The sequence below is a fragment of the Limnohabitans sp. 103DPR2 genome (assembly GCF_001412575.1).
GTDB lineage: Bacteria > Pseudomonadota > Gammaproteobacteria > Burkholderiales > Burkholderiaceae_C > Limnohabitans_A.
In genome coordinates this window covers 57,672-510,094 of the sequence record NZ_CP011834.1, presented here as the reverse complement: position 1 = coordinate 510,094, position 452,423 = coordinate 57,672, and the positions used below count along the sequence as shown (strand labels likewise).

Genomic DNA, 452,423 nt, shown 5'->3' with positions numbered 1-452,423 from the left:
GGGTTCAAAGACCTGAGCGCACGGTACAAAGACAAGGGGCTTTCGGTGTAGCGCTTCTTGATGCGTTGGCCTACTTGCACCTGCATGAAGTCGCCTGCGGCGATCAACTCTTTGGCTTCCAGCACTGCTTTCAAATAGTCTTCTTTTTTGAAGTCGCGTTCGGCAGGATGCGTTTGTGTGGAGTTCACCACGGGCGCGCTAACGGAGTACTTCAACAATTCTTTGAGTTCGCGCAAACGCTTCTTGGCTTTTGAATACGCCTCGGGCACGCCAGGGTCGGCATACACGATCAAATAAAGCTTGCCCGACAGGTTGTCGATCACGGCCAACTCTTCGCATTGCAGCAACAAAATGTCGGGCGTACCCAAGGTGTCAGGCGGACATGTTTTTTCGAGCTTTTTCTCAATGTAGCGAACAGCGTCGTAACCGAAATAGCCTGCCAAGCCACCACAAAACCGTGGCAAACCTGGGCGCAGCGCCACCTTGAATTGTTTTTGATATTGCTCGATGAAATCGAGGGGGTTGCCTGACGCCGTTTCCACCACCACGCCATCGGTGACGACTTCGGTCTTGGCCGCTGCACCAAAGCCACTGGCTTGCAAAAAGGTTTTGGCGGGCAAGCCAATGAAGCTGTAGCGGCCAAAGCGCTCACCACCCACCACCGACTCGAGCAAAAAGCTGTACTTGCCACCATCTTTGGCATGCGCCAGTTTGAGGTACAGGGACAGCGGGGTTTCTAAATCAGCAAACGCTTCCAGCATGAGGGGAATGCGGTTGAAGCCTTGTTGCGTCAGGCTTTTGAATTCAAGTTCTGTGATCACGATCGGAAGCTCCGTTCAGGATGGTTGGGCCGGGGTGCGCAAGGGGCGCGTTAGAAGGGGCCAACCGGTTCATTCATTTGTTCAAGTGAAAAAGCTTGAACACTGGGGTGGCAGCGATGCCGCTGCCGGTTCTAGGCAAATTTAAACTGGCTGACGCCAAGACCAGGCTCCCCGGCCAGAAACGGCCGGCAGCACTGCTGCGAAGAATGAATGAATTTGGATCATGGAAGGCTTAGTGTAACAAAGCTGTCGGTCACACGCCAAGCAGAATGTCAGGCTGCGCTCAACTCCTTGCGCATGGCTTGAATGACGGCTGCGTAATCGGGCTTGCCAAAAATGGCACTACCCGCCACAAAGGTGTCGGCACCTGCATCGGCCACACGGCGAATGTTGTCGACTTTGACCCCGCCATCCACTTCCAGGCGGATGTCTTTGCCTGATTTGTCAATCCATTTTCGGGCTTGTTCAATTTTGCGAAGCGCGCTGTCAATGAAGCTCTGGCCACCAAAGCCAGGGTTGACCGACATGATGAGGATCAGGTCGATGTCGTCAATGACCCATTCCAACACATCCAAGGATTCTGCAGGATTGAACACCACACCGGCTTTGCAGCCTTTGGACTTGATGGCCTGAACACTGCGGTGCACATGCGTTGACGCGTCTGGGTGAAAACTGATCAGATCGGCACCGGCATCAGCAAAGGCTGCGGCCAAGGCATCCACCGGCTGAACCATCAGGTGCACATCAATGGGCACATCTTTGCCGTCAGCTGTTTTGGCATGTGGCTTGAGGGCCTGGCAAATCATGGGGCCGAAGGTGAGGTTGGGCACGTAATGGTTGTCCATCACGTCGTAGTGAATCCAGTCGGCGCCGGCGGCAATGACATTTCGCACTTCTTCACCCAAGCGGGCGAAATCGGCAGACAAAAGTGAGGGGGCGATGCGGTAGGTGGTCATGTCCGAATTGTCTCATTTTGTCAGCCCTAAATTGTTCAGGGCATGCAGATGCGCCAGGGCTTGTCAGAGGTTATGCTTGGGTTTATGGGTGAGTTTGATCTGATCGAAACCTTCTTCAAACGGCCAGCGCGGCATGCCACGCTGGGGGTGGGTGACGACTGCGCATTGTTGGGCGTCACGCCCGGCCAGCAATTGGCCATCTCCAGTGACATGCTGATCGAAGGTCGACACTTTCTCTCCACCGTCAACCCCCGTCATTTGGGGCACAAAGCCTTGGCCGTGAACTTGAGTGATCTGGCAGCCTGTGGCGCCAAACCCAAGGCGTTCATGTTGGCGCTGTCATTGCCCCAAGTGGACCCGCATTGGCTGTCTGAGTTTTCGCAAGGCCTTTGGACTTTGGCCGACGCCCACGACATCGACCTCATTGGCGGCGACACCACACGCGGCCCCTTGAACATTTGCATCACCGTTTTGGGCGAAGTGCCTGCGTCGCAAGCCCTGCTTCGAAGCGGTGCGCAAGTTGGAGATGACATTTATGTCAGCGGTCATTTGGGCGATGCGCGTTTGGCGCTTGAAGTTTTTCGAGGCCACATGAAAGTGCCTGCGCCTGTTTTTGAACACGCACGATGGCGCATGGAACAACCCACACCACGCATTGCATTGGGCATGGCTTTGCGCGGCATTGCGCATTCGGCGGCCGACATCAGCGACGGTCTGTTGGGCGATTTGGGGCACATTTTGAAAGCCAGCGGTGTGGGTGCCGAGATCGAAACACCGCAGGTGGCCAGCACCTTGGCCTGTCTCAACGCCAAAGAGTTTCTTGACCAGCTTGATTCTGCCAGTCAGTTGGCACTGACTTTGTCGGGTGGCGATGACTACGAGTTGGTCTTTACCGCAGCGCCTGATCAGCGAGAGGCTGTTGCGGCTGCCAGCCAGACCGCCCAAACGCGAGTCACGCGAATCGGGCACATCACAGCCACGCCTCACTTGGTTTTGCGAGACGCAAAGGGACAAGTGATGCCGAACACCTTTTCCTCTTTCGACCACTTCAAATCAGCATGAGACCCACTGCAGGCTTCATGGCAAAACATCCTGCGCATTGGATTGCCTTGGGCTTTGGCTCAGGACTTTCGCCTAAAGCGCCTGGCACGGTTGGCACTTTGTGGGCATGGGCCAGTTGGTGGGTTTTTCACGAGCACTTCACACAACTTGAGTGGGGCCTCCTTTTGGCTGCGTCCACCTTGGTAGGTTGGTGGGCCTGCAAAGTGACCGCAGAGAACATGGGCATCGCCGATCCTGGTGCCATTGTTTGGGATGAAGTGTTGGCGTTTTGGCTCATCCTTTGGTTGTTGGAGCCCAGTACTTTATTAACGCAATGCTTTGCGTTTGCGTTGTTTCGTTATTTCGACGCGGCAAAGCCTGGCCCGGTCGCTTGGGCCGATCGTTTGTTCAAAGGCTTTGGCTGGCGGGGCGCCTTTGGCATTTTGCTGGATGATTTTGTGGCTGCGTTTTGCACCCTTCTTTGCTTTGCACTTTGGAGAACCTGGTGACTTCTCTCATTCAACTTCATTGTGAAGCCCTTGCCCAAGCGCTGTTGGCGCACAAGGCATGCATCGCCACGGCAGAAAGCTGCACCGGCGGCATGATTGCCGCCAGTTGTACCCATTTGTCTGGCTCTAGCGCATGGTTTGAACGAGGCTTTGTGACTTACGCCAACGATGCCAAAACGGAGATGCTGGGCGTACCGTCCACGCTGATTGCACAGCACGGCGCGGTCAGCGAGGAAGTGGCCAAAGCCATGGCTTTGGGCGCTTTAGCGCACTCCAAGGCCAACTTCAGTGTGGCTGTCACAGGTGTTGCCGGTCCAACGGGCGGCAGCCCTGAGAAGCCTGTGGGCACAGTCTGGCTTGCATGGGCGTCTAGAAATCCTGCGCAATGCATCAGCATTCGCCAAGTTTTTTCGGGCGACAGACAAGCTGTCCGAGAGGCCACCACTGCACTGGCATTGGCACAGTTGGCCAAGATGGTGACTGGCAGCTGAAGCAGCCTTGCCACTTTTGAACGTGTTTCAGTGAAACATTTGGCCAAAAAAAATGCCCACCGAAGTGGGCATTTTTTCAATCAGCGGGCAAATGAATTTGCTGCTTAATTTGGTTGCGGGGGCCGGATTTGAACCAACGACCTTTGGGTTATGAGCCCAACGAGCTACCAGACTGCTCCACCCCGCGGTAAAAACGAGAGTATACCTTGTTAATCAGCTTTAATACTTAAGGTTTTAAAAATTAAAGCCAATTATTTGCAAACTTAAGCTTCAGGTGCTTGCTCGGCCACATCGGGACGATCAACCAACTCGACCAAAGCCATCGGTGCATTGTCACCCACGCGGTAACCCATTTTCAGGATGCGTGTGTAACCACCTGGGCGTGCATTGAAGCGGGGGCCGAGGTCTGTGAACAGTTTGGTGACGCTGTCGCGATCGCGCAAACGGTTGAAAGCCAAGCGGCGGTTGGCCACTGTGTCGACTTTGGCCAAAGTGATCATGGGCTCGATCACGCGGCGCAGTTCTTTGGCCTTGGGCACTGTTGTTTTGATCACTTCGTGCTCAATGATGGAGTTCATCATGTTTTGCAGCATTGCCAAGCGGTGTGAGCTTGTGCGATTGAGTTTACGTAGTCCGTGTCCGTGACGCATGGTGCTAATCCTTTCTTTATTAATCAAGCAGCCGTATCAGGTACTGCCCGTGCACTGCCCACCCTAGGAACTCAGGATGGGACTTTTGAAAAGCCAGCTATTTTAGCTGACTTGCTGAAAGGGTCTTCAGGTCAAACCTAAAGGAGCCCTCTCAAATTAACGCTTTTCCAAACCAGCAGGTGGCCAGCTCTCGAGCTTCATGCCCAAAGTCAAACCGCGTGAGGCCAAAACTTCTTTGATCTCGTTGAGTGACTTGCGACCCAAGTTAGGGGTCTTGAGCAATTCGTTCTCGGTGCGCTGAATCAGGTCGCCGATGTAGTAAATGTTTTCTGCTTTGAGGCAGTTGGCAGAGCGAACGGTGAGTTCGAGCTCGTCCACTGGGCGCAGCAAAATAGGATCGAAGCTGCTGGCGCCGCCGCGTTGTGCGGGTGCGTCGAATGCAGACAACTCGCTGCCTTCGAGCTGTGCGAACACAGCCAATTGCTCCACCAAGATCTTGGCAGAAGAGCGAACGGCATCTTCAGCGCTGATGGCACCGTTGGTTTCCATTTCGATGACCAACTTGTCGAGGTCGGTACGCTGCTCAACACGTGCGCTTTCGACTGTGTAGCTAACGCGCTTCACAGGTGAGAAAGAGGCATCGAGAACAATGCGACCCACAGATTTAGTGGGCTCATCGGCAAAACGGCGCATCGAACCTGGCACATAGCCACGGCCTTTTTCAACCTTGATTTGCATGTCGAGTTTGCCACCTTGTGACAGGTTGGCAATGACGTGCTCGGGGTTGATGATTTCAACGTCGTGCGGTGTTTGGATATCGGCCGCTGTGACAGGACCTTCGCCATCTTTGCGCAGGCTCAATGTCACTTCATCGCGGTTGTGCAATTTGAAGACCACACCTTTGAGGTTCAACAAGATGTTGACGACATCTTCTTGCACACCATCAATGGATGAGTACTCGTGAACAACACCAGCGATGGTGACTTCCGTAGCGGAATAACCCACCATAGAAGACAACAACACACGGCGCAGCGCGTTGCCCAAGGTATGGCCATAGCCACGCTCGAAGGGCTCCAAGGTCACCTTGGCGCGGTTGGGGCCGAGTTGTTCAACTTGGATGGCTTTGGGTTTCAACAGATTGGTTTGCATTCAGACTTCCTCTCAATACCCCCGGTTCGTTACACCGGTAAGGCTGATGAAGCACCCAAACCGCGATGCATCGCGGTAAGGGAACAATTGAAACAAGATGAGATTAGCGTGAATACAATTCAACGATCAATGATTCGTTGATGTCAGACGCAAATTCATCACGATCAGGAGCCTTCTTGAAGACGCCTTCAACTTTTTCGATGTTGACTTCAACCCAAGCTGGCATGCCAACTTGTTGAGCCAATTGCAAAGCTTCCAAAACACGTGTTTGTTTCTTGGACTTTTCACGAACAGCCACCACATCGCCAGCTTTGACGAGGTAAGAAGGGATGTTCACTGGGTGACCATTCACGGTGACCGCTTTGTGTGAAACCAATTGACGTGATTCAGCGCGAGTAGAGCCAAAGCCCATGCGGTAAACAACATTGTCCAAGCGTGACTCGAGCAAGCTCAACAGGTTAGAACCTGTGTTGCCTTTACGACGGTCAGCTTCAGTGAAGTAGCGGCGGAATTGCTTCTCGAGCACGCCGTACATGCGCTTCACTTTTTGCTTTTCGCGCAATTGCAAACCGTAGTCGGATGTACGCTGACCAGAAGTACGACCGTGTTGGCCGGGCTTGGTGTCAAATTTAGACTTGTCCGCAATAGAGCGACGTGCGCTCTTCAAGAACAGGTCAGTGCCTTCACGGCGGGAAAGTTTGGCCTTAGGGCCTAGGTAACGTGCCACTTGATCTTCCTTTTCTGTCAACTACCGCATGAGACATGCGGGAGCCATTGCCAGCACGGCAATGGCGGTGGGCTTTGCAAATTAGATACGACGACGCTTTTGAGGGCGGCAACCGTTGTGGGGCATGGGTGTGACGTCTGCAATCGATGTGATGCGGATGCCCAAGGCGCCCAATGCACGAACTGAAGACTCGCGACCTGGGCCTGGGCCTTTGATCTCGACGTCGAGGTTCTTGATGCCTTGTTCAATGGCGGCACGGCCAGCCACTTCGGAAGCAACCTGCGCTGCAAACGGTGTGGATTTACGTGAACCCTTGAAACCTTGACCACCTGAAGAAGCCCATGACAACGCATTGCCTTGGCGATCAGTGATGGTGATGATGGTGTTGTTGAACGAGGCGTGCACGTGTGCGATGCCGTCGGCAACGTTCTTGCGAACTTTTTTGCGCACGCGTTGTGCGGCGCTATTGGATGGGGCTTTTGCCATAGTGGTCTCTCAATCCCTGTTATTTCTTCAAGCCTGCAGCGCCTTTACGCGGACCCTTGCGAGTACGTGCATTGGTGCGAGTACGCTGACCACGCATGGGCAAGCCACGGCGGTGGCGGAAACCACGGTAGCAACCGATGTCCATCAAACGCTTGATGTTCATGGTTGTTTCGCGACGCAAGTCACCTTCAATGGTGATCAATGCGATTTGATCGCGAATTTTTTCCAGGTCGCCATCCGTCAGATCTTTGATCTTTTTGGAATAAGCAATGCCTGAAGCCTCGCAGATTTTGCGAGCGCGGGTGCGACCGATACCAAAGATAGCTGTCAAGCCAATTTCGGTATGCTTGTGCGGCGGAATGTTGATGCCAGCGATACGTGCCATTTTCGTCCTCTAATAACTCTTGCAATCAGCCTTGACGCTGCTTATGACGTGGGTCTGTGCAGATCACACGAACCACGCCTTTACGGCGAATGACTTTGCAGTTGCGGCAAATTTTTTTGACCGAAGCCGAAACTCTCATTTCATTTCTCCTAAAACTCTTTTACCTATCAATTCAATCACAGCGTGGTTTTGAAATTCGCTTTTTTAAGAAGCGACTCGTACTGCTGAGACATCATGTAGTTCTGAACTTGTGCCATGAAATCCATGGTCACCACAACAATGATCAGAAGTGAAGTGCCACCAAAATAGAACGGCACGTTGTACTTCAAGATCAAAAATTCGGGCAAGAGACAAACAAAGGTGATGTACACGGCACCGGCCAGTGTTAAACGCACCAAAATTTTGTCAATGAATTTGGCAGTGTGATCACCAGGACGAATGCCGGGGATGAACGCACCACTCTTCTTGAGGTTGTCGGCCGTCTCGCGGCTGTTGAACACCAAGGCAGTATAGAAAAAGCAGAAGAACACAATGGCAGCTGCATAGAACATCACATAGATCGGTTGACCTGGTGTGAGGGCAGAAGCCACGTCCTTCATGAACAACACCACAGCGTTGTTGGTTTCACCAGAACTGAACCAATTGATCACAGTGGCTGGCAACAAAATGATGGATGAAGCAAAGATGGGTGGAATGACGCCAGCCATGTTGAGCTTCAAGGGCAGGTGTGACGATTGACCGCCGTACACCTTGTTGCCCACCTGACGGCGAGCATAGTTCACCAAAATCTTGCGCTGGCCGCGTTCAACGAACACCACAAAATAAGTGACCAAAATAACCACAGCAATGATGAAGATGGAAACCAGAGGGCCCATGGCACCTGTGCGAACCAACTCCAACAATCCACCGATAGAGCCAGGCAAACCTGCAGCAATACCGGCAAAAATGAGAATAGAAATACCGTTGCCTAAACCGCGCTCGGTGATTTGCTCACCCAGCCACATCAGGAACATGGTGCCTGCAGTCAAGCTGACCACAGCGGTCATGCGGAAACCAAAACCGGGGGCAATGACCAAACCAGCAGAAGCTTCCAAAGCCATGGCAATTCCCAAGGATTGGAACAAAGCCAAACCCAAAGCGCCAAAGCGTGTGTACTGCGTAATCTTGCGACGTCCAGCTTCGCCCTCTTTCTTGAGCTGCTCGAAAGCAGGCAAGACATAAGTGAGCAATTGCATGATGATGGACGCAGAGATGTAAGGCATGATGCCCAACGCGAACACGGTGAAGCGCGACAAAGCACCGCCCGAGAACATGTTGAACAAGCTCAGAATGCCGCCCTGCTGACCATTGAAGAGTTGCTGCAGTTGTGCGGGGTCAATGCCTGGAACAGGAATGTGCGCACCCACACGGTAAACCACCAGCGCGAGCAACAAGAAGACGAGACGGCGACTCAAGTCTCCGTACTTGCCTTTGTTTGCTGTTGTTGCGCTAGTGACCACTGCGTACTTCTCTCAATTAAGCCAATGAACCGCCAGCAGCTTCGATGGCTGCTTTAGCGCCGGCTGTTGCGCCAATGCCTGTCAACTTGACAGCTTTGGTCAACGAACCAGTTTTGACAACCTTGACTACTTTGGCCAGCTCGCCCACCAGGCCAGCTTGCTTCAGTGCCAACACGTCAACTTCGGGCAAGCCGAGGTTTTCGAGTGCTGTCAATGTGACTTCAGCATTGAACTTCAAGAGGTGAGACTTGAAGCCACGCTTGGGCAGACGACGTTGCAAAGGCATTTGACCGCCTTCGAAACCCACTTTGTGGTAGCCGCCTGAACGGGATTTTTGACCTTTGTGTCCACGGCCGGCGGTTTTACCCAGACCCGAACCGATACCACGGCCAACGCGACGCTTGGCGTGTTTAGCGCCAGCTGCAGGTTTGATGCTGTTGAGTTCCATCAGATATCTCTCAGAGAACTTTGACCAGATAGCTGATCTTGTTGATCATGCCGCGAACTGAAGGTGTGTCCTGCAATTCGCTGACGCTGTTGAGCTTGCGCAAGCCCAGACCACGAACGGTGTCGCGGTGGTCTTGTTTGCAGCCGATAGGGCTGCGAACCAATTGAACCTTGACGGTTTGTTGAGTTGTCATTGGTGTGCCTTTCGGGTTCAAGCGAAGATGTCTTCAACGCTCTTGCCACGCTTGGAGGCAATTTCATATGCCGTTGTGCAGTGGGTCAAAGCGTCCAAAGTGGCGCGAACCATGTTGTAAGGGTTTGACGAACCATGGCTTTTTGCCACGATGTCAGTGATACCCATCACTTCGAAAACAGCACGCATTGGGCCGCCGGCAATGATGCCAGTACCCTTGGGAGCGGGCGCCATGAAAACGCGCGCTGCACCGTGGTGACCGTAAACGGTGTGATGGATGGTGCCGTTTTTGAGCGACACTTTGTGCAAGTTGCGACGAGCTTCTTCCATGGCTTTTTGAACAGCAGCTGGCACTTCTTTCGATTTGCCTTTGCCCATGCCCACTTTGCCATCGCCGTCACCAACCACTGTCAAAGCTGCGAACGCCAAAATGCGACCACCCTTAACAACCTTGGTAACGCGGTTCACCGCGATCATCTTCTCGCGCAGACCGTCTTCTGGACCGTCACCTTGTGCTTTTGCCTGAAACTTAGCCATTTGTAATTTCCGATCCGTTTAGAACTGCAAGCCAGCTTCGCGAGCGGCTTCAGCCAAAGCTTTGACACGACCGTGGAAGGCAAAACCTGCGCGGTCGAAAGCTACTTTTTCAACACCAGCAGCTTTCGCTTTTTCAGCGATGCGCTTGCCGATCAGTTGCGCTGCATTGGCGTTACCACCCTTGCCGGCTGCGCCGAGTTCTTTGCGAACATCGGCTTCGGCTGTAGATGCACTGGCCAACACTTTGCTGCCGTCGCCGGAAATGACGCTGGCATAAATGTGAAGATTGGTACGGTTCACTGTCAAACGTGCCACGCCTTGCTGTGCAATGCGGATGCGTGTTTGACGTGCACGACGGAGACGCTGCTCTTTTTTGGTCAACATGATGCAGCTCCTTATTTCTTCTTAGTCTCTTTGATCGTGATCTTCTCATCCGCATAACGGATGCCCTTGCCTTTGTAAGGCTCGGGAGGACGAACAGCACGAATCTCAGCAGCAATCTGACCCACACGTTGGCGGTCAGCACCTTTGATGATGATTTCAGTTGGCGCAGGTGTTTCCACTTTGATGCCAGCAGGCATGTCAATGTTCACAGGGTGCGAATAACCAACTGCCAAATTCAACTTGGCGCCTTGGGCTTGGGCTTTGTAACCCACACCAATCAAAGTCAGCTTCTTCTCGAAGCCTTTGGTCACACCAGTCACCATGTTGTTCACCAGCTGACGCATGGTGCCGCTCATGGCATTGGCTTCACGGGAGTCATTGACCGGATCAAAGGTCAACTTGCCGTTGTCGTTGTTTACTTTGACCAACAAGCTAGAAGCGGTGGCAAGCGTGCCGCCAGTTCCTTTGACGCTGATTTGGTCTTCTTTGATGGACACATCCACGCCAGCGGGGATGGTCACAGGCATTTTTCCTACACGGGACATTTTCTAGTCTCTCCTGCGCTTAAGCGACGTAGCAAAGAACTTCGCCGCCGACACCGGCTGCGCGCGCTTTGCGGTCGGTCATCACGCCTTGGGGTGTGGTGACGATGGCCACGCCCAAACCGTTGAGGACTTGTGGAATGGCATCGCGGCCTTTGTAAACGCGAAGGCCAGGGCGACTGACGCGCTCAATGCGCTCAATCACAGGGCGACCTGCGTAGTACTTCAGGGCGATTTCAAGTTCGGACTTACCGCCCGCTGTCTTGACTTGGAAGCCGTCGATGTAACCTTCATCTTTCAGCACCTGGGCAATTGCCACCTTCACTTTGGAAGAGGGAATTGAAACGGAGGCCTTGGCCACCATTTGTGCGTTGCGGATGCGAGTCAGCAAATCGGCAATGGGATCACTCATGCTCATGTTGTATCTCTCCTGCCGATTACCAGCTGGCTTTGGTCACGCCAGGAATGTTGCCTTGGAAGGCTAATTCACGAATTTTGGCGCGGCCGAGGCCGAATTGACGGAACGTGCCACGTGGACGACCAGTGATCGCGCAGCGGTTACGTTGACGTGTGGGGTTCGCATTGCGTGGGAGCTTTTGCAAACCCAAACGGGCTGCTGCGCGCTCTTCGTCGCTGCGTTTTGGATCTTGAGAAATGGCTTTCAATTCCGCGTGTTTAGCCGCGTACTTGGCCACCAATTTGTCTCGCTTGAGCTCGCGCTCGATCAAAGCTACTTTAGCCACGTGTCACCTCAGTTCTTGAACGGGAAGCGGAAGCCGGCGAGCAATGCTTTGCATTCGTCGTCGGTCTTGGCTGTCGTGGTGATGCTGATATTGAGACCGCGCAAAGCGTCAACCTTGTCGTACTCAATTTCAGGGAAAATGATTTGCTCTTTCACGCCGACGTTGTAGTTGCCACGGCCGTCAAAAGCACGACCAGAGATACCACGGAAGTCACGCACGCGGGGCAAAGCCACGGTGACGAAGCGATCCAGGAATTCATACATTTGCACGCCACGCAATGTGACCATGCAACCAATGGCTTGACCTTCGCGGATTTTGAAACCAGCGATTGGCTTTTTAGCCTTGGTAACGACTGGCTTTTGACCAGCGATTTTTGTCAAGTCGCCCACCGCGTTGTCCATGACCTTTTTATCGGCAACGGCTTCGCTCACTCCCATGTTCAGAGTGATTTTGGTGATGCGGGGCACTTCCATGACTGATTTGTAACCAAACTTGGTCATCAGTTCAGGCGCAATTTTTTCGCGGTATTGTTGTTGTAGACGTGCCATTTTTATGCCACCTTGATTTCTTCGCCGCTGGACTTGTAAACGCGAACGCGTTTGCCATCAGCCAACAACTTGATGCCCACGCGATCAGCCTTGCCTGTAGCTGCATTGAAAATGGCTACGTTGGACTGGTGAATAGGCATTGTTTTTTCGATGATGCCGCCAGTGGTACCCTTCATTGGGTTTGGCTTGGCATGCTTCTTAACGAGGTTAACGCCTTCAACCACCAGGTGTGAATCATCGGCACGCAGTGACACAGTGCCACGCTTGCCTTTGTCACGACCGGCGATGACGATGACTTCGTCGCCTTTGCGAATCTTGTTCATGTCGGGTCCTTAGAGAACTTCAGGTGCCAAGGACACGATCTTCATGAACTTCTCAGTACGCAGCTCGCGCGTCACTGGGCCGAAGATGCGGGTGCCGATAGGCTCCAACTTGGCATTGAGCAAAACTGCTGCGTTGCCATCGAATTTAACGAGAGAGCCATCACCACGGCGAATGCCCTTGGCTGTACGAACGACCACAGCACTGTAAACCTCGCCTTTTTTGACGCGGCCACGGGGCGCAGCTTCTTTGATGCTCACTTTGATAATGTCGCCAACACTTGCGTAACGACGTTTAGATCCGCCCAGCACCTTGATGCAAAGGACGGACTTAGCGCCGGTGTTGTCGGCAACATCCAACCGAGTTTCTGTCTGAATCATTTCAATATTTCCCAACTTGCACCTTGTGCACCGCAACTTGCAGAAGTGTCTTGAAAGACGCTTTGCTTGCCCACAGCACCAAGATCAGTCTTGGACCCGTCATCCACACCACGAACCACTCGCAGTGCTTTTGTTTGGGTAGATAACTTCGCTTTTTTAACAGCGAAGCCCGCGATTGTTACAACATTTTTGGGCCGTGTCAACACTTTCGGGGTCAAAAAACTGTGAATTTTCCAGTTTTGACCCATTTTTTAACCCAACAAGGGGTCACGAGCGCACTTGATAGGTCTCGGCCAAGGCTATAAAGGCCGCCAATTGCGCGTCACCCCCCGTTTCGGCTTCCAACAGGCTGGCCACCTCTGGCGCAATCTGGGCAGCCTTTTTGGCGTCCAAGAACAACAAGCGCTTGCGCCTGGCCAAGACGTCCTCCACGGTTCGTGCATATTCATAGCGCGCAGCAAAGCGAACCATGGCTTCACTGACATGGGGGCTGAGCCAATGGTCATGACCCGCCATTTCACGGAGCAGGGGCGCATCTGTGCCATAGGCGGCCAGAGGGTCGTCGGGTGCTGGCGTCTGAGCACCCCACAGCGACGTATGCACCGTGACATCTTCCGCCGTGAGAGACAAGAGGTGCGCCTTGCGGATGCACTGCATCACATCGGCCGCCATGGCCCTGTACGTGGTCCATTTGCCACCCATCACGCTGATCAGACCATTGGTGGCCAGTTTGACGGTGTGTTCACGGCTGATGTTTTGGGTCGCGCTTGGCGTCTTGCCTGCATCGGATTGGGCGCCAGCCAAAGGCCGCAAACCAGCCCACACACTGGTCACATCATGTCGCGTGGGCACCTTGGCCAAGTACTTTCCAGCTTCTTCTAAGATTTGGTCAATCTCAGAGTCCAGCGCTTGCGGCTCCCATTCAACCAATGACTTGGGCGTGTCGGTGGTGCCCAACAAAACTTTGCCTTGCCAAGGCACGGCAAACAGCACGCGGCCATCTTGTGTGCGCGGCACCAACAGGGCCGTCTCACCAGGCCAGAACGACGCATCGACGACCAAATGCACGCCCTGACTGGGGCTGACGGCATGCGGCACACGGGTTTGCGTGGTGTCGGCCACACGGGTTTGCGTCATGGCTTCAATCTCGTCCACCCATACGCCTGTGGCGTTGACCACGCAACGCGCTTTGATGTGATGCGCAAATCCCGTCTCGGCATCGGTGCATGTGAGGCCGCACACTTTGCCAGTGCCCAAGGTGGTGAGCAAGCCCGTGACAGGCATGTGATTGATGACCAAGGCACCATGCGCCGCTGCCGTGCGCGCCAAGGCCAAAGCCAAACGCGCATCGTCAAATTGGCCATCCCAATATTGCACGCCCCCCACCAAATGCGTGGCCAATGTGCCCGGCGCTTTGTGCAATGTTTCGTTGCGATTGAGAAATTGAGTGGGCCCTAAACCCGCGCGGCCTGCCAACAGGTCGTACAGCTTGAGGCCCAAGCCATAAAACCATTGGTCGATGCGGCGGTAAGCGGGCATGACAAAGGGCATGGCATGCGCCAAATGGGGCGCGTTGCGCAACAATGTTTGGCGCTCGTGCAGCGCCTCCCAGACCAAGGGCAAATGTCCTTGCGCCAAATAACGCACACCGCCATGAATCAATTTGGTGGACCGCGATGACGTGCCTTTGGCAAAGTCGTGGGCTTCCACCAGGACAACCTTGAGGCCGCGCACTGCCGCATCAACCGCGGTTCCCAAGCCAGTGGCGCCGCCGCCAATGATGGCCAGGTCGTACTCATCCACACTGGCCAAGCGCGCCATCAATTGCGCTCGGTCTGTCTTCAAAGGCTTCATTCAACTGCTTCTTTAAAGTTCAATCTTGCGCCCAAGCGCGCGATCGCGCAACTGCTTGGCGCCAACGGGCCATTCCCGCTTCGCGTTCAGCAGATGCAATCTGCGGCACAAAGCGTTTGTCTTCAGCCCATTGCGCGGAAATTTCTTCAGCGCTGGTCCAAAAGCCTGTGGCCAATCCTGCCAAATAAGCAGCACCCAACGCTGTTGTTTCTGTTATCCGCGATCGCACCACAGGCACACCCAGCGCATTGGCTTGCAGTTGCATCAACAAATTGTTCTGACTGGCGCCGCCGTCCACCCGCAGCTCCGTCAGTGCCAGGCCACTGTCTTTGGACATGGCCTGAAACACATCGGCCACTTGCCATGCAATGGCTTCTAGCGCCGCTCGGGCAATGTGCGCGCGCGTGGTGCCACGCGTCATGCCGATCAACAAGCCTCGGGCCTGGCCATCCCAATCGGGCGCACCCAGTCCCGCAAACGCGGGCACCATGTGCACATCACCGGTGTTGGGCACGCTGGCGGCCAAAGCTTCCACATCGCTTGCTTTGTCGATGATTTGCAAACCATCACGCAGCCATTGCACCGTTGCACCCGCCATGAACACCGAACCTTCTAAAGCATAGGCTGTTGAATGCGCCGCAGTCTGCGGTCCTTGCCATGCCACGGTGGTGAGCAATTGGTTGCGGCTTTGGACTGGCACAGACCCCGTGTTCATGAGCATGAAGCAGCCAGTGCCATACGTGTTCTTGGCCATGCCCGGTGCAAAACACGCTTGGCCAAAAGTGGCCGCTTGCTGATCGCCAGCCACACCGGCAATGGGGATGGGCGCGCCCAACAAGTTGGCATCGGTTTGGGCCAACACGCCGCTGCTGGGCAGCACCTGCGGCAACACAGAAGCAGGCACATTGAACAGCTTCAAAAGCGAGGCATCCCATGCTTGGGTGTGCAAATTGAACAGCAAGGTGCGCGAGGCATTGCTGGGGTCGGTGGCATGCACGCGGCCACCCGTCAGGTGCCAGATCAACCAAGTGTCAATGGTGCCAAATGCCAAGTGACCTTGCTCGGCTTTTTGTCTTGCACCCGGCACATGGTCTAACAACCAAGCCAGCTTGGTGGCTGAAAAATACGCATCCAACACCAAGCCTGTTTTGCGCTGAATTTCTGCGGCTTTCCCAACTTGTTTGAAACGCTCGCACACAGCGGCAGTGCGTCGGTCTTGCCACACGATGGCAGGCGCAATGGGCACGCCGGTGCGGCGGTCCCAGACTACCGTGGTTTCGCGCTGGTTGGTGATGCCGATGGCTTGAATCTGCTGCGCTTGGATGCCGGCTTGATTGACCACATCCTGCATGACGGTTTTTTGGGTGCGCCAAATCTCCATGGCATCGTGCTCCACCCAACCCGGTTTGGGGAAATGCTGCGTGAATTCTTGTTGCGCAGTGGCCACGGGGTGGCCCTCTCGGTTGAACAGCACCGCCCTCGAGCTGGTGGTGCCTTGATCAAGTGCAAGGATGTAAGTCATGGCCACGAGATTAACCGAAACAAGCGCAGCAAAAAAGAGACAATACGCGCATGACTTCCACACCCATCACTGATTTCAAACAAGCACGCTTGGCCTTCATTGGCGGCGGCAACATGGCCAGCGCCATCTTGGGCGGCCTTCTCAAGCAAGGTCTTGCAGCATCTCAAGTTTGCGTGGTCGAACCGTTCGCCGACACGGCCGCCAAACTCCAAAGTGATTGGGGTGTGACGGTATTGCCTGCGGCAAGTGCAGCATTGGCCCAAAGCGATTTGGTCATTTGGGCTGTCAAACCCCAAGTCTTCAAAGAGGCCGCGGCACCTGTTTCACAGTTCACCGGCAAAGCCTTGCACTTGTCGGTGGCCGCTGGCATTCGAAGTGACAGCATTGCGCGTTGGCTGAACACCGACCGCATCGTGCGCAGCATGCCCAACACACCCGCCTTGGTGGGACAGGGCATTACAGGTTTGTTTGCCCGCGAAGGCGTCTCGGCGAACGACAAACACTTGATTGAGCAGGTGCTGAAAAGCACAGGCGAGTGGCTGTGGGTCAAGCGAGAGTCAGACCTGGATGTGGTCACCGCGCTGTCTGGCTCGGGCCCGGCCTACGTGTTTTATTTCTTAGAAGCCATGACCGAGGCGGGTGTGCAAATGGGCTTGACGGCTGAGCAGTCTTACCATTTGGCGCAAGCGACCTTTGGCGGTGCCACGCACTTGTCACGTCAGTCCAGCGAGTCGCCCGAAGTTTTGCGCCAGCGTGTCACATCCAAAGGGGGCACCACTTATGCAGCGCTCACTTCGATGGCAGACGCCAAAGTGAAAGAGGCCTTCATTCAAGCCATGTTGGCGGCGCAGCGCCGCGCTGGTGAATTGGGCGATGAGTTCGGCAAAGACTGAAGCGCATCAGCGCTTCAAGTGCCCATCAGGCTGCTGAGCGCCAATCCGGCAAACACAGCAAAACCCACCCAGTGGTTCAAGCGAAACGCTTGGAAGCAGCCATCACGGGTGCGGTCTTTGATGAGCACAAAGTGCCATGCGGCTTGACCGGCAGCGGCAGCCAAGCCCGCCTGAACCCATGGTTTGTGAGGTGCATCGAGTAACACGCCCCACACCACCAAATAGGCGGCATAAAAAACCATAATGGCGCGCACATCCCAATCACCCAATGTGATGGCAGATGTCTTCATGCCGATTTTCAAATCGTCATCGCGATCGACCATAGCGTACTCAGTGTCGTAAGCCAACACCCAGAACAAATTGCCGATCAACAAGGCCCACGCTTGCCATGGCACCTCACCTGTAACAGCTGCAAAAGCCATGGGAATGCCAAAGCTGAAAGCCACGCCCAACACGGCTTGCGGCATGGCCACAAACCGTTTGGCGAAAGGGTAAATGACGGCAACTGCCAAGGCCGCAAAGGACCATGCCACCGTTTCAACGCGCAAGGTCAAGACCAGAGCAAATGCCAACAAAGCCAGTACCGCGCCCAAGGCCAAGGCCTCTTTCACGCCGATGCGACCACTGGTGACGGGGCGCTGTGCGGTGCGCTTCACATGGCGATCGAAATCGCGATCGGCCACATCGTTCAAACAACAGCCAGCGCTGCGCATCAAAATTGTGCCCAAGGTGAACACAGCGATCAAATGCCACCCCGGAAAACCATCTGCCGCCAACCACAGCGCCGACAAGGTGGGCCACAACAAGAGCAACCAACCCGCGGGGCGATTCCAGCGAATCAAGTCCAAATAGAGGGCCAGTTTTTGATGCATCAGGCTTGACACAGAATGAGGCTAAGGTGCGCGCAAAGCATCACGACAACCGTGTGACGCCAGGCAATTTGCAAGCGTAAATGGCATTGCGAAGGGCGGCAATGGCTTCGTAGCGCGTGAAGCTTTTGCGCCATGTGAGCACAACTCGGCGAGTCGGCGGCAAACCGCCTGATTCATCAACGATGGGCAAGTAAAGAATGTCGGCGTCTTCGTTTTTTTTGCGCTTGGGTTGTTCGGCCATGGCCTCTTCGGGCACCGACAAACGCGGCACCAAGGTGACGCCCATGCCTGCGGCCACCATGTGCCGAATGGTTTCCAATGAAGAACCTTCAAAGCTTTTGCGAATGCCTTCGGCGTTGCTTGAGAACCTTGCAAACTCGGGACACACTTCCAACACGTGATCGCGGAAACAATGACCACTGCCGAGCAGCAGCATGGTCTCGTTTTTAAGTTGTTCTGCCGTGATGGACTTCTTCTTGCCCAGTGGGTGCTTCAAGGGCAAAGCCGCCATAAAGGGCTCGTCATACAAAGGCGCAGTGGCCATGCCCGCATCAGGAAACGGCTCGGCCAAGATGGCGCAATCAATTTCACCAGCGCGCAACATTTCCATTAACTTGACTGTGAAATTTTCATGCAACATGAGCGGCATCTGCGGCGTTTTGCGCATCGATTGCTTCATCAAGTCGGGCAACAAATACGGGCCAATGGTGTAGATCACGCCCAGACGCAAAGGCCCTGCCAAAGGATCTTTGCCGCGCTTGGCAATCTCTTTGATTTCGGCTGCCTGCTCAAGCACTCGTTGCGCGTGTTGAATGATCTCTTCACCCAAGGGCGTCACACTGACTTCGTTGGCGTTGCGCTCAAACAATTTGACGTCGAGCTCTTCTTCTAATTTTTTGATGGCCACCGACAAAGTGGGCTGCGACACAAAGCAGGCGTCGGCCGCTTTGCCAAAGTGCCGTTCACGCGCCACCGCCACAATGTATTTCAGCTCTGTCAGGGTCATGCCAATGTCTCAAGCTTTCAAAAACTCAGATTTTCCACCCAGCCAGCGTGCAATGTGACGCTCGGCCATCTCGGGGTATTTTGCCAAGAGCATAGGCGCAATTTGCCGTGCCCAGACCAACAAGTCTTCATCGGTGGCCAAATCGGCGAAACGCAACAGGGGTGCGCCCGATTGCCTGGCCCCTAAAAATTCGCCCGGTCCCCGAATTTCCAAATCGCGGCGGGCAATTTCAAAGCCATCGTTGGTGTCGACCATGGCGCGCAAACGCTCACGCGCCGTTTCACTCAAACGACCGCCGTCTGGTGTGCCGTACAACAAAACACAAGCCGACGCTGCCGCGCCACGGCCTACTCGGCCGCGCAATTGGTGCAGTTGACTGAGGCCAAATCGTTCGGCATGTTCAATCACCATCAGGGAGGCGTTGGGCACATCCACGCCCACCTCAATGACGGTGGTGCTGACCAAGACGCCCATGCTGCCTTGCGTGAATTGCGCCATCACATCGCGTTTCTCTGTCACCGACATGCGCGAATGCAAGAGACCCACCGTGACCCCTGGCAAGACGGCAGACAACTCTTCGTGCGTGGCGGTGGCATTGGTCAGGTCAAGTGCTTCGCTCTCTTCAATGAGGGGGCAGACCCAATACACCTGCCGACCTTCGGCCAATTGCGCCCCAATGCGGCCAATCACTTCATCGCGTCGGCTGTCCGAGATCACCTTGGTCACCACAGGTGTGCGGCCTGGCGGCAACTCATCAATGACCGAGACCTCCAGGTCAGCGTAGTAACTCATGGCCAGGGTGCGCGGAATCGGCGTGGCCGTCATCATCAGCAGGTGGGGCTCCATGCCCTCTTCTTGCATCTTGTCGCGCAGCGCCAAGCGCTGCGCCACGCCAAAGCGATGCTGCTCATCGATCACCGCCAAGGCCAAGTTTTTGAATTTCACTTGCTCTTGAATGACGGCATGGGTACCGACCACCAAGGCTGCTTGGCCTGATTCAATCAAGGCCAGCATTTCGTTGCGTTCTTTTTTCTTTTGACTGCCGGTGAGCCAAGCCACTTGCACGCCCAAAGGGGCCAGCCATCCCACCAACTTGGCGAAATGTTGCTGCGCCAAAATTTCGGTAGGTGCCATCAGTGCGCATTGCCAACCGGCGTCAATGGCCAACATGGCCGCCAGAGCGGCCACCACGGTTTTGCCTGCGCCCACATCCCCCTGAAGCAAACGGTGCATAGGGACAGGACGGGCCAAATCTTGGGCGATTTCTTCGCCAACGCGTTGTTGCGCAGCGGTCAACTGAAAAGGCAAAGCGGCTTGAAGTTGGTCGTGCCAGCCCCCCTTTTTGGCTTTCAAGGCAGGCGCGCGAAGGCGGTCTCGTTCTTGTTTGGCCATGTGCTGAGAGAGCTGCTGCGCCAACAATTCTTCGGCTTTGAGGCGCTGCCAGGCCGGGTGGCTACGGTCTTCTAATGCGGCAATGGAAGCATCAGCTGCGGGGTGATGTAGGTAAGTGAGTGCCTGCCTCAAGCTGTGCATGGCTTGTCCGCGCGGTGCTTGGGGCCAGGCCAAGGAAGGCGGTAAAGACTCCGACAAATCGGCCCGCGACAAAGCGCCTGCAATGGCCCGACGAAGGTAGGCCTGTGGCAATCCTGCCGAGGTGGGATAGACCGGCGTCAAGGCAGAAGGCAATTCGCCCGTGGCCGACTTGAAGGCCGGATGCATCATGGTCAGGCCCAAAAAGCCCCCGCGAATTTCACCCCTGGCGCGGATCACTTGACCCACAGCCAGTGCTTTTTGCTGCGCGGGGTAGAAGCTGAAAAACCGCAACACACAGGTGTCTGTGCCATCGTCAACGGTCACCAGCAATTGCCTGCGGGGACGCAGTTGCACTTCGGAGGCGGTGACAGTGGCTTCGATTTGAACCGAATCACCCTCGCGGGCCTCGTTCAATTTGACGATGCGCGTTTCGTCTTCGTAGCGCAAAGGTATGTGCAGGGCCAAATCGATGTCGCGCACCAAACCCATTTTGCGCATCGCTTTTTGCGGCGCAGACAAGGGTTTGGGCGGTGACGATGCGGAAGGGGCAACCATGCCGCCATTGTGCCGTGAGCTTGCCGCAAAGCACGCGCGACCACTCGATCAAATGGCTTTCAGGGCAGGGATTTTGCGGCTTGCGCCATGACAAAGGCAGACACAACGTCTCGGATGGTCTTGCGTTCTTCTGGGGACAAGGACAGGTAACGGTCGACCATCTCGCGATCGGCCAGGCCCATTTCGATGGGGCCCGAGTCCATTTCAAAGACGTAAGTTTTGCCAGGTGCACGGCCAAAACGCAGCTCGTCTGGACTGACTTGCAACCAATCGGCCAACACGCGAAGCTTGTCCTGCGTGGGCATGACTTTGCCAAGCAACCAATTTCGGGCGGTGTGGGGGGTGATGCTGCGGCCGTGGTAGCGGAGGTTGAACGCGTTGGCGACCACCGTTGGGGACGCACGCACCCCCGAACTCTCCAACGCACTGCGCAAGCGATCAGCAAACTGTTGAGATTCTGGTACGGTTGGCATTCCCCTAAGGTACTGTCTGGGGTCTGCCTGAAAGTGAATTTGGATATTTACTTTCTTGAATGTTATTTACATTCATGGCACATTGACCCCATCCCCAAGGGGCTAGGGTTTCAGTATCTACCTCTTTGAGTCGTGGGACAATCTATTTTTTTACTTGGAACGGGCCTGTCCGGCCCTCAAGCACATGACCGCTTCTTTGCCTTTGACCGCTTCAAACGACGCCCAGCGCCAGTTCAGTTTGAGCGATTTTGATTTTCACCTCCCCCCAGACCTCATTGCCCAGCACCCTGTTGCCGAGCGAAGCCACTCCAAATTGTTGGACGGGCGTGGTATTCAGCCCGCCAACCGCATCTTCAAAGACTTGCCCAGCCTGATGCAGCCAGGCGACTTGCTGGTGTTCAACGACACCCAGGTGATCAAAGCCCGCATCTTTGGTGAAAAGTCCACAGGCGGCAAAGTGGAGCTTTTGATTGAACGGGTGCTGCCGGGTCACCAAGTGGTGGCGCACATGAAGGTCAGCAAAAAGCCGCCACTTGGCGGTGTTCTGTACATGGGCCGAGATGCCAAGTCGGGAGCCCCGGGGTTCACCGCTACGCTGACGGGTCGCTGGCCCGACGAAAAGGGCGCGCTGTTTTGTTTTTCACTGAGCGATGAACCGCATTCGTTGATGGCCCAATACGGCCACGTGCCACTGCCGCCCTACATCGAGCGGCCCTACGATGGCAGCGGCAGCGAAGCGGACATTGCAGAAGACGAACGTCGCTATCAAACCGTGTTTGCTCGCAACCCTGGTGCCGTTGCAGCACCTACGGCAGCCTTGCACTTTGACGATGCCTTGTTAGTGCAACTGAAAACCATGGGCGTGCAAACGGCCAGCGTCACTTTGCACGTCGGCGCAGGCACATTTCAGCCGGTCAAAACTGAAAACATCGCGGAACACACGATGCACAGCGAATGGTATGACGTGCCAGAAAGCACCCAACAAGCTTTGCACGACTGCCGCGCACGGGGCGGCAAGGTGTGGGCCGTGGGCACCACCTCCGTGCGCACCTTGGAGTCTTGGGCCAAATCCGGTCAAGCCCAAGGCGACACGCAAATCTTCATCACCCCAGGTTTTGAGTTTCAATGGGTGGACTGTCTCATCACCAATTTTCATTTGCCCAAAAGCACCTTGATGATGTTGGTCAGCGCCCTCGCCGGTTACGACCGTGTGATGGCACTTTATGCCCATGCCATTGAACAACGCTACCGTTTTTTCAGTTATGGCGATGCCATGCTGCTCACGCGCGCCGCTTGATCGATCCTCAGGTGCGCGCCTAGTGCGCAATTTGCGCCATCTTTGACAACACTTACTTAGAATGAAGCATGCTTCAATTTGAACTTCTCAAAACCGACCCGCACAGCCACGCGCGCCGCGGTCAATTGACCCTGAACCATGGCGTGGTGCAAACCCCCATCTTCATGCCCGTGGGCACCTACGGCACTGTGAAGGGTGTGATGCCGCGCAGCCTTGAAGAGATGGGTGCGCAAATCATTTTGGGCAACACTTTTCATTTGTGGATGCGCCCGGGCCTCGACATCATGGCAAGTTTTGGTGGCTTGCACGGTTTTGAAAAATGGCAGAAGCCGATCCTGACTGACTCGGGTGGCTTTCAAGTTTGGTCCTTGGGCGAGATGCGCAAAATCACCGAAGAAGGTGTGCACTTTTCATCGCCTGTGAATGGTGACAAATTGTTCATGTCCCCTGAGGTCAGCATGCAAATTCAAACGGTGTTGAACTCGGACATCGTGATGCAATTGGACGAGTGCACGCCTTACGAAACCAAAGGTCACCTCACCACAGAAGCCGAGGCGCGTAAGTCGATGGAGATGAGTTTGCGTTGGGCCAAGCGCAGCCAAGACGAATTCAAGCGATTGGAAAATCCCAATGCTTTGTTTGGCATTGTGCAAGGCGGCATGTTTGAAAACTTGCGCCAAGAGTCACTCGATCATCTGGTCGACATGAATTTTCCGGGCTATGCCATTGGCGGCGTGAGTGTGGGCGAGCCCAAAGAACAAATGCTGCAAATCATGGCGCACACGCCGCACCGTTTGCCGGCACACAAGCCACGCTACTTGATGGGCGTTGGCACGCCCGAAGATTTGGTGGAAGGCGTGGCGCAAGGCGTTGACATGTTTGACTGTGTGATGCCCACGCGCAATGCCCGCAATGGCACTGTGTTCACGCGCTTTGGCGATTTGAAATTGCGCAACGCGCGTCACAAAACAGATCATCAACCGCTGGACACCACCTGCACATGCCATGCTTGCGCCGGCAGCTCTGGCGTGTCGTGGGACGAGGGTGGCCGCGAAGGCTTCAGCCGTGCGTATTTGCATCACCTGGATCGCTGCGGTGAAATGCTCGGCCCCATGTTGACCACCATTCACAACTTGCACTACTACTTGAACCTCATGAAGGAAGTGCGTGCTGCATTGGAAACAGACAGCTTTGCGGCTTTCCAAACGCAATTCAAACAAAACCGCGCTCGCGGTGTTTGAGGCTGCTACAAAAACTGCGTTTAAGTGGCTTCAGCCGGTGTGGTGAAAACAGTTAACACACCGGTGTAGCCATACAGATGGTGATGGGCAATTTCACCGCTTGCAAAGAAGCCCACCAAGGGCACGTCGCCCAATGCGTGACGCACCCATTGCAACTCGGCACTATCGCCGCCAAAGTGCGGACCCCCGCGACCTGAACAACTGACATACACCGCACCAGCAATGCGCCGTGCAGGATGTGGCGCTGCTTCGGCCTTACTGGCCGCCAAAGCGTGTGCTGTTTCCATGCTCAAAGTTTCAGGCTCTAGCTCTTCTCTGATCTCTGCGCAAATTCTGCGCAGATCGGCCTTGGCCGCTTGCAAACTCATTTGGCAAAACGCCAAACGTTCGCCCGCTTCCACATGCTCAGCAATGGCAATGCCTTTGCGTGCGGGGTCGAGGCCAATGATGTGGCGAACGCGCACATCCGCACCCAAACTGCCCGTTCTGCCAATGGCGCGTTGCCCCGCTGAGGTGAGGCCCACCAAGGTTGCGCGCACTGCAGGCAATGCTTTTTGCGGATCGCTCAAAGACACTTGCAAATCTTCCAGCAACACATCAAGTGCAGGCAGACCATCGAGTTGGTAAATCACATTGCCTTGGGCTTCTGTGATTTCGCGTTCTTTGCCAAGCGGTGCGCAGCCCTGCGTCACGCGCGACAAGATTTGCACATCGGGCGACCAGGCGACGCCACTGAGTCCACCAGTCAAAACGCCGTTGCTCAAGTCGTGGGAGGGCGATGAATCGAAGGTCTCTTGAAAAGTATTTGAAGAGGCATCGTAGGGCGCTTGCCAAGCAAATTGAACATTTTGTTTGCGACTGGCTGTGAGGCCCCCAAACAAATAACCAGACTGGGTACGACCCGCCATTTCGGCAATCAATTCAGCCAAGTCGGGCGTTTGCGGATCGGCATGGACCAACGCACTCTGCGCCACAAAATCGGCAGGCAAGGCTTGTGCACCAGAAAACACGCGGTAATGCGCCGCGGGCACATCGCACAACATCAAAGCCATGCCAGGCTCGTCAAAATATTCTGCATTGTTGGCCGCCACACCCACCCCCACGGTACCGGCCCAATCTTTGACCATGGGCAACTCGTGCCGCAGGTGCGCCAAGATGGCTTGCGCTTCGTTGGCGTAATGGTCGGTGATGTAGAGCAGGCCCAGGCGGGGCTTGCTTGCGTGGCCAGGCAAGGTCATTTGCGCGCGCACTTGCGCGATGACCAGGCCAGCTGCCATTTGCCACTGCGGATGCGTGGCGTGGCCAAAGGGAAACAAACTCATGAGGTGGGTGATCTTAGATGGCGCTTGATGGTGCGGCAGCACCCGCATTTTTAGCGCGAGAAGGGCGTGCTTTTTTGGCGGCTGTTTTCTTTCGCACTGGTTTAGGCGCATCTTTCATGGCCTTTGCCGCAACGTCCTTGACAGCCGCCGCTGCGATGTTTTGAAATTGCTGCGTCAGCGAGCCCCACCATTGCATGGGATCGACCGCTGGTTTTTCGGGGGCTTCTGCAGAAGCTTCTGTCGCCCCTTCAGCGGCGCTTGTTGCTGCTTGGCTTGTTGCCGTGTCTTTGACTGGATTCAGATCTGGCATTTTGGCAGTGAAGGCCTTGGCCAAATCGGCCATGTTGACATTCATGCCTTGCAATGTGGACAAGGTCATCTTTTGAACTTCCAAGGCTTGAATGGTGGCCTTGAGTGCGTTGGTGTTTTGCTCTAACCAAAACTGAACTGTTTTGAGTTCTTGAATACGTTTGTCCAACTCTTCGATGTTCAGTGTGGGTGCGACCCAACTGGCCATGTTGGGCATGCCTTGGGGCGAGCCTGTCGCACCAGGGTTGGCCGCTTGCCCCAGGTTTTGTAAAAAATCAAAACCAGGTACAAATTTTCCAAATCCGAAGGCAGATGGGTCGCTCATGGGTCGCTCCTAGAGAAAGGTCTTGGGTATAAGCTTAACGCATCGCCAAATCGCGTCAACTTGGAGACGCCAAATCGTCAGCGCAGCGCATAAGCTTGCGCTTTCTAATGAGGAGACACGACATGCTGAAACTCTGCGGCTTTGGCGCCAGCAACTATCACAACAAAGTTAAATTGGCGCTGCTTGAAAAGGGCGTGGCCTTTGAAGAAGAGTTGGTTTGGGTGGGCGAAACAGACCCATTGGGCAGTCCGTTGGGCAAAGTGCCTTATTTGAAAACAGAACACGGCAACCTGTGCGAATCGACTGTGATGGTGGAATACATCGAGCAAGCCTATCCCGCCCACCCCTTGATGCCCCAAGACCCCTTTGCTGCTGCCAAAGTGCGCGAGTTGATGACGTTCTTGGACTTGCACTTGGAATTGCTTGCGCGCAATTTGTATCCAGAGGCTTTCTTTGGCGGCAAGGTCAGCGATGCCACCAAAGAAAAAATTGGTGCGCAGCTTGAGAAAAACGTGGCGGCCTTTGCCACCTTGGCGCAGTTCAAGCCTTTCATTGCCGGCGCAGAAATGACCTTGGCCGACTGCACCGCTGCTGTTCACTTGCCAGTGATCACGGCCGCCACCAAAACCATCTATGGCCGTGACTTCTTGGCGGACTTGCCCGTCAAAGCCTACATGAAGATGTGGGCAGAAAGACCCAGCATGCAACGCGTGCATGCTGATCGCAAAGCAAGCAACGAGCTCTTCATGGCGCGCATGACAAGCAAGCCCTGAAACATGGCTTCGAAGCTGAACCTTAATACTTGGGTGGGCGGCGAGCACGCAAGCTGGCCACCCCTTCTTGGACATCGGGTCCTGCAAAGCCCATGAACTCCAAGGCCAATGAAGCGTCGAACGTTGGACCTGCTTGGCGTAACCAATTGTTCAAAGCATACTTGGTCCACCGAATGGCCGTTTGACTGCCTGAGGCCAATCTGTCGGCCACTTCGTAGGCTTTGGAAAGCAACTCTGCCTCTTCCACTGCCAACGACACCAAGCCCATGCGCTCGGCTTCTTCACCACTGACCGGCTCGCACAACAACAAATAGTATTTGGCCTTGGCCATGCCACAGAGCAAAGGCCAAATGATGGCCGCATGGTCACCTGCAGCCACGCCCAAGCGCGTGTGGCCATCCACAATTTTGGCCGTCTTGGTGGCAATTGAAATGTCGGCCAACAAGCCCGCTACCAAACCAGCGCCGACCGCAGGGCCGTGCATGGCACTGACAATGGGCTTGTCACAATTGATCACGTTGTAGACCAAATCGCGTGCCTCTTTCCAGACGCGACTACGAACATCAAAATCACGCGCCATGTCTTCGACCAACTTTAAGTCGCCGCCACCCGAGAAGCCCAGTCCTTCACCGCGGAGCACCGCTGCACGCACGGTGTCATCGCGCGACACATCGCGCCAAATTTCGGCCAACTCCCAATGTCCGTCGTGCCCAGCCGTGGGCAATTTGCCATTGCCGCCTGGGCCGTCGGCTTTCATTTGAATGTCCAACACGCCACCGTTGACACCTCTGCGGGTGATGCGAAGGGTTTGGTATCTGCTGTAGTCAACGGCCTGCGTCATAGGGTCTCCTGATGAATGGGTGTCAATTTATAGCATCTGTATTGTCCTCGGAAGTCATTCAAGCTTGAATGCTTTCATGACGTGCATCAATACCACCCCGCTTCAGTCTGCCTACGATGATCTCAAGGTGGTCAGCAGGCGCAAAACCGCAAAGCCTCCTGCCTTCATTAGGAAATGGTCATGAAAAACGATCTTCAAAAAGAATCTCTTCGGCAGCTGTTGCTGGCTCAAAAAGTTCAGTTGCTTGAAAAAATCAAGCAAGAGCGAGGCGGCTTGAGTGGCCGCGCAGAAGCGGCTTCAGCCCAGTTGTCTGCGGCCGAACAATCGCATGCACAAAACATGACCGAACGTGACACGGCTTTTGCCATGCAAGAACACAATGTAGCCGAGCTCGAGGCCATTGAAGATGCACTCGGCCGCATCACCAAAGGCACCTACGGAATTTGTCAAGACTGTGAAGTGGAAATCCCCATCACACGATTGCTGGCATTCCCTGCGGCCATGCGCTGCATTGAATGCCAAGCTGGCGCAGAAAAATTGGCAGGCCCTAATGCGGCTTTACATTGATTCATTCACTTCAAGGAGTTATCTGTGATTACATTTCACGCGGTCGTATGGCTTGACCATCAAGAAGCCCACATTGCATTTTTTGACCGCGACCATGCGACGACCCAGCGCATTCATTCCAAATCGCAACACAAACACCAAGGCAAATCAACGGACATGAGCGCCTACTTTGCTAACATCGCCAAGGCTGTCAAAGACTGCCACGAGGTCTTGCTCACCGGCCCTGGCCTCACGCGTCAACAGTTCAAAGACTGGTACGTGCAACACGCTGCTGCACTGTCCCAAATCGTCGTGGGCAGCATTGCCAGCGACCACCCCACGGATGCGCAGTTGGTGGCCATGGCACGCCAGTACTTTAAAAAGTTTGACGCCATGGCGGCAGATCCAACACAGATCTAAGTCACCTGTCGCTTATCGCCGCCTCGGCTGCGCACTGCTATGCTTGGGTCATTGTTCTTGTGAGTAGACGATGACCCACACTTTTGCTTCGGCCACCATTTTGTTGCTGCTGATCACCGATCCTCTTGGCAATATTCCTGTGTTTGTGAACAGCCTCAAGGCAGTGCCGCCAGAGAGGCGGGCGCGCGTCATTGTGCGCGAAGTGTTCATCGCTTTTTGCATCTTGCTCGCCTTCATGTTTGTGGGTCAGTCCTTTCTGAAGGCCATGAACCTGAGTGATGTGTCCCTGCAAATTGCAGGCGCAGTGGTGCTGTTTTTGATTGCCCTGCGAATGATCTTTCCACCCACTGATCGCGTCAACAGCTTGCCCACGCGCGAGCCACTCATCGTGCCACTGGCCATTCCAGCTTTGGCAGGACCTTCTGCCTTGGCCACTGTGCTGTTGCTGGTCAGTCAAGCGCCGGATAGAAGACTTGAATGGGTTGGTGCCCTGAGTGTCACCATGCTGGTGTGTGCGGTGGTCTTGTTGCTGGCTGAACGCTTGCAACGTTTGGTTGGCGACAGCGTGGTCAGTGCATTTGAGCGCCTGATGGGTTTGATCTTGGTGGCCATCTCGATTGAGATGTTCATCCAAGGTTTGAAAGCCTTGCTCAAAACCCTTTGAGCAAGGACTGTCGTTCTTTGCAACTCAAGGCGTGAGCGGCGTAATTTGCTGGTCAATGGCGCCAAACACGCTTTGACCATCGGCACCTTTCATCTCGATGCGAATGGTGTCGCCAAATTTCATGAACTCGGTGCTGGGCTTGCCATCTAATATGGTTTCGATGGCGCGCTTTTCAGCGATACAGCTGTAACCTTTGGCCCACTCAGGCTTGCCATTGACATCGACGCTTTTGTTGCTGACCGTGCCGCTGCCCACAATGGAGCCCGCTCGCACATTGCGTGTTTTGCCAATGTGCGCAATCAATTGACCAAAGTGGAAAGTCATTTCGGGGCCAGCTTCGCACATGCCAACTTTGCGACCATTCCAAGTGGATTGCATGGTCAGGTTGATGCGCCCCTGGTCCCATGCATCACCCAACTCGTCCAAGGTCACGGCCACTGGGCTGAAGGCTGTTGCAGGTTTGCTTTGGAAGAAACCAAAACCTTTGGCCAACTCGTTGGGAATGAGGTTGCGCAAGCTGACGTCGTTGGCCAGCATGACCAAGCGAATGCCATCCAACGCGTTTTCGGGCGTGACGCCCATGGGCACGTCGCCCGTGATCACGGCAATTTCGGCTTCGAAATCGATGCCAAAAGCTTCATCGCGGCACACCACTGGATCGCAAGGGCCGATGAAATCATCGCTGCCACCTTGGTACATGAGGGGGTCACTGTAAAAACTCTGCGGCACTTCAGAGCTGCGAGAAGCACGAACCAATTCCACGTGATTCAAGTACGCAGAGCCGTCGGCCCACTGATAAGCGCGCGGAAGGGGTGCCATGCACTGTTTGGGATCGAAGGGAAACGCGTGGCGCGCTTTCCCAGAATTGAGCGTTTGATAAAGGTCCTCCAGCTGGGGGGCTAGGAAATTCCAATCGTCTAAGACTTGCTGCAAGCGCTGGGCAATGCCCGTCGCATAATGGGCTGTGCTGAGGTCGCGGGATACCACCACCAGTTGACCGTCACGGGATCCGTCTTTGTATGTCGCTAATTTCATGTTGAGTCTCGAAATTGATGTTCAGTGGGCTGGCTTCAAGGGCAGTTTGGGAGCACTTTGCAACATTTGCAATGGATTCAAAGCCACACTTCAGTTTAACCAATCTGCACGGCCCTAAAATTTAAGAAACCCCTCCATTTCCCTAACTGCTACCCATGCCCCTTTGACATGACCGTCGCCATTTCAAGCACCCTGCCAAAGCGCCAGCATTTGCTGGCTTTGGGTGTTGGGGTGGCTGCGTTGCACTTTGTCTTGCTGGTTTCATCAGGGTCCAACATGTGGCACTTGCAGCCTGATTCGCAAAAATTGGGGCCCTTGCAAACACGCGTGCTCAGCACTGAGATGGCCCAACCCAAGTTGGACTCAGCCGTGCCAGCGCCTCCAGTCGCTCGCCCCGTACCGCGAGCGCCCGCACGCGAGGCCATGCCGCATTCGCAACAGTCGCAAGACGCAGGCATGCAAGCCGTGGCATCGGCTGCACTGCCCACGCCACCCGACAACCCACCCGACAACCCAGCCGACAACCCAGCCGAATTGCCCACCGGCATCGCCACCCCCAAAGACATCACGGAGCCGCCCACCGTCACCCTGGCTGAGCCAACGATCAAACCAGCATCGCCCAACGCATCGGCACTGGTGGCCAAGGTGGGCAACTTTCCAGACAACACGCAAATCAATTACAAATTGACAGGGCAAGAGCGTGGCCTCAACTATCACGCATCGGGCTCACTCAAATGGCAAGCCAAAGCGGGGACGGCTTTGCCGAAAGCCTACGAAGCAGAGTTGCGTGTCAAAGCTTTTTTGGTGGGCAGTCGCGTCTGGCGCAGTGTGGGCCAGCTCTCCGAAAACGGTTTGGCCCCTACCCGCTACTCAGACAGTTGGCGCGGCGAGCGTGCAGCGCATTTTGAGACCGACACCCAAAAGATCAGCTTCAGCGGCAATCTGCCCAGCGCCCCTTTGCTGCCTGGGGCCCAAGACCAAGTGAGCTTGTTTATTCAAATGGCGGCCACTGTGTCGGCGCAAAGCTTTGCACCCGGTGCCGAATTGAACGTTCAAACAGCCACGGCACGAGACGCCGTCAATTGGACCCTCACCTACAAAGCCGATGAGTTCATCGACGTCAACGGCGACCGACTGGAAACCCAGCGCTGGGTGTGTTTGCCCCGCGGCAAATTCGACAGTCAAATAGAGATGTGGCTGGCCAAAGCCAAAGGCGGTTTGCCTGCGCGCATCAAAATCACACAAACCTCTGGCAATTTCATTGACATGGAAATGCGCAGCTCAGAAGCCCTGGCCGCTCTGCCCGATTAAGTCACGCAACAGGGCTTGAAAATAATTTCAATGCCCCTATCTATTTGGGACCGACTTAAGACAGAATGTCACCATGAACTTGTTGTACGAATCCGAATCTTTTGCCGTCATGCATGTGTTGGCCAACGACACAGGTGAAGAAAGCACAACGCCCAAAGCCCCTGTGCTTGAGCGACACGGCTTTGAAATTGTCGACAAACGTTCGGGCAAAGAAGTCTACTTGGATGGCTCTTGGGCAGAGATGTTCCAGATGCACATTCAGGCTTGGCAACAAAACACGCCCACCCAAGAAGAAGTCGAAGACACTTTGGAAAAATACACAGGCTTGGCCCAACAGCCTGTGGTGGTTCACTGATTCAGCACTTGGCTTCAGCTCACTGCGTTCAATCAGTCCGCTCGGTTTGCTCTGGCACTGCCACCCACTTGTACAGCGGCGCCACGATCAACAACACGGCAATCAAACGGCACACCTGAAAAGCGGTCACCACCGGTGCGCCCAACTCCAGCACCTTGGCCGTGATGGCCATTTCGGCAATGCCGCCAGGCGAGGTTCCCAAGATCAGGGTGGCTGGATGCAAACCTGTGCCCCATGCCAAGGCCCAGCCAAACACCACAGACGCGAAAATCATGCCCAGCGTGCCGATGGCCACTGACAACAACCATTTGGGTGCCGTGCGCACAAACTCTCGCTTGAAGCGAACACCCAAACTGATGCCAATGAAGAGCTGTGCCATGTTGGACATTTCAGACGACACGGCGGTCCACTGAACGCCATTCAGCGTGAGGCCCATGGCCACAAGCAAGGGCCCCATGAACCAAGGGTTGTTGCGTTTGAGTGCCTGCATCAGCAAAGCCCCAGCACCAGTGGCCAGGGCTAAATAAAAGATACCGGGCCATTGGAGCAAACGCGGTCCGGGCAACAAACTGCTGTTGACATGCAAACCCCAGTGCGACTGAAACCACTGCATGCCAAATGGCAAACAGACCACCACCAAGACCAAACGCAAGCTGTGCGAAGCAGCGACCAAGTCGGTCCTGGCGCGGTTGCGATCGGCCAACAAGGCCATCTCAGAGGCACCGCCAATGGCGCCTGCAAAATAGGTGGTGGCGCGCAAATCGCGGGCAGACAACTCGGGCAAATCTGCGGCACTTCGATGTTGCAACCACAAACCAAAGCCGTACCCCATGGCCAAGGCCCACAGGATGCCCAGCACAATGGCCCACCACAAACCCACCACCAGTTGCCCCACTTCAGCAGTGAAGTACAAACCCAAAGCCGCACCAATGACCCACTGGCCCACATTGCGCAAATAGCCAGAACTGCGCATGGGCGTTCCAGCAATGGAAAAAGCAGCCACGCCCAACAAGGGCCCCAACATCCAAGGAATGGGCGTGCGCAACCAAACACACAGCAGCGCTGAGGCCACTGCAACCAGCAGGGTCAGGGCTATTTGGGAAAAGTAAGCTAAGGGGCGCAAGAAACACTCACCCCCAACAACCAGCGGGTGTTGTGCGTTCCTTCAAGCCCTCAAGCATGTTGGCGAATGCTGTCAGCCAAGGTGTTGACCATCTTGTCGATGTGCTCTTTTTCCACAATGTAGGGCGGGCAAAGCACCAGGTTCTCGCCAGCAGATCGAACCAAGACCCCTTTGTGGAAACAATCCAAGAAGATGTCATAAGCGCGTTTGCCTGGGGCACCCGGAATGGAAGCCAACTCCACTGCGCCGGCCAAGCCCAAGCTGCGAATGCCAATGACATTGGGCAAGCCTTTGAAAGCGCTGTGCATGGCATCGCCCAACACGGGACCCATTTGGCCCGCACGTGCAAACAGGTTTTCTTCTTTCAGCAATTTCAATGTGGCAATGGCCGCAGCACACGACACAGGGTGACCTGAGTAGGTGTAGCCGTGGAAAAACTCGATGGCGTAATCGGGCGCGCCGGAATTCATCATGGCGTCGTAAATGAAGTCACGGCACACCACGCCGCCCAAAGGAATGACACCGTTGGTGACGCATTTGGCGAAGTTGAGCATGTCGGGTACCACGCCGTAGTAGTCGGCACCAAAGTTGGTTCCCATGCGGCCAAAGCCCGTGATCACTTCGTCAAAAATCAGCAAGATGCCGTGCTTGTCGCAAATTTCACGCAGGCGCTTGAGGTAGCCCTTGGGTGGCAGGTACCAACCCGCCGACCCGGCCACGGGTTCCACAATGATGGCCGCCACGTTGCTGGGATCGTGCAGGGCCAAGATGCGGCCTTCCAATTCCAGCAAGGGATCTTCTTGCCACACAGGCTCTTCATTGTGAATGTAGGCGTGGTTAACCGGGTCATGGATGAAACGCATGTGGTCCACGCGGGGCAACAACTGCGCGCCATAGACTTTGCGGTTGGCGGGCAAGCCCCCCACGCTCATGCCGCCAAAGTTGACGCCGTGATAGCCCTTTTCGCGGCCAATGAACACGTTGCGATGGCCTTCGCCACGGGCACGGTGATAGGCCAAGGCCACTTTCAAAGCGGTGTCAGCAGCCTCTGAGCCTGAATTGCAAAACAGCACTTTGTTCAAGTCACCAGGGCACAAGTCGGCAATCATTTGGGCCGCTTCAAAGGCCTGGTCGTTGCTGATTTGGAAGGCGGTGGCGTAGTCCAGGGTGTCAAGTTGCTTCTTGATGGCCTCGGCAATGGGTCTGCGGTTGTGACCGGCGCCCACGCACCACAAACTGGAAATGCCATCGACCACCTGGCGGCCATCGTGGGTGGTGAAGTGCATGCCCTCGGCCGCCACAAAAATGCGCGGTTCTTGCTTGAAATGGCGATTGGCCGTGAAGGGCAACCACTGATGGTCCATGTTGAAGGCCGTGCTGCCGGCTGGATGCTGACTTTGTGGAGAAGACATGTGATCACCTCGCCGCCCCAATAGGGCTAAAAATTCATCAAGTGGCCAGTGTAAACCCGCCAAAGCCCGAGTTTTGGCAAAGTGGCCGCGTCCCTGCGACAATGTCGCCCATGAATCACGCATTTATTCTCACGCTCTCTTGCCCCGACAGAACGGGCATCGTGCACGCTGTCTCTGGCTTTTTGCTGGAACGCGGCGGCAACATTGAAGAAGCCGCGCAATACAACGACCACGACACGGGTCTGTTTTTCATGCGCGTGCAATTTGCCTGTGACCAAGTGGCAGAAGCCGACTTGCGCACCCAACTGAGCAGCTTTGCAACGCCCTTCCAAATGACTTGGAATTTGCACAGCACCACGCAGCCCATGCGCACCGTCATTTTGGTCAGCAAAGAAGGCCACTGCCTGAACGATTTGCTGTTCCGTTGGAAAAGCGGTTTGCTGCCCATCGACATTCGCGCCATTGTCAGCAACCACCGCGAGTTTTACCAATTGGCGGCCAGCTACAACGTACCTTTCCACCACATTCCCGTCACGGCCGCCAACAAAGCCGAGGCAGAAGCCAAACAGTACGAGATCATTCAGTCTGAAGGCGCAGAACTGGTGGTGTTGGCGCGCTACATGCAAATTTTGTCGGACGAACTGTGCCGCAAGCTGTCGGGCCGCGCCATCAACATTCACCACTCGTTCTTGCCCAGCTTCAAAGGCGCCAAGCCTTATTACCAAGCGCATGATCGCGGTGTCAAACTGATTGGCGCCACCGCACACTACGTCACAGCCGACTTGGACGAAGGCCCGATCATTGAGCAAGACGTGGCGCGTGTGGACCACTCCAAAACGGTGGAAGACCTTACCACGCAAGGCCGCGACACCGAAAGCCAAGTGTTGGCGCGTGCTGTCAAATGGCACAGCGAACACCGTGTGCTGCTCAACGGCCACAAAACCGTCATCTTCAAATAAGTCCGATTGCCTTTGTCATTGACCCATTGCGCTTGAAAGCTTTCTCATGAACGCACTCACCAACATCGATGCTTTGTCCCGCGCAGATCGCCAGGCGCAAGTGGTGGCTGCGCTGCGTGACGCTCTGCCCCAGCATGCCTTGCTGTACACGCTAGAAGACACCGTGCCGTTTGAGTGCGATGGCCTCACAGCTTACCGTGAGCGCCCCTTGGTTGTGGCTTTACCGGAAACCGAAGCGCAAGTGCAAGCTGTGCTCAAGGCCTGCCACGCCTTGGCTGTGCCCGTGGTGGCGCGGGGCGCTGGCACGGGTTTGTCGGGCGGCGCCATGCCCCACAAAATGGGCGTGACCTTGTCCATGGCCAAGTTCAACCAAATTGTCAAAGTGGATGCGGTGTCGCGCACGGCGGTGGTTCAATGCGGCGTGCGCAACTTGGCCATCTCAGAAGCCGCCGCGCCGCATGGTTTGTATTACGCCCCCGATCCCTCCAGTCAAATTGCCTGCACCATTGGTGGCAATGTGGCCGAAAACTCGGGCGGTGTGCACTGCCTGAAATACGGTCTCACCTTGCACAACGTGCTCAAAGTCAGAGGCTTCACCATTGAAGGCGAACCCATCACCTTTGGCAGCGATGCTTTGGACACCACGGGTTTTGATTTGTTGTCGGTGTTGGTCGGCAGCGAAGGCATGCTGGCCATCACCACCGAAGTCACCGTCAAGTTGGTGCCCAAGCCGCAACTCGCACGCTGCATCATGGCCAGCTTTGACGACATTCGCAAAGCGGGTGATGCGGTGGCGGCAGTGATTGCCGCCGGCATCATTCCAGCAGGACTGGAAATGATGGACAAACCCATGACAGCAGCGGTCGAAGATTTTGTGCACGCAGGCTACGACCTGAATGCCGAAGCCATTTTGCTGTGCGAAAGCGATGGCACGCCCGAAGAAGTTGAAGAAGAGATTGGCCGCATGAGCGACGTGCTGCGCGGCTGCGGCGCCACCGCCATTGCCGTGAGCAAAGACGAAGCCGAGCGCTTGCGTTTTTGGAGCGGTCGCAAAAATGCCTTCCCAGCTTCGGGCCGCATCAGCCCCGATTACATGTGCATGGACTCCACCATTCCGCGCAAACGACTGGCCGACATTTTGTTGGCCATTGCAGAGATGGAAAAGAAATACCAACTGCGCTGCGCCAACGTCTTTCACGCGGGTGATGGCAATTTGCATCCGCTCATTTTGTTCGATGCCAACGACCCCGACCAAATGCACCGCTGCGAATTGTTTGGCGCCGACATTTTGGAAACCAGTGTGGCCATGGGCGGCACTGTCACGGGGGAACATGGTGTGGGCATTGAAAAACTCAACAGCATGTGCGTGCAGTTTTCTGCAGAAGAAAACGCACAAATGTTTGCAGTGAAAAAAGCCTTTGACCCTTTGAGTTTGCTCAACCCCGGCAAAGTCATTCCAACACTGAACCGTTGTGCTGAATACGGCAAGATGTTGGTTCGCGGCGGACAAATTTCGCACCCTGATTTGCCGCGGTTTTAACAAACCGTGACACACCAGCAGCCCAGCCCTTAGCGCTGGGCTTTGATTTCAGCGCTGTCCAAAAATGGCGGTGCCCACTCGCACGCAGGTACTGCCTTCGGCAATGGCCGCCTCAAGATCACCGGTCATGCCCATGGACAGGGTGTCGACGCTCAAACCAGCAGCTTGCAAACTGTCGAACAAATCTTTGGCTTGATGGTGGACGGCGCGAGCAGCCGCTTCGTTTTCTGCAGGTTCAGGAATGGTCATGATGCCGCGCAACTGCAGGTTTGGCAATTTCGCGACCGCTTGCGCCAATGCCAACAGCTCGCTGGGTGTCACGCCAGATTTGTTGCTGCCGCCATCGACATTCACTTGCAAACAAACTTGAAGCGGAGGCAAGTTGACAGGTCGCTGAGCAGACAAACGCTCTGCAATTTTCAATCGATCGATGCTGTGGACCCACGCAAAGTTTTCGGCCACCAACTTGCTTTTGTTGCTTTGAATGGGGCCAATGCAATGCCACTCTAAAGGCAAATCTGTCAATGAGGCGATCTTGTCGACGCCCTCTTGAATGTAGTTTTCACCAAACGCGACTTGCCCAGCGGCATAAGCCTCGCGCACTGCTTGCGCAGGCATGGTCTTGGACACAGCCAACAAATGGACCGCATTGGCGGGACGTTCTGCCGAAAGGCATGCAAGCTCAATTCGCTTGCGCACTTGGGCGAGATTGACTGAAACTGAAGTGCTCATGCAACAAGCTTACCAAATCTCAGCAGCGCAAGGAAACGCATGGCCCACGCTGCTGCGCTTGGCAAGAAGCGTGGGCGCCTCCGATGTTCACTGGTCAACCGGCGAGTCTGCTTGGCTGCGCATCGATGGCCAACTGCAGCGCGTATCGGTTTCTTGCACCTCGCACAGCATGTACCGTCCCGACATGTCGCGCGTGTTATGTGCCCAAGATGTGCACGACATTCGCACCGCCTTGATGCATGCCCAGGGTTTAGACACAAGCTCCAATTTGCACCCTAGCGCCGCGCTCAACAACGTCGACTTTGCCGTCAGCTTGCCTGAGCTAGGACGCTTTCGTGTCAATGCATTTGAGCAAGCGCGCGGGCCTGCACTGGCGCTGCGCCTGATACCCAATGAGATGCCCCAGCTCAAGCATTTGAATGCCCCAGCGTGTGTTGCCCATTGGGCCCTGCAGCGCCATGGCTTGTTGCTTTTCACGGGTCCCACAGGCAGCGGCAAGTCCACCTTGCTGGCGGCCTTGCTGCATCACATCAACACCGAGCGCCAAGTTCACATCGTGACCTTGGAAGACCCGATTGAGTTCATTCACACCTCTCACAACAGCTTGGTGCACCAGCGTGAGGTTGGACGCGACACACCCGACTTTGAGTCGGGCTTGCGTGCGGCCCTGCGCGAGGATCCCGATGTGCTGTTGGTCGGCGAGTTGCGTGACAGCCGCACCATCAAACTGGCACTGACAGCGGCCGAAACCGGCCACTTGGTACTGGCCACCTTGCATACTGCCAGTGCGCCGCAAGCCGTTGACCGACTGGTCGATGCCTTTCCCTCGCAGGAAAGAGAAGGGGTGCGTGCCTTGTTTGCAGAAAGTTTGGTGGCGGTGCTCACCCAAACGCTGTGTCCCCACCGCTCAGGTTTGGGTCGTGTGGCTGCACATGAAATCATGGTGGCCACCCCGGCCGTGCGCAACCTGGTGCGAGAGGGCAAAGTGAGCCAGCTGTATGCCCTTTTGCAAACCGGCCACGCAGTGGGCATGCAAACGCTGGACCAAAGTTTGCAAGCTTTGTATCAAAACCAAGAGATCAGCCAGCAGACGCTGGCCTTGCTGCGCAAATACCCGCAAAACTCAAAACTGGTGGACAATCACGGCTTCAAAGATTAAGCCCTGTCTTCATTTTTTGATTCACCCTTCTTTTGAAACCCAACACTGAACCCATCATGAGCAGCTTGAACGCCAAAACCTACGAACCCGCACCTTCACAACATGTGGCCTTTTTGGGCCTTGGCGTCATGGGTTATCCCATGGCAGGTCACTTGGCACGTGCAGGTCACGCGGTCACGGTTTACAACCGCAGCGAAGCCAAAGCAGCCGCTTGGTGCCAAGAGTTTGCCGACTCACGTCAGCCAGCCCATGCACCCACGCCCCGTGAAGCCGTGAAAAACGCCGACATCGTTTTTTGCTGCGTGGGCAATGACGACGATTTGCGCGCTGTGGTTTTGGGACCTGACGGCGCTTTTGCAGGCATGAAAAAAGGCGCCATTTTTGTGGACCACACCACGGCCTCTGCCAATGTGGCACGTGAACTGTATGCGGCCGCCAAAGCACAAGGTCTGAACTTCATCGATGCGCCCGTGTCGGGTGGTCAAGGCGGTGCGCAAAACGGTTTGCTGACCGTGATGTGCGGCGGTGATGCCGCCATCTTCGAACTCACCAAGCCTGCTGCCATGGCCTTCTCTCGTGCCTACACCCTGATGGGTGAGTCTGGCGCCGGCCAATTGACCAAGATGGTCAACCAAGTTTGCATTGCGGGCTTGGTGCAAGGCTTGTCGGAAGCGGTTGCCTTTGGCCAAAAGGCCGGCCTCGACATGAACCTGGTGCTGGACGTGATTGGCAAAGGTGCTGCACAAAGCTGGCAAATGGACAACCGCGGCAAGACCATGGTGGCCGACAAGTTTGACTTTGGTTTTGCCGTCGATTGGATGCGCAAAGACTTAGGTCTGGTGATGGACGAAGCCAAGCGCAATGGCGCGCGCTTGCCCGTCACGGCCTTGGTGGACCAGTTCTATGCCGACGTGCAGCAAATGGGCGGCAAGCGCTGGGACACTTCCAGCTTGATCAAACGCTTGAAGTAAGCAACGCTCTGCATGACAGAGAAAAAAAGGGCTCTGAAATTCAGAGCCCTTTTGCTTGGTCTTGCTGTACTTTGCGCGGCAATTAAATTTTGGGTTGCGCTTGCGGCGACAAGGGTTGTGCGCTGATGCGCTTGAGTTCTTCTTCCGTGATGGTTTCAAACACGCGCACCACCTTGACCACGCCATTGACGCTGCCGCTGCGTGCAATTTCAGAGGCACGCTGTGCTTCGCGGGCCGTGACGCGTCCCATCAAGTAAACAATGCCGCGCTCGGTGACCACTTTGAAGGCGTTGGATTGCAGATCTTTGGCATCCACCAACAAGGCTTTGATTTGGCCTGTGGTGATGGCGTCCTTAGAGCGCTGTGTGAGCGAGCTGGCAGGTTCAATGGCCAAGTCATTCACCACGGACGACACGTTTTCTTGGCTCTTGGCCAAGCGCTCAGCGCGCTCTTTCTCGGCGGCAGAGCTGACTTCACCCGTCAAGAGCACCATGCGGTTGTAGCTGGTGACATTGACGTGCGCTGCATCGCTGAGGTTTTGTCGCAAACCTTGCGCCGTGCGCAACTCGATGCCTTCGTCTTCCAATTGAATACCGGCGGTGCGGCGGTCAATGGCCACCATGCCACTCATCACTGCGCTGCCCACCACCAAAGGTGCGCAGGCCGACAAACTGGAGATGACGGCACCGACGGCCAAACCAGACAACATCCAACGTTTGAGATTGAGTTTCACTTGAGTAATCCTTAGAGAGTCTTGAAATATTTTAATCGGGTGCAGACAGAATGTGAATTGCGCCAGTTTGGAAGGTGATTAGGACAAGGTGTCTTGGTCACCCATGAGTTGGGCGTCCACACCATCGCACAGGCAATGCAAAGCCAGTTGTTGGACTTCGCGAATGCGGGCAGCACGGTCATGGGGGATGCCTACGTGCACATCGGTCTCGCGCAAGGCCTTGGCCACAGCACCGCCGCCTTTGCCTGTGAGGGCAATGACGGTCATGTCGCGTTCGTGGGCTGCATGCAAAGCGCGCAACAAACCTTCTTCTTCGCCATTGGCGGTGAGCAGCAACAGCACATCACCCGCTTGGCCCAATGCGCGGACTTGTCGCGCCAAGCCGGCATAGGCGGGATCGCCCAAGCCTTCGTGGCGCAAAGCGATGGCCGCCAGTTCGGGACGCTCGCGTTCAAAGCCACCCACGAACAAGCTGGCAAAGTACTGTGCCAAAGCGGCTGCACTGCCCTCGCCGCAAACCATCACCTTGCCACCACTGGTGACGCAGGCCATGAGCGCCTGGACGCCCGCATCCAAGGGTTTGGCCAAGGTTTCGGCGGCCTGGTATTGCAGGTCGGCACTGTCGATGAAATGTTGCTGAATTCGCAGGTCTAGCATGCACTGGATGATACCCCCAGCCCATGCGGCACCGCCAGCCATTTACCAAGTGCCGGCCTCAAATGCAGCCTTCTGCCAAATGAGGCCATCGGGCTCCCAGGCAATCACATCGAAACGGGTGGGCGGCAGTTGCTGCCAGCGCCACAAAAAATACCGCGCCGCAAAGACAATGCGCCTTTGTTTGGCGCGACTGACACTGCCCAGCGCCCCGCCAAATTGGCGCTGCGAACGCTTTCGAACCTCAACAAACACCAAGGTGCTGTCAGATTCTTGCAAAATGAGGTCAATTTCGCCGCCACCCCTGCCAGGCGTTCGATAATTGCGTTGCAGCAAGCGCAAGCCCTGATGTTGTAAAAAGTGAAGTGCCGCATCTTCTGCAGCATCGCCAGATTGTTTGGTGGTTTGCTTGAAGCGGGTTTGCATACTGCTTTGATTTGTAGGACCAAGGAAACCCATTGACGTCGATTTACAGCCACGCCTTCCAAGTAGCCCGCGAAGCAGTGGGTCCTCAAAACCACCCCGCCAGCACACTGTATGTGGTGGCCACCCCCATTGGCAATCTGGCCGACATCACTTTGCGTGCTTTGTATGTCATTGAAAGGGCTGACACCCTGGCCTGTGAAGACACGCGCCACACCCAGCAAATGTTGCGCGCCTATGGTTTAGATCGCAGCAACTCACAACTGCTGGCTGTGCACCAACACAACGAAGCGGAAGCTGCTGCGCAAGTCATTGCACGTTTGGCGCAAGGCCAACGTGTGGCCTATGTCAGCGATGCCGGCACGCCGGCCATCAGCGACCCTGGTGCGCGCTTGGTCGCTGCCGTTGCGGCTGCCGGTTACAGAGTGATGCCTTTGCCTGGCGCCAGCAGCGTCACGGCCCTGCTCAGTGCCTCGGGCATGACAGGCGAAGGCGGCTTTGTGTTCACTGGCTTTTTGTCTTCCAAAGCCACCGAACGCCAACGCGCCATTGACACCCTGATGGGGGAATCGCGCGCTGTGGTCTTGCTTGAAGCGCCGCATCGCATTGAAGCCTTGGCCCAAGCCTTGTCTCAATTGGGCTCACGCTTGATCACTGTGGGACGTGAACTCACCAAACAATTTGAAACAGTGCACACATTGCCTGCACATCAACTGCCCGCCTGGTTTGCAGAAAAAGCCGATCATGTGCGCGGTGAGTTTGCGCTGGTGGTTCACGCTTTGGACAAGCCTACGCAAGACGCCAGCGAGGCCTTGGATGCCGACAGTTTGCGCACACTGAAATTGCTGTTGACCGAGCTGCCGCTGAAGACGGCCGTCAAACTGACCAGCGACATCACCGGCACTTCTAAAAACGTGGTTTACGACACCGCACTGAGTTTGAAAAAAGGCCAGGATTAAACGATGTTGCACGGCCCGCTGAATCCAAAGCCTGCTGCTTGAAAGCTTAGCGCTTGCGCAGTCCCAACCACATCACGGCGCCCACCACCAAAGCCGCACCCACCAACTGAATAGGCGCAATCGCTTGATCCAGCAAGGCCCAAGCCAAGGTCAACGCAAACACGGGCTCCACATTCATGATGGCCGAGTTGCCCACCACGCCCAATCGAGGCAGTACCGTGAACAAAATGGTGAAGGCAGTGCCGTACAAAAAGGTCAGCATGCCCAAACCCCACCAACCTGCAGGTGCGTTGGGCAAATGAAAACCGCCTTGGCTGACCGCCACCGCCACGGCCAACACACCCACCAAGGACATGGAAGAGAAGGTGCGCACGCGGCCATCCAAGCCGACGGTTTCGTGTTGGGTGTAGACCAGTGCCAAGCCAAAGGTGGCTGAAGCCGCCAGTGCAAACGCCACGCCACTGCCAATTTGCGCCCAATGCTCAGATGCGCCCAAACCAGAGGCCGCACCCATCACATCCAGCGCCAACGCCAGGCCCACCAAAATGATGGGCATACTCCAGAGCACCGCTTTTTCGGGTTGGTGTTTGTAAAGGACGCGCGCCCAAAATGCGGTCGACAAAGGGTATGTGTTGAACGCCAACAAGGCCAGGGCCACAGGCAATCGGGCCACCGATGAATACAAGCACACGCTCTGAACCGCAATGATCAGACCGATGAGCGGCAAGTATTTTTTGTGATGCGGCTGAATTTGAATTTGGACTTTTTGTTGCCACAAAATCAAACCGACCACCAAAGCCGTGACCGCACTTCGGAAGCTCACTGCGGTGATCACGTCCACGCCATGGTTGAACGCAAAGCGCGCGGCCACATGGTTGGCGCCCATCATGAAGGCCACCAACAACAAGGTGGCAAATGCCGTGATCGACAGTGCTTTGGATTTTTCAGTCATGGGGTCATTATGTCGGGTACAGGCCGCGAACGCTGGCATGCAGGCGACTGAGACCCAACAACGCATCGGTGTAAGGGGTGCTGACTTGCGTCAATTGACCCAACTCGCGCACGCCACTGACCAACGCATCAAGCTCCACCGTTTTACCGGCTTCGACGTCTTGCAACATGGATGTTTTGAACGCACCCAACTTCAGCGTGACCGCATGCCGGTCCTCGGGGGTTTGGGCAATGGGAATGCCTATTTTTTCGCCGATGGCTTTGGCCTCCAGCATCACCTTCGAGACAAAATCACGCACCAAATCGTCTTTCAAAATGAGGTCGGTGGTGGCGCCCGTGATGGCGCTGATGGGGTTGACGGTCATGTTGCCCCAAAGCTTGTACCAAACGTCTTTTTGAATTTGGGCGGAGGCGCTGGCATTGAACCCTGCAGCGCTCAAATCAGCGACCAATTGCTGCACGCGCGCACTCACCTGGCCGTGTTGATCGGCAGGTTCACCCAAAATCAAACCTTGACCGAAGTGATGCCGCACCACGCCGGGTGCATCGAGGGAACAACTGGCATGCACCACACAGCCCACCACGTGGTGGGCGGGAATGGCTTTGGCAATGCGGCCTTCCGGGTCAATGGTACTCAGCGTCGTGCCTTGCAACTTGCCACCAAAACCTTGAAAGAACCACCAAGGGACACCATTCATGGCCGTCATCACCATCGTGTTGGGACCTAGCAAGGGCGCAATCCCCTTGGCCACGTCCGCCATGGCGGGCGCTTTCACGGCAACGATCACCAAATCTTGTGGGCCTAAATCTGCGGGGTTGGCAGACACTTTGACATCAGCTTTGATACGCGCCTCTGCCGCTTGCGTTTGAACACACTGAAGTCCATTCTTCTGCAAGGCTTCAAGCGTGGCACCTCGCGCCACCACACTCACCTCGTGCCCTGTTTGCGCCAAGTGCACGCCGATCCAACCGCCAATGGCACCAGCGCCATAAATGCAAACTTTCATAAACGGTAACTTTCTTCAGGGCGAACGATGCTGCGATCGACTTGTCGGATCAAGGCATCGAGCACATCGGTGCCAGCACCATGGTTGGGGTTGAATTGCAAAGCATCGCGTGTGCATTTGGCAGCAATGTCTTCACTCACAGGAATGACCGCTTGTGCACCTCCCATGCTGAAGGTGGCCAATTGAATTTCGCAGGCACGTTGCAGGGTCCACAAAATGGCAAAGGTTTGCGGCAGTGTGGCACCCCATGACAGCAAGCCATGGTTGCGCAAAATCACCGCCTGCTTGTTGCCAATGCTTTTGAGCAAGCGCGGTGCTTCATCGGCGTGGATGGTGATGCCTTCAAAGTCATGGTACGCAATCATGTCGTGAAGTTGCGCGGTGTAAAAATTGGTTTGTTGCAAACCGTCTTTCAAACACGCCACCGACACACCTGCGGTGGTGTGCGTGTGCATGACGCAATGGGCACCGGGCAAGCTGTCGTGGATGGCCGCATGCACCGTAAAGCCGGCAGGATTGACGGGGTAGGGCGAACCATCCAAGGCTTTGCCCTTGAGGTCAATCTTGACCAAGTTGCTGGCAGTGACTTCGCTGTAATGCAAACCAAAGGGATTGATCAGGAAATGTTTTTCGGCACCACTCACTTCTTGCGGCAAGCGCAAGGTGATGTGGTTGTAAATCATCTCAGTCCAGCCCAAAAAAGCAAAGACGCGGTAGCACGCCGCCAATTGCACACGCGCTTCCCATTCTTTGGGGTGCACTTCATGCTGCAAAGAGCGAACCGTTGGCAGTTGATGCGTCAGCATGATCAATACACCTGGCCGGACGCGGGCAACTCAATGCCGGCATTGGGTTTGAATTTTTTCGCGAGTGCGGCTGTTTGGCGTACCAAGATTTGCGTGTCCAAACCCACGGCCACAAACAAAGCACCCAGCGCCAAGTAGTGTTTCGCTTGCGCCTCATCGGATGTCAAAATGCCTGGCGCTTTGCCAGCTTTCAAAATGCGTGCAATCGCATCTTCAATGGCCGCTTGTACTTCTGGGTGATTGGGATCACCCACATGGCCCAAAGAAGCAGATAAATCGGCGGGACCAATGAAGACACCATCCACACCAGGTGTGTTGGCAATGGCGTCCAAGTTTTTCAAAGCTTCACGTGTTTCGGCCTGCACCAACAAGCAAACTTGTTCATTGGCCTCTTTGGTGTAGTTGGGAAACATGCCCCAGCGTGAAGCACGTGCACCCCCCATACCGCGGATGCCGCCCTTGCCATCATTTTGCGGATAACGCATGGCTTGAACCAAGTGCGCGGCTTGCTCGGGTGTGTCCACCATGGGAATCAGCAATGTTTCCGCGCCCAAATCTAAATACTGTTTGATCAAAGCGGCATCGCCCACTGGAACACGCGCAATGGCGTTGTTCACTGGATAAGCAGCGATGGTCTGAAGTTGCTGCTGAATACTTTGTAAATTATTAGGCGCATGTTCGCCATCGATCAGTAACCAGTCGAAGCCCGCCATGGCGCAAATTTCTGCACTGTAACTGCTGGCCAAACCCACCCACAAACCAATTTGCGCGTGCTTTTCTGTGATGGCTTTTTTGAAACGATTGACAGGAGTTTTCATGTGGCTTCTTTCAGTTGAATTTAAATTGCAAACGACCTAAAGGGCCGTAGTCTGCGTCGAACACATCACCCACTTTGGCAGGCACCGGTTTGGTAAAGGAGCCGGCCAACACAATCTGGCCAGCTTTTAAATGCTCACCCCAGGGTGCCAACTTATTGGCCAACCATGCAATGCCCACTGCGGGGTGACCTTGTACGCCGGCTGCCAAACCTGTTTCTTCCACCACGCCATTGAGTTTGAGAATGGCGCCGCACCATGGCAAGTTGGTGGTGAAGGGATCGACTTTTTCTGCACCCACCACAATGCCGGCATTGGCCGCGTTGTCGCTGATGGTGTCAAACACTTTGCGCATCACTTTGGTGTGACGATCAAATTGCTCAATGCGTGAATCGATGATTTCAATGGCAGGCGTGACGTACTCGGTGGCCGCCAACACCTCATCAACAGTGACGTTGGGGCCTTGCAAATCATTTTTCAAGACAAAGGCCAACTCCACTTCGACACGCGGCACCACAAAGTCGGTGTAGGCAATGTCTAGCGTTTGACCAGGCGTGCAGGTATACAGCATGTTGTCGAGCAGCGTGCCGTAATCAGGTTCATCGATTTGGCTGGCCTGCTGCATAGCTCGCGAGGTAAGGCCAATTTTGTGACCAATCACTTGACGGCCTTGGGCCAATTGCAAAGCCACCCAGGCGCGGCTCACACGGTAACCGTCTTCAATGGTCATGCCAGGAAAGCGTTTGGAAAAGTGCTCAACTTGCTTGCGCGTGGCTTGCGCTTCCTGCAATTCGGCAGCCAGTTCTGCAATGCGTTGGGAATCAAACATGCGTTTCTTTCAAAGGGACGCAAACAAAGGATGGATGTTGCTGTGCTTGTTGTCAAACACTTCGGGGCCTACATCAATTTGCAGGGTGATGCCGATGTGACGTTTAGCAAAGAGATCGGCGAAGTGTTTTTGGGTGACCTCAACCAAGGTGTCGCCTGCACGTTTTTGCGTGGCATCGCTGCGCCCTTTGCCCATGCGCACATTCAAATACACAAACGCATAATCTTCCGAGCCGCCATGCGGGTTGTTGTCAAACTGCGCGGCCTTGCGGCCCGCCGTACCACCATCGGCTACGGCATAGTGCGGCGCAGGATAGGCCAACACGCGCGTACCGCCAGTGGGAAAAACTTGCTTGCCAGCTTCGTCCACCACCGTCAGCATGGCATCGGCCAAATCACGGCACAAGACTTTCATGTTGGTTTCAGCATCCAACTGGCCTGTATAAAGAATCACCAAATGCGGCATGTGACAACTTTCGAAATGAATTACAAACGGCTGGCCCCTGCGGCATAAACGGCAGAGGGATCTTTCAAGGTTTTGAGGTTCAGGCTGGTGACCGCATGCCCTGCTTCGTCCAAAACATCGGTCACAGGAAACACCACGTTGATTTGTCCAGTACCCGAACTGGGAAAGTAAGGCGTGACCACTTCCGCTTTGCCTTGGTATTGATCCCAGCCCAACAAACCCAGCAACATGGCGGTGTCGTGCATGAAACCTTCGCCATGGCCTTTGGCGGCGTACTCGGGCAGCATGGCACAGAAAGTTTTCCAATCGCCACGCTGCCACATCTCAACCACGCTGTGGTCTAACTGCTCTAAAAACGGACTCCAGATTTTGTTGGCGTACTCGGGTGCCAAACCATTTTGTGCAAAACGGTGCGACAAAGAGCCGCTGGCAAAGAAAGCCACCTTGCCGTCGTAATGTTGCTCTACGGCACGGCGCATGGCCCAACCCAATTGGGCGCTTTCGGCCAAGGAGTGCACCATGCAGAGCGCCGACACCGAAATCACTTTGTAGTGGCGGTCGGTGTTCATGTAGCGCATAGGCACCAGCGTGCCGTATTCCAACGCCAAGCTGGTGTGCTCATGCGCCAGAGTGGTCACGCCCGCTTCATTGCAGGCCTTGGCCAAGATATGGCCCAGCGCTGGATTGCCATCGTACTCATACGGCATGTTGCTGATGAAGTGAGGTAACTCGTTGCTGGTGTAGTTTCCTTTGAAATGCGCGGCATTGTTCAGGTGGTACGCCGAGTTCACCAACCAGTGCGTGTCAAACACCACAATGGTGTCGACACCCAACTCACGGCAACGCCGGTCAATTTCGTGATGTCCGTCAATGGCGGCTTGCCGTGTGCCTTTTTGCGGACCGTCCAACTCGCTCAAATACATGGACGGCACGTGCGTGATTTTGGCAGCGAGTGAAACTTGTCCCATGTTCAGACTCCCCAATGTGGAATGTGATGCGAGCCCATCGACACCGCCACGTTTTTAGGTTCGCAAAAAACTTCGTAACTCCAAGTGCCACCTTCGCGACCTGTGCCGCTGGCCTTGGTGCCACCAAAGGGTTGACGCAAGTCGCGCACGTTTTGGCTGTTCACAAAACACATGCCCGCCTCTACCGCAGCCGCCACGCGGTGTGCGCGGCCAATGTTTTCGGTCCACACATAACTGGACAAGCCATATTGAATGTCGTTGGCCAATTCAATGGCGTGCGCTTCGTCGCGGAAGGGAATGATGCAGGCCACAGGGCCAAAGATTTCGTCTTGCGCAATCTTCATGCGGTTGTCGACATCGGCAAACACCGTGGGCCACACAAAGTTACCGTTCTTCACGCGGTCTGGTAAATCCGCCGCATAGGAGGGCTTGTCTAAACCACCGCACAACATCGTGGCACCTTCTTTAGGACCCAACTCAATGTAACTTTTGACTTTGGCCAAATGCGCTTGGCTGATCATGGGGCCCACAATGGTGTTCTCGTCCAAGGGATCGCCCACTGAAATGCGCTTAGCGCGCTCTGTGAACTTTTGCACGAAGTCGGCATAGATGCTTTGCTGTACCAAGATGCGACTACCTGCCGTGCATCGTTCACCGTTGTTGCTGAAGATCATGAACACCGCGGCGTCCAAGGCGCGCGGCAAATCGGCGTCTTCAAAAATCACGAACGGTGATTTACCGCCGAGCTCCATGCTGAATTTTTTCAGGCCCGCACTTTGCACTATGCGATTGCCTGTGGCGGTAGAACCCGTGAAAGAAATGGCGCGCACATCAGGGTGCGACACCAAGGGCTCGCCCGCATCACGGCCATAACCGTGCACCAAGTTCAAGACGCCAGGTGGCACACCTGCTTCCAAAGCCAATTCACCCAAACGTGCGGCTGACATTGGCGACAACTCGCTCATCTTCAACACAGCGGTGTTGCCAAAGGCCAAGCAAGGTGCCACTTTCCAAGTAGCAGTCATGAAGGGCACATTCCAAGGACTGATCAACGCGCAAACACCGACGGGGTGAAACAAGGTGTAGTTCAAATGGGTGGGCGTGGGATAGGTGTGGCCATCCACGCGCGTGCACATTTCGGCAAAGTAAGAAAAATTATCGGCAGCGCGCGGTACAAGTTGCTTGCCCGTTTGCGAAATGGTTTGACCGCAATCACGTGTTTCTGTTTCTGCAATCTGAGGCACATGCTTGGTGATCAGTTCGCCTAACTTGCGCATGATCTTGGCGCGCTCTGCAGCGGGTGTGCCTGCCCATTTTGGAAAAGCGGCTTTAGCCGACGCCACAGCTTGGTTCACTTCATCGGTACCGCCCGAAGACACTTCGGCCAGCACTTCTTGCGTGGCAGGGTCGCGGGTTTCAAATGTTTGTGAGCTGGCAACGGCTTTGCCGTCAATCAAATGGTCAATGCGCATTTCTTGTTTCCTCTGTTCATGTCTTCGCTGGCAGATGAATCACTCACCCAAGGTGTTGATCAACTCGCCCACACCTTCAATGCTGGTCACGATCACATCGCCCACATTGCAATTCACCACACCATCGGGTGTGCCCGTCAAAATCAAATCGCCGGGTTGCAGCGTCATAAAGGCACTGAAATACTCGATCAAAGTCGGCACATCAAAAATCATGTCGCGCGTGTGGCCACTTTGCGTCAGCTTGCCGTTCACGGTGGTTTGCAAACTTAAATTTTGAGGACTGCCGTACTGGTCGTGAATGTCTTTGGCGTCTACCAACCAGGGTCCAATGGGCGTGCAGGTGTCGCGGTTCTTCACACGGAAATTGGGGCGATACCAGTTTTCCAAATAATCACGAATGGCGTAATCGTTGGCCACGGTGTAGCCGCCCACATAGTCGTAGGCATTTTCTTTTTTCACGTTCTTGGCCGTACGGCCAATGACGACGGCCAACTCGCATTCGTAGTGCATGTGGGTTGCGTCTTGTGGCCTGCGCGTGAAGGCTTTGTGACCGATCAAGGAGGCCTCGCCTTTCACAAACACCAAAGGTTCTTCCGGCGCTTTGAACGCCAACTCTTTGGCGTGATCTGCATAGTTCAAACCCAATGCCAAAATGGTTCGGGCCTGAGGCACAGGCGCCAAAGGCGGCAACCACACCACCTCGTCAAACTTCAAACGTTTGCCAGCCCAAGGACTGCGCGTGAGCAACAACTCGCCGTTCGATTCAACGGCTTCGTGAATGGCGCCAGCCCAAGCAATGCGTGCGTGCTTCATGCGGCACCTCCCACGAATGTGTTGACCAAGGTGTCAAAACCATCGGCCGATATTTCCACCACATCACCCACCTTGGCGCGAGGGCGTTTGCCATCGGGCAAGCAGTCGCTGCCGAGCAACAACACATCGCCCTCTTGAAAGGTCATGAACTCAGCAATGTCTGCCAGCAAAGTTTGTGATTTGCGCACAGTGTCTGCGTAGTTCACACGTTGTACCTCTTTGCCATTCACCTTGACGGTAAGCACCACCGCGTCGGTCTTGACCTGCGCAATGCCCAGCGCTTTGGACCCCACGCCCAAGAAACCATCGACGCATTTGAACTTCACCGGCGGTCTGTAATAGCTCTCGTGCGGAATGGACACATCGTTCACCAACACACACGCCACGGGCTTGGCATCTGCGCCGAACACCCAAGCCAAATTGGCGCCAATGTCCACATCGGCCACTGCTGAAGGAATTGCGATGCCGCCCCCCGACGCTGTGAACGTGTTGGCGGTTTTGATGAACAGCACGGGTGCTTTGGGTGCACCTTTGTGCGGCGCTTCAGGCATTTGCGGCGCTCTCAAATTCCATTCTTGCTGAAAATTCAACAGAGCGCCGTACACGGTGCCTTGCGGCCAATAGCGTGCATCACTGTTTACGCTGGGATTCATTTTGCTCATTCCATTTCTTCCATCGCCTCGTCCATTGGAGACGTCTCCAACTGAATCACGGCATCTAACAACTGATACAACTGCGCCAATTTTTGTTTGCCCAGTTCGCTTTCCATCCAGGCGTAATGCGCCTCAATGGCTTCCGATAATTTGGCCACCTTGGACAATCCCAAGGGGGTGGCCCGAACCACTGTGCGCCGCGCATCTTGCGAACAACGGCTGCGCTCAATCAACCCATCGCGCTCCATGCGCGTTAGCACACCCGTCAAACTGGGACCGAGTAAAAACGCTTCGCGTGCCACACGCCCCGTCTCCACACCTTCAGCACCATCCTTGCTGTTGGCATGCTCACCCAGCACTCGCAGCACTCGCCACTGCTGATCTGACAGCCCATGTTCGCGGAGGCTAGGACGCGTGTGCGTCATCACCGCCTCGCGAGCTTGTAGCAGCAGGCGAGGCAAATTGCGGTGAACAAAAGCTTGTTGTTTCATGGTGTTTGAATTTATTTAACATGTTAAATGAATTTCAAAGCGCCGCAAAATCGGGTTAACCCGCGCCTTGGCTCAAAATAGCCTCATGGGCTTGTCTCATGAGCCACCGCACAGGGAATAATTGCGCCATGAACACCTCATTTTTTGATGCCCACGCCATCCGATTGGTCCAAGCACCCATGGCTGGATCACAAAACCATGCCTTGGCGGCGGCCGTTTTCAAAGCGGGTGGTTTGGGCAGCATTCCCGCAGCCATGCTCAATGCGGAGCAACTGCACAAAGAGCTGAGCGCATTTCAAGTGGCGATCTCAACCGACGCGCAGTCGCATTCGACTTGGGGCCCCCTGCTCCCTCTTAACGTCAATTTCTTTTGTCACACACCGCCAGAGGCGCAACCCAACAAAGAAGCCGCCTGGCGACTGAAACTCCACCCGGCCTACCAATCACACGGCATTGACCCAGCGACGGTGGGCTCTGGGCCAGGCCGCGCGCCTTTCAGCGAAGAAAGCCTCGCGCTCATGGGCCAATTCAAACCTGCGGTGGTCAGCTTCCACTTTGGTTTGCCAAAGCCCGAGTGGGTGCAACAACTCAAAGCTTGGGGCATTCAAATTTGGTCCTCCGCCACCACCGTCCAAGAAGCCCAATGGCTTGAACACCACGGCGCAGACGCCGTCATTGCGCAGGGCCTGGAAGCTGGTGGCCACCGCGGCATGTTTCTCACAAACGATCTCAGCACCCAAGTGGGCACCCTGTCTTTGTTGCCTCAAATCGTTAAAGCGGTGACAGTGCCTGTGATTGCAGCGGGGGGCATTTCAAGTGCAGCAGCCGTGAAAGCGGCGCAAAGCCTCGGCGCCAGCGCGGTCCAGGCTGGCACCGCATTTTTGACCAGCCACGAGGCCACCACCAGCGCCCTGCATCGACAAGCTTTGATGTCAGAGCGCGCACGTCATACGGCTTTGACCAACTTGTTCAGTGGCCGACCCGCGCGCGGCATTGTGAACAAGTTCATGCAAGACTTTGGGCCCCTCAACCCAGACGTCCCCGATTTCCCCTTGGCCACGGCAGCGGTCGCCCCCTTGCGTACAGCCGCTGAAGCGCAGGGTTCTGGCGACTATTCGCCTTTGTGGTCTGGTCAAAACGCGTCCGATTGCGAAGCCTTGCCTGCTGCCGACATTGCCCACAAACTCTTGCAAGCTTGGTCCTGATGAAGTTCATTGCGCGTTTGTTCACGTCGGAGTGTTAGGCTCAACCCATGGCCAAAGACAAAACCATTTTCACCTGCACCGATTGCGGTGGCACCACACCACGCTGGCTGGGCAAGTGCCCCGCGTGCGGCGCTTGGAACACCCTCATTGAAAGTACCGTCGACGCTGGTGGCAACGCCAAAAACCGGTACACCAGCCAATTTCAAGCCTTGGCCAAAACGTCCGAGCTCACCAAGCTGGGCGACATTGAAGCCACAGACGTCGACCGCAGCCCCACCGGCATCGAAGAGCTCGACCGTGCTTTGGGCGGCGGCGTGGTGGAAGGCGGCGTCGTCTTGATTGGCGGCGATCCCGGCATCGGCAAATCCACCTTGCTGTTGCAAGCGCTCGATGCCCTGCAACGCAAGGGCATGAACACTTTGTATGTGACGGGCGAAGAAAGTGGCGCCCAAGTGGCCCTGCGTTCCAGACGTCTAGGACTGGACCACAGCCAGGTTCAGGTATTGGCCGAAATTCAACTGGAAAAAATCCTGGCCACTTTGCAAAGCGAGCGGCCCCACATTGCAGTCATCGACTCCATTCAAACGGTTTATTCCGACCAACTCACTTCGGCCCCAGGCTCGGTGGCACAAGTCCGGGAATGTGCCGCGCATCTGACGCGCGCAGCCAAAGCCACCGGCACCGCCATTGTGTTGGTGGGCCACGTCACCAAAGAAGGCGCGCTGGCCGGACCCCGTGTTTTGGAGCACATGGTCGACACCGTTTTGTATTTTGAAGGCGACACGCACAGCAGCTTCCGCCTGATTCGGGCCATCAAAAACCGCTTTGGTGCCGTCAACGAAATTGGCGTTTTTGCCATGACCGAAAAAGGCCTGAAGGGCGTTTCCAACCCCAGCGCCATCTTTTTGTCGCAGCATTCAGAGCCCGTGGCAGGCAGTTGTGTCATGGTCACTTTAGAAGGCACCCGACCTTTGCTGGTCGAAATTCAAGCCCTGGTTGACAGCGGCGGACCCAGTCCGCGAAGGCTGTCGGTGGGCCTTGAAAGAGACCGCTTGGCCATGCTCTTGGCCGTCTTGCACCGCCATGCCGGCGTGGCCTGTATGGACCAAGACGTGTTCGTCAATGCAGTAGGCGGTGTTCGCATTAGCGAGCCTGCTGCTGACTTGGCGGTGATGTTAGCGATTACTTCATCACTTCGTGGCAAGCCTTTGCCCAAGGGCTTTATCGCCTTTGGCGAGGTCGGTTTGGCAGGCGAAGTACGGCCAGCACCCCGCGGCCAAGAGCGCCTCAAAGAGGCTGCCAAGTTGGGCTTTACCGTGGCCGTGGTGCCCAAAGCCAACGCGCCCAAAAAGAACGACAAGAACTTTGAAGGCCTCACCATTTATCCGGTTGACCGCATTGAAGACGCCATGAACTGCGTCCGCGGACTTTAAGATCGGGTCATGAACTTTTCCAAAATTTTGATCCCCATTGGGGTTGTCCTGTTTGTTGCGGGCGCATGGCATCAGTACCAATGGCAAGGCGTCGCCATTGCCACGGGCGCCGTGGTGATGTGGGTCTTGTTGCATTTCACGCGCATGGTGACCGTGCTCAGCCGCGCCGCCAATCGCCCTGTGGGTCATGTTGGTAGCGCCGTCATGCTCAACGTCAAGCTCCAAAAAGGCGTCAACTTGATGCACGTCATTGCCCTGACCAAGTCTTTGGGCGAGCGGCTGTCAGAACCCAACGCCCAGCCCGAAATTTTCAAATGGACCGATTCCGGCGACTCTTATGTCATCTGCACCTTTCAGGGAGGCAAGTTAATGTCATGGGAGATGACCCGGCCCGCCGAAGAAACGGATGGGCACACGGCAGACCCCACGTCAGAACCCATAGCAGCCGCAACACGCGAAACCCAAGCAACAAGCTAATCAGCGCAGCAAGTCAAAATGACCGCATAAGCCTCGTAAAATGAGGCTTTTGCGAACCTGGCAACAAAGGACAAACAATGAGCACCGCAACCCCCTCAATGGAAGACCGTGACGGCAAAATCTGGATGGACGGCAAGATGGTCGAGTGGCGCGACGCCAAGATCCACGTTTTGACCCACACGCTGCACTACGGCTGCGGTGCCTTCGAAGGCGTTCGCGCCTACAAAACAGTCAATGGCACGGCCATTTTCCGTTTGCAAGAGCACACCGACCGCCTCTTCAACAGCGCCAAAATTTTGCGCATGAAGTTGCCCTTCACCAAAGAAGAAGTGAATGAAGCCCAAAAAGCAGTGGTTCGCGAGAACCATTTGGAAAGCGGCTACATCCGTCCTTTGACTTGGATTGGCTCGCAAAAGTTGGGCGTCAGCCCTAAAGGCAACACCATTCACCTGATGGTGGCGGCATGGACTTGGGGCGCTTACCTGGGCGAAGAAGGCATGAAGCGCGGCATTCGCGTCAAAACTTCTAGCTTCACACGCCATCACGTGAACATCACCATGACGCAGGCCAAAGCGGTCAGCAACTACACCAACTCCATTTTGGCCAACATGGAAGCCACCGACGAGGGTTACGACGAAGCTTTGTTGCTCGACACTTCTGGCTTTGTGTCCGAAGGCGCGGGCGAAAACTTGTTCGTGATCAAAGACGGTGTGATCTACACGCCCGACTTGTCTGCCGGTGCTTTGAACGGCATCACACGCAACACTGTGTTCCACATTGCCAAAGATTTGGGCCTCGAGATTGTGCAAAAGCGCATCACGCGCGATGAAGTTTATATTTGCGACGAAGCATTCTTCACTGGCACTGCCGCTGAAGTCACGCCCATTCGCGAACTCGACCGCATTGAAATTGGTGCTGGCAGCCGCGGCCCTATCACTGAAAAAATCCAGACGGCGTTCTTTGACATCGTGAATGGCAAGAACCCCAAATACGCACACTGGTTGACTGCGGTTTAATTCTCAAAAAGAAACAGATCATGAGCCAAGCTGTTGAACTTCTGGCCAAAGACTTGAACCCCCAAGGTGGTGTCTTTTGCCCCAGCCCCAAAGCTGACATGAAAATTTGGAACACCCATCCCAAGGTTTACTTAGACGTGGCCCGCGAAGGCCATGCCAAGTGCCCCTATTGCGGCACGGTGTACCAACTCAAAGCAGGCGAAACAGTCGGCCACGGCCACTGATCTTCGTCTGGTGACCATGGCGGTGCCTACGCTGACCATTGCGGTCCTGACCAAAAACGAGGCGCACCGCATCGAAGCCTGTTTGGCCAGCGCTGCGTTTGCGGAACAAGTGCTGGTGGTTGACAGTGGCAGCACCGACAACACGGTGGCCTTGTCCCGCCAAGCGGGTGCCGAAGTCTTTGAATACCCCGATTGGCAAGGCTTCGCCGTTCAGCGCAATCGCCTCATTGCACATGCCAAGTGCGATTACATTTTTTTCTTGGACGCCGACGAACTCATCACGCCGGCCTTCCAAAAAGAACTCCAAGCCATTGTGCAATCCAACGCACAAGCCGTCTGGCAGATTCAATGGCGCATGGTGGCCTACGGGCATGAGTTGACATATTACATTTCGCGCTCCAAAGTCGAGCGCTTGTTCCGACGCGACATGCTCAAGGAATATGTCGGCGCAGTGCACGAGCAAGCCATCTTGCACAACGAAAACCCTGCAAACCCAGTGCCCCGCAAGGTGATTTCAGCCAAGCTGCTGCATCACTCGCGCGAAACCGTTCGTGGCAGTTTGGAAAAACTCACGCAGTACGTCATGCTGGGCGCCAGCAAACGTGCACAAGCAGGCAAGCGCGGTGGCGTGGTGCGCGGTCTGGCTTCTGGCCTGTCGATGTTTGTTCGCTTGTATGTTTTCCGCTTGGGATTTCTGTGCGGCGGCGCTGGCTTTTTGTATTGTTTGTTCGTGGCCTTGGAAGCATTCTTTCGCTACGCAGCCTTGCACTACGACAAAGACCATCTCACCAACAACGTGGGCCGCGCTTAAGTCAGCAGACCCTAGAGCGCTTGAATGGGTATTTCAAGCTGCACGAAAGCAAGCCTTCAAAGCTTGGGCAAACGCACCACAAAACTAGCCCCGCCTCCTTCGCGGTCTTCACAGGTCACCTGACCATGGTGACGCTCTGCAATTGACTTCACCAAAGACAAGCCCAAGCCCACACTGCCGGCTTTTTCGCTGGCGCCAGGCAAACGAAAGAAGGGTTCAAAAATTTTCTGGCGAAAGGCATGCGGTACACCTGGCCCCCGATCGCTCACCGTCAAGACCACTTCGTGGTCGGTCACAGCAGCCATCACGTGCACATCTTCAGGGCCGTTGATGGCGCCATAGCGGCCGGCGTTCTCGAGCAAATTGCGAATCAGGCGTCGCATCAACTTCACCACCCCGTGCATCTCAAGGGACTGCACACCCGTTTGAACCTCCAACACCGCGCCCACGCGCGCGCACTCTTCTGCACACAAGCCCATCAAATCCACTGCTTCAACGGTGCCCAAATCGGCTTCTTGCGCATCCAAACGACTGGCCAACAATATCTCGTCGATCAACTGATCAAGCTCAGCAATGTTGCGCGCGATTTCTTGTTTGGCACCGTTGCTGTTGTCGGCGCCCAAGAACTCCAAGCCCATGCGGATGCGCGTCAACGGCGAACGAAGCTCATGCGAGGCGTTGGCCAACAAAGATCTTTGCGAGTTCAACAAACTTTGCTGCGAACTCATCAAGTGCTGAATGCGTTCGGCTGCTGCATTGAAACGTTTGGACAAATCGGCCACTTCGTCTTGACCTTGCTCTGGCATGCGCACCGTCAAGTCGCCCTCACCCCAGCGCTGTACACCCTGCTGCAATGACTCCAAACGCTGCGTCAACTTGCGCACAATGGGATACACGCCAATGGCCACAGCCAAACCGACCAACACCAACATCCAGACAAAACCATAAGGCGGCCGCGCCCACCAAGGCGACAGATCACGAGGGCCGTTGCCCATGCCCATGGCCCCGCCACCGTCTGCACCGAGGCCTGGCGTTTGACCCGCAGCAGGCGGGCGACGTGGCAGCAACAAATTCAAGGTTTGGCCATCGGGCAAGGTCACCTCAAAATTCACACCCACGCCACGTTGCAATTGGCCGGGCACGGCCGTGATCAATTCGCCTTTGTCATTGCGCACTTGCAACTCGCGCACACCTTGCGGTCCATTGTGGGCCACGTGCTCAACCGACAAACTCCAAGCCCAACCCACCACCAACATCAACACGGCCACACCCAGCACCACGGCCAACCAAATCCGCAAGTACAAATGTTTTGAGATGGAAGCGATCCAATTCATGCGCGGCTTATTTTTGTTGTTTGGCAAAAACATAGCCCACGCCGCGCACCGTCAAAATTCGCTCGGGAACTTTGTGATCTTTTTCGATGGCCATGCGGATGCGGCCCATGTGAACATCAATCGAGCGGTCAAAGGCTTCGAGTTCACGGCCCCGCACTGCTTCCATGATTTGATCGCGGGTGAGCACGCGTCCGGCGCGCTCCGCCATGGCCACCAACAAATCGAATTGATACGAAGTGAGGTCGCACGCTTGCCCGTTGACGCTGACTGTGCGTGCATCGCGGTCAATTTCCAAGCTGCCAAATTGCATGCGCGTGTGGCTGCCAGATCCTGCATCGGTTTTGCGGCGCAAGATGGCGCGAATGCGCGCCAAGAGTTCTCGGGGCTCAAAGGGTTTTGGCAAGTAATCGTCAGCGCCCAGTTCCAAGCCAATGATGCGGTCCATGGGATCGCCTTTGGCGGTGAGCATGAGCACCGGTGTTTGCGCATGCGCGCCACTGAGGCCGCGAATTTTTTGACACACTTGCAAGCCATCCATGTCGGGCAGCATCAGGTCCAAAATGACCAAATCAGGGGACGTCTTTTGCACTGCCGCCAAGCCATGGGTGCCGTCTGCTGCATGTGCAAAACCAAAACCTGACTGACGCAGGTAATCTCCCACCATCTTGGCCAGGCGTTCATCGTCTTCAATCATCAACAATTGCGGCGTCATACTTTTAGTCAAGCTTGCTTACACCACCATGATGCACCTGCCAAAGCGCAATTGCATCGGCATCTGTTGAATGCCTCGTAAAGTTAGGTAAATCAGTCTTGGGCGCTAGGCTGATAGTGCCACGCCAAGCCCACCAGAACCAATACCGGCAAACCCAACCAAGCGGTGGCTGTGAAGAAATCTGCATAGCCATGCGCATTCACATAATCACCCGAAAAGCCAGCAATGAATTTAGGCAAGAGCAACATCATGGAGCTGAGCAAGGCGTATTGCGTGGCCGAATATTGCACGTTGGTCAGTGAAGACAAGTACGCAATGAATGCAGCAGAGGCAATGCCGCTGGCCAAATTGTCTGCGGACACGACGGCAATCAAGGCGTTCACATCATGGCCGTAGCCACTGAGCCATGCAAACAACAAATTGCTTAGCGCACTCAGCACCGCACCCAACATCAAGATGCGCATCACACCCCAGCGCAGCGCCATCACGCCGCCAATGAAGGCGCCCAACAAAGTCATGAGCACGCCATAGACTTTGGTCACGGTGGCCACTTCGGCTTTGGTGTAACCCATGTCCACATAAAAAGGATTCGCCATGATGCCCATCACCACGTCACTGATGCGGTAGACCGCAATCAAACTCAAAATCAACACGGCCTGCCATTTGTAGCGTTTCAGAAAGTCTGCAAAGGGTGCAATCAAAGCACCCTGCAACCATTCTTTGACATTTCTAGCGGGTGGTAATTCTGCAGGAACAGGCTCTTTGGACATCAACACCGTGATGCATCCCACCGACATGCTGGCCGCCATCACCAAATAAGCCGCTTGCCAAGCAGCATGCACATAGCCTGTTGCGTTGTCTCCTTGCACCCAAGCCGCCACCCACAGCACCCCGGCGCCCGCCCAGATCATGGCCAAGCGATAGCCCGTTTGGTAACTGGCTGCCAATGCGGCTTGCTGCTTTGGGTCCGCGGACTCAATGCGAAATGCATCCAAGGCAATGTCTTGCGTGGCAGAACCGAAAGCGACCAACAAAGCACACCACACCACAGGACCCAAAGTTTGCGAAGGGTCGCTGATGGCCATGCCAACCAAGCCGATCATCACCATGCTTTGTGACAACAACAACCAACTGCGGCGACGCCCCAGGCGATGCGTGAAAAATGGAATGGGCAAACGATCAACCAGCGGCGCCCAAACCCACTTGAAGCCATAGGCCAGACCCACCCAACTCAAATACCCTATGGTGCTGCGGTCAATGCCCGCTTCGCGCAGTCTGAAACTCAAGGTGCCCAAGACCAGGAGCAAGGGCAAGCCGGCTGCAAAACCCAGCAGCAGCATGCGCAAGCTGGCAGGCTGTAAATAAATGCGCCAAGAGGCAAGCCAAGAAAAGGAAGCAGGGGGTGTCTTTTCGGTCATGCTCTCATTATCCAAGCCTGCGCCCAGATTTCTCAAGAAAAGCGCCTTGAATTCTTGGCTTACGGCACTATGATTGAAAAATGTGTTGGCGTTGTTTTTCTCATTCAAACATTTCGCATCCTGTAGCGCCTTTAGAGGCCTTGCCAGGCGCTTCATCGCGACGTGGTTTTTTAAACCACTGGGGTGCAGGCTTGGGACTGGCCGCATTGGTTCATGCCGATGCGCAAGCACAGGTGGATGTGGGGCAGTCCTCCAGCATGCGAAAGTTGATTCCCGCCGAATCACTTGAGCAATCTGCCCGGCAGCAATACCGCCAAACCCTGAGCGAGGCCAACAGCAAAGGCGCTTTGGCGCCAGATGACTACCCCCAACTCAAACGCTTGCGTGCCATTGCCAATCGACTGATTCCTTTCACCTCACAGTGGAACCCCGATGCCCGCAAATGGAAATGGGAAGTCAACTTGATTGGCAGCAAACAACTCAATGCATGGTGCATGCCTGGCGGCAAAATTGCCTTTTACACAGGCATCTTGGACCAACTGCAATTGAACGACGATGAAGTGGCCATGATCATGGGCCACGAAATGGCACATGCCTTGCGCGAACACGCACGTGAGCGCTTGGCCAAATCCAAAGCCACCAGTATGGGTTTGTCGGTAGCCTCGCAATTGTTGGGCTTAGGTCAACTGGGGGATGTGGCCGCCAACGTCGGCACGCAATTGCTCACCCTGAAATACAGCCGCGACGATGAAACAGAAGCCGACTTGGTCGGTTTGGAAATTGCTGCACGCGGTGGCTTCAAGCCCGAAGCCAGTGTGCAGCTTTGGAAAAAAATGTTGGGCGCCACTGGCGGCGGCAAAGGTCAACCCAGTTTCTTGTCAACGCACCCCAGCGGCAACAATCGCATTCAAGAGTTAGAGGCCAATTTGCCCAAGGTGGCGCACTTGTATGAACAGGCTCGCCAAAATCCGGCGGGTACTCAGCTCAACTGACAGCGATGTCTCAGGTGCCGCCCACATAAGGGTTGCTGACGCGTTCTCGGCCAAAGGTACTTTCGGGGCCGTGACCCGGTATGAACACCGTGTCGTCGCCCATAGGCCACAAGCGCTGCGTGATACTGGCTATCAACGTGTCGTGATCGCCCTGCGGAAAATCAGTACGGCCAATGCTGCCCGCAAACAACACATCACCCACGAAGGCACGCTTGATGTCGGGCGAGTAAAACACCACATGGCCAGGTGTGTGGCCAGGACAGTGACGCACGTTCAAGGTGTAGGCGCCCAAATGAACGGTGTCGCCATCTTGCAGCCAACGTGTGGGGGTGAACACTTCAGCATCTGGGAACTGAAACATCCGGCCTTGGTCTGACAAACGGTCAATCCAAAACTGATCGCCAGGGTGGGGCCCCACGATCGGCAAGTTCAAATTGCGCGCCAATACCGCTGTGCCACCCGCATGGTCAATGTGGGCATGCGTCAGCCAAATTTGCTCTAACTTGAGTTGGTGCTTGGCCACTTCGGCCAAGATCAAATCCAAATCACCGCCTGGATCAATCACAGCCGCTTGACGTGTTTGGTCATCCCAAATCAAAGAACAGTTTTGCTGAAAAGGCGTGACAGGAACGGTTTGGTACTGAAGCATGGTGAAATTTCAATCGGTTTCAAGTCGGTGATTTTGCAAGTCAATGCAAACACCAAAACATCGCAAATGCGTATTGTGAGGGTTCTTTCTTTCAAGGACCCATGCACACCCCACTTTTTCGCCGCCAAGTCACCCAAGCCAAGCAAGCTTCTTGGCTAGGCGGCATTCACTTGGCACACCATCCGCGTTTTAGCCTGATCGCAGGTGTCGCTCTGGCCCTTGCAGGTGCCCTGGTGGCATTTGGCGCTTGGGGCAAAGTTGCACGCAAAGTGCGTGTGCCGGGCATCCTCATGGCACAAATGGGCACGCTCGAATTGAGCGCTCCCACCGCGGGGGTTTTGCTGTCGCAAACCGTGCAAGAAGGCGAGTGGGTTCAACAAGGCCAAACGCTGTTTGTCATCAACACCGACAAAGCCACACCCGAGGGCAGCGCCTCAGCATTGCTGGCCTCTCATTTGGCACAGCGCCGCACCACCTTGCTGTCAGAGCGCGCCTCTCGCCAGTCTCAGCACGCACAGCGCCTCTTGCACATGACCGAGCGCGTTCGCTCCTTGTCACTCGAGTCCGAGCAAGCCACCCAAGAGCAAGCCCTTGCCAAACGCCGAGTCGAGTTGGCGCACAAAACATGGCGCCGCTTTGAACAAATGGCCCACGAGGGTTTTGTTTCCGACATCCAGGCGCAAAACAAACAAGAAGAACTCATCGACCTGCAATCCCGCTTAGAAAATACACAGCGCAATGGCACAGCACTCACGCGAGAACACCGCGCAGCTCAAGCCGAATTGAACAGCCTGCAAAAACAAGGGGCCATCGACCTGCTCCAAGTCGATCGCAGCCTGGCCAGCCTCGATCAAGAAACGGCCGAAAATCAATTGCGCAAAACCAGCAGCGTGTTGGCGCCACAAGCGGGGCAAATCAGCACGCTCCATTTGCCCTTGGGCGCAGTGATTCAAGCGGGTCAAACCATCGCCAGTTTGGTGCCCCAAACGGAACCCCAAGCCCCACAACTTCAAGCCCACGCGCCACTGATCGCAGCGCTGTTTGCACCCACGCGCACAGCCGGCTTCATTCAGCCTGGGCAAGAAGTTTGGTTGCGACTTGCCGCCTATCCGTATCAAAAATTTGGCTTGGCCAAAGGTCGTGTGGTCAAAATCAGCGGCACGCCCATCGCCCCCCAAGACTTGCCGCATGGCCAAGGCAATGCACTGCTGGCTTCTACCCAAAGCAATGAACCGCTCTACCGAATTCAAGTGGCCTTGGCATCACAGCATGTTGTGGCGTTTGGCGAACAACACTTGCTTCGCCCCGGCATGACCCTCGAAGCCGATGTCATTCACGATGTTCGAGGCATTTGGGAATGGATTTTCGAGCCACTTCTGGCCATTCACGCACGGCAACAAACATCATGAACATCGTTCAAAAAATCAGGGCTTCGCATCTCAATCGACATGGCTTTATCGATGTCACTGTGGGCCTTGTTGTCTTCCAGGTCATCTATTTGTCACTGATACTTTTATTTTGCAATGTCGACTATGAAGCCGATGGCACAGACTCAATGTCCATTGGAAAGATCATTTTCATCAGCCTGCTCATTGCACCTTATTTCGAAAATCTTTTATTAATTGGGTCAGCAGCCGTTTTTGAAAAGTTATTCAACCGCAAGGTCATGTTTTTATTAGCCCCGTCATTGCTCACAGCACTTCACTTCATCACTCCCAAAGAATATCCGTTGCCTGTTCTCTTCAGAGTTTTGACGCTCTACGCATATTTTTATATTTTTTTAAAACAGTACGACTTGCACAAATTGGAATTGGGAACACACAAAGCCTTGTTACTTTCAAGCGTCATACATGCAGCAGTCAATGCAAGCACTTTGCTTGTTGCCTCTTTTTTCGAACCAGACATCGCCGCTGAAACGATTTTTTCAGCACAACCAGGAGAGTGAAATGAGAAGTTTGAACATAGATGAATTGAATGAAGTGCAAGGTGGAGGCATTGCGACGACATGGGCCATTAGAGCAATCAGTGCATTTTCAGATTTAGTTACTTTGGTAGAGTTCGGCTCAAAAGTTGAGTTCGACCCCTCCAGCTACGGCTCAGTAGATACAGGCGGATACAACCCCATGGGCGACTACACCAACGGCATTTGCCTCCGATAAGCTTGGCATGCAGTGCCTGCGTAACTTCCTTATGCAGGCACTCGTTCTTCATCACAAAGCAGCTTTCACTTGAATCCGGTTCTGCAACTGCAAAACGCCGAATGCGGCTTGGCTTGCTTGTGCATGATTGCCAATGCACACGGCCAGCATTGGCGACTCATGGATTTGCGGCACAAGTTTCCTCAGACCCTGAAGGGCGCCAATCTCAAACAACTCATCGACCAAAGTCAAGTCTTGGGTTTCAACGCCAGACCTGTTCGTTTAGAGTTAGAGGAGCTTCACCAACTGGCCACGCCTTGCATCTTGCATTGGGACTTGAACCACTTTGTAGTCCTGCAAAAAATCAAGGGACAGCAAGTTACCTTGCTCGACCCAGCACTTGGTCTGCGAAACATCAGCTTGGCAACAGCCTCGCAACACTTCACGGGTGTTGCGCTAGAACTTACGCCGCAGGCGCAATTCAAAACAAAGCCTGTTGCCAAATCGTTTCCTTTGTCGCAACTGACTGGCAACATTCGAGGGTTTGGCAAATCAGCTGCGCAAATACTGGCATTGGCATTTGTTCTCGAACTCTTCGCCATCTTCATGCCCCTGTTCAACCAAGCGGTGGTCGACGATGTCTTGACATCTGGCGACCACGAATTGCTGTCGGTTTTGGTGGCAGGCTTTGCTCTCATTCTTCTCATTCAATCCGCGCTTTCTTTGGCCCGAAGCTGGTGGGTCATGGTGCTCAGCCAAACCGTGTCCATTCAGTGGCTGAGCAATGTGTTTGCGCATTTGCTCAAGTTGCCAGCCGATTGGTTTGCGCAGCGCCATCTGGGTGATATTGCTTCCCGCTTTGGCGCTGTGCACGACATTCAAAGAACACTGACCCAAACCACGCTCGAGTCTTTGCTCGACGGCTTGATGGCCATTGCGGCCTTGGTCATGATGTTCATTTATTCACCTACGCTCACTTGGGTGGTGATGGCAGCCTCCGCCTTGTACGCCATCGTCCGATGGATCAGTTACGCCCCCTTCCGACATGCTGCGTCCGAACGTTTGGTCTTGGCAGGTCAAGAGCAAAGTCACTTCATCGAAACACTGCGGGCCATGACACCCCTCAAATTGTTTGCGCGTGAGAACGAGCGTCGAACGCGTTGGCAAAGTCTGATGGTGGAAGTCATGAACCGTGATTTTCAGACAGCCAAACTCAACATGGGCTTCAACGCCGCCCGCACGCTTATTTTTGGTTTGGAAAATTTGTGTGTGTTTTGGTTAGGCGCCAAAATCATTTTGGCCTCACAAGCACAGAACTCCGGCAATTCGGTTTTGACCGTTGGCATGCTGTTGGCGTTCATCAGTTACAAAATGCAATTCACTGGACGCGTCAGCGCCCTCATCAACCAAGGCATCGAACTCAAGATGCTCAACTTGCATCGCGACCGATTGGCCGACATTGTGCTGACGCCCCCCGAACAAGACACACCAAAGGGCAACTTGCCTGTCAACGATTTGGCCCATCTGTCAGCCAGCCTTGAACTTCGCAATGTTTCGTTTCGTTACACCGACACCGAGCCCTGGCTCTTTCAGAATCTCAACCTGTGCATTCAAGCTGGCGAGCATGTGGCCATCACAGGCGCCAGTGGTTGCGGCAAAACCAGCTTGCTCAAGATCATGTTGGGACTTATGGCTCCCACCCACGGTATCGTTTTGTATGGTGGCGTACCCGTTCAACAATTGGGCTTGTCCAATGTACGCCGCAAAATCGGCGTGGTCATGCAAGAAGATGCACTGCTGACCGGCAGCATTGCCGACAACATTGCTTTCTTTGATCAAGCGCCGCATCAGCCCACCATTGAACGCTGTGCGCAATTGGCAGAAATTCACCACGACATCATGCGCATGCCGATGGCGTATCACACCCTCATTGGGGAGTTAGGCTCGGGCTTGAGCGGTGGGCAAAAGCAGCGGCTCTTGCTGGCGCGCGCGCTTTATGGACAACCCACCGTATTGGCTTTGGACGAAGCCACCAGCCATTTGGACATGCACAACGAACAAGCGGTTTCACAAACGCTGTCGCAACTGCAACTCACGCGCATTGTCATCGCCCATCGGCCCGAGACCATTGCCCGCGCAGACCGACAAATCGACTTTAGCGACTTTAGCGACTTGAACGAATGAAGCGTAAGATCCAGCAAACCAGCTCCACTCCGTGGCTGTCCGATTGCCTATGTGACACACACCTCTTCGATGCCTGCTGATGCAGGCGCAATGGACTCGCTGCCACCCGCTAGTGCACCCGGCTATCTGACCAAGCAAGAGTCCATCGCCGTGCACGGTGTACCCAATTTGCTCGTTCGCTCCTTGTTGGACAAGCAACAGTTTTACGACCCTGAAGACGCTGCACTGGCACTTGGCATCTCCTCTGCGTTTTGGTCTTTGTTTGGTTTGCTGTGGCCATCCGGTTCGCGCTTGGCCGAACGCTTGGCCCTTCGACCTGTCAGCACCCATGAACGAATCTTAGAAATTGGTTGTGGTTTGGCTTTGTCCAGCTTGGTGGGCCATCGCCGCGGCGCCAACATTACCGCTTCCGATTGTCACCCCTTGGCCGGTGAGTTTCTGCGCGAAAACTTGCGACTGAACAAGCTCAGCCCGATGAATTATCAGCATGGCCACTGGGGCCAGCACAGTGAACAGCACCAAGATCCCAAAGTCAACAGCAGGTTCGACTTGATCATTGGCAGCGATATTTTGTACGAACGCGACGAGCAAGGCGACCTGGCGCATTACATCAACGAGCACCTTGAAGACCATGCAGAAGTTTGGGTGGTCGACCCGAATCGAGGCAACCGTGCGCACTTTCACCGAAACATGGCGGCACAAGGCTTTAGCTTGCGTGAAGAAGTTCTCGACATTTCAGCCACCGAAACCGAAGCAGCCTACAAAGGCAGAATGCTCACCTACTTGCGAGACTGAACTTCAGTTTCAAAGCGACCAGTTGTAATCAATGGTCAAAGGCGCGTGATCGCTGAAGCGCGTCTCTTTGTAAATGTGAGCCTTGGTGGCGCCTTCTGCCAACGCGGCCGTAGCCAAGTGGTAATCCAAACGCCAGCCCACATTCTTGGCATACGCTTGCCCACGGTTGCTCCACCAGGTGTAGCACTCATCCGTCGTGTCAGGATACAAGCGTCGATACACATCCACCAAGGGACCTTCCGTGGTCATGTGCGTCATCCACGCTCGCTCTTCTGGCAAAAAACCGCTGTTCTTTTGGTTGCTTTTCCAATTCTTCAAATCGGCTTGTTGATGCGCAATGTTCACATCACTGCACACAATGAATTCACGCTGCGCGCCCAAAGACTTGAGGTGGGGGCCCATGTGGTCCAAGAAACGAAACTTGGCTTCTTGCCGCTCAGGTCCCGATGAGCCACTGGGGAAATAAGCGCTGACGATCGACAGCTTGCGCTTGGGCGTGTCAAAGCGCAACTCCACAAAACGGCCTTCTGCATCAAACTCCTCACAACCCATGCCCACCACCACCTCGCTGGGCTCGTGTTTGCTGTAAACCGCTACGCCCGAGTAACCCTTTTTCTCAGCGAAGTGAAAATGCCCCTTCAGCCCTGCCAAGGTCTCAAATTTGCCTGCCACATCGGGCGCTTGTGCTTTAACCTCTTGCACGCAAATACAATCGGGATTGTTTTGAGCAATCCACGCCTCCACCCCTTTGGTGGCCGCAGAACGGATGCCGTTCAAGTTCAAGCTGGTTAATTTAAACAAGGATTTCCCCATGGTGACTGGACACACACCCCCAACCGACACAGCGGCCTTGGCGCAAGAGTTTGTTCAATTTTCCGTCGATGCTGGCGTGCTGAGATTTGGTGAGTTCAAAACCAAAGCCGGCCGCATGAGCCCTTATTTCTTCAACGCAGGCTTGTTTGACGATGGCGCCAAACTCGGAAAACTCGCTCAATTCTATGCAAAAGCTTTGGTTGCCAGCGAGATCGAATTCGACATGATTTTTGGACCCGCTTACAAAGGCATTCCTTTGGGTGCGGCTGTGTCGATTGAATTGGCGCGCTTGGGCAAAAACGTGCCTTTTGCGTACAACCGCAAAGAAGCCAAAGACCACGGCGAAGGGGGCACCTTGGTGGGCGCCCCCCTCAAAGGCCGCGTGTTGATTGTGGACGACGTGATGAGCGCAGGCACTGCTGCGCGCGAGTCGATTGAGCTGATCAAAAAAGCCGGCGCCACTGCGCACGCCATCGCCATTGCTTTGGACCGACAAGAAATGGCCACCGAAGTTCAAGCCGATGGTTCGGTGAAAGCTGTGCCACACAGCGCCGTGCAATATGTGCGCAACACCTTGGGCATGGATGTGTGCTGCATTGCGCAGTTGTCCGACTTGCTCGCTTATTTGTCGACACAAAGCGGTAACGAGATGGGCCAGCACCTGCCCAAGGTACAAGCCTATCGCGATCGTTACGGCGTTTAACGCTTCAGAAAAGCGCTTCAGCTGAGCTTGAAGCGCAATTCTCCTTAAGCCTGTAGCTTCTTCAACAAAAGCTCATTCACTTGAGCTGGGTTGGCCTTGCCTTTGCTGGCCTTCATGATGGGGCCGACCAAACCATTCAAGGCTTTGCTGTTGCCCGCTTTGAACTCTTCAACATTCTTCGGATTAGCCGCAAGCACTTCGTCAATGATGGCTTCCAAGGCGCCGGTGTCGTTCATCTGCTTCAGGCCTTTGGCCTCGATGATGGCGTCCACTTCGCCGCCCTCAGTCCACAATGCATCAAACACTTGCTTCGCAGCACTGTTGCTGATGGTGCTGTCGGCAATGCGGCCAATCATGGCGGCCAGTTGCGCCGCGCTCACAGGCGCTTGCTCAATGCCCACTTCGCTGGCATTCAAGCGACGTGACACTTCACCCATCACCCAGTTACTGACCAACTTGGCTTGTCCACAAGCCTTGGCCGCAGCTTCAAAGTAAGCCGCCATGGCTTTGCTTTGCGTCAGCGTGGTGGCATCGTACTCTGGCAAACCGTAGTCGGCCACAAATCGTGCCGCCATCACACGAGGCAGCTCTGTCATCTCGGATTGAACACGCGCGACCCAATCACGGCCAATGACCAGCGGTGGCAGATCGGGATCGGGGAAGTAACGGTAATCGGCCGCATCTTCTTTGGTTCGCATGGCGCGTGTTTCGCCCGTATCCGGATCGAACAGCACCGTGGCTTGTTGAATTTCAAAGCCGTCTTCAATTTGCTCAATTTGCCAGCGCACTTCAAAGTCGATGGCTTGCTGCATGAACTTGAAGCTGTTCAAGTTTTTAATTTCGCGGCGAGTGCCTAAAGGGGCGCCAGGCTTGCGCACCGACACGTTGGCATCGCAACGGAAACTGCCCTCTTGCATGTTGCCATCGCAAATGCCAATCCAGGTCACAATTTTGTGCAGCTCTTTGGCATAGGCCACCGCTTCTTCGCTAGAGCGAATGTCGGGCTCGGTCACAATTTCCAAGAGAGGTGTACCTGCGCGATTCAGGTCAATGCCACTCTGGCCAATGAAGTCTTCGTGCAAAGATTTGCCGGCGTCTTCCTCCAAATGCGCGCGAACCAAGCGAACGGTTTTTTTCTCATCGCCCACAAAGAACGACACCTCGCCGCCTTGCACCACGGGAATTTCAAATTGGCTGATTTGATAACCCTTAGGCAAATCTGGGTAGAAGTAATTTTTGCGCGCAAAAATACTTTCTTCTGCAATGTGCGATCCAACGGCCAAGCCAAATTCGATGGCACGCGCCACCGCGCCTTTGTTCATAACGGGCAGCGTACCAGGCAAGGCCAAGTCCACCGCACACGCTTGCGTGTTGGGCTCTGCACCAAACGCAATGGGCGCACGGCTGAAAATTTTGCTTTGTGTCGAAAGTTGGGCGTGGGTTTCAAAGCCAATGACCACTTCGTAGCCTTGGACCAACAGCGTTTTTTGTTTCGTGCTCATTTTGCGCCTCCTGGTTGACGGAGGTGAAAGTCAGTGGCCTGCTGCAAACGGTGTGCGGCATTGAGCAACTGTGCTTCTTTGAAATAATTGCCAATCAGTTGCAAGCCCACAGGCATGCCCTCTTCGCCAAATCCTGCTGGCACGCTCATGCCAGGCAAGCCTGCCAGCGATGCTGGCAAGGTAAAGATGTCGGCCAAATAATTGGCCACAGGATCGTCGGCTTTTTCACCCAACTTCCAAGCTACTGTGGGTGCGACAGGACCCGCAATGACGTCGCAAACTTTGAAAGCTTGCTGAAAGTCATCGGCAATCATGCGGCGAATTTTTTGCGCTTGCAGATAGTACGCATCGTAGTAGCCGTGCGACAACACATACGCGCCGGTCATGATGCGACGCTTCACTTCTTCGCCAAAACCTTCAGCACGCGAGCGCTTGTACATCGACACGAGGTCGGTGTAGTCCTTGGTGCGATGGCCAAACTTCACGCCATCAAAACGACTCAAATTGCTCGACGCCTCAGCAGGCGCAATGATGTAGTACACAGGAATAGAAAGTTCTGTGCGAGGCAAGCTGATCGGAACCAACTTGGCGCCCAGCTTTTCGTATTCTTTCAACGCAGCGTCGACTGCTGCGCGAACGCCAGGCCCCAAACCTTCACCAAAAAATTCTTTGGGAATGCCAATGCGCAAGCCATCGATGGAGGCATTCAAATCGCGCGCAAAGTTTTCTGCGGGCACATCCAAGGATGTGGAGTCGCGGTCTAAGTCGGGGCCGCACATGGCAGACAACATCAATGCGCAGTCTTCTGCCGTACGCGCCATAGGGCCAGCTTGGTCCAAGCTCGACGCATAGGCAATCATGCCGTAACGTGATGCGCGGCCGTAAGTGGGCTTGATGCCCGTGATACCGCAAAAGCTAGAGGGTTGGCGAATTGAACCCCCGGTGTCAGTGCCCGTTGCAGCAGGCACCAAGCGCGCCGCCACTGCTGCCGCACTGCCACCCGACGATCCGCCGGGTACACGCTTTGTGTCCCAAGGATTGGTGACGGATTTGTAAGCTGAGTTCTCATTGGACGAACCCATGGCGAATTCATCGCAATTGAGCTTGCCCACATTCACCATGCCGGCGCCGCCTTCTTGCACGCCCAATTTACGCACCACGGTGGCGTCAAACGGCGAGCGATAGCCCTCCAGCATCTTGGAGCCGGCCGTGGTGGGGAAGTCGGTGGTGACAAAAATGTCTTTGTGCGCCATAGGCACACCGGCCAAAGGGCCGGCTGTTCCAGCAGCCAATTGAGCGTCCGCCACTTTGGCTTGCGCCAGCGTGGCTTCTGCATTGAGGCTTAAAAAAGAACCCGAAGTATCGGCTTGGCTGCGCGCCAGAAAGTGCTGCGCAAGCTCGGCGGCGCTGACTTTTTTAGCGCGAAGGTCGGCGGCCAGGGCGGCAACGGTTAAATCATGCAATGTGGTCATGGCGTCCCCTTACTCGATCACTTTGGGAACCAAAAACAAACCGCGCTCGACAGCGGGGGCGCTTTGTTGGTTGGCCTCTCGCTGATTGGGCTCACTGGCCACGTCGTCCCGCAGGCGCAAGGCCACCTCTTGGATGGTGGCAATGGGGTGTGGCAAGGGTTGAACACCGGTGGTGTCGACCGCACGCATGGCTTCCACGATGGTGAAAAAGCCGTTGATTTGGTCCAACATGCGTTGGCCCTCCTCGGGTGGCAGCTCTAACCGGGCCAAATTGGCAATGCGGTCAATATCTTGGGCAGTCAATGACATAAAAATTAACTCTTTACGGGCTCTTGATGGGCGTTGAAGCCCTCAAATTTGGGGCCTCAATTCGCGTTTTTTTTCAAGCGATCGGTTATTATCGTGCGTTCGCTGCAGGCTCTCCAAAAAAGCCTGTTCAAGCCCACAAATTTTTCCCTTTCATGCCCCCCAAACCGCAGTTGACCGCCTCAAAACTGCAGTTGTTTAGGATTTGTTATGTTCAGCTCGTTCCGCCGTTATTTTTCTACCGATTTGGCCATTGACCTGGGTACGGCCAACACCCTCATTTTTGTTCGCGACAAAGGCATCGTTTTGGACGAGCCCTCAGTGGTCGCCATTCGCCACGAAGGCGGCCCCCAAGGCAAGAAGGTTTTGCAGGCTGTCGGCCACGAAGCCAAGTCCATGTTGGGCAAGGTGCCGGGCAACATTGAAGCCATTCGTCCCATGAAGGACGGCGTGATTGCCGACTTCACGGTCACCGAGCAAATGCTCAAGCAGTTCATCCGCATGGTGCACCCCCGCAGCACCTTCCGCCCCAGCCCCCGCATCATCATTTGCGTGCCCTGCGGTTCTACCCAAGTGGAGCGCCGTGCCATTCGCGAATCGGCTTTGGGCGCCGGCGCCTCCGAGGTGTACCTCATTGAAGAACCCATGGCCGCTGCCATTGGCGCGGGCTTGCCCGTGTCTGAAGCCTCTGGCTCTATGGTGGTCGACATCGGCGGTGGCACCACCGAAGTGGGCGTGATTTCTTTGGGCGGCATGGTCTACAAAGGCAGCGTGCGCGTGGGTGGCGACAAGTTTGACGAAGCCATCATCAACTACATCCGCCGCAACTACGGCATGCTGATTGGCGAACCTACCGCTGAAGCCATCAAGAAAAGCATTGGCTCTGCCTTCCCAGGCAGCGAAGTGCGCGAAATGGAAGTCAAAGGCCGCAACCTGTCTGAAGGCGTGCCCCGCAGCTTCACCATCAGCAGCAACGAAATTTTGGAAGCACTGACCGATCCGCTGAACAACATTGTGTCAGCCGTCAAAACAGCGCTCGAGCAAACCCCTCCTGAGCTGGGCGCCGACATTTCTGATCGCGGCATGATGCTCACCGGTGGTGGTGCGTTGCTGCGCGACCTCGATCGCTTGCTGTCCGAAGAAACTGGCTTGCCCGTCTTGGTGGCAGAAGATCCCCTCACTTGCGTGGCCCGCGGTTGCGGCATGGCCCTCGAACGCATGGACCGTCTGGGCAGCATCTTCACCAGTGAATAACACTGGCGCATCGCATGGCGCTGGAGTCTCTTGACCGCAGCCCCCCACCTTTCTTCAGGGTGGGGTTCGCGCCCCTGACCAAACTGATTTTTTTCGGCGCCTTGTCTGTGGTGCTGATGTTTGGCGACAAACAACTTCAATTCACCAAACCCATTCGCGCCGGCCTTGCCACCTTGGTCCTGCCCGTTCAGTGGTTGGTGCTGCAACCTGGGCAAGCCTTGTCATCTGTCAGCAAGCACTTTGAAAGCTTGGACGATGCGCAACAAAAATTGAAGCTGGCCCAGTCGCAAGTCTTGCTGCAATCTTTGCGTGCCCAACAAGTTGAGCAGTTGCAACTTGAAAACCAAAACCTTCGTCAGCTGATGGGACTCCAAAGCAGTGTGGCCACACCCTCGCAAGTGGCTGAAGTTTTGTTTGATGTGCCCGACCCCTACAACCAACGCATCGTGATTGACAAAGGGCAACTCAAAGATGTGGCGCTAGGTTCTCCCGTCGTCGACACCGGAGGCGTTGTGGGTCAGGTCACTCGCGTGTACCCCTTGTCTGCCGAAGTGACTTTGCTCACAGACCGCGATCAAAGCATCCCTGTGCTCAACAGCCGAACAGGTGCACGCAACATTGCCAGCGGCGATATCTTGGGCGGCATTCCACAAATCGAACTTAAATTTGTGCCTGCCGGGGCTGACGTCAAAGAAGGCGACTTGCTCACCACCAGCGGCATCGATGGCGTGTACCCAGCCGGCCTGCAAGTGGCTCGCATCTCGCACATCGAAAGGCGCGTTGACATCTCTTTCGCACGCATTCATGCCAAGCCTTTGGCTGACATGAAAGGTCGGCATGTGCTGATCTTGCAACCCATTGGCGCTCAGGCAGCGACAAAAGGCAAAACACCATGATCATGTCGCGTCGTGAGGCCCTGTTGTTGCCCGTCAGTCCTTGGTTCATTGGCCTCAGTCTGTTGGTCTGTTTGGTGTTGAACATGCTGTTGGGTTTGACACAAGCCATTTGGTTGCCAGACCTGTTGGCAGTCTGCATCTTCTTCTGGGGCATCCATCAACCTCGACGTGTTGGCATTGGCATTGCTTTTTGCTTGGGCCTTTGGACCGATGTGCAGCAGTCTTCCCTGATGGGGCAACATGCACTCACGTATGCCATCTTGAGTTACTGCGCTTTCACTTTGCATCGGCGACTTCTGTGGTTTCCCATCAAAGAACAAATGATCCAAATCATTCCTTTCCTTTTCTTGGCAGAAGCCACTGGATGGGTCATTCGCCTCACGACGGGGAATGATTTTCCAGGTTGGCCATTGCTGCTCTCGCCCATCTTGGAAACCTTGTTGTGGCCGGCAGCCAACTTTATTTTGCTGGCACCACAGCGTCGGGCGCACGATCCTGACGCCAATCGCCCGATCTAAATCATGGCGCTGCACCTGCCCTCGTTAAGCGAGTTGCGCAACACCGAGTTTGAGATTTTCAAATTTCAAACGCGCGTGATGGTGCTGCAAGGCGTGGTGCTTTTGTGTTTTGCTTTGTTGGGCATCCGCCTGTTTTATTTGCAAGTCATTCGGCACGAAGACTTGTTAGAGCAAGCAGAAAACAATCGCACCGCCATCTTGCCCACAGTGCCCAATCGCGGCACGATCATGGACCGCAATGGCGTTGTGTTGGCCAACAACTACTCGGCCTACACACTCGAAATCACACCTTCACGCGTGAAGGACCTCGAAGCCACCATCGACAGTTTGTCTGAAATCATCGACATCCCACTGCGCGATCGTCGTCGCTTCAAACGCATGCGAGAAGAGTCTAAGAACTTTGACTCACTGCCCATTCGTTCACGTCTCACAGAAGAAGAAGTGGCCAAGTTCTCTGCGCAGCATTACCGCTTTCCGGGTGTTGAAATCAAAGCGCGTTTGTTCCGCAACTACCCCTATGGTCATTTGGCCAGCCACGTGGTGGGCTACATCGGCCGCATCAACCAAAAAGAAAAAGAACAAATTGAAGAGAGCGATGACGAAGGCAACTACCGCGGTACCCAATACATCGGCAAGTTAGGCGTAGAACAACGCTACGAGCGAGAACTGCATGGCATCACCGGTGTGCAAGAAGTCGAAACCTCGGCAGGCGGCAAAGCCGTGCGGCGACTGGCCAGCAGACCCGCCACGCCTGGCCAAAACGTGGTGCTGTCACTCGACATCAAATTGCAAAAGATGGTGGAAGACTTGTTCGGCGATCGTCGCGGTGCTTTGGTGGCCATGGACCCACGCACCGGCGAAGTTTTAGCCTTCGTCAGCAAGCCCACCTTCGATCCCAATTTATTTGTCGATGGCATCGACAGTGAAAGCTGGAAAGCCTTGAGTGAGTCGATCGACAAGCCTCTGCTGAACCGGGCCATTCGCGGCACTTACCCACCGGGGTCCACCTACAAACCCTTCATGGCCTTAGCGGCACTCGAAACAGGCAAACGCAGCGCCAGCGAAATCATCAACGACCAAGGCTCGTGGAACTACGGCGGTCACACCTTTCGAAGCCACGGCGATACAGGCCTTGGGCCTGTTGACATGGTTCGCTCCATTGTGTTGTCCAGCAATGTGTACTACTACTCATTGGCCAATACCATGGGCGTGGATGCCATTCACGACTTCATGAAGCCTTTGGGTTTTGGTCAAATCACAGGCATCGATTTACCAGGTGAAGTGCGCGGCGTCTTGCCAAGCACCCAATGGAAAAAGAACACCTACAAGAAAGCCGAGCAACAACGTTGGTACGGCGGTGAAACCATCTCCCTGGGCATTGGCCAAGGTTACAACGCCTTCACCATGCTGCAATTGGCCACGGCAACGGCCACCTTGGCCAATGGCGGGGTGGTGCGCAAACCTCGCTTGGTCATGGCCACACAAGACCCCATTGCACGTGTAGACCGAAGTGTGGCCGGTGAGGCGCCTCTCAACTTAGGCTTCAAGCCTGAGAATGTGGCTGTGGTGAAACAGGGTTTGATTGGCGTGGCCAAAGAAGGCACCTCTGCCAGAGTGTTTGCGGGCACACCCTACCAAAGTGCGGGCAAAACCGGCACCGCACAAGCCGTCACCATTGGCCAAAAAGACAAGTACAACGCCAGCAAATTGGAAGAGCATCAGCGTGACCACGCCTTGTACATGGCCTTTGCACCAGCTGATGAACCGCAAATTGCCTTGGCCATTGTGGTGGAAAACGCCGGCTTTGGTGCTGCCCAAGCCGCGCCCATTGCCAGACGTGTTTTTGACTATTGGCTATTAGGCGACTACCCCAGCATCGAAGACATTGAAGCCTCGCAAAAAGGTTTGGCCGCATCACCTGTGGGCGTGCGCAGGCGAAAAGAAGACATCTTGTTGACACCCAGTGAAGGGGTGGTCGGCGTGATGGGCAACCGATAACTTTGGTGCGGCTGGCGGGGATCGAACCCACGACCCTTGGCTTCGGAGGCCAATACTCTATCCACTGAGCTACAGCCGCGCTAGGAATGGTGTTTGCGACAATTATGGCATGGGGACTTCTCTCGCAGACGTCGCCCCACCATGCGGTCACCCCGCGGTTATAATTTCTGCTCTATTTAGCACCCCCAAACATCGCACAGAATTTCTGAGGACGCCATGAGCACGAACAGTCACGACAGCCATTCCGGCAATTCCAAAATCTCTAAATCAGACCTTTGGTTGATCATTGCCTGCGCTGCAATCATCATCTTTGCTTATTTCGACCTCAGCAAAACCACTGTGACCTACAGCAATGCCGAACGCGACGTCGCCGAGCGGATTCAAAAAGTGGGCGCCGTTCAATTCCGTGATGCAGCCAAAGCCGCTCGTCCTGGCGAAGATGTCTACAAAGCTCAGTGCTCCGCTTGTCATGCTTCAGGCGCGGCAGGTGCACCTAAATTTGGCGATGTGGCCGCTTGGGCTCCTCGCATCAAAAACACCTTCGAGTCTTTGGTGAATTCCGCACTCAAAGGCAAAGGTGCCATGAGCGCACAAGCTGGCGGCGAATTCAGCGACTTGGAAATTGCACGTGCTGTGGCCTACATGGCTTCACAAGCTGGCGGCAAATTCAAAGAGCCAGAAGCACCGGCACCTGCTGCTGAAGAAAAGAAGTAATTCTCTGATCTGGCATGGCTGAAAAGCCTACGCCTTTCAAACAAAACCGCTCGATGCAAATCAGAGCGGTTTTTTCTTGTCTGTTGCTGGGCTGATTCTGAAAGCAAACGTCGTTTGCAAGTTGGCAGCGTCTGTTGTCTCGAGTTGCCACAAGCCTTGCTCAAGGCCCTCTGCGGCTTTGCCCACGTCCAAGGTATGAAGCAGGCCAAAGCCCATCGACGTGTTGAAGTACACGCGGCCTTCTTCGTCCGTATAGCAAGCCTGAACCTGCGCCGTTTGACCTGTTTGGGCCATCAATTGAAAGTCATCTGACAAACGCCAAACCAAAGGCGTCAAAGCCAACTCGACGTAAACTCGTTGAGGGCCATTCTGGAAAAACCAAGCACCTTGCGCATCGGGTGCGTAATTTCGATGGATGAATTCAATCAACTTCTCGTGCCGAAGCAGTGAGCCCTTGGCCCCTTTTGCACCACTTTGAAAACTGCCACTGGCTTGTGCCGCATCGTCTCGAAGGTACCAATGACCTCGCTCGTCCAGCCCCAACCAGCCATAGCAATCTGGCACATTGGGCCATTTGGCCATGGCTTGTTTGACTAAGTCATCCATTGCGCTCACTCATTTCAAATGCTGCAACAGCCACGCACCCACCGCTTGCGGCATGGCCTTCAAATGGCCGGGCAGAGACCCCTTTGCAAATCCAACATGACCGCCATGTTGAGGTTGCCACAATTCTACGTAAGTACTGACTTTCTGTCGTGTCGGCAAACTGTATGCAGGCACGAAGGGATCGTTCACTGCATTCAATGCCAAAGCCGGTACTGCAATGTGCGACATCACGGGCAATGCAGAAGCTTTGAGCCAGTAATCGTCGGTGTTCTGAAAGCCATGCAATGGCGCCGTGAACACATTGTCGAACTCATACAAATCTTTGGACGCTAACAACTTTTGGGGATCAAACAAGCCTGGGTGTTGTTTCAATTTGGCTATGGCTTTGGGTTTCATGGTGCGCAGAAACATGCGCGTGTAAACCTGTCGATTGAAACCTTCGCCGATGGCTTTGCCACTGGCCGTTAAATCCAAGGGGGCGCAAATGGACGCAACGGCTTTCACCACAGATTGCGCGCTTTGTCCTTGTTCACCCGCCCATCGCATCAATGCATTGCCTCCCAAGGACACACCCGCCGCAAGTACGCCAGGTCGCTGATTCATGTCAGCTTGTTGCTTGAACTTTCGCAAGAAAAAATCGATCTCTTCGTGATCGCCAGAATGATAGGCTCGTGGGCCCAAGTTCAAGCTGCCACTGCATCCCCTGAAGTGAGGCACAGCCAAGTCGCATTGGTGGTGTTGCGCCCAATCAGCAAACGCTTGCGCGTAGTGACTGCCAGATGATCCTTCTAGGCCATGAAACAAAACCAGCAAAGGTTTGGCCACATCTGCCCTTGCAGATTCACAAAAATCCACATCCACAAAATCTTGGTCGGGGGTGGTCCATCTTTCGCGGCGCCAGACTGCAGGTGCATGCGCATAACGGCGTGAATAGAGCGCCGGCCAAATGGTTTGCAAATGGCCGCCAGGCAGCCACCACGGTGATGCGTATTGCATTAACGGTTTCTCAACACTCAGTGCAAAACCGATGGGCTTGACGACATTTCTTGGGGTGCATGCGGCGTGCCGGGGCTTGCATGGTGCGCAACCATTCGCCAGCCTTGTGGTGTCTTGTGATACACGTTGGTGGCAATCACGTACGCCGTTTGCGGGCCGTCGGCACCCAACACTTCGACCCGCTCTATCAAGTGATGCATGGCGCTGGCCAACGCATCAACTTTGTGAATATTTTCGGGATGCGCTTGAACGGTGCCATTGGCGAACATGGCTTCAAATGTGGCGCGAATGGCACCTGCACCGACAAGCCGAGGTCCGCCTGGGTGGACACACACAATTTCTTCTTCATCGGCCCAGCAAGACATCAGCCGTTCAATGTCGCCTTGTCGGAGGGCATCATAGAAAGTGGCTTCCACATCATCAGGATTGCCACCCAAGGTGGCTGCTCGAAGTTTAGCTTTGCGCATGGTGTCCTTGAAAACAAAAAACCCGGCGTGCGCCGGGTTTCAGAAAACGATCAGCGTGTTGAACGCCATCATTTTATTTTTTAGTGCGGAACTTGCGCAAGGCTGCCAGCTGGGCAGCAAAAACTGCCAACTCGCTTTGCGCACGCGCCATGTCGATTTCGGACTTGGCATTGCGAAGGGCATCCTCTGCAGCGGCTTTGGCTGCATTGGCTTTTTCTTCGTCCAAGTCTTTACCGCGAATCGCAGTGTCTGACAACACAGTCACGTGGTCGGGTTGCACTTCCAAAACACCGCCAGCCACGAAGACGAACTCTTCGGTGCCATCGGTTTTTTCGATGCGAACGGAACCAGCCTTGATGCGTGAGATCAACGGTGTGTGACGGGGATAAATGCCCAACTCGCCGGCTTCACCAGGCAAGGCCACGAAACGGGCTTCACCTGAGAAGATGGACTCTTCGGCACTGACCACATCAACGCGGAGGGTGTTCATAGTGTGTTCCTTGAAAAGGGTTTACAAAAATGGCTTACGCCATTTTCTTGGCCTTTTCGAAGGCTTCGTCAATGGTACCCACCATGTAGAACGCTTGCTCTGGCAAGTGATCGCACTCGCCAGCCACAATCATTTTGAAACCGCGGATGGTTTCGGCCAATGTCACGTACTTGCCGGGTGAGCCTGTGAAGACTTCAGCAACGTGGAAAGGCTGAGACAAGAAACGTTGAATCTTACGGGCACGGGCCACAGCCAACTTGTCTTCTGGTGCCAAGTCGTCCATACCCATAATCGCAATGATGTCGCGCAGTTCGCGATAACGCTGCAGTGTGCCTTGAACAGCGCGCGCTGTTTCGTAGTGGTCCACGCCCACGACCAAAGGATCGAGCTGACGGCTTGTAGAGTCCAAAGGATCCACAGCAGGGTAGATACCCAAAGAGGCGATGTCACGAGACAACACCACGGTGGAGTCCAAGTGAGCAAACGTTGTGGCAGGTGACGGGTCGGTCAAGTCATCGGCTGGCACGTAAACGGCTTGGATGGAAGTGATGGAGCCCACTTTGGTGGAAGTAATACGCTCTTGCAAACGGCCCATTTCTTCGGCCAGTGTAGGCTGATAACCCACAGCAGAAGGCATACGACCCAACAAGGCGGACACTTCGGTACCGGCCAATGTGTAACGGTAGATGTTGTCCACGAAGAACAACACGTCTTTGCCTTCGTCACGGAAAGATTCCGCAATGGTCAAACCTGTGAGGGCCACGCGCAAACGGTTACCTGGGGGTTCGTTCATCTGACCGTAAACCATCGCCACTTTGGACTCAGGCAAGTTTTCCAGATTCACCACACCAGAGTCAGCCATCTCGTGATAGAAGTCATTACCTTCACGTGTACGCTCACCCACACCTGCGAACACGGACAAGCCGCTGTGCGCTTTAGCGATGTTGTTGATCAACTCCATCATGTTCACGGTTTTGCCCACACCGGCACCACCGAACAGACCCACTTTACCGCCCTTGGCGAATGGGCAAACCAAGTCAATCACCTTGATGCCGGTTTCCAGCAATTCTTGTGAAGGGCTCAATTCGTCATAAGCAGGGGCCTTACGGTGAATAGACGCTGTGAGTTCTTGGCTGACAGGACCGCGCTCGTCGATGGGCGTGCCGAGCACGTCCATGATGCGGCCCAATGTGGCCTTGCCAACTGGCACTGTGATGGGGTTGCCCGTGTTGGACACCATCAAGCCGCGGCGCAGACCGTCGGATGAACCCAGCGCAATGGTACGCACCACGCCGTCACCGAGTTGCTGCTGCACTTCCAATGTCAAGGCAGAGCCTTCCATTTTCAGGGCATCATAAATCTTGGGCATTTGATCGCGTGGAAATTCCACGTCAACCACGGCGCCAATACATTGAACAATTTTTCCTTGGGCTTGCATTTTTCGCTCCAATAATTTGAATTAGCTGAACTGTCTTAACCGCTGATCGCCGCAGCGCCAGAAACGATTTCGGACAATTCTTTCGTGATGGCTGCTTGACGAGTTTTGTTGTAAACGAGTTTGAGCTCGCCAATCACATTACCCGCGTTGTCTGTTGCAGCTTTCATGGCGACCATGCGAGCAGCGTGCTCGGAGGCCATGTTTTCTGCAACAGCTTGGTAAACCAAAGCTTCCGCATAACGAACCAACAGGTCGTCAATGACGGCTTGTGCATCGGGTTCGTACAAATAGTCCCAACCATGATGCGAACCAGCGGCCTGGGTTTCAGCTTCCATCTTGTCTGCTGACAAAGGCAGCAACTGATCGATGGTGGGCTGTTGGGCCATGGTGCTGATGAACTTGTTGTAGCAAAGGTAAACCGCGCTCAACTCACCATTGGCATACGCATCGAGCATCACCTTGACGGGGCCGATGAGTTTTTCCAAATGGGGTTTGTCGCCCAAGTGCGTCACTTGTGACACCACTTTGGCACCCACGCGGTTCAGGAAACCCAAACCTTTGCTACCGATGGCCACTGCTTGCGCAGTTTTGCCAGCGGCTTGTGTGTCACGCAACTGTGCAGTGACTGCGCGCAACAAGTTGGTGTTCAAACCGCCGCACAAACCTTTGTCAGTGGTGACCACAATGAAGCCAACGGCTTTGCCGTCGGAGTGCTTCATGTAAGCGTGCACATACTCAGGGTTGGCCTTGCCGAGATTGGTCGCGATGGCGCGAATTTTCTCAGCGTAAGGACGTGCCGTGCGCATGCGCTCCTGCGCCTTGCGCATTTTGGAGACAGAAATCATCTCCATCGCTTTGGTGATCTTCTTGGTGTTTTCCACCGATTTGATCTTGGTGCGTAGTTCCTTGCCCGATGCCATCAGAGGCTCCTTTTGGTCAGGTAGAAATTAAGCAAAAGTTTTCTTGAATGCAGCAACAGCAGCGTTCAACTCGGCTTCGGCGTCTTTGTCCAAAGCTTTGGTCTCTTCGATCTTGGCCAACAAAGCGGCACATTTATCTTTGAGGTACGCGTGCAAACCGCTTTCGAAGGACAGAATTTTCTTCACGTCCACGTCGTCCATGAAACCTTTGTTGACGGCGAACAAAGAAGCACCCATCAAGCTGATGGATTGTGGGCTGTACTGCGCCTGCTTCAAGAGTTCTGTCACGCGGGCACCGCGGTCGAGTTGTTTGCGTGTGGATTCGTCCAAGTCAGAAGCGAACTGCGCGAACGCAGCCAATTCACGGTACTGCGCCAAGTCGGTACGGATACCGCCAGACTGACCCTTGATGACTTTGGTTTGAGCCGAGCTACCCACGCGAGACACAGAAATACCAGCGTTAATCGCGGGACGAATACCAGCGTTGAACAGTGATGTTTCCAAGAAGATCTGGCCGTCGGTAATCGAAATCACGTTGGTTGGCACGAAGGCAGACACGTCGCCGGCTTGCGTCTCAATGATTGGCAAAGCTGTGAGCGAACCTGTTTTGCCTTTGACAGCGCCTTTGGTGAAAGCTTCGACGTAGTCGGCATTCACGCGGGCTGCACGCTCGAGCAAACGGCTGTGGAGATAGAACACGTCGCCAGGGTAAGCTTCGCGGCCTGGTGGACGGCGCAAAAGCAATGACACTTGACGGTAAGCCACAGCTTGCTTGGACAGATCGTCATAAACGATCAATGCGTCTTCGCCGCGGTCGCGGAAGTACTCGCCCATGGTGCAACCAGAGTAGGCTGACACGTATTGCATCGCTGCAGATTCAGAAGCGGAGGCAGCCACCACGATGGTGTAAGCCATGGCGCCAGCTTGTTCCAACGCGCGAACCACGTTCTTGATGGAAGAAGCTTTTTGACCAATCGCCACGTACACGCAGGTCATGTTCTGACCTTTTTGGTTGATGATGGCGTCGATGGCCACAGCTGTTTTACCAGTCTGACGGTCACCAATGATCAATTCACGCTGACCACGGCCCACGGGCACCATGGAGTCAATGGACTTCAAGCCAGTTTGCATTGGCTGGTCAACTGATTTACGAGCGATCACACCAGGCGCAACCTTTTCGATCACGTCGGTCATCTTGGCGTTGATGGGGCCTTTGCCGTCAATCGGCTGACCCAAAGCGTTGACCACACGGCCAATCAGCTCGGGACCCACGGGCACTTCCAAAATGCGGCCTGTACATTTGACAGTGTCGCCTTCAGAGATGTGCTCGTACTCACCCAAAATCACGGCGCCGACAGAGTCACGCTCCAAGTTCAAAGCCAAACCGAAGGTGGCAACACCTGCGGCAGTAGCGGGGAACTCAAGCATCTCGCCTTGCATCACGTCTGACAAACCGTGCACGCGCACGATACCGTCAGTCACGGACACCACAGTGCCTTGGTTGCGGATGTCTGCATCAGAAGACAAACCTTGGATTCGGCTCTTGATCAGCTCAGAAATTTCTGCTGGATTGAGTTGCATGACTCTTTCCTTCTTTCTTTAAATAGATCCGGACTCTCGCTGCCTTAAGCAGTGAGGGCCACTTTCATTTGTTCCAGACGGGCCTTGACGGAGGTATCTAACACTTCGTCCCCAACGACCACGCGCACGCCACCAATCAGTGACGCATCGACCTCAACGCTGACGTTGAGTTTGCGGCCAAAACGCTTTTCCAGTGTTCCAGACAGATCAGCCAAAGCGGCTGCATCAATGGGGAAAGCACTGTGAACGATCGCATCGGCGGTGCCACCTTGTGCATTTTTAAGTGCGCGAAATTGGCTGGCAATTTCGGGCAATGCACTAAGACGGCGGTTTTCAATGGCCAAACGCAAGAAGTTTTGACCTGCTGCTGGCAACGCGGTTTTCACGACACCAGAAATCAGATCGAACACTTGCGCGTCGGTCACCTTGGGGTTTTCAGAGAATTGCAACAGTTGCGAGTTGCTCGCAACTGCGGCAAGCTCGTCGAGCCAAGCTGCAGTACCCGCAAGGTCGGCCGATTGCGCTTTGAAAAGCGCATCAGCGTAAGGGCGGGCGATGGTTGCAAGTTCTGCCATGGTCTTCTCGGACTGATAAAGGATTACAGCTCGGTCTTCAGACGGTTCAACAGATCAGCATGAACACCCGCATTGACTTCCTTGCGGAGAATCTGCTCGGCGCCCTTCACAGCCAATGCCGCAACTTGCTCGCGCAAAGTTTCACGGGCATTCACCGTTTGTTGCTCTGCTTCAGCTTTCGCTGCAGCAATGATCTTGTTGCCTTCTTCAGTGGCACGGGCTTTGGCTTCTTCGATGATCGTCAAAGCACGGCGCTCGGCGTCAGCCAAGCGAGAAGCCGTTTCGTTGCGTGAGGTGGCCAATTCAGCTTCCACGCGCTGGTTTGCAGCAGCGAGTTCTGATTTGGCTTTGTCAGCAGCGGCGAGGCCGTCGGCGATTTTTTGAGCTCGTTCATCCAATGCGGCTGCAAGGGGTGGCCACACGAATTTCATCGTGAACCAAACCAGAATTGCAAAAACAATGGCTTGAACAAACAGGGTTGCATTGATACTCACGGCAACACCTTTCTTTTGGTTGTTGCAGGAATTACTTCAGAACAAACGGATTCGCGAAAGCGAACATCATGGCGATACCAACGCCAATCAGGAAAGCCGCGTCGATCAAACCAGCCAACAAGAACATTTTGGTTTGAAGTTCGTTCATCAACTCAGGTTGACGAGCAGCTGCTTCGAGGTATTTGCTGCCCATGATGCCGATACCGATACAAGCGCCAATCGCGCCCATGCCGATGATGAGACCAGCTGCCAAAGCGACGTAACCGAGAACGTGTTCCATTTAATTGCTCCTATGGATGATGATGGAAAGGTTGAGAAAAAACTAAACTAAATTGTGACGCTTAGTGAGCGTCGTGCGCTTGACCGATGTAGACCAAAGTCAACATCATGAAAATGAAAGCTTGCAAAGCCACGATCAAGATATGGAAGATGGCCCAAATGGAGCCAGCGATCACGTGACCGATAGGCATCAAGATGCCAGTCAATGACATGGCGGCTGTACCACCCATCAAAGCGATCAACATGAAAATCAGTTCGCCGGCATACATGTTGCCGAACAGTCGCATGCCGTGAGACACGGTTTTGGCGACGAATTCAATCATTTGGAACACAAAGTTGAAGGGCCACAAAATGGGGTGCGCACCAAAGGGCGCTGTGGTCAACTCATGGAACCAACCGCCCAAGCCCTTGATTTTGATGTTGTAGTAAATACAAATCAGCAAAACCGACACAGACATGCCCAAAGTGCTGGACAAATCGGCTGTAGGCACAACGCGGAAATAATGAATGCTGTGGTCAACGCCAGTCCACTCGAACACTTTGTGGAACAAGTCAACAGGCAAGAAGTCCATTGAGTTGAGCAAGAAGATCCAGACAAAAACGGTCAGGGCCAAAGGCGATACCAATTTGCGGCTTTGCGCGTTGTGGATGATGCCCTTGGCTTGGGAGTCGACCATTTCGAACAAAATCTCAACAGCAGCCTGGAAACGACCAGGAACGCCAGAAGTGGCCTTGCTGGCAGCCTTCCAAAGCAAAAAGCTGCCCAAAACACCCAACAAAATACCCCAGAAGATGGAGTCGATGTTGAAGACTGAAAAGTCAATCACACCTGCCATCGGCTTGTTTTGCAGATGGGTCAGGTGGTGGCCAATGTATTCACCGGCGCTGGGAGCGTTTGCAGCTGACATTCTCTAGGCTCTTTAAAAATTTACTTTAACTTTTCAACTTGGGCACAACTTAGACAACTGGGTGAAACACTTTGCGCCAGGCAAACACCACCCAATAAACCTTCATCGTCACCACCAGGCCCACCAACATGGCAGGCCAACTCAAATCTTTGACCAGCCAGACCGCCGCATAAAGCATGGCGATCGTGAGACCAATCTTGACCAATTCCCACAGCAAAAACCCAAAAACCGCAGTTCCTGAATTCACGGTGGTGGCTTTGCTGGTTAAACCCCGCGCGAACAACGCTGCTGGGACCACCACCGCCAAACCCCCGTAAGCTGCTGACCATGCTGCCGAAACCCGCCCCGTGAAGAGCCAAGTTAGAGCCGCAACGGCCGAACCCACCACTATTTGCGCCAGAACCACACGCCAAATAGAGAGTAGCGGTTGCTGAAGGCGCAATTCCTGCACTTCTTCAGCGGTAAGCGGCTTGAAGTCTTGGGTGTCCGCATTGTCATACGCATCGTATGAACTTGGGGCACCAAGGACTTGGCCGTTGTCGCGCGCTGTCTTCATTGGGCAAATCTTGTGGCGGGATTGTCTGTCTGTATGTTTACACACAGGTTACAGAAATATCCCAAGGTTCCGCAAAGCTCACGATTATAGGTGAAAACCCATATGGCTAAAAAAGGCCACAATGGAAGTTGGCAAATTCTTCTCAATTGCGCTCCAACCGGGATTCCTTTCATGTACGAACTCATTAAATTTAGCCACCTGGCCGCAGGTGTTGTTTGGCTTGGCGGCATGGCCGCCATGATTTGGGCCGTGCGACCTGCAGCCATTGCGATGTTCGAACCACCATTGCGTTTGCCGTTTCTGGCAATGGCCATGGGTCGGTTTTTCAAAGTGGTGGCCGCTTGCGTCTTCATTTTGATTTTGACGGGAAGTGCCATGTTGGTTGGGGTTGACATGAAACTGGCGCCCAAGGGTTGGCATGCCATGTTGGGCATCGGCACCCTCATGTGCCTCATCTTTGGGCACATTTATGCCGTGCCTTTTCGGAAAATGAAATTGGCCCTGGCGCAAGAGGACCTGCCTTCGGCGGCGTCACAATTGGCCAAAATACACCCCCTGATGATTTTGAATTTCGCACTCGGCTGGCTGGCCGTAGGTGCCGTGGTCATTTGGCGATAAACGTTTTTTACAATCCAATCCTATGAGCGCATCTCTTACGCCCCCCTTCAAAGAAGATCCACGCAAGGAGTCGCTGATCGAGTACCCCTGCGACTTTCCCATCAAGGTCATGGGCGCTCGTGTTGATGGGTTTGCAGAAGCCATGGCGCAAGTGGCTCAGCAATTTGACCCCAGCTTCAACCCTGCCACCATCGAAATGCGGCCCAGCAAAGCGGGCAACTACCTGAGCGTGACTTTGACCATCAGGGCCACCAGCCGAGAACAACTCGACAACATGTACCGCGCCTTGACCAGCCACCCCATGGTCAAGGTGGCACTTTAAAGCCTGAGTCGTCAAGCAAGATGTTGGTCAAACGTTCAGGGCTGGTCGCTTATTTAGAGGCCTACCAGGCCATGCAAGAATTCACAGCGCAAAGAAGCTCAGAGACTGCCGATGAGCTCTGGCTTTGCGAGCACCCGCCCGTCTTCACACAAGGTTTGGCCGGCTTGGCAGGTCATGTGCTGCATGCGGGCGACATCCCTGTCATTGCCACCAACCGCGGTGGCCAAGTCACGTATCACGGCCCAGGCCAGGTCATGGCCTATCCCATGGTCAACTTGCAACGCGCCGGCTACTTCGTCAAAGAATATGTGTACCGCCTTGAAGAGGCCGTCATTCGAACCTTGGCGCATTTCGGCGTCACGGGTCACCGAGTGGCCAACGCACCCGGCATTTACGTTCGCTTGGCAGATCCTTTTGCGCACACCGCACTCACAGGACCTGCCAACCCAGGCGACCCCTTCAAAGGCCTTGGAAAAATCAGCGCCTTGGGCATCAAAGTCAGTCGACAATGCACCTACCACGGGCTGGCCTTGAACGTGAGAATGGACCTCGAACCCTTCCAACGCATCAATCCTTGCGGCTATGCTGGATTGCAAACCGTGGACCTTTTTACAATGGGGGTGAATACAACTTGGGAAGAAGCGGCTGATGTGTTGGCGTTCAAACTCACGCCCCTGCTATCGCCCTGAGCCGACGACAACCGAGCCCCCGACCCTGAAAGAATGTGATGACCAAAGATACCGACGCCGCACGCAACGTTGTGCGTGAGGCGCAAACTGTCGAAAACTACGACGCCACAGCCAAGCAAAAAGCGGCGGCCAAGCTGTCTCGCATTCCCATCAAAGTTGAACCCGGTGAGGTGCTGAAAAAACCAGATTGGATTCGCGTCAAAGCAGGTTCACCCACCACACGTTTTTACGAAATCAAAGACATCCTTCGCAAAAACAAATTGGTCACGGTCTGTGAAGAAGCCAGTTGCCCGAACATCGGCGAATGCTTTGGCAAGGGCACGGCCACCTTCATGATCATGGGCGACAAATGCACGCGCCGCTGCCCCTTCTGCGATGTGGGCCATGGCCGCCCCGATCCGCTGGATGTGAACGAGCCTGCCAACTTGGCGCGCACCATTGCAGATTTGAAACTCAGCTATGTGGTGATCACCAGTGTGGACCGCGACGATCTGCGCGATGGCGGTGCCGGACACTTTGTCGATTGCATCCGCGAAACGCGCGCGCTGTCACCACTCACACAAATTGAAGTCCTGGTGCCCGACTTCCGCGGCCGTGACGATCGCGCTTTGGAAATTTTAAAAGCCGCTCCGCCCGATGTGATGAACCACAACTTGGAAACCGTGCCACGCTTGTACAAAGAAGTGCGCCCCGGCTCTGACTATCAGTTCTCACTGCAACTCTTGAAAAAGTTCAAAGCGCTCTTCCCCAACGTGCCAACCAAATCTGGTTTGATGGTGGGCTTGGGCGAAACCGATGAAGAAATTTTGGCTGTGATGCGCGAGATGCGCGAGCACAACATTGAAATGCTCACCTTAGGTCAGTACTTGGCACCGTCCAACAGCCACTTGCCAGTGAAGCGTTACGTTCATCCTGACACCTTCAAGATGTTTGAAGAGAAAGCCTATGAGATGGGCTTCAAGCATGCCGCCGTGGGCGCCATGGTGCGGTCAAGTTATCACGCCGACCAACAGGCGCATGTTGCGAGCTTGTCGCGTTGAAAACATCTGTTCGTGCAACTTGGCTAGCGCTAGGCGCTATTGCCTTGTGGGCTACCCTGGCCCCTGTCGGCGTTCGCTTGTCACACTTACCGCCCTTTCTCACGGCGGGCTGCGCCTTGCTCATCGGCAGTTTGGTGGCGCTGCCTTGGTCAGGTTTTAAATGGCGCTTGGCCATCGTGCCCGCCTCAAGCTTGCTCCTTGGCGTTTACGGTTTGTTTGGCTATCACTTTTTATTGTTCGTTGCATTTCGCACAGCGCCTGCAATTCAAGCCAACTTGGTCAACTACCTGTGGCCTTTGCTCATCGTGGTTCTGGCGCCGCTCTTCAACAAACACACTCAACTCAAACTGCGACAAGTGATCGCTGCGCTTGCCGGATTTGCTGGTGCAGCCTTGGTCATGACAGGCGGCAAAGCCATCAGCGCTGATTTCGATGTGGGCTATTTGGCGGCCTTGGCGTCTGCCTTCATTTGGGCTACCTACTCACTCATGACTCAACGTGTGAAAGCTTTCCACACAGCCGCCATCGGTACCTTCGGCTTGGTGTCCGGCTTGTTGTCACTGGTTTGCCATGCGGCACTCGAGACGCCCGTGACTTTGAGCACACAAGATGCAGGCCTTTTGGTTTGGATGGGACTTGGCCCTCTGGGTTTGGCGTTTTACCTGTGGGATGCCGCGCTGAAAAATGGCAATGCGCAGCACATTGGATTGCTCAGCTTCATCACACCTTTGGGCTCCACGGTCTTGTTACTGATAGACCGCCAAGAGGCGCTGACACCGGTGGTGGCCTTGGCGGGCTTGTTGATTGTGGGCGGTGCTTGGTTGGGTCGCAACACAGGGCCACAGGAAGCAGCCAACGATCCAAAGTTTGAAAGCTTGGGCTGAAACTTCAAGCTGAAAGCTTGGTTTGAAAACTGCGCGTCAAGTTAACAAACTGGCGGGATCTTCCGATGCCAACACTTGCTGTGCCAGTGCTTTGAGTTTCTCGGTGTCTGCGCGCAATATTTGTTGCTTGACCAGCAGCACTTGAGAAGGGTGCATCGAAAAACTGCGCAAGCCCATGCCCAGCAAGAGGCGCGTCAAATTCACATCCCCCGCCATCTCACCGCACACCGACACACTTTTGCCTTGCGCTGCACCTTCGGCAATGGTGTCGGCCACCAAACGCAACACGGCTGGGTGCAATGGGTCGTACAAATGCGCCACGCTTTCATCGGCGCGGTCAATCGCCAAGGTGTATTGAATCAAGTCATTGGTGCCAATGGACAAGAAATCAAAATGCTTTAAGAACAACTTCAAGGACAAAGCGGCCGCCGGAATTTCGATCATCGCGCCCAAGCGCACATGGCCATAAGCAACGCCGCGCGCATCCAAATCAAGTTGCGCTTGCTTGACGAGTGCCATGGTCTGGTGAATTTCACTGGCATGCGCCAGCATGGGCACCAGCAAATTGACTTTGCCCAAAGCGGCTGCGCGCAAAATGGCGCGCAGCTGCGTTAAAAACATTTCAGGATCGGCCAAGCTCCAACGAATGGCGCGCAAACCCAATGCCGGGTTCAAATGCGCTGCGTCATGCCTTGCTTCGTCCAGGGGTTTATCGGCACCCACGTCCACCGTTCGAATGGTGACTGGCAAGCCTTGCATGCCTTCCACGGCTCGTCGGTATTGTTGAAACTGCTCTTCTTCACCTGGCAAATCACCTTGCCGGCCCATGAACAAAAACTCGCTTCTAAAAAGACCGACACCCACAGCGCCCACTCTGATCGCGGTGTCGGCGTCTTCTGGCATTTCAATGTTGGCCAGCAATTCAATTTTTTGACCGTCCAAGGTCACGGCGGGCGTGTGACGCAATCGGGTGAGGCGCTCGCGTTCTAGATCGCCTTGACGTTGCTTGAAACCGTACTCCGCCAAGATGATGGGAGAGGGGTCCACAATGACCACGCCCATGTCGCCATCGATGATGATCCAATCGTCTTGTCGAATGAGTTGGCTGGCACTGCGTGCACCCACTACCGCCGGGATGTCGAGGCTGCGCGCCACGATGGCGGTGTGTGAGGTTTTACCGCCCACATCCGTCACAAAACCCGTGAACACACTCTGTTTGAACTGAAGCATGTCGGCTGGCGACAAGTCGTGTGCCACCAACACCAAGGGGACATCCATGGTGTCACCCAACTGCAACTCTTGCTGCGGCCTTGCCTGAGGTTTGGTTCTGACAACAGGCGATGTTCCGCCTTTGAGGAAATGTAAGACGCGTTCCGTGACTTGTTCGAGGTCTGATTTGCGCTCGCGCAAATAAGCATCTTCCATTTCATCGAACTGGCGGCCAATCACTTCCATTTGGCTGGTGACAGCCCATTCCGCGTTGTACAGCCGGTTCTCAATCCAGTGCCTCACGCCCAAGGACAAACTCTCGTCCTCTAACAACATCAAGTGCACATCGAGCAAGGCGCCCAGCTCTGGCGGCGCATCGTCGGTTAAATCTTTTTGCAGACGCTTGAGTTCTTCGACCACCGCATCGCGCGCTTGACGCAAACGGTCAATTTCAGCTTCAACTTGCGAGGGTTGAATGAAATAGTGGGCAACGTCGACGCGGCTGGAAGCCACCAGCACCGCACGCCCAATGGCAATGCCTCTGGCAACCGCCAAGCCATGAATGCTGAAGGTCATTCACCCTCACCAAATTTATCGGCAATCAAGGCCAGCATCGCATCGAGCGCCTCTTGGGCTTGCTCGCCATCGGTGTCAATGACCACTTCGCTTCCAATGCCTGCGGCCAGCATCATCACGCCCATGATGCTCTTGGCATTGACGCGGCGCTCGCCTTTGGCCATCCAAACTTCACATGGAAAACTACCCGCCAACTTGGTCAGCTTGGCAGAAGCTCGGGCATGCAAGCCCAACTTATTGCTGATGGTCGTCGTAGCTTGGGGCATGTCGTGGTCCTGATTGATTTTGAGGGGCAGTGCAACCTACGGGAATGATGCCTTGCGCGCCACCGGCCTGCGCGCGCGTTGCCAAAGCATCTAATGATTCATGTCGATAACAGACGCTGCGCAACAGCATCGGCAAATTCACGCCAGCCAGCAAACGCGTGTCGATGCCGTCATTGAGTTTTTGCGCCACATTGGAAGGCGTCGCACCAAAGACGTCACTCAACATCAAAACTTCGGTGGTGTTGAGCTTTGACAGGGCAGCTTTGGCCAAAAGCAAGCTCTCATCAGGGCTTGCATTGGGCAAGATGTCCAGCGCCTGTACACCCAGCGCACACTCTGGGTAAACATGCAAAGCGCAATCGCGCAAGGCCGAAGCCAAAGGCGCATGGGCGATGATGAGAATTCCAATCATGCTGAATTATCGCGGTTTGCCCAGTGAAAATAAACATAGGACAAAACCGCACATAAACCAAACACAGTAAAAGCGGCCTGGAAAGCCAAAACAGGTGGCCAGCCCAGTGACTTGAAGAAGTCAATGCCAAAACCAATGCCCCATTGCACCACAAAGACCCCTACGAAAATGACCAAGTTGTAGGCCGAGAGTGCACGGCCCGCCAAATGCGACGGAAAGGCCATGCCGACGGCAGGCTGCGCCAAAGCCACAAAAGTACTGGTCACACAAAACAAGGCCAGGGCTGCTGCAGAAGCGCCACCCAGATCTGGACCGAACCAAATCACACCGAACAGCACCGCAAAACTGAGCGGCTGACCCCATGCAATCAATTTGTTGGCGCTGATACCGCGCTTGGCCAAGCGCGGCGTGATCAGGCCCCAGATCCAGAAAGTCACCAGCATGCTCAAGTTGATGGCAAACAATCCAGTCGCTGCGGAAAGCGGTGTGTAGCCGCCCACCACCGTCATCCAAGGACCTGCCCACAGGGTTTGAACCGCCAACATGCCCGCATAACAAAAGAACCCCACAGGCGCCATGCGCCAAAAATAGGCGTTGCGCCAAACAGGTCCATAGCCGGTCTCTTCTGTTGCAGTTGGGTCTTGCGATGCCTTTTGCGTTTCCCAAACAGGCACCACCTTGTAAATGAGAACCATGGCCAGCACCACCAAGACTGCCAAGCCTGCAAAGATTGCGCGCCACCCTGTGACGGGCATCAACCACTGCACAGGCAAGGTGGATGACAACATGCCCAAAGAGCCTGTCATCAACATCCATGAGTTGGCGCGCAACTGAGAACCCGCATCCATCCACCTGCGGTAACCTGTCAAAGGCGCCATCAAACAAGCACTGACGCCCACACCACACAAAAAGCGCGCCAACCACAGACCCACAAAACTTTGTGCCATGGCAAATGCGGCGCAACCTAATACCGCCACGATCAAGAAACACAAAATGACAGTTTTAGGGCCGTACCGGTCCAACCACTTGCCCAAGGGCAACTGCGTTGCCGAAAAGCCTAAAAAATAACCACCGGCCAACAGACCCAAGTCTTGGGCGGACAATGACAACTCTTGCGTCAGGGCTGGCGACAAGGTCGCCGTGATGGCGCGCATCAAGGTGGACAAAAAATACGCAAATGCAAAGACCAAGAAGACCCCCACCATTTGTCGCTGCGCCAGCATGGGGCTTGGGGTTTGACGCTCGGTCATGACACGCTTTCAAAAAATTCTTGCATGTGCTCATTATCGGTGCATGCATGCATGCAAATTTTTCGCGACAATGACGCCATGAATTCACTTGACGGCATCCGCATTCTCGACCTGTCCCGCGTGCTCGCGGGCCCATGGTGCACCCAAACTTTGGCCGACCTTGGCGCCGACGTGATCAAAATTGAGCGCCCAGGCGCCGGTGACGACACGCGCAGTTGGGGCCCACCTTTTCTCAAAGACGCCGATGGCAAAGACACGCCCGAAGCCGCATATTATTTAGGAACCAACAGAAATAAGCGCTCACTGACCTGTGATATTGCCCAAGCCGATGGACAAGCGCTCATCCGCGAATTGGTCACCCACTGCGATGTCTTCATTGAAAACTTCAAAGTGGGCGACATGGCCCGCTATGGTTTGGACTACGAGAGTTTGAAGGTCCTCAATCCCAAGTTGGTTTACTGTAGCGTCACCGGATTTGGACAGACCGGGCCCTACCGCGAGCGGGCTGGATACGACTACGCGGTTCAAGGCATCGGGGGCTTGATGAGCGTCACGGGCGAGCGAGATGACCTGGGGGGTGGCCCCCAAAAAGTAGGTGTCGCTGTGGCCGACTTGTTCACAGGCATGTACGCCACCGTTGGCATTCTGGCCGCGCTCAGGCACGCCGAAAAAACCGGCGAAGGTCAGTACGTGGACATGGCCTTGCTCGATACCCAAGTGGCCATGTTGGCCAATTTAGGTGCCAATTATTTGGTCAGCGGCAAGACCCCTGGTCGCGCAGGCAACGCACACCAAAACATCGTGCCTTATCAAGTATTTGAAGTGAAGGCTCCCACACACGCAGCAGCAGGCAGCCGCGACCATCTGATTCTGGCTGTGGGCAATGATGGTCAATATGCCAAATTTTGTGATGTCGCAGGCCACCCCGAATTGGCCAGCGATGTGCGTTTTGCCAAGAACACCGATCGGGTCAAAAACCGCGCCATCTTGGTCCCCCTGCTTGAACAGATCATGTTGACCCGCACCAAAGCCGACTGGCTGTCTGCGCTCGAGGCAGCCAAGGTGCCCTGTGGTGCCATCAACAATTTATCGGAGGTGTTCGCCGACCCTCAAGTGGCTGCGCGCAACATGGTGAGTACTTGGCAGCACCCTCATCAAAAGGATTTGAAGTTGGTGGCCAGCCCACTCAAGCTCAGCCGAACGCCCGTCAGGCAAGACCATGTGCCACCCCAGCTGGGACAGCACACCTCGCAATTGCTGAAAGAAGTTTTGGGTTACAGCTCAGCGCAAATTGAACAACTGAAAAACAAAGGTGTGATCTGATGGCCCAGTATTTATTGGTTCATGGCGCTTGGCATGGTGCTTGGTGCTGGCGCCATGTCACAGAAGCTTTGATCCGTGCAGGTCACAGCGCACACGCCATCACCCTCACGGGCTTGGGTGAACGCTCCCACCTTTTGCACCGTGGCATTGATTTGGAAACGCACATCCAAGATGTTTTACAGGCCCTAGACGCCGAAGAAATGAACGATGCCATTTTGGTCGTTCACTCCTATGCAGGCATGTTGGGCACCGCTGTGGCCGATCGGCGAGCGCATCGTCTGAAGCACTTGGTTTACTTGGATGCTGTGGTTCCCAAGCCCGGCGAAACTTGGAGCAGCACCCATGCCAGCGCCACACAAAAAGCCAGAATTGAAGCAGCCGCAGAGAGCATCGACAACAGCTTCCCACCACCCGATGCTTCTGTGTTTGGCCTCAGCGCGGATGACTATGAATGGGTGCAACGTCGACAAACATCTCACCCAGGCGGCACTTACCAACACGTTTTGAATTTCGATCCTGCACGTGTTGCAAGTGTTCCCAGAACGTTCATCAATTGCACCGTGCCACCCTTGGCAACCATTGATGCCGTGCGACGTCGCGTGGTCGATCCTCTGTTTTGGGATGGCCAGTGGCTGCCCAACTCTCAAGTGGTTGAAATGAAAACGGGGCACGATCCCATGATCAGTGCCCCGCAAGAGTTGACAGCGCTGCTACTTCGCTGCGCCAATCAAAGCTGAGGATTCAAGCGTCAGTCTTTTCGGAAGTTGTCGTGGCAGCCTTTGCAAGTTGCTGCAGCAGGACCAAAGGCTGTTTTCAAGGCATCGGCGTTACCGGTTTTGGCGGCAGCAGCCACCTTGGTCAGCTCAGCTTGCATCTTGTCCGCAGCTTCTTTGAACTTGGCGCTGTCTTTCCAAATTTCTGGCTTGGCGCGCGTCTCACCTTTGTCGCTGCCTTCTGGGAAAGCAGCCCAAGGCAACTTGGACATGGCAGCCGCAATGTCGGCATTTTCGGCAGCGGCTTTGGCATCGTAAGGCACTCTGCCTGCGGCCATGGCACCGACACGGCCGAAATGAGCCCCCATGACGGTGAAGGATGCTTTGCGATATTTGATGGCGTCTTCAGGTTTCGCAAATTGAGCGGCGGCTGGCAAAGCCAACATGAGGGCCAGCAATGCCGAAGCAACAGTGACAAGTTTTTTCATAAGTATTCCATTGAAGGTGAGGGTGCTTTACAGTTTCGCATGTTTTTGAATTTTCTGCAGATCGCCCAAAGCCCATGAAAGTATCACCATGAATGCCATCCGAGTTTGGGATTTGCCCACCCGCCTTTTCCACTGGACCCTCGCATTGTTGGTCCTTGTGTTGGTCATCACCGGCAACGTCGGGGGCAATGCCATGGTCTGGCACTTTCGCTGTGGCTATGCTGTTTTAAGTCTGTTGTTGTTCAGATTGCTCTGGGGCTTTGTGGGCGGCCATTGGTCTAGATGGCGACAGTTGTCGTGCACGCCCTCCGCATTGCGCCAGTATTTTTCTGCGCAGAGCAGCCAACAACGCTACCTGGGACACAACCCCATCGGCTCACTTTCTGTCATCGCCTTGATGAGCTTGCTCTTGCTGCAAGTCGCAACAGGCTTGTTCAGTGATGATGAAATTGCAAATGCCGGACCCTTGACCGTTTGGGTGTCTGAAAGCATCGTGTCCATGACCACTCAATGGCACAAAGGCTTTGGCAAGGGTTTTGTCCTGTTGTTGATCGCCATCCACGTGGGTGCCATTCTTTGGTACTTCGTCAAAAAGAAAGAAAACCTCAGCCGTGCCATGCTGTGGGGCGACAAATCATCTGAGTCACCGGCCACTGCTTCGTTGGATCGACCCCTCGATTGGCTAAAAGCGTTGCTCTGCCTTGCACTGGTTGCAGCCTTGGTATTTGTCCTGATCAACGCAGTGCCCTCCAGCCTGTAGGACTGGGCATTTCAACGCTAAACTTGAATTTCGTTACGCACCGAACTCACTTGTCAGAACTTCCTTCACCCGCCGTTGAGATTGTTTCGCCTCAAACTCTTGAAGAGATGGCCACTGTTCGGCACATCTTTACGGAGTATGCACAGTCACTCAATGTGGATTTGTGTTTTCAAGACTTTGAAGCCGAACTGCAACAGCTACCAGGCGAGTACGCAGCGCCGCGAGGTGCTTTGCTTTTGGCCATGGTCGATGGCGAAGTGGCGGGGTGCTGCGCATTAAGACCGCTCGATTCGGCCGATTCACCCAATGCGTCTGAAATGAAACGCTTGTATGTGCGGCCCGCATTTCGCCGCTTGGGTTTAGGACGCCAACTGGCAGAAGCCATTTTGGATGCAGCGCGTCAATGCGGTTACAGCTGTGTGCTGCTGGACACCTTGGATGAAATGGAGACAGCGCGTGCTTTGTACGAAGACTTGGGATTTGAAGAAATCCCGCCGTACTATCACAACCCATTGCCAGGTGCGCACTATCTCAAAGTGATGCTTTGAGTTGAAGCACACAGCATGCGCCGGCAGGTGCAATGCTGTGTCTTCAGTTGGCCCCTTGGGAGAGCCTGATGCCTGATCGGCAATCAGCCTTTGACTTGAGCCAACATGGTGTCAGCGTCGCTGACTTCAAATTTGCCTGGGCCTTCAATGTTCAAGCTGGCAACTTTGCCATCTTTGACCAACATGGAATAACGGTTGCTGCGCAGACCCATGCCGCGCGCTGTCAGGTCCAAGGTCAGGCCAGTGGCTTTGGTGAAGTCTGCACTGCCGTCACCCATCATGCGCACTTTGCCTGTGCTCTTTTGTTCACGTCCCCATGCACCCATGACGAATGCATCGTTCACGCTGACACACCAGATTTCGTCAACGCCAGCGGCTTTCAACGCATCGTATTGCGCCACATAACCGGGGACGTGTTTGGCAGAGCAGGTGGGCGTGAAAGCGCCTGGCAATGCAAACAATGCAATGGTTTTACCAGCAGATGCTTTTGCCACATCGACTGGGTTGGGGCCAATGCTGCAACCGTTGCCTTCAACTTCAACAAATTCTGTCAATGTCACTGCAGGAAGTGTGTCGCCAACTTTGATCATGGTGTGTCCTTTAATCTTGGATGAGTGAATGGGTGTGAGTGCCTGTTCGTACGAGCAGAAATATACTCAGACGAAAAAAAACGACCCACAATTGTGAGTCGTTTTTTGAAGGTTTGCTGAGAATAAGCAGATTAAGCTTAAACCGCTGCAGCCTTTTCAACCAAACGGGTTGCAACCCAGTTTTTGGTTTTGGAAATTGGCTTGCTCTCGGTGATCTCGATCACGTCGCCCAAACCAAATTGTCCAGTTTCGTCATGTGCGTGGTACTTGCTTGATTTGGCAACAATCTTGCCGTACAAAGCATGCTTCACGCGACGCTCCACCAACACCGTTACGGTTTTGGCGCGTTTGTCGCTGACCACCTTGCCGATCAAGGTGCGCTTGAGGGATGTTTTAGCTTCCGTCATGGTCACTCCTTATTTGGCGGCTTGCTTTTCAGCAAGGATGGTTTTGGCACGAGCGATGCTGCGGCGAGTTTCGCGCAGTTGGTTCGTGTTGCCGAGTTGCTGAGTGGCTTTTTGCATGCGCAAGTTGAAATGGGCCTTTTGCAAGTCCTTGATTTCTTTTGCCAGTCCAGCTTCGTCTTGGGTGCGCAGTTCAGTTGTGTTCATTGTGAGTTCTCCTGAATTACTGGCCAATCATGCGAGCGACAAACGTCGTGCGCAAGGGCAGTTTGGCTGCGGCCAATTTAAACGCTTCACGGGCCAATTGCTCTGGCACGCCAACGATTTCATACAACACCTTACCGGGCTGAATCTCAGCCACGTAGTACTCGGGGTTGCCCTTACCGTTACCCATACGAACCTCTGCAGGTTTAGTAGAGATTGGCTTGTCGGGGAACACACGAATCCAGATACGGCCGCCACGCTTCACGTGACGTGAAATTGCACGACGTGCAGCTTCGATCTGACGGGCCGTCAAACGGCCGCGGTCGGTGGACTTCAAACCGAAATCACCAAACGCAACCGTGTTGCCACGGGTTGCGACGCCGGTGTTGCGGCCCTTTTGTTCCTTACGGAACTTTCTGCGAGCGGGTTGCAGCATGTTTACTCTCCTTTGGCACCGTCAGCTGCTGCAGCTGGCGCGGCTACTTTACGTACGCGCTTAACGGTGGGTTTGACATCACCACCTGCTTCGGCGGGCTTGTCGCTGCCGTCAACAGGTGCTGTGTTGGTACCGCCAGCACGACGGGGCGCACCGCGAGCAGGCCGGTCACCCGGACGTGCATCACGACGCGGGCCACGTGGGCGACGCTCTTCTTCTTGACGGGGTTCAGCCAAAGCGGGTGCATCGTTGCGACCCAGGTTGTCACCCTTGTAGACCCAGACCTTCACACCGATCACACCGTAGGTGGTCTTGGCTTCAGAAGTACCGTAGTCAATGTCAGCGCGCAGAGTGTGCAAAGGCACGCGGCCTTCACGGTACCACTCAGTACGTGCGATCTCGATACCGTTCAAACGGCCAGCAGACATGATCTTGATGCCGAGGGCACCCAGACGCATGGCGTTTTGCATGGCGCGCTTCATGGCGCGGCGGAACATGATCCGCTTTTCGAGCTGTTGTGTGATGCTGTCAGCAATCAGTTGCGCATCGATTTCGGGCTTGCGCACTTCTTCGATGTTCACTGCGACTGGCACGCCCAAACGAGCTGCGAGTTCTTTTTTCAAGCTCTCGATGTCTTCGCCTTTTTTGCCGATCACAACACCAGGACGAGCCGAGAAAATTGTGATGCGTGCGTTTTTAGCTGGACGCTCGATGAGGACGCGTGCAACCGCAGCGTTCTTCAACTTGGCCTTGAGGTATTCACGAACCTTGATGTCTTCGGCCAACATGCCGGCGAAATCACGGTTGCTTGCGTACCAACGGCTTGCCCAATTGCGGCTGACCGCAAGGCGGAAGCCGGTAGGATGGATTTTTTGTCCCATATTCTTCCTAGGCCTTTCAGTTGCCAACCGTCACATACACGTGGCATGTGGGCTTGCTGATACGGTTGCCACGGCCTTTGGCGCGGGCGGTGAAACGCTTGAGTGTGGCGCCTTGTTCGACGTAGATGGTTTTCACCTTCAACTCGTCGATATCAGCACCGTCGTTGTGTTCAGCGTTGGCGATAGCGGACTCCAAAACCTTCTTCACGATACCAGCAGCTTTTTTCTGCGTGAATGTGAGGATGTTCAAAGCTTGATCCACTTTTTTGCCGCGAATCAAATCGGCGACCAGGCGGCCTTTATCGACCGACAAACGGACGCCCCTGAGGACTGCACGTGTTTCCATGGTCTTTCCTTATTTCTTCTGGACTTTTTTGTCCGCTGGATGACCCTTGAATGTCCGGGTCAAAGCGAATTCACCCAGCTTGTGGCCAACCATTTGGTCAGTCACATAAACAGGCACGTGTTGTTTGCCGTTGTGCACAGCAATGGTCAAACCGATGAAATCGGGCAAGACCATAGAACGACGTGACCATGTTTTGATGGGCTTCTTGTCTTTCGTTGCAACGGCTTTTTCAACCTTGGCAACGAGGTGATGGTCAACAAATGGACCTTTTTTAAGTGAGCGAGTCATTGGCTACCCTTTACTTCTTGCGACGCGACACGATCATGACCTGCGTGCGCTTGTTGTTACGGGTACGGTAGCCCTTAGTCAGGTTACCCCATGGGTCAACTGCATGACGGCCTTCACCGGTACGACCTTCGCCACCACCGTGTGGGTGGTCAACAGGGTTCATTGCCACACCGCGGACGGTAGGACGAATACCCATCCAACGCTTCACACCGGCTTTGCCCAACTGGCGCAAGCTGTGTTCTTCGTTGGCGACTTCACCAATCGTTGCACGGCAATCGATGTGAATCTTGCGAACTTCACCGGAACGCATACGCACTTGAGCGTAGATGCCTTCGCGGGCCAACAATGTGGCAGAAGTACCAGCAGAGCGAGCGATTTGAGCGCCGGCACCTGGTTTCAATTCGATGCAGTGAATGGTTGAACCCACTGGAATGTTGCGGATGGGCAATGTATTGCCTGCACGAATCGGGGCTTCCGAACCGGACAACAATGTTGCGCCAACTTCCAAACCACGAGGTGCAATGATGTAACGACGCTCACCGTCTGCATAGCAGACCAACGCAATGTGCGCTGTACGGTTTGGATCGTACTCAATGCGTTCCACTTTGGCTGGAATTGCATCTTTGTTACGTTTGAAGTCAACAACACGGTAGTGATGTTTGTGACCACCACCCTTGTGACGGGTTGTGATGTGACCGTTGTTGTTGCGACCCGATTTTTGATGCTGTGCTTCTAGCAAAGGCGCATAGGCCTCGCCTTTGTACAGGTGATCGCGAGTCACCTTCACCACGCCACGTTGGCCTGGTGAGGTTGGTTTGAGTTTAATGACTGCCATGATTAAGCGGCCTCCCCTGAGAGGTTCAGCTCTTGACCTGGCATCAAGGTGACATAAGCCTTGCGAACGTTGTCGCGACGGCCCACAGTCTTGCCAAAACGCTTGGTCTTGCCTTTGGTGTTCACCACAGACACGCCCTTAACTTCCACCTTGAACATCAACTGCACAGCAGCTTTAATTTCAGGCTTGGTAGCGTCCTGCAGCACTTTGAATGTGACAGCGTTTGATTTTTCTGCAACCATGGTGGCCTTCTCGGACACGATGGGGGCAACCAACACAGCCATCAGACGACCTTCGTCAAACTTTTGTGTGCTCATGCGAACATCTCCTTGAGTTTGTCGACAGCGCCTTTGGTCACGAGCACTTTCTTGAAGTGCACCAAAGACACGGGGTCGGCGTAACGGGGCTCAACAATCAGGACATTGACCAGATTGCGAGAAGCCAAGTACAGGTTTTCATCAACTTCGTCGGCAATGACCAAGACGGAGTCGAGGTTCATGGCTTTCAATTTGGCAGCCAACTGCTTGGTTTTGGGAGACTCAACCTTGAGGGAGTCCACCACAGCCAAGCGGCCTTCGCGAGCCAACTGAGAGAAGATCGAAGCCATACCAGCGCGGTACATCTTCTTGTTGATCTTCTGTGTGAAGTTCTCGTCGGGCATGTTCGGGAAAATACGACCACCGCCGCGCCACAAAGGCGAAGAAGTCATGCCAGCACGTGCACGGCCAGTACCTTTTTGTTTAAAGGGCTTCTTGGTTGAGTGGTGAACTTGTTCACGGTCTTTTTGAGCGCGGGTGCCTTGACGGGCATTGGCTTGATAAGCCACCACGATCTGGTGAATCAGGTCTTCGTTGTATTCACGACCGAACACGGTTTCTGGCGCTTCGAATTTAGAAGCGGCTTGACCTTGGTCGTTCAGGAGTTCGAGCTGCATCAGTTCGCTCCTTTAGCTTTGATAGCGGGACGCACAGTCACGAAGCCGCCTTTGGAACCAGGGATTGCACCTTTGATCAGGAGCAAGCCACGGACTTCATCTACGCGCACGACGTCGAGGTTCTGGGTTGTGCATGTGACATCACCGAGGTGACCTGACATGCGCTTACCTGGGAACACGCGACCTGGGTCTTGCGCCATAGAAATGGAGCCGGGCACGTTGTGCGAACGGCTGTTACCGTGCGACGCGCGCTGCGACTTGAAGTTGTGACGCTTGATGGTGCCCGCGAAGCCTTTACCAATGGATGTGCCTTGCACGTCCACTTTTTGGCCCACAGCAAACACTGTTGCAGGCACAGCAGCGCCAGCGGCGTACTGAGCTGCTGTATCAGCAGTCACTTTGAATTCTTGAATGATTTCACCGGCTTCAACGCCTGCTTTCGCAAGGTGGCCAGCAATTGGCTTGGTCACGCGCGATGCTTTGCGTGAGCCGAACGTTACCTGAAGGGCAACGTAGCCATCGTTCTCTTGGGTTTTCACCTGGGTCACGCGGTTGTTTGAAACATCTACCACTGTGACAGGCACTGCGTCCCCATCATCAGTGAACAGACGCATCATGCCCACCTTGCGGCCCAGCAACCCTAAGGAGTTGCTAAGACTCATGTTTTTTTCTCCAAAACTTCCACCCCAGCGACTTCAATTGGCCCCTGGGTTTGACCTAGAAAACTCTAGGCTTGATATGAAAGAAGGTTAATGTAAATCTCAACCCAAAATGGGCTGAGCCTCGAATTATAGCCGCGTGCCATGCAAGATGGCAAGCGTTTTCAAATTCAAGTCTTTTTGGGGCTTTTTCAGACCCCGAAGAGGACGTTGCTCACCTGGTTTTCCGGGCTGGCAACGCCTCAACTGTCTTGTCAATTGCAGTAATTAAAACTAATTATTGCAATTTGATTTCGACGTCCACGCCAGCTGGCAGGTCCAACTTCATCAATGCGTCCACAGTTTTATCTGTAGGGTCAACGATGTCCATCAGACGCTGGTGCGTACGGATTTCGAACTGGTCACGGCTGGTCTTGTTGACGTGTGGTGAACGCAGAATGTCAAAACGCTTCATGCGTGTTGGCAATGGCACGGGGCCCTTGACAATCGCGCCGGTGCGCTTGGCAGTGTCTACGATCTCAGCAGCAGACTGGTCGATCAATTTGTAGTCAAACGCTTTGAGGCGAATGCGGATTTTTTGTTTAGCTGACATGCGTGTGCTCCAAACTTAGGCTTAATGAATTAAGCGATGATTTTGGCAACAACGCCAGCGCCCACAGTGCGGCCGCCTTCGCGGATCGCAAAACGCAGACCTTCTTCCATGGCGATCGGGTTGATCAACTTCACAGTGATCGACACGTTGTCACCAGGCATCACCATCTCTTTGCCTTCTGGCAATTCGATCGCGCCTGTCACGTCAGTCGTACGGAAGTAGAACTGAGGACGGTAGTTGTTGAAGAAGGGCGTGTGACGGCCACCTTCGTCTTTAGACAAGACATAGATCTCGCCTGTGAAGTGTGTGTGGGGCTTGATAGAACCGGGCTTGCACAGCACTTGGCCGCGCTGCACGTCTTCGCGCTTTGTACCGCGGAGCAAAATACCCACGTTGTCACCCGCTTGACCTTGGTCCAGCAACTTGCGGAACATCTCAACGCCTGTACAAGTGGTTTTTTGCGTGTCAGCAATACCAACGATCTCGATCTCTTCACCAACCTTGATGATGCCGCGCTCGATACGGCCTGTCACCACAGTGCCGCGACCAGAGATGGAGAACACGTCTTCCACTGGCATCAAGAAAGAGCCGTCCACTGCGCGGTCAGGCGTAGGGATGTAAGAGTCCAAAGCGGCTGCCAACTTCATGATGGCTTCTTCGCCCAAAGGACCCTTGTCGCCTTCCAAAGCCAGCTTGGCTGAGCCTTGAATGATCGGTGTGTCGTCGCCTGGGAAGTCGTACTTGGACAACAACTCGCGAACTTCCATTTCCACCAACTCGAGCAACTCGGCGTCGTCCACCATGTCGCACTTGTTCAAGAAAACGATGATGTAAGGCACGCCCACTTGGCGAGCAAGCAGGATGTGCTCACGTGTCTGGGGCATGGGGCCGTCAGCAGCAGAGCAGACCAAAATAGCGCCGTCCATCTGAGCAGCACCTGTAATCATGTTCTTCACATAGTCAGCGTGGCCTGGGCAGTCAACGTGTGCGTAGTGACGGTTTTCTGTCTCGTACTCAACGTGCGCTGTGTTAATCGTAATACCGCGAGCCTTCTCTTCAGGGGCTGCATCAATTTGGTCGTACGCTTTAGCAGCGCCGCCGAACTTGGCTGCCAACACGGTGGTGATCGCAGCTGTCAATGTTGTTTTGCCGTGGTCAACGTGACCAATGGTGCCAACGTTCACGTGCGGTTTTGTCCGCTCAAATTTCTCTTTTGCCATTTCAATTCTCCAAAGAACAAAGCCCGTGTTGTGGTTTTATGTTTGCATCCAATTGCTTGTTCACACCGCACGGGCACAGCGTGGCACTGGATCGCAGACAGGTTAAAAAATTAGCTGGGGACAGAGCAAAACGCTTTGCATTTTGATCAGTCCCGCAAACATTTATACGGTTGAGGACAGAGCAAACTGCTTCGCAGCTTGATCAGTCCCGCAAACTAATTATTTTGCCCTTGAAGCAACAATCGCCTCTGCAACGTTACGGGGAGCTTCAGCGTAGTGCTTGAATTCCATCGTGTACGTGGCGCGGCCTTGTGACATCGAGCGCAATGTGGTGGAGTAGCCGAACATTTCAGACAGTGGTACTTCAGCTTTAATGGCTTTGCCACCGCCGACCATGTCGTCCATGCCTTGAACCATGCCGCGGCGTGAGGACAAGTCGCCCATCACGTTACCAGCGTAGTCTTCAGGTGTTTCAACTTCAACCGCCATCATGGGTTCCAAAATGACGGGATTGGCTTTACGGCAACCTTCTTTGAAACCAAAGATCGCGGCCATTTTGAACGCCAATTCATTGGAGTCAACGTCGTGGTATGAACCGAAGTGCAATGTCACCTTCACGTCCACAACGGGGTAGCCCGCCAACACGCCTTGGCCCAGAGCTTCTTGAATGCCTTTTTCAACGGCAGGGATGTATTCGCGAGGAACCACACCGCCCTTGATGGCGTCCACAAACTCAAAGCCCTTGCCAGCTTCTTGAGGTTCAATTTTCAGAACCACGTGACCGTATTGACCTTTACCGCCTGATTGACGAACGAATTTGCCTTCGGCTTCTTCAACAGACTTGCGAATGGTTTCACGGTAAGCCACCTGGGGCTTGCCGACGTTGGCTTCCACGCCAAATTCGCGCTTCATGCGGTCAACAATAATTTCGAGGTGCAACTCGCCCTGACCACCAATGATGGTCTGGCCAGATTCTTCGTCGGTTTGCACGCGGAAAGATGGATCTTCTGCGGCCAAACGTGACAAAGCCATGCCCATCTTTTCTTGGTCAGCTTTGGACTTGGGTTCGACAGCCTGACGAATCACGGAGTCGGGGAACACCATGCGCTCCAAAGTGATGATGGAGTTGGGATCGCACAAAGTTTCGCCAGTGGTGACGTCTTTCAAACCCACGCAAGCAGCGATGTCGCCGGCGCGAATTTCGTCAACCTCTTCACGGTTGTTGGCGTGCATTTGCACGATACGACCGATACGCTCTTTCTTGCCGCGCACAGAGTTGTACACGGTGTCGCCCTTTTTCAGAACGCCAGAGTAAACACGCACGAAAGTGAGCTGGCCCACGAAGGGGTCGGTCATCAATTTGAATGCCAATGCAGAGAACTTCTCTTCGTCGTCGGCCTTGCGTGTCACTTCTTTCTCGTCTTCGTCAAAACCTTTGATGGCTTTCACGTCGAGAGGAGAAGGCATCAATTCCAACACGGCGTCCAGCATGCGCTGCACGCCTTTGTTCTTGAAGGCGGTGCCGCACAACATGGGTTGAATTTCGCCATTGATGGTGCGAATGCGCAAACCAGCTGTGATTTCTTCTTCAGTCAAGTCACCTTCTTCGAGGTACTTGTTCATGAACTCTTCAGAGGCCTCAGCAGCAGCTTCGACCATCTTCTCGCGCCACTCTTTGGCCAATTCGACCAAGTTCGCAGGAATTTCTTCAAAGGTGAACTTCATGCCTTGAGAGGCTTCGTCCCAAATGATGGCCTTCATTTTGCGAAGGTCGACCACACCGGTGAAGTTTTCTTCAGCGCCGATGGGGATGACGATTGGCACGGGGTTGGCCTTCAAGCGCGTCTTCATTTGGTCGACCACTTTGAAGAAGTTGGCACCGGTACGGTCCATCTTGTTCACGAAGGCCAAACGAGGCACTTTGTACTTGTTAGCTTGACGCCACACAGTTTCAGACTGGGGCTGCACGCCGCCCACAGCACAGTAAACCATGCAAGCACCGTCGAGCACGCGCATGGAACGCTCAACTTCAATGGTGAAGTCAACGTGGCCAGGGGTGTCAATGATGTTGATGCGGTGGTCGGGGAATGAACCGTCCATACCGCGCCAGAAGCAGGTGGTGGCAGCAGAAGTGATCGTGATACCACGCTCTTGCTCTTGTTCCATCCAGTCCATGGTGGCGGCGCCATCATGCACTTCACCAATTTTGTGGTTCACACCGGTGTAATAAAGAATGCGCTCGGTGGTGGTGGTTTTACCCGCGTCAATGTGAGCGGAAATACCGATGTTGCGATAGCGCTCGATGGGAGTATTGCGAGCCATGATCAACCTCTTGGAATTCAGTTAAAACAAAAAATGCAAATGCCCTGCAGGGTCTCTACAGGGCTTTGCGGTCGGTTGGCAGCGCAGCACGAGGCTGCGCGACAACCTCCGGGATTTAGAAGCGGAAGTGTGAGAAGGCCTTGTTGGCTTCAGCCATGCGGTGCACTTCATCACGCTTTTTCATCGCGCCGCCGCGACCTTCATTGGCCTCGAGCAACTCGTTGGCCAAGCGCAAAGCCATGGATTTTTCACCACGCTTACGGGCCGCTTCTTTGATCCAACGCATGGACAAAGCCAAGCGACGGACAGGGCGAACTTCGACGGGCACCTGGTAGTTGGCACCACCCACGCGGCGGGATTTAACTTCCACCATGGGCTTGACGTTGTTGATGGCGATTGAGAAAAGTTCAACAGGGTCTTTGCCTGTTTTCTTTTCCATGTTTTCCAAGGCACCATAAATGATGCGCTCGGCAACCGCTTTTTTGCCGCCTTCCATGATCACATTCATGAATTTGGAAAGTTCGACATTACCGAACTTGGGATCCGGCAGGATTTCACGTTTAGGGACTTCACGACGACGTGGCATATTTCACCTCTTTGCTTCAGTTGATGGCTGGACGTCCGATCCAGACACCCTGCAAATTCATCTTGAATTTGCACTTACTCGACTCCAACATGGAGTCACTTCGTTGAACGGGCTCGTCTAAAAACCTGAACAACACCTTTTTTTGAAAGCTAACTTAAGCTTTCTTCGGGCGCTTAGCGCCATATTTAGAACGCGATTGCTTGCGGTCTTTCACGCCTTGCAAGTCGAGTGAACCGCGCACAATGTGATAACGCACACCTGGCAAGTCTTTCACACGACCACCACGTACCAACACCACGGAGTGTTCCTGCAAGTTGTGGCCTTCACCACCGATGTAGGAGATCACCTCGAAGCCGTTGGTCAAGCGCACTTTGGCAACTTTACGCAGAGCGGAGTTAGGTTTTTTAGGCGTCGTGGTGTACACACGGGTGCACACACCGCGGCGCTGCGGAGAGTTTTGCATCGCAGGGCTTTTTGACTTGGTCTTTTCGACCTCGCGCCCCTGACGCACCAATTGATTGATGGTTGGCATTTAAAAAACGTCCCTAAACGTTTGGAATGAACAAAAAAATCTTCTCCGCCCCAAATGCGGAAAAGCCTTCTAGTATAACGTTGGAAAAGGGCTTGCGCAAAAATTTCTATCAGGCAAGTATTAGCAGTTAAGTTTGCAAGTACCAACTTTTCTCATTTGATCCACAAACGCAAAGCATCCCAAGCACGGCCCAGCACGCCAGCCTGTTCAACGGTGTCTAAAGCTTGCAAAGGCATGTCGACCCAAAGCTGTTCACCACGGTAAATTTGAAGACTTCCGATCGCTTGCCCCCTGATGACGGGCGCCACCAAAGGCTCAGGTCGGACCAATTGAGTTTTGATTTGGGATGCAGTGCCCGTGGGGACCGCCACCACCAGCGCATCAGAGCGCCCCAATTTGACCGTGGCAGCCTTGCCCTTCCAAATGGCCGGTGTGGCAACGGCTTGTCCCGGTTCAAACAACTTGACCGCATCAAAAGCGGTGTAACCCCAGTTCAACAGTTTTTGAGCTTCGTTGGCGCGCGCAATTTCGCTGTTGGCGCCCAGCACAATGGCCATCAAACGACGTGGCCCCAGATTGGGAAACTCTCGCTTGGCGGTGGCCACCAAGCAATAACCTGCCGCATCGGTGTGACCCGTTTTCAGGCCATCGACTGTCGGATCTTTGAAAAGCAACAAGTTACGATTGCTGTCATTGGCTGCCGGGGTGCCGGGATAGCGGTATTTTTTGATGGCATAGGTGCCCATGTATTCAGGGAAGTCACGCATCAAACGCGTGGCAAGGGTGCCGAGATCGCGCGCCGTGGTGGTTTGTCCGGCTTCTGTCTGGCCCTCCGGGTTTTTGTAGCTGGTATTTTTCATGCCGAGTACTTTGGCTTGATCGTTCATCATCTGCACAAAGCGCTCTACCGTACCGCCCACCCCTTCAGCCAACGCCACAGTGGCATCGTTGCCCGACTGAACCACCATGCCTTTGATCAAATCTTCAACAGGCACCTTCATTTTGGGATCAATGAACATGCGTGAGCCAGGCATCTTCGATGCGCGCTCACTGACGGGCAGGCTTTGCTTCAGGTCGATCTTTTTCGACTTCAGCGCATCAAACACCAAATAAGCACTCATGAGTTTGGTCAAGGACGCCGGCTCAACGGGCATGTCCAACTCACGCGAAGCCAAAATTTGATTGGCCGTGACGTCGAGCAACAGGTAGGCCCGCGCGGCAACCTCTGGCGGTTCTGGCGCAGATTGGGCTTGAACATGGAGCGAAGGCAACGCCCACAGCAAAAGTGTTGCAGCCCAACATACAACGCCGCGACAGACCTCGCGACGAGAGGCTTTGAAGAGAGAGCGCATGCTGCCCGTTGTCATTTCAAGCACGCAAGTGGCGACTGACCAAGGATCGAAGCAAAGGCAATTGCCCGTGGAAAAAGTGTTCAACACCAGGAATCACGGTCACAGGCAATGACTGGGGCCGGGCCCAATCCATCACGCTTGCCAAAGGCACGGTGTCGTCGACTTCACCATGAACCACCAAGGTTTTGTCATGCAGCTCTGGCAGAACTGGGGCCACCTGAAAGCGAGAAGCCGCTGTGCCGACCAGCACCAGTTTTTGCAGTTGCCCTGTGGGTGCCAATTTCGCAGCCACATGGCTGGTGACATAGGCCCCAAATGAAAAGCCCGCCAGTGCCAAGCCACTGGACTCAGCGCCTGGATTTTGACTTTGAGTTTGCGCAATGACCGACAACATGTCATCGAGCTCGCCACGGCCTTCGTCGTACACGCCCGCACTGTCACCAACACCCCGAAAATTAAAGCGAATGGCGCGCCAGCCATTTTGAACAAACGCTTTGGCCAAGGTTTGGACCACCTTGTTTTGCATCGTGCCGCCAAACAAAGGGTGAGGATGGGCAATGACCGCAACGCCTTTGAATGCACCCTCCACAGGCTCGTCCTGAAGACCTTCCAACAGGCCGACTGGCCCTTGAAACTGCACGGATTGCGTGGCTGTGTTCATCAGCGTCCCACGTCGGGCGGTGTCACCAAGCGCTGCACAACTTGGCCGTTCTTCAAATGGCTGTCGACAATTTCATCAATGTCCGAATTGTCCACAAAGCTGTACCACGTGCCTTCGGGATAAACCACGGCCACGGGTCCGCCTGCACATCGATCTAAACAGCCCGCCTTGTTGACGCGTACTTTGCCCGCGCCAGCCAAGCCCAAATCCTTGACACGGGATTTGCAATGGTCAAAAGCGGCTTGGGCACCTTGCAAAGCACAACAGGCTTCGCCATTCTTTCTTTCGTTCAAACAGAAAAAAATATGGCGCTCGTAGTAGGGGGGGGTGTTTTCACTCATTCGCTCATTTTAGAGGGGAGAGATGAGGACAGGCGGCGCATTAAATAGACCAATAAAACGAAAGGCCAAAGCCAACCCATCCACTGGATCAAGCCGTGAAAACGTATAAATTGACCTTGCTCCCAGTTTTGCAAAGTCAATGCAAAGTAAGCACTGGCTGACGCATTGTTCAGCATGGTCAGTTGCAATACCAAACCCACCAACGCCATCACTTGCAATGGTTTTTCACGGACCCACATCAAAGGCAAGGCCAAGAGGGCCGCCAGCGCCAAGCCCAATTGAACCGGTGGATTGACCCACCCCCATGCATGCGCAGGCCCATAAGTCAGGGCAGCAGACAAAGCAGTGAAAGCCAAACCCGCAGCGACCAAGAGGGCCCATGCGATGGCTTTTTGATGCACATGTCGAATCAAACTGAATGCCAACATGCAGGGCAACAACTGACCCAAGCTGACACACAAGACTTCATAAACAGGCAGCAGTGGTTGCAACTCCACTTCGCGAACTGGCAACCAATCAAGCCAAGGGGTGTCTTGCAACCACAGGGCCAGCGCATCTTCTGTGCGCTCCAAAATTTGACCCAAGCCTAAAGGGACAGGCGCCGGAAATAACAAGGCCACTGGCCACAAAGCCAGCAGCACCAAGGCGCCTCTGGCGTCTGAATGAAACCAATTGGCGCGAAAACGACTCCATCGGTCCAAAAAGCCAAATCGCTCCAAGGTCCAAGCCAAAGATGCGCCTATCAAGGTGCCCAAAGTGTTGAGCTCCCAATCGACATTGGAGGGCACGCGCGCTGGCAAGAAAAGTTGCAATGACTCAAGGGCAAGCGACAGCAAGGAACCCGCCATGACGGTGATCGTGACGGCAGGTAAATGTCGGGCACTGCGCCTGAGTGCCAACACACCGATGAACCCCAAAGGTGCATAGCCAAGCACATTGGCCAACACGTCAAAGCCGGTCCAGTAGCGAGGCCAAGGGGCCAACAAAAAGGCGGTCCAATCGACCCCTTGCGAGCGCCAGTTGTCGAAAGGGTAAAGACTGGCGTAGACGATCAGTGCGGCGTAAATACCGGCCAAGGGCCAAGCCGCGGTCTTTTGCATAGCCCTTAAAACGGCTTCACAACCACAAAGATCACAACCGCCACCAACATCAAAACGGGCGCTTCATTGAACCAGCGGAACCAAACATGGCTGTGGGTATTTTGGTTCGCCTCAAACTTTTTCAACAGTCCGCCACACATGTGGTGATAGCCCACCACCAAAAGCACCACGGCCAATTTGGCGTGCATCCATGCATTGCCGGGGCCCCACCCAATGCCAATGCCCCACCAAAGCCAAACACCCAGCGCAATGGCGGGCACAGACAACAAGGTGGTAAATCGGAGCAGCTTGCGGGCCATGAGCAAGAGTCGCTCACGCTCAGCCACGGAATCTTCTGGCACCATGGCCAAATTGACAAAGATGCGCGGCAAGTAAAACAAGCCAGCAAACCAGCTGGCCACGAAGACGATGTGAAAGGCTTTTATCCAGAGCATGGGGCAAGTGTAGCGCTGAGGCTTGTTTTTGAACAAGCGCGGCAGCTTGATGTGCCTCAAGATTTCTCAGCCGCCGATCTCTCTCAATGCCCTCAAAACAAGAAACTTCAGGCACAATTTTCAAATGACACCGATTCACACGCCTTACCCCTTGAGCCGGCCTCGCCGACTGCGTCGCACAGACTTTTCACGGCGCTTGGTGCGCGAACATCAACTGAGCGTTGACGATTTGATTTACCCCGTGTTTGTGCTCGACGGCCAAAATCAACGCCAGACCATCAGCTCCATGCCCGGCGTAGAGCGCTTGAGTTTGGACTTGTTGTTGCCTGTCGCCGAAGATTGCGTGAAGTTGGGCATCCCCGTGATGGCCCTTTTCCCCGTCATTGACAGCGCACTCAAAGACCCTCAAGGCAACGAAGCCCTCAACCCCGACGGCTTGGTCCCTACGGTGGTCCGAGCTTTGAAAAAGAACTTCCCCGAATTGGGCGTGATGACCGATGTGGCCCTAGACCCCTTTACCAGCCACGGTCAAGACGGTTGGCTGGACGAAGAGGGCTACATCTTGAACGATCCCACCGTGGGCCAGCTGGTCAAACAAGCCTTGGTGCAAGCCGATGCAGGCGTCGACATGGTGGCGCCGAGTGACATGATGGATGGCCGCATTGGTGCCATTCGACAGGCCCTCGAAGCCAAGGGGCATGTGCACACGCAGATCATGGCCTACAGCGCCAAGTACGCCAGTTCGTTTTACGGCCCTTTCCGCGATGCGGTGGGCTCTGCCGCCAATTTGGGCAAAGGCAACAAAAAAACCTACCAAATGGACCCGGGCAATACCAACGAAGCATTGCGCGAAGTGGCCATCGACATTGCAGAAGGTGCTGACATGGTGATGGTCAAACCCGGCATGCCCTATTTGGATGTGGTGCGCCGTGTCAAAGATGAGTTTGGTGTGCCCACATTTGCGTATCAGGTGTCGGGAGAGTACGCCATGTTGAAAGCAGCGGCACAAAATGGCTGGCTTGACCATGATGGTGTGATGATGGAAAGTTTGTTGGCATTCAAACGTGCTGGCGCCGACGGCATCTTGACTTACTTTGCACGCGATGCCGCGCGTCTACTGAACAAAGCCTAAGCCCTTCACATCTCTCACTCACAAATTTTTATTGCATGCGCGTCTTTACCGTTTCAGGCACCCACGTTCAAGATGCGTTGTCCTTGCCTCGTGCATTGCCTGAAAACGGCTATGTCTGGATTGCTTGCGCCAGAAGCTATTTCTTGTCTGAGCAACAACAAGTGCAAGAAACTTTGCAGAGCCTCACAGGCCATCATCTGCTTGATTTGCATGTGTCAGATTTGCTCAATGGACAACTGCCATCGCGCTTTGATTTGACCTCTTATTACGACGTGTTGGTGTTCCGCCGCTTGGCTGCCAGCAACACCGGTGAGAGAGAAACAATTCAATCCCCCACTGGCCTGAAATCCAAAACCAAACTGTCGGGTCCGCCCGCCCTCAGAAGGGTCGACACCAGCCCCATTGGCTTTGCGATTTTTGACAATGTGCTGCTCACCGTCCATCCCGATGATTGCGCCATTCGGGAAGCCTATGCAGCGCGTCTGTTGGCCGCCAGTAGCCATGAACAAACCACGGTTGCTGATCAATTGCCAAGCTCGCCGACTTCGGAAACATTGGACGACCGCTCAACAGGTGCTCGCGGCATCCCTGTCAGCCCAGCTGACATGATGCTGCGCATGGTCAGCCAAGTGGTCGATGTGTATTTGGATTTGCGCAGAGACCTGACGCGCCAGCTAGACCATTGGCAAGCTGAGCTGATCAACCCAGACACCCGCTTCAACAACTGGTCCGCCCTGTTAGAAGCGCGTCTGTCCTTGCATCACCTTGACGAAATCTGCGAAGACCAACGCAGCGCCATGCAAGATTGGCTCGAGTCATTGAACACGTGGACGCCGCCCACTTCCAATGCTCTGATGAAAGAGCATGAAATATTGAAAGTACGCAGCCGCGATGTTTTAGAGCACATCGACCGTGTGGTGCATCACGTGCGGCGATTAGAGCAAAGCATTGAAACAGCGGTACAAATTCATTTCAATGCACAAAGCAATCGCACCAATGAAACCATGCGAACGCTGACCTCCATCACGGCCATTTTCTTGCCCTTGAATTTGATTGCCGCCATCTTCGGAATGAACTTTGAAGTCATTCCCTTGTTGCACGACAGCGCCGGGTTTTGGTGGACGATTGGCAGCATGCTCCTGATCGCGGCCACATTGGCTTGGCTGTTTTGGCGCAAGCGTTATTTGGCGCGATCAGGTCGCTAAGTACCGATCTGATTTGATCAACCTAAGTGCTGTTTGAAAAAAGCCAAGGTTCTTTCTTGGGCCAATGCCGCTGATTCGGCATGCCATGCGCCGCGGTGATTGCAATTAAAGCCATGGTGCGCGGCATAGGTAAAGACTTGCGCCTGTGGATGCGCCGTTTTGAAAGCCGCCACCGACGCCATTGAAATCCACTTGTCTTCTTCTGCAAAGTGCGCCATTACCGGCACTTTGGATTGACGTGCAGATTCAGCTTCTGTGGTCATGCCACCCCCGTAATAAGGGGCAGCAGCCGACAAGCCGTTGAGCAAGCACGCGGAGCGCCAAGTCAACAAGCCGCCCCAGCAATAACCCACCACGCCGACTTTGCCACCACACATTTTGTGCGCGTGATCAATGCTGGCTTGAATGTCTTGCAATGCGCCAGGTGCAGGCAAGGCTTCAATGGCGGTTTTGAGGGCCATGCCTGCGCCCATGTCAGCCTCTGCATAGCCCAACTCGACATTGGCTTGCGCACGGTGGAACATGGCGGGTGCGATGGCCAAATAAGCTTCTTTGGCATAGGCATCGGCCACTTCACGAATGTGGGTGTTCACACCAAAAATTTCTTGCAGCACAACGACGGCCGCTTTGACCGGTGTGGCGGGTTCTGCCACATACGCTGGAAATTGTGTGCCGTCTGCGGCCGTTAATTGAATGAAAGTTCCCATCAAGTTCTCCTTTAAGTGTGGCTGCTTGCAAGTGCGCGCTCAACAAAGTCAAGTCGATCTTGTCCCCAGAAAATTTCACCGTCAAGCACATACGAAGGTGCACCAAACACACCGGCATCAATGGCCATTTGCGTGTAAGACTCGTATCGCATTTGCGCAGCTTGACTGTAGGACTGCTCTAAACAACTGGCTGGTAAGTTTTGTTCTTTCAGCAACTCCGCCAAGGTCTTCTCATCGGCAATGTTGCGCTGCTGCGCCCACACCGCAGACAAAATAGCACCACTGATGGCCATGGCAGCCTTCGGACCTGCGGCCATGTCGACCGCAATGATGAGCTTGGCCGCGTCGTCGCCGCCGACTGGGAAATAAGTTGGTTTGACATGCAAGGGGGCGCCCAGCCATTTGCTAAAGCGCGCCAATTCAGTCAAGCGGTAGGCCTGCCTTTGGGGCGCGCGTTGACCCAAGGGCAAGCCCCCTGAGATTGGAAACACTTTGCCGCCCAAATCAATGGGCATGACGCGCACACTGGCACCCGCTTTGGTCAGGATTTGCTGGAAGCGCTGATGGCCCAAGTAAGCCCAAGGGCTTTGAGGCGCGAAATAATAGTCGACTGTGTGACTCACAAAAGGCTCCTGGTTAAGGTAATCTGCACCTTCAATGCCGGTGCACCAGACAGTGTTTTAACCGTTTACTCAATATTCTGCAGGAGACAAGAAATGCGCAAAGTTGTTTTGGTCACGGGCGGGAGTCGCGGCATTGGTGCCGCCACTTGCATTTTGGCGGCTCAAAAGGGCTGGGATGTCGCTGTCAATTACACCTCGAACGCGAAAGCAGCAGACGACGTGGTGCAGCAAGTCAAGGCGGCCGGTGGCCGTGCCATGGCCGTCCAGGCCGATGTGGCCCATGAAGATCAAGTGCTGGCCATGTTCCAAAAAGTGCGCGCCGAATTAGGTCCACTGCAAGGCTTGGTCAACAACGCAGGTGTTGTAGACGTTTCTGCTCGACTGGATGAAATGAGCATGGCGCGCTGGCGCCGCATGTTTGACATCAACGTCTTGGGCTCCATGCTGTGCGCACGCGAAGCCATTTTGCAAATGAGCACCAAGCACGGTGGTCAGGGCGGCAGCATTGTGAACTTGTCCAGTGCTGCGGCCAGACTCGGCTCGCCCGGTCAGTATTTGGATTACGCAGCCGCCAAAGGTGCCATCGACAGTTTTACATTGGGCTTGGCCAAAGAAATTGCAGGCGAAGGCATTCGCGTCAATGCCATTCGCCCGGGCTTGATCGACACCGAAATTCACGCTTCTGGCGGATTGCCCAATCGCGTTAAAGACCTGGAACATTTGGTACCTGCCAAGCGCGGCGGCTCTGCCATGGAAGTGGCGCAGGCCATCGTGTGGCTGCTGTCTGATGAGGCCAGCTACACCACCATGAGCTTGATCGATGTGTCTGGTGGTCGATGATGGCTGGTGCACCTGCCGACAAAATTCAGTATTACTGGGAAGACATGCAACCCGGAAGCGTGCGCGATCTGGGCACCATCACACCCACGCGAGAAGAAATCATTGCCTTTGCAACGCAATTTGATCCTCAGCCTTTTCACCTCGATGATGACGCTGCAAAAGCCTCCGTGTTTGGCGGTTTGTGCGCCAGCGGTTGGCACACTTGTTCGATGGCCATGCGTTTGATGGTGACGCAGTTTTTACAAAAGTCTGCCAGCTTGGGCTCACCTGGCCTTGAAAACATCCAGTGGAAGAAGCCCGTTTTCCCCAACGACACCTTGCACCTCCAACACACCATCCTAGAAACTCGCCCCATGCGCTCCAAACCAGATGTCGGTCTGGTCCGAACCGCCTGGGACATGCACAACCAACACGGCGACAGTGTGCTGCACATGGAAGGCTGGGGCATGTTCAGGCGCAGACATCCAGCACAAGACACCGCCACAAACGATTAACATTCAATTTCTATTCAACTCAAGAACTCAGCCATGTCCGTCACCTCCATTGCCCATTACATTTCTGGCCAAAAAACGGCTGGCACTTCCTCTCGCGCACAAGACGTTTTCAATCCGGCCACTGGCGCTGTGACAGGCCGCGTCAGTTTGGCCAATGTGAAAGACGTTGATCAGGCGGTGGCTTCTGCGCAAGCAGCCTTTCCCGCTTGGGCCGACACGCCTCCACTGCGCCGCGCTCGTGTGATGTTCAAATTCTTAGAATTGTTGAACCAACACCGCGACACGCTGGCGCACATGATCACAGCCGAGCACGGCAAGGTGTTCACCGATGCACAAGGTGAAGTGACGCGCGGCATCGACATTGTGGAATTCGCTTGCGGCATTCCGCAGTTGCTCAAAGGTGACTTCACTGACCAAGTTTCAACCGGCATCGACAACTGGACGATGCGCCAGCCTTTGGGCGTGGTGGCTGGCGTCACACCCTTTAACTTTCCTGTCATGGTACCCATGTGGATGTTTCCTGTGGCCATTGCCTGCGGCAACACCTTTGTTTTGAAGCCCAGCCCACTTGACCCCAGCCCCAGTTTGTTCATGGCTGAATTGCTCAAACAAGCTGGCTTGCCCGATGGTGTGTTCAATGTGGTGCAAGGCGACAAAGAAGCGGTTGACGCGCTGGTCGAACACCCCGATGTCAAAGCTGTGAGCTTTGTGGGCTCCACGCCCATCGCCAACAGCTTGTATGAAAACGGCGCGCGACATGGCAAACGTGTACAGGCTTTGGGTGGTGCCAAGAACCACATGGTGGTCATGCCCGATGCCGACATTGAGCAAGCGGTCGACGCATTGATTGGTGCGGCCTATGGTTCTGCTGGCGAACGTTGCATGGCCATCAGTGTGGCTGTGTTGGTGGGCGATGTGGCTGAAAAATTGATGCCCTTGTTGCTTGAGAAAACACGCGCACTCAAGGTTTTGAACGGCACCAATTTGGCGGCCGAAATGGGCCCCATTGTCACTGCTGCGGCCAAGCAACGCATCACGGGTTACATCGATGCAGGTGTGGCCGAAGGCGCCAAGCTCTTGGTCGACGGCCGTCAGTTTGATGGCGCCAAAGCAGGCGCAGGTTGCGACAACGGCTTCTGGTTGGGCGGCACCTTGTTTGACAACGTCACCACCGACATGAAGATTTACAAAGAAGAAATTTTCGGCCCTGTCTTGTCTTGTGTTCGCGTCAAAGATTTTGGTGAAGCGGTGCAAATCATCAACGACCATGAATTTGGCAACGGTGTGAGTTGCTTCACACGCGATGGCAATGTGGCGCGAGAGTTTTCTCGTCGCATTCAAGTGGGCATGGTGGGCATCAACGTGCCGATTCCTGTGCCAATGGCTTGGCACGGTTTTGGTGGTTGGAAGCGCAGCTTGTTTGGCGACATGCACGCTTACGGCGAAGAAGGCGTGCGTTTTTACACCAAACAAAAATCGATCATGCAGCGCTGGCCCGAGAGCATTGGCAAAGGCGCCGAATTTGTCATGCCCACTGCCAAGTAATTCATGAACGACAGCACCTTTGACTACATCATCGTTGGCGCAGGAACGGCCGGTTGCCTGTTGGCCAATCGCTTGTCTGCAGACGCCAGCAAGCGGGTGCTGCTGATTGAAGCGGGCAAGAGAGATGACTATCACTGGATTCACATCCCTGTCGGCTATCTGTATTGCATTGGCAATCCACGCACCGATTGGTTGTACCAAACCGAAGCGGCCGATGGCTTGAACGGCCGCAGCTTGCGCTATCCCCGCGGCAAAGTCTTGGGGGGCTGTAGCAGTATCAACGGCATGATCTACATGCGAGGCCAATCACGCGACTACGATCAGTGGGCGCAACTCACCGGCAGTGATGATTGGCGCTGGGACAAGTGCTTGCCTTATTTCAAAGCACACGAAGACCATTACAAAGGCGCAAGCCCACTGCATGGCGCCAAAGGCGTCAAGCCAGAATTATTTGACAGTGCTGGCGCATCTGACGCCAAGTCTCAAGACTATTTCAAAGTGCTCAAAGCCCGACAAGCCGGTGGCGAATGGCGCATTGAAAAACAACGTCTCAGTTGGGGCGTGCTCGACGCCTTTTCACAAGCCGCACAACAAGCGGGCATTCCGGCCACAGAAGATTTCAACCAAGGCAACAACGAAGGCATTGGTTATTTTGAAGTGAACCAACGAAGCGGCTGGCGTTGGAACACAGCCCAAGCTTTTTTGCGTCCTACCTGTTTTGCACGTCCCAACTTTGAGTTGTGGACGCAAGCGCAAGTGGCGGGCCTTGTTCTCGAAACCGATGCGAACGGTGCCAAGCGCTGCACCGGTGTCAAGGTTTGGGATGGCCATCAACTGGTCACCGCCACCGCCACACGCGAAGTGGCCTTGAGTGCTGGCAGCATTGGCTCTGCGCAAATTTTGCAGTTGTCTGGCATTGGCAATCCCGATCTTCTCAAGCCTGTGGGAGTTGCAGTACAGCACGATTTGCCAGGTGTTGGCGCCAACCTGCAAGACCATTTGCAAATACGCTCGGTCTACAAAGTGAAGCATGCCAAGACACTCAACACCTTGGCCAACAACTGGTGGGGCAAAGCCAAAATTGGTTTGGAATATGCCATGTCACGCAGTGGTCCGATGAGCATGGCGCCCAGTCAATTGGGGGCCTTCACCAAAAGCGATCCCTCTCAAGCCTGGGCCAACATTCAATACCATGTGCAGCCCCTCAGCTTGGATGCATTTGGTGAGCCGCTGCACAACTTCCCGGCCATCACGGCCAGTGTCTGCAACTTGAATCCCACCAGCCGCGGCAGCGTCACTTTGAAGAGCCCTGACTTCAAAGACGCACCAGCCATTGCACCCAATTACCTGAGCACCGATGCAGACCGCAAAGTAGCGGCCGACAGTCTGCGCGTCACGCGCCGCATCATGTCACAAGCGGCCATGGCACGGTACGAGCCCGAAGAGTTCAAGCCTGGGGTGCAATACCAAACAGATGAAGAGCTGGCCAAACTGGCCGGCGACATTGCCAGCACCATTTTTCACCCGGTCGGTACAACACGCATGGGCCGCGATGATGACGCGATGGCAGTGGTCAACAGTCAACTTCAAGTCCGCGGCATCCGCGGTTTGCGTGTTGTCGATGCGGGCGTCATGCCCACCATTACCAGCGGCAACACCAACAGCCCCACCTTGATGATTGCGGAAAAGGCGGCGCATTGGATGGCTTTGGACGCCACGGGAAATCCCTGATGGGAATGGCCTGTGAAGCACGCTACATTTCATGCACTCGATGAACTGCAGTTTGGGTTCGTTTTGAGGGCAGAGGAGACACCCAAACTACTCGAACATGAACATCCAAAACGAGATGTAACTTTTGATAGGCGCCGCGAAAGCGGCGCTTTTTTTTCATGGAATTGCTGATCGTCTCTCTCGCGTCCTTGTTTGCCGGCATGGTCGATTCGATCGTTGGCGGGGGTGGCCTGATTTTGGTTCCCGCACTCTTCGCCACATTTCCATCTGCTCCCCCAGCCACCTTGGTCGGCACCAATAAAAGCGCCGCCATTTGGGGCACTGCATTTGCCACGTACCAGTTCAGCAAAAAAGTAGACATGCGATGGGGCGCCCTGATGCCTGCTGCCAGTGCAGGCTTGCTCGGCTCCTTGCTAGGCGCATGGACGGTCACGGAGGTTGACCCCAGTTTTTTGCGCAAAGCCTTGCCCTTTATTTTGTTGGCCTTGCTGGCCTACACGCTGGCCAAGAAAGACATGGGGCAACGTCACGAGCCTCGCTTCAAAGGTCGGCAAGAGGCCATTGCGGCCATGGTCATGGGGCTGTTGATTGGCTTTTACGATGGCTTCTTTGGCCCTGGCACTGGCAGTTTTTTTGTCTTTGCGTATGTGCGCTTGTTGGGTTACGACTTTCTCAACGCTTCAGCTTCTGCCAAGTTGATGAACACCGCCACCAATTTTGCAGCGCTGGTGTTGTTCACCTTGCAAGGCCATGTGTGGTGGCATCTGGCACTGCCCATGGCTTTGGCGAATGTGCTCGGCAGTTTGCTGGGCACCCGCTTGGCCTTGAAACACGGTGCGGGCTTTGTGCGCTATGTATTTTTGGCTGTAGTGGCGGCCCTGATTGTGAAAACGACTTACGACGGATTTTTCCGCTGAGGCGCAAACTGGGTATAGGCCACGCCCATCAAGGCAATGGCCGCGCCAACCAGCTTGATCACGGTGTATTGCTCACCCGTAAGGGCCCAAGCAAACAAACCCGCAACAGGCGGCATGAGGTACATCAAGGGTGCGGTTTTGGCCACTCCCCTTACTTGGTTCACCCAGCCCCACACCAACCAACCGCCAAACGCTGAAATCAAAATGGACCACGCCATGGCCACCCAGCCTTGCAAACCCAAACTGTCCCAAGGCGCTTCAAGGCCCGCAGGAATAGACAAGAGCATGACGGGCAATCCACCCCACAAGGTGGCGTAACCCATCGTGAGCACGCTGCCATGTTTCTCAAGCAGGGGCTTGGCTTGAACGGTGTAATAAGAGAACAATACCGCAGCCACAAACAACATCACATCGCCGCCACTGGCGCGCCAGTCACCTTTGAGCAATTTGTCAGACAAGAAAAGTAGCACGCCTGCGAATGCAACCATCACACCGATCGCTTGGGTGCGCTGCAACTTTTCATGGCCTTTCCAGCGCAAGATCAACAGGGTAAAGATGGGACCACATGCCAAGATCACAGAGCTTGAAAATGGCGTCGACAAATGAATGCCGTAACACACGATGCCCACATGCAAGCTGTGTCCCACAAAACCCAAACGGGCCAAGGCCATCACATCTTGGCGCGGCAACGGCGGCAGAAATTGACCCAGCGTGACGCGCATCAAGATGAGCGCACACACAGGCATGATGAGATAGCGCGCCAGCAAAAATCCACTGGGCGTGAGCGTGTTCAGCAGGTACTTTTGCACACTGAAGTTGGCACCCCAGATCAAAATCAAAACAAGGGCGGCGCTCAGCGCCAATCGCTGTGGTGCCGAATGTTTCAATCCTTGACCACCACTGGCACGCGTGCTGCCAAAGCACACATCAATTCGTAGCCTACCGTACCGGCTGCATGCGCAACTTCGTCAATGACAACGCCCGTTGTGGAACTTGCTTGGGATGTGCTTTTTTGAGGCAGGCCCCACAAGGTCACTTCGCTGCCCACATCGGCATGCGGCAAATCAGTGAGGTCCACCGTGAGCATGTCCATGCTGACACGGCCTAGCGTACGCGTACGATGACCGTCCACACAAACGGGAGTGCCCGTTGGGGCAATGCGCGGATAGCCGTCGGCATAACCACACGCCACCACGCCAATTCGCATTGGGCCGTCGGCTACAAATGCCGAGCCATAGCCCACCGTGTCACCTGCTTGCAAATGTTGCACAGCAATGATGTTGGCATTCAAACTCATGACGGGTTTCAAACCCCAGTCTTGGGCTGAGTGCAAAGGGAAATCGGGCGAACTGCCATACAAAGCAATGCCAGGTCGGATCCAGTCTGCGCGCACAGCCAAATCTTTGGCGTGGCGCAAGCTTGCTGCGCTGTTGCACAAACTTCGTTCGCCAGACAAATCATGGGTGTATTGGTGAAAGATGGACATGGCCGCTGCAATGCCTTTTTCACCGTCGGCGTCACTGAAGTGTGTCATCAGTGAAATTTCATCCACTTGCGGCAATGCATTCAATCGCGTCCAAGCAGCCCGGAAGGCCTGAGGGGCAAATCCCAAACGGTTCATGCCACTGTTCATTTTGAGAAAGACCCGATGCGGCTGATGGGTTTTGTGCACCGCCAGCATGTCGATTTGCGCTTCGCAGTGCACAACGTGCCACAGGTTCAATCGAGAACACAACTCCAAATCACGCGTCTCAAACACCCCTTCTAGCAACAGAACAGGTCCACGCCAACCCAGTTGGCGAACGCGTTCGGCCTCAGCCAAATCCAGCAAGGCAATGCCGTCAGCCGCCCGCAAACCCTCGAAAACACGCTCGATGCCATGGCCATAGGCGTTGGCCTTGACCACGCCCCAGACCAGCGCATCGGGGGCCGCGGCTTTGATTTGCGACAGGTTGTGGCGCAAAGCTTGAATGTCGATGGTGGCCTGAATCGGTCTTGGCATGGCGGATCGTTACAAAAACGGCGATCAATCTCGCGGGTTGAAGCCTAGATTGTGGCACTACAGAGCGTGATATAACTGAAACTTACGCCAACACACGCTAGCGAGTGTTGCTTTGATACTTTTTCTCATTTTCGAATTCGGCCTTTTGCCTGATCGATTCACTGCATGATTTCATGAAGCGCGGTTTTTACACCATCATGGCGGCCCAGTTTTTCAGTTCGTTGGCCGACAACGCGCTTTTCGTCGCGGCGGTAGAACTGATTCGCACCAGCGGTGGCGCGGAGTGGCAGCGTGCGGCCTTGGTGCCCATGTTTGCTTTGTTTTATGTGGTGCTTGCGCCCTTTGTCGGCGCCTTTGCAGACTCACGGCCCAAAGGCGAGGTGATGTTCATCAGCAATGCCATCAAAGTGGTGGGCTGTTTGTTGATGTTGTTTGGCACGCACCCCTTGCTGTCCTACGCCATTGTGGGATTGGGCGCCGCAGCCTATTCACCCGCCAAATATGGCATCTTGACCGAATTGTTGCCCGCCTCTCAATTGGTCAAGGCCAATGGTTGGATTGAAGGCCTCACCATCGCCTCCATCATTTTGGGCGTGTTGGTCGGCGGCCAATTGGTGGGCACGCATGTCTCTGAGTATTTGTTGAGCTTTGATTTGCCGCTCGTCGATACAGGCATTGACACAGCGCCAGAGGCTGCCATTTTGCTGTTGATCACGTTCTATGCTTTGGCCGCTTGGTTCAACACCCGCATTCCCGATACAGGCGTCGCCATGCGCGCCATGCCCAAAAACTTGTTGGCCTTGCTGCCCGACTTCTGGGATTGCAACACTCGCCTGTGGAAAGACCGCTTAGGCCAAATCTCCTTGGCGACAACCACCTTGTTTTGGGGCGTCTCTGGCAACTTGCGCTACATCGTCTTGGCATGGAGCGCAGCGGCCTTGGGCTACAGCACCACACAGGCTTCTAGCTTGGTCGGCGTGGTGGCCATTGGCACTGCAGTTGGCGCCGTGGTGGCCTCTGTGCGAATGAAGCTGCATCAGGCCACGCGCGTCATGCCATTGGGCATTGCCATGGGCGTGTTGGTGATGGGCATGAATTTCATCGACAACGTGTGGGTGGCCGCGCCCTTTCTCATTTTGTTGGGCGCCTTGGGCGGTTTCTTGGTGGTGCCCATGAACGCATTGCTGCAACACCGAGGTCACAACTTGATGGGTGCAGGTCGTTCGATTGCGGTCCAAAATTTCAACGAGCAAGCATGCATCTTGTTGTTGGGTGGCTTCTACAGTTTCTCGACGGGCATGGGCTTGTCAGCCTTTGGCGCCATCACCGCCTTTGGCTTTGTGGTGGCCAGCATCATGTGGGTCATCAAGCGCTGGCATGAGCACAACCTGCGCGAGCACAGTGCAGTGTTGAATCACTTGATCGACGTTGCCAAAAACGACAACCTTCACGGCTAACAAGCCATTCTGAATTTTTTGAAGCAGGTGCAACCCATGAAATCAATCTATGACTTCGACGCCATTCAAATGAATGGTCAACCCTTGGCGCTGGCTTCACTGCGCGGCCAAGTGATGTTGATCGTGAACACCGCCAGTGCCTGTGGCTTCACACCCCAGTTTGGGGGTTTAGAAAAAATTCACCAAGCCTACAAAGACCAAGGCTTGGCCGTGTTGGGATTTCCTTGCAATCAGTTTGGCAGCCAAGATCCTGGCAGCAACGAGTCGATTGCCAGCTTCTGCCAACTGAACTATGGCGTGAGCTTTCCCATGATGGAAAAGATCAAGGTGAATGGTCCCGAAGCACATCCCCTGTACCAATGGTTGTGCGCAGAAGCTCCCGGCTTGTTGGGCAGCAAGGCCATCAAGTGGAATTTCACCAAGTTCTTGATTGGCCGCGATGGCCGCGTGCTCAAACGTTATGCGCCCATGGACAAGCCAGAGAACATTGGCAAAGACATTGAAGCGGCTCTGAGCGCTGCTTAAGCACTCAGCGTCAAGGCCTCGTCCACCAACTCCACCCAGTGCCTTACGGGCACGTCAGCGCCACTTTGTAAATGGGTGATGCAGCCAATGTTGGCGCTCAAAATGGCCTTGGGTTGCAACTTGTTCAGATGACCTAATTTGCGATCACGCAAGGCATACGCGGTATCGGCTTGCAAGACAGAGTAAGTACCGGCTGAGCCGCAGCACAAGTTGGACTCTAGCTCGGAAACTCGCAACTGAAAACCCAATTGCCCTAACTGCGCTTCAACGCTGCCCTTCAATTGCTGCCCATGTTGCAAAGTGCAAGGTGGGTGATAGGCCAGGGGTCCTGCTGCGGCCACCACCTCGGGTTTCAAACGCTTTTGAAGTTCAGGCAAACACAAAGGCAACAACTCACTCAGGTCCCGTGTGAGTTCTGAAATGCGCTTGGCTTTGTCTGCATACTGCGCATCGTGTTGCAACAAGTGGCCATATTCTTTGACCGTGACACCGCAACCCGAAGCATTCATCACAATGGCTTCCACGCCTTGAGTGACCCATGGCCACCATGCGTCAATGTTGCGCCGCATGTGGTCCAAGCCGCCTACTTGATCGTTCAGGTGAAATTTAACAGCGCCACAACAACCCGCCTCAGGTGGCACCACCACTTGAATGCCGCATGCATTGAGCACACGTGCCGTGGCGGTGTTGATGTTGGGCTTCATGGCAGGCTGAACACAGCCTGCCAACATCAGTACTTTTCGTGCATGGGTTTGGGTGGGCCAAGGACCAGCGTCTTGAGGCGCGGGCACCTTGGCTTGAAGCGTTGCGGGCAACAAAGCCCTCACACTTTGTCCCAGTTTCATGGCAGGCGCAAACAGAGTGGATGTCAGGCCTTCTTTCAAAAGCCAACGGACTGCGCGTTCTTGGACGGGCCGCTGAACTTTGGCATCCACCACCTTGCGACCCAGGTCCACCAAATGACCGTACTGCACGCCACTGGGGCAGGTGCTTTCGCAATTTCGACAGGTGAGGCACCGGTCTAAATGCATTTGCGTTTTGCGGGTGGGCTCGGCACCTTCAAAGACTTGCTTCATCAAGTAGATGCGGCCACGCGGTCCGTCCAGTTCGTCGCCCATCAACTGATAAGTGGGGCACGTGGCCGTGCAAAAACCACAGTGCACGCACGAGCGAAGAATGGCCTCGGCTTCTTGGCCAAGCAGGGTATTTTGAAACTCAGGTGCGAGTTGGGTTTGCATGTTGAGCCTCAGAAATGCGCGTTCAATCTGCGAGGGCCAAACAGGCCGGCAGGGTCAAATTCTTGTTTCAGTGCGTGCTGAATGCGTTGATGTACCGCATCCAGCGGCGTGAAGACGGGCACCGACACTGGCAAGGCCGCACTAGCTTGCTGCGGTCTTCTGAACAAGGTGGCCTGACCCCCCACCGCTGCGGCGGCTTTGCGAAGGGCTTCAGCTTCTGACAGCGGCGCCCAGACCCAGCGCTGAGCGCCATGCCATTCAATGAAAGGCGCGCTTGTACTTGCCGGCAAATTCAAAACGGGCGCCGTTTGAGGCACCGACAAACGCCACAAGGCCGCATCGGGCGATGCTGCGGCTTGCGTAAAAAAGGGCAAGCGTTGGTCTGCACAGGCGATCCAATCTTGGGTTGCACTCTCGGATGCTTGCACCAACAATTCACTGTTCAAGGCCGCAAGGTCCTGCGACATGCGAACTTTGGCGGCCTCAACGGCTGCGTGTGCGCCGCGAAGACGCACGAACAACATCTCGGGCTGGCCTGGCATGCTGTTGTCTTGGACCCAACAACTGGCATTCAAAGGCAAAGGTTGACCACCCCAGCGATGCAACAATGCCAGCGCTTGAGCTTGTGGCAACCGGCACATGAGGTGAGCCTCTGCGGGTGCGACGGGCAATACTTTCAAAGAGACTTCGGTGATCAAACCCAAGGTGCCCCAGCTACCCGCCAGCAATCGGCTGACGTCGTAACCTGCCACATTCTTCATGACCTGGCCACCAAAAGTCAGGTGCTCGCCGCGGCCGTTGATGAATTTCAAACCGAGCACAAAGTCGCGAACTGCGCCCACACTGGCGCGCGCTGGACCACTCAAACCCGATGCCACCATGCCACCCACGGTGGCTTGGCTGTGGGTGCGGTCGGCTGCAAACACCGGAGGTTCAAACGCCAAGCACTGGCCTTGCGCTGCCAGTGTTTTTTCCAAATCACACAATAGCGTGCCAGCGCCGACAGTGATGACTAACTCACTGGGCTCGTATTGCACAATGCACGACAGGCCGCGTGTTTCCAGCAACTCGCCTTCCAAGGCCTCGCCATAAAAATCGTGGCTCCCCGAACCGTGGATCCGAAAGCTTTTGCGTGGTGCAGACCCCGTCGATGCAGCGGCGCGCACGGTGTCCAACAAGGCGGCCAGATCTGGGTGCGCGCTTGGACTTGAGCGAATGGTTGGACTGTCGTTCATGTCGCCATGTTAAACGGACACGCTCTGTTTCTGGCCACTTTTGCAGAACGCAAGCGTCAAAAATAGGTCAATTCAGTTGTTGAAAAAACTCACAAGCAAACCAGGCGTGTCGACCCGCATGGCAAAAACACAACCCGATTGGGGCAAGGCTTGAAGCTCTGCCGTACTTCGGCCATGTGCCGATGTGGTGATGAACAGGGTTCGCAAATCTTCTCCGCCAAAACATGGCATGGTGGGGCACTGAACAGGCGTTTCAATGTAAGCGACACACCGACCATCGGGCGCAATTTTGGCCAAGCGATGACCCTCGTACATGGCGGCATAGTAAAACCCCTCCGCATCCACAGCGGCGCCATCGGGTCGGCCTGCGTAAGACTGCGCCACATCCGATCCATAAATCCAGTCTTTGGGCTTGGCTGGAAATTGTGCAAAGACACGTTCATGGGTCATTTGCTGTGATGTCACATCAAAGTCCCAAGCGCGAATGCAATGTGCGCCCGTGTCGGACCAGTACATGGTTTTGCCGTTGGGTGACCATGCCAAGCCGTTGGCCACTGTGGCCTGATCGGCTTTGGACTGCAGTGCGTGGTTGGCTTGTAAGGCATACAAAACACCGGCGGCTTGATCGCGCGGCTCGTACATCGTGCCACTCCAAAAATAGCCGGCAGGATCGCACTTGCCATCGTTGAATCGCAGTTTGCTTGTGTCGTAGGGTGCAGCGGCCAACAATTCCAACGCACCTCCCCACTCACGTGCGCGGTAAATACCGCTTCGCAACGCCATGACCCAGCCGCCTTTGCTTGCAGGCGCAAAACAACCTGGCTCTTCTTGCAAAGGCCAATCTTCAACTGCATGGCTTTGCGACAAATCAGATGAAACCTTCATGCGCCGCAATCGGCGTCCCGGAATATCGACCCAATACAAACATTTTTCTTGAGGATGCCAAAAGGGCGACTCGCCCAAGACATCGGCTTGGGTTGTCATGCAGTGCCATTCGGGTCGCACAAAAGGAATTTCAGCAGTCATCGATACGCTCAGTTTGAAACATTGCTGGCATTGTCAATTAATTTGGGTATGTAACCCTTGGTAACAAAAACAACAGGCGAAAAAAAGCCCGCCGAAGCGGGCTGTGAGGATGGAGACTAACTTCTCGGAAAGTCTTTGGGAAATCTTGACAGATTAACCGTGATAAGCAGTTTCGCCGTGTGAGCTGATGTCCAAGCCTTCGCGCTCTGCTTCTTCAGAAACACGCAGTCCAACTGTCAGGTCAACCAACTTGAAAGCCACAAAGGAAACCACACCAGACCAGACAACTGTCACGAGCACGGCTTTGGCTTGTGTCCAAACTTGTGCAGCGATGGAGTAATCAGCAGCTGTGATGCCAGTGGCTGTGACCCAGTCGGCCACGAAGCCAGGGCCGCCCAAGGCTGGTGAATTGAACACACCGGTGAGCAACGCGCCGACGATACCGCCCACGCCGTGAACACCGAAGACGTCCAAGGAGTCATCTGCGCCCAACATTTTCTTCAGGCCATTGACGCCCCACAAACATGCGAAGCCAGCAATGATGCCAATCACCAAGGCGCCGCCGATACCGACGTTGCCAGCCGCTGGCGTGATGGCCACCAAACCAGCCACTGCACCGGATGCAGCACCCAACATAGAGGCTTTGCCACGCATCAACGCTTCACCAACACACCATGCCAACACGGCAGCGGCTGTGGCCAACAAAGTGTTCACGAAAGCAAGGGCTGCAAAACCGTTGGCTTCGAGGGCAGAGCCCGCGTTGAAACCGAACCAGCCCACCCACAACAATGAAGCACCGACCATGGTCAATGTCAAAGAGTGAGGTGCCATGGCTTCGCGGCCATAACCAATGCGCTTGCCAACCATGAAGGCACCAACCAAACCAGCCACCGCAGCATTGATGTGAACCACGGTACCGCCAGCGAAGTCGAGGGCGCCCCATTGCCAGATCATGCCTGCTTTGCTGTTCATTTCGTCCACAACTTCTTTCGCTGTGTAAGCGTCAGGACCCATCCAGAACCAGACCATGTGAGCGATGGGCAAGTAGCTGAAAGTGAACCACAAAGTCATGAAGAGCAAAACTGCGGAGAACTTGATGCGCTCTGCAAATGCACCCACGATCAAGGCACAAGTGATGCCAGCGAAAGTGGCTTGGAAACCCGCGAAGGTAATTTCAGGAATGGCGACGCCTTTGCTGAAAGTCGCAGCGTTGGCAAAGGTACCTGCTGCGTTGTCCCAGATGCCGTTCATGAACAAGCGATCCAGACCACCAATGTAAGCATTGCCTTCAGTGAACGCCAAGCTGTAGCCGTAGATGAACCACAACACAGTGATCAAGGAGAAAGTGACCATGACTTGCATCAGCACTGACAACATGTTCTTGCTGCGGACCAAGCCGCCATAGAACAAAGCCAAGCCTGGCACGACCATCAAGATCACCAAGATGGTGGAAACCATCATCCAAGCTGTATCGCCTTTGTTAGGAACAATGGCAGGTGCTGCTTCAGCGGCTGCGGGTGCTGCGGCAGGCGCAGTGGCAGGTGCTGTTGCTTCGGCTTTGGCTTCAGGCTTGGCTTCCGCTTTGGCTTCTACTTTTGCTTCCGCTGCTGGGGCAGTTTGTGCAAATGCCGCACCGCCAAAACACAGCGTCAATCCCAATGCGAGGGAGGCTAGTAATTTTTTCATTCTGTTCTCTCTTTCTGGGCCATCAAAGGGCTTCAGCCCCAGTTTCACCGGTGCGAATGCGAATGACTTGTTCCAAGTCGTACACAAACACTTTGCCGTCACCAATCTTGCCGGTGCGAGCACCCGATTCAATGGCCTCGATCACGCGCTCGACCAACTCGTTAGAGACGGCGGCTTCAATCTTGACCTTGGGCAAGAAATCAACCACGTACTCAGCGCCGCGGTACAGCTCGGTGTGGCCCTTTTGGCGACCAAAGCCTTTGACTTCGGTCACAGTAATGCCTTGCACACCAATACCAGACAGGGCTTCACGCACCTCGTCCAGCTTGAAGGGTTTAATGATGGCGGTCACCAGTTTCATGATGGCTCCTTGTAATTCAGAAAATTAGAACGTGTACTTGAGGCCAACAACCAAGCCGGCTTTGCCCAATTGCTTGCCAGCGGGGCTGACGTAAGAACCGGTTTTGGCGTTGGTGCCAATGACAGCAGCAGAAGCGGTCAAACCATTGCCCAAGTCTTTGCCCAATGTCAGGGCTGCGTCTGTGTACGAGTAAATGCTGTTACCAGCACCTTTGACACTTTGGTAGCCGAGGTGAGGTGTGAATGTGTAGCCATCACCCAAATCAAAATTGGCGGTCAGATCCACATAAGAGCTGCCTTTGCTGTTGGCAAAGCCAAACAAATTGCCTGTGCTTTGTGAATACTTCAATGTGGTGGGGCCCATGGTGACGGCGCCATACAACTCATTGGTGTTGGCGCTCACAGCCAAGCCATTGCCAGAATATTCATAGTGCAAGAAGCCCACGTCGTAAGCAACTTCTCCCACGGAGAACTTGTAACCACCGTAGTAGTCAACTTCTGCATTGGATTTACCACCAGAGTCTTTGATCCACTTGATGCTAGAAGCCCAAACGCCGACATAAGCGCCGCTCTTGTCTGCGTAATCAGCACCGCCTTGCAATGCGGGGTCCAAACGGCTTTGTGAAATACCGCGGTAACGGTATTCGTTCACGCCACCTACATTGAATGACAAAGAAGACTCGGGTTCTGCGGGGGCGGCTTGGGCAAATGCACTGCCAGCAGCGGCCAAAGACATGGCCAACATCAAGGGGGTAACGATCTTTTTCATTGGGAGCTCCTGTTAAATGAGAATGAGACTGGTGGCTTCAAGCATTTAGCATGCCAAAGCGCAAAAGGCCTACCTGATGAACCCGCTCGCCCCTCTGACGGGGGTGCATTTTGTACAGACCGGTGTTCCAATGGGCTTTGCACCGCCCTAGGTCCGGCTGATTTCAGTCTTACACGCCTCGCACCGGTTTGGTGCAAGGAGTGTTTATGCGTCTTTCTTTGGTGCAAAGTAGGGCCTTGGTGGGCCTTCTATCCCCTGGCGTCACCGTTGAGGTGCATTTGGCCAATGGCTTGCCCAGCTTCACATTGGTGGGTTTGGCCGATGTCGAAGTCAAAGAGGCCAGGGAACGGGTACGGTCGGCTTTGTTGAACTCAGGCTTTGAATTCCCCAACAACCAGCGAATCACGGTCAATTTAGCACCCGCTGACTTGCCCAAAGATTCAGGTCGCTTTGATTTGCCCATCGCACTGGGCATCTTGGCGGCCAGTGGGCAAATTGACGGTAGCCGCCTGCATCGCTATGAGTTTGCTGGCGAGTTGTCCTTGTCCGGCGCGCTGAGGCCCGTACGTGGTGCATTGGTCATGGGTTTGGCACTCTACAAGCTGGCAAATGCGCCCCACTTGGTGTTGCCCCCTGGCAGTGCCGAGGAGGCTGCTTTGGTGCCTGGCGCCACGGTTTACCGGGCCAAACATTTGCGAGAAGTGGCTCAGCCATTTTTGCCAGTGGGTCAAACATCCGATGAAGCCACCAGCACTTGGGAGCGCCTGCCAGAGCCCGTGAACCCGCCTCAGGCAGCCTTCTCGCCGGCCTTGGACTTGGCCGATGTCAAAGGCCAAACAGGTGCCAAGCGCGCCTTGGAAATTGCAGCCGCGGGTGGACACAGTTTGCTCATGGTGGGGCCTCCCGGTTCAGGCAAATCGATGTTGGCGCATCGCTTCGCCGGCTTGCTGCCTGATTTGAGCGTGGATGAGGCTTTGGAAACAGCATCGGTGGCCAGTTTGGCTGGCCGCTTTCGAATTGAGAATTGGCTGAAACGGCCCACACGCCACCCCCATCACTCGGCCAGTGCCGTGGCATTGGTGGGCGGTGGCTCACCGCCCCGCCCCGGCGAAATTTCCTTGGCGCACCATGGCGTTTTGTTTTTGGATGAGTTGCCTGAATTTCCAAGGTCCGCATTGGAGGCGTTGCGCGAACCCTTAGAGTCGGGCAGCGTCACCATTTCACGCGCAGCACATTCGGCTGAGTTTCCAGCACGTTTTCAGTTGATTGCCGCCATGAACCCTTGCCCCTGCGGTTATGCAGGTCAGGTTCGAACGCCCGGTCAGGTAGGTCCCGTCTGCCGTTGCACCCCCGACCAAGTGCACCGGTACAGCAACAAAATCAGCGGGCCCTTGCTTGACCGAATTGATCTGCACATCGAGGTTCCCAGCCAAAGTGCTGCACAGTTGATCCATGTAACGGTGGGAGAAAGCACCGCCACCATCAAGACGCGTTGTGATCGGGTGAGGCGCAGATCACTTCAACGGCAAGGCTGTACCAATCAAGCGCTCAGTGGTCCGGCGCTCGACCTTCATGGCAAATTAGGTCCAGAGGCTGCGGCCTACCTGACCCAAGTAGCCACGCATTTTTCGTGGAGTGGCCGAAGCACCCACCGCGTTCTGAAAATTGCCAGAACCATTGCCGACTTGGCAGAGCGTCAAGACATTTTGTCTGTGCACATCGCTGAGGCTGTTCAATATCGCAGGCCGTTTGCGGGGCACCGATAATGCAGTCATGCGCAGAATCAGGCCGTACTGGGATCTCACAAGAATCTCTCATCACGCTCCCGAATTAGCGCCCTTTGCAGTTTGGCTGTCTTGGGCTCAATTGATCACTTGGGGCAGCGTGTTTTACACCTTCTCATTGATCATGGGACCGGTGGAGCGCGAGCTGGGCCTCAGCCGCGCAGATGCTTCACTGGGTTTCAGTTTGGCCTTGTTGGCAGATGGTCTAATGGCTTATGCCATAGGGCGCTGGATCGACCGCGGTCACGAACGCCGGGTGATGACTTGGGGGTCTGCTTGGGTGGGTTTGTGTTTGTTGGCACACAGCTTCATTGACAGCCTTGCGGGCTTTTATGCGGTGTGGTTAGGCCTGGGCTTGGGCATGTCCGCCACCTTGTACGCGCCCGTGTTTGCCGTGGTCACGCGACGTTTTCCAAATGACTTTCGGCGCGCCATCATCATCATGACTTTCTTGGGCGGATTGGCCAGCACAGTATTCATACCGCTGTCGTCTTGGTTGATTCAAAGCTTGGGCTGGCGGCATGCCTTGTGGGTCTTGGCATTGATGCAGTGGCTGATCTGCATGCCCTTGCATGCATGGTTGCTGAAAGGTGCAGCGCCTCAAAAGGCACTTGTGAATGCAATCACAAGTACAGACGGCAATGCAGATTCAAATGCGCGCCTCGCCACACCAACAGTTTCCATCAAAGTGCATTTAAAGCGCGCGCCCTTTTGGTTGCTGGCGGGCTTCATGCTGATGACTGCCATCGTCAGCTCTGCATTGCCTGCACACATGGTGAGTTTGTTGGAAGAAGCGCACCTGTCACCAGCATGGGTCATTGCCATTCCAGCTTCCATTGGCGCCATTCAAGTGCTGGGGCGATTCTTGTTGTTTTTGTTTGAAAAACATTTGGATGTTCATGCTGCCAACCGATGGATTCCATGCCTGGTACCTTTGGGCTTGGTGTTTTTGGTGGTGGGTGGATTGGCTCCCTGGGCGGCTTTGCTGTTCGTCACGTTTTATGGCCTCGGCAATGGTTTGAACACCATCGTCAAAGGCACTGCCATGGCGCAATATGTCAGTCGCGACCACGTAGGGCAACTCAATGGCGTGTTGGGCGTGCCATTGGCCATGGGGCGCGCTGTCGCGCCTTGGGCTTTGGGTTTGATGTGGACACCCGAGGTGGGCTATGCGCACGGCCTGCGTTGGATGTTGCTGGCCGGCGTTTTGGGCGTGGCGTGTTTGTGGTGGGCGCAAAAGAGCGCGCACCAAACACACATGAAGGCGCTCACAGATTAGGCGCCAACAATCTCTGAATGTCTGACACTTTCAAGTTCTGACGCTTGGCCAAGTCTTGCACTTGGTCTTCACTCACTTTGCCCACGTTGAAGTATTGACTGTCGGGGTGGCTGAGGTAAAAACCGGATACGCTGGCGGCAGGCGTCATGGCCAAACTCTCCGTTAAGCCCATGCCAATCTCTTCGCATTGCAAGAGTTCAAACATTTGCTTTTTAACCGAGTGGTCAGGGCAGGCAGGGTAGCCTGGTGCAGGTCGGATGCCTTGGTATTTTTCGGCAATCAAGTCGTCGAGCGATGCGTTCTCTGTGGCGGCGTAGCCCCACAAATCTTTGCGAACGCGCTCATGCATGCACTCTGCAAAGGCTTCTGCAAAACGATCGGCCAAGGCTTTGAGCATGATGGCGCTGTAATCGTCGTGTGCCGCTTCAAAAGCTTGCTCGCGTTTTTCAACACCGATGCCAGCCGTGACGGCGAAGACGCCAACGTAGTCTTGTAGTTTGGTAGGTAGACCTTTTGCGTCAAGCAAAGGCGCCACAAAATCTGCCAAACAACGGCTGGGCTTGCCGGTTTGCTTTTCTGTTTGTTGACGCAAGCCATGCCATGTGAGCACAGGCGTTTGACGCGACTCATCGGCATACAAAGCAATGTCGTCGTGGTTCACACTGTTGGCAGGATACAAGCCCATCACACCGTGCGCGGTGATCCAACGGCCTTCAATGATTTTTTGCAGCATCTTCTGCGCATCGTGGAAGACTTTTTGCGCTTCAACGCCCACCACTTGGTCTTTCAAAATGGCGGGGTACGGGCCGGCCAAATCCCAGGTTTGGAAAAAGGGGGCCCAGTCGATGTAACGCGCCAATTCGGCCAGGTCAAAATTCTTGAACACACGGCGACCAATGAACTTGGGCGTGGGTGATTTAAAACTTGTCCAATCGATTTGCGTTTTATTGCCACGCGCTTTGGCCAATGGCCACATGGGCGTTTGCTTTTTGTTGGCATGCATCTCACGCACTTTGGCGTAGTCGGCATTGAGTTCGTCAATGTAGGTGGCAGCTTGGTCAGACAACAAACCTTGCGCCACGCTCACGCTGCGCGAGGCGTCGGGCACATAGACCACCGGGCCTTCATAGTGCGGTGCAATTTTGACGGCAGTATGGACACGACTTGTGGTGGCGCCACCAATCAGCAAAGGCATTTTGCGCAAACGGAAATGCGCGTCCTTTTGCATCTCGCTGGCCACGTACTGCATCTCTTCCAAGCTGGGGGTGATGAGACCGGACAAGCCAATGATGTCAGCGTTCTCTTCTTTGGCCTTGGCCAAAATTTCGTGACAAGGCACCATCACGCCCATGTTGACCACGTCAAAGTTGTTGCACTGAAGCACCACGGTCACGATGTTCTTGCCAATGTCGTGCACGTCGCCTTTGACGGTGGCAATCACAATCTTGCCTTTGGATTTGACGTCTTGACCTGCGGCTTCTTGCTGGCGCTTTTCTTCTTCGATGTAAGGGACCAAGTGCGCCACGGCTTGCTTCATCACCCGCGCAGACTTGACCACTTGCGGCAAAAACATCTTGCCTTGACCAAACAAATCGCCCACCACGTTCATGCCATCCATGAGCGGGCCTTCAATCACGTGCAAGGGCCTTCCGTTTTTGGCCAAAATTTCTTGGTAGGCTTCTTCGGTATCTTCTGTGATGAAGTCGGTGATGCCGTGGACCAAGGCGTGTGACAAGCGTGCCGATACAGATACGGGCGCATCGGGTGTGCCGCGCCAAGCGAGCTTTTGGGAATCGTCCTTGGCCGCGCCTTTGGCGTTTTCTGCCACTTCCACCAAACGCTCGCCCGCATCGGGGCGGCGGTTCAAGACCACGTCTTCTACGCGCTCACGCAAGTCGGATTCGAGTTCGTCGTACACGCCCACCATGCCGGCATTGACAATGCCCATGTCCATGCCTGCTTGAATGGCGTGGTACAAAAACACCGTGTGAATGGCTTCGCGCACAGGGTCGTTGCCGCGGAAGCTGAAGGACACATTGGACACACCGCCCGACACTTTGGCGCCTGGCAAATTTTGTTTGATCCAGCGCGTGGCCTCAATGAAATCGACCGCGTAGTTGTTGTGCTCTTCAATGCCGGTGGCAATGGCAAAAATGTTCGGATCAAAAATAATGTCTTCGGGTGGAAAGTCCACCTCATCGACCAACACGCGATAGGCGCGTTCGCAAATTTCTATTTTGCGTTGGTAGGTGTCGGCCTGGCCTTTTTCATCAAACGCCATCACCACCGCGGCAGCACCATAGCGCTTGATCAAATGCGCTTGTTGTTTGAAGGCATCGACGCCTTCTTTCATGCTGATGGAGTTGACGATGCCTTTGCCTTGAATGCAACGCAGGCCGGCTTCAATCACGCTCCACTTGGAGGAGTCGATCATGATGGGCACGCGGGCAATGTCGGGCTCGGAGGCAATGAGGTTCAAGAAACGAACCATGGCCGCTTGGCTGTCCAACATGGCTTCGTCCATGTTGATGTCAATGATTTGTGCGCCGTTTTCGACCTGCTGACGGGCCACGGCCAAAGCTTGTTCGTATTCGCCGTTCAAAATCATGCGGGCGAAGGCTTTAGAGCCTGTGACGTTGGTGCGCTCACCAATGTTCACGAAAAGAGTACCCGTGCCGATTTGAACCGGCTCTAAGCCAGACAGTTTTAACGGGGGAACAGCAACTGAAGACACAACTCACCTCTTGGATCGCAGGTGAGCGTGGTTTGCAATAAGAATGGGGCATGCCCCAGATTGAACTCCAAGCCTGACTCGCAACCTTGATGGGCGGCGAGCTGCAACGCTCCTTGGAGATGGCTTATTTTAACTGGCTAAACGGGACGATCAGGCCGCCTCTTTGTAAAACGCCGCCGTGTGCAAGCCTCTGGGTGCCAAGGGGCCCACGGCCTTTTGAATAGCACCGATGTGATCTGGCGTGGTGCCGCAACAGCCGCCCACAATGTTGACCAAACCTTCCGCTGCAAATTCATGCAGCAAACGGCTGGTAACCTCGGGCGTTTCATCAAAGCCGGTCTCACTCATGGGGTTGGGCAAGCCCGCGTTGGGGTAGCAACTGATGAAGGTGTCGTCTGCCACTTTGGCCAACTCTTGGACATACGGGCGCATCAAGGTCGCGCCCAATGCGCAATTCAAACCAATGGCCAAGGGGCGCGCATGGCGCACACTGTGCCAAAAGGCAGTGACGGTTTGACCACTCAAAATGCGACCCGAGGCGTCGGTCACGGTGCCGCTGATGATGAGGGGCAAGCGTTCGCCACTGGCTTCAAAATATTCCTCAATGGCAAACAAGGCAGCTTTGGCATTCAAGGTGTCAAAGATGGTTTCCACCAACAACACATCCACGCCGCCTTCTACCAAGGCCTGGGTTTGCTCGTAATAGGCTTTGCGCAAAGTTTCAAAGTCCACGTTGCGTGCGCCAGGATCGTTTACATCAGGACTGATGCTGGCTGTTTTGGGGGTGGGGCCCAAAGCGCCAACGGCAAAGCGTGGTTTCTCTGGTGTTGAAAACTTGTCGCATGCTGCACGGGCCAAGGCCGCAGAGGCCCGGTTCATTTCGATGGCCAAGTCGGCCATGTTGTAGTCTTCTTGCGCAATGGTCGTCGCACCAAACGTATTGGTTTCGATCATGTCTGCGCCAGCGGCCAGATAGCCTTCGTGAATGTCGCGAATCACATCGGGACGTGTGAGGCTCAGCAATTCGTTGTTGCCCTTCACGTCTTTAGCAAAGTCTTTGAAGCGCTCACCACGGTAATCGGCCTCGCTCAATTTGAAGCGCTGAATCATGGTGCCCATGGCGCCGTCCAAAATGGCAATGCGTTTTTCCAGAATCTCTGGCAGGGCTTTCGCGCGGGTGTAATTCAAGGCTTTCATCCCCCTATTGTAGAAAAACAAACTGACTCATGAGAATTCGTCACAGTCAGGCCCACCCCCAATTGAAGCTTGTTGCCAATCTCTCTATATTGAGCACATGAAAAAACGTCAATTTTTGGCCTTGAGTGGCAGCGCCCTGCTCTCTGGTTTAACACCCTCCGCCGCCTTCTCCCAAGCCAAATTTCCCGATCGCCCTATTAAGGTCATTGTGCCTTTCGCCCCGGGTGGCGATGGCGACATCATTGGCCGCTTATGGGTCAAATTTGCCATTGCGCATACCGGCGCCAATTTCATTGTCGACAACAAAGCGGGCGCTGGCGGGGCCATTGGCGCGGCAGAAGCCTCCAGAGCCAAGGCCGATGGTTACACCCTCTTGCTGGGCACTTCTTCCACTCAAATCATCAATCCTCTGGCTTCTGGCACGGCCACCTACGACGCGATCAAAGACTTCAATTTGGTTGGCATGGTCAGCATCAATCCCACCTGCATCGTGGTCAACCCCAGCGTGCCGGCCAACAATCTCAAAGAGTTGGTGAATTTGATCAAGGCCAGCCCCGGCAAGTACGCCTATGGCTCAGCCGGCCCAGGCACCATCACCAACCTCACAGGTGAACTGTTCAAACTGCAAGGCGGCAAGCTCAATGTGCAGCATGTACCCTACAAAGGCGGCGGTCCCGCCATGCAAGATTTGGTGGCAGGCCATGTCCCCATGATCACGCCCATCATGTCCTCCGCTGTACTGACGCAGCACCGTGCAGGTCGTGCACGCATTTTGAGCGTCAACAGCGATGCACGCCTTAAAGCGGCACCTGATATTCCAACATCGGTTGAGGCGGGTATTCCAGACATGCGCGTGCAAGTTTTCAATGCGGTGTTCACACCCGCCGGCGTGCCGCGCGAGGTGATGGACTTTTTGCGCGCCACGCACAACAAGGTGCGCAACGACCCCGCTTTTTTGCTGGACCTTGAAAAAGCCGGCGCTGACCCCTTCACTTTGGCAGACCCCGAAAAATTCATTGCCGACGAAGTGGTCCGTTGGACCAATGTGATCAAAGCCACGCAGTTCAAGACCACCTGAACCGCAATTCTTAACGCCGCGAATCTTGCATTGACTTAAGAATGCAAGGCGGCGTCAACCGTCTACAAAATCCAGGCAATCACATGGTGGACAATACCCGCTGTGACAAGCTCTGTTTTATCCACGCCCTCTAGCAACATCCTGCGCATTCTCAGTGAGGTGTTTGGCTACGAGTCGTTCAGAGGCCCCCAGCAAGACATCATCTCGCATGTCACCGGCGGACACGATGCCTTGGTTCTCATGCCAACTGGCGGCGGCAAAAGTTTGTGTTACCAAATTCCCGCCATTGCCAGGCAGCAAGCTGGCTTGGGCATCGCCATTGTGGTGTCGCCGCTCATTGCGCTCATGCACGATCAAGTGGGCGCATTGCATGAGGCGGGTGTCAGTGCCGCATTTTTAAACTCCACGCTCAGCCCAGACGAAACCAGTGTCATCGAACAACGCTTGCGCAAAGGCGACATCACGCTTTTGTATGCTGCCCCAGAGCGCATCAACACACCCCGCTTTTTGGCACAACTCGATTCGCTGTATGCCCAAGGCCTTCTCAGTTTGTTTGCCATTGACGAAGCGCATTGCGTCAGCCAATGGGGCCACGATTTCCGCCCAGAGTACCGCAGCCTTACGGTCTTGCATGAACGTTTTCCAGGTGTACCGCGGGTTGCCTTAACGGCCACGGCCGACGCCCTCACACGTGCAGACATCATTGAAAGACTGCAACTTGAAGAAGCCCAACTCTTCATCAGCAGCTTCGATCGCCCCAACATTCGCTACACCATCGTCGAGAAAAAAGATGCGTCTACCCAACTGCTGCGATTCATCGAGCGCGAGCACGAAGGTGAGGCTGGCATTGTGTATTGCCAGTCACGCAAACGGGTTGAAGAAGTGGCCGAGATGTTGGCCCAAACCGGCATCGATGCCCTGCCGTATCACGCCGGCCTAGACGCGGCCCTGAGGCAAAAACACCAAGACCGTTTTTTGCGCGACGAAGGTGTTGTCATGGTGGCCACCATTGCATTTGGCATGGGCATCGACAAACCGGATGTTCGATTTGTGGCGCATCTGGACATGCCCAAAAACATCGAAGGCTATTACCAAGAAACAGGCCGTGCAGGGCGCGACGGTTTGCGTGCAGATGCCTGGATGGCGTATGGTTTGCAAGATGTGGTGAACCAACGCCGCATGATCGATGAAAGTCCTGCCGAAGAAAACTTCAAGCAAGTCATGCGCGGCAAATTGGATGCCTTGTTGGCATTGGCCGAAGCCACCGATTGCAGACGTGTTCGCTTGCTGTCTTATTTTGATGAAGCCAGCCAGCCCTGTGGCAATTGCGACAACTGTTTGAACCCACCCGCCGTTTGGGATGGCACCGATGCAGCCCGTAAATTGCTCTCCACCGTTTTCCGCGCTCAACAACACAGTGGTTTTTCTTTTGGCGCTGGTCACATCATGGACATCTTGCGGGGCAAGGCCACCGAAAAGGTCACGCAATACGGGCATACCCAACTCAGCACCTTTGGCATCGGCGCCAACTTCAGCGAAATTCAATTGCGCGGCGTTTTACGCCAACTGATTGCCATGGGTGCTTTGAATGTGCAAGGACAGGTCTTTAACACCCTGCAACTCACCGAAGGCTCACGTGCGGTTCTGAAAGGGGAGGTCAGTGTGCAGTTGCGTGAGTCTTTAAGCCAAAAACCCGAAAAACGCAGCCGCAAACCTCAGGCCCCTGGCCCAGCGGCCGCTAACCTCAGTCAAGACGCCTTGGTGCGCTACATCAACCTCAAAGCATGGCGGGCCGAAGTGGCCAAAGAACACAACTTGCCAGCCTATGTCATTTTTCACGATGCCACTTTGGCAGCCATTGCTGCAGCTTCACCCCAAAACCTCGAAGACCTGCATGGCATCAGCGGCCTGGGCGCTAAAAAGCTGGAAGCCTACGGTCAAGAGGTCTTGAGAATCTGCAAAGGCTAAGGCTGCCATAGCGCCGGCTAACTTTATGCAAGTTTTGCATATATTTTGAGCTGATTCGGCAATTAGTCATTCCCAATTCAGGTCAGCCTCCCTAAAATTCAAGTGTGGTTACAAGACGGGTACATTGCCGTTGGAAATTGACCAGCCAAGCGTGCCTTTTGGCGCGCTTTGGTCGTTTTTTGCAAGTGTCGTTTGCCATCGCCCAGGAAACTGTGCAGAAGAGGACATTTGCAAAAAACGATTTTTAAACTTTGGAGCTTTTCCCATGAACTCACCCGTGATGCAGGGCTTGAACCTGAATACACCCACGTACGTTAAAAACCCCAAGCTGATTGCTTGGGTGGCTGAAATGGCTGCCTTGTGCAAGCCCGCCAATGTTTACTGGTGTGACGGCTCCGAAGAAGAATACGACCGCCTGTGCCAACAGTTGGTTGACAGTGGCACCTTCAAAAAGCTCAATCCTGCCAAGCGTCCTGGCAGCTTCTTGGCTTGCTCAGACCCCTCGGATGTGGCCCGTGTTGAAGACCGCACTTACATCTGCTCTGAAAAGAAAGAGAACGCCGGCCCCACCAACAACTGGATGGCCCCCGCCGAGATGCGCAAAACCTTGAACCCTTTGTTCGATGGTTGCATGCAAGGCCGAACCATGTACGTTGTGCCATTCTCTATGGGCCCCTTGGGTTCTCACATTGCACACGTTGGCATTGAGTTGACCGACAGCGCCTATGTGGCCGTGAATCAAAAGCTCATGACGCGCATGGGCAAAGCGGTGTTCGACGTCATTGGCACCGATGGTGAGTTCGTGCCTTGCTTGCACACCGTGGGCGCACCTTTGGTCAATGGCGCCAAAGACACCACGTCTTGGCCTTGCAACCCCACCGTCAAGTACATCGTTCACTACCCTGAAACACGCGAGATTTGGTCTTACGGTTCCGGCTACGGCGGCAATGCTTTGTTGGGCAAAAAATGCTTGGCTTTGCGCATCGCGTCCAGCATGGGCCGCGAACAAGGTTGGTTGGCCGAGCACATGCTCATTTTGGGCGTGACCAATCCTCAAGGCAAAAAGTACCACGTGGCTGCGGCTTTCCCCAGTGCGTGTGGCAAAACCAATTTCTCGATGTTGGTGCCGCCCGAAGGTTTCAATGGCTGGAAAGTCACCACCATTGGCGACGACATCGCTTGGATCAAACCTCAAGCCAACGGCAAGATGATGGCCATTAACCCCGAAGCAGGTTACTTTGGCGTGGCACCAGGCACCAACCACCACACCAACCCCAACTGCATGGCCAGCTTGGACAAGAACGTGATCTTCACCAATGTGGCTTTGACCGATGACGGCGACGTCTGGTGGGAAGGCATGGACAAAGACACCGGCAAATTGCCAGACCATTTGATCGACTGGCAAGGCAAAGACTGGACCCCCCAGATTGCCAAAGACACGGGCGCCAAAGCGGCGCACCCCAATGCGCGTTTCACAGTGGCTGCCACCAACAACCCCGCACTCGACCCCGCATGGGACGATGCGGCTGGCGTGTCGATCGACGCCTTCATCTTTGGCGGTCGCCGCTCCACCACCGTGCCTTTGGTCACAGAAGCACGCAATTGGACTGAAGGCGTTTACATGGCCGCTACCATGGGCTCTGAAACCACTGCCGCTGCATTTGGTGCACAAGGCGTGGTTCGCCGCGATCCTTTTGCCATGTTGCCCTTCTGCGGTTACAACATGAGCGACTATTTCCAACACTGGTTGGACGTGGGCGCCAAGATTGAAGCGGGCGGTCACAAGTTGCCCAGCATTTACTGCGTCAACTGGTTCCGCAAAGACGAAGCCGGCAAGTTTGTGTGGCCCGGTTACGGCGACAACATGCGCGTTTTGAAGTGGATGATCGACCGCTTAGAAGGTCAGGCCCAAGGTCAAGAAACCATGTTTGGCATCACGCCAACTTATGGCGAACTGAACTGGACCGGCTTGAATTTCACAGCCGACCAATTCAAAACCGTCACCAGCATTGACAAAGCTGCGTGGCAACAAGAGTTGCAATTGCACACGACCCACTTTGAGCAGTTGGCTTACAACATGCCCAAGGCTTTGCTCGACACCAAAGCAGCGTTGGAACAGCGCTTAGCGGCGGTCTGACAAACGCTGCCTCGCGCCTCAAACTGGCGCAAGCTTTGTTGTGGTTCACACCGGCCATGTGGTCGGTGAACTACGTGGTCGCCAGAACTGCGCCAGGCATCATCAGCCCCCACGTGCTCGCACTGGGCCGATGGTTCTTGGCGGGGCTCATCCTGGCCGCCATCTCGCGCAACGAGCTTTGGCGGGAGCGCCATCACACCACCAAAGTTTGGCCTCAATATTTGGCGCTGGGCACATTGGGCATGCTCATTTGTGGTGCTTGGGTTTATTGGGCGGCTGAAACCACCACGGCCATCAACATTGCCTTGATCTATGCCGCATCTCCTGTCTTGATCACACTTGGCGCTGTGGTGGGCCTCAAAGAAAGCTTCTCTTGGCGTCAAGGCTTCGGTGTGGTGCTGGCCTTGTTGGGCGTCTTGCATGTGGTCGTCAAAGGCCAGTGGACGGCCCTGTCGCAAGTGGTCTGGGTACTGGGCGATGGCCTGATTGTGATGGCCATGGTGTCGTGGGCTGCTTATGCTTTGCTGCTGAAAAAATGGGCAAGCCCCTTGAGTTCCACAGCACGATTGGCTGCCACTTGCATGGGTGGCAGCTTGGTTCTGTTGCCCTTTGCTTTAACGGAATGGGTAACCACACCTCATGCCGATTGGAGTTGGACGGCCAGCCTACTTGTCATCACCGCAGCGCTTTTCCCCGGAGTGGGTGCTTACTGGGCTTATGGTTTTTGTCAAAAAACCTTAGGCGCCAGTCGCGTCGCGGCCAGCCTGTACATGGGCCCTTTGTATGGCAGTTTGGTCGCTTGGCTGTTCTTGGGTGAGACCTTGGGTTGGCACCATGCCATGGGGGCTGCCATGATCTTGCCTGGCATCTACTTGGCTTCGCAAAAATCGGTGACGCAGTGATGCGTCCTGAGCAGGCGAAAAAAAACCTCCCGAAGGAGGCATGGATCATTGACGTCCAGCCAGGCTGAACGCCAACACAGGATCAGATGTAGTACTGGCGTTGGTTCAACAAACGGGCTACTCGGCGTTGTGTGCTGTTCTCGCCCAACAGAGTTTCCTCATCGCTGCGCGACGTGGCAATTTGCAACTCCGACATCAAGCGAGCATCCGTTTGTGCAATGGCCCACAGACGCTCATCAGAGCGACGTTGTGCAGCGCTGGCCGCCCAACGGTCCAAGCCAGTTTTCAACTGAATGGCCACTGACTTGGAAACGCCAGCGAACAAACCCACTGCCGCAAACACCACAGCCCACAGTGCAACCCATGCGGCCAACAAGTGACCTTCGGCCCATGTGTCAATCATCTGATCGGCCACCACAACGAATGCCGCCAGAACAGCAGCCAACAGCATGATGGCCAAAGTGCGTGTGGGGCTGAAGGTGTCGCTCAAGCGCTTGAAGTTGTTGACAACTTTTTCAGCTCGGTCAACACCGGGGTGGGTCAGGGGGTACTCTAAGTGAACAAAATTGTGGTTCATGACGTTTCCTCTTTGCGAGATTGAATGCTTTGCTGATCTGGGGTTGATGCAAAAACGCATCATTTGCCCGATCAATGATTGAATCATAGGGTTTACTCTGATATTGTTCAACTTTATATTCATGATGCCTATCATTCACAACGGAAATGATTGAAGCCATACAAACCAACTTCCGCACCCTGGATCTGAACCTGCTTCGGGTCTTTGACGAGGTGATGGCGGAGCGCAGCTTGACCAAAGCGGCGCGCAACCTGTCCATCACGCAACCCGCGGTCAGCAATGCCTTGCGCCGCTTGCGTGAAACCCTGGGCGATGATTTGGTTCGCCGTGATGGCCAAGGCATTACGCCAACGCCTTTTGCCTTGACTTTGTGGCCTAGCGTGCGAGAGGCACTGGACCAACTCCAATCTGCCTTGGTGCCACAGCAGTTTGTGCCTAGCCAAGCGCGCAACTCGTTTGTGTTGGCCATGGCCGATGCCACCGCGGCTGAATTGATGGGCGGCCTTGCACAAGAGCTTGAACATCACGCGCCCAACATTTCGGTGCGCGTTTTGCCGCTCACCACGCGCGACCCCAGGGGCTTGTTAGAAAACGGTGTGGTGGACTTGGCCTTGGGTTATTTTCCAGCTGTCTTGGCCGACTTGACCGCCCGCGCGCAAATCGGTGAAGCCACCGCCTTTGAACATCACCGCTTGTACGACGGCGAATATGTGTGTGTGATGCGCAAAGACCATCCACTGGCGAAGAAGGAAATCACGCTGGAAGATTTTTGCAATGCGCGCCATTTGCTTGTGAGCTTTTCGGGTCGGCCGTATGGCTTCATTGACGAAGCTTTGGCATCGATTGGCAAACAACGGCGTGTGGTGATGACCGTGAATCAATTTTTCACCGCTGGACGCGTGGTGGTGAACTCCGATTTGCTAACCGTGTTGCCGCGTCACTTTGTGCCCACCACAGGCATTTCAAAAGAGTTTTATTTGTGCAATTTGCCATTCAAGGTTCCGACTTTGCACGTGGACGCTTTGTGGCATCGCCGCAAACATGCACAAAGTGACCATGTGTGGTTGCGCGATGTGCTGATCAACATTGCGCACGATGTCTTCAAAGCTCAGGGCAGATGATGAACATTCAATTGCTGTCAGACCTCCATCTGGAAACTCACCCACATTTTGTGCCCGAATTTGCACCGGGTGCAGACGTGTTGATTTTGGCTGGTGACATTGGTTCCTATCAAGAAGGCTCCATGCTGGTCACTCAAGATGACCACAATTTTGGTCTGGCTCGGTTTTCACCTCGGGCAGATTTGGCCGCATGGCCAGTACCCGTTTTCTTTGTGCCTGGCAATCACGAATACGATGGCATGCCCTTTGAAGAAGCACACACACGATTGCAAGAGACCTGTGAGCGTTTGCAAATCACATGGTTGCATCGGCGTGTGAAGGTGATGAACGGTGTGCGCTTGATCGGCTGCACTTTGTGGAGTGATTTTGAAGCCTTGGTGCCCCAGCAAGGGCCGCTCACGCAACAACTCAAAGCCCGCGAAAAAGCAGAGCGTGCCGCCGATTTTTATTTGCGCAAAACCGGTACCACACTTGACGGAAAACCGTTTTTATCGGATGCAGTCAGAGCTCAAGCGAAGGCCGATCAAGCTTGGCTAACCCATGCATTGTCAGAGCCCTTTGAAGGCGTGACAGTGGTCGTGACACACTTCGCACCCAGCTTGAAAAGTGCCGACCCCCGTTACGGTTTAACGCCCGGTACCGCAGGCTTTTGCAACGCGCTGGACCACTTGTTGCCCAAAGCCAATCTGTGGTTGCATGGTCATTTGCATTGCGCACATGACTATGTGCACGCGGGTTGCCGAGTGGTGGCCAACCCTTTGGGCTATGCACGCAAGAATGAACAACTGGCATTTGAAGCGCGCAAAATTTGGCGCGTTGATGCTTGAAACTGTGGGTGACTTTGGATGACTAGGGCTTAATTGGCCCGTGCACTCAAGCCAGCAAAACAAGTGGTCATGATGATGTCGATGATTTCCTCATCGGTGTGCAGTTCACTCATCTTCAAAAACTCCACCACCGGATCACAGGCCCTGGCATACAGTGTGTAAAGCACGGCCAAAGGCGGTAATGCCTGATTAATGAAGCCTTCTTTTTGCGCTTGCAAAATCCATGCACCCAACAAGTCGCTGACCTTCATCAAGCCATCCATGTAAGGCTTGCTGCCCATCAAACTGGCGCGCAAGGTAGAGTTTTGGCTAGGCAAGCTTGGCATTTCACCGGCCAATTTCAACTGCAAAACCCAACGCGCCGTCGCCATGAGTTTGTTCATGGACACACAGCTTGTAGGTCCCTGTTCTTCGGTTTGGTTCAAGTCCAACAAAAATGCCTCGGCCTTCTGCATCGCTTGAACCATGGCCGCGCAAGCCAATTCTTCTTTGCTGTTGAAGTGTTTGTACAGGCTGGCCTTGGCAATGCCCACTTCGGCAGCGACCTCGTCCACCGTCATGGCATCAAAGCCTTTTTCCGACAACAAGCGGTTGACGGAAGCCGTGATGGCTTGCTCACGTGCTTCGAGCATCTGGGCTTTGAATGACTTTTTAAGTGGCGCGGCTGCGGTGTTCATGCGGGCATTTTAGCGAGGGAAACTCAAAATTGAACTGAACAGTCATAAAATATCCAGAGCGTATACATTTTCAATACTGCCAAGGAACAAGACCCTCATGGACCGTCGTCAACTGCTCCAGACCACCCTCTACAGCACGCTGCTGTCTGGCCTTGGCGCATGCGCCAGCAACAACAAAGCTTTGGTGGAGACATCTGGAACGACACCTGCTTGGCCAACGCACATCCAAAAAATTGCATTTGGTTCGTGCATCAACCAAAACAAAGAGCAGCCCATATGGCAAGCTGTTCTGGCCAATCGTCCCGATCTGTTCATTTTTGGAGGCGACACCGTCTATGCAGACAGCCAACCATGGCTGTTGGCCAATCTCGAGCAGGCTTATGCCACCCAAGCGGCGCAGCCTGGTTTTGCGCAACTCCGCAAAACCATTCCCCATATGGCCATCTGGGATGACAACGACATGGGTCTGAACGATGGCGGCGCAGAGTTTCAACACAAAGAAGCATCCAAAAAAGCCTTCCTTGACTTTTGGCGCTTGCCCGCCAACGACCCACGCCGTTCACGAGAAGGTCTCTACCATGCCGTGAGCTTTGGCAACGCAGGACAGCGCGTTCAGGTCATCTTGCTGGACACGCGCTCATTTCGATCTGCACTGCGCAGAACAGACCAACGCGATGCGCCTGGCAAAGAACGCTATGTGCCCGATGCGGACCCTGCCAAAACCATGCTGGGAGAGGTCCAGTGGCAATGGTTGACGGCGCAACTGCAAACGCCTGCAGACCTTCGCCTCATTGTCTCTGGCGTGCAGGTGGTGGTGGAAGGTCATGGCTGGGAAGGTTGGCACAATTTGCCCTTAGAGCAAGAAAAACTGCGCCAAGTGATTCGGCGCACAGGTGCCAAAGGCGTGGTTTTGTTGTCAGGCGATCGCCACATTGGCGCTGTCTATAAAAGCCCGTCGGCCGACTTGTACCCCCTTTACGAGTTCACTTCCAGCGGCATGACGCATGCATGGCAGACCGCAAAGGAGGCCGGCCCCAATCGCTTGGGCGAATTGGTGACACAAAACCATTTTGCAATGATCGAATTGGACTGGCAACAAAGGCAAATTCAATGGGGCTTTAAAAACACACAAGATCAATGGCTTCAACAAGGCCGCATTGCCTTGGCTGAACTTGAATAAAAACAAACCCTTCCACAAAGCCCGATAATCTCGGTTTTGATTTTCATAACGCACGACAGGATCGTGACATTTCGCGGAGTACACCCATGCAAACCCCACCCATGATTCAAAGCGGCGCCATTGCTTATGGCTTGGCCACATTGGCCAAAGACGGCACTGTGTTGGACACTTGGTATCCAGCACCTCAGTTGGCTGAAGGCGTCAAAGAAAACGGCAGCCACGTGTTGAGCGATGCTGATGTGCGCACGCACTTGGGCGAGTCCTTCATCAAAGCACTGGGCACTTGCGAGTTGCGCGGCGTGAACGTGGTCGCTGTTAAAACCAGCATTTCCACATTGGCCGAGCCACCCAAAGACACACACGATGTGTTTTTGCGTTTGCATTTGCTCAGCCACCGCTTGGTCAAGCCACACCAAGCCAATGTCACCGGCATCTTTGGTCTGTTGGCCAATGTGGCCTGGACCTCCATGGGCCCTTGCCCACTGGACCAGTTGCAAGACGCTCGTTTGCGCGCTCGCGCAGCCCGCGTGGTGTTTGACGTCAAGGCTGTGGACAAGTTTCCCTACATGACCGACTACGTGGTGCCCTCCGGTGTTCGCATCGCCAATGTGGACCGCGTGCGCTTGGGTGCGCATTTGGCCTCTGGCACGACCGTCATGCACGAAGGTTTCTGCAACTTCAACGCAGGCACTTTGGGCGCTTCCATGGTGGAAGGCCGCATCAGTGCAGGCGTGTTGGTGGACGATCAAAGTGACGTGGGCGGCGGCGCCTCCATCATGGGCACCTTGTCGGGTGGCGGCAAAGAAGTGATCTCTGTTGGCAAGCGTTGCTTGTTGGGCGCCAACTCTGGCATTGGCATTTCATTGGGCGACGATTGCGTGGTGGAAGCGGGTTGCTATGTGACCGGCGGCACACGTGTGAAGATGCCCGATGGCAGCGTGGTCAAAGCGCGTGAATTGTCGGGTCGCAACGGCATCTTGTTCCGCCGCGATTCACAAACAGGTGCGGTGCAAGTAATTCCCCGCACTGAGAGCTGGGGCAGCTTGAACGCCGACTTGCACAAAAACTGAATATGAATTTGCGCTTCATGCGCAGTTCAATGTCGCTCAAAGCCAGTGTGTTCTCACACTGGCTTTTTTCATGCCGTCTTTGCCAAATGTTGTTTGGCCAATGCCACATACCAATCTAAGCATGCGGGATTGGCCATGGCATCTTTGTTCACCACTTTTTCCAAGGGCTGACCCAGCATTAGTTTCTTGATGGGCAGCTCTTGTTTCTTACCCGAGAGGGTGCGCGGAATTTCTGCTACTTGAAAAATTTCATTGGGCACAAAGCGCGGACTCAAAGCCGTTTTGATCGCGTTGTTCAAACTGTTTTTCATGTCTTGCGTCAATTGCAAACCGGGACGCAACACCACAAACAAAGGCATGTAGCTTTCGCGACCTAAATATTCCAAATCAACCACCATGCTGTCGATCACTTCAGGCAATGCTTCGACGGCACTGTAGAGTTCGCTGGTGCCCATGCGCAAACCATGGCGATTGATGGTGGCATCGCTGCGACCAAAAATCACACAGCCTTCGCCGCCGTTCTGACCTTGATCGGCTGCGCCAATGCGCAACCAATCGCCGTGGCGCCAGACACCACCATACTCAACCGGCGCATCACCACCGCCAGGTTTGCGCCCATGGCCTGCGGGATACATTTCGAAATAACTGGCCAGGTAGCGCGCGTTGTGGGGATCGTTCCACAAATACAAAGGCATGGAAGGAATGGGTTGCGCGCACACCAACTCGCCCACCTCACCGTGCACGGGATCGCCCGCTTCGTTCCACGCTTCAACTGCGCAACCGAGCAAACGGCATTGCATCACGCCCGCCTCTTGCGGCAGTTCGCGGTTGCCACCAATGAACGCACCGCAAAAATCGGTGCCGCCCGAAATGTTGCACCACCAGATATCGCCATCTGTTTCGCGATGCAAATGAGGCGCTTGGGCATGCTGCGCTTGGATGCGTTTGAATTGTTGTGTGCCCCAGTTTTGCGTATCAGCAGACAAAGGGGAACCGGTGGTACCCAAAGCTCTGATGCGGGACAGGTCACCGCATTGCGTCAGATCTAAATTTGCCTTTTGGCAATTGGCAAAAAATGCTGCGCCTGCGCCAAAGTAGGTCACTTTGTTCTCTGCAGCAAATCGCCACAAGGTACTCCAATCGGGATTGTCTTTGCTCCCACCAGGATTGCCATCGTAAATGACACAGGTGGTGCCATTCAACAAGCCACCCACCTGCGCATTCCACATCACCCAACCCGTTGAGCTGTACCAATGAAAGCGCTCACCCCAGCTGTTGGGGTGATAGCTGCAACCCACATCGTTGTGCAAAATTTTGAGTGCCAAGGCCACGATCACAGTGCCGCCATGACCATGCACAATGGGCTTGGGCAATCCGGTGGTGCCACTGGAATAAACAATCCACAAGGGATGCTCAAACGGCAAGGCCATCGGTTCAAAGGCATCGACATCGGCGCCGTGCTTGGTCGTTGTTTGAGAAAAGCGCGTGGCTGCAGCCACTTCATTGCTCGCTAAATCGACCACGCCTAAATTGTCGTGCACGATCACATGTTGCACGGAGGGCAATGCATCTTTGAGCTCTTGCACCACTGTCATGCGGTCGTAGTCTTTGGCGCCATACGAGACGCCATCGCAAGCAATCAGCACTTTGGGTTCGATCTGTTTGAACCGGTCCAAGACCGCCAAGGTACCCATGTCTGGCGCGCAAATGCTCCATACACCGCCCACACTGACGGTGGCCAAAAATGCAACGATGGCTTCTGGAATATTGGGCAAGTACGCTGCCACGCGATCGCCAGGCTGCACCCCATGCGCCTTCAAATGAAGGGCCATCGAGGCCACTTGACGCCGGAGTTCAGGCCAAGAAATTTCTTGATGTTGTCCCTTTTCGTTTTGCGCAATCAAGGCCGGAAAACCTGCCGCATGCGCAGCGTCCACGTGCCTCAATACTTGGCTAGCGTAATTGACGTGAGCGCCAGGAAACCACACTGCACCGGGCATGGCATTCTTGGCCAAGACAGCGGTATGCGGTGTGGGGGATTGCATGGCAAAGTAATCCCAAATGCTTTGCCAAAATGCATCGAGGTCGGTGATGGACCAGCGCCACAAATCTGGGTACTGATCAAAAACGATGCCGCGGTTTTGTTGGAGCCAGTTTTGGTACAGGCGAATTTGCGGGACCAACGGAAACGGTGCTTGGGGCGCCACTTTGGGCAAGTCGGCGGCCGAAGCCAAATAAGGCGTGGACTGGATGCTAGCGTTCATGTTGCAAGCCTATCTTGCGTCTGGCTTGCTGTCACCCTGAAAAGCCCGAATGTTTGCGCGTAGGTGACAGCAGCTTTTGTGACTGCGCTTATTTTTTCATGCGCTCGCTTTGCCAATACACGTCGCTGCCACCATCCATTCGGTTCAAGACCCGCGACAAAACAAACATCAAATCCGACAGCCTGTTGAGGTATTGGCGCGGCGCGTCGTTCAAAGCCTCTTCATTGCCCAATGCCACGGTAGCGCGCTCTGCACGTCTGGCGACCGTTCTGCAAATGTGTGCCTGAGAAGCGGCTCGGTTCCCCGCCGGCAAAATAAATTCTTCAAGCTTGGGCAACTGGGCGTTGTATTTTTCAAGTGCCTCGTCCAAGACCACCACCGCTTCTGCTTTCAGTAACTCAAATCCAGGGATGGACAACTCGCCACCCAAATTGAACAACTGATGCTGCACCTCGACCAACAGGGTACGGACATCATCGGGCATGGTCTCGCACAAGAGCAGTCCAATGTGGGAGTTCAATTCATCGACATCGCCCATGGCATGCACGCGCAAGCTGTTTTTGGACACACGCTGGTTATTGCCCAAGCCTGTGGTGCCTTCATCGCCGGTTCGTGTGGCGATTTGTGTCAGTCGATTACCCATGGTGTTTCCCCTGTGCTCTGCGCACTGCAAAAAAGCTTGTCTCAGCGTAAACTCTGATTTTGACCGAGTTTGCCAACATTGGGCTGACCAAGGTCAACGGGCTTTTCCCGCCCCCTCACAAGCGATGACTGCCCCCTTCTTTTTGGAGCCTCACTATGAATGCACCCACTCCTGCCGCCCACTTGGCACCCGACGTGCAAGCCCGCCCAGTGCCTCAAGCATTTATCGACGCACTCAAGGCGCGGTTCGGCGACAACTGCTCCACGGCACTCGTCATTCGTGAGCAACATGGTCGCGACGAATCGGCTTTTGCCCCCGTGCCACCGCCTTCTGCTGTGATCTTTGCCGAATGCACCCAAGATGTGGCCGATGCCGTGAAGTTGGCCAGTCAATACCAAGTGCCCGTCATTCCGTTTGGTGTCGGTTCGTCTTTGGAGGGTCATTTATTGGCCGTTCAAGGCGGGATCAGCATTGACCTGACGCGCATGAACAAAGTGCTGAGCATCAATGCAGAAGATTTAACCGTCACGGTTCAGCCTGGCGTCACACGCAAGCAATTGAACGAAGAAATCAAATCGACCGGTTTGTTTTTCCCCATCGATCCAGGAGCAGATGCCACCATCGGCGGCATGAGCGCAACCCGCGCCAGTGGCACCAATGCCGTTCGCTATGGCACCATGCGTGAGAATGTTTTGGCATTGGAAGTCGTTACCGCTTCGGGTGAAATCATCCGAACCGGCACCCGTGCCAAAAAATCCAGTGCAGGCTACGACTTGACGCGCTTGTTTGTCGGCAGCGAAGGCACCCTGGGCGTGATGACCGAGGTCACGGTCCGCTTGTATCCCTTACCTGAAGCAATCTCCGCGGCCATTTGCTCTTTCCCCAGCATTGAGTCGGCTGTGAAAACCGTGATTCAAACCATTCAATTGGGCGTGCCCATCGCACGGGTGGAGTTGATCGACCACAACACTGTGCGCATGGTCAATGCCTACGCCAAGTTGGGCTTGCGCGAAGAGGCTTTGCTGTTGATGGAGTTTCATGGCTCACCAGCCGGTGTTAAAGAACAAGCCGAAACTGTGCAAGAAATTGCCAGCGAGCATGGCGGCAATGCATTTGAATGGGCCACAACCCCAGAAGAGCGAACGCGTCTTTGGACGGCTCGCCACAACGCTTACTTTGCAGCACTGCAAAGCAAGCCGGGTTGCCGGGCCATTAGTACGGACACTTGTGTGCCCATCAGCCGATTGGCCGACTGCTTGCTGGACTCGGTGGCCGAAACCGATGCCAGCGGCGTTCCATACTTCTTGGTCGGTCACGTTGGCGATGGCAATTTCCACTTTGGCTATTTGATCGATCCTGAAAATCCCCAAGAACGTGAAATCGCCGAAACCTTGAATCACAAGTTGGTCAACCGCGCACTCAGCCTGGGTGGCACCTGCACGGGTGAGCATGGCATTGGCTTGCACAAAATGGACTTCTTGGTGACCGAAGCTGGCGAAGGCGCGGTCAACATGATGCGCACTTTGAAGCAAGCACTGGACCCGCATAACATCATGAACCCCGGAAAAATCTTCCGATGAAAAAAGGGCCTCTGTTGTGAAACGAGGCCCTTCTTTTTGGATGCGACTGTTTAATCGCGCAACCGTTCAATCAGTCCATTGAGTTCGTCCAATGAGCCAAACTGGATGGACAACTCGCCCATCTCTTCAAAACGCCCATGGCGTTTCACACGCTTCTTGATGCGCACTTCGACCTCGGCCATGAGCAAGTCTGACAACTCTTCTTCCACACGTTTGATGTCGCGGGATTTTTCTTTTTTCGGTTTTTGTTGAACCAGAGAAAACTCGGCGCTGAGTTTTTTGACCAGGCTTTCGGCTTCGCGCACCGACATTTTTTTAGCACTGATTTGATTGGCCGCTGTGATTTGAGCCGCCTTGTCCAAGCCCAACAATGCGCGCGCGTGGCCCATGTCAATGTCACCAGCCATCAGCATGGTTTGGACAGGGTCGGCCAAATTCAACAAACGCAACAAGTTACTGGCAGCACTGCGCGAGCGGCCGACAGCTTGCGCTGCCGTTTCGTGAGTGAGTCCAAACTCTTTGATCAAGCGTTGCAAACCCATGGCCTCCTCCAAGGGGTTGAGGTCTTCACGCTGAATGTTTTCAATCAAGGCCATCGCCGCTGCAGCCTCATTGGGCACATCGCGCACCAGCACCGGCACCTCGTTCAGACCTGCCAAACGTGAGGCGCGAAAGCGACGCTCGCCCGCAATGATTTCAAACTTGCCAGCGTTGGGACCTTCGCTTAACTTGCGGACCAAGATGGGCTGCATGATGCCCTGCGCCTTGATGGACTCGGCCAGTTCGTAAAGTGCGCCTTCGTCCATGCGCGTTCGCGGCTGGTAAATACCGGGCACCATCTCACTCAAAGGCAAGGTCGATGGGAGTCGATTGGCCGCCGCTTCGACGGCTTGAGGTGAACTGGGTTCGTCTTGAACTTTGGGACCCAAGAGGGCTTCAAGACCGCGTCCGAGGCCTTTCGGTTTTTTAGTGACCATGTTCTTTTTCTTTCATCAAACTGTTCAGCATTGCGCGGCCTTCTGGCCAGTCGCCTAAATTGGAATCGGCATTGACATGCCCTTTGTTCCCAAGGTTCAGGAAATCAGAACCCCAGGCCTTGGCAAAAGCTTGCGCACGTTCAAGCGTGCAAAAAGGATCGTTTTGACTGCCCACCAACAAACTCTTGAAAGGCAATCGATTCATGACGATGGGTTGCCAAGTGGAAAAGACGTCTTTGAAATTCGAGGCCTCGACATCACCTGGCGCCACCAACAGCGCCGCTTTGACCTTGTGTGTCTGTGCAGAAACGGCGGCCCACGCAGCGACTTGAATACAGCCCAAACTGTGGGCCGCCAATGAAACTGGCCCCTCTAAATCAGACAAGACATCGTCCAATCTTGACAACCAGTCGCCTCGCAAGGGTCTCATCCAATCGTGCTGCTCAACCACCACATCGCCATGCAGGGCAACCCACCTCATTTGCCAATGTAAGGGCCCACTTCCTTGCCATCCAGGCAAAATAAGGACTGTAGACTGTGACATTTATAGTATTGCTTGCTTCAAAGCGTTGGAATGCGGATCACCAGTTCTTTGGCAAACTCTACAAATGCTTGGCTTCCCTTGGCCGATGGATCAAACACTACGCCAGGCAAGCCATAACTGGGCGCTTCGGCCAAGCGCACATTGCGCGGAATCACGGTGTTGAAAACCTTGTCGCCAAAGTGTGACTTGAGTTGCTCGCTGACCTGTTGTTGCAAGGTAATGCGAGGGTCAAACATCACGCGAAGCAAGCCGATGATTTTCAGGTCGGGATTCAAATTGGCGTGAACTTGTTTGATGGTGTTGACCAAATCGGTCAAACCTTCGAGGGCAAAGTATTCACATTGCATGGGCACGATCACGCCATGGGCTGCACACAAACCATTCAAGGTGAGCATCGAGAGCGAGGGCGGGCAGTCGATCAAGACAAAGTCAAAGTCTGCATCGGCCGCATCCAGCGCCAACTTCAAACGCTGATCGCGTCGCTCCAGATCGACCAACTCCACTTCGGCGCCGGCCAATTCACGGTTGGCACCCAAGACATGGTAGCCACATTTTTCAGAAAAAATAGCCGCCTCTTTGATGCTGGCAGACTCCAGCAAAACATCGTAAACGCTGAGTTCAAGTTGGCGTTTGTCGACACCCGAACCCATGGTGGCATTGCCTTGTGGATCGAGATCTACCAACAAAACCCGCTGGCCCACCTTGGCCAAACCTGCCGCCAAATTGACCGCGGACGTTGTTTTGCCCACGCCACCTTTTTGGTTTGCAACACAGAAAATTTTTGCCATGACTTACTCTTTTAATTTTCGGTTGATGCGTTCATTTACCAAGGGCTAACTTGAGGCCGAAGCCAATCAAAAACAGGCCCGCTACTTTTTGCAAAAGCCCCGACATTTTGGGGTTGGCGCGAATTCGTTCTGCCATGGTGTGTGTAATGTAAACAACACCCAAACAATACAGTGCACCCAAGACAGCAATGGTTGCCGCCATGAATGAAAAAGTAATCATTCCTTGATGCTTCTCTGGGTCGATGAACTGAGGAAAAAAGGCGAAATAGAACATGATCGCCTTGGGATTGAGCAAGGTGATGAACATGGTTTCTTTGAAGTATTTGCCGGGCGTGATTTTGATGGAGGGACCTTCCCCCGCTTTGGCGAAAACCATGCGCGCACCCAACCATGACAAGTAGGCAGCCCCCACCCATTGCATGGCCATGAACAAATGCGGGTAGGTTTGCAACAAAGCGGCCACGCCTGCGACCGTCATCCACAACAAAATCTGATCGCCCAGAATCAAGCCCAACACAGAGGCCACGCCACCCCGCACACCACCTTGGCTGGTTGAGGTGATCAAAGCCAAATTGCCAGGTCCTGGCAAAAACAAAAGAAGGACAAAGGCGGCCACAAAGGCGCCGTAATCTGAGATTCCAAACATGCAAGGCTTTCTTATTTGGCCCAAGTGTAATGGGCGATCACCAGATCTGTCCGCTCAAGCCAAGGAACTTGGTGCTTTTTTCATCCAAATCATGCAGCGCTCGGCATCCAAACCGGGCACTTGAAGCTGTTCCACGTGAAACACCTTGGCAAAAATCGGCAAAGCGTCCATTTCCTCTGTGGGCAATCTGCCTTTCATGGCCATCCAAACACCTGCGTCCTTCAAAGCAGCGGCGGACCAAGTCACGAAGTCAGGCAAGGAAGCGAAGGCTCTTGAACACACGACGTCAAAATGCTCGGTCAATGTTTCGACGCGCGCATGGACGCCTTTGAGGTTTGGCAACTTCAAACTGGCCGCAACCTGCTGAACAAAAGCAGCTTTCTTGGAAACCGCATCAACACAGGTCACGCGCACATTTGAGCAGCAAATGGCAATGACCACACCTGGCAAGCCACCACCCGAACCGACGTCGAGCAAAGTGCTGTCTGCACCCCGAGTGGACGGGTCATTTTGAAGGTGACGATGCAAGGGGCCAATGGCCGACAAGCTGTCCAGCAAGTGGTGCGTTAGCATTTCATTGGGGTCGCGCAAGGCCGTCAAGTTATAGACCTTGTTCCACTTTTGAATCAAGGCCATGTAATTCATCAACTGTTGCAGCTGCGACTCACTCAAGGACAAGCCCAGGGTCTCAACCCCAGACGCCAACTTTGACGCCAAGTCATTCTGCAAAGCGTCACCCATCACGAAACAGCGCCCTCAGCATCCTCAACACCCTCCACCGCCTCAGGCTTCACGGCCATGAACTCTTTAAAGCCGCCCTTTTTCAGGTGAATCAACAACAACGAAATGGTCGCGGGCGTGATGCCGGAGATGCGAGAGGCCATGCCCAATGTTTCGGGGCGATGCTTGGCCAATTTTTGGCGCGCCTCAATGGACAAAGAAGAAACCTGCAAATAGTCCAGCTTGGCTGGCAGCTTCAAGTTTTCGAAATAGGCCGAACGCTCTACTTCCACCTTTTGCCGATCAATGTAGCCCGAGTATTTGGCCGTGATCTCGACTTGCTCAATCACCGCCGCCGCCAAGTCACCCAATGTTTCACGTGAAACCTCTTGAGCCTCAAAGCGCCCACCGTCCAAGCTCATCAGCTGCGAATACGAAACGTTGGGGCGGCGCAGCAAGTCCAACAAGTTGTGCTCATGTTCGATGGCCTTGCCCAACACCCGCTCTGACTCAGAGGTTGGCAGGTTTCTGGGATTGACCCAAGTAGACTTCAGTCGCTCTGTTTCACGTGAAACAGCTTCACGCTTGGCGCAGTAGGAAGCCCAGCGCGCGTCATCCACCAGGCCCATTTGGCGACCCACTTCGGTCAGCCGCATGTCGGCATTGTCTTCTCGCAATTGCAAGCGGAACTCTGCCCTGCTGGTGAACATGCGGTAAGGCTCGGTCACGCCCTTGGTAATGAGGTCGTCGACCAATACACCCAAATACGCTTGATCTCGTGTGGGCAACCAAGCGCCCCCCATGTCATTGGCCTGTCCAGACATGCTGCGGCACTGAAGTGCGGCATTGATGCCTGCAAACAAACCTTGCGCTGCTGCCTCTTCATAACCGGTGGTGCCGTTGATTTGACCTGCAAAAAACAAGCCGCCAATCTGGCGAGTTTCAAAGCTGCTCTTCAAAGAGCGTGGGTCAAAGTAGTCGTACTCAATGGCATAACCGGGGCGAAGAATGTGAGCGTTTTCTAAACCCTTCATCGATCGCACCAATGCATACTGGATGTCAAAGGGCAAACTGGTGGAAATGCCGTTGGGATAAAACTCGTGCGTGGTCAAGCCTTCAGGCTCTAAAAAGATCTGGTGACTGTCTTTGTCGGCAAAGCGATTGATCTTGTCTTCCACGCTGGGGCAATAACGTGGACCCACACCTTCAATTTTTCCGGTGAACATGGGGCTGCGGTCAAAGCCCGAGCGAATGATGTCGTGGGTGCGTTCGTTGGTGTGCGTGACCCAGCAAGGCATTTGCGCGGGGTGCATGTCTGCCCTGCCCATGAAGCTGAAAACAGGAACGCCTGCTTCAGGATTCAGTCCGCCAGGCATGCCGTCCCCAGGTTGCTCTTGGCATTGACTGAAGTCGATGGTGCGGCCATCCAAGCGAGGCGGCGTACCCGTTTTCAAGCGCCCTTGTGGCAACTTGAGTTCTTTCAAACGCGCAGACAAACTGACCGCAGGCGGATCACCCGCACGGCCGGCCGCATAGTTTTCTAAGCCGACATGAATCTTGCCATCCAAGAATGTACCGGCAGTTAAAACCACAGTTTTTGAACGAAAGCGAACGCCCACTTGCGTTACAGCCCCCACCACACGGTCTTCCGTGCCATTGGACTCCACCATCAAGTCATCGACGGCTTGCTGAAACAACCACAAGTTTTCTTGGTTTTCCAGCCGATGGCGTATGGCTGCCTTGTACAAAATGCGATCGGCTTGAGCGCGCGTGGCGCGAACTGCTGGGCCTTTAGAGCTGTTCAAAATACGAAACTGAATGCCACCTTCATCGGTGGCCAAGGCCATGGCGCCACCCAAGGCGTCAACTTCTTTGACCAAGTGGCCTTTGCCAATACCGCCAATGGACGGGTTGCAGCTCATCTGACCCAAGGTCTCGATGTTGTGCGACAGCAGGAGTGTTTTGCAACCCATGCGCGCAGACGCCAAGGCAGCCTCGGTTCCCGCGTGGCCACCGCCAACGACGATCACATCAAATTCTTGTGGATAAAGCATCAAATCACCCGTTCATGGCCATGTTGGCCGGCGCTGCCCGCGCCGTGGGAGGCCAGTGGCCAAGGGGGTTGATTTTATCTGTAACGGGTGTTCCATGCGCGACTGCTGTGCAATCACGGCTCAGGCTAAGCTTGGCCCCAATATGGAGACCTTATGACACAGCACAACAACAACCGCTTCCACCCCGATGAATGGCAACTGCGTGTGGACTTGGCCGCCTGCTACCGATTGGTGGCCTTGTATGGATGGAGTGATTTGGTGTTCACACACATCAGCGCCAAATTACCCGCCTCTGTGTCGGGCGAAGAACACCAGTTTTTGATCAACCCCTATGGCTTGATGTTCGATGAAATCACCGCCTCTAGCTTGGTCAAGATCGACATGCATTGCAACAAACTGGACGAAGACAATCCGCACCCAGTGAACCCAGCCGGGTTTGTCATTCACAGCGCCGTGCACGAAGCGCGTCCTGATGCGGCTTGTGTCTTGCACACCCACACACGGGCAGGCGTGGCCGTCAGCGCACAAAAACACGGTGTGTTGCCCATCAGCCAACAAAGCACTTTTGTCTTGGCGTCACTGGCCTATCACGACTATGAAGGCGTTGCCATTCGTGACGATGAAAAAACCAGGTTGCAAGCCGATCTAGGCGAGGCCAATTATTTGATGTTGCGCAACCATGGACTCTTAACGGTCGGCAAATCCATCCAAGATGCTTTCTTGCAGATGTACACATTTGAGAACACGTGCCGCATCCAAGTGGACGCATTGTCGGGACTAACATCACCGACAGATCTAACGCCCGTCAATCCCCAAATATTAAGCGGCGTGTCTCATGCGATGAAGGTTCAGACAGGCGGCCTGGGGGGCTCGTTTGTGTGGCCCTCTTTGCTGCGCAAATTGAACCGAGAAAATCCGGGCTACGACGTTTGAGACTGAAGCGGTTTTTGTTGCCACGCCACCAAAGCGCCTAGCAACAACGCAGCGGCCGAGAAAACCAAACCCCGCTGTAAACCACCAGGACCATCGGCAATCCAACCCACAACAGTAGGTCCCACAATTTGCCCCACCGCAAACACCACGGTGAATGCGCTGATACCCGAGGCCCATTGCGAGGCTGGCAAGTTGTGTTTCACCATGGCGGTGGTCGAGGCCACCACAGACAAAAACACACCGCCAAACAAAATGCCCGACAACAACATGGCCGGCCATGCAGAGGTCAATGCAGGAATGAGCGTGGCCACACTCAACAAAGCATTCAAGATGGCCAAAGCTTGGCCGCCTTTGAAATGATTCAGTAGCCCCGCCCAAATTCTGGAGGACGCCACCACCGCCAAACCCAAAGCGGCATAAAAGAACGTGATGTTGTCCGAGGGCGCCCCTTGCTCACGCAAGACCGCCACCACAAAGGTCATGTAACCGATGTAGCCCACACCAAAGAGGCCGTAGCCCAACAAGCCAGGTGCCCAAACACGCCATGCGGGCTGGGTGGGTGCACTCAGCGTTGTCGTCGGCAATGACGCTTGATATTCGTTTGACGGCGCAGGCGAAGCCGTCGACAACTCTGGCATCCAACGATTCAAGTGTGATCGAATCAAAAAAAGAGCGGCACTGATGATGGCGCAAATAAACGCCAAACACCACCAAGCCCATGACCAGGTGTGTTGCGCATGATGGGCAGCAGACAGCGCGATGGCCGCAGGCACACACAACGCTGAAATGACAATGCCCCAACCCGTGCCGCCATAGTAAATGCCCAGCAGCAAGCCGGACTGAGAAGGCAAGTGCGCACCCAACCTGGCCGCCAACAATCCACCGGATACAAACACAGCCGCACTGGCCACACCCGCCAAAAAACGTTGTAACAACAAATACAAAGCCTGCGTGAAAAATCCCGTCATGGCCATCAACAAAGAAGCCAAGACAGAACCCACAATCAAGACTCGCACCGCGCCCCAGCGTTTAAGCGCCCAAGGTGTCAGCAGCGCACCCACCAAATAGCCCAGCGCATTGAAAGTGTTCATCGCACCTGCTAAGGTGTAGGTCCACGACAAATCTTCTCGCATGGGCGGCAACAAGAGTGCGTAGGCAAACCGCGTCATGCCCAATGACACCGCGGCCGCCATCGACACGCTCACAGCCAAGCCCAGCGACGTCCATAACCTGATACTTTGTGACATGAAAAACTTATTCGAACCTTGCCAAGCGGGCGCACTTCAATTGGCCTCACGGATTGTGATGGCGCCGCTCACGCGCAATCGAGCACCCAACGCGATGCCCAATGCACTCATGGCTGAATACTATGCGCAACGCGCCAACCCCGCAACCGGCGCAGGCCTCATCATCACAGAAGCAACTGCCATCAGCCACCAAGGTCAAGGCTATGCCGATGTCCCTGGCATCTGGTCAACTGAACAAGTCAATGCATGGCAAGCCATCACGCAAGGCGTTCATGCCAAAGGCGGAAAAATCGTGATGCAACTCTGGCACGTTGGCCGAATTTCACACACCAGCTTGCAACCCGGCGGTCAAGCACCCGTTGCACCTTCTGCCATCACGGCCAAATCAAAGACAGTATTGATCGTGGACGGTGTCCCCAGCTTTGTGCCAACATCCGAGCCTCGCGCACTGCGCTTAGACGAGCTGCCTGGCATCGTGGACGATTACCGCAAAGCCGCTCGCAATGCCATCGCTGCAGGTTTCGATGGTGTTGAGGTACACGCGGCCAATGGCTATTTGATCGATCAGTTTTTACGCGCTGACAGCAACCATCGCACAGATGCATACGGCGGCAACATTGAGAATCGCGCTCGGCTTCTGAAAGAAGTGATGTCTGCTGTTTGCGAAGAAATTGGCGCAGGTCGCTGCGGCATTCGAATTTCGCCTGTGACGCCGGCCAATGATGCCAGCGATGCCGCGCCGCAGGCCTTGTTTGAACACGTCACACAATTCTTAGGCACCTTGGCCTTGGCTTATGTGCACGTCATTGAAGGCTCAACGGGTGCCGCCAGGGATTACCAACAAGGCGATCACGCTTTTGATTACAAAGCCATGAAAGCGGCCTACCAAAAGGCGGGCGGCAAAGGCGCATGGATGCTGAACAATGGCTACGAGCGCGATTTGGCCGATCAAGCCTTGCAAGCCGATGCCGATTTGATTGCCTTTGGAAAATCTTTCATTGCCAATCCAGACTTGGGTGCACGCTTGAAACAAAACGGCCCCTACAACACGCCTGATCGTGCAACGTTTTATGGTGGCAAAGAAGCGGGCTACACAGACTACCCAACGCTGGCGAAAGCCCACTGATCAAATTTAACAGTGCCTGTGCACATTAACCCAAACCAATGGGTGCAGGCGCTTTGCTCACGATTCGGCTAAAGAGTTTTTCAAATGCAGGGCCTGGTAGATGCTTGCCAGTTAAAGGGTCCGCATTGAGATCAAAGGCTTGGTCTACTTCCAACCAATCCTCGTCTGTCAGCGCGCTTTGTGCCGCTGGCAAGATCACGGTCTCTTCTAAGCGCATATGGTCGAGATAAGACTCGACATAAGGGCCGAAGGCATCGACAAAGGCGGCCTTGCGGGAGCTTCCCACCATTTCCCAAGCCATCAACAAATGAAGCAAATCGCGCACGGCTTTTTCACTGTGCATGTGATCACGTTCAAGACGATCGATGGCCCCTCTCACCTCCGGTGCTTTTTTGGCAAGCTTAGGAAACAACAAATTCGACTCTTTGGGGTGATGCAAACGCTCAGGAAATTCATCGATGTAAAACAACATCGCGCGCATCACATCGAAAAATTGTGCGGCATCTTCTGCGGGTCCAAGCTCTAACAGTTTCGACATAGAGTGAAGCATGGCAGCCAACGAGGCGTGCTCATCGCGAATGATGTGAAGGCTTCTTCTTTTCATAGATCTGTTGCTTTCTTTGCCAAACGGCCTCAAAGTCTGATTCACAAACAAACCCAGTTTGCTGTGAATTGCACTTTTGGAAAATGATGCAGATCAAGAAAAACATGCAAAATCTTGTCTTATGAACACACCTCCCACATCTTTTCAAGGTCGTCGCATCGAACAACAAGTTCAAGGTCAAGCAACACGTGATGGTGACGGCGTCAAGCTCACACGCGTGCTGACACAAGCGCATCAACGACGCTTAGACCCTTTCTTGATGCTTGATAACTTTGGCAGTGACGATCCCAAAGACTATGGTGGCGGCTTTCCTGACCATCCACACCGTGGCTTTGAAACCGTAACCTACATGATTGCTGGCCGCATGCGTCACAAAGACAGTGCTGGCCATGAGGGCTTGCTCCAAAACGGTGGCGTTCAATGGATGACCGCAGGCAGGGGTGTGGTGCACAGTGAAATGCCGGAGCAAGAAGATGGTGTGATGGAGGGCTTTCAACTTTGGCTCAATTTGCCTTCGCGCGACAAAATGTGCAAGCCTGGCTACCAAGACATTCAAACTGAAAACATCCCAGAGTTTTCAACGCACGACGGTATCAAAGTTCGTGTCATTGCAGGCCAATCACATGGCATCCGTGGAGCAGTCCAAAGACCCATTGCTGAATTTCCAACCGATGCTTTGTATTTGGACATTCATTTTGAAAATGACGCTTCATTTCAACAAGCATTGCCAACCCAGCACAATGCGTTTTTGTTTGTCTACAGAGGCAGTGTGAATGTCATCAGCCCCGGAGAAAAATCACCCGTGGCACTGCACCGAATGGCCATTTTGCGAAATGAAGGCGAAGGGGTTGAAATTCAAGCTACTGCAGGCAGCAAAGTTTTGTTGATTGCTGGGCAACCTTTGAACGAACCTATTGCGCAATATGGTCCCTTTGTCATGAACACACGTGACGAACTCATTCAAGCGGTCGACGATTTCAGGGCGGGTCTTTACAATTCGTGACAATTTCTGCAAAGAAGGGATACATGAAATTGCCAGACTGCAAGCAGCCCTCTGACAAGTCATGCAAAGCTTGCTTCGACAAATCTGAGGCCTTTGACTCAAAGGAGATCTCATGACCACTTTTCACCGCATTGCGCTTTCTGCCGCCCTCTTGATCACTTCAAGCATTCATCTGACTGGCTTTGCACAGCCTGCAAATCCCCCTCAAGGTGGGCGTCCCATGATGGGGGGCGCTCAAACGGAATCGCACCGTGAAGCAAAGCATCAAAAGCATTTGAATGATCTGAAATCTGCATTGCAGTTAGATTCAACTCAAGAGGGCGCATGGAATGCTTTTTCTGCAGAAATGAAAATGCCAATGAAACGTCCTGCAAGGCCCCAGCCAGCTGAGATGGAAAAAATGAGCACGCCAGAAAGAATTGACAAAATGATGGCGTTCAAGGGTGAGAGGGATGCAGAAATGAGCAAACGCATGACAGCAACCAAAAACTTTTATGCAAGTCTGAACCCAGCTCAGCAAAAAGTTTTTGATTCACACACTCACAAATTGATGAAACAAGGACCCATGGGACACCATGACAAAATGCATCCATGATCTGGGGACTGACTGAAGAACAAATTGCCGCCTATGGGCTGACCTTTGGTGTGACAGCATTCATGCTGTACATGCTGTTCATCATTGGTCAATTGGCTTGGGAATCCAAAGCTGGAAAATTTGGGACCTTTGTTCTTTTTCTGGGATTGGCTTTTGGCATGGTGGGTTTTGTTGCAAAAGCAGGGATCCAGTGGTTCCTTGAAAAATAAAATTGTCAACGCACAAACTTGTGGACAATTTTTGGATAACCGAACAGTTATCCACAGAAATTGAAATTTTCAAAACTTGTTCATTCTGGTGTGACACCAAGATTGCAGTGCCATGCACACCCTTCAAAATGATCCAATGCATTGATCTGTAAAGAAAAAAGGGACTTGTCCACAAGACAAGCCCCTCTCTATCTACTACTACTATGTATTAATCTATATAAAAGAAGAATACAGAGACAAAGTCAGCAATCAAATTAAATTGATTTTCTGAACGCATCCATGCTGTTTTGCCACTGCACCATCGCAGCAGACAAGTTTCGCTCTTTCACATGACCAAAACCTTTGATCTGCTCTGGCACCTTGGCCACTTGCACAGCCAATGCATGGTTGTCAGCCTTTAAAGATGCAATGACTTCAGATACAGCATCCTTGTATTCCTGAATCAATGCGCGTTCAGTTTGACGTTCTTCAGTTTTGCCAAAGATGTCGAAAGCTGTACCACGCAAAAACTTGAAATGCGCCAATGCTTTGAAAACCAGCAATGTGGAAGGACTCATTTTTTGCTTGATCAAATGGCCCTTCTCATTGCGTTTTGCAATCAATGGAGGGGCTAAGTGGTAGAAAACTTTGAAATCGCCTTCAAACTGGGTTTTAACGCGTTCTAGGAACTGTTTGTCGGTATGCAAGCGGGCAACTTCGTATTCATCTTTGTAAGCCATCAATTTGAACAATTGACGCGCCACAGTTTCAGTCAACAAAGATTGACCTAAAGCTTGCTCCTTTTGCTTGACAAGGCCCACAAAATTTTCGTATTGCTTGGCATATGCCGTATTTTGATAAGCCGTTAAAAATTCAACACGTTGCGCGATCAAATCTTCTAAGCGATCACGCTTTTTAAATTGAATCACTTGTGCTGGCGTTAAAAGGGCTTCAACAGCCTCTAAATGTTGCGCTGCATGGCGGCCCCACTCAAAGGCTGCCAAATTGTTTGCAACAGCCACTTCATTCAATTCAATGGCGCGTTGCAAAGCTTCTAGGCTTAATGGAACCCAACCTTTTTGCCAGGCATATCCCAGAATCATGGGGTTGATGTAGATGGTGTCCCCCATCAGTTGTGCAGACAATTTGTCTGCATCAAACGCAGCGAGGCCTTCCAAGCCAACGGCATTTGCAATTTCTTGAGCACAACTTTCAGCTGGGTTGACCCATTGAGTGTCTTTCACAAATGCTGCTGTGGGTGTGCTGTGAGAATTCAAAGCCACATGCGTTCGACCTTGCCGCATTCGAGACAGGGTTTCTTTTCCTGCACTCACAATGGGATCGCAACCCAAGATCAAATCAGCGGCTGCCATGCTGACACGTGTGGTTTGAATGTGATCTTGATGTTTGGCCAAGAGCACATGGCTCCAAGTGGAACCGCCCTTTTGTGCCAAACCTGCAGAATCTTGTGTCACGATGCCCAAACCGTCTAAGTGGGCTGCCATGCCCAACAATTGACCAATGGTGATGACACCCGTGCCGCCTACGCCGGCGACCACAATGCCATAAGCGTTGAACGAAGAACTTAAATCAGGCAAGCGTGGCAGGTTTAAAGCCGGCAATTGCGCAGGACTAAATTTTTGTTCTTTGGATTTTTTACGCAGTTGGCCACCTTCAATGCTGATGAAGCTGGGACAAAAACCTTTGAGGCAACTGGTGTCCTTGTTGCACGTGTTTTGATTGATCGTGCGCTTTCGCCCGAAGTCGGTTTCCAAGGGTTCAACTGAGAGGCAATTCGATTGCACACCGCAGTCGCCACAGCCTTCACAGACCAATTCATTGATCATCACGCGCACAGCCGGATCGACCATGGTGCCGCGTTTGCGGCGGCGACGTTTTTCAGTGGCACAGGTTTGGTCGTAAATGATGACCGTGCAACCCTTCACTTCACGCAATTCCCGTTGAATGGCATCCAATTCATCACGGTGATGAACCAACACGCCTTCGGCCAATGCAACACCGTTGTATTTCTCAGGTTCGTCAGTGACCACCTTGATGACCACGGCACCTTCAGCACGCATGCTTTGTGCAATTTGAACAACCGAGTGCCCCTCTGCGCGCTCACCAACACGTTGGCCGCCTGTCATGGCAACGGCATCGTTGTACAAAATCTTGTAGGTGATGTTCACGCCTGCTGCAATGCTTTGACGAATGGCCAAAATACCGCTGTGAAAGTAAGTGCCATCGCCGATGTTGGCAAACACATGTTGTTCATTGCTGAAATGTTGTTGACCAATCCAAGGCGTGCCTTCACCGCCCATTTGGGTAAAGCCCACCGTGCTGCGGTCCATCCACAAACTCATGAAGTGGCAACCAATGCCCGCCATGGCGCGTGAGCCTTCAGGCACTTTGGTACTGGTGTTGTGAGGACAACCAGAGCAAAACCAGGGCATGCGATCGGCAGCGGGGTTTAAAACCAAGCTGTTTTGCGAACGCTCTTTGCTTTCGATGATTTGCAGCTGCGCATTCATGCGGGCCACAATGTCGGAAGGCAAATCCAATTTCAACAGACGATGTGCCAAAGCTTTGGCAATGAGCGTGGGTGTGAGATCGGCATTGGCACGCAACAAGCGGTGAGCCATGGGGTTCGGCACGGACCACTCACCGCCTGCATCGTCACCATCGAGCTCATCAAACTTGCCCACAATGCGCGGACGTTTTGAGTCAGGCCAGTTGTAGAGCTCTTCTTTCAGCTGGTACTCAATGATTTGGCGCTTTTCTTCAACGACCAAAATTTCTTTCAAGCCTTGCGCGAATTCGCGCGTGGTTTGTGCTTCAAGCGGCCACACCACAGACACTTTGTGAACACGAATGCCCAAGCGTTGACACGTCTCGTTGTCGAGGCCCAAATCAACCAATGCCTGGCGCGTGTCGTTGTACGCTTTTCCGCTGGCAATGATGCCGTACTGATCTTGAGGACCTTCAATGACGTTGTGATTCAAGCGATTGGCGCGAATGTAAGCCAATGCGGCATACCATTTGAAATCAAACAAACGTGCTTCTTGTTCAAGCGCAGAATCGGGCCAGCGAATGTGCACACCGCCTGGTGGCATCTCAAAATCAGGCAGCACGATCTTCACGCGATCAGCGTTGATGTCTGCGGTTGCACTGGACTCGACAATTTCTTGAATGGTCTTCATGCCAGACCAAACGCCTGCAAAGCGGCTAAGCCCAATGGCATGTACGCCGAGGTCTAGTACTTCTTGAACGGAAGCTGGAAAGAAAACGGGCAAACCACAAGCTTTGAAGATGTGATCACTTTGGTGTGCGGCGGTTGAACTCTTGGCGACGTGATCGTCGCCTGCAACCGCCAACACGCCGCCCCAGGGCGTGGTGCCTGCCATGTTGGCATGCTTGAACACATCAGAACATCGGTCTACCCCTGGGCCTTTGCCGTACCAAATACCGAACACCCCATCCATCTTGTTGCTGCCAGGCGGTGCAAAGCCAAGTTGTTGTGTACCCCACAAGGCCGTGGCAGCCAGCTCCTCGTTTACACCCGGCTGAAAAACAATGTTGTGCTTTTCTAAATAAGGTTTGGCTTTCCAAAGGGCTTGGTCATAACCGCCCAAAGGCGAACCGCGATAACCACTGATCAGTGCGCCTGTTTTTTTGTCGGCCAGTGCGTCGCGTTCTTGTTGCAGCATGGGCAAGCGAACCAATGCTTGAACCCCGCTCATGAAAGCACGGCCGGTTGCCAAGCTGTATTTGTCGTCCAGTGTCACGTTGGCCAATGCTTGGCGCAAATGTTCGGGCAAGGGAGCGTTCATGGTGTTCCACTTTCAAATGCAATGGATCGCAGTGTAGAACGACCGAGCTTATCGTGGAAGCAAAACCCATGCTTTCATGTCTTGTTTGAGACGGCCCGCCAATTCGCCCGCAGCATCACCCGAACCCACATAAAAATCGGCGCGAACGGCACCCAGAATGGCGCTGCCAGTGTCTTGGGCAATGACCAGCCGCTGTAACTGGGTTTGCGGCCCTTGACTGACCAGCCAGACCGGCGATCCGTAAGGAATGCTGCCAGGGTCAACGGCGATGGACCGCCCTGCCGTTAAGGGAACGCCTTGTGCACCCTTGGGGCCTAACAAAGCGTCTTGGGCAGTTAGCGCTTCTTCCTTAAAAAAAACGAAGCGCGGATTTTTGGCGAGCAATTCCTGCGTTCGTTTTGGGTTTTGCGCAAGCCAAGCTTTGATGCCCGGCCACGTGGCATCTTTGGTGAGGTTTTGGTCCAGCAGCCAACGCCCAATGCTTTGATAGGGCTGGTCATTGGTCCCAGCAAATGCCAAACGAACTTGCTTGCGCGAGCCATCGGCTTGTGTCACCCACAGCCTGCCAGAACCTTGGATGTGCAAAATCATGGCATCAATGGGGTCTGCAAGGTAAGCAAGCTCCTTGCCCTTCAGTGCGTTTTGCGCAGCAGGTAATTTGCCAATTTCTTCACGTGTGTACCAAGGCGAGCGCGACTTCAAGTTGGCCGGCGGGCTGTACAGAGGCACTGTAAAACCAGGTTTGGACACCTTAGACGCCTCTAGGACCGGTTCGTAATAGGCCGTGAGCAAGCCGTTTGCAGGATTGGGCGTGCTTTGAAGGCTTTCAACGCGGTAGGGTTGAAAATTTTGAATCAACCAAGCACGCTGATTGGCAACGCTTTGGCCATCCAAGCGCTTGATGGTTTGACACAGCGCACTGGTTGCAACAGCGTTCCTCGAACAGCTTTGCAACCAGGCCGCCCAAGCCTCGTTCAGGTTGTCGTTTTCGACGCCGGGCAGATCAGACCAATTGCTCTTGACCCACCGGCTTTTGCTTTGATTGACAACGGAGGGGCCATTGCTGGTAGATGGAGGGGGTGCTGCTGATGGTGTTGATGCTGTGGGCGCTTCGATGACGGCCTGTTTCTGAGGCGAGGCGCACGAGAGCAACAGGCCAATGGATGCCATGACAAGGCTGTACTTAGCGAAAGACCGGATCTTCACGATTGGATTTCGCGCAAAAGATTGGCCAACTCAACAGCGGATTTGACATCCATCTTTTCAAACACACGCGAGCGATGAACCTCAACGGTTCGAACACTGATGTCGAGCTGGCTGGCAATCAATTTGTTGGGCAAGCCTTCGACCACCAAGCGCATGACATCACGTTCGCGCTCGGTAAGCTCTTCCAGGCGCGTCACCAAACCGGCGCTCTGAAGCCGCAAGGCCAAACGCTCTTTCGACAAAGCCAAAGCTTGTTCCACGCGATCAACCAACGCATTGTCAGAAAACGGTTTTTCGCAAAAATCAAAAGCGCCACGTTTGACACTGTCAACGGCCGTTGGCACATCGGCGTGCCCGCTTAAAAAAATCACAGGCCAGGTGTGCGCCAAACCGTTGCCGATCAAGGTTTCAAACAAGGCCAAGCCACTTTGACCGGGCATTCGCACATCCAACAAAATGCACCCGGCCTCGGTGGGCACGGGCGCATTGGTGCCGGGAAACTTGCCGCTGAGCATGCGCTCAAATGCGTCGGCACTTTCGAAGGACTCGCTCATCAGACGACGTGAGCGCAACAACCAAGCCATGGCATCGCGAACGATGGCATCGTCGTCAATGATGAAAACACAGGCGTTGAGAACGGGTTGCATGCTGGAATTTTAAGCGCTGCTTAAACCTCTGAGGCGGTTGGCAGTGTGAATCGAAAAAGCGTGCCGTTGGGCGCTTGACGAACAAACTCTAGGTGACCACCGTGCTGCTCGACCACCGTGCGGCAAAGACTCAAACCCAATCCCATGCCTTCAGATTTGGTGGTGAAAAAAGGCGTGAACAATTGTTTTTCAATGTCATCAGAAATGCCAACACCCAGATCGCTGACTGAAAACTCAATCCACCCGTGGGACAAACTAGACGCCGCACGTTTGACTTGAAGCGTTAGAACGCGGTCTTGACAATCGGGGTGGTCCATGGCCTGCATGCCATTGCGAGCCAAATTCAAAATCACTTGTTCGACCATGGTGCGATCGCACAAGACCGGCGCCAAGCCCTCGTCAATGCGGGTGGCAACCTTGACGTGCAACTTATGCGCTTGCAATTGAATCAAGGGCATGACCGCATCCATGATCAAGCCAGGCCGCACAACTTCGCGGTCTTGGTCGCGCCGGCGCACAAAATCATGAACACTGTTGATGACTTTGCCTGCGCGGCTGGCTTGTTCTGAAATGCGCTCAAGGGCCATTTTCAAATCACCCATTGTGTGGGCGGGGCTTTGAGCTTGTTGAATCAAATTCAGCGAGCCCGTGGCATAACTTGAGATGGCGGACAAGGGCTGGTTCAGTTCGTGGCTCAGCAAAGAAGCCATCTCACCCACCGTGGCCAACCGCGCCGTTGCTTGTAAGCGTTCTTGACTGGCACGTGACAGCTCCTCGATGCGGCGCTGCTCGCTGACGTCCAAAAAGGCGCTCATCCAGCCGGTTTGTTTTCCCAACACGTTGATCAAGGGCGCTTCAAAAATCAACACGGGAAAGCGCGTACCGTCTTGACGAACAAAGACCGACTCAAACCCTTCACGAGGTGGCGCATTGCCCGCCAAACGAACGGCTTGTCTTTGTTGGTATTCGCCCACCATTTCCGGAGGCCAGTAAGGCATGGGGGCTGATTTGCCAAGGAGTTGCTCGGCTTCAAATCCGACCATTTGACAAAAGGCGGGGTTCACATAAGTGATGCGGCCATGCAAATCTCGGGCCCGTAAACCTGTGACCAAGGAGTCTTCCATGGCTTTTCGAAAAGCCAGTGCATCGGCCAAATCGCGTTCGGCTTTGAGGCGTCTGCGGGAGTCTTTGACCAACAATACCAACACGGAGACCAAGGCAATGGACATGGCCGTGACCAGCGCAGGCAAGATGCTTGGAAACACATCGGGTGCGCTTCTTCTGCCGTCCATCCGCAGCACCAAAGTATTGCCTGGCAAATCGAGCAGTTGTGTCGCTGAGAACAATCGTCTGGAGCGCGGCAGTGTGCCGTGAATGGCCAAGCGTGTGCCGTCGGATTCGATGAAAGAAATTTCGTTGCGCCGGCCATACGTCTCGCCCAATTGGCTGGCCAAAATATCTTGAAGACCATAGGTCACCAATACAAAGCCAACGGGGATGCCACTTTCTAGAGTGGGCAAACACATCTCAATGACTTCAAAACCCAGGCCATTGTTTTGTGGCACAAAATAACTTCTGGAATAGGCGGGGCCATTCAAACGTTTGGCGCGCAGACAAGTCTGGATGATTTCCGCTTGTTCATTCATCCGAGTTTTGGCGTTGAAAACAGGCTCTCGCAAAGGCGAGTCAACACCCTGAACCACAAGGCCTTGTGCGTCGCGCCGTTCAACGCGCAACCATTCACGGTTGAGGCTGAACATGTTTCGCACCTCGGACTCCCACAATTTGGGAGACAGTCCTTTGGCATGCAAATTTTGCAAACTTAAAACATGGCGACCCAAGCTGCTGCGAATGTCGCTCACGGCATCTGCTGTATCACGGTCCAATTCGGCTTGGTATTGACTGGCTTCATAGCGTCCTGCCAGCCAGACGAGGGTGACCAACAAGGCCACCACCAACCCAACCAACGCAATCCACAAGGAGATTCGACGGTCGGTGAAAGACCGCGTTGCAGACTTAAAGAACTGCCATAAAGGCTGTAGCTTCATCAGATCGCTTGCGTGAAGGGACGGCATGAACTTTGGACCCAAGCGCCATCAAGGCGTCGCAGATGAAGACGAGATCTTGGTGACCTTGGGATCGCTCCATGTGCCATCAATTGAAAACTCTTGCGTATTGACGCGGCTTAAAGGCTGTTTCAAGACAAGTTGCGCCAAAAACGTGCTCAATCCAATGGCCGGATTCAAGGCAATGCCCGCCAACAAAGAGGCTGTGCCCGCGTCAACCTCGGGCAGGATCAACACCCGTAAATTTTGTGTTTCGCGTGCAATGTCCGAGCTGCCTTCCATTTGGACAATTGCATTGACGCCTTTCATTTGTAAATTGCGCGTGTTGGCAATGCCTTGCTGAATCGTGACATCGCCCCGAATGGTGTCAAAGGCAAAACCTGCACTGAAGACATCGCGGAAATCCAGCAACAGTCGCCGCGGCAAGGCTTGTAAGCTCAGGACGCCCAACAACTTCGCAACCCCTGGCTCAGCTTGTAAAAACTGACCGCGGCCAATGTTGACATTGAAGCGGCCACCCAATGTGGGGTAGTGCAAAGTTAAAGGCGAACCTTGCCAACTGACTTGACCCTCTAACTTGCCGCCACCACCGCGAAGTGCATCTTTGGTGCCCAAGCGGTTCAACAAATCACCAGAGTCGGACACATCCAAGCGGAAGTTCATGTCGGTGATGGCCTGTTGCGTGCCATCTCTGGAGGTCACCCATTTGCCGCTGGCCTTGAAGCTGGCTTCGGGCACGGTGATGTTCAACTTGCTCAAGCGCCATTCGCGACCGGCATTGCTGCGCGGTGATGTGGGGTCGGTGTTGATGGCTTCAATTTCAACGCGGCCCATTTTCTTGCCGCGCAACTCAAGGTCTTCTACCACAATGTCCAAAGCGGGAATGGCCACGGGTGAATCTTCTAGCAAGGACTCCACGGTTTGATCCGCGGAGGGCGGTAAGCTCAAACGTGCCAGGCGTGCATAAATGCGGCCGGCATTTTGGTTGTTGGACTGGCGGTACTCTAAATAACCGCTGAACTCGCGGGCATCTGTTTGCGCACGCCAAACATAACCTTCGCGCGAACCGTTGACAGACACGTTGTGCAAATTGCGTCCCTGCACAGTCAACTCGTTGGCTTTAAGCGTCATGCGATTGGGCAAATAGGTTTGGCTTGCAGCAGACAAGCTGCTGTTGCTGGAGGCCACGTAAGCAGGGCTTGATTTGGGCGGGGAGAGAATTTGGAGCCAGTCGTCAAGCGAGATGCTGGGCAAATTGACAATGGCCAATACACCGCCGTCCGTTTGACTTGGATTGCCGACCACGTCGCCGACCTGCCACCGACCATTGATTACGCGAGGCTCAGTGCCAGTGAGGTCGCGCACATAGGATGCAGACAATGCGCGGCCCCAGGACATTTGGATTTGATCGCGCGTCGCTTTGTTTTGATTCAAACTTTGAACGGTGTTGTCGTACTTGAAGGCCACCATGTCGTCGCTGCGCTTGTTCAATGGCGAGGGCAGGTTCAGCGCAAGTCCTTGAAGTTGAGATTGAATGCTGAGCTCGCTTTGACCGCCCTTGAATCCCAAGCTGGCGGTGTAAGTGGTGCTGCCATTGGCTTGTTGGGCCAAAGCGTTGAGCCATGGAATTTCTTTGGCCTGGCGCATGCCATTGGCGGTGGCTTGACCTTGGATTCGGATGAGCGGGTTGGCCTCTGTGCTTTTCGCTGGAAGTTTTCTGGATCCACCATCAAGTTTGATCGGGCCACCCAAGAACTGTGCGTTCACGCCCACCAAGCTGAAACCCGACTCATTGAAATTGATGTTGCCTTGGGCTTTTTCAAACAGAGGCAAGGCCGATTGCAAGCGCACATCGTTGTTGTTCAAGCTGACGTTACCTTGCACGGTGGTTTTATCAAGCTCGGCCAAGGGGAAGCTGAGCTTGAGGCGCGCATTCAGAGTTCCTGTGCTTTGAGCTTGTGCAAACAAACCGCCCAACATGTTGTTGACGGGAGATTGGCGCAAGTCTGTTAACGCAAGGTTGGCACCTGTTTTTGATTCCCCCTGCACATTCACCACCACCTTGCCGTTCAAATTGGGAATCTCGGCTTTGATTTGGGTGAAGGGAACGTTGCCCCATTTGCCAGAAGCGCCATTGACTTTGAAGTTGTAACGGTCAAACACAATGTCGCCATTGACGTTGTTCATGGCGGGCCAGTTGGGCTCTTGCGTTGAGTTGCGTGTGCTGCCACTGGGCGGCACATAAGCGTATTGAATGTCTTTGACTTTGCCAGCAAATCGGAACTCTCCGTCTTTGGGGTTGGCAAAAGGCAATTGTTGCAGGTCGCCCTTGATCTTGACAGCAACACCCTGCACTTCACCTTTCAACACCGAATCACGCACATAGTGACGCACGCTTTGTGGCAGCGTGAGGGGCAAGTAGCGATGAACGCGTGCGGCATCGCCTCGGGCAATGGTGCCTTGCAAGTCCAAAATGCCCAAACTGTTGGCAATGGGGCTGGGCTTCCATTTGCCCTGCCACTCTCCGGTGACATCAGAATTGGACACTCGCAATTGCCAATCGGGAACGGTCACTTGATCCTTTTGCTTGACCCATTTCACGGAGGCTTGCATCGCGTCCAGTTGGATTCGTGGCTCTTCAAAGATGCGGTGAATGCTGATGGCACCGTGGTCAATGGTGGCCTTGATTTGTCCGCCGTCAGCATTCATGTCAAAGCTGATGTTGGCGTTTTCAACGCTTGGCCAGCTCTCTGTTTCAGTGCCAACTTTGCCACCTTCAAAATAAAAGTTGTCAAATCGACCGTTGGCCACGGCGACATGGATGGCTTTGTCTGACTTGCCCAATTCTTCAGACCATTCGATGTGCAACGGGTTGACCAAACCGCTGACTTTGTGTTCGAGCAATGTTTTTCGCGCAGACTCAGGCAAGGGCAATTGCAGCGCAATGTTGCGAAGAGCAAACAAATCCAATTTGTCGCCGTGAAAGAGCCCCTTGGCGCTTTGACCGTTATCGGCTTCTGCGTAGGAAAAGTTCACATTGCCGCCGGGCCAATGCAAGCCATCGGTGGTGTCAAAGCGCAAGCCTTCTGTTGAAAAGTCCAGACCTTTGTGGAGGGGCTTGACCGACAGGCGGCCCGCAATATTTTTAAATGACAAGGCCTGAAGCTCAGGACTGAGCTGCGCTTGAACATTCTCTAAGACCAAGTCAGCGGTTGCTTGTTTGACGTTGCCATGGTTCAAATCGACCCACATGCGCAAAGCGCCTTGTCCTTTTGTGGCATTGACTTTCCAGGGCAGGTGCGGGCCAAGTTGCGACAAATCGACATCAGGAAACTCAGCGTGAACCTGACCACTCCAGTCCTTGAAGCGACCGGGATGCGTTGACAACAGATTGCGTTTTAAATCGCCCATCAACACAAAACGATCGCCCCAGCCACTGGGCGGTGTGGCATCCAAACGCCATTGATGGTGCCTTGCCGAATTGCGCAAGATCCATGAAACGTCTTGTAAGTCGAGAGCGCTTTTGTTGCGTTGCAGCGGATTGAATTCGTCGGTCCAGAACACGGTGCCGTGTTGGATGACAATTTCTTTTTGCGCAAAAATCCAATCGGCGGCGGCAGAGTCGGGCGTGTTGTCCTGCTTCAATGACAAACCTGCAATGCGCCACTCGCCTGTGCTGGTTCTGCGAATGTCCAAGGTCGGTGAATCGATGACCAGTTGCTCCACGCCCAAATCCAAGATAGAGCGAACACTGATGGCAAACACGATTTTGGGCAAAGTCAGTGCGCGTCTGCCTTCTGGGTCTAACAAAGCCAAGTCGTGAATTTCAAAAGTGGGCATCCATCCCGAAGAAACCGCCAACAGTTTGCCCATCTGAACTGGAACGCCGATGGTTTGTGTGGCCAAGTTTTCTAGCTTGGGACGGAAATCTTCAATTCGGGGCACAATCCAAAAATGCAAAGCTGCCCAAGCCATGCCCAAGACGCAACCTGCCACCAGCATCATCCAAGCGATGACGCGCAGGCCGTGGCTCAGCAACTTGGACAGTGTGGAAAACTTCAGCATTCGGCTCACAATACAGACATAAAGACTCAGGCAGGGAATTATGACTGCCGCAGGCCCATTTGAGACAGGCGACGACATGGATTCAAAACGTCCCCCACCCCTCTCAGAAGGCTCGCGTTTTTATCAACGTCTGCAAAGACGGTACGCCGATGTCTTTGCAAACCTGCCATCCGCAGTCCCCCAGCGTGAGTCTTTAACGCAGGCCTACACTCAATTGCGGACACAAGGCTTGGAAGTCGGTGCGGCATTGCGTGTCTTGCGCCAGTGGACCATGGCCCGTTTGCTGACCCTGGATTGCGAGCATCAAGCAAGTCTTGAGACGGTCACTTTGGGCGTGACGCATCTTGCCGAAGTTGCGCTGGACGCGGCTTGTCAGCAGGCATTCAAAGACCTCGATGCCCGACATGGCGTGCCTTTGACAAGTGCCGGAAAGCGTGCCGAGTTTTGGGTCATCGGCATGGGCAAATTGGGCGCACGAGAGTTGAATGTCTCGAGCGACATCGATCTGATTTATGTTTACGACGAAGACGGTGAAACCACAGGCAATGAACAAGGCTTGGGGAAAATTTCAGTCCAAGAGTACTTTGCCCGCGCAGTCAAAGCCATCTACACCCTGATAGGTGACACCACAGAGCATGGTTTTGTGTTTCGCGTTGACTTGGCCTTGCGCCCCAATGGCAACTCGGGCCCCAGCGTGGTTTCGCTGGGTGCATTGGAAGAGTATTTGCTGGTTCAAGGCCGTGAATGGGAACGCTTTGCTTGGATGAAGAGCCGAGTGATTGCGCCGCGCAGCAGCATCCAAAACGGTTCTGCGGCCAATTTGCGCTCGGTGGTGTTGCCCTTCGTGTTCAGGCGCTACCTCGATTACAACGTGTTTGAGTCCTTGCGCACCCTGCACCAGCAGATCCGTGACCATGCGGCCAAACGCAGCGCCGGCCATCCAGAGCGTGCCAATGATGTGAAGTTGTCGCGAGGGGGAATTCGGGAAATTGAATTCACCGTGCAATTGTTGCAAGTGGTCCGCGGCGGGCAATTCCCAGAGTTGCGTACGCGGCCGACCTTGGATGCTTTGCAAAGGGTGGCAAAGGCAGGCTTGATGCCTTTGGATACGGCCAAAGCATTGGCCGAAGCCTACGTTTTCTTGCGCCGGGTAGAGCACCGAATCCAATATTTGGACGATCAGCAAACCCATGTCTTGCCGACACAAGATCATGACTTGACGTGGATCGCCAACACCATGGGATACGCCGACAGCTGTGATTTTTTAAGCGATCTGGACGCGCATCGTGAAATTGTGGCGCACGAATTTGACATCTTGTTGGGCGGCGACCGGGAGTGCAAAGGCTGCCAATCACAGGGGACGCGTGAACGCCCCGAGCTTGAAAAGATCCTTGATTTGTTTACAGGCGAGGCCCGTCAACGCTTGGCCCATTGGCAGGACAGCCCCAAAGTTCAAAGTTTGCGGGATGACGCCAGAGGCCGTTTGATGCGTTTGCTGCAACGCACGGCGCAGTGGCTGAAAGAGGGGCGTGTCGAAGAAGTGGCCGTTGTCCGGATGGCTGACTGGATGGAGCCCTTGATGCGCAGGGAGAGTTACCTGGCCATGATGCTGGAGCGTCCAGCGGTTCATGAAAGACTGCTTCGATTGCTAGGCGCTGCCAAGTGGCCGGCCCGTTATTTGGTGCAACACCCAGGCGTCATTGATGAGCTGGCGGGAGGCGATGTTCTGAAACAACGCTTTGTGGCCACCGATTTTGAAGCCGAGCTTCAGGCCCGTCGGGCGGCCCTCCAACGGACCGGCGAAGACGACGAAGAAAACATCCTGAATCTCTTGCGGCGAGCCCACCATGCCGAAGTGTTCAGAACCCTGGCACGCGATGTGGAGGGCAATTTGACCGTAGAGCAGGTGGCCGATGATTTGAGTGCCATGGCCGATGCGGTGCTGCGCGTGACCGCGGCGTGGTGTTGGTCTTATCTCAAAAATCGGCACCGTGAGGTGCCCCAATTCGGCATCATTTCCTATGGCAAATTGGGTGGCAAAGAGCTGGGCTATGGCAGTGATTTGGACATCGTTTTTGTATTTGAAGATGCCGATGAACGGGCACAAGAGGTCTATGCGGCCTTTGTGCGCAAGCTCATCAATTGGTTCACCGTGAAGACGGCCGAGGGCGATTTGTTTGAGATTGACACGGCCTTGAGACCCAACGGAAGCTCAGGTTTGTTGGTGACCACTTTCGACGCATACGCCGACTACCAACAGCAGCGCGGCAGCAACACTGCTTGGACATGGGAGCATCAAGCCATGACGCGGGCGCGCTTTGTGATGGGCGATGCACACATGAGGCAGCGCTTTGATCAGGTTCGACTTGCTGTGATCAGTGCGCAACGCGACCCCCATGCGCTAGCCCAAGAGATCGTCAACATGCGAAATCGGGTGCGAGGTGCACACCCCATCAAGCCTGGTTTCTTTGATGTGAAACACAGCCCAGGCGCCATGGTGGATGCCGAGTTTGCTGTTCAATATTTGGTCTTGATGCACACCACGGCCCACCCAGAATTGGCAGACAACGTGGGCAACATTGCCTTGTTGCAACGGGCTGAGGCGGCCGGCCTGTTGCCGCCAGGGGTGGGCATGGCTGCGTCAGCTGCCTATCGAGAATTGCGCAGGGTTCAGCACAAGGCTCGTTTAAACGAAGAGCCAACCCAGGTAGAAGGCAGCTTTTTAAAGACCGAACAAGAGGCCGTTTTGGCTTTGTGGCAAGCCGTTTTCCCGTTTGATAACAAATCCCACAAAGGCGCGTGACAAGCTGGGAAATTGGAAGTAAACTGTCCAGTCACAAAATAGAATGGACAGTTCAATGGCCAATTTCAAAGCACTCCAGCGCATCCTTGCCTTGGCAATTTTGCTTGCCATGCCTGCCGCATGGGCGCAGTCAACAGCTGCCATGCCGACGGCATCTGCGGCTTGTCCTACATTGTTGAATCACACATTTGCAAGGCTGCAAGATGAAAAGCCGCAGTCCTTGTGCCAATACAGCGGCAAAGTGATTTTGGTGGTCAACACCGCCAGCTACTGTGGCTTCACGCCTCAATACAAAGGCTTGGAAGCCCTTTACGACAAATACAAAGACCGAGGTTTGGTGGTGCTGGGCTTTCCTTCCAATGATTTTGCGCAAGAGAAGGCCACCAACCAAGAAATTGCAGACTTTTGTGAAAACACTTTTGGCGTGAAGTTTCCAATGTTCACCAAAACCGCGGTAACCGGTGAAGCAGCGGTGCCATTTTTCAAACAACTGGCCCAAGCTCCTGGACAGCGTCCTAAGTGGAACTTTTACAAGTACCTGATTGGCCGCGACGGCAAGTTGATCGACAGCTACAACAGCATGACCAGTCCCGACAGCAGAAGTCTGGTGCAAGCGCTTGAGAAAAGCTTGGCGGGCAAGCCCTCCTAAATTGATTGCGAAAGTCTGACATCTTGAAGTACAAAAAAATTGCCGTTGTCGGCTCAGGCATCTCGGGCTTGGCCGTTGCACACAGCTTAAAAGGACAAGCCGAGGTCACGCTGTTTGAAGCGGGTGATTACTTTGGTGGACACGCCAATACCGTTGACATCAGTTTGCCTACGGCCGCAGGCATGGTCACGCATGGCGTCGACACCGGGTTTTTGGTATTCAACGAAAGAACCTATCCCAACCTGATCAATCTGTTTGCAGAGTTGGGTGTCGAGACGTCCTTGTCTGACATGTCTTTTTCAGTGCAAGCACCCAAGGCTTGGGGCAACGAGTCCTTGGAGTGGAGTGGCAGCAATTTAGACACGGTCTTTGCACAGCGCCGAAATTTGGCGCGCCCCGAGTTTTACAAAATGTTGTTGGATGTGCTGCGCTTTAACAAGTTGTGCACGCACATTGCACAACAGCAAACCGAGTCCGCACTGCGCCAACCTTTGTCGGAATTTTTAAAGCAGCATCAGTTTGGCAAGGCTTTCCAAAATTGGTATTTCTTGCCCATGATGGGTTGTATTTGGAGTTGCCCCACGGATCAAATGCTGGCCTTCCCAGTGGCCACCATGATTCGGTTTTGCCACAACCATGGCCTGCTGCAAATCAGCAACAGGCCGCGGTGGTTCACGGTCACGGGCGGCTCTCGCAACTACGTGCAGAAAATAGTCAGGGACATCAACGACAAGCGTTTGAACACCCCCGTGCAACTCATTGAACGAGATGCGCAAGGCGTTCGAGTGGTGACGCAAGGGGCTGCAGAGCGTTTTGATGAAGTGGTCATTTGTACACACTCCGATCAAGCCTTGCGCATGCTGCGCACGCCCTCTGCAGAAGAAACGCAGTATTTGTCAGCCATTCGCTATCAAGACAATGTGGCCGTATTGCACACCGACGACAGCGTGCTGCCGACTCGCCGCAAAGCATGGGCCGCGTGGAATTATGCACGCGCCGAAAGCGAAGACCAAGAAAGCGCACGCGTTTGTTTGCATTACTTGTTGAACAAACTGCAGCCCTTGCCATACGAGCAAGCCGTTGTGGTGTCACTCAATCCGGCGCAAGCCATCGATTCCAGCAAAGTCATTCGCACGTTTGACTATGCACATCCGGTGTTCGATTTGGCCGCCATTGACGCGCAACAACACATCCACCGAATTCAAGGCCAGCAGCACACATGGTATGCCGGTGCTTGGTTGGGCTATGGTTTTCATGAAGACGGTTTGAAGTCTGGGTTGGCTGTGGCCAGAGAGTTGCTGCTGAAAGTTCACGCATGACAACTGCCCACATCAGCATTGGACATGGCCAGATCAGGCACGTGCGTTTACGCCCGGCCCGCCATGCCTTTGACTATGCGGCTTATTTTGTGATGTTGCCCATGCGCCACCTTCAATCGGTGCTAAGCAATCCAGAGGCTGCAAAAGCCTTGGCTTTTCCCATCAACCGAGCAGGCCTGATGTCGTTTCACGACGTCGACCATGGTGATGGTCGATTGCCTGAGCAAGGCGGTGCTTTGGCTTGGCTGGAGTCTTTGTTGGCCGAAGCCAATGTGCAAGACGCGGACGGCGAAATTTGGCTTCAAACATTTCCGCGCGTCTTGGGCTACACCTTCAAGCCCGTCAGTTTTTGGTACTGCCATCGACAAGACAACAGTTTGGCCGCGATCGTGGCCGAGGTCCACAACACCTTTGGCGAGCGACACTGCTATTTGTTGCAAGAGCCCAAGTGGGGTGTCTCGGCGCTTGCAGACAAGGTGTTTCATGTCTCACCCTTTTGCAAGGTCTCAGGGCATTACCAATTCAGGTTCATGCGAACCCTTCAAAACGGCGTGGAGCGCATTGTTGCGCGAGTTGACCACAGCAATGAAGACGGCCCTTTGATTCAAACCAGTCAAAGTGGCAAGTTGGTGGACGCAAGTCCCAGCGAAATTCGAAACACTTTTTGGCGCTATCCCCTTTGGACTCTGGCCGTGATGTTGCGCATTCATTGGCACGCCTTGTTGCTCTGGTTCAAGAAAGTTCCTTTTTTTCACAAACCCGCGCCCCCCACGCAATTTGTCACGCGTGGTCAAGCGGCTTCAACCTTCACTTCTAAATCTCGCTGAACATGAACTCCACCACGTCTTCCAGCACATCGATGGCCATCCAGTCTGCACCCATGGCCGCGCGCCGTGTGCTTCAGTTGCTTGAAAAAATGGAGCACGGCACCTTGACCGTTCAGTTCCCCGATCGAAGCTCGAAAGTTTATGGCAATGGTGCAATGCCCCATGCCGCCATCAGCTTGCGCAACTGGAATGTTTTTTTGGCCAGCATGAAATCGGGCGACATTGGTTTTGCGGAAACCTACATTGCTGGGGATTGGACCACGCCCGCCTTGAGTGATTTGTTGCGCGTCATGATTCAAAATCGCCGCGTTGTGGAAGATTTGATTTATGGCTCTTGGTGGGGTCGCATGATCTACCGCGTCAAGCATTTGCTCAATCGCAACCACAAAGCCAACAGCCGCAAAAACATCCACGCCCACTACGACCTGGGCAATGCGTTTTACGAATTGTGGTTGGATGGCACCATGAATTACTCGTCCGCATTGTTTGAGGGCGATTTCAGCCGCAGCATGCAAGCGGCACAAAACGCCAAAGTGCGCCGCGCTTTGCAAGCCACGGATGTCACTGCGGGCTCTCGCGTTTTGGAAATCGGATGTGGTTGGGGTGCTTTGGCCGAAATGGCCACCCTGGAAATGGGCGCACATGTGACCGGTGTGACCTTGTCGACCGAACAATTGGCTTTTGCCAATGCGCGCATGAAATGGAATGGCAAAGCAGAACAAGCGGATTTGCGTTTGCAAGACTATCGCGACATTGACGATGGTCCCTATGACGCTGTGTGCTCTATTGAAATGATCGAGGCGGTCGGCCAAGAATACTGGCCGACTTATTTCCAAACGGTTAGCAAGATGTTGAAGCCAGGCGGCAAGGCCTGCATTCAAAGCATTGTGATCGACGACGCGTTGTTTGACCGTTACGTCAAATCAACTGACTTTATTCAGCAATATATTTTCCCGGGCGGCTGCTTGCCCAGTCCTTCTGAGTTCAGAAGACAAGCGCGCTTGGCAGGCTTGGAAGTGGTCGATGAGTTGAAGTTTGGTCCCGATTACGCCGAAACTTTGCGTCGTTGGCGACATGACTTCTTGGCCCATGAGGCGCAGGTGTTGACCTTGGGCTTTGACACCGCATTCATTCGCACTTGGGAGTTTTATTTGGCCTATTGCGAAGCCGCTTTCGATGAAGCCAACACCGATGTGATTCAGTTCACATTGAAAAAGCCAGGCTGATATGAACATCCTGCAATGTCGTTTATGGCAGATCTTGTTGGTGGTGGTGCTCAGCAACGTGAGCGCCATGGCCGCTGCCAACGAAACGATATTGCCAGGCGCGAAACCTTCAAGCACTCAGCGCTATCAATTTTGGGGCTTCGAGATTTACGATGCCCGTTTATGGACCTCGCCTGGTTTTTCGGTGCAGCAGTACACGGCTTCGCCGTTCGTTTTGGAGCTGTCATACCTTCGCAATTTTGAAGGGGTGGCCATTGCCAAGCGCTCGATGGACGAGATGCGCAAGTTAGGCAGCATCAATGCGGCACAAGAGAAAGAATGGCTCAAGGCCATGACCGATATTTTTCCTAATGTTCGCCCTGGTGACCGTTTGATGGGGTTCTACAAGCCCAACGAAGGTGCTGAATTTTGGTTTCAACAAAAACGTTTGGGTGCCATCACCGACCCACAATTTGCCAAGCTTTTTTTTGGCATCTGGCTGCATGAGGCCACATCAGCACCCGCCATTCGACAAGCCTGGATCAACGGCTTATGAGTGAGACATCGCGTGCCGCACAGACAACGGGCGCATCCTATGGCCTGCTGGCTTTGCCTTTGTCGTTTGTGGCTTTGCCCATGTACGTCAACTTGCCACACGCATACGCCACACACTACGCGGTCCCTTTGACCACCCTCGGTCTTGTTTTGTTGATCAGTCGTTTGTTGGACGCTTTCATCGACCCATGGATGGGGCGCATCAGCGATGTGCTGTATGCCAAGTCCAATCAAGCCGTCGGTACTGCTGCCTTTGCTTTGGCCGCTTTGCTGTTGGTGTCTTTTGTCGCCTTGTTTTTCCCGCCACTGTTTGCTTCCACGTCAGGCTATGTGGCCTGGGTCGCGGTGTTTGTCAGTTTGTGTCACCTCACCTACAGTGGTTTGAGCATTCTTCACCAGGCCTGGGCAACACGTTTGGGCGGCGATGCTTTGCAACAAGGCCGCGTGATCGCTTGGCGTGAAGCGGCCGGCTTGGTGGGCGTGGTGTTGGCGTCGCTGCTTCCTGCTTTGGCAGGCTGGCAGACGACCAGCATCTTTTTGGGAGCCTCATTGCTCGTGGGTTTGTGGGCATGGTCTCGGGTGTTTCAAGCCAATGTACCTGTGTTGTCCAGCGAAGCCGCATCGCCCACAGCCAATGCCATGGCCTTGCCGATTCGTCAAAGTTTGTTTTTAAAACTCTTGGCTGTGTTCATGCTCAACGGCATTGCCAGCGCTGTTCCTGCCAGCTTGGTGATGTTTTTTGTAGAAGACCAAATACAGGCGTCATCAGACATTGCGCCGTGGTTTTTAGGCGCCTACTTCATGGCCGGCGTGGTGTCTTTGCCGGTTTGGTTGAAGTTGATTCGCCAACGGGGCTTGCCCAAAACATGGGGTGTTGGCATGTTGATGGCCATTGTCAGTTTTGCCAGCGTCAGTTTTTTAGGCCCAGGTGATGAACTGTTGTTTCTTGGTGTGTGCGTCGCTTCGGGCATTGCCTTAGGGGCAGACATGGTGGTGCCTGGTGCTTTGCTCAATCGCGTCATTGATCACTTAGGTCACCGGGGCGAAGCCGAGGGCTTGTATTTGGGCTGGTGGAACCTCATCAGCAAATTCAATTTGGCGTTGGCAGCGGGCCTGTGCTTGCCACTTTTGGCCAGTTGGGGCTATGCCCCGGGTGCGCGAAGTGCCGAAGGCTTGCATGCACTGTCCCTCGCCTATGGCGTGTTGCCTTGCGTTTTGAAAACCGGTGCCGTTGCCGCGTTGTTTTATTTTTGGATTCAACCGTCAGCCACTTCGCTGACATCAAGGGGTAACTTATGAACAGACGACAGTATCTCAAGCGTGTTTCTCAAGGCGTCGCTGCCCCGCTGCTTTTGCGCACATCGGGCTTGGCTGCGTTGAGTGCTGGGGCCGGACTTTTGTCAGGTTGTGCAGGCCCCCAATTGTCCGACTACGCAGCGCAAACGCCCGTGCTTGATTTGCGAACCTACTTCAATGGCATCGTCGATGCTTGGGGTGTTTTCACCGACCGTTCAGGCCGCGTGGTGAAACGCTTCAAAGTGGTGATGGACTGCCAATGGCAAGGCGATGAAGGTGTTTTAGACGAGGCCTTCACCTACTCTGATGGCACCCAACAACGGCGCATTTGGAAATTGAAAGCTTTGCCGAATGGCCGCTATGAAGGCCGCGCTGACGATGTGGTGGGGATGGCCGCTGGTGGGGTGAGTGGCAACACCTTCCGCTGGCAATACACCTTGGCCCTGCCCGTCGATGGCACGGTTTGGGAAGTGCAATTTGACGACTGGATGTACCTCATGGACGAGCAAGTCATGATGAACAAAGCAGTGATGCGCAAATGGGGTGTGACCTTGGGTGAAGTCACCTTGTCATTCAAACGCCGAGTTCCCAACGCCTCGGGTCGTGTGTCATGAACCTGGATGTTGCAAAAGCAGGGCAAGACACGGTGCCCGTTCAGTCCCTCAAAAGCCGCGTCAAACGTCGATGGGGTGCGCCTTTGAACCCACCCATGGCTCAGTGGCAAGGCAAACGTGTGTGGTTGATCGGTGCTTCTAGTGGCATTGGTTTGGCGTGTGCCAAAGCTTTGCATGCAGCGGGTGCCAACGTGGTCATTTCCGCGCGTGATTTAGGCGTGGTGTCTGTCTGGGCCGAACAATCTCAACAACAAGGTCAAGCGCTCACGCTGCTGCCCCTAGACGTGACGGATGCCTTGCAAGTGCGTGATGCCATGCGTCAAGTGGCCGCGCTGGGACCTTTGGACATGGTGCTTTACTGTGCCGGACATTACCGCGCGCACCGTGCAACAGAATTCGATTTGACCGACATGTTGCGCCACCAGGAAGTGAACTACAACGGTTTGCTGAGAGTGCTCGATGCAGCGTTGCCGGTCTTGCTGCAACAGGGCTTTGGCCATGTCAGTGTGGTCAGCAGCGTGGCGGGCTGGCGTGGCTTGCCCAACGGTTTGGCCTATGGTCCCACCAAAGCAGCGGTCACGCATTTGGCAGAAACCATGTACATGGATTTGCAAGACAAAGGCATTGGCGTCAGCCTCATCAACCCGGGCTTTGTCGCTACACCACTGACCGCACAAAACAATTTCCAAATGCCCGCCTTGATGTCGCCCGAAGATGCGGCCAAAGCCATGCTGCAAGGTTGGGCAGAGGGTTTGTTTGACATTCACTTTCCCAAACGATTTACGCTGTGGTTGAAGTTGCTGCGCCTGTTACCCTATCGCATGTACTTCGCTTTGGTACGCCGATTTACAGGACTGTGACCATGAACTCGCGTCAGCGCTTTGAACAAATAGCCAACTACTTTGAAACTCTCACACCGCAAAGTGTGAGTGAACTGAACGCGTTTTACAGCGCCACCGCGCGCTTCAAGGATCCCTTCAATGACGTGACCGGTGTGCCCGCCATAGAGACCATCTTTGCGCACATGTTTGCGTCATTGACGCAACCGCGCTTTGTCATCACGGGCCAAGTGGTCGATGGCGATCAGGCGTTTTTGACGTGGGAATTTCGCTTTCGTTTCAAGCGCTTTGATACGCAGACCGAACAAGTGGTGTTGGGCACCAGCCATTTGGTACTCGATGCAGACCAACGCATCAGCTTGCACCGCGATTATTGGGATGCTGCTGAGGAACTTTATGAGAAGCTGCCGTGGGTTGGCGCTTTGATGCGGTGGCTGAAAAAACAGGCCAACAGTTAAACCCTGTTGGCCCTACAGTCGGCAGCGCTCGACTTAAGCTGGGACGCTGTCAATGAAACTTTGGCGTTGCATCAACTTGGCGTACAGCTTGTCCAAATTGGGATAAGTGTCGCGCCATTGAGTGGCAGGAAAGCGGAAGTCCAAATACCCCAGCGCACAACCCACCGCAATGTCAGACAAGCTCAGATGTGCACCCGAGCAGTAAGGCTTGTCGGCCAGACCGTGTGACATGGCGCGCAGTGATTCAGAAATCTTGTGCAATTGGCGGTCAATCCATGGCTGGCTGCGCTGTTCAGGAAGGCGATGTGGCCAGACGGCTTCCATGCGTGCCAGCAAAGCGGCATCTAGCAAACCATCGGCCAAAGCCTCCCAAGTTTTCACTTCGGCGCGTTCACGGCCATTGACGGGGATCAGTTTGCCAACAGGCGACAAAGTGTCCAAATACTCCACAATGACGCGGGAATCAAACACGGCTTCGCCGCCTTCCAAGACCAAGCAAGGCACCTTGCCCAGAGGGTTGGAGGCGTGAATGGTGGTGTTGGCCGACCACACGTCTTCGGCCACCATGCGGTAGTCCAGTTTTTTTTCAGCCATCACGATGCAAACTTTGCGGACATAAGGGCTGGTGGGTGAACCGATCAATTTCATGGGTTTGTTCTTGTAAAAGTCGTCAAAAGCGAGTCGAATTGACGTGCATTCTAGAGGAATCGCAAGCTCAGTCATTTGTCAGAGTCAGAACTTACAATCGGTGTATGACTTCTTCTCCTATTTCCGCCCTATCGCCCTTGGATGGCCGTTACGCCAACAAGCTCAACGCACTGCGCCCGCTCATGAGCGAGCTGGGGTACATGCACCGCCGTGTGCAAGTTGAAATTGCCTGGTTCATTGCGCTGTCCGATGCCGGGTTCGAAGAGTTCAAACCTTTGTCCTTGGGTGCACGCCGATACCTCACAGGCTTGGTCACCCAGTTTTCAGAGCAAGATGCTTTGGCCATCAAGGACATCGAAAAGACCACCAACCATGATGTGAAGGCCGTCGAGTATTGGATCAAGTCCAAATTCAAAGATCGTCCCGAACTTGAACAAGCATCAGAGTTCGTGCATTTTGCTTGCACCAGTGAGGACATCAACAACACCAGCCATGCCCTGCAACTCAAAGGCGCACGACAGCAAGTGATCTTGCCTGCGTTAGATGAAGTGATTGAACAGTTGCGCAGCATGGCGCACGCGTATGCGGCAATTCCCATGCTGAGCCGCACGCATGGCCAAACTGCTAGCCCTACCACGGTCGGCAAAGAGTTGGCCAATGTGGTTGTGCGTTTGCGCAGCACCCGCGACAAAATTGCAGCTGTTCCATTGAAAGCCAAAATGAATGGCGCTGTGGGCAATTACAACGCGCACTTGTCGGCTTGGCCCCACTTTGACTGGGAGAATTTTTCCAAGTCAGTGGTCGAAACACCCGAGTCACACGAAGCAGGTGCCTCCAGTGAGCATTGGGGTTTGGGCTTGTCGTTCCAGCCCTACAGCATTCAAATTGAACCGCACGATTACATGGCGGAATTGTTCGATGCGGTGGCGCGTACCAACACCATCTTGATCGATCTGTCGCGTGACATTTGGGGTTATGTCAGCTTGGGTTACTTCAAGCAACGCCTCAAAGCAGGCGAGATTGGCTCATCGACCATGCCGCACAAAGTGAACCCCATTGACTTTGAAAATGCTGAAGGCAATTTGGGTTTGGCCAATGCGGTGCTGAAACACTTGTCAGAAAAGTTGCCCATCAGCCGTTGGCAACGCGACCTCACGGATTCAACGGTGCTGCGCAACATGGGTGTGGCCTTGGGTTACTCGGCGCTGGCCTATGCATCGCTCATGACCGGCTTGAAAAAGTTAGAGTTGAACGAAGAAGCTTTGGCGCAAGATTTGGACGCCGCTTGGGAAGTCTTGGCCGAGCCCATTCAAACAGTCATGCGCCGTTATGGCGTGCAAGGCGCTTACGAGAAATTGAAAGAAGTGACGCGTGGCAAAACGGTAACGGCTGATGCGTTGCATGGCTTGATCAAAGGCTTGGAGATTCCCCAAGAAGAAAAAGATCGCTTGTTGGCCATGACGCCTGGCAGCTACATTGGCAAAGCCATTGAGCTGGCCCAGCGGGTTTAAGCGAGTCTCGCATGGCGCTTAAATCCACCATCTACAAAGTCAATCTTTCCATTGCAGACATTGACCACAGTTACTACGCCGATCACGCCCTCACCTTAGCGCGTCATCCCAGCGAAACCGACGAGCGCATGATGATTCGCTTGTTGGCTTTGTCCCTCAATGCCTACAAATTGCAAACCGATTTGAATGGCGATGGTGTGCTGGCCTTTGGCGCAGGCTTGTCTGACCCTGATGACCCCGATTTGTCACTGCGCGATTTCACGGGTCAAACGCGTTTGTGGGTGGAAGTGGGGCAACCCGAAGACAAGCCCTTGAACAAGGCTTGCCAAAAATCAGATGCCGTCATGGTGTATTGCTTCAACCATGCGGCAGAGGTGTGGTGGCGCGGCATTGAAAGCAAACTCACGCGCATGGACAAATTGCAAGTGTGGCGCGTGCCTACCGAGGCCAGCCAGGCCTTGGCCAAATTGGCTGAACGCAGCATGCAAATTCAAGCCACGGTGCAAGAGGGCGAGCTCACCTTGAGCAACAGTCAAGACAGCGTGCACCTGGAAGTGGTGCGTTGGAAATAATTTTTTGAACAGCGGAATGAATGCCGCTTAGCTTTGGAAGCCAAGCGGGACTTGAGCTTCTGCGGCTGCGCGCGCCAAGTGGCGATCCTCTGCCGCGCGCTCGGCATAACGGTTGAAGCGCCAAGAAGTCCCGTCAACGGTGATGCGGCGCCAAACTGAGCGCTTTTCACCGGGACTCATCTCCGTCCACAGCTGCACCTCTTCAAAACTTCTGCCGCAACCCTTGCATTCGGGGTCGCCTTGAAACGTTGAGCAAATGGCGATGCAAGGCGTGTCGGGTGTGCTGGCGTACCAAGCTTGCCAAGCCTCTGCAGCGGCCAAAGGCAAGGTGTATTCGTCGGCCTCATCTTCCTTGTAATAGACCATCAGTGCATACACCTCCGCCAGCGCTCGCAACTCGCGCGGCAGCGCCACCCCGTCTGGCGAGGGGTTTTTTTGGCGCCAGTAATTGATCGCCGCTTCGATGTCCGTGATGTGAATGCCAGCCATGAGGTCTTTGAAGAAGGACCGGAATCATAGCTTTTTGTGAAAGCACTTGGCGGCGAGCTTGTTTTGCAAGTCAATGCAGGCACCAACCCATCCCCACGCCCCTAAGATGCATTCATGAGTACTGCTTTGGTACTCAATATTGGAAATCATCATGTACAAAACAACTCACACTTCAAGCGTTATGCAAATGGACTTTTGGCCTGTTGCCCTCGGTGGCATTGCCTTCGATGCAGACATTGAGTCACCCATCGAGTCACCCCACTGGCTTCTTTGGGGCTTGATGAACTTTGGCATCGCCACAGAACCCGCCGTCGATCTGCAAGCCCACTTTGCCCGCGAAACCGAAGCCAACGAGTTCCAACTTTTACAAACACTTTCACAAACAGTTTCATTCAACCCAGCGATTGAACCGGTCGGTGTCCCCGCGCCCACCCCTTTCCTGGTCATTGATTATTTTTAATCGCATGCCAATAAGGAACACATCATGCAAGTTTGCAGCATTGCCGAAACCCAACAAGTTTGGGGACAAGGCTTCTTTGATTTTTTAAAGTTTGACTCTGGCACCACCAACGGTGCACGAGATGATGGCCAAGCACTGGGTGCAGGCTGTGGCACCGCCATGTTTGACCGTGTGGTGCCCGACGTGATGTTTGGCATCAACCTTCAGTCGTCTTGTGCGGCGCACGACAACCGTTACAACATGTGCGGCTTTGAAAAAGCAGAGGCCGACCATTTATTGCGCACCGACATCTTGACCAGCTGTGAGGCCCAAGGTGGTAATGGACTGATGTGCGCTGTCATTGCAACAAGCTATGGCTTGGGAGTCAGCTTGGGAGGCGGTAAAGCGTATTCCGTTTCTCAAGAAAAAGTTTGTTTCGAGATGAACTGACATGACGCTGCTTTTGCACCTTGCTAATTCGCATGACGCGCATGTCTTGCGTGCAAAGGTGGCGCCTTTGATGGGCCATCTTGCAATGCTGCTCATGTCACTCAACCTGTACTGGCCCGCTGCGCAAGCCACCGAAGTTTTCAATGGTGTACCCATCGACTTCGGAACCACATTTCTGCACGAAAAAAGAGCCATGCAATTGCATGCAGTTCTCACGCCAGAGGAAACGCAAATCATTGCCAGTGCCATGGAGCGAATTGCCGCCACGGTCAACGAAGCACATGCCGAATCAGTGCAACCCAAAACCGCTTGGCGAAAAAACACCAGCGCACAGAACATCGCGTTGCGAAACGCAAGCCGTGCCGCCAGCATCGATCCCCATTTGGGCATGGCTGTTAAACAAATACACCAATGGCAAGTGCTGCCCCAGCACATTGTGTTTGATGTCGATTATTTTTTGCCCGAACGTGTGGGCCATGCGCCTCAAATTTACAGAGACCGTTATGCGCTCACAAAATCAGCAGCGGGTTGGATGTTCAGCGGTCACCCCCAACCCTTGGCCATTGGCAAACTCACATGCCAGTATGTCAATGCCTTGTGGGTCTGCCCACCATCACCCATGCCTTAAGGTGTCAGTGCCAACTCATCTGTCTTGTCGCTCTAGCATTTGCTCGCGTAAAAGGCCTTGGGCAAAACGCAAGCGCGCATCCACAATGGACGCCTCAATGTGATCCGCTTGTGCTGCATTCATTCGCCTGGAGGCATCTTGTGCTGCTCTAAAACGATCCACAGCAGCGCCAAAATCCATCCTTGCCAATTGCGTTTCACCTTCTGCTCTTAACGAAGCCAAAGGCCGGCCTTGTGCAGCCAATGCGGTTGCCAGCACTTGCCAGGCTTGCGCATCTTGTGCATGTTGAAGCACCCAACGCTGGAGCGCTGAGATGCCTTGCGCCAAAATTTGCGAAGTCTCTGCAGTGGGCGAAGACACTTGCAAGCGCGCGCTGGCCTGCGTGATGAAAAGCAGCTCGGGTCGTTGCCACAAACTGTTGGCTTGCGCGCTCACATGCCGCAATGAAGTCAGCACGCTTCGCATGTCATCTTCTTTGAATGCCAACTCGGCTTCAAGCAACTGAACCAAACGCGCTGAAGGCGCATGTTGGGCCGCTGCCAATTTGAGTCGCGGCAACAAGGCACGCGCTTGGGCAAGGTCACGCAGCTGCATCCACGACAAGCAAGCACCATACAAGATGCCCATCTGCTTGGCAGTGGACTGTTTGGCCACACTGGCATCGTTGGCTTCTTGGGCCCATGCGCGCAAGGCATCGACGCCTGGTTGAGAAAACACACGTGCCCTTGCAGACATCATGGCTTGAACCAGATCTTGTTCTTGATTGGCGGCACGCGGGGTCTGAAGTTGTTGGCGTGATTGCATGTCGGCCATGCGTTCACTGCTGAGTGGGTGACTGCGCAAATACGGAAATGCGCCGTTGTCATTCAAGCTCGATGCTTGCTGCAATTTGCCAAACATGGTGACAAATCCTTGCGTATCAAAACCAGCTTCTGACATCACGCCATAGCCAATCCGATCGGCTTCTCGCTCCATGTCGCGCGAGAAGTTGAGCTGTGATTGTGCAGCCATGGCTTGACCACCCACGATCATGGCTTGCGCGCCTTGCGCACTTTTGCTGGCAGCCAACATGCCCAGAATCATGGCGCCGATGAGCCAAGGTGTCATGCGTGCCTGATCTCCCATGGAGCGCGAAATGTGTCGCTGCGTGACGTGACTCAGCTCGTGCGCCATGACAGAGGCCAGCTCATCGCGAGTGGTGACAACGCTGATCAGCCCCAGATGAATGCCTAGATAACCACCTGGTAGCGCAAAGGCGTTGACCGAGCGATCGCGTCCAATCAAAATTTTCCATGCAAAGCGCTCTTGCAATTCGGGCGACATGTCGCCCCGTGCTTGGGCACCCTTGACCAAAGATTGCCAAATGTTTTGCAAATACTCATCCAGAATGGGGTCTTCCAAATAATCTGGATCGCGGTAGAGCTCACGCGCAATGCGATCGCCCAACTTGCGCTCTGCTGAAAGTGTCATGTCCGCGCCATCGCCCAAGGCGGGTAAATTGGACGAGCTGGTAGGCAACTGAGACCACACAGGTGTCAACAGCAGAGACATTGCCAAGATGGCAATCAGCGGTTTAGATTTGGCAGGCGCAAGCTTCAATTAAGGGTACCGACTTTGAAGGTGAATCCGAACACCGTATCATGCTCGATCTAAGTCAAGCGTTTGTAAATGGTTTTCCCCGTTTTTTTCAATAGACATGTCCCAATCTTCGTCCAACTCATCCTCTCCTCTGACTCACTTTGATGCGCAGGGTCAAGCGCACATGGTGGATGTGGGGGGCAAAGCTTCAACTCACCGAGTGGCCGTGGCAACAGGCTCGATTCAAATGCTGCCCGCGACATTGGCATTGATCCAGGCGGGTACAGCCAAGAAAGGCGATGTGTTGGGCATTGCGCGCATTGCGGGCATTCAAGGTGCCAAGCGAACGTCGGATTTGATTCCGCTTTGTCATCCATTGGCCTTGACGCGCGTGGCGGTAGAGTTTGACGTGCCGACTTCGGCGCCGGTGCCCACCATCGTGTGCCGTGCCACAGCCGAAACTGTGGGTCAAACAGGCGTAGAAATGGAAGCCCTGACGGCTGTCCAAGTGGCCTTGCTGACCATTTACGACATGTGCAAAGCCGCTGACCGCGGCATGACCATCACCGATGTGAAATTGCTAGAAAAGCAAGGTGGCAAATCGGGGCATTGGGTGGCCTGATGGCGCCTGCCATCAAGGCCTAGCTTGCCTTATTCGACGAAGGGCTCAATGCCAATGGGTTTGAGGACCGCATCGGCGGGTGGTGTGCTTAGAAACTTGGTCAGTGCGCGTGCAGCTTCAGCGTGTTTGGATTGTGGGTTGATGCCTGTGGCAAAGCCAATCCACGTTTGAAGTTCTTTAGGGATCAGCCCCAACATGTCAACGCCAGGCACACCATAAATGCGTGATGCCACGACCACCACCATGTCAACAGTGTGCAGGCCAATAATTGAGAAGTTTTCATGAGATCTCCAGTCATTGTTTGGCCGGAGAATAGAAGGCACGTCTGAAAGTGCCGTGCTATTTTTCCTCACGCACCCTTGCAAGAGCTGGGCAAGTATTTGGCTGCCAGGGGATTGGTGGCGGCGGGACCGCAGACCCAGGCACTGATGGGTTTGCCGCCATCGGTGGTGCCCACCAATGCTGTGGTGCCCGATTGAATGGGCGTCAATGAGATGGCATTGGTGGTGGCGCTGGTGGCGCCGCGCAAGGTACTGGGGTTGCCGGTGACGGTGATGATGCCATTGGCATCGACAGACAAGCCAGACACGTATTGCGACGTTTGGGTTTGGCAAGCCGCGGGCAAGGCCGTGCTGACATCGGCTTGCGAAGCGGTGCTGACCACTTCTGAGACGGCAGTTTTGCATTGTGTGGCGGCCAACAGCATTTCGGAAACTTTGGCACGCACGGCATAGTCTTGGTACGCTGGCAATGCCAAGGAGCCTAGGACACCGATGATGGCAATGACCACCATCAGTTCGATCAAGGTAAATCCGCGAAAGTAATTGGAGCGAGGCGCTGTCATGGTGGTCCTAAGTAAAGAATAATTTTATCTCGAAGGACTTCATTAGGCCGTAAAAAAGCCGACCACAAAGGGCCGGCTTGGTCACAAATGCTTGCTTGATGTCAAACGTTAGCGTCAGGTGTTTCCTTGGCTGCGTGTTTGGCTTGGAAGAATTTACCGATGGCCAAAACTGCCAATGCGCCTGCAGTTGCGGCTGCGTAGTGCAACCAAGGGTTCTCCGCAGAAAACTCACGCAGGGCCACGTCACTGGCGATGGTTTCGCCGCCTACCCAGCCGATCAAACAAGCACCGAACGTGACGATGATGGGGAAGCGTGTCATGAGTTTGATCATGATGGCACTGCCAAAAATCACCATGGGAATGCTGATGGCCAGGCCCAAAATGAGGAGGGTCATGTTGCCTTTGGCGGCCGCGGCCACTGCAATCACGTTGTCCAAACTCATCACAATATCTGCAATCAGAATGGTTCGAATGGCCGCAAACAGGCTGGCTTTTTCCACCTCGCCTTCGTCTTCGTCGCCATCTTCACTCAGCAGTTGTGCGCCAATGTACAGAAGCAGAAGGCCGCCGATAATTTGCAGGTAAGACAGCTCAAGAAGTGCCGCTGCCACCACGGTCAGCGCAATGCGCAGTACCACGGCCGCGCCTGAACCAAACAAAATGGCTTGACGTTGTTGGTGTTCGGGCAGTGAGCGTGCCGCTAAGGCAATCACCACGGCGTTATCGCCAGACAAGATGATGTTGATCCAAATGATCTTCATCAAGCCGATCCAGAAGTCGGCGTTTTGTATCATTTCCATGTCAGTCCCTTTGCATTTTTAGTAGGAATAAGAACTGGCCCCTAAGGGCCAGTTCTGTTGTCGGGACTCGAATTTTAACGGCCAGACCGGGCCGCTGGATGCGTATAAGTGCTTACAGCAATTACAGCATGGCCTTCAGCAAACGGCCCATTTCGGAAGGATTGCGGGTAATTTTGAAGCCGCATTCTTCCATGATGGCCAATTTGGCATCGGCTGTGTCGGCGCCGCCAGAGATCAAGGCACCGGCGTGGCCCATGCGCTTGCCTGCGGGCGCTGTGACACCAGCGATAAAGCCAACGATTGGCTTTTTCATGTTGTCTTTGCACCAGCGAGCGGCTTCAGCTTCGTCGGGACCACCAATTTCACCGATCATGATCACGGCATCGGTGTCGGGATCGTCGTTGAAAGCGCGCATCACGTCGATGTGCTTCAAACCGTTGATGGGGTCACCACCAATACCGACCGCAGAAGACTGGCCCAGACCGATCTCGGTCAATTGCGCCACGGCTTCATAAGTCAATGTGCCTGAACGAGACACCACGCCAATGCGACCCTTGCGATGAATGTGACCGGGCATGATGCCGATCTTGATTTCATCGGGGGTGATCAAACCTGGGCAGTTGGGGCCCAACAGCAAAGTCTTTTTACCACCAGCTGCTTCTTTGGCGCGCATGCGATTGCGCACTTCGAGCATGTCACGGACAGGAATGCCTTCGGTAATGCAGATGGCCAAGTCGAGGTCGGCTTCAACGGCTTCCCAAATGGCTGCGGCGGCGCCTGCTGGTGGCACGTAGATAACAGACACAGTAGCGCCTGTGTCGGATGCCGCTTCTTTGACAGAGGCGTAAATGGGGATGTTGAAGATGGACTCGCCCGCTTTTTTGGGGTTCACACCTGCAACGAAGCAGTTTTTACCGTTTGCGTACTCTTGGCATTTTTCAGTGTGGAACTGACCGGTCTTGCCGGTAATACCTTGGGTAATGACTTTGGTGTCTTTGTTGATAAAGATAGACATGTAATTAACCTTTCACCGCTTTAACGGCAGCTTGTGCTGCTTCTGCCATGGTGTCCACGGAAATGATGGGCAAACCGCTTTCTTTGAGCATCTTCTTGCCCAGATCTTCGTTGGTGCCCTTCATGCGAACGACCAAAGGCACGTTCAAGTTAGTGGCCTTGCAAGCGGTGATCACGCCAGTTGCGATGGTGTCGCACTTCATGATGCCGCCGAAGATGTTGACCAAAATGGCTTTCACTTTGGGGTTCTTCAACATGATCTTGAAAGCTTCAGTGACTTTCTCGGGGGTAGCGCCGCCGCCCACGTCCAAGAAGTTGGCTGGCTCGGCGCCAAACAGCTTGATGGTGTCCATGGTGGCCATGGCCAAGCCCGCACCGTTGACCAAGCAACCAATGTTGCCGTCCAAGCTGATGTAGGCCAAGTCGAATTTAGAAGCTTCGATTTCAGCTGGATCTTCTTCGTCCAAATCGCGGTAAGCCACGATTTCGGGGTGACGGAACAAAGCGTTGGAATCGAAGTTGAACTTGGCGTCCAAAGCGCGGATGCCGCCGTTGCCTTCCAAGATCAAAGGATTGATCTCGACCAAAGACGCGTCGGTTTCCATGTAGCACTTGTAAACTTTCTGGAGCACGTCGGCGGCTTGGGCTGTTGAGCCAGCAGGCACGCCAATGGCGTCAGACAATTTTTTGGCTTGAGCATCGGTGAGGCCCAAAGCGGGGTCAACGATTTCAGTGATGATTTTCTCGGGTGTGTCGTGTGCCACACCTTCAATGTCCATACCGCCTTCGCTGGACACGATCATGGCCACACGTTGTGAAGCGCGGTCTGTGACAGCGGAGATGTAATATTCTTTTTGGATGTCAGCGCCGTCTTCAATCAGGAGGCGACGAACTTTTTGACCTTCTGGGCCCGTTTGGTGTGTGACCAACTGCATGCCCAAAATTTCACCGGCGAGTTTTTTCACCTCATCGATGGAGCGCGCCAGCTTCACGCCGCCGCCTTTGCCGCGGCCGCCCGCGTGAATTTGTGCTTTGACAACCCACACTGGGCCGCCCAATTTTTGAGCGGCTTCCACCGCTTCTTGGACTGTAAAGGCCGGAATGCCGCGGGGCACTGGCACACCAAATTGACGCAAGATTTCCTTGCCTTGGTACTCGTGGATCTTCATGAGGTTTCTCTCAGAGGGTGGTTATTCTCACCAGCCAGTCAGGGTGGTTTGCCCTAAGCAAGCACTGGACACTTCAGCCGGCGACTGTATCATGTTGCAACGCACCAATCTTGAGCCGAGTCACTTACATTGACATGACGCGGCAAAATTTTTTCTTGGGAGAGCCCTGAATGGCCAAAAAAATATTCATCGATGGCGAAGCTGGTACCACCGGGCTCTTGATTCGCGAGCGTTTGCTGGCCATGCCCGAGGTCGAATTGGTCAGCATTGCCCCAGAAAAGCGCAAGGACCCCGAGGCCAAGCGCGAGCTGATGGCCCAAGTTGATCTGGTTATTTTGTGCCTCCACGATGATGCCGCTAAAGAATCCGTGGCCATGATCGATGCTTTGCCTAGCCACAAACCACGCATCATTGACGCATCCACCGCCCACCGCGTGAACGACCAATGGGTGTTCGGTTTTCCTGAAATGCGTGCCGGTCAACGCGAAGCTGTGGTGAGTGCGCAACGCGTCAGCAACCCTGGTTGTTATGCCTCAGGCGCCATCGCCATCCTGGCACCATTGATCAGTGCTGGCATCTTGCCTCCAGATTTTCCGGTTGCTTTGCCCTCAGTAAGTGGTTACTCCGGTGGTGGCCGCACCATGATTGAAGACTATGAAGCAGGCCGCGCGCCTTTGCACGAAGCCTACGCTTTGGGGCTGCAACACAAGCACGTGCCCGAGATCATGAAGTACACCGGCCTGACGCGTCGCCCCATCTTTTTGCCAGCCGTTGGCAATTTTCGGCAAGGCATGTTGGTGGAGTTGCCGCTGTTTCTGGACGACTTGCCTGGCAAACCGAAAGTGTCCGATTTGTATGAAGCTTTGCGCGCGCACTACGCCAGTAGCCAAAACGCTGGCGGTTGGGTCAGTGTGGTGGCAGCTGAAGAAAGTGGCAAATTGGGCGCCACCGGCAACAACGACTCCAACAAACTGGAAATCAGGGTGTTTGGCAACGAGACGCATCGCCAAGCTGTGGTGATTGCCCGATTGGACAATTTGGGCAAAGGGGCCAGCGGCGCTGCGGTTCAAAACCTGAAGTTGATGCTGGGTCTTTGACCTGGCAGAACAAGCTTCAGCTGTCGAAGTCTTCTTCGGGTGTGCCCGATTGCTGGACGACTTTTCGGACGACCTCGGCCGAAAATCCGCGCGTGAGCAAAAACCGGTAATGCTTGGCGCGCTCGTTGGCATCTGCCGCAGGCGCGCCAAATTTCTTTTGCCAGACGCCTTGGGCGCGCGCGAATTCAGAATCTTTTAAATCCAGCATGGCCTGAGCCACTGCTGCAGGCGCCAAGCCTTTGGCTTGCAGTTCTTGTTTGATTCTGCCGTTGCCCAGCTTGGGCGCGCGATGGTTAAGAACGGACTCCAAGACGCGGGTTTCGTCAATGAAACCTTTGGCTTGGAGCTCGTCGAGAGCTTGTGCCAGCTCGCCCGGCACCTCCTCGTGGGGTGAGAGTTTGCGAACCAGCTCAGCCCGAGAGTGTTCGCGCTGCGACAAAAGCCGCAGCGCACGTCCTTTGAGGGACAACTTAAACCCGGGCTGAGCCATTGATCAAGGAACGCAACTGGAGAAAGGCGTGAGATTAGGCGGCTGCGACGGCTTCAGCCAGCAGTGGGATGCCCAAAGATTCACGCACTTTGTTTTCAATTTCGGCAGCCAGTTCGGCGTTTTCACGCAGGAACTCACGGGCGTTGTCGCGGCCTTGGCCAATTTTTTCGCCGTTGTAGGCATACCAAGCGCCTGACTTGTCGATGATTTTGGCCTCGACACCCATGTCGATGATTTCGCCTTGGCGGCTGATGCCTTCACCGAACAGAATGTCGAACTCAGCGGTTTTAAAGGGCGGAGCCACTTTGTTTTTAACCACCTTGACTTTGGTTTCGTTGCCGATCGAGTCGTCACCTCGTTTGATGGTGCCGGTGCGGCGGATGTCCAAGCGCACAGAAGCGTAGAACTTGAGCGCGTTGCCACCGGTGGTGGTTTCGGGCGAGCCGAACATGACGCCAATCTTCATGCGGATTTGGTTGATGAAGATGACCATGCAATTGGTTTTCTTGATGGTGGCGGTGAGCTTGCGCAGGGCTTGGCTCATGAGGCGGGCTTGGAGGCCGGGCAAAGAGTCGCCCATGTCGCCTTCGAGTTCGGCCTTGGGGGTGAGTGCGGCCACGGAGTCGATGACGACCAAGTCGACGGCGCCGGAGCGAACCAGGCTGTCGACAATTTCAAGGGCTTGCTCGCCGGTGTCGGGCTGGCTAATGAGCAGGTCTTGCAGGTTGACGCCAAGCTTTTGAGCGTACTGAATGTCCAAAGCATGTTCGGCGTCGACGAAGGCGCACTGACCGCCGATTTTTTGCATCTCGGCAATCACTTGCAAGGTGAGGGTGGTTTTGCCAGAAGACTCTGGGCCGTATATTTCAACCACGCGGCCGCGGGGCAAACCGCCTACGCCCAAGGCAATGTCGAGCCCCAAAGAACCCGTTGAGACGACTTGGATGTCTTCGATGACTTCACCCTCGCCCAGACGCATGATGGTGCCTTTGCCAAATTGTTTTTCGATTTGGGCCAGGGCTGCTTGCAGGGCTTTGGTTTTGTCGCTGTTTTGGTCGCTCATAGAAATCTCCATAAAAATCAACGGGTTGAAAAACTTGCATTCAGAAAGCTGATCAAAGACTGGATGCTTGAACAGTACTGTAATGGCATTGTCTCAACGAGTAAATAGATTTTTTAGTCAGTTTGCTTTACTATCTGCAAATGCCAGTCAATGACAGTTTCATCACCCATTCACAGGGCCAAGCGCCGTCATCTGCTGTCCGCGATGACCGGTGGCGCGAAACACATTTGGGTCGTTTGTTGGGCCATTCCATGAGGCGTTTCGATGCGCGCGTTTTAAGCCTGATGGCACACAACGAGCAGGTGCCGCTGGCGCTCTCGAATTTGGCTGCAAGAGATCAAATCAGTGCGGCACACGTTCACATCACACGGCATTTGTCGCTGCAGGGTTCAAGGCTGACGGACTTGGCGCAGGCCGCAGGGATGAGCAAACAAGCCATGGGCAATTTGGTCGACCAGTGTGAAGCATGGGGTTTGGTCAAACGAACACAAGACAGTCGAGATGCGCGCGCGCGCCTGGTCGAATTCACCGAAGACGGCTTGGCGTGGTTGGCCGCCTTTCAAGTGGCGGTGGCACAAGCAGAAGAAGAATTCAAAGCTTCCGTGGGCCTTGAAATTGCAACCGTGGTGGCCTTGGGACTTGAAGCCTATTGCATGTAATGGCAAACGAGGGGTCGGCCATGGTGAAACTCTCGTTACAGAGCGTTGATAGTCGCCTAAAATTTAGACAGCCGCCTCCGGGCGCAAAACACAAAGCCAAACAAGGCCAAAGCGGGAGACAAGCATGCGCATTTTGATAGCTGAAGATGATCAGGTGTTGGCCGATGGTTTGCTGCGCAGTTTGCGCAGTGCAGGTGCGGCCGTGGATCATGTGGCAAGTGGCACAGAAGCCGACGCTGCGCTCATGACCAACAACGAATTTGATCTGCTCATTCTTGATTTGGGCTTGCCCAAAATGCATGGCCTCGATGTGTTGAAAAAATTACGCTCACGCGGCTCCACCTTGCCGGTTTTGATTTTGACGGCAGCTGACAGTGTGGAAGAGCGCGTGAAAGGTCTGGACTATGGCGCAGATGACTACATGGCCAAGCCCTTCAGCTTGCAAGAGCTTGAAGCGCGTGTTCGCGCGCTGACACGGCGCGGCATGGGTGGCGCCACATCGCAAATCAAACACGGCCCGCTCATTTACGATCAATCAGGCCGCGTCGCCACCATTGACGGCAAGATGGTGGAATTGTCTGCACGCGAATTGGGCTTGCTGGAAGTGTTGCTTCAACGTGCAGGCCGATTGGTCAGCAAAGACCAGTTGGTTGAGCGCTTGTGCGAGTGGGGCGAAGAGGTCAGCAACAACGCGATTGAGGTGTACATCCACCGCCTGCGCAAGAAGATTGAAAAAGGGCCGATCCGCATCGCAACCGTTCGCGGCTTGGGTTACTGCCTCGAGAAAATTCCGAGCTGATCCCGCATTCGCGCTGCCAGAAGTTTTTGCTGAATGAATCCTAAAAATTGGCAGCTGTCTTTTTTTCGCCGCGAGCAGCGCTCGTTGTTTGGCGAAATTTTGGATTGGATGCTCACGCCATTGCTGTTGCTGTGGCCTGTCAGTTTGGCACTCACGTGGCTGGTTGCCCAAGGCCTGGCCAACAAACCATTTGACCGTGCGCTGATTTACAACGCACAAGCCTTGGCGCAGTTGGTCAAGCTCAGTCCTGATCAGCAGCGCGTGCAATTCAATTTGCCGCAACCGGCCAGCGAACTCTTGCGCGCCGACGACGCCGATCTGGTGTATTACCAAGTGATTGGTCCCAAGGGTGAAATCTTGGGTGGTGACCGCGATTTGCCACAACCCCAAGAAGACGAGAAACTGGGCAGTTACGAAGTCAAAATTCGTGACGATGAAATGCGCAGCTTGGAAGTGCGTGTCGCCTACACTTGGGTCCAACTGGCGTCTGACAAGTCACCAGTGGGCATGGGCCCTGTGCTGGTCCAAGTGGCCGAGACACGCGAGAAACGCTCGGTGCTGGCCACTGAAATTATCAAAGGCGTGATGCTGCCGCAGTTTGCCATTTTGCCCTTGGCGGTCTTGTTGGTTTGGTTGGCACTGGTGCGAGGCATCAAACCTTTGTCAGAACTTGAAGAGCGAATTCGCGCCAGAAAATCAGATGACTTAAGCCCACTGGATGAAAAAGCGGTGCCACTGGAAGTTGCGCCGCTGGTGTCGTCCGTGAACGATTTGCTAGGGCGTTTGAAAGACTCGATCGCCACGCAAAAAAGATTTTTGGCAGATGCGGCGCATCAACTCAAAACACCGTTGGCAGGCCTGCGCATGCAAGCCGATTTGGCACAGCGCAAAGATGCCAGCGAAGAGGAGCTGAAGCATTCACTCAAACAAATTGGCCGCGCCAGTGTGCAAGCCACGCACACCGTCAATCAGTTGTTGTCTTTGGCTCGCGCAGAAGGCGGTGGTGCCATCGATCTGCAGTCATGTGACATGGAGGCATTGGTCAGCGAGGTCTTGCATGACTCGTTGCCGCGCGCCATGGACAAGGGTTTGGACTTGGGCTATGACGGTGTGGACACCGACAGCAAGCGTCGCTTTTTGAAGGTGCAGGGCAATCCCACTTTGCTGAAAGAGATGATTCGCAATCTGGTCGACAACGCCATTCACTACACCCCCAGCACCGAAGAGCGGATCGGTGTGATCACTGTGCGCTTGTTGGTCGACCCTTATAGCCAAGCATTGGCTGTTCAGGTGGAAGACAATGGGCCAGGGATTGCTGCCGCCGAACGTGAGCGTATTTTTGAACCCTTCTACCGCGCATTGGGTAGCAACGTGGATGGCTCTGGATTGGGCTTACCCATTGTGCGAGAGATTGCACAGCGACATGGCGCCACAGTGTCAGTGGACGTGGCGCATCCAGGTCAAACACCACCGGGTGCGTGCTTCACCATTCGCTTTGCTCGGGCCAGCAATAAATTCAAAACCAACATGGCCTCAGGGTCTGCAGATCTTTAAGCCTGTGCAATGGCCCCGCTGAGCCACGCAGAATTTGTTTTAGGCGGGCTTGAACAAATTCAGCTGAAGTCGCTCACGCTCAATCACCACAGCCACGGCGGGCTGCGCCGCAACTTTTTGAACATGTGCCCACAAAGCAGGATAGGTGCTGGGATCGATTCCGGCAATCGAGCCCCAGCGCGACAATGTCAATGCGTAGACATCGACTGGACCCACATGCGCGCCTGTGAGCCATTCTGAAGTTTTCAAATTGCGCTGCACGATATTTTCAAGTTCACCCAACAAAGCTTTGTAGGTTTGTGTATTGAAGACCTTGAGCGCCGCTTGCACTTCTGCTTGATCGCAAAATTTTTGCGGCATGAAAATATGCGTGAAGGTGGGGTGTACGGTGTTGTTCATCCATGCCAAAGTTTCAATCGCTTTGGCGCGCGCCAATGCCTCAGTGGGCAAAAAATGAGCGTCAGGAAATTTTTGGTCGAGGTACAAAATGATGGCCAAAATTTGGGTCACAACCTGTCCGTCATCGACCAAGACGGGCACTTGTCCGCGTGGATTGATGGCTTTGTATTCGTCACCGTTTTGCTCGCCCTTGTGCAGTTTGACCATTTGCGGTTCGTACGCTGCGCCAGACAGTTGTAGCAGGCAGTGCGGTACAAATGAACAGGCGCCGGGGGCGAAATAGAGTTTCAAGCTCATGGGTTTTTCCTTGTGATGACCACGTTGTCGGGTTGGATTTGTTGCAATGTCCGCTCGGGCTCGCGCGCGCTGTCGGGTGCGAAGCCCCACGCCTCAAAAATGCCTTGTCGCCAACTATAAAACAGGACGTTCAAGACCATCAAGATCAAAATCAGCCATCGAAGTTTCATGTGTTTCATAGGGCGCGAACACTTACTTCTGAACTGTTGATGGCTTGGCGTCCGTCGTTTGTGAGAATTTGCAAAGCCCCTTGACTGTCCACACCTTCACACAGGCCTTCTAGGGCATCGCTGCTCTGCACTTTCAAACCACGCAAAGCATCACGCGCATTGAATCGTTGTTGAAGCGGCGCAAAGCCTAGCGTTTCAAATTCTTTCAAGGCTTTGAGCAAAGGCTGGGTGATGCGCTCTAGCACCATGGGCGCCGTTGCCCCCTGCCAAAATTCTGCAATGGCCGCTGCGGGCGTTCTAAGGTCCGTGGTGGGGGGCAGTTGAATGTTCAGGCCAATGCCAATGACGGCATAACTTTTTCCGCCTTGGCTGGCTGCTTCAATCAAGATGCCACCCAATTTTCTTTGTTGGCGCCACAAATCGTTGGGCCATTTCAGTTGAATGTCGGGCCCCAGCGATTCGGCCAGACTCAGGCCAACGGCCAAGGACAGTCCCGACCAGTTTTGGGGTTGATAAGGCAAACCCAATGAAAACGTCAAAGCGTGACCGACCTCACCATGCCAAGCACGTCCTAAACGGCCACGACCCGCTGTTTGCCGCTCGGCGAGCAGCAAAATCGGGTCGTGCACAGCATTTCTGGCCCGCCGCATGAGCTCGGTGTTGGTGGAGTCAATCTCGGGCAAGATTTCAATGCTGAAACCTGGCCACTCTGGCACCACCGATGCCCAGATGGCTTCGGCTGGCCAGCGTAGCGGGTCTGCCTGGGTGCTCATGGGGACTCAATGCATGACGTGAAGAATCAAGCGTTGGCTGATGCCGAGGCTTTCTTCTTGACGGCTTTCAATTCTTTTTTGAGCTTCTTGATCTTTTTCTCAATCTTTTTGACTTGACTGGGAATCTTGGGGGTGGCGGGCCTCCGCTTGGGGGCCAGCAATGTTTTGCGGCAATTGGGGGCGCCACACCAGCAAGGGTATTCGGCCTTGAGTTTGGGCGTGTAAGGCTCGTCAATGATCAAGCCGTAGTCGTAATTGAGTTCTTCGCCCGCCTTGATGTTGCGCAGGGCTTTGATGAAGATGCGATCGTTTTCCTCATCGGCTTCGCAATTGGGATCGCAGCTGTGGTTGATCCATCGGGAGGAGTTGCCGCCATGCAATGCATCAATCACCTTGTCTTCGTTCACGTGGAAATAGAAGGTGTGATTGGGGTCAGAGGGGTCATGGGGGTGGCGGTCTTGCGCTTCGTCCCAGCTGATCACCTCACCCACGTATTCAAACAGCGTTTCGCCTTCAGCGATGTCTTGCAGGGCAAACACCCCTTTGCCGTGGACGCCAGAACGGCGAACTTGCACGCGGCGACCTGAAGCAGTTGGCGCTTTGGTAGAAGCGCTTGGCTTGGCAGCGGGCTTTAAAGTCGATTTTGTCGACAGGTTCGATTTTTTGACCACGGCGTTAAAAATTTGTTATGGTGAAAACATGTGGGCGCGCGTGTGCGCGTGCCCGTGTGTGTACACGTGCGCATGCGCGCACGCGAGACCGGATTGTATGAGATGAAAACATTGGTTATTGCAGAGAAGCCTTCAGTGGCTCAAGACATCGTGCGTGCTTTGACGCCGATCGCCGGAAAATTTGAGAAACACGAGGACCACTTTGAGAGTGAAACCTATGTGGTGACCAGCGCGGTGGGCCACTTGGTCGAAATTCAGGCGCCCGAGAAATTTGACGTGAAACGCGGCAAATGGAGCTTTGCCCATTTGCCCGTCATTCCGCCCTACTTCGATTTGAAACCGGTGGACAAAACCAAAACCCGCCTTAATGCGGTGGTCAAACAAGCTAAGCGCAAAGATGTGGGCGCATTGGTCAACGCCTGTGACGCGGGCCGCGAAGGTGAGTTGATCTTCCGCCTCATTGAACAATATGCGGGCACGCAAAAAGCAGGGCAGACCATTCCTTTGGGCAAGCCCGTGCAGCGCCTCTGGCTGCAGAGCATGACGCCCCAGGCCATTCGCGATGGTTTTGACAAGTTGCGCTCGAATCAGCAAATGCAAGGCTTGGCCGATGCCGCGCGCAGCCGCTCTGAAGCAGATTGGCTGGTGGGCATCAACGGCACCCGTGCCATGACGGCCTTCAATTCACGCGATGGTGGTTTCTTCTTAACCACCGTGGGCCGTGTGCAAACGCCGACGCTGGCCGTGGTGGTGGAGCGCGAAGAACAAATTCGCAAATTCATCAGCCGTGACTATTGGGAAGTGCACGCGCAGTTTGATGCGGTGGCAGGCACCTATCCAGGCAAGTGGTTCAACACGGCTTGGAAAAAAGACGCAGAAGACGCTGAGAAAAAAGCCGACCGCGTGTGGAGCGCGGCCGAGGCCGATGCCATTGTGCAAGCCGTTAAAGGTGCCAAAGCCACGGTCACAGAGGAAGCCAAGCCCACCACACAAGCCAGCCCGCTGCTGTTCGACTTAACCTCTTTGCAGCGCGAAGCCAACGGCAAATTTGGCTTCTCTGCCAAAACCACTTTGTCGCTGGCGCAGTCTTTGTATGAGCGCCACAAAGCCCTCACTTACCCCCGTACCGATTCCCGCGCACTGCCTGAAGATTACTTGCCCGTGGCCAAGGACACCTTCAACATGTTGGCCGACAGCGGCATGAAGCATTTGGCGCCCCATGCCCTCACCGCGCTGAACAACGGCTATATCAAGCCTTCTAAGCGAATTTTTGACAACGCCAAGGTCAGCGATCACTTTGCGATCATTCCCACCTTGCAGGCCCCTTCTGGCTTGTCTGACGCGGAACAAAAGCTGTACGACTTGGTGGTACGTCGTTTTATGGCGGTGTTTTTCCCTAGCGCCGAGTACATGGTGACCACCCGCATCAGCACCGCCGCAGGTCACAGCTTTAAAACCGAAGGCAAAGTCTTGGTCAAACCAGGCTGGTTGGCCATTTACGGCAAAGAAGCGGCCAATGAAGTGGATGACGCCAAAGAAGGCGACAAAGGCCAAAACTTGGTGGCTGTAGCGCCAGGTGAGCAAGTGGGAGTGGGTTCGATTGAAACCAAGCCCCTCAAAACACGTCCACCCGCTCGCTATTCAGAGGCCACCTTGCTGGGCGCCATGGAAGGCGCCGGCAAGATGGTGGACGACGACGAATTGCGTGAAGCCATGCAGGAAAAAGGCTTGGGCACGCCTGCTACGCGTGCGGCCATCATTGAAGGCTTGATCAATGAGAAATACATTTTGCGCGACGGCCGCGAAATGATTCCCACCGCCAAAGCTTTCCAGCTGATGACCTTGTTGCGTGGCTTGGGCGTGGAAGAATTGTCCAAGCCCGAACTCACTGGCGAATGGGAATACAAGCTCTCCCAGATGGAGCAAGGCAAGCTGAGTCGCGAAGACTTCATGCAACAAATTGCCGACATGACCGAGCACATCGTTAAGAAGGCCAAAGAGTACGATCGCGACACCATCCCCGGCGACTACGCCACCTTGAGCACACCCTGCCCTAACTGTGGTGGCATCGTGAAAGAGAACTATCGACGTTATGCGTGCGTTGGCAAAGATGCAGCGGCCGATGACACGGCCGCTGCGGGTTGCGGTTTTTCGTTTGGCAAAACACCTGCGGGACGCACCTTTGAGCAAGCCGAGGTGGAGCAATTCCTGCGTGACAAGAAGATTGGCCCTCTGGAAGGTTTCCGCTCCAAAGCGGGTTGGCCATTCACTTCTGAAATTGCATTGAAGTACAACGAAGAAGAAAAAAATTGGAAGTTGGAGTTTGACTTTGGTAATGACAAAAACGCCGAAGAGACGGGCGAGATTGTTGATTTCACGGGCAGCGAGTCTTTGGGCGCGTGTCCGAAGTGCGGCGGTGCTGTGCATGAACATGGCAGCAATTACGTGTGTGAAAAAGCAGTGCCCACCGAAGGACAACCCACACCCACTTGCAATTTCAAGAGCGGCAAAATTGTGTTGCAGCAAGTGGTGGAGCGTGATCAAATTGCCAAGCTGCTCAGCACAGGTAAAACAGACTTGTTAGAAAAGTTTGTGAGCAATCGCACACGCCGCGCATTCAAAGCTTTCTTGTCTTGGAATGCGGAAGAAGACAAAGTGGTGTTTGAATTTGAACCCCGCACCAGCAAGTTCCCGCCGCGCAAGACACCTGCGAAGTATGCAGCTGGCGCCAAAACTGCTGCTGGAAAAACCACGGGCAAAGCCGCCGCGAAAACCAAAGTGCCTGCCAAAAAAGCAGCTGCTAAGAAAACGGCTGCTGCTAAAACACCGCGCAAAGCTGCAGTGGGCAACCTCACGCCCAGCGCCGATTTGGCCGCGGTGATTGGCACCGACAAAGTGGCACGCACAGAAGTGGTGAAGAAGTTGTGGGACTACATCAAGGCGCAAGGCCTGCAAGACCCTACCAACAAACGCGCCATCAATGCCGATGCCAAACTCAAACCTGTGTTTGGCAAAGATCAAATCACGATGTTCGAGTTGGCCGGTTTGATTGGCAAACACCTGTCTTAATTGAAGGCCTCGAAGCGTCCAAGCTTCGAGCGTTCATCAAGGCAAAAAAAAGCCCAGCCAGAAATGGTTGGGCTTTTTTGCATTCACGCCGTAGCGTGATGCATGCGCGCATTACTTAGAAATGACGCGAACCATTTCCAAGCACTTGTTGGAGTAGCCCCACTCGTTGTCATACCAGCTGACAATTTTTACGAAGGTGCTGTCAAGTGCCAAACCTGCGTCGGCATCAAACACACTGGTGCATGGCTCGCCGCGGAAGTCGGTGGCCACCACTTTGTCTTCGGTGTAACCGAGCACACCTTTCAAAGCGCCTTGTGATTGGGCCTTCATCTCAGCGCAGATCTCTGCGTAAGTGGCGTCTTTGTTCAACTCAACGGTCAAGTCAACCACGGACACATCGGATGTGGGTACACGGAAAGACATGCCGGTGAGTTTTTTGTTCAACTCGGGAATGACCACGCCAACCGCTTTGGCAGCGCCCGTGCTGGAAGGAATGATGTTTTCCAAGATGCCGCGGCCGCCGCGCCAGTCTTTGTTGCTAGGGCCGTCCACTGTTTTTTGTGTGGCTGTGGCGGCATGCACGGTGGTCATCAAACCGCGCTTGATGCCCCACTTGTCGTTCAACACTTTGGCCACAGGTGCCAAGCAGTTGGTTGTGCAAGAAGCGTTGGACACAATGGCTTGGCCTGCATAGGTCTTGTCGTTCACGCCAAACACGAACATGGGGGTGTCGTCTTTGGAAGGTGCAGACATCAACACTTTCTTAGCGCCAGCGGCCAAGTGTTTTTCTGCGGAGGCTTTGTCCAAGAACAAACCAGTGGCTTCAATCACGATGTCGGCGCCAACTTCGTTCCACTTGAGTGCAGAAGGATCGCGCTCTTGTGTTAAACGGATTTTGCGTCCGTTAACGATCAGGTTGTTGCCTTCCACAGACACGTCACCTTTGAAGCGACCGTGCACGCTGTCGTACTTGAGCATGTAAGCCAAATAGTCGGGCTCGAGCAAGTCGTTGATGCCGACCACTTCGATGTCAGAAAAATTTTGAACGGCGGCGCGGAACACCATGCGGCCGATGCGGCCAAAACCGTTGATACCTACTTTGATCGCCATGATCTATTTCCTTTAAAGTTAAATTTCAATTTGATTCAAGTGAAGCGCTGAACGCAGAAATTATTTTTTCTGCAAAGCCACTTGCACGGTCTCGGCCACGTTCTCTGCCGTGAAGCCGAAGTGTTTAAACAGCACAGGTGCCGGTGCAGACTCGCCATAAGTGTCGATACCGACCACGGCTGCCACACCATACTTCCACCAGCCATCGGTGCTGCCCATCTCAACCGCCACGCGTGGCAAGCCGGCTGGCAAGACTTCAGATTTGTAGCTGCTGGTTTGACGATCAAAGGTGGTGGTGCTGGGCATGGAGACCACGCGCACACCAATTTTCTTCTCGGCCAACAACTCTTGGGCTTTCAAAGCCAATTGCACTTCAGAGCCTGTGGCAATGATCACGGCCTTGGCTTTGGCAATGCCCACGCGTGAAGGCTCGGCCAACACATAAGCGCCGCGGCTGATCTCGCCCAAATCCGTCTTGGGTGCATAAGGCAAGTTTTGACGTGACAACAACAGCGCGGTAGGACGGTCTTTGTTTTCCAAAGCCACGGCCCAAGCCACAGTGGTCTCGGCTGTATCGGCAGGACGCCACACATCAAGACCTGGAATCAAACGCAAACTGGCAGCGTGTTCAATCGACTGGTGTGTGGGGCCATCTTCTCCCAAGCCAATGGAGTCGTGCGTGAATACATGGATTACGCGTTGCTTCATGAGGGCAGCCATGCGAATGGCGTTGCGTGAGTAATCGCTGAACGTGAGGAAAGTGCCGCCGTAAGGGATGTAGCCGCCGTGCAAAGCCACGCCGTTCATGATGGCGGCCATGCCAAATTCGCGCACGCCATAGTTGATGTGGCGGCCAATCAGGCCTTTGTCGTTCTTCACCACATCACCTGCCAAGTTCATGCGCAGGGCGGGTGTGGAAGACGTGTTGGTGAGGTTGGAGCCCGTCAGGTCAGCAGAGCCGCCCAACATTTCTGGCAAGGCAGCCGTGAAAGCTTCCAAAGCCAATTGGCTGGCCTTACGGCTGGCCACGGTTTCGGCTTTGGTGTGCGCAGCAATGACCGCATCAACCGCAGTTTGCGCAAAGTTCTTGGGCAACTCGCCTTTCATGCGGCGCACAAATTCTTTGGCCAATGCGGGGTGTGCAGCTTTGTAAGCAGCAAACGCTTTGTTCCAATCAGCTTCGCGCGCGGCGCCACTTTGCTTGGCATCCCAGTTGGCGTACACATCTTTGGGGATGACGAAGGGCTCGTGTGCCCAGCCCAAAGCTTCGCGTGTGAGTTTGATTTCTTCGGCGCCCAAAGGTTCGCCGTGCGCCTTGGAGGTGTTGGCACGGTTGGGGCTGCCTTTGCCGATCGATGTTTTGCAAACGATCAGTGTGGGCTTGTCGGCGCTGTTTTTGGCATCGGCAATGGCTTTGGCCACAGCAGCAGCGTCATGGCCGTCCACTGCATCAATCACGTTCCAGCCGTAGGCGGCAAAACGTTGCGGTGTGTTGTCAATGAACCAAGGGGCCACTTGACCGTCAATCGAGATGCCGTTGTCGTCGTACAGCGCAATCAGTTTGTTGAGTTTCCAAGCGCCCGCCAAAGCGCAAGCTTCGTGGCTGATGCCTTCCATCAAGCAACCATCGCCCATGAACACATAGGTGTGGTGGTCGACGATGGCGTGTCCAGGCTGGTTGAATTCGGAGGCCAACAATTTTTCGGCCAAAGCCATGCCGACGGCATTGGTGATGCCTTGACCCAAAGGACCGGTGGTGGTTTCAACGCCAGGGGTGATGCCCACTTCGGGGTGACCGGCGGTTTTGCTGTGCAACTGGCGGAAGTTTTTCAATTCCGTCATGGGCAAAGGATAGCCTGTGAGGTGCAGCAATGCATACAGGATCATGGAGCCATGGCCGTTGGACAACACGAAGCGATCGCGGTTGGGCCAGTGGGGGTTTTTGGGGTTGTGTTGCAGGTGCTCGCCCCACAAAGCCACCGCCATGTCGGCCATGCCCATGGGCGCGCCGGGGTGACCCGAATTGGCTTGTTGAACAGCGTCCATGGCCAGGGCACGGATGGCATTGGCCATTTGTTGAGCTGCGGGTTGGGTGATTGCCATGGGGGCTCCAAAAAATGAGTCAGTGGGAATTGACAATGAAATTGACAAGTTAGCCCTCTATTTTACCGCCCATGAGCTTGCGCATCCCCTACAGCGTGGCAACATAGCGGCATGCGTTTGAATACCTTGGATTCCAATTTAGACCCAAGCTCGTCCAAAGACTGGGTGGGCACCGACGACCAAAGCTTGGCAAAGGTCATGATCTTGGCTGCTGGCCGGGGTGAGCGCATGCGCCCCCTCACCGACCAAACCCCTAAACCCCTTTTAACCGTGCATGACAAGCCTTTGATGCAGTGGCACATGGAGGCCATGGCCAAAGCGGGGTTTCATGATCAATTGATCAATACGGCCTGGCTAGGGGCGCAAATTGAGTCCAGGTATGGTCTGAACCCCAATTTGCCTGAAGTGGGGCACATTCGGCTGCGTTACTCGCATGAAGGACAGGCCTTTGGTTATGCGCTGGAAACAGCCGGCGGCATTGTCAGGGCCTTGCCTTCTTTGGCCGCAATTTTTTGGGTCGTTGCTGGCGACATTTACGCACCGGAATTTAATTTTTCGATGGAGCAATGGCAAGCTTTTGAACGAAGCACCAACTTGGCCCACCTTTGGTTGGTGCCCAATCCTGCCCACAACCCTGGCGGCGACTTTGGCTTGTCAGAGGATGGCCAAGCTTTGAATTTGCCCAAACCCAATCAGCTGTTCACTTTTAGCACGTTTGCCCTGTACAAGAAAGAATTCTTTGACCCGCTCTGGACGGGCATGCCGCAGGGCAATCCACAAGGCAAAGCAGCGCCCTTGGCGCCTCTGTTGCGGGCCGCCATGGACCGTGGCCAAGTCGGTGCCAGTCTTTATACGGGGCCATGGACCGATGTCGGTACCCCTGAGCGCCTGAGGGAATTGAATTCAAAGCCCTGAGCCCCCTTAAACTTAACCCACATTCATTCAGTCTTTTCAACATGAGCTTTGATTCCAAACTGTACGCCAAACGTCGCGCCCAACTGGCCGCTCACATGGCCGCGCAAGCGCCCAACAGCATCGCCATCATCCCCACAGCGCCAGAGCGTCAACGCAATCGGGACAGTGATTTCTTGTTCCGTCATGACAGCTATTTTTATTATCTGACTGGTTTCACAGAGCCCCATGCTTGGTTGGTGATCACCTCGGACGGCCACTCAAGCTTGTTTTGCCAACCCAAAGATTTAGAGCGAGAAATTTGGGATGGTGTGCGCTTGGGCCCAGAGGCAGCGCCCGCGCGCCTCGGTGTGAACGAGGCCACGTCCATTTCAGCCTTGGATGCCAAGTTGCCTAGCTTGCTTGAAAACAAGTCGGTGGTCTGGTACCCCTTTGCCACGCACAAAGACTTGTCGGCACGCATCGAAACAGGTCTGAATGCGGTGCGATCACGTGTGCGTTACGGCGCTTTGTGCCCAGAGCAACAGCGCGATGTGTGCGGCATATTGGACGAAATGCGTTTGATCAAAGATGCACACGAGTTGGACATCATGCGCCGCGCATCGCAAATCAGTGCGGGCGCTCACATTCGCGCTATGAAACGTTCCGCGGCCATGTTGCGCGCAGGACAAGACGTGCGCGAATACCATTTGGATGCGGAGTTGTTGCACGAATTCCGTCAGCATGGCTCGCAATACCCCGCCTATGGCTCCATCGTGGCCGGTGGCGCCAATGCGTGCGTGTTGCACTACCGCGCCGATGCCGCGCCCATTTTGAATGGCGATTTGGTACTGATCGATGCGGGTTGTGAACTCGACGGTTATGCCAGTGATATCACACGAACATTTCCAGCCAACGGCAAGTTCAGTCCTGCGCAGCGCGAGTTGTACGACTTGGTCTTGGCATCACAAGAGGCCGCCATTGCAGCCACCCACGAAGGTGCGCGGTTTGTCGATCCGCACGAGGCTACAGTGAAGGTGCTGGCCCAGGGCATGTTGGATGTCGGCTTGCTGGATGCCAACAAAGTGGGCAATGCACAAGATGTGATTGCCAATCGCAGCTATTTCCAGTTTTACATGCACCGAACGGGCCATTGGCTGGGCATGGACGTGCACGATTGCGGCAGCTATGTCGAGCCTTCAGAAGTGGGCACTTTCAGTGAACGCAAAGATCCTTTGAGCGGCGAGCTGATCAAAGACCGCCCTAGCCGCATCTTGCGACATGGCATGGTGCTCACCATCGAGCCGGGTATTTATGTGCGCCCGGCACCCGGCGTGCCAGAGCGCTTCCACAACATTGGCATTCGCATTGAAGACGATGCGGTCGTCACGGCAAAAGGCTGTGAATTGATCACGCGCGGTGTGCCGGTGAAAGCCGATGAGATTGAAGCGCTGATGCGTGCTTAACAGCCCTCGCAACACAAGGCCATGATCAGCGCCAAGCCAATGCTTCAAGTTGGCTTGTGCGTACAAGTCAAAACACTGCGTACTTTGAGTGCGGTTTCCCACATCGGTCCCTCAGTTTCGGGGGTCTAGAATGTGGCTCATGTAGGACCTCAAGTCCTCTCACCTGTTGACGGGGCCCTTGCTGCCCCATAGGAGTCAAACCATGCCATTGCCCAATGCGGAAGAACGACGCGCTCAACTGCGCCGTGCAGCGCTCGAATATCACGAATTCCCCACTCCCGGAAAAATCTCCATTGCCCCCACCAAGCAGTTGGTGAACCAACACGATTTGGCGCTGGCCTATTCACCCGGCGTTGCCGCACCTTGCGAAGAAATTGTCAAAGACCCCGCGGCGGCGTTCAAGTACACCAGCCGCGGTAATTTGGTCGGCGTTGTGACCAATGGCACGGCTGTTTTGGGCTTGGGCGACATTGGCCCCTTGGCTGGCAAACCGGTCATGGAAGGCAAGGCCGTCCTGTTCAAAAAATTCTCTGGCATCGATGTGTTCGACATTGAGATCAATGAAAAAGACCCCGAAAAATTGGTCGAAATCATTGCCGCACTCGAGCCAACTTTTGGCGGCATCAACTTAGAAGACATCAAAGCGCCAGACTGTTTCTACGTCGAGCGCAAGTTGCGCGAACGCATGAAGATCCCAGTCTTTCACGACGATCAGCACGGCACGGCCATTACCGTGGGTGCAGCCATTTTGAATGGCTTGAAAGTGGTGGGCAAAGACCCCAGCAAGGTCAAGTTGGTCACTTCTGGCGCGGGTGCAGCGGCTTTGGCCTGCTTGGGTCTGCTGGTCAAACTGGGCATTCCTCGCGAAAACATTTGGGTCACTGACCTGGCGGGTTTGGTGTACGAAGGCCGAACCGAGCTGATGGACGAAGACAAAATTCAATTCGCCCAAAAAACAGCGCAGCGTACCTTGGCAGAAGCCATTGAGGGTGCCGATGTGTTCTTGGGATTGTCCGCCGGTGGCGTGCTCAAGCAAGACATGGTGAAGAAAATGGCAGCCAAGCCATTGATCTTTGCTTTGGCCAATCCCAATCCAGAAATTTTGCCGGAAGATGTCAAAGCCGTGCGCGACGATGCCATCATGGCAACAGGCCGCACCGACTATCCCAACCAGGTCAACAATGTCTTGTGCTTCCCCTATATTTTCAGGGGTGCCCTCGACTGCGGTGCAACCACCATCACCCAGGAGATGGAAATTGCCGCGGTGTACGCCATTGCTGAATTGGCGCAAGCCGAACAAAGTGAAGTGGTGGCGGCAGCGTATGCCGGTGAGCCTTTGGTCTTTGGCCCCGAGTACCTGATTCCCAAACCCTTTGATCCTCGCTTGATGATCAAGATTGCGCCTGCTGTGGCGCAGGCTGCCGCTGAAAGCGGCGTGGCTTCACGCCCCATTGCTGACATGGAAGCCTACCGCGAACGCCTGCAAAGTTTTGTGTATGCGTCGGGCACCACCATGAAGCCCATTTACACCGCGGCCAAGCGGGGTTTGAAAAAACGTGTGGCCTACAGCGAAGGTGAAGAAGAACGCGTCTTGCGCGCCTCTCAAATTGTCTCGGACGAAGGACTTGCGCGGCCCACCCTTATAGGTCGTCCTGCCGTCATTGCAGAGCGCATTGAGAAGTTTGGTCTGCGCTTGCGGGAAGGTATTGACTACGACGTGGTCAACGTTGAGCAAGACAGTCGTTACCGCGACTTTTGGCAAACCTACCACCGCATGACCGAGCGCAAAGGCATCACAGTTCAAGTGGCCAAGATTGAAATGCGCCGTCGCCTGTCTTTGATTGGCACCATGTTGTTGCACAAAGGCGATGTGGACGGTCTCATTTGCGGCACATGGGGCACCAATGCCACCCACTTGCCTTATGTGGACCAAGTGATTGGCAAGCGTCCTGGCGTCAACACCTTTGCTTGTATGAACGGCTTGCTGCTGCCCAATCGCCAAGTGTTCTTGGTTGACACCCATGTCAACTACGACCCCACAGCTGAGCAATTGGCCGAGATCACGGTCATGGCGGCGCATGAAATGAAGCGTTTTGGCATTCGTCCCAAAGTGGCCTTGCTGTCTCACTCCAACTTTGGCACCTCCAATGAACCCAGCGCATTGAAGATGCGTAACACCTTGGCGCTCTTGCAAAAGAATGCGCCATGGCTGGAAGTGGATGGCGAAATGCATGGCGACATCGCTTTGGACGGCGACGCACGTGCCATCCAGATGCCCAACGGTACTTTGCACGGCGATGCCAATTTGCTTGTTTTGCCCAACATCGATGCTGCCAACATTTCCTACAACCTGCTGAAAACTGCAGCTGGCGGCAACATCGCGGTGGGTCCGGTTTTGTTGGGCGCCGCCAAACCCGTGCACATCCTGACGCCAAGCGCCACCGTGCGCCGCATCGTCAACATGACGGCTCTCACAGTGGCGGATGCCAACGCTAGCCGTTAATTAAAGCGCTTCATGCGCTTGGAACACACCGCGATGACATGCAAGGAAATCCCTTTTATTGGGGAAAGTACTTGCATTTTTTTGCACCTTCCGGCACACTAGCGCCTTCGAATTTCCGGGTTTACCCGAGGATTTTGAGGGTTGTAAATGGGTATCAAGACGCTTAACTTTGCTGCTTTAGCCGTTGGTTTGGCGTTTTTTGCAGGCTCTTGCACTAATTTGGTGCAAGCCAAATCAATGCCTGATGCAGTCATTTCTGCACCCATCGCTTTACAGGATTTGCCCAAAGAGGGCCAAGATACTTACCAACTCATCCGTCAGGGTGGGCCTTTTCGATACGAAAAGGATGGTGTGGTGTTTGGCAACCGAGAAAAGCAATTGCCTGCAGCAAAACGCGGTTTTTACCGCGAGTACACCGTCAAAACCCCTGGTGAAAGAAGCCGTGGTGCACGTCGAATTGTGTGTGGGGGCGAAGAGCCTCGCTTGCCAAAGCAGTGTTTTTACACGCAAGACCACTACACAAGTTTTCGCGAAATCGTGATGACGCCTTAAGGCTGTGCAACAAGGCCCGAAATGAATCAAGTTAAGAGTGTTTGCATGCAGGCACTCAGTGTTTGTCAATAAAAAGCCCAAAAGGCTGGTTTTAAAAATTAGAGAGTGAGAACGGTGATGGACAAGCCAATTCGACAGGACCAAGAAACACCTTTGAAAGGTGTGCGGACGAACATCGTCCAGTCGATTCGTGCATTTCGTGTCAACGACTTGCAAGAGGCGGCACAGGGTTTAGGCCAGCATTTTTTGTATGCCAACTTGGCCAAGGCCCAAAGCAAGCAAGACGTCTTGGATTTGATTGCAGCGCAATTTACCTTGCCAACGCACTTTGGCAAAAACTTTGATGCCTTGTACGACTGCATGACAGACCCCCTGCACAAGTCAGGCCCTCAGCCTGGTTTCATTGTGGTCTTGGAGCAAATTCCTGCCAATGCCAAGTTTGACAAAGAAGCACGCGAACAGCTGTTGGACATCTTCCGCGACACAGCCGATTACTGGGGTGACCGTAAAGTGCCATTCCGCTGCTTCTATTCTTTCTCAGTCGCTCGCGCTGCGACGGCAGGCGGCGAAAAATTGCCCGAACCCACGCCAGAGCTCGACGCAGAAGGCGTAGAAATGCTGGCCGAAGAAGGCGAGAAAATGCCAACAGACAAGTTGGTCGACGTATCGCCTTTGGCCTTGCGCATGAGCAGCCCCTTCAATGCAGGTTACTGGTTGGCCGCGGCGTAACGTCCAAGCCTTCTGAACCTCCAGCGCTGCAGGCTTTCAAGCTTGCAGCGTTTTTTTCATCTCATGGCGACGCTTCACGCTGCAGTGCCAACGCCAAGTTGAGGTATTCCTCAACCGGTACTTCTTCGGCTCTGCGTTGGACATCAAAGGTGCCTGAAAAGTTTCTTTCAGTCAGCCAAGCACCCAAGGTGTGACGCATCAATTTTCGACGTTGACTGAAGGCAACCTGTACCAATTTTTCTAAGAGTTTGGGCCCGATGGCGGCCGGCGTTGCGCGTGGCACCATTCGGACCACCGCACTGTCAACGCGTGGCGGTGGGTCAAAACTTTCGGGCGGCACAAACAACACATTTTCCATGGCGTATCGCCATTGCAGCATGACCGACAAACGACCGTAATCTGAGGTTGCGGGAAGCGCCACCATGCGATCGATCACTTCTTTTTGCAGCATGAAGTGCTGGTCTTCTATGACGGCAACATGTTCAAGCAAGTGAAATAAGATGGGCGTGGAAATGTTGTAGGGCAAGTTGCCCACCACGCGCAGTTTTTGGCCTTCAGCCAATGCGGTGAAATCAACTTTCAAAACATCCGATTCCACCACGGTGAGTTGTTTGTGCAGACGCAGGCGCAAGGCCAGATCGCGATCTAACTCGATCACAGTGAGATGACCCAGGCGCTCTACCAAGGGCTGAGTGAGTGCTGCCAGGCCAGGGCCAATTTCAACCATGGGTTGGCCAGCTTGCGGGCCAATGGCGTCGACGATGGCATCAATGATGCCGCCGTCAGCTAGAAAATGCTGGCCAAATCGCTTGCGTGGAATGTGTTTCATTGCGGTGGATCACGCAATTCAACGTAGGCGCGGCCGCGCAATTCGTCCACCCATGCCGTGTACATTTCTTCCATTTTCTTTTCGCGCAACTGGTTGCGAACCATCTCACGTTGCTCGCGCAAAGTCAGCGGAACTTCACGTCGGTCCATCACTTGAATCAAGTGAACGCCAAAGCGTGAAACCAATGGATCGCTGACTTGTCCGGGGCGCAGGCGCGCCATCACTTCTTCAAACTCAGGGACGAATTGACCGGGGCTGGCCCAACCCAAGTCGCCTCCGGTTTGCGCACTGCCGTCTTGTGAGAATTGACGCGCCAGGTCTGCAAAATCAGAACCTGCTTGGATGCGCTGTTTGTAAGTTAGCAAGCGATTGCGCGCCGCAGTTTCATTGAGCTCGTTGGAAACGCGCAGCAATATATGACGCGCGCGTGTCTGAACAATGGTGGTGTTGCTGAGTTCGGTTTGTTTTTTATCAAGCACTTTCAAGATGTGAAAGCCAGCGCCAGAGCGAACGGGCTCCGAGATGTCGCCTTTGGTCAAACTCCGTGTGCTGTCGACAAACAAGGTGGGATAACGATCGGCCGGGCGCAAACCCATTTCGCCGCCGTTGGCACCTTTGTCGCTCGCCTGAGAGAAAGTGCTTGCCAGCGTTGCAAAGTTTTCACCCGCTTTGGCACGCTTTGAAATTTGCAAGGCCTTGGCTTGTAGTTCAGCGACTTCTTTGTCGGAAGCGGTTTCTGGAACCGCCACCAAGATCATGCCCAGATTCAAATCATAGGAAAGACCGGTTGAGGGCTTGCCGGCTTGCTGTGTTTGAATGAATTGCTCGACATCTGTGTCTGAGACGCGAGCGCGGTTGTCAACCTCGCGTTCGCGCAAACGGCTGATCATGAGTTGACTGCGAAGCTGTTCACGGAATGCCGTGACACTCAAACCCTCGGTCGCCACGCGTTTGTAGAGCTCTTCTTTGCTCACTTGGTTTTGTCGTGCGATGGTGGCCTCAGCTTGATCCACTTCGGTGTCATCGATGCGAATGCCATTGTCGCGCGCCTGTTGCAATTGGGCTTTCTCGTTGATCAATTGATCGAGGGCTTGCTGGGTCAGGGTTTTGGCGTCTGGCACCGGACTGCCAGGAACAACTTGTTTTGCCAAACGGAGTTTGAGATTTTGAACTTCGTTGTTGGTGATGGGTTCAGAGTTCACAACCGCCACAATGTAATCAGCAGGGCGCACTTTGACGGGGCCTTGTGCGAGCACGTGATTGGCGTGCCCGCCTATGGCCAAGAGGCCCATGCACCATCCCACGCCAAGCAGTGCTTGTTTCAATTGGCGAAGGGTCGCGGTCAGGTGCAAGCCAGTTTGCGACTTGGTTGCGTTCAAAGAGAAAGAGTTAGTCATAAGAGGTGAATCTGCTGGTGGGCGCCAAGTCTTCTCGGAGGTATTGGTAACGAGGGATATTGTCGCGCAATGTTTTCAGTGGGCTTGAACCGACGCGCGCCAAACCCACAAATTCAAGCTGGAACAAAATTCGGCTGCGTGAGGTGCTGGTGGTACTTTGCAAGCGCTCATAAACCACGCGGCCCAACCAACAGCCAGCGTCGTACTCAAAGCCCAGCAGGGTGTCGACCATTTTGCGGTCTTTCAGGCTGAAGTTCATGCGCCCTACACTGTACCAACGGTCGGCGCCTAAGCCTTGTCCTGGCGCTAATGCTTGGCCTGCTGCTGGCGCTTCGTCAGTGCCCCAAGCAAAGTCACGCAAGGGCCATTGCCAGCCTAAGTCAATTTGCTCGCTTTGATCGCGGGTGAGACGGTAGGCGGTGTTGAACACGCGGTAAGGGCTGGGGTTGAAGCGCGTTGTGAGTGTGGTGCGTGTGGTGCGATGGGTTTGGGCGTCGAATTGCAAAGTGGAGTCGAAGGTCCACCGATTGTCCCAACGCACACCTGCCCCTAACAAAATATCACTGAAGCCAGAAGACACAGGCAACTCACCCGGCAGTCGAACCAATTGGTCCGAAAAACGATAGCGTTGTGCCACACCAAACCTTGCCAATTCAGCGCCTGTGTTGTTGTCAAACAATCGGCTGTTCACACCCAAGGTGACCAAATTGTTGTCGGCAATGCGGTCTTGACCCACGTAGGGGTTTTCGGAGTAGACCGTGGTCAGGTTGAAGTCGGTGGCACCGCTGTCGTAGCTGGGCAGTTGGCTTTGATCTTTGTAAGGTGTTCTGACAAAAAATGCGCGAGGCTCGAGCGTTTGGCGAAGTCCTCGGCCAAAGAAGGAGGCATCGCGTTCGTAAACCAAACCCGTGTCCAGGCTGAAAGTGGGCAACAAACGGTTGACTTCCGACTGGCCGGTGGCCAACGGCGTGTCCAATTGATAGCGCGTGCCGTGCAGTTGAATTTTAGGAATCACAAAGCCCCAAGGTTTGAGCCAAGGGTGACTGATTTGGGCGGCTGCATAACTGCGCTGGCCATTTCTCAAAATAGCACTGGTGCCACCTGGAATTTGACTGTAATCGGCTTCAAAACGTGTCGTGTCAGCGGTGAAGCCGACATCAAAGCCCTGAACGTCCCACTTGTTGTAGCGGGCCACCATTTGAGGTGACCGGTCGTAAGGCGGCGTGATGGGTGAGCTGATGTCTTGCAGGGTTTGGAATTTCAAGACCTGGGTCATCAGGGTCCAATCGCCTTGTCCCCAATACAGACTGCCCGAGGCGGGCAACAAACGTTGCGTCAAAGACAAGCCTGCGCGAGGAAAGTCTCGCCAATAGTTGTCATCGCTAACGCGGTTCAAATTCACATTGACACCCAAGCGGCCCAACACACTGTTGCCAGTTTCAATGCCGCCGATGTGCTGTGCCGACAAACCCCAGCGAGATTGTTGGCGCAAGCTGTCGTTGGGCATCACGTTCAAACGAGCTTGTCCTTGACTGTCTGTTTCCAAATAACGGAATTCAGAATCAAGTGCCACACCGCGTTTGCTCATCACTGTGGTGCTCAGCGTGGCATCGCGGTTTGGCGCAATGTTCCAGTAATACGGCGAGGACACCTCAATGCCACTCACGGTGTCAATGCCAATCAACGGGGCCAAAAGGCCGGATTGTCTGGCACTGTTCAATGGAAAGGTCAGCGACGGCGCCGCCAAGATGGGCACATCTTTGAAGCGCAGTTGCATGTCTTTAGCTTGAACGGTGTTGTCTTCTTCATTCACCTGCAAGCTGGCGGCCTTGAGAACCCACTCTGGCAACCAGCTGGGGCCTGGCACACGCGAACATGTGGTGTAAGTGGCATTGCGCACCGTAGCCCGCTGTGCATCGATGAATTCAATCTCTGCCGCATCACCGTGGCCCCCACCCTTCAGCAAAGAATAGGTGGGCTGTAGAAATTTGCCTTGAAATGAATCGGCTTGCAGCTGGAGTAAAGGGCCTTCAAACACATTGCCCTCGCGCATGATCCGCACTTGGCCCTGTGCCTTGAGGGTGTCTTGCGATTGGTCGTATTCAATGCGTTGCGCGCGAACGCTCAGGCCTTGCTTTCGCAAGATGGCATCGCCTTCAATCACCAAGTCCAAGTCTGGCCGCGCGTCGATCCGCTGACCGGAGACGAACACAGGCGACTGTTTTCTTTCTAAATCGGAGATTTTTTCTTCCAAGCGAAGGCTGCTTTGGAGAACCACGCTGGCGGACGCTTTCGCTGGGGGGGCCGATGCGGCAGGCCCCTTTTCTTGGGCGACACTGGGCAGCTGCCACAGCAACACGCCACACAAAGTCAGGGCTTGTGCAAGCTTTTGTTTCTGAAATGTGTGGGTGGTCTTCAAGGGGCTGTTATCTGCAAGGACGGGTGTTTGTAGAATGGATTATCCATGAGTGCCGCCTCTGTGGCCTCCACAATGTGAAGCGGCACCCTTTGCCGTCGTTTTTTGATTTGGAATGAGACCTTGAACTCGGATCAGACATCTACCGCTACAGTGCCTTGGGCAGACCCGCAACGCCAATTGGCTTGTGAGGCTTGGCTTCAATCCTTGGCGGCCACACACGGGGTGCTGCCGTCAAGCTTGCGCATCGCTTCTGCGGATGCCAGCTTTCGCCGGTATTTGCGGGTGGACCAGCAGCAGGGCGCCAGTTTGATCGTGATGGACGCCCCGCCCGACAAAGAAAATTGTGAACCCTTCGTTAAAGTGGCCAAGCTCATGCAAGCGGCGGGCTTGAAAGCGCCAGAGGTTTTGGCGTGGGACGCACCTCAAGGCTTCATGTTGCTCACCGACTTGGGTGACCAAACCATGATGGCCGCCATTGACAAGCAAAACCCTCAGGCCAACCATGGCCTGTACATGCAGGCCGTCGATGCCCTGATTGCGTGGCAGTTGTCTTCCAAACCTGGTGTGTTGCCGCCCTACGATGAAGCCCTGCTTCAGCGCGAGTTGAGCTTGTTTCCCGATTGGTACCTGACACAGCACCGCGGCCTGAAAGTCGAAGGCAAAATGCGCAGCACCTTGGACAGCACCTTCCAGACTTTGGTGGCGCGCAATTTGGCCGCGCCCTCGGTGTTTGTGCACCGCGACTTCATGCCGCGCAATTTGATGATGCCCACTGGGCAGGATGGTGCCTTGGGCGTTTTGGATTTTCAAGATGCGGTCTACGGCCCCGTCACCTACGATGTGGCCAGCCTCATGCGCGATGCCTTCCTCACATGGGAAGAAGACTTTGTGCTCGATGTCACCATTCGCTATTGGGAAAAAGCCCGCAAAGCAGGCTTGCTCGATTTTGAAGATTGGCACCAAGACTTTGGCGCCTTCTACCGCGCGGTGGAGTGGATGGGCTTGCAGCGGCACCTCAAAGTGGCGGGCATCTTTGCACGGCTCACATTGCGCGATGGCAAAGACAAGTACCTCGCTGATGCACCGCGTTTCATCGCCTACATTCGCGCCACAGCGTCTCGCTACATTGAGCTCAAGCCTTTGCTGCGTTTGATCGAAGAGGTCGAAGGCACCGACGGCGTCACTGGCTTTGCGTTTGGCCGAATGTAAAGCCATGTCGCAACTGCCCCGCTTTCACTGCCCCGCAGCCCTTCATCCTGGCGACGAATTGGACTTGCCCGCAGGCACTGCGCGGCACGTTCAAGTTCGCAGAATGCAGCCCGGTGACGAGATCACCTTGTTCAACGGTGAGGGCGGTGAATGTGTGGCCGTCATCACGCGCATGGGCCGCAGTGATGTGGGCGTTCGTGTGACGCAACGCATCGACACAGAGCGCGAGTTGGCTGTGCGTGTCCATTTGTGGTCGGGCATCACCGCCAACGAACGCATGGACTGGCTGCTTGAAAAAGCCACGGAATTGGGCGCCAGCACGCTCTTGCCGATCACGGCCGAGCGCAGTGTCTTGAAACTCAAAGGCGAGCGGGCCGACAAAAAATTGGCGCACTGGCAAGCCATTGCTGTGGCTGCCAGCGAACAATGTGGTCGCAACCGTGTCTTGCAAGTAGCGACGCCACTGACTTTGTCGCAAGCCATCACTGCGTCGGCGCAGCAGTCCAACTGCACACGTTGGATCTTGTCCTTGGCCGATGGTACGAAAAGCTTGCAGGAGGCGCTGCAAGCCTTGCCGACCCAAGCGGCAGGCCAAGCACTTGAGCTCATTCTTTTGAGTGGCCCCGAAGGCGGCCTCAGCCCTGATGAGGAAGCACAAGCCTTGGCTGCAGGCTTCTTGCCTGTGAGTTTGGGTCAACGGGTCTTGAGAGCCGAAACAGCCCCTGTCGCCGTTTTGTCTGCCTTGGGCTTGCTGACCTAGATACACTCGGGTGTATGAACCCCAATCTTTTCTTATTGGCTTTGTGCCAAGGCCTGTTTCTCACCAACAACGTGACCTTCATTGCCATCAATGGCTTGGTGGGCTTGAGCCTGGCGCCGGTGGGCTGGATGGCCACCTTGCCTGTGATGGGTTACGTGGTGGGCGGCGCGCTGTCCACTGGGCTGGTGGCCAAATCACAAGTCAAGTGGGGACGGCGCGTGTCGTTTCAGTTGGGGCTGCTGGTGGGCTTGTTGTCTGCGGTCTTGTGCGCCTATGCGGCCTACACCCACAACTTCGCATTGCTCACAGTCGCCACATTGATCGCCGGTTATTACAGTGCCAATGGTCAGTTGTATCGTTTTGCTGCGGCTGAGTTGGCAGAGCCCTCTTTTCGTGAGAAGGCCGTCTCGTGGGTGATGGCCGGTGGTTTGATTGGCGCCATCGTGGGCCCCAATCTGGCCTCCAAAAGCAAGGGCTGGTTTGAGACGCCGTTCATGGGGGCCTATGTGGCCCTCACCGTGGTGGCGGTGTTGGGCATGGTGCTGATGCACTTTGTGAAGTTTCCCCCTGTGGTTGAAAAGGCAAAAGGCAGCTCAGACGGTCGACCCTTGTCCGAGATCATGAAGCAACCGGTCTTCATCGTGGCGGTGGTGTCCTCGGCCATGAGTTATGGCGTGATGAACTTGTTGATGGCCGCCACACCCTTGGCCATGCAAGTGTGCGGTTACCAATTCAGTGACGCTGCGCTGGTGCTGGAATGGCATGTGATCGGCATGTTTGCGCCCGGCTTCTTCACGGGTCACTTGATCAAGAAATTTGGCACCTTGCAAATCATGGGCGTGGGCGTGCTCTTGAATTTTGTTTGCATTGCCGTGGCATTGTCGGGCACCGACTTGAATCAGTTCTTGGTGGCCCTCTTCTTGTTGGGCGTCGGTTGGAACTTTGTGTTCACGGGCAGCACCACCTTGTCGATGACGGCATGGCGCCCTGAAGAAAAAGACCGCGGTCAAGCCGCGATCAATTTCTGCGTGTTTGCCACCATGGCCGTCACGTCGTTTGCTTCAGGCGCTTTGGTGACTACACAAGGATGGACGTGGTTGAACTACGGCTCACTGATCCCCGTGGCCTTGATTGCCTTGTCCCTGGCATGGATGGTTTGGGTTCGCAAACAAAGCACCTGACTTAAGGCAATGACGCCATCACCTCGGCCACGGAGGCTGTGAGTTTTTTAGCATAGGGCACATGCAAGAACTCGTTGGGGCCATGGGCATTGCTCTTGGGGCCCAGTACGCCACACACCATCATTTGCGCTGTGGGGAAACCTTGGCTGAGCATGTTCATCAAGGGGATGGTGCCGCCTTGGCCGATGTAACCCACCGACGCACCAAAGTGCGATTGGCTGGCGGTTTGCAGGGCCTTTTCAAACCAAGGTGTGCTGCTGGGAGCGTTCCAACCCGTGGCGCCGCCATTGGATTCAAACGTGACGCGGGCTTGGTAGGGGGCGTTGTCTTCCAGCAAGGTTTTCATTTCTGCCACGGCAGAGGCCGCATCGACCAGCGGTGGCAAACGCAAGCTGAGCTTGAATGCGGTGTAGGGACGCAGCACGTTGCCTGCATTCTCCAAAGTAGGGAAACCTTCCGCACCGGTTACGCTCAAGGTGGGTGTCCATGTGCGATTGAGCAAAGCTTGCAGCGGATCGGTGGTGGTGGGCAGTGCAAAGGTGGTGGAACCACCGCAGTCGTAATGCGCCCATGGAAAACGTTTGTAAACCTCTTCGCCCAAGATGCTGGCCGTGGCTTTGGCTTGTGCCAAGCGGTCGGCTGGCACTTCGCAGTGAAAGCTGGCGGGCAGTAAACGACCTGACTTGCTGTCTTCCAGGCGGTCAAGCACTTGGCGCATGATGCGGAAACTGGAAGGCACCAAGCCTGATGCATCGCCCGAGTGAATGCCTTCGGTCAGAATTTCAACCTTCAAGGTGCCACTGGCCATGCCCCGCAGGCTGGTGGTGAGCCACAACTGGTCATAGTTGCCTGCGCCACTGTCCAAGCAAATGACCAGCCCCACATCGCCCAAACGGGGACGCAAGCTGTCGATGTAGGGTAACAAATCGTAAGAGCCAGACTCTTCGCAGGTTTCAATCAAACCCACGATGCGTGGATGGGGTGTGTTTTGATTTTTGAGCGCCTGGACGGCGGCAATGCTGGCGTAAGCAGCGTAGCCATCGTCGGCGCCGCCGCGGCCATACAACTTGCCTTCTTCGTATTTGGGTGTCCACGGACCCAGGTCGTTGCGCCAACCGCTGAACTCGGGCTGCTTGTCCAAGTGGCCGTACATCAACACGGTTTGGCCAGAGCCTTCCGATTGCGCGCGTGTGGCGGGAATGTCGAAGTACAAAACCGGCGTGCGGCCTGGCAAGCGAATGATCTCCAAGGTGAGACCCGCCACCTTTTGCGCTTCAATCCATGAAGCTGTTTGACGCAGCACCGTGTCGAGATAGCCATTGGCTTCCCAGTTGGCATCAAAGGAAGGCGACTTGGCAGGAATTTCAATGTACTGCGTGAGTTCTTTCAAAATCTTGGAATCCCAAGCCTGTGTGACGTCGCGCAAAGCGGTTTCTGCATTGAGCAAACCAGCGGGCATTTCTTTGTGAAGAGGTGCGTTCATGAGGGTCTCCAAAAATTCAAACAGATTTCAACCACGACAAACCGCGTGAGGTGCCACCCTGGGTAATGTCTGCGGGCACATACTCGCAACCCACCCAACCTTGCCAATCCCATTCTGCCGACAGACGGTCAATCAGGTCAAACAGATAGGGCCAGTTCAATTCACCGGTGCCAGGTTCATGGCGCAAAGGCACATCGGCAATTTGAAAGTGACCGACCTTGCCTGTGGGCAAATAGCGCTCAATTTTGGTGGTGACGTCGCCTTCCACAATTTGGCAGTGGAACAAATCCATCTGCACTTTCAGATTGGGCTCGTTCACCTCGGCCAAGATCTCGTGGGCATGGTCTTGGCGATTGACAAAAAATCCGGGAATGCCGCGGGGGTTGATGGGTTCCAGCAAAACGTCCAAGCCAGCTGTTTTGGCCTGCTGGCAGGCCCACTTCAAATTGGCCACCAAGGTTTTTTGCGCTTGCTCACGCGAGACGCCCGCTGGCAACACGCCGGCCATGGAGTGAATGCGGGGGCAACCCAACACCTCTGCATAACGCATGGCACGGTGCACGCCGGCTTGGTACTCAGCTTCGCGACCGGGACTGCATGCTGTGCCGCGATCGCCTCTGTCCCAGGCACTCAAGGTGCTGGCGTCATCGATGCCACCGGGCGGCATGTTGAACAAGACTTGTTGCAGGCCATTCCCTTTGAGGCGTGCGGCCAGTTCTTCGGCGGCATACGCGTAGGGGAACAAATACTCAACCGCTTTGAAACCATCCTTGGCCGCTGCTTCGAAACGGTCCAGAAAATCCATGTCGGGGTACATCATGGACAGGTTGGCGGCAAATTGAGGCATGAGAAGCTTTCAAGTAAATCGCAGGTGCGATGTGCACTGTTTGTGTTGTGTGGGTGCTCAGTGCAAGATCACCAAGCGGCTCCAAAATTCTGACGCAATTCTTCAATCTGTGCATCCGATAAATTTTCGGGCAGATGAGGTGCCAGGTTTTGAACCAGTTTCGCGGTTTCTTCTAACTCTTCAAGGGTGGCCATGGCCTGCGTTAAATCTTGGTGCCATACATTGGGCCCCAAACGCGACAACATGACGGCGCGAATGGGTGTGTCGACTTTGGCATAGTGAAGAATGGCATCGGCCACCGCATCAGCCGCCAGCACATCACCCGGACGGAAATACGGAATCAAGGGCACGTGGCCGACCTTCATCACAAAGTAAGGCGTGATGGGTGGCAACAGCTCAGGCCCTTTGGCGCGCAAACTCAAACCCACGCAGTGGGTGCTGTGGGTGTGAATGACGCAGTGGGCTGGCCAGCTGCCGGGCGCGTGATCGGAGGCTTCGTAAATTTTGCGGTGCAAGGCAATGGTTTTGCTGGCGCGGTTGCCGCTCAATTGATGACCATCGTGATCCAGCAAGGCCAGATCTGCTGGATCTAAAAATCCCAAGCAGGCATCTGTGGGGGTGATTAAAAAACCGTGGTCCAAGCGCACGCTGATGTTGCCAGCGGTGGCATGCACATAGCCGCGTTGAAATAGGCTCTCACCCACACGGCAAATTTCTTCTCGCGCCTTGGCTTCGCTCATGTTCAAAACGGCTGTCATGCGGCGGTCTCCACCAACACCTTCAGGGCCTTTGTGAAAAAGTCGGGTGTGCCAAAGTTGCCAGACTTTAAAGTGAGGTGACCCGCAGTGTGTTGCGGCGCAAAGCACCATGGCACGCCCGGATCAATTTGCGGGCCGATTTGCATTTGCGTGATGTTCAAAGCTTGCACACAGGCGCCAGAGGTTTCGCCCCCGGCAATCACCCATTGCTTGACCCCCATTGCTTGAAGGCCGAGGCAAACTTGCGCCAAGGCCGACTCCATCCATTCGCCAGCTTGCTCGCGTCCAAATTGGGCTTGGACTTGTTGCAAGGTGTCGGCATCGGTGGTGGCATACACCAGCACAGGACCTTGCGCCAACAAAGGCTTAGCCCATGCCAAAGCAGCGTCTACATCCGCTTTGATTTGTGCAGGCACATCATGCGCTGACCAATTCAAAGGCTTGAATTGCCAACTGGGCAGGCCTGTTGAAATGTAGTTCGCCACTTGCGCTTGTGTGGCCAATGAACAGCTGCCCGACACAATGGCTTGGTAGCCGGTGGGTGCCGGCAATGCGGCGGCTTGCGCAGAAGATTGCAAGCCCCAGTTGCCAGGTAGACCAATGGCCACGCCGGAGCCGGCTGTCACCAAGTGCATGCCTTTGAGCGCAGGGCCCAAGGTTTTCAAATCCTCGTTGCTGGTGGCGTCCACAATAGCGACACCCACACCATCGGCTTCAAGTTGTTTGATTTTGTCGGCGATGGCCTGTGTGCCCTTGGCCAGCACGGTGTGATCGATCAAGCCCACCTTGCGTTTAGTTTGCGCTTGCATCACGCGCACCAAGTTGGCATCGGTCATGGGCGTGAGTGGATGGTTTTGCATGCCGCTTTCATTCAGCAGCACCGCGCCAGCAAACAAATAGCCCTTGAACACCGTGCGACCGTTGTCGGGGAAAGCGGGTGTGGCGATGGTGAACTTGCAGTTGAGCGCGTCCATCAAAGCTTCTGTGACGGGGCCAATGTTGCCTTCTGGCGTGCTGTCAAATGTCGAGCAGTATTTGAAATAGATTTGTTCGGCGCCTTGTGCTTGTAACCATTTCAAGGCATCCAAAGACTGTGCAATGGCGTCCTGTGCAGAAATGGTGCGAGATTTCAAAGCAACCACCACGGCATCAACGTCCGATGACAGCGGCGCTGTGGGCACACCAAAAGTTTGCATGACGCGCATGCCTGATCGAACCAAGTTATTGGCCAAATCGGTAGCGCCGGTGAAGTCGTCTGCAATGCAACCCAATTTCATGTTGAATGCTTTCAGGTTTGGGTTTTACTTTGCTTTGGGCAATTCAATGCCTGGGAAAATTTTGATCACAGCACTGTCATCTTCTTTGGCAAAGCCTGCTGTGCTGGCTTGCATGAACATTTGATGCGCGGTGCTGGAAAGCGGTAACGGAAATTTGCTGGCGCGTGCCATGTCCAAAACCAAGCCCAAATCTTTCACAAAAATATCGACTGCAGAAAGAGGTGTGTAGTCAGCTGCAAGCACATGGGCCATGCGGTTCTCAAACATCCAACTGTTGCCAGCGCTGTGCGTGATCACTTCATAAAGCGCATTGGGATCAACGCCTTCACGCAAACCCAGCGCCATGGCTTCTGCGGCCGCAGCAATGTGCACGCCTGCTAAAAGCTGGTTGATGATTTTCACTTTGCTGCCCGCGCCAGCACTGTCACCCAGTTTGTAAACCTTGGCCGCCATGGCATTCAAGAAAGGCTCGGCTTTGGCATACGCTTCGGGCGAGCCGGCGGTCATCATCGTCATCTGACCGGAAGCCGCTTTGGCTGCACCACCTGAAATGGGCGCATCGATGTACAGCAAGCCTTTGGCATTGAGTGTTTTTTCAAGGCCGACAGAAAATGCGGGATCGACCGTGGAGCACATCACAAACACACTGCCAGGTTTGAGGTGATGGATGCAACCAGATTGCGCAGTACCGTCGCCCATCAACACCGACTCAGTTTGTGCGGCATTGACCACCACCGACACCAACACGTCAGACGCTTTGGCGATGTCTGCCAAACTGGCGCATGCCACGCCGCCTTCGGCGGCAAACTTTTGCGCCACTTCGGCGCGCACATCAAACACATTGACCACATGGCCGGCACGTCGCAAAGATTGCGCCATGCCCATGCCCATGGCACCCAAGCCAATGACGCCTATGCTGAGTGTATTGCTCATGAATTATTCTCCTGCGACGGTCAGCATGATCTTGCCAATGTGCTGCGACGATTCCATCAGCGCATGGGCTTGTGCAGCTTCGTTCAAATCAAACACTTTGTAAATCACGGGGGCTACCGTGCCTGCGGCCAATAAAGGCCAAACCTGCGCATGAAGTTCGTTGGCAATTTGCGCTTTGTCGGCGGCACTGCGTGGCCGCAATGTGGAGCCCGTGAAGGTTAGCCGCTTGGCCATCAAAGAAACCCAATCGACTTCGACTTTGGAAGGTTGCAAAAACGCAATTTGCAACAAGCGGCCTTCAATGGCCAGTGCTCTCAAATTGCGCTGCATGTAACTGCCGCCCACCATGTCCAAAATGGCGTTGACACCTTTTTGATCTGTGAGCTTCAAGACTTCTTCAACATAGTCTTGTGTTTTGTAATCAATGGCCACGTCTGCGCCGACTTTCTCGCAAGCCGCTACTTTGTCTGCATTGCCGACTGTGCAAAAAACTTTGGCGCCAAAGGCATGCGCCAACTGAATGGCTGTCAGACCAATGCCAGAAGAGCCGCCGTGAATCAAAATGCTTTCACCTGCTTTTAACTTGCCACGCTGAAACACATTGGTCCACACGGTGAAGTAGTTTTCTGGCAAGGCAGCTGCTTGCAGCATGGAATAGCCCGTGGGGATGGGCAGTGCTTGCCCTTCTGGCACCGTGACGTATTCGGCGTAGGCCCCCCCATTGGTCAGCGCGCAAATTTTGTCGCCCAACTTCCAACGCGTGGCACCTTCACCAAAGCCCACCACTTCGCCAGAAACTTCCAAGCCCACGATGGGCGATGCACCGGGCGGTGGTGGGTATTTGCCACTGCGTTGCAAACAGTCGGGTCGATTGACGCCGGCAAACGCCACCTTGACCAAGACCTCGCCTGCTTGTGGCGTCGGCAGCGCGCAGGTGCTGGGGCGCAAAACTTCTGGCCCCCCGCCAGTGCCATGGTCAACAAATTTCATGGTGGATGGAAGCGTCATGGAAGTCCTTTGAGTGGCTGATGAAACAGCGTTAACGTTGTAGCTTGAAAACCGCTGTGCCTGCCATCAGGTTAGGCCAGCCTCTGACTTCTTGGCCTTCTTGCAAGCCAAAGCTGTCGATGATTTTCAAATGATTTTGTGTGGCCAGTTGCGCAAAATCTGCGTAAGTGCCGACCCGAATGTTGGGGGTGTCGTACCACTGATAAGGCAAGCGTTTGGTGACAGGCATGCGTCCTGTGAGGATGCTCAAGCGATTGGGCCAATGTGCAAAATTTGGAAAGGCCAAAATTCCCGTGCGACCGACGCGCACCGTTTCGCGCAACATCACTTCGGCATTGCGCAAGTGCTGAAGCGTGTCAATTTGCAAGACCACATCAAAGGACTGGTCTGCAAACATGGTGAGACCTTCATCCAAGTTAAGTTGAATGACATTCACGCCGCGTTTCACGCAAGCTTGAATGTTGGCGTCATCCAACTCAACGCCGTAGCCTGTGCAGCCTCTGTTCTTTTGCAAGTAATCTAAGAGTGCGCCATCACCACAGCCCAAGTCCAAGACGCGCGCACCTTGAGGGACCAAGCGGGCGATGGCCTGCAAGTTGACATGCTCACTCATGCGGCACCTCCCGCTGGCAAGGTCTTGGCAATGTTGTCGAAATACGAGCTCACCACATTCATGTAGCGTGCGTCGTTGAGCAAAAAGGCGTCGTGCCCATGTGGCGCATCGATTTCTGCATAGCTGACATCACGTTTGTTGTCGAGCAACGCACGAACCATTTCGCGACTGCGCGCAGGTGAAAAGCGCCAGTCGGTGGTGAAACTGACCAGCAAAAATTTGCACGTAGCATGCGACAGTGCCGCAGTCAGGTCGCCGCCCAACGTGCGTGCAGGATCAAAATAATCCAAAGCCCTTGTGATCAAGAGATACGTGTTGGCATCAAAGTATTCGCTGAATTTGTCGCCTTGATAGCGCAAGTAACTTTCAATTTGAAATTCAACTTCCTGAGTTGAGTAACGATAGCCCGTTGCATTGTGTGTAACCGCATCACGCAGTTCGCGGCCAAATTTTTCATTCATGACGTCATCACTGAGGTAGGTGATGTGCCCAATCATGCGTGCGATGCGCAAGCCGCGCTGGGGCACCACGCCATGCTTGTAAAAATGGCCCCCATGAAAATCAGGATCGGTGACGATGGCGCGGCGCGCCACTTCGTTGAAGGCGATGTTCTCCGCCGTGAGGTTGGGTGCGCTGGCTACCACCACCGCATGCGCCACGCGGTCTGGGTAGCGCAAAGTCCAAGACAAGGCTTGCATGCCGCCCAAGCTGCCGCCCATGACAGCGGCCAGGGTTTGAATGCCCAAGGCATCTAGCAAGCGCGCTTGTGCATCGACCCAGTCTTCAACGGTGACCACTGGAAAATCAGCGCCATAGACTTCACCCGTGTCAGGGTTGGCATGCATGGGGCCCGTGGAGCCAAAGCAAGAGCCCAAGTTGTTGACACCAATGACGAAGAAGCGGTTGGTGTCGACGGCTTTGCCAGGACCAATCATGTTGTCCCACCAGCCCTCGCTTTTGTCTTGACCTTCATAAACACCCGCCACATGGTGCGATGCGTTCAAGGCATGGCAAATCAGCACGGCGTTGGACTTGTCGGCATTCAGGGTGCCGTAGGTTTCATAGGCCAGGTGAAAGGCGCGAATGGACGCACCACTTTGCAAGGCAAGCGGTGCTTCAAAAAACATCGACTGTGGCGTAGCGATCAAAGGCATGAATCCATCAAGCTGAAATGAGCCCAAATTGAACCCGAAAAAAAACCGGTTCAGCTTCAAAAGCAAAACCGGTAGACCAGGTTCTCTCTTTAGCTGAATTTACAAACCCAGAGGTTTGCGCGCCCGCAAGCTGGAGCAAATCGGCGCAGGCACAGTATAAAGGCTCTGCAATTAAAAAGTCACTCAAGTCGTCGCAGCTGTCAAGGGTTTGTCTTCAAGGGGTGCCTTGGGTGCTTCATCTTGGGGGCCACCCCACAAAGCCAAGAGTCCCAAGATGGCAAAAATGACGGCAGAAATTCGGTGCACCCAGGTCAGTGAAATTTTGCGCGTGATGGCGTCGCCCAGCCAAACGACAGGGGCGTTGGCCAGCATCATGCCCAAGGTGGTACCCGCCACCACCCAAAACCAGCTTTGAAATTGTGCGGCCAACATCACCGTGGCAATTTGCGTCTTATCCCCCATTTCGGCCAAGAAGAAGGCGACCACGGTGGTGGCAAAGATGCCCCAGCGTGGGTTGGCTTGCTCGTCTTCATCGTCCAATTTGTCGGGGATCAAAATCCAAACCGCCATGGCGAGGAAAGAGCCGCCCAAGACCCATCGCAAAGCTTCGGGGCCGAGTTGGGTAGTGACCCAGCTGCCCACTGCACCTGCCAAGCCGTGATTGACCAGCGTGGCCACCAAGATGCCCCAAACGATGGGCCAAGGTTTGCGAAAACGTGCGGCCAACACCAAAGACAGCAGCTGGGTTTTGTCTCCCATTTCGGCGAGAGCCACAATACCTGTTGAGACGAGAAATGCTTCCATGTCTGCAATCATAGCCGGCCATGATTTGAAGATTTGGCGTGTTTTTTGCTTGTTTTTGGTGCGCAACGCCCAATGATGGATTTTGCGCACCAAATTAATTCAAAAATAAGCAGAGATAGACATGGAAGCACTAAAACAGGGCGCGGATGCGCTCTTTATTTTGTTGGGCGGCATCATGGTTTTGGCCATGCACGCGGGTTTCGCCTTCTTGGAGTTGGGGACGGTTCGCAAGAAAAACCAAGTCAATGCCTTGGTCAAAATCTTGGTGGACTTTTCCGTGTCCACAGTGGTTTATTTTGTGGTGGGCTATAGCGTGGCCTATGGCACAGGATTTTTTGTCGGCGCCGAAACCTTGGCTGCCAAAAATGGTTACGACTTGGTGAAGTTTTTCTTTTTGCTCACCTTTGCCGCGGCCATTCCAGCCATCGTCTCTGGCGGTATTGCCGAACGCGCCAAGTTTTGGCCTCAGCTGATCGCCACCGCGTGTATTGTGGGCTTTGTGTACCCCTTCTTTGAGGGCATTGCCTGGAACCAGCACTTTGGCGTGCAGGCCTGGATCAAAGCCACCACTGGCGAAGAGTTCCACGATTTTGCGGGTTCGGTGGTGGTCCACGCAATGGGTGGCTGGATCGCATTGCCAGCCGTTATTTTGTTGGGCGCACGTTACAACCGTTATCGCAAAGATGGCGCTGTGTCTGCACACCCACCCTCCAACATTCCTTTTTTGGCCTTAGGCGCATGGATTTTGATTGTGGGTTGGTTCGGCTTTAACGTGATGAGCGCCCAAACGCTCGACAAGATTTCTGGCTTGGTGGCCGTGAACTCTTTGATGGCCATGGTGGGCGGCACCTTGACCGCTTTGCTCTTGGGCAAGAACGACCCCGGCTTTGTGCACAACGGTCCCTTGGCAGGTTTGGTGGCCGTGTGCGCAGGTTCTGATTTGATGCATCCCTTTGGCGCCTTGGCTGTGGGTGCCGTTGCAGGCGCTTTGTTTGTGGTGATGTTCACCTTGACCCAAAACAAGTGGCAGGTCGATGACGTGTTGGGTGTTTGGCCTCTGCACGGTTTGTGTGGTGCCTGGGGCGGTATTGCAGCTGGCATCTTTGGCTTGCAATCCTTCGGTGGCTTGGGTGGTGTGTCTTTCACAGCCCAACTCATTGGCACCTTCATGGGCATCGCATGGGCCTTGTTGGGCGGCATCGTGGTCTACGGCGCGTTGAAGTTGACCGTGGGTTTGAAGATGAGCCCCGAAGAAGAGTACGAAGGCGCGGATCTGACAGTTCACAAAATCAGCGCAACGCCAGACCGCGAAGTCAGTTGGTAAAGAGACAAAAACACGTCGAATATCAAGTATTTAAAGGGCTTTCAAAGAATTAACTTGCCAAACCCTTTGTTTTATGGCCCATAATGGCTTAACACACGTTCCAAGAGCGTGTGTTTAGTTCGCGGTGTACAGGTGTCAGTTTCGCTTCCTTCCAGAGTTTTTTAGGTTTGTTGATGCGTTTTTGGGGCTCCATCGCTTTTGTTTCTGTGTTTAGAGGAGTCCCTTTCAATGGGCAAAAAACTATACGTCGGCAACCTGCCGTACTCGGTTCGTGACGGTGATTTAGAGCAGGCTTTCGGCCAGTTCGGTTCCGTGACCAGCGCTAAAGTCATGATGGAACGCGACACAGGTCGCTCCAAAGGCTTTGGCTTTGTGGAAATGGGCACTGATGAAGAAGCTCAATCTGCCATCAACGGCATGAACGGCCAGCCTTTGGGCGGTCGCAGTGTTGTTGTGAACGAAGCACGTCCCATGGAAGAGCGTCCTCCCCGTTCCGGTGGCGGTGGCTTCGGTGGCGGCGGTCGTCGTGAAGGCGGCGGCGGTTACGGCGGCGGCGGTGGCGGCTACGGCGGTGGTGGTGGCGGTCGTCGCGAAGGCGGCGGCGAGTCCGGTTTCCGCAGCCCTTACGGCTCTGGCCCACGTGGCGGCGGTAACGGTGGTGGCGGTCGTCGCGAAGGCGGCGGCGGTGGCTACGGCGGCGGTTATTAATCGCTTTCCCACCTCACTGGCACTCTAGGGTGTCAGTCAAAAAAGAAGCCCTGCATTGCAGGGCTTTTTTCATGGGGCGCGGTGTTTACGGGGTTGGTTCTTAAAGGCCCTGTCGAGTAAAGCATCGGGCAAGATGCGCAGCAAGCGTGTCACCCATGCCATCTGCCAGGGGATCACCTGAAAGCTGGTGCCCCGCTCAATGGCCTTCAAGGCTTGGTCTGCAAACGCATCAGCCGTCATTAAAAAGGGCATCGGAAATTTGTTCTTTTGCGTCAAAGGCGTCTTGATGTAACCCGGTGCCAAGGTCACCACTTTGAAGCCCTGCGGATTGAGTTCACCGCGCAAGCTTTCGCAATAACTGATGGTGGCCGCTTTGCTGGCGCAGTAAGCTGCGTGCCCAGGCAGACCGCGAATGCCCGCCACACTGGCAATGCCGACCAAGGTGCCCACATGGCCATTGCGCATCGACGTGATGTCGCGCGACTTCATGGCTTCAATGAAGGGATGAAAGGTGGCCGCCATGCCGATCACATTGGTGCTCATCACTTGGTCAAACACGTCCAAGTCGTTGCGCACGCTGGTGTCCATGCCGATGCTGATGCCTGCGTTGGCAATCACCACATGGGGCACACCTTGCGCGGCCATGCAGGCCTGCGCTGCTGCGATGATGCTGTTGGCCTCACTGACGTCGGCGCTGTAACACTGTGCATCATCGCTGCCAATGCCTTGCGCGGCCAGCCACGTTTGCATCTCTGTTTGTCTGCGCGCTGCCAGCGCCAAACGCCAACCAGCTTGGTGAAATTTCAAGGCCAGTGCTTGACCAATGCCACTGGAGGCACCGGTGATGAAAACCAAGGGACGCATAAAAACTTTCGAAGGTGTTGTGGCGCGAAGGTTTAACGCTTTGCAGGATTGACCACGCCGCGAACTTTGCCGCTCAACTCGTATTCACCTGTTTTGCTGTTCATCGCCATGCGCTCAGCAGTGAACACATCTTGACCTCGGCGAATTTCAACAGGCACGTGGCTGACCAAACGCTCTTCTTTGACAAAGGCCTGAATTTCTTGACTGCGCAATTCGATAGCGGCTTGAGGTTTGTCAGCCTTCATGCTGGCTGGTTGTGTGAATTGAACATTGCCGATGAACGTGACCAGCGAGCCATCGCCTTTTGCAATGGCGCGATCGGAGCGCGCTATGACGCGTTTGCCTTCTTGATTTTGTCCACGCATTTGCACTTGACTGATATCGAGCGTGTCGATGTCAGGGAAATGCTGTGCACGATCGCCACTGAGTTCGCGCGTGAGGCGGCCGGTGCTGTCGAAGGATTTCACGGAAAATCCTGAGAGAAAGTAGTCCGGCTCGTGTCGAACTTGCTTGGCCTTAGGCTCTGCCAACAAACTGGGCAGGCTGCGCACCAGCCACCAACTGCCCAACGCAAAAAGCGCCATCAACACAGCTGGCAGGTAGAGTGCCAAACGGTCTAGCAGGCGCCGAATGCCATTCATCATGCAGCGGAAGAAGAACCAACACGGGCCAACAGTTGGCCGTAGTGGCCGCTGGCCACCACCAACAAATCGCAGAGCTCACGCGCAGCGCCGTCGCCGCCCTGGCGCGCAGTCACGTAATGTGCCAGTGCCAATGCTTGCGCATGGGCATTGCGCGGCGCGCATGCAAAAGCTGCGCGTTGCATCACAGGCAAATCGGGCCAGTCATCGCCCATGGCCGCGGCTTGATGCCAACCCAGCCCTAAGCTTTTTAAATAGTCTTCTGCCGCGGGTAACTTGTCTTCTGTGCCAAAACGTGCATGCTCTATGCCTAAGGCTTTGAGTCGCACGCGCAGAGGTGCCGAGTCACGGCCAGTGATGATGACGGGCGTGATGCCTGCATGCTTCAAGAGTTTCAAGCCGTGACCATCCAAGGTGCTGAAACGCTTGAGGGTTTCGCCCTGTTCAGAAAAGTACAAACCACCATCCGTGAGCACCCCATCAACATCCAAGAACGCCACTTTCACACCTTGCGCTTGGAGCAACAACTCGGGTGGAAAATTCAAGGCGGGTTCAATGGGTCGCATGGCTTAAATCACTTTGGCGCGCATCAAGTCATTGCTGTTCAGTGCGCCACTCAAGAGGCCTTGCGCATTGACCACCAGCACGCTGGTAATTTTGAATTGCTCCATGAGCTCGGCGGCTTCAACTGCCAAGGCATCTTCGTTGACGGTGCGTGGATTGGCGTGCATCACATCTTTGGCCAACAAGGCGCGCAGGTCCACGCCTTTCTCAATCAGTCGGCGCAGATCGCCGTCGGTGAAGATGCCCAGAATGTGGCGCTGTTCATCCACGATGGCCGAGGCGCCCAAGCCTTTGTGGCTCATCTCGCGCATCAGTTCAGAGAAGCTGGCGTTGGCAGACACGTGGGGCACTTGATCGCCTTTGCGCATCACATCGCTGACATGGGTAAGCAAACGACGGCCCAAGGAACCGCCCGGGTGCGAGCGCGCAAAATCTTCGGCTTTGAAGCCGCGTGCATCCAACAGCGCAACGGCCAATGCATCACCCAAGGCCAGTTGCGCCGTGGTGCTGGCTGTCGGTGCCAAGTTCAGGGGGCATGCTTCTTTTTCAACGCTGCTGTCGAGCACCACATCGGCATGCTTGGCCAACGCAGAACTCATGCCGCCTGTCATGGCGATGAGGGGCACACCCTGACGCTTGAGCACGGGCAAGATGGACACCAATTCATCGCTCTCGCCACTGTTGGAGATGGCCAGGACCACATCAACCGCTTTGATCATGCCCAGATCGCCGTGGCTGGCTTCCCCTGGATGCACAAACATGGCGGGGGTGCCTGTCGACGCCAAGGTGGCGGCAATTTTGGAGCCGATGTGTCCGCTCTTGCCCATGCCGGTGACAACCACGCGGCCTTTGACGTTGAGCATCATTTGAACGGCTTGTGTGAAACGAGCGTCCAAGCGAGATTTGAGGCCCACCAGGGCAGCCGCTTCAATGTCCAAAGTCTCGCGTGCGAGTTGGAGGGCTTGTTCAGGGTTGAATGACATGGGGCTTATTTTAGCGAGGGAAGGCAGAAAGCGTGACTATGATGACGATCTAAGTCAGAAAGCCCGATGGGAGTTGTCGAAATGAGCGAAGTTGCCTTGTCCGTGAACGATTATTTGAAAAACAACATTCGCACAGTGCCCGATTGGCCAGCCGCTGGGGTTCAGTTTCGTGACATCACGCCTTTGCTGCAAAACCCCAGGGTTTTTCGTGTGCTGATTGATGCGTTTGTCCACCGCTACATGGCGCCGGAGATGCGGCCAGATGTGGTGGCGGGCCTGGATGCGCGAGGCTTCATTCTGGGTGCGGTGGTCGCTTATGAATTGAATGTGGGTTTTGTGCCCATTCGCAAAAAAGGCAAACTGCCCTTCACCACGGTCGAAGAGACTTATGAACTGGAATACGGCGCAGCCACCGTCGAGTTGCACACCGATGCCGTCAAACCGGGTCAAAAGGTGCTGTTGATCGATGACTTGATTGCCACGGGCGGCACCATGATGGCGGGCATGAAGCTGTTGGAAAAACTGGGCGCCCAAGTGATTGAAGGTGCCGCCATTGTTGACTTGCCCGAGTTGGGCGGCTCTGCCAAATTACGCGATGCAGGCTTGCCGCTGTTCACCTTGGTGAACTTTGACGGTCATTGAGACTTGCACCGCGGTGTGCGTTAGGCGTTGAATTGCAGCGCAGCCAAACCGGCGTAGACGCCGCCCATTTGCACCAACTCAGCATGCTTGCCTTGCTCGACCAAGCGGCCGTGCTCGAGCACCAAAATTTGATCGGCTTGTTGCACGGTGGCCAAGCGGTGCGCAATGACCAGCGTGGTGCGTCCGCGCATGGCCGATTCAAGCGCCGCTTGAACCATGCGCTCGCTGTGTGCATCCAGCGCACTGGTGGCCTCGTCGAGTAGCAACAAGGGAGGGTTTTTGAGCATGGCGCGCGCAATCGCAATGCGTTGACGTTGGCCGCCTGACAAGCGCACACCCCGCTCACCTAAGAAGGTGTTGTAGCCTTCGGGCAAATCCACAATGAATTCATCGGCAAACGCAGCGCGTGCTGCTGCGCGTACTTCTTCATCGGTGGCGTCGGGCTTGCCATAGCGAATGTTGTCCATGGCGCTGCTAGAGAACAGCACGGGCTCTTGCGGCACGATGCCGATGCGTTGTCTTAAATCATGCAGGCTGAGGTTTTGGATGGGCACACCGTCCAGCACAATTTGCCCATGCTGTGGATCGTAGTAGCGCAGCAACAAGCCAAACAAGGTGGTTTTGCCAGCACCGCTGGGGCCCACCAAGGCCACTGTTTGACCCGCTTGAATTTGGACCGAGAAGTTTTCTAAAGCAGCTTGAAGCGGCCGCGAAGGGTAATGAAACTGAAGGCCTTCAAATGCCACGGTGCTGCCAGTCGCTGGTGGAACAGAAGTGACGGGATGCGCAGGCGATTGAACGGGCGATGTGCTGCCCAGCAATTCCATCAGGCGTTCGGTTGCGCCTGCCGCGCGCAGCAAGTCACCGTAGGTTTCGCCCAACACGGCCACTGCGCCTGCAAAAATAATCACGTACAAAACAGCTTGGCCCAATTGGCCGGCTGACAGCTCACCGGCGATCACGGCTTGTGTGCCTTGGTACAAGCCCCACAACAAGAATGCCGCATTGGCAATGATGATGAAAGCTACCAGTACGGAGCGCGCACGTGTGCGGCGAATGGCTGTTTGGAAACCTTGTTCTGTAGCGCTGGCAAAGCGGCCAGCTTCGCGTGCTTCTGCGGTGTAGCTTTGCACCACGGGCATGGCGTTGAGGATTTCGGTGGCGATGCTGCTGGCATCGGCCACACGGTCTTGGCTGGCGCGCGACAAGCGGCGCACGCGGCGGCCATACATCGTGGCAGGCCAAACCACCAAGACCACCGTGACGACCAATTGCAGCATGACGGTGGGATGAGCCCACACCAACATGGCCAAGGCGCCCACGCCCATCACCGCATTGCGAAGACCCATCGACAAAGAACTGCCCACCACCGTTTGAACCAGGGTGGTGTCGGCGACCAATCGGCTGATCACTTCGCCAGTGGGTGTGGTTTCAAAGAAGGCCGGGCTTTGTTGCAGGACGTGGCTGTAAACGGCATTGCGCAAGTCGGTGGTGACACGTTCACCCAGCCAACTGACCGTGTAAAAACGTGCGGCTGAAAACAAGCCCAGAGCCACCGCCACGCCAAACAGCATGAGGAAGTTGCCACGCAGTGCCATGGCTTGTGCGCCGGGATCGGGGTGCTGCAAACCGTTGTCGATCAACTGGCGCAAAGCCACTGGAAACACCAAGGTCGAGGCTGCCGCCATCACCAAAAACACAAAAGCCAAACCAATTTGCAAACGGTAAGGTTTTAAGAATGGCAACAGGCCGCTCAAAGATTTAGGGCTTTGAGGTGCAGGTCGATCGATGACAGCGGACTTGGCCATGTGTTTATTTACCGATACAAAAGCTAGAGAAAATAACGCCGAGCAAATCGTCAGCGCTGAATTCGCCGGTGATCTCGTTCAAGGCCGATTGAGACAAGCGCAACTCTTCCGCCAACAAATCAAGGGATTGTGCTTGTGCACGCAAATGTGCGTCGGCCACTTCGAGATGCGACTGCACCCGCTTGAGTGCTTGAACGTGGCGCTCACGCGCCAAGTACAAACCTTCAGTGGCAGGTTGCCAACCTGCGGCGGCCAGCAATTGTGCACGCAGCACATCAATGCCTTGCCCTGTTTTGGCTGACAAGTGAATGTCATGTTGCACCTTGCGTACATCGGATGTGGCGGCTCTGGTTTGTTCACTGATGGGCTCAGCGACTTGCGCCAGATCGCACTTGTTCCAAACGTGAATCAAGGTAACACCTGCTGGCAATTGCGTAGACAAGGCGTTTTGAATTTGTAAGTCGGCCTGCGCGTATTCAGGCAAGTGTTGCCGTGTGAGGTCGTGTAAAAACAAAACGGCATCGGCGGCGGCAATTTGGTCCCAAGCGCGTTGAATGCCGATTTTTTCCACCTCATCAATGCCATCGCCTTCGCGCAAACCAGCGGTGTCGATAACATGCACAGGCACGCCTTCAATTTGGATGGTTTGTTGCACCACATCGCGTGTGGTGCCGGCAATGGGCGTGACGATGGCCAACTCTGCGCCGGCCAAGGCATTGAGCAGCGAGCTCTTGCCAGCGTTGGGCTGGCCCGCAATCACCACTTTGATGCCTTCGCGCAGCAAGGCGCCTTGTTGTGTGCGCTCGAGTACTTTGGACAGCTGCGATTGCAAGCGCTCAAGCTGTCCTTGTGCATCGGCTTTTTGCAAGAAGTCAATTTCTTCTTCTGGAAAATCCAGCGTGGCTTCGACCAGCATGCGCAGGTGAATCAGCTTGTCGCGTAAGACGTGAATCTCTTTGGAGAAGTCTCCCGCCAAGGATCTGCTGGCGCTTCGGGCTGCAGCACCCGTAGAGGCATCGATCAAATCAGCGATGGCCTCGGCTTGGGCCAAATCAATTTTGTCGTTCAGAAATGCGCGCTGGGTGAACTCGCCCGGTGCGGCCAAACGCAAACCTTGCAACAACGGCATTCCTGTTGCGGCGTCCAGTTGACTGGCTGCTTGCATGCAACGCGCCAACAACAGTTGCAGCACCACAGGGCCACCGTGCGCTTGCAACTCGAGAACGTCTTCGCCCGTATAGGAGTGGGGTCCTGGAAAAAAGATGGCCAAACCTTGGTCGATGGGCTCACCTTGGTCGTCCTTGAATGGCAAGTAATGTGCTTGTCGCGCTTGTAAATTTTTTCCGAACAACATGTCGGCCCATGCTTTGAGCTTAGGACCTGAAATGCGCACGATGCCAACCGCGCCTCGGCCAGGGGCCGTCGCAATGGCAATGATGGGATCCTGGTGGCGCGACAACATGGTGGTGCAGGTTTGTTTTCAAAGCAACAGGGCCGCATGCGCGGCCCTGTTGTGGATGGTTTAACTCAGCATGGGCTCAGTTAAGTTGAATGGGCTCAATTGAATTTTGGCAGATTGAACTGCGGCGGTACACCCATGCGTGTATTGATCACCCATTGCTGTGCAATCGACAAGATGTTGTTGGTAATCCAATACAGCACCAAGCCAGATGGGAAGAAGAAGAACATCACGCTGAAGATGAGCGGCATGAACCACATCATCTTGGCCTGCAAGGGATCTGGTGGTGCGGGGTTGAGCGCCGTTTGCAGCAAGGTGGACAGTGTCATGACCACGGGCAAGATGAAGTAAGGATCGGGCGCTGACAAATCGTGAATCCAACCGATCCAAGGTGCGTTGCGCATTTCAACAGAAGACAACAGCACCCAGTACAAAGCAATGAACACTGGAATTTGAACCATGATGGGGAAGCAACCACCCATCGGGTTGACTTTCTCTTCGCGGTAAATGCGCATCATCTCTTGCTGCATTTGCTGTGGGTTGTCTTTGAGGCGTTCGCGCATCTCCATGATTTTGGGATTGATGGCTTTCATTTTGGCCATGCTCGCATAGGCCTTGGCATTGAGCCAGTAGAAGGCGAGCTTCAGCAAGACCACCAAGGCGACGATGGACCAACCCCAGTTGTGCAAGAAGCCGAACAGGCGGTCAAGCAGCCAGTACAAAGGCTTGGCCAAAACCGTGAGCCAGCCGTAATCTTTGACCAACTCAAGGCCAGGCGTGATCACTTCCAGCATTTTTTCTTCTTGAGGACCCACAAACAAAGTGGCGTCCAATGTTTTGGTTTGACCTGGGGCCACTTCGCTGAAGGGTGTGATCATGCCAACGGCGTACAAGTTGTTGTCGACTTTGCGTGCAAAGTTTTCTCGAGCCGTGTTGGCAGGCAAGACCCATGCAGATGCAAAGTAATGCTGAACCATGGCCACATAGCCTTGTTGCGTGGTTTTCTCGAAGTCAGCTTTGTTCTTTTCGATGTCAGTGAATTCGATTTTTTGATACTTCTTGGCATCGGTGTAAATCGCAGGACCCGTGAAGGTGGAGTAAAAAGAGGACTCGCCTTCTGGCTTGTTGCCATCGCGGACCAACTGAACGTAAAGCTGTGGCGATGCGGCCACGCTGCCTGTGTTGATGACTTGATGTGCCACTTTCACCGCATAGCTGCCACGGGTGAGGGTGTAAGTTTTGACCAACTTGAAACCGCCCACATCGCCAGATTCAAACTTCAAGGCCAATTCGTTTTGACCTTCTTTCAGCGCTCGCTCGCCTGTGAATTTCATAGGCGTTTTGTGTGATGCAAAGGCGCCGCCGATCAAACCAGTTTGAGCGACATACACGCGGGCTTTGCTTTCGTCGAGCAACACGAACGGTTTTTTGTCGTCTTGGATGTCACCAAATTTGACGAATTCAGAACGCACCAAGCTGCCACCTTCTGTGTCGAAGCTGAGCTTCAGGACATCGGTGCTGACATCAATGCGTTCACGCGCTGAGGCCGCAACAGGCGCTGTGACGCCGGGAACTTGCGCGGGGCCTGCGGGTGCAGCGGCTGCGGGTGTGCTGGCCACAGGGACACCATCAGGTGCTGCCGCATTCACTGCAGGTGCGGTGGCCGTTGTGGGTTTAGGGAAGAAGGTGGCTTTGTGGCCGTTGTAAATTTGCCATTGGTCCCAAAGCAGAACCATGGAGAAGCCAAAGATGACCCATAAAAAGGTGCGGCGAATATCGTTCATGAAGACTTCTTCGAAGAGGTGTGAGTTAACGGGTGTTGCAACAAACGGGAAAGCCACTGGGGTGCCTGTTCGGGCACCGGATCGTGGCCGCCATTGCACCAAGGGTGGCAACGGCCTAAGCGTTTGAGAGTGAGGTAACTGCCAACGCCTGCGCCATGCTGCTGGAGGGCATCCAATGCATAAACAGAGCAGGTGGGCTCAAACCGACATGCCGATCCTAACCAAGGGCTGAGAAAAAGGCGATAAGCTTTCACAATGCCGATCAATAGTTGCTGGATCATGGCTTGTTGGCTGCGCGCTCAAACAATTGCTCAAGTTCTTGCCGAACGGCCAGTTTGAGCATCGGTGAGGTGGCGCTGATGAATTGTTGGCGATCAAAGCCCGAGCGCAAGCGAACCACGTGCGCAGCGCAAGGCAAGCGCACTTCAAATTGTGCGCTGACGTTGTAGATTTGGCGTTTGATGGCGTTGCGGGTGACGGCACGCTTGGCCCACCGTTTGGGGACCATGGCGCCAAGCCAAACTTCTTGGGTCTGAAAGAGGGGTGCGATGTGCGAGTCTTCGGTCGAGGCCAAGGGCTTGGCTTCGGGCAGGTTAAGACGGTGCAAAGCGAAATGCGGGGTGCGAGAAACCGTGCCGCCGGCAAGGGCGGCCTGGAATTGAGGGCGGGTTTTTAAACGCTGCACACCACTGCCGAGTCATGGAATTGCTCAGCAGCCAAGCCATTGAGGGGCTGGGCTCACGCGGCTGCTCTCGCTTAAATTAAGCTGCCAGGCGTTTACGGCCTTTGGCGCGGCGTGCGTTGATCACAGCACGGCCGCCGCGAGTTTTCATGCGAACCAAAAAGCCGTGAGTACGTGCGCGGCGTGTTTTAGAAGGTTGGTATGTGCGTTTCATTTTTGACGTTCCTGATGACAGACCCTCCAAAACCACATGGTTATTTTTGGAGGAAACCGGCGATTATCGCAAACTTTCGGGGGGCTGGCAAACCCTAAGTCTGGCGCTTCTTGAAAAAAACCAAGTTTCAGTTCAAATTTTCTGGTTTATGATGCCCCAAACCCATCTTTTTTGGATGTGGATAAACTCTTGATAAAGTTATTTTGAACGTCATGATTCTTCAAACTGTCCACACCCAAGGCATGCCCGCATGAGCAATGGACAGCACCCTCACGATGGCGATGAAGCAGGCCAAGCACTTTGGCAAGTTTGCCTTGATGAACTCTCGCAGGAAATGCCCGAGCAGCAGTTCAATACGTGGATCAAACCCCTCACCGCGCAGGTCTCGGAAGACTTCTCCAAGGTCACTTTGTACGTGGCCAACCGTTTCAAATTGGATTGGATTCGTGCGCAATACAGTGCCAAGCTGGCCGATGTTTTGTCGCGCTTGCACGGACAAAAAATTCAAATTGAGTTAGCGCTTGCTACCAGAGAAGCACAAGGAAAAACAGCATTTTCAATGGCCAAGGCCGCATTGGAGGCGCGACCAGAACCAGCAGACTTGCCCGACGAAGCGCCCAGCGATGGCCATCGCCACCGCTTGAACACGGCCTTGACGTTTGATACCTTGGTGGAAGGTTCCGCCAACCGCATGGCCCGCGCAGCGGCCATGCACGTGGCCACCATGCCCGGGCATCTTTACAACCCCTTGTTCATTTATGGTGGCGTGGGTTTGGGTAAGACCCACCTGGTGCATGCGGTAGGCAATAAATTGCTGGCCGATCGCCCCGATGCCAAAGTTCTCTACATTCACGCCGAACAATTTGTGTCAGATGTGGTTAAGGCCTACCAGCGCAAAACTTTTGATGAATTCAAGCATCGCTACCACTCGCTGGATTTGCTGTTGATTGACGATGTGCAGTTCTTTGCCAACAAAGACCGCACCCAAGAAGAGTTCTTCAATGCCTTCGAAGCTTTGCTGGCCAAAAAATCACACATCGTGATGACCAGCGACACCTATCCCAAAGGCTTGGCCGACATTCACGAACGCTTGGTCTCGCGTTTTGATTCAGGCCTGACGGTGGCCATCGAGCCCCCTGAGCTTGAAATGCGGGTGGCCATTTTGATCAACAAAGCCATCAGCGAGGGCAGCGTCATGCCCGAAGAAGTGGCCTTCTTTGTTGCCAAGAATGTGCGCTCCAACGTGCGCGAACTGGAAGGCGCCTTGCGCAAAATCTTGGCTTATTCGCGCTTTAACCAGAAAGAAATCTCCATCCAACTGGCGCGTGAGGCCCTGCGCGACTTGCTGTCCATCCAAAACCGACAGATCAGCGTTGAAAACATCCAAAAAACGGTGGCCGATTACTACAAGATCAAGGTCGCCGACATGTATTCCAAAAAGCGCCCGGCCAGCATTGCGCGGCCACGTCAAATTGCCATGTACTTGGCCAAAGAGTTGACCCAAAAAAGCTTGCCCGAAATTGGGGAATTATTCGGCGGGCGTGACCACACCACAGTGTTGCATGCCGTGCGCAAAATCAGCGCAGAACGTCAGCAGTTGACCGAGTTGAATCAGCAACTGCACGTTCTGGAGCAAACCCTCAAGGGCTAAGCCTTCTGGCTCAACAAGCAGCCTTTGAAATGGGCGCCAACCAGGGGGTGGGCAAGCCCCCCCAAAGAATGCTGAATTAAGGCGGCCCGAAGCGCAATTTAGGGCTAAAAATCAGCGAAAATCTAGGGGCTCCCAAATTCCAAATTGGGGCCCCCCGAAAACAGAGGAAGACATGATCGTACTGAAGGCCACCCAAGACAAATTGCTGTCTGTTTTGCAATCCGTTTCTGGCATTGTGGAACGTCGTCACACATTGCCTGTTTTGGCCAATGTGTTGATTCGCAAAACTGGCAAAGCATTGCAGTTGACCACCAGCGATCTTGAAATTCAAATTCGCACCACCGCCGAAATGGACGGTGATGCTGGCGACTTCACCACCACGGTGGGCGCACGTAAACTGATCGACATTTTGCGCACCATGCCTTCCGATCAAACCGTCAGTTTGGAATCCAGCCAAAGCAAATTGATTTTGAAGGGTGGCAAATCCAAATTCACTTTGCAAACTTTGCCTGCAGAAGATTTTCCGCTGGTGCAAGAAGCCGCCAGCTTTGGCCCCGTGTTCAGCATTCCGCAAAAAACCTTGAAGCAATTGCTCAGCCAAGTTTCTTTTGCCATGGCCGTGCACGACATTCGTTACTACCTCAACGGCATTTTGTTTGTGGCTGAAGGCAAGCAGTTGTCTTTGGTCTCCACCGATGGTCACCGATTGGCATTTGCGTCTGCCACTTTGGACACCGATGTGCCCAACAAACAAGAAGTCATCTTGCCGCGTAAAACGGTGCTCGAAATGCAGCGCTTGCTCAGCGACGCCGAAGGCGCCATCGACATGCAGTTTGCCAACAACCAAGCCAAGTTCAGTTTTGGGGGCATGGAGTTTGTGACCAAACTCGTTGAAGGCAAGTTCCCAGATTACAACCGTGTCATCCCCAAAGGCCATCGCAACAATTTGACGCTGGGTCGTCAAGCTTTGTTGTCTTGCTTGCAGCGCACCGCAATTTTGACCAGCGACAAATTCAAAGGCGTCCGCCTCAATTTGGATCCTGGCACATTGCGTGTGGCGTCGACCAATGCCGAGCAAGAAGAAGCCGTGGACGAGCTCGACATTGATTACGGCGGTGACAGCATTGAAATTGGCTTCAACGTGACCTACATCATCGATGTGCTCACCAACATGGGCCAAGACATGGTGCGCATTGATTTGGCCGATGCCAACAGCTCTGCACTCATCACCATTCCAGAAAACGACCAGTTCAAATACGTGGTGATGCCCATGCGCATTTAAGGCCTGAACTGATTGACGGTGATCTAAAAACACCCCAAGCACAGCCTTTCGAAACCCGCGTTGATTCGCGGGTTTCGGCCATTCGAGAGATTGAGAAAAGTAAAAATGACCGAAGAAAACAAGCCTAGCGCCGAAGAGTTCACAACCATTCAGCCCATCATCGACACCAACCAAGCCGGCGCCTCTGAGGGTTATGGCGAAGGTTCGATTCAAATTTTGGAAGGCTTAGAAGCGGTTCGTAAGCGCCCTGGCATGTACATTGGCGATACGTCCGATGGCACCGGCTTGCACCACTTGGTGTTTGAGGTGGTCGACAACTCCATCGACGAAGCTTTGGCCGGTCATTGCGATGACATCGTGGTGACCATTCACTCCGACAACTCCATCAGCGTGACCGACAACGGCCGCGGCATTCCCACCGGTGTGAAGATGGACGACAAGCACGAGCCCAAGCGTTCGGCTTCAGAAATTGCTTTGACAGAATTGCACGCAGGCGGCAAGTTCAACCAAAACAGCTACAAAGTGTCCGGTGGTTTGCACGGCGTGGGCGTGAGCTGCGTGAACGCGCTCAGCAAGTGGTTGCGCCTGACGGTGCGTCGCGATGGCAAAGTGCATCAAATTGAATTTGCCAAAGGCTTTGTGCAAAACCGTTTGCTCGAAATGGTGGATGGCGTTGAAGTGTCTCCCATGAAGATCACGGGCGCCACCGAAAAGCGCGGCACCGAAGTTCACTTCTTGCCCGACACCGACATCTTCACGCAGAACCACGATTTTCATTACGAAATTTTGGCCAAGCGTTTGCGCGAACTGAGCTTCTTGAACAACGGTGTGCGCATTCGTTTGAAAGACGAACGCACAGGCAAAGAGGACGACTTCTCTGGCGCTGGTGGCGTGAAGGGCTTCGTTGATTTCATCAACGCCAACAAAAAAGTCTTGCACCCGAATGCGTTCATTGCCATGGGTGAGCGCCCTGCCGATTCCTACGGCGGCATTCCCGGCACCAGCATCGGTGTGGAAGTGGCCATGCAGTGGAACGATGGTTACAACGAAAGCGTTTTGTGCTTCACCAACAACATTCCACAACGTGATGGCGGCACTCACCTCACAGGTTTGCGTGCGGCCATGACACGTGTCATTGGCAAGTACATTGAGAAAAACGAAATTGCCAAGAAGCAAAAGGTCGAAGTCAGTGGCGACGACATGCGCGAAGGTTTGTGCTGCGTGCTCAGCGTCAAAGTACCCGAGCCTAAATTCTCTAGCCAGACCAAAGACAAGTTGGTGTCCAGCGAGGTGCGCGCACCCGTAGAGGACATCGTGGCCAAAGCCTTGGGTGACTTTTTGGAAGAGCGCCCCAACGACGCCAAAATTTTGTGCGGCAAGATTGTCGAGGCTGCACGTGCTCGTGAAGCTGCGCGCAAAGCCCGCGAAATGACACGCCGCAAAGGTGTGCTCGATGGCATGGGCTTGCCCGGTAAGTTGGCCGACTGCCAAGAAAAAGATCCCGCACTTTGCGAAATCTACATCGTGGAGGGTGACTCCGCCGGTGGCTCTGCCAAGCAAGGCCGTGATCGCAAATTCCAAGCCATCTTGCCACTGCGCGGCAAGATTCTGAACGTTGAAAAAGCACGTTACGAAAAATTGCTCACCAGCAACGAAATCGTCACGCTCATCACAGCGCTTGGGACGGGTATTGGCAAAGCTTCTGCCGAATCGGGCAAGAGCGGTACCGATGACTTCAACGTCGACAAATTGCGATACCACCGCATCATCATCATGACCGACGCCGACGTGGACGGCGCGCACATTCGCACCTTGCTGCTCACGTTCTTCTATCGTCAAATGCCCGACCTGGTTGAACGCGGCCACATCTACATTGCGCAGCCACCCCTCTACAAAGTGAAGGCTGGCAAAGAAGAGTTGTATTTGAAAGATGCGCCCGCACTTGATGGCTTCTTGCTCCGCATCGCTTTGAAAGACGCCAGCATTGCCACCGGTGGTGCATCACCTCAGGTGCTCAGTGGCGACACACTCGAGTCTTTGGCGCGTAAGCACCAAGTGGCCGAAGCCGTCATTCACCGCTTGTCCAATTTCATGGATGCCGAAGCATTGCGCGCCATTGCCGATGGTGTGGCCCTCAACCTCGACAACCTCGACAACGCCGCTGAATGCGCGCCTGCTTTGCAAGCCAAACTGCGCGAACTCAACACCACTGGTGTGCCTGCCGAAGTGACCGCAGAGTTTGATGCGCGCACCGACAAGCCCTTGCTTCGCATCAGCCGTCGCCACCATGGCAACATCAAGAGCAGCGTGATCACGCAAGACTTTGTGCACGGTGCGGATTACGGCGCATTGGCCGAGGCGGCCAATACCTTCCGCGGCTTGCTCGGCGAAGGTGCCAAGGTCATGCGCGGTGAAGGCGACAAGCAAAAAGAAGAGAAGACCAACGACTTCCGCCAAGCCATGCAGTGGCTCATTGGCGAAGCCGAGCGCACCACCAGCCGCCAGCGTTACAAAGGCTTGGGCGAGATGAACCCTGCACAGCTTTGGGAAACCACCATGGACCCCACTGTTCGCCGTTTGTTGCGTGTGCAAATTGACGACGCCATTGAAGCCGATCGCGTGTTCACCATGTTGATGGGCGACGAGGTCGAACCACGCCGTAACTTCATTGAAGGCAATGCGCTGCGCGCTGGCAACATCGACATTTGATGTACCGAATCAATCCTTGATGTTTCTTTGACCAGCGGTCATGGCGCTTCCCATCGAAGCGGCCATGATCAGTCCGATGGCACTGAGTTGCTGTGCAGTCAGTTGCTCAGACAGCACCAACCAACCTGCCAAAGCTCCCACGGCTGGCTCCAAACTCAACAAGATGCTGAAAGTTTGTTTGGGCAAGTGTTTGAGCGAATACATTTCCAAGCTGTAGGGGATGGCGCTTGACAGCAAGGCAATGCCCAAACCGGTCAGCATCCATTCCACATTCAACAAAGAAGTACCGGCCACGCTGATACCAAAAGGCGTGACCACCATGGCCGCCACCAACATGCCCATGGGGGTGGCAAAGGCACCAATGCGATCGGCCACACGCTGACCCAACACGATGTACATGGCCCAGCAGAATCCAGCGCCCAAAGCGAAGGCAATGCCGACCGGGTCCAGTGCGCTTGCGCTGCCCGCGTCCATGGTTTGGGACAAAGGCAAGATCAAACCCATTCCCACGACGGCCAACACAATCCAAACAAAATCAAGCGGCTTTTTGGAAGACCACAAGGCGACGGCCAAGGGGCCCGTGAATTCAATGGCAATGGCCAATCCAAAGGGCACAGTTTTGATGGCGCTGTAAAACAGCAAGTTCATGACCCCCAAGGTGGCGCCAAACATCACCAAGGGTGGTGCATCGGCCCAGGTCCAGGCGCGCCGCCAAGGCCGCCAAAAGGCCATCAGCAAAAGCGTGGAAAAAATCAGTCGGTAGGTGGTGGTGCCTTCGGCGCCAACAAATGGAAACAAGCTTTTGGCCAGCGATGTGCCTGCGCACAAGGTGATCAAACTGCCCATGAGGGCGGCAACAGGAAGAAATGGAAATCGCAAGTTTTATTTTCCGAAAGATGGGCGCATCATAACGGGGTGTTTGTTTTTTGAAAGTTCAAAGCCATGTTGCAAAACAATGCCTATGCCAATTTCGCTAAAAAAGTGGCGCACATCTGCGGCAAGCCGCGCACGTTTTCTTTGGCCGTGGCCGTGATCGTGGTGTGGATTCTCACGGGGCCACTGTTTGCGTTCAGCGACACATGGCAGTTGGTCATCAACACAGGGACCACCATCGTCACGTTTCTCATGGTGTTCTTGATTCAAAACACACAGAACCGCGACACGGAAGCCATTCAGTTGAAGTTGGACGAATTGATCAGGGCCACGCAAGGAGCCCACAATGCCTTGCTGGATTTGGAAGAGTTAGAGGAAGACAACCTCGATGCGTTCAAGCGCAAGTACCAAGCCCTCGCCGAATTGGCACGGCAGCAACTGGTGCGGGGTCAGTTGGACACCGATACACCCGAGCCTTGAACGTCCAAAACGATGGGCTGTCCGTGCGGCGTGCGCGCCGCGGCATCTTCCCAAGCATGTTCCAGGTCATGAATCTGCTCGGCTGTGCCCAATTGCTTGGTCAGCACCATGGCCTCCAATGCATTGAGCCAATGGGTGTAATAAGTGGCGCCGGTGTCGGCGTCGCCTGCCACTTGAGCATTGCGAATTTCCTGCGTCAGGGCCGCGGCCCATTCGGGCCAAGTGAACAAACCTTTTTCGTGCAATTGCAAAGTCATGGCAAAAGCATGCGCTTGCCAAGGCTCTGAAAACACCGCCCCTTGGCTGTCTTGCACTGGCAGCGGCATTTGACCGCCGCAGAGTTGGGCAATCTCTTCAAGTGTCAGGTGGGTGTTTTGCATACTGCTTGTGTCCAGGTGGCTGCTTGCAAAGGCTTTAGGCCACGGCTTCTAAATAAGACTCCCATGCGTCCACCGTCACCTCCACAGTGGTATCGCTCTGCTCGCCCCACAGGGTGGTGCCCTTAAACACCACGGTGTACAGCCATTGCACGGGCACGTTGAAAGGCGGGGTGGCGCGCAAGGTGTGACCATCGGGGAAGACATGGCCGCCATGCACACGGACCACTGTCCCTGTGTGGCCACGAACATAGCGAGGCAAGCGGGTATGACCCTGGGGGTGCATGTTGCGTGCGCGAACTTGTTGGCCCACCTTGAACAAGGCAGCTTGGTCGATGGGCCGCTCGGTGGGGCTACCTGCTTTCAATGCGGCATCGACGGTGTCTCGGGTGAGGACGCGGTTCACTTTGACGGGCGCTTGGGTCATCTGACCACTGACAAGCTCTGCTTGCGTCACCATGCCGCGCGCCAGCATGAGTTGCTCCAGGGCCCGAATCCATATTTCGTAATAGCTGCTGGACAAGTAGACGGCCGGTGGCAAGGATTCGCGTGCCGAGCGGCTCAGGTCAATGTTCCACTGACCGCTGGCGCCCATGGCCACTGTGACTGCCATGGCCCGGCTTTCCCAGTCAGCGTGAAAAAGGGGCTCGTTTTTTTCGACGTGTACGGGGCCAAAGCCTTGTTGGCCACCCATGTCATGGACGCCGTTCATACCAGTGCCGTCCCAATCATGGCGTCGCGCGTGACCATCTTGGTCAATTCTGCTTGCGACAAATTCTCCGTTCCTGCGGGGCGTCGGGGCAAGACCAAATAGCGGACTTCAGCGGTGGAATCCCAAACCCGTATGCGGGTGCTTTGGGGCAATGTCACGCCAAAGTCGGCCAAGACTTTGCGCGGCTCCAGCACGGCACGCGACCGATAAGCCGCACTTTTGTACCAAACCGGTGGCAAGCCCAAGACCGTCCAGGGGTAGCAACTGCACAGGGTGCAAACCACCATGTTGTGCAGCTCGGGGGTGTTTTCAACAGCCACCATGTGTTCGCCTTGGCGACCTGTAAAGCCCAATGAGGCGATGGCCGCCGTGGCATCTTCCAGCAGCCAGGCTTTGAAGTCTGGCTCGGCCCAAGCCTTGGCCACCACTTGGGCGCCGTTGTGAGGGCCAACTTCGGTTTCGTACGTTTCGATGATGCGGTCAATGGCCGCCGTGTCGATGTAGCCTTTTTGGGTCAGCAAGGTTTCGAGGGCCCGAACTCTGACGTCCATCTCACTGAGGGTGGAATGGTCGTGATCGTGATCATGAGAATGGCTGGCCATGGTCGTCTCCCGAGTTGGACAAGGTCTTTGGGCCTCATCATAGCCCCGCATACAATCCATGGTTGGCCCAAATGGCTGCTTTCATGCCGCCATCAAGGGATTTTTTATTGATAGATCAGTGGAGTTCGATGATGTTCATTTCATCCGCATTTGCCCAAACCGCCCCAGCAGCTGCCGCAGCTGGTGGAGACATGCAATCTTCTTTGATGAGCATGCTGCCCTTGCTCTTGATGTTTGTGGTGCTGTATTTCGTCATGATTCGCCCCCAAATGAAGAAGCAAAAAGAACACAAGGCCATGATCGATGCGCTCGCCAAGGGCGATGAAATCATCACAGCAGGCGGCTTTTTGGGCAAAGTCAGCAAGCTGGGCGACAGCTTTTTGAGCATTGAGATTGCCAATGGCGTGGAAGTTCAAATGCAACGTTCCGCCGTGGTGCAAGTCTTGCCTAAAGGCACGATCAAGTAAGGGTCCGAAAGGCTCAAGCGCAGGCCCTGGGTACTTTCCTTCAGTGCTTTCTTTTCTTCTTTGAAGCGGCTGCCATCATGAACCGTTATCCGGTGTGGAAATTTGCGATCATCGTGATCGCTTTGTTGTTTGGCGTGGTCTACACATTGCCTAACTTTTTTGGTGAAGCACCGGCGGTGCAGGTGTCATCGTCCAAGATGAGCGCCAAAGTTGACGACGCCACTTTGGCGCGCGTTGCCGAGGCAATCAAAGCCGCCAATGTGCCGGCAGCAGCTTTAACGCTGGAGGGCAACTCCATCAAGGCTCGATTTGAAAGCACCGAACAACAACTCAAAGCCAAGGACGCCATTCAAAAGGCGCTGATTCCAGAAGGCACAGAGAATGGTTATGTGGTGGCTTTGAATTTGCTGTCTCGCTCGCCAGCTTGGCTTTCGTCCTTGCATGCAGCGCCCATGTATTTGGGCTTGGACTTGCGCGGTGGTGTGCACTTCATGTTGCAAGTCGACATGAAAGCAGCCCTCACACAAAAAACCGATTCATTGGCCGGCGACATCCGCACCGCTCTGCGTGAAAAAGATGTGCGTCATGGCGGCATTGCACGCAATGGGCAAAGCATTGAGATTCGCATGCGCGATCAAGCGCAGTTGAATGCGGCGCGCCGCGTGCTGACCGATCAATTTGCAGATTTGCAAGCGGTGGATGCGGCCGAAGGCACTGAGTTCAAAATCACAGCCACCATCAAACCTGAAGCTGCACGCCGCGTGCAAGAGCAGGCCTTGAAACAAAACATCACCACCCTGCACAACCGCATCAATGAATTGGGTGTGGCCGAGCCTGTGATTCAGCAGCAAGGTTTGGACCGCATTGTGGTTCAGTTGCCAGGCGTGCAAGACACGGCCAAAGCCAAAGACATTTTGGGCCGCACGGCCACCTTGGAAGTGCGCTTGGTCGACGAGAGCAGCGAAGCCCGTTCAGCTGAGCAAACCAATGGCATGGTGCCTTTTGGTTCTGAGCGTTATTTAGAACGCAACGGGCAGCCTGTGATTGTGAAAAAGCAAGTGATTTTGACGGGTGACAACCTGACAGATGCACAGCCTGGCTTTGACAATCAAACTCAAGAGCCCGTCGTCAACTTGTCACTCGATGGCAAAGGCGCACGCATCTTCAAAGATGTGACCCGTGAAAACGTGGGCAAGCGCATGGCCATTTTGCTGTTTGAAAAAGGCAAAGGCGAAGTGGTGACAGCACCTGTCATCCGCACTGAAATTGGCGGCGGTCGCGTGCAAATCTCGGGTCGCATGACCACCAGCGAAGCCAACGACACCGCTTTGTTGTTGCGTGCAGGTTCTCTGGCTGCGCCCATGGAAATCATTGAAGAGCGCACCATTGGCCCAAGCCTTGGCGCAGAAAACATTGCAAAAGGCTTCAACAGCGTCACCTGGGGTTTCTTGGTGATCGTGGCGTTCATGTGCATTTATTACATGGTGTTTGGCGTTTTCTCCAGCATCGCCCTGGGTGTGAACTTGTTGCTGTTGGTGGCTGTTCTCTCGATGTTGCAAGCCACCCTTACCTTGCCTGGCATGGCCGCGATGGCCTTGGCGCTGGGCATGGCCATTGACTCCAACGTGCTGATCAATGAGCGTGTGCGTGAAGAGTTGCGCTTGGGTGCTTCACCGCAAGCCGCCATTCATTCAGGCTACGACCGTGCATGGGCCACCATCTTGGACTCCAACATCACCACTCTGATTGCAGGTGTGGCCTTGTTGGCATTTGGTTCTGGCCCTGTGCGTGGTTTTGCGGTGGTGCATTGCCTGGGCATTTTGACCAGCATGTTCTCTGCCGTGTTCTTCTCACGTGGCTTGGTCAATCTTTGGTATGGCCGTCAAAAGAAACTCAAATCGGTGTCGATTGGCACGGTCTGGCGTCCTGAAGGTGCGGCAGTGCCTGCCACAACCGACGACAAAGCATAAAGCGGAGCAGCATCATGGAATTTTTCAAAATCCGCAAAGACATTCCCTTCATGAAGCACGCGTTGATCTTCAACGTGATCTCGCTCGTGACTTTCTTGTTGGCCGTGTTCTTTTTGTTCAGCCGCGGTTTGCATTTGTCGGTGGAGTTCACCGGCGGTACCGTGATGGAAGTGAGCTACAGCCAACCCGCCGACTTGAAGCAAGTGCGCAGTGTCGTTTCGGGTTTGGGCTACACCGATGTGCAAGTGCAAAACTTTGGCACCGCACGCGATGTGATGATCCGCTTGCCAGCGCAAAAGGGCGTGAGTTCTGCGCAGCAAAGCGACACCTTGATGGCCGCTTTGAAAACGCAAAACGCCGAAGCCACTTTGCGCCGCACAGAATTTGTGGGCCCGCAAGTCGGTGAAGAATTGGCAGCCGATGGCCTGAAGGCTTTGGCCTTTGTGGTGGCCGGCATCATGCTTTATTTGGCAGTGCGCTTCGAGTGGAAATTCTCGGTGGCAGCCATCATTGCCAACTTGCACGACGTCATCATCATCTTGGGCTTCTTTGCATTCTTCCAGTGGGAGTTTTCATTGGCGGTGTTGGCTGCTGTGCTGGCCGTGTTGGGGTATTCGGTGAACGAATCGGTGGTGATTTTTGACCGAATTCGCGAGAACTTCCGACGCTACCGCAAGATGAACACGGTTGAAATCATCGACAACGCCATCACGTCCACCATTAGCCGGACCATCATCACGCACGGTTCAACGCAGATCATGGTGCTCTCCATGCTCTTGTTTGGTGGCGAGACCTTGCACTACTTTGCTATGGCCCTGACCATCGGCATTTTGTTTGGCATTTATTCGTCGGTGTTTGTGGCAGCCGCCATTGCCATGTGGTTGGGAATTCAGCGCGAAGACCTGATCAAAGCCGCACCCAAAAAAGACGAAGACCCAGACGACCCCAACGCTGGCGCTGTGGTCTAACGCAAAGTGGCAGGCACGCTGGCTACGTTGGCTGCGCGTGCCCTGCCTGCTCAGTTGCTAATCAGTTGTGGCTTAGTTGTGGCTCAGTTGCGGTTCACTTCCTAGTCAGTTGCTGGTAGAGGCCGCCAGGCAATCGCCCCAAAGTGCCCGCCAATTCCATTTGAAACAATTCTGCTTGCAGTTGCGAGGTGGGCAAGCCACTTCGACGTTGCAACTCGTCTAAGCCAACGGGCACATGGCCCAAGTGCGCGGCAATGCCTTGTGCATGGGATGGGCTTGAATGGCGGCGGTCTTTGTTGTCTGTGGCAGATGTGGCGATATCACTTGGGCTAGATTTTTTTAAAGCCATCCTTGGGCTGGGCAAGTCTTTCATTTCTTCCAAGATGTCGTGTGCACTGTCAACCAACTTGGCGCCTTGTTTGATGAGGTCATGGCATCCTTTGGCCACCGTGGTGTGAATGGAGCCTGGAATGGCAAACACCTCCTTGCCCATGTCGACGGCTTGCTTGGCGGTGATGAGTGAGCCAGAGCGCAGGGCTGCTTCGACCACCAAGCACCCTTGGGACAAACCAGCAATGAGGCGATTGCGCTTTGGAAAGTTGGCCATCACGGCCGGCGTGTTCAAGGGGTACTCGCTGAGCAACAAGCCTTGTTGTGCAATGTGCTGCGCCAAGGCATGGTTTTGATGCGGGTACACACGGTCAAGGCCCGTGCCGACCACGGCCACGGTGTGCAAAGGGTTGGCCAAAGTGCCACCCGCCAACGCGCCCTTGTGGGCCGCTGTGTCAATGCCCAGCGCCAGGCCGGAGATGACGGTGAGGCCGGCTTGAGACAGACTGTGTGCAAAGTCTTGTGCGTTCAAACTGCCTTGGGGGGTGGGGTTGCGGCTGCCCACAATGGCCAAAGCACGCGGGGCTTGCAAGGGTGGTGGGCTGAGCCAATGCAGGTGCTGCGTTTGGCCCATGGCATACAACATCAAGGGTGGATCGGGGGTGAGCATGAGGCTTTGGGGGTAGTCTGGGTCGGCCAGCGTCAGCAGCCTTTTGCCGATGACAACGCCTTCGGTTTGCCGGGGCTTGTAAGAGGCCATGCGCAAAGGTGCCGGTGTGTTCAGCCATTCCCATGTGACGTCGAGCAAGGCTTCCAATTCAGCGGGCAAGGTACACAATTGTTGGCTGATGGCGGGGCTGACCAGGGTCTGCAGCTTGGCGGGGCTTTGCTGAAAAATACGTTCAGGCAAGCCAAAGCCCTGCAGCAGAGCGCGTGCCGTCTTGTTGCCAACCCCTGCCGTGAGGCTGAGGCGCAGCCAAGCTTGCAAACTTTCGCGCGTAGAAACCATGGCTTATCCTTGAGGCAGAGGGTTGGACAATGGCTTGATTTTGAGAACCTACCGCTGACTTCGGCAAGGCTTCTTTAAATTGGCGAAAATAGAGGTATTGCTGAATACAGATCACCATGGCACTTTTAAACATTCTTTGCTATCCCGACCCCCGCCTGCACAAGGTGGCCAAACCCGTCACCGAGTTTGATGACAAGTTGCGCGCACTGATCGCAGACATGCTCGAAACCATGTACGAGTCGCAGGGTGTGGGCCTGGCCGCCACCCAAGTGGATGTGCACCAACGCTTGGTGGTGATGGACACGTCAGAAGAACGCAACCAGCCTGTGGTCTTGATCAATCCTGAAATTACCTGGTTCAGTGAAGAGCGCGTGAAGGGCGAAGAAGGCTGCTTGTCTGTGCCCGGCATTTACGATGGCGTGGAGCGTGCGGTGGCTGTGAAAGTCAAAGCGGCAGACGCGCAGGGTCAGGTGCGTGAGTTGGAAGCAGAAGGTTTGATGGCGGTTTGCGTTCAGCACGAATTGGACCACTTGATGGGCAAAGTGTTTGTGGAATATTTGTCCCCCTTGAAACGCAACCGCATCAAAACCAAAATGCTCAAAGCGCAAAGAGACGACGCTTAATTGTTCCAACAGAAAGAAGTTCCATGCGCGTGATTTTTGCGGGCACTCCCGAATTTGCCCGCAGCGCATTGGCTGCTTTGCATGCAGCGGGCCATGAGATCGTGGGCGTTTTCACGCAGCCTGATCGTCCAGCCGGCCGCGGCATGAAGTTGCAGGCCTCCGCTGTCAAACAATTTGCACTCGCGCACAACTTGCCCGTGGTGCAGCCGCACAGTTTGAAGCTGGATGGCAAATACCCCGAAGAAGCCGCTGCAGCACAAGCCTTCATTGCGCAAGCGCAAGCCGATGTGATGGTGGTGGCGGCTTATGGTTTGATCTTGCCGCAATGGGTGCTTGATGCACCCAAGCACGGTTGCCTCAACATTCACGCCTCCTTGTTGCCTCGCTGGCGCGGCGCAGCCCCCATTCACCGCGCCATTGAGGCGGGTGATGCACAAACAGGCGTCACCATCATGCAGATGGATGCGGGCTTGGACACGGGCGACATGTTGCTCGAAGAAACATTGCCCATCTTGACGCAAGACACGACAGCCTCCTTGCACGACAAGCTGGCCACCATGGGCGCGGCTTTGATTGTCAAAGCGCTCACACAAGTGGGCCAGTTCAAACCTGTGGCGCAGCCCACTGAAGGCGTGACGTACGCACACAAAATTGAAAAAGCCGAAGCGGCCATCGACTGGACATTGAGTGCGCAACAGCTGTCACAACGCATTCGAGCCTTCGATCCCTTTCCTGGCATGATCGCTCAGATGGCTGGTGAAATGGTCAAGGTGTGGCAAGCCCATGTGCTTACAGATGTGTCTGTTCATGCAAGCCTTGCCAAGCCAGGAACCTTGCTGGCCATCGATGAGTCTGGCTTGCAGGTGGCTTGTGGCGCAGGTGTGCTGTGCCTCACGCAATTGCAAAAACCAGGCGGTAAGCGTCAACCCGTGGCCGATTTCGTTCGCCATTTCAAGGGCACGGTGGGCGATGTTTTTCAAAGCTGAGAATTACCGCCATCCCGCCTTCATGGAAGGCCTGCGCGATTTGGCACCGCAAGCACCGGGTGTTGCCGCTTGGGGTTTGATGACGGGCGTGGCCATGGTCAACTCGGGCATGAGTGTGTTCGAGGCCATTGCCATGACACTCTTTGTGTATGCCGGCAGTTCGCAATTGGCGGCATTGCCTTTGATTGTGGCGGGTGCGCCGGTCTGGGTGATTTTGGCCACCGGCTTTTGCGTCAACTTGCGCTTCATGGTGTTCAGTCTGCACTTGCGTCCTTACTTGATGCATTTGCCACGTCTTGAACGAATGGTGCACGGGTATCTGACCACCGACATCAGTTATGTGTTGTTCACCCGCCGATTTGCCAAACCGAGCGAAGAGCCGGCAGAGCAAATGACGCAAGCTGCATCCTTGGCGGGCAACACCTTCATCGTATGGGTGAGTTGGATGGTGGCCAGTTTCTTTGGCATCTTTTTGGCCAAGATCATTCCAACGTCTTGGGGCTTGGGCTTTGCTGGCACCTTGTGCTTGGTGGGCATTTTGTGCTCTTTGGCCAGCACACGGATGCGCATCTTTGCAGCAGCTGTGGCTGCGGCAACGGCCATCATGGCCTATCACTTGCCGTTGAAGTTGAACATTGTGTTGGCGATCGGTGTGGCCGTGGTGTTGAGCATGTCGCTTGAAAGCTTTCAATCAAAACGTGCAGGAGCGCCGGCATGAATTTCTTTGAAGGCACCGATCTGTGGACCTTGGCTGTGATTGTGGGTTTGACGGGCGTGACCATTTTGACGCGCAGTTTCTTTTTCTTTTCAAGTGAAGAATGGGCCTTGCCCGATTGGGCGCAGCGGGGTTTGCAATATGCGCCCATTGCGGCCATGGCGGCGGTGGTCTTGCCTGAAATTTTGATGCAACAAGGCGAGTTTTTGCACACCTGGATGGACGCCCGGTGGATGGGCGCCGCAGTGGGCGCCGCCGTTTACTTTTGGCGCCGCAACGTGCTCTTGACCATTGTGGTGGGCATGCTGACTTTCTTGCCCTTGCACTTGCTCGCAGGTTGGTAAGTCACGCCTTGTTACAAAAGCGGTGGTTAGGTTTGCGCAAGCTTGCCCGACTAAAATTCTGTTTGTTGTGAAAAGTCTCTGAGGGATCAGAAGACGACTCATTCATTTTTGTTATTCAAGAGAATTTCCATGAACGTCATTCGTTTTTCTGATTTGTGTCAACAAGGCAAAGTCAAAGGCCAACGTGTTTTCATCCGTGCCGATTTGAACGTGCCGCAAAACGATGCGGGCGACATCACCGAAGACACGCGCATCCGTGCCTCTGTGCCTTGCATTCAAATGGCACTCGATGCTGGCGCTGCCGTCATGGTCACCAGTCATTTGGGTCGTCCCACCGAAGGCGAATTCAAGGCCGAAGATTCTTTGGCGCCCGTTGCCAAACGCTTGGCTGAATTGCTGGACCGTGATGTGGTGCTCAAAGCCAATTGGGTGGACGGTGTGGACGTGGCGGCAGGCCAAGTGGTGCTGCTCGAAAACTGCCGCGTGAACAAAGGCGAGAAAAAGAACAACTCCGAATTGGCCCAAAAAATGGCCGCACTTTGCGACATTTTTGTGAACGATGCGTTTGGCACGGCGCACCGCGCAGAAGGCACCACCTACGGCATTGCCGAATACGCCAAAGTGGCGTGCGCAGGCCCTTTGTTGGCAGCCGAAATTGACGCCATTACCAAAGCCTTGGCCCATCCTGCACGTCCCTTGGCCGCCATTGTGGCGGGCAGCAAAGTGTCGACCAAGCTCACCATTTTGAAGAGCTTGGCCGACAAGGTGGACCAACTGATTGTGGGCGGCGGCATTGCCAACACCTTCATGCTGGCCGCTGGTTTGAAAATTGGCAAGAGCTTGGCTGAACCCGATTTGTTGGCAGAAGCCAAAGCCGTGATCGACATCATGAAAGCGCGCGGCGCCGAAGTGCCGATCCCCACCGATGTTGTCACCGCCAAAACTTTTTCAGCGGATGCCGTTGCCACCGTGAAGAAAGCCACGGAGGTGGCCGATGACGATTTGATTTTGGACATTGGCCCGGAGACGGCGGCCAAATTGGCCACGCAACTCAAAGCGGCGGGCACCATTGTGTGGAATGGCCCCGTTGGCGTGTTTGAGTTTGACGCGTTTGCAAACGGCACACGCGTCATTGCACAGGCCATTGCCGAATCGAAAGCTTTCAGCATTGCGGGCGGTGGTGACACCTTGGCTGCCATTGCCAAGTACGGCATTGAGAAACAAGTGGGCTACATCTCCACCGGTGGCGGCGCTTTCTTGGAAATGCTGGAAGGCAAGACTTTACCGGCGTTGGAAATTTTGACGAAGCGCGCGCAGTAAACACCGCTTGCCCAAGCCCGCGCAATGCGGTCGGCACCACAAAAAAGGCCGCTGATGTCAGCGGCCTTTTTGCTTGCGCGGTTGGAGCAGATGCTCGGACAGCTTTAAGTTTTGGCGGGCAAATTGCCGCGAACAGGGCTCGTCATCTGTCCTTGAAAGTCAGTCCAGCATTCACGTGTGAAGTCGTAAAGCTTGCAGGCCTTGGCTGTTTTGAAATACCAGCTCCAAGAGAAGGGCTGAACAATGATGCGACCTGGCAGCATTTCTTCCAGCTTAGCTTGCGCTTGCTTCAAGCGGTAAAGCGGAATGCTCATGTCCACGTGGTGCGCGGTGTGCTCCATGATGTGGTGAACCATGTTACCAATCTTCATGGGGAAGGTGAGGTGCACGGTGGTGGACACAAAGGGTTGTGCTTTGGTCCAAGCCGACTTTTCGTTGTGCCAAGACACACGCACATGGGTGTGGTGAACATAGACCACAAAACCAATCATGGTGTTCCAGAACAAGAAAGGCACCAACACGCCCATCAGCAAGGTGAGCCAGACGGACTGGCCTGTGGCGCCTGCTGCATAGGCCATCACACCGACCCACAAGACACCAAACACGGTGACCAACAAGCTGTCCTTGAAGAAGATAGGACGACGTGTAGGCATGTGCGTTTTGTTAGGGAAGAATTCACGCTTCCACCAAATTTCAATCAGGTAGTACAGACCGGGCGCCCAACCACTGCGATAAAGGTATTGCAGCAAACGATCTATGGGGCCGAGTGCTGCAAACTCTTCGGCTGTGAGCGGCGTCCAGACAAAGTCAACGCCCTTCAAGTTGGTGTAACCGTGGTGCACCACGTTGTGGCCGGTGTCCCACAAGCTGTAAGGCGTGAGCGAGTACAAGAATGCGTAACGGCCAATCCATTTGTTCAACTCGCGGTGGGGCGTGAGGCTTTGGTGGCAAGCGTCATGGCCCAAGATGAACAAGCGACCAATGACAAAACCAGCGGCCAATCCGCACAGCAACTTGAGCCAGACAGATTCAAGCGCAACGGTGCCTGCGATGAGCCCAACAAACAGAGCCGTGTCAATCAACAACAGGACGAACGCGCGCAAGGTAGAGCGCTCAGACAAAGGCAACAGCCATTGGCGGATGACTTTGCGGTGCGGCATTTCTTGATCCAGAGGGATCGGGGCGTTTTCAGGTGAGGTTTGTGTAGTCATAAACAGGGCGCAGCAGCAGAGCTGGTTGGCCATCAAATCGAATACCCCGAGTCTAAACCGAGAGACTTTTCCTGTGACTGACATGGGTCAATGAGTCACTGAACGTCGGGCCCAAGCCACACCCAGGCTCAGGCGCCAAATAATGTGAGGAAATCTCTAGCAAGAATGTGCGCATTAGGCGCTTTTCGCTATGTACTCTGTGAGCAAGTCTGCGAAAAATTCTCGATTCACCTATGATCAGCCCTCCATTTGATTTCCCTAATTTGAGGCGATAAGCCCTTTTTTGACATGACTGCACGCAATACGACCGTCGTTGCCGACGCCAACGCCCCCGCCATTACCCAACTGCTGGCCGAATTTGTGGCCAACCACCCTTCCAAGGGCTGGTCGGATGCTGTTGAAGCCCAAGCCCACCGCACCTTTGCCAACTGGGCGGGCTGTACTGTGGGTCCAAGCACCCATGAAACCATTGAAGCCGCCTTGGGCGCCGTGAAAGAGTTGGCCCCTTCTGCGCAAGCCTCCGTCTTGGGCCGCAGCGATCGCGTTGACATGGCCAATGCCGCTTTGCTCAATGGCATCAGCTCGCACACGTTTGACTTTGATGACACGCACCTGAAAACCATCATTCACCCCGCTGGTCCTGTGGCTTCTGCCATCTTGGCTTTGGGTGAGCATTTGGGCTCTACCGGCCGTCAATTGATCGACGCCTTGGTGATTGGTGTGGAAGTGTCTTGCCGAGTGGGCAATGCGGTGTACCCCAACCACTACGACCGCGGTTGGCACATCACGGGTTCGACCGGCATGTTGGGCAGTGCGGCTGCCTGCTCTCGTTTGCTCGGCCTGAATGCCAAACAAACGCAAATGGCTTTGGGCATTGCCGCGTCACAACCTGTGGGCCTGCGTGAACAGTTTGGCACCATGACCAAGCCTTTCCACCCCGGTGGTGCAGCCAAAGTGGGCCTGATGTCTGCTTTGATGGCCAAGCACGGTTACACCGCATCACCCCGCGCTTTGGAAGCACCGCGCGGTTTGATGCAAGTGTTCTCTGACAAAACCGATTGGAAAGAAGTCACGGAGAACCTGGGCAAGTCTTGGGAAATTGAACTCAACACGTACAAGCCATTTGCTTGCGGCATCGTGATTCACCCCGCCATCGACGCGTGCGTGCAATTGCGTGAGAAGCACAACTTGAAGCCCGAACAAGTGGCCAAAGTGACTTTGAAGGCGCACCCCTTGGTGCAAGAACTCACGGGAAAGAAAACACCGACCGATGGCTTGTTGGCCAAGTTCAGTGTCTTTCATTCATGCGCCGTGGCATTGATCTACGGCCGCGCCGGCGAACACGAGTACGCCGACGACGTGGTGCGCTCACCGCTGGTGATTGGCGTGCGCGACAAAGTCGAATTGATTGTGGACCGCAGCATCCACGAAGCTTCTGTCGATGTGACCTTGGAAACCACCGACGGCCAAAAGCACCACATCTACATTGAGCGCGCCATTGGCAGTTTGGAAAAGCCCATGAGCAACGAGCAACTCAAGGCCAAGTTTGTCGATCAAAGCACGCCTATTTTGGGCGCCGCCAAAACGGAAGAAGCTTGGAACTTGTGCATGAGCTTGGCTGCGCAAAATGATTTGAAAGCCTTGCTCAAGAGCTTGACCCAGTAAGCTGGCAAAACCCCGATCCCGATGGCACCTGCCTCGGGATTTTTTTTCGTAAAACGGAGACACACATGAAACGCATTGTTGGTTTGAAAGCGGTTTTGGCATTGTCGATGGCATGCTGGAGCCTGTCCCCTGCGATGGCACAAAACGCTGCGGCCGGTGCAGCAGCTGCGCCCTACCCCGTGAGCCGCGTGACCTTGGTCACGCACTCCAGTCCAGGTGGCGGCACCGACGTATTTTTGCGCGACTTGAGCAAACATTTAAGCGGCGTGATGAAAACCAATTTTGCGGTGGAAAACATTCGCGGTGGCAGTGGTGCCAAAGCGTTGGCGCATGTGGCCAAGGCGGCACCTGATGGCGCAACCTTTTATGGCACCACACCGACCTACATTCAAACCACCTTGCTGTCGAAACCCAGTGTGGGTTATGAGGGCTTGGACCCCATGTTGATCGTCTTCATCGATCCAGAAGTGGTGTTCACCCGTGCCGACTCACCTTTTAAATCATTGCAAGATGTGATGGCTTTTGCCAAAGCCAATCCTGGCAAGTCACGTTGGGGCGCAGCCAATCCCGCTTCCTTGGAACGCATTGGCATGGAGAAGTTGGCGCGTGCGGCCAATGTCAAAGTACCCATCGTGAGTCACGAGGGCGGTGGTGACATGATGATCGGCGTGCTCAATGGCACGTACGACATTGGCATTGGTGAAATTCAAGAATTGCAAGGGCAATTGGAAGCCGGCAAAGTGCGTCTGCTGGCAACCTTGTCAGAAAAACGTTTGGCTGGATTGCCACAGTTGCCAACGGCCAAAGAACAAGGTTATGACGTGGTGATTCGCAAATTCCGCGGTATCGCCAGCCCCAAAGGTTTGCCCGACAGTGTGGCCAAAGCTTGGGAAGATGGTGTTCGCAAAGTGTTGGAGTCACCTGCCTACAAAGCCGAGTACACCAAAGACAACTTGACGCCGATGTTGCTGGGCCGCGAAGCCGCGCGCAAGTTCACTGCCGATGTGGCGGCTGAAACTGCGGCCTCGTTCAAAGAAATGGGATTGCTCAAATGAACGATGCCTTGGTTGATCGGATCTCGGGTGGCCTTGGCATGCTGCTGGCGGCCTGTTACATCGCCAATGCGCAATCGATTGAAGACAGTTTGTTGGCCGATGCAGTCGGTGCCTCTGGTGTGCCCACCGGCGTGGGTGTGGTGCTGTTGATTGCTTCACTTTTTCTGTTTGTGAAGTCTTTCAAATCCAAAGCAAGCATGTTGAATGAAGCAGAAGAACCAATTGAAGGTGGCAGCCAACATCCGCATGCGATGGCGCTGGGCTTGCTGCTGATTTTGGCGGCCTATGTTTTCTTGTTGCCCATTTTGGGTTACGTCTTGTCGGTCGGCCTGTTGGTTGGTGCCGCCGCATGGTTTGCGGGCGCAAGGCGATACACCTCCTTGGTGTTGTGCGCAGTTTTGGCAGGACCCGTTCTGTGGTTTGTCTTCGATTGGACGCTGGAAATTAGATTGCCCGTCGGCTTGTGGCCTATGTGGTTGGGGAAATAAGCATGGACAGTTTTATGACAGCGATGTCCAACCTGGCTTCCGGTTGGATCATTTTGTCTGCGTTTGCAGGCGTGTTGTGGGGCATTTTTGGCGGTGCATTGCCAGGTATTTCGCCCTCGATTGCCATGGCCTTGTTGTTGCCGTTTACCGTCGGCATGGAAGCGACCAATGCCTTGGTGCTGTTGGCCAGCGTTTATGTAGGCGCTGAATACGGGGGGTCGATCCCTGCCATTTTGATTCGCACGCCGGGTACCAATTCGGCTTCAGCCACGGTGATTGATGGTTACGAAATGGCCAAACAAGGTCGCGCAGGAGAAGCCCTGGGCATCTCTTTGATGTCGGGTTTGGTGGGTGGCTTGTTTGGTTTGCTGGTGCTGGTTTTGTGCACCGAGAGTTTGGCCAAAGTGGCCTTGGCATTTACACCTGCGGCTTATTTTTCTTTGGGCATTTTGGGGCTCTCTGTCATCGCTGGATTGTCTGGCGGCTCGTTGATGCGCGGTTTGATCGCAGCATGCATCGGCTTAATGATTGCCTTCATCGGCAGTGATCCGGTCTCGGGTGTGCAACGCTTCACGTTCGGTTCTGAAGATTTGTTAGATGGTGTGAAGCCCATCCTGATCATGGTGGGCTTGTTTGCCGTGACAGAAATGCTCGTGCAAATTGGCGAGCCTGCTTGGGCCAGTGGTGGCAATGCATCGACCAAACTCAAGCTGCCCAACTGGGCCTTGACCAAACGTCTTTTCAAACCGCAAGCGATTGGCGCAGCCATCGGCACCGTGGAGGGCGTGACGCCTGGCGCAGGTGGCACCATTGCCGCTTTCATGGCGTATTCGGAAGCCAAACGTTGGTCCAAACACCCTGAAGAATTTGGCAAAGGCTCACCGGAAGGTGTGGCCGCGCCCGAATCAGCCAACAATGTGGTGACCGCCACAGCCTTGGTGCCATTGCTCAGCTTGGGCATTCCGGGTTCTAACTCGGCAGCCATTTTGTTGGGTGGTTTTTTGATTCACGGTTTGCAACCGGGTCCGATGCTGTTTCAAAAAGCACCCGAAGTGGTTTACGGTTTGTATGGTGGTTTGTTCATCGCCAACATCGCCATGCTCTTGATCGGCTTGGTGATTCTGTCGCCTTGCATGTGGCTGGTGAACCGACCTAAGCCTTATTTGATTGCATTCATTTTGGCCTTGGTGATGTCCGGCGTGTTTGCCATTCACCAAAGTATTTTTGAATGCGGCCTGGTGTTGGGTGTTGGTGTGTTGGGCTATGTGCTGCGCTTGTTGCGCTTGCCTGTGTTGCCTTTGGTGTTGGGTTTGGTGTTGGGTTATTTGGTGGAGTCCAACTACCGCCGCAGCCTGCTCATTTCTGGCGGTGAGCACAGCATCTTCATCACCGATCCCGTGTCGGCTGGCTTGCTGGGTTTGGCCTTGGTGCTGACCTTGTACACCGCATGGAAAGAATTCACAGACAGACAAGAGGCCAAAGGCTAATCACATGACAGTTGACACAAACAAAGCCACGATTGCGGCACAGTTAGCGGCGGGCATCGTTCGCGCACACCCAGAAAAAGAAACATTGGGCCAGCAAGTGGGCCAGCGTTTGATCTTGGACGTGGCAGGCATATGCATTGCTGCGCGCCACGAAACGTATGTCAAAGCAGCGCTCAGCTCTTTTGAGCAAGACGGCAATTGCACGGTGTTTGGTTTCTCGCAAAAGTGCGGCGTAGAAGGCGCCGCCTTTGTGAACGGCATCGCAGCGCACGGCGAAGACTTTGACGACACTTATGAAGGCGGCCCTGTGCATGCGGGCGTGGTCATCGTGCCGGCTTTGTTGGCTGCTGCAGAGCGTCATGGTTTGTCGGGCGAACAATTGCTGCGCGGTGTGGCCATCGGTGTTGAGGTGATGTGCCGTTTGTGTGCAGTGGCACCCACGCGTGTTCACAAAGCCGGTTTCCACCCCACGGCTATTTTTGGTGTGATGGGCGGCGTCGCTGGTTTGGGCGCTGCACTCAATTTGACAGAAGAACAGTTGGTCAATGCCTTTGGCATTGCAGGCAGCATGGCGGGCGGCATCATTGAGTACTTGGCCGATGGTTCTTGGACCAAGCGCATGCACCCCGGATGGGCTGCGCAATCGGCATACCGCGCGGTGCGCATGGCACAAGCCGGCTTCAAAGGCCCTGCCACTGTGTTTGAAGGCCACCATGGTTTGTTCCATGGTTTTGCCAACACCACAGATGGCAATTTTGACGCCATGATGAAAGATTTTGGCCAGTCTTGGATTTGGACCACCATTGCTTTCAAGCCGTACGCATGCGGCACCATGGCACACCCTTTCATTGATTGCGCACGTTTGATTCGTCAGGATTTGGCAAAGCAAAACGTGCCCTTGAGCGAAATTGATCGCATTGAATGCGATACCGCTGAAGGCATCGTGCATCGCTTGTGGGAACCCTTGTCGCTTAAGCATTCACCGCCCAATGCGTATGCAGCCAAGTTCAGCATTCCTTATGCCATTGCAGCGGGTTTGATGTTGGATGATGCGGGCCTTGAGGCTTATACAGAAGAGGTGGTACAAGGTGCAGACATTCGCGCACTGGCCGCCAAGGTGAGTTACATCGTTGATCCTCAGAACCCCTATCCCAAACAGTTCACGGGCCATGTGCGTGTGCATTTGAAAAACGGCCAAGTGCTGGAGCAGCGACAAGGCTTCTTCAAAGGCGGCGTGGACCATCCCATGTCCGATGCAGACCTGTTGCAAAAGTTCAAAGCCAATTGCAAATTTGGTGGCTTGGATGCCGAGCAAACGCAAAGTATTTTGTCGCAAGTACAGGGCATGTTCAAAGCCAGCACCGTGTCCTTGAGCAGCTTGGCGGTGAAGTAAGCCCATGTCCTTGAATTGAGCAGTATCGGAAACAAACATGACAACACTGAAGCCAGATCAGAAAGTGGCCTTGGTCACGGGCGCAGGTCGCAACATTGGTCGCGCCATTGCGCACACTTTGGCGAAACAAGGTTTTGCATTGGCCATCAATGTGCGGGCATCTGTCAGCGAAGGCCAAGCGGTGGTCGATGAATTGTTGGCTTTGGGTACACCCGCCTTGTTGTGCGTGGCCGATGTCACCGACAGGCAGAGCGTGCAAGGCATGATGGATTTGATTCAAACCACGTGGGGCCGCTTGGATGTGGTGGTGAACAATGCCGCCATTCGCCGCGAAGCGCCGATTGATCAAGTATCGGTCGAAGATTGGCGCAACACCTTGGCCGTGGTGTTGGATGGTGCGTTTTATTGCAGTCAAGCCGCGCTGCCAATGCTACGTCAATCCCCCATGGGTGCAGTGATCAACATTGGCGGTCTCACTGCGCACACCGGCGCCATGAACCGCCCGCATGTGGTCACAGCCAAATCAGGTTTGGTGGGTTTGACGCGTGCCTTGGCACATGACTTGGCGCCGAGCATCACGGTCAACTGTGTCTCACCCGGCATGATCTCTACCAAGCGCAACAGCGGTACTGCTTCGGCAGAGCCCAACCACCATGCCAAGCACCATCCCTTGATGGACCGCCGCGGCACAGCCGAGGAAGTGGCTGCCATGGTGGCATTCTTGGCAAGCGATCAAGCACGCTTTGTAACGGGTCAAGTGATGCATGTGAATGGCGGCACCTATTTGGGTTCCTGATGATGTGGGACCTTGATCGCTGGTTCCGCTTGGTCTTGACCATCGGCTTTGCAGTCGCGGGTGGTTGGTGCGCATTTCATCTGCATGTGCCATTGCCTTGGGTCTTAGGTCCCATGGTGGCGGTGGCCTGCGTCAGCATGGCCAATCGCGTTCACAAACAACCGGTGCTGGCGCGCAAGTCGGCGCAAATCTACATTGGTGCTTCCATCGGTTTGTATTTCACACCAGCGGTGTTGGCCTTGATTGGTGGACTGGCGCCTTGGATGGTGCTCGGTGCGTTTGTGGGCATCTTCATGTCGGTGATGTCGGCGCGGGCTTTGCAAAAGTTGGCGAAGGTTGATGGGCCCACCGCCATTTATTCAGTGGCCTTGGGTGCTTCGGCCGAGATGTCGGTGCAGGCGCAACGTGCCGGTGCCGATGGTGCTGTGGTTGCTTCTGCGCATGCGGTGCGCATCATGATGGTCACCTCCACAGCCTCTTACATTGCATGGGCCAGCGGCGCCACACCCATCATGCCCACGCCAGGCATTGGCGTGCTGAGTTGGCCTGTGACATTGGGCTTGCTGATCACCGCGACGGCGGTCGGTTGGGGTTTTCAAAAAATTCGCACGCCCAATCCATGGGTCTTGGGCGCCTTGTTGATTGCCGCCATTTGCGCCAACCATGAAGTGACAGGACGCTTGCCCGATTTGGGATTGATTGCCGCACAAATCGTGATTGGCTGGGGCTTGGGTCAACACATCAACCGTGCTTTTTTCACGCATGCCCCGCGCACCTTGGCATCGGTTGCGGTGGTCACTTTGGGCATCTTGAGTGTGTGCATGGTGGCGGCATGGTTCATTTCTCAAGGTGCTGGCATTGCCATCATGACGGCCTTCTTGTCGATGGCGCCTGGCGGCATGACCGAGATGGGCATCTTGTCGAAGGCCTTTGGTTTGGGCGCACCCATCGTGACGGCATTTCATTTGACGCGCATCTTGACGACCATCTTTTTGACCAAACCGGTCTCCGAAAAGATGATGTCCACCGGCTGGGTCAAGCCTTGAGAGAATTTCTCAAGTGCCGCTTTCGGCCCATTCACAGTGCTTGTTTTTGCAGCACTGTTTCCTGATGTAGATCAAAACAGCGACAACACGGCGGTTTTAAGATTGTTTCTCATGAGGGAACATTGTTCTTTCATGCAGAACAATCATTCCACATCGGAGACCGCACATGTTGAAAAAAGAGCAAAACGACCTCGTCACACAAACTGGCCCCGGCACGGCCATGGGCAATCTGTTTCGGCGCTATTGGATGCCTGCCTTGTTGTCGCAGCAGTTGCCAGGCCCTGATTGCGATCCCGTGCGCTTAGAGCTGTTTTCCGAAAAGATGGTGGCCTTTCGCGACACGCAAGGCCGCTTGGGTTTGATTGATGAGTTTTGTGCGCACCGAGGCGTGTCCTTGTGGTTTGGTCGCAATGAAGAGAATGGGTTGCGTTGCCCTTATCACGGTTGGAAATTTGACATCAAGGGTCAGTGCATTGAAGTTCCTTCCGAGCCCACTTCCGGCTACTGTGACCGCATCAAGCTAAAGTCTTATCCCATGATTGAACGCGGTGGTGTGATCTGGGTGTACATGGGCCCAGCCGACAAGCAGCCGCCCTTCCCTGAATATGAATTTGCCACCGTACCGGCCGAGCAGTCGTACATGTCCAAGCGCTACCAAGAGTGCAATTGGCTCCAAGCTTTGGAGGGGGGCATTGACTCAAGCCATGTGTCTTTCTTGCACAGTGGCAGTTTGAACACCGATCCCTTGTTCAAAGGGGCCAAGGGCAATCAGTACAACTTGAATGATTTGAGCCCCGTGTTTGAAGTGGTCGAGGCAACCGGTGGCTTGTACATTGGGGCGCGCCGCAATGCGGAGGACGACCAATACTACTGGCGCATCACACCGTGGGTGATGCCAAATTACACCGTGGTGCCGCCGCGCGGTGATCACCCGGTGCATGGCCACTTCTGGGTGCCGATCAATGACCATGCCTGCTGGGCATGGAGCTTTGACTACCATCCTACGCGCGCATTGACGCATGCAGAGCGCTCCGCCATGGAAGGTGGCGCCAGCGTCCACGTGAAGGTTGATGCCGATTACAAACCGCTGCAGCGCAAAGAAAACAACTACGGCATGGACCGCGATGCGCAACGCAAGCGCATTTTCTACAGTGGCATTGAAGGCATCGGCATTCAGGATGCGTCCTTGCAAGAAAGCATGGGCACCATTCAAGACCGCACCAAAGAGAATTTGGTGTCGACCGACAACGGCATCATCATGACGCGACAGCGTTTGATGAAAGCGGCCAAAGCTTTGGCGGAAGATCCCAATTACAAATTGCCTGGCATCGATCCTGAGGCGCAAAAGGTTCGTTCGGCAGCGATTTTGTTGAAGCGAGATTTGGCCTTCAAGGATGCGGCCCAAGAGGCATTGCGCGCGACGCCGGGCAAACCACACAGTTCCGTTTGAGACACGCCAAGCTGTGAGAATTGCTCGTTCCCATATGAGGAACGACGGTTCTCTATGCTTGACAGCATGAGGCGTTTCACCGACAGTTCAGAGCATGCCCAGCTGGGTTTGCTTGAAGGATTTGAACGTGAAACGCTTTTCCCTTAGTCTCGAATTTGTACAACAGACGGCCCTGTCGTCAGCCGTTGGCGCATGGCGCACAGGGGTGTGCCTGCTGGCGGCGCTGGGTGCGCTGACGGCATCGGCGCAAGACGCTGCCTGGCCACAACGCCCCGTCAAAATTGTCGTGCCCTACGCAGCAGGCGGCAGCTCTGACAGCCTGGGTCGCCTCATTTCTGTGGGCTTGACCGAATCACTCAAGCAACCCTTTGTGATTGAAAACAAAGGCGGCGCCGGCGGCATGATTGGCTCCCAACAGGTGTCCAAGTCTGCGCCGGACGGCTACAACTTGGTGATCTCGGGCGTAGCATCTCACGTCATTGGCCCCTCTGAAAATCCCAAAACCTACGATCCCATCAAGGACTTTACGCACATTGCCATGTTGGGCGGCCCACCCATCGTGCTGGCCGTCAATGCCCAATTGCCCATCACAGATCTGAAAAGTTTCATGGCCTATGCCAAAGCCAATCCCGTCAGTTGGGGCTCCCCTGGCAAAGGGACACATGGCTATCTGATTGGTGAAGCCTTTGAGGTGATGTCCAAGACGCCCATGCAGCACGTGGCTTACAAAGGCGGCAGCCCTGCGGTGGCCGACACCATTGCGGGTCACATCCCCGCCTTGTTCACCACCTTGTCGACGGCCAGTGCGCAAATTCAGGCTGGCAAGTTGCGAGCCTTGGCCATCACATCGTCCAAGCGCATGCCAGAATTTCCAAATGTCCCCACATTTGCAGAGCAGGGCTATCCCAAGTTGGTGGCACTGACATGGTTCTCTTTGTCCGGCCCCCCCGGCATGCCTGCCCCCGTGGTCGACAAGCTGAACAAGGAGGTTCGCAAGATCATGCAAAGTCAGGCAGCCAAGGACATGTTGGCCAAAAGTTCGATGGAAACATTCGACTGGGATTCAGCTCGTTTTACCCAATTTGTGGGTGAAGAGTTGAAGCAATGGGCGCCCATGATCAAAACGGTGAAGCCTGAGAATTGATCTTGGGAGGTGTCAGAATTCGCCCACAAAAAAGGCCCTGAAAAGGGCCTTTTTTTTCACGGTAGTGTGAGAAAAACGATTGCCGCGAGGCTGCTTTCTCAGGTTTCGATTTCGATCTCATCACCTTGCAGACGGGCTTTGTAGGTTTTCAAAGGGATCATGCAGGGCGCTGCCACCACCGCACCGGTTTTGATGTTGAAGGCGCCATTGTGAAAGTCGCACTCGACCACCTCGCCATCGATGGGGCCCTCTGACAGAGAGCCAGGGCCGTGTGTGCAGGTGTCGTCGGTGACGAAGTATTCACCGTCAATATTGAACACAGCCAAGGTCAGGCCGTCTTTTTCGACCTTGATGGCTTTGCCTTCAGCAACCTCAGCTGCTTTGCACAAAGAGAGAAAACGGCACGCACCCGACATAAAGAATCTCCAGTTGACAATGACAAGCCGCAGATGATAACCTCGTTTCCAATGAAAGAACATTGTTCTTTTATGTGGAACGATCCCATCGGCGAAAATTTCACACAGAAATAAGCACCATTTTATGACCCCGTGCGAGAGCACTTGAGGAGAGACGTTCATGTTGAAAAAAGAACTCAATGACCTGGTAACCCAAACTGGTCCTGGCACCCCCATGGGCAATTTGTTCCGTCGTTACTGGTTGCCTGCCTTGTTGTCCGAGCAATTGCCCGGCCCTGATTGCGAACCCGTGCGTTTGGAATTGCTGTCAGAAAAAATGCTCGCCTTCCGCGACACCGAAGGCAAGTTGGGCTTGATCGATGAGTTTTGCGCACACCGTGGCGTGTCGCTGTGGTTTGGTCGCAATGAAGATAACGGCATTCGTTGCCCTTACCACGGTTGGAAATACGACGTGAACGGCAATTGCACGGAGGTGCCTTCTGAGCCGACATCTGGCTACTGTGAGCGCATTAAATTGAAGTCTTACCCCATGGTAGAGCGCGGTGGCGTGATATGGGTGTACATGGGCCCTGCAGACAAACAACCGCCGCTGCCAGAGTGGGAATTTGCCACCTTGCCACGCGAGCACTCTTACATGTCCAAGCGTTTGCAAGCCAGCAACTGGTTGCAAGCATTGGAAGGCGGCATTGATTCCAGCCACGTGTCTTTCTTGCACAGCGCGTCACTCAGCCGAGACCCCTTGTTCAAAGGCGCCAAAGGCAACCAATACAACTTAAACGACTTGAGCCCTGTCTTTGAAGTGGTGGAAGCCGATGGAGGTTTGTTGGTGGGTGCACGTCGCAATGCAGAAGACGACCAGTACTACTGGCGCATCACACCCTGGATCATGCCTTGCTTCACCATGGTGCCACCCCGCGGTGATCACCCTGTGCACGGTCACTTCTGGGTGCCCATCAATGACCATGCGTGCTGGACATGGAGCTTTGACTACCATCCCACACGCGCATTGACCAAGGAAGAAGTGGACGCCATGAAGGGCGGTGCCAGCATTCACGTGAAGGTCGACAAAAACTATGTGCCTTTGCAGCGCATGGACAACGACTACTTGATGGACCGCAAGGCTCAAAAAGAAGGTTTGTTGTACAGCGGCATTGAAGGCATTGGCATGCAAGACGCGTCATTGCAAGAAAGCATGGGCAGCATTCAAGACCGCACCAAAGAGAACTTGGTGTCCACCGACAACGGCATCATCATGGCGCGTCAGCGTTTGATCAAAGCGGCACGTGCTTTGGCTGAGAACCCAGATTTTGAATTGCCCGGATTGAACCCTGAGCATCAAAAAGTTCGCTCAGTGGCCGTTTTGTTGAAGCGCGATGTGCATTACAAAGAAGGTGCCAAAGAGCACTTCAAGTCTGCACCTGGCAAGCCACACTCTAGCGTCTAAAAAAGGTTACTCATGGGACAAACATTCAAGGCCGCCGTGGCCATGCCCAACGGCACCATCGAGATTCAAAACTTTCAAACACCCGATCCCAAACCGGATGCGGGCTTGTTGAAAGTGGCGGTCACCGGTGTCTGCGGTAGCGATTGGATGTTTTTCCAAGACTTTCCCAAGCTGCAAGGCCCCGCCATTTTGGGTCACGAGACGGTGGGCTATGTGCAAGAAGTCGGTGCCATTGCAGGCCCCAAATGGGGTGTGAAAGAAGGTGACTTGGTGGCCTTGGAAGAGTACCTGCCCTGTGGCCATTGTGATTTTTGCCGCAGCGGTGATTTTCGTTTGTGCAATGCCACCGATTGGCGCTTGGGCGGTCCTCGCTATGGCGCGACGGGATTGAACCGTGGCTCGGGTTTGTGGGGTGGTTTTGCCCAGTACCAAGAGCTGCACATGAATACCGTGTTTCACAAAGTGCCTGCAGGTCTTGAGCCCAAGTATGCGGCTTTGGCTTTGCCCATGTCCAATGGCATTGAGTGGACTTACCTGCACGGCGGTGCGGGCCCAGGCCAAACGGTGTTGATTCAAGGCCCTGGCCAACAAGGCTTGTCCTGTGTGGTGGCTGCGCGTGAAGCGGGCGTCGACAAAATCATTGTGACGGGTTTGAACACACCCTCCGACAAAAAACGTTTGGCCATGGCCAAGCACCTGGGTGCCAGCCACACGGTGGCCATTGGCGATGAAGACTTGCTTGAATCTGTGGCCGACATCACCGGCGGTCAAATGGCCGACTTGGTGATTGACTGTGCCTCGGGTGGTCCAGCCTCAGTGATCAGTGCCATTCAATTGGCGCGCAAAAAAGGCCGTGTGATTTTGGGCGGCATCAAGCGCCAGAAAGTGCCGCAGTTTGACAGCGACATGATCATTGCCAAATTCCTGACGGTCAAAGGCATGCGCGGCCACAGTTATGAATCTGTCGAGCTCGCACTTCAGTTGATCGCGGGCAATCGCCACAATGTGCGATCAATGAGCACCCACATGTTTGGTTTGGATCAAACCGAATACGCCATTCGTTCATTGGTGGGTGAAGGCGCAGAAGACGCCATTCACATGGCCATCGATCCTTGGAAGTGAATGGTTTAAGCCGCCAGGCTTGACATGCCGTGTTGGGTCAGCCATTGCGCTGAAGCAGCCGACAAGTGGCTGCTTACAATCACTGTGAAGCCACTGCGTGTGGTGTCTGACCAAGGCAGTTCGTCTTGACAAACCTCAGCATGTGTTTCAAAAGGCGCCAGTTGAATCACATGCGCGCCCTCTGGTGTTTGGACGCGGCCTTTTAAGCGCAGCAGCTCTGACCCCAAAGTGCTTTGAAGCGCTTGCACCTGTTCACAGACTTCAGCAAGGCTTGGAAGTGCCACGAGCGGCCACCACAAGGCTTGCGCAGCATGCGCTGACGCACGCGTGCCTTCGCAAATGTCACAGTGCTCGCCAGGTCGGTGCAAGTGCAATCCGTGCGCAAGTGTTGTCACTGCTTTGAATTCGCGAAACGGGCCAGGTGCCTGCGAAGCAGCGCGAAGTGCCAGGCTCGCTAACACATCATCTGCCGATAAGCGGGCTTGCGCGGATGTGAGCAAGTGCGGCGCATGTTCAAGTTCCAAATGGGCCAACTGATGTTGCACACGCAATGTCAGTGCCGCCAAATGATCGTCACTGACCAAGTCTGTTTTGGTGATGACCAACACATCTGCATCGGCCAATTGGGCACGGGCTTCAGCGTGTTGTTTGAGCACCGCATCTGCAGTGCTGGCGCTGAGGCATGTGATCACACCAGCCAAGCGATAGCGCTCTTTGAGCAAATCGCTGCTGCGCAAGGCCTCGGCCACAGGACCGGGTTCTGCCAAGCCTGTGGTTTCAATGACCAAGTTGGGAAAGCGCGGCATGCGCCTTTCAAGGCGAGCCCAGAACAAGTCTTCGAGCGCTTCGGCCAAACCTGGCAAGCCAGTGCAGCACACACACGCACTGGCCACCAGTGCGGCGCTTTCGGTGGCGCCACTGAGCAGCTGGTTGTCCAATCCCACTTCGCCTAACTCATTGATCACCAAGGCGGCATCTTTGAACGCGTCTTGACCCAGCCAAGCTTTGAGGAGGCTGGTCTTGCCGCTGCCCAAATAGCCTGTGAGCAAATAAACGGGAATGCGTTTGTCGAGGGGGTTCATGGACTGGAGGGCGTGCTTCTGCGTATCATGCTGACATTCGCTGACTATTTTTGCAAGGCACTTTCATGGAACGCATCACCATTTCACTTGAAACCGAATTGGCTGCCATTTTGGACCAATTGGCCGAAAAAAATGGCTATGCCTCCCGCTCGGAAGCGATTCGAGATCTGATTCGCGGTTGGCATTCGCAAGAAACCTTGCGTCAAAACGAGAGCGAGCACTGCATTGCGCATTTGGGTTATGTGTACAACCACCATGATCGCACCATGGCCGAGCGCATTGCCAATTTGCAGCACGACCACCATGACCTGACGGTGTCCAGCATGCATTTGCACTTGGACCATGACAACTGTTTAGAGGTGGCATTTTTGCGCGGCAAAACCAAAGATGTGAGGCAATTTGCGCATCGCATCGTGGCCCAAACAGGTGTGCGCCACGGCTCTGTTCAAATTGTGCCGGTTACTTTGGAAAAAGCAGCGAAGGGGCACGACCATGGGGACGGTGTCCACCATGTGCACTTACAACCTGCCAGTTAGCATTGGCGCTGCGATACAGGCGCATGCTGACCAAGTAGACCAAGATCGCCATGCCAGTGACACTGAGGCCGATGTAGGCACCCCAGGCGTCCCAAATGGCTTCAAGGTTTTCAAAGTGTTGGCTGGCGTGACCGACGGCCACCACCATCAGTGACAGCGTTGCAATCACACCACTCATGATGCGACCTGCGTTGTGCGCCAGTGCATGGCTGCGATGGACCAGCCAATGCATCAGCAACCCATTGCTGGTGTCGGCCAGCGTCATGCCGATGCCAAAGCTAAGGGCCATGGCGATGATGGCAAACAAGCCACCCAACTCGTGACCCTTGGCCGCCATCAGACCGGCTTGTGCCAAAGAGTCGAACGAAATGGCAAAACCAAAGCCAACGCCCATGGGATGTGCAAAAGGACCCATGGCTTGCAAAATTTTGCGTTGCACAGGGCTGCCTGCATGGTGGTGATCGTCGTTGCCCGAATAGCAAAACTTCAAATTGCGGTAAGCCAACCACACCAGGAAGAATGTCGAAATCCAAAGCCCCACTGCGTCCAGCCATTCGGGCAATTGAATGCCGTACATGTAAAACACAAAGGTGGCCAGCAAAATGGTGAGGCTGTGGCCGCAGGCAAATTGAAAGCCTGTGAGGCGCGCTTTCCAATAAGCACGACCTTTGTGGCGCAATCGTGTCATGCCATCGACCGCCGCAATGTGATCGGGGTCGAGGCCGTGTCTGAAGCCCAAAGCGAGCAACAAACCTGACGTCGCGAGCAGTGATGTTGTGTTCAAATCCATGGTGTGATTTTCTTCTAATTCGTCATACTTGGGTGCGAAAAAAAAGCACAGGGGCTGCGCTTTTTAGTGGCAAACGCCGCTCATGGCTTGGCCTTGTGGACCAAGTTCAGTGCGTGTTGTGTGCCGTGTGCGTGATCGTGACCATGGTCATGATGATGGTCGTGGTCATGTGAGTGACCGTGTCCATGGTCGTGGCCATGATCGTGTGAATGCCCATGGCCATGTGAATGGGGTTTCTTGTGGTCGTGGCGGTGCATCTTGCCGTCTTCGTGGGCATGCCATTCGCCAGGATCTGATTTGCCATGCGCACGGGGATCTTCATTGAAGACCAGCGACTTGACGGTGACAGGCACGGTCCATGAGGGCATGCGAATGCGGCCCAAATCAACAAAGTCAAAGCCCCACAGGGTGACACCATCGATGACCAAGACTTCGCACTTGACGCGCTCGTCTTCTTTGAACAAATGCCCCAAGTTGTGTGCGATGTCGCCGTCGGTCACGATGTACAAGTGCCGCTGTTGTTTCAAGGTTTCGGGCAGTCCCTGCAAGATGCCTTGCGACAAGGCATGCAGTCGTGTGAAAGAGGGCGCGCCCAACCAACGCAGTGAAATGGCCACATCTTGCGCCCCTTCCACCAAGTCGTGTCTGCGGAACGATTTGCCCAGTGCTTCTGCAATCTCAACGGGATCGATGGTTTCTTTGAGCTCAAGGTTCAAAGGAATCACCTGCAGATTTTTTCGCGGCAGCAGGGCTGCAGGTTCAGAAATGAAGGTGGTGTTGCCACTGAGCTGAACGCTGTACTCGGATGCGCCCAGCACGGTGGCGCGAATGCATTCACCTGCAGGCAAAAGTGGAACGGGAACGGCGTTTTGATCAAGGCGCTGACGCACAGCTTCACCAAACAGTTTGCCCAAATCACCGAAGTCCCGCATTTCGCGGCGGTACACATACTCGCCTACGCCACCAGAGAACATGATGCCATCGAGTTGGCCCCAATCGTCTACGGGGTCTGTGAGGTACAGGTTGGACAGGTCTTCGCGTGTGAATTTTTGCGTCAAAACACGCACCAATGCATCGGCCATCCACTGCGCCACCTTGGCCAGATCTTGGCGCGAAACTTGATCGCCCAATTTCCAATCGAAGCCCGCTTGTTGAGCAAGGTAAGCACCTGCGGGGTCAAGTCGGGTGAGCACATTTGTTTCGTTCACCACCATGAGGCGGCCACCCAAGTGCACGGCAGCCGTGGCAATCAGCTCGCCGTTTTGCACCAGGCCCAATTTGGTGGTGCCTCCGCCAATGTCGATGTTCAAAATCCGATGTTTTTCATCGTAGGAGCGTTTGGCAGCGCCCGAGCCGTAAACGGCCAGCATGGCTTCCATGTGGTGGCCCGCCGTTGCGCACACAAATTCGCCGCCTTGCTCTGCCAACACCGCAGCAATCGACTCGCTGTTCTCACGGCGCAAGGCTTCACCGGTCAAGATCACGGCACCGGCATCGATCTCATCGGGATGCAAGCCAGAGTCTTGGTAGGCCTTGTCGATGATGGTGCCCAAGGCTTTGGCGTCCATCAAACTGTCGTTCAAATACGGCGTGAGGGAGATGGGGGATTGGTACAAGGCCGTGCGTTCGACCACGGTGTAGCGGCTGGACAAATCCTCGGCAATGCGGCGCAAGTGAATGCGTGAAAAAACCACTTGTGTGCCAGAAGAGCCCACATCAATGCCCACGCTGTGCAAGATCACATTGTCTTGGCGCCAGAGGGATTCTTGAGAAGGGTCATCGCCGGCGAAATCATGATCATGGTCGTGATCGGCTTCACCGTCGTGCGTGTGATAGGTGTCGGCGCCGTACTGGTGGTCTTGGACGCTGTGTTTGTTTTTGATGTCTTCGCTGCTCATACGCGCCGTTCAATAAAACTGGTCAAAGTGCACTTGGTCCATGGGCACTTTGAGATCAATCAAGGTTTTCAAAAGAGACTGGCCCATCATGGCCGGACCCGCAAAATAGATTTCCATTTGCTGTAAGCGGTCACCATAAGTTTGGGCGACCGCATCATGGACAAAACCGCGAAGGTAGCCTTCAGGCAAGTGTTCTTCCTCGTTGGCACCCGACACCACAGCTTGATAGGTGCCGCGCTCTTGCCACTGAGGCAAAGTGGTCAGCATGTCTAGACCACACACATCTTGGATGGCGCGGGCGCCATAGAAGAAGCTGAGTTTTCTGCCTGCCATGCGAGGGCTGCTGAAAGTGCCGCGCGCAATGGAGACCATGGGCGCCAAGCCGGAACCACCTGCGATGCACAAAATGTCACGCTCAATGTTTTCTCGCAAATAGGCCATGCCATAAGGGCCATCGATTTCAACGCGGTCGCCTGGCTTCAAATGGTCAAACAAATGGGCGCTGCCTTGACCGCCTGGCACGCGTCGCACTTGCACTTCGATCAAATTGCCGCCTTGGCTCTCGCCGCTGAACAGACCCACATTGCTCATGGAGTAGGCACGCGGTCCTGCAATGCCGTCCATTTGTATCAGTGCGTATTGGCCACTTAAAAAGGGCATGGGCGCGTCGGTTTGAAAGGTGAATTCAGACAAGTCATGCGTGATGACGCGCGAGGCGATGAGCTTGGCAGGTGTGCGCACAGGCGGAAACTGTGGCGCGTATTTGTCGCTGGTTCTCAGCTTGATTTGCAAGGGGCCTGTGGGACGACTTTGGCAACCCAGTCCTCTGTTGCGCGCACGGTCTTTGTCGGAAAGACCGGGGGCTTCGGGCCAGCAAGAGGCCATGACGCCTTCTAGCAATTCAAATTTGCAATTGCCGCAGGAGCCGACGTTGCACTCATATGGAAAGGCAATGCCATTTCGAAGTGCGGCGCGCAGCAAGGTGTCGTTTTCTGCGCATGGGAATGACTGGTCGGTGCCCGCCAGTTGAATGGTGTGTACTGCTTGAGACATGGTTTCGAAGCGCCTTTTGAAAGGAAAGATGGCGCGTTTAAGCCCGGTAGCCGAGTTGTGTCGAAATGGACTCGGCCGTGTTTAACAGCACGGGTGCCAAGCCGCGTAATTTTTTCAAGGTCAGGCGTTGGCTGGGACCGCCAATGCCGATGGCTGCCACCACTTGACCTGTGATGTCACGCAGTGGCGCGCCAATGCCACGCATGCCTTGCTCTGACTCTTCGTCATCGATGGCGTAGCCGTGGGCGCGAATTTCGGCAAACATCTTCATCAATTTGGCGGGGTCGGTTTGCGTTTCGGGCGTACGGGCTGCCAACGGGCTGCTGAGCACTTTGTTCATGAGTTCGGTACCGCCAAAGGCCACGATGGCACGTCCTTCGCAAGTGCAAAAAGCGGGCTTGATGGTGCCGATGTAGCTTTTCATGCGAATGGCTTGGCTGCTCTCCAAGTTGTAAAGGTACAAAATGTTGGTTTCATTCATCACGGCCAAGTGAATGGTTTCGCCCGTCTTCTCGCGCAGCACATTCAGGAAGGGCTGGGCCATGTTGGACACATCCAGGCGACGGCGCACCAAGGCGCCCATCACGAACAAATTGATGCCTAAGCGGTAGCGACCGGTTTCTGGGCTTTGCTCTAAAAGTCCCTCACTGGTCAGGGTAACCGCCAAACGGTGGACCGTGCTTTTGGCCAAAGACAAACGCTTGGCCAAGCTGCTGATGCCAATTTCGGGCTCCACTTCGGAGAAACATTTAAGGACGCGCACAGCGGCCGCGACTGACGACAGGCGTGAGCTTTTGGATGATGTGGAATCTGTGGTCATGGATGTGTTGTGAAGAATCAGTGCTGATTGAAATTTTTACAGTGGGCCATGACTGAAATGTGATTGCTAGGCTGCGACTGCGATTCAAGCCTTGTTTTTTGGCATTTCAGAGCATTCCGCGACATCATATCTATTTCCCGCTCAAAAGAACATCGTTCCTTATAAAAGAATGATGAGGTAAATCAAGCTTTCTGAAAAGAGCTTGGCGAGAAACTCTTTCTCGACTGATGAGAATAAAACTCTCGACAGGGAAAACCATGCGGCTCGACTATTGACACGAAGCAAGCATTCCCGCCTAATGGCATTTGTGCCTATATGTGGACTGTAGTTCCACATGAAAGAACGAAAAATATCTGAGTACGTCAGAGCCAATCTGGAGAATTAATTCGTGAGAAGTTCAGTCGCAGAAACTGCAAGTCCCAAATTTGGGGCGGCGTTCGACGCCAAATGGGTGGTCATTGGCATCAGCTTGGCTGTGGTCGCCGTGCTCGCTCTGGTGCCCTTCTGTTTCATGATTTGGCAAAGTTTCCACACGCCTGAAACTGCAACGTCACCCTCCACATTCACGCTTGAGAATTACGTCACCGCGTACACCAACCCAGAAACGGTGGCCATTTTTTGGAACTCCGTGCAGTTTGCTTTGGGCGGTTCATTTTTGGCTTTTGTCATTGGTACCGCACTGGCCTGGATGAACGAAAGAACCAACACGCCCATGCGGCGCTTGTTCTTTGCTTTGTCCATCGTGCCGCTGATCATTCCCAGCATTTTGTTCACCATTTCATGGATCATGCTGGCCAGTCCCAAGATTGGTTTGCTCAACACATGGGCCATGGCCGCATTTGGTTTGAGTGCGCCGCCCTTCAACATCTATTCCATGTGGGGCATGATTTGGGTCGATGGTTTGCATTACTCACCCATGGCATTCTTGTTGATGTCTTCGGCCTTCAGGGCCATGGACCCCTCACTCGAAGAGTCTGCTGTGATGAGTGGTTCTAGCATTCTCAATACCTTGTGGCGAATTACGCTGAAACTGGCTTTTCCGGCCATCGTGGCAACCGTGCTCACCCTGTTTGTGCGTGCCATTGAGTCCTTTGAAGTGCCAGCACTACTTGGTTTGCCCGGCGGCATTCAGGTGTTCACTTCGGCCATTTATCAAGCCATTCACCAATACCCCAGTCAGATTGGTCTTGCCGCCAGTTACTCGGTCATTTTGCTGTTGCTGACCACAGGCGGCATTTATGTCCAGGCGCGAATCTCGGCTTCTGGTAACAAATACGCCACCGTGACGGGCAAGGGTTTCCGTCCTCGCACCATTGACTTGGGCGTTTGGCGCTATTTCACTTTGGCAATTTTCATCGTCTACTTTTTGCTGATTGTGATCTTGCCCTTCTTGGTATTGTTGTGGTCCTCGCTGCAAAAGTTTTATGCGCCGCCTTCCATCGAAGCTTTGTCACGCATCACTTTAGACGGCTACCGCTACATCTTGGGTTCAGACACCATTCGTGCGGCCGCCTTCAACAGTTTGTGGATGTCTCTCACCACTGCAACCGTGGTGATGCTGTTGGCCTCAGTGGTTTGCTGGATTGTGGTGAAAACAAAAATTCGTGGCCGCTGGCTGTTGGACAACTTGGCTTCATTGCCAATGGTCTTCCCAGGCTTGGTGCTCGGCGTGTCGATCATGATTTTCTATCTCACATTTGACATCGGCATTTACGGCACTTTCTGGATTATTTTGCTGGCCTACATCACGCGCTTTTTGCCCTATGGTTTGCGCTACAGCACCACGTCCATGTTGCAAATTCACAAAGATTTGGAAGAGTCTGCGGGCATGAGCGGTGCAAGCTGGCTCACTGTGTTCCGCCGCATCATCTTGCCGCTGCTAAAGCCTGGTCTGGTGGCTGGCTGGATCTACGTGATGATTGTTTCGATCCGTGAATTGTCGACCTCCATTCTGTTGTACAGCCCAGGCAATGAAGTGATCTCCATTGTGATTTGGGAGTTGTGGGAAAACGGCCAGTACGTCGAGCTCTCAGCATTGAGTGTGTTGTTCATCTTGATGCTGCTGGTTTTGGTGGGCATCGCCCAAATGGCAGGCAAGCGCTTCGGGGTCAAAGAGAGTTAAAAAATTTGCAGGTGGGCAAGTTCATTCGACTTTGCCTGACTTCATTTAAAACAAGGAATTAACGTGTTAAATGTCAGTGGATTGCATACCGAATATGTGAGTGACAAAGGCGTTGTCGTCAAGGCCGCGCAAGATGTCAGCTTTGAAGTGCCCGAGGGTCAACTCTTTACATTGTTGGGTCCCAGTGGCTGTGGAAAAACCACAACGCTGCGCTCAATTGCCGGTCTCGAGAAGCCCACAGAGGGTGTGATCAGTGTCAGTGGCACGAATGTTTACAGCTCTTCAGAGAACATTTTTGTACCGCCTAACAAGCGTGGCTTTGGCATGGTGTTTCAGTCCTACGCCATCTGGCCCCACATGACCGTGTTTCAGAACGCCAGCTTCCCCTTGGAAGTGGGACAAAAAAATTACAGTCGCAAAGAAATCGAAACCAAGGTGATGCGCGTTTTGGAGTCGGTTGAGTTGGCGCAGTACCACGACCGCGATGCCACGCGTTTGTCTGGCGGTCAGCAACAACGTTTGGCTTTGGCGCGTGCGCTGGTGATGGAGCCTAAGCTTTTGTTGCTGGACGAGCCGCTGTCTAACTTGGATGCCAAGCTGCGCGAGAAGATGCGCTTTGAGTTGAAGAAAATCCAACGCGAATTGGGCATCACCACCATTTATGTCACGCACGATCAGTCGGAGGCCTTGGCCTTGTCGCACGAAATTGCCGTGATGCGCAACGGCCGAATCATGCAAATTGGCTCACCTCGCCAAATCTATGAAACGCCCAACAGTGAGTTTGTGGCCGACTTTGTGGGCACCATCAACTTCATCAAAGCCACCGTCCGTTCGATCGATGCTGCGGCGAAGGCCATGGTGGTGGATTCAGAAATTGGCATCGTTCAAGTTCCCATGATCAATGATTTCCGTGTCGGTGAAGAGGTGCAGGTGTGTATCCGTCCAGAAGACATTCATCTGAGTGACTCCACGCCGCCCGTGAATCACACCAACCATTACTTGGGCACTGTGTACGCCAAGATCTTCTTGGGCGAAGTGCTCGACTTCCAAGTCCAAGTGAAAGACAAAGTGATGCTGGCGCGTGTTCACCCAAGCCAGAAAACGCCAGTGGATGCACCGATTCACATCGTGTTGGACCCGTCCGACTGCATTGTCTTGAAAAATCAAAATTAATCTTTAAAACTTCAAAGGAAAACCATGAGTGCTGATGACAAAAAAGCGCCCTCGACGGAATTCGTTCCCAACGAGTCGCACTACCACAGCAAAAAAGATCGCACCTTTGTGCGTGCGATTGCCGGCCCCTACAACTTAGGCGATGAACTCAAGCGCCTGCGTGCCATGCCTCGCGTGCGCAAAGGCAAAGACATCAAATTCAACGATGGCCCTCAAGCTTTTAGCCGCCACTATGTAGAGCCTAAAGATGGCATCACACAAACATTCCACATGCACTTGGAAGAGTACGGCCCTGGTGGCAACTCACAGAAGCATGGTCACGTGAATGAAGCTGCTTTCTACATTTTGGATGGCACAGGCTATGAAATTCACGACGGCATCCGCTACGACTGGAAAGCCGGCGACATTGCAGTGGTCCACAACAACTGCGTGCACCAACACTTTAACGCCAGCAACGAGCGACCTGCCCGTGCCTTGGTGATCAAAACCAAACCCATGTACATGTTCATGAACATGTTGTTCCAACACCAAGTGGAACCCCGCCCAAGCGAACCCGCTCCAGGCGGCGAAGGCTTTGTGGCCCGCAATGACGAAGAAGACTTTAACCATCCAAAGGGAGGCTACTGAGATGGCTTGGGACGAATCAAAATCATGGTTGCAAGGCAACCAACAAGGCAAGTACTACCAAGGCTTGTTGGACGACGCAGAGCAAATGCCTGCGCGCAATTCGAAGCGTCACAAAGTGGTGCATCCCGAAAACATGCCCTGGGAAATGGCGCGTCAAGGTTTGCTCAAGCACTTGTTGAATGAATCCATGAACACACGCATCGAAACCGTTGATGCGTACATGCAAGTCATTCCACCAGGCAGTAAGTCGGGCAAGCACCGTCACTTGGCAGAAGAGTGCGTTTACGTGCTCGAAGGCCGCGGCTACGATTTGCACCAAGACTGCGACGTGGAAATTACAGACACTTACCACTGGAAACCGCAAGCTGAAGTGAAGCGCTACGAGTGGGAAGCTGGCGATGTGATCTACATTCCACCAAATACCATTCACCAGCACTTCAATGCAGATCCCGATCGCCCAGTGCGTTTGATCTCCTCTATCAACCGCATTTTTAAATACTGCGGCTTGAATGACTTGGAGCAAATTGAAAATGCACCGGAGTTTGATCCTTCAGTCACTTTGGATGGTGAAACCATCCTGAAATATTTGCGCAAATAAAACCTTGCGGGCGCGCACAGCGCCTGCATCGATTCTCAAAAAATACAAAAGAGCAGCACATGGCAAAAGACGCACTCGTATCGGAAGACCTTGCTTCCAAATTCGCGACCGAAAAAGAAACACCCTACACACGTTGGGTAAAGAACGAAGGTTTGGACATCATCAGTGCCCATTACATTCGCAGCTTGAACACAGTTGACCTGAAGCCTTGGGCACGCCGCGGTGGCAAGGGTGTTTACATCAACCACGAAGCTTCACGCACTTCCAATGACTGCTATGTGTGCGAAATTGCCCCTGGCAAACAGCTCGAACCCCAGCGTCAAATTTTTGAAGAGATGATCTATGTGTTGTCTGGTCGTGGGTCCACCACGGTTTGGAACGACCAAGGCCATCGCATCACTTTTGAATGGCAAGCGGGCGCTTTGTTCGCCATTCCTTTGAACTGCATGCACCAGCACTTCAATGGTTCAGGCAAGGATGCGGCTCGCTTTGTGGCTGTGACCAATGGCCCACCCGTCATCAACTTGTACGAAGACCTGAACTTTGTGTTCAACACACAGCACGACTTTGCCAACCGTTTCAACGGTGAGCCTGATTACTTCAGTGGCAAGGGTGAGCAAAAAGGTTTGCTGCTTGAAACCAATTTCGTGGCCGATGCTGTGAACTTACCTTTGATCAGTGCCAAAGAGCGTGGTGCTGGTGGTGGCCACATTCGCTTCAACATGGCACGTGGCTCCATGAACAGCCACATTTCCCAATTCCCAGTGGGCACCTACAAAAAGGCCCATTGCCATGGCCCAGGCGCACACGTGATCATCTTGAGCGGTGAAGGTTACAGCTTGATGTGGCCTGAAGGTGAAGAGCCACGCCAATACGATTGGGAAGTGGGCGCCATGGTGGTGCCACCCAACATGTGGTTCCACCAACACTTTAATACAGGCAATACGCCAGCACGTTACCTTGCTTTTAAACACGAGGTGGTATCGATTCGCAATGCCCAGGGTGTGCCTAAGGCTTGGATCAGCCGCCGTGTCGGTGGCGACCAAATTGATTATGCTGACGAGAGCCAAGCGGTTCGCACACGTTTTGCAGACTCATTGGCCAAGCATGGCATGAAGCCTCGCATGGAAGAAGCCTACGAAGCCGAACTGCCGACATTGCCACCCAAGTCTTAATTGGAGATTTCCATGAGCGTTTCTCGTTTTTCTCGCCGCCAAATGATACAAGCCGGTGCCGCCTCTTTGGGCGTGGCCGCAATGGGTCCTTTGATGGCGCAACCTTCAGCCGCCACCACCGCCGCTTTGGCTGCTTTATCGGGTCCTGAGCGCTTGAAACGTTTGGTGGAAGGCGCCAAAAAAGAAGGCGTGGTCAGCATTTACACGTCCATGCCACAAGACGACATGGCCGCCCTGACCTCTGCTTTTGAAGCCAAATACGGTGTCAAGGCCAAGGTCTGGCGCAGTGGCTCTGAAAAAATCTTGCAACGTGGTTTGCTAGAAGCCAAAGCCAACCGCTTTGAAGTAGACGTGTTTGAAACCAACAGCCCTGAGATGGAAGTCTTGTCGCGCGAGAAGGTGTTGATCGCGGGCAATTCACCTTTCTTAAGCGAGTTGATTCCTCAAGCCATCCCTGCGCACAAAGAGTGGATTGCCACGCGCTTGAACATTTTCACCTGTGCTTACAACACGAAACTGGTGCGCAAAGAAGATTTGCCCAAATCCTACCAAGATTTGCTCGACCCCAAATGGAAAGGCAAGTTGGCGGTTGAGGCCGATGACAGCGATTGGCTGGCCGAAACGGTGATGAAGATGGGTGAAGAAAAAGGCATCGCCTTGTTCAAAGAAATTGCCCGCAAGAATGCCGTCTCTGTCCGCAAAGGCCACACTTTGTTGGCCAATTTGGTAGCTTCTGGCGAAGTGCCCATGGCCCTCACTTTGTACAACTACAAAATTGAACAAATGAAAAACTCGGGCGCGCCTGTGGATTGGTTCGCCTTGGAACCCACCATTGCACGCCCCAATTCCAATGGTGTGGCCCGCAGTGCGCCGCACCCCCATGCTGCGCTTTTGTTCCAAGACTTTGAACTCAGTGAAGGCCAGGTCATTTTGGGCAAGCGGGATTTCATCCCGACCAGTACCAAGGTGCCTTCGACCTTGAACAAAATGCCACTGACTTTTGCCAACCCCAAAACAACTTTGGACGATGGCCATAAGTGGAACAAAATTTACGACGAAATTTTCAGCCGCAAAGGTTGATTGCCTAGGCAGGTGACTGCGTGCGCGGTAGGCGTGAACAACAAAGGAGAATCGAATGATTCGCAAAACATTAGGTGTTGTCGCATGTCTGAGCATTTGGGGGCTGAGCTTCAGTGCCCTGGCTCAAACAGATCCGAATTTGTTGCGCAGTATCGCGCCCGATCGCGCAGCCAAATTGGCCGCTGCAGCCAAAGCAGAAGGCGCCATCACGCTGTACACCTCCATTGCCGAAAAAGATCTGAAGCCTTTGATTGAGCCGTTCGAGAAGAAGTACGGTGTCAAGGTGTCGACTTGGCGCGCCAGTGGCGACAGTGTTATGAACCGCACCTTGAACGAAACCAAAGCCAAGCGCTACAACGTGGATGTGGTGCATGCTGGTGCTGTGGAGCTTGAAGTACTGCACCGGGAGAAAATGCTGCAAGCTGTGGCCTCGCCGCACTTTGCAGACTTGATGCCAGGCAGCGTGCCTGCGCACAAAGAATATGCCACCACCATCTACTCTATGTGGGTGCAGGCTTACAACACGGGCGCTGTGAAAAAAACTGATTTGCCCAAAACCTACCAAGACCTGTTGGACCCTAAGTGGAAAGGCCGCTTGGGCTATGAGGTGGAAAACATCGATTGGTTTGTGACCGTGGTGCAGTCCATGGGCGAAGCCAAAGGACTGCAATATTTTCGAGAACTGGCCACCACCAATGGCATCTCAGTTCGCAAGGGCCATACCAACCTCACCAACATGGTGGCAGCTGGCGAAGTACCCGTGGCCCTCACCGTCTACAACTACATGCCTGAGCAGCTGAAGAAAAAAGGTGCGCCGATCGATTGGACCGTGCTGCAACCTGCGGTGGTGCGTGGCAACGCTGTGGGCGTGATGAAAAATGCCAAAAATCCAGCGGCCGCAGCGCTCTTCATGGACTATCTGTTGGGCGAGGGTCAGCAGGCCTACGCAGACCTTGAGTACCTGCCAGCCAATAGCAAGATTCCAAGCACTTTGCGCAATTACAAAATGTTGGTGGTCGACCCTGAAGAGAGCCTAGACCGCCGTGACAAATGGCGCAAGTTGTACGACGAAATCATCATGCGTGGAGCCAAATAAATGAGTGCCAGCAACGCAGCCGTGGCAGACGCCACGCAACTTTCCAAGCTGGACATTCGCAACATGGGCCTGATCACCTTGGGCCACTCACTCACCCATTGGTATCCGGCCACCTTCTTCATGTTGTTGCCACTGATTGGCAATGAGATGGGACTCTCCTACAGTCAAATTGGTTTCATCATGACGTGCCAATATGCGGCAGGTGCCATCTCCAATGTTCCAGGTGGCATGTTGGTCGATGTGTGGGGAAAAAAGGGTCAGTTGATGGCCCTTTCGCTTTTTTGGGTGGGCTTTCCCTATTTGATGATGGGCTTTTCATCGCAATATTGGATGCTGCTCATTTGCGTGATGCTGGTGGGCATTGGCAACAACTTGTGGCATCCCACCGCCATTCCATTGTTGGGCAGCATGTTTCCCAAGCGCAAAGGCCTGGCTTTGTCATTGCACGGCATGGGTGGCAACGTGGGTGATGCCCTCGCACCTTTGGCCGTCGGTGCCTTGCTCACCACTTTGTCATGGCGTGAAATTGTGGTGCTCAACGTGGTGCCTGGTGCGGCCATGTCGATGCTCATTTTGTTCTTCTTGGGCACCATGACCTTTGCACCCAAAAAGAAAACTGCGCCTTCGTCAGATGCGCCAGTTGCAGCCGCTGATGCAAAGGGCCAGAGCATGCACAGTTATTTGCAAGGTGTGAAAGATTTGATGCGCACACCCGGACTGTTCTTGCTCACACTCAGCTCTGGCTTTCGCTCCATGACCCAAGGCACCTTGCTCACCTTCTTGCCTTTGTACTTGGCCAAAGAAATGCACTACGACGTCTTCTGGGTCGGTGCTGGCATGGCCTTGTTGCAATTGGCGGGTTTCATTGCGGCGCCGATCGCGGGCCACTTGTCGGACACCATGGGTCGCAAAACCATTTTGATGTCGTCCTTTGGCATGAGTGGTGTGGTCTTGTTGCTCATGACCTTTGCCGGTGGTTCACCGTGGTTTGTATTTTTGATTGCTGTCTTGGGCTTCTTCTTGTACGCCGCGCGGCCCATCATGCAGGCCTGGATGTTGGAAGCCACGCCTAAAAATATGGGCGGTACGGCCATTGGTTTGATGTTCGGCATGCAGTCGGGTGCGCAGGCTGTGGCGCCCATCTTGGGCGGCATTGTGGCCGACCATTACGGCCTTTTGGCTGCGTTCTATTTGCTCGCGGCCACCATCATCATTGCCAACCTCATGGTTTATTGGATTCCGGCCCATTCAAAGGACGCATCACATGACTGATCACAACAAGCAAACACCTGCAGATCTGGATTCAAATCAAGCAGCGCCCACGACGAGGCGCAGAGATTTTTTAAAAGGTGTGGCCAGTGCATCGGCTGCCGGTGTGGCTTTGGTTCAACAAGCCCAGGCAGCAACGCCAGCAGGTCCTGCCAACAGCAAGTTGAGTGATGTGGATGCCAAGGCCGTCGAAAGTGGCCGACTCATCCCGCGGCCAGGCTCAGACTTCATGGTCGATGTGATCAAGAGTTTGAATTTGGAATATGTTGCTGCCAACCCGGGCTCCAGTTTTAGAAGTTTGCATGAGTCTGTCGTGAACTATGGCGGCAACAAAGCGCCAGAATTGATCACCTGTTTGCACGAAGAATCGTCAGTGGCCATTGCCCATGGCTATGCCAAAGCAGCAGGCAAACCCATGGCCGTGATGGCGCATGGCAGCGTGGGCTTTCAGCATGCGGCCATGGCGGTTTACAACGCTTGGTGTGACCGCGTGCCAGTCATCATGTTTGGCGGCAATGGCATTGATGCCGACAAACGCCGACCTGGTACCGAGTGGTCACACTCTGTGCAGGACCCTGCACTCTTGCTGCGCGATTATGTGAAGTGGGATGATGCGCCTGGCTCTTTGCAACATTTTGCAGAGTCCACTGTACGTGCCTATCGTGTGGCCACCACCGGTCAGATGGGGCCTGTGGTGATCATGGCCGACATCGATTTGCAAGAAGATGCCATTCACGGCAAACCCCCTAGCATTCCAAAGCTCAGGCCTACACTGCCGCTGCAAGGTGACACCGGTGCCTTGCAAGAGGCAGCCAAACTTCTCTTGAATGCCAAGAACCCCGTCATCATGGCCGACCGAGCTGCGCGCAACCAAGACGGCGTCAAAGCCTTGGTGAAGTTGGCTGAAAGTTTGCAAGCGCCTGTCATTGATTTGGGTGGGCGCATGAATTTTCCCAATACTCATCACTTGTGCCTAAGCGATCAAAAGCGTGCGCTGGTGCGTGATGCCGATGTGATCTTGATGTTGGAGGTGTACGACCCCTGGGGTCAGGTCAATGGTCTCAGCGATCCTTTCAAAACAGTTCGCCCAGAAGCCAAAGCCGATGTGAAGATCATCACCATTGGCATGAACGATGTGTCCATCCGTTCCAACTACCAAGACTTCCAACGCTTCTTGTCAGTGGAGATGGCCATACCCGGTGAAGCACAAGCCTCGATGCCTGTGCTCACCGACTACATCTTGAAAAATACCACGTCTGCACAAAAGACAAGTTTCGAAGCCCGTCGCGAGTTGATGAAGAAGCGCTGGGAAAAGCAACTTCAAGATGCCAAAGAAGGCGCAGCCTTAGGCTGGGACGCCGCGCCCATCAGCACGGCGCGCTTGGCCATGGAAACTTTTGAAGTGATCAGAAACGAACCCTGGTGCTTGGCGGTCAGCGATCGCATTGCGTGGGCGCGCAAACTCTGGCCCACCACGCAATATCACCAAATGTTAGGGGGCTCGGGCGGACAAGGTGTGGGCTATGGCTTGCCTGCATCCGTGGGTGCAGCCTTGGCCAACAAATCATTGGGCCGAATGACGGTGACGTTTCAGCCCGATGGCGATTTGCTTTACGCGCCCGGCGCCTTGTGGACCGCTGCGCACCACAAAATTCCGTTGTTGATGGTGATGCACAACAACGGAGGCTATTACCAAGAGGTAATGCATTTGCAGCGCATGGCCTCATTGCACAACAGACGCACCGACCAAGCTTGGATTGGCAACAGTTTGCGCAACCCCGACATTGACTTTGCCAAGATTGCCCAAGGCATGGGCGTGTGGGCTGAAGGCCCGATCAAAGACCCTTCGCAACTCAAAGGTGCGTTGCAACGCGCACTGGCCGAGGTGAAACAAGGACGTCCAGCTTTGTTGGACGTGGTTTGCCAAGCGCGTTGAGCCAAGTGGCAACAGCGCACTGAAGCTTCAGCGCATCAGCGCATTGCGTTGTTGATCAAGGGAATCTGCGCCACAGCAGGGCTGGTGCGCATGTTCTCAACATACGCATACAAATCTTTCAACTGCACATCGTTGATGCTCTGCACTGCGTAGCGGGGCATGAGGTTGCGTGGTGTTCGCAGTTGCAATTCAAACGCAACGAAGGGCGTTGGGTTGGGGAAAATTTTAGGGCCTGCGTTGCGCTCCCCGCCTTGGCCTTCAGTGCCATGGCAGCTGTAGCATTGGTGCTGCATGAAAAGGCCTTTGCCCCTTTGAATGGCATCTGCATCGGCGGAATGGGCGCACAAGCTGAACAGCGAGAGCACACCTGCAATCATTGACTTCATTTCAGATTCCTCTAGTCCCCAAAAAAAAGCAGGTGCTCTTTTCAGAACACCTGCCGGGTCATTGCACCAAAGTGCTTTGATTAGAAGCGAGCTTGGATACCAACTGCTGCAGCGTTGATGGTGCCACCAACTGCTGTTTTGCCAGCGCCACTGCCCAAAGAAATCACAGCGCCAGAGTTGGCAGAACCTTTAGCAGCCAATGCGAAGATGGCGAAGTTCTTGTCCAAGTTGTACTTGGCGCCAAAGCCTACCAAGTTGCCACCCAAGCCTGCTGTGGAGCAAGCGATGGTGCCGTTCAATGTGCAATTGCCTGCAGCATTGTTGGCGTATTGTGCGGCCACTGTGATTTGGCTGTTCAAATCGTACTCGCCAGTCACTTGGTAAGTGGTGGTTTTGTAGCTTTGGAAGCCGTTGACTTGCGCAGAAGTTTCTGTGTACTTCAAAGTGGAGGTGTCAGCGCCGATGCGCATGCCGGAGACGCGGTATCCAAAAGACAAGCGTGTAGCAGTGTCTTTGGAGCGCAAGCCTGCAGCTGCGTTGTAAATTGAGCCAGCGGTTGCTGTGGAAGCTGTGCCGGAAACTGCAAAGTAATCATTGTGAGTCTCTTGAGCCAAACCAACGTAGTATTTTTTGTCAGTCCAGTTGATACCTACGGACGACAAGCTTGCGTTCTTTGTCGCTGTTTTAGAAGGGTCTTGGCGCAAAGAGTAACCCACTTCGAAGCCATTGATGCGTGGGCTTGCCCACAACAGCTGACCATTGATGCGTGTGTTGAATGATGTAGAAACACCTTTGTTACCCCATGTTGGATTGGAGGCAACGTTGGCGCTGGACACGAAGTTGCTAGAAGAGACGCCCAACATGCGAACCTTGTCGCCGTTTTGCTTGTAATAAGTGTCTTGTTGACCAGCTGTCAAAGAGCCGAAAGATTTGTGTTCAACAAATACGAAAGCATCGCGTGGCTCGGACAAGAAAGAAGAACCATTGGAGCTGTCAATGTTGACCACGCCTTGCACGTCATAACCCAATGTCAAGTCGCCAACAGTTTTTTGACCTTTGAAGCCAATGTAAGAGTTGACGGGTGTGAACTTGGTGGCGCTAACTGCACCCGCTGTGAATGTGTTGGTTTGTGCGCCAGTCTTGCCTTTTGTCATCGTGCTGACTTCGGCGCCAGTTGCAGATGAGTCACCAAATGTCACAGTTTGGTACTGTGGGTAAAGGTTGCCATAAACCTCGAGCAGGTCGCCAGCCAATTTAACAGCGTGGGCATTGCCCACCAAGCCCATGGCTGCGAAGCAACCCAATGTCAGTGCACGGTATTTGAAAGTCATGTGTATCTCCAAGTGATAAAAAGTGAAATCGTTGAGCCCAGTGGTCTGGGTGGTTCAGCCGCCTGTTCCGGCATGAAGAACACTGTTCTCTTTTGAAAGACAGTGATGTTATTAAGCGAAAAATCGGTGAAAACCCACATTCGTGAATACCCTAGCCACCTTTTGGATTTGCGTCAGAACAACACTTTTTAGTCGAGCGACTTGTGAGAAAAAGCCACAGCCTTGAGGGGCCTTCACAAGGTGAACCCTGTTGACGCTCCTGAGGGGGTGGTTTAGCATAGTAGAACGCTGTTCACTATAGAAGAACGCACTGAACAGCCCCTCCAATTGCTTTTTAGATGGACCCCTTGAATGCCACACGATAAAGACACCAGCCACTGGCATGAGCCAGCAGGCAACAAAAAGGCCGGTTACGGCGTGTTCAAAAAACAGCCAACGCCTTACGACGCCTACATGGAAGCAGAGGGTCTGCCCGTGTTTCGCGATGTGGGCATCAACAAGGTGCAAAACTTGCCCTTGGTGCCCTGGAAGCGCACTGGCGGCAAAGGTCACTTCATTCAACTCTACGGTACCGAAACCAAGTGGGGTTGTTATGTGGTGGAGGTGCCTGGCGCGGGTGCATTGCACCCCGAAAAGCACATGTACGAAGAAATCTACTTGGTTGTAGAGGGACGCGGCACCACGGAAGTTTGGCAAGAAGGCGACACCAAGAAGCACGTGTTTGAGTGGCAAGCAGGTTCGATGTTCTCGATCCCTATCAATGCATGGCACCGCATTGTGAATGCCACCTCCAGTGGCGCACTGTTGTTGGCGGGTACCACAGCACCGAATGTGCTGAACATGTTGCAAAGCACAGAGGCGGTGTTCAACAACCCCTTCGTGTTCCGTGACCGCTTCAATGGCGCAGACGATTTTTACCAAGCCCGCGACGAAGTAGAAGCCGATCCCGTGCGCGGCTTGGCCATGCGCAAAACCAACTTCATTCCCGACGTGATGAAGTGTGAATTGCCATTGGACAACCGCCGCTCACCTGGCTATCGCCGCATTGAGCCTTTCATGACCAACAACTGTTTCTACTTTTGGATTGGTCAACACGAGAATGGTCGTTACTCCCGCGCACACGCCCACACTTCTGCTGCGGTGCTCATTTGCTTGAATGGCAAAGGCTACACCTACACCTGGCCCGAAGATGAAGGTGAAACACCTTGGAAAGATGGCAAAGAACATTTGGTGCGACGCATCGATTACGAACCAGTCGGATTGGTCTCTGCAGCCCCCGGCGGTGCACGCTGGTATCACCAGCACTTCAGTGCCGGTGAAGAAGCCTTGCGATTGACGGCTTGGTTTGGCCCGCACAACCCAGGCCGTGATCCTGGTGCGCCTGGCTCCAAGCACACTGACTACACCGCACAAGATGTCACTGAAGGCGGCACCACCATTCCTTATTGGTTGGAAGATCCGCACATTCGCAAAGAGTATCAAGCCCTCTTGAAGAAAAACAGCGTGCCCGATCGCATGGACCCAGATTGGTACAACATTCCGGCTGAGTTCATGGAGAAGTTTGGACCGAAGAAATAATGAACGAAACCACGACCTCCGCAACGGCGCAAGAAGCGCCCGTAGGGGGCCGCGTTTTTTTCAGCAACGTGCGTCGCAGCCTAGAGGGTGAAGACGAAATCATTTTGGTCAGCGTGGGCGTTGACATTGGTTCGTCCACCTCGCACTTGGTGTTTTCACGCTTGGTGTTGGAGCGCTTGGACAACCGCTACATCGTCAGTGAGCGCACCGTGTTGCACGAGTCGGATGTCTTGCTCACGCCTTATGCAGCCGATCAAAGCATTGATGCGGCGGCATTGGGCGCCTTCATCGAAGCGCAATACGCGCAGGCAGGCATTGCGCCCGACAAAATTGACACCGGTGCTTTGATCCTCACGGGTGTGGCCGTGCGCCGCACCAACTCGCGCGCCATTGCCGATTTGTTTGCTGCCCAAGCGGGTAAGTTTGTGTCGGTGAGTGCGGGCGATGCGCTTGAGACCACCTTGGCCGCATTTGGTTCTGGCGCCGCCGCACGTTCTGTGCGTGAAACGGCGCGCGTTATGAACATCGACATTGGCGGTGGCACCACCAAAATTGCAGTGTGCGAAAACGGCGAGTTGGTCGATTTAACAGCGGTTGACATTGGCGCTCGCATCGTGGCCTTGGACACCGAAGGCCGCTTGGTGCGTTTGGAAGAAGCGGGTCGCAAATTTGCCGAAGAAGTGGGCGTGACACTGACCTTGGGCCAGCCTGTCGCACCCGAAGATTTGGCGCGCATGGTCGATCGCATGGCCGAGCGAATTTTTGATGTGGCGGGCAACGCAGCGCCCGATGCCATCAGCCAATCTTTGCTGCGTTTAGAGCCCTTGCGCGCCAGCCAGTTGCCCGACGTGCTGACCTTTTCGGGCGGTGTGTCGGAGTATGTGTATGGCCGCGAAGCACAGGCCTATGGCGATTTGGGCCCACTGTTGGCTGCAGCTGTGAGGCGCAAAGCGCAAGCTTGGGGGCCTCGTTTAGAAGTGCCCGATCAGGGCATACGTGCCACTGTGATTGGTGCTTCGCAATACACCGTGCAGGTGAGTGGCAGCACCATTTACGTTGAGCCCGCCAATATTTTGCCGGTGCGCAACGTGCCGGTGATTGCACCGCAATTGGATTTGGCCGCAGAAGATTTGAACGTCGCTGAGATTGCCGACAACATTCGCCGCGCAATGCGTCGATTGGATTTGCACGAAGGCCATCAAGCTGTGGCGGTGTGCTATCGCTGGCAAGGTTCAGCCACGTTTCACCGCTTGGACGCGTTTTGTCGTGCAGTAGCCGAGGGCATGTCGGCGGTCCTAGCGCAGGGGCATCCTTTGTTGTTGGTGGGCGAAGCCGATTGTGGCGGCTTGATTGGCATTCATTGCCATGAAGAATTGCATTTGAAAAGTCCCGTGTTGTCGATCGATGGCATCACGCTGAAGGAATTGGATTTCATTGACATTGGCGCCATGCTGGAAACCTCAGGCGCCGTGCCCGTGGTGATCAAGAGTTTGGTGTTTCCGGGCTCGGCTGGACTAGGCCGAACGGCGTTAAAAGTATGAGCCATTTGTATCCGCCTCTTACACCGCATCGCTCAGGCCACATGGCTGTGGGGCATGGGCATTCGGTTTACTGGGAAGAATGCGGCAATCCAATGGGCCGTCCCGTTGTGTTTTTGCATGGCGGGCCGGGTGGTGCTTGTTCGCCCACGGCCAGGCGATTGTTTGACCCGCATCGCTATCGCATCATTTTGATGGACCAGCGTGGTTGTGGTCGCTCCACCCCGCATGCCGAAACAGCGCATAACTTCTTGGCCAATTTGGTGTCCGACCTTGAGCAATTGCGCCTGCTCATGAACGTGGACAAGTGGCTGTTGTGTGGAGGTTCTTGGGGCTGTACCTTGGCCTTGGCGTATGCCAAGCAATACACACAGCATGTGTCTGGCATGGTGCTGCGCGGCGTGTTTGCGGCGCAAGACCATGAGCTGGACTGGCTTTACAAACCCGGTGGCGCCAGTCGCGTTTTTCGAGCTGAGTGGCAAGACTATGTGTCGGCCATTCAAAATCATGCACACCTCGATGCAGATGATTTGACCGTGCGCAGTGGCCAACACAGCGTGCTTTTGAATGCTTATGACAAGGTCTTGCAAGAGGGGACATCGGCACAAGTTTTGGCCATGGCGCGTGCGTGGTGCACTTGGGAGGATGCGCTCAGCAGCGTGTACCCCAGCGACCCGGTGCATGCTGCGCATGCAGGCCCTGAAGAAGATTTGAAGTGTTTGGCCATGGCCCGAATTTCAGCGCACATGTTTGCACACGATCCCGAGCTGGGCAGTCGGGGCCACATCGTGCCGGCCACGGCCAATGATTTCTTAAAAAACATACCCGGCATCATCGTGCAGGGTCAGTTTGACATGGTCACGCCGGCAGAGACGGCTTGGCAGTTAAAGCAAGTGTGGCCTTTGGCGCAGTTGCGTGTGGTGCATACGGCAGGTCATTCCAGTCAAGATCCAGAATTGCAAAGTGCGCTGGTGACGGCACTGGACGACATGCTGACAGAAGTTTGAACAATCAACAGGAGACAACATGGCTTTGACCCCTTTCATGGTGGACGGCAAGTCCGTCCAAATTGACAGCGATCCACAGATGCCTTTGCTTTATGCATTGCGCGATGATTTGAAATTGAACAATCCGAAATTCGGCTGTGGTTTGGCGCAATGCGGCGCTTGCACCGTGCATCTGGATGGGCAAGCGGTGCGCTCTTGCGTGTTGCCTGTGTCGGCCGTGAAGGGCAAAAAAGTGACCACCTTGGCGGGTTTGGGAACACCCGAAAATCCACACCCCATTCAGGTGGCATTTTTAGAAGAGCAAGTGCCGCAATGTGGTCACTGCATCAATGGCTGGGCCATGACCTCGGCCGCATTTTTAAAACGCAACCCCAAAGCCACCGACGCCGAAATCAAAACGGCCTTGGAAGGTTTGAAGTGCCGTTGCGGTACGCATGTGTCCATTTTGCGCGCCATCAAGCGCGCACAAACTTTGATGGCTTGAGGAGCACACCATGCACAATTCTTCAAATTCAGACGTGAACACCTCCGAGGTGACGACAACAAACCACAGTGACAAGCTCAGCGGCACATCGCGCCGAGATTTTCTCAGTGCTGCGGGCGCCCTGGTGGTGTCAGTGGCCAGTGGCGGTGTGTCAACGCAGGCCTTCGCACAATCCGCAAGTGCAACGATGGCGGGTTCTGCTTCTGCCACTGCGATGGGCACGACCTTGGCCACCATCAGTGCCATCAAGCCTGCACTCAAAGCCGATGAACTCGATTCATGGGTGGCCATTCAGCCTGATGGCTCGGTGGTCGCTTATTACGGCAAAGTCGACTTGGGCCAAAGCTTGGAAGTGGCCATTGGGCAAATCGTGGCCGAAGAATTGGACGTGTCGTATCGCAAAGTCAAAATTGTGATGGGCAACACCGCCAGTTCTTTGAACCAAGGTGGCGCCTCCAGTGCACTGGGCATCCAAGCCGGCGCCAAACCACTGCGCAATGCGGCCGCAGAAGCGCGTCGCATCTTGCTGAACTTGGCCAGCGAAAAACTGGGTGTGCCAGTCGCCAACTTGGTGGTGGACGATGGTGAAATCTCGGTCAAAGGCAACAGTGCGCAGAAGGTCACGTATGCTGAATTGATCGGCGGCAAATACTTCAATTCCAAAGTGGAATGGAACAAACGGATTGGCAATCCACTGGATGTGAAAGGCCTGGCCAAGCCTAAATCACCTTCAGAGTACAAAGTGGTGGGTTTGTCTATTCCACGCAACGATGTAGCTTGGAAAGTGTTTGGCACCAGCGGCAACATTGCTGACGTCAAAGTACCTGGCATGCTGCATGCGCGTGTCATTCGCACGCCCGTTGCTGGCGGCTTGGCAGAGAAAGTCGACGAAGCATCGATCAAGCACATTGCCGGCGCCCGCGTGGTCCGCGAGAAAAACTTTTTGGCTGTGGTGGCCGAGCGTGAGTGGGATGCTGTGCGCGCAGCCAAAGAACTGAAGGTGACTTGGAGTGCCTCACCCAAACCCTTTCCGGAGTTTGAAAAACTGCACGCACACATTCGTCAGGCACCGACACGCAAGCGCACAGAAGAACAGAAAACAGGCGATGTCACAGCAGCCCTCAAGTCTGGCGTGAAAGTGGTGGAGGCTGAGTACTTGTGGCCTTTCCAATCGCATGCCAGCATGGGTCCTGCCAGTGCTGTGGCCGATGTGAAGGCTGACAAAATCACCATTTGGACAGGTTCACAAAAACCACACTATGCCCGTGACGGCGTTGCCGCTTTGCTCAAAGTGCCGGTCGACAAAGTGGAAGCCATTTGGGTGCAAGGTCCAGGTTCTTACGGGCGCAATGACGCCGGTGATGCCGTCATGGACGCGGCTTTCATTTCCTCCAAAGTGGGTCAGCCTGTGCGTGTGCAAGGCATGCGCCACGACGGTACGGCATGGGATCCCAAAGCGCCTGCATCGGTGCACCGTGCGCGCGCTGCGATCGATGCCGATGGCAAAGTGGTGGCTTATGACTTCACCACGCGCGCATTCTCCAGGGCCACCATTGACAGCAACGAGTCTGATCCCCGCGACAGCTTGGTGGGCATGGAGTTGGGTCTGCCGCCCAAGGGCGGTATCACCTTCGGCATCCCCGAAGAAAGTTACGCCTTTGACAACAAGTTGTTGGCCTGGGAAGTCATTCCTGATTTGATCGACAGCGCATCCCCTATGCGCACATCGCACATGCGCGATCCAGTGGGTTTGCAAATTCAATTTGCCAGCGAGCAGTTCATTGACGAATTGGCCTATGCCACGGGCGAAGACCCCATTGCCTTCCGTGTGAAATACGCCAAGGCGCCGCGCGACATTGCCGTGCTCAAAGCCGCAGCCGAAAAAGCGGGCTGGGAGCCACGCGGCAAGGCCAAGCGCGATCGCTCGGGCGCTGTGCTGACAGGTCGTGGCATCGCGTATGCGCAACGCGCGGGCACCATCGTGGCGGTGGTAGCCGAAATTGAAGTGGACCGCAAAACAGGCCGCATTTGGGGCCGCAAATTCACGGTGGCGCACGACTGCGGATTGATCGTCAACCCACAAGGTTTGCGTTACACCATTGAAGGCGGTTTGGTTCAAGCACTGTCGCGAACACTCTATGAAGAGGTTCAGTTCTCTCCCGACAAAGTCAAGAGTGTCGATTGGAACAGCTACCCCATTTTGGAAATCAAAGACACGCCTGAGACCATCGACATTGTGCTGATCAATCGCCCCGAGGCGGCGCCGACAGGGGCTGGCGAAGCCACATGCCGTGTGGTGCCTGCAGCCATTGCCAATGCCTTCTTTGATGCGACAGGCGTTCGCATGCGTGAAGCACCGCTGAACCCAGCGCGCATCAAAAAATTGTTGAGCAAAACCTAAAGGAGCCGCTCATGCAAAAGCTTGTGAAACGCTTTGAAATGTCTTTGAAAACCAAATGGGCGCCTTTGATGGCGGCCGTGGTTTGGGGGCTTTGTGCTGTCACGCCATTGCGTGCACAGCCGGCCGCTGCTGCATTGGCCAATCCCCATGAAGCCATCTACATGTACAAATCAGCCGATCGAGAAGCTTGGCTGTTGGAGCGCGCCAAAAAAGAGGGGGGGCTGACGCTTTACACCTCTTTGTCGCCCACAGAGTCAGGCCCGTTGTCAGCGATGTTTGAGAAAAAATACGGCATCAAGTTGACGATTTGGCGCGGACTGAGTGACGGCGTGGTGCAACGCGTGGTGAATGAAAGCCGTGCCAAGCGCCATGTGGTGGATGTGGTGGAAACCAACGGCCCAGAAATGGAAATTTTGGCCCGCGAAAAAATGTTGAGTGAGTTCTACAGTCCTCACCTCGTCGATTTGCCGCAGGGCATGATTCCCAAACACCGGCTTTGGATGCCCGATCGTGTGAATTTCTTTGTGGTGGCCTTCAATACCCAAAAACTGAAACTGGAAGACCTGCCCAAACACTATGAAGGCTTTACAGAAGCCAAGTGGAAGGGCCGAATTGCCATTGAAGCCACCGATGCCGAGTGGATGGGTGGCCTGGTGAATTCGTTGGGTGAGCAACGCGGCATGACATTTTTCAAAAAACTGTCTGATCAAAAACCAGATGTGCGCAAGGGTCACATTTTGTTGGCTCAAATGGTGGCAGCAGGCGAAACCGATGTAGGCCTGACCATCTACAACGCCAATGCGCAGTCTTTGAAACAGCGCGGCGCGCCCATCGACTGGGTGCCGATGGAGCCAACTTTGGCAAGGCCGCAAGGTGTTGGCGTTGTGCGTCAAGCACCGCATCCCCACGCAGCCGCTTTGTTTGCCGACTTTATTATTTCGCCAGAGGCCCAGGCTTTGCTGAACAGCATGGGCCGCCCGCCTGCCAATCAAAAAGTGAAATCCAATTTGAACAATTTCAATTACGTCCTCACCGATCCTGGCATTGTGGTGGACGAGGCTGAAAAGTGGAACCAACATTGGACACGGCTTTTTTTAACCAAATAAATTCACCTGCCTGAGAAAATCGACATGAGCACATCTATCTCCCAACTGAAAGAAGACTTGGCCATTGCCAACCAAATATTGGCCAACGAAGGCGTTTTCGATGGCTTTGGTCACATCAGCGTGCGCCATCCTGACAACCCTGAGCGCTTCTTCATTGCCCGAAGCATGGCGCCCGCCTCTGTGACTGCGCAAGACATTGTGGAGTGCGACTTGAACGGCGAAGTGCACGATGCACAGGGACGCAAGTCGTATTTGGAGCGCTTCATTCACAGCGCTATTTTCAAAAAACGTCCGGATGTCAATTCGGTGGTGCACAGCCATTCGCCTGCCATCATTCCCTTTGGCGTTACTGGTGCGCGACTGCGACCCATTTGCCACATGAGTGGCTTCTTGGGCAGCAATGTGCCGACCTTTGAAATTCGCAACACGTTGGGCGAAACATCGGACATGTTGATTCGCAACCAAAGCATTGGTGAGTCCTTGGCCGATACCTTGGGCAACAACACCGTGGCCTTGTTGCGCGGACATGGCAACGTGGTGGTGGCCAACTCCATTCAACTGGCCGTGTTCCGAGCCTATTACACAGAAGGCAATGCCAAACTGCAAGCCGAAGCCATGCGCATGAGTTTTGGCATGGGATTGGGCGAGCCTGTGTATTTGTCGGACGACGAAGCGCGCAACTCTGCAGAGACCAATGCGGGTCAAGTTGAGCGTCCTTGGAATGTTTGGAAAAGCAAACTGCCCAAGTAAACCTCATTGAAAGAAATTCAGCATGTCTCACCTCATCGCCCAAGCTTCTGCCTTCACTCGCCGAGGGACTTTGTGTTGCGCGGCCCTGGCTTTGTGCAGCACTTTGTGGAGCACCCAAGTCAGCGCGCAAAACGCAAGCAATGCGTATCCTTCAGGTCCCGTCACCTTGTTGGTGCCCTTCACAACTGGCACAGGTGCCGACCTGTTGGCGCGACTGCTCGGTCCCAAGTTGGCTGACAAGTGGAAAGTATCGGTGGTCACCGACAACAAAGCCGGTGCCAGTGGCTCGATTGGCACAGGTGTGGCCGCCAAGGCTGCGCCCAATGGGTTGACGGTGCTGGTGACGGCCACGGCTCACGGAACCTTCCCAGCCTTGATGCCCAAACTTCCCTTCAATCCACAACAAGCATTCACACCCGTGATTTTGTTGGGCACCAGTGCGTTGGGTGTGGCAACGTCTGCCAAATCGCCCTTCAAAGATTTCAAAGAATTTCAAGACAGCGCAAAGAAACAACCTGGTGTGTTGAATTACTCATCACCTGGAACAGGTTCGCCGCAACACTTGGCCATGGAGTTGATGGCCCAAGAAACCAACATCAAACTGCTTCACGTGCCCTACAAAGGGACAGCAGGTGCTTTGACCGACTTGATGGGGGGTCACGTAGACGCCAGCATTGTGGCGCTGCAGACCGCAGCCCCGCATTTGCAAAACGGCGCTCTGCGCATGCTGGCTTTGATGAGTGCTGAACGTTCACCCGCATTTCCCAACGTGCCCACCTTGAAAGAATTGGGCGTGGCCAATGGTGTGGTTGAAACTTGGTACGGGGTGTTCGTCCCCGCAGCCACACCCGCAGACGTGGTGGCCAAACTCAACGCCGATTTCAACAGCTTGTTGCAATTGCCCGATGTGAAAGAAACCATGAACAAGCAAGGCATGGTCGTTGTGGGCGGCAAGCCCGAGCGCATGGGTGACTTGGCCAAGAACGAACTGAGTCGTTGGGCGCGGGTGGTTGAAAAAGCGGGCATCAAGGCCGAGAACTGATCATTTGTTCTCCGCATGTAACCAATTTCGTGGGAAAATTGAAATTAAATTACACCGGAGACAAGTCCTCATGCCCAGTCGCGCTACTAAAATTGTTGCCACCTTAGGCCCTGCATCCAGCGAGCCCGCATTGCTCGAAGCCATGATTCGGGCGGGTGTGAATGTGGTTCGTTTGAACTTCAGCCACGGCAAAGCGCAAGACCACATTGACCGTGCGCGTTTGGTTCGCGAAGCTGCTGCACGCGCAGGTCGCGAAGTGGCCATCATGGCCGATTTGCAAGGCCCCAAAATTCGCGTTGGCAAGTTTGAAGAAGGCAAAGTGATGCTCGAGCCCGGCGCCAAGTTTGTGCTGGACGCATCGCGCACCGAACTTGGTGATTTGTCAGGTGTCGGCTTGGACTACAAAGAACTGCCCCGCGATGTGAAGGCTGGCGATGTGTTGTTGCTCAACGATGGCTTGATTGTGCTCACCGTCGATTCGGTGAAGGGCGAGCAAGTGCACACCACCGTCAAGTTGGGCGGTGAGTTGTCCAACAACAAAGGCATCAACAAACAAGGTGGCGGCTTAACGGCGCCTGCCCTCACCGGCAAAGACATGGAAGACATCAAAACAGCGATGAGCTTCCAAGCCGACTACGTGGCGGTGAGTTTCCCCAAAAACGCCACCGACATGGAAATGGCCCGTCAGTTGGCCAATGTTGCGGCTGCCCAATACAACCACAAGCCTGGCTTGATTGCCAAGATTGAACGCGCAGAAGCCATCCCCCGTTTGGAAGAAATTTTGCTGGCCAGCGACGGCATCATGGTGGCCCGTGGCGACTTGGCCGTTGAGGTCGGCAACGCAGTGGTGCCGGCTTTGCAAAAACGCATGATCAAGTTGGCGCGTCAGCACGACAAAGTCGTGATCACGGCCACGCAAATGATGGAGAGCATGATCACCAACCCCGTGCCCACACGCGCCGAGGTGAGTGACGTGGCCAATGCGGTGCTGGATGGCACCGATGCCGTCATGCTGAGCGCAGAAACAGCCGCCGGCAAGTACCCGCTCGAAACTGTGGAAGAAATGGCCAAGATCTGTTTGGCGGCAGAAAATGCTGAAGAGTTTGAACTCGATGGTGACTTCAGTGGCCAAACCTTCAGCCGCATTGACCAGTCTATTGCCATGGGCGCTTTGTTCACGGCGCACCACCTCAATGCCAAAGCCATTGTGGCGCTCACCGATTCAGGCTCTACCGCTTTGTGGATGAGCCGTCACCGCGTGAAAATTCCAATTTACGCGCTGACCACCAAGCTGTCATCGCAGCGCAAGATGGCGCTGTACCGCAATGTGCGCCCCTTGTTGATGGACACCAGTGCAGTCCGCGATACCGCATTGGCGCAAGCTGAAAGTCACTTGAAGAGTCGCGGCATTGTGTCGGGCGGTGACATTTATGCCATCACCTGCGGCGAGCCCATGGGCGCGCCAGGCGGCACCAACATGCTCAAGATTTGCCGCGCAAGCGACTGAACAACCCATGGCTCAGCCAGCCCACGGACCAGCTTAGCCAAGCGGTCCAGAGGGTGTGGCTCATGAAGTGGGCGCCGCGCATTTGCTGAGACACGCCCAAGACCAAGCCCGCCAACAAGGCGCAAACCAACCAAATGCGAGCGCTGGGAGCGCCACTTTGACGCAGGCCGAAGTAGGCGGCCATGAAGGCGAATCCGGTGGAGGCATGGCCTGCTGGAAAACAATGCCCGCCGCCGCCATCCATTTCAAACACATTCCAGTGGGAGATGTAACTGGCCGTGCCGCCAAACACTTGCAGGTCCCATGGGCAGCTGGTTTTGCTGATGCCTTTGATCAGCGTCACTGCCAAAAGGGCGCACACCACCGATAAAAACAGGCCAGCTCGATCGCCGGTGGCCAAATGGCGCAAGCTGCCCCAGGGCCGCCAAATTCCGACCACCAAGGCCAGCAACAGCACCCAGCCGGCATTGCGCATGCCTTCGTGCATCACCTTGACCATCCACCAGTTGTCTCTTAGCGCAAAACCGCTGGACTCACCCCACCACTGCGCCATTTGCATGTCCCCGCCCGAGAAGTCCCACGCCAACAAGATCAAAAGGCCGATCAAGCTGATCACCGCATCGGGCCGCCAGGACGCTTGCGAGTGAAGGCTAGAAAAAAGGGGGCGGTCTTTGAACATGGCCGAAATCATAGTCTGACTTGCTAAAAAAACGGTCAACAAGGCTTCCAGTTGCTAAAATCCTTGCCAGTTACAAGCCGGTTACATGTCGCCAAATGAAGTTCATCATCTTGGCGGCGTCGCAACCTGGTTGCTTGCAAAAGATTTTTTAACTTTGGGATTTCACCATGGCACTCGTTTCAATGCGCGAGCTGCTGGACCATGCGGCCGCCAACGGCTACGGCATTCCAGCTTTCAACGTCAACAACCTGGAACAAGTTCAGGCCATCATGGAGGCGGCCAAAGAGACTGGCGCCCCCGTCATCATGCAAGCCTCTGCCGGTGCCCGCAAATATGCCGGTGAAGGTTTCTTGAAGTTGTTGATTCAAGCCGCCGTCGAGACCTATCCAGAAATTCCCGTGGTGATGCACCAAGACCACGGCCAAAGCCCCGATGTGTGCCAAGGCGCCATCAACTTGGGTTTCAGCTCCGTCATGATGGATGGCAGCTTGGAAGCCGATGGCAAAACCATTGCCAGTTACGAATACAACCTGGAAGTGACCCAAAAAGTGGTGGCCATGGCCCACAAGTTGGGCATCACCGTGGAAGGTGAATTGGGCTGCTTGGGTTCTTTGGAAACCATGCAAGGCGACAAAGAAGACGGCCACGGTACTGACGCCGTGATGACCCGTGAACAGCTCCTGACCGATCCTGAGCAGGCGGCTGACTTTGTGAAGCGCACCCAGCTCGATGCCTTGGCCATTGCCATCGGCACCAGCCACGGCGCCTACAAGTTCACCCGCAAGCCCACGGGCGACATCTTGGCCATTGACCGCATCCAAGCCATTCACAAGCGCATCCCCAACACCCATTTGGTGATGCACGGCTCGTCTAGCGTGCCCCAAGACTTGTTGGCCATCATTCGTGAATTTGGCGGCAACATGAAAGAAACCTACGGCGTGCCCGTGGAAGAAATTCAAAAGGCCATCAAGTTTGGCGTTCGCAAGGTCAACATCGACACCGACATCCGTTTGGCCATGACCGCAGCGGTCCGCAAGTTCATGGTGCAAAACCCCGAGAAGTTTGACCCCCGCGAATGGCTCAAGCCAGCCCGTGAAGCGGCCAAACAAATTTGCAAGCAGCGCTACATCGAGTTTGGCTGTGAAGGCCAGGCGTCCAAAATCAAAGGCCACAGCTTGCAAGTGGTGGCGGCGCAGTACGCAAAAGGTGAGTTGGCGCAAGTCGTTCACTGAAATTGGCGGGATAATCGCAGCAACATGAACACTGCTGCCATCCACAATTCCGCTTTGCACACCTCCGCTTTGACATCCCTCACCTTGCTCGCTCGCGGCAAGGTGCGTGACAACTATGCTGTAGGCACCGACCGCATCCTGATGGTGGCCTCCGACCGCATCAGCGCCTTCGACGTCATCATGGGTGAGCCCATTCCAGGCAAAGGCGTCTTGCTGACGCAAATGGCTTTGTATTGGTTTGACAAGTTGGGCCCCAATGGCTTGAACTTGTGTCCCATTCACCTCACAGGGGATGCCCCCGAAAGCGTGGTCAGTGCAGCTGAAGTGCCTCAAGTCAAAGGCCGCTCCATGCTGGTCAAGCGCCTGAAACCCATTCCGGTTGAAGCCGTGGTGCGCGGTTATTTGGCGGGCAGTGGCTGGAAAGAATACCAAGAGGGCCAGCAAGTTTGCGGCGTGAAGTTGCCTGCTGGTTTGAAAAATGCCAGCAAGTTGCCCGAGCCCATTTACACGCCGGCTGCCAAAGCCGCTGTGGGCGATCACGACGAAAACATCACGTTCGAAAAAACCGTCGAGATGATTGGCCTTGATTTGGCCACCCGCATCAAAGACATCAGCATTGCCATCTACAAAGCGGCCAGCGACATTGCGGCCCAAAAGGGCATCATCATTGCCGACACCAAATTTGAATTTGGTTTGGACGCCGATGGCACTTTGGTCTTGATGGACGAGGTGCTCACACCCGATTCATCACGCTACTGGCCTGCTGAAAGTTACATGGAGGGCGTGAACCCGCCCAGCTACGACAAGCAGTTTTTGCGCGATTGGCTGGAGAGCACCTTGGTCAACGGCAAGCCTTGGGACAAAACCCCGCCAGCTCCTCGTTTACCCCGTGATGTGATTGAAAAGACCTCGGCAAAATACGAGGAAGCGCTGCAGCGATTGACGCGTTAATTCGCCAGCGCACTCAATGTTGGAGTGTCTTTCATGATCAGTTTGTTTCGCTCGGCCCCCGAACTCATGGTGCAGTACGCGCACTATCACCGCGATCGTCGTAACATCGTCACGCATCTGGTGGGCATTCCTTTGATCGTGTTGTCGATTGGCATGTTGCTGTCACTGGTGTCCTTCGACATGGGCGGCAACATCATCAGCTTGGCGGCGGTGCTGTGGGTGCTTTCAACAGCGTGGTATCTCACCCGCGGCAACTTGTTGTTGGGCTTGGCCACCAGCGCCGTCAACGGTGCTTTGATTGCCTTGGCCCACACCCCCGAGGCCGCCACAGGTTGGGGCCTCGGTGCGCTTTGGGATGCCGCCTGGTTTCCAGGTTTAGCCGTGTTTGTGATCGGTTGGATCATTCAGTTTGTGGGCCACATTTTTGAAGGTCGCAAACCCGCGTTTGTCGACGATGTGGTGGGCCTGTTGGTGGGCCCAATGTTCGTGGTCGGTGAGGTCTTGATGATGGCCGGCATGCTGCGCAGCATGCACGGCTTGATAGAGTCTCAAGCGGGCGCAACCCGCTGAGCTTGCACGGAATCAGTTCAGCATCATGCTGAGCTTGCGGCGATAGCTCGACACCATGGCCGCTTGAGGGTCTTCTTGCACCGCACTCTTGCCCATCAGTTCAATGCCGCCAGCCGATTTGCCCGTGTGATCGGCACCGCCTTTGGGGATCACTGGGGTGAGCAACTCCAGCAAGCCCACCATGGTTTTGCGCGGTGCTTCGTCGTTCCATTTTTTGTCGCGCATGATGATCTCTAAGAGCTCGTCCATGGCGCCCGTCCAGTCGTCGCTGGCCAACAACAAGCGTGCTTTGGCAAAGCGTGCGTCGAAGTCGCGCTTGTTGGCGGCGATCAATTCGTCAAACTTTTCCAGGGGCCATTGGCCCATGGGGTCGGTGGTGACGAAGTTCAATGCGTCGAGCCATTGCTTCAATGCTTCAAAGCGCATTTTGAGAGGTATTTGCGACAAGCAGGGTTGGAGCACCGTACCTGCCGTGTCGAGTTGGCCCATGCTGATCAGCAGCTTAACGAGGTCAAATCTGGCGTCGTCGTTTTCGGGGTTGGCTTCCAAGGCTTCGAGCAACTTGCTTTGGGCAGTTTCCAAGTCGCCCGATTCCAACAAGGCTTCCGCTTCTTGCACTTCGGCTTCGGCCAAGATTTCGTTCTCGCCGGGGACGTGCTTGTCGAGGAATTCACGCAGCTTGCCCTCGGGCACGGCGCCCATGAAGCCATCCACGGGTTGGCCGTTTTTCAGCATCACGCAGGTGGGGATGCTGCGAATGCCAAAGGCGGCGGCCAGTTGTTGTTCTTGGTCGGAGTCGATTTTGACCAGTTTGAAGCGGCCGCCATAGGCTTCTTCCATTTTTTCCAAGAGTGGGCCCAAGGTTTTGCAAGGACCGCACCAAGGGGCCCAAAAGTCCACCAAAACAGGGGTGGTCATAGAGGCGGCAATGACCTCGGCTTCAAAAGTTTCTACGGTGACATCGATCATATTTACCAGACCTTGGGGCTAAACCTTAAAATTCAAGGATTCAGCTGGGATTGAAGGCTCAGCTGAGACAATTGTTCAATTTTCAACGACTGCGTCTTGACGCTTCAGCAAAGCCAAACATGACATCTACCGCATCCAAAGCCAAAACACGCATCGGCGTGGTCATGGGTTCCAGTTCCGACTGGGACACGATGCAGCACGCAGTCCAGATTCTCCAACAGTTTGGCATCGATCACGAAGCCAAAGTGGTCTCGGCGCACAGAATGCCCGATGAAATGTTCACTTATGCCGAAACTGCGCTGGAACGCGGCTTGATGGCCATCATTGCTGGGGCGGGTGGCGCGGCGCACTTGCCAGGCATGTTGGCGGCAAAGACCGTGGTGCCCGTCTTGGGTGTGCCAGTGGCTAGCAAGCATTTGCAGGGCGTTGATTCTTTGCACAGCATTGTGCAAATGCCCAAAGGCATTCCTGTGGCCACCTTTGCCATTGGCGCAGCAGGCGCGGCCAATGCCGCTTTGTTTGCGGTAGCCATGCTGGCGCAACACGACGCTGCCTTGCAAGCCAAGCTGGCGCAGTTCAGAAAAGATCAGACCGCCGTGGCGCAAGCGATGACACTGCCGCCAGTGGGCACTGCGTGAACAGCATGACAAATTCAGGCTCTTTGTTGCCCGGCGGCAGTGCTGCCCAGGGGGATTCTGCCGCGGCTGAACCGCTCACATTGGGCGTGATGGGCGGCGGTCAATTGGGCCGCATGTTTGTGCATGCCGCCCAAACCATGGGCTATTTCACGGCTGTGCTCGACCCCGATGCCAACAGCCCTGCCGGCCGTGTGAGCCATCGCCACATTCAAACCGACTACACCGACCCCGTAGGCCTACAGCAGTTGGCTGCGTGCAGTGCCGCCATCACCACCGAATTTGAAAACGTACCGGCGCCAGCTCTGCAGGCATTGGCCCAGTTGCGACCCGTGTCACCAGGTGCGGATGCCGTGGCCATTGCGCAAGACCGCGCTGCCGAAAAGGCGCACTTCGATTCATGTGGCGTGCCTTGTGCACCTTATGCCGTGATTGAAACGACCGCCCAGTTGGAAGACGCTGTGCTGCACAACTTGCTGCCGGGTATTTTGAAAACTGCGCGCTTGGGCTACGACGGCAAAGGTCAAGTGCGTGTGAAAGACGCTGAGGCCTTGCGTGCAGCTTGGCAAGACTTGAAGCAAGTGCCCTGCGTGCTTGAAAAAATGTTGCCCTTGCAATTGGAATGCTCGGTCATTGTGGCGCGTGGCCGTGATGGCCAAATGGTGAATTTTCCGGTGCAACGCAATTTACACCGCGAGGGCATCTTGGCCGTCACGGAAGTTTACGAAGGTCATTTGCCCGCAGATTTGCAACAGCAAGCCGTGGCTGCTGCGCGCTCGATTGCTGAAGGCGTGAACTATGTTGGCGTGTTGTGCGTCGAGTTTTTTGTGCTGCAAGATGGCAGCATGGTGGTCAATGAAATGGCGCCCCGTCCCCACAACAGCGGTCACTACACCTTGGACGCTTGCGATCAATCGCAATTTGATTTGCAAGTGCGAACTTTGGCGGGCTTGCCTTTGACACAGCCGCGTCAACACAGCGCCGCCATCATGCTCAACTTGTTGGGGGATGTGTGGTTTGATGCCAACAACACCCTGCGTTTGCCCGATTGGGCTGCCGTGCTGGCCTTACCTGGCACCCACTTGCATTTGTATGGCAAAACCGAAGCACGCAAAGCACGCAAGATGGGGCACCTCAACGTTACAGGCAATTCGCCTGCGCAAGTTCGCGACGTGGCCTTGAAGGCGGCGGCCATCTTGGGCATCGACGCTTTTTAAGTTGCTTGATCCCTGTTTCTCATCAACGTTCCCATGATCATTTCAGGCAACAACCCCGCCCATGTGCAACAAGCGGCTGACGCTTTGTGTGCAGGTGAGCTCTTGGGTTTGCCCACCGAAACAGTCTATGGTTTGGCAGCAGACGCCAACAACGAAACGGCTGTTGCCAAAATTTTCAAAGCCAAAGGCCGGCCCGCCAATCACCCCTTGATTGTTCATGTGGCCTCTTCAGCATCTGTCAACAACTTCGTCAGCGAAGTGCCTGCGTTTGCACAAGCACTGATGACACAATTTTGGCCAGGCCCTCTCACCCTCATCTTGCCCCGACTGCAAGACACCGCTGCAGCAGCGGCAGGCGGGCAAAACTCGGTGGGCTTGCGTTGCCCCTCCCATCCTTTAGCGCTTGCAGTGCTCAAGGCTTGTGCAGACCAAGGTGTGTGGGGTGTGGCCGCACCCAGTGCCAACTTGTTTGGCCGCGTCAGCCCTACTTCGGCGGCGCATGTGCAAGCAGAATTTGGCGATGCACTTTTGATTTTGGATGGCGGTGAATGTGATGTGGGCATTGAGTCCACCATCGTTGACTGCACCCGCGGTGTGCCCGTGTTGTTGCGCCCTGGACAAATCAGCCGCACGCAAATCGAACAAGCTTGCGGTTTGAAATTACACAACCCAGACGCATTGCCTACTGCGGCGCCGCGTGCATCCGGCACATTGGCGTCGCATTACGCGCCATCGGCCAAGGTGCGTTTGATGCAGACAGCCGATTGGCAAAAAGCATTGGCAGCCTTAGGCCCGCACACTCAAAACCTGGCCTTGTGGTCTGTTGAGAAACCTGCCAATGAACTGATGGGTGCTGGCTTGGTTTGGCGTGCTCTGCCTGCTGATGCAAACCAAGCTGCGCATGATCTGTTCAGTGTGCTCAGAGACTTTGACGCCCGAGGCGTGCGCACCATATGGATTGAAATGCCGCCAGACACACCCGAGTGGGAAGGTGTGCGCGATCGGATTCAACGCGCTGCGGCTTGAGTACCTTCCAAAAAAAACACCCCGAAGGGTGTTTTTTTGTGGCGCATTGAGTGCGATTAAAACTTCATGCCGACACCCAAGCTCACACCAATGGGGTTGAGAGTGATGTCCAAAGTTTGGCCTGTTGACAAGGTGTTGCGTGTCTTGAGGGGCGTCTTGGTGATGGACCCATCCACAAACCAACGCTCGTCAATTTTGTATGACGCACCCACTTGCATGGTGGCGGCCAACTTCGATTGAATCGACAAGGTGGTGGGCGTTAAGGGCGTGCCGCCCGTCAGGCCTGACAAGGCTGCAGTGGTGTGCTCGCCATCAAACTTGGCATAGGTGACGCCTAAGCCCAAATAGGGGCGGAACATGCCATTGGCTTCTCCAAAACGGTACTGCACCATGACGGTGGCGGGAATGGCTTTGGTGTCACCAATTTTGCCTACGCCAGCGATGGTGCCAGCGCCATACAAGTTGTGCTTGAAGGGCAATGCCAAAGGCAAGTCAATGGCCACACTGTTGCTGAGCATGTAGGTGATGCCGCCGGCAATTTGTGTGCTGTTGCTCACGCCAGATTGCGCGCCTGGCAAAGAAGGTGCTGACAAGTTGCCGCTGGTGACTTGGGGCGCCAGTTGCATGATGCCACCGCGAACCAACCAGCTGCCCTGCGATTGGGCGAGCGCATTGCTTGACATCGTGAGTGAGGCGACTGCTGCCAAGGCAGACAGAGCAAAGCAGAATTTTGAAGTCATGAGGGTTCTCCTTTGCAACGTGTTACAGCCAACCAGCAGTGGCCAATGATTTGGCAACCAATTGGCTTAGCAACTGATAGCCCAAGGGTGTGGGGTGGAAGCCATCTGAGAAGGCGTAGGTTTGCCACCAGTTGGCGCCGCCTGTGGCGCCTGCAGGCGGTGTCATGGCCGACAAATTCGCCGCTGTACAAGTTTGGAAGTTGTAAGTGGGCAAGCCATCTGCGCCTACACCAGTGATAGGACACGCGGGCGTGGTGACATTGGTCAGACCGTACTGCGCAGGGTTGGCCACTTGGTCATTGAAGGCTGTGTAGAAATCAACCAACACCACGCGTTTGTCGTTGGCCACCAAAGTTGCCAAGCGTGAGTTGAAGGCTTCGATCCAAGACTTGAACAGGGCTTCTGACTGAGCACGTGCACCAGCACCAGTGGCACCACCACCATAGGCGGCAGCAATGCCACTCAGCACCATTTGGAAGCGAGGCGTGTTGGTGATGCCGGGCATGTTAAGCACAGCAACGCGTTGAGCGCCCTTGTCCAATGCGTTGGCTTTGATGCTGTTGTAAAACTTATCGGCCAAGGCCACCATGTAGGTGCCGCCCACTTGGGCCATGCCAGCTTGACCACCAGCCAACATGGGGCCGAGTGTGGTGGCAGGAATGAGCGTGCCGGCCATGGCTGCAAAGCTAGCGCCACCATCTTTGGCGGCACCCAGATAAGCACCCACCAAATCGGCAGCGTCATTGCCGCCGCCATCAATCAGCAACAAATCAGAGCTGCTGTAATTGCCGGCAGAACTGGCCACTTGCAATTGGTAAGTGATGGAGAAAGGTGATGCACCCGCGCCAGTTTGGGGGTTGATGTTGTTGATGCGTCCGCCGCCCACTGCATAGCTGGTGCAACCAGGCACCACAGCAAAAGGTGATGCTGCAGCGCCGGTGTACTTGAAGAAGTTACACAACTGGGGTGTGCCCAAGAGCGCTGCAATGCGCTCGGTCCAGACGGTATTGGGTTCGCTGGGGCTGTCTTGTACCGAGAAAATACGGCCATTGGTGGGAATGCCTTTGAACACTCCACTGTCTGCCAGGCTGTCGCCCATGACTTTGACAGATGAAATGCCCGCCAGCCGGCTGGTTTGGTCACCGCCCCCGCCGCCGCATGCGGCCAGCAAGGCAACCACTGCCGTGCTGAGCAGTGCTATTTTCCATTTCTTGGATGTCATCGTTCACCTCTTTGCTTGTCTCTGAGACGTATTAAAAAAAAGAACGCCCGTTCTTTTCAGATGATCTTAAGCAGAGGTGCAGGAGGAGGTGATGGGGTAAGTACCAGTGGGCTATGACTTTTTGTCATCCTTGACCACCCACTCCAGAAGTTTGTCCAAAGCGGGGCGCGCCGCATTCGCATTGGGGTGGTTCACGATCACCACCAACACATAGCGTTGGCCACTGAGACCCTCCACATAGCCTGCCAATGACGCCACATCGCGCAGGCTGCCAGATTTGAGCTGGGCTCTGCCAATCGCAACAGACTGGGGCAAGCGATCTTTCAAGCGCGCCACGGTGCCATCCACACCTGCAATGGCCAATGAGTTTTGCAGCGCACTGGCGTATGAACTGTGCAGACCCGACTGCAGCAAGGCACCGAGCGCTTGTGCGTTGCTGCGTTCCTCGCGAGACAAGCCAGAACCATTTTCCAGCACAGGCAGTGCATGATCTTTCAAGTTCTGTCGCCACCACTGCAAGACCATGGCGCGCGAAGATTCAAATTGACCAGGCCTTTGTTGGCTCGACAAACTTAAGAAAAGCTGCTGCGCCATCACGTTGTTAGAAAACTTGTTGATGTCGGCCACGATGTCGGACAAGGGCAAGGAGGGCGCCTCAAGCCAAAGGCTGGCGCGGGCAGGTGTGATGCCATCGCGCACTTGGCCCACCAGTTTGCCACCTGCTTGTTGCCACAAGGCGTGGACCATGCGCGGCGCAAAACTTTGGGGTTGAACATAAGCCACGGGCCATTTTTGTTCGCCACAAGCGACGGGGTAGGTGCCGTTAAAACGAACGAAGTCGGGGTTGGAGAAGTCAGCCTTGAGTTGCGTGCGCCAATCTTGACAGGGCGCTTGCGACAAGGGCACCGTTGTCGACCATTGCAAGTTGCGCAGGGGTGGCTCGCTGTCGATCTGAACTTCACCGCGCGCAGGGTTCGGTGTGAATTTGAACAGCAACGCATTGAAGTTCAGCAACAAGCCTTGAGGGGCCACGTTGTAAGGCCGCAAAGGTTCGTCATCGAAACTGGCCGGGTTGCGTGCAGGCAAGTCAAACACGCTGCCATCCAAAATGATGTCCCCTCGAATCTCGCGCAACCCTTTTTGTTGGATGGCTTCGATCAAAGCTTGCAAGCGCTCGACCACCAGTTTGGGATCGCCGCTGCCCTTGAGGTAGAGGTTGCCTTGCAGCACATTGTCTTTGACCGGGCCGTCGATGAAGACACGGTTGCGCCAAGTGAAGTCGGGGCCCAGCATCGACAAAGCCGCTGAGGTGGTGATCAACTTCATGACGGACGCGGGGTTCATCTCTGCGCTGGCGCGATGGCTGAGACGGGCCATGGGCAAGGGTGCATCGGGTGTGGCCTGAACGGGCCTGACCAAGATGCTGATGGCTTCGCGGGGAATGTTGGCTTGCTTCAAAGCAACACTGACACTGGGTGGCAAGCTGTCTTTGGCAGTGGGTGGGCTGTTGGGTTTGGCGGCAGCCGTTAGGCACAGGCAGACACAGGCCAAAACACACCCCATGGAGCGGCCACTCGTCGATGGGTCAACCCAGAAAGAAAAGAACTTGCGCATCCCTGAAGTCTAGCCGGCTCTGTCAAAGGCAGGCATGCATTCAAATTGAAAGGTCCAAGCAGGACGTATCATTGGGACATGGCTTTTTCTTCCCAAACTGTTGGCCGTCTGGCTGCTGTCATCACGGTCCTGATTTGGACGTCTTTCATCATTGTGGCGCGCGCCTCGGCATCGCATGTTTTGTTGCCCCTGGACATTGCCTGTGCGCGCATCATCGGCGCCAGCAGCATCTTGTTGCCTTGGGCTTGGTGGTTGATGCGCGCTGAACGTCAAAGCGGTCATAAGGTGGGCTCTTTGTTGGGCTTGTCACCTTTGCCCTTGCGCATCACCGTTCAAGCCGGATTTTTTGGCGGATTTTTGTATGCCGTGTTGGCGTACATCGGTTTCTTTTACGCGCCTGCAGGGCACGCCTCGGTGTTGATGCCTGGCAGCTTGCCTCTGTGGACCACGCTGTTGATGTGGCTCTTTTTGCGCGAGCAAATTGGCTTGAACCGCGCCATCGGTTTGCTCATGATTGTGTGCGGTGATGTGTTGGTGGGTGGCATGAGCTTGCTCAAGGCCTTTGAGGGAGGCGAAGTGTGGATTGGCGACGTGCTGTTCATGACGGCCGCGTTTTGTTGGTCGGCCTACAGCGTCACGGTGCGCCGCTATGGTTTAGATGCCGTGCGTGCCACCATGGCCATCACGGCGTTTGCCTTGGTCTGCTTTGTGCCAGGCTACGCGGTGTTGGTGAGTTTGGATGTGTTGCCAAGCCACATGGCGCAAGCCTCTTGGTCGGAGATCGTGTTTCAAGCGGTCTTTCAAGGCGTGGGCTCGGTGGTGATTTCGGGCATCACCTTCACACAAATGATTCGCGCTTATGGGCCGGTTAAATCCACCATGATCACAGCCTTGGTCCCGGGTTTGTCGGCTCTGGGCGCCGTGGTGTTTTTGGGTGAGCCCTTGTCTTGGAATTTGTGGGCTGGTTTGGCCTTGGTCACTGGTGGCATTTTGTTTGGTGTACGCCAAGCTTTGGTGAAACAATCGACCTGAACTTTCATGCCGCATCCTTTGAAATTTTTAGCGTTTGAAACCAGCACTGACATGATGTCGGTGGCGCTAGGGGTGGGCGATCAAACGTGGCACCTGCACACGCAAGGCGGCGCCAACGCGTCAGCACAATTGATTCCCAGCATTCACAACTTGCTGGCGCAAGCGCAACTTCGCCTGTCTGACCTCAGTGCGTTGGTCATCGGTCATGGGCCTGGGTCGTTCACAGGCCTTCGAACCGCCTGTTCAGTGGCGCAAGGTTTGGCCATGGGGGCCAAACTGAAAGTGATACCCGTCGATACCTTGATGGCGGTGGCCGAAGATGCCCGCGCCAGTTTGTCAACAGCGCTCACATCGCAAGTCAGTGTGGTGATGGATGCCCGCATGGGCGAGGTCTATGGCGGTGCCTATGCGTGGCACGCCGACAGTACGCAGTGGCACGCCACAGTCCCTTTGCAAGTAGGACCGCCGGCGCAAGTAGCGCAAGCCCTGATCACCGCGCATGAGGTGTCGGGTGTCTTGGCAGGCAATGGTTTTGAAGTTTACCCAGACGCTTTTTCTGAAGCCTTGGCAAAGTGCAGCGATACACCTGTGTTGTGCGTGCCCGCCGTGCCCCATGCTTTGGCTTTGCTGCGTTTGGCGCCTGCACTTTGGGCTGCAGGCAAAGCGGTTGACCCTGAAGGTGTGCAGCCGCTTTACATCCGTGACAAAGTCGCCCAAACCACCGCCGAGCGTGAAGCCATCAAGGCGGCCAAATTGGCAGGGCTGGCACCGGAGGGGTCATGACGGCGCTGACCCTGGGTCAAATACTTGAAACCGAGCAACTCACGGTGGCGTTGACCACCTTGACAGAGGCCGATGTGGAGGCCTTGGTGGCTGTGGAGAAGTTGGCTTATTCTCATCCTTGGTCATTGGGCAATTTCAGAGACGCCTTCAAAGCCGGCAATTTGGCACAGGGCTTGAAGGCCGGCGATCAATGGGTGGGCTACTTCGTGGCCATGCAAGTGCTCGATGAAGTGCACTTGCTGAACATCACCGTGGCGCCCACGTTTCAGCGCCAAGGTTGGGCGCGTTGTTTGCTGCAATCTTTGAGTTTGTGGTCGCAAGCGCATCAGGCCAGCAGTTTGTGGTTGGAGGTTCGCGAAAGCAATGTGCGCGCGCTCAAGCTCTATCAATCCTTTGGCTTTGAACAAGTGGGATTGCGAAAAGACTACTACCCTGTGGGCAGAAGCAGCCGCGAAGCTGCCGTGGTGATGCGCATGGCACTAAACTCTACCCAATGACCGACCACACTGACATCGACACCCGTTTTGAATTGGACGATCGCCAACGCGCGATGCTGGCCGAGATGGGCGTGCGTGTGTGGATGCCCAAGTCGAAGCCTCAGGCCGCAGCCCTTGCAGAAGATGCTGTGCAGACACCTGCAAGTGCACCTGTCACTGCACCTGCCTCATCAGCAGTTGCTACACCTGTGTCCGCGCCTGCGTCTGCGGCAGCGCCTGTTCGGTCCACAACGCCACCGCCCAAAATGGTCACGGTGCCCGTGGTGGACATTTCGGCATTGCCCGAAGGCATTGCGCAGATGGATTGGGCGGCCCTGCAAACAGCGGTGTCGTCGTGCACGGGGTGCGGCTTAAGCCAAGGCCGTCAACAAGCCATTCCGGGAGAAGGTCCTGCCACCGCTGACTGGATGGTGGTGGGCGATGCGCCTGGCGAAGATGAAGACAAAGCAGGGGCCAGCTTTGCCGGTCCCGCAGGTCAACTGCTAGACAACATGTTGAAGGCTTTGAGTCTGACGCGCGCTGACGTTTACATCACGCATGCCCTCAAATGCCGCACGCCTGTTGGCCGCAGCGCCAGCCAAGTTGAGGTGTCGCATTGCGCGTCTTACTTGGCCAGGCAAGTGGCCTTGGTGCAGCCCAAAGTGATTTTGGCAATGGGCCGAACGGCGGCCTTGGCTTTGCTGCAAAGCACCGAGCCCTTGGGCAAGTTGCGCGCAGAAGTGCAAAGTTTCCACGGCGTGCCTGTGGTGGTCACTTATCCGCCAGCTTATTTGCTGCGCAATCAGGCCGACAAGGCCAAGGCTTGGGCCGATTTGTGCCTGGCTGCCAGCCTGGTGCAGTCTTAATCAGTCCTGCGCTGGCGCGGGCTTGGCTGGCCACAGCACGCTGGCAATCGACACCACCATCAAACCCATGGCGGCCCAGTCTTGCCAATGCAGGGTTTCATTCAAAGCCCAAGCGCCACTGAACACGCCCAAGATGGGAATCATCATCACACTCAAGGTGGAGGCCACGGGCGGCAAACTGCGGGCCAAGTAAAACCAAGCGGCATGGGCAAAGCCAAAGACCAACACGGCGTTGTACACAATGGAGGCCCAGTGCGTGGCGCTCGGTTCTTGCCAGCGATCGAACTCAAACGCAAACGACAAGAGGCCCATCACCACGGTGGTCATGGCCGTCATCCAAAAAGACAAAGTGAGTGTGGGCAAGGGGATGCTGGTGCGGCGGAGCAATTGCGTGCCCAAGGCCCAAGTGCTGGCAGCCACTAGGGCCAACACCACGCCAATGGGCTTGCCTGACAGGTTGGACAACTCGTGCCAAAGCAGCAAGACCACGCCCAATGCCGCAGCTGCAACACCGCCCCATGCGCGTTGCGCCAATTGATTCTTGAACACCCAAGCGCCAATGAGCGCAGAAAAAATGGGCATGGTGTATCCCAAAATGGCCGAACGGCCGCTGGACAAATACTGCACAGCCAAAATGATCAAGGCATGCCAAATGAACATGTTGAAAATGGCCAGCACCAAGAGTTCACGCCAATAGCGCCTTGGAATTTGGAAAGGCACTTTCATGGCCCACAGGCCCAGGCCCAGCACCGGGGTGCCAATCAGCAAGCAGATGAAACGAAAAGTGAGGGGTGGAAAGCCCGTCACACCCATTTTCATGATGGGCCAGTTCAGGCCCCAGACAACGGTGAGAAGTGCCAAGACCAGCCATTGGCGCGTGGTGAGTGAGTGCATGGGGCGATCTTAGAGGCAAACGGCTGGCATTGCTTTATCTGGGGCCGTCTGCTTGAGGCCGGTCGTTTGAAGCCTTTAAAATCAGGGCATGACCTTCTTAGAACAACTGCAAGGCGCCGAGCGCCAAAACGGCTCCCTGTTGTGTGTGGGCTTGGACCCCGAACCCAGCAAATTCCCTGCGGGCATGAAGGGCGACGCCAGCAAGATCTTTGATTTTTGCGCGCAGATTGTCGATGCCACGGCCGATTTGGCCATTTCGTTCAAGCCCCAAATTGCGTACTTTGCGGCCTACCGCGCCGAAGACCAATTGGAAAAACTGATGGAACACATGCGCCGCAATGCGCCGCATGTACCTGTCATTTTGGATGCCAAACGCGGCGACATTGGCTCGACTGCCGAGCAATACGCCAAAGAAGCCTTTGAGCGCTATGGTGCCGACGCGGTCACCTTGTCGCCCTTCATGGGTTTTGACTCTGTGCAGCCTTATTTGAAATACCACGGCAAAGGCGCGTTCTTGTTGTGCCGCACGTCCAACCCTGGCGGCGATGATTTGCAGAACCAACGTTTGGCTTCTGTAGAAGGCCAGCCCTTGATGTACGAACACATTGCCAAGCTGGCACAAGGCCCTTGGAATTTGAACGGTCAATTGGGCTTGGTGGTGGGCGCAACTTACCCTGCAGAAATTGAACGCGTGCGCAGCTTGGCGCCCACCTTGCCTTTGCTCATTCCAGGTGTGGGTGCGCAAGGTGGCGATGCGGTGGCCACCATCAAAGCGGGTTACCGCCAAAGCCATGGCGCCACCACGGGTGCGGTCATTGTGAATTCATCACGTGCCATTTTGTATGCGTCATCGGGTGATGACTTTGCGCAAGCCGCGCGCAAAGAAGCCATGCGGACACGGGATGTCTTAAAGGCCGCAGCGCAAGGCTAAGCGGCTTCGGGTTACATACAAGGGCATTCAGCGTCCTCACGCTTAGCCGCGTGCAGGGCGCTTTATTTTTGGAGCAATCGCTTTAAGTAACGACCTGTGAAACTGTCTGGATTCTCTGCCAGTGTTTCGGGTGTGCCAATACCCACAACCGTGCCACCGCCGGAGCCGCCTTCAGGGCCCATGTCAATCAACCAATCGGCGGTTTTGATCACATCCAAGTTGTGCTCAATCACCACGATGGTGTTGCCAGCGTCGCGCAGTTGGTGCAACACTTTCAGCAGCAATGCAATGTCGGCAAAGTGCAAACCTGTGGTGGGCTCATCCAAGATGTACAAAGTGCGGCCGGTGTCGCGCTTGGACAATTCGAGTGCCAACTTCACACGCTGCGCTTCACCACCCGACAAGGTGGTAGCCGCTTGCCCTAAGCGGATGTAGCTCAAACCCACATCGAGCAAAGTTTGCAGCTTGCGCGCAATGGCGGGCACGGCGCTGAAGAATTCGTATGCCGCTTCAACCGTCATGTCGAGCACTTGGGCAATGTTCTTGCCTTTGTACAAAATTTCCAAAGTTTCGCGGTTGTAGCGTTGGCCGTGACACACGTCGCAAGGCACATACACGTCGGGCAAGAAATGCATTTCCACCTTGACCATGCCGTCGCCTTGACACGCTTCGCAGCGGCCGCCGCCATTGGAGGCATTGACGTTGAAGCTGAAGCGGCCCGGGCCATAACCGCGTTCGCGTGCAGCAGGCACTTCCGTCATCAAATCGCGAATGTGGGTGAACAAGCCGGTGTAAGTGGCGGGGTTGCTGCGGGGTGTGCGGCCAATCGGCGACTGGTCCACGTTGATCACTTTGTCAAAGTGGTACAGACCCAAAATGTCTTCGTGTGCGGCAGGTTCATCATGCGCACGGTGAATGCTGCGCGCTGCCGCGGTGTACAAAGTTTCGTTGACCAGTGTTGACTTGCCAGAACCCGACACGCCTGTGACGCAAGTGAGCAAGCCCACCGGAAATGCAACCCGCACATCTTTCAAGTTGTGGCCTGTGGCGCCGATGATTTCAATGAAGTCTTTGCCGGGCGCGTTGCGCTTGGCAGGCACTTCAATGGCTTTGCGGCCAGACAAATATTGACCCGTCAAAGAATCGGGTGCCAACAAAATGTCTGCGCAAGTGCCTTGCGCCATCACGCGGCCGCCATGCACGCCTGCGCCTGGGCCCATGTCGATCACATGGTCGGCAATGCGGATCATGTCTTCGTCGTGTTCTACCACCAGCACGCTGTTGCCAATGTCACGCAAATGTTGGAGAGTGCCAATGAGGCGGTCGTTGTCACGTTGGTGCAAACCAATGCTGGGTTCATCGAGCACATACATCACGCCGGTAAGGCCAGAACCAATTTGGCTGGCCAAGCGAATGCGTTGGGCTTCGCCGCCCGACAGGGTGTCGGCACTGCGGTCGAGGCTCAAATAGTTCAAGCCAACGTCGTTCAAGAACTTTAAGCGCGAGCCAATTTCGCGCACCACTTTGTCGGCAATTTCGGCTTTGGCGCCACGCAGCTTCAAGCTTTGGAAATACGTTTGGGCTTCACCCAAGGTGACATGGTTCACTTCGTAAATGGCGCGCGCTTGATCGCCCTCGCCTACGCGCACATGACGCGCTTCGCGGCGCAAGCGTGTGCCCTTGCAATCTGAACAAGCATGGTGACTGCGCATGCGCGCCAAGTCTTCGCGCACCACACTGGAGTCGGTTTCTTTAAAACGTCGCGTGAGGTTGGGGATGATGCCCTCAAACGGATGCTTCTTGCTCACGCGTTTGCCTTGTGACGCACCCGACTCCACGATGTAACTGAACTTGATGTCTTCTTCGCCCGAGCCCCACAAGATCACATGACGAACGTTGTCGGGCAAAGATTCGAAGGAAGCTTCCACATCAAATGCGTAATGCTTGGCCAAGCTTTCCAGCATGCTGAAATAAAAACCATTGCGACGGTCCCAACCTTTGATGGCGCCACTGGCCAAGCTCAAAGAAGGAAAGGCCACCACACGGTCAATGTCAAACACTTCGGTGGTACCCAAGCCATCGCAGGTGGTGCAAGCGCCCATAGGCGAGTTGAACGAGAACAAGCGCGGTTCAAGTTCGGCAATAGAATAATGACAAACAGGACACGCAAACTTGGCGTTGAACAAATGTTCTTTGCCCGTGTCCATTTCAACCGCGACCGCGCGTTGCTCTGCCAAGCGCAAAGCCGCTTCAAAACTTTCGGCAATGCGCTGGCGCAGTGCGTCGCGCGCTGGCGCTTCGGGTTCGTGGCGAATTTTGAGACGGTCGACCACCACATCGATGTCGTGCTTTTCGGTTTTCTTCAAGGTGGGCAAATCTTCCACTTCGAAGGTTTCGCCGTTGATGCGAAAGCGCACGTAGCCCAAAGCCTGCATTTGCTCAAAGACTTTTTCAAACTCACCTTTGCGCTCGCGCGCAATGGGCGCCACGATCATGAGGCGCGTGTCTTCTGGCAGTTCTAAAACCGCATCGACCATTTGGCTCACGGTTTGCGCTTGCAGAGCCAAGTTGTGATCGGGGCAATACGGTGTGCCTGCGCGGGCAAACAACAAGCGCAGGTAGTCGTGAATTTCGGTCACGGTGCCCACAGTGGAGCGCGGGTTGTGGCTGGTGGCTTTTTGCTCGATGGAGATGGCGGGCGACAGGCCCTCAATCAAATCCACATCGGGCTTGTCCATCAGTTGCAAAAACTGGCGCGCATAAGCCGACAAACTTTCAACGTATCGGCGCTGGCCTTCTGCATACAAAGTGTCAAAGGCCAAGCTGGATTTGCCAGAACCGCTCAGCCCCGTGATCACCACCAGTTGGTTGCGCGGAATGTCCAGGTCGATGTTTTTGAGGTTGTGGGTACGGGCGCCGCGCACGCTGATGTGCGTTTGGCGCAGGGCGCTGGCGAGGTAGGCACCATCGTCTGAATTGTGGGCAGCCAGGGCGGCCTCTTGCCGCGCAGCCGCCAGCTCAGCTTCCAACTGACGAACTTTGTCCATGGCACTGAGTGGCGTTGCCAAGGTGGTCAAACTAGCGGGGGCGTTGGGAGCGTTCAAAATCGGAGTGCCAAACAAAACCCTCGATTATCGCCAGTTCAGACCGTCCTGTCTTGATCTGCCAGTCAGCACTCGAAAGGCGGTTTCGTTGGGCAACAAAAAAGCCAGCTGACGCTGGCTTTTTGTGAGCCACCCCTCAAGGTGGCTTGGCGGGCTGAAGGCCCTGAGCTTAGGCCTTTTTGGCGTAGGCAGAGCACCAGCCATTGCCGGCCACTTGCTTGCCTGCAAACAGAGGGCAACCACCCGCTGCGTCGGAAGGTTTGCCTTGGTACAAAGCGCAATTGCTGCATTTTTGGCCAGCAGCGTACTTGGGGTTCTTCACTTTGGAGGCGTCAGCGGCGTAAGCCAATGCTGTAGCCTGTGGGTCTTTTTCGTTGACCATGGCTTGAGCCATGGCTTGGGTAGCTGCCAAGGCTGTACCGCCTAAAGCCACTTGCATCATGAAAACGCGACGATTGGTTTGTTTCATAAAATCTCCAGTGAAGTTGCAAAAAATTAATCCGGACGAATATTAACGTCAAAAATGAATTGTCGTCTCTGTCCTCGGCCAACAACTTGATTGATTTAGTCAAGGAATTGCGTCTGACAGGGAATGCTCCCTGAATCAGGGACAATCAGGGCTCAGAATAACCCTTATGCATGTAACCCCTTCCCCAGTTTCCAACCCGACAGTGACGCCTTCTCACGGCGGTGCTGACGCGCTCATGACCGGCCTTGAAAAGCGTTCTAGCTTCTCTTTGGCGTCCATTTACGCCTTGCGGATGTTGGGCTTGTTTGTGGTGCTGCCCGTTTTTGCCATCGAAGCTGCCAAATACCCTGGCGGGACCGATGCGGCCCTGGTGGGTTTGGCCATGGGCATATATGGACTAACTCAGGGGGCCTTGCAGCTGGTTTTCGGCGCGGCCTCCGATAAATTGGGCCGCAAAAAAGTCATTGTCTTTGGCTTGTTGGTCTATGCCGGCGGCAGTTTTGTTGCCGCCGCCGCCGACTCTTTGTCGGGCCTGATTTTGGGCCGATCCTTGCAGGGTGCAGGGGCTGTCTCTGCGGTAGTCACAGCTTTGTTGGCCGACCAAACACGTGACGTGGTTCGCACCAAGGCCATGGCCTTGATTGGTGCCAGCATTGGTTTGATGTTCGCTTTGTCTCTGATTTTGGCGCCAGCTTTGAACACAGTGGCTGGTTTGCCCGGCTTGTTCACCCTCACAGGCGTGTTGGCCTTGGGCGGGGTGGTGGTGGCCATTTGGTGGGTGCCGCCTGAGCCTCCCCACCAAATTGCAGCACCCAAGGGCAGTTTGAAGGAAGTCCTGACGCATGTGCCCTCCCTTCGCAACAATTTAGGTGTGTTTGTATTGCATGCCGTGATGTTAGCCATGTGGGTGGCTGTGCCGCAAATGTTGGTAGACGCTGGCTTGTCCAAAGAGCACCATTGGTGGGTCTATTTGCCTGCTGTGTCTTTTGGCTTTTTGGTCATGGGCAAAACCCTGTTTCCGCTAGAGCGCAAAGGGTATCTCAGAGCGGTGTTTTTAGCTTCGGCCATGGTCATTGCCTTGGTCATGTTCAGCCTGGCGCTGGTCGCTGGTGGCAAGCCTGATTTAGGGTGCCTTGCCGCTATCTTGTTTGTTTTTTTCTGCGGCTCCAACATTTTGGAGGCCTGCCAGCCCAGCATTGCATCCCGTGCGGCGCCTCCTCATGCCCGAGGTACAGCCATGGGCTTTTACAACACCTTGCAGTCTTTGGGCTTTTTTGCGGGCGGTGCTGCAGGTGGCGCGCTCATGAAAGCAGGCGGCGCGCAGGTTTTATTCGGGGTGTGTGGCCTGGCCACTTTGGTCTGGCTTTTGGTTGCATGGTTCATGGCACCCATTGAGGCACCGGCCCGCTAACAAGCATAATTGCGACTGTTCACTTCAAGAGATTTCAAGGAAATAAACATGGCATCCGTCAACAAAGTCATTCTGATCGGCAACTGTGGCCGTGACCCCGAAATTCGCTACTTGCCTTCTGGCCAGGCCGTGGCCAACATCAGCATTGCCACCACCAGCCGCCGCAAAGACCGCACCTCTGGCGAAACGGTTGAAGACACCCAATGGCACCGCGTCACTTTTTACGACCGCCTGGCCGAGATTGCTGGCGAGTACGTCAAAAAAGGCCGCCCCATTTATGTCGAAGGTCGTTTGAAGTACGGCAAGTACACCGACCAAGCCGGCGTTGAGAAAAACACCGTCGACATCATCGCCACCGAAATGCAATTGCTCGGCGGCCGTGAAGGCATGGGCGGCCCCAGCGGTGGCGACGAAGACGGTGGCGCGCCTGCTCGCCGTCCTTCAGCCGCACCCCGTCCAGCGGCCAGTGCGCCTGCTAGCCGACCCGCCGCCAAGCCTGCCAGTGGTTTTGATGACATGGACGACGACATTCCGTTTTAAGCCGCATTCGCAGCCCTTAAACACCACGAGCCTGTTCTTTGCAACAGGCTTTTTTGTCAGCACTTGTATACCCCATGGGGTATATGATAAGATGACGCTTTCGTTGGAGACGACATGAAAAAGAGCTTTGAAATTTCATCTGGCCTCAAAGGCGCCGTGTTGGCTGTTGGCTTGGTATTGGGTTGCAGCCATGCCTATGCACAGGGCGTGCAAACAGGGCCTGCTGTGAAGGTCATCGCCGCTGGGAAAAAATCAGTTGCCAACATCAACGACATTGACGGCGTGGTGGAAGCGGTGATGCAAAGCACCTTGTCCTCTCAAATTGCGGGTCGCGTGCTCAGCTTGAATGTCAAAGCCGGTGACCGCGTCAAAGCTGGCCAAGTCTTGGCCACGATTGACGACAGAGAAACCCAAACAGGCGTGTTGAGAAGCCAAGCGCAATTGCAGCAAAGTGATGCCGAACTTCGTCAGTTGCAAATCGCTTTAAAGCGTACCCAAGATTTAAAAACACAAGGCTTTGTCAGTTCTGCGGCACTGGACCTGGCCGAGGCGCAATACAAAGCGGCCAAAGCCGGGCGTGACAGTGCGGGTGCAGCAACTGATCAGGCCAAAGTGACGCAGTCTTTTTCAAAAGTAACGGCTCCGTATGACGCATGGGTGTTGGAAACATCGGCACAAGCAGGCGACTTGGCATTGCCCGGCAAACCATTGATGACGGTGTATGCACCGCAACCCCTGCGGGTGGTGATGCAGTGGCCCGCTTCTGAAAAAAACAACCTGCCCAAATTGCAAGACATTCAAATTCAAATGGGCGCTGAAGCCATCAAGCCCGTGGCCATGCAAGTCATGCCCAATGCAGACGGCGTGAGTCAAACCATTGGCATCAAGTTGGATTTGCCGCGCACCGGTGTGGCCCTTCAAGCAGCGCCTGGCATGCAAGTGCGCGTACGCACAGCTGGCACCTCGCAAGCCAAGGGCTTGGTGCCCGCCTCTGCCATCTTGCGACGCGGCGAAATCACGGCCGTGTATGTGGCCCAAGAAAACGGCTTCGCCATGAAACTGGTGCGCATTGGGGCAGACCATGGTAGTGCAGGCGTTGAAATTTGGGCTGGCTTGAAAGAGGGTGAGTTGATTGCCGTGGATGCCATTCAAGCCGGCATGAAAGGCGCACATGTCGCACGATAAACATCAGGATCAGCGGCCTGACCCCAGCAAGTTTGGCTTTGCCGGTCAGCTGGCCGCCAAGTTTCAAAACAACGCACTCACGCCTTTGTTGGCCATCGTGGCGTTGCTGATGGGCTTGTTTGCCGTGATGGTCACACCCCGTGAAGAAGAGCCGCAAATCAATGTGACCATGGCCAATGTGCTGATTCCGTTTCCCGGCGCGAGCAGTGAAGACGTGCAAAGCAAAGTGGCCCGACCTGCCGAACAAGTGCTTGGACAAATTGCCGGCATTGAACACACTTATTCGGTGTCGCGTCCGGGCATGGCCGTGCTCACGGTGCAATTCAAAGTGGGTGTTCCGCGCACAGAAGCTTTGGTGCGTTTGTATGACGTGCTGAATGCCAATCAAAACTGGTTGCCGCGTGACCTGGGCACCTTGGCGCCCATCGTCAAACCCAAAGGCATCGACGATGTGCCGGTGTTGGCGGTCACTCTGTGGGGCAAAGATGCACCGTCAGCGCTAGAGCTTGAGCGTGTGGCTCGCAGTTTGGAGATGGATTTGAAGCAGGTGAAGGGCACACGTGAAGTGCAAACCATCGGCGGCCCAGGCCGAGCCGTTCAAGTGAACTTGAACCCGACACGCATGCGTGAGCGAGGTTTGGACATGCGCAGTGTGCAAAGCGCCTTGGCGGGTGCCAACGTGGGCGCACTATCGGGGTATGTGATGAACCCCGATCAATCAGCTGGCCAACGCATCCACATTGAAACGGGTTACTTTTTTGAGTCGGCCCAAGACGTTGCCGATGTGGTGGTGGGTGTGCACGCAGGCAAACCCATCTATTTGAAAGAAGTGGCGCAAATTGAAGAAGGTGCGCAGCAAGCCCAGCAATTTGTGAGCTACATGCCGGGCGCTTCACAGGCCGATTTGAAGGGTCAGATGTACCCCGCTGTCACGATGACTGTGACCAAGAAGCCGGGTGAAAATGCGGTCGATGTGGCGCGTGCTGCTCGTGCACGTGTTGAGCAAATGCGCAACACCGTATTGCCCCAAGGCATTGAAGCCACCATCACACGCGACTACGGCGAAACCGCTGCAGAAAAAGCCAACAAGCTGATTCAGAAGTTGGCCTTTGCCACCGCCTCGGTGATTTTGTTGGTGGGTTTGGCACTGGGCAAACGGGAAGCCATCATTGTGGGCGGCGCAGTCATTTTGACCTTGACCGCCACTTTGTTTGCCAGCTGGGCATGGGGCTTCACCCTGAATCGGGTGAGCTTGTTTGCCTTGATTTTCTCCATCGGCATTTTGGTCGACGATGCCATTGTGGTGGTGGAAAACATTCACCGCCATCAACAGCTGTACCCCAACAAGTCATTGAAAGACATCATTCCAGCGGCGGTGGACGAAGTGGGTGGCCCCACCATCTTGGCCACGCTCACGGTGATCGCCGCCCTGCTGCCCATGGCTTTTGTGTCGGGCCTCATGGGCCCCTACATGAGTCCCATTCCCATCAACGCCAGTTTAGGCATGGCGCTGTCTTTGTTGATTGCCTTCACAGTCACGCCATGGTTGGCCCTGAAGTGGATGAAGTCACACCATGGCCGTCACCACCATGAAGCCGCACACACAACTTTGCATGCCCCTGTCACAGGCTTTGCCGCGCGCTTGCCAGATTTGTTTGGTCGCATCTTGCGCCCCTTCTTGAACAGCAGCCGTCAACGCTGGAAGCTCTTGGGCGGCATTGTGTTGGCCATGTTCTTGTCGGTGGGTTTGGCTGGCATGCAGTGGGTCATCATGAAGATGCTGCCCTTTGACAACAAGAGCGAATTCCAAGTGGTGGTCGACATGCCTGCTGGCACGCCCTTGGAAAACACCGCCGCTGCATTGCAAGACTTGGGCGCCTATTTGTCGCAGCAAAAAGAAGTGTTGGACGTGCAAACCTATGCGGGTACCGCCAGCCCCATCACCTTCAACGGTTTGGTTCGCCAATACTATTTGCGTGCCGATGCCGAGCAAGGTGACTTGCAAGTCAATTTGGTCGACAAACACCAACGCTCAGAAAAGAGCCATGCCATTGCACAGCGCTTGCGTCCTGCTTTGGAAAAAATTGCAGCCGAACATGGTGCCAACATCAAGGTGGTTGAAGTACCACCCGGCCCGCCCGTGCTCAGTCCCCTCGTGGCTGAAATCTATGGTCCCGATGAAGCGGGTCGTCAGGCCTTGGCGGCCCATGTGGCAAAAATCTTTGCGCAATCGCCTGGCATTGTGGGTGTGGACACCTCACTGAAAGCAGATGCACCTCGGCAATGGTTGCAAGTGCGCAGACAGCGCGCCGAAACCCTGGGCATCTCTGGTGGTGCCATTGCTCAAACGGTGCAAGGTGCACTGCAAGGTGTCGATGCCACATACTTGCACGATGGCATCAGCAAAATGCCTGTGCCTGTCAGGTTGCAGTTGCCGATTCAATCACAAGTAGGTTTGAAAGATCTGTTGGCCTTGCCCCTGCGTGCCGCCAATGGTCAGCTGGTGCCTTTGTCTGAATTGGTGGAAGTCAAATCGGGCGTGATTCAAAAGCCGCTGTTCACCAAAGACTTGCTGCCCGTGAGCTATGTCATGGGTGACATGGCAGGCTCACAAGACTCGCCTTTGTATGGTTTGTTTGGCATTCGTTCTCATCTCAAGGATGCCGCACTGCCAGGTCAAGGTGCATTGGGCGAGTACTGGACGCAGCAGCCTAGCGACTCCTACCGTGAGTACGCCATCAAATGGGATGGTGAATCGCAAATCACGTACGAAACATTCCGTGACATGGGTGCAGCCTATGGCGTCGGTTTGATTCTGATTTATCTCTTGGTGGTGGCGCAGTTCAAGAGCTACCTCACCCCCTTGGTGATCATGGCGCCCATTCCGCTCACCCTGATCGGTGTGATGCCAGGTCACGCTTTACTCAACGCTCAGTTCACTGCAACCAGCATGATTGGCATGATTGCCTTGGCCGGCATCATCGTGCGCAACTCCATCTTGTTGGTGGACTTTATTGAGCTGCAAGTGGCGCAGGGCATGGCCTTCAAAGAAGCCGTCATTCAATCGGCCGCAGTGCGCGCCCAGCCCATTGTGCTCACCGGCTTGGCCGCCATGATTGGTGCGTTTTTTATTCTGGACGACCCCATCTTCAATGGCTTGGCGGTGTCCCTCATCTTTGGCATTTTGGTGTCCACCTTGCTCACCTTGGTGGTGATTCCTGTGCTCTATTTTTCATTGTTCCAACCGAAGGAGTCTGTATGACTGTTGAACGCTACATCCGCATCATTGCTGGTTTATTTATCTTGACCTCACTGGCCCTGGGCATTGAGGGGAGCCCGCTGTTTGTCAGCTCGTGGGCCTTGGCCTTTACAGCTTTTGTGGGCGCTAACTTGTTTCAGTTTGGTTTCAGCAATGTGTGTCCGATGGGCTGGATTTTGCGCAAGTTGGGCGTGCCTGATGCCGCCCCTTGTTCCGCTTCAGAGTAAAGCGACAACAAGAAGCGGTTTGAAAACTCAGGCTTCCGCTGTCTCAACTTGACTGTGTGTCGACAAGCCCGTGCTGGCAATGACTTTTCGCCATCGTTGAATTTCAGTCTGCACATGTCGTGAGAGTTGTTGCGGTGTACCTGGCTTCACCTGCGCACCATCTTGCGCCATTCGGGCCCGCACTTCAGGATCGTTCAGCACTTCATTCAGTGTTTGATTGATCTTGTCCACAATCTCAGGTGAGGTGCCGCTTGGGGCAAACAAGGCGTACCACTGCGTCAGGTCGAAATCGTCCAAGCCCCATTCTGACAAAGTAGGAATGTCTGGCCATTCTGTGAGACGCTTGGGTGTGGCAATGGCCAGTGCTTTGACCTTGCCACTCTTTAGGTAAGGCAAGGCACTGAACAAACTAGGAAACATCCATTGGGCTTGGCCGCGCACCAAGGCGTTGATGGCTGGCGCTGCGCCTGCATGGTGTTCACCCGCAGTCAAGCTTGAGCCTTCAACTGACAGTGTTCTGCGAAGCATTTCCGCGGCCAAGTGCGGAATGGTGCCTTCGCCTGCGGAGGCATAGTTCAAGGGCTTGTCAGTGGTCCTCATCAGGTCCATGAAGTCTTGAAAATTCCGAACAGGCAAGGCCGCATTCACTATCAGCAGTGTGGGCGAGTAACCGACCATGCCGACAGGTGCAAAGTCTTGCTCAGGGTTGTAGCGCAGCGATTGCATCACCGGGTTGATGCCATGCGTTGCGATGTAGCCAAACATCAGTGTGTGACCATCGGGCTGAGAAGCCGCAACATACTCTGCGGCCACGCTGCCGTTAGCGCCTGTTCGGTTGTCCACGCTCACCACATTGCCCAACAAGGGGCCAATTTTGCGCGTGATGATGCGCGCCATGGTGTCGTTACCGCCCCCAGCACTGGTGGGCACAATGATTTTGACCTCGTGCTGTGGGTAATGGTCTGCCAATTTCTGTGCTTCAATTTTTTCTGAGCTTGGACTTGGAAACACGTACTGCGGCAAATGCAATTCGCCTTGCATGATTTTTCGAGCAGTTCGGACCAAGGCTGCACGCACCACATTGAGGTTGACGCCTTCGCCTGTGAGTTCAACGTCCAAATCAATTTGTCCTTGCGGGTGCACCACTGACAATGGATGCCGGCCTGCTTTGCGCGTGATGCCACTGGCCACAGTGCCGGGCATGGCAAAAGCGGTCACCACGCCAATGGCCCCTGTGACCGCGTGTGACATGTGGCATTTGTGCGGCGTGAAATATCTGGAAACAATGCTGTCAGCTTGATCCCCCTCACTCACCAAGACAGGTTTGGGAATCACGCTGTTTGTGACATCGCCCAAGCCCATGCGCCGCCCCATTTCAAGTCGGAGTTTTTCAATGCGCTCTAAGAGGGGGCGGTTGGCGTCCAATTCAGCAGGACGTTCCCGCCCCGTCACGCCCATGTCTTTCGCACGCACAATCATCAAAGGCATGGCGGCATCAATGCAAGTGATTTCTAAGCCATCGACAACATCAATGCGATTGCCTGTTGGGAAAACTTTGCCAGTCACTGCGCCCCAGGCGTCCAAGAAATTCAGCAAGATGGGTGCAGCGGTACCAGCAACACCGTCAATGCGTGCGTCGCCTTCGTAAGTGACTTTGCGACCTGGCGTGCAAACCGTTGACTCAATGGTTGCGCCCGTGTTGACGTTGTGAATGCGAACGGTGGTGGTGCCTTCTTGCGCTTCAATCAGTCCTTGCTCAATTGCAAAGGGTGCGACGCCGGCCAACATGTTGCCGCAATTAGGCCGTGTGTCGACAGACTGGTGACCTACGCCAACTTGCGCAAACAAATAATCCAAGTCACAGCCGGGCTTTTGGGAAGGAGAGACGATGGCGACTTTGCTGTTCAAAGTGCTGCCTCCGCCCAGTCCATCCAGTTGCAAAGGATCGGAGGCGCCAATCGCGCCAATCAAGGCTTGATCGCGTTCAGCATCCTTGTCTGGTAGCCATTCACGAAGAAAGAAAGGCCCACGAGACGTTCCTGCGCGCATCAACACGCATGGGATGTTGCGATGGGTCATCATCAATCCGCTTGCAATTTGGCGCGTTGAACGACGCTTCGCCATTTGGCCAGATCTTTTTTAACCAAATCACCCAGCTGCTCGGGGGTGCCCGACTCAACGTCGGCACCATGGCCTTCCAAACGTTTGATGATTTCAGGATCGGCCAGCGCTTTGTTCAAGCTTTGATTCAGTTTGGCAATGGTTTCTTTGGGCGTTTTAGCGGGTGCAAAAAAACCGTACCACTGTTCTACATCGACGCCGTCAATGCCCTGCTCTTTCAGAGTGGGAACGTTAGGCAAGACACTTGAGCGTTTCGCGCCCGCAATGGCCAGGCCGTTGAGTTTGCCTGATTTGATGTAAGGCAAGGCTGTAAAAAGACTGGGGAACATCAATTGGGTTTGACCTCCAATGGTGTCTGTAATGGCTGGTGCTGAGCCTTTGTAGGGCACATGCAGGGGTTGCGTTTGGGTGGTCAGTTTGAACAACTCTGCCGTGAAGTGGGGTGCTGTGCCATTGCCAGCAGAGGCAAAGCTGTAAGCGTCAGGCTTGTCCTTAAGTAACTTGACCAATTCCTTGACATCTTTGGCCTTCACTGTGGGGTTGACGACCAAAACTGTGGGGGAGTAACCGACCAGGCCCACTGGCTCAAAGTCTTTGATGGGGTCGTAACGCAATTTTTGCAAGGCAGGGTTCATGCCGTGCGTCGCAATGTAACCAAACATCAAGGTGTTGCCGTCGGGTGCTGCGCGTGCAACGTACTCGGCCGCCAAAGCGCCGTTGGCGCCTGCTTTGTTTTCCACAATCACGGTTCGACCCAGCAGCACACTCATTTTTTGTCCAACCGTGCGTGCCATGGCATCGTTGCCACCGCCGGCCGCTGTCGGAACGACGATGGTGATCGGTTTGTCGGTTTGAGCCCAAACGGCCATTGCAGGCAGCAAACAGATTGCTGCGATCCATTTTTTAATTGTCATCATGTGAGGTCCTTGGTGGCGCTGAATGCAAACACTGCTCAGCGAATGACCCCGATCTTCGCGAAAAAAATTGTTTTGTTGAAGTGCAATTTTTAATATGATTGATGCATGAAACGCATCAATTTCGATTTGCAGCAATTGCAAGCCTTCATCGCTGTGGCCGAACGCGGCAGCTTTCGCTCAGCTGCCGATCACATCCATTTGTCGCCCCCTGCGCTCAGCCGACGGATTGAAAAGTTGGAGTCCATCATCGGAACTCGCTTGTTCAATCGCACCACGCGGGAAGTGGAGTTGACCAGTTTGGGTCGGGTTTTTCTAGACCGGGCACGCTCGGCCATTGATGACCTTGAATCGGCCATGCTGGGTATTTCTGACATTGCGGCCACCCGAAGTGGTCGCGTGACGGTTGCCTGTGTGCCTTCTGCTGCACTTTATTTTTTGCCACAGGTTATTCGCAGTTTTTCTGCCAAATACCCGTCCATCCGCATTCGTGTAATTGACGAGTCGATGAACCAGACTTTGCAAAGTGTTTTAACGGGTGAATCAGATTTCGGCATCGGCTTCATGAGCAATCTCATGCCAGAAATCACGTTTGAAGCCATTCACAGCGATCCATTTGTCTTGGCGATGAGAAGGGACCATCCGCTGGCCAAGCAAAAAACCATCAGCTGGTCGGCGATCGAGGGAGAACAACTGATTTCTGTTTCTCGCAGCAGCGGCAACCGTCAATTGTTGGACGATGCCATGACCAAATCGGGCATGCACCCCGACTTTGCCTTTGAGGTCAGTCACATTGGTACTTTGTTGGGCATGGTAGAGGCTGGCCTTGGCTTGGCAGCGGTGCCACGCATGGCCCTGCCCGTGAACCATGCCGCTGTGATTGGCCTTCCCTTACGGCAGCCCACTATTTCTAGAAGTTTGGGTCTGTTGCGCAAGCAAGGCGCTGCGTTGCGACCCGCCGCAGCCATGTTCCATGAGCATTTATCATCTGCACTGCGCAGAAAAAAACAATTGGCCTAGGCTTATTGCTGCCAAGCAGCTTGAACATTTTCAAAATTAGGTAAGCTTGCAACGCTTTTTATCCACCAACTTTCAATCGACGGAATCTCATCATGGATTTGCAACTCAAGAACAAAACAGCACTGGTCACGGGCGCCAGTGTGGGCATTGGCCGCGGTATTGCGAAAGCATTGGCTGCCGAAGGTGTGAGGGTTGCCATCTCTGCAAGGCGCAAAGAAAAGTTGGAGGAATTGGCGCAAGAAATTGTGGCCTCTGGTGGCTTGCCGCCAGTGATCATTGAATCGGACTTGTATGCTGCAGACGCCGCTGCCCAACTCACATCAGCTGCCATTCAAGGCTTGGGCCATGTCGACATTTTGGTCAACAACGCTGGCGGTTCACGCAGCTTCAAAGATTTGCATGTGAGTGAAGAGGCGTGGCAAGAAGCCATCACTTTGAACTTTCACCGCCCCCGCCAAGTAGCCGATGCCTTGATCGATCAAATGATTGCACGCAAATGGGGCCGCATCATCAACATCACAGGCAAGAGCGAACCCGATCACGTGAATGGTGCTTTCTGTGCCAAAGCGGGTATTCACAGTTGGGCCAAAGGCTTGTCGCGCATGGTGGGACCCCACGGCATCACCGTGAACTGCATACCGCCTGGCCGCATTCACTCCGAACAAATTTTCCGCAACTACACCCCTGAATACCGTCAGTGGCAATGCGAAAACGAAATTCCCATGGGCCGCTATGGCGAACCTGAAGACATGGCCAACTTGGTGACCTTCTTGTCGTCACCCTTGGCCAGCTACATCACAGGTGCCGTGATTCCTGTGGACGGTGGTTTGCGCCGCTATCAGTTCTAAAAGGCAAATAACGCAAGATGTGACTAAACTGTTTGCATCAAAGGAGACACACATGACACAAGAAAAAACTTACAACCGCCGCGAAGTCGGTGCCTTGGCGATGGGCGCTGCATTGGCAACGGGTGGTTTAGGCCTGGCAACATCCAGTGCCCAAGCGCAAAGCAATTGGCCCAGCAAAGCCATTCGCTTTGTAGTGCCCTTTGCCCCTGGCGGCACCAGCGAAATTGTGGCGCGCTCCGTGGCGGCCGAGCTCACCAAGCAATTGGGTGTCAGTGTCTATGTTGAGAACAAACCCGGCGGTGCCGGCGTCACGGCCATGGTGGACGTGTCCAAGGCTGCACCCGATGGACACACCATCATCTTGGGTCACGTGGGCACCTTGGCGGTCAATCCGTACATGCTGAAAAACCAACCCTACGACGTCAACAAAGACTTCATGCCGGTCACATTGCTGGCCAAAGTGCCCAATGTGTTTGTGATTCACCCCGATGTGCCCGCCAAAAACTTCAAAGAGTTTGTGGCCTATGCCAAGAAAAACCCAGGTCAACTCAATTATGGTTCTGCTGGCAATGCCAGCGCAGGTCATTTGGCCATGGAGTATTTGAAGTTGGTGACCGGCATGTACATCACGCACATTCCTTACCGCGGCACGGGCCCTCAGTTGACGGATTTGTTGGCCGGCCGCACACAAGCTTCTTCTGCGGGCATGCCCGCATTGGGTGCGCACATTCGCAGCGGCAAATTGCGCGCCATTGCGGTGGGTACGCAGCAGCGCATTCTTGCATTGCCCGATGTGCCCACAGTGGCTGAGTTGGGCTTTAAGGATTTCGAAACCTCACAGTGGTACGGCATCATGGCCCCCGCTGGCACACCGCCTGAGATTGTGAAGCGCTTGCAAGAGGAGTCTTACAAAGCGCTCAAATCAAGTGCAGTCACAGAACGCTTCGCGACTGACAACGCGGTGGGCGGTGGCGGCCCTGCGACGGAATTTGCCGCTTTCATTAAAAATGAGCAGCGCATTTGGAGCGACATCGTTAAACGCGCAGACATCAAGGCCGATTGATGTCATTGCAAGCTAAGTTGGAGTTGGCATGAGTTTGGATGTCTTGGTCATTGGTGGTGGAAACGCTGCGTTGAGTGCGGCGTTGATGGCCAGAGAAGCTGGCGCCAGTGTCATGGTGCTCGAATCTGCGCCGCGTGAATGGCGTGGTGGCAACTCGATGCACACACGCAATTTGCGCTGTATGCACGATGCACCGCAAGATGTGTTGGTCGAAGCCTACCCAGAAGAAGAGTTTTGGCAAGACTTGCTCAAAGTGACTGGCGGCCTCACCGACGAGCACATGGCGCGATTGGCCATTCGCCACTCCCACCATTGCCGCCCTTGGATGGTCAAGCATGGTGTGCGCTTTCAGCCCTCTTTGTCGGGTGCCTTGCACACAGCGCGAACCAATGCGTTTTTCATGGGTGGTGGCAAAGCGCTGATCAATGCGTATTACCGCAGCGCCGAAAAACTCGGGATTCAAATTCACTACAACGCTGAAGTCAACGAACTCGAGTTGGAAAACGGTGTCTTCAAAGCCGCGTTGGTGAAGCACAAGTCACCCCAAGGCGAGGTCTTGCGCACCGAGCGCATCACGGCCAAAGCTTGTGTCATGGCGGCGGGTGGTTTTGAATCCAATATTCCTTGGCTGAAAGAGGCATGGGGTCAAAACGCGCAAGGCGAATTTCCGGCGGACAACTTCCTCATTCGCGGCACCAAATTCAACCAGGGCACTTTGCTCAAGCATTTGCTTGACAAAGGTGCTGACCAAATTGGCGATCCCACACAAGCCCACATGGTGGCCATTGATGCGCGTGCGCCTTTGTACGACGGCGGCATTTGTACCCGAATCGATTGCGTTTCCTTGGGTGTGGTGGTGAACAAGAATGCCGAACGCTTCTACGACGAAGGCGAAGATTTTTGGCCCAAGCGTTATGCCATTTGGGGCCGCTTGGTGGCGCAGCAACCTGGTCAAGTTGGTTACTCCATCACGGATGCCAAAGCCGTAGGCCGCTTCATGCCGCCCGTGTTTGAAGGCACTGTGGCGCAAACACTGCCCGATTTGGCGCAGAAGTTGGGCTTGAATGTTGACACCTTCATGGCCACCTTGAATGCCTACAACCAAGCTTGCGTGCCCGGTCATTTTGACCACACCGTGCTGGACGATTGCCATACCGAAGGCGTGACGCCGGCCAAAACACACTGGGCCTTGCCGCTCGATACCGCACCTTTTTATGCGTATCCCGTCAAACCTGGCGTCACTTTCACGTACCTTGGTTTGAAGACCGACGAGACCACCGCTGTCAGGTTTCAAGACCAAGCCAGCCCCAACTTGTTTGTGGCGGGTGAGATGATGGCCGGAAACGTATTGGGCAAGGGCTATACCGCCGGTGTGGGCATGACCATTGGCACCGCTTTTGGACGCATCTCCGGTGAACAGGCTGCGCGTGCTGCCTTGGGTACACCCGCTTCAGTGCCCACCTTGGCACAGCGTGTCATGCAAGGCACTGCCGACTTAGACACTTTCGTGTCTGCATGAGAAGAACAACAATGCAAACACTTCAGCAATTGACACAAGAAGCACAAGCTTTGGCGCGTGGCGAAATCGTTTTAACGGGTTCTGAAAAAGAGGTTGCCCGTCAACTTCAAATTTGCAATGGCTGCCGTTATTGCGAAGGCTTCTGTGCGGTATTTCCGGCCATGACGCGGCGCTTGGAATTTGGCAAAGCCGACATTCATTACTTGGCCAATTTGTGCCACAACTGCGGCGCGTGTCTGCACGCCTGTCAGTACGCACCGCCACATGAATTTGCCATCAATGTGCCCAAGGCCATGGCCACTGTGCGCGGACAAACCTATGCCGATTACGCCTGGCCGCCAGCGCTTGGCAAGCTTTACCAACGCAATGGTTTGACACTGTCTTTGGCCCTGGCTGCCAGTTTGACTTTGTTCATGTTGCTGGCGTTGCAAAGCAATGGCACCTTGTGGGGTCCGTTGGTGCAAAACGGCCAACAAGGTTTCTACGCCATCTTTCCGCACAACCTCATGGTGAGTTTGTTTGCGCCTGTTTTCTTGTGGGCTGTGTTTGCGCTGGGCATGGGCGTGCGCAAGTTTTGGAAAGATGTGACCCCTGCCACCAGTGGCGCGCCTTTGAGTACACCTGCAGCAGCCGAGGCCACGCACGATGCGCTGAAGTTGAAGTACTTGGGCGGTGGCCATGGCGATGGTTGCAACAACGAAGACGACGCCTTCACCTTGGCGCGCAAACGCACGCACCACCTCACGTTTTACGGGTTCATGTTGTGCTTTGCTGCGACCAGTGTGGCCACCCTGTACCACTATGCTTTTGGCTGGCCAGCGCCTTACGATTTCACCAGCCTGCCCAAATTCTTGGGCACCATCGGCGGCATTTCTTTGGCGCTTGGCACCTTGGGCTTGTGGCGTCTTAATTTGGCACGCGACCCCAACCACGGCGATGTCCAACAACGCCCGATGGACCGTGGCTTCATTGCTTTGTTGTTCTTGATCAGTGTCACAGGTTTGGCCTTGATGCTGTCCAGAAACACCGCCGCCATGCCTTCATTGTTGGCACTGCATTTGGGCTTGGTGATGGCCTTGTTTTTGACTTTGCCTTACGGCAAATTTGCACACGGCATTTTCAGAACGGCGTCGTTGCTGCGTTTCTCTGTGGAGAAACGTCAGCCTAGCAAATTGGCGCTGGGCAGCGACTGAGTTTGTTCAGGCCAGCGTAGTGGCGGCGTTGATCACGCCTCCGCCCAAGCACACTTCGCCGTCGTACAGCACTGCACTTTGTCCGGGCGTCACAGCCCATTGGTGCTCATCAAAGGCCAGTGAAAATTCGGCCACTTGCGAAGACGTCAAGTGACAAGCGGCATCCGCTTGGCGATAGCGTGTCTTGGCGGCGTAGCGTCCTGCAACGGGTGCAGTGCCTGCGCACCAACTGGCATCGGCCGCATCCAACTGCGGCGACAAGAGCCATGGATGGTCATGCCCTTGCACCACCCACAAAATATTCTTCACCATGTCTTTGCGCGCCACAAACCAAGGCGTGTGTTCACCGCCGCCGCGCTGCGCGCCTTTTTCTTTGATGCCGCCAATCCCTAAACCTTGGCGTTGACCCAGCGTGTAAAAACTCAAGCCCACATGTTTGCCGATGGTGCGACCCGTTGGATCTTTAATAGGACCTGGCTCTTTCGAAATATAGCGATTTAAAAACTCACGAAAAGGTCGTTCGCCAATAAAGCAAATGCCCGTCGAGTCTTTTTTCTTGGCATTGGGCAAGCCAATCTCTTCCGCAATTTGGCGCACTTGCGTTTTAAGTAACTCGCCCACAGGGAACAAAGTTTTGGACAACTGCGCTTGGTTCAAGCGGTGCAAAAAGTAGCTTTGGTCTTTGCTGTTGTCCAGTCCTTTGAGCAATTCATGTAAGCCCGTGGCTTCGTTCAATCGCACACGCGCATAGTGTCCCGTTGCAATTTTTTCGGCCCCCACGTGCATGGCGTGGTCTAAAAAGGATTTGAACTTGATCTCGGCATTGCACAGGATGTCGGGATTGGGCGTGCGGCCTGCTTGGTATTCGCGCAAAAATTCGGCAAACACACGGTCTTTGTAGTCAGCGGCAAAATTGACATGCTCAATTTCAATGCCCACCACGTCGGCCACGGCTGCGGCATCGACAAAGTCGATGTTGGACGAGCAAAACTCGCTGTCGTCATCGTCTTCCCAGTTTTTCATGAAAATGCCGACCACTTCGTGGCCTTGCTTTTTCAACAAATGGGCGGTGACGGCGGAGTCGACGCCGCCAGACAATCCCACAACGATACGGTGATGCTTCATGGCTTCAATTATCTCTTGATCAACCCCCTGGCGATGAAGAATCTATACTTGGGCGAATCATGAACCCGCCAAGCAGCCCGACCGCCATGCACAAACTGCGAGTGGCCATCAGCACTTTTGTGCGCGATGTGGCCCGCGGCGTGCTGACGCTGACCCACAGTGGGTTGGCCATGTTGGGCTTGGTTTTGGTGGTGGGGCTGGGTGGCGCCGTCTTTCGCCCCGATTTGCTCAGTCAAGCCGAAACCTCGGTCTATGCGTTTCTGCGTGAGCGTCAATTGAGTTTGTGGTGGGAGCCTCAAAATACGGCCGATCGCGCCACAGCGACCGATTTGAAAGACATCCCCAGCAGGCAAGCTGCGGTGGCAGCCTGGCTGGCCAAGAAATACAAGGTGGCGCCTGAGCCCATTGCCGCCTTGGTGTCGGAGGCTTATGCGCTGTCTGAAACCTCACGTTTAAAACCCCACCTGATTTTGGCGGTCATGGCCATCGAGTCGAGCTTTCACCCCTATGTGCAAAGCCAGGCCGGCGCGCAAGGTCTGATGCAAGTCATGACCGAGATCCATGCCCAAAAATACCAAAAGTACGGTGGCAAACTGGCCGCTTTCGATCCATTGACCAACATGCGCGTAGGCGTGGCGGTCTTGCAAGAGTACATTCGACTCAAAAGTGGCTCGGTCGAGCAAGGCTTGCTGTTCTATTTGGGCGGTGACAGCATCCAGGGCGAAACCGATTACGTCGCCAAAGTCTTGGCCGAACAGGCCAGGCTAGACCAAGTCGCCGCAGGCATCAAAGTCAGCACTCAGCCCTGAACCGACTGTTGGCCTGGCATTCTCTGACCTTGTAAGTGGATTTAAACCCCTTGCATCGCTTTTCGTGTGATATCAAGCACAATACAGAATCTTGTAAGTTTTGTAAGTTTTCAGAAGACATGATAAAAGCGACCCCATGATGAATGCAGCGCGCGTTTGGTTAGACAGTTACCCTGAGGGCGTACCGACTGACATAGACGCTTCTCAGTACGATTCATTGGTGGGCTTGATGGCAGACAGCTTTGCCAAATATGCCGACCGCACCGCCTACAGTTACATGGGGCAAGACATCAGTTATGCGCAGACCGATGTCGAAAGCCAAGCACTGGCGGCCTATTTCCAATCCTTGGGTTTAGAAAAAGGCGACCGCGTGGCCATCATGATGCCCAACGTGCCGCAATACCCGGTGGCTGTGGCCGCCATCTTGCGTGCCGGCTTGGTGGTGGTCAACGTCAATCCGCTGTACACCCCCCGTGAACTTGAGCACCAACTCAAAGACTCTGGCGCCAAAGCCATCGTCATCATTGAAAACTTTGCCATCACCTTGCAGAAGTGCATTGCAGAAACGCAAGTCAAACATGTGGTGCTGTGCGCCATGGGCGATATGCTCAGCTGGCCCAAAGGCGCCTTGGTGAACTTTGTGGTTCGCAATGTCAAAAACTTGGTGCCCAGTTTTGACTTACCGGGCGCCGTCAAATTCAATCAAGCCGTGCGTCGCGGCAAGGATGCTTCGTTTGTTAAACCGGTGGTCAAAAGCGATGACATCGCGGTGTTGCAATACACCGGCGGCACCACCGGTGTGTCAAAAGGGGCCGTGCTTTTGCATCGCAACGTGATTGCCAACTTGTTGCAATCGGAGGCGTGGAACGATCCCGTCATGAAGCGTGTGCCGGCCAACGAGCAGCCCACCTCGGTGTGCGCACTACCGCTGTATCACATCTTCGCTTTCACTGTGAACATGATGCTGGGCTTGCGCACGGGCGGCAAAAACATTTTGATTCCCAATCCTCGCGATTTACCAGCGGTGTTGAAAGAGTTGTCTCAGCACACCTTCCACAGTTTTCCGGCGGTCAACACCTTGTTCAATGGGCTGGCCAATCACCCCGACTTTGGCAAAGTGAACTGGTCCAATTTGAAGGTGTCGGTGGGCGGCGGTATGGCTGTCACCAGCGCAGTGGCTGCGCTGTGGCTTGAGAAAACAGGTTGCCCCATTTGCGAAGGTTATGGCTTGTCAGAGACCAGCCCGTCGGCCAGCTGTAATCCCACCACCAGCACCCAATTCACCGGCACCATTGGCGTGCCCTTGCCCAGCACCTTCATGAAGTTGTTGGACGATGAAGGCAACGAAGTGACAGAGCTAGGCCAACCTGGTGAAATTGCCATCAAGGGCCCGCAAGTGATGGCCGGCTATTGGCAGCGCCCCGATGAAACAGCACGTTGCATGACAGCCGATGGTTATTTCAAATCGGGTGACATTGGCATTCGCGATGCCAAAGGCTTTTTCAAAATTGTGGACCGCAAAAAAGACATGATTTTGGTCAGTGGCTTCAACGTGTACCCCAACGATGTTGAAGAAACCGTGTCCTTGTGCCCCGGTGTGCTTGAATGTGCCGCGGTCGGTGTGCCCGACGAGAAGACGGGCGAAGCCGTCAAATTGGTCATTGTCAAAAAAGACCCCAAGCTCACTGAAGATCAAGTGCGCGTTTATTGCCGCGCCAACATGACCGGCTACAAACAGCCTAAAGTGATCGAGTTCAAAACTGAGCTGCCCAAAACCGCAGTTGGAAAAATTCTGCGACGTGAGTTGCGCGATGCCCCTAAGTGACAGTGTGCCGCGCATGGCCCTGATTGGGGCCATGCAGGAAGAGTTGTCGGCCGTGCTGGCACTGATGCCAGATGCAAGTTGCCAAACTGTGGCCGGGCGTCAATTTTGGCAAGGCCATTTGCACGGTCATGCGGTGGTGGCGGTGTTGTCTGGCATTGGCAAAGTGGCGGCGGCCATCACGGCCACCGTGCTGATTGAAAAGTTCCAAGTCAATAGAATTTTGTTCACCGGTGTGGCCGGTGGTTTGGCGTCACATGTGAAAGTAGGTGATGTGGTCGTTGGCAAAGAATTGCTTCAACACGACATGGACGCCTCACCCTTGTTTCCTCCATACGAAGTGCCCTTGTTGGGACGCGCAAGATTTCAGACTGACGATGTCATGACGCAGTGCTTGATTGAAAGTGCAGCGCTGGCCTTGCCCCACGCTCAAGTGCACACGGGCCTCATCATCAGTGGCGATCAGTTTGTCTCAAGTGCATCTGAAAGCCAACGCTTGCAATCTCACATCCCTGATGCATTGGCGGTTGAGATGGAGGGTGCCGCACTGGCGCAGGTTTGCCATGCGTACGGCATTCCGATGGCTGTGGTGCGAACTTTGTCAGATCGCGCAGATGACGATGCACACACGGACTTCGTCCAGTTCGTGAAGGCTGTGGCCAGTCCCTTCAGCGCGGCCATTGTGTCGGCGTTTTTAAAGCGATTGCCCACAGCGTGATGCGCCGCCATTTGACGGCGAATCCCATGCGTTTACTTCAACCAACCGCGTCTGCGGAAATACCACATCGGCACCACCGCACTGGCCACCATCAGGCAAAGCGCATACGGATAGCCCCAGGTTTGCGACAGCTCAGGCATGTACTGAAAGTTCATGCCGTACAAGCTGGCAATGAGTGTTGGCGGCAGCAAAGCCACGCTGGCCACCGAGAAGATCTTGATGATCTTGTTCTGGTTGATGTTGATGAAACCGACGGTGGCGTCCATCAAGAAGTTGATCTTTTCAAACAAGAACTCGGTGTGTGAGTCGAGCGAGTCGATGTCGCGCAAAATTTGACGCGCTTCTTCAAACTGTTCGGCATTCAGCATCTTGCTTCGCATCATGAAGCTCACCGCACGGCGGGTGTCCATCACATTGCGGCGAATGCGGCCATTCAAATCTTCTTGTCGCGCAATGGCGCCCAGCACTTCGCCGGCCATGGCGTCGGTCACGTCGCCTGACAGCACCAGCTTGCCGGCAATTTCCAATTTGTCGTAAATGTTTTCTAGCGTGTCGGCGGAGTACTCGGCGTCGGCGTCAAACAACTTCAGCAACACTTCTTTGGCGTCTTCCAACAAGCCCGGTGCACGGCGCGCGCGCAAACGCAGCAAACGAAACACGGGCACGTCTTCGTCGTGAATGGAAAACAAGACGCCGCGGCTGCGCAAGTCGGCATTGTGTTGGTTCAAGATGAACGCACAACGCACGGTGCGAGGTTCGTCTTCGTCGGCAATCAAAAAGTCAGAGCGAATGTGTAACTCGCCGTTGTCTTCTTCGTAAAAGCGCGCAGACTCCTCAATGTCCTCGTCCATCGCATCTTCTGGAATGGACAGGCCATAGTATTGTTTGATCCAGCGTTTTTCTTCAACGGTGGGTGACTCCAGGTCCACCCAAATAGGCTGGAACTTGGACAACTCTTCCAGAGATTCAATCTCTTCTTGGACGAGGCGGCCGTTGGCCAATGTGAAAATGTTGAGCATGGCAGATCTCCTTCAGCCCCCAAAAAAACGGGGAGCCAGGTGTTCGATAAGGCGGCAGTGTGATGAAGCAGCTTTCGAACGACTGGCAGGGCTGCAGAGCGCTAAAGTGGCGCTAGGTGCAGCGAAGAGACCATTTCATTCGAAAGCTACCAACTAGGGTGGCTTTCCACGGAGCAAACTCCAAAATAATGATGGGTGCGATTATGGCACCGCATCGTCGGCAATGAAACCCTGGTCTTGGTTTAGTCGGCAAAAAAAGCCAGAAGCTCTTCTTTTCGCTGCATCACATCGTGTGCGCCCAAGGCCATCAAGGCGCGTAAGAAGCCAGGCTCAAACAGCAAGTAACTGGAGAGCGATGCACCCGAGCCTTTCAAGGCTCCCAAGCCTTCTAAGACTCGGCGCACGGGGCGAGGCAGTTCGTGCACATGGGCCTGTGCCAAGGCATCCAAGGAAGCGCTGGGTTGCAGTGCCAGCACCTCCACTTCATGAAATGGCAAAGATTGCGCCAAGGCGGGGCTGTGATGGTCACTTAAATGGTGCTTGAGTTGCTGGATGCTTTGGTTCACGCGTTGCACCTGCTCCACATCGGCCAGCAAGGTGTCGTTGAAGACGCTGGCCATGGCGTGCCCTGCAATGTTGCCGAGGCTGGGGCGCCGACTGGCCGTGGGGCTTTCATGGGCTTGACCCAGGCGCCCGCGTTGGGGTTGCCCCACCCCAATGGCCAATATTTTGTTGGCGCCCAAGTGAACGGCGGGCGACAAAGGTGAGCTTTGCCGCATCGAGCCATCGCCAAAGTATTCCATGTTGCCATCGACCCAAAGGGGTGTGGCCGGAAACAAAAAAGGGATGGCACTGGACGCCATCAGGTGTTCGATGGTGATGTCTTGCAGTTCAGCGCGGCGACCCGGCCGGCTCCAAGCCGTGGGTTCAATTTGCGCGTGGGTCTGGCAAAAGGTCCAGTGCACACCTGTGGTGTAACTGGAGGCCGTCACGGCCAAGGCTTTCAAATGGCCGCTGTCCAAAGCTTGTGCAATGTTGTTCAGTGCAATGCGGCGATGCAGGGTGTCGACCAAGGGCATGCTGTCCAATGCGGCACCTTGCCGCCTCACCGACAAGGAAACGCCTAAGGCGGTGGCCCATCGGCTGAACTTGGCCAATGGTGTGTCGGGCAGGTGGTACACCAAGTGCGAATGCAGACCATGCCAGAACTCACCCAAGCCATTCAAGGCGTCCAGCCCATCTATGGCGCGACTGGCCAGGTACGTGGCATTCAATGCACCGGCGGAGGTGCCGACCAAAATTTGAAAAGGAAAACGTGTTGCACCCGCTTTCAGGGCCGAGGCAGAAGGCCCTGACGTTTGCTCAGCAGCCAACAATTGGGCCAAGGCCTGCAAGGCCCCTGCTTGATAAGCCGTGCGTGCGCCGCCGCCCATGAGCACCAAGCTGCGCGTTGAATTTGGAGGGCTGTGTTGCGATGGCCCACCCAAAGGGGCATTGCGTGTCAAGTCATTCAAATGCATGGTCGAATGATAGAGTCAGTGGTTCAGGAACACCATAGATGACGACACTTTTGACGCCCCAACGAGAGCGCTGGCTCTTGCTGACTTTGGCCAGCATCCAATTTACCAGCGTGCTCGACTTCATGATCATGATGCCACTGGGGCCCCAACTGACGCAGTTGTTTGGCATTTCGGCGGGTCAATTTGGCTTCTTGGTGTCTGCCTATACCTTCTCAGCGGGTTTGTCCGGATTTTTGGCCTCCACCTACATTGACCGCTTGGGCCGCAAGCGCATGATGCTGACCTTCTACCCCTTGTTTGGCCTTGCCGCCTTGGCTTGCAGCTTGGCACCTTCCTTTGGTTGGTTGATGGTGGCGCGAGTGGCATCTGGTTTCTTTGGCGGCGTATTAATGGCTTTGTCGCAAACCATTGTGGCCGAGGTGATTCCATTCGAAAGACGCGGCCGGGCCATGGGCGTGGTCATGACATCTTTCTCGGTGGCCACGGTGGCCGGTGTGCCTCTGGCCTTGTTCTTGGTGTCGCACTTCAATTGGCATGCGCCCTTTGTGGCCATCGCCATCATGGTCGCTGTGGTGGCCACAGTGGCTAGTCAAATTTTGCCCAGTCTCAAAGGCCATTTGCAAACGCACGCTGATGGCAACGCATTGCGTGTGATCTTGGCCAATTTGCGGGCAGTGGTGGTTGACCCCAATCACTTGCGCGCCTTTGCCATGTCCGCCAGCATGGTGTTTGCCGGATTCGCCGTCATCCCCTACATCACTTTGTATTTGCAGGCCAATGCAGGCTTTCAGGCTGAGCAAATCCCTTATGTCTACTTGTTTGGGGGCATCAGCACCTTGGCCACGGCACGCTGGATTGGCCACTGGTCAGATCGCGCAGGCAAGGCCTATGCCTTTCGCCGCTTGGCTTTGCTGATGCCTTTGCCTTTGTTGGGCATGACCCTGTCTGCCGAACTGCCGACAGCGGGCGTTTTGGTGGTCTCGTCGATCTTGTTTGTCGTGATGAGCGGTCGCATGATTCCGGGCATGGCGCTGATCGGCGCATCTGCTGACCCGCAAAGGCGTGGCAGTTTCATGACCTTGAACTCCGCGGTGCAATCTCTGGCCATGGGCAGCGCAGCCTTGGTGGGCGGCCTGATCTTGGGCCGAGACGGCAACGGTCAACTGACCCATTATTGGGTGGCGGCTTTGGTGGGGGGAAGTGCCAGTGTGTTGAGCTTTGTGCTCTCGTCTAAGCTGCGCCTGCATGGGACCACGGCGCCTTAGGGTTTGGCTTCAAGATGGGAATCTATCAGCTTTTTGGCTGAAAAACCGAACTCCCGACCAAGTTCGAGGGCTTAGCCCCGCTGGCTTGCTTTTCTGAAAGGTGGGGCGCATAGTGGCTTCACCCCACCCCCTTTTGCAGGGTGGTGGTTGTTCAACAAAGAGAGCATCAGGAGGCTATTTATGAATCTCACGATCAGCGGTCATCATCTTGAAGTGACACCCGCCTTGCGAACATATGTGACGGGTAAATTGGACCGCATCACGCGACATTTTGACCAAGTGGTTGATGTCAAAGTCTTGCTCACTGTTGAAAAGCAAAAAGAAAAGGAAAAACGCCAGCGCGCTGAATGCAATATTCATGTGAAAGGCAACGATCTGTTTGCAGAAAGTGCCCACGAAGACTTGTATGCCGCAGTCGATGAGCTGGTCGACAAATTAGACCGCCAAGTGATGAAGCACAAAGACCGCATCACGGACCATCATCACAGCGCACCCAAGCGCATGATGTGAAATTTCATTGCCATTTCCTTTAGCTGGGCCCTGCCGCACCTTCATCGGTGCGGTTTTTTTTCGTCGGTCCCTTGCCAAGGGTGCATAATCCGCCCTCGATATGAACAGACTTGCAGCCATCCTCCCTGTTGAACAAGTGCTGGTTGGCGTTGATGCCACCAGCAAGAAGCGTGCTTTTGAAGAGGCGGGCTTGTTGTTCGAGAATTTGCATGGTCTGTCGCGAGCGCTGGTCACCGACAGTTTGTTTGCACGCGAGCGCTTGGGCTCCACAGGCCTCGGCCATGGCGTGGCCATTCCGCATGGCCGGATCAAGGGTCTCAAAGCCCCCATGGCCGCTGTGTTTCAGCTGGCCCAGTCCATTGGCTTTGATGCCCCCGACGAGCAGCCCGTGAAGCTGCTGATCTTTTTGTTGGTGCCTGAAGCGGCCACCCAAAAGCATTTGGAAATTTTGTCTGAAATTGCCGAGTTGCTGAGCAATGGCAGTTTGCGCGATGGTTTGCTAGGCAGTCCCAGCGCAGATGCCTTGCACAGCCTCATTGCCCGCTGGTCTCCTGCCAGCTAAGGCGCCCCTGAAGTTCTTAACAAGACGAGGTTGCGATGAAGCCTACCGCTGTCAGCGCTGATGCGCTGTTTGAAGACCACCGAGGCAAACTCAAGTGGCAGTGGATTGCAGGCTTGGGTGCTTCAGAGCGTCGCTTCGATGAAGTGGCCGTGCGCGCTGCGCGTTCGGGCGCCGACTTGGTGGGTTACCTGAACTACATCCATCCTTACCGCGTGCAAATTTTGGGTGAACGCGAAGTGGCCTATTTGACGCGTGGCACGGAAGAGGATTGCGTCCGCCGGGTGTCGCGCATTGTGACCCTCGAGCCACCGGTCTTGGTGCTCGCCGATGGCCAAACGGCGCCTGAAGCTTTGTACCGCGTTTGCGAACGAGCCCAAATACCGATGTTTGCCACACCCGAGTCGTCGGCTTTTGTGATCGATGTGCTGCGGGCGTATTTGTCCAAACACTTTGCCGATCGCACCACCATGCACGGCGTGTTCATGGACATTTTGGGCCTGGGCGTGCTGATCACAGGCGAGTCAGGCTTGGGCAAAAGCGAGTTGGGTTTGGAGTTGATTTCGCGTGGCAATGGCTTGGTGGCCGATGACGCGGTCGATTTGTTCCGCATCAACCAAACCACCATTGAAGCCCGATGCCCAGAGTTGCTGCAGAACTTGTTAGAAGTTCGCGGCATTGGTCTGCTCGACATTCGCGGTATTTTTGGCGAAACCGCAGTGCGCCGAAAAATGCGCTTGAAACTCATCGTGCACTTGGTCCGCCGTGAAAACTTTGAACGTGATTACGAGCGCATTCCCACAGAACCACTCACCCAAGACGTGTTGGGCATTCCCGTTCGCAAGGTGGTGATTCAGGTGGTGGCCGGTCGCAACATTGCGGTGTTGGTGGAGGCTGCAGTGCGCAACACCATTTTGCAAATGCGCGGCATTGACACCTACCAAGACTTCATGGCGCGGCAACGCGCCGCCATGGGCTAAAGCCCTTGCGTGCTAGCCTCGTTCACGATGGGGGCAGGGGTTGCGCGTGCAATGGGCATACAAGCTCAGGGCATGGTCGGCAATGACAAAGCCTTTCGCCAAGGCCACATCGTGCTGGCGCTTTTCAATTTCGGCATCGTAAAACTCTTCCACTTTGCCGCAGTCTAGGCAGACCATGTGGTCGTGGTGCTGACCTTCGTTCAACTCGTAGACCGCCTTGCCGCTTTCAAAGTGGTTGCGGCTGAGCAGGCCCGCTTGTTCAAACTGTGTCAGGACCCGGTAGACGGTGGCCAAGCCAATGTCGGCATTGTCCTTGAGCAACTGCTTGTACACATCCTCGGCGGTCATGTGCCGCTGCATGCCCTTTTGGAAGATTTCCAAAATTTTCTGCCGGGGCACGGTGGCTTTCAAGCCTGTACTTTTGAGTTCGTCCATGTCTTTTCGGTTGCAATTGAAAGTGAGAGGGGATTGGCCCGGGCAAATGTGCCAGAGCCAGATGCTACCGCTACAATGACCCGATCATATGGCCTGCCAAGCATCCATGAAAAAACAAATTCGTCATCCTTTGCGCTCTCCCTGGACCTTGGGTCTTGTCATGCCCTTGCTGTTGGGCTTGCTCAGTGCCTGCAGTGTCCCCCGCTTGAATGTGGCCGCCGATGCGGTTTTGTACATCCCTGAGGTGGTTCAAGGCAACTTTGTGTCCAAAGAGCAAAAAGACTTTCTCAAGCCAGGCATGTCCCGCTTGCAAGTGCGTGAAGTTTTGGGCACCCCCTTGGTGTCCAGCGTGTTCCACGAAGACCGCTGGGACTACGTGTTCACCATCCGCCGGCAAGGTGTCCCACCCCAAAACTTCAGCTTGAGTGTTTGGTTCAAAGGCGAGCTCTTAGACCGGATCACTGGCGATGAGTTGCCTAGCGAAAACGAGTTTGTCACCAAATTGGTGGCGCAAAAGCCCAACCTCAATGTGCCCACGCTCGAAGCCAAAGACGAAGACTTGCGCAAATTCCCTGTGCCCGTTCGCAAAGCCGAGCCTGCCGCTGCGCCTGCTGCGCCCTTGCCCGCTTCTTATCCTCCGCTAGAACCCGCTTCGCGTTGATCAATCCCATGACCACAGTTTCTACACATTCTTCAGGCGCTGCGATCCACGCCATTGCCGTGGCTGGCGCCTCTGGCCGCATGGGCCACATGCTCATTGAAGCCATCACCCAGTCTGACGACTGCCGCTTGTCGGGCGCATTGGACCTGCCCACCAGCGCTGCGGTGGGCACCGATGCCAGCGCGTCTTTGGGCAAAGCCAGTGGCGTTTTGGTCACAGGCGATCTCAAGGCGGGCTTGCAAAACTCTCATTACCTGATTGACTTCACACGACCCGAAGGCACCTTGGCGCACCTCAAAGTGTGTCAAGCCTTGGGCGTGAAGGCGGTCATTGGCACCACCGGTTTTTCCGATGCCGAAAAAGCCGAAATCAAAGCCATCTCCAAAGACATCGCCATCGTCATGGCGCCCAACATGAGCGTGGGTGTCAACGTCACGCTCAAGCTGCTTGAAATGGCTGCCAAAGCTTTGGCCACAGGCTACGACATCGAAATCATCGAGGCGCACCATCGCCACAAGGTCGATGCGCCCTCGGGCACCGCCCTCAAAATGGGCGAGGTCATTGCGGACGCCTTGGGCCGCGATCTCAAAGATTGCGCCGTTTATGCCCGCGAAGGCGTCACCGGTGAACGCGATCCTTCCAGCATAGGCTTTGCCGCCATTCGCGGTGGCGACATTGTGGGCGATCACACCGTTTTGTTTGCCGGCACGGGCGAACGCATCGAAGTGACACACAAGTCTTCCAGCCGTGCCACCTATGCCCAGGGCAGCTTGCGGGCGGTGCGTTTCTTGGCAGGCCAACAAACGGGCCTGTTCGACATGTTTGACGTGCTCTCCCTTCGTTAAGTCTGCCCATGAGCTTGCTTACCTTTTGGCTGCAAGGCGACTTTGTCATCCGTCTCGTGGCTGTGGCGCTGCTGGCGCTGTCGGTCAGCACCTGGGTTGTCATTGTGTGGAAGTGGGCAGTGTTGCAACGTGTGCAGCACGACGTGCCTCAAAGCATTGCGGCATTTTGGCAAGCAGCGCAGTTCGATGACGCCTTGCAAAAAGTGGCGCAATTTGACCGCGACCAGTGCGTCAAACCCATGCTGGACGCCACGGTCTTGCCGTTGGGCGGCACTTTGGCCGCTGCGGGCGAGCGCGACCACCAACTCACCCGTGTGCTGCGCGACAGCATGCAGGCCACGGTTCGTCGACTGCAATGGGGCCAATTGATGTTGGCCACTGCAGGCGCCATCTCTCCCTTTGTGGGTTTGTTGGGCACAGTGTGGGGCATTTTCAACGCCCTCAGTGGCATGGCGGAAGCTGGACAAATTACCCTCGACCGCGTTGCAGGTCCTGTGGGTGAAGCGCTGGTCATGACCGCTGCGGGTTTGGCGGTGGCCATTCCTGCCGTGCTGGCCTACAACGTGTTGGGCCGCAAAGTTGCCCACATTGAAATTGAGTTGGAAGGTTTTGCCCAAGACCTGTTGAACTTGCTCACAGGTCGTCAGCGTTAACGCAGCGCTTCCACCCACACCCCCCACCCGCCATGGCCTTCGGTCGCTTTCCCCGCCCCACCCCCGCCAAACCCTTCAGTGACATCAATGTCACGCCTTTGGTGGATGTGATGCTGGTCTTGTTGGTCATTTTCATCCTCACGGCGCCCTTGCTCACCAGCGCCATTCGCTTGGATTTGCCACAAGCCAAGGCGGCCCAAGCAGGAGAAGCGCCTGAATCGCTCACGCTCAGCCTGAATCAGGCGCAAGAGCTGTTCTTAAACGACCAACCCATTGCCCTGACCGCCTTGCCCGAGGCCCTCCAGCGCATGGCCACGCAAAAGCCGCAGCTCGAGGTGCAGCTTCGGGTGGACCAATCGGTGCCCTATGGCCAGGTTTTAGAACTGATGAGCCTGGCCCAGCAAGCTGGGTTGAGCCGCATTGGCTTCGTGGCGGCGCCAGGATCGGGCAACAGTCCTGCACGCTAATGGCCCTGTGCCTGCCTTGACGGGGAATTCACCCCGCCAAACACCTACAATTTGCACCATCATGCAAGACAAGTACAACCACCTCGAAGTTGAGCCCGCGGCGCAAAGCCAGTGGAACGCTCGCGATGCCTACCGCGTTACCGAAGACGCCAGCAAAAAGAAGTTTTACGCCTGCTCCATGCTGCCCTACCCCAGCGGCAAGCTGCACATGGGCCACGTGCGCAACTACACCATCAACGACATGCTCACGCGCTATTTGCGCATGAACGGCTACAACGTGCTCATGCCCATGGGCTGGGATGCGTTTGGTTTGCCCGCTGAAAACGCCGCACTTAAAAACGGCGTGCCGCCCGCCAAGTGGACCTACGAAAACATCGCTTACATGAAGAAGCAGATGCAGGCCATGGGCTTGGCCATCGACTGGAGCCGCGAAGTGGCCACCTGTGATGACAGCTACTACAAGTGGAACCAATGGTTGTTCTTGAAGATGCTCGAGAAGGGCGTGGCCTATCGCAAGACGCAGGTTGTCAATTGGGACCCGATTGATCAAACCGTGTTGGCCAACGAGCAAGTGATTGACGGCAAAGGCTGGCGCACAGGTGCGGTGGTTGAGAAGCGCGAGATCCCTGGCTACTACTTGAAGATCACCGATTACGCTGAAGAGTTGCTCGACTTTGTCACCGGCGACAAGTTGCCCGGTTGGCCCGAGCGCGTGAAGCTCATGCAAGAAAACTGGATTGGCAAATCCACTGGTGTGCGTTTTGCCTTCCCGCACGACATTCGTGGAGCCGATGGTCAGCTGATTCAAGACGGCAAGATGTATGTGTTCACCACACGACCCGACACCATCATGGGCGTGACCTTCTGCGCTGTGGCCCCGGAGCATCCATTGGCTGCGCATGCAGCCCTTACGCAACCTGCTTTGGCGGCCTTCATTGAGACCTGCCAAAAGGGCGGCACCACCGAAGCCGAGATGGCTGTCAAAGAAAAAGAAGGCATGCGCACGGGCTTGTCCGTCACGCACCCGCTCACAGGCAAACCTGTGGAAGTGTGGGTGGGCAATTACGTGCTCATGAGCTACGGCGATGGCGCCGTGATGGGCGTGCCAGCGCACGACGAGCGTGATTTCGCGTTTGCACTCAAATACCAATTGCCCATTCAGCAAGTGGTGGCCTCCAAAGGCGTGACCTTCAGCCACACCGAGTGGCACGATGGCTTTGGCGACAAGGTCAACGGCGTGCTGGTCAACTCCGGCAAATACGATGGCTTGAATTTCAAAGACGCCTTAGAAGCCGTGGCCGCCGACTTGGCTGCCAAAGGTTTGGGCGAGAAGAAAACCACTTGGCGTTTGCGTGACTGGGGCATCAGCCGTCAGCGTTATTGGGGCACTCCCATTCCCATCATCCATTGCGATGAACACGGCGCCGTGCCCGTGCCCGAAAAAGATTTGCCTGTGGTGCTGCCGCAAGATTGCATCCCCGATGGCTCTGGCAATCCGCTCAACAAACACGAAGGCTTCCACGCAGGTGTGGTGTGTCCCGTGTGCGGCAAACCCGCGCGCCGCGAAACCGACACCATGGACACGTTTGTCGATTCGTCCTGGTACTTCATGCGCTATTGCGATCCCAAGAACACCGAGCAAATGGTGGCCGAAGGCGCCGACTACTGGATGCCGATGGACCAGTACATTGGCGGCATTGAACACGCCATTTTGCACTTGCTCTATGCGCGCTTCTGGACCAAAGTGATGCGCGATTTGGGCTTGGTCAAAGTGGACGAGCCTTTCACCAAGTTGCTCACGCAAGGCATGGTGCTGAACCACATTTACTCTCGCCGCACCGACAAAGGTGGCAAGGATTATTTCTGGCCCCACGATGTCGAGCACGTGTTGGCCGACGACGGCAAAGTCATTGGCGCGCGTTTGAAAAATGCGGTGGGCGATTTGCCTGTGGGCACCGCCATCGATTACGAAGGCGTGGGCACCATGTCCAAGTCCAAAAACAATGGCGTCGATCCACAAGACCTGATTGAAAAATACGGCGCAGACACTGCGCGTCTGTACACCATGTTCACGGCACCGCCCGAAGCCACTTTGGAGTGGAACGACGCGGCCGTGGAAGGCAGCTACCGTTTTGTGCGCCGTGTGTGGAACTACGCGGTCAAAGTGGAAAGCGCTTTGAAAGTGGGTCTCACAGTCGACCGTTCTCAGCCCATCACCTTCAGTGCCGAGGCCAAGAAGTTGCGCCTCGAAATTCACTCGGTGCTGCGCCAAGCCAATTACGACTACGAGCGCATGCAATACAACACGGTGGTTTCGGCGCTGATGAAGATGCTCAACACGTTGGAAGACTCTCCGCTGTCGACTTCCAAAGATGTGAACGACAACGCCGCTTTGGCCGAGTGCTATTCCATTTTGCTGCGCGTGATGTACCCCGCCTGCCCACACTTGGCCTTCCAGTTGTGGAACGAGTTGGGCTACGGCACTTGCTGCGGCGATTTGCTCGATGTGGCTTGGCCTGGTGTGGACGAAACGGCTTTGCAACGTGACGAAATTGAACTCATGTTGCAAATCAACGGCAAGCTGCGTGGCTCGCTCACGGTGCCTGCGAATGCTGACAAAGCCGCCATTGAACAAGCGGCGGCGGCGCATGAGCAAGTGACCAAGCAAGGCACGCAGCCCAAGAAAATCATTGTGGTGCCGGGCCGATTGGTCAACGTGGTGTTGTAAGCACACTGCCGCACGCCAATCGCTTCAAAGCACACACCATGAACAAAGCCCCACAGTTGCTAACCCGTCGCCAATCGCTGCAAACCTTGGGGCGCAGAATGGCGGGTGGCGTGCTGTTGAGTGGCGTGGCCGCTGCAGGCTTGTCGGGCTGCGGTTTTCAATTGCGCCAAAGTGCCGACTTGCCCTTCAAGTCTTTGTTCCTGATCTTGCCGCGTCAATCGGCATTGGGCGTAGACCTGCGCCGTCATTTGGCCAGCAATGCCAACTTGACCGTCTTCACCGAAGCCAAAGACATGGCGGCCAGTGAGGTGGTGCTGGACGTGATGTCTGAAGTTCGTGAGCGCGTAGTGGTCGGCCTCAACGCATCGGGTCAAGTGCGTGAATTGCAACTGCGCTTGAAAGTGAAATTTCGCTTGCGCACACCGCAGGGCAAAAATTTGATTCCCGAAGTGGAGTTGCAGCAGCAGCGCGACCTGAGCTTCTTGGAGTCTGCGGCTTTGTCCAAAGAAATTGAAGAAGCCATGATGTACCGCGACATGCAAGTGGACATCGTGCAGCAAATGTTGCGACGCTTGGCCGCCGTGAAGTCGCTTTGACAAGCCTGCACTTGTTGCGCGATTAAAGTTTTCTCCCATGCAACTGGCCCTGCCTCAAATCCAAGCGCATTTGCAAAAAGGTTTGCGCAGCTTGTACACCTTGCATGGCGATGAGGCCCTGTTGGTGCAAGAGGCCGCAGACGCCATTCGCGCCGCAGCACGCAGCCAAGGCTTTACCGAGCGCAGTGTGCATGTGGTGTCGGGTGCGCACTTTGATTGGAGTGAAGTGTTGGCAGCCGGCGGCTCGATGAGCTTGTTTGCCGACAAGCAACTGTTGGAGATTCGCATTCCCACGGGCAAGCCTGGCAAAGAAGGCAGCCCCATGATTCAGCAGCTGGCACAAACCGCAGAAGGCAATGACAGCACCTTGACCTTGTTCATCTTGCCGCGATTGGACAATGCCACCAAGAAAGGTGCTTGGTTTGGTGCACTCGATCAGTACGGCGTCACGGTGCAGATTGATTCACTCGACCGTGCGCAGTTGCCGCAATGGATTGCGCAGCGCTTGAAGTTGCAAGGGCAAAGCGTGGTGGCAGGCCAAGATGGCCAAAATTGTTTGCAATTTTTTGCCGACCGTGTTGAGGGCAACTTGTTGGCGGCCCACCAAGAAATTCAAAAACTGGGATTGCTGTATCCGGCAGGCGAGCTGACGCAGTCCCAAGTTGAAAGCGCCGTGCTCAATGTGGCGCGCTACGATGTGTTCAAACTCTCAGAGTCGGTGTTGTCGGGGCAAGTGGCACGTGTGCAGCGCATGCTCGATGGCTTACAAGCTGAAGGCGAAGCTGCGGTGTTGGTGCACTACACCTTGGCCGAAGACATTCGAGCGCTTAAGCGCGTCAAAGACGCGATGGCCGAAGGAAAGCCCTTGCCCATGGCCTTGCGCGAGCAACGCATTTGGGGCGTTCGCGAAAAACAATTTGAGCGGGTCTTGCCACGTTTGTCGGCCAGCCGCCTGGCGCAATTGCTGCAAAACGCCCACCAAGTGGATGGCATTGTCAAAGGTTTGAAAGTAGCAGATTGGCCTACCGACCCCTGGCAAGCATTGCACCGTCTGGCCTTGCGCGTAGCCAGCGCTTGTGCTGCCAAAAACTAAAGTCATTTGACTTGTGGCGCGCTGTGAGGGCAACTCACAGACGCAAGCTCAAACCCCAGTCATTTGCTTGCAAAGAGGGGGCTTGGGCCTACACTCACCGCATCCCAATTCAGGAGAGACAAGCCATGCCATTTGCTTTTTCGTCGTTGCGCCGTCAAGCCTTGTTGACTGTGGCACTGCTCGGTGCCCAAACTTTGTTTTCTGTGCAAGCCCAAACGGCAGCAGACAGCAACTTCCCTTCACAGAGCATCAAAATATTGGTGGGCTTTGCCCCCGGTGGCAGCTCCGACACGGTGGCCCGCATCATGGTGCCCAAGTTGACCGAGTTGTTCAAGCAAAACGTCGTGATCGACAACAAGCCCGGCGCTGGCGGCAACATTGCCACCGACTTGTTAACCAAGGCGACGCCCGATGGTCACACCATCATGCTGGGTACCGTGGGTTCTTTGTCGGTGAACCAGCACTTGAACAAGTTGAACTACGACCCCGTTGTCGACACGGCAGCCTTGACCTTGTGCGTGGTGTTCAGCAATGTGTTGGTGGTCAACTCGGCCAGCGATGTCAAAACCTTTGACGACTACCTGAAACAAGCACGCCAAGAAAATTCCAAGATGTCCTTTGGCTCATCTGGCATTGGCGGCGGCGGTCATTTGGCCGGTGAGTTGCTCAAAATTGCAGCCAACTTGAACAACCAGCACGTGGCCTATCGCGGGGGTGCGCCTGCCATGAACGATTTGCTTGGCGGTGTGTTGCCCTCCATCTTCTCAAGCCCCACTGATGCGGTGCAGCACATTCAAACCGGTAAGTTGCGCCCGCTGGCCACCACCGGTGCCAAGCGCTTAGAGGCTTTGCCGAACGTGCCCACCATTGCAGAGTCAGGCTATCCTGGTTTTGAAGCAACCAATTGGTATGCCTTTGCGGCACCTGCCAAAACATCACCTGAAGTCATCAAGCGTTTGAACGCGGCCTTGGTGGCCACTTTGAAAGATCCCGGTGTGGTGGCGCAATTGCGCAAGCTGGGCTTAGAGCCTACGCCCACCACGCCAGCTGAAGCGTCCCGTTACATCAAGGCCGAGAGCGACAAGTGGGGCAGTGTGGTTCGCAAAGCGAACATCAAAGGCAGTTAATTTTTCAGAAAGCACATCATGGGTTTGACCCTCGCAGAAAAACTATTGGCGCGCCATGCCGGTTTGCCAAGCACCCGCGCGGGTGACCTGGTGGTGGCCAACGTCAGCTTCGCCATGGTGCACGATGCACGTGCGCCCAATGCCATCCGCATGGTTGAAAAAATGGGCGCCAAATCTTTGCCCTTTGCTAACAAAACGGCTTGGGTGCTCGATCATTTTTCACCACCGCCCACGGTGGAGGCGGCGCAAGGCCACACGGCCATGCGCAAATTTGCCGACGAACATGGCAGCGTGTTGTACGACATTGGCGATGGCATTTGCCACCAAGTGATGCCCGAAGGTGGCCACCTCACATGCGGTGATTTGATTGTCGGTACCGACACGCACTCTGTGACGTATGGCGCTTTCAATGCGTTTGGCACAGGCATCGAGGGCACCGACGTCAGCGCCGTGATGGCCACAGGCAAAGTGTGGTTGCGAGTTCCCGAGTCTGTGCGCGTCACCCTCAAGGGCCACTTGCAGCCTGGCGTCTGGGCCAAAGACGTGACCTTGCACATGCTGGGCAAATTTGGCGCAGAAGGCTTGAACTACCGCGCCATTGAATACGTCGGTTCGGCTGTACAGGCCATGGAAATCGACGACCGCATGACGCTGTGCAACCACGCCGCCGAGCTGGGGGCCAAAGCTGCATTGCTCGAGGCCGACGAAAAAACCTTTGCCTGGCTCAAAGCCCATGGCGCCAAAACGCCCGCGCCTTTGAGTGCCGATGCCGATGCGCATTACGCCGATCACTTTGAGATCGATGCATCGCAACTGGCCCCGCAAGTGGCGCGCAAACATTCCGTCGACGACATCGTGTCGGCGCACGAGGTGGTGAGCCAAAAAATCAATTTCGCTTTAATTGGCACATGTACCAACGGCCGTTTGGACGACATCCGTCAAGCCGCTGCGGTGCTCAAAGGCAAGCGCGTGGCCAAAGGCGTGCGCATGATCATCACGCCCGCTTCACGCCAAATTTATCTGGCGGCTGCGCGTGAAGGCCTGATCGAAGCTTTGACCGAAGCCGGTGCGTCCGTCGAAGCCGCCGGCTGCGGCACCTGCGTTGGCATTACCAATCACCTGATTCCAGGCGACCGCGAAGTGGTCATCTCCAGTGCCAATCGCAATTTCCAAGGCCGCTTGGGCAACCACGATGCCGACATTTGGTTGGGCTCTGCAGCCACCGTGGCGGCCTCGGCATTGACCGGCTACATCACCGATCCCCGCACTGTGGCGGGCGGCCAGTGGGAGGCTTCACATGCTTGATCACACCCTTCAAGGACGTGTTTACCGTTTGGGTGACGACGTCAACACCGACCTTAATTGCTCGGGCAAGTACTTGCCTGGCAAAGACGAAGCCTTCATTGCTGCGCAAGCCTTTGATGCGGTGTCACCCGGTTTTGCGTCTCGCTTTGTCGCGGGCAGCGTCATCGTGGCGGGCACGCACTTTGGCATCAACTCGTCGCGTGAACAAGCTGTTCACATCTTGCGTCGCATGGGTGTGGCAGCCATTGTGGCGCCCTCGTTTGGCCGCCAATTTTTCCGCAACGCCATCAACAATGGCCTGCCCGTGATTGAGTGCGATGTGGCCAGTATTGAAGAAGGTGACACGCTGCGCATCGACATGGCTGGCCAAAAACTAGAGGTCACCAACCGCCATGTAATGCGACCTTTGGGCGCAGTGCCTGAAGCCATCCTGGCCATTTTGGCCGAAGGCGGTCTCATTCCCTTTTTGAAAAAATACCCTGATTGGAAAATCACAGCATGAGCGCAACGCCAATCCCTGCAGAAAGTCAGCGCGCACTTACGCCGACTCAGTTGCGTCAACAGTTGCGGGCCAAGCTCAAGCAAGCACAGCAGGGCGGCCCCGCGGTGGTGGCGCCTGGCGTGTACGACGGCTATGGCGCGCGCATGGTGCAGCAACTCGGATTTGAAGCGGTCTACATGACAGGCAACGGCGTGTCGGCCACCTTGTTGGGCCGCCCCGATGTGGGTTTGGTCGACTTGTCATTGATGTCCGGTCATGCCCGCCGCGTGGCCGCGTGCGTCAACTTGCCCCTCATTTGCGATGCCGATACCGGTTATGGCAACGTGGTGGGCGTGCGCCGCACCATTGAAGAATTTGAAGCGGCAGGGGTGGCAGCCATCCACATGGAAGACCAAATTTCGCCCAAACGCTGCGCCCAATTGCCGGGCGATCGCAGTGTGTTGCCGTTCCGCGAGGCTGTTGCCAAAATTGAAGCGGCCGTGGCGGCGCGCAAAGACGATCAGTTCATGATCATTGCCCGCACCGACAGCGTGGGCGCCGAAGGCCTGGCAGCAGGCATTGCCCGTGCGCAAGCCTTTCAAAAAGCAGGCGCCGATGCTGTGTTCGTCGAGCTGAAAGCCCATCCCGGCTTGCTGGACGATCTGAAGCAAATCTCAGCTGCTTTGACCATTCCTTGCACCGTCAACATCGATGCCGGTGGCCCTTTGCTTGGCTTGCCCGCAACCCAGTTGCACACCCATGGCGTGGCCTTGGCCATTTACCCCGCCTTGCTGCGCAATGCGGTGGGTTTTGCCATGCGCGAGGCCTTGCAGCACTTGCAAACCGACGGCCACACCCTGGCGGCCAAGCCGCGTCAGCTCACTTCCAAAGAGTACAACGACTGTTTAGGGCTGCCAGAAGTTGAGAATTGGGAGCGTCAGTTCCCCGTTTGAGCACAAGAGTGCGAAAATAGGGGCATGAACGCATCCATGCAGACCCTCGGGCAACAGGCCAAAGTTGCCTCCGCCTTGATGGCCAAAGCCTCTACGGCATCTAAAAACAAAGCCTTGAAACGCTTGGCAGCCTTGCTGCGCGAGAGTTCGGCTGCCTTGCAAATCGACAATGCCAAAGACTTGTCTCGCGCAGAGTCAGCCGGATTGTCTGCCCCCATGGTCGATCGTTTGCGCCTCACGCCCAAGGTCCTTGAAACGTGTGCAGAAGGTTGCGAACAGCTGGCCGCCATGCCCGATGTCATTGGCGAAATTTTGGGCATGAAACAACAACCCAGCGGCATTCGGGTGGGTCAAATGCGTGTGCCCATTGGTGTGTTCGGCATGATTTTCGAAAGCCGTCCCAACGTCACCATTGAAGCTGCCAGCTTGTCGATCAAGAGCGGCAACGCTTGCATCTTGCGCGGCGGCTCTGAAGCCATTGAGTCCAACAAAGCGCTGGCCTTGTTGGTGCAGCAAGCCCTGCAAGAGTCAGGTTTGCCAGCCGATGCGGTGCAGTTGGTGCAAACCACCGACCGTGAAGCTGTGGGTCAACTGATCACCATGCCCGAGTATGTCGACGTCATCATTCCTCGCGGCGGCAAAGGCTTGATCGAGCGCATCAGCCGTGATGCCAAAGTGCCCGTCATCAAGCACCTCGATGGCAATTGCCATACGTATGTGGACGACCCTTGCGATGTGGCCATGGCCGTCAAAGTGGCCGACAACGCCAAAACGCAAAAGTACAGCCCCTGCAATGCCAGCGAAGGCTTGTTGGTGGCCCAAGGCGTGGCCGCTGAATTTTTGCCACTCATTGGCAAGGTGTATGCCGACAAAGGCGTTGAAATGCGCTGCTGCCCGAAGTCCAAAACCATCTTGTCGCAAGTGGCTGGCGCCAAACTGGTGGAAGCCACCGAGCAAGATTGGTTTGAAGAGTACTTGGCGCCCATCATCAGCATCAAGGTGGTGGACGGTCTCGACCAAGCTATTGCCCACATCAATCATTATTCAAGCCATCACACCGATGCCATCCTTACGCGCAACCACATGCATGCGCAGCGCTTCTTGCGCGAGGTGGATTCGGCCAGCGTCATGGTCAATGCCAGCACGCGTTTTGCCGATGGTTTTGAATTTGGACTGGGTGCCGAAATCGGCATCTCAACCGACAAGTTTCACGCCCGAGGTCCTGTGGGGATCGAAGGCCTCACATCACTCAAGTACGTCGTACTGGGTGAAGGTGAAGTGAGAAATTAACAAAGGCTGCTATGGTTCCGCATTTAGTCACTGCCCTCAACGGGCCCATCAACGAACTCGAGCAGCGCGTGCTCGACTCCATGCCCGCCATCGAGCGTTGGTTTCGCTTGGAGTGGATGGAGCACACACCGCCCATTTACACCTCGGTCGACATTCGAAACGCCGGCTTCAAGCTGGCGCCGGTCGACACCAACTTGTTTCCTGGCGGCTGGAACAATCTGTCGCAAGAGATGCTGCCGTTGGCGGTGCAAGCTGCGCAGGCGGCCATTGAGAAGATCTGCCCTGAGGCCAAAAACCTGCTGATCATTCCCGAGAACCACACACGCAATACGTTCTACTTGAGCAATGTGGCGCAACTTCAGCGCATCTTCCACATGGCCGGTTTGAATGTGCGCATTGGTTCGATCAATCCCGAGATCAAAGAGTTGACGACGATTGAGTTGCCAGGCGGCGATCAAGTGACCCTTGAGCCCGTCTTGCGCTCCAAGCACCGTGTGGGCTTGAAAGACTTTGACCCCTGCACCATTTTGCTGAACAACGATTTGTCGGCCGGTGCGCCTGGTATTTTGGAAGACTTGCACGAGCAGCATCTCTTGCCACCTTTGCACGCAGGTTGGAGCGTGCGTCGCAAAACTTTGCACTTCCAAAGCTACGAAGAAGTCTCAAAGCGTTTTGGCAAGTTGTTGGGCATTGACCCCTGGCTCATCAATCCCATGTTCAACCAATGTGGCGATGTGAACTTTGCAGAGGGCCTTGGCATTGAGGCACTGCGCAGCAACGTCGACGCCTTGCTGACCAAAATCAAGCGCAAGTACAAAGAGTACGGCATCAACGAAAAGCCTTTTGTGGTGGTCAAAGCCGACAATGGCACTTATGGCATGGGCATCATGACTGTGCGCGATGTGGCCGACCTCGATGTGCTCAACCGCAAAACGCGCAACAAGATGAGCGTCATCAAAGACGGTCAGGTGGTCAGCGACGTCATCATCCAAGAAGGTGTGCTCACCAATGAGCGCATGAACGATGCCGTGGCCGAACCTGTGGTCTACATGATGGACCGCTATGTGGTGGGCGGTTTCTACCGCGTGCATGCCGAGCGCGGTGTGGACGAGAACCTGAATGCACCTGGCGCCAGCTTTGTGCCGTTGGCCTTTGCCGACACCCCACATTTGCCGCAGCCTGGCATGAAGCCTGGTGCCAGTGTGCCCAACCGCTTTTACATGTACGGTGTGATTGGCCGTTTGGCCATGTTGGCGGCCAGTTACGAGTTGGAAGCCACCGACCCCGAAGCCGAAGTTTACGACTAAAGCATTCGTAAATTCCCCTCAGTTGCTGCACTGCAACAACTGAGGGCAGCGCTGTCTTTTAGAGCACAGACTCCATGGCAATCTTTTGAAAACAGGCGCAAAATCGCGGTCATTCTGAACTAAGGCCCAGACTGGTTGCTGGGCTAATTTTTTGTGTCTTCAAGCAAATCTTCTTTAATGGCCCTGACCGTTGGCGCCATCGGCGTGGTCTATGGTGACATCGGTACCAGTGTTTTGTATGCGTTGAAGGAGGTCTTTGGCTCTGGTCATGTGGCTTTCACACCAGAGAACATCTACGGCATCCTTTCTATTTTCTTCTGGACGCTCACCACCATTGTGTCGGTCAAGTATGTGACCTTGGTGCTGCGTGCTGACAATCACGGCGAAGGTGGCTTGGTGGCCATGTTGGCCTTGGCCTCACAGTCAGTTAAGGACAAGCCGCGTTTGCGCAAAGTGCTCTTGATGGTTGGCATTTTTGGCACATGTCTGTTTTATGGCGATGGCGTGATCACACCTGCCATTTCGGTGCTCTCTGCCGTTGAAGGTTTGGAGATTGTGTCGCCTGCCTTTAAGAAGGCGGTCATTCCGCTGACCTTGTTGATTTTGTTTGTTCTGTTTGTGGTGCAAAAACGCGGCACTGCGGGCATTGGCAAATTTTTTGGCCCTATCACTTTGGTTTGGTTTGCGGCCATTGCCGTCTTGGGTCTGTACCACATCGCATCGCACCCTGAAATTTTGTGGGCCATCAGCCCGCACTATGCCGTGATGTTCATCTGGGAAAACCCAGGTACGACCTTCATCATTTTGGGCGCTGTGGTCTTGTGTGTCACCGGCGGCGAGGCGCTGTATGCCGACATGGGCCACTTCGGCAAACAGCCCATTCGACTGGCTTGGTTTACCACCGTGATGCCTGCGTTGACTTTGAATTATTTTGGCCAGGGTGCGTTGTTGTTGTCCAACCCCGAGGCTGTCAAGAATCCTTTTTACATGATGGCCCCTGAATGGGCGCTCATCCCCTTGGTCTGCTTGGCCACCATGGCCACGGTGATTGCATCGCAAGCCTTGATCACCGGTGCCTTCAGCGTCACCAAACAAGTGATTCAATTGGGTTACTTGCCCCGCTTACAAGTGCTTCACACCAGCGTGAAGGAATTGGGTCAAATCTACATTCCCTTTGTGAACTGGGGCTTGTTTGTTTTGATTGTGTTGGCGGTGGCCTTGTTCAAATCTTCCAGCAATTTGGCGGCGGCTTATGGCATTGCGGTGTGTACCGACATGTTGATCACCACCACGCTCACTTTCTTTGTGATTCGTTACGGCTGGAAATTGCCGCTGTCACTTTGCATTGGCGCCACCGGGTTTTTCTTTGTGGTTGACTTTGCATTCTGGGCCTCCAACTTGATGAAGCTCTTTGAAGGCGGTTGGTTCCCACTGGTCATTGCCGGCGGCATTTTCTTGCTCATGGTCACTTGGAGCGATGGCCGACGATTGTTGAACGAATCCATGAAGGCCGATTCATTTGGCTTGGTCGATTTCTTGGAAGCTATTTTTGTAGCGCCACCTGCCCGCGTGGAAGGCACGGCTGTGTTTTTAACTGCCGAAATTGGCAGCGTGCCCAACGCGCTGTTGCACAACCTCAAACACAACAAAGTGTTGCACCGACAAAATTTGTTTGTGACGGTGCGAAGCCATGAGGTGCCTTGGATTGGTTTGAACAAGCGCTTGGAAATTGAATCCTTGCATCACGATTGCTGGCAAGTGATCGTCAACTATGGCTTCAAAAATGATCCTGATTTGCCCAAGGCCTTGGAGCAGTTGAAAGTTCATGGCGCTGATTTGGATCCCATGACGACCAGTTACTTCTTGTCACGCGACATTGTCATTCCCACCATCGGTGGCGGCATGGCCACATGGCGTGAAAAGTTGTTTGCGCAAATGCACTTGAATGCCAGTGCGGCGGCCGAGTTCTTGAAATTGCCCAACAACTCTGTGGTGGAGTTGGGCTCCAAGATCGAGATTTAACGAAAGCTTAAATGCTGCTCATCGCCTCGCCCATGCGAAGTGGGCGAGTGCTGAGCCAATCGGCTGGAAATTGAATGCTGTTTTGCGGAAACAGCATCACCACCGTTGAGCCCAATAAAAACCGGCCCATCTCTTCGCCTTTTTGCAGTTGCACATCTTGCGTGTCGTAGCGCCATTCGCGCACCATGCCAGGACGCGGTGGGTTCACTTGGCCATGCCACACGGTGGCCATGCTGCCTACGATGGTGGCACCCACCAAGACCAAGACCATCGGTCCTTTTTCAGTTTCAAACTCGCACACCACGCGCTCGTTGCGCGCAAATAAACCTGGCACACCTCGCGCCGTGGTGGGGTTGACCGAAAACAAATCGCCAGGCACATGAATCATGCGCAGCAACTTACCTCCAATGGGCATGTGAATGCGGTGATAGTCGCGTGGGCTTAAATACAAAGTGGCGAAATGGCCATTTTGAAATTGCGCAGCCAGCTTTTCATCGCCGCCAACCAAAGCACGCGTGCTGTAGTGATGACCCTTGGCCTGAAAAATTTGATCTTTGTCGATGGGGCCGCATTGGCTGATGGCACCGTCCACAGGGCAGACCCAGGTGCTTGCCGCCATGGGACGAACACCGTCTCTCAAGGGCCGCGTGAAAAATTCGTTGAAGCTTTTGTAGTGCGCAGGATCAGCGTGAACGGCTTCGTCCATGTTGACTTGGTAACGCTTGACAAAGCGTTTGATCACCCAAGTGGTGAAACTGCCCCACTCGGCGCTGGCCAAACGGCCCGCCAGTTGGGTCATGGCCTGCTTGGGCATGAGGTATTGCGGCAATACTGCCAATTGATCGGACACAGGGGCTCCCTCGTTTCACTTGGGAGCTTATTGTAGGAGGCTTGCAGGCCGGATCCCTGCTGCCTGCCAACAAGACGCGATGGGACGCTATGTCCAGCTTAAAACTCTTGGTAAAAGCCCAAGGCGCGCTGGGTGGGGGCGTCGTCCACATGGAACAGGTAAGCGTTGCCGTTGCTGGCGCGGTGCTTGATCTGTGCGTGGGTGGGAATGGCCACGGTATCGCCTTCTGACCATTTCAGGGTGACGCCGTCGATCTCCGATTCACCGCGGCCTTCAATGACGTGCATGACCGAGCTGGCCGAGCGCGGACGGGGGCTGAAGTCCAAGCCATCCCGCAGCAACTGCGCAGAGAAGCCCAGCGTGGGTAAACAGGGCGCGCCGGTTTCGGGGTTCACATACGCCAGTTGAACCGCAGCGTCTTTGGGGGTGCCTTTGTCGAGGGCATTCAAGGCCTCTCGCACATCGACCCAGGGGTAACGAATTTGGGGGTATGCGGTGCGTGTTTTCAAGCTAAGAGACTCAAAGGGCACCAAGCCTGCACGGCGGTACTTGGTTTGCGAGGCGTCCAACTCAGCGCGGGCATTTTGCGATGGACCTTCTATGGCGTACGAGGCCTCCATGCTGTAAACCATGGGCAAATCCAAGGCATCCAGCCAGACCACGGGGCCCTTGCCTTCGTGGCCATGCTCGTGCCACAGACCTGCCGGTGTGAGGATCAAATCGCCTTTGTGCATGGGGCATTTTTCGCCTTGCACAGTGGTGAAGCCGCCTTCACCCTCCACCACAAAGCGCACGGCGCTGGGTGTGTGGCGGTGGTTGGGGGCAACCTCTCCGGGCAAAATCAATTGCATGCCCACGTAAATGTTGGGTGTGGCCACCAATTTTTCAATGCCATGGCCCGGATTGCACAAGACCAAGACACGGCGCTCGGCTTTTTCAATCGGCGTCAATTCGCCAGCGCGCATGAGTTGAGGGCGAACCTCTGCGTAGTGCCAAACAAAAGGCTGGGTGGCCCGCGCTGGTTTACCGCGCGGCAACAGCCCGCGCAATTGCGGCCACAGCGGTGCAATGGACAGGGCGGTCATGTCGGCGATGTAGTCGGCTGGCAAATCTTCCAAGCGGCCCAAAGCGTCAGAGTGGTTGGCGGGGTTCATGGTGTTCTTAAAGTCTCATTGGAGGGTTTTAATAAGTATACATATTGATGGGCGCTTCACCAAGTTCTCGCAGATTTCTAAAGGCGCTGATGGCTTGGGTCAGTCTGGCCTAAGGGTCTGCGAGGCACAATCGAGGGATGACAGATTTATTGAACGTAAAAAACCTCGTTAAACGCTTTGGCGACAACACCGTGGTGAACGATTTGTCGTTTCACATCGCCCCTGGCGAATGCTTGGGCGTGATTGGTCCGAACGGTGCTGGCAAGACCACCACCTTGCGCATGTGTTTGGGGCTCACCACACCCGATACAGGCAGCATCACTTACTTCGACAATTTGTCGATGCCCCAAGATGCGCTGGCCATCAAATCGCGCTTGGGTGTGGTGGCGCAAATGGACACCTTAGACCCCGACTTCACGGCCGAAGAAAACCTGTTGGTCTATGGCCGCTATTTCGGCATGAAAGACCGTGACATCAAAGCGCGCATTTCACCGCTGCTTGAGTTTGGCGCCTTGACCAGCAAGGCCAAAGCCAAGCCGGGTGAATTGTCGGGTGGCATGAAGCGCCGCTTGAGTTTGGCGCGGGCCCTCATCAACCAACCACAAATGCTGATGTTGGACGAGCCCACCACAGGTCTCGATCCACAAGCGCGCCATTTGATGTGGGAGCGTTTGCAAATGCTGATGCAAGAAGGCAAATCGATTTTGCTCACGACGCATTTCATGGACGAAGCAGAGCGCTTGTGCGATCGTTTGTTGGTGATTGACCATGGCCAAAAAATTGCAGAAGGCAAGCCGCGCGATTTGATTGCACAGCACCTCGAGCCCGATGTGGTGGAGTTGTATGGCCAAGGCGCCTTGGCTTTGGCCGCCAAAGACTCGCCACTCAGACAACATGCGGCGCGTGTTGAAGTTAGTGGCGAAACGGTCTTTTTCTATACCTCACAAGCTGAGCCTTTGCTGCTGGCATTGCATGCTTGGCCGCACATTCGCAGTCTGCACCGCCCTGCCAATTTGGAGGATTTATTTTTGAAACTCACCGGCCGTCAAATCAGGGAGAACGCATGATGAACACACAGCATGTCATCCCTTCAGTATGGGCGCCGCCGCAACTCTCAATGCGCTGGTGGCCTGTGTTCTTGCGCAATCTGTTGGTGTGGCGCAAGTTGGCCATTCCCAGTTTGGTGGGCAACATTGCCGAACCCCTTATGTGGTTGGTGGCCTTTGGCTATGGCCTGGGTGCTTTGGTGGGCGAGGTGAACACCGGCGGGCAGCAAGTGCCCTACATCTTGTTCTTGGCCAGCGGTAGCATTTGCATGAGTGCCATGAATGCGGCGTCTTTTGAAGCTTTGTATTCAGCCTTCTCTCGCATGCACATGCAAAAGACGTGGGACGGCATCATGAACGCACCGGTTCGCCTCGACGATGTGGTGATGGCCGAAATGCTGTGGGCCGCTTACAAAGCGATCTTCACAGTGACCGCCATTTTGGGCGTCATGTTGGTGTTGGGCATCACGCACAGCTGGAAATTGTTGTTGGCGTGGCCCATTTTGTGGTTGGTGGGGGTGACCTTCAGCTGCATTGCTTTGATCTTCAATGCATTGGCAAAAGGCTACGACTTTTTCACGTATTACTTCACCTTGTTTCTCACGCCCATGATGTTTTTGTCGGGCATTTATTTTCCGCGCACGCAATTGCCTGAGTGGTTGCAAACCATCACCTCGTATTTGCCATTGACGGCCGCCGTTGAAATGGTGCGGCCACTTTTCCTCGATCAATGGCCCCAACACTTTGTGGGCAACGTGTGTTTGCTGGTGGGTGTTGCTGCGGCTGCGTTTTGGGTGGCACTGGCCTTAACGCGCAAACGTTTCAGGGCTTGATGCTCGGTTGTCATTTTCTTTTTCTTAACTTTTCATTTTTCAAATCATGATCATTCAAAAAGTAGGCATCATTGGCGCGGGCACCATGGGCAACGGCATTGCACAAGCATGCGCCGTCGCAGGCATTCCCGTGGTGATGGTGGACATTTCTGAAGCGGCAGTGGCCAAGGGCATCGCCACAGTGTCTGGCAGTCTGGACCGCTTGCTTAAAAAAGAAAAAATCACAGAGGCTGACAAAGCCGCTGCCTTGGCCAAAATTCAGGGCAGCACACACTATGAGGATTTAAAGCAAGCCGACTTGGTGATTGAAGCGGCCACTGAAAACCAAGACCTCAAAGTCAAAATTCTGAAGCAACTCGACGGCATGCTGGCGCCTGATGTGATCATCGCTTCCAACACCTCGTCGATTTCGATCACCCAATTGGCCGCTGTCACAAGCCGCGCCGATCGTTTCATTGGCATGCACTTTTTCAATCCCGTGCCCATGATGGCTTTGGTGGAAATTATTCGCGGCTTACAAACCAGCGAAGAAACACACGATGCTGTGCATGCCTTGGCCACCGCTTTGGGCAAAACCCCCATCACGGTGAAGAATGCGCCGGGCTTTGTGGTCAATCGCATCTTGGTACCCATGATCAACGAAGCGCTGTTTGTGTTGTCAGAAGGCTTGGCCACACCCGACGACATCGATGCTGGTATGAAGCTCGGTTGTAACCAACCCATTGGCCCGCTGGCGTTGGCCGACATGATTGGCCTGGACGTGTGCCTGGCCGTGATGGAGGTTTACCTCAAAGAATTTGGCGACAGCAAATACCGTCCTTGCCCCTTGCTGAAAGAGTTGGTGGCTGCAGGGCGTTTGGGTCGCAAGACCGGTCACGGCGTTTACCAATATTGATGTGGGTCAAGTGCACGGGGTGCACTTGTCTTTATTCTGAGTGCAAGGCGATTTATGACAAACATTCATCCTGAAGGCAGCATTGACTTGGAAGTGCGTGACGGCGTGCTGTTGATCGGCATCAACCGACCCAACAAGCGCAACGGTTTCACCCCCAAGATGTACCGCGAGTTGGGCGAGGCCTACACACGCCTAGACGATGAGCCTGCTTTAAGGGTGGGCGTCTTGCACGCCATGGGCGAGCACTTCACGGCGGGCCTTGATTTGCCCACCATCGCACCGCTCATGCAGCGCGGCGAAAAAGCCGTGCCCTTGGGTTTGGTCGATCCGCTCAACTTGGGCATGGAGGGCTATCGCCGCCGCACCAAGCCCATGGTGGTGGCGGTGCAGGGCATTACCTACACCTTGGGCATTGAGTTGATGCTGGCTGCCGACATCGTGGTCGCTGCCGACGATTGCCGTTTTTCTCAGCTAGAAGTGAAGCGCGGCATCATGGCCACGGGCGGTGCCACCTTGCGCATGGCCGAGCGTGCGGGCATGGGCAACGCCTTGTTGCACTTGCTCACGGGTGATGAGTTTGGCAGCGCAGAGGCCCTGCGTTTGAATTTTGTGCAGCGCGTGGTACCTGCAGGCGAGCAATTGAGCGAAGCTTTGAAGATTGCCCAATCGATTGCCGCACAAGCACCTTTGGCTGTGGTGGCCACGCGCCAGAGTGTTTTAAAGGCTGTCGAGCAAGGCCCTCTAGTGGCCATGCACGAGTTCATCTCAGTCCAAAAAACACTGTCCAACAGCGAAGACGCCAAAGAAGGCGTGCAATCCTTCATCGCAAAGCGCGACGCACGCTTCACCGGAAAATGAGCTTGTGAAAATTGCGCTGCTCTCAGACATTCATGCCAACCTGCAAGCGCTGAATGCTTGCATGGCACATGCCAAAGCGCAAGGCGTTGACCGGTGGGCTTTGCTGGGTGACTTGGTGGGTTACGGTGGCAATCCTCAGGAAGTGGTCGACATCGCCATGCAGTTGGCCGACGAAGGTGCGTGGGTGCTACAAGGCAACCACGACGCCATGGCGGTGAAACCGCCCGTTGGCGATGACAGCCTGGGCAGCAGCACAGCCCAATGGACCTTTGAACAATTGGACGCTTCACAGCGTGGCTTTTTAAATGCCTTGCCTTTGACGGTCTTGTCGGGGCCGCTGCTGTTGGTCCATGCCAGCGCACATGCCCCCGAGCGTTGGCATTACGTCGACTCTGAACGCGCCGCCGACTTGTGCGCAGACCATGCCTTACAACACTTCGATGCACGTCATGTGGTGGTGGGCCATGTGCATCACCAAACGGTGTACTACCGTGGCACGGGTCACAGCATGATGAAGTTCGTACCTACAGCGGGTGTGCAGGTGCCCATGCCTTCGCACCGCCGATGGGTGGCGACGGTGGGATCGGTCGGGCAGCCGCGGGATCACAAACCCGAAGCGATGTATGCCCTCTACGATGAGACAGCAGGGCGCATGAGTTTCCACCGAGTGCCGTATGACCATCAAGCCGCCGCCACGGCCATCCGCGAAGCAGGGCTGCCCGATTTTTTTGCTGAACGATTGGCGCTAGGGCGATGAAACTTCTCAATCCTGGCCATGTGATCGATGGCTTTGAAATTCAAGCTTGTTTGCATGCCGGTGGCATGGCGCACATCTACACCGTTCAGTACGCTTTGAGCGAAGACGGCACACGCCGCGAATCAGAGTTCCCGATGGCCATGAAGATTCCGCGCATGACGGCTGGCGATGGTGCAGAAAACATTGTGAGCTTTGAGGTTGAGCATCAAATCTTGCCCGCACTGTCGGGCTCCCATGTGCCGCGCTTTGTGGCAGCCGGTGATTTGTCTCGCACGCCTTATTTGGTCATGGAATATGTGCAGGGGTCGACACTTGAAACCTGGCGCGAGAATTTTCACAAAGAATTATTTCAAGCAGGTTTACACGACAGGGCCATTGCTCGTGTCGGTGCTGAGTTGGCGCATGCAGCGCACAGTTTGCATAAACAAAACGTGTGTCACTTAGACCTCAAGCCAGCCAATGTCTTGATCCGCCCCAACGGCAAAGTGGTGTTGTTAGATTTTGGTTTGTCATGCCATGCACATTACCCGGATCTGCTGGCTGAAGAAATGCGCAAAGCGGTGGGCTCACCTGCGTGGATTGCACCTGAACAAGTGGTGGGTGTGCGCGGTGATCCCCGTTCAGACATTTTTGCCATCGGTGTGATGCTGTACGAGCTGGCAACTGGCGAATTGCCGTTTGGCGAGCCTGCCACAGCGGGCGGCATGCGTCAGCGTTTGTGGATGGACCCTGTGCCACCTCGCAAGCGCAACCCCTTGGTGCCGGAATGGTTGCAAGAAGTGATTTTGAAGTGCCTGCATCCTGAGGCTGCCAAGCGATATCCCTCGGCGGCTCACTTGGCCATGGACTTGGGCAACCCCGATCAAATTCGCATCACAGAGCGCGGTCAACAAATCAAGGGCACTGGCTTTAGAGAGCATTTCAAGCGATGGCTGAAAGCTGCGGGCATGCATTACCAGCCCAGCCCCTTGCCTTCCAAGCAGATCAAAGAAGTACCGATCTTGATGGTGGCCTTGCCACACGCCGATGTGAGCGATGCCACGTGGTATTCGCTGCGCGAAGCGGTCGATCGATCTTTGGGCATTCGACCGGGTGCGCGTTTGGCATGCGTGACGGTCATATCGCCCAATGACACCAGCAGTACCGATTCAAGCAAAAGCGAAAGCAGTGTGCATCGCATGCACTTGGCGCGCATGCAGCAATGGTCACAAGGCTTGGATTTGCACGATCATCAAGTTTCGTTTCACGTGCTGGAAGCCAGCGATGTGGCGCATGCACTGGTGACGTATGCTGCAAGCAATGAGGTTGGCATGGTGATCATGGGTGCGGCCACGCATGGTCTGCAAATGCAGCGCTTTGTAGCCACTGTACCCATCAAGGTGGCCATGAACGCGCCATGCACCGTCATCTTGGTCAAGCAAGATGTGCCGTTTGAATTTTTAGGAACATTGAATGACAAATGAAGTCCCCCAAGGGCCATCCGAGTGGGACGCTTTGCATCCATATGCTTCACTCACGCCTGATGCCGTTCTCGATGCATTGGCCGACATCGCCTTGATGGGCGATGGTCGCCTGACGGCGCTCAGCTCCTACGAAAACCGCGTCTATCAAATTCAATTGGAGACCGAGCGCACACCCACGCAAACCGATGGTACGCCTGTGCCCACCAGTGTGGTCGCTAAGTTTTACCGGCCCAGTCGTTGGACAGATGCGCAGATTCAAGAAGAACATGACTTTGCGGCGGAGTTGGTCGCTGCAGAAGTGCCCGTGGTGCCGCCGCTCAATTTGCAAGGCCACACCTTGCATCACAAAGCGTTTGCAGAAAATTCTGCGAAGCTTGCTTTGCAGGGCCAGGCGTTTCAAGGTTTTTCTTTTTCCGTCAGTGAACGACGCGGCGGTCGTCCGCCTGAGTTGGACGATGACGAAGTGCTCGAGTGGATTGGCCGTTTTCTAGCGCGCATTCATACCGTGGGGGCTGCCCAGCCCTTTCACAATCGTCCCGCCCTCAGCATCGACACCTTCATGCAAGAGCCCAAGGATTGGTTGTTCAAGCACAAAGCGATTCCCATGGAAGTCGAGCGCGCATGGCAAGATGCGTGGCAACAGGCCATGGACGTGATGCATGCCGCTGGCTTAGGGTCTGCGCATGGCAGCGATTGGCCGCATTTTCAAATGTTGCGTTTGCATGGCGATTGCCATCCAGGCAATATTTTGTGGACACCTGCAGACCTGCCAGGCGGTGGCCCGCACTTTGTGGACTTAGACGATGCGCGCATGGGACCTGCTGTGCAAGACTTGTGGATGCTCTTGTCGGGAGATCGCAAGCAGCGCTCAGGTCAACTGAGCATGTTGCTGGAGGGGTATGAGCAAGTACGTGATTTTGATCGACGTGAACTGGCCTTGATTGAGCCGCTGCGAACACTGCGCTTGGTGCACTACAGCGCGTGGCTAGCCCGCCGATGGGACGACCCCATTTTCCCGATCAACTTTCCGTGGTTTGGCACGCCTGATTATTGGCGCGGCCAAGTTCAAATGTTGGAAGAGCAGATCGAGCAAATGCAAGAACCGCTGTTGGTGGTTTGAGCAGAAACGAACAAGCCGCCCGAAGGCGGCTTGTTCATTGAAATGCAAATGGTTTGAATTAAACCAACAGCGCATTCACACGGCGCACATAAGCTGCTGGATCATCTGGCATGCCGCCTTCAGCCAACAAAGCTTGGTCAAACAAAATGTTGGCTAAGTCATGGAAGTGCACAGAGCCTTCGAGCTTCTTGACCAGCGCATGCTCAGGGTTGACTTCCAGCACAGGCTTGGATTCAGGCGCTTGCTGACCCGCTTGCTTCAACATGCGTGCCAGCTGCATGCTCATCCCGTTGTCGGTCACCACCAGGCAAGCAGGTGAGTCCACCAAGCGGCTGGTGACGCGCACGTCTTCGGCTTTGTCTTTCAAAGCTTCTTTCAATTTGGCCAGCAAAGGCTTGAAGGTTTCAGCGGCTTCTTCAGCTGCTTTCTTTTCTTCTTCGTCTTGCAAGCTGCCCAAGTCAAAGGCGCCCTTGGCCACGCTTTGCATGGGGGTGCCATCAAACTCGTGCATGAAGTTCAAGGCCCACTCGTCTACGCGGTCGGTCATGAGCAAGACTTCAATGCCCTTCTTCTTGAACACTTCCAATTGAGGGCTGTGCTTGGCAGCGGCCAGTGTTTCCGCGGTGATGTAGTAGATGGCTTCTTGGCCTTCTTTCATGCGCGCTTTGTAGTCGGCCAAGGACACGCTCACTTCGTCAGATGAAGTGGAGGCGAAGCGCAAGAGTTTGGCCAAGCGCTCGCGGTTGCCAAAGTCTTCGCCCAAGCCTTCTTTGAGTACCGCGCCAAACTCTTTGTAGAAGCGGGTGTACTGACCTTGTTTGGCTTTGTCTTCTTCGCTCACCACATCGGTCACGCCATCTTCAGAAGCCTTAGGCGCTTCGTTGTGTTTGGCCAAGTCTTCCAACATGGACAACACGCGCTTGGTACAACCTTCGCGAATGGCTTTAACGTCACGACTTTCTTGCAGCAACTCACGGCTGACGTTCAAAGGCAAATCCGCAGAGTCGACCACACCTTTGACAAAGCGCAAGTAGCTGGGCATGAGCGCTTCGGCATCGTCCATGATGAAGACGCGCTTGACGTACAACTTGATGCCGGCTTTTTTATCACGGTTCCACAAGTCATGCGGGGCTTGTGAAGGAATGTACAAAAGCTGTGTGTACTCGGTGCTGCCTTCCACGCGGTTGTGTGTCCAGGTGAGCGGCTCGGCAAAGTCTTTGCTGATTTGCTTGTAGAACTCTTTGTACTGTTCGTCGGTGACGTCTTTTTTGGGGCGGGTCCACAAAGCGGTGGCTTTGTTGATGGCTTCCCACTCACCAGTCTTCACCATGCCGCCGGGTTTGCGGCCTTCGCTCTCGTCCTTGCCAATGAGTTCACCGTCTTTCCACTCCTCTTTTTCCATCAAGATGGGCAAGCTGATGTGGTCGGAATATTTGCCAACGATTTCTTTCAGTTTCCAAGTGTTGGCGTATTGCAAGGCGTCTTCGCGCAAATGCAAGATGATGCTGGTGCCGCGTTGTGCGCGTTCAATGGTTTCAACTTCAAAGTCGCCTGTACCGCCGCTGATCCAGCGCACGCCTTCGGACGCCGTTGCCCCTGCACGGCGTGTTTCGACTGTGATCTTGTCGGCCACAATGAAACCCGAATAGAAGCCCACGCCAAATTGGCCAATGAGTTGCGCATCAGACTTTTGATCGCCCGACAGTTTGCTCATGAAGTCTTTGGTGCCGCTCTTGGCAATGGTGCCCAAGTTGTCGATGGCTTCTTGCGCCGTCATGCCAATGCCGTTGTCAGCGATGGTCAGTGTCTTGGCTTCGGTGTCAAATGACAAACGAACTTCCAAGTTGGGTTGGTTCTCATAAAGCGCATCGTTGTTGAGCGCTTCAAAGCGCAGCTTGTCGCAAGCGTCGGACGCGTTGGACACCAACTCGCGAACAAAAATTTCGGGGTTGGAATACAGCGAATGCGTTACCAAATGGAGCAGCTGGGCTACTTCGGCCTGAAAGGCATGGGTCTTTTTGGTCATCTTCAAATCGATACAAAGCGGTTAAAAAAGAGTGCTTGCCTTTGCAAATAAAGAGGCAAGCGCAGGGTTGAAACAACCCACCACCCCTGAATTGGGGATGGTTTTTGAAATTTCAAGGGGGTTGAGAATTAGCGGGCTTGGGCGCCCACTTCCTTGTTCCAACGGTCTAGCAGGCGTTTGCGCTCAGAAGCTTTGCCGTATTTTTCAAAGTCGTACTTGATCAAGCGCACATCGTCCAAGCTGGGGATGCGTGGATCGGGCTTGAAGGTCTTGTTGGCCGGAAACTGCAAGCTGCCCGACAGGCCGCCAATTTTTTGACCTTCTGGGCTCATCAACCAGTCGTAATACTGCTTGGCGGCTTCGGCGTTGCGTGCGCCTTTGATCAATGCAATGCCGCCAATTTCGTAGCTGGTGCCTTCGCAAGGAGCGCCGGATTGCACGGGGTATTTGTTGTGTTTCCAAAGATCGAAGCCGAAGATAAAGCTGACGCCCACAGCCACTTCGCCTTTGGCCACATTGGGTGCTTGGGCGGTGCCACTGCGGGTGTATTGCGTCACGTTGGCGTTCAGCTTTTTCATGTAATCGAAGGCAGCCTCTTCGCCCATCAACTGCACCAAGCCCGCCAAGATGGTGTAAGCCGTGCCACTGGACGCAGGGTGAGAGGTTTCAATTTCGCCTTTGTAAATGGGCTTGAGCAAATCGGACCAGCATTTGGGTGCGGGTAAGTTTTTCTTTTTCAACAACTCCGTGTTCCATCCAAAGCCGATGGCGCTGGTGTAGAAGCCGCCCACTTTGTTTTCAGACATGGCGTATTGGCGCACGCTCCAGCCATACAAGTCATTGATGTAGGCGGGGCGATAAGGGGCCAGCAGACCTATTTCGGCCGCTTGCAAGAACGGATCGCCAGTGCCGCCCCACCAAATGTCGGTTTTGGGATTGGCGGCCTCTGCGCGAATTTGCGCCAAGGCTTCGCCAGTGGCTTTGCGGGTTTGCAAGACCGTAACGCCCGTGGCTTTGGTGAAGGCTTGCGCTGCCATCTCGCACCAGCTTTGGTCGGTGCTGCAGATGGCGTTGACGGTAGCCGCTTGTGCGTTGATGGCCATTAGGCCGCTGGCCAAAATCCAGGCGATGCTGTGTTTCAAAGTTTTCATGGCAGTCGTGTTCATGTTGTTTGTGCGCTCGAAATAGGAATGCAGTGCAAGCCTTCAATCTTAAAAACTTTCTTTGGGGCCCAGATAACGCCATTGCCCCACAGGCAAGGCACCCAAATGCACACGGCCCATGCGAATACGTTTGAGGCCCACCACTTTCAGGCCCACTTGCTCGCACATGCGACGAATTTGCCGCTTCTTGCCTTCTTTCAACACAAAACGAAGTTGCTCAGGGTTTTGCCATTCCACTTGCGCGGGTTTCAAGGGCTTGCCATCTAAGCTCAAGCCGTGTCGCAGTTTTTGCATTTGTGCGGCAGGGAAGTGGGCCTGCACGTTCACTGTGATATCGCCCTGCGGACCGGCACAGGTGACGCGCACCAAATACTCTTTCTCCATGTCTGAGTCTTCGCCAATCAGTTGACGCGCCACGCGGCCATCTTGCGTCATGACCAGCAAGCCCACAGAGTCAATGTCCAATCGACCTGCAGGCGCCAAGCCTTTGAACTGTGCAGGACTGAACCGAATGTTCGTGGTGTCGCCCGACCATTGATTGCGCGCTTGAAACAGCACCATGGCGGGCTCGTGTCCGTCTTCCGCTTGACCGCTCACATAGCCCATGGGTTTGTGCAGCAGCACGGTCACTTGTTGTTCTTGATGCGCTTGTGCAGCGCGTTCGATCGTGATGCGATCGGCAGAGCCCACTTGCATGCCCATTTCTGCCACATTGCCGTTCACCAAGACCCAGCCTTGCTCAATCCATGCATCGGCTTCGCGGCGAGAGCACATTCCTAGCTCTGCCATGCGTTTGTTCAGGCGCACCGTGGTGGCGCCAGTCGCGCTGGGGTGCGCGGTTGACACCGCGTTCGCCGGACGAGGCGCGCGGGTAAAAGTGGGTTTGGCGGGTGGCTGGTTCATAGAATCTTTTCTGTGAGCTGATTGTCTCTGTTTCTGCGGTCAATCATGCGCGTGCGCAAGCCCTGCAAATCCAAAATTCTCAAGCCCCCATATTCCACGCGGATCAGTTCTTCTTCTTGCAGGTGGATCAAGGCCTCGTTCACGCGCTGTCTGGACAAGCCGACCAGATAAGCCAGTTCTTGTTGGGTGATGCGCAGCAAATCGCCCACCCCAGAAAACAACACAGGATTGAACAAGGCGGCCAAGTTACGTGCCACCCGCAAGTCGGGGTTGTTCAAACGGTCAAATTCCCGCGCAGCAATGAATTGACCTAAACGCTCATTCAGTTGGTTCATCACAAAGCGGTTAAAGCCCAGCGAATTGTCGATCAGCCAGTGGAAGGTCTCCAGGGGCAAACCCGCCACCACACTGGCCCGCAAGGCTTGAATGTTGTATCGGTAAACCTCGCGCTTCAAGGCGGTACCCTCGCCAAACCAGCCGCCTGGTGGCACACCCGTGAAGGTCATGGTTTGGCCATCCTCGTTGTCGCTGCTCATCTTGAGCAGGCCAGACACCGTGCCAAACCAGTAAGTGACAGGGCGACCCACGCGGCACACAAAATCACCTTTTTCGGCGTCGCCCACACGCAAGGCGTTGATGGCGCGCTCACGTTCTTTGGGCAAGAGCAAAGGCAGCCATGGAATGTTGCCCAACTCCTCATCGGTTGGGGGACGTCTTCTTTGATGCAGGTCAGATGTCATGTCAACTTCATGTAAGACGTTGAAAATCCTAGGGAAAATCCTAGTGGGCGATACCTTAGATTGTCGTCGAAACGACAACTTGACGTCAAATCAAAGTCTAGCATCCAGTCCAAGAAATCAACAAGTCTCTTCTTTTTGGACGAGACGGTGACCTAACCAGGACCCGTATGCAGACGACCTTTCCTCAATTGCTTCTGGCACATGCCGCCCAGCGCCCCACTGCGCCGGCCATGCGTGAAAAAGAATATGGCATTTGGCAAACCATCAGCTGGCAAGACATGGCCACCATGGTGACCCACATGGCCTGTGGCCTGCACCAAGCTGGCCTGAAGCGCGGTGAGCACATGATCGTGGTGGGCTCTAACCGTCCCCGTTTGTACGCCACCATGTTGGCTGCGCAGTCTTTGGGCGCCATCCCAGTGCCTTTGTACCAAGATGCGGTGGCTGCTGAGTGTGTGTTCCCCATGACCAACGCCGAAGTGCGCTTGTGCGTGGTGGAAGACCAAGAGCAAGTCGACAAAATGCTGGAAGTGCGCGAAACCTACACCGCGCTCGAACACATTTATTACGATGACCCCAGAGGATTGCGCAAGTACGACGAGCCTGGCCTTGGTTCTGTGGATGAGTTATTGGCTGCAGGTGCCGTGTTTGCAAAACAGCACCCCAACTTCTACAAAGAGCAAGTGGAGATGGGCGCTAAAGAAGACGTGGCCGCCATGTTCTTCACATCGGGCACCACTGGTAATCCCAAAGGTGTGGTGCACACGCATGGTACTTTAATTGACCGCGCACAAGCCGGCGCCGAGTTCGATCACCTCACCTCCAACGAAGACGTGCTGGCCTATTTGCCACCCGCTTGGATTGGTCAAAACATTTTCAGTTATGCACAGTGGTTGGTGGCCGGTTATGTGGTCAATTGCCCCGAGTCGGCCGCCACGGTCACCATCGACTTGAAAGAAATTGGCCCAACCTATTACTTCGCACCACCCCGCGTGTTTGAAGGCATGCTCACCAGCGTGAGCATTCGCATGGAAGATGCCAGCAGTCTCAAGCGCAACATGTACAAGTACTTCATGAGCTTGGCCAAAAAAGTCGGACCCAAGCGCATGGATGGCGAGTCGATTGGTTTGTTCAACAGCCTCATGTATGGCCTTGGCAACTTGTTGGTCTACGGTCCCTTGCGCAACAACCTCGGCTTTAGCCGTGTGCGAGTGGCCTACACCGCCGGTGAAGCCATCGGCCCCGATTTGTTCACCTTTTATCGCTCCATTGGCGTGAACTTGAAACAGTTGTACGGCTCCACCGAAACCGCGGTGTTTGTCTGCTTGCAGCCCGACAACCAAGCGCGCGCCGACACGGTGGGCGTGCCTTGCCGTGGTGTTGAAATCAAGGTGGCCGACAACGGCGAGATCTTGGTGAAGTCGCCAGGCTTGCTCAAGGGCTATTACAAAAACCCAGAAGCCACAGCCGAAGTGTTGACGGCCGATGGTTGGTATCACACCAGCGATGCCGGCTTCCTCGACAGCCATGGCCACCTCAAAATCATCGACCGTGTGAAAGACGTGGGTCGCATCAAAGGCGGCAGCAATGACGGCGCCATGTTCGCACCCAAGTACGTCGAGAACAAGCTCAAGTTCTTCCCGCACATCAAAGAAGTTGTGGCCTATGGCGACCAACGTGAAAAAGTGTGCGTCATGATCAACATCGACTTTGATGCGGTGGGCAACTGGGCCGAGCGTCGCAACTTGCCTTATGCCGGTTACACCGACTTAGCTCAAAAGCCAGAAGTTTATGAGTTGATCAAAGAGTGTGTAGAGCAAGTCAATGCCGACTTGGCCGAAGACGAATTGCTCGCTGGTAGCCAGGTCAGTCGCTATTTGGTCTTGCACAAAGAACTGGATGCCGATGATGGTGAACTCACCCGCACCAACAAAGTTCGCCGTGGCTTCATTGCAGAAAAATACCAGCCCTTGGTCGATGCCTTGTATGGCGGTTTGACCACGCAGTTCATTGAAACGGTTGTGAAGTTTGAGGACGGTCGCACTGGCAGTGTCAGCGCCACCCTCAAAATTTCTGACGCTAAAACATTTGCCCCCGTGAAGGCAGCAGCATGACAAAACACATTGGCGACGTCATCCTCGACGTTCAAAACATCAGCCTCCGATTTGGTGGCGTGAAGGCGCTGACCGACATTTCTTTCAATGTGAAAGAACATGAAATACGCGCCATCATTGGCCCCAACGGTGCCGGCAAAAGCTCCATGCTCAACTGCATCAATGGTGTGTACACCCCGCAAGAGGGCAGCATCACATTCCGCGGTCAAACCTTTGACCACATGAACAGCCGCCAAGTGGCCGAGATGGGCGTGGCACGCACTTTCCAAAATTTGGCCTTGTTCAAGGGCATGAGCGTGATCGACAACATCATGACCGGTCGTAACTTGCGCATGAAGAGCAATTTGCTCATGCAAGCCTTGCGCATCGGCCCTGCCGAAAACGAAGAAATGAAACACCGCGAGCGTGTGGAAGAGATCATCGATTTCTTGGAAATTCAGGCCTATCGCAAAACGCCAGTGGGCCAGCTGCCCTACGGTTTGCAAAAGCGCGTCGACTTGGGTCGCGCCTTGGCCATGGAGCCGCAAGTCTTGTTGCTCGATGAGCCGATGGCCGGCATGAACGTCGAAGAAAAACAAGACATGTGCCGTTTCATCTTGGACGTCAACGATGAGTTTGGTTGCACCATTGTTTTGATTGAGCACGACATGGGCGTGGTGATGGACATTTCCGACCGCGTGGTGGTGCTCGACTACGGCAAAAAAATTGGCGACGGCACCCCCGAAGAAGTACGCAACAACGAAGAAGTGATCAGTGCCTATTTGGGCACTTCACACTAAGCACAAGGACAGCAAAATGGGATTTTTTCTTGAAACCTTGATTGGCGGTCTGATGGCCGGCATGCTCTATTCCTTGGTGGCCTTGGGCTTCGTGCTCATTTACAAAGCCTCGGGTGTGTTCAACTTTGCGCAAGGCGCGATGGTGTTGTTTGCAGCCTTGGCCATGGCGCGTTTTGCTGAATGGATTCCTGCGTATGCAGGCATCACCAGTCCTGTGGCGGCCAACCTGATTGCCTTTGCATTGGCTGCAGCCGTCATGTTCATCGTGGCGTGGGTCATTGAGTATTTGGTGTTGCGTCATTTGGTCAATCAAGAAGGCACCACCTTGTTGATGGCCACTTTGGGCATTACCTATTTCTTGGACGGTGTGGGCCAATCCATTTTTGGCAGCGACATTTACAAGATCGACATTGGCATGCCCAAAGAACCTTTGATGGCTTTCGAAAAAGCCTTTGAAGGCGGCATCATGATCAACCAAGAAGACCTGGTGGCAGCGGCCATTGCGGCTGTCTTGGTGGCAGGCCTCAGTGTCTTCTTCCAGAAAACGACTACTGGCCGCGCATTGCGCGCTGTGGCCGACGATCACCAAGCGGCGCAGTCGATTGGCATTCCTTTGAATCGCATCTGGGTCATTGTGTGGTGCGTTGCGGGCATTGTGGCTTTGGTGGCCGGCATGATTTGGGGTTCCAAATTGGGCGTGCAATTCTCACTGTCAACAGTCGCGTTGCGCGCACTGCCTGTGGTGATCTTGGGCGGTTTGACTTCCGTGCCTGGTGCCATCATTGGCGGCCTCATCATCGGTGTAGGCGAGAAGTTGTCTGAAGTTTTCTTGGGCCCTTATGTAGGTGGCGGCATTGAAATCTGGTTTGCCTATGTGCTGGCCTTGGGTTTCTTGCTCGTCCGCCCTCAAGGTTTGTTTGGTGAAAAGATCATCGATCGCGTTTAAACCCAAACGCAAGCACTGAACATTCACGATCGCAGAAAGAATTTATGTTTTACAGAGAAAACGGCCAATTCAAAACCAGCTACAAAGCTGACCAGCAAATTTTCCCCATCGCGCAAGACCGCTGGGGTGTTTTGCTCATCGTTGCGTTTGCATTTTTCGCGGTGCCTTTGTTGGCCGACGAATACATGATGCGCGCCATTCTGATCCCTTTCCTCATTTTGTCGCTGGCCGCTTTGGGCGTGAACATCTTGGTGGGTTACTGCGGCCAGATTTCTTTGGGTTCAGGCGCTTTCATGGCGGTGGGTGCTTATGCTGCCTTTAACTGCTGGGTTCGCTTAGAGGGCATTCCGTTGGTGGCGGCCTTGTTGGTCGGTGGCTTCTTTGCCACGCTGGTGGGCATCTTCTTTGGCATTCCCAGCTTGCGCGTAAAGGGTTTGTATTTGTCTGTGGCCACCTTGGCTGCACAGTTCTTTTGCGATTGGGCTTTCTTGCGCATCAAGTGGTTTACCAACGACTCAGCATCTGGCACCGCGTCGGTGGCCAACCTCACCGCCTTTGGCTTTGATGTGGTCACGCCCTTGCAAAAATACATTTTCTGTTTAAGTGTCTTGGTGGTGTTTGGCTTGTTGGCCAAAAACCTGGTGCGTGGTGCCATTGGTCGTGAGTGGATGGCCATCCGCGACATGGACGTGGCGGCTGCGGTCATTGGCATTCGACCTATGTACGCCAAGCTCAGTGCATTTGCGGTCAGCTCCTTCATTGTGGGCGTGGCTGGCGCGTTGTGGGCCTTTGTTCACTTGGGTTCTTGGGAGCCAGCCGCCTTCTCTGTTGACCGTTCGTTCCAATTGCTCTTCATGGTCATTTTGGGTGGTATGGGCTCCATCATGGGCAGCTTCTTTGGCGCTGCTTTCATTGTGATTTTGCCCATTGCCATTAACTTGATTTTGCCGGTTCTGGGCTCGCTGGTGGGCGTAGAAGTGAGCACGGCTGCCCTGACGCACGCTGAGCAAATTATTTTTGGCGCATTGATTGTGTGGTTCTTAATTGTGGAACCCCACGGTTTGGCCAAATTGTGGAGTGTGGGTAAACAAAAAATGCGCGTCTGGCCATTCCCTCACTAATTTAGTTGCCAGTATTCAAACCAAGTTTTTTCACTGCTTCTTTTTAATTTTCAACAGGAGACAAACCATGAAGCTTCGTCAACTCGTTCTAGCTGCATCGGTGGTGGCTGCGGCTGCTTCCAGCGCATTGGTCAGCACTGCTGCCTATGCACAAGCCAAAGAACAATTCTTCCCCGTGCTGCCTTACCGTACAGGTGCTTATGCACCCAACGGTGTGCCATGGGCCAACGGCTATGCCGACTACCTCAAGTTGATCAATGCCCGTGATGGCGGCATCAACGGCGTGAAGATCACTTTTGAAGAGTGCGACACAGCCTACGCCACCGACCGCGGTGTTGAATGCTACGAGCGCCTGAAAGGCAAAGCACAAGGCGGCATCTTCCAACCCTTGTCAACTGGCATCACATTCGCTTTGACTGAAAAAGCCCCCACTGACAAAAACCCCTTGATCACTGGCGGCTATGGTCGTTCAGAGTCTAGCGATGGTGGTGTGTTCAAGTGGAACTTCCCCTTGATGGGTACCTACTGGTCTGGCGCTGACATCATCATGCAGCACCTCACCAAAAAAGAAAATGGCAACTTGAAAGGCAAGAAAATTGCCTTGGTTTACCACGACAGCCCCTACGGCAAAGAGCCCATTCCTTTGTTGCAAGAGCGCGCCAAGATGCAAGGTTATGACTTGCAATTGTTGCCCGTGACAGCACCAGGCGTGGAGCAAAAAGCCACGTGGTTGCAAATTCGTCAATCCCGCCCCGACTACGTGTTGTTGTGGGGTTGGGGTGTGATGAACTCTGCCGCTTTGAAAGAAGCGGTGGCCACTGGCTATCCTCGCGACAAGATGTATGGCGTATGGTGGTCTGCTGCTGAACCCGACGTCAAAGACGTGGGCGAAGCTGCCAAAGGTTACTCTGGCTTGGTAGCCACTGGCCCTGGTGGAAAAGTGTTGGAAGACATCAAGAAGCACGTGCATGACAAGAAGCAAGGCACCGGCCCCGCTGACGAAGTGGGCACCACTTTGTACAACCGTGGTTTGGTGAGTGCTGCCCTGGCGGTTGAAGGCGTGCGCGCTGCGCAAGAGCGCTTCGGCAAAGGCAAAGTGGTCAATGGCGACCAAATCCGTTGGGGTCTGGAAAACTTGAACATGGACGACAAAGCCCTGAAGAAACTTGGCCTAGACACAGTCATGAAGCCCCTGAGCACTTCATGCCTCGACCACGAAGGTTCACGCACGGCTCGCTTGCACACATGGGATGGCAAAAAATGGAACTACAGCTCTGATTGGATCGAAGCTGACACCTCCATCATCAAGCCACTCGTGAAGCAATTTGCTGACAAGTACGCTGCAGAGAAAAAACTGACACGCCGTACACCTGCAGACTGCCAGTCTTAATCTGACGCAGGAGCGGGTGGCATTTTCAAATGCCGCCCCTCTTCTTCAGACCTGCGTGCAGGTTTGAGGTGGAGTTTCAAATTCATTGAGCAGGGTCATCATGGACGCTAAAAATATTGTTCTCAACGTCAACGGCATTGAAGTCATTTACAACCACGTCATCTTGGTTTTAAAGGGCGTGTCATTGCAAGTGCCAGAAGGCAGCATCGTGGCTTTGCTAGGTGGTAATGGCGCAGGCAAAACAACCACGCTGCGTGCAGTGTCCAACTTGTTGCAAGGCGAGCGTGGTGCGGTCACCAAGGGCTCGATTGAACTGCGCGGCGAGCGCATCGAAAACTTGTCACCCGCAGATTTGGTGCAACGCGGTGTGGTCCAAGTGATGGAAGGCCGTCATTGCTTTGCCCACTTGACCATTGAAGAGAACTTGCTCACAGGCTCTTACACGCGCAAAGACAAGGGCGAAATTGCAGCCAACTTAGAAAAAGTCTACAACTATTTCCCTCGACTCAAAACGCGCCGCACCTCTCAAGCGGCATACACCTCGGGAGGCGAGCAGCAAATGTGTGCTATTGGCCGCGCCATCATGACCAACCCCAGCATGGTGTTGCTCGACGAACCCTCCATGGGCTTGGCACCACAAATTGTGGAAGAAGTTTTCAACATCGTGCGCGACCTGAACACCAAAGAAAAAGTGACCTTCTTGTTGGCTGAGCAAAACACCAACATGGCTTTGAAGTACTCAGACTACGGCTACATCATGGAAAGCGGCCGCATTGTGATGGATGGTGCGGCAAAAGATTTGGCCACGAATGAAGACGTGAAAGAATTTTACCTGGGCATGGGCGGTGGCGAGCGCAAGAGCTTCAAAGATGTGAAGAGCTACAAACGTCGCAAGCGCTGGCTGGCTTAATTTTCCAAACATTCAAAGGAATTTTATGAATACGCACCTGGATGCATTGGAAACGCGCGCGCCTGCAGAACGCGAAGCGGCTTTGTTGGCAGCGTTGCCGACCCAAATCGCGCATGCTCAAAAGAATGCACCTGCCTTTGCAGATGCCCTCAAAGCCATCAACGCATCAGACATCACCTCACGCGCAGCTTTGGCCGCGTTGCCAGTAGTTCGCAAATACGAACTGTTGGAAAGACAAAAAGCCTCACGTGCTGCAGGCCACAGTGTGTTCGGTGGGTTCAGTGCCATTGCTTATGGCAAGAACATGCCTCGCGTGTTCTCTAGCCCTGGCCCGATTTACGAGCCAGAAGGTGCGCGCGCCGATTACTGGCGCATGGCCCGCGCCATTGCGGCAGCCGGTTTCAAATCGGGTGAACTGATTCACAACTGTTTCAGCTACCACTTCACGCCAGCAGGATCCATGATGGAGTCGGGTGCACATGCTTTGGGCTGTACCGTGTTTCCCGGCGGCATTGGTCAAACCGAACAGCAAGTCCAAGCCATGGCCGAGTTGCAGCCTGCGGGCTACATCGGTACGCCTAGCTTCTTGAAAATCATCATCGAAAAAGCGGCGGAAATGGGCGTGGCCTTGCCTTCTGTGAAAAAGGCCTTGGTGTCTGGAGAAGCCTTTCCACCGAGCTTGCGTGACTGGATGACCGAGCGCGGCGTCAATGCCTATCAGTGCTACGCCACCGCCGACGTGGGCTTGATTGCCTACGAAACCAGCGCCCGACAAGGTTTGATCGTCGATGAGGGTGTGATTGTTGAAATTGTGCGCCCCGGTACCGGCGATCCTGTGCCTGAAGGTGAAGTGGGCGAACTGGTCATCACCAGCTTGAACCCCGACTATCCTTTGATTCGTTTTGGCACCGGCGATTTGTCGGCCATCTTGAGTGGCCCTTGCCCTACCGGCCGTACCAACCAGCGCATCAAGGGATGGATGGGACGTGCAGATCAAACCACCAAGGTGCGCGGTATGTTTGTGCACCCTGGTCAAGTGGCCGAAGTGGTCAAGCGCTTTCCGGCTGCCTTGAAGGCCCGTTTGGTGGTGCAAGGCGAAATGGCCAATGACAGCATGGCCTTGCATGTCGAAACCCAGGCGGCTGGCCAAGGCGAGGCCGAACTCAAAGCGCAAATTGCAGAAGCCATTCGCGACATCACCAAGTTGCGCAGTGACGTCCTGTTGGTGGCCCCAGGGACCTTGGCCAATGACGGCAAAGTCATTGAGGATGCGCGCAGTTATCAGTAAGCTGCTATCGCGTGGTGGCTGGCCAGGCTGGCGATGACCTTGATCTGACGCAAAAGGGCTTCATTTGTCAAGAATGAAGCCCTTTTCTGTTACAGGAGTTAGTGTTTCCGCGGGGTAAGGGGGCTGCTATGGCACACTACACTAAAGGTTCTAGATAAGGAGTTTTAGATGAAACGCATCCTGGTAATTGCAGCCGCAGCTTTGTCGCTGGTGGCACACGCTCAAAATTTCCCGGGCTCTAAGCCCATCACCTTCGTGGTGCCATTTGCTGCAGGCGGTCCAACCGATCGCGTCGCCCGCGATTTGGCAGAAGCCATGCGCGCGCCTTTGGGCGGCGCTGTGCTGTTGGTCGACAACGCTGCCGGTGCCGGTGGTTCCATTGGCGCTAACAAAGTTGCCAAAGCAGCCCCCGATGGTCACACCTTGCTCTTGCACCACATCGGCATGGCCACCATGCCCACATTGGTTCGCAACATTCCCTTCAAAGTTGACAGCGACTTCGAATACGTTGGCATGGTCAATGACGTGCCCATGACGCTGATTGGCAAGCCCAGCTTGCCCGCCAACAACTTCAAAGAGTTGAGCGCTTGGGTAACCGCCAACAAAGGCAAAATCAATTTGGGCAATGCGGGTGTAGGCTCAGCCTCACACCTGTGCGGTTTGCTGTATCAAAATGCCGTTCAAGTCGACATGACCACAGTGCCTTACAAAGGCACCGCGCCTGCCATGACCGATTTGATGGGTGGCCAAATTGATTTGATGTGCGATCAAACCACCAACACCACCAGCCAAATCGAAGGCAAAAAAGTCAAAGCCTATGCGGTGACCACCAGCAAGCACCTGACCACGCCTGCACTGAAAGATTTGCCCACCATGCAAGAAGCAGGTCTCAAAGGTTTTGAAGTCACCATTTGGCACGGTTTGTATGCGCCCAAAGGCACACCGCCCGATGTTCTCGCCAAGATCAATGCGGCGCTCAAAGTGGCTTTGAAAGATCCTGAGTTCATCAAGAAGCAAGAAGGCTTGGGTGCTGTGGTTGTCACCGACAAACGCGTAGAACCTGCAGAGCACAAGAAATTCGTGGCGGCTGAAATTGCAAAATGGAGCCCCATCATCAAAGCAGCAGGTGTTTACGCCGACTGATTCTTCATTCGCATTAGCTTCGGGCTCACCACGGGGGTGGTGAGCATCGTACTTGCAACGGCCATCAGCAGCAGCGCTGTGAAGGTGGCGGAAGAAATGATTTGTTTGTCGAGCAAGATGTTGGCAAAAATAATCATGATCAAGGCTTTGGTTTGAAGCAACCATCCAATCACAGACGCCTCGCCAGCGGGCCAACCCAAAATACGGCCAGCCAATCGAACCCCTAGCAACTTACCAGCGACAGAAGCCAGCAGCAACAAAGCTGCCGCAACAAAAACCAAGGTGCCGCCGATGGCCCAGTTGGTCTTCAGCCCCGTGCTTAAAAAGAACACGGGCATCATGACCAACAAGACATGCTTTCGCAGCAGGTCCATTTGTGCTTGATCAAACCATTTGGCATCAATCACCACCCCTGCCAAAAATGCCCCTACCATGAAATGCAGGCCCGACCAATCGGCGCCCAAAGCACACACAATGAGCCAAATCAAGGCCACGTACCATCGATCTGCTGCAGGTATGGCTTTCATCAAGCGACGCAGAACCCAGCTCAACACGCCAAAGGCCAGCAAGAAAAAGACCTGTTTGCCCATGCGCTCCCAGTCCATCAGAATCAGTGCCAGCACGCCCCAAATGGCAATGTCATCCAAGCTTGCATAACGCAAAATTCTCTGGCCCAGGGGTTGCCTCAAAATTTCAAGTTTTTCCATCAGCAAAATGAGAATGGGCAAGGCAGTCACTGCGCAAGACATGGCCACGCCCGTGGTGAACTGCCAGTCTTTGGCCAAGGGCCCTGTCCACCCTGCACCCATCTGTCCCGAGTTGATGAAACTCGCTGCAACTGCGCCAAAAATCAAAGGCACCAACAAAGCCAAGCCTGCAGTCAGTGCGCTCTCTTTTTTTGCGGCCCACGCTTGGCTCAAGTCGAGTTCAATGCCCGCTAGGAAAACAAACAGCATCACCGCCCACCAGGCCACGCCGTTCAAGGACTGAACCACAGAAGGGTTGAAGACAAATTGGTAATACGCTGGAAACAAATTCCCCAACACGCCTGGTCCCAACAGAATGCCCGTGATGATTTGGACGACAACCAAAGGCGCGACCTGTTCGGTACGACCCAAGCGCCAAATCAAGTAGGGCACTGTAAACACGATGCCCATGGCGATTAGATAAATCTCAGTGGTGTTCATGGAATGCAGTCGAAAGGGGGCGGCGTTGGATGGGCGCAGGTTCAGCTGCTGCTTGCCGTGGTCATTTGCCCAATAAAAATAACACAGGTATTTCAAGTCGCGCGGCCCATGCATTTTCATTGTGGCCAGTGCCGTCGAAAACCCGCGTCATGAAATTAGTCTGTGCGCCTTGCTCTACATAGCCTTTGTCCCGAATGATTTGATTGACAAAGTTTTGATAGGGCGCATAAAGCGCGTCCAACTCTGTGGTGCCGTGATCTTGGTAAATTTTGTGGCCTTGAGGTGGTGCCAAGTGATCGCGCAGGTATACATAGGCCGCCAGTGGAATGTGTGAATTGGCTTCATAGCGACCGATCCAATGTGTTGATAGCCCTGCAGCACCGCCAAAAACGTGCGGGTATTCGTTCAAGGCATAAACAGAAATGAGGCCGCCCATGCTTGAGCCCATCACCACTGTATGGTCTGGCCCTACCAAGGTAGGGTATTGACGGTCAATGACGGGCTTGAGTTCTTCCACCAAAAAGCGCAGATACGCATCCGCTTGTGGTTTGTTTTGTAAATTAGCTTCCAACTGCAATTGGCGTGGACCAGGCAGGAGATGTTGCAAAAACTTTTGAGGAAAATACTCGCTGTGCCGGTACTTGCCATTGTTCCAAACGCCCACGACCAAGGTGGGGCCAATTTGCCCAGACTGCATCAGCCGTGTGATGGTTTTGTCTACCTGCCAAGCTTGTTGGTTCCAAGTCATTTTTGCATCGAAAAGCATCTGCCCATCGTGCATGTAAATCACATTGAAACGCTGCCCTGCAGCTTTCAGCGACTCAAAATTGTCAGGCAACCAAACATCCACATGTCGCGCATCCACATACTGGGACGGGAAGTGGGCCAATCTCTCGATGCGGCCTGTTTCAGTTTGCGGTAACGCCTGAGCACTTTGCTGAGCATGGCCACCTAAGGGTACCAGTGCACTTGCCAGAAGCGTGAGAACAGATGTAAAAAATGCAATGAGCGAGTGGGCGTAGCGCATGGTGCCTACTCAGTTCAAAGATCTGGAAGCACCAAATAAAGCAGGGGATTCGGCTGCATTGATCACGTAAACCGGAATGTCTTTGAGGTACTCGCGAAATCGGCCCTTGGCTTCAAAACGTTCTCTAAATACAGAAGACTCAAACCAGCCCAGCCACCGCGGTACAACGCCGCCGCCTAAATATACGCCACCCAAGGCACCCAAGGTGAGTGCCAAATCACCCGAGACGGACCCTAAAAAACCTGCAAACATTTGGAGACTCTGCAAGGCCAATGGATCTTTGTTTTTCAAGGCCAAATGGGTAATGTCGGCAGCACTGGTCACTTCCGTGGGCGGGTGTCCTTGAAGCTGCCGCATCGCCAAATACAAGTCCACCAAACCTTGACCCGACAGCACGCGCTCGGCAGACACATGTCCATAGCGCTGGCGAATGAGTTCAATCACGCGGTACTCGGTGTCGTTTTGAGCGGCCAAGGTGACATGGCCGCCTTCCCCCGCAATGGCCACCCAGTGGTCATTGGCATCGGTGGGTAGCAAGCCTGAAACGCCCAAACCTGTTCCCGCACCAATCAGCGCCTTGGGAGCGAAGGCTTGCGCCACCGTGCCACCCACTTGCACCAAGTTTTCAGGCGGAATGGAGGGCAGTGCCAAGGCCAAAGCGGTGAAGTCATTGATGACTTTCAGTTGTGCCAAGCCCAAACTGCGCTGCATGTCAGAAATTGAGAAAGACCAATGGTGATTGGTCATGCGAATCACATCGCCGGTGATGGGATTGGCAATGCCCAAGGCGCCGACGCGTGGCATGGGCAAGTTTTTTAATTCAAGGTACGTGCGGATGGCGGCTTCCAGGGTGTCGTAGGCCGCACACGGCAAGACCAAAACATGTTCGATGCCGGTGTGCGCGCTGGCTTGCCATCCAAATCGGGCGTTGGTACCGCCCACATCTCCCAATAAACGCGGAAACGTATCAGTCACAAATCAAATCTTCAAAAGCTCAATTCACAAACTGCTCGGATCCCACGATGCCCAGTTTGTTCAAGCCCAATCGCTGTGCACTGGCCATCACCAATGCCACAGATTCGTACTTGGCCTTGGCGTGTGAGCGAATGTGCAACTCAGGTTGTGGCTGAAGACCAGAGGCTTCTGTCAACTTCGCTTCCAAATCGGCGCGGCCAGCTACGGGGCGACCGTTCCAATTGATCACGCTGTTGGCGTCCACATCAATCTTGATCACCACAGGTTCCACTTTTTTGGTGGGCGGTGTGGACACCGGCATGTCCAAATTCACAGAGTGCAACTGTGCAGGGATGGTGATGATCAACATGATCAACAGCACCAACATCACGTCAATCAATGGCGTGGTGTTGATCTCCATCATGACTTCTGGCTCGTCGCTGCCAGATCCTGAACCGACGTTCATTCCCATGATCTTGTTCCTTTATTGTGGCTCAGTGATGAACCCGACCTTGGTGATGCCGGCGCGCTGCACCGCATACATCACTCGGCCCACCGACTCAAAGTCACTCTTGGCATCGCCCCGGATCTGAACTTCAGGTTGGGGTTTCATGACCGCAAATTTCTTCATGCGCTGGAGCAAGTCGTCTGAATTTTTAATGGGTGTGTCGTACAAGAAGATCTTGCCCTTCACATCCACAGAGATGATCACGTTTTCTGGCTTGGTCTCCCGCACCATGTTTTTCTCTTTGGGCAAGTCCACCTTGATGGACGTTGTCACCACCGGAATCGTGATCAAGAAGATGATCAGCAAAACCAACATCACGTCCACCAAGGGCGTGGTGTTGATCTGGCTCATGATCTCGTCATCGCCTTCTGAGCCTACGTTCATTGCCATGATTGGCCTCTCAGTAAATTGAGGTTTGAATGATGAGCAAGCTTGAATTACTTGTTGCTAGAAGCCAGCAACACAGAGTGCAAGTCAGAACCAAATGCGTTCACGTCTTCCATCACAGCCTTGTTGCGGCGAACCAGCCAGTTGTAACCCAGCACTGCAGGCACGGCCACAGCCAAACCGATGGCCGTCATGATCAAAGACTCGCCCACGGGGCCGGCCACTTTGTCGATGGACGCTTGACCGGACATGCCGATTTTCACGAGTGCGTTGTAGATACCCCAAACCGTGCCGAACAAACCGACGAAGGGTGAAGTAGAGCCCACTGTGGCGAGCACAGCCAAGCCGTCTTGCATGCGGCTTTGAACGTTGCCAATGGCGCGCTGAATGCTTTGGGTGGTCCATGTGTTGAAGTCAACGGCACCGAGTAATCCGGTGTGCTTGTTGGCGCTCTCCAAACCCTTCTCTGCAATGAAGCGGAAAGGGCTGTCTTCGGCCAAGCCGTCAGCGCCTTGACGCAAAGAAGAAGCAGTCCAGAAGTTGTCTTTGGCTTGTGTTGCAAACTTAGCGGCCTTTGATTGCTCAAAGAACTTGGTGATGATCACATACCAAGAACCCATGGACATCAGCACCAAGATGAGCAATGTGCCTTTGGCCACGATGTCGCCTTGGGCCCACAAAGCGCCCAAGCCATAGGGGTTTTCGTCGTGCGCGCCAGCAGCGGGTGCGGCCGTTGCTTCAGCAGGCGCTGCAGGTGCGGGGGCAGCAGCAGGTGCAGCTGCTTCGGGCGCTGGGGCCGCAGCAGCGGGAGCAGCAGGTGCAGCCTCCTTGGGCTTGGCTGCAAAACTGGCGCTGGCCAGGCCAAGGCCTGCCACCAAACCGATGGCCAGGACGAGAGTTTTGAGTTGCTTGATCATGGAAAGACTCCTCTGAAACGTATTCAATTAAATTTAAAAAATGTTCAACAAATGTGTTGGATGGTGATGGGCTTATTCCAAGCGCCAGGTGTACTTCATGCTGGCCCAGGTTTGCTGCGGCTTGCCGTCCACTGTGCCAGGCTTGAATTGGCACTTGGACAAGCCCGCACGTGCGGCTTCGTCCAGGCGCCTAAAGCCTGAGGACTTTTCAACGGCAGACTCGATCACCTTGCCATCTGCGCCCACCAAGAACTTCAGCGTCACCGTGCCCTCTTCTTCCAAGCGCTTGGAGGCGCTGGGGTACTCAGGCTTTTCGCAGCTAGATGCGCTGATCACCGCGGCTGTTACCACTGGCGCTGCAGCCACAACGGGCATGGGCGATGGGGGTGCGACGGGCTGGGGCGTATTGGACACCGCAGCAATGGCGTTCACAGGTGTTGGTGCAGCCACGGCCACTTCCACGGGGGGAACGTAAGCGGGCGGTGGGGGCGGCAAATTCTTAGGAGGTGGAGGGGGCGGGGGCGGCGGAATGTCCGGTTTGGTCTCCTCCAAAAGAACGGCCTCAACCGGTCCTTTGATCACCTTCACAAACTTGCGCGCAAGTCCGGAGTTGATGGCCCAAAACAGCAGCCCGTGTAACACCACCACAACCGTCAAACCCACAATGTGTTTGCGGGGTGTTCTCTGCCGGCTGGCGTAATCGATCATGTAGCAAGTACTCCTTTTCAGGTCGGTAGGGGGTTGAGATTTCCAGTGCCCCCAAATCTTCAGGTTTCAATCTGGATGGGTCGGAATTGTAATTAAGTTACAGCCTTAAGCAAGTAATCGGTAGAAAAATTACATAAGGGTTATCCCTTGATGTTGATCTTATCCACCCTTTCATTGGCTGTGCGAAATGTAGGGTTTTGAAGGCGCGGCCAAATGCCGCATTTCAAGGCCCACAATCAAAATGTCGATCAACAGCAGGTGCAAAACTCGGCTGACCATGGGCAGGTGGGTGGCAGCGTGTTCGTTGTGCTCGGCCACCAGGGCCACGTCGGCTTTGCGGGCTAAGGGTGATTGATTGGCCGTAATGGCTATCAAACTGGCACCCCGTTGTTGAATTTTCTCCTGCAAAGCCATCAGCTCTGGCAATTTGCCGCCGCTGCTGATGATCAGTGCAACGGTCCCTGGCTGGATGGTGGACGCTGTTAAGTCTTGCAAATGGGGGTCGGTGTGCGCACCGCAAGGCAAGCCCAGTCGCAGAAACTTGGTTTGTGCATCTTGGGCCACCGCAGCGTAGTTGCCGACGGCAAACAATTCAACCCGGTCGGCGGCCGCTACCAACTCAATGGCGCGGTCAATCGATTCACGTTGCAATTCATTGCGCAGTTGCAAGATGGCATTGGCCGTGTTGCCCAGCACCTTGGCACCCAATTCCAGCATGGAGTCGTCGTGTGTCACTTGAGAATGCGTGATGGGCACCGACATGCTCAATCCAGAAGCCAAACGCAATTTAAAGTCGGACAGTCCCTTGCACCCAACGGATCTGCAAAAGCGAATCACGGTGGGTTGGCTCACCTGTGCGGCCACAGCAATGTCGTGAATCGGGTCGCTTAAAACGGACCTTGGTTTGGACAAAACCAAATCAGCCACGCGCTGTTCGGCGGGTGAAAGCTCGGCTCTGGAACGGCGGATCTGAGTCAGGATGGCCGAACCGGGTGAATTGAGCAAAGCTCGCAATTGGGCGTCCAAAATGGCCGAGGCGCCCATGAATGTGGCCTCGGGCGCTGTGATGACGAAGGTGGGAATGTGGGCCAGGTAATTGGTGAACCGGCCCTTTTCTTCAAAACGTTTTCTGAACCCAGAACGGTCAAAAAACGCACCCAGGCGCGGCACGATGCTGCCCCCAATGTAGATGCCCCCAGTTGCCCCCAAAGTCACTGCCAGGTTGCTGGCGGCCGTGCCCAGCATGTTGCAAAACACCTCCAGGGTTTCTGCACAGAGCGGGTCTTTGTCTTCCAAAGCCAGCCGCGTTATATCGGGTGCAGACAAGGCTTTGACAGTTTGCTGATTCAATTGGGCTAAGGCGAGGTAAGTTAATTCCAAGCCCGGCCCCGATAACAAACGTTCAAATGAAACGTGTTGAAACTGTTGCCATGCAAACTGCAAAACCGCTGCTTCTCGGGCATCTGCTGGTGCAAAACTGGTGTGGCCGCCCTCAGAGCCGAGTGAGGTCCAGCCGTCACCCGCAGGAATCAGGCCAGAGACACCCAAGCCAGAGCCCGACCCGATCAAACCAATCACACTGTTTTTGACGGCTTGGCCAGGGCCTACTTGTCGAAAGTCCGCAGAAGTCAAGCGAGGCAAGGCCATCGCCAGGGCTGTGAAGTCGTTCACCACCACCAAGGTTTCCAGCCCTAAGTGAGCCCGTGTTTCTTCGATGGAAAATTGCCAGTGGTAGTTGGTCATGCGAACCAGATCACCATCCACGGGGTTGGCGATGGCCACCGCCGCATGGACCACGTCTGCTGACTTCAGGCTGCCTAAATAAGCCGCCATCGCGGCTTCAAAACTGGGGAAATCGGCGCATCTCAAGCTCCGTTGCTGCGAGAACTCGCCGTAACTGGTCTCGATGGCAAACCGAGCATACAAGCCGCCAATGTCAGCAATCAGGCGGGGAGAATCGAAAGCGATCATGGGTCAGGGTCTATGTATTGCGCTTGCCATTGGGTACATGAATAGCGTCACTTTTGTAATGTAACTACTTCAAAATGTACCTGAACTGTAACCGCATTGGGGGTCTGAGTTCAAGCAGCGATTTTCAAAAAATCAAGCAAAATAGGCGTTTTCTGAACCGTCTGCTGGATGAAATGCCCATGTTATTTTCCAACCTTCGTAGTAAAGCTACAGCTCTCTCGGCATGTGTGGCGCTGTGGGCTGGGCTTCTGAATTCAGCGGCTGCAGGGCCTGCTTTGAAGCTGCACGTGCCTTCGCCTGATTGGCGAGATCAAATCATTTATTTCCTCATGACCGATCGGTTTGAGGATGCAAATCCTCACAACAACAACCAAGGCGCGGGGGAGTTCAATCCGCAAAAAGAATCGCATTACAGCGGGGGTGACTTGGCGGGGGTGAAAAAAAGACTTGCCTACATCCAGGGCTTAGGGGCTACGGCAGTTTGGATCACGCCGCCCGTCGCCAATCAATGGTGGAACGGTGAATATGGTGGCTACCACGGTTATTGGGCCTCCGACTTCAAACGCTTGGACCCACACGTGGGCACTTTGAAAGAGTACCAAGAACTGTCCGATGCTTTGCACCGCAAAGGCATGTACCTGGTGCAAGACATTGTGTTGAATCACACGGGTGATTTTTTCCGATACAAAAACTGGAACCCCCAAGACCCTGCGCAAGGGTTTGAGCTCAAACCTACGTCTGTGCCCATGAAAGCCCCGACGCAAGCACCCTTTCACATGAACGATCCGCGCAATCCGGCGCACCGCGCGGCCGGCATTTATCACTGGACGCCGGATGTCAACAATTACAACGATCGACAACAGGAATTGAATTTCCAGATGTCGGGGTTGGACGATTTGAATTCTGAAAATCCAGTGGTTCGCCGCGCATTGCGTGACAGTTACGGCCATTGGATTCGGCAAGTGGGTGTGGATGCGTTTCGTCTAGACACCGCCGTGTTTGTCCCGCCAGACGCAGTCCAAGATTTTTTATACGCCAAAGACCCCAAGCAACCCGGTATGCGCATCGTGGGGCAACAAACCGGTCGCCAAGATTTTTTCACCTTCGGTGAAGGATTTGCCATCGACAAGGCGGGCGAAACCAAAGCCATGCGCAAAATTGAAGGCTACGTTCGCGATGATCAAGGCAAACCTGTGATGCAGGGCATGCTGAATTTTCCGCTCTATGGCAGTGTGGGCGAGGTCATGGCGCGAGGACGTCCTACCCAAGAATTGGGCGAGCGCATTCGCCAGATGATGAAGTTGCACAGCGACCCTCATCGCATGCCCAGCTTCTTAGACAACCACGATGTTGACCGATTTTTAAAAGGAAGCAATGAGGTGGCCTTGCGTCAAAGTTTGGCCGTGATCATGACCTTGCCCGGCATTCCAACTTTGTATTACGGCACTGAGCAAGGATTCAAGGAACAGCGAGCCGCCATGTTTGCCGCAGGTTATGGCTCAGGTGGCAAAGATCACTTTGACACCCAAGCACCGCTTTACCTCTTCACCAAAAGCCTCGCCCAAGTACGCAAGCAGCACCGTGTCTTTTCGCGGGGCGTGCCCACTGTCTTGCGTGACGATGCTGCAGGTGCGGGTGTGTTGGCCTATCGCATGGACCATGGCGGGCAATCGGCTTGGGTGATTTTCAATACCGCAGAACACCCTGTGTTGCTGGACAACTTGGACTTGATGCAAGGTTTGTCAGTGTCACAAAGACCGCGAACACTGACAGGTGTGTGGGGCGTTGAAGGCGCACAATTCAAGATGCCACAAGATGTCGATTTGCGCGCAGCACTGACGCCCACGGGTTTGTTCAACTTGTCGTTGGCACCCCGCAGTACCTTCATCTGGGTAGGCAGCACAAAGCCTGTGCTTGAAAGGCGGGAGGCCCCCACTGCCTTGAAGTTAAAGTTGCCTGCCAATTTGCCGACGCAGGTATCGGGTGATTTTGACTTGACAGGTGAATGGCCAATCACCTCCGCCGCCAACGTGGAATGCGTGTGGGTGGTCAATGGTGATTTGAAAAATGCACAGGTGATTCAGCCTGCCATGGGCGCCGCAACTCGGGAATGGCAACTGCGCGTTGACACGTCGCGTTGGCCCGATCAAACCGCCCAACGTGTGGTGCTGTTGCTGCGCCATGCACAAACCAAAGAGGTGTTGGCGGTCAGTGATGCGCAGCAGGTCTACATGAAAAAAGAGTGGCAATTGATGGCTGCAATCGATGACCCTGTGGGAGACGATCTGGGTCCGCAGGGGCAGTATGTTTACCCGCAAGACCCGACCTACGTTCCAGGTACTTTTGACATTGAAAGGCTTGAAGTCTGGTCCGCTGGAAAATCTTTGCGGCTCAAAGTGAAGATGGGGGCGATCAACCGAAGCTGGAATCCAGCCAATGGCTTTGACCACGTGGCCTTTACTTTTTTCATTGGCAAGCCCGATGCCAGCAACGGCTTGCGCGTGATGCCATTGCAGCAAGACCACTTGCCCGAGAGCACGCATTGGCATTACCGCTTGCGTGTTCACGGGTGGTCCAATGCTTTGTTTACAGCCCAGGGTGCCAGTGCCACGGCAGAAGGAATGGCTTTGCCTGAAGGCGCCAAAATTCAAGTGGATGTTGCCGCTCGCACGGTTCAATTTGATTTGCCAGCCAGTTTGTTGGCCGATGTGACTTCGCTCAAAGGGCTTCAGTTAAGCGTGAACACATGGGACTACGACAACGGTTATCGCAAGTTGTCGCCGCAAGGTGGCGGGTCTGAGATGGGCGGTGGCCAAGCCGCGCAGCCCTTGTGGATGGACCGTGTCTTGCTTGAATTGAAACCATGAAGTTACGCTTTGGTGCGGTTGCTGCGCCTTTGTTTGTCGAATTGGGGATCGGCATTGCCGTCGGCATGCTGGGGACACGCTTCGCCGCGCATATTTCGGATGCAGCTGGCGGCGCATTTGCACTGACCAACCATTTGTTTGGCTTGTTGTTCATGGTCTTTCGCTTGGTCGGTGCGGGCATCGGCGTTGTCGTCAGTCAAAACCTCGGCGCCAAACAATTTGCGGAAGCTGATCGTGTAGCGCGTGCTGCATTGGCAGCAGGAACATGGATGGGGGGCAGCATGGCGGTGGTGGCCTTGTTGTTTGCCACGCCTTTGCTGCAACTGCTCAATGCGCCGCCTGATGTGTTGGCGCTGGCAGTGCCACTGTTGCAAGCCTTGTCATTGGCCTTGCTGTTGGATGCTTGGAATGCTTGCATGGCCAGCGTCATGCGCGCGCATTTGCGGACGCGGGAAACTTTGTGGGTCATGTTGGTGATGCATGCGGTGCATGTCAGTCTGGCTTGGCCTCTTATGCACGGTGCACCTTGGTTGAAATTCATCTCAGATTGGCCTGGTATGGGTTTGCCGGGCTTTGCGGTAGCGCTTGTCATCAGCCGCTTGGTGGGTTTGATGTTGCATTGGCTGCTTTGGCAAAGGCGTTTGAACTTGGCACCATCGTGGTCTGACTTTTGGCGTGTTCGTTGGACCCAAATGAAACACATCTTGCACATTGGCTTGCCGGGTGCTGCCGAAAATCTGTCGTGGGAATTGGCTTTCATGGTCAGTGTCGCAGCGGTCGGCGTCATGGGGACGCATGCCTTGGCCACACAGGCTTATGTGTTGCAGTTCAACATGTGGATCTTGATCAGCGGTGCTGCCATTGGCATGGCCGTTGAAACGGTGGTGGGCCATTTGGTTGGCGCTAGACATTTGCGGGACGCACATGTCTTGGTCAAGCGCGCGCAAACCATTGGTTTTGCAGTGACCACCGTGGTGGCTGTGATGATGGCATGGCAAGGGTCGAGTTTGCTCGGTTGGTTCACCAGCGACCCCCTCATTTTGGAAGAGGGACGGCGTTTGTTTTGGTGGTCTATCTTGCTAGAAACTGGCCGTACTTTTAACTTGATCGTGATCTCTGCCTTGCGCGCCACAGGTGATTCTCGCTATCCGTTTTATGCCGGCGCAGGATCAATGGCGGTGGTGTTGGCTGGTGGCAGTTGGTTGCTAGGCGTGCATTGGGGCTGGGGCCTGACGGGCGTATGGATTGCGTATGCCGCGGATGAGTGGATTCGCGGCTTGATGATGTGGCACCGCTGGGTCTCACGCGGTTGGATTCCGCATGCACGGGCGACGCATGCCCGCATGCGTCATCAGGCGCTCAATTGACCTCAAGACAAAACGTAAACGCGTGCTTCCCACGCAGCCAAGGTGTCGGGTGCCAAATGCCATTCTTCAAGCGGCAAATTGCCAATCAAGGGCGTAGCTTTTGAAATGTCAGGTAACTGCTTCAATGGCAAGCCCTGAAACTGGCTGCTGAAATTGCACAGCACCAACAATCGCACAGACGCCATTTGCCTCGTGTAAGCAAACAAAGTGGTGTGTTTGGGCAGCAGCAATTCAAATTGACCGTCGATCAGGACTGGCCATGTTTTGCGCAAAGCAATCAACTGACGGTAGTAGTGAAACAAAGAGTCTTCGTCAGAAAGTGCCTGTGCGGCATTCACTTCCGCGAAGTTGTCGTTGACTGCCAGCCAAGGTTGTCCTGTGGTGAAGCCCGCTTGCGCATCACCGGTCCACTGCATAGGGGTTCTGGCATTGTCGCGACCCTTGGCGTGAATGGCCTTCATCACCTGCTCAGGGTTTTGTCTTTTTTGGGTCACTGCAACATGAAACATGTTGCGCGTTTCAATGTCCTGGTAGGCGTCAATGTGGTGCCATTTGACATTGGTCATTCCCAGTTCTTCACCTTGGTAGATGAAGGGTGTGCCTTGCATCATGTGCAGACAAGTTGCCAGCATTTTGCCGGAGCGAACGCGAAACACGCCATCGTCACCAAAGCGAGAGATGGCTCGGGGTTGATCGTGATTGCACCAGTACAAACTGTTCCAACCTTTGCCATGCAAAGCAGTTTGCCAATGGCTCAAACTGGCTTTCAAATCGGGCAAGTGCAAAGGCTTCAGCGCCCACTTGCCTTTGCCTGGTTGGCTGTCGACGTCCATGTGCTCAAATTGAAACACCATGTTCAAAGCACCTGTTTCAGCGTCCGTGATGGCCTGTGCTTGTTCAACTGTGGCGCAAGGCGATTCACCAACAGTGATGCAATCGTAGTGGTCCAGAACTTCACGCCGCATTTCGTGCATAAAGTCCATCAAGCGGGGGCCATGCGTCACCATCTCAAATGCCGGTTGCAAAAATCCGTCTTGAACAACCGGTGCATCGGGCAATCGCGGCAAAGATTGACCTGTCGGGTCCAATTGCCATGGTTTTGAGATCATGTTGATCACGTCCATGCGAAAGCCGCCCACACCTTTTGTCAACCAGAAGTGCATTAGCGCGTACACCTCTTGCCTGACCTTGGGGTTTTCCCAATTCAAGTCAGGCTGCTTTTTAGAAAACATGTGCAGGTAGTACTCGCCCGTGGCCTCATTGAAGGTCCATGCGGAACCATTGAAAGCTGCTTCCCAGTTGGTAGGCTCGCGCCCTTCCACAGGGTCCTGCCAAATGTAAAAGTCGTGATACGGGTTGTCGCGTGAACTGCGAGCCTGCTTGAACCACTCGTGTTCATCGGAGGTGTGGTTCACCACCAAGTCCATCATCAAGCGAATTCCGCGTGCCTTCATGCCTGCCAACATCTGGTCAAAGTCGGCCATGGTGCCAAACTCTTTCATGATGCGGCGATAGTCGCGGATGTCGTAGCCGTTGTCGTCGTTGGGAGAGTCGTACACCGGTGACAACCACACAATGCCCACGCCCAAGGCTTCGAGGTAGTCTAGCTTGGCTGTGATGCCGGGCAAGTCGCCAATGCCGTCGCCATTGCTGTCGGCAAACGAACGTGGATAGATTTGATAGGCGACCTGTTGGCGCCAATCGGTTGAAACGACAGGCATGTCAGTTTGGCAATTCCACGGTGCGCTGGCAGGCCATGCCGTGGCTGTCAAACAAATGCAGTTGGTCGGGCAGCATGCACAAATTGAGTGAGGTGCCCGCGCTGGTGGTGGCACTGCCTTCCACTTTCACGGTGGTCACGGCTTGGCCTTCGCCCATTTGCACATAAAGCAAAGACGAATCGCCCAAGCGCTCAATGTGTTGCAAGTGGCCTGCCACGTTGCTGCCTGCACTAGTGGAGGTCAATGGAATGTGCTCGGGCCGGATGCCCAGTTGCACGCGTTCACCTGCTTTCAAGTGTCGTGCGTCCACCGCGGCCTTGATCAATTGCTCGCCCACTTTCACCGTGGCGTAGCCTTCTTGTGCATCGACCAAATGGCCGTGCAACAAGTTCATTTTGGGTGAGCCGATGAACTCCGCCACAAACAAGCTCACAGGGCGGTGGTAAAGGTCCATGGGCGAGCCCACTTGGGCCACACTGCCGCGCTCTTGAATCAGGGCTCCTGTGTGCAGCAGCACAATTTTGTTGGCCAAGGTCATGGCCTCCACCTGATCGTGCGTGACGTAAATCATGCTGGCCGAATTCATGTCTTTGTGCAGTTTGGCAATTTCCAAGCGCGTTTGGACGCGAAGTGCCGCGTCAAGATTTGACAAAGGCTCATCAAATAAAAACAGCTTAGGTTCTTTCACAATGGCGCGGCCAATGGCCACACGCTGGCGCTGGCCACCTGACAAAGCTTTGGGCAAGCGATCGAGCAAAGGTGTGAGTTGCAAAATGTCGGCAGCCGCCTTGACCTTGCGATCAATCTCGGCTTTGTCAGAGCCCAATACGCGCAGACCAAAGGCCATGTTTTCGCCCACCGTCATGTGCGGGTACAGCGCATAGCTTTGGAACACCATGGCCACGCCGCGCTTGGCCGGTGGCAAATCGTTCACACGCTGACCTTCAATCAGCAAGTCACCTGACGTGATGTCCTCCAAGCCTGCCACCATGCGCAGCAGGGTGGACTTGCCGCAGCCCGATGGACCCACAAACACACAAAACTCACCTTGTTCGATGGTGAGCTTGGCGTTGTTGATCGTCAAAGGCAATTCGGGTGAGTAACGCTTGCAGACGTTTTGGAAATCAATGCGTGACATGCCGGTCTCCGATGTCAAAGGGCCAACAGCAACGCGCCGTAGGTCTCTAAATGAATGTTCTCGCCCGACACACTGCCACCGCCCAAACCTGGGATGGGCAACATCGATGCAGACTTGAAGGGCGCAGGCAAGTCTAGGGTGGCTGCGCTTTCGCTAAAGTTAAATGCGCACAACACTTTTTTTCCTTCATGTTCACGAACAAAGGCCATGACTTGTTGGTGCACAGGAAGCAAGGCTTGATCGCCATGTAACAACACTTCTTGGCCTTTGCGCCATGCCAACAAGCTCCGATAGAAGTTCAGCAAAGACTGGGGGTCTTTGTCTTGCTCAGAGACGGCCAATGTGCGATAGGCTTCTGTCAAAGGCAGCCAAGGTTTTTGCGTGCCGCTGCCAAAGCCCATGTCGGCCGCTTGGCCATCCCAAGGCATGGGCGTACGGCAGCCATCACGGCCTTTGAATTCTGGCCACATGGTGATGCCGTAGGGGTCTTGCAAATCTTCAAATGCCACTTGCGCTTCGGGCAAGCCCAGCTCATCCCCTTGGTACAGGCAGGGGGATCCGCGCAGGCACATTTGGAAGGCTGCGGCTACTCGCAGTTTGCGAACGTCGGGCGTCTCTCCGCCCCAGCGTGAACCCACACGCACCACATCGTGATTCGACAAAGCCCATGAAGGCCAACCGGTGGCATTCTTTTCGGCAAATCGCGTCATCAAATCGTGCAAGTACGTGCTGCTGCTGTCGGGGCCAAGCAAGTCAAAGCTGTAAGCCATGTGCAGTTTGTCCGTACCACTGGTGTACTCGGCCATGACACTCAGGCCATCGTCGTCACCAATTTCGCCCACCATGGTGGTGTTGGGGTATTGGTCGAGCAGCGCGCGCAGTTGTTTCAAGAACCCAATGTTTTCGGGCTGGGTTTTGTCAAACTTGTGATGCTGCCAGCCGTAGGGATTGACGTCGTTCACAGCAGGATCGTTGCCCTTCGGTTGTCCCCGTCCAGGATTGCTGCGCAATTCTTTGTCATGGAAATAATAGTTGGCCGTGTCCAAGCGGTAGCCATCGACCCCCAGTTCTAACCAAAATTTCACAGTGCCCAAAATGGCTTCTACGACTTCGGGGTTGTGATAGTTCAAGTCGGGTTGGCTACTTAAGAAGTTGTGCAGGTAGTACTGACGACGGCGTGTGTCCCATTGCCAGGCACTGCCACCAAAAATGGACAGCCAGTTGTTCGGTGGGTTGCCATCGTCTTTGGCATCAGCCCATACATACCAATCCGCTTTGGGGTTGCTGCGTGAACTGCGGCTTTCTGCAAACCAGGGGTGTTGATCGGAGGTGTGCGACAGCACTTGGTCAATCATCACGCGCAGGCCTAAGTCGTGTGCTTTATTCACCAAAGCACGAAAGTCGTCCAGCGTTCCAAACAAAGGATCGACGTCGCAATAGTCACTCACGTCATAACCAAAGTCCTTCATGGGACTTTTGAAAATGGGCGACAACCAAACGGCATCAGCGCCCAGTTGGGCCACGTAATCCAAGCGCTGTGTGATGCCAGGTAAATCGCCGACACCATCACCGTTGCTGTCGGCAAATGAGCGAGGGTAAATTTGGTAAATGACGCCGCCGCGCCACCAGTTGTTGTTAGGTGCTTTGCTCATAATTTAGAAATACAAATCAAACTGAAGAAGTTAACCCTTGACCGCGCCTGCTGTGAGGCCCGAGACAATTCGTTTCTGGAAAAAGAACACCAACAGCAGCAAAGGCACTGTGACAATCACTGAGCCTGCCATGATGGTGCCCCAAGGAATTTCAAATGCCGTGGCACCGGCGATCAAAGAAATGGCCACGGGGACTGTGCGCTCTGTGTCATTGATCACAAAGGTCAATGCAAACATGAACTCATTCCAAGCGCCAATGAAAGCCAGCAAGCCCGTGGACACCAAGGCTGGCCATAGAAGCGGCATGAAGACTTGAAAAATAATTCTGATCGGACCACAGCCGTCCATGATGGCGGCTTCTTCCAACTCGCCAGGCAGTTCTCTCATGAAGGTGGTCAAAATCCAAACTGTGAATGGCAGTGTGAAGATGGTGTAAGGCAACACCAAACCCCAGGCTTTGTTGTAAATGCCCAGCCACTGAATCAGCTCAAACATGCCCGACAGCACCGCTACTTGCGGGAACATCGAGACTCCCAAAATACAAAGCAGTAGCAAGCCTTTGCCTTTGAAACGAATCCGGCCCAGTGCATACGCTGCAGTGACGCCCATCAGCATGGCAAAGCCAACCGTCATCACCGCCACCATGACCGAGTTGACCAAGCTTTTGCCGAAAGGCTGCACACCTTCAAACAAGGCGGCGTAATTTCGCAAGTCTGCTTGATCAGGAATGATTTGCGTGTTGAACAGGGCGGTGCCAGTTTTCAATGAGGTTGAAATGGCATAGACAAATGGATAGACAGAAACCAAGACCACCAAAGCCGAAGCGAGGTAGATGAAGACTGTGGTCCCAGATGAACGGTTTTTCATTTGGCATCCTCCGACAGTTTCACACGGGCCAACTTCAAAAAGACAATGGCCGTCAGCAAGATGATCAAAAACAAGGAAGTAGAGGCAGCCGAACCATAACCCATGTTGCCGTACTCGACCATTTCGCGGCGTACGAAGCCCGACATGCTGATGGTGGTGCTGCCGTTGGCAGTGAGCACATAGATCAAATCAAACACGCGCAGCGAATCGAGCAAGCGGAAGACGACAGCTACCAACAAAGGTTGGCGAATCAAAGGCAAGGTGATTTTCCAAAACACACGCAAAGGGTGCACACCGTCTACCCGTGCAGCTTCATAACAATCTTTCGGGACCGTTTGCAGAGCCGCCAAAATCAACAAAGCCATGAACGGCGTTGTTTTCCAAACGTCCACCAACACCACAGTCCACAAGGCATAGGCCGGCTCTGCTGTCCATGCAATCTTTTGAGAAATCACACCCAGTGCAAGCAGGTAGTTGTTGATCACACCAAATTGATCGTTCAGCATCCAGCCCCACATCTTTGCCGACACAATGGTCGGGATGGCCCATGGCACCAACACGGCGGTGCGAACCAAGGCCCTGCCTTTGAACTCTTGGTTCAACAGCAAGGCAACCCCCAATCCGGTCAGCGTTTCTAAAATGACTGACACCACAGCAAAGCTGAAGGTGTTGCGTATGGAAACGCCCCAGTCACCCGCCCAGAATCCACCTTCATCATTGGGGTTGAAAAACAAACCGTATTCGCCAAAGTAGTTTTCCCAACCCACAAATTCGGCAGCCGAGATGTCGTTGATGTTGATATCAGTAAAGCTGAACCATATCGAGCGAGCCAATGGCCAAACAGCCACGACCAGCATCAGCAGCACCATGGGTGCCAAAAAGAGCCATGCGGTTTTAACTCTGGAATTCATGAGGCGTACTTTCCGGTATCACCAGTGTTTGCGTCTGATTTGTTTCAGGCGCGATTCGAGTTTGGTCACGGCTTCTTCGCCAGTGGTGCGTTTGGACATCACTTCGTGAGCCGCATTCCAAAAGCTTTGGCTCACTTGGGGGTATTTGAGGCCAGTGGCTGTGGTGGGCCTGGCCACACTGTTAGCGAACACTTCGGCCAAGGCCCCCATGAATTCGTTGGCTTCAAGCACTTCTTTGTCTTTGTAGAGCGCAGGCAATGTGGGGTTGTACGAGCCATGAATGGCACGCGTTTTTTGCACCGCAGCGCTGGTCATGTACATCACCAAGTCGGCGGCAATGGCGGGGTGCTTGGAGTATTTGGAGACGCCCAACTGCCATCCCCCCAAAGCGGCTGCACTGGGGTTGCCTGGCAATTTGGCAACGCCCACTTTGCCTTTGACCAAGCTGTCATTTTTCTGCATCAAGGCCCATGCATAGGGCCAGTTGCGCATGAAGAGTGCATTGGCATTTTGAAAAACACCGCGCGCTTCCTCTTCCTCATAATTCAACACGCCAGCAGGACTGATGCTGCCAATCCAAGAGGCGGCCAAGTTCAAGGCCTTGGCAGCTTGGGCATTGCGAATGGTGATCTCGCCGTCCGCATTCACCACCGTGCCGCCGCCTTGTCCGCCCACCCATTCAATGGCGTTGCAAGTTAGCCCCTCATAGGCTTTGGCTTGAAAGACAAACCCATGAAAATCTGTATCGCCTTTAGCGCGCTCACCTGTTTGAACTTTCAACGCTGTTTGCGTGAGTTCTTCCCAAGTTTGAGGCACACGCAAACCATATTTTTTCAGCAAGTCGGTGCGGTAATACAGCAGGCCTGCATCGGTGTACCAAGGCATGCCTAAGAGTTTGCCGTTGACACTGTTGTTGGCAATGATGGCTGGAAAGTGCTGAGACTCAACCCCTTGGCTGTAGGGCTTGAGGTCGGCCAAATGGTCCTTCAACAAGCCCGGCCACACCGTGTCGATTTGCACCACATCGATGTCGCTCGATTTGGCTGCAAACAGCTGGCGGTACAGCGCCAGTTTTTCAGTGGGGCTGTTGGGCGGGGAGAAGTTTTTGATGGTGTTGCCTGTTTTGGCAGCCCAAGCTTGGGCATGCTTCAAACAGAATTCAACGTCGCTGCCACTTGGGCCGCATGTAATGGTGATTTCAACGGCTTGCGCGTAAAGAGATGCGCCCAGCATGCCAATGGCGAACACCCAACTTGGCAAAGTCCGCGCTAATTCTTTGTACGTCATGCGAAGTCTCCGTAAACAAAAGGGTCCTTCAAGGTTGGCCTCCCTTCACAATGAACACCACGGCACTGCGTGCTGGAATATCAAAACCGCCCGTGCTGGCGGTGTACCGCGCCGCATGCCGAATGCGTTCATCGGCCGCTTTGGCGTCCGCCAACACAGGATGCAACTCAAACGCTTGATGCGCCAGGGTCGGCGCGCTGAAGTGCTTGGCCTCTGGGGCGACATTCACAAAATAAATCAACGCGGCAAAGTCTTTGAGTCCGCGTCCATCCACATGGCCGACGATCAAGCGGGGATCTGCCTGCGCTTCAGTGTTCAAGAAAGTCAGTCGATCTTGGATAGCTTGTGCCGATTTCAAACGCAGCAATTCGGTGCTTTGTCGAATCTTCAACACATCGCGAAAAGCATCTCTTGTCCAAGCAATGTCCTGAGGCGTGGGCTGTAGCTTTTGATTTTGAAGCAGTGAAGTACTCAAGGCTTTTGCGCTGGCAGTGCCATTCAATTCAGGGACTGCTCTGCCGAAACCGTTGTGCTTGTAAGACCAATCCAACACGTTGAATGCATCACCTGAGTCATAGCTGTTGCCATCCAAGGATTTGGATCGCAGGATGTCCATGCCTGCGTGAAAATAGGCAATGCCTTGACTGAAGGCTGTCAAAGCCGAGGCCAAATGCTGTACACGTGCACGCTCTGAGCTTGGCGTGTCCAGCGGCAACTTGTAAGCCAAGCTGTCAAACAAGGTCAGGTTGTCGTGGTTTTCGGCATAGTTCACCACCTCGCTGGGCTCGCTGGCATAACCGGTTGGTTGATCGCCATAGGGGAGGTCTTGTAAAGCCTTCACGTTGCCATCGGCCGTCACCATGCGATAGGTGCGCAAAGAGCCGGCCAAGCCAGCGCGAATTTGTGCGGCCACGTGCGCCGACTTTTCTTGGCCACTCACAAAACCTGGCATCTTGACCAAAGTTTCAACCGCATCACTGGCGCCGCCACCGCGGATGGCATCGCGCAAACGATCGTTGAACGTGCCAATGCCCGTGCCATTCAGTGACAACTGTGACGCTTGGACAAAGCGCGAACCATTCGCCACTTCACCAAAGTTCCAACCTTCGCCGACAAAGTCAATGCGTCGGCCGGTGACTTGTTGCACGCGTTCTTGCATGTCGACCATCACTTGACGCGGTTGATGCCCCATCAGGTCAAACCGAAATGAATCGAGCTTGTAATGCGCTGCCCACATCAACACCGAGTCGGACATCAACTTGCCCATCATCAGATGCTCCGTCGCGGTGTTGTCGCAGCACGTCGAACGTTCGACTTCGCCTTGTGCATTCAAACGTTGGTAGTAGCCAGGGACGATGCGATCAAGGACCGAATGAAGATGTTGCCCCGAAGCTGAGGTGTGGTTGTAGACCATGTCCATGCCAACTCGCAAACCTACTTCGTTCAAGCTCTTCACCATCTGGCGGAATTCAAGAATGCGTTTTGCACCGTCCTCGGCATCGCTGGCGTAGCTTCCTTCAGGCGCATTGAAGTGCAAGGGGTCATAGCCCCAGTTGAAGCAATCTTGTGTGCGCATTGTGGGTGTCAATGCGACCTTGGCGTTTAGGCTGCTTTGACAGTTTTTTTCTGGGACGGTGGCAAAGTCAAAGACAGGCAATAAATGCAAATCGGTCATGCCAGATTGAGCCAAAGCTTTTAAATGGCGCATGCCTTGCGACTGCTTTTGTGTCAATGCCAAGTACTTGCCGCGCATTGACACAGGCACTGTTTTGTCTTGAATCGAAAAATCGCGCACATGCAATTCATAGATGCGCATGTCAACGGCGTGCTTCACCGAAGAGGGTGAAGTGTGCGTGTCCCAGTTGGCAGGTTTTAGATGCGCAGCATTCAAGTCGGCCACATAACTGCGCTGCGAGTTGGCGCTCAAACTGACGGCGTAGGGATCGTTCACATGGTTGATCACGCGACCCACTTGGGGCACAAACACTTCAACGGCATAACGGTAGTAGGACCCTTGGGGTGCCTTCTGTGTTGTACTTGACCACACGCCGCTGACGTCATCGCGTAGCAAGTCCAACTTGCCATTGGCTTTACCTCGTGCTTTGGGATACAAGCAGACGCTGACTTTCAGTGCGGTAGGTGCCCAAATCGCAAAGGTCGTTTGATCGGCAGCGTGTTTGTGAGGCTGTTGTGTGATGGTGGCGCCCAAGCTGGCGTTCAAACTGGCAGGCGCAAACAAGGTGTCCAAGGCTTTGGCCGCTTGAATTCGTGTGGCATGTTGGACTCGCCCTTCGCTGTCCTCTTGAACCAAGACCAATTGCGATGCATGGAGTCGCCGCAATTCATCAGTCGACAGCCCTGACAATTCCCTCACATCATCGTTCCCTTGAAGCGGCCAAGATTGGTCATGGCCGATGGCTTGTTGGCCCACTTGAATTTGCAACGTGCCTTTGCGAGAGGCAAGCAGGCGCCATGGGAGGGCTGATGCAGGGGTGCCACGGCCCGCACCTTGGGGCCATTGAATATGAGTGGCATTTAACCAAATGGCAGCAGCGGGTAAGCCCAAGTCATTGGCTTGCAGGGTTTGATGACCCAAAGGCGCATCGCACATCGACAAATTCGCGTCGCGTGGAATGTCCGCAGCCATGCTGCTGGTCAAAGCCAGCATGGCAGGGATTGAACAAAGCGGTGCCCGCCAGGCGGGCGCGCTTGCGAAACTTGGCATCAAAAGACTCTAGGGTTTGAATACCGCAAATTATCGTAATAAAACTACAAAAAATCACCATGTAATCGATTGAATTAGGGTAATTACTGAATATCGGAAATTTTCTTAGATTGAAAATCTGTAGCTTTTCTACATTCCGTGGGGTTAGTCTGTTTTGTGCGGTCTGACTTTCGCAACATGACCTTCAAACATTTCTTCCATCTCCGTTTGGGCTTGTGGGCCTTGGTTTTTCTTTGCTTGTCGTGTGCCAATGCACAACCAAAGCCTCAAACCAGCCCATTGCCAGAAGCTTGGCACCGCGGGGCTTTCATGGAAATCTTTGTTCGAAGCTGGCGTGACAGTAACGGGGATGGGATTGGCGACCTTCAAGGCCTGACCCAATCCTTGGACCATTTGCAAGACTTGGGTGTCAAGGGCATTTGGTTGATGCCCATCACCACGAGTGCAGATCACGACCATGGTTACGCCACCACCGACTTTCGCAACATCGACCCCGACTACGGCACCTTGGCCGACTTTGATGCCTTGATCAAAGCTGCGCACGCGCGTGGCATCGGCGTCATCATGGACTATGTGCTCAATCACAGCGCGGCTGAGCATCCCTTTTTTCAAGACAGCTTGCGCAACCCTCAAAGCCCTTACCGTGATTGGTTTGAGTGGCGCAAAGAAAAGCCCACAGGCTGGGACATTTGGGGCCGTGATCCCTGGGTGGTGACGCCTCAAGGCAGCTACTTGGCCACCTTTGGGCCGCACATGCCTGATTTCAACATGCGAAATCCGGCCGTTGTGAAGTACCACGAAGACAGTCTGAAGTTTTGGTTGGACCGCGGCATCGATGGCTTTCGCCTGGACGCCGTGCCACACCTCATTGAAAACAGCGCCAAAGATTGGAATGACCAACCGGAGAGCCGTCAGCTGACGAGTCACTTCACCCGCCTGATCAAGTCCTATCCTGGCCGCTATGTGGTTTGCGAAGCCACCGCTGAACCTAAGGCCTACGCCCAAGAAGACATTTGTGGTGGCGCTTTTGCTTTCGGTTTGGAAAATCAAATTGCCAAAGCCGCAAAAGGCGAAAGCGATGCCATTCAAAAGGTGGCCCAGTATTACCAAACATCACCCCACACTTTGGCCAGTTTTGCGTCCAACCACGACCAATTTGCTGGCAAGCGCCTTTGGGATCAAGTTGCTGGCAACGAAACCCACTACAAATTGGCAGCGGCCACTTATTTGTTATTGCCCGGCACGCCTTTTATTTATTATGGCGAGGAGATTGGCATGGCAGGCGCCCAAGGCCTGACGGATGACCCCTTCATCCGCGGCCCCTACAGCTGGTCAAACGATGCGGCAACGGCTGGCTTCACCTCTGGCAAGCCCTATCGCGCATTGGCCAGCAATCTGGCCACCCACTCTGCAGCGCTTCAATACCAAACGCCCAACAGCCTGCGTTCTTTTTACAAAGATTTGCTCAAGTGGCGCAATGCCCGTCCATCACTTTCACAAGGGACTTACGAGCAGGCGACTGCCCATGGCCAGCTTCTGTCCTATGTGCGGCGGTGGGGCACCGAAGCGACGTGGGTCGTGATCAATTACAGTACGCAGCCGGCAGATTTCAAGTTCCCAAGCAGTTCGGCACAGCCCCGCTTGTTGTACGCCGGCCCGTCCTCTGAACCCTTTGTGTCAAAGCAGGGGACAATACCGGGACAATCGGTGCAAATTTTTTCCCTTGAGCCTTGAGTAGTTTTGATTCATGCAACACGTTTCCTGGTCACGCAGTGCCAACATTTACGAAGTCAATGTCCGTCAATACACCCCTGAGGGGACGCTGAACGCATTTGCTGCACATTTACCGCGTTTGCAACAAATGGGCGTGGACATTTTGTGGCTCATGCCCATTCATCCCATTGGCAAACTCAAGCGCAAAGGCAAACTGGGCAGTTATTACGCAGTGAGCGATTACAAGGCCATCAATCCAGAATTTGGCAAGCTCAAAGATTTCAAAGCCTTGGTGCAACAAGCGCACGAACTGGGCATGAAGGTCATCATCGATTGGGTGGCAAACCACACGGCATGGGATCATGAATGGGTCAAGCAACATCCAGAGTGGTACTTGAAAAACGACAAAGGCCAAATTCAGAGTTATCGTTACGACAACGGCACTGAAGTCGAAGACTGGACAGATGTGGTGGGTTTGGATTACAGCCAAAAACCGTTGTGGACCGCCATGATCCAAGCCATGCAGTACTGGGTGAAAGAAACCGACATCGATGGCTTCCGATGTGATGTAGCGCATTTGTTGCCACTTAAGTTTTGGCAGCAAGCGCGTGCCAAGTTGGATGCACAAAAGCCCATGTTCATGCTGGCCGAGTCAGATGACGCGCAGTTGCATGACGCTGCGTTTGACATGACATACGACTGGGCCTTGCAAGACGTCTTGAAAAAAATTGCCAAAGGTCAGGCCGATGTGCGTGACCTCAAAGACTATTTGGCATCCGCTGCGAATGCCTTGCCCACAGATGGCTATCGCATGACCTTCACAGCCAATCACGACACCAATTCTTGGCACAACCACGATGCCGGTCATTTTGGCGATGCCTTTGCCGCCATGGCCGTCATTGCCGCAACTTTCCCGGGCATGCCATTGGTCTACGGTGGACAAGAGTCCGGACTGAACAAAATGCTTCAGTTCTTTGAAAAAGACACCATCGATTGGCAAAATTTCAAACACGAAAAGTTGTACGCCAATTTATTGGCGATGAAGAAAAAGCACCCCGCATTGCACAACGGTGCTTTAGGTGCACCCGTTGAAGTGTTTGACGCAGAAAATCACCACATCTTGGCCTTTCGGCGACAAAAAGGCATCGACGTGGTGTCCGTGCAGGTCAACATGAGTGGACAAAACCAAAGCTTCAACTTGCATGGCAAACCGCGCAAACTGGGTGCGTGGGAATTTCAAATTCAAACCAGCTGAAGTTCATGCTGGCAGCCCTCGGGTGTTGCCAGCATTTTTTACATCGCCGGCGCAGCGCAATGCTTGGCAATGTACTCGGCGTGATCGGGCATGAAGTCCACGCATTTGGCAATCACGTTGCGCACGCTTTCTAGGTACTCTTGAATACTGCCTTCGTCTTGCAAGTCAACCAAGGGGTTGTAACGGGCAGGTTTTAAGTTTTGACCTTCCATCACTTGCAGCCAACCGACTTGGGAGAATAGCTCTTCATTGAAGCGAAAAATTCTGCCGTGGGTTTGGTACAAAGCGATTTTTTCTTTGAGTGAATCGGGCACCCTCATGTGCGCACAGGCTTTCCAAAATTCGGAGTCGGTGCGCTGGTTGGCGTGGTAATGCAGGATGATGAAGTCGCGGATGCGCTCATACTGAAAACGGCTTTGGGCGTTGTAGGTGTCGATGTCGATTTGACTGAAGCCTTGGTCCGGGAAAAATTCTACCAACTGGGCTACGGCAGCTTGAATCAAATGGATGCTGGTGGATTCCAGCGGTTCTAAGAAGCCGCTGGACAGACCCACTGCAATCACGTTTTTGTTCCAAGCCTTCTTGCGCATGCCCGTGTTGAACTTGATCAATCTGGGATCTGCCAAAGGCTTGCCATCCAGGTTGGACAACAAGGTGGCTGCGGCCTCATCTTCGCTGATGTGTTGACTGCAAAATACGTGACCATTGCCAATGCGGTGCTGCAATGGAATGCGCCACTGCCAGCCGGCTTTGTGTGCGGTTGAGCGCGTGAAGGGCAACAATTGAGGGGCCGATTCGCAAGGCACAGCCAGCGCACGATCGCAGGGCAACCAATGCGTCCAATCTTCATAGCCTGTTTTCAAGGTCTCTTCAATGAGCAAGCCTCTGAAGCCAGAGCAGTCAATGAACAAATCACCCTCGACGCGCTCGCCACTGGCCAGCACCACTGCATCGACATGGCCATCGCTGGCGCGTTGTGAGACCTGGGTGATTTTGCCTTCGGTGCGAACCACGCCACGCGCTTCGCACAATTTGCGCAAGTACTTGGCATACAAATTGGCATCAAAGTGATATGCGTAAGTGATGTCGCCCAAAGGTGAATTGGGGACCGACAAATCTGGACGCATGAATTTGTTGGCGCGGGCAGCGGCGCGTGTGATGGAATAGCTGCCAAGGTCTGCAGCTTTGCCAGCAGTCCGCATCTTGTGCCAATACTGCTCAAACGGCACCGTCCACAAGTCTTGTCCGATGGGGCCAAATCCGTGCATGTAGCGATCACCCACTTGGCCCCAATTGACAAACTCAATGGCCAATTTGAAAGTGCCGTAGGTGGCTTTCAAAAACTCGTTTTCATCGATCCCAGCCACTTTGTTAAAGCGCTGAATCATGGGAATAGTGGCTTCGCCTACGCCCACAATGCCAATTTCATCCGATTCCACCAATCGAATGTTGTACTTGCCACGCAGCACGCTGGCCAATGCGGTCGCCGTCATCCATCCCGCCGTGCCGCCGCCCACAATGACAATGTTTTGAATTAAAGGGTTTTGCATCTTCAACACCAAAGTGAAAAAAAAGGGAGGACAAGTCCCCCCTTACTTTAACGTTCCTCAAACACGCTGGCTTGAGGAAGGTTAAGTGACAAGTCCGATTAGAACTTGTAAGTTGCGCCCATCAAGTAGATTTTGCCGTACTTGACTTTTTCTGTGATGTTATCTGGCGTGTTGCTGTAACGTTGGAACTGTGCGTTGGTTGCATTGTTCACTTGGAACAGCAAGGACAAACCTTTGGCAGGGCCTTGTTGGAACTCGTAACCTGCTTGCAAGTCGACCACTGTTTCGCCTTTGATGAAGGTCAACTGGCGGCTGTCTTGGAAGTCACTGATTTCACCCAAGAAGTCTGAACGCTGACGGCCAGCAACAGCCACTTGGAAACCACTCTTCTCATAGTAGAAACGCAAGTTGTTCACGTTTTTCGACAAGCCTGGCAATGGAATTTTGTCCCTGCCAACGTCCTGCGTGCTGAAGCCTGCTGCTGGCAGGTTCACGTTGCTGGACGTGTTGGACATGTTGGCCATCACGCCGAAGCCGTCCAAAGCAGGCGTCAACATCGAGAAAGGCACGTTGATTGCCAACTCGATACCGCTGATATCGCCACCTTGACCATTGATGGGGCGAGTCAGCATGCCCATGGTGCCGTAGGGCAAGCCTGTGGGTGCGTAAGCCTTGAAGTCAAATGGTGTGGCTGTTTTCAGGATGTAAGTGTCGAGGTTTTTGTAGAAACCAGCGATGCTGACATAACCTTTTTTGCCAAAATATTTTTCGTAGGACACGTCAAATGATTTGGCGCGGAAAGGCTCCAAGCCTGGGTTGCCACCGTCGCCGGTGTAAGTGCCTTTGGTACTGTCATAGCTGAAGTTCATGCTAGAGCGCATGTCGCCCATGTTAGGACGTGCCAACACTTTGGCCACACCTACACGCAACACTTGATCGTCACCCGCATCGAAGTTCAAGTTCAAGCTGGGGTTGAAGTCGCTGTAGGTTTTGCCATTGCCAATGGAGATGCCAGGGCAAGTTGCAACGGTGTTGCCTGTGCAAGTTGCACGGTTCACGTTAAAGCCGGTGGAGCTTTGATCTGTGTTGACCAATTGCGCACCAATGTTGCCGCGGTAAGGCATGCCAAACATCGTGCCATCCATGTCGCCTTTGACGTAAGTGGTGGTGACTTTTTCGTTCACAGACCAGTCTTTGTTCAAGATGTCGCTGTCAACTTTCTTGGCCAAGTCATAGATGGTGCCCAATGAGCCACGTGGATCCCAAGACACCACTGCCAAGCCTGTTGTGCCGGCTACATTGGTGGCCGTACCAGGAACGGCTGCGCCTGCGTAAGGATCACCACCTTTCACGACCAAACGGCCTTCTTGTGTGGTGCGAACTTTGGTGCGATCAGAGAAGTTAGCGCCAATTTCAACCGAAGAAACGGGGCCGTATTCGACGTTGCGACGACCTGAGAAGCGAACGTTGTCCACTTTGTCGGTCACGAGAGGAATCGCCACATAACCCGCCTGTGGTGACGAAGGGCCACCGCTCCAGCCGTCTACGTCTGTCAACTTGATCACAGAGCGGTCAGCGTAGCTCAAACCTGTTTTGAACAAGGTGTCAGCCAAGTTGGTGCCGTTGAAACCGGACCAAGAAATGGTGTCTGTGCGACCCCCTTTGTTGCCGTCGCCTGGCAAGCCAGCGGTGGTTTCATAGCGTGAGCTCACGCGCGATACTTTAGATTGAGCGATGTCTGCTGCAGCTTTCCAATCACCCATTTTGAACTTGGTGTTCCAGCCGAAAGAGTCCAGCTTGTCGTCACCTGATTCCAAGTGATTGCGGACCACGCCTTTGTAGCCGTCCATGGTGCCGCTGGTGACGAAACCAGCAGAATTCACGATGGCACCTGGCAACAATTTGCCGGGGGGGTCGTAAGTAGAGTTTTCTAAGAACGCGCCTTCCAAACCTGTTTTCTTCAAGGCGAATGTACCTTTGGAAGAGAAGAAGTCCAACACAGTTTCGAAATCTTTGTTGGGCTTGTATTGCACAACGGCCATCAGGCCTTCACGGTTTGAACTGCTTTGCTCTGTGTCGGCTGTAAAGCCACCCGGAATTTTGACTGCTTGACCGTTGTAAGTGATGTCACGATTCCAGCCGCCCCAAGTGTTGAATTTCAACTGCTCAGCGCCTTCTTCTTTCAACTTGGTGTAACCCAAGGCAATACCCAAAGTGCGGTCTGCAAATTGGTCAACGTAGGAAAAAGATTGACGATCGCCTTTGCCTTCGCCAGCACCAGAGTCAACACCTGAGCGCTGTGAGCGAACGTTGGCAGAGAACGTGCGCTTGTTGAAGTCCAAAGGACGCACGGTGCGCAAGTCAATGGTGGAGGCCAAGCCTTGACCCACCAAAGAGGCTTCGGGTGTTTTGTGAATCACGATAGAGCCGAGCAATTCAGCTGGGAATTGATCGAACTCAACGCCACGGCTGTCGCCCGTAGAGGCTTGCTCACGGCCATTCAGCAAGGCGCCATTGAAATCGGGTGACATACCGCGAACGCTCACAGATTGCGCGCGACCTGTGGACTTATTGCGCTGTGCAGTAACGCCAGGCAGGCGAGACACAGATTCAGCAACTGTCGAGTCAGGCAACTTGCCAATGTCTTCTGCAGACAAGGCTTCAACGATGCCGTCAGAGTTGCGTTTGGTGGCAATGGCGTTTTCAATGGAGGCGCGGATACCCGTCACCACCAGCTCGCCGCCTGTTTGTTGCGCGTGTGTTGCGCCAGCAACGCTGATTAACAAAACAGCGCAGCCAGCCGCAACGGGGCTGACTTGAAAGCCGCTCTGTCTGACCGCTTTGCGCGATTTCTGATTGGTTTGTGTCATTCTTTTGACCTTAGATAGAGAAATGAAAAAAGAGGTGTGCTGCCCTTGGAGACTTCATGTAAACGATTGCACGAAGTGATTGTGTAGTAAAACTAGATGACCATTCACTTGGGAAATACCCTAGCTGTTGTATAAAAAAAACCAGGCAATAGTGAGTACTTTAGAGGTAAATAAATCCTGAGGGATGCATTGAGGCTGCGTCAAAATAGCGGAAAATTCGAATTCTTGTACCAAAATTACAGTCGGTCTGCCGATACAGTCACCCAGTCCTTTCTTGAAGAGTCCGTCATGCAGCTTTATCGCCCCTCTCTTTTGCTTTCAATTGCCTTGCTTTGCTTTGGCTTTGCCGCTCAGGCGCAAACCCAAGTTGCCATTCGACCTGAAGTGGCCAAGAGCTTGCAAGCGGCCCAAGATGCCCTGAAGGCGGGGCAAGTCGACAACGCTTTGAGCTTGTCACAGCAAGTCTTGGCCATGCCAGGCATCACCCCCGTCGAGAAACCCATCATTCAACGCACCTTGGCTGTGGCGGCGCTTCAGGCTAAGAATTTTCCTGTGGCTGTCAGCACCCTTGAGAACTTGATTCAAGAGATGCCGGCAGATGCGCCCGCTGCACAAAAGCGACCTTTGATCGAATCCTTGCTCAATGCCAGCCAACAGGCGCAGGACCACCAGCGAGTGGTCGATTGGGCTCGCATCTATTTAAAACTCGAAGGCAGCAACCCCTCGGTTCGGCCGGTCCTCATTCAAACCTTGTCCGTGATGAAACGACATGACGAAGTGGTTCAAGAAGTGAAAGACAAAATGCGTTCGGACGAGGCTGCCAAGCTCAAAACCCCCGAGAGTGAATTGCGCTTGATGGCCGTGAGCCAACGTCAATTGAAAGACGATGCAGGGTACAACGCCACCTTGAAGTTGTTGTTGCAAAACTATCCCTCCAAAGCCTATTGGGCTGAGATGATTCCGCGTTTGGCGCGTCAGGCCAACTTCAACGCCCGTTTCGATCTGGACCTGTACCGCTTGCTCGAACTCACTGGCAACTTGGAGGACAGCATTGAATTCATCGACATGGCCAACTTGGCGCTCAAAGCAGGTTTGCCTGCTGAAGCTGCGCGAACTGTCGAGCAGGCCTACAGTGTCGGCTTGATGGGCAAAGGCAGCGACGCGGCCAACCATCAAAAGTTGCGTCAACAAATTCAGCAGCGTTTGAACGAAGACGACAAGGCCTTGCCCGCTTTGGAGAAGTCAGCCAAAGATGGCAACGCTTTGGCCAGTTTGGCTGATGTCTACGCCGCGAAACAAAAATGGGATTTGGCACAAGCTCAGTACAACAAGGCCTTGAGCGTGGGTGGCTTAAGGCGTGAAGCAGAAACGCGCCTGCACGCCGGCATCGTCTTGTTCAAAGCGGGTCAAAAAGACGCGGCGCTCAAAATGTGGGACAGCGTGCAAGGCGATGCAACAGCAGTCGACATTGCCCAACTTTGGAAAATCTGGGCGGCCAGCAACTGATCGCGTCAGTTGAAATTTTGAACACCTTCAGCCCTCTGACTGTTTAAAGCGTGGAAAAAAGAAAACTGCAAATGTCAGACATTGCCAAGTTGGCAGGTGTCTCCACGGCAACGGTCTCGCGAGCCTTGAATGGCAGTGAAGCCATACGGCCTGAAACGCGTGAGCGCATCATGGCCTTGGCGCAGGCGCATCAATACACAGTGCACGCAGGTGCCAAGAACTTGCGAAGTGGCGAAAACCGAACCTTGGGCTTGGTCATTCCCTACCGGGCTTCTTTGCGCATGCAAGTGACAGATCCTTTCTTCTTGTCGATGCTGGGCCATTTGGCCGATGCCATGACCGAGGCACAGTACGATTTGCTGCTGTCGCGTGTGAATGCCGATCATTTAGACGAGTGTGCTGCGCTTTACGATTCAGGTCGGGTGGCTGGTATGGTGGTAGTGGGTCAATGGGATCACCATGATCAACTCAACGCGCTTGCCAAAAGACACGTGCCTGTGGTGGTGTGGGGCGCACATTTACCAGACCAGCTCTACTGCAGTGTTGGCAGCGACAACGCCAGGGGTGGCTTTGAAGCCACCGAGCATCTGATTCAGCAGGGCCGCAAACGCATTGCGTTCATGGGTGATTACGCTTCGGGTGAAGCCAAGTTTCGCTACGATGGCTATTGCAAAGCACTGCAAAAATATGGCATTGCGGTCGATCCGTCGCGGGTCATACTCTCTCCCTTCACTCCCCTAGAAGCGCAGCAGGCCATGCATCGATTTTGCGATCAACACCGGCCCATCGATGCCTTGTTTGCGGCCAGTGATTTGATTGCCATCAATGCCATGGGCGTTCTCAATGCACGTGGCTTCAAGGTGCCTGAAGATGTGGCGGTGGTTGGCTACGACGATGTGGACGCCGCGCGTCACAGTTTCCCGCCCTTGAGCACCATTCATCAACCATTGGATGTAGCAGCACGGGCGCTCTTGCAATCCTTGCAAGAGGTGATGCAGGGACGTCAACCTGCTTCGCGTCAACTCAGCAGCCCACTGGTGATTCGCGCTTCATCCCAGCTGGCCAAATAAGCTTCATCGTTGCGTGTTGTGATTCAGTCCTTATGAACAACCGAAGCCGCAGCCGCTTTCAACGCAAACTCGGCACGCAAAGCGCGAAGTTTTTCGCGCGGGTCTTCTTTGATGGTGGTTTTGTCTAAAGCCATCTCAGCAATGAAGCGGCTGGGCAATGCCGCGATGGTCTCGCGCCCTTTTTTGCGGCGCTTGGTCCAACTCACCGCCAATGATCGCTGTGCACGGGTGATGCCCACGTACATCAAGCGCCGTTCTTCTTGCAAGCGCGTCAGTTGTCCCTCAGCGTGAATTTCTGCATCGATCGACTCTTTGTTGTCCTCGTCCATTTTGAAGGGCAGCAAGCCTTCGTTCACGCCCACCAACATGACGTGCGGCCACTCCAAACCTTTGGCAGCATGCAATGTTGAAAGGGTGACCACATTGGGATCTTCCTCACGTTCGTTCAAGGTGGACAGCAATGAAATGGTTTGCGCCACTTCCAGCAAAGATTTGGTCTCACTTGCCACGTTCACGCCAGCCGCGTCATCGATCGTGCCGCCACACCGGCCCGCCATCCAATCGCAAAACTCCAGCACATTGGTCCAGCGCGCTGCGGCTACTTTTTCGTTGTCTTCGCCATCGTACAAATGCTTTTCGTAGCCAATGTCTTTGAGCCATTGCATCAAGAAGGCTTTGGCTTCTTCGGCGCCATGGGTTCTTTTGGCGCGGTACTCTAAATCGTTCATGAAGCGACCAAACTCGTGCAGGCTGCCCACGGCGCGCGCAGAAAGTCGGCTGCTGAGGCTGTTGGAAAACAAGGCCTCAAACAAACTCAATTTGTATTGACTCGCCAAGGTGCCAAGGCTCGCCAAAGTTTGATGGCCAATGCCCCGTTTGGGACTGGTGACAGCCCGCAAGAACGCCGGGTCGTCATCGTTGTTAACCCACAGGCGAAACCATGCACACAAGTCTTTGATTTCTGCGCGATCGAAAAAACTCTGGCCGCCCGATACTTTGTAGGGAATTTGCGCGCGTCGCAAAGCTTTTTCAAAAGGCTTTGCCATGTGATTGGCGCGGTACAAAATGGCGAACTCGCGGTAATCGCGGTATTGCACACCGCCTGCTGTGGTGGCGGTACCTGCGCGCAATGATTGAATGCGGGCCACCACGCGATCGGCCTCGTGTTCCTCATTGTCTGCATCCATGACGCGCACAGGTTCGCCTTCACCCAGTTCAGAAAACAGCGTCTTGGGATAGAGCTTGGGGTTGGGTTCGATCACGTTATTGGCGGCACGCAAAATGGCGCTGGTCGAGCGGTAGTTTTGCTCCAACTTGATCACTTTCAACTGTGGAAAGTCTTGCGGCAAGCGTTTCAAGTTGTCGAGCGTCGCGCCGCGCCAACCATAGATCGATTGATCATCATCACCCACCGCGGTAAATCTAGCGCGCTCGCCCACCAAGTGTTTCAGCACTTCGTACTGTGTGGCATTGGTGTCTTGGTATTCGTCAACCAGCACATGGCCCATGGCCGCCTGCCAACGCTCTCGAACCTCTGGAAAATCGGCCAGCAGTTTCAAGGGCAATCCAATCAAGTCGTCAAAGTCCACGCTTTGGTAGGCTGCCAAACGCTCTTCGTAGCGGCCCATGATGCGCGCGGTGACGCGTTCGTTTTCAGTTTTGGCAATGGCCTCGGCTTGTGAACTGTTCAAGCCGCTGTTCTTCCAAGCGCTGATGGCCCATTGCCATTGACGCGCTGTGTTGGCGTCTGTGGTGCCGCCACAATCTTTCAAGATGCTCACCACATCGTCGGCATCCAAAATACTGAACTGTGGCTTGAGCCCCAGCACGTGACCGTCTTGTCGCATGATGCGCACGCCCAGTGCGTGGAAGGTGCAAATCATCACGTCCTTGGCATCTTTGCCAATCAGTTTGCGAGCGCGTTCGCGCATTTCGCTTGCCGCTTTGTTGGTAAAGGTGATGGCTGCAATGCGCTTGGGTTCTAAGCCCACTTCAATCAAGCGCGCAATCTTCTGCGTGATCACTCGCGTTTTACCCGAGCCAGCGCCCGCCAACACAAGGCAAGGGCCTTTGACGTAGTGAACGGCTTCAAGTTGAGCGGGGTTTAAACCGAAGGAGGGGGACGACATGCTATTTGGACAGAAACACCGCAGCAGAAGTCACGCGGTGTGGTCATGGATCATAGCGGGCAAATCGGGCTCAATTTCCAAGGCACAATGTGGACCATGTTAGATGTCTTGCGCGTCACTTTCCCCTTCTTTGCATTGGTCTTTTGCGGCTATGTGGCTGCGCGCCGACAACTGTTGCCCTTTGAAGCCATTCCTGGCCTCAATGGTTTCGTGTTGTTTTTCGCGTTGCCTTGCATGCTGTTTCGCTTTGGTGCCAGTACCCCCATTGCACAGCTGCTCGATGCGGGCGCGTTTTTCATGTACTTGTTTTGCGCTTTGGTCATGGTGGCTTTTGTCTTAGCGGTCACCATGAATCGTCGAATCGGTTGGAACGATGGCGCGTTTGGTGCCTTAGTCGGCGCCTTTCCCAATACGGGCTTCATGGGCGTGCCTTTGTTGGTTGCACTGCTAGGATCTGCCGCTGCGGGACCTGCCATTGTGACCATCGTCATTGACATGGTCATCACCACCTCTTTGTGTGTGGCACTTTCTCGTTTAGATGGTGCCAGCGAACAAGGTGCCGCACAGGCTACCAAAAATGCTTTGTTGGGCATGGTCAAAAATCCCATGCCGTGGTCCATTTTGTTGGGTACTTTGTTCTCCGCCTATCAAGGCCAATTGCCTGGGCCTGTCGACAAAACCGTCGCTTTGCTGGCCGATGCGGCATCACCAGTGGCTTTGTTCACCATTGGCGCCGTACTGGCGCGTTCGCAAAAAATAGCGCATCACCAACAGCACGGCCCCCTCACTTGGCATGACTACGTGCCCGTTGCATTGATCAAATTGTTTTTGCATCCCGTGTTGGTTTTGCTGGTGGGTCTGGCGGCCATTGGGGTGGGTGTCCCCATCGATGTCTTCGCCCTCAAAGTGATGGTGTTGGTGGCGGCATTGCCCAGTGCCAGCAATGTGGCCATGTTGTCAGAGCGCTTTGGCGCTGACAGTGGCCGCATTGCGCGAATCATTTTGGTCTCAACCTCAGCGGCCTTTCTCACCTTTTCGGCAGCGGTCGCCTTGCTGCAATAGCGCGCTGCGTCAAATGGCCAGCGGGTCAACATCGACCAGCCATCGAATCAAACCTTTGTGCGCAGGATCCGTGCGCGACGCGTGCAGACACCCCTGAAGCAAATCCAACACTTTGTGCAGCGATGAACGAGATGTGCTTTCTAGCAGCATTTGCGCGCGCTCAACATTGGCCACGCGTTGAATGCTCATGGGCACGGCAGGAAACACACTGACCTCCGCCATCATGGCCGCAACGTCTGCATCGTCTTGCGCCAGACTTTGCAGTTGTGCATGGCCATGGTTTAAAAAGGCTTGCGCCACAGCCTGCATGCGTGCATCGCAGCGAATCAAAGCCTGAAAGCTGCTGGGCGGCAAACCAGCTTCTAAGCGTTCTTTCAATTGTTGTTCTGCAAACGCAGGGTAGTCGTGTTTTTTCAGCGCCTCAAACAAGGGGTGCGCAGGGTGAAAGGTTTGGACCCACATTTCACTGGACGCACTTTGCGAAGCATCCCGGCCGGCACGGCCCCCAGCTTGCATCAGCAAAGCAAACAAACGCTCTGGTGCTCTGAAATCACTGGAGAACAATGCGCCGTCTGGGTTGATGGCGGCCACCAAGGTGATGCGCCTGAAGTCATGTCCCTTGGCGATCATTTGGGTGCCCACCAGCACATCCACTTCGCCGCTGTGAACGCCAGCCAATTGGGCTTCGAGTGCACCCTTGAGTTTGGTGCTGTCGGCATCAATGCGCATCACCCGAACGGCTTGGCCGTCTGGTCGTTTCACGTCCACCAACAGCTCGGCCAAATGTTCTTCCAATTGTTCGGTGCCGCGTCCCATCGGGGCAATGTCTGCATTGCCGCACGCCGGGCAGGCCCGCGGTACGCGCTCGGTAAAGCCGCAATGGTGGCACCGCAGGGTGCGGTCAATTTTGTGAAACACCCGAAACGCGCTGCAATGCGCGCATTCACTTTTCCAATCGCAATCGGCGCAGTGCAGCACAGGTGCATAGCCGCGTCGATTGAGCAGCAACATGCTTTGCTCACCTTTGGCCACACGTTCTTGAATGGCTGCAATCAAGGGTGCAGACAAGACGGTTTTGCGGGGTTGGTGGTTCATGTCCACGCGGCGCACAAAAGGCAATTTGCCCGCACCAATGCGCGCCGGCATTTGCAGGCGCACATAACGACCGCCTTCTTCGGCAGGCCGACTTTGGTGCCAACTCTCCAAAGAAGGAGTGGCCGACCCCAAAATCACTTTTGCACCTTCTAGCCTTGCGCGGTAAATGGCCAAGTCACGCGCTGAATACCTGGCGCCTTCTTGTTGCTTGTAACTGGCATCGTGTTCTTCATCGACCACAATCCATTTCAGCTTGGGCATGGAGGCAAAAATCGACATGCGTGTGCCCAGCACAATTCGCGCAGAACCGTTGTGCGCTGCAAGCCAACTTTTCAAACGTTGCGGCCCGGTCATGCCACTGTGCATCGACACCACGCCTTCGTCACCAAAACGCGCTTTCACACGGTCTTCCAATTGCGGGGTTAAATTGATTTCGGGCACCATCATCAGCGCCTGCGCTTCAGGATCCTCTGCAAGGCACCGCGCAACGGCTTGCAAATAAACTTCGGTTTTGCCACTGCCCGTTGCGCCGTGGATCAAAAAGGGGCCCGGTGCTTCCGCCATTTGCGCCAGCACCTGGATTTGCTGTTCTGACAAAGGCCAAGGCGATGCCAGTGCCGCTTTCAAGGAGGCGTCGGATGCGCTTTGTTTTTTCAAACGGCGCGCCAGTTGCACGGGTGTCAGGTCACGCAATTGCGGCGGCAAGGCGGCCAAGGCCACTTCACCAATGGCGCGTTGGTAATACTGCGCCGTGAATTGAACCAACTGAAGCCAATGTGGGCTTAAGGGGCTCACACCGTCAAGCACAGCCGCCACATTTTTCACGGCGCTTTGTGCCAAATGAGAGGGAGCCTGCGAATGCACGCGCCAGACCACACCCAAGACTTCGCGCTTGCCAAAGGGGACGCGGACCAAGTGACCGACTTGCGCCGGCAGGTCTGTGCAGTACGTGAGCAGCCCACCCACTTGGCTGTGGGCGGGCGCCGAAACTGCGACGTCAAGCCACATTTGCATCAAGTCCCTTGTGTTGCAACTTCACATTGAAGTCGTTGCTGCATTCTGTCATTTTCTTGCTCATAAATATTCTTGAAATCACAGGTAAGTCGTTGTTTTTCAAGATCTTTAGAAGCAGTCCCAATAAACTGTGGATAACTTTGTTGAAAACTCATTCTGATGCCTCGGAAAGCCTTGAAAAATAAGGCTTTGCTTGGATTGCTCGAGAACTGAGCAGATTCATAAAGTTAAATTAAATCAATAACTTAGCGATATCATGCTGCTGTCAGAAAGATCGCATGCAAGCTGAGAATTTTAAAATCTGTTGAAATTGCTTTTGTGCATAAGTCAATAGAAAAAACCCAAAAATTTAAAAATATTTTCAGTTTTTTAGGGGGTTTTACGCGTAGGGGCACCAACTCTCAAACATCATTTTCGCAGCGCCTTGGAATGGCTGTGAACGGCCTCTACCAGGGCTGAGACGTGTTCTGGGGGGGTGAACTGGCTGATGCCGTGCCCCAGATTGAAAATATGCGTGGGTCCTGTGCTGTTGGCATCGGTGTGTGGCTTGCCAAAACTGTCCAACACCCGAATCACTTCCTGTTGAATTTGCGCAGGCGGCGCAAACAGCACATTGGGGTCAATATTGCCTTGCAAGGCTTTGCCCGGGCCATTCACGGCACCCCCCACCATTTGGCGGGCGCGTCCCAAGTTCATGGTCCAGTCCAAACCCAGCACGTTGCAATCGAGTTGACCCATCTCTTCAAGCCACAAGCCGCCGCCTTTGGTGAAAACAATGCTGGGAATGCGCACGCCCAGGTGCTCTTTCTTCAGCAGCGACAGCACTTTGGCGGTGTAGGCCAAGCTGAACTCCTTGAATGCCGCATCGGCCAACACGCCGCCCCAACTGTCAAAAATCATGACGGCTTGCGCACCAGCTTCAATTTGGGTGTTGAGGTAGGTGGCCACTGATTGCGCATTGATCTCCAAAATGCGGTGCATCAAATCAGGACGGCTGTACAACATGGTTTTAACCAAACGGTAGTCGTCCGAACCTTTGCCTTCCACCATGTAACAAGCCAGTGTCCAAGGGCTGCCTGAAAAGCCAATCAGAGGCACGCTGCCATTCAAGGCTTTGCGAATGGACGTGACCGCATCAAACACATAGCGCAGTTTGGCCATGTCGGGCACTTGCAGTTCGGCCACTGCCGCTTCATCGCGCACACTTTTGGCAAAACGTGGGCCTTCACCCTGCGCAAAGCTCAGCCCCAAGCCCATGGCATCGGGCACTGTCAAAATGTCGCTGAACAAAATGGCGGCGTCCAGCGGATAGCGCGCCAAGGGTTGGAGGGTCACTTCGGTGGCGTAGTCCACGTTGGTGGCCAGGCCCATGAAACTGCCCGCTTTGGCGCGTGTGGCGCAATACTCAGGCAAGTAACGGCCCGCTTGCCGCATCAGCCAGACGGGCGTGTGGTCCGTGGCCTGGCGCATGCATGCACGCAAGAAAGTGTCGTTGGTCAAAGGGGCAAAACTGGCAGAGGTCATCGCAATCAAAGCCGTAGCGGCGTTTCCAAATGGTTCTGCCGCATTCTCGCAGACGATCTGCTGCCTTGGCTCTCAATTGACATGCGTCAATCCAAATTATGGCGATGTCTTCACTTGGCTCAATGAATTTTGAATCTCTGAAACCGACGGCAATTCAGACAACAGTTGCACGTTTTGACCGGGTGCATACCAAGCATACACAGGCACGCCATTGCGGCCCAGCGCGTTGAGGGCTTGGGTAATGGCCGGGTCGTAGCGTGTCCAATCGGCCCGCAGCAGCAAAACTTTCTTTTGTGCAAAGTCGGAGATCACGGCGGGGTTGCTGAAAGTTATCTTTTTGTTGAACTGACACGTCACGCACCAAGCCGCCGTAAAGTCCACAAACACCGGTTGACCTGCCGCCCTGGCCTTGGCCACTTTGTCTTCAGACCAAGCCTCCCAAACAACACCCGAAGAAGCTTGCGCGCCCTTAGCGTTTGATGCAGATGCAGATTCATTTGCGGCAGCAAGGCCCGCATTGCCATTCAGATTGCCCGAGTCAGGGTCGATGTGTGTCCAACTGGCGCCCCATTGCCACAAAGTGCCGAGCAGCACCAGTGCGGCGAAGCTCCGCAAAGCCCAAGCGGTTTTGCTTTGGTGTGCCAAGGCCCACAACATGAAGGCCAAGCTGAGCAAACAAATCAGGAAGCCCGTGACGCCCTCCATGCCCACTTGTTGGCCCAGCACCCAGACCAACCAAATGACAGTTGCATACATGGGAAACGCCATGAACTGTCTGAACGTCACCATCCATGCACCAGGCCGTGGCAGACGGTTCACCCAAGCCGTGCTGAAAGTTACCGCCATGAAAGGCAGTGCCATGCCCAAACCCATGGCTGCAAAAATGGGTAGCGCTTGCCAAGCGGGAAGACCGATCGCCAAGCCAAGTGAAGCCCCCATGAAAGGTGCTGTGCATGGCGAAGCAATGACCACAGCAAACACGCCAGACCACAACGAATTCACCCAGGTCTTGGACCATTGAACGCCAGCAACGCTGCTCGGAACAAACGATCCAAATTCAAACAGGCCCGACAGGTTCAATCCCATCACTGCAAACAACATGGCCAAGCCACCCACGACCCAAGGCGATTGCAATTGGAAGCCCCAGCCCAATTGCGATCCGGCTGCTCGAAGTGCCAGCATCAAACCGCCCAGCAGCAAAAATGAAATCAACACGCCTGCGGTAAAAGACCAAGCAGACACCTTCATCGCCTTGGGGCTGTCAGAGTGCTGCGTGATGCTCAGCAACTTGATGGCCAAAACTGGAAAAACGCAAGGCATCAAATTCAACAACAAGCCACCCGCAAATGCACCCAACAGCGCCAAGGCCCAGGTGGCAAAAGGCGCGGGCAAGCTGCTGACGGTTGATGCCGCAGGCGGGGTTGCTGGTTTGGCGTCTTCTGTGAACGTTTGCCACTGACCTTGTACGGGCGTATTGAAAGTCCACTGCAATCCCGTCGGTGCTTCGGCCTTGCCTTGCATCAACAGCCACGCCATTTCCTTGGGGCTGTCCATTCGCTCACTGGAAACTTTCACTTGAACCTGTGTCAGTTCCTTGCCGTCTTGAGAGGTGCCTTGGATCAGGGGCGCTGCATTGTTCTGAATCACATTGGCCGTTTGGGGTAACACGGTCCAAGGCCCCTTTTTCAATTCGTCCGGTAATGCTGCAATGCTGAGTTGAATCGAGCGGCCATCGTCCGCAATGCGCGCTGCATGGGCGCCTTTCAAAGGTGTTGCTTGCTGTGCCAGTGCTTTTTGAAATGAAGCCGATGCCATGACGGTGGCGCCTTGGAGCGGGATCGACAACTGAAAATCGCCTTCTTGCGGAATGCATTCTTGTTTGCAAACCAGCCAATTGGCATGAAGCTGAACATCGAAGGTGGTGAGCGTGGCAGACGGTTTGAAGCCCTTGTCAATTTGAAGGGGTGTTACCAGCAACACCGTGTCTTCGTAGCCAAAATTGGCCATGGGGCCAATGGGAATCATTTTGGGTGCAGGCCAAATCAAAGGCGATGCCGAAACGCCTGCAGGCAGTTTCCAAGTGAGCTCGGTGGGCAGTCCAGAGTCACCGGGATTGCGCCAGTAAGTGTGCCAATGGGGTTGATGCTGCAGTTCAAGGCCCAGCCAAATGGTTTGGCCCGCCGCAATGCCCTGCGGCGCAAGGGCCAACAGGCTGGCTTTGACTTGCTGGGTTTGAACCACATTGGACACCTTGGCATTGCCCAGCAATTGCGCTGGGGTTTGTGCTTGCGCTGACAAGACGCCCACGACGAAGACCCAAGCCAGCAGCATGGCGAGCCTGAGAGGGTTCAAAAAGCGACGAAAGTTCAAAAGCAACATAAGCCAGAAGCATTCCAAAAATAGCAACGATGCCATGTTCTAACTCTACACCGCAAAATCATTCCCCGAAATGCTGTGCCTCAATTAAACTGACGCCATGAAAAGTTCGTCAGCCAAGCCCACCGCGATCCACTTTTGGTCAGAACTGACCACCCTCGATTTTGCGAGCATCGACACTTCACGCGCCATTGCCGTGTTGCCCCTTGCCGCAACGGAGCAGCATGGCCCCCATTTGCCTTTGTCGGTCGATACAGACATCGTGAACGGGGTGGTGCAGGCCAGTTTGCCTCACCTGCTTGCAAGTCAAGAGGCCAGCGCGGCAGCCTTGCCCGTCTACTTTTTGCCTACCCAAAATGTTGGCCTCAGCCCCGAGCATGCAGCGTTTCCCGGCACACTCACCTTAAAGCCTGACACCTTGATTCGCCTGTGGACCGACATTGCCGAATCCGTGAAAGCAGCAGGTGTCAACAAGTTGGTCTTGTTCAATTCACATGGTGGTCACGTGGGCGCCATGGATGTGGTGGCGCGAGATTTACGTGCCCGATTGGGCATGTTGGTCTACAGCGTCAATTGGTATCAGTTGCCGATGCACAACGCACAAGGCGACGATGTGAATGCTTTGTTCTCTGCACATGAACATCGATTTGGCGTGCACGCCGGCGATGTCGAAACGTCCGTCATGTTGGCCCTTACGCCTCAAAAGGTGCGCATGGCGCTGGCCCAAAATTTTCAATCCATGTCGGAAGAACGAGCCGCCAACTTCCCCATTCTGGGCAACGGGCGCAGTGCCAAACTGGCCTGGCAAATGCAAGACTACAACCCCGCTGGCGCAGCGGGCAACGCAGCTGCCGCTACAGCAGAGAAGGGCCAAGCCTTGTTAGAGGCCGCTGGCCGCTCACTGGCTGCACTGTTGTTGGAAATAGACCGCCTTCCACCTGGCACCCTTCGCAATTGACGAAGGCCATTGGCTTTCTTTAATTGGAAGTTAAGCAATAACGGGCAATTGGAGTTCGCAATCGCCCACGTATATTTGCTGTGGGCACTCGCGGCTGGCATCGAGACAACCACCCTCGGCGTAAATGCCTTTGCCATCGCGCATGCGCATCATCACACCCAAGACATGGTCCATTTTTTGCGGATCTGACAAGGTTTCATTCACACACGCTTCGACGATGTTTTCATCGATCCAAGCTTCGCCATGTGAGTTGGTACGAAGCCCGTCACGCCAGTGGTAAATCTCAACACATTTGGTTGACAGCGTAAATGGCTGATCGTGCTTCCAAAAATTGCTGAACAAGCCGCCGCCCATGTAAATCACCCAAGAGCCCTCATAGCCTGTGACATCGGAGGATGCTTCGTGTGGGTTTCTAAACCAAAGTCGATCGCCGGGTACAAAAAAATGAACCGGCAATGGCGCTTCGAGTGAGCCGTATTCATGCAAGTACACCTCGTGAAACTGGCCAGAACGAACGGCATGCACCTCGTTCAGTTTTTGCATCGCTGCCAGCAATGAAGGGTGGTGCATTTGTGCTTCTTGTGCCAGTCCCAACAAAATCACGTACTCGCTGGCGCGATAGCATGAGAAGTCGTAATGCTTGCCTGTGGTCGCGGCTTGTGTCGCGCAGATCAATGCATGGATCAGGCACGTGCCCGGTTGCAACACAAATCCGGCAGCTTCGTCATAGCGCCAGCAGTCTGCCGGACGCTCAGCCGCTTCAGTTCGAAAGGCGACCGCTGTTTTACTTGCCGCCCTCGCTATGTTTTCTCGAACACGGACTGCACTGGCAAGTGCTTCTGTGTTTTCAAATTCAAATTCATGTGGCGACATGAAGAGCGACCACAGAATTTCTTGCGTTAAATTTTGAGCGTGCGCATGCAAGGACAAGGTGTTGAAATTGGGCGCAAACCTCGCTACCCAATCTTCACGCATGTAGCATCGGGTGATGCCCTCCTGACATTCAACGACCACATCGCGCAGTATGCCATGTGTCTCCAAGAAAGCCTTGCACGCTTGGGTGACGTCTTGCCTAAAGCGAATGCCCATTGTGGGCTTGCCGTTTGAATGATGCGATGACTCGGGTTGCATGCTTGTCATTCTGACAAGAAATATGCGCGGGTCTTATCGGGATAAACACCATCTCAACAGCGATTCGCTTGTGTGGCTCACATCACATGCGTGTGTTTTAAGAATATGTCACCCAGGGGTGATGCGCTGCATCTTCCAAATGAGGCAAGTTGTTATAAGTTAGCAGCATGTGCCTTGAAGGGGAGTAAGTAAATTCGGTCAGTGCGGTGTTGCGGATTCGCAAGTTCAGCTCAATGGCCGTGTCTGCGGGTGCACCCAGTACCAGGCCCACAGCTGTTGAAATGGGGCCGCCACTGGACACCACCAACACTCGGCCTTGGTGGCGCGTTCTGACATGTTGCAACACATCCTGAATGCCTTGTGCAAATTCAGTGTAGCTTGGCATGCCCTTGGGCGCTGTGTCGCCAGCCATCCACTTTTGCAAAGCGGTTCGCAGCAAGCGGAAATGATGTTTGTACATCTCGGGTGTATTGGGCTTGGCCAAGGGCTGGGGATGCACCGTTTCAATCAGTGCATGGCTGTCGTATTCGTTCAGCGCAGGCCAAACTTCTGGCGTCATGTTTAGTTCGGCACCTTCTGCAATGCCTTCCCAAGTTTGACGGTGGCGTTTGAGGCTGCCCATGAGCACGGCATCGAAGTGCAAAGCATCAGGTCGATGACTTGATGCCTGTTTCCAATACTGTCCCAAACGAATGCTCTGGCGCTTGCCCAAGTCACTCAGTTGATCGTAGTCTTCAGCGCCAAAGGAAGCTTGTCCATGACGCACCAATATCAGTTGTCCCATGGTGTTCAGTCTAATGCCACTTGGCCTTCAATGCAGACCACGGTGTCGCCACCGACCCACACTTGGCCTTGCGAATCTTGTTGAATATGGACCCGTCCCTGCCTGCCCAAGGCCTGACCTTGACTGGCCAAGTATTGAGCGGGCATCTTGCCAGAACCGATCAGCCATTGCGCCAAGGAGGCATTCAAACTGCCTGTCACGGGGTCCTCCGTGATCCCGATGGCTGCGGCAAAAGCGCGCACTTCCAAGTTTGGTTCTTTGTCGGCCATGACCGATGAGTTGGCGTTTGAAGCCCTTCCCGCAAATGCCCTCGATTCGCGATTGCTGCGTGAAATCAGCAAACCTGAAGGCGCCTCTTCGTGTTGCGTGATGGCAGCAACGCCCACTTTGATGCCCAATTGTTTCAAAGCCAAATGATCGGGCGACAGCTTGCGGACTGTTTCGGTGCTGTCCAATAAAAACGACCACCATTCAGGCCCATTGTTCAGGATCTGACAAGCGATCACCTGATGGGCTGCAATGCCAAGCGCTTGCACAAGGGCTGACAACTTGTCCTCAGGGATCGCACGCTGCTGTGTGGGGGGGGCTGCAAAAGCCCATCTGCCTTGTTGTGACTCGATGCGAACCAAACCGACGCCGCACTCTTGGACGATCACGCCTTGATCTTGGGGTTGCCCTCCTGCTTTCAGCCAAGCTCGCGCACTGCCCAATGTGGGATGACCTGCAAAAGGCAATTCACCGCCTGGTGTAAAGATGCGCACCTTGTAGTCGGCGCCTTGCGCTTTCGCTTTGGGCGTTGGTGGGAAGAGGAAAGTCGTTTCACTCAATTGGGTCCAGCGCGCAAAACTTTGCATGTGCGCATCACTGAGGCCCGTACCGTCCAAGACAACCGCGACAGGATTGCCCAGATAGGCAACCGGTGTGAACACATCCACTTGTTTGAAGGGTCTCGAAGTCATGCGAGCGATCCGTTTCTACAGACTTGTTTTAAACATCCAGATGGCCGTGAAGACCAAAGCCGCTGCCATGCAGCGATTGAACACCAGCAAGCGGATGCCTTGTGCCAACCATTGTCTAAGCAAACTGCCCATCACAGCGTAGGTCAAATTACTCACCAAGCCAAATCCCATCATGATGGGTAGAAGCACCAAACTTCTGCCCAAGGCATCTTCTTTGCCGGCCACCCAGCCTGCCACGATTGACAGTGCAAGCATCCATGCCTTGATGTTCAGAAATTGAACCCCCACACCTTGAAAGAAGGTGATCGTCAAACGGGCTTCATTTGCGTTGCTGAGTTCTCTGGTGCCCCAGAGACGATAGGCCATCCACAACAAATACAGCGTGCCGCTGATGATGATGACCCAGCGTAAAGCGGGGATGGCCAACACCAAATGTCCAAGGCCCGCCATGCAGAGACTTAACAACAAACCCCAACCCACTGGCACCGCCAAGATGAAGCGCATGGCCGAGCGCAAGCCCTGATTGGCGGCCAGAGCCGTCGACAAGGTGGTGTTGGGCCCTGGTGTAAAGCTAGCCGCGGTCGACAAAATCAACAATGCGGTCAGTTCTTCTGAACTCAGGATGAAATTCATGTCACTGATGGTGGATGTGTGTGAAGTGCTGTGAAGGCCGCCAATTACTTGGCAGAGAGTGTTTCCCAGCGTTCAAGCGCGGCCATCAATTCTGAGTCAATTTCAGCATCTCGCGCATACAAGGCGGTTGCTTTTGCAGGATCTTTGGCAAACAAGCTGCTGTCCTCCAAGGTCAATCGGACTTGCTTCTGCTCATTCTCAAGTGACTCAATCAAACCGGGCAGACTGTCCAATTCGCGTTGTTCTTTGTAGCTGAGCTTGGCTGCGCTTTTTGGGGCAACAGGGGCCGTTGGGGCGGGCTGAACAGAAGCGGTGCTTTTTTCAACTTTTGGTGTGGCTTCCGTTGTGGCTGAGGCTTTAGCCGGCGCACTGGTCGTGCCTTGTAGCGTCCCCGCCAGCTTTGCCGCCGCCGCTTTGTTTTGCGCTTGAATCGTTTGACTGCGCTGTGATTGCGTCAGCCAATCTTGAACCGAGCCTTCGTACTCGCGCCAAAAACCCGGATTTTCATCGCTTGCTTCACAGGCAATGATGCTGGTCACCACGTTGTCCATGAAGGCGCGATCGTGACTGACCAAGAACACGGTGCCTTCGTAGTCTTGCAACAACTCTTCAAGCAATTCCAAGGTGTCGATGTCCAGATCGTTGGTAGGCTCGTCCAGCACCAAGACATTCGCAGGGCGTGCAAAGAGTCTGGCCAATAGCAAGCGATTGCGTTCGCCGCCCGACAAAGACTTCACAGGCGATGTGGCACGCGCTGGTGAAAACAAGAAGTCACCCAAGTAGCTCTTCACGTGTTGGCGCTTGTTGCCAATTTCAATCCATTCGCTGCCTGGGCTAATGAAGTCTTCCAGCGAAGCCTCAAGGTCCAATGCATTTCGCATTTGATCAAAGTAGGCCACCTGAAGATTGGCGCCTTGGCGAATGCTGCCGCTGTCGGCCTGAAGTTCACCCAAGATCATTTTCAACAGCGTTGTTTTGCCGGCGCCGTTGGGTCCCAGCAAGCCGATCTTGTCGCCACGCAACAAGGTGGCGGTAAAGTCTTTCACAATCACTTTCACATCGCCTTCGGGTGACGTGAAAGATTTGCACACATCGCTTAATTCGGCCACCAATTTGCCACTCGGTGCGCCAGATGCTACCTCCATGCGGACACGTCCCACCTGTTCTCTGCGGGCACTGCGCGTGGCGCGCAAATTTTCAAGACGCGCTATGCGACTTTGACTGCGTGTGCGCCGGGCTTCAACGCCTTTGCGAATCCACACTTCTTCTTGTGCCAACAGTTTGTCGGCCTTGGCGCTGATCACGGCCTCTTGCGCCAACTGTTCTTCTTTGTTGATTTGGTATTGCGCAAAGTTGCCCGGATAGCTTCGAAGTCTGCCGCGGTCCAATTCCACAATGCATGTGGCAATGCGGTCCAAGAAAGCGCGGTCGTGCGTAATGGCCACCACACTGCCTTTGAAGTCGATCAGCAATTGCTCTAACCAGGAGATGGAATCCAAGTCCAGGTGATTGGTGGGTTCATCTAACAACAAGACGTCCGGGCGAGTGACCAGTGCTTGTGCCAATGCCACACGTTTGCGATTGCCACCAGAAAGCGTGCCAATCTTGGCAGTGGGGTCCAAATGCAAGCGATGCAATGTCTCCTCAACGCGTTGCTCCCAGCCCCAACCGTCTAGCGATTCGATTTGACTTTGCAGGGCATCCAAATCGCCGACGCAATTGCTGTAATCATCGATCAACTTCATCACGGGTGCAAGGCCGCGCTGAACAGATTCAAAAATTGAGTCTTCAGTTTCTAGCAAGGGCTCTTGCGCCACATAGGCAATGCGAATGCCTTGCTGAACATGCAAGTTGCCATCGTCGGCGTGCTCCATGCCAGCCAGAATTTTCAGAAAGGATGATTTGCCTGTGCCATTGCGGCCAATCAGGCCGATCCGTTCGGATGTTTCGAGCGCAAAGTCTGCGTGATCCAAGAGTGCAACGTGGCCGAAAGCCAGTGATGCGTCCAATAAAGTGATTAAAGCCATTGGCTCATTATCAATGAGGCCGGAAAATTTTTTACAAAACTATTGCCAGCCTCTAAAAAGTAGTGCTATAGTGGAGGGCTTCGCTGCTGACTAGTTGTTTAAGACGTCAACAGCAAGGCTTCCGCCAAAAGCCGTTGAAAAGCATTCATGGTTTTTCAAAGTAGGTGGCAAGTAAAGCCTTGTGGGCAGAGCGGCAACTTGATCAAAAAATCAGTTGCAGTCGAAACCAAGAGGCTGAAAAAATTTTTCAAAAATATGAAAATTTTTTCAAAGCAGGCAAAAAATGCGTGCTATACTGCAAGGCTTCGCTGATCGCAGCGAGTGATGCAAAAACAACAAGGGCTTCGGCCTGAAATTGTTTGCAACGAGATCTTTAAAAATATACAGCCGATAAGCGTGGGCGTTTGATGGCGATTGCCAAGTTCTACGGAACTAAGTCTTAACTGACTTACAAACGCTCATGAGAATAGAAGTGAAGTTCACTTCAATTCCGTTTTTATGAGTTGCTCGAAAGAGCGAAAAAATTCAAGATCGAACTATAGAGTTTGATCCTGGCTCAGATTGAACGCTGGCGGAATGCTTTACACATGCAAGTCGAACGGCAGCACGGACTTCGGTCTGGTGGCGAGTGGCGAACGGGTGAGTAATGTATCGGAACGTGCCCAGTCGTGGGGGATAACGTAGTGAAAATTACGCTAATACCGCATACGATCTATGGATGAAAGCGGGGGATCGCAAGACCTCGCGCGATTGGAGCGGCCGATATCAGATTAGGTAGTTGGTGGGGTAAAGGCCCACCAAGCCAACGATCTGTAGCTGGTCTGAGAGGACGACCAGCCACACTGGAACTGAGACACGGTCCAGACTCCTACGGGAGGCAGCAGTGGGGAATTTTGGACAATGGGCGCAAGCCTGATCCAGCCATTCCGCGTGCAGGATGAAGGCCCTCGGGTTGTAAACTGCTTTTGTACAGAACGAAAAGGTTTCTACTAATACTAGGAGCTCATGACGGTACTGTAAGAATAAGCACCGGCTAACTACGTGCCAGCAGCCGCGGTAATACGTAGGGTGCAAGCGTTAATCGGAATTACTGGGCGTAAAGCGTGCGCAGGCGGTTATATAAGTCAGATGTGAAATCCCCGGGCTCAACCTGGGAACTGCATTTGAGACTGTATAGCTAGAGTACGGCAGAGGGGGATGGAATTCCGCGTGTAGCAGTGAAATGCGTAGATATGCGGAGGAACACCGATGGCGAAGGCAATCCCCTGGGCCTGTACTGACGCTCATGCACGAAAGCGTGGGGAGCAAACAGGATTAGATACCCTGGTAGTCCACGCCCTAAACGATGTCAACTGGTTGTTGGGTCTTAACTGACTCAGTAACGAAGCTAACGCGTGAAGTTGACCGCCTGGGGAGTACGGCCGCAAGGTTGAAACTCAAAGGAATTGACGGGGACCCGCACAAGCGGTGGATGATGTGGTTTAATTCGATGCAACGCGAAAAACCTTACCCACCTTTGACATGTACGGAAGGATCCAGAGATGGATTTGTGCTCGAAAGAGAACCGTAACACAGGTGCTGCATGGCTGTCGTCAGCTCGTGTCGTGAGATGTTGGGTTAAGTCCCGCAACGAGCGCAACCCTTGTCATTAGTTGCTACATTTAGTTGGGCACTCTAATGAGACTGCCGGTGACAAACCGGAGGAAGGTGGGGATGACGTCAAGTCCTCATGGCCCTTATAGGTGGGGCTACACACGTCATACAATGGCTGGTACAAAGGGTTGCCAACCCGCGAGGGGGAGCTAATCCCATAAAACCAGTCGTAGTCCGGATCGCAGTCTGCAACTCGACTGCGTGAAGTCGGAATCGCTAGTAATCGTGGATCAGAATGTCACGGTGAATACGTTCCCGGGTCTTGTACACACCGCCCGTCACACCATGGGAGCGGGTTCTGCCAGAAGTAGTTAGCCTAACCGCAAGGAGGGCGATTACCACGGCAGGGTTCGTGACTGGGGTGAAGTCGTAACAAGGTAGCCGTATCGGAAGGTGCGGCTGGATCACCTCCTTTCTGGAAAAACTGCAATCAAAATTGAACGCTCACACTTATCGGTTGTTGGAAGGTTGTCGCCGACGACATTGGCTTAATGCTGGTGCTGTGACGCGACCGGCTTGGGTCTGTAGCTCAGTTGGTTAGAGCACCGTCTTGATAAGGCGGGGGTCGTTGGTTCGAGACCAACCAGACCCACCAGTCCTTTCACACAAGACACGTAAAAAAACGGGGGATTAGCTCAGCTGGGAGAGCACCTGCTTTGCAAGCAGGGGGTCGTCGGTTCGATCCCGTCATCCTCCACCAATTTATTGTTTGTATTCTTATCGTGGTTGAAGAAATTCATTCAAAACCAAAGTTGCCTTCAATGAGGCTATTTTGGTGTTGATTGGTATCTATCAATTAACAACGAGTCGCAAGACTCACGGCTGTTCTTTAAAAATTCATAGAGTCGAATTAGATGTCATTAAGGGAAACTGCACATTCGTAAAGGTTTAGTGCAGACCGTGCCCTTAATGACGAGATTTTTGATTGCGTCAAAACGAATATTCAAACCTAGTTTGAATTCAGTAATGACGAATAAAGTTCTCGATATGGGCAGCAATGCCTGTGTCAAAGAGTTATTCACATTACGGCATAACGCGTCAGGTGAAAGACCTGACAATCAGTCCTTGAAATAAACGATGGGTTCTCGATAAGAGAAGTCAAAGTTATAGGGTCAAGTGACTAAGAGCACATGGTGGATGCCTTGGCAATGATAGGCGACGAAAGACGTGAAAGCCTGCGATAAGCTTCGGGGAGCTGGCAAATAAGCTTTGATCCGGAGATTTCTGAATGGGGAAACCCACCCTTAGGGGTATCGCATACTGAATACATAGGTATGCGAGGCGAACCGGGTGAACTGAAACATCTCAGTAGCTCGAGGAAAAGACATCAACCGAGATTCCGAAAGTAGTGGCGAGCGAAATTGGAAGAGCCTGTTAGTGATAGCACGATCTTTAGCAAAACAGTCTGGAAAGGCTGACCGTAGGGGGTGATAGTCCCGTATGCGAAAGGGAACGTGTGGTACTAAGTTAACGAAAAGTAGGGCGGGACACGAGAAATCCTGTCTGAATATGGGGGGACCATCCTCCAAGGCTAAATACTCATCATTGACCGATAGTGAACAAGTACCGTGAGGGAAAGGCGAAAAGAACCCCGGGAGGGGAGTGAAATAGATCCTGAAACCGTGTGCTTACAAAAAGTAGGAGCCTCGTAAGGGGTGACTGCGTACCTTTTGTATAATGGGTCAGCGACTTACATTCAGTGGCAAGGTTAACCGAATAGGGAAGCCGTAGAGAAATCGAGTCCGAATAGGGCGTCATAGTCGCTGGGTGTAGACCCGAAACCAAGTGATCTATCCATGGGCAGGATGAAGGTGCCGTAACAGGTACTGGAGGTCCGAACCGACTAATGTTGCAAAATTAGCGGATGACCTGTGGATAGGGGTGAAAGGCTAAACAAACTTGGAAATAGCTGGTTCTCTCCGAAAACTATTTAGGTAGTGCCTCAAGTATTACCGACGGGGGTAGAGCACTGTTTTGGCTAGGGGGTCATGGCGACTTACCAAACCAAGGCAAACTCCGAATACCGTCGAGTACAGCTTGGGAGACAGAGCACCGGGTGCTAACGTCCGGACTCAAGAGGGAAACAACCCAGACCGCCAGCTAAGGTCCCTAAAATTGGCTAAGTGGGAAACGAAGTGGGAAGGCTAAAACAGTCAGGATGTTGGCTTAGAAGCAGCCATCATTTAAAGAAAGCGTAATAGCTCACTGATCGAGTCGTCCTGCGCGGAAGATGTAACGGGGCTAAGCCAGTTACCGAAGCTGCGGATTTGCAATTTATTGCAAGTGGTAGGAGAGCGTTCTGTAGGCCTGTGAAGGTGTCTTGTAAAGGATGCTGGAGGTATCAGAAGTGCGAATGCTGACATGAGTAGCGTTAAAGGGGGTGAAAAGCCCCCTCGCCGTAAGCGCAAGGTTTTCTACGCAACGTTCATCGGCGTAGAGTGAGTCGGCCCCTAAGGCGAGGCAGAGATGCGTAGCTGATGGGAAACAGGTCAATATTCCTGTACCGATTACAAGTGCGATGTGGGGACGGAGAAGGTTAGCTCAGCCAACTGTTGGATATGTTGGTTCAAGCCTGTAGTCATGCCCGGTAGGCAAATCCGCCGGGCTTAGATGAGGGGTGATAAGGAGTCTGCTTGCAGACGAACTGAGTGATACCCTGCTTCCAGGAAAAGCCACTAAGCTTCAGCTTGTAACGACCGTACCGCAAACCGACACTGGTGCGCGAGATGAGTATTCTAAGGCGCTTGAGAGAACTCTGGAGAAGGAACTCGGCAAATTGATACCGTAACTTCGGGAGAAGGTATGCCCCTAGTAGGTGAACTCGAACAGAGGGAGCCCAATGGGGTTGCAAAAAATCGGTGGCTGCGACTGTTTAATAAAAACACAGCACTCTGCAAACACGAAAGTGGACGTATAGGGTGTGACGCCTGCCCGGTGCTGGAAGATTAAATGATGGGGTGCAAGCTCTTGATTGAAGTCCCAGTAAACGGCGGCCGTAACTATAACGGTCCTAAGGTAGCGAAATTCCTTGTCGGGTAAGTTCCGACCTGCACGAATGGCGTAACGATGGCCACACTGTCTCCTCCAGAGACTCAGCGAAGTTGAAATGTTTGTGATGATGCAATCTCCCCGCGGAAAGACGGAAAGACCCCATGAACCTTTACTGTAGCTTTGTATTGGACTTTGAACAGATCTGTGTAGGATAGGTGGGAGGCTTTGAAGCCGGAACGCTAGTTTCGGTGGAGCCAACGTTGAAATACCACCCTGGTGTGTTTGAGGTTCTAACCTAGGTCCATTATCTGGATCGGGGACAGTGCATGGTAGGCAGTTTGACTGGGGCGGTCTCCTCCCAAAGTGTAACGGAGGAGTTCGAAGGTACGCTAGTTACGGTCGGACATCGTGATAATAGTGCAATGGCATAAGCGTGCTTAACTGCGAGACTGACAAGTCGAGCAGATGCGAAAGCAGGACATAGTGATCCGGTGGTTCTGTATGGAAGGGCCATCGCTCAACGGATAAAAGGTACTCTGGGGATAACAGGCTGATACCGCCCAAGAGTTCATATCGACGGCGGTGTTTGGCACCTCGATGTCGGCTCATCTCATCCTGGGGCTGTAGCCGGTCCCAAGGGTATGGCTGTTCGCCATTTAAAGAGGTACGTGAGCTGGGTTTAAAACGTCGTGAGACAGTTTGGTCCCTATCTTCCGTGGGCGCTGCAGATTTGAGGAAGCCTGCTCCTAGTACGAGAGGACCGGAGTGGACACACCTCTGGTGTATCGGTTGTCACGCCAGTGGCATTGCCGAGTAGCTAAGTGTGGAAGAGATAACCGCTGAAAGCATCTAAGCGGGAAACTCGTTTCAAGATGAGATCTGCCGGGGCCTTGAGCCCCCTAAAGAGTCGTTCAAGACCAGGACGTTGATAGGTCAGGTGTGGAAGCGCAGTAATGCGTTAAGCTAACTGATACTAATTGCTCGTGCGGCTTGACCCTATAACTTTGATCGGTTGTTTGCTTGGAAATATTCAGGCAAGCGGCTTCATGATCAAGGAAGTTATGCCAAGTTTGACGCATTCAAAATAAGGCTGAAAAGCCGATCTAATTCGAACTCTGTGAATTTGCTGGTTTGACCGTGGTGGTCAGACGAGCACAAAAGTTTTGCCTGATGACCATAGCGAATTGGTACCACTCCTTCCCATCCCGAACAGGACAGTGAAACGATTCAGCGCCGATGATAGTGCGGGTTCCCGTGTGAAAGTAGGACATCGTCAGGCTCTTATAGCGAGAAACGCCCCATAGAAATATGGGGCGTTTTCTTCAGTACTTTCTAAATCACTTAAAAAGTTTTTGAAAAAGTATTGAAGGAAACGCAAAAATGCGTGCTATACTGCAAGGCTTCGCTGATCGCAGCGAGTGATGCAAAAACAACAAGGGCTTCGGCCTGAAATTGTTTGCAACGAGATCTTTAAAAATATACAGCCGATAAGCGTGGGCGTTTGATGGCGATTGCCAAGTTCTACGGAACTAAGTCTTAACTGACTTACAAACGCTCATGAGAATAGAAGTGAAGTTCACTTCAATTCCGTTTTTATGAGTTGCTCGAAAGAGCGAAAAAATTCAAGATCGAACTATAGAGTTTGATCCTGGCTCAGATTGAACGCTGGCGGAATGCTTTACACATGCAAGTCGAACGGCAGCACGGACTTCGGTCTGGTGGCGAGTGGCGAACGGGTGAGTAATGTATCGGAACGTGCCCAGTCGTGGGGGATAACGTAGTGAAAATTACGCTAATACCGCATACGATCTATGGATGAAAGCGGGGGATCGCAAGACCTCGCGCGATTGGAGCGGCCGATATCAGATTAGGTAGTTGGTGGGGTAAAGGCCCACCAAGCCAACGATCTGTAGCTGGTCTGAGAGGACGACCAGCCACACTGGAACTGAGACACGGTCCAGACTCCTACGGGAGGCAGCAGTGGGGAATTTTGGACAATGGGCGCAAGCCTGATCCAGCCATTCCGCGTGCAGGATGAAGGCCCTCGGGTTGTAAACTGCTTTTGTACAGAACGAAAAGGTTTCTACTAATACTAGGAGCTCATGACGGTACTGTAAGAATAAGCACCGGCTAACTACGTGCCAGCAGCCGCGGTAATACGTAGGGTGCAAGCGTTAATCGGAATTACTGGGCGTAAAGCGTGCGCAGGCGGTTATATAAGTCAGATGTGAAATCCCCGGGCTCAACCTGGGAACTGCATTTGAGACTGTATAGCTAGAGTACGGCAGAGGGGGATGGAATTCCGCGTGTAGCAGTGAAATGCGTAGATATGCGGAGGAACACCGATGGCGAAGGCAATCCCCTGGGCCTGTACTGACGCTCATGCACGAAAGCGTGGGGAGCAAACAGGATTAGATACCCTGGTAGTCCACGCCCTAAACGATGTCAACTGGTTGTTGGGTCTTAACTGACTCAGTAACGAAGCTAACGCGTGAAGTTGACCGCCTGGGGAGTACGGCCGCAAGGTTGAAACTCAAAGGAATTGACGGGGACCCGCACAAGCGGTGGATGATGTGGTTTAATTCGATGCAACGCGAAAAACCTTACCCACCTTTGACATGTACGGAAGGATCCAGAGATGGATTTGTGCTCGAAAGAGAACCGTAACACAGGTGCTGCATGGCTGTCGTCAGCTCGTGTCGTGAGATGTTGGGTTAAGTCCCGCAACGAGCGCAACCCTTGTCATTAGTTGCTACATTTAGTTGGGCACTCTAATGAGACTGCCGGTGACAAACCGGAGGAAGGTGGGGATGACGTCAAGTCCTCATGGCCCTTATAGGTGGGGCTACACACGTCATACAATGGCTGGTACAAAGGGTTGCCAACCCGCGAGGGGGAGCTAATCCCATAAAACCAGTCGTAGTCCGGATCGCAGTCTGCAACTCGACTGCGTGAAGTCGGAATCGCTAGTAATCGTGGATCAGAATGTCACGGTGAATACGTTCCCGGGTCTTGTACACACCGCCCGTCACACCATGGGAGCGGGTTCTGCCAGAAGTAGTTAGCCTAACCGCAAGGAGGGCGATTACCACGGCAGGGTTCGTGACTGGGGTGAAGTCGTAACAAGGTAGCCGTATCGGAAGGTGCGGCTGGATCACCTCCTTTCTGGAAAAACTGCAATCAAAATTGAACGCTCACACTTATCGGTTGTTGGAAGGTTGTCGCCGACGACATTGGCTTAATGCTGGTGCTGTGACGCGACCGGCTTGGGTCTGTAGCTCAGTTGGTTAGAGCACCGTCTTGATAAGGCGGGGGTCGTTGGTTCGAGACCAACCAGACCCACCAGTCCTTTCACACAAGACACGTAAAAAAACGGGGGATTAGCTCAGCTGGGAGAGCACCTGCTTTGCAAGCAGGGGGTCGTCGGTTCGATCCCGTCATCCTCCACCAATTTATTGTTTGTATTCTTATCGTGGTTGAAGAAATTCATTCAAAACCAAAGTTGCCTTCAATGAGGCTATTTTGGTGTTGATTGGTATCTATCAATTAACAACGAGTCGCAAGACTCACGGCTGTTCTTTAAAAATTCATAGAGTCGAATTAGATGTCATTAAGGGAAACTGCACATTCGTAAAGGTTTAGTGCAGACCGTGCCCTTAATGACGAGATTTTTGATTGCGTCAAAACGAATATTCAAACCTAGTTTGAATTCAGTAATGACGAATAAAGTTCTCGATATGGGCAGCAATGCCTGTGTCAAAGAGTTATTCACATTACGGCATAACGCGTCAGGTGAAAGACCTGACAATCAGTCCTTGAAATAAACGATGGGTTCTCGATAAGAGAAGTCAAAGTTATAGGGTCAAGTGACTAAGAGCACATGGTGGATGCCTTGGCAATGATAGGCGACGAAAGACGTGAAAGCCTGCGATAAGCTTCGGGGAGCTGGCAAATAAGCTTTGATCCGGAGATTTCTGAATGGGGAAACCCACCCTTAGGGGTATCGCATACTGAATACATAGGTATGCGAGGCGAACCGGGTGAACTGAAACATCTCAGTAGCTCGAGGAAAAGACATCAACCGAGATTCCGAAAGTAGTGGCGAGCGAAATTGGAAGAGCCTGTTAGTGATAGCACGATCTTTAGCAAAACAGTCTGGAAAGGCTGACCGTAGGGGGTGATAGTCCCGTATGCGAAAGGGAACGTGTGGTACTAAGTTAACGAAAAGTAGGGCGGGACACGAGAAATCCTGTCTGAATATGGGGGGACCATCCTCCAAGGCTAAATACTCATCATTGACCGATAGTGAACAAGTACCGTGAGGGAAAGGCGAAAAGAACCCCGGGAGGGGAGTGAAATAGATCCTGAAACCGTGTGCTTACAAAAAGTAGGAGCCTCGTAAGGGGTGACTGCGTACCTTTTGTATAATGGGTCAGCGACTTACATTCAGTGGCAAGGTTAACCGAATAGGGAAGCCGTAGAGAAATCGAGTCCGAATAGGGCGTCATAGTC

General features: G+C 54.4%; 428 protein-coding genes, 6 tRNA genes, 5 rRNA genes, 1 pseudogene and 1 riboswitch (2 of these 441 cut by a window edge). Of the genes and pseudogenes, 217 read left to right on the top strand and 223 right to left on the bottom strand.

Annotation, left to right across the window (positions count from 1 at the left end):
- On the bottom strand, positions 1-821 hold the 5' portion of the coding sequence (trpE, locus tag L103DPR2_RS02445) for an anthranilate synthase component I (protein WP_055359595.1). It extends 679 nt beyond the left edge of the window; 821 of the gene's 1,500 nt are visible here — the first part of the coding sequence; it begins with the start codon at positions 819-821; its stop codon lies off the left edge, out of view.
- A gap of 272 nt (positions 822-1,093) precedes the next feature.
- Positions 1,094-1,777: a ribulose-phosphate 3-epimerase gene (gene rpe / locus L103DPR2_RS02440; protein WP_055359594.1), complete on the bottom strand. Its 684-nt coding sequence runs from the start codon at positions 1,775-1,777 to the stop codon at positions 1,094-1,096.
- Between the two features lie 84 nt (positions 1,778-1,861).
- On the opposite strand from rpe, the gene thiL reads away from it, so the two are divergent.
- The 3 genes from thiL to L103DPR2_RS02425 are packed head-to-tail and all read left to right on the top strand — an operon-like array spanning position 1,862 to position 3,818.
- Complete coding sequence (gene thiL / locus L103DPR2_RS02435) at positions 1,862-2,839, top strand: thiamine-phosphate kinase (RefSeq protein WP_055359593.1); 978 nt, start codon at positions 1,862-1,864, stop codon at positions 2,837-2,839.
- 17 nt (positions 2,840-2,856) lie between these two features.
- Positions 2,857-3,327, top strand: a complete 471-nt coding sequence (locus L103DPR2_RS02430; protein ID WP_442915084.1) for a phosphatidylglycerophosphatase A family protein — start codon at positions 2,857-2,859, stop codon at positions 3,325-3,327.
- Positions 3,324-3,818: a CinA family protein gene (locus L103DPR2_RS02425; RefSeq protein WP_442915083.1), complete on the top strand. Its 495-nt coding sequence runs from the start codon at positions 3,324-3,326 to the stop codon at positions 3,816-3,818. The genes L103DPR2_RS02430 and L103DPR2_RS02425 overlap by 4 nt, the downstream gene beginning before the upstream one ends.
- Positions 3,819-3,928: 110 nt before the next feature.
- Here the strand turns inward: L103DPR2_RS02425 and L103DPR2_RS02420 are convergent.
- From L103DPR2_RS02420 to glpK, 21 genes are all read right to left on the bottom strand, one after another.
- Positions 3,929-4,005, bottom strand: a tRNA-Met gene (locus L103DPR2_RS02420).
- Positions 4,006-4,081: 76 nt separating this feature from the next.
- Positions 4,082-4,468: a 50S ribosomal protein L17 gene (gene rplQ, locus L103DPR2_RS02415; RefSeq protein ID WP_055359590.1), complete on the bottom strand. Its 387-nt coding sequence runs from the start codon at positions 4,466-4,468 to the stop codon at positions 4,082-4,084.
- Positions 4,469-4,624: 156 nt separating this feature from the next.
- A complete protein-coding gene (locus L103DPR2_RS02410; protein ID WP_055359589.1) occupies positions 4,625-5,617 on the bottom strand; it encodes a DNA-directed RNA polymerase subunit alpha in 993 nt (330 codons plus the stop codon).
- A gap of 103 nt (positions 5,618-5,720) precedes the next feature.
- The gene (gene rpsD / locus L103DPR2_RS02405; protein WP_055361796.1) at positions 5,721-6,344 is read right to left on the bottom strand and encodes a 30S ribosomal protein S4; all 624 of its coding nucleotides are present in this window, start codon (positions 6,342-6,344) and stop codon (positions 5,721-5,723) included.
- Positions 6,345-6,425: 81 nt separating this feature from the next.
- Positions 6,426-6,830 carry a 30S ribosomal protein S11 gene (gene rpsK, locus L103DPR2_RS02400; protein WP_055359588.1) on the bottom strand — a complete coding sequence of 135 codons (405 nt, stop codon included), beginning with the start codon at positions 6,828-6,830 and terminating at the stop codon, positions 6,426-6,428.
- A gap of 19 nt (positions 6,831-6,849) precedes the next feature.
- Positions 6,850-7,215 (bottom strand): 30S ribosomal protein S13, encoded by a 366-nt coding sequence (gene rpsM, locus L103DPR2_RS02395; protein ID WP_028820149.1) that lies wholly within the window; start codon positions 7,213-7,215, stop codon positions 6,850-6,852.
- Positions 7,216-7,240: 25 nt separating this feature from the next.
- Entirely contained in the window at positions 7,241-7,354 is a 114-nt protein-coding gene (rpmJ, locus tag L103DPR2_RS02390) for a 50S ribosomal protein L36 (RefSeq protein WP_028820150.1), read from the bottom strand.
- A gap of 37 nt (positions 7,355-7,391) precedes the next feature.
- Complete coding sequence (gene secY / locus L103DPR2_RS02385) at positions 7,392-8,714, bottom strand: preprotein translocase subunit SecY (RefSeq protein ID WP_055359587.1); 1,323 nt, start codon at positions 8,712-8,714, stop codon at positions 7,392-7,394.
- Positions 8,715-8,730: 16 nt separating this feature from the next.
- Positions 8,731-9,162: a 50S ribosomal protein L15 gene (rplO, locus tag L103DPR2_RS02380; protein ID WP_055359586.1), complete on the bottom strand. Its 432-nt coding sequence runs from the start codon at positions 9,160-9,162 to the stop codon at positions 8,731-8,733.
- A 10-nt stretch (positions 9,163-9,172) separates the two neighbouring features.
- On the bottom strand, positions 9,173-9,355 hold the full coding sequence (gene rpmD / locus L103DPR2_RS02375) for a 50S ribosomal protein L30 (protein ID WP_055359585.1): 183 nt from the start codon (positions 9,353-9,355) through the stop codon (positions 9,173-9,175).
- Positions 9,356-9,372: 17 nt separating this feature from the next.
- Positions 9,373-9,891 (bottom strand): 30S ribosomal protein S5, encoded by a 519-nt coding sequence (gene rpsE / locus L103DPR2_RS02370; RefSeq protein ID WP_055359584.1) that lies wholly within the window; start codon positions 9,889-9,891, stop codon positions 9,373-9,375.
- A gap of 18 nt (positions 9,892-9,909) precedes the next feature.
- Positions 9,910-10,275, bottom strand: coding sequence for a 50S ribosomal protein L18 (rplR, locus tag L103DPR2_RS02365; RefSeq protein WP_055359583.1), 366 nt, complete (start codon positions 10,273-10,275; stop codon positions 9,910-9,912).
- Positions 10,276-10,286: 11 nt separating this feature from the next.
- Positions 10,287-10,820, bottom strand: coding sequence for a 50S ribosomal protein L6 (rplF, locus tag L103DPR2_RS02360; RefSeq protein ID WP_055359582.1), 534 nt, complete (start codon positions 10,818-10,820; stop codon positions 10,287-10,289).
- A gap of 19 nt (positions 10,821-10,839) precedes the next feature.
- Positions 10,840-11,235: a 30S ribosomal protein S8 gene (rpsH, locus tag L103DPR2_RS02355; protein WP_055359581.1), complete on the bottom strand. Its 396-nt coding sequence runs from the start codon at positions 11,233-11,235 to the stop codon at positions 10,840-10,842.
- 19 nt (positions 11,236-11,254) lie between these two features.
- Positions 11,255-11,560 (bottom strand): 30S ribosomal protein S14, encoded by a 306-nt coding sequence (gene rpsN / locus L103DPR2_RS02350; protein ID WP_055359580.1) that lies wholly within the window; start codon positions 11,558-11,560, stop codon positions 11,255-11,257.
- A gap of 8 nt (positions 11,561-11,568) precedes the next feature.
- On the bottom strand, positions 11,569-12,108 hold the full coding sequence (gene rplE, locus L103DPR2_RS02345) for a 50S ribosomal protein L5 (RefSeq protein ID WP_055359579.1): 540 nt from the start codon (positions 12,106-12,108) through the stop codon (positions 11,569-11,571).
- Positions 12,109-12,110: 2 nt separating this feature from the next.
- Positions 12,111-12,431 (bottom strand): 50S ribosomal protein L24, encoded by a 321-nt coding sequence (gene rplX, locus L103DPR2_RS02340; RefSeq protein ID WP_055359578.1) that lies wholly within the window; start codon positions 12,429-12,431, stop codon positions 12,111-12,113.
- 9 nt (positions 12,432-12,440) lie between these two features.
- Positions 12,441-12,809, bottom strand: a complete 369-nt coding sequence (gene rplN / locus L103DPR2_RS02335; RefSeq protein WP_053172537.1) for a 50S ribosomal protein L14 — start codon at positions 12,807-12,809, stop codon at positions 12,441-12,443.
- Complete coding sequence (locus L103DPR2_RS02330; protein ID WP_055359577.1) at positions 12,806-13,057, bottom strand: hypothetical protein; 252 nt, start codon at positions 13,055-13,057, stop codon at positions 12,806-12,808. The genes rplN and L103DPR2_RS02330 overlap by 4 nt, the downstream gene beginning before the upstream one ends.
- Before the next feature lie 19 nt (positions 13,058-13,076).
- Positions 13,077-14,663: a glycerol-3-phosphate dehydrogenase/oxidase gene (locus tag L103DPR2_RS02325; protein WP_055359576.1), complete on the bottom strand. Its 1,587-nt coding sequence runs from the start codon at positions 14,661-14,663 to the stop codon at positions 13,077-13,079.
- 19 nt (positions 14,664-14,682) lie between these two features.
- Positions 14,683-16,185, bottom strand: coding sequence for a glycerol kinase GlpK (glpK, locus tag L103DPR2_RS02320; protein WP_055359575.1), 1,503 nt, complete (start codon positions 16,183-16,185; stop codon positions 14,683-14,685).
- A gap of 50 nt (positions 16,186-16,235) precedes the next feature.
- Here glpK and proC point away from each other — a divergent pair, with 50 nt between their 5' ends.
- Positions 16,236-17,078 (top strand): pyrroline-5-carboxylate reductase, encoded by an 843-nt coding sequence (gene proC / locus L103DPR2_RS02315; RefSeq protein ID WP_055359574.1) that lies wholly within the window; start codon positions 16,236-16,238, stop codon positions 17,076-17,078.
- Between the two features lie 14 nt (positions 17,079-17,092).
- Here proC and ubiA read toward each other — a convergent pair whose 3' ends face one another.
- From ubiA to L103DPR2_RS02295, 4 genes are read right to left on the bottom strand one after another with little or no spacing between them, the layout of a single operon-like run.
- Complete coding sequence (gene ubiA, locus L103DPR2_RS02310; RefSeq protein WP_055359573.1) at positions 17,093-17,950, bottom strand: 4-hydroxybenzoate octaprenyltransferase; 858 nt, start codon at positions 17,948-17,950, stop codon at positions 17,093-17,095.
- A gap of 40 nt (positions 17,951-17,990) precedes the next feature.
- Positions 17,991-18,956 carry a hydrogen peroxide-inducible genes activator gene (locus tag L103DPR2_RS02305; protein WP_055359572.1) on the bottom strand — a complete coding sequence of 322 codons (966 nt, stop codon included), beginning with the start codon at positions 18,954-18,956 and terminating at the stop codon, positions 17,991-17,993.
- Between the two features lie 9 nt (positions 18,957-18,965).
- Positions 18,966-21,044, bottom strand: a complete 2,079-nt coding sequence (gene recG / locus L103DPR2_RS02300; RefSeq protein ID WP_055359571.1) for an ATP-dependent DNA helicase RecG — start codon at positions 21,042-21,044, stop codon at positions 18,966-18,968.
- Between the two features lie 59 nt (positions 21,045-21,103).
- Positions 21,104-21,517 (bottom strand): transcriptional regulator, encoded by a 414-nt coding sequence (locus L103DPR2_RS02295; protein ID WP_055359570.1) that lies wholly within the window; start codon positions 21,515-21,517, stop codon positions 21,104-21,106.
- Positions 21,518-21,701: 184 nt separating this feature from the next.
- Here L103DPR2_RS02295 and queA point away from each other — a divergent pair, with 184 nt between their 5' ends.
- A complete protein-coding gene (gene queA, locus L103DPR2_RS02290) occupies positions 21,702-22,814 on the top strand; it encodes a tRNA preQ1(34) S-adenosylmethionine ribosyltransferase-isomerase QueA (RefSeq protein ID WP_055359569.1) in 1,113 nt (370 codons plus the stop codon).
- A 68-nt stretch (positions 22,815-22,882) separates the two neighbouring features.
- Positions 22,883-24,055 (top strand): tRNA guanosine(34) transglycosylase Tgt, encoded by a 1,173-nt coding sequence (tgt, locus tag L103DPR2_RS02285; protein ID WP_055359568.1) that lies wholly within the window; start codon positions 22,883-22,885, stop codon positions 24,053-24,055.
- A gap of 20 nt (positions 24,056-24,075) precedes the next feature.
- On the opposite strand, the gene L103DPR2_RS02280 is transcribed toward tgt, so the two are convergent.
- Positions 24,076-25,377 (bottom strand): FIST signal transduction protein, encoded by a 1,302-nt coding sequence (locus L103DPR2_RS02280; RefSeq protein WP_055361795.1) that lies wholly within the window; start codon positions 25,375-25,377, stop codon positions 24,076-24,078.
- Between the two features lie 13 nt (positions 25,378-25,390).
- Complete coding sequence (locus L103DPR2_RS02275; RefSeq protein WP_055359567.1) at positions 25,391-26,011, bottom strand: PhaM family polyhydroxyalkanoate granule multifunctional regulatory protein; 621 nt, start codon at positions 26,009-26,011, stop codon at positions 25,391-25,393.
- 122 nt (positions 26,012-26,133) lie between these two features.
- On the opposite strand from L103DPR2_RS02275, the gene L103DPR2_RS02270 reads away from it, so the two are divergent.
- Complete coding sequence (locus L103DPR2_RS02270; RefSeq protein WP_055359566.1) at positions 26,134-26,784, top strand: glutathione S-transferase family protein; 651 nt, start codon at positions 26,134-26,136, stop codon at positions 26,782-26,784.
- Between the two features lie 22 nt (positions 26,785-26,806).
- Here the strand turns inward: L103DPR2_RS02270 and L103DPR2_RS02265 are convergent, their stop codons facing one another.
- Positions 26,807-27,625: an enoyl-CoA hydratase/isomerase family protein gene (locus L103DPR2_RS02265; protein WP_055359565.1), complete on the bottom strand. Its 819-nt coding sequence runs from the start codon at positions 27,623-27,625 to the stop codon at positions 26,807-26,809.
- A gap of 180 nt (positions 27,626-27,805) precedes the next feature.
- On the opposite strand from L103DPR2_RS02265, the gene L103DPR2_RS02260 reads away from it, so the two are divergent.
- From L103DPR2_RS02260 to L103DPR2_RS02250, 3 genes are all read left to right on the top strand, one after another.
- On the top strand, positions 27,806-28,192 hold the full coding sequence (locus L103DPR2_RS02260) for a TraR/DksA family transcriptional regulator (protein ID WP_055361794.1): 387 nt from the start codon (positions 27,806-27,808) through the stop codon (positions 28,190-28,192).
- Between the two features lie 24 nt (positions 28,193-28,216).
- Positions 28,217-28,591, top strand: coding sequence for a hypothetical protein (locus tag L103DPR2_RS02255; RefSeq protein WP_055359564.1), 375 nt, complete (start codon positions 28,217-28,219; stop codon positions 28,589-28,591).
- A 70-nt stretch (positions 28,592-28,661) separates the two neighbouring features.
- The gene (locus L103DPR2_RS02250; RefSeq protein ID WP_055359563.1) at positions 28,662-29,255 is read left to right on the top strand and encodes a MarC family protein; all 594 of its coding nucleotides are present in this window, start codon (positions 28,662-28,664) and stop codon (positions 29,253-29,255) included.
- 24 nt (positions 29,256-29,279) lie between these two features.
- Here L103DPR2_RS02250 and L103DPR2_RS02245 read toward each other — a convergent pair whose 3' ends face one another.
- Complete coding sequence (locus tag L103DPR2_RS02245; RefSeq protein WP_055359562.1) at positions 29,280-30,290, bottom strand: fumarylacetoacetate hydrolase family protein; 1,011 nt, start codon at positions 30,288-30,290, stop codon at positions 29,280-29,282.
- Between the two features lie 168 nt (positions 30,291-30,458).
- On the opposite strand from L103DPR2_RS02245, the gene L103DPR2_RS02240 reads away from it, so the two are divergent.
- Both L103DPR2_RS02240 and L103DPR2_RS02235 read left to right on the top strand, forming a co-directional pair.
- Positions 30,459-31,601: a DUF3108 domain-containing protein gene (locus tag L103DPR2_RS02240; RefSeq protein ID WP_055359561.1), complete on the top strand. Its 1,143-nt coding sequence runs from the start codon at positions 30,459-30,461 to the stop codon at positions 31,599-31,601.
- A gap of 73 nt (positions 31,602-31,674) precedes the next feature.
- Positions 31,675-31,956, top strand: a complete 282-nt coding sequence (locus L103DPR2_RS02235; RefSeq protein ID WP_055359560.1) for a BTH_I0359 family protein — start codon at positions 31,675-31,677, stop codon at positions 31,954-31,956.
- Positions 31,957-31,984: 28 nt separating this feature from the next.
- Here L103DPR2_RS02235 and L103DPR2_RS02230 read toward each other — a convergent pair whose 3' ends face one another.
- Positions 31,985-33,079, bottom strand: a complete 1,095-nt coding sequence (locus L103DPR2_RS02230; RefSeq protein ID WP_055359559.1) for an AbrB family transcriptional regulator — start codon at positions 33,077-33,079, stop codon at positions 31,985-31,987.
- 50 nt (positions 33,080-33,129) lie between these two features.
- The gene (locus tag L103DPR2_RS02225; RefSeq protein ID WP_055359558.1) at positions 33,130-34,491 is read right to left on the bottom strand and encodes an aspartate aminotransferase family protein; all 1,362 of its coding nucleotides are present in this window, start codon (positions 34,489-34,491) and stop codon (positions 33,130-33,132) included.
- Between the two features lie 110 nt (positions 34,492-34,601).
- Here L103DPR2_RS02225 and purU point away from each other — a divergent pair, with 110 nt between their 5' ends.
- Both purU and L103DPR2_RS02215 read left to right on the top strand, forming a co-directional pair.
- Positions 34,602-35,450 carry a formyltetrahydrofolate deformylase gene (gene purU / locus L103DPR2_RS02220; protein ID WP_055361793.1) on the top strand — a complete coding sequence of 283 codons (849 nt, stop codon included), beginning with the start codon at positions 34,602-34,604 and terminating at the stop codon, positions 35,448-35,450.
- 46 nt (positions 35,451-35,496) lie between these two features.
- Complete coding sequence (locus tag L103DPR2_RS02215) at positions 35,497-36,990, top strand: FAD-linked oxidase C-terminal domain-containing protein (RefSeq protein WP_055359557.1); 1,494 nt, start codon at positions 35,497-35,499, stop codon at positions 36,988-36,990.
- A gap of 48 nt (positions 36,991-37,038) precedes the next feature.
- On the opposite strand, the gene L103DPR2_RS02210 is transcribed toward L103DPR2_RS02215, so the two are convergent.
- Positions 37,039-37,722, bottom strand: a complete 684-nt coding sequence (locus tag L103DPR2_RS02210; RefSeq protein ID WP_055359556.1) for a YggS family pyridoxal phosphate-dependent enzyme — start codon at positions 37,720-37,722, stop codon at positions 37,039-37,041.
- On the opposite strand from L103DPR2_RS02210, the gene L103DPR2_RS02205 reads away from it, so the two are divergent.
- Together L103DPR2_RS02205 and L103DPR2_RS02200 are read left to right on the top strand one after the other, a co-directional pair.
- A complete protein-coding gene (locus L103DPR2_RS02205; RefSeq protein ID WP_082466680.1) occupies positions 37,721-38,881 on the top strand; it encodes a type IV pilus twitching motility protein PilT in 1,161 nt (386 codons plus the stop codon). The two genes, L103DPR2_RS02210 and L103DPR2_RS02205, sit on opposite strands and share 2 nt — an antisense overlap.
- A 56-nt stretch (positions 38,882-38,937) precedes the next feature.
- The gene (locus L103DPR2_RS02200) at positions 38,938-39,852 is read left to right on the top strand and encodes an NAD(P)-dependent oxidoreductase (RefSeq protein WP_055361791.1); all 915 of its coding nucleotides are present in this window, start codon (positions 38,938-38,940) and stop codon (positions 39,850-39,852) included.
- Between the two features lie 82 nt (positions 39,853-39,934).
- On the opposite strand, the gene L103DPR2_RS02195 is transcribed toward L103DPR2_RS02200, so the two are convergent.
- The 3 genes from L103DPR2_RS02195 to L103DPR2_RS02185 all read right to left on the bottom strand — a co-directional run bounded on the left by L103DPR2_RS02195 (position 39,935) and on the right by L103DPR2_RS02185 (position 41,698).
- A complete protein-coding gene (locus L103DPR2_RS02195; RefSeq protein ID WP_055359555.1) occupies positions 39,935-40,585 on the bottom strand; it encodes a BON domain-containing protein in 651 nt (216 codons plus the stop codon).
- Positions 40,586-40,663: 78 nt separating this feature from the next.
- Complete coding sequence (locus L103DPR2_RS02190) at positions 40,664-41,242, bottom strand: SIS domain-containing protein (RefSeq protein WP_055361790.1); 579 nt, start codon at positions 41,240-41,242, stop codon at positions 40,664-40,666.
- 42 nt (positions 41,243-41,284) lie between these two features.
- Positions 41,285-41,698 (bottom strand): YraN family protein, encoded by a 414-nt coding sequence (locus tag L103DPR2_RS02185; protein ID WP_055359554.1) that lies wholly within the window; start codon positions 41,696-41,698, stop codon positions 41,285-41,287.
- On the opposite strand from L103DPR2_RS02185, the gene rsmI reads away from it, so the two are divergent.
- Positions 41,698-42,621, top strand: a complete 924-nt coding sequence (rsmI, locus tag L103DPR2_RS02180) for a 16S rRNA (cytidine(1402)-2'-O)-methyltransferase (RefSeq protein ID WP_055359553.1) — start codon at positions 41,698-41,700, stop codon at positions 42,619-42,621. The genes L103DPR2_RS02185 and rsmI overlap by 1 nt on opposite strands.
- A gap of 46 nt (positions 42,622-42,667) precedes the next feature.
- Here rsmI and L103DPR2_RS02175 read toward each other — a convergent pair whose 3' ends face one another.
- The 11 genes from L103DPR2_RS02175 to hpaR are packed head-to-tail and all read right to left on the bottom strand — an operon-like array spanning position 42,668 to position 51,891.
- Positions 42,668-43,573 carry a DMT family transporter gene (locus L103DPR2_RS02175; RefSeq protein ID WP_055359552.1) on the bottom strand — a complete coding sequence of 302 codons (906 nt, stop codon included), beginning with the start codon at positions 43,571-43,573 and terminating at the stop codon, positions 42,668-42,670.
- A 7-nt stretch (positions 43,574-43,580) separates the two neighbouring features.
- Positions 43,581-44,579, bottom strand: coding sequence for a 2-dehydropantoate 2-reductase (locus tag L103DPR2_RS02170; RefSeq protein ID WP_055359551.1), 999 nt, complete (start codon positions 44,577-44,579; stop codon positions 43,581-43,583).
- A complete protein-coding gene (locus L103DPR2_RS02165) occupies positions 44,576-45,385 on the bottom strand; it encodes a class II aldolase/adducin family protein (protein ID WP_055359550.1) in 810 nt (269 codons plus the stop codon). Before L103DPR2_RS02165 ends, L103DPR2_RS02170 begins: the two co-directional genes overlap by 4 nt.
- 2 nt (positions 45,386-45,387) lie before the next feature.
- Positions 45,388-46,203, bottom strand: coding sequence for an aldolase/citrate lyase family protein (locus L103DPR2_RS02160; RefSeq protein WP_055359549.1), 816 nt, complete (start codon positions 46,201-46,203; stop codon positions 45,388-45,390).
- A 10-nt stretch (positions 46,204-46,213) separates the two neighbouring features.
- Positions 46,214-47,029 (bottom strand): 2-oxo-hept-4-ene-1,7-dioate hydratase, encoded by an 816-nt coding sequence (gene hpaH / locus L103DPR2_RS02155; protein ID WP_055359548.1) that lies wholly within the window; start codon positions 47,027-47,029, stop codon positions 46,214-46,216.
- A gap of 9 nt (positions 47,030-47,038) precedes the next feature.
- Positions 47,039-47,494 carry a 5-carboxymethyl-2-hydroxymuconate Delta-isomerase gene (locus L103DPR2_RS02150; protein ID WP_055359547.1) on the bottom strand — a complete coding sequence of 152 codons (456 nt, stop codon included), beginning with the start codon at positions 47,492-47,494 and terminating at the stop codon, positions 47,039-47,041.
- 20 nt (positions 47,495-47,514) lie between these two features.
- Complete coding sequence (gene hpaD / locus L103DPR2_RS02145; protein WP_055359546.1) at positions 47,515-48,462, bottom strand: 3,4-dihydroxyphenylacetate 2,3-dioxygenase; 948 nt, start codon at positions 48,460-48,462, stop codon at positions 47,515-47,517.
- A 2-nt stretch (positions 48,463-48,464) separates the two neighbouring features.
- Positions 48,465-49,934, bottom strand: coding sequence for a 5-carboxymethyl-2-hydroxymuconate semialdehyde dehydrogenase (hpaE, locus tag L103DPR2_RS02140; protein ID WP_055359545.1), 1,470 nt, complete (start codon positions 49,932-49,934; stop codon positions 48,465-48,467).
- A 39-nt stretch (positions 49,935-49,973) separates the two neighbouring features.
- On the bottom strand, positions 49,974-50,747 hold the full coding sequence (locus L103DPR2_RS02135; RefSeq protein WP_055359544.1) for a fumarylacetoacetate hydrolase family protein: 774 nt from the start codon (positions 50,745-50,747) through the stop codon (positions 49,974-49,976).
- The gene (locus L103DPR2_RS02130; protein ID WP_055361789.1) at positions 50,744-51,400 is read right to left on the bottom strand and encodes a fumarylacetoacetate hydrolase family protein; all 657 of its coding nucleotides are present in this window, start codon (positions 51,398-51,400) and stop codon (positions 50,744-50,746) included. Before L103DPR2_RS02130 ends, L103DPR2_RS02135 begins: the two co-directional genes overlap by 4 nt.
- Before the next feature lie 5 nt (positions 51,401-51,405).
- A complete protein-coding gene (hpaR, locus tag L103DPR2_RS02125) occupies positions 51,406-51,891 on the bottom strand; it encodes a homoprotocatechuate degradation operon regulator HpaR (RefSeq protein ID WP_055359543.1) in 486 nt (161 codons plus the stop codon).
- 128 nt (positions 51,892-52,019) lie between these two features.
- Here hpaR and L103DPR2_RS02120 point away from each other — a divergent pair, with 128 nt between their 5' ends.
- The 6 genes from L103DPR2_RS02120 to L103DPR2_RS02095 all read left to right on the top strand — a co-directional run bounded on the left by L103DPR2_RS02120 (position 52,020) and on the right by L103DPR2_RS02095 (position 57,057).
- A complete protein-coding gene (locus tag L103DPR2_RS02120) occupies positions 52,020-53,096 on the top strand; it encodes an NAD(P)H-dependent flavin oxidoreductase (RefSeq protein WP_055359542.1) in 1,077 nt (358 codons plus the stop codon).
- Between the two features lie 47 nt (positions 53,097-53,143).
- A complete protein-coding gene (gene radA, locus L103DPR2_RS02115) occupies positions 53,144-54,529 on the top strand; it encodes a DNA repair protein RadA (RefSeq protein ID WP_055359541.1) in 1,386 nt (461 codons plus the stop codon).
- 9 nt (positions 54,530-54,538) lie between these two features.
- On the top strand, positions 54,539-55,006 hold the full coding sequence (locus L103DPR2_RS02110; protein WP_055359540.1) for a hypothetical protein: 468 nt from the start codon (positions 54,539-54,541) through the stop codon (positions 55,004-55,006).
- A gap of 77 nt (positions 55,007-55,083) precedes the next feature.
- Positions 55,084-56,022: a branched-chain amino acid transaminase gene (locus tag L103DPR2_RS02105; RefSeq protein ID WP_055359539.1), complete on the top strand. Its 939-nt coding sequence runs from the start codon at positions 55,084-55,086 to the stop codon at positions 56,020-56,022.
- Between the two features lie 20 nt (positions 56,023-56,042).
- Positions 56,043-56,246 carry a zinc-finger domain-containing protein gene (locus tag L103DPR2_RS02100; RefSeq protein ID WP_055359538.1) on the top strand — a complete coding sequence of 68 codons (204 nt, stop codon included), beginning with the start codon at positions 56,043-56,045 and terminating at the stop codon, positions 56,244-56,246.
- A 16-nt stretch (positions 56,247-56,262) separates the two neighbouring features.
- Positions 56,263-57,057, top strand: coding sequence for a glycosyltransferase family 2 protein (locus L103DPR2_RS02095; RefSeq protein ID WP_055359537.1), 795 nt, complete (start codon positions 56,263-56,265; stop codon positions 57,055-57,057).
- 56 nt (positions 57,058-57,113) lie between these two features.
- On the opposite strand, the gene L103DPR2_RS02090 is transcribed toward L103DPR2_RS02095, so the two are convergent.
- The 3 genes from L103DPR2_RS02090 to L103DPR2_RS02080 all read right to left on the bottom strand — a co-directional run bounded on the left by L103DPR2_RS02090 (position 57,114) and on the right by L103DPR2_RS02080 (position 60,521).
- Positions 57,114-58,391, bottom strand: coding sequence for a HAMP domain-containing sensor histidine kinase (locus L103DPR2_RS02090; RefSeq protein WP_055361788.1), 1,278 nt, complete (start codon positions 58,389-58,391; stop codon positions 57,114-57,116).
- A 7-nt stretch (positions 58,392-58,398) separates the two neighbouring features.
- Positions 58,399-59,103, bottom strand: a complete 705-nt coding sequence (locus tag L103DPR2_RS02085; RefSeq protein WP_055359536.1) for a response regulator transcription factor — start codon at positions 59,101-59,103, stop codon at positions 58,399-58,401.
- 92 nt (positions 59,104-59,195) lie between these two features.
- A complete protein-coding gene (locus L103DPR2_RS02080) occupies positions 59,196-60,521 on the bottom strand; it encodes an AmpG family muropeptide MFS transporter (protein WP_055359535.1) in 1,326 nt (441 codons plus the stop codon).
- A gap of 80 nt (positions 60,522-60,601) precedes the next feature.
- Between L103DPR2_RS02080 and L103DPR2_RS02075 the strand changes: the two genes are divergently transcribed.
- Positions 60,602-61,513, top strand: a complete 912-nt coding sequence (locus L103DPR2_RS02075; protein ID WP_055359534.1) for a M48 family metallopeptidase — start codon at positions 60,602-60,604, stop codon at positions 61,511-61,513.
- Between the two features lie 10 nt (positions 61,514-61,523).
- Here L103DPR2_RS02075 and L103DPR2_RS02070 read toward each other — a convergent pair whose 3' ends face one another.
- Positions 61,524-62,162 carry an MBL fold metallo-hydrolase gene (locus L103DPR2_RS02070; RefSeq protein WP_055359533.1) on the bottom strand — a complete coding sequence of 213 codons (639 nt, stop codon included), beginning with the start codon at positions 62,160-62,162 and terminating at the stop codon, positions 61,524-61,526.
- Between the two features lie 101 nt (positions 62,163-62,263).
- Here L103DPR2_RS02070 and L103DPR2_RS02065 point away from each other — a divergent pair, with 101 nt between their 5' ends.
- The 5 genes from L103DPR2_RS02065 (at position 62,264) to L103DPR2_RS02045 (ending at position 67,279) form a co-directional block, all read left to right on the top strand.
- Complete coding sequence (locus tag L103DPR2_RS02065; protein WP_055359532.1) at positions 62,264-63,571, top strand: HlyD family secretion protein; 1,308 nt, start codon at positions 62,264-62,266, stop codon at positions 63,569-63,571.
- Entirely contained in the window at positions 63,568-64,107 is a 540-nt protein-coding gene (locus L103DPR2_RS02060; RefSeq protein ID WP_055359531.1) for a hypothetical protein, read from the top strand. Before L103DPR2_RS02065 ends, L103DPR2_RS02060 begins: the two co-directional genes overlap by 4 nt.
- A gap of 1 nt (position 64,108) precedes the next feature.
- The gene (locus L103DPR2_RS02055; RefSeq protein WP_055359530.1) at positions 64,109-64,321 is read left to right on the top strand and encodes a hypothetical protein; all 213 of its coding nucleotides are present in this window, start codon (positions 64,109-64,111) and stop codon (positions 64,319-64,321) included.
- A gap of 69 nt (positions 64,322-64,390) precedes the next feature.
- Positions 64,391-66,484 (top strand): peptidase domain-containing ABC transporter, encoded by a 2,094-nt coding sequence (locus L103DPR2_RS02050; RefSeq protein WP_055359529.1) that lies wholly within the window; start codon positions 64,391-64,393, stop codon positions 66,482-66,484.
- A gap of 90 nt (positions 66,485-66,574) precedes the next feature.
- Positions 66,575-67,279 carry a class I SAM-dependent methyltransferase gene (locus tag L103DPR2_RS02045; RefSeq protein ID WP_156339934.1) on the top strand — a complete coding sequence of 235 codons (705 nt, stop codon included), beginning with the start codon at positions 66,575-66,577 and terminating at the stop codon, positions 67,277-67,279.
- Positions 67,280-67,288: 9 nt separating this feature from the next.
- Here L103DPR2_RS02045 and L103DPR2_RS02040 read toward each other — a convergent pair whose 3' ends face one another.
- Positions 67,289-68,092 carry an exodeoxyribonuclease III gene (locus L103DPR2_RS02040; protein WP_197274897.1) on the bottom strand — a complete coding sequence of 268 codons (804 nt, stop codon included), beginning with the start codon at positions 68,090-68,092 and terminating at the stop codon, positions 67,289-67,291.
- Here L103DPR2_RS02040 and pyrE point away from each other — a divergent pair.
- Positions 68,091-68,795 (top strand): orotate phosphoribosyltransferase, encoded by a 705-nt coding sequence (pyrE, locus tag L103DPR2_RS02035; protein WP_055359527.1) that lies wholly within the window; start codon positions 68,091-68,093, stop codon positions 68,793-68,795. The two genes, L103DPR2_RS02040 and pyrE, sit on opposite strands and share 2 nt — an antisense overlap.
- A 44-nt stretch (positions 68,796-68,839) precedes the next feature.
- Here pyrE and gatB read toward each other — a convergent pair whose 3' ends face one another.
- Genes gatB through gatC form a run of 3 tightly spaced genes read right to left on the bottom strand, consistent with a single transcriptional unit; the run spans position 68,840 to position 72,078 of the window.
- A complete protein-coding gene (gene gatB / locus L103DPR2_RS02030) occupies positions 68,840-70,297 on the bottom strand; it encodes an Asp-tRNA(Asn)/Glu-tRNA(Gln) amidotransferase subunit GatB (protein ID WP_055359526.1) in 1,458 nt (485 codons plus the stop codon).
- Positions 70,294-71,769 (bottom strand): Asp-tRNA(Asn)/Glu-tRNA(Gln) amidotransferase subunit GatA, encoded by a 1,476-nt coding sequence (gene gatA / locus L103DPR2_RS02025; RefSeq protein ID WP_055359525.1) that lies wholly within the window; start codon positions 71,767-71,769, stop codon positions 70,294-70,296. Before gatA ends, gatB begins: the two co-directional genes overlap by 4 nt.
- Positions 71,770-71,778: 9 nt before the next feature.
- Positions 71,779-72,078 (bottom strand): Asp-tRNA(Asn)/Glu-tRNA(Gln) amidotransferase subunit GatC, encoded by a 300-nt coding sequence (gatC, locus tag L103DPR2_RS02020; RefSeq protein ID WP_055359524.1) that lies wholly within the window; start codon positions 72,076-72,078, stop codon positions 71,779-71,781.
- A gap of 207 nt (positions 72,079-72,285) precedes the next feature.
- Here gatC and L103DPR2_RS02015 point away from each other — a divergent pair, with 207 nt between their 5' ends.
- Genes L103DPR2_RS02015 through mrdA form a run of 4 tightly spaced genes read left to right on the top strand, consistent with a single transcriptional unit; the run spans position 72,286 to position 76,741 of the window.
- The gene (locus tag L103DPR2_RS02015; protein ID WP_055359523.1) at positions 72,286-73,329 is read left to right on the top strand and encodes a rod shape-determining protein; all 1,044 of its coding nucleotides are present in this window, start codon (positions 72,286-72,288) and stop codon (positions 73,327-73,329) included.
- A gap of 14 nt (positions 73,330-73,343) precedes the next feature.
- On the top strand, positions 73,344-74,225 hold the full coding sequence (gene mreC, locus L103DPR2_RS02010; protein ID WP_055359522.1) for a rod shape-determining protein MreC: 882 nt from the start codon (positions 73,344-73,346) through the stop codon (positions 74,223-74,225).
- Complete coding sequence (gene mreD / locus L103DPR2_RS02005) at positions 74,222-74,743, top strand: rod shape-determining protein MreD (RefSeq protein ID WP_055359521.1); 522 nt, start codon at positions 74,222-74,224, stop codon at positions 74,741-74,743. Before mreC ends, mreD begins: the two co-directional genes overlap by 4 nt.
- A 3-nt stretch (positions 74,744-74,746) precedes the next feature.
- On the top strand, positions 74,747-76,741 hold the full coding sequence (gene mrdA, locus L103DPR2_RS02000) for a penicillin-binding protein 2 (protein WP_055359520.1): 1,995 nt from the start codon (positions 74,747-74,749) through the stop codon (positions 76,739-76,741).
- 3 nt (positions 76,742-76,744) lie between these two features.
- Here the strand turns inward: mrdA and L103DPR2_RS01995 are convergent.
- Positions 76,745-76,820: transfer RNA gene (locus L103DPR2_RS01995), tRNA-Arg, on the bottom strand.
- Positions 76,821-76,957: 137 nt separating this feature from the next.
- Here L103DPR2_RS01995 and L103DPR2_RS01990 point away from each other — a divergent pair.
- Entirely contained in the window at positions 76,958-77,455 is a 498-nt protein-coding gene (locus L103DPR2_RS01990; RefSeq protein WP_055359519.1) for a c-type cytochrome, read from the top strand.
- Between the two features lie 60 nt (positions 77,456-77,515).
- Here the strand turns inward: L103DPR2_RS01990 and L103DPR2_RS01985 are convergent, their stop codons facing one another.
- The 12 genes from L103DPR2_RS01985 to L103DPR2_RS01930 all read right to left on the bottom strand — a co-directional run bounded on the left by L103DPR2_RS01985 (position 77,516) and on the right by L103DPR2_RS01930 (position 86,765).
- Complete coding sequence (locus tag L103DPR2_RS01985) at positions 77,516-78,061, bottom strand: DUF2946 family protein (RefSeq protein WP_055359518.1); 546 nt, start codon at positions 78,059-78,061, stop codon at positions 77,516-77,518.
- A 9-nt stretch (positions 78,062-78,070) separates the two neighbouring features.
- Positions 78,071-79,057, bottom strand: a complete 987-nt coding sequence (locus tag L103DPR2_RS01980; RefSeq protein ID WP_055359517.1) for a YheT family hydrolase — start codon at positions 79,055-79,057, stop codon at positions 78,071-78,073.
- A gap of 17 nt (positions 79,058-79,074) precedes the next feature.
- A complete protein-coding gene (locus tag L103DPR2_RS01975; protein ID WP_055359516.1) occupies positions 79,075-79,524 on the bottom strand; it encodes a YybH family protein in 450 nt (149 codons plus the stop codon).
- Between the two features lie 73 nt (positions 79,525-79,597).
- Positions 79,598-80,014, bottom strand: a complete 417-nt coding sequence (locus L103DPR2_RS01970; protein ID WP_055359515.1) for a F0F1 ATP synthase subunit epsilon — start codon at positions 80,012-80,014, stop codon at positions 79,598-79,600.
- 34 nt (positions 80,015-80,048) lie between these two features.
- Positions 80,049-81,452 carry a F0F1 ATP synthase subunit beta gene (gene atpD, locus L103DPR2_RS01965; protein ID WP_055359514.1) on the bottom strand — a complete coding sequence of 468 codons (1,404 nt, stop codon included), beginning with the start codon at positions 81,450-81,452 and terminating at the stop codon, positions 80,049-80,051.
- A gap of 35 nt (positions 81,453-81,487) precedes the next feature.
- The gene (atpG, locus tag L103DPR2_RS01960) at positions 81,488-82,372 is read right to left on the bottom strand and encodes a F0F1 ATP synthase subunit gamma (RefSeq protein ID WP_055359513.1); all 885 of its coding nucleotides are present in this window, start codon (positions 82,370-82,372) and stop codon (positions 81,488-81,490) included.
- A 27-nt stretch (positions 82,373-82,399) separates the two neighbouring features.
- On the bottom strand, positions 82,400-83,953 hold the full coding sequence (gene atpA, locus L103DPR2_RS01955; protein ID WP_055359512.1) for a F0F1 ATP synthase subunit alpha: 1,554 nt from the start codon (positions 83,951-83,953) through the stop codon (positions 82,400-82,402).
- Positions 83,954-83,997: 44 nt separating this feature from the next.
- The gene (locus tag L103DPR2_RS01950; RefSeq protein ID WP_055359511.1) at positions 83,998-84,528 is read right to left on the bottom strand and encodes a F0F1 ATP synthase subunit delta; all 531 of its coding nucleotides are present in this window, start codon (positions 84,526-84,528) and stop codon (positions 83,998-84,000) included.
- Positions 84,529-84,551: 23 nt separating this feature from the next.
- Entirely contained in the window at positions 84,552-85,022 is a 471-nt protein-coding gene (locus tag L103DPR2_RS01945) for a F0F1 ATP synthase subunit B (RefSeq protein ID WP_055359510.1), read from the bottom strand.
- Positions 85,023-85,053: 31 nt separating this feature from the next.
- Complete coding sequence (gene atpE / locus L103DPR2_RS01940; RefSeq protein ID WP_055359509.1) at positions 85,054-85,302, bottom strand: F0F1 ATP synthase subunit C; 249 nt, start codon at positions 85,300-85,302, stop codon at positions 85,054-85,056.
- 61 nt (positions 85,303-85,363) lie between these two features.
- Entirely contained in the window at positions 85,364-86,209 is an 846-nt protein-coding gene (gene atpB / locus L103DPR2_RS01935) for a F0F1 ATP synthase subunit A (RefSeq protein ID WP_055359508.1), read from the bottom strand.
- Positions 86,210-86,258: 49 nt separating this feature from the next.
- Positions 86,259-86,765 (bottom strand): ATP synthase subunit I, encoded by a 507-nt coding sequence (locus L103DPR2_RS01930; RefSeq protein ID WP_055359507.1) that lies wholly within the window; start codon positions 86,763-86,765, stop codon positions 86,259-86,261.
- Between the two features lie 171 nt (positions 86,766-86,936).
- Here L103DPR2_RS01930 and L103DPR2_RS01925 point away from each other — a divergent pair, with 171 nt between their 5' ends.
- Genes L103DPR2_RS01925 through L103DPR2_RS01905 form a run of 5 tightly spaced genes read left to right on the top strand, consistent with a single transcriptional unit; the run spans position 86,937 to position 90,318 of the window.
- Positions 86,937-87,383 (top strand): CopD family protein, encoded by a 447-nt coding sequence (locus tag L103DPR2_RS01925; RefSeq protein WP_055359506.1) that lies wholly within the window; start codon positions 86,937-86,939, stop codon positions 87,381-87,383.
- A 22-nt stretch (positions 87,384-87,405) separates the two neighbouring features.
- Positions 87,406-87,705, top strand: coding sequence for a YbeD family protein (locus L103DPR2_RS01920; RefSeq protein ID WP_055359505.1), 300 nt, complete (start codon positions 87,406-87,408; stop codon positions 87,703-87,705).
- Between the two features lie 20 nt (positions 87,706-87,725).
- A complete protein-coding gene (gene lipB, locus L103DPR2_RS01915) occupies positions 87,726-88,394 on the top strand; it encodes a lipoyl(octanoyl) transferase LipB (RefSeq protein WP_055359504.1) in 669 nt (222 codons plus the stop codon).
- Positions 88,395-88,432: 38 nt separating this feature from the next.
- Complete coding sequence (gene lipA, locus L103DPR2_RS01910; protein WP_055359503.1) at positions 88,433-89,434, top strand: lipoyl synthase; 1,002 nt, start codon at positions 88,433-88,435, stop codon at positions 89,432-89,434.
- Complete coding sequence (locus L103DPR2_RS01905) at positions 89,431-90,318, top strand: DMT family transporter (RefSeq protein WP_055359502.1); 888 nt, start codon at positions 89,431-89,433, stop codon at positions 90,316-90,318. The genes lipA and L103DPR2_RS01905 overlap by 4 nt, the downstream gene beginning before the upstream one ends.
- Before the next feature lie 36 nt (positions 90,319-90,354).
- Here L103DPR2_RS01905 and ptsP read toward each other — a convergent pair whose 3' ends face one another.
- The 4 genes from ptsP to L103DPR2_RS01885 are packed head-to-tail and all read right to left on the bottom strand — an operon-like array spanning position 90,355 to position 94,031.
- Complete coding sequence (gene ptsP / locus L103DPR2_RS01900; RefSeq protein ID WP_055359501.1) at positions 90,355-92,103, bottom strand: phosphoenolpyruvate--protein phosphotransferase; 1,749 nt, start codon at positions 92,101-92,103, stop codon at positions 90,355-90,357.
- Positions 92,100-92,369 carry an HPr family phosphocarrier protein gene (locus tag L103DPR2_RS01895; protein WP_055359500.1) on the bottom strand — a complete coding sequence of 90 codons (270 nt, stop codon included), beginning with the start codon at positions 92,367-92,369 and terminating at the stop codon, positions 92,100-92,102. Before L103DPR2_RS01895 ends, ptsP begins: the two co-directional genes overlap by 4 nt.
- Entirely contained in the window at positions 92,338-92,781 is a 444-nt protein-coding gene (locus tag L103DPR2_RS01890) for a PTS sugar transporter subunit IIA (RefSeq protein ID WP_055359499.1), read from the bottom strand. The genes L103DPR2_RS01895 and L103DPR2_RS01890 overlap by 32 nt, the downstream gene beginning before the upstream one ends.
- Positions 92,778-94,031: an MFS transporter gene (locus L103DPR2_RS01885; RefSeq protein WP_055359498.1), complete on the bottom strand. Its 1,254-nt coding sequence runs from the start codon at positions 94,029-94,031 to the stop codon at positions 92,778-92,780. Before L103DPR2_RS01885 ends, L103DPR2_RS01890 begins: the two co-directional genes overlap by 4 nt.
- Before the next feature lie 78 nt (positions 94,032-94,109).
- On the opposite strand from L103DPR2_RS01885, the gene L103DPR2_RS01880 reads away from it, so the two are divergent.
- Positions 94,110-95,354 (top strand): CaiB/BaiF CoA transferase family protein, encoded by a 1,245-nt coding sequence (locus tag L103DPR2_RS01880; RefSeq protein ID WP_055361786.1) that lies wholly within the window; start codon positions 94,110-94,112, stop codon positions 95,352-95,354.
- Entirely contained in the window at positions 95,354-96,091 is a 738-nt protein-coding gene (locus L103DPR2_RS01875) for an alpha/beta fold hydrolase (protein WP_055359497.1), read from the top strand. Before L103DPR2_RS01880 ends, L103DPR2_RS01875 begins: the two co-directional genes overlap by 1 nt.
- An 11-nt stretch (positions 96,092-96,102) precedes the next feature.
- On the opposite strand, the gene L103DPR2_RS01870 is transcribed toward L103DPR2_RS01875, so the two are convergent.
- Positions 96,103-96,555, bottom strand: coding sequence for a c-type cytochrome (locus tag L103DPR2_RS01870; protein WP_055359496.1), 453 nt, complete (start codon positions 96,553-96,555; stop codon positions 96,103-96,105).
- A gap of 88 nt (positions 96,556-96,643) precedes the next feature.
- Between L103DPR2_RS01870 and L103DPR2_RS01865 the strand changes: the two genes are divergently transcribed.
- Both L103DPR2_RS01865 and L103DPR2_RS01860 read left to right on the top strand, forming a co-directional pair.
- Positions 96,644-97,315, top strand: coding sequence for a cytochrome b/b6 domain-containing protein (locus L103DPR2_RS01865; RefSeq protein WP_055359495.1), 672 nt, complete (start codon positions 96,644-96,646; stop codon positions 97,313-97,315).
- Between the two features lie 107 nt (positions 97,316-97,422).
- Positions 97,423-97,863 carry a GNAT family N-acetyltransferase gene (locus tag L103DPR2_RS01860; RefSeq protein WP_055359494.1) on the top strand — a complete coding sequence of 147 codons (441 nt, stop codon included), beginning with the start codon at positions 97,423-97,425 and terminating at the stop codon, positions 97,861-97,863.
- An 83-nt stretch (positions 97,864-97,946) separates the two neighbouring features.
- Here L103DPR2_RS01860 and L103DPR2_RS01855 read toward each other — a convergent pair whose 3' ends face one another.
- The 21 genes from L103DPR2_RS01855 to L103DPR2_RS01755 all read right to left on the bottom strand — a co-directional run bounded on the left by L103DPR2_RS01855 (position 97,947) and on the right by L103DPR2_RS01755 (position 112,580).
- Positions 97,947-98,453, bottom strand: a complete 507-nt coding sequence (locus L103DPR2_RS01855; RefSeq protein ID WP_055359493.1) for a peroxiredoxin — start codon at positions 98,451-98,453, stop codon at positions 97,947-97,949.
- Between the two features lie 137 nt (positions 98,454-98,590).
- Positions 98,591-98,860, bottom strand: coding sequence for a 30S ribosomal protein S17 (gene rpsQ / locus L103DPR2_RS01850; protein WP_055359492.1), 270 nt, complete (start codon positions 98,858-98,860; stop codon positions 98,591-98,593).
- Between the two features lie 9 nt (positions 98,861-98,869).
- Positions 98,870-99,064, bottom strand: coding sequence for a 50S ribosomal protein L29 (gene rpmC, locus L103DPR2_RS01845; RefSeq protein ID WP_055359491.1), 195 nt, complete (start codon positions 99,062-99,064; stop codon positions 98,870-98,872).
- A gap of 16 nt (positions 99,065-99,080) precedes the next feature.
- On the bottom strand, positions 99,081-99,497 hold the full coding sequence (rplP, locus tag L103DPR2_RS01840; protein ID WP_055359490.1) for a 50S ribosomal protein L16: 417 nt from the start codon (positions 99,495-99,497) through the stop codon (positions 99,081-99,083).
- 2 nt (positions 99,498-99,499) lie between these two features.
- Positions 99,500-100,378 carry a 30S ribosomal protein S3 gene (rpsC, locus tag L103DPR2_RS01835; RefSeq protein WP_055359489.1) on the bottom strand — a complete coding sequence of 293 codons (879 nt, stop codon included), beginning with the start codon at positions 100,376-100,378 and terminating at the stop codon, positions 99,500-99,502.
- 16 nt (positions 100,379-100,394) lie between these two features.
- Positions 100,395-100,724: a 50S ribosomal protein L22 gene (gene rplV, locus L103DPR2_RS01830; protein ID WP_055359488.1), complete on the bottom strand. Its 330-nt coding sequence runs from the start codon at positions 100,722-100,724 to the stop codon at positions 100,395-100,397.
- Between the two features lie 9 nt (positions 100,725-100,733).
- On the bottom strand, positions 100,734-101,012 hold the full coding sequence (gene rpsS, locus L103DPR2_RS01825) for a 30S ribosomal protein S19 (RefSeq protein WP_055359487.1): 279 nt from the start codon (positions 101,010-101,012) through the stop codon (positions 100,734-100,736).
- Between the two features lie 10 nt (positions 101,013-101,022).
- Positions 101,023-101,847: a 50S ribosomal protein L2 gene (gene rplB, locus L103DPR2_RS01820; protein WP_055359486.1), complete on the bottom strand. Its 825-nt coding sequence runs from the start codon at positions 101,845-101,847 to the stop codon at positions 101,023-101,025.
- 2 nt (positions 101,848-101,849) lie between these two features.
- Positions 101,850-102,164, bottom strand: a complete 315-nt coding sequence (gene rplW, locus L103DPR2_RS01815; RefSeq protein WP_055359485.1) for a 50S ribosomal protein L23 — start codon at positions 102,162-102,164, stop codon at positions 101,850-101,852.
- Positions 102,161-102,781, bottom strand: a complete 621-nt coding sequence (rplD, locus tag L103DPR2_RS01810) for a 50S ribosomal protein L4 (protein ID WP_055359484.1) — start codon at positions 102,779-102,781, stop codon at positions 102,161-102,163. Before rplD ends, rplW begins: the two co-directional genes overlap by 4 nt.
- Positions 102,781-103,443 (bottom strand): 50S ribosomal protein L3, encoded by a 663-nt coding sequence (gene rplC, locus L103DPR2_RS01805; RefSeq protein WP_055359483.1) that lies wholly within the window; start codon positions 103,441-103,443, stop codon positions 102,781-102,783. Before rplC ends, rplD begins: the two co-directional genes overlap by 1 nt.
- 274 nt (positions 103,444-103,717) lie before the next feature.
- Complete coding sequence (rpsJ, locus tag L103DPR2_RS01800) at positions 103,718-104,032, bottom strand: 30S ribosomal protein S10 (RefSeq protein WP_055359482.1); 315 nt, start codon at positions 104,030-104,032, stop codon at positions 103,718-103,720.
- Between the two features lie 29 nt (positions 104,033-104,061).
- A complete protein-coding gene (gene tuf, locus L103DPR2_RS01795) occupies positions 104,062-105,252 on the bottom strand; it encodes an elongation factor Tu (RefSeq protein ID WP_055359481.1) in 1,191 nt (396 codons plus the stop codon).
- Between the two features lie 219 nt (positions 105,253-105,471).
- Positions 105,472-107,574 (bottom strand): elongation factor G, encoded by a 2,103-nt coding sequence (gene fusA, locus L103DPR2_RS01790; RefSeq protein WP_055359480.1) that lies wholly within the window; start codon positions 107,572-107,574, stop codon positions 105,472-105,474.
- Positions 107,575-107,689: 115 nt separating this feature from the next.
- On the bottom strand, positions 107,690-108,160 hold the full coding sequence (gene rpsG / locus L103DPR2_RS01785) for a 30S ribosomal protein S7 (protein WP_019426275.1): 471 nt from the start codon (positions 108,158-108,160) through the stop codon (positions 107,690-107,692).
- Positions 108,161-108,314: 154 nt separating this feature from the next.
- Positions 108,315-108,692 carry a 30S ribosomal protein S12 gene (gene rpsL / locus L103DPR2_RS01780; RefSeq protein WP_017759704.1) on the bottom strand — a complete coding sequence of 126 codons (378 nt, stop codon included), beginning with the start codon at positions 108,690-108,692 and terminating at the stop codon, positions 108,315-108,317.
- A gap of 152 nt (positions 108,693-108,844) precedes the next feature.
- On the bottom strand, positions 108,845-110,044 hold the full coding sequence (locus tag L103DPR2_RS01775) for a D-alanyl-D-alanine carboxypeptidase family protein (RefSeq protein ID WP_082466846.1): 1,200 nt from the start codon (positions 110,042-110,044) through the stop codon (positions 108,845-108,847).
- Positions 110,045-110,060: 16 nt separating this feature from the next.
- Positions 110,061-110,705 (bottom strand): alpha/beta hydrolase, encoded by a 645-nt coding sequence (locus L103DPR2_RS01770; RefSeq protein WP_055359479.1) that lies wholly within the window; start codon positions 110,703-110,705, stop codon positions 110,061-110,063.
- On the bottom strand, positions 110,705-111,046 hold the full coding sequence (locus L103DPR2_RS01765) for a (2Fe-2S) ferredoxin domain-containing protein (protein WP_055359478.1): 342 nt from the start codon (positions 111,044-111,046) through the stop codon (positions 110,705-110,707). Before L103DPR2_RS01765 ends, L103DPR2_RS01770 begins: the two co-directional genes overlap by 1 nt.
- Positions 111,043-112,146 (bottom strand): VanZ family protein, encoded by a 1,104-nt coding sequence (locus tag L103DPR2_RS01760; protein ID WP_055359477.1) that lies wholly within the window; start codon positions 112,144-112,146, stop codon positions 111,043-111,045. The genes L103DPR2_RS01765 and L103DPR2_RS01760 overlap by 4 nt, the downstream gene beginning before the upstream one ends.
- Positions 112,147-112,151: 5 nt before the next feature.
- On the bottom strand, positions 112,152-112,580 hold the full coding sequence (locus tag L103DPR2_RS01755; RefSeq protein ID WP_055361784.1) for a CopD family protein: 429 nt from the start codon (positions 112,578-112,580) through the stop codon (positions 112,152-112,154).
- Between the two features lie 124 nt (positions 112,581-112,704).
- On the opposite strand from L103DPR2_RS01755, the gene hemB reads away from it, so the two are divergent.
- On the top strand, positions 112,705-113,712 hold the full coding sequence (hemB, locus tag L103DPR2_RS01750) for a porphobilinogen synthase (RefSeq protein WP_055359476.1): 1,008 nt from the start codon (positions 112,705-112,707) through the stop codon (positions 113,710-113,712).
- 35 nt (positions 113,713-113,747) lie between these two features.
- Positions 113,748-114,917 (top strand): magnesium transporter CorA family protein, encoded by a 1,170-nt coding sequence (locus tag L103DPR2_RS01745; RefSeq protein WP_055359475.1) that lies wholly within the window; start codon positions 113,748-113,750, stop codon positions 114,915-114,917.
- 17 nt (positions 114,918-114,934) lie between these two features.
- Here L103DPR2_RS01745 and L103DPR2_RS01740 read toward each other — a convergent pair whose 3' ends face one another.
- Positions 114,935-115,624: a dienelactone hydrolase family protein gene (locus L103DPR2_RS01740; protein ID WP_055359474.1), complete on the bottom strand. Its 690-nt coding sequence runs from the start codon at positions 115,622-115,624 to the stop codon at positions 114,935-114,937.
- An 11-nt stretch (positions 115,625-115,635) separates the two neighbouring features.
- The gene (locus tag L103DPR2_RS01735; protein ID WP_055359473.1) at positions 115,636-116,247 is read right to left on the bottom strand and encodes a 2-hydroxychromene-2-carboxylate isomerase; all 612 of its coding nucleotides are present in this window, start codon (positions 116,245-116,247) and stop codon (positions 115,636-115,638) included.
- Positions 116,248-116,340: 93 nt separating this feature from the next.
- Between L103DPR2_RS01735 and L103DPR2_RS01730 the strand changes: the two genes are divergently transcribed.
- The 5 genes from L103DPR2_RS01730 (at position 116,341) to L103DPR2_RS01710 (ending at position 121,774) form a co-directional block, all read left to right on the top strand.
- Positions 116,341-117,087, top strand: coding sequence for an SDR family oxidoreductase (locus tag L103DPR2_RS01730; RefSeq protein ID WP_055359472.1), 747 nt, complete (start codon positions 116,341-116,343; stop codon positions 117,085-117,087).
- Positions 117,084-117,581: a MaoC family dehydratase gene (locus L103DPR2_RS01725; RefSeq protein ID WP_442915082.1), complete on the top strand. Its 498-nt coding sequence runs from the start codon at positions 117,084-117,086 to the stop codon at positions 117,579-117,581. Before L103DPR2_RS01730 ends, L103DPR2_RS01725 begins: the two co-directional genes overlap by 4 nt.
- Positions 117,582-117,614: 33 nt before the next feature.
- A complete protein-coding gene (locus L103DPR2_RS01720; RefSeq protein ID WP_055359471.1) occupies positions 117,615-119,126 on the top strand; it encodes a CoA-acylating methylmalonate-semialdehyde dehydrogenase in 1,512 nt (503 codons plus the stop codon).
- Positions 119,127-119,129: 3 nt separating this feature from the next.
- Entirely contained in the window at positions 119,130-120,857 is a 1,728-nt protein-coding gene (locus L103DPR2_RS01715) for a GMC family oxidoreductase (protein WP_055359470.1), read from the top strand.
- A 158-nt stretch (positions 120,858-121,015) separates the two neighbouring features.
- On the top strand, positions 121,016-121,774 hold the full coding sequence (locus L103DPR2_RS01710) for a sulfite exporter TauE/SafE family protein (RefSeq protein WP_055359469.1): 759 nt from the start codon (positions 121,016-121,018) through the stop codon (positions 121,772-121,774).
- Here L103DPR2_RS01710 and L103DPR2_RS01705 read toward each other — a convergent pair.
- The gene (locus L103DPR2_RS01705) at positions 121,753-122,661 is read right to left on the bottom strand and encodes a DMT family transporter (RefSeq protein WP_055361782.1); all 909 of its coding nucleotides are present in this window, start codon (positions 122,659-122,661) and stop codon (positions 121,753-121,755) included. The two genes, L103DPR2_RS01710 and L103DPR2_RS01705, sit on opposite strands and share 22 nt — an antisense overlap.
- The gene (gene alr / locus L103DPR2_RS01700; protein ID WP_055359468.1) at positions 122,658-123,776 is read right to left on the bottom strand and encodes an alanine racemase; all 1,119 of its coding nucleotides are present in this window, start codon (positions 123,774-123,776) and stop codon (positions 122,658-122,660) included. Before alr ends, L103DPR2_RS01705 begins: the two co-directional genes overlap by 4 nt.
- A gap of 173 nt (positions 123,777-123,949) precedes the next feature.
- Here alr and lplT point away from each other — a divergent pair, with 173 nt between their 5' ends.
- Positions 123,950-125,233, top strand: coding sequence for a lysophospholipid transporter LplT (lplT, locus tag L103DPR2_RS01695; RefSeq protein WP_055359467.1), 1,284 nt, complete (start codon positions 123,950-123,952; stop codon positions 125,231-125,233).
- Between the two features lie 36 nt (positions 125,234-125,269).
- Complete coding sequence (locus tag L103DPR2_RS01690; protein ID WP_055359466.1) at positions 125,270-125,758, top strand: glutathione peroxidase; 489 nt, start codon at positions 125,270-125,272, stop codon at positions 125,756-125,758.
- Here L103DPR2_RS01690 and glcF read toward each other — a convergent pair.
- The 6 genes from glcF to L103DPR2_RS01660 form a co-directional block, all read right to left on the bottom strand.
- Complete coding sequence (glcF, locus tag L103DPR2_RS01685) at positions 125,755-126,996, bottom strand: glycolate oxidase subunit GlcF (RefSeq protein ID WP_055359465.1); 1,242 nt, start codon at positions 126,994-126,996, stop codon at positions 125,755-125,757. The two genes, L103DPR2_RS01690 and glcF, sit on opposite strands and share 4 nt — an antisense overlap.
- A gap of 8 nt (positions 126,997-127,004) precedes the next feature.
- Positions 127,005-128,213: a glycolate oxidase subunit GlcE gene (glcE, locus tag L103DPR2_RS01680; RefSeq protein ID WP_055361781.1), complete on the bottom strand. Its 1,209-nt coding sequence runs from the start codon at positions 128,211-128,213 to the stop codon at positions 127,005-127,007.
- 90 nt (positions 128,214-128,303) lie between these two features.
- Positions 128,304-129,257: an SMP-30/gluconolactonase/LRE family protein gene (locus L103DPR2_RS01675; protein ID WP_082466679.1), complete on the bottom strand. Its 954-nt coding sequence runs from the start codon at positions 129,255-129,257 to the stop codon at positions 128,304-128,306.
- Between the two features lie 153 nt (positions 129,258-129,410).
- Positions 129,411-130,943 (bottom strand): ammonium transporter, encoded by a 1,533-nt coding sequence (locus L103DPR2_RS01670; RefSeq protein ID WP_055359464.1) that lies wholly within the window; start codon positions 130,941-130,943, stop codon positions 129,411-129,413.
- 22 nt (positions 130,944-130,965) lie between these two features.
- On the bottom strand, positions 130,966-131,304 hold the full coding sequence (locus L103DPR2_RS01665) for a P-II family nitrogen regulator (RefSeq protein WP_055359463.1): 339 nt from the start codon (positions 131,302-131,304) through the stop codon (positions 130,966-130,968).
- Between the two features lie 24 nt (positions 131,305-131,328).
- A complete protein-coding gene (locus L103DPR2_RS01660; RefSeq protein WP_055359462.1) occupies positions 131,329-132,072 on the bottom strand; it encodes a TorF family putative porin in 744 nt (247 codons plus the stop codon).
- Positions 132,073-132,278: 206 nt separating this feature from the next.
- Here L103DPR2_RS01660 and L103DPR2_RS01655 point away from each other — a divergent pair, with 206 nt between their 5' ends.
- The gene (locus L103DPR2_RS01655; RefSeq protein ID WP_055359461.1) at positions 132,279-133,838 is read left to right on the top strand and encodes a YifB family Mg chelatase-like AAA ATPase; all 1,560 of its coding nucleotides are present in this window, start codon (positions 132,279-132,281) and stop codon (positions 133,836-133,838) included.
- Between the two features lie 7 nt (positions 133,839-133,845).
- On the top strand, positions 133,846-135,135 hold the full coding sequence (locus tag L103DPR2_RS01650; RefSeq protein ID WP_055359460.1) for an MFS transporter: 1,290 nt from the start codon (positions 133,846-133,848) through the stop codon (positions 135,133-135,135).
- On the opposite strand, the gene metH is transcribed toward L103DPR2_RS01650, so the two are convergent.
- Both metH and L103DPR2_RS01640 read right to left on the bottom strand, forming a co-directional pair.
- Entirely contained in the window at positions 135,125-137,869 is a 2,745-nt protein-coding gene (metH, locus tag L103DPR2_RS01645; RefSeq protein WP_082466678.1) for a methionine synthase, read from the bottom strand. The genes L103DPR2_RS01650 and metH overlap by 11 nt on opposite strands.
- Positions 137,870-137,885: 16 nt before the next feature.
- Positions 137,886-137,990: riboswitch (S-adenosyl-L-homocysteine riboswitch) on the bottom strand.
- 29 nt (positions 137,991-138,019) lie between these two features.
- Entirely contained in the window at positions 138,020-139,066 is a 1,047-nt protein-coding gene (locus L103DPR2_RS01640) for a homocysteine S-methyltransferase family protein (protein WP_055359459.1), read from the bottom strand.
- Between the two features lie 97 nt (positions 139,067-139,163).
- On the opposite strand from L103DPR2_RS01640, the gene L103DPR2_RS01635 reads away from it, so the two are divergent.
- From L103DPR2_RS01635 to L103DPR2_RS01620, 4 genes are all read left to right on the top strand, one after another.
- Positions 139,164-140,144, top strand: a complete 981-nt coding sequence (locus tag L103DPR2_RS01635) for a Bug family tripartite tricarboxylate transporter substrate binding protein (protein WP_055359458.1) — start codon at positions 139,164-139,166, stop codon at positions 140,142-140,144.
- 102 nt (positions 140,145-140,246) lie between these two features.
- Complete coding sequence (gene recQ, locus L103DPR2_RS01630; protein ID WP_231717662.1) at positions 140,247-142,112, top strand: DNA helicase RecQ; 1,866 nt, start codon at positions 140,247-140,249, stop codon at positions 142,110-142,112.
- A gap of 265 nt (positions 142,113-142,377) precedes the next feature.
- The gene (locus L103DPR2_RS01625) at positions 142,378-144,249 is read left to right on the top strand and encodes a phosphoenolpyruvate carboxykinase (GTP) (RefSeq protein ID WP_055359456.1); all 1,872 of its coding nucleotides are present in this window, start codon (positions 142,378-142,380) and stop codon (positions 144,247-144,249) included.
- 35 nt (positions 144,250-144,284) lie between these two features.
- Positions 144,285-145,151, top strand: coding sequence for a DMT family transporter (locus tag L103DPR2_RS01620; protein WP_231717661.1), 867 nt, complete (start codon positions 144,285-144,287; stop codon positions 145,149-145,151).
- An 82-nt stretch (positions 145,152-145,233) separates the two neighbouring features.
- Here L103DPR2_RS01620 and L103DPR2_RS01615 read toward each other — a convergent pair whose 3' ends face one another.
- Positions 145,234-145,728, bottom strand: coding sequence for a hypothetical protein (locus L103DPR2_RS01615; RefSeq protein WP_055359454.1), 495 nt, complete (start codon positions 145,726-145,728; stop codon positions 145,234-145,236).
- A gap of 146 nt (positions 145,729-145,874) precedes the next feature.
- Between L103DPR2_RS01615 and L103DPR2_RS01610 the strand changes: the two genes are divergently transcribed.
- Positions 145,875-146,849, top strand: coding sequence for a LysR family transcriptional regulator (locus L103DPR2_RS01610; RefSeq protein ID WP_055359453.1), 975 nt, complete (start codon positions 145,875-145,877; stop codon positions 146,847-146,849).
- Positions 146,849-147,676: a metallophosphoesterase gene (locus L103DPR2_RS01605; protein WP_055361779.1), complete on the top strand. Its 828-nt coding sequence runs from the start codon at positions 146,849-146,851 to the stop codon at positions 147,674-147,676. Before L103DPR2_RS01610 ends, L103DPR2_RS01605 begins: the two co-directional genes overlap by 1 nt.
- Before the next feature lie 29 nt (positions 147,677-147,705).
- On the opposite strand, the gene L103DPR2_RS01600 is transcribed toward L103DPR2_RS01605, so the two are convergent.
- Positions 147,706-148,353, bottom strand: a complete 648-nt coding sequence (locus L103DPR2_RS01600) for a TetR/AcrR family transcriptional regulator (protein WP_055359452.1) — start codon at positions 148,351-148,353, stop codon at positions 147,706-147,708.
- Positions 148,354-148,450: 97 nt separating this feature from the next.
- Between L103DPR2_RS01600 and L103DPR2_RS01595 the strand changes: the two genes are divergently transcribed.
- Both L103DPR2_RS01595 and dapD read left to right on the top strand, forming a co-directional pair.
- On the top strand, positions 148,451-149,533 hold the full coding sequence (locus L103DPR2_RS01595) for an alkaline phosphatase D family protein (RefSeq protein WP_055359451.1): 1,083 nt from the start codon (positions 148,451-148,453) through the stop codon (positions 149,531-149,533).
- An 86-nt stretch (positions 149,534-149,619) separates the two neighbouring features.
- Positions 149,620-150,603 (top strand): 2,3,4,5-tetrahydropyridine-2,6-dicarboxylate N-succinyltransferase, encoded by a 984-nt coding sequence (gene dapD / locus L103DPR2_RS01590; protein WP_055359450.1) that lies wholly within the window; start codon positions 149,620-149,622, stop codon positions 150,601-150,603.
- Between the two features lie 68 nt (positions 150,604-150,671).
- Here dapD and L103DPR2_RS01585 read toward each other — a convergent pair whose 3' ends face one another.
- Positions 150,672-152,867 carry an acetoacetate--CoA ligase gene (locus L103DPR2_RS01585; RefSeq protein ID WP_082466676.1) on the bottom strand — a complete coding sequence of 732 codons (2,196 nt, stop codon included), beginning with the start codon at positions 152,865-152,867 and terminating at the stop codon, positions 150,672-150,674.
- 88 nt (positions 152,868-152,955) lie between these two features.
- Positions 152,956-153,510, bottom strand: a complete 555-nt coding sequence (locus L103DPR2_RS01580) for a cob(I)yrinic acid a,c-diamide adenosyltransferase (protein WP_055359449.1) — start codon at positions 153,508-153,510, stop codon at positions 152,956-152,958.
- Positions 153,511-153,665: 155 nt separating this feature from the next.
- Here L103DPR2_RS01580 and L103DPR2_RS01575 point away from each other — a divergent pair, with 155 nt between their 5' ends.
- Complete coding sequence (locus tag L103DPR2_RS01575) at positions 153,666-155,090, top strand: FAD-binding oxidoreductase (RefSeq protein WP_055359448.1); 1,425 nt, start codon at positions 153,666-153,668, stop codon at positions 155,088-155,090.
- 50 nt (positions 155,091-155,140) lie between these two features.
- Here L103DPR2_RS01575 and L103DPR2_RS01570 read toward each other — a convergent pair whose 3' ends face one another.
- The 6 genes from L103DPR2_RS01570 to mnmG are packed head-to-tail and all read right to left on the bottom strand — an operon-like array spanning position 155,141 to position 160,819.
- On the bottom strand, positions 155,141-156,067 hold the full coding sequence (locus L103DPR2_RS01570) for a ParB/RepB/Spo0J family partition protein (RefSeq protein ID WP_055359447.1): 927 nt from the start codon (positions 156,065-156,067) through the stop codon (positions 155,141-155,143).
- The gene (locus L103DPR2_RS01565) at positions 156,057-156,611 is read right to left on the bottom strand and encodes an RBBP9/YdeN family alpha/beta hydrolase (protein WP_055359446.1); all 555 of its coding nucleotides are present in this window, start codon (positions 156,609-156,611) and stop codon (positions 156,057-156,059) included. Before L103DPR2_RS01565 ends, L103DPR2_RS01570 begins: the two co-directional genes overlap by 11 nt.
- A gap of 17 nt (positions 156,612-156,628) precedes the next feature.
- Positions 156,629-157,399 carry a ParA family protein gene (locus tag L103DPR2_RS01560; RefSeq protein WP_055359445.1) on the bottom strand — a complete coding sequence of 257 codons (771 nt, stop codon included), beginning with the start codon at positions 157,397-157,399 and terminating at the stop codon, positions 156,629-156,631.
- A gap of 31 nt (positions 157,400-157,430) precedes the next feature.
- Positions 157,431-158,045, bottom strand: a complete 615-nt coding sequence (locus tag L103DPR2_RS01555; RefSeq protein WP_055359444.1) for a LysE family transporter — start codon at positions 158,043-158,045, stop codon at positions 157,431-157,433.
- Between the two features lie 54 nt (positions 158,046-158,099).
- Positions 158,100-158,786 carry a 16S rRNA (guanine(527)-N(7))-methyltransferase RsmG gene (gene rsmG, locus L103DPR2_RS01550; protein WP_055359443.1) on the bottom strand — a complete coding sequence of 229 codons (687 nt, stop codon included), beginning with the start codon at positions 158,784-158,786 and terminating at the stop codon, positions 158,100-158,102.
- Positions 158,786-160,819 carry a tRNA uridine-5-carboxymethylaminomethyl(34) synthesis enzyme MnmG gene (gene mnmG / locus L103DPR2_RS01545; RefSeq protein ID WP_055359442.1) on the bottom strand — a complete coding sequence of 678 codons (2,034 nt, stop codon included), beginning with the start codon at positions 160,817-160,819 and terminating at the stop codon, positions 158,786-158,788. Before mnmG ends, rsmG begins: the two co-directional genes overlap by 1 nt.
- A gap of 153 nt (positions 160,820-160,972) precedes the next feature.
- Here mnmG and L103DPR2_RS01540 point away from each other — a divergent pair, with 153 nt between their 5' ends.
- Positions 160,973-161,752 (top strand): class II aldolase/adducin family protein, encoded by a 780-nt coding sequence (locus L103DPR2_RS01540; RefSeq protein ID WP_055359441.1) that lies wholly within the window; start codon positions 160,973-160,975, stop codon positions 161,750-161,752.
- Here the strand turns inward: L103DPR2_RS01540 and L103DPR2_RS01535 are convergent.
- The gene (locus tag L103DPR2_RS01535; protein ID WP_055359440.1) at positions 161,740-162,999 is read right to left on the bottom strand and encodes a YbfB/YjiJ family MFS transporter; all 1,260 of its coding nucleotides are present in this window, start codon (positions 162,997-162,999) and stop codon (positions 161,740-161,742) included. The genes L103DPR2_RS01540 and L103DPR2_RS01535 overlap by 13 nt on opposite strands.
- Between L103DPR2_RS01535 and L103DPR2_RS01530 the strand changes: the two genes are divergently transcribed.
- Positions 162,998-164,125, top strand: a complete 1,128-nt coding sequence (locus tag L103DPR2_RS01530; RefSeq protein WP_055359439.1) for an alkene reductase — start codon at positions 162,998-163,000, stop codon at positions 164,123-164,125. The genes L103DPR2_RS01535 and L103DPR2_RS01530 overlap by 2 nt on opposite strands.
- A gap of 25 nt (positions 164,126-164,150) precedes the next feature.
- Here the strand turns inward: L103DPR2_RS01530 and L103DPR2_RS01525 are convergent, their stop codons facing one another.
- The gene (locus tag L103DPR2_RS01525) at positions 164,151-164,729 is read right to left on the bottom strand and encodes a hemerythrin domain-containing protein (RefSeq protein ID WP_055359438.1); all 579 of its coding nucleotides are present in this window, start codon (positions 164,727-164,729) and stop codon (positions 164,151-164,153) included.
- 121 nt (positions 164,730-164,850) lie between these two features.
- On the opposite strand from L103DPR2_RS01525, the gene L103DPR2_RS01520 reads away from it, so the two are divergent.
- From L103DPR2_RS01520 to L103DPR2_RS01510, 3 genes are all read left to right on the top strand, one after another.
- Complete coding sequence (locus tag L103DPR2_RS01520) at positions 164,851-165,732, top strand: pirin family protein (RefSeq protein WP_055361777.1); 882 nt, start codon at positions 164,851-164,853, stop codon at positions 165,730-165,732.
- Between the two features lie 220 nt (positions 165,733-165,952).
- Positions 165,953-166,327: a Spy/CpxP family protein refolding chaperone gene (locus tag L103DPR2_RS01515; RefSeq protein ID WP_197274896.1), complete on the top strand. Its 375-nt coding sequence runs from the start codon at positions 165,953-165,955 to the stop codon at positions 166,325-166,327.
- Positions 166,324-166,536, top strand: a complete 213-nt coding sequence (locus L103DPR2_RS01510; protein ID WP_055359436.1) for a DUF2788 domain-containing protein — start codon at positions 166,324-166,326, stop codon at positions 166,534-166,536. Before L103DPR2_RS01515 ends, L103DPR2_RS01510 begins: the two co-directional genes overlap by 4 nt.
- A gap of 254 nt (positions 166,537-166,790) precedes the next feature.
- On the opposite strand, the gene L103DPR2_RS01505 is transcribed toward L103DPR2_RS01510, so the two are convergent.
- Genes L103DPR2_RS01505 through L103DPR2_RS01485 form a run of 5 tightly spaced genes read right to left on the bottom strand, consistent with a single transcriptional unit; the run spans position 166,791 to position 178,329 of the window.
- On the bottom strand, positions 166,791-170,345 hold the full coding sequence (locus L103DPR2_RS01505; RefSeq protein ID WP_055359435.1) for an indolepyruvate ferredoxin oxidoreductase family protein: 3,555 nt from the start codon (positions 170,343-170,345) through the stop codon (positions 166,791-166,793).
- A 48-nt stretch (positions 170,346-170,393) separates the two neighbouring features.
- Positions 170,394-171,515 carry a murein transglycosylase A gene (gene mltA / locus L103DPR2_RS01500; protein ID WP_055359434.1) on the bottom strand — a complete coding sequence of 374 codons (1,122 nt, stop codon included), beginning with the start codon at positions 171,513-171,515 and terminating at the stop codon, positions 170,394-170,396.
- A gap of 32 nt (positions 171,516-171,547) precedes the next feature.
- The gene (locus L103DPR2_RS01495) at positions 171,548-172,198 is read right to left on the bottom strand and encodes a response regulator transcription factor (RefSeq protein WP_055359433.1); all 651 of its coding nucleotides are present in this window, start codon (positions 172,196-172,198) and stop codon (positions 171,548-171,550) included.
- Positions 172,199-172,218: 20 nt separating this feature from the next.
- Complete coding sequence (locus L103DPR2_RS01490; RefSeq protein WP_369907441.1) at positions 172,219-174,273, bottom strand: sensor histidine kinase; 2,055 nt, start codon at positions 174,271-174,273, stop codon at positions 172,219-172,221.
- Between the two features lie 21 nt (positions 174,274-174,294).
- Positions 174,295-178,329 carry a YhdP family protein gene (locus L103DPR2_RS01485; RefSeq protein WP_055359431.1) on the bottom strand — a complete coding sequence of 1,345 codons (4,035 nt, stop codon included), beginning with the start codon at positions 178,327-178,329 and terminating at the stop codon, positions 174,295-174,297.
- A gap of 76 nt (positions 178,330-178,405) precedes the next feature.
- Between L103DPR2_RS01485 and glnE the strand changes: the two genes are divergently transcribed.
- The 10 genes from glnE (at position 178,406) to L103DPR2_RS01435 (ending at position 188,894) form a co-directional block, all read left to right on the top strand.
- A complete protein-coding gene (gene glnE / locus L103DPR2_RS01480; protein ID WP_156339839.1) occupies positions 178,406-181,132 on the top strand; it encodes a bifunctional [glutamate--ammonia ligase]-adenylyl-L-tyrosine phosphorylase/[glutamate--ammonia-ligase] adenylyltransferase in 2,727 nt (908 codons plus the stop codon).
- Positions 181,133-181,187: 55 nt separating this feature from the next.
- Positions 181,188-181,781 (top strand): glutathione peroxidase, encoded by a 594-nt coding sequence (locus L103DPR2_RS01475; protein WP_082466845.1) that lies wholly within the window; start codon positions 181,188-181,190, stop codon positions 181,779-181,781.
- A 23-nt stretch (positions 181,782-181,804) separates the two neighbouring features.
- Positions 181,805-183,100, top strand: coding sequence for an NAD(P)/FAD-dependent oxidoreductase (locus L103DPR2_RS01470; protein ID WP_055361776.1), 1,296 nt, complete (start codon positions 181,805-181,807; stop codon positions 183,098-183,100).
- On the top strand, positions 183,097-183,927 hold the full coding sequence (locus L103DPR2_RS01465; protein ID WP_055359428.1) for a DUF1365 domain-containing protein: 831 nt from the start codon (positions 183,097-183,099) through the stop codon (positions 183,925-183,927). The genes L103DPR2_RS01470 and L103DPR2_RS01465 overlap by 4 nt, the downstream gene beginning before the upstream one ends.
- 2 nt (positions 183,928-183,929) lie before the next feature.
- Complete coding sequence (locus tag L103DPR2_RS01460; RefSeq protein ID WP_055359427.1) at positions 183,930-185,153, top strand: SAM-dependent methyltransferase; 1,224 nt, start codon at positions 183,930-183,932, stop codon at positions 185,151-185,153.
- A gap of 1 nt (position 185,154) precedes the next feature.
- The gene (locus L103DPR2_RS01455) at positions 185,155-185,688 is read left to right on the top strand and encodes a chalcone isomerase family protein (protein ID WP_055359426.1); all 534 of its coding nucleotides are present in this window, start codon (positions 185,155-185,157) and stop codon (positions 185,686-185,688) included.
- Positions 185,685-186,986 carry an MFS transporter gene (locus tag L103DPR2_RS01450; RefSeq protein WP_055359425.1) on the top strand — a complete coding sequence of 434 codons (1,302 nt, stop codon included), beginning with the start codon at positions 185,685-185,687 and terminating at the stop codon, positions 186,984-186,986. Before L103DPR2_RS01455 ends, L103DPR2_RS01450 begins: the two co-directional genes overlap by 4 nt.
- Positions 186,983-187,597, top strand: coding sequence for a DUF3833 domain-containing protein (locus L103DPR2_RS01445; protein ID WP_082466675.1), 615 nt, complete (start codon positions 186,983-186,985; stop codon positions 187,595-187,597). Before L103DPR2_RS01450 ends, L103DPR2_RS01445 begins: the two co-directional genes overlap by 4 nt.
- A 95-nt stretch (positions 187,598-187,692) precedes the next feature.
- The gene (locus L103DPR2_RS01440) at positions 187,693-188,457 is read left to right on the top strand and encodes an SDR family NAD(P)-dependent oxidoreductase (protein WP_055361774.1); all 765 of its coding nucleotides are present in this window, start codon (positions 187,693-187,695) and stop codon (positions 188,455-188,457) included.
- 2 nt (positions 188,458-188,459) lie between these two features.
- Positions 188,460-188,894, top strand: a complete 435-nt coding sequence (locus L103DPR2_RS01435) for a nuclear transport factor 2 family protein (RefSeq protein WP_055359424.1) — start codon at positions 188,460-188,462, stop codon at positions 188,892-188,894.
- A gap of 33 nt (positions 188,895-188,927) precedes the next feature.
- Here the strand turns inward: L103DPR2_RS01435 and L103DPR2_RS01430 are convergent, their stop codons facing one another.
- The gene (locus L103DPR2_RS01430) at positions 188,928-189,542 is read right to left on the bottom strand and encodes a glutathione S-transferase N-terminal domain-containing protein (RefSeq protein ID WP_055359423.1); all 615 of its coding nucleotides are present in this window, start codon (positions 189,540-189,542) and stop codon (positions 188,928-188,930) included.
- Positions 189,543-189,646: 104 nt separating this feature from the next.
- Between L103DPR2_RS01430 and purB the strand changes: the two genes are divergently transcribed.
- A complete protein-coding gene (gene purB / locus L103DPR2_RS01425) occupies positions 189,647-191,053 on the top strand; it encodes an adenylosuccinate lyase (protein WP_055359422.1) in 1,407 nt (468 codons plus the stop codon).
- An 11-nt stretch (positions 191,054-191,064) separates the two neighbouring features.
- Positions 191,065-191,625: a YaeQ family protein gene (locus L103DPR2_RS01420; RefSeq protein WP_055359421.1), complete on the top strand. Its 561-nt coding sequence runs from the start codon at positions 191,065-191,067 to the stop codon at positions 191,623-191,625.
- A 27-nt stretch (positions 191,626-191,652) separates the two neighbouring features.
- Here L103DPR2_RS01420 and L103DPR2_RS01415 read toward each other — a convergent pair whose 3' ends face one another.
- Positions 191,653-192,114, bottom strand: a complete 462-nt coding sequence (locus L103DPR2_RS01415) for a DUF3717 domain-containing protein (protein WP_055359420.1) — start codon at positions 192,112-192,114, stop codon at positions 191,653-191,655.
- Positions 192,115-192,265: 151 nt separating this feature from the next.
- Here L103DPR2_RS01415 and L103DPR2_RS01410 point away from each other — a divergent pair, with 151 nt between their 5' ends.
- The 3 genes from L103DPR2_RS01410 to L103DPR2_RS01400 are packed head-to-tail and all read left to right on the top strand — an operon-like array spanning position 192,266 to position 193,631.
- Entirely contained in the window at positions 192,266-192,574 is a 309-nt protein-coding gene (locus tag L103DPR2_RS01410; RefSeq protein ID WP_156339838.1) for a hypothetical protein, read from the top strand.
- A gap of 24 nt (positions 192,575-192,598) precedes the next feature.
- On the top strand, positions 192,599-193,003 hold the full coding sequence (locus L103DPR2_RS01405) for a hypothetical protein (protein ID WP_055359418.1): 405 nt from the start codon (positions 192,599-192,601) through the stop codon (positions 193,001-193,003).
- Position 193,004: 1 nt separating this feature from the next.
- The gene (locus tag L103DPR2_RS01400; protein ID WP_055359417.1) at positions 193,005-193,631 is read left to right on the top strand and encodes a hypothetical protein; all 627 of its coding nucleotides are present in this window, start codon (positions 193,005-193,007) and stop codon (positions 193,629-193,631) included.
- A gap of 15 nt (positions 193,632-193,646) precedes the next feature.
- Here the strand turns inward: L103DPR2_RS01400 and L103DPR2_RS01395 are convergent, their stop codons facing one another.
- A complete protein-coding gene (locus tag L103DPR2_RS01395; protein WP_055361773.1) occupies positions 193,647-195,182 on the bottom strand; it encodes a M48 family metalloprotease in 1,536 nt (511 codons plus the stop codon).
- Positions 195,183-195,327: 145 nt separating this feature from the next.
- Between L103DPR2_RS01395 and moaC the strand changes: the two genes are divergently transcribed.
- Complete coding sequence (gene moaC / locus L103DPR2_RS01390; protein ID WP_055359416.1) at positions 195,328-195,831, top strand: cyclic pyranopterin monophosphate synthase MoaC; 504 nt, start codon at positions 195,328-195,330, stop codon at positions 195,829-195,831.
- 29 nt (positions 195,832-195,860) lie between these two features.
- On the opposite strand, the gene L103DPR2_RS01385 is transcribed toward moaC, so the two are convergent.
- The 5 genes from L103DPR2_RS01385 to sucC form a co-directional block, all read right to left on the bottom strand.
- Positions 195,861-196,064, bottom strand: a complete 204-nt coding sequence (locus L103DPR2_RS01385) for a hypothetical protein (protein ID WP_156339837.1) — start codon at positions 196,062-196,064, stop codon at positions 195,861-195,863.
- A gap of 116 nt (positions 196,065-196,180) precedes the next feature.
- Complete coding sequence (locus L103DPR2_RS01380) at positions 196,181-196,675, bottom strand: pilin (RefSeq protein WP_055359414.1); 495 nt, start codon at positions 196,673-196,675, stop codon at positions 196,181-196,183.
- Positions 196,676-196,776: 101 nt separating this feature from the next.
- Positions 196,777-197,475 carry a TerC family protein gene (locus L103DPR2_RS01375; RefSeq protein ID WP_055359413.1) on the bottom strand — a complete coding sequence of 233 codons (699 nt, stop codon included), beginning with the start codon at positions 197,473-197,475 and terminating at the stop codon, positions 196,777-196,779.
- Between the two features lie 121 nt (positions 197,476-197,596).
- A complete protein-coding gene (gene sucD / locus L103DPR2_RS01370) occupies positions 197,597-198,490 on the bottom strand; it encodes a succinate--CoA ligase subunit alpha (RefSeq protein ID WP_055359412.1) in 894 nt (297 codons plus the stop codon).
- A 4-nt stretch (positions 198,491-198,494) separates the two neighbouring features.
- Positions 198,495-199,658 (bottom strand): ADP-forming succinate--CoA ligase subunit beta, encoded by a 1,164-nt coding sequence (gene sucC, locus L103DPR2_RS01365; protein WP_055359411.1) that lies wholly within the window; start codon positions 199,656-199,658, stop codon positions 198,495-198,497.
- Positions 199,659-199,828: 170 nt separating this feature from the next.
- Here sucC and argC point away from each other — a divergent pair, with 170 nt between their 5' ends.
- Complete coding sequence (gene argC, locus L103DPR2_RS01360) at positions 199,829-200,755, top strand: N-acetyl-gamma-glutamyl-phosphate reductase (protein ID WP_055359410.1); 927 nt, start codon at positions 199,829-199,831, stop codon at positions 200,753-200,755.
- Positions 200,756-200,771: 16 nt separating this feature from the next.
- Here argC and recX read toward each other — a convergent pair whose 3' ends face one another.
- Both recX and recA read right to left on the bottom strand, forming a co-directional pair.
- Positions 200,772-201,245 (bottom strand): recombination regulator RecX, encoded by a 474-nt coding sequence (recX, locus tag L103DPR2_RS01355; RefSeq protein WP_055359409.1) that lies wholly within the window; start codon positions 201,243-201,245, stop codon positions 200,772-200,774.
- Positions 201,246-201,279: 34 nt separating this feature from the next.
- On the bottom strand, positions 201,280-202,308 hold the full coding sequence (recA, locus tag L103DPR2_RS01350) for a recombinase RecA (RefSeq protein ID WP_108256611.1): 1,029 nt from the start codon (positions 202,306-202,308) through the stop codon (positions 201,280-201,282).
- A gap of 140 nt (positions 202,309-202,448) precedes the next feature.
- Between recA and L103DPR2_RS01345 the strand changes: the two genes are divergently transcribed.
- The 3 genes from L103DPR2_RS01345 (at position 202,449) to L103DPR2_RS01335 (ending at position 205,320) form a co-directional block, all read left to right on the top strand.
- The gene (locus L103DPR2_RS01345; RefSeq protein ID WP_055359407.1) at positions 202,449-202,967 is read left to right on the top strand and encodes a MarR family winged helix-turn-helix transcriptional regulator; all 519 of its coding nucleotides are present in this window, start codon (positions 202,449-202,451) and stop codon (positions 202,965-202,967) included.
- Between the two features lie 124 nt (positions 202,968-203,091).
- Positions 203,092-203,766, top strand: coding sequence for a response regulator (locus tag L103DPR2_RS01340; RefSeq protein ID WP_055359406.1), 675 nt, complete (start codon positions 203,092-203,094; stop codon positions 203,764-203,766).
- A 33-nt stretch (positions 203,767-203,799) separates the two neighbouring features.
- The gene (locus L103DPR2_RS01335) at positions 203,800-205,320 is read left to right on the top strand and encodes a sensor histidine kinase N-terminal domain-containing protein (protein WP_055359405.1); all 1,521 of its coding nucleotides are present in this window, start codon (positions 203,800-203,802) and stop codon (positions 205,318-205,320) included.
- A 39-nt stretch (positions 205,321-205,359) separates the two neighbouring features.
- Here L103DPR2_RS01335 and L103DPR2_RS01330 read toward each other — a convergent pair whose 3' ends face one another.
- From L103DPR2_RS01330 to L103DPR2_RS01315, 4 genes are read right to left on the bottom strand one after another with little or no spacing between them, the layout of a single operon-like run.
- Positions 205,360-206,016 carry a glutathione S-transferase family protein gene (locus tag L103DPR2_RS01330; RefSeq protein ID WP_055359404.1) on the bottom strand — a complete coding sequence of 219 codons (657 nt, stop codon included), beginning with the start codon at positions 206,014-206,016 and terminating at the stop codon, positions 205,360-205,362.
- Entirely contained in the window at positions 206,013-206,186 is a 174-nt protein-coding gene (locus L103DPR2_RS01325) for a hypothetical protein (protein ID WP_156339836.1), read from the bottom strand. Before L103DPR2_RS01325 ends, L103DPR2_RS01330 begins: the two co-directional genes overlap by 4 nt.
- Positions 206,187-206,191: 5 nt before the next feature.
- Complete coding sequence (locus tag L103DPR2_RS01320) at positions 206,192-206,959, bottom strand: biotin--[acetyl-CoA-carboxylase] ligase (protein WP_055359402.1); 768 nt, start codon at positions 206,957-206,959, stop codon at positions 206,192-206,194.
- A 26-nt stretch (positions 206,960-206,985) separates the two neighbouring features.
- Positions 206,986-207,630 (bottom strand): SET domain-containing protein, encoded by a 645-nt coding sequence (locus tag L103DPR2_RS01315; RefSeq protein WP_442915081.1) that lies wholly within the window; start codon positions 207,628-207,630, stop codon positions 206,986-206,988.
- Between the two features lie 102 nt (positions 207,631-207,732).
- Between L103DPR2_RS01315 and L103DPR2_RS01310 the strand changes: the two genes are divergently transcribed.
- Entirely contained in the window at positions 207,733-210,699 is a 2,967-nt protein-coding gene (locus tag L103DPR2_RS01310; RefSeq protein WP_055361771.1) for a DNA topoisomerase III, read from the top strand.
- A 111-nt stretch (positions 210,700-210,810) separates the two neighbouring features.
- Here the strand turns inward: L103DPR2_RS01310 and gap are convergent, their stop codons facing one another.
- Both gap and tkt read right to left on the bottom strand, forming a co-directional pair.
- Complete coding sequence (gap, locus tag L103DPR2_RS01305) at positions 210,811-211,809, bottom strand: type I glyceraldehyde-3-phosphate dehydrogenase (protein WP_055359401.1); 999 nt, start codon at positions 211,807-211,809, stop codon at positions 210,811-210,813.
- Between the two features lie 60 nt (positions 211,810-211,869).
- The gene (gene tkt, locus L103DPR2_RS01300; RefSeq protein WP_055359400.1) at positions 211,870-213,912 is read right to left on the bottom strand and encodes a transketolase; all 2,043 of its coding nucleotides are present in this window, start codon (positions 213,910-213,912) and stop codon (positions 211,870-211,872) included.
- 198 nt (positions 213,913-214,110) lie between these two features.
- Between tkt and L103DPR2_RS01295 the strand changes: the two genes are divergently transcribed.
- The 5 genes and pseudogenes from L103DPR2_RS01295 to L103DPR2_RS01275 all read left to right on the top strand — a co-directional run.
- On the top strand, positions 214,111-214,827 hold the full coding sequence (locus tag L103DPR2_RS01295; protein ID WP_055361770.1) for a nucleotidyltransferase family protein: 717 nt from the start codon (positions 214,111-214,113) through the stop codon (positions 214,825-214,827).
- A gap of 41 nt (positions 214,828-214,868) precedes the next feature.
- Positions 214,869-216,269, top strand: a complete 1,401-nt coding sequence (locus L103DPR2_RS01290; protein WP_055359399.1) for an aminopeptidase P N-terminal domain-containing protein — start codon at positions 214,869-214,871, stop codon at positions 216,267-216,269.
- A 202-nt stretch (positions 216,270-216,471) separates the two neighbouring features.
- Positions 216,472-218,772: an NADP-dependent malic enzyme gene (locus L103DPR2_RS01285; RefSeq protein WP_055359398.1), complete on the top strand. Its 2,301-nt coding sequence runs from the start codon at positions 216,472-216,474 to the stop codon at positions 218,770-218,772.
- A gap of 147 nt (positions 218,773-218,919) precedes the next feature.
- Positions 218,920-219,324 carry a ribonuclease domain-containing protein gene (locus tag L103DPR2_RS01280; RefSeq protein WP_055359397.1) on the top strand — a complete coding sequence of 135 codons (405 nt, stop codon included), beginning with the start codon at positions 218,920-218,922 and terminating at the stop codon, positions 219,322-219,324.
- Positions 219,325-219,441: 117 nt separating this feature from the next.
- Positions 219,442-219,861: pseudogene (locus tag L103DPR2_RS01275) on the top strand (barstar family protein); the annotation flags it as partial.
- A 253-nt stretch (positions 219,862-220,114) separates the two neighbouring features.
- Here the strand turns inward: L103DPR2_RS01275 and rsmA are convergent.
- From rsmA to L103DPR2_RS01260, 3 genes are read right to left on the bottom strand one after another with little or no spacing between them, the layout of a single operon-like run.
- Positions 220,115-220,882 carry a 16S rRNA (adenine(1518)-N(6)/adenine(1519)-N(6))-dimethyltransferase RsmA gene (gene rsmA, locus L103DPR2_RS01270; protein WP_055359395.1) on the bottom strand — a complete coding sequence of 256 codons (768 nt, stop codon included), beginning with the start codon at positions 220,880-220,882 and terminating at the stop codon, positions 220,115-220,117.
- Positions 220,879-222,279, bottom strand: a complete 1,401-nt coding sequence (locus tag L103DPR2_RS01265; protein WP_082466673.1) for a peptidylprolyl isomerase — start codon at positions 222,277-222,279, stop codon at positions 220,879-220,881. The genes rsmA and L103DPR2_RS01265 overlap by 4 nt, the downstream gene beginning before the upstream one ends.
- Positions 222,272-224,698 carry an LPS-assembly protein LptD gene (locus L103DPR2_RS01260; RefSeq protein WP_231717660.1) on the bottom strand — a complete coding sequence of 809 codons (2,427 nt, stop codon included), beginning with the start codon at positions 224,696-224,698 and terminating at the stop codon, positions 222,272-222,274. The genes L103DPR2_RS01265 and L103DPR2_RS01260 overlap by 8 nt, the downstream gene beginning before the upstream one ends.
- A 120-nt stretch (positions 224,699-224,818) precedes the next feature.
- On the opposite strand from L103DPR2_RS01260, the gene L103DPR2_RS01255 reads away from it, so the two are divergent.
- The 3 genes from L103DPR2_RS01255 to L103DPR2_RS01245 are packed head-to-tail and all read left to right on the top strand — an operon-like array spanning position 224,819 to position 227,848.
- Complete coding sequence (locus L103DPR2_RS01255) at positions 224,819-225,907, top strand: aminoglycoside phosphotransferase family protein (protein ID WP_335337955.1); 1,089 nt, start codon at positions 224,819-224,821, stop codon at positions 225,905-225,907.
- Between the two features lie 13 nt (positions 225,908-225,920).
- A complete protein-coding gene (locus L103DPR2_RS01250; protein WP_055361767.1) occupies positions 225,921-226,667 on the top strand; it encodes a 16S rRNA (uracil(1498)-N(3))-methyltransferase in 747 nt (248 codons plus the stop codon).
- A gap of 14 nt (positions 226,668-226,681) precedes the next feature.
- On the top strand, positions 226,682-227,848 hold the full coding sequence (locus L103DPR2_RS01245) for an MFS transporter (protein WP_055359393.1): 1,167 nt from the start codon (positions 226,682-226,684) through the stop codon (positions 227,846-227,848).
- Between the two features lies 1 nt (position 227,849).
- Here the strand turns inward: L103DPR2_RS01245 and L103DPR2_RS01240 are convergent, their stop codons facing one another.
- From L103DPR2_RS01240 to L103DPR2_RS01200, 9 genes are all read right to left on the bottom strand, one after another.
- Entirely contained in the window at positions 227,850-229,331 is a 1,482-nt protein-coding gene (locus L103DPR2_RS01240) for a M20 family metallopeptidase (protein ID WP_055359392.1), read from the bottom strand.
- 16 nt (positions 229,332-229,347) lie between these two features.
- On the bottom strand, positions 229,348-230,178 hold the full coding sequence (gene otnI, locus L103DPR2_RS01235) for a 2-oxo-tetronate isomerase (protein ID WP_055359391.1): 831 nt from the start codon (positions 230,176-230,178) through the stop codon (positions 229,348-229,350).
- 68 nt (positions 230,179-230,246) lie between these two features.
- Complete coding sequence (locus tag L103DPR2_RS01230) at positions 230,247-230,918, bottom strand: class II aldolase/adducin family protein (RefSeq protein ID WP_055361766.1); 672 nt, start codon at positions 230,916-230,918, stop codon at positions 230,247-230,249.
- 14 nt (positions 230,919-230,932) lie between these two features.
- The gene (gene otnK / locus L103DPR2_RS01225; RefSeq protein ID WP_055359390.1) at positions 230,933-232,213 is read right to left on the bottom strand and encodes a 3-oxo-tetronate kinase; all 1,281 of its coding nucleotides are present in this window, start codon (positions 232,211-232,213) and stop codon (positions 230,933-230,935) included.
- A 24-nt stretch (positions 232,214-232,237) separates the two neighbouring features.
- Entirely contained in the window at positions 232,238-233,146 is a 909-nt protein-coding gene (ltnD, locus tag L103DPR2_RS01220; protein WP_055359389.1) for an L-threonate dehydrogenase, read from the bottom strand.
- A gap of 3 nt (positions 233,147-233,149) precedes the next feature.
- Positions 233,150-234,136 carry an NAD(P)H-quinone oxidoreductase gene (locus tag L103DPR2_RS01215; RefSeq protein WP_197274921.1) on the bottom strand — a complete coding sequence of 329 codons (987 nt, stop codon included), beginning with the start codon at positions 234,134-234,136 and terminating at the stop codon, positions 233,150-233,152.
- Positions 234,137-234,185: 49 nt separating this feature from the next.
- Complete coding sequence (gene metW / locus L103DPR2_RS01210) at positions 234,186-234,767, bottom strand: methionine biosynthesis protein MetW (RefSeq protein WP_055359387.1); 582 nt, start codon at positions 234,765-234,767, stop codon at positions 234,186-234,188.
- Positions 234,764-235,921 carry a homoserine O-succinyltransferase MetX gene (metX, locus tag L103DPR2_RS01205; protein ID WP_055361765.1) on the bottom strand — a complete coding sequence of 386 codons (1,158 nt, stop codon included), beginning with the start codon at positions 235,919-235,921 and terminating at the stop codon, positions 234,764-234,766. Before metX ends, metW begins: the two co-directional genes overlap by 4 nt.
- Positions 235,922-236,104: 183 nt before the next feature.
- Positions 236,105-236,725, bottom strand: a complete 621-nt coding sequence (locus L103DPR2_RS01200) for a TMEM165/GDT1 family protein (protein WP_055361764.1) — start codon at positions 236,723-236,725, stop codon at positions 236,105-236,107.
- Between the two features lie 121 nt (positions 236,726-236,846).
- On the opposite strand from L103DPR2_RS01200, the gene L103DPR2_RS01195 reads away from it, so the two are divergent.
- Positions 236,847-238,049 carry an ammonium transporter gene (locus tag L103DPR2_RS01195; protein ID WP_055359386.1) on the top strand — a complete coding sequence of 401 codons (1,203 nt, stop codon included), beginning with the start codon at positions 236,847-236,849 and terminating at the stop codon, positions 238,047-238,049.
- 228 nt (positions 238,050-238,277) lie between these two features.
- Entirely contained in the window at positions 238,278-238,757 is a 480-nt protein-coding gene (locus L103DPR2_RS01190; protein ID WP_055359385.1) for an RNA recognition motif domain-containing protein, read from the top strand.
- A gap of 69 nt (positions 238,758-238,826) precedes the next feature.
- Here L103DPR2_RS01190 and L103DPR2_RS01185 read toward each other — a convergent pair whose 3' ends face one another.
- Genes L103DPR2_RS01185 through L103DPR2_RS01170 form a run of 4 tightly spaced genes read right to left on the bottom strand, consistent with a single transcriptional unit; the run spans position 238,827 to position 241,809 of the window.
- Positions 238,827-239,621, bottom strand: a complete 795-nt coding sequence (locus L103DPR2_RS01185) for an SDR family oxidoreductase (RefSeq protein ID WP_055359384.1) — start codon at positions 239,619-239,621, stop codon at positions 238,827-238,829.
- A 32-nt stretch (positions 239,622-239,653) separates the two neighbouring features.
- The gene (lptC, locus tag L103DPR2_RS01180; RefSeq protein ID WP_082466671.1) at positions 239,654-240,265 is read right to left on the bottom strand and encodes an LPS export ABC transporter periplasmic protein LptC; all 612 of its coding nucleotides are present in this window, start codon (positions 240,263-240,265) and stop codon (positions 239,654-239,656) included.
- The gene (locus tag L103DPR2_RS01175) at positions 240,262-240,828 is read right to left on the bottom strand and encodes a KdsC family phosphatase (RefSeq protein ID WP_055359382.1); all 567 of its coding nucleotides are present in this window, start codon (positions 240,826-240,828) and stop codon (positions 240,262-240,264) included. The genes lptC and L103DPR2_RS01175 overlap by 4 nt, the downstream gene beginning before the upstream one ends.
- Positions 240,829-240,831: 3 nt before the next feature.
- On the bottom strand, positions 240,832-241,809 hold the full coding sequence (locus L103DPR2_RS01170) for a KpsF/GutQ family sugar-phosphate isomerase (RefSeq protein WP_055359381.1): 978 nt from the start codon (positions 241,807-241,809) through the stop codon (positions 240,832-240,834).
- A gap of 81 nt (positions 241,810-241,890) precedes the next feature.
- On the opposite strand from L103DPR2_RS01170, the gene L103DPR2_RS01165 reads away from it, so the two are divergent.
- Positions 241,891-242,451, top strand: coding sequence for an adenine phosphoribosyltransferase (locus L103DPR2_RS01165; protein WP_055359380.1), 561 nt, complete (start codon positions 241,891-241,893; stop codon positions 242,449-242,451).
- Positions 242,452-242,471: 20 nt separating this feature from the next.
- Here the strand turns inward: L103DPR2_RS01165 and L103DPR2_RS01160 are convergent, their stop codons facing one another.
- The 6 genes from L103DPR2_RS01160 to rpmH form a co-directional block, all read right to left on the bottom strand.
- A complete protein-coding gene (locus tag L103DPR2_RS01160) occupies positions 242,472-244,259 on the bottom strand; it encodes an ABC transporter transmembrane domain-containing protein (RefSeq protein WP_055359379.1) in 1,788 nt (595 codons plus the stop codon).
- 4 nt (positions 244,260-244,263) lie between these two features.
- Entirely contained in the window at positions 244,264-245,721 is a 1,458-nt protein-coding gene (mnmE, locus tag L103DPR2_RS01155) for a tRNA uridine-5-carboxymethylaminomethyl(34) synthesis GTPase MnmE (protein WP_055359378.1), read from the bottom strand.
- A gap of 95 nt (positions 245,722-245,816) precedes the next feature.
- On the bottom strand, positions 245,817-247,502 hold the full coding sequence (gene yidC, locus L103DPR2_RS01150) for a membrane protein insertase YidC (protein ID WP_055359377.1): 1,686 nt from the start codon (positions 247,500-247,502) through the stop codon (positions 245,817-245,819).
- A complete protein-coding gene (yidD, locus tag L103DPR2_RS01145) occupies positions 247,499-247,783 on the bottom strand; it encodes a membrane protein insertion efficiency factor YidD (RefSeq protein WP_055359376.1) in 285 nt (94 codons plus the stop codon). Before yidD ends, yidC begins: the two co-directional genes overlap by 4 nt.
- A complete protein-coding gene (locus L103DPR2_RS01140; RefSeq protein ID WP_055359375.1) occupies positions 247,780-248,187 on the bottom strand; it encodes a ribonuclease P protein component in 408 nt (135 codons plus the stop codon). Before L103DPR2_RS01140 ends, yidD begins: the two co-directional genes overlap by 4 nt.
- Before the next feature lie 76 nt (positions 248,188-248,263).
- Complete coding sequence (gene rpmH, locus L103DPR2_RS01135) at positions 248,264-248,398, bottom strand: 50S ribosomal protein L34 (protein ID WP_028820859.1); 135 nt, start codon at positions 248,396-248,398, stop codon at positions 248,264-248,266.
- A 250-nt stretch (positions 248,399-248,648) separates the two neighbouring features.
- Between rpmH and dnaA the strand changes: the two genes are divergently transcribed.
- The 3 genes from dnaA (at position 248,649) to gyrB (ending at position 254,040) form a co-directional block, all read left to right on the top strand.
- Positions 248,649-250,049: a chromosomal replication initiator protein DnaA gene (gene dnaA, locus L103DPR2_RS01130; protein WP_055359374.1), complete on the top strand. Its 1,401-nt coding sequence runs from the start codon at positions 248,649-248,651 to the stop codon at positions 250,047-250,049.
- Between the two features lie 172 nt (positions 250,050-250,221).
- On the top strand, positions 250,222-251,331 hold the full coding sequence (gene dnaN, locus L103DPR2_RS01125) for a DNA polymerase III subunit beta (protein WP_055359373.1): 1,110 nt from the start codon (positions 250,222-250,224) through the stop codon (positions 251,329-251,331).
- Between the two features lie 105 nt (positions 251,332-251,436).
- Positions 251,437-254,040: a DNA topoisomerase (ATP-hydrolyzing) subunit B gene (gene gyrB / locus L103DPR2_RS01120; protein WP_055359372.1), complete on the top strand. Its 2,604-nt coding sequence runs from the start codon at positions 251,437-251,439 to the stop codon at positions 254,038-254,040.
- A gap of 9 nt (positions 254,041-254,049) precedes the next feature.
- On the opposite strand, the gene L103DPR2_RS01115 is transcribed toward gyrB, so the two are convergent.
- Complete coding sequence (locus L103DPR2_RS01115; RefSeq protein WP_335337954.1) at positions 254,050-254,919, bottom strand: EamA family transporter; 870 nt, start codon at positions 254,917-254,919, stop codon at positions 254,050-254,052.
- A gap of 63 nt (positions 254,920-254,982) precedes the next feature.
- Between L103DPR2_RS01115 and L103DPR2_RS01110 the strand changes: the two genes are divergently transcribed.
- Entirely contained in the window at positions 254,983-255,393 is a 411-nt protein-coding gene (locus L103DPR2_RS01110) for a low affinity iron permease family protein (RefSeq protein ID WP_055359370.1), read from the top strand.
- On the opposite strand, the gene L103DPR2_RS01105 is transcribed toward L103DPR2_RS01110, so the two are convergent.
- From L103DPR2_RS01105 to nthA, 3 genes are read right to left on the bottom strand one after another with little or no spacing between them, the layout of a single operon-like run.
- Positions 255,363-255,773, bottom strand: coding sequence for a nitrile hydratase accessory protein (locus L103DPR2_RS01105; protein ID WP_055359369.1), 411 nt, complete (start codon positions 255,771-255,773; stop codon positions 255,363-255,365). The two genes, L103DPR2_RS01110 and L103DPR2_RS01105, sit on opposite strands and share 31 nt — an antisense overlap.
- A gap of 34 nt (positions 255,774-255,807) precedes the next feature.
- Positions 255,808-256,482: a nitrile hydratase subunit beta gene (gene nthB, locus L103DPR2_RS01100; protein ID WP_055359368.1), complete on the bottom strand. Its 675-nt coding sequence runs from the start codon at positions 256,480-256,482 to the stop codon at positions 255,808-255,810.
- A complete protein-coding gene (gene nthA, locus L103DPR2_RS01095) occupies positions 256,479-257,084 on the bottom strand; it encodes a nitrile hydratase subunit alpha (RefSeq protein ID WP_055359367.1) in 606 nt (201 codons plus the stop codon). The genes nthB and nthA overlap by 4 nt, the downstream gene beginning before the upstream one ends.
- Positions 257,085-257,215: 131 nt before the next feature.
- Here nthA and yajC point away from each other — a divergent pair, with 131 nt between their 5' ends.
- The 3 genes from yajC to secF all read left to right on the top strand — a co-directional run bounded on the left by yajC (position 257,216) and on the right by secF (position 260,489).
- Positions 257,216-257,551 carry a preprotein translocase subunit YajC gene (yajC, locus tag L103DPR2_RS01090; RefSeq protein WP_055361763.1) on the top strand — a complete coding sequence of 112 codons (336 nt, stop codon included), beginning with the start codon at positions 257,216-257,218 and terminating at the stop codon, positions 257,549-257,551.
- Between the two features lie 77 nt (positions 257,552-257,628).
- The gene (gene secD, locus L103DPR2_RS01085) at positions 257,629-259,521 is read left to right on the top strand and encodes a protein translocase subunit SecD (RefSeq protein WP_055359366.1); all 1,893 of its coding nucleotides are present in this window, start codon (positions 257,629-257,631) and stop codon (positions 259,519-259,521) included.
- 14 nt (positions 259,522-259,535) lie between these two features.
- The gene (gene secF / locus L103DPR2_RS01080; RefSeq protein ID WP_055359365.1) at positions 259,536-260,489 is read left to right on the top strand and encodes a protein translocase subunit SecF; all 954 of its coding nucleotides are present in this window, start codon (positions 259,536-259,538) and stop codon (positions 260,487-260,489) included.
- Positions 260,490-260,583: 94 nt separating this feature from the next.
- Here secF and dprA read toward each other — a convergent pair whose 3' ends face one another.
- On the bottom strand, positions 260,584-261,828 hold the full coding sequence (gene dprA, locus L103DPR2_RS01075; protein WP_055359364.1) for a DNA-processing protein DprA: 1,245 nt from the start codon (positions 261,826-261,828) through the stop codon (positions 260,584-260,586).
- Positions 261,829-261,944: 116 nt separating this feature from the next.
- Between dprA and def the strand changes: the two genes are divergently transcribed.
- The 5 genes from def (at position 261,945) to L103DPR2_RS01050 (ending at position 265,816) form a co-directional block, all read left to right on the top strand.
- The gene (gene def / locus L103DPR2_RS01070) at positions 261,945-262,451 is read left to right on the top strand and encodes a peptide deformylase (protein ID WP_055359363.1); all 507 of its coding nucleotides are present in this window, start codon (positions 261,945-261,947) and stop codon (positions 262,449-262,451) included.
- Between the two features lie 23 nt (positions 262,452-262,474).
- A complete protein-coding gene (fmt, locus tag L103DPR2_RS01065) occupies positions 262,475-263,437 on the top strand; it encodes a methionyl-tRNA formyltransferase (protein WP_055359362.1) in 963 nt (320 codons plus the stop codon).
- A complete protein-coding gene (locus tag L103DPR2_RS01060) occupies positions 263,421-264,155 on the top strand; it encodes an AzlC family ABC transporter permease (protein WP_055359361.1) in 735 nt (244 codons plus the stop codon). Before fmt ends, L103DPR2_RS01060 begins: the two co-directional genes overlap by 17 nt.
- Entirely contained in the window at positions 264,152-264,496 is a 345-nt protein-coding gene (locus tag L103DPR2_RS01055) for an AzlD domain-containing protein (protein ID WP_055359360.1), read from the top strand. The genes L103DPR2_RS01060 and L103DPR2_RS01055 overlap by 4 nt, the downstream gene beginning before the upstream one ends.
- Before the next feature lie 129 nt (positions 264,497-264,625).
- Positions 264,626-265,816 (top strand): phosphoglycerate kinase, encoded by a 1,191-nt coding sequence (locus L103DPR2_RS01050; RefSeq protein WP_055359359.1) that lies wholly within the window; start codon positions 264,626-264,628, stop codon positions 265,814-265,816.
- A gap of 104 nt (positions 265,817-265,920) precedes the next feature.
- On the opposite strand, the gene L103DPR2_RS01045 is transcribed toward L103DPR2_RS01050, so the two are convergent.
- Complete coding sequence (locus tag L103DPR2_RS01045; RefSeq protein WP_055359358.1) at positions 265,921-267,027, bottom strand: fatty acid desaturase; 1,107 nt, start codon at positions 267,025-267,027, stop codon at positions 265,921-265,923.
- 288 nt (positions 267,028-267,315) lie between these two features.
- Between L103DPR2_RS01045 and L103DPR2_RS01040 the strand changes: the two genes are divergently transcribed.
- The 9 genes from L103DPR2_RS01040 to L103DPR2_RS01000 all read left to right on the top strand — a co-directional run bounded on the left by L103DPR2_RS01040 (position 267,316) and on the right by L103DPR2_RS01000 (position 277,551).
- Entirely contained in the window at positions 267,316-268,692 is a 1,377-nt protein-coding gene (locus L103DPR2_RS01040) for an MmgE/PrpD family protein (RefSeq protein ID WP_055359357.1), read from the top strand.
- Positions 268,693-268,757: 65 nt separating this feature from the next.
- Positions 268,758-269,747, top strand: coding sequence for a tripartite tricarboxylate transporter substrate binding protein (locus L103DPR2_RS01035; protein WP_055359356.1), 990 nt, complete (start codon positions 268,758-268,760; stop codon positions 269,745-269,747).
- Positions 269,744-270,235: a tripartite tricarboxylate transporter TctB family protein gene (locus tag L103DPR2_RS01030; protein ID WP_055359355.1), complete on the top strand. Its 492-nt coding sequence runs from the start codon at positions 269,744-269,746 to the stop codon at positions 270,233-270,235. The genes L103DPR2_RS01035 and L103DPR2_RS01030 overlap by 4 nt, the downstream gene beginning before the upstream one ends.
- A 2-nt stretch (positions 270,236-270,237) precedes the next feature.
- Entirely contained in the window at positions 270,238-271,722 is a 1,485-nt protein-coding gene (locus L103DPR2_RS01025) for a tripartite tricarboxylate transporter permease (protein ID WP_055359354.1), read from the top strand.
- Positions 271,723-271,726: 4 nt separating this feature from the next.
- A complete protein-coding gene (locus tag L103DPR2_RS01020) occupies positions 271,727-273,115 on the top strand; it encodes an MmgE/PrpD family protein (RefSeq protein WP_055359353.1) in 1,389 nt (462 codons plus the stop codon).
- A gap of 37 nt (positions 273,116-273,152) precedes the next feature.
- Positions 273,153-273,911: an SDR family NAD(P)-dependent oxidoreductase gene (locus tag L103DPR2_RS01015; RefSeq protein ID WP_055359352.1), complete on the top strand. Its 759-nt coding sequence runs from the start codon at positions 273,153-273,155 to the stop codon at positions 273,909-273,911.
- Positions 273,911-274,957: an AbrB family transcriptional regulator gene (locus tag L103DPR2_RS01010; RefSeq protein WP_082466670.1), complete on the top strand. Its 1,047-nt coding sequence runs from the start codon at positions 273,911-273,913 to the stop codon at positions 274,955-274,957. Before L103DPR2_RS01015 ends, L103DPR2_RS01010 begins: the two co-directional genes overlap by 1 nt.
- Before the next feature lie 166 nt (positions 274,958-275,123).
- A complete protein-coding gene (locus L103DPR2_RS01005; protein WP_055359350.1) occupies positions 275,124-276,407 on the top strand; it encodes a Rieske 2Fe-2S domain-containing protein in 1,284 nt (427 codons plus the stop codon).
- 127 nt (positions 276,408-276,534) lie between these two features.
- Positions 276,535-277,551 carry a tripartite tricarboxylate transporter substrate binding protein gene (locus L103DPR2_RS01000; protein WP_197274894.1) on the top strand — a complete coding sequence of 339 codons (1,017 nt, stop codon included), beginning with the start codon at positions 276,535-276,537 and terminating at the stop codon, positions 277,549-277,551.
- Positions 277,552-277,649: 98 nt separating this feature from the next.
- Here the strand turns inward: L103DPR2_RS01000 and L103DPR2_RS00995 are convergent, their stop codons facing one another.
- Positions 277,650-277,967: a non-heme iron oxygenase ferredoxin subunit gene (locus L103DPR2_RS00995; RefSeq protein WP_055359348.1), complete on the bottom strand. Its 318-nt coding sequence runs from the start codon at positions 277,965-277,967 to the stop codon at positions 277,650-277,652.
- Positions 277,968-278,127: 160 nt separating this feature from the next.
- Here L103DPR2_RS00995 and L103DPR2_RS00990 point away from each other — a divergent pair, with 160 nt between their 5' ends.
- Both L103DPR2_RS00990 and L103DPR2_RS00985 read left to right on the top strand, forming a co-directional pair.
- Positions 278,128-279,411 (top strand): aromatic ring-hydroxylating dioxygenase subunit alpha, encoded by a 1,284-nt coding sequence (locus L103DPR2_RS00990; protein WP_055359347.1) that lies wholly within the window; start codon positions 278,128-278,130, stop codon positions 279,409-279,411.
- 12 nt (positions 279,412-279,423) lie between these two features.
- Positions 279,424-280,533 (top strand): zinc-dependent alcohol dehydrogenase, encoded by a 1,110-nt coding sequence (locus tag L103DPR2_RS00985; RefSeq protein WP_055359346.1) that lies wholly within the window; start codon positions 279,424-279,426, stop codon positions 280,531-280,533.
- 5 nt (positions 280,534-280,538) lie between these two features.
- Here L103DPR2_RS00985 and L103DPR2_RS00980 read toward each other — a convergent pair whose 3' ends face one another.
- Positions 280,539-281,615 carry a CobW family GTP-binding protein gene (locus tag L103DPR2_RS00980; RefSeq protein ID WP_055359345.1) on the bottom strand — a complete coding sequence of 359 codons (1,077 nt, stop codon included), beginning with the start codon at positions 281,613-281,615 and terminating at the stop codon, positions 280,539-280,541.
- 65 nt (positions 281,616-281,680) lie between these two features.
- Here L103DPR2_RS00980 and nikR point away from each other — a divergent pair, with 65 nt between their 5' ends.
- Positions 281,681-282,151 (top strand): nickel-responsive transcriptional regulator NikR, encoded by a 471-nt coding sequence (nikR, locus tag L103DPR2_RS00975; RefSeq protein WP_055359344.1) that lies wholly within the window; start codon positions 281,681-281,683, stop codon positions 282,149-282,151.
- Here nikR and L103DPR2_RS00970 read toward each other — a convergent pair.
- The 4 genes from L103DPR2_RS00970 to L103DPR2_RS00955 form a co-directional block, all read right to left on the bottom strand.
- Complete coding sequence (locus tag L103DPR2_RS00970; protein ID WP_055359343.1) at positions 282,075-282,941, bottom strand: HoxN/HupN/NixA family nickel/cobalt transporter; 867 nt, start codon at positions 282,939-282,941, stop codon at positions 282,075-282,077. The two genes, nikR and L103DPR2_RS00970, sit on opposite strands and share 77 nt — an antisense overlap.
- Before the next feature lie 80 nt (positions 282,942-283,021).
- Complete coding sequence (locus L103DPR2_RS00965; protein ID WP_055359342.1) at positions 283,022-284,839, bottom strand: ethanolamine ammonia-lyase reactivating factor EutA; 1,818 nt, start codon at positions 284,837-284,839, stop codon at positions 283,022-283,024.
- A gap of 9 nt (positions 284,840-284,848) precedes the next feature.
- Positions 284,849-285,892 (bottom strand): 2Fe-2S iron-sulfur cluster-binding protein, encoded by a 1,044-nt coding sequence (locus tag L103DPR2_RS00960; RefSeq protein WP_055359341.1) that lies wholly within the window; start codon positions 285,890-285,892, stop codon positions 284,849-284,851.
- Between the two features lie 37 nt (positions 285,893-285,929).
- Positions 285,930-286,712, bottom strand: coding sequence for an IclR family transcriptional regulator (locus tag L103DPR2_RS00955; protein WP_055359340.1), 783 nt, complete (start codon positions 286,710-286,712; stop codon positions 285,930-285,932).
- 388 nt (positions 286,713-287,100) lie between these two features.
- Here L103DPR2_RS00955 and L103DPR2_RS00950 point away from each other — a divergent pair, with 388 nt between their 5' ends.
- The 9 genes from L103DPR2_RS00950 to L103DPR2_RS00910 all read left to right on the top strand — a co-directional run bounded on the left by L103DPR2_RS00950 (position 287,101) and on the right by L103DPR2_RS00910 (position 297,788).
- Positions 287,101-288,834, top strand: coding sequence for an ABC transporter permease (locus L103DPR2_RS00950; RefSeq protein WP_055359339.1), 1,734 nt, complete (start codon positions 287,101-287,103; stop codon positions 288,832-288,834).
- Between the two features lie 63 nt (positions 288,835-288,897).
- The gene (locus L103DPR2_RS00945) at positions 288,898-290,007 is read left to right on the top strand and encodes an ABC transporter ATP-binding protein (RefSeq protein ID WP_055359338.1); all 1,110 of its coding nucleotides are present in this window, start codon (positions 288,898-288,900) and stop codon (positions 290,005-290,007) included.
- A gap of 24 nt (positions 290,008-290,031) precedes the next feature.
- Positions 290,032-290,634 carry a cupin domain-containing protein gene (locus L103DPR2_RS00940; RefSeq protein WP_055359337.1) on the top strand — a complete coding sequence of 201 codons (603 nt, stop codon included), beginning with the start codon at positions 290,032-290,034 and terminating at the stop codon, positions 290,632-290,634.
- A 1-nt stretch (position 290,635) separates the two neighbouring features.
- Positions 290,636-291,232, top strand: coding sequence for a cupin domain-containing protein (locus L103DPR2_RS00935; RefSeq protein WP_055359336.1), 597 nt, complete (start codon positions 290,636-290,638; stop codon positions 291,230-291,232).
- A gap of 59 nt (positions 291,233-291,291) precedes the next feature.
- Positions 291,292-292,407: a cupin domain-containing protein gene (locus L103DPR2_RS00930; protein ID WP_055359335.1), complete on the top strand. Its 1,116-nt coding sequence runs from the start codon at positions 291,292-291,294 to the stop codon at positions 292,405-292,407.
- Positions 292,408-292,419: 12 nt separating this feature from the next.
- Positions 292,420-293,487, top strand: coding sequence for an ABC transporter substrate-binding protein (locus L103DPR2_RS00925; protein WP_231717659.1), 1,068 nt, complete (start codon positions 292,420-292,422; stop codon positions 293,485-293,487).
- A 55-nt stretch (positions 293,488-293,542) separates the two neighbouring features.
- The gene (locus L103DPR2_RS00920) at positions 293,543-294,583 is read left to right on the top strand and encodes an ABC transporter substrate-binding protein (RefSeq protein ID WP_055359333.1); all 1,041 of its coding nucleotides are present in this window, start codon (positions 293,543-293,545) and stop codon (positions 294,581-294,583) included.
- Positions 294,584-295,855 (top strand): MFS transporter, encoded by a 1,272-nt coding sequence (locus L103DPR2_RS00915; RefSeq protein WP_082466669.1) that lies wholly within the window; start codon positions 294,584-294,586, stop codon positions 295,853-295,855.
- Positions 295,848-297,788 (top strand): thiamine pyrophosphate-binding protein, encoded by a 1,941-nt coding sequence (locus L103DPR2_RS00910; RefSeq protein ID WP_055359332.1) that lies wholly within the window; start codon positions 295,848-295,850, stop codon positions 297,786-297,788. The genes L103DPR2_RS00915 and L103DPR2_RS00910 overlap by 8 nt, the downstream gene beginning before the upstream one ends.
- A 35-nt stretch (positions 297,789-297,823) precedes the next feature.
- Here the strand turns inward: L103DPR2_RS00910 and L103DPR2_RS00905 are convergent, their stop codons facing one another.
- Both L103DPR2_RS00905 and L103DPR2_RS00900 read right to left on the bottom strand, forming a co-directional pair.
- Positions 297,824-298,174, bottom strand: coding sequence for a c-type cytochrome (locus tag L103DPR2_RS00905; protein WP_055359331.1), 351 nt, complete (start codon positions 298,172-298,174; stop codon positions 297,824-297,826).
- 80 nt (positions 298,175-298,254) lie between these two features.
- Positions 298,255-299,505, bottom strand: a complete 1,251-nt coding sequence (locus L103DPR2_RS00900; protein WP_055359330.1) for a porin — start codon at positions 299,503-299,505, stop codon at positions 298,255-298,257.
- Positions 299,506-299,856: 351 nt separating this feature from the next.
- On the opposite strand from L103DPR2_RS00900, the gene L103DPR2_RS00890 reads away from it, so the two are divergent.
- From L103DPR2_RS00890 to pyk, 9 genes are all read left to right on the top strand, one after another.
- Positions 299,857-301,083 (top strand): cupin domain-containing protein, encoded by a 1,227-nt coding sequence (locus tag L103DPR2_RS00890; protein WP_055359328.1) that lies wholly within the window; start codon positions 299,857-299,859, stop codon positions 301,081-301,083.
- On the top strand, positions 301,083-302,624 hold the full coding sequence (locus L103DPR2_RS00885) for an ethanolamine ammonia-lyase reactivating factor EutA (protein ID WP_055359327.1): 1,542 nt from the start codon (positions 301,083-301,085) through the stop codon (positions 302,622-302,624). Before L103DPR2_RS00890 ends, L103DPR2_RS00885 begins: the two co-directional genes overlap by 1 nt.
- Positions 302,621-303,628 carry a prolyl aminopeptidase gene (gene pip / locus L103DPR2_RS00880; protein ID WP_082466668.1) on the top strand — a complete coding sequence of 336 codons (1,008 nt, stop codon included), beginning with the start codon at positions 302,621-302,623 and terminating at the stop codon, positions 303,626-303,628. Before L103DPR2_RS00885 ends, pip begins: the two co-directional genes overlap by 4 nt.
- A 19-nt stretch (positions 303,629-303,647) precedes the next feature.
- Complete coding sequence (locus tag L103DPR2_RS00875; protein WP_055359325.1) at positions 303,648-304,112, top strand: (2Fe-2S)-binding protein; 465 nt, start codon at positions 303,648-303,650, stop codon at positions 304,110-304,112.
- 10 nt (positions 304,113-304,122) lie between these two features.
- A complete protein-coding gene (locus L103DPR2_RS00870; RefSeq protein WP_055359324.1) occupies positions 304,123-306,513 on the top strand; it encodes a xanthine dehydrogenase family protein molybdopterin-binding subunit in 2,391 nt (796 codons plus the stop codon).
- Positions 306,514-306,524: 11 nt separating this feature from the next.
- Positions 306,525-307,619, top strand: a complete 1,095-nt coding sequence (locus L103DPR2_RS00865) for an ABC transporter substrate-binding protein (protein ID WP_055359323.1) — start codon at positions 306,525-306,527, stop codon at positions 307,617-307,619.
- Between the two features lie 24 nt (positions 307,620-307,643).
- On the top strand, positions 307,644-308,369 hold the full coding sequence (locus tag L103DPR2_RS00860; RefSeq protein WP_055359322.1) for a class II aldolase/adducin family protein: 726 nt from the start codon (positions 307,644-307,646) through the stop codon (positions 308,367-308,369).
- 22 nt (positions 308,370-308,391) lie between these two features.
- Positions 308,392-309,411: a Bug family tripartite tricarboxylate transporter substrate binding protein gene (locus L103DPR2_RS00855; RefSeq protein ID WP_055359321.1), complete on the top strand. Its 1,020-nt coding sequence runs from the start codon at positions 308,392-308,394 to the stop codon at positions 309,409-309,411.
- A 70-nt stretch (positions 309,412-309,481) separates the two neighbouring features.
- Positions 309,482-310,918, top strand: a complete 1,437-nt coding sequence (pyk, locus tag L103DPR2_RS00850) for a pyruvate kinase (RefSeq protein ID WP_055359320.1) — start codon at positions 309,482-309,484, stop codon at positions 310,916-310,918.
- Here pyk and L103DPR2_RS00845 read toward each other — a convergent pair.
- Positions 310,893-311,597, bottom strand: a complete 705-nt coding sequence (locus L103DPR2_RS00845) for a phosphatase PAP2 family protein (RefSeq protein ID WP_055361761.1) — start codon at positions 311,595-311,597, stop codon at positions 310,893-310,895. The genes pyk and L103DPR2_RS00845 overlap by 26 nt on opposite strands.
- Positions 311,598-311,764: 167 nt before the next feature.
- Between L103DPR2_RS00845 and fba the strand changes: the two genes are divergently transcribed.
- The 3 genes from fba to L103DPR2_RS00830 are packed head-to-tail and all read left to right on the top strand — an operon-like array spanning position 311,765 to position 314,350.
- On the top strand, positions 311,765-312,829 hold the full coding sequence (gene fba, locus L103DPR2_RS00840) for a class II fructose-bisphosphate aldolase (RefSeq protein WP_055359319.1): 1,065 nt from the start codon (positions 311,765-311,767) through the stop codon (positions 312,827-312,829).
- 24 nt (positions 312,830-312,853) lie between these two features.
- Positions 312,854-313,780 (top strand): phosphoribosylaminoimidazolesuccinocarboxamide synthase, encoded by a 927-nt coding sequence (locus tag L103DPR2_RS00835; protein ID WP_055359318.1) that lies wholly within the window; start codon positions 312,854-312,856, stop codon positions 313,778-313,780.
- Positions 313,781-313,813: 33 nt separating this feature from the next.
- Positions 313,814-314,350, top strand: a complete 537-nt coding sequence (locus L103DPR2_RS00830; protein WP_055361760.1) for an Mpo1 family 2-hydroxy fatty acid dioxygenase — start codon at positions 313,814-313,816, stop codon at positions 314,348-314,350.
- 12 nt (positions 314,351-314,362) lie between these two features.
- On the opposite strand, the gene trxA is transcribed toward L103DPR2_RS00830, so the two are convergent.
- Positions 314,363-315,319 carry a thioredoxin gene (gene trxA / locus L103DPR2_RS00825; RefSeq protein WP_055359317.1) on the bottom strand — a complete coding sequence of 319 codons (957 nt, stop codon included), beginning with the start codon at positions 315,317-315,319 and terminating at the stop codon, positions 314,363-314,365.
- A 119-nt stretch (positions 315,320-315,438) separates the two neighbouring features.
- Here trxA and purE point away from each other — a divergent pair, with 119 nt between their 5' ends.
- From purE to L103DPR2_RS00810, 3 genes are read left to right on the top strand one after another with little or no spacing between them, the layout of a single operon-like run.
- Positions 315,439-315,957 (top strand): 5-(carboxyamino)imidazole ribonucleotide mutase, encoded by a 519-nt coding sequence (purE, locus tag L103DPR2_RS00820; RefSeq protein WP_055359316.1) that lies wholly within the window; start codon positions 315,439-315,441, stop codon positions 315,955-315,957.
- A gap of 5 nt (positions 315,958-315,962) precedes the next feature.
- Entirely contained in the window at positions 315,963-317,171 is a 1,209-nt protein-coding gene (locus L103DPR2_RS00815) for a 5-(carboxyamino)imidazole ribonucleotide synthase (protein ID WP_082466841.1), read from the top strand.
- Positions 317,172-317,204: 33 nt separating this feature from the next.
- A complete protein-coding gene (locus tag L103DPR2_RS00810; protein ID WP_055359315.1) occupies positions 317,205-318,197 on the top strand; it encodes an L-threonylcarbamoyladenylate synthase in 993 nt (330 codons plus the stop codon).
- A gap of 56 nt (positions 318,198-318,253) precedes the next feature.
- Here the strand turns inward: L103DPR2_RS00810 and L103DPR2_RS00805 are convergent, their stop codons facing one another.
- The 3 genes from L103DPR2_RS00805 to dacB all read right to left on the bottom strand — a co-directional run bounded on the left by L103DPR2_RS00805 (position 318,254) and on the right by dacB (position 321,773).
- Positions 318,254-318,937, bottom strand: coding sequence for an OmpW/AlkL family protein (locus L103DPR2_RS00805; RefSeq protein WP_055359314.1), 684 nt, complete (start codon positions 318,935-318,937; stop codon positions 318,254-318,256).
- 22 nt (positions 318,938-318,959) lie between these two features.
- Positions 318,960-320,159, bottom strand: coding sequence for an SGNH/GDSL hydrolase family protein (locus L103DPR2_RS00800; protein ID WP_055359313.1), 1,200 nt, complete (start codon positions 320,157-320,159; stop codon positions 318,960-318,962).
- A gap of 111 nt (positions 320,160-320,270) precedes the next feature.
- A complete protein-coding gene (gene dacB, locus L103DPR2_RS00795; protein ID WP_231717658.1) occupies positions 320,271-321,773 on the bottom strand; it encodes a D-alanyl-D-alanine carboxypeptidase/D-alanyl-D-alanine endopeptidase in 1,503 nt (500 codons plus the stop codon).
- A 78-nt stretch (positions 321,774-321,851) separates the two neighbouring features.
- Here dacB and L103DPR2_RS00790 point away from each other — a divergent pair, with 78 nt between their 5' ends.
- Genes L103DPR2_RS00790 through L103DPR2_RS00775 form a run of 4 tightly spaced genes read left to right on the top strand, consistent with a single transcriptional unit; the run spans position 321,852 to position 324,930 of the window.
- Entirely contained in the window at positions 321,852-322,805 is a 954-nt protein-coding gene (locus L103DPR2_RS00790) for a DMT family transporter (protein WP_055359312.1), read from the top strand.
- Positions 322,806-322,811: 6 nt separating this feature from the next.
- Entirely contained in the window at positions 322,812-323,588 is a 777-nt protein-coding gene (tsaB, locus tag L103DPR2_RS00785) for a tRNA (adenosine(37)-N6)-threonylcarbamoyltransferase complex dimerization subunit type 1 TsaB (protein WP_055359311.1), read from the top strand.
- Positions 323,585-324,085, top strand: a complete 501-nt coding sequence (gene rimI, locus L103DPR2_RS00780; protein ID WP_082466666.1) for a ribosomal protein S18-alanine N-acetyltransferase — start codon at positions 323,585-323,587, stop codon at positions 324,083-324,085. The genes tsaB and rimI overlap by 4 nt, the downstream gene beginning before the upstream one ends.
- Positions 324,082-324,930 carry a uracil-DNA glycosylase gene (locus tag L103DPR2_RS00775; protein WP_055359310.1) on the top strand — a complete coding sequence of 283 codons (849 nt, stop codon included), beginning with the start codon at positions 324,082-324,084 and terminating at the stop codon, positions 324,928-324,930. The genes rimI and L103DPR2_RS00775 overlap by 4 nt, the downstream gene beginning before the upstream one ends.
- On the opposite strand, the gene L103DPR2_RS00770 is transcribed toward L103DPR2_RS00775, so the two are convergent.
- Positions 324,931-325,824: a DMT family transporter gene (locus tag L103DPR2_RS00770; protein WP_055359309.1), complete on the bottom strand. Its 894-nt coding sequence runs from the start codon at positions 325,822-325,824 to the stop codon at positions 324,931-324,933.
- 88 nt (positions 325,825-325,912) lie between these two features.
- Here L103DPR2_RS00770 and pyrF point away from each other — a divergent pair, with 88 nt between their 5' ends.
- A complete protein-coding gene (pyrF, locus tag L103DPR2_RS00765; protein ID WP_055359308.1) occupies positions 325,913-326,755 on the top strand; it encodes an orotidine-5'-phosphate decarboxylase in 843 nt (280 codons plus the stop codon).
- Between the two features lie 62 nt (positions 326,756-326,817).
- Here pyrF and uvrA read toward each other — a convergent pair whose 3' ends face one another.
- A complete protein-coding gene (uvrA, locus tag L103DPR2_RS00760; protein ID WP_082466839.1) occupies positions 326,818-329,802 on the bottom strand; it encodes an excinuclease ABC subunit UvrA in 2,985 nt (994 codons plus the stop codon).
- Between the two features lie 226 nt (positions 329,803-330,028).
- Positions 330,029-330,328 carry a high-potential iron-sulfur protein gene (locus L103DPR2_RS00755; protein WP_055359307.1) on the bottom strand — a complete coding sequence of 100 codons (300 nt, stop codon included), beginning with the start codon at positions 330,326-330,328 and terminating at the stop codon, positions 330,029-330,031.
- A 235-nt stretch (positions 330,329-330,563) separates the two neighbouring features.
- On the opposite strand from L103DPR2_RS00755, the gene L103DPR2_RS00750 reads away from it, so the two are divergent.
- The 5 genes from L103DPR2_RS00750 (at position 330,564) to L103DPR2_RS00730 (ending at position 336,950) form a co-directional block, all read left to right on the top strand.
- Complete coding sequence (locus tag L103DPR2_RS00750; protein ID WP_055361755.1) at positions 330,564-331,739, top strand: MFS transporter; 1,176 nt, start codon at positions 330,564-330,566, stop codon at positions 331,737-331,739.
- 48 nt (positions 331,740-331,787) lie between these two features.
- Positions 331,788-332,279: a single-stranded DNA-binding protein gene (gene ssb / locus L103DPR2_RS00745; RefSeq protein ID WP_055359306.1), complete on the top strand. Its 492-nt coding sequence runs from the start codon at positions 331,788-331,790 to the stop codon at positions 332,277-332,279.
- Positions 332,280-332,393: 114 nt separating this feature from the next.
- Positions 332,394-333,464, top strand: coding sequence for an efflux RND transporter periplasmic adaptor subunit (locus L103DPR2_RS00740; RefSeq protein ID WP_055359305.1), 1,071 nt, complete (start codon positions 332,394-332,396; stop codon positions 333,462-333,464).
- A complete protein-coding gene (locus tag L103DPR2_RS00735; protein ID WP_055359304.1) occupies positions 333,451-336,726 on the top strand; it encodes an efflux RND transporter permease subunit in 3,276 nt (1,091 codons plus the stop codon). The genes L103DPR2_RS00740 and L103DPR2_RS00735 overlap by 14 nt, the downstream gene beginning before the upstream one ends.
- Positions 336,723-336,950, top strand: coding sequence for a YgaP family membrane protein (locus L103DPR2_RS00730; protein ID WP_055359303.1), 228 nt, complete (start codon positions 336,723-336,725; stop codon positions 336,948-336,950). Before L103DPR2_RS00735 ends, L103DPR2_RS00730 begins: the two co-directional genes overlap by 4 nt.
- 27 nt (positions 336,951-336,977) lie before the next feature.
- Here L103DPR2_RS00730 and L103DPR2_RS00725 read toward each other — a convergent pair whose 3' ends face one another.
- Together L103DPR2_RS00725 and L103DPR2_RS00720 are read right to left on the bottom strand one after the other, a co-directional pair.
- Positions 336,978-339,074: a 4-oxalomesaconate tautomerase gene (locus L103DPR2_RS00725; protein WP_231717656.1), complete on the bottom strand. Its 2,097-nt coding sequence runs from the start codon at positions 339,072-339,074 to the stop codon at positions 336,978-336,980.
- On the bottom strand, positions 339,032-339,988 hold the full coding sequence (locus L103DPR2_RS00720; RefSeq protein ID WP_055361753.1) for a Bug family tripartite tricarboxylate transporter substrate binding protein: 957 nt from the start codon (positions 339,986-339,988) through the stop codon (positions 339,032-339,034). Before L103DPR2_RS00720 ends, L103DPR2_RS00725 begins: the two co-directional genes overlap by 43 nt.
- Positions 339,989-340,093: 105 nt before the next feature.
- Here L103DPR2_RS00720 and L103DPR2_RS00715 point away from each other — a divergent pair, with 105 nt between their 5' ends.
- From L103DPR2_RS00715 to tcuB, 5 genes are all read left to right on the top strand, one after another.
- Positions 340,094-341,005 carry a LysR family transcriptional regulator gene (locus L103DPR2_RS00715; RefSeq protein WP_055359302.1) on the top strand — a complete coding sequence of 304 codons (912 nt, stop codon included), beginning with the start codon at positions 340,094-340,096 and terminating at the stop codon, positions 341,003-341,005.
- Between the two features lie 92 nt (positions 341,006-341,097).
- Complete coding sequence (locus L103DPR2_RS00710) at positions 341,098-341,853, top strand: SDR family NAD(P)-dependent oxidoreductase (RefSeq protein ID WP_055359301.1); 756 nt, start codon at positions 341,098-341,100, stop codon at positions 341,851-341,853.
- A gap of 52 nt (positions 341,854-341,905) precedes the next feature.
- Positions 341,906-342,916: a Bug family tripartite tricarboxylate transporter substrate binding protein gene (locus tag L103DPR2_RS00705; RefSeq protein WP_055359300.1), complete on the top strand. Its 1,011-nt coding sequence runs from the start codon at positions 341,906-341,908 to the stop codon at positions 342,914-342,916.
- A gap of 28 nt (positions 342,917-342,944) precedes the next feature.
- Positions 342,945-344,435, top strand: a complete 1,491-nt coding sequence (tcuA, locus tag L103DPR2_RS00700) for an FAD-dependent tricarballylate dehydrogenase TcuA (RefSeq protein WP_082466665.1) — start codon at positions 342,945-342,947, stop codon at positions 344,433-344,435.
- 11 nt (positions 344,436-344,446) lie between these two features.
- Complete coding sequence (gene tcuB, locus L103DPR2_RS00695; RefSeq protein WP_055359299.1) at positions 344,447-345,628, top strand: tricarballylate utilization 4Fe-4S protein TcuB; 1,182 nt, start codon at positions 344,447-344,449, stop codon at positions 345,626-345,628.
- Positions 345,629-345,634: 6 nt separating this feature from the next.
- On the opposite strand, the gene mnmA is transcribed toward tcuB, so the two are convergent.
- Entirely contained in the window at positions 345,635-346,753 is a 1,119-nt protein-coding gene (gene mnmA, locus L103DPR2_RS00690; RefSeq protein ID WP_055359298.1) for a tRNA 2-thiouridine(34) synthase MnmA, read from the bottom strand.
- A gap of 86 nt (positions 346,754-346,839) precedes the next feature.
- On the opposite strand from mnmA, the gene L103DPR2_RS00685 reads away from it, so the two are divergent.
- From L103DPR2_RS00685 to L103DPR2_RS00675, 3 genes are all read left to right on the top strand, one after another.
- Positions 346,840-347,562, top strand: coding sequence for a lytic transglycosylase domain-containing protein (locus tag L103DPR2_RS00685; protein WP_055359297.1), 723 nt, complete (start codon positions 346,840-346,842; stop codon positions 347,560-347,562).
- Positions 347,563-347,701: 139 nt separating this feature from the next.
- On the top strand, positions 347,702-349,387 hold the full coding sequence (locus L103DPR2_RS00680) for a long-chain-fatty-acid--CoA ligase (RefSeq protein ID WP_055361752.1): 1,686 nt from the start codon (positions 347,702-347,704) through the stop codon (positions 349,385-349,387).
- A 13-nt stretch (positions 349,388-349,400) separates the two neighbouring features.
- Positions 349,401-350,102 carry a 5'-methylthioadenosine/adenosylhomocysteine nucleosidase gene (locus L103DPR2_RS00675; RefSeq protein ID WP_082466837.1) on the top strand — a complete coding sequence of 234 codons (702 nt, stop codon included), beginning with the start codon at positions 349,401-349,403 and terminating at the stop codon, positions 350,100-350,102.
- A gap of 32 nt (positions 350,103-350,134) precedes the next feature.
- Here L103DPR2_RS00675 and corA read toward each other — a convergent pair whose 3' ends face one another.
- A complete protein-coding gene (corA, locus tag L103DPR2_RS00670; protein ID WP_055359294.1) occupies positions 350,135-351,121 on the bottom strand; it encodes a magnesium/cobalt transporter CorA in 987 nt (328 codons plus the stop codon).
- A gap of 242 nt (positions 351,122-351,363) precedes the next feature.
- Positions 351,364-352,641: a patatin-like phospholipase family protein gene (locus L103DPR2_RS00665; protein WP_055359292.1), complete on the bottom strand. Its 1,278-nt coding sequence runs from the start codon at positions 352,639-352,641 to the stop codon at positions 351,364-351,366.
- 38 nt (positions 352,642-352,679) lie between these two features.
- Between L103DPR2_RS00665 and L103DPR2_RS00660 the strand changes: the two genes are divergently transcribed.
- From L103DPR2_RS00660 to hprK, 4 genes are all read left to right on the top strand, one after another.
- Complete coding sequence (locus tag L103DPR2_RS00660) at positions 352,680-353,906, top strand: MFS transporter (protein ID WP_055359290.1); 1,227 nt, start codon at positions 352,680-352,682, stop codon at positions 353,904-353,906.
- Between the two features lie 180 nt (positions 353,907-354,086).
- Entirely contained in the window at positions 354,087-354,416 is a 330-nt protein-coding gene (gene hpf, locus L103DPR2_RS00655; protein WP_055359288.1) for a ribosome hibernation-promoting factor, HPF/YfiA family, read from the top strand.
- 100 nt (positions 354,417-354,516) lie between these two features.
- Positions 354,517-354,978: a PTS sugar transporter subunit IIA gene (locus tag L103DPR2_RS00650; protein ID WP_055359287.1), complete on the top strand. Its 462-nt coding sequence runs from the start codon at positions 354,517-354,519 to the stop codon at positions 354,976-354,978.
- Positions 354,979-355,013: 35 nt separating this feature from the next.
- A complete protein-coding gene (gene hprK, locus L103DPR2_RS00645) occupies positions 355,014-355,955 on the top strand; it encodes an HPr(Ser) kinase/phosphatase (protein ID WP_055359286.1) in 942 nt (313 codons plus the stop codon).
- Positions 355,956-355,967: 12 nt separating this feature from the next.
- On the opposite strand, the gene fur is transcribed toward hprK, so the two are convergent.
- Complete coding sequence (fur, locus tag L103DPR2_RS00640) at positions 355,968-356,390, bottom strand: ferric iron uptake transcriptional regulator (RefSeq protein WP_055359285.1); 423 nt, start codon at positions 356,388-356,390, stop codon at positions 355,968-355,970.
- Between the two features lie 106 nt (positions 356,391-356,496).
- Between fur and L103DPR2_RS00635 the strand changes: the two genes are divergently transcribed.
- From L103DPR2_RS00635 to L103DPR2_RS00570, 14 genes are all read left to right on the top strand, one after another.
- Entirely contained in the window at positions 356,497-357,051 is a 555-nt protein-coding gene (locus L103DPR2_RS00635) for an outer membrane protein assembly factor BamE (protein ID WP_082466836.1), read from the top strand.
- Positions 357,052-357,059: 8 nt separating this feature from the next.
- Positions 357,060-357,896, top strand: coding sequence for a 4-hydroxy-tetrahydrodipicolinate reductase (gene dapB, locus L103DPR2_RS00630; protein WP_055361750.1), 837 nt, complete (start codon positions 357,060-357,062; stop codon positions 357,894-357,896).
- Positions 357,897-357,904: 8 nt separating this feature from the next.
- Positions 357,905-358,549, top strand: coding sequence for a MotA/TolQ/ExbB proton channel family protein (locus tag L103DPR2_RS00625; RefSeq protein WP_055359284.1), 645 nt, complete (start codon positions 357,905-357,907; stop codon positions 358,547-358,549).
- Positions 358,550-358,581: 32 nt separating this feature from the next.
- Positions 358,582-359,016 (top strand): ExbD/TolR family protein, encoded by a 435-nt coding sequence (locus L103DPR2_RS00620; RefSeq protein ID WP_055359282.1) that lies wholly within the window; start codon positions 358,582-358,584, stop codon positions 359,014-359,016.
- Positions 359,017-359,077: 61 nt separating this feature from the next.
- Positions 359,078-361,744: a leucine--tRNA ligase gene (gene leuS / locus L103DPR2_RS00615; RefSeq protein ID WP_055359281.1), complete on the top strand. Its 2,667-nt coding sequence runs from the start codon at positions 359,078-359,080 to the stop codon at positions 361,742-361,744.
- Between the two features lie 38 nt (positions 361,745-361,782).
- Complete coding sequence (locus L103DPR2_RS00610) at positions 361,783-362,340, top strand: LPS-assembly lipoprotein LptE (protein ID WP_335337953.1); 558 nt, start codon at positions 361,783-361,785, stop codon at positions 362,338-362,340.
- 37 nt (positions 362,341-362,377) lie between these two features.
- On the top strand, positions 362,378-363,433 hold the full coding sequence (gene holA / locus L103DPR2_RS00605) for a DNA polymerase III subunit delta (protein WP_055359280.1): 1,056 nt from the start codon (positions 362,378-362,380) through the stop codon (positions 363,431-363,433).
- Positions 363,434-363,558: 125 nt separating this feature from the next.
- Entirely contained in the window at positions 363,559-364,560 is a 1,002-nt protein-coding gene (locus L103DPR2_RS00600) for a Bug family tripartite tricarboxylate transporter substrate binding protein (RefSeq protein ID WP_055359279.1), read from the top strand.
- Between the two features lie 18 nt (positions 364,561-364,578).
- Positions 364,579-365,865 (top strand): 3-isopropylmalate dehydratase large subunit, encoded by a 1,287-nt coding sequence (locus tag L103DPR2_RS00595; protein ID WP_055359278.1) that lies wholly within the window; start codon positions 364,579-364,581, stop codon positions 365,863-365,865.
- Complete coding sequence (locus tag L103DPR2_RS00590; protein WP_055359277.1) at positions 365,858-366,367, top strand: LeuD/DmdB family oxidoreductase small subunit; 510 nt, start codon at positions 365,858-365,860, stop codon at positions 366,365-366,367. Before L103DPR2_RS00595 ends, L103DPR2_RS00590 begins: the two co-directional genes overlap by 8 nt.
- Entirely contained in the window at positions 366,364-367,299 is a 936-nt protein-coding gene (locus tag L103DPR2_RS00585; protein ID WP_055359276.1) for an isocitrate lyase/PEP mutase family protein, read from the top strand. Before L103DPR2_RS00590 ends, L103DPR2_RS00585 begins: the two co-directional genes overlap by 4 nt.
- Before the next feature lie 24 nt (positions 367,300-367,323).
- Positions 367,324-368,589 (top strand): glutamate-5-semialdehyde dehydrogenase, encoded by a 1,266-nt coding sequence (locus tag L103DPR2_RS00580; RefSeq protein ID WP_055359275.1) that lies wholly within the window; start codon positions 367,324-367,326, stop codon positions 368,587-368,589.
- 11 nt (positions 368,590-368,600) lie between these two features.
- On the top strand, positions 368,601-369,896 hold the full coding sequence (gene gshA / locus L103DPR2_RS00575; protein WP_055359274.1) for a glutamate--cysteine ligase: 1,296 nt from the start codon (positions 368,601-368,603) through the stop codon (positions 369,894-369,896).
- A 153-nt stretch (positions 369,897-370,049) separates the two neighbouring features.
- Complete coding sequence (locus L103DPR2_RS00570) at positions 370,050-371,918, top strand: potassium transporter Kup (protein ID WP_055359273.1); 1,869 nt, start codon at positions 370,050-370,052, stop codon at positions 371,916-371,918.
- Between the two features lie 7 nt (positions 371,919-371,925).
- Here the strand turns inward: L103DPR2_RS00570 and asd are convergent, their stop codons facing one another.
- Together asd and L103DPR2_RS00560 are read right to left on the bottom strand one after the other, a co-directional pair.
- Positions 371,926-372,768, bottom strand: coding sequence for an archaetidylserine decarboxylase (gene asd, locus L103DPR2_RS00565; RefSeq protein WP_055359272.1), 843 nt, complete (start codon positions 372,766-372,768; stop codon positions 371,926-371,928).
- A 98-nt stretch (positions 372,769-372,866) separates the two neighbouring features.
- Positions 372,867-373,922, bottom strand: a complete 1,056-nt coding sequence (locus L103DPR2_RS00560) for a cupin domain-containing protein (protein WP_055359271.1) — start codon at positions 373,920-373,922, stop codon at positions 372,867-372,869.
- 137 nt (positions 373,923-374,059) lie between these two features.
- Between L103DPR2_RS00560 and L103DPR2_RS00555 the strand changes: the two genes are divergently transcribed.
- Genes L103DPR2_RS00555 through L103DPR2_RS00525 form a run of 7 tightly spaced genes read left to right on the top strand, consistent with a single transcriptional unit; the run spans position 374,060 to position 380,894 of the window.
- On the top strand, positions 374,060-374,989 hold the full coding sequence (locus L103DPR2_RS00555) for an ATP-binding cassette domain-containing protein (protein ID WP_055359270.1): 930 nt from the start codon (positions 374,060-374,062) through the stop codon (positions 374,987-374,989).
- Positions 374,986-375,801: an ABC transporter permease gene (locus L103DPR2_RS00550; protein ID WP_197274892.1), complete on the top strand. Its 816-nt coding sequence runs from the start codon at positions 374,986-374,988 to the stop codon at positions 375,799-375,801. The genes L103DPR2_RS00555 and L103DPR2_RS00550 overlap by 4 nt, the downstream gene beginning before the upstream one ends.
- 46 nt (positions 375,802-375,847) lie before the next feature.
- Positions 375,848-376,696: a 3-hydroxybutyryl-CoA dehydrogenase gene (locus L103DPR2_RS00545; protein WP_055359269.1), complete on the top strand. Its 849-nt coding sequence runs from the start codon at positions 375,848-375,850 to the stop codon at positions 376,694-376,696.
- Between the two features lie 54 nt (positions 376,697-376,750).
- Positions 376,751-377,554, top strand: a complete 804-nt coding sequence (locus tag L103DPR2_RS00540; protein WP_055359268.1) for a crotonase/enoyl-CoA hydratase family protein — start codon at positions 376,751-376,753, stop codon at positions 377,552-377,554.
- A 4-nt stretch (positions 377,555-377,558) separates the two neighbouring features.
- Complete coding sequence (locus tag L103DPR2_RS00535; RefSeq protein ID WP_055359267.1) at positions 377,559-378,311, top strand: metallophosphoesterase family protein; 753 nt, start codon at positions 377,559-377,561, stop codon at positions 378,309-378,311.
- Positions 378,308-379,774 carry a bifunctional serine/threonine-protein kinase/universal stress protein gene (locus L103DPR2_RS00530; protein WP_055359266.1) on the top strand — a complete coding sequence of 489 codons (1,467 nt, stop codon included), beginning with the start codon at positions 378,308-378,310 and terminating at the stop codon, positions 379,772-379,774. Before L103DPR2_RS00535 ends, L103DPR2_RS00530 begins: the two co-directional genes overlap by 4 nt.
- On the top strand, positions 379,764-380,894 hold the full coding sequence (locus L103DPR2_RS00525; RefSeq protein ID WP_055359265.1) for a serine/threonine protein kinase: 1,131 nt from the start codon (positions 379,764-379,766) through the stop codon (positions 380,892-380,894). Before L103DPR2_RS00530 ends, L103DPR2_RS00525 begins: the two co-directional genes overlap by 11 nt.
- A gap of 58 nt (positions 380,895-380,952) precedes the next feature.
- Here the strand turns inward: L103DPR2_RS00525 and htpG are convergent, their stop codons facing one another.
- The 4 genes from htpG to L103DPR2_RS00505 all read right to left on the bottom strand — a co-directional run bounded on the left by htpG (position 380,953) and on the right by L103DPR2_RS00505 (position 385,726).
- Complete coding sequence (htpG, locus tag L103DPR2_RS00520; RefSeq protein WP_055359264.1) at positions 380,953-382,920, bottom strand: molecular chaperone HtpG; 1,968 nt, start codon at positions 382,918-382,920, stop codon at positions 380,953-380,955.
- A gap of 128 nt (positions 382,921-383,048) precedes the next feature.
- The gene (locus L103DPR2_RS00515) at positions 383,049-384,071 is read right to left on the bottom strand and encodes an ABC transporter substrate-binding protein (RefSeq protein ID WP_082466835.1); all 1,023 of its coding nucleotides are present in this window, start codon (positions 384,069-384,071) and stop codon (positions 383,049-383,051) included.
- A gap of 60 nt (positions 384,072-384,131) precedes the next feature.
- Positions 384,132-384,986, bottom strand: coding sequence for a pseudouridine synthase (locus L103DPR2_RS00510; RefSeq protein WP_055359262.1), 855 nt, complete (start codon positions 384,984-384,986; stop codon positions 384,132-384,134).
- A complete protein-coding gene (locus L103DPR2_RS00505; protein ID WP_055359261.1) occupies positions 384,983-385,726 on the bottom strand; it encodes a Crp/Fnr family transcriptional regulator in 744 nt (247 codons plus the stop codon). The genes L103DPR2_RS00510 and L103DPR2_RS00505 overlap by 4 nt, the downstream gene beginning before the upstream one ends.
- Positions 385,727-385,893: 167 nt before the next feature.
- Here L103DPR2_RS00505 and L103DPR2_RS00500 point away from each other — a divergent pair, with 167 nt between their 5' ends.
- The 8 genes from L103DPR2_RS00500 to L103DPR2_RS00465 all read left to right on the top strand — a co-directional run bounded on the left by L103DPR2_RS00500 (position 385,894) and on the right by L103DPR2_RS00465 (position 395,417).
- Complete coding sequence (locus tag L103DPR2_RS00500; protein WP_055359260.1) at positions 385,894-387,840, top strand: AMP-dependent synthetase/ligase; 1,947 nt, start codon at positions 385,894-385,896, stop codon at positions 387,838-387,840.
- On the top strand, positions 387,837-388,619 hold the full coding sequence (locus L103DPR2_RS00495; protein WP_055359259.1) for an ABC transporter ATP-binding protein: 783 nt from the start codon (positions 387,837-387,839) through the stop codon (positions 388,617-388,619). The genes L103DPR2_RS00500 and L103DPR2_RS00495 overlap by 4 nt, the downstream gene beginning before the upstream one ends.
- 16 nt (positions 388,620-388,635) lie before the next feature.
- A complete protein-coding gene (locus L103DPR2_RS00490; protein ID WP_055359258.1) occupies positions 388,636-389,565 on the top strand; it encodes a branched-chain amino acid ABC transporter permease in 930 nt (309 codons plus the stop codon).
- A gap of 44 nt (positions 389,566-389,609) precedes the next feature.
- Positions 389,610-390,686: a branched-chain amino acid ABC transporter permease gene (locus tag L103DPR2_RS00485; RefSeq protein ID WP_055359257.1), complete on the top strand. Its 1,077-nt coding sequence runs from the start codon at positions 389,610-389,612 to the stop codon at positions 390,684-390,686.
- A gap of 67 nt (positions 390,687-390,753) precedes the next feature.
- Complete coding sequence (locus tag L103DPR2_RS00480; RefSeq protein WP_055359256.1) at positions 390,754-392,076, top strand: ABC transporter substrate-binding protein; 1,323 nt, start codon at positions 390,754-390,756, stop codon at positions 392,074-392,076.
- Between the two features lie 100 nt (positions 392,077-392,176).
- Positions 392,177-392,986 (top strand): ABC transporter ATP-binding protein, encoded by an 810-nt coding sequence (locus L103DPR2_RS00475; protein ID WP_055359255.1) that lies wholly within the window; start codon positions 392,177-392,179, stop codon positions 392,984-392,986.
- 25 nt (positions 392,987-393,011) lie between these two features.
- Entirely contained in the window at positions 393,012-394,274 is a 1,263-nt protein-coding gene (locus L103DPR2_RS00470; protein ID WP_055359254.1) for a phenylacetate--CoA ligase family protein, read from the top strand.
- A 168-nt stretch (positions 394,275-394,442) separates the two neighbouring features.
- The gene (locus L103DPR2_RS00465; RefSeq protein ID WP_055359253.1) at positions 394,443-395,417 is read left to right on the top strand and encodes a tripartite tricarboxylate transporter substrate-binding protein; all 975 of its coding nucleotides are present in this window, start codon (positions 394,443-394,445) and stop codon (positions 395,415-395,417) included.
- Here L103DPR2_RS00465 and L103DPR2_RS00460 read toward each other — a convergent pair.
- The 8 genes from L103DPR2_RS00460 to L103DPR2_RS00425 all read right to left on the bottom strand — a co-directional run bounded on the left by L103DPR2_RS00460 (position 395,405) and on the right by L103DPR2_RS00425 (position 403,076).
- Positions 395,405-396,604: a cation:proton antiporter gene (locus L103DPR2_RS00460; protein WP_055361747.1), complete on the bottom strand. Its 1,200-nt coding sequence runs from the start codon at positions 396,602-396,604 to the stop codon at positions 395,405-395,407. The two genes, L103DPR2_RS00465 and L103DPR2_RS00460, sit on opposite strands and share 13 nt — an antisense overlap.
- Before the next feature lie 61 nt (positions 396,605-396,665).
- Positions 396,666-397,631, bottom strand: a complete 966-nt coding sequence (locus tag L103DPR2_RS00455; RefSeq protein WP_082466663.1) for an alpha/beta hydrolase — start codon at positions 397,629-397,631, stop codon at positions 396,666-396,668.
- A 9-nt stretch (positions 397,632-397,640) separates the two neighbouring features.
- Positions 397,641-398,606 (bottom strand): glucokinase, encoded by a 966-nt coding sequence (locus L103DPR2_RS00450; protein WP_055359252.1) that lies wholly within the window; start codon positions 398,604-398,606, stop codon positions 397,641-397,643.
- Between the two features lie 19 nt (positions 398,607-398,625).
- A complete protein-coding gene (locus tag L103DPR2_RS00445) occupies positions 398,626-399,057 on the bottom strand; it encodes an ExbD/TolR family protein (RefSeq protein WP_055359251.1) in 432 nt (143 codons plus the stop codon).
- A gap of 12 nt (positions 399,058-399,069) precedes the next feature.
- Positions 399,070-399,483 (bottom strand): ExbD/TolR family protein, encoded by a 414-nt coding sequence (locus L103DPR2_RS00440; protein ID WP_055359250.1) that lies wholly within the window; start codon positions 399,481-399,483, stop codon positions 399,070-399,072.
- Between the two features lie 47 nt (positions 399,484-399,530).
- Positions 399,531-400,397: a MotA/TolQ/ExbB proton channel family protein gene (locus L103DPR2_RS00435; RefSeq protein WP_055359249.1), complete on the bottom strand. Its 867-nt coding sequence runs from the start codon at positions 400,395-400,397 to the stop codon at positions 399,531-399,533.
- 72 nt (positions 400,398-400,469) lie between these two features.
- Positions 400,470-401,105: an energy transducer TonB gene (locus L103DPR2_RS00430; protein WP_055359248.1), complete on the bottom strand. Its 636-nt coding sequence runs from the start codon at positions 401,103-401,105 to the stop codon at positions 400,470-400,472.
- A gap of 171 nt (positions 401,106-401,276) precedes the next feature.
- The gene (locus L103DPR2_RS00425) at positions 401,277-403,076 is read right to left on the bottom strand and encodes a glucokinase (protein WP_055359247.1); all 1,800 of its coding nucleotides are present in this window, start codon (positions 403,074-403,076) and stop codon (positions 401,277-401,279) included.
- Positions 403,077-403,363: 287 nt separating this feature from the next.
- Here L103DPR2_RS00425 and L103DPR2_RS00420 point away from each other — a divergent pair, with 287 nt between their 5' ends.
- Together L103DPR2_RS00420 and L103DPR2_RS00415 are read left to right on the top strand one after the other, a co-directional pair.
- On the top strand, positions 403,364-405,943 hold the full coding sequence (locus L103DPR2_RS00420; RefSeq protein WP_231717655.1) for an alpha-amylase family glycosyl hydrolase: 2,580 nt from the start codon (positions 403,364-403,366) through the stop codon (positions 405,941-405,943).
- Positions 405,940-407,310 (top strand): MATE family efflux transporter, encoded by a 1,371-nt coding sequence (locus tag L103DPR2_RS00415; RefSeq protein ID WP_055359245.1) that lies wholly within the window; start codon positions 405,940-405,942, stop codon positions 407,308-407,310. Before L103DPR2_RS00420 ends, L103DPR2_RS00415 begins: the two co-directional genes overlap by 4 nt.
- A gap of 2 nt (positions 407,311-407,312) precedes the next feature.
- Here the strand turns inward: L103DPR2_RS00415 and L103DPR2_RS00410 are convergent, their stop codons facing one another.
- From L103DPR2_RS00410 to L103DPR2_RS00380, 7 genes are read right to left on the bottom strand one after another with little or no spacing between them, the layout of a single operon-like run.
- Positions 407,313-409,031, bottom strand: coding sequence for a glycoside hydrolase family 13 protein (locus tag L103DPR2_RS00410; protein WP_055359244.1), 1,719 nt, complete (start codon positions 409,029-409,031; stop codon positions 407,313-407,315).
- 1 nt (position 409,032) lies between these two features.
- On the bottom strand, positions 409,033-410,169 hold the full coding sequence (locus L103DPR2_RS00405) for an ABC transporter ATP-binding protein (RefSeq protein WP_055359243.1): 1,137 nt from the start codon (positions 410,167-410,169) through the stop codon (positions 409,033-409,035).
- Between the two features lie 14 nt (positions 410,170-410,183).
- On the bottom strand, positions 410,184-411,821 hold the full coding sequence (locus L103DPR2_RS00400) for an alpha-glucosidase family protein (protein ID WP_055359242.1): 1,638 nt from the start codon (positions 411,819-411,821) through the stop codon (positions 410,184-410,186).
- A 30-nt stretch (positions 411,822-411,851) separates the two neighbouring features.
- Positions 411,852-412,688, bottom strand: coding sequence for a carbohydrate ABC transporter permease (locus tag L103DPR2_RS00395; protein WP_055359241.1), 837 nt, complete (start codon positions 412,686-412,688; stop codon positions 411,852-411,854).
- The gene (locus L103DPR2_RS00390) at positions 412,685-413,599 is read right to left on the bottom strand and encodes a carbohydrate ABC transporter permease (protein WP_055359240.1); all 915 of its coding nucleotides are present in this window, start codon (positions 413,597-413,599) and stop codon (positions 412,685-412,687) included. The genes L103DPR2_RS00395 and L103DPR2_RS00390 overlap by 4 nt, the downstream gene beginning before the upstream one ends.
- A gap of 18 nt (positions 413,600-413,617) precedes the next feature.
- Positions 413,618-414,886, bottom strand: coding sequence for an ABC transporter substrate-binding protein (locus L103DPR2_RS00385; protein WP_055359239.1), 1,269 nt, complete (start codon positions 414,884-414,886; stop codon positions 413,618-413,620).
- 28 nt (positions 414,887-414,914) lie between these two features.
- Positions 414,915-417,611 carry an alpha-1,6-glucosidase domain-containing protein gene (locus tag L103DPR2_RS00380; RefSeq protein WP_156339835.1) on the bottom strand — a complete coding sequence of 899 codons (2,697 nt, stop codon included), beginning with the start codon at positions 417,609-417,611 and terminating at the stop codon, positions 414,915-414,917.
- A 177-nt stretch (positions 417,612-417,788) separates the two neighbouring features.
- Here L103DPR2_RS00380 and L103DPR2_RS00370 point away from each other — a divergent pair, with 177 nt between their 5' ends.
- Together L103DPR2_RS00370 and L103DPR2_RS00365 are read left to right on the top strand one after the other, a co-directional pair.
- Positions 417,789-419,345 carry an alpha-amylase family glycosyl hydrolase gene (locus L103DPR2_RS00370; RefSeq protein WP_082466661.1) on the top strand — a complete coding sequence of 519 codons (1,557 nt, stop codon included), beginning with the start codon at positions 417,789-417,791 and terminating at the stop codon, positions 419,343-419,345.
- 13 nt (positions 419,346-419,358) lie between these two features.
- Positions 419,359-420,579, top strand: coding sequence for an alpha-amylase family glycosyl hydrolase (locus L103DPR2_RS00365; RefSeq protein WP_055359235.1), 1,221 nt, complete (start codon positions 419,359-419,361; stop codon positions 420,577-420,579).
- 38 nt (positions 420,580-420,617) lie between these two features.
- Here the strand turns inward: L103DPR2_RS00365 and L103DPR2_RS00360 are convergent, their stop codons facing one another.
- Positions 420,618-422,129: a tryptophan halogenase family protein gene (locus L103DPR2_RS00360; protein WP_055359234.1), complete on the bottom strand. Its 1,512-nt coding sequence runs from the start codon at positions 422,127-422,129 to the stop codon at positions 420,618-420,620.
- 98 nt (positions 422,130-422,227) lie between these two features.
- Positions 422,228-424,999, bottom strand: coding sequence for a TonB-dependent receptor (locus tag L103DPR2_RS00355; RefSeq protein ID WP_055359233.1), 2,772 nt, complete (start codon positions 424,997-424,999; stop codon positions 422,228-422,230).
- 288 nt (positions 425,000-425,287) lie between these two features.
- Between L103DPR2_RS00355 and L103DPR2_RS00350 the strand changes: the two genes are divergently transcribed.
- Together L103DPR2_RS00350 and L103DPR2_RS00345 are read left to right on the top strand one after the other, a co-directional pair.
- The gene (locus L103DPR2_RS00350) at positions 425,288-426,505 is read left to right on the top strand and encodes a tetratricopeptide repeat protein (protein ID WP_055359232.1); all 1,218 of its coding nucleotides are present in this window, start codon (positions 425,288-425,290) and stop codon (positions 426,503-426,505) included.
- Positions 426,506-426,576: 71 nt separating this feature from the next.
- Positions 426,577-427,575 (top strand): LacI family DNA-binding transcriptional regulator, encoded by a 999-nt coding sequence (locus tag L103DPR2_RS00345; protein WP_055361745.1) that lies wholly within the window; start codon positions 426,577-426,579, stop codon positions 427,573-427,575.
- A gap of 23 nt (positions 427,576-427,598) precedes the next feature.
- Here the strand turns inward: L103DPR2_RS00345 and L103DPR2_RS00340 are convergent, their stop codons facing one another.
- Complete coding sequence (locus L103DPR2_RS00340) at positions 427,599-429,704, bottom strand: ATP-dependent helicase (protein ID WP_055359231.1); 2,106 nt, start codon at positions 429,702-429,704, stop codon at positions 427,599-427,601.
- Positions 429,705-429,800: 96 nt separating this feature from the next.
- Here L103DPR2_RS00340 and L103DPR2_RS00335 point away from each other — a divergent pair, with 96 nt between their 5' ends.
- Positions 429,801-430,766 (top strand): AEC family transporter, encoded by a 966-nt coding sequence (locus tag L103DPR2_RS00335; RefSeq protein ID WP_055361744.1) that lies wholly within the window; start codon positions 429,801-429,803, stop codon positions 430,764-430,766.
- 9 nt (positions 430,767-430,775) lie between these two features.
- On the opposite strand, the gene priA is transcribed toward L103DPR2_RS00335, so the two are convergent.
- The 4 genes from priA to L103DPR2_RS00320 all read right to left on the bottom strand — a co-directional run bounded on the left by priA (position 430,776) and on the right by L103DPR2_RS00320 (position 436,778).
- Complete coding sequence (priA, locus tag L103DPR2_RS00330) at positions 430,776-432,869, bottom strand: replication restart helicase PriA (protein ID WP_055359230.1); 2,094 nt, start codon at positions 432,867-432,869, stop codon at positions 430,776-430,778.
- Positions 432,870-432,874: 5 nt separating this feature from the next.
- The gene (locus L103DPR2_RS14275) at positions 432,875-433,030 is read right to left on the bottom strand and encodes a hypothetical protein (RefSeq protein WP_156339834.1); all 156 of its coding nucleotides are present in this window, start codon (positions 433,028-433,030) and stop codon (positions 432,875-432,877) included.
- Between the two features lie 253 nt (positions 433,031-433,283).
- A complete protein-coding gene (hemE, locus tag L103DPR2_RS00325) occupies positions 433,284-434,399 on the bottom strand; it encodes a uroporphyrinogen decarboxylase (RefSeq protein ID WP_055359229.1) in 1,116 nt (371 codons plus the stop codon).
- Between the two features lie 96 nt (positions 434,400-434,495).
- Positions 434,496-436,778 (bottom strand): protein-disulfide reductase DsbD family protein, encoded by a 2,283-nt coding sequence (locus L103DPR2_RS00320; protein WP_055359228.1) that lies wholly within the window; start codon positions 436,776-436,778, stop codon positions 434,496-434,498.
- Positions 436,779-436,875: 97 nt separating this feature from the next.
- On the opposite strand from L103DPR2_RS00320, the gene L103DPR2_RS00315 reads away from it, so the two are divergent.
- The gene (locus L103DPR2_RS00315) at positions 436,876-437,733 is read left to right on the top strand and encodes a creatininase family protein (protein WP_055359227.1); all 858 of its coding nucleotides are present in this window, start codon (positions 436,876-436,878) and stop codon (positions 437,731-437,733) included.
- A gap of 30 nt (positions 437,734-437,763) precedes the next feature.
- On the opposite strand, the gene L103DPR2_RS00310 is transcribed toward L103DPR2_RS00315, so the two are convergent.
- The 5 genes from L103DPR2_RS00310 to L103DPR2_RS00290 all read right to left on the bottom strand — a co-directional run bounded on the left by L103DPR2_RS00310 (position 437,764) and on the right by L103DPR2_RS00290 (position 443,267).
- Positions 437,764-438,873, bottom strand: coding sequence for a hypothetical protein (locus tag L103DPR2_RS00310; RefSeq protein WP_156339833.1), 1,110 nt, complete (start codon positions 438,871-438,873; stop codon positions 437,764-437,766).
- Between the two features lie 88 nt (positions 438,874-438,961).
- On the bottom strand, positions 438,962-439,648 hold the full coding sequence (locus L103DPR2_RS00305; protein ID WP_055359225.1) for a histidine phosphatase family protein: 687 nt from the start codon (positions 439,646-439,648) through the stop codon (positions 438,962-438,964).
- Positions 439,649-439,653: 5 nt separating this feature from the next.
- A complete protein-coding gene (locus L103DPR2_RS00300) occupies positions 439,654-440,607 on the bottom strand; it encodes a PhzF family phenazine biosynthesis protein (protein ID WP_055359224.1) in 954 nt (317 codons plus the stop codon).
- 15 nt (positions 440,608-440,622) lie between these two features.
- On the bottom strand, positions 440,623-441,240 hold the full coding sequence (locus tag L103DPR2_RS00295) for a LysE family translocator (protein WP_055359223.1): 618 nt from the start codon (positions 441,238-441,240) through the stop codon (positions 440,623-440,625).
- Between the two features lie 44 nt (positions 441,241-441,284).
- Positions 441,285-443,267, bottom strand: a complete 1,983-nt coding sequence (locus L103DPR2_RS00290; protein ID WP_055359222.1) for an ATP-binding cassette domain-containing protein — start codon at positions 443,265-443,267, stop codon at positions 441,285-441,287.
- Positions 443,268-443,800: 533 nt separating this feature from the next.
- Here L103DPR2_RS00290 and L103DPR2_RS00280 point away from each other — a divergent pair.
- The 9 genes from L103DPR2_RS00280 to L103DPR2_RS00240 form a co-directional block, all read left to right on the top strand.
- Positions 443,801-445,335, top strand: a 16S ribosomal RNA gene (locus L103DPR2_RS00280).
- 103 nt (positions 445,336-445,438) lie between these two features.
- Positions 445,439-445,515 (top strand) — tRNA-Ile (locus L103DPR2_RS00275).
- Between the two features lie 29 nt (positions 445,516-445,544).
- Positions 445,545-445,620: transfer RNA gene (locus L103DPR2_RS00270), tRNA-Ala, on the top strand.
- A gap of 410 nt (positions 445,621-446,030) precedes the next feature.
- Positions 446,031-448,909 (top strand): 23S ribosomal RNA (locus L103DPR2_RS00265).
- Between the two features lie 168 nt (positions 448,910-449,077).
- Positions 449,078-449,190, top strand: a 5S ribosomal RNA gene (rrf, locus tag L103DPR2_RS00260).
- A 351-nt stretch (positions 449,191-449,541) separates the two neighbouring features.
- A 16S ribosomal RNA gene (locus L103DPR2_RS00255) occupies positions 449,542-451,076 on the top strand.
- 103 nt (positions 451,077-451,179) lie between these two features.
- Positions 451,180-451,256, top strand: a tRNA-Ile gene (locus L103DPR2_RS00250).
- A gap of 29 nt (positions 451,257-451,285) precedes the next feature.
- Positions 451,286-451,361 (top strand) — tRNA-Ala (locus L103DPR2_RS00245).
- 410 nt (positions 451,362-451,771) lie between these two features.
- A 23S ribosomal RNA gene (locus L103DPR2_RS00240) occupies positions 451,772-452,423 on the top strand (it continues 2,227 nt past the right edge of the window).
- The 16S, 23S and 5S rRNA genes sit together here with 4 tRNA genes alongside, the layout of an rRNA operon.

Excerpts from the sequence above, each read along its gene's own strand:
- L103DPR2_RS00885 (WP_055359327.1), top strand. The coding sequence starts at position 301,083 with ATGAACGAAACCACGACCTCCGCAACGGCGCAAGAAGCGCCCGTAGGG.
- L103DPR2_RS01380 (WP_055359414.1), bottom strand. The coding sequence starts at position 196,675 with ATGACAGCGCCTCGCTCCAATTACTTTCGCGGATTTACCTTGATCGAA.
- ptsP (WP_055359501.1), bottom strand. The coding sequence starts at position 92,103 with ATGACCTTCAGCATTCATGGCTTGGCGGTTGCCAGAGGCATTGCCATT.
- L103DPR2_RS01400 (WP_055359417.1), top strand. The coding sequence starts at position 193,005 with ATGACGCTGCTTTTGCACCTTGCTAATTCGCATGACGCGCATGTCTTG.
- L103DPR2_RS01555 (WP_055359444.1), bottom strand. The coding sequence starts at position 158,045 with ATGTTTGGAATCTCAGATTACGGCGCCTTTGTGGCCGCCTTTGTCCTT.
- L103DPR2_RS01890 (WP_055359499.1), bottom strand. The coding sequence starts at position 92,781 with ATGATTGGAATTCTCATCATCGCCCATGCGCCTTTGGCTTCGGCCTTG.
- L103DPR2_RS01675 (WP_082466679.1), bottom strand. The coding sequence starts at position 129,257 with ATGACTGCTGAAATTCCTTTTGTGCGACCCGAATGGCACTGCATGACA.
- ssb (WP_055359306.1), top strand. The coding sequence starts at position 331,788 with ATGGCATCCGTCAACAAAGTCATTCTGATCGGCAACTGTGGCCGTGAC.
- L103DPR2_RS02065 (WP_055359532.1), top strand. The coding sequence starts at position 62,264 with ATGCACACCCCACTTTTTCGCCGCCAAGTCACCCAAGCCAAGCAAGCT.
- L103DPR2_RS01440 (WP_055361774.1), top strand. The coding sequence starts at position 187,693 with ATGGCTCAGTGGCAAGGCAAACGTGTGTGGTTGATCGGTGCTTCTAGT.
- radA (WP_055359541.1), top strand. The coding sequence starts at position 53,144 with ATGGCCAAAGACAAAACCATTTTCACCTGCACCGATTGCGGTGGCACC.
- L103DPR2_RS01335 (WP_055359405.1), top strand. The coding sequence starts at position 203,800 with ATGAATCCTAAAAATTGGCAGCTGTCTTTTTTTCGCCGCGAGCAGCGC.
- alr (WP_055359468.1), bottom strand. The coding sequence starts at position 123,776 with ATGCCAAGACCGATTCAGGCCACCATCGACATTCAAGCTTTGCGCCAC.
- L103DPR2_RS01375 (WP_055359413.1), bottom strand. The coding sequence starts at position 197,475 with ATGGAAATGATACAAAACGCCGACTTCTGGATCGGCTTGATGAAGATC.
- mnmG (WP_055359442.1), bottom strand. The coding sequence starts at position 160,819 with ATGCTTTATCCACAAGAATTTGATGTGATCGTCGTTGGCGGTGGCCAC.
- L103DPR2_RS00490 (WP_055359258.1), top strand. The coding sequence starts at position 388,636 with ATGGGATTTTTTCTTGAAACCTTGATTGGCGGTCTGATGGCCGGCATG.
- L103DPR2_RS01160 (WP_055359379.1), bottom strand. The coding sequence starts at position 244,259 with ATGGCCAAGTCCGCTGTCATCGATCGACCTGCACCTCAAAGCCCTAAA.
- glpK (WP_055359575.1), bottom strand. The coding sequence starts at position 16,185 with ATGACTTACATCCTTGCACTTGATCAAGGCACCACCAGCTCGAGGGCG.
- L103DPR2_RS00955 (WP_055359340.1), bottom strand. The coding sequence starts at position 286,712 with ATGACCACAGATTCCACATCATCCAAAAGCTCACGCCTGTCGTCAGTC.
- L103DPR2_RS02225 (WP_055359558.1), bottom strand. The coding sequence starts at position 34,491 with ATGTCTTCTCCACAAAGTCAGCATCCAGCCGGCAGCACGGCCTTCAAC.
- L103DPR2_RS00590 (WP_055359277.1), top strand. The coding sequence starts at position 365,858 with ATGCTTGATCACACCCTTCAAGGACGTGTTTACCGTTTGGGTGACGAC.
- L103DPR2_RS00985 (WP_055359346.1), top strand. The coding sequence starts at position 279,424 with ATGGGACAAACATTCAAGGCCGCCGTGGCCATGCCCAACGGCACCATC.
- priA (WP_055359230.1), bottom strand. The coding sequence starts at position 432,869 with ATGTGGCTTGACGTCGCAGTTTCGGCGCCCGCCCACAGCCAAGTGGGT.
- L103DPR2_RS01525 (WP_055359438.1), bottom strand. The coding sequence starts at position 164,729 with ATGAAAAGAAGAAGCCTTCACATCATTCGCGATGAGCACGCCTCGTTG.
- L103DPR2_RS01775 (WP_082466846.1), bottom strand. The coding sequence starts at position 110,044 with ATGCGCTCTCTCTTCAAAGCCTCTCGTCGCGAGGTCTGTCGCGGCGTT.
- L103DPR2_RS01615 (WP_055359454.1), bottom strand. The coding sequence starts at position 145,728 with ATGAACCACAATTTTGTTCACTTAGAGTACCCCCTGACCCACCCCGGT.
- dapB (WP_055361750.1), top strand. The coding sequence starts at position 357,060 with ATGACCACAGTTTCTACACATTCTTCAGGCGCTGCGATCCACGCCATT.
- L103DPR2_RS01005 (WP_055359350.1), top strand. The coding sequence starts at position 275,124 with ATGTTGAAAAAAGAGCAAAACGACCTCGTCACACAAACTGGCCCCGGC.
- L103DPR2_RS02305 (WP_055359572.1), bottom strand. The coding sequence starts at position 18,956 with ATGACCCTGACAGAGCTGAAATACATTGTGGCGGTGGCGCGTGAACGG.
- L103DPR2_RS02105 (WP_055359539.1), top strand. The coding sequence starts at position 55,084 with ATGAGCACCGCAACCCCCTCAATGGAAGACCGTGACGGCAAAATCTGG.
- L103DPR2_RS00600 (WP_055359279.1), top strand. The coding sequence starts at position 363,559 with ATGCCATTTGCTTTTTCGTCGTTGCGCCGTCAAGCCTTGTTGACTGTG.
- rpsC (WP_055359489.1), bottom strand. The coding sequence starts at position 100,378 with ATGGGACAAAAAATCCATCCTACCGGCTTCCGCCTTGCGGTCAGCCGC.
- L103DPR2_RS00835 (WP_055359318.1), top strand. The coding sequence starts at position 312,854 with ATGAACACTGCTGCCATCCACAATTCCGCTTTGCACACCTCCGCTTTG.
- rpsS (WP_055359487.1), bottom strand. The coding sequence starts at position 101,012 with ATGACTCGCTCACTTAAAAAAGGTCCATTTGTTGACCATCACCTCGTT.
- L103DPR2_RS02150 (WP_055359547.1), bottom strand. The coding sequence starts at position 47,494 with ATGCCGCATTTGGTGATTCTTTATACAGGCCAGTTGGATGCTGAAACC.
- L103DPR2_RS02265 (WP_055359565.1), bottom strand. The coding sequence starts at position 27,625 with ATGACGCAGGCCGTTGACTACAGCAGATACCAAACCCTTCGCATCACC.
- L103DPR2_RS01515 (WP_197274896.1), top strand. The coding sequence starts at position 165,953 with ATGATGGGGGGCGCTCAAACGGAATCGCACCGTGAAGCAAAGCATCAA.
- L103DPR2_RS00580 (WP_055359275.1), top strand. The coding sequence starts at position 367,324 with ATGAACGCATCCATGCAGACCCTCGGGCAACAGGCCAAAGTTGCCTCC.
- L103DPR2_RS02240 (WP_055359561.1), top strand. The coding sequence starts at position 30,459 with ATGACCGTCGCCATTTCAAGCACCCTGCCAAAGCGCCAGCATTTGCTG.
- L103DPR2_RS01215 (WP_197274921.1), bottom strand. The coding sequence starts at position 234,136 with ATGAAATTTGTTGACCATGGCACTGGCGGGGGGCCAGAAGTTTTGCGC.
- L103DPR2_RS00915 (WP_082466669.1), top strand. The coding sequence starts at position 294,584 with ATGAGTGCCAGCAACGCAGCCGTGGCAGACGCCACGCAACTTTCCAAG.
- L103DPR2_RS01190 (WP_055359385.1), top strand. The coding sequence starts at position 238,278 with ATGGGCAAAAAACTATACGTCGGCAACCTGCCGTACTCGGTTCGTGAC.
- L103DPR2_RS01690 (WP_055359466.1), top strand. The coding sequence starts at position 125,270 with ATGAAATCAATCTATGACTTCGACGCCATTCAAATGAATGGTCAACCC.
- L103DPR2_RS00510 (WP_055359262.1), bottom strand. The coding sequence starts at position 384,986 with ATGAACCAGCCACCCGCCAAACCCACTTTTACCCGCGCGCCTCGTCCG.
- gyrB (WP_055359372.1), top strand. The coding sequence starts at position 251,437 with ATGACCGAAGAAAACAAGCCTAGCGCCGAAGAGTTCACAACCATTCAG.
- rplF (WP_055359582.1), bottom strand. The coding sequence starts at position 10,820 with ATGTCCCGTGTAGGAAAAATGCCTGTGACCATCCCCGCTGGCGTGGAT.
- L103DPR2_RS00385 (WP_055359239.1), bottom strand. The coding sequence starts at position 414,886 with ATGACGTACAAAGAATTAGCGCGGACTTTGCCAAGTTGGGTGTTCGCC.
- L103DPR2_RS00905 (WP_055359331.1), bottom strand. The coding sequence starts at position 298,174 with ATGAAGTCAATGATTGCAGGTGTGCTCTCGCTGTTCAGCTTGTGCGCC.
- otnK (WP_055359390.1), bottom strand. The coding sequence starts at position 232,213 with ATGAAATTGGGTTGCATTGCAGACGACTTCACCGGCGCTACCGATTTG.
- L103DPR2_RS00465 (WP_055359253.1), top strand. The coding sequence starts at position 394,443 with ATGAAACGCATCCTGGTAATTGCAGCCGCAGCTTTGTCGCTGGTGGCA.
- L103DPR2_RS00790 (WP_055359312.1), top strand. The coding sequence starts at position 321,852 with ATGGCTTTTTCTTCCCAAACTGTTGGCCGTCTGGCTGCTGTCATCACG.
- queA (WP_055359569.1), top strand. The coding sequence starts at position 21,702 with ATGACCGCTTCTTTGCCTTTGACCGCTTCAAACGACGCCCAGCGCCAG.
- hpaR (WP_055359543.1), bottom strand. The coding sequence starts at position 51,891 with ATGAAACAACAAGCTTTTGTTCACCGCAATTTGCCTCGCCTGCTGCTA.
- L103DPR2_RS00390 (WP_055359240.1), bottom strand. The coding sequence starts at position 413,599 with ATGAATTCCAGAGTTAAAACCGCATGGCTCTTTTTGGCACCCATGGTG.
- L103DPR2_RS01415 (WP_055359420.1), bottom strand. The coding sequence starts at position 192,114 with ATGGCTGGCATTCACATCACGGACATCGAAGCGGCGATCAATTACTGG.
- L103DPR2_RS00405 (WP_055359243.1), bottom strand. The coding sequence starts at position 410,169 with ATGTCACGCATTGATTTCCAAAACGTCTGCAAGCGTTACTCACCCGAA.
- L103DPR2_RS01170 (WP_055359381.1), bottom strand. The coding sequence starts at position 241,809 with ATGTCATTCAACCCTGAACAAGCCCTCCAACTCGCACGCGAGACTTTG.
- L103DPR2_RS00740 (WP_055359305.1), top strand. The coding sequence starts at position 332,394 with ATGAAAAAGAGCTTTGAAATTTCATCTGGCCTCAAAGGCGCCGTGTTG.
- lipB (WP_055359504.1), top strand. The coding sequence starts at position 87,726 with ATGTTGGTCAAACGTTCAGGGCTGGTCGCTTATTTAGAGGCCTACCAG.
- L103DPR2_RS00720 (WP_055361753.1), bottom strand. The coding sequence starts at position 339,988 with ATGATGACAATTAAAAAATGGATCGCAGCAATCTGTTTGCTGCCTGCA.
- tgt (WP_055359568.1), top strand. The coding sequence starts at position 22,883 with ATGCTTCAATTTGAACTTCTCAAAACCGACCCGCACAGCCACGCGCGC.
- L103DPR2_RS01015 (WP_055359352.1), top strand. The coding sequence starts at position 273,153 with ATGACAACACTGAAGCCAGATCAGAAAGTGGCCTTGGTCACGGGCGCA.
- L103DPR2_RS00525 (WP_055359265.1), top strand. The coding sequence starts at position 379,764 with ATGACAAATGAAGTCCCCCAAGGGCCATCCGAGTGGGACGCTTTGCAT.
- L103DPR2_RS00715 (WP_055359302.1), top strand. The coding sequence starts at position 340,094 with ATGAAACGCATCAATTTCGATTTGCAGCAATTGCAAGCCTTCATCGCT.
- L103DPR2_RS01455 (WP_055359426.1), top strand. The coding sequence starts at position 185,155 with ATGAACATCCTGCAATGTCGTTTATGGCAGATCTTGTTGGTGGTGGTG.
- L103DPR2_RS00660 (WP_055359290.1), top strand. The coding sequence starts at position 352,680 with ATGACGACACTTTTGACGCCCCAACGAGAGCGCTGGCTCTTGCTGACT.
- L103DPR2_RS01925 (WP_055359506.1), top strand. The coding sequence starts at position 86,937 with ATGTACGAACTCATTAAATTTAGCCACCTGGCCGCAGGTGTTGTTTGG.
- L103DPR2_RS00550 (WP_197274892.1), top strand. The coding sequence starts at position 374,986 with ATGATGAACACACAGCATGTCATCCCTTCAGTATGGGCGCCGCCGCAA.
- L103DPR2_RS01870 (WP_055359496.1), bottom strand. The coding sequence starts at position 96,555 with ATGAAAAAACTTGTCACTGTTGCTTCGGCATTGCTGGCCCTCATGTTG.
- L103DPR2_RS00925 (WP_231717659.1), top strand. The coding sequence starts at position 292,420 with ATGAGCGTTTCTCGTTTTTCTCGCCGCCAAATGATACAAGCCGGTGCC.
- L103DPR2_RS01505 (WP_055359435.1), bottom strand. The coding sequence starts at position 170,345 with ATGAACGCTCCCTTGCCCGAACATTTGCGCCAAGCATTGGCCAACGTG.
- L103DPR2_RS01755 (WP_055361784.1), bottom strand. The coding sequence starts at position 112,580 with ATGCTCTGGATAAAAGCCTTTCACATCGTCTTCGTGGCCAGCTGGTTT.
- L103DPR2_RS01855 (WP_055359493.1), bottom strand. The coding sequence starts at position 98,453 with ATGATCAAAGTTGGCGACACACTTCCTGCAGTGACATTGACAGAATTT.
- L103DPR2_RS00860 (WP_055359322.1), top strand. The coding sequence starts at position 307,644 with ATGAGCACATCTATCTCCCAACTGAAAGAAGACTTGGCCATTGCCAAC.
- L103DPR2_RS01710 (WP_055359469.1), top strand. The coding sequence starts at position 121,016 with ATGGAATTGCTGATCGTCTCTCTCGCGTCCTTGTTTGCCGGCATGGTC.
- ltnD (WP_055359389.1), bottom strand. The coding sequence starts at position 233,146 with ATGAGCAATACACTCAGCATAGGCGTCATTGGCTTGGGTGCCATGGGC.
- L103DPR2_RS02250 (WP_055359563.1), top strand. The coding sequence starts at position 28,662 with ATGACCCACACTTTTGCTTCGGCCACCATTTTGTTGCTGCTGATCACC.
- secD (WP_055359366.1), top strand. The coding sequence starts at position 257,629 with ATGAACCGTTATCCGGTGTGGAAATTTGCGATCATCGTGATCGCTTTG.
- L103DPR2_RS00480 (WP_055359256.1), top strand. The coding sequence starts at position 390,754 with ATGAAGCTTCGTCAACTCGTTCTAGCTGCATCGGTGGTGGCTGCGGCT.
- L103DPR2_RS00380 (WP_156339835.1), bottom strand. The coding sequence starts at position 417,611 with ATGCCAAGTTTCGCAAGCGCGCCCGCCTGGCGGGCACCGCTTTGTTCA.
- L103DPR2_RS01280 (WP_055359397.1), top strand. The coding sequence starts at position 218,920 with ATGGGTATCAAGACGCTTAACTTTGCTGCTTTAGCCGTTGGTTTGGCG.
- L103DPR2_RS01340 (WP_055359406.1), top strand. The coding sequence starts at position 203,092 with ATGCGCATTTTGATAGCTGAAGATGATCAGGTGTTGGCCGATGGTTTG.
- L103DPR2_RS00805 (WP_055359314.1), bottom strand. The coding sequence starts at position 318,937 with ATGACTTCAAAATTCTGCTTTGCTCTGTCTGCCTTGGCAGCAGTCGCC.
- dapD (WP_055359450.1), top strand. The coding sequence starts at position 149,620 with ATGCAAACCCCACCCATGATTCAAAGCGGCGCCATTGCTTATGGCTTG.
- L103DPR2_RS00920 (WP_055359333.1), top strand. The coding sequence starts at position 293,543 with ATGATTCGCAAAACATTAGGTGTTGTCGCATGTCTGAGCATTTGGGGG.
- L103DPR2_RS02015 (WP_055359523.1), top strand. The coding sequence starts at position 72,286 with ATGTTCAGCTCGTTCCGCCGTTATTTTTCTACCGATTTGGCCATTGAC.
- hpaD (WP_055359546.1), bottom strand. The coding sequence starts at position 48,462 with ATGGGACAAGTTTCACTCGCTGCCAAAATCACGCACGTGCCGTCCATG.
- dnaA (WP_055359374.1), top strand. The coding sequence starts at position 248,649 with ATGAGCAATGGACAGCACCCTCACGATGGCGATGAAGCAGGCCAAGCA.
- L103DPR2_RS00865 (WP_055359323.1), top strand. The coding sequence starts at position 306,525 with ATGCAAAAGCTTGTGAAACGCTTTGAAATGTCTTTGAAAACCAAATGG.
- htpG (WP_055359264.1), bottom strand. The coding sequence starts at position 382,920 with ATGACCAAAAAGACCCATGCCTTTCAGGCCGAAGTAGCCCAGCTGCTC.
- rplD (WP_055359484.1), bottom strand. The coding sequence starts at position 102,781 with ATGCAGCTCGAACTCCTGAACGACCAAGGTCAAGCCGCTTCTAAATTC.
- L103DPR2_RS01450 (WP_055359425.1), top strand. The coding sequence starts at position 185,685 with ATGAGTGAGACATCGCGTGCCGCACAGACAACGGGCGCATCCTATGGC.
- L103DPR2_RS01535 (WP_055359440.1), bottom strand. The coding sequence starts at position 162,999 with ATGTCACAAAGTATCAGGTTATGGACGTCGCTGGGCTTGGCTGTGAGC.
- L103DPR2_RS00595 (WP_055359278.1), top strand. The coding sequence starts at position 364,579 with ATGGGTTTGACCCTCGCAGAAAAACTATTGGCGCGCCATGCCGGTTTG.
- mreC (WP_055359522.1), top strand. The coding sequence starts at position 73,344 with ATGGCGCTGGAGTCTCTTGACCGCAGCCCCCCACCTTTCTTCAGGGTG.
- L103DPR2_RS01420 (WP_055359421.1), top strand. The coding sequence starts at position 191,065 with ATGGCGCTTAAATCCACCATCTACAAAGTCAATCTTTCCATTGCAGAC.
- L103DPR2_RS00455 (WP_082466663.1), bottom strand. The coding sequence starts at position 397,631 with ATGCGCTACGCCCACTCGCTCATTGCATTTTTTACATCTGTTCTCACG.
- L103DPR2_RS02190 (WP_055361790.1), bottom strand. The coding sequence starts at position 41,242 with ATGCTAGACCTGCGAATTCAGCAACATTTCATCGACAGTGCCGACCTG.
- L103DPR2_RS02275 (WP_055359567.1), bottom strand. The coding sequence starts at position 26,011 with ATGAGCGACCCATCTGCCTTCGGATTTGGAAAATTTGTACCTGGTTTT.
- L103DPR2_RS02040 (WP_197274897.1), bottom strand. The coding sequence starts at position 68,092 with ATGGGGAAATCCTTGTTTAAATTAACCAGCTTGAACTTGAACGGCATC.
- L103DPR2_RS01435 (WP_055359424.1), top strand. The coding sequence starts at position 188,460 with ATGAACTCGCGTCAGCGCTTTGAACAAATAGCCAACTACTTTGAAACT.
- tsaB (WP_055359311.1), top strand. The coding sequence starts at position 322,812 with ATGCCGCATCCTTTGAAATTTTTAGCGTTTGAAACCAGCACTGACATG.
- L103DPR2_RS00350 (WP_055359232.1), top strand. The coding sequence starts at position 425,288 with ATGCAGCTTTATCGCCCCTCTCTTTTGCTTTCAATTGCCTTGCTTTGC.
- L103DPR2_RS01895 (WP_055359500.1), bottom strand. The coding sequence starts at position 92,369 with ATGCCCCAAGCTACGACGACCATCAGCAATAAGTTGGGCTTGCATGCC.
- L103DPR2_RS02200 (WP_055361791.1), top strand. The coding sequence starts at position 38,938 with ATGAGCAGCTTGAACGCCAAAACCTACGAACCCGCACCTTCACAACAT.
- L103DPR2_RS00495 (WP_055359259.1), top strand. The coding sequence starts at position 387,837 with ATGACAAAACACATTGGCGACGTCATCCTCGACGTTCAAAACATCAGC.
- L103DPR2_RS01475 (WP_082466845.1), top strand. The coding sequence starts at position 181,188 with ATGGCCAATTTCAAAGCACTCCAGCGCATCCTTGCCTTGGCAATTTTG.
- L103DPR2_RS00355 (WP_055359233.1), bottom strand. The coding sequence starts at position 424,999 with ATGACACAAACCAATCAGAAATCGCGCAAAGCGGTCAGACAGAGCGGC.
- rplW (WP_055359485.1), bottom strand. The coding sequence starts at position 102,164 with ATGAGCACACAAAAGTTTGACGAAGGTCGTCTGATGGCTGTGTTGGTT.
- mrdA (WP_055359520.1), top strand. The coding sequence starts at position 74,747 with ATGGCGCTGCACCTGCCCTCGTTAAGCGAGTTGCGCAACACCGAGTTT.
- L103DPR2_RS00500 (WP_055359260.1), top strand. The coding sequence starts at position 385,894 with ATGCAGACGACCTTTCCTCAATTGCTTCTGGCACATGCCGCCCAGCGC.
- L103DPR2_RS00845 (WP_055361761.1), bottom strand. The coding sequence starts at position 311,597 with ATGTTCAAAGACCGCCCCCTTTTTTCTAGCCTTCACTCGCAAGCGTCC.
- L103DPR2_RS00810 (WP_055359315.1), top strand. The coding sequence starts at position 317,205 with ATGATCATTTCAGGCAACAACCCCGCCCATGTGCAACAAGCGGCTGAC.
- L103DPR2_RS00635 (WP_082466836.1), top strand. The coding sequence starts at position 356,497 with ATGAAAAAACAAATTCGTCATCCTTTGCGCTCTCCCTGGACCTTGGGT.
- L103DPR2_RS00425 (WP_055359247.1), bottom strand. The coding sequence starts at position 403,076 with ATGATCGCTTTCGATTCTCCCCGCCTGATTGCTGACATTGGCGGCTTG.
- L103DPR2_RS00665 (WP_055359292.1), bottom strand. The coding sequence starts at position 352,641 with ATGCATTTGAATGACTTGACACGCAATGCCCCTTTGGGTGGGCCATCG.
- L103DPR2_RS01865 (WP_055359495.1), top strand. The coding sequence starts at position 96,644 with ATGAATGCCATCCGAGTTTGGGATTTGCCCACCCGCCTTTTCCACTGG.
- tcuA (WP_082466665.1), top strand. The coding sequence starts at position 342,945 with ATGAGTTTGGATGTCTTGGTCATTGGTGGTGGAAACGCTGCGTTGAGT.
- fusA (WP_055359480.1), bottom strand. The coding sequence starts at position 107,574 with ATGGCTCGCAATACTCCCATCGAGCGCTATCGCAACATCGGTATTTCC.
- L103DPR2_RS00725 (WP_231717656.1), bottom strand. The coding sequence starts at position 339,074 with ATGGCGAAGCGTCGTTCAACGCGCCAAATTGCAAGCGGATTGATGATG.
- def (WP_055359363.1), top strand. The coding sequence starts at position 261,945 with ATGGCACTTTTAAACATTCTTTGCTATCCCGACCCCCGCCTGCACAAG.
- mnmE (WP_055359378.1), bottom strand. The coding sequence starts at position 245,721 with ATGTTGTCGCGCCACCAGGATCCCATCATTGCCATTGCGACGGCCCCT.
- L103DPR2_RS00675 (WP_082466837.1), top strand. The coding sequence starts at position 349,401 with ATGGCCCTGATTGGGGCCATGCAGGAAGAGTTGTCGGCCGTGCTGGCA.
- L103DPR2_RS01060 (WP_055359361.1), top strand. The coding sequence starts at position 263,421 with ATGTTTTTCAAAGCTGAGAATTACCGCCATCCCGCCTTCATGGAAGGC.
- L103DPR2_RS01110 (WP_055359370.1), top strand. The coding sequence starts at position 254,983 with ATGTTGCAAAACAATGCCTATGCCAATTTCGCTAAAAAAGTGGCGCAC.
- L103DPR2_RS14275 (WP_156339834.1), bottom strand. The coding sequence starts at position 433,030 with ATGAGTTTTCAACAAAGTTATCCACAGTTTATTGGGACTGCTTCTAAA.
- L103DPR2_RS00625 (WP_055359284.1), top strand. The coding sequence starts at position 357,905 with ATGAGCTTGCTTACCTTTTGGCTGCAAGGCGACTTTGTCATCCGTCTC.
- L103DPR2_RS02090 (WP_055361788.1), bottom strand. The coding sequence starts at position 58,391 with ATGAATTGGATCGCTTCCATCTCAAAACATTTGTACTTGCGGATTTGG.
- L103DPR2_RS01460 (WP_055359427.1), top strand. The coding sequence starts at position 183,930 with ATGAACTCCACCACGTCTTCCAGCACATCGATGGCCATCCAGTCTGCA.
- L103DPR2_RS01290 (WP_055359399.1), top strand. The coding sequence starts at position 214,869 with ATGAGCTTTGATTCCAAACTGTACGCCAAACGTCGCGCCCAACTGGCC.
- L103DPR2_RS01245 (WP_055359393.1), top strand. The coding sequence starts at position 226,682 with ATGAACCCCAATCTTTTCTTATTGGCTTTGTGCCAAGGCCTGTTTCTC.
- rplX (WP_055359578.1), bottom strand. The coding sequence starts at position 12,431 with ATGAACAAGATTCGCAAAGGCGACGAAGTCATCGTCATCGCCGGTCGT.
- L103DPR2_RS02430 (WP_442915084.1), top strand. The coding sequence starts at position 2,857 with ATGGCAAAACATCCTGCGCATTGGATTGCCTTGGGCTTTGGCTCAGGA.
- pyk (WP_055359320.1), top strand. The coding sequence starts at position 309,482 with ATGCCCAGTCGCGCTACTAAAATTGTTGCCACCTTAGGCCCTGCATCC.
- L103DPR2_RS02160 (WP_055359549.1), bottom strand. The coding sequence starts at position 46,203 with ATGAAAACTCCTGTCAATCGTTTCAAAAAAGCCATCACAGAAAAGCAC.
- L103DPR2_RS01040 (WP_055359357.1), top strand. The coding sequence starts at position 267,316 with ATGACTGCACGCAATACGACCGTCGTTGCCGACGCCAACGCCCCCGCC.
- L103DPR2_RS02120 (WP_055359542.1), top strand. The coding sequence starts at position 52,020 with ATGAACACCTCATTTTTTGATGCCCACGCCATCCGATTGGTCCAAGCA.
- L103DPR2_RS02060 (WP_055359531.1), top strand. The coding sequence starts at position 63,568 with ATGAACATCGTTCAAAAAATCAGGGCTTCGCATCTCAATCGACATGGC.
- dprA (WP_055359364.1), bottom strand. The coding sequence starts at position 261,828 with ATGGTTTCTACGCGCGAAAGTTTGCAAGCTTGGCTGCGCCTCAGCCTC.
- rpsQ (WP_055359492.1), bottom strand. The coding sequence starts at position 98,860 with ATGACGGAAGCTAAAACATCCCTCAAGCGCACCTTGATCGGCAAGGTG.
- mreD (WP_055359521.1), top strand. The coding sequence starts at position 74,222 with ATGATCATGTCGCGTCGTGAGGCCCTGTTGTTGCCCGTCAGTCCTTGG.
- rimI (WP_082466666.1), top strand. The coding sequence starts at position 323,585 with ATGACGGCGCTGACCCTGGGTCAAATACTTGAAACCGAGCAACTCACG.
- purB (WP_055359422.1), top strand. The coding sequence starts at position 189,647 with ATGACTTCTTCTCCTATTTCCGCCCTATCGCCCTTGGATGGCCGTTAC.
- purU (WP_055361793.1), top strand. The coding sequence starts at position 34,602 with ATGAATCACGCATTTATTCTCACGCTCTCTTGCCCCGACAGAACGGGC.
- L103DPR2_RS00750 (WP_055361755.1), top strand. The coding sequence starts at position 330,564 with ATGACCGGCCTTGAAAAGCGTTCTAGCTTCTCTTTGGCGTCCATTTAC.
- L103DPR2_RS02210 (WP_055359556.1), bottom strand. The coding sequence starts at position 37,722 with ATGAGCACTTCAGTTTCAGTCAATCTCGCCCAAGTGCGCAAGCGAATT.
- L103DPR2_RS01430 (WP_055359423.1), bottom strand. The coding sequence starts at position 189,542 with ATGAAATTGATCGGTTCACCCACCAGCCCTTATGTCCGCAAAGTTTGC.
- L103DPR2_RS00620 (WP_055359282.1), top strand. The coding sequence starts at position 358,582 with ATGGCCTTCGGTCGCTTTCCCCGCCCCACCCCCGCCAAACCCTTCAGT.
- L103DPR2_RS02095 (WP_055359537.1), top strand. The coding sequence starts at position 56,263 with ATGGCGGTGCCTACGCTGACCATTGCGGTCCTGACCAAAAACGAGGCG.
- thiL (WP_055359593.1), top strand. The coding sequence starts at position 1,862 with ATGGGTGAGTTTGATCTGATCGAAACCTTCTTCAAACGGCCAGCGCGG.
- L103DPR2_RS01185 (WP_055359384.1), bottom strand. The coding sequence starts at position 239,621 with ATGCGTCCCTTGGTTTTCATCACCGGTGCCTCCAGTGGCATTGGTCAA.
- L103DPR2_RS01285 (WP_055359398.1), top strand. The coding sequence starts at position 216,472 with ATGCCATTGCCCAATGCGGAAGAACGACGCGCTCAACTGCGCCGTGCA.
- rplC (WP_055359483.1), bottom strand. The coding sequence starts at position 103,443 with ATGAGTCTTAGCAACTCCTTAGGGTTGCTGGGCCGCAAGGTGGGCATG.
- leuS (WP_055359281.1), top strand. The coding sequence starts at position 359,078 with ATGCAAGACAAGTACAACCACCTCGAAGTTGAGCCCGCGGCGCAAAGC.
- L103DPR2_RS02130 (WP_055361789.1), bottom strand. The coding sequence starts at position 51,400 with ATGAATCCCAGCGTAAACAGTGATGCACGCTATTGGCCGCAAGGCACC.
- L103DPR2_RS01025 (WP_055359354.1), top strand. The coding sequence starts at position 270,238 with ATGGACAGTTTTATGACAGCGATGTCCAACCTGGCTTCCGGTTGGATC.
- L103DPR2_RS01410 (WP_156339838.1), top strand. The coding sequence starts at position 192,266 with ATGTACAAAACAACTCACACTTCAAGCGTTATGCAAATGGACTTTTGG.
- rplE (WP_055359579.1), bottom strand. The coding sequence starts at position 12,108 with ATGGCACGTCTACAACAACAATACCGCGAAAAAATTGCGCCTGAACTG.
- L103DPR2_RS02410 (WP_055359589.1), bottom strand. The coding sequence starts at position 5,617 with ATGCAAACCAATCTGTTGAAACCCAAAGCCATCCAAGTTGAACAACTC.
- L103DPR2_RS00730 (WP_055359303.1), top strand. The coding sequence starts at position 336,723 with ATGACTGTTGAACGCTACATCCGCATCATTGCTGGTTTATTTATCTTG.
- L103DPR2_RS02270 (WP_055359566.1), top strand. The coding sequence starts at position 26,134 with ATGCTGAAACTCTGCGGCTTTGGCGCCAGCAACTATCACAACAAAGTT.
- rpmD (WP_055359585.1), bottom strand. The coding sequence starts at position 9,355 with ATGACAACTCAACAAACCGTCAAGGTTCAATTGGTTCGCAGCCCTATC.
- pyrF (WP_055359308.1), top strand. The coding sequence starts at position 325,913 with ATGACCTTCTTAGAACAACTGCAAGGCGCCGAGCGCCAAAACGGCTCC.
- dnaN (WP_055359373.1), top strand. The coding sequence starts at position 250,222 with ATGATCGTACTGAAGGCCACCCAAGACAAATTGCTGTCTGTTTTGCAA.
- glcF (WP_055359465.1), bottom strand. The coding sequence starts at position 126,996 with ATGCAAACCCAACTCGCACCTGAGTTTCAAAATACCCTGCTTGGCCAA.
- L103DPR2_RS00400 (WP_055359242.1), bottom strand. The coding sequence starts at position 411,821 with ATGAGCAAAGCACCTAACAACAACTGGTGGCGCGGCGGCGTCATTTAC.
- corA (WP_055359294.1), bottom strand. The coding sequence starts at position 351,121 with ATGCTCAACATTTTCACATTGGCCAACGGCCGCCTCGTCCAAGAAGAG.
- L103DPR2_RS00460 (WP_055361747.1), bottom strand. The coding sequence starts at position 396,604 with ATGAACACCACTGAGATTTATCTAATCGCCATGGGCATCGTGTTTACA.
- L103DPR2_RS01720 (WP_055359471.1), top strand. The coding sequence starts at position 117,615 with ATGTCCGTCACCTCCATTGCCCATTACATTTCTGGCCAAAAAACGGCT.
- L103DPR2_RS02170 (WP_055359551.1), bottom strand. The coding sequence starts at position 44,579 with ATGAAAGTTTGCATTTATGGCGCTGGTGCCATTGGCGGTTGGATCGGC.
- L103DPR2_RS01055 (WP_055359360.1), top strand. The coding sequence starts at position 264,152 with ATGAATTTCTTTGAAGGCACCGATCTGTGGACCTTGGCTGTGATTGTG.
- L103DPR2_RS00900 (WP_055359330.1), bottom strand. The coding sequence starts at position 299,505 with ATGACTTTCAAATACCGTGCACTGACATTGGGTTGCTTCGCAGCCATG.
- L103DPR2_RS02245 (WP_055359562.1), bottom strand. The coding sequence starts at position 30,290 with ATGAAATTAGCGACATACAAAGACGGATCCCGTGACGGTCAACTGGTG.
- L103DPR2_RS01565 (WP_055359446.1), bottom strand. The coding sequence starts at position 156,611 with ATGTCACAGTCTACAGTCCTTATTTTGCCTGGATGGCAAGGAAGTGGG.
- rpsG (WP_019426275.1), bottom strand. The coding sequence starts at position 108,160 with ATGCCACGTCGTCGTGAAGTCCCTAAACGTGAAATCCTGCCGGATCCC.
- proC (WP_055359574.1), top strand. The coding sequence starts at position 16,236 with ATGACTTCCACACCCATCACTGATTTCAAACAAGCACGCTTGGCCTTC.
- L103DPR2_RS01920 (WP_055359505.1), top strand. The coding sequence starts at position 87,406 with ATGAGCGCATCTCTTACGCCCCCCTTCAAAGAAGATCCACGCAAGGAG.
- L103DPR2_RS01165 (WP_055359380.1), top strand. The coding sequence starts at position 241,891 with ATGAGCGAAGTTGCCTTGTCCGTGAACGATTATTTGAAAAACAACATT.
- nthB (WP_055359368.1), bottom strand. The coding sequence starts at position 256,482 with ATGAACGGCGTCCATGACATGGGTGGCCAACAAGGCTTTGGCCCCGTA.
- L103DPR2_RS00370 (WP_082466661.1), top strand. The coding sequence starts at position 417,789 with ATGACCTTCAAACATTTCTTCCATCTCCGTTTGGGCTTGTGGGCCTTG.
- hprK (WP_055359286.1), top strand. The coding sequence starts at position 355,014 with ATGAAGCCTACCGCTGTCAGCGCTGATGCGCTGTTTGAAGACCACCGA.
- recA (WP_108256611.1), bottom strand. The coding sequence starts at position 202,308 with ATGAGCGACCAAAACAGCGACAAAACCAAAGCCCTGCAAGCAGCCCTG.
- rplR (WP_055359583.1), bottom strand. The coding sequence starts at position 10,275 with ATGTTGACCAAAAAAGAGCAGCGTCTCCGTCGTGCACGTCAAACACGC.
- L103DPR2_RS01045 (WP_055359358.1), bottom strand. The coding sequence starts at position 267,027 with ATGACTACACAAACCTCACCTGAAAACGCCCCGATCCCTCTGGATCAA.
- L103DPR2_RS01485 (WP_055359431.1), bottom strand. The coding sequence starts at position 178,329 with ATGCTGAAGTTTTCCACACTGTCCAAGTTGCTGAGCCACGGCCTGCGC.
- L103DPR2_RS00505 (WP_055359261.1), bottom strand. The coding sequence starts at position 385,726 with ATGACATCTGACCTGCATCAAAGAAGACGTCCCCCAACCGATGAGGAG.
- L103DPR2_RS01320 (WP_055359402.1), bottom strand. The coding sequence starts at position 206,959 with ATGAGCACCCAGGCAGACCCGCTACGCTGGCCAGCCGAAGCCATCTGG.
- L103DPR2_RS01240 (WP_055359392.1), bottom strand. The coding sequence starts at position 229,331 with ATGAACGCACCTCTTCACAAAGAAATGCCCGCTGGTTTGCTCAATGCA.
- tkt (WP_055359400.1), bottom strand. The coding sequence starts at position 213,912 with ATGGCAATCACCCAACCCGCAGCTCAACAAATGGCCAATGCCATCCGT.
- L103DPR2_RS00530 (WP_055359266.1), top strand. The coding sequence starts at position 378,308 with ATGAAACTTCTCAATCCTGGCCATGTGATCGATGGCTTTGAAATTCAA.
- lipA (WP_055359503.1), top strand. The coding sequence starts at position 88,433 with ATGACCAAAGATACCGACGCCGCACGCAACGTTGTGCGTGAGGCGCAA.
- L103DPR2_RS02100 (WP_055359538.1), top strand. The coding sequence starts at position 56,043 with ATGAGCCAAGCTGTTGAACTTCTGGCCAAAGACTTGAACCCCCAAGGT.
- L103DPR2_RS01230 (WP_055361766.1), bottom strand. The coding sequence starts at position 230,918 with ATGAGCGAAGCCAAGGCGCGAGAAGAAATTTGCCGTGTGGGTGAGAGC.
- L103DPR2_RS01540 (WP_055359441.1), top strand. The coding sequence starts at position 160,973 with ATGACACAGCACAACAACAACCGCTTCCACCCCGATGAATGGCAACTG.
- L103DPR2_RS01930 (WP_055359507.1), bottom strand. The coding sequence starts at position 86,765 with ATGAAGACAGCGCGCGACAACGGCCAAGTCCTTGGTGCCCCAAGTTCA.
- L103DPR2_RS01665 (WP_055359463.1), bottom strand. The coding sequence starts at position 131,304 with ATGAAACTGGTGACCGCCATCATTAAACCCTTCAAGCTGGACGAGGTG.
- L103DPR2_RS00475 (WP_055359255.1), top strand. The coding sequence starts at position 392,177 with ATGGACGCTAAAAATATTGTTCTCAACGTCAACGGCATTGAAGTCATT.
- fur (WP_055359285.1), bottom strand. The coding sequence starts at position 356,390 with ATGGACGAACTCAAAAGTACAGGCTTGAAAGCCACCGTGCCCCGGCAG.
- L103DPR2_RS00485 (WP_055359257.1), top strand. The coding sequence starts at position 389,610 with ATGTTTTACAGAGAAAACGGCCAATTCAAAACCAGCTACAAAGCTGAC.
- L103DPR2_RS00680 (WP_055361752.1), top strand. The coding sequence starts at position 347,702 with ATGAATGCAGCGCGCGTTTGGTTAGACAGTTACCCTGAGGGCGTACCG.
- L103DPR2_RS01530 (WP_055359439.1), top strand. The coding sequence starts at position 162,998 with ATGAAAAACTTATTCGAACCTTGCCAAGCGGGCGCACTTCAATTGGCC.
- L103DPR2_RS00940 (WP_055359337.1), top strand. The coding sequence starts at position 290,032 with ATGAGTGCTGATGACAAAAAAGCGCCCTCGACGGAATTCGTTCCCAAC.
- rplO (WP_055359586.1), bottom strand. The coding sequence starts at position 9,162 with ATGGAACTCAACAGCATCAAACCTGCAGCTGGCGCTAAACACGCCAAG.
- yidC (WP_055359377.1), bottom strand. The coding sequence starts at position 247,502 with ATGAACGATATTCGCCGCACCTTTTTATGGGTCATCTTTGGCTTCTCC.
- L103DPR2_RS01745 (WP_055359475.1), top strand. The coding sequence starts at position 113,748 with ATGCGCGTCTTTACCGTTTCAGGCACCCACGTTCAAGATGCGTTGTCC.
- L103DPR2_RS01265 (WP_082466673.1), bottom strand. The coding sequence starts at position 222,279 with ATGACTAACTCTTTCTCTTTGAACGCAACCAAGTCGCAAACTGGCTTG.
- L103DPR2_RS01975 (WP_055359516.1), bottom strand. The coding sequence starts at position 79,524 with ATGCGCAAAGCTAAACTTCGAGCAGCCACCTTGGGTGGCAATCCTGAT.
- L103DPR2_RS01635 (WP_055359458.1), top strand. The coding sequence starts at position 139,164 with ATGAAAAAACGTCAATTTTTGGCCTTGAGTGGCAGCGCCCTGCTCTCT.
- L103DPR2_RS02045 (WP_156339934.1), top strand. The coding sequence starts at position 66,575 with ATGGACTCGCTGCCACCCGCTAGTGCACCCGGCTATCTGACCAAGCAA.
- L103DPR2_RS01345 (WP_055359407.1), top strand. The coding sequence starts at position 202,449 with ATGCCAGTCAATGACAGTTTCATCACCCATTCACAGGGCCAAGCGCCG.
- yajC (WP_055361763.1), top strand. The coding sequence starts at position 257,216 with ATGTTCATTTCATCCGCATTTGCCCAAACCGCCCCAGCAGCTGCCGCA.
- L103DPR2_RS00735 (WP_055359304.1), top strand. The coding sequence starts at position 333,451 with ATGTCGCACGATAAACATCAGGATCAGCGGCCTGACCCCAGCAAGTTT.
- L103DPR2_RS00870 (WP_055359324.1), top strand. The coding sequence starts at position 304,123 with ATGCACAATTCTTCAAATTCAGACGTGAACACCTCCGAGGTGACGACA.
- L103DPR2_RS01520 (WP_055361777.1), top strand. The coding sequence starts at position 164,851 with ATGAACACACCTCCCACATCTTTTCAAGGTCGTCGCATCGAACAACAA.
- uvrA (WP_082466839.1), bottom strand. The coding sequence starts at position 329,802 with ATGGACAAAGTTCGTCAGTTGGAAGCTGAGCTGGCGGCTGCGCGGCAA.
- L103DPR2_RS00705 (WP_055359300.1), top strand. The coding sequence starts at position 341,906 with ATGACACAAGAAAAAACTTACAACCGCCGCGAAGTCGGTGCCTTGGCG.
- mnmA (WP_055359298.1), bottom strand. The coding sequence starts at position 346,753 with ATGAAGCATCACCGTATCGTTGTGGGATTGTCTGGCGGCGTCGACTCC.
- recG (WP_055359571.1), bottom strand. The coding sequence starts at position 21,044 with ATGGTTGCCCCTTCCGCATCGTCACCGCCCAAACCCTTGTCTGCGCCG.
- L103DPR2_RS00320 (WP_055359228.1), bottom strand. The coding sequence starts at position 436,778 with ATGTTGCTTTTGAACTTTCGTCGCTTTTTGAACCCTCTCAGGCTCGCC.
- L103DPR2_RS01875 (WP_055359497.1), top strand. The coding sequence starts at position 95,354 with ATGGCCCAGTATTTATTGGTTCATGGCGCTTGGCATGGTGCTTGGTGC.
- rpmH (WP_028820859.1), bottom strand. The coding sequence starts at position 248,398 with ATGAAACGCACATACCAACCTTCTAAAACACGCCGCGCACGTACTCAC.
- L103DPR2_RS01405 (WP_055359418.1), top strand. The coding sequence starts at position 192,599 with ATGCAAGTTTGCAGCATTGCCGAAACCCAACAAGTTTGGGGACAAGGC.
- nikR (WP_055359344.1), top strand. The coding sequence starts at position 281,681 with ATGGAACGCATCACCATTTCACTTGAAACCGAATTGGCTGCCATTTTG.
- L103DPR2_RS01395 (WP_055361773.1), bottom strand. The coding sequence starts at position 195,182 with ATGTCTCTGCTGTTGACACCTGTGTGGTCTCAGTTGCCTACCAGCTCG.
- rpsE (WP_055359584.1), bottom strand. The coding sequence starts at position 9,891 with ATGGCTAAGTTTCAGGCAAAAGCACAAGGTGACGGTCCAGAAGACGGT.
- sucC (WP_055359411.1), bottom strand. The coding sequence starts at position 199,658 with ATGAAGATCCACGAGTACCAAGGCAAGGAAATCTTGCGTCAATTTGGT.
- L103DPR2_RS01740 (WP_055359474.1), bottom strand. The coding sequence starts at position 115,624 with ATGGGAACTTTCATTCAATTAACGGCCGCAGACGGCACACAATTTCCA.
- L103DPR2_RS00305 (WP_055359225.1), bottom strand. The coding sequence starts at position 439,648 with ATGGGACAACTGATATTGGTGCGTCATGGACAAGCTTCCTTTGGCGCT.
- L103DPR2_RS01885 (WP_055359498.1), bottom strand. The coding sequence starts at position 94,031 with ATGACCGAGCGTCAAACCCCAAGCCCCATGCTGGCGCAGCGACAAATG.
- pyrE (WP_055359527.1), top strand. The coding sequence starts at position 68,091 with ATGGTGACTGGACACACACCCCCAACCGACACAGCGGCCTTGGCGCAA.
- L103DPR2_RS02215 (WP_055359557.1), top strand. The coding sequence starts at position 35,497 with ATGAACGCACTCACCAACATCGATGCTTTGTCCCGCGCAGATCGCCAG.
- L103DPR2_RS01595 (WP_055359451.1), top strand. The coding sequence starts at position 148,451 with ATGGACCGTCGTCAACTGCTCCAGACCACCCTCTACAGCACGCTGCTG.
- L103DPR2_RS01990 (WP_055359519.1), top strand. The coding sequence starts at position 76,958 with ATGAGCACGAACAGTCACGACAGCCATTCCGGCAATTCCAAAATCTCT.
- L103DPR2_RS00980 (WP_055359345.1), bottom strand. The coding sequence starts at position 281,615 with ATGAACCCCCTCGACAAACGCATTCCCGTTTATTTGCTCACAGGCTAT.
- L103DPR2_RS00970 (WP_055359343.1), bottom strand. The coding sequence starts at position 282,941 with ATGGATTTGAACACAACATCACTGCTCGCGACGTCAGGTTTGTTGCTC.
- L103DPR2_RS00345 (WP_055361745.1), top strand. The coding sequence starts at position 426,577 with ATGTCAGACATTGCCAAGTTGGCAGGTGTCTCCACGGCAACGGTCTCG.
- L103DPR2_RS01175 (WP_055359382.1), bottom strand. The coding sequence starts at position 240,828 with ATGCGACCCATTGAACCCGCCTTGAATTTTCCACCCGAGTTGTTGCTC.
- atpA (WP_055359512.1), bottom strand. The coding sequence starts at position 83,953 with ATGCAACTCAATCCAGCAGAAATTTCTGAGCTGATCAAGAGCCGAATC.
- rpsH (WP_055359581.1), bottom strand. The coding sequence starts at position 11,235 with ATGAGCATGAGTGATCCCATTGCCGATTTGCTGACTCGCATCCGCAAC.
- mltA (WP_055359434.1), bottom strand. The coding sequence starts at position 171,515 with ATGGCATCCATTGGCCTGTTGCTCTCGTGCGCCTCGCCTCAGAAACAG.
- L103DPR2_RS00990 (WP_055359347.1), top strand. The coding sequence starts at position 278,128 with ATGTTGAAAAAAGAACTCAATGACCTGGTAACCCAAACTGGTCCTGGC.
- L103DPR2_RS00755 (WP_055359307.1), bottom strand. The coding sequence starts at position 330,328 with ATGAAACAAACCAATCGTCGCGTTTTCATGATGCAAGTGGCTTTAGGC.
- L103DPR2_RS02075 (WP_055359534.1), top strand. The coding sequence starts at position 60,602 with ATGTGTTGGCGTTGTTTTTCTCATTCAAACATTTCGCATCCTGTAGCG.
- L103DPR2_RS01330 (WP_055359404.1), bottom strand. The coding sequence starts at position 206,016 with ATGAGCTTGAAACTCTATTTCGCCCCCGGCGCCTGTTCATTTGTACCG.
- L103DPR2_RS00935 (WP_055359336.1), top strand. The coding sequence starts at position 290,636 with ATGGCTTGGGACGAATCAAAATCATGGTTGCAAGGCAACCAACAAGGC.
- rpsK (WP_055359588.1), bottom strand. The coding sequence starts at position 6,830 with ATGGCAAAAGCCCCATCCAATAGCGCCGCACAACGCGTGCGCAAAAAA.
- L103DPR2_RS01560 (WP_055359445.1), bottom strand. The coding sequence starts at position 157,399 with ATGGCAAAAATTTTCTGTGTTGCAAACCAAAAAGGTGGCGTGGGCAAA.
- L103DPR2_RS02205 (WP_082466680.1), top strand. The coding sequence starts at position 37,721 with ATGCAACAAGCTTACCAAATCTCAGCAGCGCAAGGAAACGCATGGCCC.
- L103DPR2_RS01495 (WP_055359433.1), bottom strand. The coding sequence starts at position 172,198 with ATGCAACCCGTTCTCAACGCCTGTGTTTTCATCATTGACGACGATGCC.
- holA (WP_055359280.1), top strand. The coding sequence starts at position 362,378 with ATGCAACTGGCCCTGCCTCAAATCCAAGCGCATTTGCAAAAAGGTTTG.
- trxA (WP_055359317.1), bottom strand. The coding sequence starts at position 315,319 with ATGATCGATGTCACCGTAGAAACTTTTGAAGCCGAGGTCATTGCCGCC.
- L103DPR2_RS01625 (WP_055359456.1), top strand. The coding sequence starts at position 142,378 with ATGAACTCACCCGTGATGCAGGGCTTGAACCTGAATACACCCACGTAC.
- dacB (WP_231717658.1), bottom strand. The coding sequence starts at position 321,773 with ATGCGCAAGTTCTTTTCTTTCTGGGTTGACCCATCGACGAGTGGCCGC.
- secF (WP_055359365.1), top strand. The coding sequence starts at position 259,536 with ATGGAATTTTTCAAAATCCGCAAAGACATTCCCTTCATGAAGCACGCG.
- atpG (WP_055359513.1), bottom strand. The coding sequence starts at position 82,372 with ATGGCATCGGGCAAGGAACTACGCACCAAGATCAAATCGGTGGAAAAC.
- L103DPR2_RS00775 (WP_055359310.1), top strand. The coding sequence starts at position 324,082 with ATGACCGACCACACTGACATCGACACCCGTTTTGAATTGGACGATCGC.
- L103DPR2_RS00800 (WP_055359313.1), bottom strand. The coding sequence starts at position 320,159 with ATGACATCCAAGAAATGGAAAATAGCACTGCTCAGCACGGCAGTGGTT.
- L103DPR2_RS00445 (WP_055359251.1), bottom strand. The coding sequence starts at position 399,057 with ATGGGAATGAACGTCGGTTCAGGATCTGGCAGCGACGAGCCAGAAGTC.
- atpB (WP_055359508.1), bottom strand. The coding sequence starts at position 86,209 with ATGTCAGCTGCAAACGCTCCCAGCGCCGGTGAATACATTGGCCACCAC.
- L103DPR2_RS00960 (WP_055359341.1), bottom strand. The coding sequence starts at position 285,892 with ATGTCTCAAGCAGTACACACCATTCAACTGGCGGGCACCGACCAGTCA.
- L103DPR2_RS00710 (WP_055359301.1), top strand. The coding sequence starts at position 341,098 with ATGGATTTGCAACTCAAGAACAAAACAGCACTGGTCACGGGCGCCAGT.
- L103DPR2_RS00930 (WP_055359335.1), top strand. The coding sequence starts at position 291,292 with ATGGCAAAAGACGCACTCGTATCGGAAGACCTTGCTTCCAAATTCGCG.
- L103DPR2_RS01860 (WP_055359494.1), top strand. The coding sequence starts at position 97,423 with ATGGCCACTGTTCGGCACATCTTTACGGAGTATGCACAGTCACTCAAT.
- L103DPR2_RS01035 (WP_055359356.1), top strand. The coding sequence starts at position 268,758 with ATGAAACGCATTGTTGGTTTGAAAGCGGTTTTGGCATTGTCGATGGCA.
- L103DPR2_RS00435 (WP_055359249.1), bottom strand. The coding sequence starts at position 400,397 with ATGATCAAGCAACTCAAAACTCTCGTCCTGGCCATCGGTTTGGTGGCA.
- L103DPR2_RS01325 (WP_156339836.1), bottom strand. The coding sequence starts at position 206,186 with ATGAAACTTCGATGGCTGATTTTGATCTTGATGGTCTTGAACGTCCTG.
- L103DPR2_RS02330 (WP_055359577.1), bottom strand. The coding sequence starts at position 13,057 with ATGGGTCAAAACTGGAAAATTCACAGTTTTTTGACCCCGAAAGTGTTG.
- purE (WP_055359316.1), top strand. The coding sequence starts at position 315,439 with ATGACATCTACCGCATCCAAAGCCAAAACACGCATCGGCGTGGTCATG.
- gatC (WP_055359524.1), bottom strand. The coding sequence starts at position 72,078 with ATGTCATTGACTGCCCAAGATATTGACCGCATTGCCAATTTGGCCCGG.
- tcuB (WP_055359299.1), top strand. The coding sequence starts at position 344,447 with ATGCAAACACTTCAGCAATTGACACAAGAAGCACAAGCTTTGGCGCGT.
- L103DPR2_RS00415 (WP_055359245.1), top strand. The coding sequence starts at position 405,940 with ATGAAGTTACGCTTTGGTGCGGTTGCTGCGCCTTTGTTTGTCGAATTG.
- rplQ (WP_055359590.1), bottom strand. The coding sequence starts at position 4,468 with ATGCGTCACGGACACGGACTACGTAAACTCAATCGCACAAGCTCACAC.
- atpE (WP_055359509.1), bottom strand. The coding sequence starts at position 85,302 with ATGGAACACGTTCTCGGTTACGTCGCTTTGGCAGCTGGTCTCATCATC.
- L103DPR2_RS01760 (WP_055359477.1), bottom strand. The coding sequence starts at position 112,146 with ATGCAAAAGACCGCGGCTTGGCCCTTGGCCGGTATTTACGCCGCACTG.
- L103DPR2_RS00340 (WP_055359231.1), bottom strand. The coding sequence starts at position 429,704 with ATGTCGTCCCCCTCCTTCGGTTTAAACCCCGCTCAACTTGAAGCCGTT.
- L103DPR2_RS01600 (WP_055359452.1), bottom strand. The coding sequence starts at position 148,353 with ATGAACACCGCAGCCGCGCCACTTAAAAAGTCATTCAAAGCCCAGATG.
- L103DPR2_RS01765 (WP_055359478.1), bottom strand. The coding sequence starts at position 111,046 with ATGAGTGAAAACACCCCCCCCTACTACGAGCGCCATATTTTTTTCTGT.
- L103DPR2_RS00815 (WP_082466841.1), top strand. The coding sequence starts at position 315,963 with ATGACAAATTCAGGCTCTTTGTTGCCCGGCGGCAGTGCTGCCCAGGGG.
- L103DPR2_RS00910 (WP_055359332.1), top strand. The coding sequence starts at position 295,848 with ATGACTGATCACAACAAGCAAACACCTGCAGATCTGGATTCAAATCAA.
- L103DPR2_RS02325 (WP_055359576.1), bottom strand. The coding sequence starts at position 14,663 with ATGAAGCCTTTGAAGACAGACCGAGCGCAATTGATGGCGCGCTTGGCC.
- L103DPR2_RS02165 (WP_055359550.1), bottom strand. The coding sequence starts at position 45,385 with ATGCTGACGCATCAACTGCCAACGGTTCGCTCTTTGCAGCATGAAGTG.
- L103DPR2_RS01670 (WP_055359464.1), bottom strand. The coding sequence starts at position 130,943 with ATGAAAAAATTACTAGCCTCCCTCGCATTGGGATTGACGCTGTGTTTT.
- hpaH (WP_055359548.1), bottom strand. The coding sequence starts at position 47,029 with ATGTTTGATTCCCAACGCATTGCAGAACTGGCTGCCGAATTGCAGGAA.
- recX (WP_055359409.1), bottom strand. The coding sequence starts at position 201,245 with ATGGCTCAGCCCGGGTTTAAGTTGTCCCTCAAAGGACGTGCGCTGCGG.
- L103DPR2_RS01770 (WP_055359479.1), bottom strand. The coding sequence starts at position 110,705 with ATGAACACAGCCACGCAATCCGTGCAGTTTCAAGGGCCAGTCGGCCTG.
- moaC (WP_055359416.1), top strand. The coding sequence starts at position 195,328 with ATGTCCCAATCTTCGTCCAACTCATCCTCTCCTCTGACTCACTTTGAT.
- rpsJ (WP_055359482.1), bottom strand. The coding sequence starts at position 104,032 with ATGTCAGCTAAACAAAAAATCCGCATTCGCCTCAAAGCGTTTGACTAC.
- L103DPR2_RS00515 (WP_082466835.1), bottom strand. The coding sequence starts at position 384,071 with ATGAAAACTTTGAAACACAGCATCGCCTGGATTTTGGCCAGCGGCCTA.
- L103DPR2_RS01880 (WP_055361786.1), top strand. The coding sequence starts at position 94,110 with ATGAATTCACTTGACGGCATCCGCATTCTCGACCTGTCCCGCGTGCTC.
- metW (WP_055359387.1), bottom strand. The coding sequence starts at position 234,767 with ATGAGTGAGCATGTCAACTTGCAGGCCATCGCCCGCTTGGTCCCTCAA.
- L103DPR2_RS02280 (WP_055361795.1), bottom strand. The coding sequence starts at position 25,377 with ATGAGTTTGTTTCCCTTTGGCCACGCCACGCATCCGCAGTGGCAAATG.
- nthA (WP_055359367.1), bottom strand. The coding sequence starts at position 257,084 with ATGGCCAGCCATTCTCATGATCACGATCACGACCATTCCACCCTCAGT.
- L103DPR2_RS00770 (WP_055359309.1), bottom strand. The coding sequence starts at position 325,824 with ATGCACTCACTCACCACGCGCCAATGGCTGGTCTTGGCACTTCTCACC.
- L103DPR2_RS00470 (WP_055359254.1), top strand. The coding sequence starts at position 393,012 with ATGAATACGCACCTGGATGCATTGGAAACGCGCGCGCCTGCAGAACGC.
- L103DPR2_RS02110 (WP_055359540.1), top strand. The coding sequence starts at position 54,539 with ATGAACTTTTCCAAAATTTTGATCCCCATTGGGGTTGTCCTGTTTGTT.
- L103DPR2_RS01580 (WP_055359449.1), bottom strand. The coding sequence starts at position 153,510 with ATGGGTAATCGACTGACACAAATCGCCACACGAACCGGCGATGAAGGC.
- rsmG (WP_055359443.1), bottom strand. The coding sequence starts at position 158,786 with ATGGGTGACGCTTTGCAGAATGACTTGGCGTCAAAGTTGGCGTCTGGG.
- L103DPR2_RS01605 (WP_055361779.1), top strand. The coding sequence starts at position 146,849 with ATGAACATTCAATTGCTGTCAGACCTCCATCTGGAAACTCACCCACAT.
- L103DPR2_RS01020 (WP_055359353.1), top strand. The coding sequence starts at position 271,727 with ATGACAGTTGACACAAACAAAGCCACGATTGCGGCACAGTTAGCGGCG.
- yidD (WP_055359376.1), bottom strand. The coding sequence starts at position 247,783 with ATGATCCAGCAACTATTGATCGGCATTGTGAAAGCTTATCGCCTTTTT.
- L103DPR2_RS01640 (WP_055359459.1), bottom strand. The coding sequence starts at position 139,066 with ATGAAAGCCTTGAATTACACCCGCGCGAAAGCCCTGCCAGAGATTCTG.
- L103DPR2_RS01980 (WP_055359517.1), bottom strand. The coding sequence starts at position 79,057 with ATGCAATACGCATCACCGTGGTGGCTGCCTGGCGGCCATTTGCAAACC.
- gatB (WP_055359526.1), bottom strand. The coding sequence starts at position 70,297 with ATGAGCACGAAACAAAAAACGCTGTTGGTCCAAGGCTACGAAGTGGTC.
- L103DPR2_RS00890 (WP_055359328.1), top strand. The coding sequence starts at position 299,857 with ATGCCACACGATAAAGACACCAGCCACTGGCATGAGCCAGCAGGCAAC.
- hemB (WP_055359476.1), top strand. The coding sequence starts at position 112,705 with ATGACACCGATTCACACGCCTTACCCCTTGAGCCGGCCTCGCCGACTG.
- L103DPR2_RS00650 (WP_055359287.1), top strand. The coding sequence starts at position 354,517 with ATGAACAGACTTGCAGCCATCCTCCCTGTTGAACAAGTGCTGGTTGGC.
- L103DPR2_RS00430 (WP_055359248.1), bottom strand. The coding sequence starts at position 401,105 with ATGATCGATTACGCCAGCCGGCAGAGAACACCCCGCAAACACATTGTG.
- L103DPR2_RS00440 (WP_055359250.1), bottom strand. The coding sequence starts at position 399,483 with ATGGCAATGAACGTAGGCTCAGAAGGCGATGACGAGATCATGAGCCAG.
- rplN (WP_053172537.1), bottom strand. The coding sequence starts at position 12,809 with ATGATTCAGACAGAAACTCGGTTGGATGTTGCCGACAACACCGGCGCT.
- L103DPR2_RS01105 (WP_055359369.1), bottom strand. The coding sequence starts at position 255,773 with ATGCAAAACACCCACCTGACACTTGAAGAGATTGCCCAACTCTGCGGC.
- gap (WP_055359401.1), bottom strand. The coding sequence starts at position 211,809 with ATGGCGATCAAAGTAGGTATCAACGGTTTTGGCCGCATCGGCCGCATG.
- L103DPR2_RS00300 (WP_055359224.1), bottom strand. The coding sequence starts at position 440,607 with ATGACTTCGAGACCCTTCAAACAAGTGGATGTGTTCACACCGGTTGCC.
- L103DPR2_RS01195 (WP_055359386.1), top strand. The coding sequence starts at position 236,847 with ATGGAAGCACTAAAACAGGGCGCGGATGCGCTCTTTATTTTGTTGGGC.
- L103DPR2_RS01655 (WP_055359461.1), top strand. The coding sequence starts at position 132,279 with ATGCGTCTTTCTTTGGTGCAAAGTAGGGCCTTGGTGGGCCTTCTATCC.
- L103DPR2_RS01575 (WP_055359448.1), top strand. The coding sequence starts at position 153,666 with ATGAATGCACCCACTCCTGCCGCCCACTTGGCACCCGACGTGCAAGCC.
- L103DPR2_RS01030 (WP_055359355.1), top strand. The coding sequence starts at position 269,744 with ATGAACGATGCCTTGGTTGATCGGATCTCGGGTGGCCTTGGCATGCTG.
- L103DPR2_RS00360 (WP_055359234.1), bottom strand. The coding sequence starts at position 422,129 with ATGCAAAACCCTTTAATTCAAAACATTGTCATTGTGGGCGGCGGCACG.
- fba (WP_055359319.1), top strand. The coding sequence starts at position 311,765 with ATGGCACTCGTTTCAATGCGCGAGCTGCTGGACCATGCGGCCGCCAAC.
- L103DPR2_RS00830 (WP_055361760.1), top strand. The coding sequence starts at position 313,814 with ATGATCAGTTTGTTTCGCTCGGCCCCCGAACTCATGGTGCAGTACGCG.
- L103DPR2_RS00315 (WP_055359227.1), top strand. The coding sequence starts at position 436,876 with ATGAAAAGTTCGTCAGCCAAGCCCACCGCGATCCACTTTTGGTCAGAA.
- L103DPR2_RS01295 (WP_055361770.1), top strand. The coding sequence starts at position 214,111 with ATGATCTTGGCTGCTGGCCGGGGTGAGCGCATGCGCCCCCTCACCGAC.
- rplP (WP_055359490.1), bottom strand. The coding sequence starts at position 99,497 with ATGCTGCAACCCGCTCGCAGAAAGTTCCGTAAGGAACAAAAGGGCCGC.
- L103DPR2_RS01715 (WP_055359470.1), top strand. The coding sequence starts at position 119,130 with ATGAACGACAGCACCTTTGACTACATCATCGTTGGCGCAGGAACGGCC.
- rsmA (WP_055359395.1), bottom strand. The coding sequence starts at position 220,882 with ATGAAACACATTCCACGCAAGCGATTTGGCCAGCATTTTCTAGCTGAC.
- L103DPR2_RS01985 (WP_055359518.1), bottom strand. The coding sequence starts at position 78,061 with ATGGATGACTTAGTCAAACAAGCCATGGCCAAATGGCCCAATGTGCCA.
- rplB (WP_055359486.1), bottom strand. The coding sequence starts at position 101,847 with ATGGCAGTCATTAAACTCAAACCAACCTCACCAGGCCAACGTGGCGTG.
- L103DPR2_RS02085 (WP_055359536.1), bottom strand. The coding sequence starts at position 59,103 with ATGACGCCGCAATTGTTGATGATTGAAGACGATGAACGCCTGGCCAAG.
- L103DPR2_RS00395 (WP_055359241.1), bottom strand. The coding sequence starts at position 412,688 with ATGAAAAACCGTTCATCTGGGACCACAGTCTTCATCTACCTCGCTTCG.
- L103DPR2_RS01650 (WP_055359460.1), top strand. The coding sequence starts at position 133,846 with ATGCGCAGAATCAGGCCGTACTGGGATCTCACAAGAATCTCTCATCAC.
- L103DPR2_RS01950 (WP_055359511.1), bottom strand. The coding sequence starts at position 84,528 with ATGGCAGAACTTGCAACCATCGCCCGCCCTTACGCTGATGCGCTTTTC.
- L103DPR2_RS01310 (WP_055361771.1), top strand. The coding sequence starts at position 207,733 with ATGAAAACATTGGTTATTGCAGAGAAGCCTTCAGTGGCTCAAGACATC.
- L103DPR2_RS01510 (WP_055359436.1), top strand. The coding sequence starts at position 166,324 with ATGATCTGGGGACTGACTGAAGAACAAATTGCCGCCTATGGGCTGACC.
- fmt (WP_055359362.1), top strand. The coding sequence starts at position 262,475 with ATGCGCGTGATTTTTGCGGGCACTCCCGAATTTGCCCGCAGCGCATTG.
- rpe (WP_055359594.1), bottom strand. The coding sequence starts at position 1,777 with ATGACCACCTACCGCATCGCCCCCTCACTTTTGTCTGCCGATTTCGCC.
- L103DPR2_RS01730 (WP_055359472.1), top strand. The coding sequence starts at position 116,341 with ATGCGCAAAGTTGTTTTGGTCACGGGCGGGAGTCGCGGCATTGGTGCC.
- L103DPR2_RS01200 (WP_055361764.1), bottom strand. The coding sequence starts at position 236,725 with ATGGAAGCATTTCTCGTCTCAACAGGTATTGTGGCTCTCGCCGAAATG.
- tuf (WP_055359481.1), bottom strand. The coding sequence starts at position 105,252 with ATGGCAAAAGAGAAATTTGAGCGGACAAAACCGCACGTGAACGTTGGC.
- L103DPR2_RS00685 (WP_055359297.1), top strand. The coding sequence starts at position 346,840 with ATGCACAAACTGCGAGTGGCCATCAGCACTTTTGTGCGCGATGTGGCC.
- L103DPR2_RS00290 (WP_055359222.1), bottom strand. The coding sequence starts at position 443,267 with ATGGCTTTAATCACTTTATTGGACGCATCACTGGCTTTCGGCCACGTT.
- rpsL (WP_017759704.1), bottom strand. The coding sequence starts at position 108,692 with ATGCCAACCATCAATCAATTGGTGCGTCAGGGGCGCGAGGTCGAAAAG.
- L103DPR2_RS00335 (WP_055361744.1), top strand. The coding sequence starts at position 429,801 with ATGTTAGATGTCTTGCGCGTCACTTTCCCCTTCTTTGCATTGGTCTTT.
- rpsM (WP_028820149.1), bottom strand. The coding sequence starts at position 7,215 with ATGGCACGTATCGCTGGCATCAACATTCCGCCGCACAAGCATACCGAA.
- L103DPR2_RS01585 (WP_082466676.1), bottom strand. The coding sequence starts at position 152,867 with ATGAACGCTAGCATCCAGTCCACGCCTTATTTGGCTTCGGCCGCCGAC.
- L103DPR2_RS01010 (WP_082466670.1), top strand. The coding sequence starts at position 273,911 with ATGATGTGGGACCTTGATCGCTGGTTCCGCTTGGTCTTGACCATCGGC.
- lplT (WP_055359467.1), top strand. The coding sequence starts at position 123,950 with ATGAAGCGCGGTTTTTACACCATCATGGCGGCCCAGTTTTTCAGTTCG.
- L103DPR2_RS01570 (WP_055359447.1), bottom strand. The coding sequence starts at position 156,067 with ATGGTCACTAAAAAACCGAAAGGCCTCGGACGCGGTCTTGAAGCCCTC.
- L103DPR2_RS00295 (WP_055359223.1), bottom strand. The coding sequence starts at position 441,240 with ATGAATTTCATCCTGAGTTCAGAAGAACTGACCGCATTGTTGATTTTG.
- L103DPR2_RS01445 (WP_082466675.1), top strand. The coding sequence starts at position 186,983 with ATGAACAGACGACAGTATCTCAAGCGTGTTTCTCAAGGCGTCGCTGCC.
- L103DPR2_RS00365 (WP_055359235.1), top strand. The coding sequence starts at position 419,359 with ATGCAACACGTTTCCTGGTCACGCAGTGCCAACATTTACGAAGTCAAT.
- L103DPR2_RS02185 (WP_055359554.1), bottom strand. The coding sequence starts at position 41,698 with ATGGGTTTCCTTGGTCCTACAAATCAAAGCAGTATGCAAACCCGCTTC.
- hpf (WP_055359288.1), top strand. The coding sequence starts at position 354,087 with ATGAATCTCACGATCAGCGGTCATCATCTTGAAGTGACACCCGCCTTG.
- L103DPR2_RS01465 (WP_055359428.1), top strand. The coding sequence starts at position 183,097 with ATGACAACTGCCCACATCAGCATTGGACATGGCCAGATCAGGCACGTG.
- L103DPR2_RS02260 (WP_055361794.1), top strand. The coding sequence starts at position 27,806 with ATGAAAAACGATCTTCAAAAAGAATCTCTTCGGCAGCTGTTGCTGGCT.
- gshA (WP_055359274.1), top strand. The coding sequence starts at position 368,601 with ATGGTTCCGCATTTAGTCACTGCCCTCAACGGGCCCATCAACGAACTC.
- atpD (WP_055359514.1), bottom strand. The coding sequence starts at position 81,452 with ATGCAAGCCCAAGGAAAAATTGTTCAATGTATTGGCGCCGTGGTTGAC.
- L103DPR2_RS00875 (WP_055359325.1), top strand. The coding sequence starts at position 303,648 with ATGGCTTTGACCCCTTTCATGGTGGACGGCAAGTCCGTCCAAATTGAC.
- rpmC (WP_055359491.1), bottom strand. The coding sequence starts at position 99,064 with ATGAACACAACTGAACTGCGCACCCAAGACGAAGCTGGACTGGCAAAA.
- L103DPR2_RS01050 (WP_055359359.1), top strand. The coding sequence starts at position 264,626 with ATGAACGTCATTCGTTTTTCTGATTTGTGTCAACAAGGCAAAGTCAAA.
- rpmJ (WP_028820150.1), bottom strand. The coding sequence starts at position 7,354 with ATGAGAGTTTCGGCTTCGGTCAAAAAAATTTGCCGCAACTGCAAAGTC.
- L103DPR2_RS00560 (WP_055359271.1), bottom strand. The coding sequence starts at position 373,922 with ATGAACCCCGCCAACCACTCTGACGCTTTGGGCCGCTTGGAAGATTTG.
- sucD (WP_055359412.1), bottom strand. The coding sequence starts at position 198,490 with ATGTCTATCTTTATCAACAAAGACACCAAAGTCATTACCCAAGGTATT.
- L103DPR2_RS00610 (WP_335337953.1), top strand. The coding sequence starts at position 361,783 with ATGAACAAAGCCCCACAGTTGCTAACCCGTCGCCAATCGCTGCAAACC.
- L103DPR2_RS02055 (WP_055359530.1), top strand. The coding sequence starts at position 64,109 with ATGAGAAGTTTGAACATAGATGAATTGAATGAAGTGCAAGGTGGAGGC.
- ubiA (WP_055359573.1), bottom strand. The coding sequence starts at position 17,950 with ATGCATCAAAAACTGGCCCTCTATTTGGACTTGATTCGCTGGAATCGC.
- L103DPR2_RS00410 (WP_055359244.1), bottom strand. The coding sequence starts at position 409,031 with ATGCCTGTCGTTTCAACCGATTGGCGCCAACAGGTCGCCTATCAAATC.
- L103DPR2_RS00310 (WP_156339833.1), bottom strand. The coding sequence starts at position 438,873 with ATGACAAGCATGCAACCCGAGTCATCGCATCATTCAAACGGCAAGCCC.
- L103DPR2_RS02235 (WP_055359560.1), top strand. The coding sequence starts at position 31,675 with ATGAACTTGTTGTACGAATCCGAATCTTTTGCCGTCATGCATGTGTTG.
- L103DPR2_RS02080 (WP_055359535.1), bottom strand. The coding sequence starts at position 60,521 with ATGACCGAAAAGACACCCCCTGCTTCCTTTTCTTGGCTTGCCTCTTGG.
- L103DPR2_RS00540 (WP_055359268.1), top strand. The coding sequence starts at position 376,751 with ATGACAAACATTCATCCTGAAGGCAGCATTGACTTGGAAGTGCGTGAC.
- L103DPR2_RS00545 (WP_055359269.1), top strand. The coding sequence starts at position 375,848 with ATGATCATTCAAAAAGTAGGCATCATTGGCGCGGGCACCATGGGCAAC.
- L103DPR2_RS00965 (WP_055359342.1), bottom strand. The coding sequence starts at position 284,839 with ATGAGCAGCGAAGACATCAAAAACAAACACAGCGTCCAAGACCACCAG.
- lptC (WP_082466671.1), bottom strand. The coding sequence starts at position 240,265 with ATGATGAATGGCATTCGGCGCCTGCTAGACCGTTTGGCACTCTACCTG.
- L103DPR2_RS02135 (WP_055359544.1), bottom strand. The coding sequence starts at position 50,747 with ATGAAGCACGCACGCATTGCTTGGGCTGGCGCCATTCACGAAGCCGTT.
- argC (WP_055359410.1), top strand. The coding sequence starts at position 199,829 with ATGGCCAAAAAAATATTCATCGATGGCGAAGCTGGTACCACCGGGCTC.
- pip (WP_082466668.1), top strand. The coding sequence starts at position 302,621 with ATGAGCCATTTGTATCCGCCTCTTACACCGCATCGCTCAGGCCACATG.
- L103DPR2_RS01610 (WP_055359453.1), top strand. The coding sequence starts at position 145,875 with ATGATTGAAGCCATACAAACCAACTTCCGCACCCTGGATCTGAACCTG.
- L103DPR2_RS00995 (WP_055359348.1), bottom strand. The coding sequence starts at position 277,967 with ATGTCGGGTGCGTGCCGTTTTCTCTCTTTGTGCAAAGCAGCTGAGGTT.
- L103DPR2_RS02070 (WP_055359533.1), bottom strand. The coding sequence starts at position 62,162 with ATGCTTCAGTACCAAACCGTTCCTGTCACGCCTTTTCAGCAAAACTGT.
- L103DPR2_RS02175 (WP_055359552.1), bottom strand. The coding sequence starts at position 43,573 with ATGACTGAAAAATCCAAAGCACTGTCGATCACGGCATTTGCCACCTTG.
- L103DPR2_RS01725 (WP_442915082.1), top strand. The coding sequence starts at position 117,084 with ATGATGGCTGGTGCACCTGCCGACAAAATTCAGTATTACTGGGAAGAC.
- hemE (WP_055359229.1), bottom strand. The coding sequence starts at position 434,399 with ATGACCTCTGCCAGTTTTGCCCCTTTGACCAACGACACTTTCTTGCGT.
- L103DPR2_RS01970 (WP_055359515.1), bottom strand. The coding sequence starts at position 80,014 with ATGAACACCCTCCGCGTTGATGTGGTCAGTGCCGAAGAGTCCATCTTC.
- L103DPR2_RS01490 (WP_369907441.1), bottom strand. The coding sequence starts at position 174,273 with ATGCCGTCCCTTCACGCAAGCGATCTGATGAAGCTACAGCCTTTATGG.
- rplV (WP_055359488.1), bottom strand. The coding sequence starts at position 100,724 with ATGGAAACACGTGCAGTCCTCAGGGGCGTCCGTTTGTCGGTCGATAAA.
- otnI (WP_055359391.1), bottom strand. The coding sequence starts at position 230,178 with ATGCCTCAATTTGCCGCCAACCTGTCCATGATGTACCCCGACATGGAT.
- gatA (WP_055359525.1), bottom strand. The coding sequence starts at position 71,769 with ATGACCACATTGCATGATTTAACCGTTGCCGCCCTGGCCGCCGACCTT.
- L103DPR2_RS02295 (WP_055359570.1), bottom strand. The coding sequence starts at position 21,517 with ATGCCAACCGTACCAGAATCTCAACAGTTTGCTGATCGCTTGCGCAGT.
- L103DPR2_RS00855 (WP_055359321.1), top strand. The coding sequence starts at position 308,392 with ATGTCTCACCTCATCGCCCAAGCTTCTGCCTTCACTCGCCGAGGGACT.
- L103DPR2_RS00585 (WP_055359276.1), top strand. The coding sequence starts at position 366,364 with ATGAGCGCAACGCCAATCCCTGCAGAAAGTCAGCGCGCACTTACGCCG.
- metX (WP_055361765.1), bottom strand. The coding sequence starts at position 235,921 with ATGCCTTTGATCGCTACGCCACAGTCGATGTTTTTTGAAGCACCGCTT.
- hpaE (WP_055359545.1), bottom strand. The coding sequence starts at position 49,934 with ATGCGCATTGACCATTTGATTGACGGCAAAGCCGTTGCCAGCTCACAA.
- glnE (WP_156339839.1), top strand. The coding sequence starts at position 178,406 with ATGGATTCAAAACGTCCCCCACCCCTCTCAGAAGGCTCGCGTTTTTAT.
- L103DPR2_RS01660 (WP_055359462.1), bottom strand. The coding sequence starts at position 132,072 with ATGAAAAAGATCGTTACCCCCTTGATGTTGGCCATGTCTTTGGCCGCT.
- L103DPR2_RS00555 (WP_055359270.1), top strand. The coding sequence starts at position 374,060 with ATGACAGATTTATTGAACGTAAAAAACCTCGTTAAACGCTTTGGCGAC.